This is a genomic window from Xanthomonas theicola (assembly GCF_014236795.1).
GTDB lineage: Bacteria > Pseudomonadota > Gammaproteobacteria > Xanthomonadales > Xanthomonadaceae > Xanthomonas_A > Xanthomonas_A theicola.
In genome coordinates this window covers 847,403-1,304,311 of the sequence record NZ_CP049017.1, presented here as the reverse complement: position 1 = coordinate 1,304,311, position 456,909 = coordinate 847,403, and the positions used below count along the sequence as shown (strand labels likewise).

Sequence of the window (456,909 nt, the reverse complement as noted above, 5' to 3'; positions counted from 1 at the left end):
ATGGCTTTAGTCACAGGCCACGGGCACCGTGCTGGGTTAGCCTGCGTGGTCCGCCCTTATCGCTGGATGCCGCTCGATGACCACCCGCCTCGCCCTCGCGCTCGCCGCCACGCTAGGACTCGCCATGCCCGCCTACGCCAATGCCGCCCCGTCCGCCGCCGCGCAAGCGGCCACGCAGGCCAACCCGTTCTTCGCCGAAAGCCCGCTGCCGCTGCACTACCCGCAGTTCGACCGGATCAAGGACAGCGACTTCGCGCCGGCCTTCGACGCCGGCATGGCGCAGCAGTTGAAGGAAGTCGAGACGATCGCCGAGCAGAAGGCCAAGCCGACCTTCGACAACACCATCGTGGCGATGGAGAACAGCGGCCAGTTGCTGGACCGCGCCACCACCGTGTTCTTCAACCTGGTCGGCGCGGACACCAACGACACGCGCAAGCAGCTGCAGGCGGACTACTCGGGCAGGTTCGCCGCGCACCGCGACGCGATCTCGCTCAATCCCAAGCTGTTCGCGCGCATCCAGGCGCTGTACGACCGCCGCGACCAGCTCGGCCTAGACGCGCAGGGCGTGCGCCTGGTGGAGAAGTACCACAGCGATTTCGTGCGCGCCGGCGCCAAGCTCGGCGAAGCCGACAAGACCAAGCTCAAGGCGATGAACGCCGAATTGGCGAAGCTGGGTACCCAGTTCAGCCAGAACGTGCTGGCCGAAGTGAACGCCGCCGCGGTGGTGGTGGACGACGTCAAGCAGCTCGATGGGCTGTCCGAGGCGCAGATCGCCGCCGCCGCCGAAGCGGCCAAGGTGCGCAAGCTCGACGGCAAGTACGTGATCGCGCTGCTCAACACCACCGGCCAACCGCCGCTGGCCCAGCTCAAGGACCGCGCGCTGCGGCACAAGATCTACCAGGCGTCGGTGTCGCGCGGCAGCCACGGCGGCCAGTACGACAACACCGCGCTGGTGTCGCGGATCATGGGCCTGCGCGCCGAGCGCGCCAAGCTGCTCGGCTACCCGAACCACGCCGCCTATTCGCTGGAAGACCAGACCGCCAAGACCCCGCAGGCGGTCAACGCGATGCTCGGCAAACTGGCCCCGGCCGCGGTCGCCAACGCCAAGCGCGAGGCCGCCGACCTGCAGGCGAGGATCGACCGGGAGCAAAAGGCCGCCGGCAAGCCGGGCTTCGCGCTCGCGGCCTGGGACTGGGCCTACTACACCGAGAAGGTGCGCCAGGCCAGGTACGACTTCGACGAAGCCCAGCTCAAGCCGTACTTCGAACTGAAGAGCGTGCTGGAGAACGGCGTGTTCTACGCCGCCAACCAGGAGTACGGGCTGACCTTCAAGCAGCGCAGCGACCTGCCCACCTACCGCGACGACCTGATGGTCTACGACGTGTTCGACGCCGACGGCACGCAGCTGGCGATCTTCATCGCCGACATGTACGCGCGCCAATCCAAGCGCGGCGGCGCCTGGATGAGCTCCTACGTGTCGCAGTCGGCGCTGACCGGCGACAAGCCCGTGGTCGCCAACCACCTCAACATTCCCAAGCCGCCAGCCGGGCAGCCGACCCTGCTGACCTGGGACGAGGTGACCACCGCGTTCCACGAGTTCGGCCATGCGCTGCACGGCATGTTCTCGGACGTGAAGTACCCCTACTTCTCCGGCACCAGCGTGCCGCGCGACTTCGTCGAGTTCCCCTCGCAGGTCAACGAGATGTGGGCCGACGACCCGGCGATCCTCAGGCACTACGCCAAGCACTACCAGACCGGCGCGGCGATGCCGCAGGCATTGCTGGACAAGGTCGTGGCCGCGGCCAAGTTCAATCAGGGCTTCGCCACCACCGAGTACCTGGGCGCGGCGATGCTGGACCAGCGCTGGCACCAACTCGGCGCCGGCCAGGTGCCGCCGGCGTCCGCGGTGATGGACTTCGAGGCCAAGGCGCTGGCCGCCGACGGCATCGCCTACGCGCCGGTGCCGCCGCGCTACCGCACGCCCTACTTCAGCCACATCATGGGCGGCTACGCGGCCGGCTACTACGCCTACATCTGGGCCGAAGTGCTCGACGCCAACACCCAGCAGTGGTTCAAGCAGCACGGCGGGCTCAGCCGCGCCAATGGCGACCGCTTCCGCCAGACCCTGCTCTCGCGCGGCGGCAGCGTCGATGCGATGCAGTTGTTCCAGGACTTCGCCGGACACGCGCCGACGATCGAGCCGCTGCTGGAAAAGCGCGGCCTGACCCCGGGCGCAGGCGACGGCGCCTCGCCGCAGGCGTCGCCCGGCAAGCAATGATCGCCGCGCGGCGCGGTCAGCTGGCGTTGTCGATGCTGTCCAACATCTTCTTGAGCAGCGCCTCCAGCCGCCGCTGTTCGGCCTCCTCCAGGCCGACGGTCTCGGCGGCGAGTAAACCGCACACCGCCGGCAGCATGCGTTCGATCAGCGCGATCCCGGCCGGCTGCAGGGTCAGGGTGGTCTTGCGCCGGTCCTCGGGGCTGGCCGAGCGCAGGATCAGGCCCTTGCCGCACAGGCTGTCGGTCAGGCGGGTGATGTTGGCCGGCTTCTCGCCCGCCGCCTCGGCCACCTCGGTGGGGGTCATGCACTGTCCTGGCGTGCCGTACAGCATCATCAGGATCTCGTACTCCGGCGGACTGAGACCGTAGGTCTTGAGCAGCATGCAAGCGTTGGCGTGGATGCGCTTGTACAGATGCTTGACGAGCCTGACCAGGACGGCAGGTTCGCGCGGGAAAGCGGGGTAGCGCTCGCAGGTGAACACCACGCGCCGCTCGGTCTGATCGAAACTTCCCATGGGGGCGGGGTCGCAGGCCGGTGGTCGAAGCCACCAATGCTACCCATTATGGCGCGGCACCGACCGCCCTGCGCGGCTCAACGCGGCGCGCGGTAGCCTCCCCGTACACCTTCGGGCGACAGCACCAGCTGCCAAAGCTGCGCGCGCCGGCAGCCGAACGTGGCCATCGAGCCGGCCAGGTAGAAGCGCCACATCCGCCGGAAGCGCGCGTCGTAGCGTTGCGCATCCAGCCGTGGCCAGGCCGCCTCGATGTTGGCACGCCAGGCCTGCAGGGTGCGCTCGTAGTCGGGGCCGAAGTTGTGCCAGTCCTCGATCACGAAGCGCCCCTCCAGCGCGGCGGCGATCTGTGCCGCCGAGGGCAGCATCGAGTTGGGGAAGATATAGCGTGCGATCCAAGGATCGGTGCGATGCCGCGAGACGTTGCTGCCGATGCTGTGCAGCAGGAACAGCCCGTCCGGCCGCAGGCAGCGCCGCACCCGCTCGACGTAGCGGCGGTAGTTCTTATCGCCGACATGCTCGAACATGCCGATCGAGAAGACCGCATCGAAGCGTTCGTCGACCTCGCGATAGTCCTGCAGCCGGATCTCGACTGGCAGCCCGCGGCACAGCTGCCGGGCGTATTCGGCCTGGGCCTGCGATACGGTGACGCCGACGCCGGCCACGCCGTAGCGCTCGGCCGCGAACTTCAGCGCCTCGCCCCAGCCGCACCCGATGTCCAGCACGCGCATGCCCGGCTGCAGCAGCAGCTTGCGACAGACCAGGTCCAGCTTGGCCTGCTGTGCCGCATCCAGGTCGTCGGCCGCGGCCCAGTAGCCGCAGCTGTAGACCAGGCGCCGGCCGAGCATCGCCTGGTACAGGTCGTTGCCCAGGTCGTAGTGGCGGCGCCCGACCTCGTAGCTGCGGCGTCCGCGCTGCAGGTTGAACAGCCGCGTGCGCAGCGCATACGCCAGGTCGGCGATGCCGGCCACGCGCTGTTCCAGCCGGGCGCCGATCAGCCGCGCCAACGTCGCGTCCAGCACCGGCGTATCCCACCAGCCATCCATGTAGCTCTCGCCCAGACCCAGCGAGCCCTGCGCCAGCACCCGTGCGTAGAAGCGCGGGTCGTGCACCACGATGTCGTGGGCGCGCCCGCCACCGACACGCACGTCGGCGCTGGCGAGCAGTTCGACGACACGGCGCTGCAGCAACCCGGCCATGTGTGCGACCGCTAGATGGCGAACAGCTCCGCGTACTCCGGCGCGACCAGGCCGCGCAACACGTTTGCCGGTACGTCCACCGACTGCGTGCCATCGGAATACGGCCCCACCTGGTAAGGCGGGAACACGAAGCGCAACGCCACGATCTTGCCGGCCGCGTCGACCAAGGGCTGGAACTGGCTGAAGTTCCGTGCCTGCGGTTCGGTGCCTTCGGCGATCATCTTGTCGGCGCTGCGAACCTGTTCGTCATGGTCCTCCGGCGGCAACTGTTCGGCGTCCACCCGCGCCTGCACCATCTGGCGCAGCTGCGCGGCGACATGGTCGGCGACCTGCGCCCACCCCTGGGGATCGGGAATCAGCGCCTCGGCGGTGAGCATGCGCTGCTGCTGCGGCAACCACACGAAACGCGCCACCAGCGGCTCGCCGTGGGCGCCGCCGGTATAACGGCTGCCGTCGGCGGCCACCGCCACCAGCCCGGGCCGCTCCAGCAGCATCCCGAACTGCAGCGACAGTTCGTAGGGCACGCTGGGGCGGTCGTTGCCGAGGCCCGCGACCGCTTCCATCAGGTCGTCGCGCGCGGCCTGCGCATAGCGACCGACCGCCTCGGCCAATCCCGGATAGCGGTTGAGCGCCGGCGGGAAGGTGATGCCGACCACGTAGCTCGGGCTGTGTTCGATCACGTCCTTCAGCGGCGTCGGCGCCGGCGCGGCCGGCACCGCGGCCGCGGCCGCGGCCGGCGCGGCGGCGGGTGCGGCCGCCTCGCGCTTGCATCCGGCCGCCACCAGCGCCAACCCCAGTGCCGCTGCCGTCCACGGCCACCGCTTGTTCCGCCCCGCCCGTCGCCTGTGCCTCACGTCCATTACCCCTGGGTCCTGCCTCTGTGATGGCGAATTGTCGCGCCGTCGCGGCAGCATGCGCGCTCAGGCGAGCACATCGGCGTATTCGGGATGGCGGTGGACGAACGCCGCCGCGTACGAACACGCCGGCACCACCTTCACTCCCTGTACCCGCGCCTGCTCCAGCGCCGCGGCCACCAGCCGCGCCGCCAGTCCACGGCCGCCGATCGCGCTCGGCACGCCGGTATGGGTGATGACCAGACGCCCGTCCCGCAACAGGTAGTCCAGTTCGGCCTCGTGACCCTCCAGCCGCAGGACGAAACGCTGCTGCTGCGGGTCGTGTTCGATCGGCGGGAGGGACGCTGCGCTCATGGCCTGGCTGATGCGATGGAGTGCGCATTTTGGTCTGGCGGGTGCCGCGACGATGTGAAGCCGCCCGCCGCGCCGGGCCGCAAGCAACCGGCGCGCAGCGTCACTCCCGGTCCGGGCCGCCTCATCGGCCACCTATGCGTACGCGGCGCAGGAATCCGCAAGGACCCGAGCCTCCCGTCCATTCGCAGCATCGCCGCGTTGCGCGTGCCCTCAAGTTGCGCCGCGCACGGCCGCTACCGAGCCTGGAACAGCAGGAAACCCGACATGGGACTTGCCTACTCCATCACACTGTATTCGAACAGGGGCGGTGCACATGAGCGACAACGGACACACCCAGAGCGACCACGATGCGTCGTTGCTGGAAGGGCTGTACCAATTGGCGGTCAGCGGCCAGGCCCGGGGCTGGGAATTCGAACAGCTCAGCAACGAGGTCTACGACCGGCTGAAGCAGACCTACGAGCACGCCGGCGTCGGCAGCGCCCAGGCGCAGCTGCGCGGCCGGCAGGCGGCCTGAGTCGGCCCGCGCCGCGGGTCGGCGTTCGCCCCCGCGGCCGCCGGGCACTCTCGTCGCCGCGCGCCACGCGCCGGCGCGCAGACACTCCCGAGCATCGCCCTTCGCCGGCCGCCGGCGCATACGCGCGGCAGCCCGGTGGGCGCTTAGAACTTGTTCACGATCTTTTGAGTAGTAGTGTCAGGAATGCCAGGTGTATGAACTGCAAGCTGGTGTTGAGCTTACGCTCGCAGTTCTTCCATAGCCTTCGGTTCTTTTCCAGCCACGCAAAGCTGCGTTCGACGCTCCAGCGCTTGGGCATGACCTTGAAGGTGTGCAGTTCGCTGCGTTTGGCGATCTGCACCGTGACTTGCTTGCCCAGGATCTCTCGTACGCCTTCGGCGAATGGTTCTCCGGTATAGACGCTATCGCACAACAGGCTTTGCACGTGTCCCAGGTTCGGCTTGCAACGATCCAGGGATTGGAGCGCGCCTTTGCGGTCGGTCACTTCCGCCGTCGTCACCGCGACCGCATGCGGCAGGCCTTGGGTATCGACGGCGATGCGACGCTTGATCCCCGAGACCTTCTTGCCCGCGTCATAACCCTTCTGGCCGGCCGTGTCCGTGTTCTTCACGCTCTGTGCGTCCACGATCAAGAACGTGCTGCAAGCGTTGCGCCCCTGTCCCTGGCGGGCCGCGCCAACCTGATTTTTTGAGCGCCCGCTCCAGCAGGCTCACTCCTTCATCGTCTGGTTCGCTCCACTTGGCAAAGTAGCAGTGCACGGTGCGCCACTTCGGGAAGTCGCTGGGCAGCGCTGGCCACTGACAGCCGGTGCGCAGCAGGTACAGCACCGCGCACCACACGTCCTACAGATCCACGGTCCGTGGCTTGGTACGCTTGCGCGCCTGCTCCAGAATGGGGCGGATCTGCTCGAACCGCTCCCGGCTCATGGCACTCGGATACGTCTTTGTGCGCATCCGCAGAGTTTGCACTACCCGGGAAAGATCGTGAACAGGTTCTTAGCCGCGGCCCAAGCGCGGATTGGCCAGCGCGTCGAGAAAGTGCTGCAGCACCGCCGGCTCCATGATCAATAGGAACATCACCCCGAATCCGGCGCCGGTCAGGTGCGCGCTGTGGTTGACGTTGTCGCCGCCGCGGCGGTCCATCCAGATGCTGTAGCCCACGTAGAACAGCGCATAGACGATCGCCGGGATCGGGATCGGGATGAAGAAGAAATAGATGCCGGTCCACGGCGCCAGCAGGATGTAGGCAAACAGCACCGCCGAGACCGCGCCCGACGCACCCAGGCTCATGTAGTTCGGGTTCTTCTGGTTCTTCAGGTAGCTGGGCAGGATCGAGATCAGCAGCGCCGCCAGGTAGAACAGCGGGTAGGTCAGCAGGCTGCCGGTCAGCCGCTCCATCAGCCGTTCGATCGGGCCGCCGAAGAAGTACAGCGTGATCATGTTGAACAACAGATGCGGGAAATCGGCATGGATGAAGCCATAGGTCAGCAGCCGGTCGTACTGCTTGCGCCGGTCGATCGCCGGCGGCCACAGGATCAGCCGGTCGAGCAGCTTGCGGTTGTTGAACGCCGCCCACGACACCAGTACGGTGAGGACGATCAGGATCAGGTTGACGGGGGTGACGGAGGGCATGCGGGGGTCTCAGGCGGGACGGTAGTGGTCGACCATGCGGTAACGGCGTGCGTACAGGCCGAACATCAGCGCGGCGGCGAAGGCGAACGCGGCGAAGAAGAACATCAGGAACGCGGTCTCGCTGAGCCCGGTGCTGCCAATGTGCGCGGTGACGGTGTCGTTGCGCACCGCCGCGTTGGACAGCAGCACCCACAGGTTGCCGACCGTGGTGGTCAGGTTCCAGAAGCTCATCACCACGCCCTTCATCGCTTGCGGCGCCTGGCTGTAGGCGAACTCCAGCCCGGTCGCCGACACCAGCACCTCGCCGAAGGTCAGCAGCGCGTACGGCAGGATCTGCCAGGCGATGGACAGCGCGTCGCCGCCATCCATGGCCACCTGCAGCATGCCGACCACGATCCAGGCCATCCCGCTGAAGGCGATGCCTGCGGTCATCCTTCGCAGCGCGGTCGGCTCGTAACCGCCGCGCCGCAGCAGCGGGTACAGCACCAGGTTGTTGAACGGAATCAGCAACATCACCAGCGCCGGATTCAGCGCCTGCATCTGCGAGGCGCTGAACCACTCGGGCATCTGCATCTGCTGGCCCTGCAGCACCCAGGTCGAGGCTTTCTGGTCGAACAGCGAGAAGAACGGGGTCGCCAGCGCGAACACCACCAGCACCCGCAGCACGGCGCGCACGCCGTCCACCGCCGCGTCCGGATGCACCGCGCGGGCACGCTCCAGTTGCCACCAGGTGCCACCGCCGATGCCGGCCAGCAGCAGCACCAGCGCCAGGCACAAGCAGATCACGATGCCCAGCGTCGGCAGCAGTGCAACGCTGCCCAGCGCCAGCGCCACCGCGACGGCGGCCAGGACCAGGCCCGGCCGTCCCTGCCCCGGCACGCACCGCAACAGCGCGCTGCGCACCACCTGGGCGAAGCCGTGCGGGTCCTTCGGCGGCAGCGGCACGCGCACGTAGCGACGGCGCCCGGCCCAGAACACCAGCATGGCCACAAACATCAGGATGCCGGGAATGCCGAACGCCCACGCCGGGCCCAGGTTCTTCAGCGCCAGCGGGATCAGCAGCGAGGCGAACAGCGAGCCGAAGTTGATGATCCAGTAGAACGCGTCGAACACCACCTTGGCCAGGTGCTTGTTGCGCTGGTCGAACTGGTCGCCCATGAACGAGGCCACCAGCGGCTTGATCCCGCCGGCGCCCAGCGCGATCAGGCACAGGCCGAGGAAGAAACCGCCGCGGCTACCCTCGAACAGTGCCAGGCAGGCGTGGCCCGCGCAATACACCAGGCTGAACCACAGGATGGTGTCGTACTTACCGAAGAAGCGGTCGGCCAGCCAGCCGCCGAGCAGCGGGAAGAAATACACGCCGATCATGAAGCTGTGCAGGATGTGCTTGGCTTCGGCCTCGCGGCCGGGCGCCGTCACCTCCTGCAGCAGCAGCGAGGTGATCAGGAACTGCACCAGGATGTTGCGCATGCCGTAGAAGCTGAAACGCTCGCAGGCCTCGTTGCCGATGATGTAGGCGATCGGCCGCGGCATCCGCGCGGCGCCGGGTGCGCTCGTCGCGCTCATGCGCGACCCCTCGTCGATCGTTCGTTCGTCACAGGCCCTCGTCCAGGCAAAATTTTCAGAAGATTACCCGATCGTCGCGGCGAATCGAACCGCCGGCCGCGGCCGCGCCGGCACGCCGGCGCTTTCGCAAACGGCGCGCTGCACGCATCATGGACGCCTCTCCCTGGACGCCGCTGCGATGATCCGACCCTGCCTGGCCCTCTTCCTGCTGCCGATGCTCCTGTGCAACATGCCACTCATGGCCAGCGATGCAGCCCTGTCCACCGAGGCCGAGCGCAGCGGCTACGCGCGCACCGGCCGCTACGCCGAGACCGTCGCGCTGTGCGATGCGTTCGCGCAGCGCTATCCCCAGGCGGTGCGCTGCTTCGACTTCGGCACCACGCCGGAGGGCCGGCCGATGAAGGCGCTGGCGGTATCCACCTCCGGCGCGCTGGATGCGGCGGCGGCGGCGGCGCGCGCACTGCCGGTGGTGCTGATCCAGGGCGGCATCCACGCCGGCGAGATCGACGGCAAGGACGCCGGCTTCCTGGCGTTGCGCCAGCTGCTCGACGGCCAGGCCGCACGCGGCGCGCTGGACAAGCAGGTGTGGCTGTTCGTGCCGGTATTCAACGTCGACGGCCACGAGCGCTTCGGCGCCTGGAACCGGCCCAACCAGCGCGGCCCCGAGCAGATGGGCTGGCGCACCACCGCACAGAACCTCAACCTCAACCGCGACTACGTCAAGGCCGACGCGCCGGAGATGCAGGCGATGCTGCGCCTGGTCGAGCAATGGGATCCGTTGCTGTACGTGGACCTGCACGTCACCGACGGCGCACAGTTCGAACACGACGTGTCGGTGCAGGTGGAGCCGCTGCATGTCGGCGACGACGCGCTGCGCGGCGATGGCCTGCGCCTGCGCGAGGGCGTGCTCGCCGACCTGAAACGGCAGGGCTCGCTGCCGCTGCCCTACTACCCCTCGTTCGTGGTCGACGACGATCCGGCCTCCGGCTTCGAGGACGACGTGGCGACGCCACGCTTCTCGCATGGCTATTTCCATCTGCGCAACCGCTTCGGCATGCTGGTGGAGACGCATTCGTGGAAGCGCTATCCCGAGCGCGTGCGCATCACCCGCAACACCATCGTCTCGGTGCTGCAGCAGGTGGCGCGCCACGGCAGCCGCTGGCGCGCCGATGCGCTGGCCGCGGACGCGCGCGCGCAGCGGCTCGGCGGGCGCACCGTGGCGCTGGACTACCGCACCACCGAGCAGTCGCGGCTGGTGGATTTCCGCGGCTACGCCTATACCCGCACGCTCTCACCGGTGTCCGGCGCACTGATGACCCGCTACGACGAACGCACGCCGCAACTCTGGCGGGTACCGCTACGCGACCGGATTGTGCCCAGCGTCGAGGTCGCCGCGCCACGCGCCGGCTACCTGGTGCCGGCCGCACAGGCCGCGCTGGTCGCCGCCAAGCTGCGCCAGCACGGCATCGCCTTCCGCACCCTGGAGCGCGGCGCCACGCTGCCGGTGCAGAGCTTCCGCGCCGACGACGCCGGCTTCGCCGCACGTTCCTCGGAAGGCCGCCAGCGGCTCACGGTCCAGGGCACCTGGCAACCCGACACCCGCGCCGTCGGCGCCGGCGCGCTGTTCGTGCCGATCGCCCAGCCCAAGGCGCGGTTGCTGATGGCGCTGCTGGAACCGCAGGCGCCCGATTCGCTGCTGCAGTGGGGCGAGTTCAACAGCGCCTTCGAGCGTACGGAGTATATGGAAGACTATGTCGCCGAGGACGTGGCGCGGCAGATGCTGGCCAGCGCCCCGGCACTGAAGGCCGAATTCGAGTCCAAGCTCGCACACGATGCCGCCTTCGCCAAGGATCCGCACGCGCGGCTGGAATTCTTCCACCGCCGCCATTCCTCCTGGGACACGCAATACCGGCTGTATCCGGTGATGCGCAGCGACGAAGCGCCGTCCTCGCCGCCAGCGGCGCCTCCCTCCCCGCCTCCCCCGATGCGACCTTCCCTTCAACACCAGAGCGGTTGTACGCCCCGCTATGGGAACGTTTTCAGGACTCCTTCGCCTGGCGCTCGCGCTGGCCTGTCCGGCCTTCGCCGCGCCTGCGCCCCGACCGCCGAGGACACCCCGACCCTCAGCGTGACCACACTGAACCTGTACCACGACAAGCTCGACTGGCCGCGGCGGCGCAGCCAGTTCATGCGGAGCCTGCGCGAATTGCATCCGGACGCGATCGCGCTGCAGGAGATGCTGCCACTGAACCGCCGCGGGATTCCAGGAGGCTCCAACTGTTGAGAGGATGGCGTCATGAGCAAGCAGGCAGTGACGTATTGCCCGGACGTGCGGGAGCGAGCAGTTGGGATGGTGCTGGAGCATCAAGGCGAGCACAGTTCGCCGTGGGCGGCGCTCGCGTCGATTGCCGGGAAGATCGGGTGCGCGGCCGAGACGCTGGGCAACTGGGTGCGTCGGGCCGAGCGCGACCAAGGGTTGCGCCCAGGCCTGACGACGGAGGAGCGAGCGCGGATGAAGGCGCTGGAGCGCGAGGTGCGCAACCGCGGCCCACGCGAAGGCGCCGACGTGCCGCAGCTGTATCTGCATCTGCCACAGGGTCAGCACACGCCGGTCCGCCTGGTCGGCTGGGACAAGCTCAGCCTCAAGCCCGGCAGGACCCGCCGCGTCAGCATCGTCGCCGAACCCAGAACCCTGGCCGACTACGGGCCGGTGCAGCGCCAATGGTGCATCGCCGCCGGCGACTACGAACCGGTGTCGGCCGCTCGGCGACGCGCGCCTGCACGGGAAGCGCGGCAATGCGCCGCGCAACGGCCTGGATCGGCGTGTGTTCGACCTGACCGCGCAGGCCGACCATGTGTTCTTCGAACACGGCCGCTTCCATCGGCTGCACAGCGCGCGCGGCTGGAGCGGATCGCGGGCGCCGCGCGTGGCGCCGCGCCGCGTTGCCGGCCCGTGGCGCTGCAACCGCTGGGCCTGGCACCGGCAGACACCGTGCCCCCTGCCGCTGCCCTGAGTTGGCCGCGTCAACTGCGCCATGGGCGCTGGCCGCAAAAAATCAGGTTGGCGCGGCACGAGAGAAACAGGGGCGCAGCGCTGGCAGCACGTTCTTGACCGTGGACGCGCAGAGCGTGAAGAACACGGACACGGCCGGCCAGAAGGCGATGACGCCGGCAAGAAGGTCTCGGGGATCAAGCGTCACATTGCCGTCGATAGAAGGCCTGCCGCAGGCTGTCGCGGTGAGGACGACGGAAGTGACCGACCGCAAAGGCGCACTCCAATGCCTGGATCGCTGCAAGCCAAACCTGGGACAAGTGCAAAGCCTGTTGTGCGATAGCGGCTAGGCCGCAGAACCGTTCGCCGAAGGCGTGCGAGAGCTCCTGGGCGAGCAGGTCACGGCGCAGATCGCCAAACGCAGCGGACTGCACACCTTCAAGGTCATGCCCAAGCGCTGGAGCGTCGAGCGCAGCTTTGCGTGGTTGGAGAAAAACCGAAGGCTGTGGAAGAACTGCGAGCGCAAACGCAACACCAGCTTGCAGTTCTTCCATCTGACATTCCTGACGCTGCTGCTCAAAAGATCGTGAACAAGCTCTCAGCAGTTCGCGGCTGCTCCAATGCCTCGAGCCGTCGCGGGGCAAGTGCTGGAGCATGCGATATTGAGCACCCGCGCCTCCAGCTTGGCCACCGAGCGGGTGGTCACTCGACCTGGGGGCAAGGACACCAGGCCAGCCAGGCCTTGTGCCTCGAACGCCCAGGTCCATTTCGAAACGAACGCATCGATGCACGCAAGCCTGGACAGAATGTCCACACGGCGTTCTCCCTCAACCCACAGCAGCACGCAACGCGCACGACGCGCAAGCGCCGCGTCGCCATGGCGCTTGCGTATCACGGCAACGAGTTCAGTGCGTTGTCCAGAAGTCACTATCGTTCGGGGCATGCCTGACTCTCTGAGGACAATGCATCCAATTTCAATGATGCAATGGAGTAGGGACGGGCGATGTGCGGCAATGCGGCGGCCCGGGCTGCTTCCGGCAACCGCCAGACGCACTGCCAAAAGCAACCTTCGCCCATAAAAAAACGTCGCCCGGCTGCACGTCATTGTGCAACACCGGGCGACGCTGTACGTCCTTGTCGGCTTCCTGCCGTCCCCCTGCGCGTCCTGCTCAGCGAGGTTGCGACCGCGCGTCCTACGCCAGCCGTATCCCGTTCCTTTTCAATTCCCTTGACGCTTCTAAATCCCTTTAGCTTTCAAATCCCTTCAACGCCTTTGTACTGGCTTGACAGCCGCCGTCCCGGCGGCCTTCGGCGTGGTCGCCTTTGTGGCTCCCACTTCGATCCGGTCGTGGTTCCGTTCGACCGTCTTGAGTCCGATTCCCTTCACCAACGCCAGATCCTCGGCGTTCTTGAAGGGACCGTGTGCCTGTCGGTAGTCGACGATCGCCTGCGCCTTAGAGGCACCCACGTTCATCAACACCCGGTCGATTTCCGCTGCGCTAGCGGAGTTGATGTTGACCTTGTCCGCGGCCAGCGCGGAACCGGTCAGCAGCAACGTCAGGACCAGGGACTTCAGGACCACAATAAAAGACTGCATGGCGACACTCCTTTGTGACGGGGATGGGGACTTCGCCGGCCTCCCCTGCCGGCATTGGAGAGCATCCCTCGCCACATGGGTACAGCCTATCGCCATTGGCCTTTCCAAACAGCAGGTAAACAGCGCGTCGCAGTGTAGGAAAAACCCTACGTGGGAGCGGCGGCGTAGAATGGCGCATCTCCTCACATTTGCGATGAGTTCCGCAGTTCCCCATGGACAACGCCAAGATCGACCGCTTCCTGAGCGAAAAATGGGACGACGACATCGTCCCGCAACTGGTCGATTACATCCGCATTCCCAACACGTCGCCGATGTTCGACGCCGACTGGGTCGCACACGGCTACATGGCCGATGCGGTGGAGCTGATGGAGCGCTGGGCGCGCGCGCAGGCGATTCCCGGCCTGCAGGTCGAGGTGGTGCAACTGGACGGGCGCACGCCGCTGCTCTACCTGGACGTGCCGGCCACCGGCACCGAGACCGGCGCCGACACAGTGCTGCTGTACGGGCACCTGGACAAGCAGCCGGAGATGACCGGCTGGGACGCCGACCTGGGCCCGTGGACGCCGGTGCTCAAGGGCGACCGCCTGTACGGCCGCGGCGGCGCCGACGACGGCTACGCGCTGTTCGGCTCGCTGGCGGCGATCCTGGCGCTGCAGGACCAGGGCATCGCGCATGCGCGCTGCGTAGTGCTGATCGAGGCCTGCGAGGAATCCGGCAGCTACGACCTGCCCGCCTATGTCGACCACCTGGCCGAGCGCATCGGCAAGCCGTCGCTGGTGGTGTGCCTGGATTCGGGCTGCGGCAACTACGAGCAGCTGTGGTGCACCACCTCGCTGCGCGGCCTGGCCGGCGGCAACTTCAGTGTCAAGGTGCTCAGCGAAGGCGTGCATTCTGGCGATGCCTCCGGCGTAGTGCCGTCCAGCTTCCGCGTGTTGCGCGAGCTGCTGTCGCGGCTGGAGGACGAGGCCACCGGCAAGATCAAGGTGGAGGGCCTGTACGCGGAGATCCCGGACGAACGCCTGGCGCAGGCGCGCAGGGTCGCCGAGGTGCTGGGCGAGGAGGTCTACAGCAAGTTCCCGTTCCTGCCCGGGATGCGCCCGATGCACCACGACCCGGCCGAGCTGGTGCTCAACCGCACCTGGCGCCCGGCGCTGTCGGTGACCGGGGCCGACGGCCTGCCGCCGCTGGCGTCGTCCGGCAACGTGCTGCGCCCGCAGACCGCAGTGAAGCTGTCGCTGCGCCTGCCGCCGACGCTGGACGGCAAGCGCGCCGGCGAGCTGCTGAAGGACGTGCTGCTGCGCGATCCACCATATGGCGCGCAGGTGACGCTGGCGCTGGAGAAGTCGTCCTCGGGCTGGAACGCGCCAGCACAATCGCCGTGGCTGACCGGGGCGATCGAGGCCGCGTCGCAGGCGGCGTTCGGCAAGCCGGCGATGTACATGGGCGAAGGCGGCTCGATCCCGTTCATGGGCATGCTCGGCGAGAAGTTCCCCGGCGCGCAGTTCATGATCACCGGCGTGCTGGGCCCGCATTCCAACGCGCACGGGCCGAACGAATTCCTGCACCTGCCGATGGGCAAGCGGGTCACCGCCTGCGTGTCCAAGGTGATCGCTGAGCATCATGCCGCCAGCGTGCGCGGCGAGACCACCGGCGCCGCCGCGCTGGCCGGTGGCGAGCAGCACGGCGGGCACGGCTGCTGCTGAACGCACGGCGTGCGCCGGCCGGCGCACGCCGACGCTGTATACGACGGGATTCGGCGGCAGGCGGCGCATGTGCAAGTCGTGCCTGCACGGCCGCTAAAAGGCCGGTGCCGGCCGCGGCGGCGTGTACGCCCGCGTGGCCGCCGAATCTGGCACGATCCGCTTCACTTCCACGCCTCGGTACGCCTCCATGCACAATCTGTTCGGCAGCGACAGCTGGCTGTACGTCATCCTGGTCGGCTTCGTGGTCGGCCTGCTGGCGCGCTTCCTGGGCCCGAGCGGCGGCCGCTCCGGCTGCCTGTTCACCATCCTGCTCGGCATCGCCGGCGCGCTGGTGGCCGGCTGGTTCGGCCACTACATGGGATGGTACAGCCGCGGCGAGCCGGCCGGTTTTCTCGGCGCGCTGCTCGGCGCCATCGTTCTGCTTGCGCTGCTGCGGCTGTTCCTCGGCAAGCGCTGAGGTCCAGGCACGGCTCGCCACGCCGGCGCCGCGCGTTTACGCTGTGCGGCCAATGTTCGCCGCGGCGCGCCGATGAGTTCCAGTTCCGATCTTCCCGATGCTCAGGACGCGCGCGCGGAACGGCGCCTGCGCTGGGCGCGCAGCGCGTTGGGCGACGCGCAGGCGACGCTGCGGCGCGCGTCCATCGACGCCGGATGGCGCAGTTACTGGCGCAGCCACGGTACCGACCCCAGCCGCGTGCTGATGGATTCGCCGCCCGGCCTGGAGGACGTGCGGCCGTGGCTGCGCATGCACGCGCTGCTGCGGCACGGCGGCGTGCGCGTGCCGGCGATCCTGGCGCAGGACGTGGACGCCGGCTTCCTGCTGCTGGAAGACTTGGGCGGCCCGACCATGGCGCAAACCCTGGACGCGGCGTCGGCCGATGCGCAGTTCGACGCCGCGCTCGGGCAGCTGCTGCGCCTGCAGGCGATCGTGCCGCCGCCGCAGCTGGGCGTGTTCGGCGAGGCGCTGCTGCAGCGCGACGCCGGGCTGTTCGATGAGTGGTTCCTGCAGCGCCACCTGGCGCTGGCGCTGGACGCCGCCGACCGCGACGCGCTGCACGCCGTGCAACGCCAGTTGATGGACAACGCGCTGGCACAGCCGCAGGTACTGGTGCACCGCGACTTCATGCCGCGCAATCTGATGCCGGTGGCCGACGGCCCGGCGGTGCTGGATTTCCAGGACTGCGTGCGCGGCCCGGTGGCCTACGATCCGATCAGCTTGTTCAAGGACACCACAGTGAGCTGGCCGCTGGCGCGGATCGACGCCTGGCTGACGTGCTACCACGCGCGCGCGCTGCAGGCCGGGATCGCGGTGCCGCCGCTGGCGCGATTCCTGCGCGACGCGGAGTGGATGGGCGTACAGCGCCACCTGAAGAACCTGGGCATCTTCGCGCGGCTGCACTACCGCGACGGCAAGGCATGGTATCTGGACAACGTGCCGCGTTTCATCGGCTACCTGGACGAGGTGCTGCCGCGGCATCACGCACTGCAGCCGCTGGCGCAGCTGCTGCATGCCCGGATCAAGCCGGCGCTGGCGCGGCGCGCGGCGGCCGGCGCATGAAGGCGCTGATCTTCGCCGCCGGCTTCGGCGAACGCATGCGTCCGCTGACCGAACGCACGCCCAAGCCGCTGCTGCAGGCGGGCGGGACGCCGCTGATCGTCTGGCACCTGCGCAGGCTCGCTGCGCTGGGCGTGCGCGAGGCGGTGATCAATACCTCGTGGCTGGCCGAGCAGTTCCCGCAGGTGCTCGGCGACGGCAGCGCGTTCGGCCTGCGCATCACCTATTCCTGCGAGGGCGCCACGCCGCTGGAAACCGGCGGCGGCATGCTGCATGCGCTGCCGCTGCTCGGGCCGGCGCCGTTCCTGCTGGTCAACGGCGACATCTGGACCGATTTCGATTTCGCGCGGCTGGCGCCGGAACCGGCCGGGCTGGCGCAGCTGGTGCTGGTCGATCCGCCGGCCTATGCCGCGCACGGCGATTTCGCGCTGCATGCCGACGCCAGCGTGCGCAGCGACGGCGCCGCGCTGCTGACCTATGCCGGCATCGGCGTCTATCGTCCGGAACTGCTGCGCGACTGGCAGGCGGCGTTCGCCGCCCCGCTCGCAGAAAACGCGACCCCGCCGCGCTTCGCGCTGGCGCCGATCCTGCGGGCGCACATGGCCGCCGGCCGCATCCACGGCCTGCACCACCGTGGCCGCTGGACCGACGTCGGTACGCCGCAGCGGCTGGCGGCGCTGGATGGCGCGCTGGGTCGTGCGCCGGGACTCGGGACCCGGGACTCGGGGCTCGGCAAGAGCTGAGTTCCGGCGAGTCCACGTCCAGCGCGCGAGGCGGACGATCGAATCCGGTCTGGGAAAGCCTGGCGCCAGCCGCCGCATGCGGGCGCGGACATGTTCAGCTTCTTCCGGGTCCCGGGTCCCGGGTCCCGGCTCCCGGCTCCTCCAACACCCGCCGCAAGAACGGCAGCGTGACCCGGCGCTGCGCCGCCAGCGATTCGCGGTCCAGCCGCTCCAGCAGTGCGACCAGCCCGGCCAGGTCGCGGCCGGCATGGGCCAGCAGCCAGTCGATCGCCGCATCTTCGAGCACCAGGCCGCGACGCTGCGCGCGCTCGCGCAGCACCGCGGCACGGCCGGCATCGTCCAGCGGCGACAGCGCGATGCGCGTGCATTGCGCCAGCCGCGAGCGCAGGTCCGGCAGGCACAGCGCCAGGCCGTCGGGCATCGCCTGCGCGGTATACAGCAGAGTCACCCCGGTGCTGCGCGCACGGTTGTGGAAATCGAACAGCGCCACTTCGTCCTCGCGCTGCCCGGCGATCGCTTCCAGCCCGTCCAGTGCGACCAGGTCGCGCCCTTCCAGCGCTTCCAGCGCATCGCGCAGGCGCCCCGTCGCGGCCTGCAGCGGCAGGTAGGCGGCGCGGCGCCCGGCCTGCTCGGCCGCCGCGCACAGCGCCAGCGCCAGGTGGGTCTTGCCGGTGCCGGCAGGGCCGGACAGGTAGATCCAGTCCACGTCGCTGCCGTCGGCGACGGCCTGCAACTGCGCCAGCACCCCCGCCGGCGCGCCGACATAGCGGTCGAAGCGCTGTTCCGGCCGATAGCGCAACGCCAGCGGTAGCTGCGGCACGCTCACGGCTGGTCGGCGCTGCGCGGCGGCAGTTCGATCACCGGCGTGCGCTCGCTGCCGGCATCGAGCAGGATCGCCGACTTGTCGCCGGCATACAGCTCGCTCTGCCGGTACTGCTCGTGCAAGTAGTGCAGCAGCACGTTGGCCACCGCCGCCACCGGCAGCGCCAGCAGCATGCCGAGGAAGCCGAACAGCTGGCCGCCGGCCATCACCGCAAAGATCACCGCCACCGGATGCAAGCCGATCTTGTCGCCGACGATGCGCGGGGTCAGCACGTAGCTCTCCAGCAGCTGGCCGACGGTGAACACCACGCCGACCAGGATCAGCAACTGCAGGTCGAAGCCCTTGGCCTGGACCAGTGCGGCCAGCACCGCCAGCAGGATGCCGGTGGTCGCGCCCAGGTATGGGATGAAGCTGATCAGGCCGGCGACGATGCCGATCAGCAGGCCGAGATTGAGCCCGATCAGGCTCAGCCCACCGGCGTAGACCACGCCCAGCGCCAGCATCACCAGGAACTGGCCGCGGATGAACGCGCCCAGCACCTCGTTGGACTCCCGCGCCAGACGGCTGACGGTGGCGATGTGGTTGCGCGGGATGGTCGCGGCCACGCGCTCCACCAGCAGATCCCAGTCGCGCAGGAAGTAGAACGTCAGGATCGGCAGCAGCACCAGGTTCACCACCCAGGTGACCATCGCGAAACCCGAGCGCGACAGGTAGCCGAAGAAGGTCGCGGCGACGCCGCCGGCCTGCTGCCAGTGGCCGCGGATCCAGTCGATCAGCCGCTCCGGATCCAGCCAGGCCATCAACTGCAGCCCGGTCTTTTGCTCGGCCCAGGGGATCGCGGTGCCGATGAACCAGTCGCGCGCCTGCGGCAGCACGTTGATGAAGGTGACGATCTGCCGCTCCAGCATCGGCACCAGGATCACCAGCGCCAGCGCCAGCAACAGCAGCATCAGCACGAACACCAGCGTCACCGCCATGTTGCGCGAGCGGCCGGCGCGCTCCAGGCGGTCGACCAGCGGATCGCCGAGCCAGCCCAGCAGCAGCGCCAGTACGAACGGGGTCAGGATCGGCGCCAGCAGCCACACCACCCACAGCACGCCCAGGATCACCGCCGCCCATTTCAGGCGGCGCAGGAACAGCGCGATTTCCGCTTCGGGGGACAGCATCATTTGAGCAGGTACTCCGTGCGCTCGTTGTCGAGGATGATCGGGCCTTCGGTCGGCACCGTCACCGGCTGCAGCGGACCGTCGGCGCCGAGCATGCGGTTCAGCCCGGACACGCCGCTGAGCAGGTCCAGGTCCAGTTCCAGGCGGTCGCCGCTGGCCTGGACCGGCACGATGCGCCGCACCACCGAGCTGTTCTGCAGCGCCGCGGACACACGCAGGTAGTCGCCGGCGCTGCCGATGCCGCCGATCACAACCCGGTAGACCCCGGGCGGGCCGATGCTGGCGGCCTTGGCGTAGCGCTTGACCAGCGCGTCGGCGGCACCGTCGGCGCCGCCGGCCATGGCCCGGCGCGCATCGGCGTCGCTGACCGACCAGCTGGACAGCACCTTGCCGCCGTCGACGAAGACCCAGTCGGCGGTCCAGCCGCCGGACTTGCCGCGATACAGCTTGCCGAGCAGTTGCATCGGCGGGCTGTAGCGCGCCGAGGCGCTGGCCACCGCGGCGGTGTCCTGGCGCCAGATCGCGCCGACCAGCGCCTGCTCGGCGGCGCTGCCGGTCGGCAGGCCGAGCCGGTAGCCGCGCTCGATCGCGCGGTCCAGCAGGCTGCGCACGGCGTTGGACTGCTGCACGCCGACCAGGCGTGGGCCGCTGCCGTCGTCGATCGCCAGCCACAGCACCGGCTTGGGCCGCGGCTGCGGCCACAGCGGCAGGCCCAGCGCCGCGGCCAGGCCGTCGACGTCGTTCTGGCGGAAGCGCGCGATCAGCACCGTGCGGAAGGTCGGCGCACCGCTCGGCGAGGTGCCCTGGTCCTGCCGGTAGTCGTAGCTGTCGACGAAGTTCTTGGCGTTGCGCAGCGCCTGGGTCACTCCCGGGCGCGACATCGCCGCGCGGTCGCCGGAGATCTTACCGAGCACCGCGCCCAGCGCGCGCGCCAGCGCGCCGTTGCGGTCGGCCTCGTTCTGGCTGTTGACCGGCACCTCGGCATCGTAGGGGCTCTGCGCGCCGGCGACGTCGCCTTCGGTGCGCAGGCCGGCCTGGGCCTGGGCGGCGGCGGCAGGCAGGCACAGCGCGAAAGACAGGAGTAAGGCAAGGCTGCGGCGCATCGAAGGTTCCATTAGCTCGGCGTATTCGGGGCGAATTGTTGCCCGAATGCGGCCGTAGCGCCAATGTGGCCTGTTAAAATCGCCGTCTTTCCGCCGCCGCCGCCGCCCGTGACCACTTCCCAGCCCACCGCCGCCCCGTTGACCTACCGCGACGCCGGCGTCGACATCGATGCCGGCAATGCCGTCGTCGAACGCATCAAACCCTTGGTCAAGCGCAGTTTCCGCCCCGAGGTGATGGGCGGGCTGGGCGGCTTCGGCGCCCTGTTCGACCTGTCCGGCAAGTACCGCGAGCCGGTGCTGGTGTCCGGTACCGACGGCGTCGGCACCAAGCTGAAGCTGGCGCAACAGTTGGGCCGCCACGACACCATCGGCATCGATCTGGTCGGCATGTGCGTCAACGACGTGCTGGTGCAGGGGGCCGAGCCACTGTTCTTCCTGGACTACTTCGCCACCGGCAAGCTCGATGTGGAGACCACCGTGGCGGTGGTCGGCGGCATCGCCCGCGGCTGCGAACTGGCCGGCTGCGCGCTGATCGGCGGCGAGACCGCGGAAATGCCCGACATGTATCCGCCGGGCGAGTACGACCTGGCCGGCTTCACCGTCGGCGCAGTGGAGAAGTCGCAGTTGCTCGACGGCGCCAGGGTGCGCCAGGGCGACGTGCTGATCGGCATCGCCTCCTCCGGCCCGCACTCCAACGGCTATTCGCTGATCCGCCGCATCTACGACCGCGCCGGGCGCCCGGCCGCGCTGCAGGTCGGCGGCGTGGCCCTGGCCGACGCGCTGCTGGCGCCGACCGCGCTGTACGTCAAGCCGATCCTGTCGCTGCTGCGCGGCGCGCATGCCGACGGCATCCACGCGATGGCGCACATCACCGGCGGCGGCCTGACCGAGAACATCGTCCGCGTCATCCCCGACGGCCTGGGCCTGGACATCCGCGCCGGCGCCTGGAGCCTGCCGCCGGTGTTCGCGTGGCTGCAGCACGAAGGCGCGGTCGCCGACAGCGAGATGTGGCGCACCTTCAACTGCGGCATCGGCTTCGTGCTGGTGGCCGCGCCCGATCAGGTCGCCGCGCTGGAGCGCAGCCTGGACACGCTGGGCCTGGCGCATTGGCAGATCGGCGCGGTGGTGGCGGCCGGCGCCGGCGAACGCGTGCACATCGGCTGAGCCGCGCATGGCGGCGGCCAAGCGCGCCTGGTTGGCGCTGACTCTGCTGGTGTTCGCCGCCAGTTGGGTGCATCCGTTGCGGCCTGCGGAACAACAGGTGCTGCACAGCTCGCTGGCGGTGCTGGGCATCGCCTGGCTAGTCTGGCACGACCGCCGCCGGCCGCTGCGCAGCGCGCACTTTGCCGCGATCTGCGTGTTCGTCAGCGTGCACAGCGTCGCCGCGCACTGGCTGTATTCCAACGTCCCCTACAACCAATGGCTGCGTACGCTGAGCGGCGGCTGGTCGCCGAACGCCGCGTTCGGCTGGCAGCGCAACCACACCGACCGGTTGATCCAGCTGCTGTTCGGACTGTGCTTGGCGCCGGCGCTGCGCGACCACGCGCGGCAGCGCTGGCCGGCGCTGTCGCCGCGCCAGGCGTTCGTGCTGGCGACGATGGCGATCATGTGCGCCAGCCTGCTCTACGAATGGCTGGAATGGCTGATCGCGCTGCTGCTCTCGCCCGAGCAGGCCGAGTCCTACAACGGCCAGCAGGGCGACCCGTGGGACGCGCACATGGACATGCTGCTGGCCACGTTGGGCTGCGCGCGCGCCTGGCCGTGGCGGCGCGCCGATCGCCCTCTCCCCTCACAGCACTGAGATCGACGATGTCGCTGCCCCCGCCCCTGCCCGTTCCGGGCGTCGTCCACGCGGACACCCTGCGCGCCGAGTCCGAACTGGGCGCCCTGGCGACCCTGTACGCCGTGCTGGCCGGACTGCAGGGCCTGATGCTGCTGGTGGGTGGTTTCCTGGCCTGCGGCGTGCATCGCGAGGTCCAACTCAACGTCGTCGGCCAAAGCCCGGACCAGGCCCAGGCCGGCGTGGTGGCGATCGTCCCGCTGTCGGCGCTGCTGGCGTTCGGGCTGGTCTCGCTGGTGCTGGAAGTGCCGACCGCGCGCGCGCTGCGCCAGCGCCGCCGGCTGTGCCTGCGCAACCTCACCGCCGCGGTGACCTGCCTGGGATTCCCGCTGGGCACGGCAATGGGTATGTGGACCCCGCCGGTGCCGCAGCGCCCGGCGAGCGTCGCGCTGTTCCGGACGTCCGGCCGATGACCCTCCGCCTGGCGGTGCTGGTCTCCGGCCGCGGCTCCAACCTGCAAGCGCTGCTCGACGCGATCGCCGCCGGCACGCTGGATGCGCAGGTGGTCGGCGTGTTCAGCGACCGCGCGCAAGCGCCGGCGCTGGCCAAGGTGGCGCCGGCGCAGCGCTGGACGGCCGCGCCGAAGACCTTCGCCGACCGCGACGCCTTCGACCAGGCGCTGGGCGAGGCGGTCGCCGCCGCGCAGCCGGACTGGATCGTCTGCGCCGGCTACATGCGCATCCTCGGCGACGGCTTCGTGCGCCGCTTCGGCGGACGCCTGCTCAACATCCACCCGTCGCTGCTGCCCAAGTACCGCGGCCTGCACACGCATGCGCGGGCGATCGCGGCCGGCGATGCCGAACACGGCGCCAGCGTGCACTTCGTGGTGCCAGCGCTGGATGCCGGCGCGGTGATCGCGCAGGTGCGGGTACCGGTGCTGGCCGGCGACGGGCCGCGGGACCTGGCGCAGCGGCTGCTGCCGGGCGAGCACCGGCTGCTGTGCGCGGTGCTGCAGTTGGCCGCAGCCGGGCGCCTGGCTGAACGGGACGGCAGGGTCTGGCTCGACGGTCAGTGCCGGTTTAGTCCGCTGCGCCTAGATTACCAAGGCATGCTGGTTCCCTGAATACGACGATACTGCGGTGCGATGCACCGCGGCGCATTCGCGCCCGACCTTTCCTCCTCGCAGCCGACCCCATGAAGCCCGTTCCGCGTCAATTCTCTGTTTTCGCCGTGGCCGGCCTCGGCCTGCTGGCGCCGATCGTCGGCGCGCTGGCGCAGGCGCCTGCGCCTCCGGCGGCCACCCCGGCTGCGCCCACGGCGCCCCTGCCCGTCGCGCCTGTGCCCCCCAGCGCGGCCGTGCCGGGCCTGCCGGCGGCGGCCTGGACGCCGCCGCCGCTGCAACCGTTCGTGGCCACCTACCAGGCGCTGTACAAGGGCAAGCAGGCCGGTGATGCACGCATGGAAGTCAGCCATACCGGCGGCGACCAGTGGCGCGTGGACCTGGGCGTGCAGGGCCGCAGCGGCTTCGCCAGCATCCTGGGCCTGAACATCGCGCAGAGCACGGTGTTCCGCAGCGAGGACGGGCGCTACGTGCCGCAGAGCCAGAGCACGGTGAAGAAGGCGATCTTCTTCGGCAAGAAGGTCACCGGCGTCTACGACTGGGGCCAGAGCGTGGCGCGCTGGGACGGCGACCTGAAGAAGGACCGCCAGCAGCCGATCCCGCTGCAGCCCGGCGACCAGAGCGCGCTGCTGATCAACCTGTCGATCATGCGCGACGCGCAGCCGGGCAAGACCATGCGCTACCGTTTCGTCGACGTCGGCCGGGTGCGCGAACACGTCTACCACGCCGCCACGCAGACCGAGACGGTGCAGGTCGGCGATCTCAGCTACGACGCGCTGCGCATTTCGCGCACCAATGGCGGCAGGAATGAGACCATCCTCTGGATCGCCAACGGCGTGCCGACGCCGGTGCGCATCCTGCAGCGCGAAGACGGCGAAGACCGCATCGACCTGCGCCTGACCGAGTACCAAGGAGTCTGACCATGACACGCAACGCCCGCCCGCTGTCCGTCCTCGCCGCTTCCCTGCTGACCATGGCCAGCCTGCCGGCCCTCGCGCTGGAGCCGTTCAAAGCGGACTACCAGGCCAGCTACATGGGCATGCAGGCCAACGGCGTGATGACCCTGGCCAGTGAGGGCGGCAACCGCTGGCGCTACAGCCTGGCGATCAAGAACCAGGTCGCCGACCTGAGCCAGAGCACCGTGTTCGAGGAGAAAGGCGGCCAACTGCGCCCGCTCAGCAGCGACGACCGCTCGCTGTTCCTGATCAAGAAAAAGGCGGTGACCGCCAACTACGACTGGAGCACCGCGCAGGCGACCTGGGCCGGCGACGTCAAGGCCGACCGCCGCGGCCCGGTGAAGCTGCAGCCCGGCGACATGGACGCGCTGCTGATCAACCTGGCGATCGCGCGCGACGTCCACGCCGGCAAGACCCCCAGCTACCGCATGGTCGACGAGGGCCGCGCCAAGCCGATGACGTACCGCATGGCCGGCAAGGAAGCCATCACCATCGACGGCCGGACCGAGCAGGCGACCAGGGTCAGCCGCAGCGACGGTTCCAAGGAGATCATCGCCTGGGTGGTGCCGGACATGCCGGTGCCGGTGCGCATCCTGCAGCGCGAGAATGGCCAGGACGCGCTGGACCTGACCATCAAGACCCTGCGCTGAGGCATCGGCCTCGCGGCACCCACGAAAAAGGCGGGCCTTGCGGTCCGCTTTTTTCGTTTGCCGTCCGCAGCGTCGCGCGCGGCCGGCGGATCGGCAGTGCGACCGCCGCGTCCCTGCGCAGCGGCCACGCCGCGCCGGGCGCTACTTCTTCTCGGCGGGCTTGTTGTTCTGCGCCGGCGCGAACGTGGTGCGGCAATCCACGCGGATCTGCGCGCCGCTGTCGCGCCAGTAGAAGGTGCTGCACTGGCGCGGGCCGTCCTGGGTGCGGGTCACGCCGACCGCGTAGAACGCCTGCGCGATCTCACCGCCGCTGACCTGGCCGTCGCCGTTCCAGTCCATGTCGCGCTGTTCGATGCCCTGGGTGATGGCGATGCCGGCATGCCAGGCGTAGCCGACCCAGGCCAGCACCAGGATCACCACCGCCAGCAGCACCTTGCGCCGGCGGCTGAAGCGGCCGCTGAGGATCATGCGATGCGCCGGATCGACGCGCCCAGCGCCCCCAGCTTCTCCTCGATGTTCTCGTAGCCACGGTCCAGGTGGTAGATGCGGTCGATGGTGGTGTCGCCGTCGGCGACCAGGCCGGCCAGGATCAGCGACGCCGAGGCGCGCAGGTCGGTGGCCATCACCGGCGCGCCGCTGAGCCGCCCGCTGCCGCGCACGATCGCGGTATGGCCTTCGACCTGGATGTCCGCGCCCAGGCGCAGCAGCTCGTTGACGTGCATGAAGCGGTTCTCGAAGATCGTCTCGTTGATGACGCCGACGCCGTCGGCCACGCAGTTGAGCGCCATGAACTGCGCCTGCATGTCGGTCGGGAACGCCGGGTACGGCGCGGTGGTCAGGCTGACCGCGCGCGCGCGCTTGCCGTGCATGTCCAGGCGGATCCAGTCCGCGCCGGTCTCGATCGTGGCGCCGGCCTCGGCCAGCTTGTCGAGCACGGCGTCGAGCGTGTCGGCGCGCGCGCGGTGCACGGTGACGCTGCCGCCGGTCATCGCCGCGGCGACCAGGAAGGTGCCGGTCTCGATGCGGTCGGGCAGCACCGCGTGGCGACCGCCGGACAGGCGCTGCACGCCCTGCACCACGATGCGTGCGGTGCCCGCGCCTTCGATCCTCGCGCCGAGCGCGATCAGGCAGCCGGCCAGGTCGGCGACCTCCGGTTCCATCGCTGCGTTCTCCAGCACCGTGGTGCCGTCGGCCAGCACCGCGGCCATCAGCACGTTCTCGGTGCCGGTGACGCTGACCATGTCGAACACGTAGCGGTCGCCCTTCAGCCGGCCGTTGCTGGTCGCCTTGATGTAGCCGTTCTCGACGCTGATCTCCGCGCCCAGCGCCTGCAAGCCCTTGATGTGCTGGTCCACCGGCCGCGAGCCGATCGCGCAGCCGCCGGGCAGCGACACTTCCGCCGCGCCGAACTTGGCCAGCAGCGGGCCCAGCACCAGGATCGAGGCGCGCATGGTGCGCACCAGTTCGTAGGGCGCCACGTGCTGGTCGACCCTGCGCGGATCAACCGTGATCGCGCTGCCGCGCGTCGGGTTGCCTTCGTCGATGGTGACCTCCGCGCCCAGTTCGCCGAGCAACTTCACCATGGTGATCACGTCGTGCAGTTGCGGCACGTTGGCGATCCGCACCGGCGCGTCGGCCAGCAGGGTCGCGCACAGGATCGGCAGCACCGCATTCTTGGCACCGGAAATGTTGACTTCACCGTGCAGCGCGTTGCCGCCGGTCACTACGATTTTGGCCATGGGTCTTCGGGAATCAAAAGGAAAAAGGAACGCGGGCGGGGTGGTTCAGCCGACCGGCCGATCGGCCTGCTCGGGCGTGAGCGTGGTCAGCGCCAGCGCATGGATCGCCCCGCCCATCAGCTCGCCCAGCGTCGCGTACACCATGCGGTGGCGCGCCAGCGGCAGCTTGCCGGCGAAGGCGGCGCTGACCACGGTGGCCTCGAAATGCACCCCGTCCTCGCCCTGCACCTGCACGCGCGCGCCGGGCAGGCCGGCCTGGATCAGTTTACGGATGGTTTCGGCGTCCAACGGGCTTTCCTAATAAAATGATCGGCCATTCTACCCTCCGACCGGCATCCGCATGGCTGTATCGCCCCTGTCCCCCGACGCGATCGACGACGCCGGCCTGGTCGCCAGCGGCCGCCGCGTGGTCGCGATCGAGCAGGCCGCGCTGGGCGCGGTCGGCGCGCGCATCGGCGCCGAGTTCGCCGCCGCCTGCCGGCGGATCCTGGCCTCGCGCGGGCGCGTGGTCGCCACCGGCATGGGCAAGTCCGGGCACGTGGCGCGCAAGATCGCCGCCACCCTCGCCTCCACCGGCACCCCCGCGTTCTACGTGCACCCCGGCGAGGCCGGGCACGGCGACCTGGGCATGATCACCGATGCCGACGTGGTCCTGGCGCTGTCCTATTCCGGCGAATCCGACGAGATCCTGATGCTGCTGCCGGTGCTCAAGCGCCAGGGCAACCCGGTGATCGCGATGACCGGCCGCGCGCAGTCCACGCTGGCGCGCGAGGCCGACCTGCACCTGGACGTCAGCGTGCCCGCCGAGGCCTGCCCGCTGGACCTGGCGCCGACCTCCAGCACCACCGCCTCGCTGGCGCTGGGCGATGCGCTGGCGGTGGCGTTGCTGGACGCGCGCGGCTTCACCGCCGACGATTTCGCCCGCTCGCACCCGGCCGGCAGCCTGGGCCGGCGCCTGCTGCTGCACATCACCGACGTGATGCACAGTGGCGACGAACTGCCGCGGGTAGGCGAGGACGCCAGTCTCAGCGAGGCGCTGGTGGAGATGAGCCGCAAGCGCCTGGGCATGACCGCGGTGGTCGATGGCGACGGGCGCCTGCTCGGGCTGTTCACCGACGGCGACCTGCGCCGCACCCTGGACAGCGCACTGGACGTGCGCCAGACCCGTATCGCCGACGTGATGACCCGGCAGCCGCGCACGATCGGCGCCGACCAGCTCGCCGCCGAGGCCGCGCGGCTGATGGAAACCCACAAGATCAATGGCCTGGTCGTGGTCGATGGCGACGGCCGCGCGGTCGGCGCGCTCAACATTCACGACCTGTTGCGCGCCAGAGTGGTTTAACAGCCTGAACTTGTTCACCGCCTGCCCCGGCGCGTCGCGCCGCTGGCACTGGCCGCTGGAAAGCCGGCCTGCCTCCCTGCCCAGTATAGTCGAACGATGCCCTACTCCCCGCTGGCCGACCTCCCCGCCGACCTGATCGACCGCGCCGCCCGGATCCGCCTGGCGTGCTTCGACGTGGACGGCACGCTGACCGACGGCCGTCTGTACTACGACCGCGACGGCAACGAAAGCAAGGCGTTCAACGTGCTCGACGGCCAGGGCATGGTGCAGCTGCGTCGGCACGGCATCGAGGTCGCGCTGATCACCGCGCGGCCCAGTCTGGCCGCCGAGAAGCGCGGCCAGGAACTGGGCCTGCTGGTGCAGATCGGGGTCGCGGACAAGCTTGCCGGGGTCCAGGCGCTGTGCGACGCGCGCGGGCTGGGTCTGGAGCAGGTGTGCTTCATGGGCGACGACCTGCCCGACCTGGCGCCGCTGCGCGCGGTGGGCCTGGCGGTGGCCCCGGCCAACGCGCATCCGTGGACCGCCGAGCACGCGCACTGGCTGACCCGCGCGCGCGGCGGCGAAGGCGCCGCGCGCGCGCTGTGCGACGTACTGCTGGCTGCGCAAGGCCACGTCCCCTCGCTGCTGCAGGAGCATGGCGCATGAACTGGCGCACCTGTCTCGGCGGCCTGCTGCTGGTCGCCGCCGTGATCAGCGGCTGGTCGGCCTGGCACCAGCGCAGCAAGCCAGTGCGGGCGGCGACCGAGGAGGCGCGCGCGGACTACGTGGCGCACGATTTCGAGATCGTCACCCTGGACAAGCAGGGCAAGGAGTCGATGACCCTGCGCGCACCGCAGATGGAACGCGCCCGCGCCGACCAGACCATGGCGATCGTGAGCCCGCTGTTCCTGCTGCCCGACGCCAACGGCCAGCGCTGGGAAATGCGCAGCAAGACCGGCTGGGTCAGCGCCAGCGGCGACGAACTGCGCCTGCGCGGCGACGTCGCCGGCGACAGCCCCAAGGTCCCCAGCATCCCGCCCACCACCTTCCGCACCCAGAGCCTGGACGTCTTCCCGCAGACCAGCACCGCGCGCACCGCCGAACCGGTCACCATGACCCGGCCCGGTATGATGCAGTCCGGCGTCGGTTTCGAAGTCGACTTGAAGTCCCGGCAGTACAAGCTCCTCTCACAGGTCAAGACCCGCTATGAACCCAACGCTGCCCGCTAAGCTCGCGCTGCTGGCCCTGCTGCTGCCCGCCGTGGCGATGGCCAAGTCGTCCGATCGGAATCAGCCGATGACGATCGATTCCACCAACCAGAGCGGCAACATGCTCGACGATAACGGCAAGGTCCGTTACGCAGGCAATGTGGTCATTGTCCAAGGCACACTGGAGATTCACGCCGACGCCGCCGATCTGTTCCGCGCAAACGGCGAGATCGATCGCGTCGTGCTCACCGGCAAGCAGGCCACGCTGAAACAGCAGTTGGACGACGGTTCGCCGATGGACGCGGTGGCCGACACCATCGACTACAAGGTCGGCACCGACACGGTGGTGCTGACCGGCAACTACCGGATGACCTCGCCCAAGGGCACCAATGCCGGGCAGCGCATGGTCTACAACACCAGGACCGGCGACATGCAGGGCGGTGGCGACGGTACCCGCGTACGCACCGTGATCCAGCCCAAGAGCGCGGCGCCGGCCGCGGCCAAGCCAGCCGCGACGCCGCCCGTCAAGCCCAGGCAAGGAGGCCAGTGATGCTGCTCGCCGAAGGCCTGCGCAAGCGCTACAGGCAGCGCGAGGTCGTGCGCGACTTCGGCCTGACCCTGGAAGCGGGCGAAGTGGTCGGCCTGCTCGGCCCCAACGGCGCCGGCAAGACCACCTGCTTCTACATGATCGTCGGCCTGGTCGAGGCCGATGCCGGGCGCATCGTGCTCGACGGCAACGACATCACTGCGCACCCGATGTACAGCCGCGCCAAGCTCGGCGTCGGCTACCTGCCGCAGGAGCCGTCGGTGTTCCGCAAGCTCAGCGTGGCCGACAACGTCCGCCTGGTGCTGGAACTGCGCGAGGATCTGGACCACGCCGGCCAGGAGCGCGAACTGGCCTCGCTGCTGGACGAACTGCAGATCGGCCATGTCGCCGACCAGCTCGGCGCCAGCCTGTCCGGCGGCGAGCGCCGCCGCTGCGAGATCGCCCGCGCGCTGGCCGCCAAGCCGCGGCTGATGCTGCTCGACGAGCCCTTCGCCGGCGTCGACCCGATCTCGGTCGGCGAGATCCAGCGCATCGTCACCCACCTCAAGCAGCGCGGCATCGGCGTGCTCATCACCGACCACAACGTGCGCGAAACCTTGGGAATCTGCGACCGGGCGTATATCCTCAACGAAGGCAGCGTCTTGGCGCAGGGGGCGCCGGACGCGCTGCTGGCCAACAGCGACGTGCGCCGCGTCTACCTCGGGGAAACCTTCAGGCTCTGACCGTGCGGGCGTCCGGCCATCACGCCCCTTCCCGTTCGGTACAGGCATGAAAGCACGGCTGCAGACATCGCTGGGACAGCATCTGGTCATGACGCCGCAGTTGCGGCAAGCCATCAAGCTGTTGCAGATGTCCAGCGCGGAGCTGGAAGTGGAGATCGCCGAGGCGGTGGAGAGCAATCCGCTGCTGGAATGGGCCGAGGACGCCGCGCCCGCGCCCGAGGTCAACGGCGCCGGCAGCGCCGAGGGCGAGGCCGACGCCGCGCCGCCGGCCGGCGACACGCTCGACAACGTTCCCCAGCGCGATGGCGACGACTGGTCCTCCGAGCCGGCCTGGAGTGGCGGCAGCGGCGGCTCCTTCGACGACGACGACGATATGGGCAGCGCCGCCGAGCGCGTCGCCGAACCCGATACGCTGATCGACCACCTGCTGTGGCAGTTGCACCTGTCGCACCTGTCGCCGCGCGACCGCAGCATCGGCGCGGCGCTGATCGACGCGCTCGACGACGACGGCTATCTGCGCGAGCCGCTGGCCACCATCGCCGAGACGCTGCAACCGGACATCGTCGCCGACGAGGAGGAAATCGGCACCGTGCTGCACCAGATCCAGCGCTTCGACCCGGTCGGCATCGCCGCGCGCACGCTGGGCGAATGCCTGAACCTGCAACTGGACGTGTTGCCCGCGGACACGCCCGGGCTGGAGCTGGCGCGCACCATCGCCAACGGCCCGCTGGAGAAACTGCCGCGCAGCGGCATCGCCGGCATCGCCCACGGACTCAAGCGCCCGGCCGCGGCGGTGGAGACCGCGGTCGCCCTGCTGCGCTCGCTGGACCCGCGCCCGGGCAAGCAGGTCGGCGAACTCGGCGCCGACACCTACGTAGTGCCCGATTGCGTGGTGTGGCGCCAGCGCGGCGTCTGGCATGCCGCGCTGGCCGGCCACGCGCGGCCCAAGGTCACCATCCACCGTGGCTACGAGCGGCTGATCCGCCAGTGCGGCGAGAGCGACGCCGGCTACCTGCGCGGCCAGCTGCAGGAGGCGCGCTGGCTGCTGAAAAGCCTGGAAGCGCGCGGCGAGACCCTGCTCAAGGTGACCCGCTGCCTGCTGCGCCAGCAGGCCGGCTTCCTCGAGTTCGGCGAGCAGGCGCTGCGCCCGCTGACCCTGCGCGAGATCGCCGGCGAACTGGGCCTGCATGAGAGCACCATCTCCCGTGCCATCGCCCGCAAGTACGTGCGCACCCCGCGCGGCACCATCCCGCTGCGCGCCTTCTTCGCCTCGGGAATCGACACCGATGGCGGCGGCGAAGCCTCCAGCACCGCCATTCAGGCGATGCTCCGGCGCCTGATCGACGCCGAGAACCCGCGCAAGCCGCTTTCTGACGCCAAGCTGGCCGACCTGCTGAAAAGCGCCGGCGTGCCGGTGGCGCGGCGCACCGTAGCGAAGTATCGTGAGGCCATGAACATTTCCGCATCCCACGAACGCGTCCGCATCGGTTGAGCGTCGGCGGCAGCGGCAATGGTTCATAGGTGAATCCCGAACCAAGGAGTATCCGATGCGTATCGAGACCTACGGCCAGCAGATCGAAGTCACCCCCGCCTTGCGCGACTACGTGGAGACCAAGCTGCAGCGGCTGAAGCGGCATTACGAGGAAACCATCGAGGTCCGCGCCCAATTGGCGCTGCGCAAGCCCGACCATCACGTCGAGGCCACCGTCAACGTCCCCGGCCGCACCCTGCACGCCGATGCCAGCGCGCAGACCATGTACGCGGCGATCGACCTGCTCGCCGACAAGCTCGACCGGCTGATCCTCAAGCACAAGGAAAAGAAGCAGGACCACCATGCCGCCGAGGTGCGCGACAATATCGTGTGACCCTGCACACGTTGGTCCCGCCATGCCCTTGACCGATCTGATGGCGGCCGTCCGCACCCAGGTGCTGCCGGCCGCCGATCGCGACACCCTGTTTCGCACCGCCGCCGACCTGCTGGCCTGTCCGCAGGCCGGCGTCGACGAACTCTTCGCCAGCCTGTGCGAGCGCGAACAGCTCGGCAGCACCGCCATCGGCCACGGCATCGCCATCCCGCACGGCCGCGCCCCGCATCTGGACGCCCCGCGCGGCGTCCTGCTGCGGCTGGACCAGCCGATCGACTTCGACGGCCGCGGCGCGCAGGTCGACCTGATCTTCGCGATGGCGGTACCGGCGCACTACACCCACCAACACCTGATGCTGCTGTCGGAACTGGCCGAACAGTTCTCCGACGAGCGCTTCCGCGACGCGTTGCGCCGCGCGCCCGACGCCGCCGCGCTGCACGAGCTGCTCGGCGGCGCCCCCCAGGCCAGCGCCGCATGAATACCAGCATCACCGCGCGCGAACTGTTCGACCAGCAGCGCGACCGGCTCGGCCTGCGCTGGCTGGCCGGGCAGAAGGGCGAATGCCGCGAACTGGAGGCCGGCAACGCGGTGTCGCGGCGGCCGTCGCTGGCCGGCTATCTCAATACCATCTACCCGAACAAGGTGCAGATCCTCGGCACCGAGGAACTGGCCTGGCTGGATTCGCTGGATTCGCGCCAACGCTGGGAAACCATCGAGAAGATCGTGCAGGTGCGGCCGCTGGCGCTGGTGATCACCAAGAACCAGTCGTGCCCGGAAGACCTGCGCGCGGCCGCCGACGAATCGGATACGCCGCTGTGGGTGTCGCCCAAGCGCGGCCACGAACTGCTCAACCACCTCTCCTATCACCTGGCGCGCACGCTGGCGCCGCGGGTGATCCTGCACGGGGTGTTCATGGAGATCTACTCGATCGGCGTGCTGATCACCGGCGAGGCGGGCTCCGGCAAGAGCGAGCTGGCGCTGGAACTGCTCAGCCGCGGCCATCGCCTGGTCGCCGACGACGCTCCGGAATTCACCCAGATCGCGCCCGACGTGCTCGACGGCACCTGCCCGGAACTGCTGCAGGACCTGTTGGAAGTGCGCGGCCTGGGCGTGCTCAACGTGCGCGACATGTTCGGCGACACGGCTGTAAAGAAGAACAAGTATCTTCGCCTGATCGTGCACCTGACCCGGCCCATGACCGAACCGACCCCGCATGGCTACGAGCGCCTGACCGGCGATTCCGGCACCCGCCACGTGCTGGACCTGGACGTGCCGCTGATCACCCTGCCGGTCATGCCGGGGCGCAACCTGGCAGTGCTGACCGAGGCCGCCACGCGCCTGCACATCCTGCGCACCAAGGGCGTCGACCCGGCGGCGATGTTCATCGCCCGCCACAGCAACCTGCTCGAGCGGCGCAGCCCATGAATGCGGTGGCGAACACCTCCACCCTGGTGATCGTCAGCGGCCTGTCCGGCTCCGGCAAATCGGTGGCGCTGAAGACCTTCGAGGACCTGGACTACTACTGCGTCGACAACCTGCCGGTGGAATTGCTGCCGGCCTTCGTCAAGAGCCTGGTGCGCGACGACGTCGGCCCCGGCAGGCTGGCGGTGGGCATCGACGTGCGCAGCCGCCACAGCGACCCGGCGCAGCTGTCGCGCTGGCGCGAGGCGGTGGCGCAGTTCGGCCTGGACGCGCGGCTGCTGTTCTTCGACGCCACCGACGAAGCGCTGATCAAGCGCTATGCCGACACCCGGCGCCGGCACCCGCTGTCGCAGCGGGGCCTGTCGCTGCCCGAGGCGATCGAGCGCGAACGCGTGCTGACCGAGCCGCTGCGCCGCGAGGCCGACGCGGTGATCGACACCAGCACGCTCAATGTGCACCAGTTGCGCCGGCAGGTGACCACCGAGTTCGCGCTGACCCGCGAAAGTACCCTGTCGCTGCTGTTCGAGTCCTTCGCCTACAAGCGCGGCGTGCCGGCCGAGGCCGACTTCGTGTTCGATGCGCGGGTGCTGCCCAATCCGCACTGGGATCCGCAGCTGCGCCCGCTGTCCGGCCGCGACAGCGGCGTGCGCGACTACCTGGATGCGCAGCCGCAGGTGCAGCAGTATACCGCGCAGATCATCGGCTTCCTCGACACCTGGCTGCCGCGGCTGCGCGAGGACACCCGCAGCTACGTCACCATCGCCTTCGGCTGCACCGGCGGCAAGCACCGCTCGGTGTACCTGGCCGAACGCCTGGCCCGGCATGCGCGCGAACAGGGCTGGCCGGAGGTGGCGACGTTTCATCGGGAGCAGGATTGAGTGGACTCGGGACTCGGGACTGGGGACCCGGAAAAGCCGACGAACACCGCTCCATCGAGCCTTCCCATGGCGCAATCGAAAACGGCTTCGGTGACGGAATTGGCCCGCAGACGACGCCTGCACTCGCGATCGAGTCCCCAGTCCCGAGTCCCGAAACATCACCATTCCCTGCGCACTGCCCGACCTGTTAACGTTCCCCCATGGCCTGTGGCATTCTCCTGATCACTCATCCCGATGTCGGCGCGTCGCTGTTGCGCGTGGCCACCGGATTGTTGCGGCAATTGCCGCTGAAGACCGAAGCGTTCGAAGTACCGCTCGATGCCGACCTGGGCGCACTGCTGCCGCAGGCGTCGGCGGCGTTGCGGCGGGTCGACGACGGCGACGGCGTGTTGGTCGTCACCGACCTGTACGGCGCCAGCCCGAGCAACCTGGCGACGAAACTCGCGCGCCTGGGCACGCCGGTGCGACGCGTGTCCGCGTTGAGCCTGCCGATGCTGCTGCGGATCATGAACTATCCCGAGCAGGGGCTGGACCAACTGCCCGGCATCGCCGCCGCCGGCTCGCGCAATGGAGTGGTGATCGACGATGCTTGAACGCGAACTCATCGTATCCAACCGCCTGGGCCTGCATGCGCGCGCGACCGCCAAGCTGGTGCAGACGCTGTCCTCGTTCCGCTGCAACGCCACGCTGGCGGCGAAGGGCCGCGAGGTCAACGCCAAGAGCATCATGGGGGTGATGCTGCTGGCCGCCGCGCAAGGCACGCCGGTGACGGTGCGCGTGGACGGCGCCGACGAAGCGCAAGCGCTGGAGGCCGTGGTCGGCCTGTTCGAGCGGCGCTTCGACGAGGACGGCTGAGCATGCGGCGCCGGTTGCCGCACGCAACGCCGCCGCCCCCCCGACGCGGGTGCGTGCGGTGAACCTGCGCATCGCCGGCCACGGCGCCTCGCGTGGCAACGCGCTGGGCCGCGCGCGCGTGCGCCTGCCGCATGCGCTGGAGGTGGCCGAGCAACGCATCGGCGCCGCGCAGGTGACGGCGGAACTGCAACGCCTGCACCTGGCGGTGAACGCCGCGCGCGAGGAAATGCACGCCCTGCGCCAGCGCCTGCACGGCGCCCTGGCCAAGGAAGTCGGCGAGTTCCTCGACCTGCACGCGCTGCTGCTCGACGACCCGGAACTGCTGCACGGCCTGGACGAGCTGATCCGCACCGGCCGCTACAGCGCCGACTACGCCTTGCGCCTGCAGCGCGACCGCCTGGCGACCGTGTTCGACGCCATGGAAGACGCCTACCTGAAAAGCCGCATGGACGACCTGGACCATGTGATCGGGCGCATCCACGCGTTCCTGCAGAAGCGCCAACCCGACAGCGCCGGCCTGGCCGGCGAGATCCTGGTGTGCGAGAACGTGGCGCCGTCGGAACTGGCGCAGTTGCAGGCGCAAGGCGTGGTCGGCATCGTCACCAGCGTCGGCAGCGCACTGTCGCACAGCGCGATCCTGGCGCGCAGCCTGCACCTGCCCCTGGTGGTCGGCGCCGCCGATGCACTGCACAAGATCAACGACGGCGACGTGCTGATCGTGGACGGCGTGCAGGGTGCGGTGATCGTCGAGCCCACCCCCGACGACCTGCGCGACTACCGTGCCCGCATGCGCGAGCAGGCCAGGCTGCAGCGCGACCTCGGCAAGCTGCGCTCCAAGCCCAGCCGCACCCGCGACGGCGTGGACATCGTGCTGCTGGCCAATGCCGAGTCGCGCGACGACGTGGCCCGCGCGCACGCGCTGGGCGCCGATGGCCTGGGCCTGTACCGCACCGAATTCCTGTTCCTGCAGCGCGACGCGCTGCCCGACGAGGAAGAGCAGTTCCGCACCTACCGCGACGCGGTGCTCGGCATGAGCGGGCGGCCGGTGACCATCCGCACCCTGGACCTGGGCGCGGACAAGGCCGACCGCACCGGCCTGACCATCGGCAACGAGCAGAACCCGGCGCTGGGCCTGCGCGGCGTGCGCCTGTCGCTGGCCCGGCCCAAGGTCTCGGACACGCAGCTGCGCGCGATCCTGCGCGCCTCCGGCTACGGCCCGGTGCGCGTGCTGGTGCCGATGATCGGCGCGCGCGAGGAGATCATGGCGATGCGCCGGCACCTCAGGCGCATCGCCGCGCAGCTGCGCCGCGAGGGCCACGCCATCGCCGAACAGGTGCAGATCGGCGCGATGATCGAGGTCCCGGCCGCGGCGATCGCGCTGGACACCTTCGTCGACGACATCGACTTCCTGTCGATCGGCACCAACGACCTGGTGCAGTACCTGTTGGCCGCCGACCGCAACAACGAAGCGCTGGGCGAGCTGTATTCGCCGCTGCACCCGGCGGTGCTGCGCCTGATCGCGCAGGTGATCGCCACCGGCCAGGCCCACGCCAAGCCGGTGGCGGTCTGCGGCGAGATCGCCGGCGACCCGGCGCTGACGCCGATCCTGCTGGCGCTGGGCCTGCGCGAGTTCAGCCTGCACCCGGCGACGATGCTGGAAGTGCGCCGGGTGATCCGCGACACCGACCTGCAGGCGCTGCGCCTGCGCGGCGCCAAGCTGCTGCAGGCGCGGGACCGGAAGGGGATCGAGCGGTGGAGCCGGAACTCGGGACTCGGGACCCGGGACCCGGGTGGTTGATCGCGAGTACAGGCATCTCTGCGCTTGAGCCGGAACTCGGGATTGGGGACCCGGAAAAGCGACAGCAACAGCGCAGGCGGATTCGTCGAACCCGATGTGCGACCGATGCATCGCGTCGATGATGCCTCGCGTAATTGCATGGCGTCTCATCGCAGCACAGGGAATGCATGCGCTCGCGACCATCCCCCCCCAGTCCCCGGTCCCGAGTCCCGGCCCCTCGCCGCTGTGCTTCCCGCAACATGCAAGCGATAATGTCGCGATGAACATCTGACCGACCGCGCACCTTCGCAGCGCGGCCTTCCATTTTCAGGAGCAGCGCATGGCCGACGCCGTCCGCCACGACAAGACCGCGCGGCAGCTGCGTTTGCTGTCCGATGCGCTGGACAGCGGGCGCCTGGGCCCGGTGCGCCGGCTGGTCAATACGCTGGCGCCGGCGGAAATCGGCAACCTGCTCGAATCGCTGCCGCCCGGCAAGCGCGAGGTGGTGTGGGGCCTGGTCGATCCGGAAGACGACGGCGAGGTGCTGGTCCACGTTGGCGACGAAGTGCGCGAAAGCCTGCTCGCGGACATGGACCCGGACGAGATCATCGCCGCGGTCGAAGACCTCGACATCGACGACCTGGCCAACCTGGTCGAGGACCTGCCCGACACGGTCATCGACGAAGTGCTCAAGTCGATGGACCGCGAGAACCGCGAGCGCCTGGAGCAGGTGCTGTCCTATCCCGAGGACAGCGCCGGGCGCCTGATGAACCCGGACGTGGTCACCGTGCGCGCCGACGTCAACGTCGACGTGGTGCTGCGCTACCTGCGCCTGCGCGGCGAACTGCCCGACCACACCGACCACCTGTTCGTGGTCAGCCGCCGCCACCAGTACCTGGGCCGGGTCTCGCTGGCCGCGCTAGTCACCCACGAGGATTCCACCCCGATCAACCGGCTGGTCGACGACGAGCAGCCGGCCATCGACGTGGGCGAAGGCGCCGACGAGGTCGCGCGGCGGTTCTCCGACCACGACTGGATCTCCGCGCCGGTGGTGGACGACAACAACATCCTGCTCGGCCGCATCACCATCGACGACGTGGTCGACATCATCCGCAACCAGGCCGAGCACCAGGCGTTCAGCGCCGCCGGCCTGGACGAGGACGAGGACATGTTCAGCCCGGTGCGGCGCGCGTTCCGGCGCCGCCTGCTGTGGCTGACCATCAACCTCGGCACTGCGTTCATCGCCTCCAGCGTGGTCAGCCAATTCGAGGGCACCATCGCCAAACTGGTGGCGCTGGCCGCGCTGATGCCGATCGTGGCCGGCATGGGCGGCAACGCCGGCACCCAGGTGCTGGCGCTGATGGTGCGCGGCCTGGCGCTGGGCCAGATCGGCGCCTCCAACTTCACCGTGCTGCTGCGCAAGGAACTGGCGGTGGCCCTGATCAACGGCCTGGCGCTGGGCATCGGCCTGGGCCTGATCGTGCTGGCGTGGTTCAAGCAGCCGCTGCTGTCGCTGGTGATCGGCTCGGCGCTGACCATCAACCTGCTCACCGCCGCGCTGGGCGGCGTGCTGGTGCCGCTGACGCTCAAGCGCCTGGGCTTCGACCCGGCGCTGGCCGGCGGCGTGATCCTGACCACGCTGACCGACGTGATGGGCTTCCTCAGCTTCCTCGGCCTGGCGACGCTGGTGCTGCAGTAGGCCAGCGCCTGACTGGCGCATGTCCGGGCCGCCGCCGGCGGTCCCGGCGATCTGTCGCGGACGCGCCGGGACACCGATACTGATCCCCCTGCCGAGAGCCGCCCATGTCCATGCGTTCGCTGCTGATGCTGATGCTGTGCCTGTCGATGGTCGGTTGCAGCAGTCTGCCCAGCGACCCGGCCAGCGGCCACTTCCTGACCCGCCAGCTCACCGTGGACGGCCGCCTGTACCGCTACCAGGTCTTCGTCCCGGCGCCGGCGCACCGCCAGGGTCCACTGCCGGTGGTGCTGTTCCTGCACGGCTCCGGCGAGCGCGGCAGCGACGGCAGGCAGCAGGCCGGCTCCGGGCTGGGCCCGTATCTGCGCCGCCACCTGGACGACTTCCCCGCGCTGGTGGTGATGCCGCAGGTCCCGGACGAGCAGGCATGGAACGGCGTCAACGCGACGATGGCGCTGCAGGCGCTGGACGCGGCCAGCGCGGAGTTCGGCGGCGACGCGCAGCGCACCTATCTGACCGGCATGTCGATGGGCGGCTACGGCACCTGGGAAATCGCGCTGCTGCAGCCGCAACGCTTCGCCGCGCTGGTACCGGTGTGCGGTGCGATCCTGTCCCCGCGCGCGGACCACGAGCACCTGGTGGTGACCCCGGTGGCCGAGCTGGCCGATCCCTACACCGCGCTGGCCGAGCGCCTGCGGCGGATTCCGGTGTGGATCTTCCACGGCGCCGAGGACGACGTGGTGCCGCCGCACGACGACCGCAAGATCTACCGCGCGTTCAACAACCTCGACGCCGACGTGCGCTACACCGAGTACCCGCAGGGCAACCACAACGCCTGGGACGCCACCTACCGCGACCCGAAGATGTGGCAGTGGCTGTTCGCGCACAAGCGCAACGACGCGAGCCCGGCGACCGCGGCCGGGCAATGAGGCCGGGCGCGACCGGCGCGCCGCGCGGCGGCGCGTGCGTCGGGCGACCACGAAGCTTAGACTCAAGTTCCCAGTGCAACACCTCACAGAGCGCAGGAGGTTGCGCTGGGCAAACAGTCCAGTCATCTGCGTGTTGAGGAACGCGCGGTGCTGCAGGTGGAGCGCGATCGAGGAACGCGCTTGCGCAAGATCGGTCGCCGGTGGGGACGCCGTGCATCGACGCTGGGCCGCCAGGTCGGTGGTCTGCAAGGGCCGGTGTCCTGTGCGCACGCGGCGGCGGCGGCGGCCTATCGCTCGCGCCGCTCGCGCTGCGTGCGCCCTCGCCGGCTCCTGGAAGGTTCGTCGTTGTTCCCGTGCGTCGATGAGCGCCTGGTGTACGAGCGCTGGTCGCCACAGCAGATCGCGGCCGCACGGCGGGACAGGCATCCGGACGCTTCCAGCCAGCGGGTCAGCCACGAGAGGATCGCTGCGGCGATCGACACGCAGCGGCGGGGTGGTCTGAACAAGGCGCTGATCCATGCATGGAGAGGCGGCCAGCCCACACCAGGTCGCAGGCGAAGGAGTGTGGTCGAGCCACTTGGAATCTTCCGATCAAGAGGCTGATGCCGAACCACGCGCAGGCCGTGCGCACGGCCGTATCGCGGCCCCGAGCGCCGCCCACGCCCCACCGCCTCGCATCGACGCCGGCGACGGCGACGGCTTGCTATCCTTGCGCCCCACCACGCGATTGCGCGCCTCCCCGTCCATGCCTGCCCCTTCCCGCGCATCCTCCCGCAACGCCGCCGGGGCGCGCCGTATGCGCGGTCCGCGTGTGCTCCGCTTCGCCGCGCGCGGTGCGGCGCGGCCATGACCAGCGGCCACGCGGCGAACCTCGCCACCTGGAGCATCTGCGCGCTGGCCACCGCCGGGGTGATCACGCGGCCATTCAAACTGTCCGAAGCGTGGTGGGCGGTGGGTGGCGCGCTGCTGCTGCTGGCGTTCGGCTTGATGCCCGCGGCAGGAGCCTGGCAGGCGGTGCTGAAGGGCCACGACGTCTATCTGTTTCTGATCGGGATGCTGCTGCTGTCGGAGACTGCGCGCGCCGAGGGCCTGTTCGACTGGGTGGCGATGCAGGCGGTGAACCTGGCCAAGGGCTCGACCCGGCGTCTGTTCGCGCTGGTGTTCGGCTTCGGCATCGTGGTCACCGCGCTGTTGTCCAACGACGCCACCGCGGTGGTGCTGACCCCGGCGGTGTATGCCGCCGCGCGCAAGGCCGGGGCCAAGCCGCTGCCGATGCTGTTCGCCTGTGCGCTGATCGCCAACGCGGCCAGCTTCGTACTGCCGATCTCCAACCCCGCCAACCTGGTCATGTACGGCGGGCAGATGCCGACGCTGGGTACGTGGCTGGCCGCGTTCGCGCTGCCGTCGCTGCTGGCCATCGGCGTCACCTTCGCCATGCTGCGCTGGACCGAACGCAAGGACCTGGCCGGGCGCTGCGCCGCGCGCGTGGACACGGTGCCGCTCGGCCGCGGCGGCGCAGTCGCACTGGCCGGCATCCTCGCCACCGCGGCGCTGCTGGTCGGCGTCTCCGCGCTGGGCCTGGACCTGGGCCTGCCCACCTGTCTGGCCGGCCTGGCCACGCTGGGCGCGGTGTGCCTGGGCGGCAGGCAATCGCCGCTGCCGATGGCCAGGGCGGTGTCGTGGGCGGTGCTGCCGCTGGTGGCCGGGCTGTTCGTGCTGGTCGCGGCGTTGGTGCGCACCGGGGTGGTCGGCTCGCTCGCGCAAGCGCTGGCCAGCGCCGCCGCGCAGTCGCCGCTGGCGACCGCCGGCGCGGCCGGCGCGCTGTTGGCGTTGGCCTCCAACCTGATGAACAATCTGCCGGCCGGGCTGATCGCCAGCACCACCCTCGCCCAGGCGCAGCCGCCGCAACTGGTCGTCGACACGCTGCTGATCGGCGTGGACCTGGGGCCGAACCTGTCGGTCACCGGCTCGCTGGCCACCATCCTGTGGCTGACCGCGATCCGCCGCGAAGGCGAGGACGTGGGCTTCTGGCGCTTTTTGAAAGTCGGCGCGCTGGTGATGCCGCCGGCCTTGCTGTGCGCGCTGGGAGCACGGCTGCTGCTGGGCTGAGCCGCCGCCGCTCCTGTTTGTAGGAGCGGCTTCGGCAGCGGCGAAAGCGGCGAACGCAAGCATGAGGCTTTCCGTTCTCGCAAAAACCGCAGCACTATCGCATTGCCCAGCTTCAGATCGCGGCTGAAGCTCCTACAAGGAAGCACTCCGGCCTGCCCTGCCCCCGGCGCGCAGTCGCCGCGCCACGCCGCTGACCAGCGCGATGGCCGCGGCCAGCGCGACCATCGACAGGAACTGCGCCCGCGTATCGGCCGAGGCCGCCAGCAGGCCGAAGATCACCAGCAGAATCGCCAGCGCCAGCACGGTCAGCACCGGATAGCCGCGCATGCGGAACGGCAGGTGGGTGCCGGCACGGTCGCCGCGCGCGCGCAGGATCAGCTGCGACAGCAGCGACATCATCCATACCAGCAGGCAGGTCGCGCCGACGATGTTCAGCAGCACCGGCAGCACCCGGTTCGGATACAGCAGCTCCAGCACCGCGGCGGCGAAGCCGAACAGCACGCTGGCCAGCACCGCCAGCAGCGGCACCTGCTGGCCGCTGGTGAAGGCCAGCGCGCGCGGCGCCTCGCCACGCTGCGCCAGCGAGTAGATCATCCGCGAGGCGCCGTACAGATTGGCGTTGAGCGCCGACAGCAGCGCGATCACCGCGATCAGGGTGATGCCGGTCGCCGCGCCGGGGATCCTGGCCGCCTGCAGCACTGCGGCGAACGGCGAGCTCAGCGCCTCGCTCTGCCACGGCACCACCGCGATGATCACGCTCAGCGAGCCGATGTAGAACACCAGGATGCGCCAGGCCACGGTGCGGATCGCGCGTGCGATGCTGCGCTCCGGGTCGGCGGTCTCGGCCGCCGCCACCGCCACGATCTCGGTACCGCCGAAGGCGAACACCACCACCAGCAGCGCCGCGCCGATGCCGGTGAGACCCTTGGGCGCGAAACCGCCGTTACCGGTGACGTTGGACCAGCCCGGCGAGGCCACGCCCGGCAGCCAGCCGGCCAGCAGCGCCACGCCGACCAGGATGAAGGCGACGATCGCCGCCACCTTGAGGATCGCGAACCAGAATTCGAACTCGCCGAAATTGCGCACGCCGAGCAGATTGATCGCGGTGAACGCGGCCATGAAAAGGACGGCGGCCAGCGGCACTGGCAACGCCGGCCAGACCGTGGCCAGCAGGCCGGCCGCGCCCACCGCCTCGGCGGCGATCACGATCACCAGTTGCAGCCACCACAGCCAGCCCACCGTGGCGCCGGCGGTGGCGCCCAGCGCGTCGGCGGCATACACCGAGAATGCGCCGCTGGCCGGCTTGGCCGCCGCCATTTCGCCCAGTGCGTTCATCACGATGATCACCAGCACGCCGGCGACCAGGTAGGAGAGCAGCACCGCCGGCCCTGCCGCACGCACGCCCACGCCCGAGCCCAGGAACAGGCCGGCCCCGATCGCGCTGCCCAGGCCCATCATGATCAGTTGCCGCGGTTTCAGCGCATGGCGCAACGCAGGCGCGGCGGACATGGCGGCGGGACCGGGAGACATGGACGGATGCGGCATTGGCTTCGTCGATAGCGGGGATCCCCACACGATACCGCGTCATGCCGGTACCGTGCGCGCCGCGGCGATGGCATACCGCTGTCCCGATTGTGTCCCTATGGGTGCGCGAGCACGGCGCGCGCCCGCCTCGCCGCCGGCCCATGGCGCAACGGTCCACTGCATCGAGACAAGGGCCGCATGCTGCCCGCGGCGGCGGCGCGACGGGGACAATCGCAGGCCATCCGCCTCCGTGCCGCCCCGGCGGGTGGTGCAGCGCACGCGGCATGGGGGCGGCGGCAGGCCCGCCGCGGGCGGCAGCGGCGCCGCGTCGCCTGCGCCGCGCGCACCGCTCAGCTCACCGCATCGAGCCGGTTGTCGCCACGGTCGGCATCGGGCAGGCAGTGGTCCGGGTCCAGGGTCACGTGCAGCATCTTCTGCGTGCTCGGCACGCGGATCTGCGGCCGGGTCTGCTGGACCCAGGTTTCCACCGGCACGCGCTGGTCGAGGTGGCTGACGTCGGCGAAGTCGATGCGCAAGGTCGCCGGCATCACCAGCTTCTGCCTGCTCTGCAAGGTCACCAGCAGGCCCTTGGCCGGATCGTGCCCGACATAGCGGGCCGCGCGCACGCCCATGTCCAATTGCCAGTTGTTGAGGTACCAGCCGCGCCACCACCACGACAGGTCTTCGCCGGACTCGCTTTCCATCAGCCGGAAGAAATCCGACGGGGTCGGATGCTTGTACGCCCAGGCGGCGATGTACTTGCGGAACGCCGGATCGAAGCGCGCTGGGCCGAGGATCTGTTCGCGCAACAGCACCAGGCCCAGCGCGCCCTTGAAGTAGGTCAGCGGATGTCGGTAGGTCTCGCTGGTGGCGTCGGCGCGGTCGAGCAGGGTCGGCGCCTGCACGTCGGCCAGCAGCGGCAGGATCTCGTCGACGGGGTTGCCGCCCTTGGGCGCATACTCGCTGTCGCGCTTGGGCGCGAATTCGCCGTGGTTGATCGCGTCGGAGGCGTAGACGTCGATGAAGGTGTTGAAGCCTTCGTCCATGAATGCGTCGCGGCGCTCGTTGGAGCCGACGATCATCGGGAACCCGCCGTGGCCCAGTTCGTGCGCGGTGATCCAGAACAGGTCCCTGCCGGCGTCGTGCATGTCGTCGAACACGATGCCCGGATACTCCATGCCGGCGCCGTGGCCGTCCAGGTTCACCGCCGCCGGCCACGGGTACGGATACCACTGCGAGAAATGCTCGATCGCCGCCTTGACGAACTCGGTGGAGCGGTCCGGCTTATCGGCGCCGACGCCTTCGCGCGGATACACCGACATCGCCAGCGCATGCTTGCCGCCCGGCAGGTTGATGCGCGCGGCGTCCCAGACGAACGCCGGCGAGGCGGCGAAGGCCACGTCGCGGGTATGCGCCATGTGGAAGCGCCAGGTCTGGGTGCCGCTGGCGGTCGGCCGGCTGGCCGCATCGCCGATTTCGGCGGCGCTGCGGATCGCCACGGTGCGGTCGCTGGCCGCGGCCCGGGCCAGGCGCTGGCGTTGCGTCGCGGTCAGCACCTGCGCCGGGTTCGCCAGTTCGCCGGACCCGGCGACCAGGTAGTTCCACGACACCGTCACCGCGTAGTCGAAATCGCCGTATTCCAGGTAGAACTCCGCGCCCAGGTAGGGCTGCGTGTCCCAGCCGCGCTGGTCGTCGTACACCGCCATGCGCGGATGCCACTGCGCGATCTCGTAGATGTCGCCGTCGCCGGTCGGGGTGATCGCGGTGCGCCCGTCCCAGGTGCCGGGCACCGTGTAGGCGTAGTCGATATGCAGCTTCAGCGCCTTGCCGCCGCCGGCCAGCGGCTGCGGCAGGTCCACGCGCATGCGCGTGTCGTCGACCAGGAAGTGGGCCGGCACGCGCTTGCCGCCCTGCTCCACTTCCACCTTGGCGATGCGGTAGCCATCGGTGGACGGCGACGGCGGGCGCTCCTCCCGCGCCGGGCGCACGCCGCGGGCGCGCGCATCGGCGCGGTAGATGTTCTGGTCCAGCTGCAGCCACAGCACGTCCAGCGTGTCCGGGCTGCGGTTGCTGTAGGTGATGGTTTCCTGGCCGCTGAGCGTGTGCGTGGCCGGATCGATGGTGGCGTGCAGGTCGTAGTCGGCGCGGTTCTGCCAGTACAGCGGCCCGGGCACGCCGCCGCCGCTGCGGTAGGCGGTGGCCGGCTGCGGCAGCGGCAGGGGCGCGAACAGGGCCAGCGGGTCGTAGCCGCTGACGGGTGCGGCAGCGGCCGGCGCGGCGGCGGCCTGGGCGAAGCCGACGAGGGAAGCGCAAGCCGCGGCGAAACCGGCGCGGCGCAGGACATGGCTCATGAGGACATCCGTGGGGAGGATCGCCGCCGATGGTAGGACGAAACGCCGTGGCGTAGATGTGCCGAACGGCCATCCGCAGCGCCGGGATCCACTGTGGGAGTGACTTCAGTCGCCACGGGCTCTACCGATGAGGCCCGTCGACGCGCGGCGCAGGCGTTCGACGGTGAGGCCGTACTGCCGCGTGCGCTACGGCCCGGCCGGTGCCGCGTACTGTGCGGCTGGGCCTGCGACTGCGCGCGGTTCTGCTCGTCGTAAGTGCGCGCCAGGTTGTGCTGGTCGGTCCGATAGACGGTCTCGCGCATGTCCGGCGCCGGCGCGGCGCATTCGCGTCCACCTGTGCCCGGAAGCCGGGCGTCTTGCCGCTGACGACAATCTGGCCGTTGTGCAGCGTCGCCGCGCCGATCTGGTCGACACGCCCGATCCCCTCGGACTTGGCCGCCAGCAACGCGTGGGCGACCTTGGTGTCGGACACATGGTCGGGCAGTTGCGCGCGCAGGGCATCGAAACAAGCGCGATCCTGTTGACCGGGCGGGAAGCGATCCTGCGCCTGGTCCTGCAGCCGCGAGACGTCGCTGTTGATGCGGTCCACGTCGCCACCGGCGACCAGTTCGCGCTGCCGGTCGCCCTGCGCCAGTCGCAGGCGCGGATATTGCGGATACAGTTGGCGCAGGCGCGGATCGGACACGCCGCCGACCAGTTCGCCGTTACGCAGCGCCGCATAGGTGCGTTGCGCCAGGTCGGGGGCGTCGGCAGTCGCATCACCGAGACGACGGCCGGCCGCGTTGTTCCACAGGTCCATGCGGTGTTCGTACGGATCGTGGGGGTGCGCCGCACCGATCTCCGCGTCGTTGCCAAAATGACGCGCGACCCACTGCATGCCGCCGGCGATCTGGGTGACACGGCCGCTGGTATAGGCGTGGCGGAACGCATCGAGCTGGTCGTTGTGGCCTTGCGCGGCGAAGCTGCCGTCGGGGCGCCTGGCCAGCGGCGTGCCGCTCAACTGCTCGTAGTACCGATAAGCCTCCTGCTCGATCTCCCGCTTGGCGCCTTTCGGATCGGGCATGTCCACCATGGCTAGCCTACGTGACGGCTCTTCTGGAATTCCACCGGACCGCTGTACCCGGGATATTTTTTCCTCACCAGGATCCTGTCGCCCGAGCCCACGCAGGCGTCTTCCAGCGAGTTGTCGACGTGGCCCTCATCGACGAAGAACTCCTCGTAGGGCAACGACAGCACGCGCTCGTCGCCGTCCACGGTGAACTTCAGCAGCAGCGCGTCGTCGCGCTCGGAACACAGGCGCTGCCACGGGAACGTGGTGAGCGCCGAGGCCGGTACCTCCACAGCGTCCCTGCCACCCAACAACGTGATGACCTGCTGCGCGAATTGCTCTGGTGCATCCTGCGGTCGAGACGAGGGAAAGGGTCGGCACGGCGATGCAACGCAGCGGCGCTCGCGCGCCTGCAGCGCGTATCACGCGCCATCACGCGCGCATGGCGATGGAACTGGAGCCGGACATGGGACGTGGCTCCTTCCGCCTCGATGCCGGATTCTGGGATCTTCGCATACCCGACGCAAGGCGGATGCCGCGGCCTGGGAAGGGCATCCCGGAACGCCGGGTGGGCGCGAGAAACCACGCGCGACGAACGCCGCGTGGTCAAGCCAGGAAGACGTTCAAAGCCGGCCAGCTCTTCGACATGGGCAGCACTGCGGTCGCTGCCGCGCGCGATCGGGGGTTGGCGGCGGTGGCCGGCGCCGCCGGCCAGGACGCCGGCATCCTCGCTCCGCCCGCCCGCGCTCAGCCCAACAACGTCTCCAACACCGCCATGCGCACCGCCACGCCGTTGGCGACCTGGCGCAGCACGCACGACTGCGCGCCGTCGGCCACTTCGTCGGTGATCTCCACGCCGCGGTTGATCGGCCCCGGGTGCAGCACCACCGCGTCCTTGGCCGCACGGCGCAGGCGTTCGGCGGTGAGGCCGTAGCGCGCGTGGTAGCCCTCCAGCGAGGACACCAGGCCTTCCTCCATGCGCTCGCGCTGCAGGCGCAGCATCATCACCGCGTCCACGCCGTCGAGCATGGCGTCGAAGTCGTCGCCGACCACGCAGCCGGCCAGGGTGTCGTCGTCGGGCAGCAGCGCCTGCGGGCCGCACACGCGCACCTGGCCGGCGCCAAGCGTGCGCAACGCGTGCAGGTCCGAGCGCGCCACGCGCGAGTGCTTGACGTCGCCGACGATGACCAGCTTGAGCTTGGAGAAGTCGCCGCCCTTGGCGTGGCGCAGGGTCAGCATGTCGAGCAGGCCCTGGGTGGGATGCGCGCTGCGGCCGTCGCCGGCGTTGATCAGCGCGGTGCCCTCGCCCGCCGCCGCGGCCAGGCGCTCGACCGCGCCGTCCTCGGGATGGCGCACGACGAAACCGCGCACGCCCATCGCCTCCAGGTTCTTCAGCGTGTCGCGCGCGGTCTCGCCCTTGCGCGTGGACGAGGTCGAGGCGTCGAAGTTCAGCACGTCCGCGCCCAGCCGCTGCGCGGCCAGCTGGAACGAGCTGCGGGTGCGCGTGGACGGCTCGAAGAACAGCGTGCACACCGCGGTACCGGCCAGCACGTTGCGCTTGCCGACCCGGCCCACCGCCGCGTCGCGGATCTGCCCGGCGCGGTCCAGCAGTTGCAGCAAGGTCGCGCGCGGCAGGCCTTCCAGGGTCAGCAGGTGGCGCAGGCGCCCGTTCGAATCGAGTTGCGGATCAGTCATGGCGGGTCCGGGAAGGGAATCAGGAAAGGGAGGTGGCGTCGCCGGGCGCGGCCAGCCAGCGCTCGACGATCACCGCGGCGGCGGCCGCATCCAGCGCGGCGGCGTCGCGGCGGCGCTTGCGGCCTGCGGCGCGGTCCACGGCGAAGCGCTTGGCCGCCTCGACCGAACTGGAACGCTCGTCGACCAGCACCACCGGCAGCCGGTAGCGCGCGCCGAGTTCGCGGGCGAAGGCATGCGCGCGCTTGCGGTTGGGTTGGTCGGCGCCGTCCAGGGTCAGCGGATCGCCGACCACCAGGCCGTGCGGGCGCCACTCGGCATGCAGGCGGTCCAGCGCCGGCCAGTCCGGTCCCTGCGCCTGCACGTCGACCACGGCCAGGGCGCGCGCGCCGTTGCCCAAAGCGTTGCCGACGGCCACGCCGATGCGACGGTTGCCGACGTCGAAACCGAGCACGGTGCCGTCGCGGCGGATCGCGCCGGGCGCGAGCGTGTCGGGCTCAGGCATGCCCGCTGTAGTCGGTAAGGCGGAACAGGTCCACGCCGATGCGCCCGGCCGCGGTCTGCCAGCGCCGCTCCAGCGGCAGTTCGAACAGCAGTTCGGCGTCGGCCGGCGCGGTCAGCCAGCTGTTCTCGCCCAGTTCGTATTCCAGCTGCCCGGCGCCCCAGCCGGCGCAGCCCAGCGCGACCACCGCGTTGCGCGGGCCGTCGCCGCGCGCCATCGCCTCTAGCACGTCGCGCGAGGTGGTCAGGAACAGGCCGTCGCCGAACGCCAGGCTCGAATCCCAGGCGCGCGCGCCGTCGTGGATCACGAAGCCGCGTTCCGGATGCACTGGCCCGCCGCTGAGCACCACCTGTTCACGCAGCGTCGCGTCGATGGTGTCGATGCCCATCTGCGCCAACACCTCGCCAAGCGTGTATTCGGAGGCGCGGTTGACCAGCACCCCCATCGCGCCGTTGGCGTCGTGCTGGCAGATCAGCGCCACGCCGCGCGCGAAGTTGGGATCGGACAGCGCCGGCAGCGCGATCAGCAGTTGGTTGGCCAGGGGCGTAGGCAAAGCGGGCATAGCGCCATTCTATCGTCCCTCCCGGCCCTGCGCTGCGCCGGACCGGATCGGGCTGCCATAATCGGCCGATCCGGCGCTGTCGCGCCGCCAAGGACGCTGGCTCGCATGGAAACCGCCCCCGACCTGCCGCGGCAGACCCGTGCCTTCATCGTGCTGGTGGCGCTGCTGCAGGGTGCGCTGATGTACCTGGCCCAGCGTGGCGCCGAGACCGGCCTGTGGCCGTTCGCGGCACTGGGCAGCCGGGTGTGCTGGTACACCCTGGTGCTGACCGTGCCGACGCTGACCCTGCTGTCGGTGCGGCGCCTGAGCGAGCTGCGCCTGTGGCAGCACGCGATCGCGCTGGCGCTGCTGGTGGCGGCGCTGTCGGCCTGGGCGGCGTGGAGCGCCACTGGCGCGCCGGGGCTGCGTAGCGCGGAGGTGCTGGCGCCGTTCGGCATGGCCATCGCGCTGGGCATGTTCGTGCTGCTGCCGTGGCTGCAATGCCGCCTGCCGCATGGCCGCTGGCAGGCGCCGTACCGCGAGCTGTTCGAGCACGCCTGGCAGAACGCGTTGACCCTGGCATTGGCCGGCGTGTTCGTCGGCGTCTGCTGGCTGGTGCTGTGGCTGTGGGGCGCGCTGTTCGCGCTGGTGAAGCTGGATTTCTTCCGCGAGTTGTTCCGCGAGACCGCCTTCGTCCACCTCGCCACCGGCACCATGTTCGGCCTGGGCCTGCTGATCGGCCGCACCCAGCAGCGCGCGGTGCAGGTGATGCGGCAGATCCTGTTCGCGATCTGCACCGGGCTGCTGCCGCTGCTGGCGTTCGTGGCGGTGCTGTTCGCGCTGAGCCTGCCGTTCACCGGGCTGCAGCCGCTGTGGGAGACCCGCGCCGCGGCAAAGATCCTGATTGCGCTGGTCGCCGGCTTGGCGGTGTTCGTCAATGCCGTGTACCAGGACGGCGAGGCCGCCCCGCCCTATCCGCAATGGCTGCGGCGGCTGATCGACGCCGGCCTGCTGAGCCTGCCGCTGTACGCGCTGCTGGCGCTGTACGCGCTGTGGTTGCGCATCGACCAGTACGGCTGGAGCGCGGACCGTTTCAAGGGCGTGCTGGCGGCGGTGCTCGCCTGCGGCTACGCGTTCGGCTATGCGTGGGCGGTGCTGCGTCCGCGCGGACGCTGGCTGCGGCCGCTGGCGCCGGTCAACCGGGCCATGTCATGGGGGGTGATCGCGCTGGCGCTGGCCACCGCGTCGCCGCTGCTGGACCCGTACCGCCTCGTCGTCGGCAACCAGTTGCAGCGCCTGGCCGACGGCCGCACCACGGCCGCGCAGATGGATCTGTACTACCTGCGCTTCGACAGCGGCCGCCGCGGCTACCGCGCCATGCAGGCGCTGCGCGACGTGCCGGGCTTCGTCGACGACCCTGCCCAGTTGCAGCGGCTGCAGCGCGTCCTGGACCGCCCGCAACGCTGGAGCGGCAGCGGCGAGGAGGAGGAGGAGGACCCCGCGCGCGACCGCATCGCCGATCCTGCCCAACTGCGCCAGCACATCCCGCTCGCCGCCGGCAGCGCCGATCCCGGCGCCGACTGGTGGCAGGCGCTGCTCGCCGGCCAGTTCAACGACAGCGGCTGCCGGCAGCGCGAGGGCCGCTGCGTGCTGCTGGTGCGCGATCTGGACGGCGACGGCCGCGACGACACCCTGCTGTGCAACCAGCAGGAGATCTACGGCCTGCGATGCCGCATCCATGCGCGCAGCCGAGACCGCTGGCAGGATGCGGCAGGGGTGCACTTCTTCTCGCGCGACGGCAAGCACCCGGACGCGCCGCTGGAAGCGCTGCAGGCCGGTGAACTGGAACCGGCGCGACGACGTTGGCCGGACCTGCGTCTGCCGGGTGCGCAGCGCGCCGACGTCTCCCCCGAAGACGACCACCAGGACGACTGACGGAGTCCACGCCGCATGACTACCTATTGCGACAGCGCCCCTGGCCATCCATTGCACGGCCCCTACCATGACGACGAATACGGCGTCCCGCTGCGCGGCGAACGCGAACTGTTCGAGCGGCTGCTGCTGGAGATCAACCAGGCCGGGCTGAGCTGGGAACTGATGCTGAAGAAACGCGCCGGCTTCCGCGCCGCCTACGCCGGATTCGACGTAGACACCGTCGCCGACTACGGCCAGGCCGACGTGCGGCGCCTGCTCGCCGACCCCGGCATTGTCCGCAACCGGCGCAAGGTGCAAGCGGCGATCCACAACGCCCAGGTGATCCGTGGGCTGCGCCAGTCGCACGGCAGCTTCGCCGCGTGGCTGGACGCGCACCACCCGCGCGACAAGCCCGACTGGATCAAGCTGTTCAAGCGTACGTTCCGCTTCACCGGCGGCGAGATCACCGGCCAATTCCTGATGAGCCTGGGCTATCTGCGCGGCGCGCACCTCGAGGATTGCCCGGCGTTCGCGCGCATTGCGCGGCTGGATCCAGCGTGGAGCGGAGAATAGCGATCGGGGATGAAGCCCGAACCGCCGGCGCCATGAGCAGGCCAGGGCCGCCCTGCGATTCGTCATCGACGTACAGCCGATCGCCCCAGCCAGTCTCGGGAGGCCGCGGCCTTGTCGCTGGCTCCCCGCGCGTTGAGGACGGGGCAGACTCAACTTGCAGAGGTTCGGCGCTTGGCCGCTGCGGTGTATGCGCACGCAGCCGCGGTGGGCGATCGGCGGCGGCGCCAGCGCAGCGTGCGGGCGCGCCGTTCGGCGGAAGGCACGACCTTGTTTCAGCGGGTCCATGACCCCCTGGCGTATGAGCGCTGGTCTGCCCGGCAGATCGCGGCCAGACGGCGCGCCATGCATCCCGACGACGCCAACCGGCGTACCGGCCGCGAGACAATCTGCGCGGCCATCGCCGCCCAGCCCCGTGGTGGGCAGCATCAGGCCCTGCATGTATCAGCGCGCCGGCTGTACACGGTCGGCATGCGCCAACACGCTGACGATCGTCTCGCTATAGCGCTCGAACCACGACTCCAGGCGCTTGCCCATCGACACCCTCGCTTGATAGATGAGGGCGTCGCCATCACGCCTTGGCTTTTTGACACAGTCGTACTAGCGACCTGGCTTGCGGCGGCAGGAATCCGGGAGGGGCGATCTTCCGAAGGATCTGGAGCGGGGCGGGTCGGCCCTGCCCTCCTCCCCGGCTCCGTGAGCGCCGGGCTGCCTTGGCGGGGCTGGAGGGCGACTTCGGTGCCCCTAGCCTCCGGTCGGGATTGGTCACCGCCGCGGAGGAATCATTGCGGCCGCCGCGATTCCGGCACGCGAGGCGAGAGCGACATCATCCTTGCCAGGGCTTGCCAACGCCGCGGCCGCAACGCCGCTCCGCCGTGGGCGCGCGGGTCAGCCGGTGCCAGGCGGTGGGACGGCGCGCGCGATGCACGGCCCGGGTCCGCGGCGCGGCCGCCGGCTCAGGATCCAAGTCAGACGGCGGGCCGAGGCGAACGGCCGACCGCCGCCGGCCGTCGCGGACCATGCGGCGGCGGCAAGCGGCGTGCGCGCAAGGCTAGAGTTCAACCGATGCGCTCGAGGCCGCCCATGTAGGGACGCAGCGCGTCGGGCACGGTGATCGAGCCGTCGCCGTTCTGGTAGTTCTCCATCACCGCGATCATCGCGCGGCCGACCGCGGTGCCGGAGCCGTTGAGCGTATGCATCAGCTCCGGCTTGGCGGTGGCCGGATTGCGCCAGCGCGCCTGCATGCGCCGCGCCTGGAAATCGCCGCAGTTGGAACACGAGGAGATCTCGCGGTAGGTCTGTTGCGATGGCAGCCAGACTTCCAGATCGTAGGTCTTGGCCGCGGAGAAGCCCATGTCGCCGGTGCACAGCAGCATCTTGCGGTACGGCAGGCCCAGCGTTTCCAGCACGGTTTCGGCGCAGCGGGTCATGCGCTCGTGCTCGGCAGCGCTGTCCTGCGGACAGCAGATGCTGACCAGTTCCACCTTCTCGAACTGGTGCTGGCGGATCATGCCGCGGGTGTCGCGGCCGCCGCTGCCGGCTTCGGAGCGGAAGCACAGCGAGTGCGCGGTCATGCGCAACGGCAGGCGCTCGGCCTCGACGATCTCCTCGCGGACCAGGTTGGTCAGCGAGATCTCCGAGGTGGAAATCAGGTAGCGCTTCTGCTCGCCGAGTTGGGTGGCGAACATGTCCTCTTCGAACTTGGGCAACTGGCCGGTGCCGTACAGGCTGTCGGCGTTGACGATCACCGGCACGTTGGTCTCCTGGTACCCGTGCGGGCCGGTGTGCAGGTCGAGCATGAGTTGCGCCAGCGCGCGGTGCAGCCGTGCGATCGGCCCGCGCAGCACGGTGAAGCGCGCGCCCGACAGCTTGCCCGCGCTCTCGCCGTCCAGCCAGCCGTGGCGCGCACCCAGTTCCACATGATCCTTGACCCCAAACTCGAACGCGCGCGGTGTGCCCCAGCGCTGCATCTCGACATTGTCGGCCTCGTCCTTGCCGGCCGGCACGTCGGCCTGCGGCAGGTTGGGGATCTCCAGCGCGAGCGTTTCCAACTGCGCGCGGATCTCGTCCAGGCGCTGTTCCGAAGCCTTCAACTCGTCGCCGAAGCCGGCGACCTCGGCCATCAGCGCAGCCGCATCCTCGCCCTTGGCCTTGGCCTGGCCGATCGCCTTGGAGCGGCTGTTGCGCAGGCTCTGCAGTTCCTGGGTCCGTACCTGGATGCGCTTGCGGTCGGCCTCCAGGGCTTCCAGGGCGGCAACGTCCAGCGTATAGCCACGACTGGTGCGCAGGCGCTCGGCGAGGTCGGCGGGCTGTTGGCGGAGCAGGACGGGATCGAGCATGGGCACGGCACGCGATGAGCAGGGTCGCGCATTATCGCCTGCCGGCCGCGCTTTTGCGGAACGACGGCGGACGGCGGCGCGGGGTTCGCGTCGGCACCGCCACTGCGCGACCGGTTAACCGGGGCTGTGCAAGAATCGGAAAGTCGCCAACGGTGAGTCCCATGTCCACGTCGCCTCCGTCCTCCAGCACCGGCATCGTGCTGCACCTGCCGCGCCGCCTTCTCCTGACCGTCGGCATCGCCTTTTGTGCCGGACTGCTGCTGTTCCTGGTGGTCTGGCTGGCCGGACGCAAGGACAACGACTTCTACAAGCCGCAACCGGCGCAGATGCAGCAGGATGCGGCGCAGATCAAGCCCCTGCCCGAGCCCTTGCCGGCCGGCAGCGGCGCCAGCGACATGCCGCAGGCCAAGCCGGCGGCAGCGGATGCGCCGAAATTGGTCGAGACCGCGCCGCCTGCCCCGCCGCCCGCCGCCGATGCAATGGCGCCGGTGCCCGGCGGCACCGAAGGCGCTGCTACGGGGACCAACGCCACCGCGCTGGCGCCGGGCGATCGTCCGGTACCGCTGGAAGGGCAGCCGCCGCCGCGCTATCCGTCGGCAGCCTTGCGCCGCGGCGACAGCGGCACGGTGGTGGTGCGGGTCGAGGTGGATGCCGGCGGTGCCCCCGCGGGCGTGGCCCTGGTCAAGCGCAGCGGCTCGCGCGAGCTGGATCGTGCCGCGATGGAAACCGTGCGCCGCTGGCGCTTCCGGCCGGCGCAGCAGAAGGGCCAGGCGGTCGCCGGCAGCCTCGAGATCCCGTTCGATTTCAAGCCGGCCCAGTAAGCTGAACATCGCTTGCGGGACGCATGCTGCGTTCACGGGCGACTGACGCCTCACGAACGGAATCGGCGCAAGACTGGTCGCGTCCCTGAGACGCAGGAGCACGACCATGTCCAGACCGCAGCAGACACAGGAGCTGTATCCGCGGAAACGCCATACCGAGGAACGGTCGCACGCCCATCGCCGTTCGCCTTGGGCTTGGGTCGTTTTGATCGCGTTGGTGCTGGCGGCCAGCAGCTGGTGGATGAGCCGCGATCGCGGGCTCGACGGCCCAGCCAAGGCACCGGCACCGGCGACGCCGGCCAGCGATCGGCCACGCGCGCCGTAGATGCCGCAGATGCGCGCTTTCCTGGATACGCGACTCTCGCTGGATACGCGACTTGGGTCGTGATGAGTAACCAACGCGGCCTGTGCTCGGCAGGCCGCGATCAAGTCTTAGCCAGTGGCGACCAGACCGAATCCGGCATTGCGCGCCAAGGTATCGAAGCCCGGGAACGAGGTCGCCACATTGGCGACATCGTCGATCCGCACCGCGCCGTCGGCCAGTTGCCCGGCGATCGCGAACGCCATCGCGATGCGGTGGTCGCCGCGACTGTCGATCACGCCGGCGCCCAGCGTGCCGCCGTGGATGACGGCGCCGTCGGGCGTCTCGTCGACGATGATGCCCAGGCTGCGCAAGCCGGCAGCCATTGCGGCCAGGCGATCGGATTCCTTGACCCGCAGTTCGGCGGCGCCGGTGACCAAGGTCCGCCCCTGCGCCGTGGCGGCGGCGGCGAACAACGCCGGGAACTCGTCGATCATGTCCGGCACGACCGCTTCCGGGATCTGCACGCCGCGCAGCGGCGCGTGGCGCACGCGCAGGTCGGCGACCCGCTCGCCGCCATGCTCGCGGTGATTCTGCTCGGCGATATCCGCGCCCATCAGCCGCAGCGCGGCGAGCAAGCCGGTGCGACGCGGATTGAGGCCGACCGCCTGGAGGGTAATGTCCGACCCCGGTATGACGCTGGCGGCGACGATGAAGAACGCCGCCGAGGAGAAATCGGCCGGTACCGCGATGTCGGTGGCACGCAGGCGCTGGCCGCCGTGCAGGCGCACGTGGCCGGGCGCGAAGGCGATCTCCACGCCGAACGCGGACAGCATGCGTTCGGTGTAGTCGCGGGTCGGATGCGGCTCCTGCACCGAGGTGATCCCGTCGGCGTAGAGACCGGCCAGCAACACCGCCGACTTGACCTGCGCGCTGGCCACCGGCGAGGCGAAGTCGATGCCGCGCAGCGGCTGCCCGCCGTGGATACGCAGCGGCGGCACGCCACCGGCATCGGTATCGATCCGCGCGCCCATCAGCGCCAGCGGCTCGGTCACCCGGCGCATCGGCCGCCTGGACAGCGACGCGTCGCCCACCAGCACGCTGTCGAACGGCTGCGCCGCCAGCAACCCGGCGAGCAGGCGCATGCCGGTCCCGGCGTTGCCGCAATCCAGCTCGCCTTGCGGCGCCTGCAGCCCATCGACGCCAACCCCGTGCACGATCCGCTGCGACGGCGACGGCGTGTCGATCCTGACCCCGAGCTTGGCGAAGATCGCCGCGGTCGACCGCGTGTCCTCGCCCTCCAGGAACCCATCGATATGCGAGACCCCATCGGCCAGCGCCGCGAACATCACCGCCCGATGCGAGACCGACTTGTCGCCCGGCACATGCAACGTCCCCTGCAAGGCAGAGCCCTTCGTTGCGATCCAGTACTGCGCGTTGCTCATCACCATTCCCGAGATTGCCGTCGCCCCCGCAGCGGGCGCGCTGTTGATCTTGTCGTAGCGGCTGATTCCGCCGCCGCTGCTGATTTTACCGTTGCCGTTGCCGTGGCCGTTGCTGTTGCTGTTGCTGTTCGCTTTTCAGGGGTCCCCATTGAGTGGTCGGCGAGCGGCCTGGGAACAACCCCGAAGGGGCGGCGCGCAGGATGCGCGACGTTTTTCGCTGGCACATGGATGTGCCATCGAAAAATCCCAGGTTGCTCGCGAACCCCGCGCACGGCGCGGGGCGACCCGACTGGGGCGGCCTTTCTTTTGCTTACTTTTCTTTGGCCGTTCAAAGAAAAGTAAGTCGCGCAAAGCGCGAAAGCCTTTGCTTCTAGCTCTAGCTCTAGCTCTAGCTCTAGCTCTAGCTCTAGCTCTAGCTCTAGCTCTAGCTCTAGCTCTAGCTCTAGCTCTAGCTCTAGCTCTAGCTCTAGCTCTAGCTCTAGCTCTAGCTCTAGCTCTAGCTCTAGCTCTAGCTTCTAGCCCTGACTTTCAGCTCCAACCGCACGCAAGCACACCATCAAAATCAAGGCACCGCCACCGGGTACGACCCCAACACCTTGATCTGCGCCGAATGCGCCTTCAACTCCGCCAGCGCCTGCTTCATCGACTCGTCCTCCACATGCCCGGCCAGATCGATGAAGAACCCGTACTCCCACTTCGCCTGATGCGAAGGCCGCGACTCGATCCGGTTCATGCTGATACCATGCCGCGCGAACGGACTGAGCACATCGAACAGCGCCCCCGGCTTGTCATGGATGAACACCAGCACCGACGTGCGATCGTGCCCCGACGGCGGAAAGATCTGCCGGCCGATCACCAGGAAGCGCGTCGTGTTGTCGTCGTCGTCCTCGATCGACTTCATGATCACCTTCTTCAGTGCGTATACGTGCGCCGCGCTCTCGCCGCCGATCGCGGCCGCATCCTCCGCATTGCGCGCGCGTCGTGCGCCCTCGGCATTGCTCGACACCGGGATCTTCTCCACCTTCGGCAGATGCGCGCGCAGCCAGCCGGCGGTCTGCGCGAACGATTGCGGGTGCGCATAGATCCGCTCGATCGCATCGAGCCGGCCGCTGCACGACAGCAGGTACTGATGCACGCGCAGCTCGGTCTCGCCGCAGATCTTCAGGTTCGAGGTCAGGAACATGTCCAGGGTGACCTGGATCGTGCCCTGCCCGGAATTCTCGACCGGCACCACGCCGAAATCGGCGCTGCCGCTCTCCACTTCCTGGAACACTTCCTCGATCGTCGCCATCGGCAGGCCCACCGCCGAACGGCCGAAGTGCTTGAGCACCGCCTGCTGGCTGAAGGTGCCTTCCGGACCGAGGTAGCCGACCTTCAGCGGCTCCTGCTGCGCCAGACAGGCGGACATGATCTCGCGGAATACGTGCACCAGCACTTCGTCGCTGAGCGGGCCCTGGTTGCGGTCCACCACCATGCGCAGCACCTGCGCCTCGCGCTCGGGGCGGTAGTAGTCCACCGCCGCGGCGAGCTTGCCCTTGGCCTTGCCGACCTGGTGCGCGAACTGCGCGCGCTCGGCGATCAGCGCCTGGATGGTGCGGTCGATCTGGTCGATCTTGGCGCGCACGTCGGCCAGCGCCGGCGCCGCGGCGGCGGGCTTGGCCAGGCCGGTCGGTTGCGGCTTGGCCGGTTTGGCCGGCTTGGCGTCCGCGCTTCGGGATTTGTTCGGCTTTGCGGCCATGGATCGTGGTTCCTCGATGTCCTGGATCGCCGCCTGGGCGATCCGGTCGCGGCTGATGGCCCGAGGCCACCTTGAGCCGCTCCTGCAGGGGATGATTCAGCCGTTTCGCTGCTGGAAGTCGCGCATGAACGCGGCCAGCGCTTGCGCGCCGGCCACCGGCATCGCGTTGTACAGCGAGGCGCGGATGCCGCCGACCGCCTTGTGGCCCTTCAGCGCCAGCAGCCCGGCCGCCTTGGATTCGGCGACGAAGCGCGCGGTGAGGGTCTCATCCGGCAAAAAGAATGGGATGTTCATGCGCGAGCGCGCGTCGGCCACCACGTCATTGCGGTAGAAGCCGCCGGAGCCGTCGATCGCCGCGTACACCAACGCCGACTTGGCCTGGTTGCGGTGCGCGAACTCCGCCACCCCGCCCTCGGCCAGCATCCACTTGAACACCAGCCCGGCCAGGTACCAGTTCCAGGTCGGCGGCGTGTTGAGCATCGAATCGCGCGCGGCGTGCGAGCGGTAGTCGAAGATGTCGGCGCGCGGCTGGCCGCTGCGCTGCAGCAGGTCCTTGCGGATGATCACCACCGCCACCCCGACCGGGCCGAGGTTCTTTTGCGCGCCGGCGTAGATCACCGCGTACTGGGACACATCGATCGGATCGGCGGCGATGCTGGAACTGAAATCGGCGAACAGCGGCACGCCGCCCACGTCCGGCGCCGCCCGGAACTCGACCCCGTGGATGGTCTCGTTGGCGGTGATGTGCACGTAGGCGGCATCGGGGCTGAGCTGCCAGTCCTGGCGCGGCGGGATGTCGCGGAAGCCGCCGGCCTCGCTGCTGGCGGCCACGTGCACGTTGGCGTACGGGGCGACCTGCTTGAGCGCGGTCTTGCCCCAATGCCCGGTCACCACGTAGTCCACGGTCTGCCTGGGGGCGGCGAAGTTCAGCGCCAGCAGCGCCTGCTGGGTGGTGGCGCCGCCGGACAGGAACAGCACCGCGTAGTCGTCGGAGATGCCGAGCAGGCGTCGCAGGTCGGCCTCGGCCTGCGCCGCCACCGCCATGAACTCGGCGCCGCGATGGCTCAGCTCCACGATCGAGGCGCCCACGCCGTTCCACTCCAACATCTCCGCCTGCGCCTGGCGCAGGACCGATTCCGGCAATGCAGCGGGGCCGGCACTGAAATTGAACGCGCGCGTCATGGGGCACCTATCGGACAGAGCGCCTAGTATGCCGCAGCGCACCAGCCCGCGGCCCAGGCAATTTAGGTTGCATTTGCATCCATTCGCTCTGCGCATGCGTAGTCTGTGCTGAAGTGGCCCGCAGCCACCCGCCCCCTCCAGGAGTCAGCCATGTCGTTGCGCGATGCGCCCAACATTCCCGGTCGCGAGATCACCGACGAGGCGGTCTACCGCGACCGGCGGCGTCTGTTGCAGGCCCTGGCGCTGGCGCCCGCGGCGGTCCTGGCCGGTTGCGCCGAGGCCGAGCCGCCGGCGCCGCCGAAGACCGTGGTGACCCCGGAACAGGCGCGCAGCGGGTTCCGCACCAGCGAGGAGCCGACCCGTTACGAAGACGTCACCAGCTACAACAACTTCTACGAGTTCGGCACCGACAAGACCGACCCGTCGAAGGCGGCCAAGACCCTGCGCACCGCGCCGTGGTCGGTGAAGGTGTCCGGCGAATGCGAGAAGCCCGGCACCCTGCCGCTGGACGACCTGCTCAAGGGCAACAGCCCCGAGGAGCGCGTCTACCGGCTGCGCTGCGTGGAAGGCTGGTCGATGGTGATCCCGTGGCTGGGCGTGCCGCTGGCCGCGGTGCTCAAGCGCTTCGCCCCGACCTCCAAGGCCAAGTACGTCGCCTTCACCACGCTGGCCGATCCGCAGCAGATGCCCGGCATCCGCTACCGCTCGATCGAGTGGCCGTACCGGGAAGGGCTGCGCATCGACGAGGCGATGCACCCGTTGACCCTGCTTGCCACCGGCCTGTACGGCAAGCCGCTGCCACAGCAGAACGGCGCGCCGCTGCGCCTGGTGGTGCCGTGGAAATATGGCTTCAAGAGCATCAAGTCGATCGTCGAGATCCGCTTCGTCGAGCGCATGCCGGAAACCGCCTGGCACGCCCTGCAGCCCTCCGAGTACGGCTTCTTCTCCAACGTCAATCCGGCGGTGGATCACCCGCGCTGGAGCCAGAAGACCGAGCGCCGCATCGCCGGCAAGGCCAGCAAGCTGTTCGCCGAGCGGATCCCGACCCGCCCGTTCAACGGCTATGCCGACCAGGTCGCGGCCATGTACGCAGGCATGGACCTGAAGAAATGGTATTGAGCGCGCGGGACCCGGTTCCCGGAAAAGACAAGAGCCAACGCCGGCCAATGCGGGAGGCTCCTGTGAGCCGCCAGGCCTCGGGGGGATTGGTCGCGGCCAAGGCGGTGGTGCATGTGCTGGCGCTGGCGCCGCTGGCCTGGCTGGGTTGGCAGTTCTGGCAGGTGTGGCGCAGCGGCAGCGATGCGCTCGGCGCCGACCCGGTGGCCGAGATCGAGCACCGTACCGGGTTGTGGGCGCTGCGCCTGCTGCTGCTGACCCTGGCGATCGCGCCGCTGCGCCAGCTCAGCGGACAACCGCTGCTGCTGCGCTTCCGGCGCATGCTCGGACTGTATGCGTTCTTCTATGCCTGCGTGCACCTGGGCGCGTACCTGGGCCTGGACCTGCGCGGCTACTGGACGCAGATCTTCGAGGACATCGTCAAGCGCCCCTACATCACCGTCGGCTTCATCGCCTGGGTGCTGCTGGTGCCGCTGGCGATCACCTCGACCCAGGGCTGGATGCGCCGGCTCAAGCGCAACTGGGGCAAGCTGCACAAGGCGATCTACGCGATCGCGGTGCTGGCGGTGCTGCATTTCTGGTGGCTGGTCAAATCGGACATCCGCGAACCGCTGCTGTATGCGGCGATCCTGGCCTCGTTGCTGGGCTGGCGCGGCTGGCGGGCGTTCAGCGCGCGCCGAACCACAGCAACCCGCTGAGCGCGGCCGCCAGCAGCAAGGCGCTGAGCAGCAGCCATGGCCAGCGCAATGCGGTGGCCGGGCGCGCGGCCGCCACTGGCGCGGCGGCCAGCGGGATGCTTGCCGGGTCGGGTTGCAACGGCGCGCCGGCCGCAGCCTGGGGGACTTCCAGCACGAAGCGATGCTGCGCGTCGAACACCAGCTGGTCGCCCGGCTGCAGCCAGCAAGCGCGCACCGCGTTGCCGTTGACCTGGGTAGGCGCATCGTCAAGTCCGCGCAGCAGCACGCGCTCGCCATGGCGCTCCAGGCGCGCATGGCGTTCGGCGAAGGCGGGGTCGTCGATGCAGATGTCGCAGTCGCGCAAACGGCCGATGTAGCGCACGCGGTCCAGGGTGAAGCTGCGGCCATGGTGCTGGCCGCCGACCCCACGCAACAGCAGCCGCGGGTCGTCGCCTGCCGCGTCCGCGGCGTCGGGCAGGCGCTGCAGCGGCTCGCAGGCGCCCTGCACCACCATCTCTACGCCATCGGCATAGACCGCATCGCCGGCACGCAGCAACGCCATGCGCCGCACCGGACGCCCGTTCACATGGATCCCGCGGGCGCCGTTGGCCACCTGCAGCCACAGCCCGCGCCGATCCAGGCAGAACTGCGCCAGCAGCAGCGCACCCTGGGTGTCCTCGACCACGCGCACGTGCCCGGACGCCTGCCGCACGATGCGGTGCACGCCCGCGTGCAAGGGTCGGTCGGGCTGCTGGCGGTTGCTGAAATGGACTTGCAGGTCGGGCACGCCGGGGAGCCTAGCAGGTTGCCCGCGCGGGCAGAAGCGCGCCACGCCTGGACAACACTGCGCGCATACGCACAATGCCTGATCTTTATCCGCGGGCCGCATGCCCGCACGGGAGCCAGCCAGCATGTCCAGCATCGACATCCGCCACGACCACGGCAAGACCCCCGCGCAGGCGCGCAAGGCGATCGAAGACGCCGCCAGGAAGCTGGCGGAACGCTTCGACCTGGAATCGCGCTGGGACGGCGATGCGCTGCTGTTCTCGCGCTCCGGCGTGGACGGGCGCATCGCGCTGCTGCCCAAGCAGGTGCACGTCACCGCCGAATTGGGCTTCCTGCTGTCGGCGCTGAAAGGCACGGTGGAAAGCGAGATCCGCCGCGTGCTGGCCGAAAAGCTCGGCTGAGCGCAGCGCCGGGCGCGGCGCGCTCAGTCGAACGCGAACGGCTGCGGGTGTGCGCCGAACAGGCGCCGCGACACCGCGCGCTCGGTGGTCTCGATATCGCCGATGAAGCCTTCGGCGTCGCCAAGCCGGGAAAACGCGTCGAAGCCGCGCTCCAGGAACCCCTGCAACTCCGACAGCCCCGCCGCCCTGGCCGGGCCGCGCGCGAAGCGTAGCAGCATGCGCACGCCCGGCGTGTGCACCGCCGCGGCCAGGCCCAGGCCGACGCTGGCGATCAGCTCGATCTGGCGCAGGCGCAGGCGGCGCAGTCCGGTCTGCCGGTAGGCCTCGGCGTACAGCGCATCGTCCAGGCGCTTGCGGTGCGGCGCCAGCGCTTGCAGCGCTTGGGCCATGCGCAGATCCAGCGCTTGGGTCAGCACGCCCAGCTCGATGCCGTCGGCGACCGTGTGCAGCAATGTGGCCGGCATCAGCCGCTGCATCATCGGCAGCACCTTGACGATGTCGGCGTCGCGACGGCTGAAATCGCGGTTGCCGTAGACGTCGGTGAGGAAGAACATCGCCGCCGGCCGCCGCTGCGGGTCTTCCAGGAAGTGTTCGAAGCTGCGCTCCAGCCGCTGCGACTGCCAGCGCCGCAGTTCCTGCAGCCAGCGCAGCGCGTTGCGCGGTTCGTGCGCCGGATCGTGCACGGCCTGGTGCCACGCCAGACGGCGGCCGAGTCGTTCCAGAACGGGATTGCTGCGCGCCATGGGCGCCGATGATGGTGCCAGCGGGGTACGACCGCAAGCGGGCCGATGGCGCACACGCCGTGGGCTACACTGCGGGCGACGTCTCCAGCGGACTACGCATGCTCTCCCTCCACAGCGCCTCGCCACGCCCTCGCTCGCACGGCCGCATCGGCCTGGCCATCGCCGGCGGCGGGCCGATCGGCGGCATGTACGGGCTCGGCGCGCTGCGCGCGCTGGACGAGGCCCTGGACGGACTCGACCTGACCCGACTGGACTGCTACGTCGGGGTCAGTTCCGGCGCATTCCTGACCGCCGGTCTGGCCAATCGCATCAGCAGCGCCGAGATCTGCCGGATCTTCGTCACCGGCAACAGCGACGATGCGCGCTTCCGGCCGGAGGATTTCCTGCGTCCCAACGTCTACGAGTACCTGCGCCGCGCCGCGACCCTGCCCAAGCTCGCCTATGGCTGGTGGCACGATCTGCTGACCGAGCCGCGCAAGACCCGCTGGTCGGACCTGATCGCGCGCTTCGGCGGACTGGTGCCCAGCGGGCTGTTCGACAACGCGGGGGTCGAGCGCTTCATGCACGAGGTGTTCAGCCGGCGCGGCCGCAGCAACGATTTCCGCGCGCTGGACGCCGACCTGTTCGTGGTCGCGGTGGATCTGGACAGCGGTCGCACCGTGCGCTTCGGCGAGCCGGGCCTGGACCAGGTGCCGATCTCGCTGGCGGTACAGGCCAGCGCCGCGCTGCCCGGGCTGTACCCACCGGTGGAGATCGGCGGCCGCCACTACGTCGACGGCGCGCTGCGGCGCACGATGCATGCCTCCACGCTGCTGGAGCGCGGCATCGACTTGATGATCGGGATCAATCCGCTGGTGCCCTACGACGCCACCCATGCGCCGCGCCGCAACGGCCAGATCGATCGCGCGCGGCTGCTCAGCGGCGGCCTGCCGGCGGTGCTGTCGCAGACCTTCCGCACCCTGCTGCAATCGCGCATGCAGGTCGGACTGGAGAAATACGCGCGGCAGTACCCGCGGGTGGACCAACTGGTGTTCGAGCCCAATGCCGACAACAGCGAACTGTTTTTCACCAATCTGTTCAGCTATGCCGCGCGCCACCGCGTGTGCCAGCTGGCCTATCGCAACACGCTGGCCGACCTGCGCCGCAACGCCCAGGCGCTGGAGCCGATGCTGGCCGCGCACGGCATCGCCCTGCGCCACCAGATCCTCAACGACCGCCAGCGCACCTTCCTCGACGGCGTGGACGTGCAGCCGCGGCGGACCACCGAGACCACCGCGCGCCTGCGCCGCGCGCTCGACGACGTCGACCAGGTCATCGCCGGGCACCGCGCCACGCGCCGCACGCGGCACCCGCCGCCGCGTTCTGCCGACTGAGGCACCGGCGCTGGTGTGATTACTCTAACCAACGCCGCGAGTCTCGAGCCCAGCCACCCAACTGCCGTAAGGAACCGCACCGTCATGGCCACCCTGAAAAAGTCCGCACGCAAGAAGAAGACGGCCGCCGCCGACGAGGGCCTGCAGGCGCAGGCGGAAAAGCTGTCCAGGCGCCTGGGCGAATCGGCGCAGCAGGTCTGGTTGGCCGGGGTCGGTGCGTACGGCCGCGCCCGGGCCGAGGGCGGCAAGCTGTTCGAGACCCTGGTGAAGGAAGGCGTGAGCCTGGAACAGAGCACGCGCAAGCTGGCCGGCGGCGGCGTCGACGCAGTGCGCGATGCGGTGGAGAACCGCGTGGGCCAGGCGCGCGAGCGCGCCACCGATACCTGGGACCGGCTGGAGAAAGTGTTCGAGGACCGGGTGCAGCGCGCACTGCGCAGGCTGGAAGTACCCAGCCGCGAAGACCTCGGCACTCTGGTCGATCGCGTGGACGCATTGAACGCCGAGTTGCGCAATCTCGGCACTGGCCGCCGCGCGCGCAAGGTCCCGGCCAAGGCGGCGCCTGTCAAGAAAGCCACCAAGGCGGCCGCTTCCAAGCCGCGCCCGGCCAAGCAGGCGGCGCCGGCCCGGCGCCGCGCCGGTCCGGTGGTGACCAGCGCCGCACCCGCGCCGAAACGCGCCAGCCGCAAGCACACCGGGGCGGAGCCGGCCGCCGAGTGACGTTTTGTTGCAAGGCAGCATATTTTCCCGACAATCATGACGGACTCGCCAGTCCATCTGAAGACCGTTTGCTCCCCTCCCCTCTCGGCTTCGGACTGGCGGGTCCTCTGCTGTCCGCCGTTCCCCCGCTGCCGCCTTGCCGGCGCTGCGACACGCTGACGATAGACTGGCGTCATTAGAAGCGTTGCGGGTGCGAGCATGTTTTCCTGGATAGTGGCAGCGGTGTCGGCAATTGCAGCATGGCTCGCCGCCACGCTCTACCTGTGGGTGGTCCGCCGCCGCGAGAACGAGACCACCGCCGGGCTGCACGCCCTGGCCGGACTGCATTGGCGCGATTTCTCGCGGATGGTGCGGCGTGCGATGCGCGAGCAGCGCGACCTGCACGACGCCATGGCCGAGGCGGACGCGATCAAGCAACCGCAAAGCGATTTCGTGATGACCCGCGGCGATGCACGCTGGCTGCTGTCGTGCAAGCATGGCCGCGCCTACCGGATCGGCTCGGCCGCGGTCAACGAACTGGGCGCCGCGGCGCGGCTGATGGGCGCGCAGGGCGGCATCCTGGTCACCGAGGGCAAGGTGCAGCGCGACGGCATCGCCGCGGCCGGCAAGCAGTCGGTGGAGATCCTCGACGGCCGCCGCATCTGGCCGATGCTCAAGCGCTACCTGCCCAGCGAACTGGAGGACGGGGTGATCGGCACCAGCCGCCGGCGTGCGCAGCGGCATATCGCGATCGCCACGCTGGCTGCGCTGACGCTGGGCCTGCTGGTGGGACTGGGTGGGCTGGCGCTGCAGCAGCGCAGCGCCGATGCCGCCTCGGCCGCCACGCTGCCCGCGCCAGCTACGCCCGCACCAGCACCCGCTCTTGCCACGCCAGCATCCACGCCAGCGCCGCCCGCGGCCAGGACGCCGCCGGTCGCCGCGACTGCTGTACCTGCCGCGCCCGCGGCCGAGGCGCGGCCGGCAAGCGCAGAACCCGATGCCGCCACCGAGGCCGGTTATCGCCAGTCGGTGTCCAAGGCCCTGGCCAGGACGCCCGGCGTGATCCGCGGCATCTGGCAGACGCAGATGACCCTGGTGATCGACCGCAGCGGCGACGACGCGCAGGTATGGCCGGGGATCTGCAAGGAAGTGGAACGCTACCCCTCGCTGCGCACCGTCCGCATCCAGCTCAATCCGCGCCCCGACCGCGACGAGCCGGTGCGCTGGCGGCAATGCAGGACGTTTTGAGGGCCCGGGACCCGGGACCCGGGACCCGGAAAAACGTAAAGCCGAAAGCAAGAAAGCAACCATCGAGGTTGCTTTTTTTGTTTCCGCCAATCTCGAATCAAGCGCTCGGATGCCGCAACGGGGACCCACCGGGTCCCGGGTCCCGGGTCCCGAGTCCCGACGCCACCTCACCAATGCACACCGCGCATCAACGCCGCGAAGGCGATCTGCTCCTGGCTGGGCTTGGCGTCGCGCAGCGCCTTGCGGTCGCCCTTGGCCGCGGCCGAGTCCGGGAACAGTTCGAAGGCGGTGTTCATCACCACCTCGTAGGCCTTCGGCGCGACCGCGTTGAGCAGCGCGGCGAAGATGCCAAGCCGCGTCGCCACCCGGCTCGGGCGCTCGATGATCGCCTTGACCATCAGGTCGGCGGCCTCTTCCACGCTCAGCGTCGGCACGCTGTCGTACATCTTGGTCGGCGCGATCATCGGCGTCTTCACCAGCGGCATGTTGACCGTGGTGAAGCTGATGCCCTTGCCCGACAGTTCGCCCTGCGCGCAGCGGCTCCACGCGTCCAGCGCCGCCTTGGAGGCCACGTACGCGGAGAAGCGCGGCGAATTGGCCAGCACGCCGATCGAGCTGACGTTGATGATGTGGCCCGTGCGCCGCGCGGTCATGCCCGGCAGCACGCCCATGATCAGGCGCAGGCTGCCGAAGTAGTTCAGCTGCATGGTGCGCTCGAAGTCGTGGAAGCGGTCGTAGCTCAGCTCGATCGAGCGGCGGATCGAACGGCCGGCGTTGTTGATCAGCACGTCGACGTGGCCGTGCGCCTCGAGCACGGTCTTGAGCAGCGCATCGCAGCCGGCCAGGTCGGACAGATCCGCGGTATAGGCGAACACCTTGCCGCCCTTGGCGTTCATCGCATCGCGCGCGGCGTGCAGCTCCTGCTCGCCGCGCGCGACGATGATGGTGGTGGCGCCGGCGGCGGCGACGCGCTGCGCGGTGGCCAGGCCGATCCCAGAGGACCCGCCGGTGATCAGCACCACCTTGCCGCGCACCTTGCCCTTCAGCGTGCGGTCGACGAACAGGTCCGGATCCAGGTGCCGTTCCCAGTGGTCCCACAGGCGCCAGGCATAGTCCTCCAGCCGCGGCACGGCGATGCCGCTGCCCTTCAGCGCGCGCTCGGTCTCGCGACTGTCGAAACGGGTGGGATAGGTGATGAACTTCAGCACCTCGCGCGGGATGCGGAAATCGCGCAGCAGCATGCCGATGAAGCGGCGGATCGGCGGCAGCCCGCCGACCGCGGCGCGGATCCCCGCCGGCACGAACGCGAACATGCGCGCGTCCACCCGCAAGGTCATCTCCGGCGCGTGGCCGGCGCGGCAGAACACGTTGAGCACCTCGCCCACGCGCAGCGGCTCCGGGTCGGTGAGGTGGAAGGTATGGCCGTCGAGCCTGGGCTTGTGCGCGATGTGGTCCATCGCATCGGCGACGAAATCCACCGGCACCAGGTTGATGCGCCCGCCCTCGATGCCGAGCACCGGCGCCCACGGCGGCAACAGCTGGCGCAGCTTCTTGATCAGCGGAAAGAAGTAGTAAGGCCCGTCGATCTTGTCGATCGCGCCACTGCGCGAATCGCCGACCACCATGCCGGGGCGGTAGATGCGCCACTTGATCCGGGTTTCCGCGCGCACCAGCGCCTCGGCATCGTGCTTGGTGCGCAGGTAGGGATCGTCGAGGCCTTCGGCCTCCTCGAACATGTCCTCGCGGAAGATGCCCGGGTACAGCCCGGCCACCGCGATCGAGCTGGTGTGGTGGAAGATGCCGGCGCCGATCTGCGCGGCCAGCTCCAGGGCATGGCGAGTGCCGTCGAGATTGGCCACGCGCTGCGCCTCGGCCTTGGCGGCGAGATCGTACAGCGCCGCGAGGTGGAAGAAGTGCTTGACCTTGCCGCGCAGCGCCTGCCGTTGCGCCTCGCCCAGCCCGCAGCAATCGCTGCCGACATCGCCATGCAGCACCACCAGGCGCTTGGCGTCCCAGCCCTGCTCGCGGATCAGCGCGTCGAACTTGCGTTGCGACTCCTTGCGGACCAGGACGTGGATGAGGCCTTTGCGCCGCATCAGGTCGGCCAGCAGATAACGGCCAATGAAACCGGTGGCGCCCGTCACGAAATACGTCATGCCCAACCATCCCTCGTTGTGCGGCCGCGGCCCCTCGCCCCGTCCTGGACGCTAACTTGCCAGAGTGCGGCAGGCAGGACAAACGCACGCCGGGGTACGGTGCACGCGTGCGGTGTGCGGCGGCGCAGCATCGAGCGGCGCCGGCGCGAGGACGTTGCGCCCGTCGCAGCCGACTCAGCGCGTGCCGGGCGAGAACCGCGCCACCAGGTCGTAGGTGTCGCCGAGGAACACCTGGCGCACGAAGGTCACCGCCTGCTCGCCGCGCCAGGTCTGCCGGTCGATCAGCAGGCAGGCGGCGCCGGCGGCCACCTGCAGCCGCGCCGCCTGCGCGGGAGTGGCACCGACCGCGCTGATGCGGTGCTCGGCGCGGGTCCACGACACCTGCTGCAGCAGCCAGCTGCCGGGCACGACGACCGCGAAATCCATCTGCAGCGCTTCCGGCACCGCCACCGGATTGATCACCCGCTCCTCCAGCGCGAACGGACGCCCGTCGGCGTAGTGCAGGCAGTGCAGCGCCAGCAATGTGCCGGCGGCGGCGACCCCGGCCTCCTGCGCCGGCTCGGCGCGCGGCGCGCGCTGGCATCGTTCGAGCAGTTCGAAGCGGTAGGCATGGCCGCGCGCGGCGACCTCGACCGGAATGTCGGGGATGTCCAGCGCCACCTGTTCCATGTGCGGATGCGGCCGCGCCACGAACGAGCCGGCGCGGCGCCGGCGTTCGATCATGCCGGCGTCGGCCAGCAGCGCCAGCACCTTGTTGACCGTCATCCGCGAGCAGGCGTATTGCGCCATCAGTTCGTGCTCGAACGGGATGCGATGGCCGGGCGGCCATTCGCCGCTGCGGATGCGGCCTTCGATATCGCGGCGGATACGCTGGTTGAGCGTCGCGGCGGGCCGGGGCCGGCTCATCGGCGCGCCTGCGCGGCCGCGTGGCGGCGCCGGATCACGCGTCCAGCAGCCCAGTCAGCGCCCGTGCGTAGGCCGCGGCGACCGCATCGCGGCGGTGATGGCGGCCGTCGCGCACCAGCTCGCGGCCATTGCGCCAGACCGAACGCACCGCGCCACGCCGCGCGGCGAAGATCCAACTGTCGAGCAACGCATCGCCGTGGCGCGCGCACAACGCCGGATGCGCCGGATCCAGTTCCACCAGGTCGGCCGGCGCGCCCGCCCGCAGGCCCTGCGCCACGCCCAGCGCCTGCGCCGCGCCCTGCGCCGCGGACTGCAACAGGAAACGGCCGCTGGACTGCGCGGCGTCGCCCGCGAGCACGTTGCGCCCGCGCAACTGCAGGCGCTGGCCGTATTCGAGCAGGCGCAGTTCTTCGGCCGCATCGATCAGCACGTTGGAATCGGAGCCGACGCCGAAGCGCCCGCCGGCATCGACGAACGCGCGCATCGGGAACAGCCCGTCGCCCAGATTGGCCTCGGTGATCGGGCATAGCCCGACCACCGCGCCGCTGGCGGCGACCGCCTGCACTTCGGCGGCCTCGACGTGGGTGGCGTGGACCAGGCACCAGCGCGCGTCCACCGACGCATGCGCCAGCAGCCACTGCACCGGCCGCTGCCCGCTCCAGGCCAGGCAGGCCGCGACCTCGCGGGTCTGCTCGGCGATATGGATGTGCACCGGGCCGTCGCACAGCGGCAATAGCGCGGCCAGTTCGCCCGGGGTGACCGCGCGCAGGCTGTGCGGGGCGATGCCGAGCACCGCGTCGTCGAGACCGCGCAGCGCGCGGCCACTGCCGTCGAGCAGCTCGGCGTAGCCGTCCACGTCGTGGAGCAGCCGCCGCTGCGCCGGGTGCGGCGCGACGCCGCCGAAATCGGCATGCGCATAGAACACCGGCAGCAGGGTCAGGCCGATGCCGCTGGTCCGCGCGGCGGCGGCCAGGCGCTGCGCCATCTCGGCGCGGTCGGCATACGGCCGGCCATCGGCGGCGTGGTGCAGGTAGTGGAATTCGCCGACGCGGGTGAAGCCGGCCTCCAGCATCTCCACGTAGGCCTGCTCGGCGATGGCCTGCATGCTGTCCGGGTCCAGCCGCTGCAGGAAGCGGTACATCAGCTCGCGCCAGCTCCAGAAACTGTCGCCGCTGCGGCCACCGACTTCGGTCAGCCCGGCCATGCCGCGCTGGAACGCGTGACTGTGCAGGTTGCCCAGGCCGGGCACGGCGATCGCCAGCGCGTGATCGCCGCGCGCCGCGGCCACGCCGGACTGCACCGCGACGATGCGCCCGCCGCGCACCTCGATCCGCACGTCGCGCGCCCAGCCCTCCGACAGCAGCGCCTGCGCGCACCAGAAACCGCTGGTCCCTTCGTTTCCGCCCGCCTGCTGCTGCGCCACGGTCTGCACTGGACACCTTCTGTCGACCACAATATTGTATATACAAAATAACCGACGAGCCCGCCCGTGACCATGCCCTGCGACACGCTCTGGCACAACGCCCGTCTGATGACACTGGACGCCGAGGACGGCGGGCTGGGCCTGATCCGCGACGGCGTGATCGCCTGCCGCGACGGCCGCATCGTCTACGCCGGCGCTGCCGCGGCGCTGCCGGCGCCGCTGGCCGTACAGCGCAGCGTCGACTGCGGCGGACGCTGGATCGGCCCGGGCCTGATCGACTGCCATACCCACCTGGTCTACGCCGGCAACCGCGCCGGTGAGTTCGAACAGCGCCTGCTCGGCGCCAGCTACGCCGACATCGCCCGTGCCGGCGGCGGCATCGTCGCCACCGTGCGCGCCACCCGCGCCGCCGATGAAGCCGCATTGCTCGCCGCCAGCCTGCCGCGGCTGGACGCGCTGCTGGCCGAGGGCGTGACCACGGTGGAGATCAAGTCGGGCTACGGGCTCACCCTGCACGACGAACTGCGCCTGCTGCGGGTGGCGCGGCGCCTGGGCGAACTGCGCCAGGTGGCGGTGGCGCCCACTTTCCTCGGCGCGCATGCGGTGCCGCCCGGGGTGCAGGCGCAGGCCTACATCGACGAAGTCTGCGAACGGATGATCCCCGAGGTCGCCGCGCTGGGCCTGGCCGAGGCGGTGGACGTGTTCTGCGAACACCTCGCGTTCACCCCCGCGCAGACCGAACAGGTGTTCCAGGCGGCGCAGCGGCACGGCCTGGCGCTGAAGATCCATGCCGAGCAACTGTCCAACCAGGGCGGCGCGGCCTTGGCGGCGCGCTACGGCGCGTGCTCGGCCGACCACATCGAGTATCTGGACGACAGGGGCGTGGCCGCGATGGCCGCCGCCGGCACCGTGGCGGTGCTGCTGCCGGGCGCGTTCTACTTCACCGGCGACACGCAGCTGCCGCCGATCGCCGCGCTGCGCGCCGCCGGGGTGCCGCGCGCGCTGGCCACCGACTGCAATCCCGGCACCTCGCCGCTGACCAGCCCTCTACTGGCGATGAACCTGGCGGCGACGCTGTTCCGCATGACCGTGGCCGAATGCATCGCCGGCTTCACCCGCGAAGCGGCGCGCGCGCTGGGACGCCATGCGCAGGTCGGCCGGCTGCGCGCCGGGCTGCACTGCGACCTGGCGATCTGGGACATCGAAGAACCGGCCGAACTGGTCTATCGCATGGGCTTCAACCCACTGCATGCGCGCATCTGGAGGGGACAATGAGCAACCGGATCGTGCTGTGCCCGGGCGCAGTGAGCCTGGCGCAGTGGCGCGCCGTGTACCGCGGTGCCGGCGTGCGCCTGGATCCGGCCTGCGCCGAGGCGGTGCTGCGCAGCGCGCAGACGGTGGAGGCGATCGTCGCCAAGGGCGCGCCGGTGTACGGCATCAACACCGGCTTCGGCAAGCTGGCCAGCGTGCGCATCGCGCGCGAGGACCTGGACACCATGCAGCGCAATATCGTGCTCTCGCATGCGGCCGGGGTCGGCGAGCCGATGCCGGTGGCGGTGGTGCGGCTGATGCTGGCGCTGAAGCTGGCCAGCCTGGCGCAGGGCGCTTCGGGCGTGCGCCCGGCCACGCTGGCGCTGCTGGAAGCGCTGCTGCGCCACGACGTGATCCCGGTGGTGCCGTGCCAGGGCTCGGTCGGCGCCTCCGGCGACCTGGCGCCACTGGCGCACCTGGCCACGGTGATGATCGGCGTCGGCGAGGCCTTCGTCGGCGGCCGGCGCATGCCCGCCGCGCAGGCGCTGGCGCAGGCCGGGTTGCAGCCGCTGGCGCTGGGCGCCAAGGAAGGGCTGGCGCTGCTCAACGGCACCCAGTACTCCACCGCCTACGCCTTGGCCGGCCTGTTCGAGATCGAACGCGTGTTCCATGCCGCGCTGGTCGCCGGCGCGCTGTCCACCGAGGCGGCGAAGGGCGCGGACACCCCGTTCGATCCGCGCATCCATGCCTTGCGCGGCCAGCGCGGGCAGATCGCCACCGCCGCCGCGCTGCGTGAGCTGATGCGCGGCTCGGCGATCCGCGACTCGCACCGCGACAACGACGTGCGCGTGCAGGACCCGTACTGCCTGCGCTGCCAGCCGCAGGTGATGGGCGCGGCGCTGGACGTGATGCGCCAGGCCGCGACCACGCTGGCGATCGAAGCCAACGGCGTGTCCGACAATCCGCTGGTGGTCAGCGATACCGGCGAGGCGCTGTCCGGCGGCAACTTCCACGCCGAGCCGGTGGCCTTCGCCGCCGACATGCTGGCGCTGGCGGTGTGCGAGATCGGCTCGATCAGCGAACGCCGCGTGGCGATGCTGGTGGATCCGGCGCTGTCAGGATTGCCGGCGTTCCTGACCCCGAAGCCGGGGCTCAACTCCGGCTTCATGATCCCGCAGGTGACAGCCGCGGCGCTGGTGTCGGAGAACAAGCAGCGCGCCTACCCGGCCAGCGTCGATTCGATCCCGACCTCGGCCAACCAGGAAGACCACGTGTCGATGGCCGCGCACGGCGCGCGGCGCCTGCTGGCGATGGCCGAGAACGCGGCCAACGTGGTCGGCATCGAACTGCTGGCCGCCGCGCAGGGCTGCGACTTCCACGCGCCGCTGCGCTCCAGCGCCGCGCTGGAGGCGGCGCGCGCGTTGCTGCGCGCGCAGGTGCCGACGCTGCAGGACGACCGCTGTTTCCATCCGGACATGCTGGCCGCCACCGCGCTGGTGCGCGACGGTGCGCTGGCCGAGACGATCGGCTTGCCGTTGCCCGATGCCATTTCCTCCCTGTAGACGCGGCGTCGGCCACGACAGGACGTCGCCGGAGCACAGCCGGCCGCGGCCGTAGCCCTCCTGCGAAAAGCGAGCACGCGCGATGACCATCCTCCCCGACTGCCTCACCCTCCACCGCGGCGATGCGCCGCTGATCGTCAGCTTTCCGCATGCCGGGACCACGCTGCCCGATGCGTTGGCCGGGCGTTTCGTCTCGCCGTGGCTGGCACGCCGCGACGCGGACTGGTGGGTGGATGAGCTGTACGCCTTCGCCCGCGACCTGGGCGCCACCACGCTGCGCTCGGCGGTGTCGCGCTCGGTGATCGATCTCAACCGCGATCCGCGCGGCGTCTCGCTCTACCCGGGCCAGAACACCACCGGCCTGTGTCCGCTGACCACCTTCGACAATCAGCGGCTGTACCGCGACGGCGAGGAGCCGCACGCGGATGAAATCGCGCACCGCCGCGCCACCTGGTTCGCGCCCTACCATGCCGCGCTGGCCGACCAGATCGCCCGGCTGCGCGCGATCCACGGCAGCGTGGTGGTCTACGATGCGCACTCGATCCGCTCGCGCATCCCGCACCTGTTCGAAGGCGAACTGCCGCAGTTCAACATCGGCACCGCCGGCCCATCCGGGGTAGCCGATACCAGCTGCGACAACGCGCTGAGCGATGCGGTGGAGACGTTGTGCGCGGCGAGCGGCCTGCGCCACGTGCGCAACGGACGCTTCAAGGGCGGCTACATCACCCGCCACTACAGCGACATCCCCGGCGGCGTCCACACCCTGCAGATGGAACTGGCCTGCCGCGGCTACATGCACGAACCCGACTGCGTGGACGCGCGCAATTGGCCCACGCCGCTGGATCCCGACCACGCCGCACCGCTGCGCCGCACGCTGCAGCAGGTGCTCGCGTCCTGTATCGAATTCGCACACGCCAGGAATCCCGCATGACTCGCCTCGACACCACCCGCACGATCCACGCGCCCACCGGCAGCACCCTCACCTGCAAGAGCTGGCTGACCGAAGCGCCGCTGCGCATGCTGATGAACAACCTGGATCCGGACGTGGCCGAGCGTCCGCAGGAACTGGTGGTGTACGGCGGCATCGGCCGCGCCGCGCGCGACTGGGAATCCTTCGACGCGATCGTGGTCGCGCTCAGGCGCCTGGACGACGACCAGACCCTGCTGGTGCAGTCCGGCAAGCCGGTCGGCGTGTTCCGCACCCACGCCGATGCGCCGCGGGTGCTGATCGCCAACTCCAACCTGGTGCCGCGCTGGGCCACCTGGGACCACTTCAACGAACTGGACAGGAAAGGCCTGGCGATGTACGGGCAGATGACCGCCGGCAGCTGGATCTACATCGGCGCGCAAGGCATCGTCCAGGGCACCTACGAGACCTTCGTGGAGATGGGCCGCCAGCACTATGCCGGCAGCCTGGCCGGCAAATGGCTGTTCACCGGCGGCCTCGGCGGCATGGGCGGCGCGCAGCCGCTGGCCGCGGTGATGGCCGGCGCCTCGTGCCTGGCGGTGGAATGCCGCAAGAGCAGCATCGAGATGCGCCTGCGCACCGGCTATCTCGACACCTGGACCGACGACCTGGACGAAGCGCTGCGCCTGATCGAGGAATCGTGCACGGCGAAGAAGCCGCTGTCGGTGGGCCTGCTCGGCAACGTCGCCGACGTGCTCGCCGAACTGCTGGCGCGCGGGGTCAAGCCGGACCTGCTGACCGACCAGACCTCCGCGCACGACCCGGTCAACGGCTACCTGCCGCAGGGCTGGACCGTCGAACAGTGGGACGAAAAGCAGGTGAACGCGCCGAAGGAAGTGGAAGCGGCCGCGCGCGACTCGATGGCCAACCACATCCGCGCCATGCTCGCCTTCCACGCGCTCGGCGTGCCGACCGTGGACTACGGCAACAACCTGCGGCAGATGGCGCTGGAGGAAGGCGTCGAGAATGCCTTCGACTTCCCCGGCTTCGTCCCCGCCTATATCCGCCCGCTGTTCTGCCGCGGCATCGGCCCGTTCCGCTGGGCGGCGCTCTCCGGCGATCCGGAAGACATCGCCAGGACCGACGCCAAGGTCAAACAGCTGATCCCGGACGACCCGCACCTGCACCGCTGGCTGGACATGGCCGCCGAAAAGATCAAGTTCCAGGGCCTGCCGGCGCGCATCTGCTGGGTCGGCCTGGGCGACCGCGACCGCCTGGGCCTGGCGTTCAACGAAATGGTGGCCAACGGCGAACTGAAGGCGCCGGTGGTGATCGGCCGCGATCACCTGGATTCGGGCAGCGTCGCCTCGCCCAACCGCGAGACCGAAGCCATGGCCGACGGCTCCGACGCCGTGTCCGACTGGCCGCTGCTCAACGCCCTGCTCAACACCGCCAGCGGCGCCACCTGGGTCTCGCTGCACCACGGCGGCGGCGTCGGCATGGGCTTCTCCCAGCACGCCGGCATGGTCATCGTCTGCGACGGCAGCGAGGCCGCCGCCAAGCGCATCGCCCGCGTGCTGTGGAACGACCCCGCTACTGGTGTGATGCGCCATGCGGATGCGGGGTATGAGATCGCGGTGGAATGCGCGAAGGAGAAGGGACTGGATCTGCCCGGGATTCTGGGCTGATCGCGTGCCGCGGGGTGGGTGCTGGCCACTGGCCGGCAACCGCCTGCCTTCTGTAGAGCCGAGCATGCTCGGCGCAATGGGTCCGGGTGCACCGTGCCTGATACAAGAGCAGCCGAGCAAAGGCTCGGCGACACACGCTTGACCCTATCCCCTGTGGTGACGATGATGCGCCATCGCCGCTGACGGATCACCGCGATGTATCGCGCCCTCGCTGTCGCACTGCTCTGCGCCCTGCTTGGCAGCCTGCCTGCTTCGGCTCGGGATACACCGCACAACCTCGCCTCGCGGTTGGACGCCCAACTGCAGGCCAACCGCGAACGCTATGGCATCGCCGGTCAGGCGGTGCTGGTCGCACACAACGGCCAGGTGCTCTACCAGGGCGCCAGCGGCGAACGCGATCCGGCCACCCACGCGCCAGCCACCGTCGATTCCATCTTCGCCGCGCAGTCGATGGCCAAGCTGTTGACCAGCACGCTGGTGATGCAGCTGGTGGATCAGGGCACGGTGGATCTGGATGCCCCAGCCAGCCGCTACGTCCCGGACCTGCCGGCCGCGTGGCAGGCGATCCACGTGCGCGATTTCCTCAATCACAGTTCCGGCATTGCCGAGTACTACGACCGTGTGGACAACCGTTGGGTGAGCAAGGGCTACCCCGGCGTGGCGCCCGACCTTGCCGCTGCGCTGAAGGTTGCCAGCGCGGCGCCGATGCAGTTCGCCAACAGCAGCCGTGTGCAGTACACGCAGGCCAACTACCTGGTGCTGACCGCCCTGCTGGAAGCGCATTACCGCAAGCCCTACCCCGCCATCGCACGCGAACGCATCCTGCAGCCACTGAAGATGCGCAGCACGTCGTGGGGCCTGGCCAGCGTCCCGCCGGATCGCGCGGCCGTGCCGTACATCGGCAAGGACGGCACGCTGCAGCCGGCCATTGAAGATCCGTGGCCTGACTACGGCTGGGGCCACGCCGATCTGCAGACCACCGTCGGTGACATGAACCGATTCCTGCAGGCGCTGGCCAACGGCAAGCTGGTGCGCACGGCAACCCTGGAAAGACTGTGGCAACCGCAGACGCTGACCGGCGGCGGCGGCAACGTCTTCTCCACCGGTTGGGATACCACCCGCAGCGATGGCTATACCCAGGTCGGCCACGATGGCGGCACCCGCGTGCGGGCGAGACTGGCCTACAAGGGCACCCTGACCAGCGGCTACTGGGTATTCGTGTACTTCACCAACGGCAGCGCTCGCAATGTCTGGTCCAGCACACTGGTGGAAAGCACGATGGCGCAGGTCGCGCCGAAGGAGTTCCCGCATGCGGTCCTCGCCGAACGCTTGATCGCCTATGCGATGGACGAAAGCGCCGGAGCCGCGGACGCCATGCGTGCGTGGCTGCGCGACGGCAACGGCGTCCCCGCCAATGAACGGGAACGCGCGATCAATGCCAGCGGCTACGCCATCGGCGAGAGTCTCGGTGCAGGCAGGGCACTGAAGGTGTTCACCCTCAACACCGAGCTGTATCCGGACTCGGCCAACGCCTGGGACAGCCTGGCCGAATGCCGCGCTGCGCTGGGCGATGCCGAGATCGCCAAGGCGCTGTACGCGAAGTCGAAGGCGCTGTCGAAGCCCATCCCGTAGAGTCGAGCTTGCTCGACAGCCGCCCTCCACGGATCAGATCTGCGCCGTATGCCCTGCATGCCAGTCCACGCGTTCGAGCGAGCGCAAACGCAATGAAAAGCGCGCCGACTGGAGCGTAGCCGGAACGCCGTCACGCATCGCGACAGTCGGGCTCAAGATCGTCGAACCGGCGCCGACATAGAGATGCAACGTTTCGAGGAGCCTGCATGGGCATCCTGATCTACCTGACTCCCGCCGTCGCGCTCTGGGCGCTCACCGCCACGGTGCTTGCCTGGGTGTTCTTCGCCCGCTCGCGCCGCGAACAACAGCTGCAGGCCAGCGTACAGGACAGCCTCGCCCGCCACCAGGCCGCGCTTTCGCAGATGAAGGCGCGTGCGGCTGCCAGCGCGCAGGAACTGGAGACGCTGCAACAGGCCTATGCCAGCCTGAGGCAGACGCTGGAACTGCAGACGCAGGAACCGGTGCCGGCGCAGCAGGCGACGGAGCCGCAGCCGGTGCCGATCCTGGTGATGGAACGCCTGGACATCGCCACGGAGATCGGCACGCTGCTCGCGCACGTGGCGCGCGTGGCCAGGAGCATCCGCCGCTACAGCGCCTACAGCCGCGGCCACAACGCGCCGGAGCTCAGCACCGCGCGCTACGACCTGCACTGGCTGTCCGACTGCCTGCACAGCCTGGACCAGATCGGCCACGCCCTGGCCAGGGGCAACGTGGATACGCTGACCGCCGCCTGCACCGAACTGCTGTCGATGTACGAGCTGTACCTAAAGGACGGCTCCGGCTACAACAGCCGCGACACCTTCCAGCGCCTGAGCAGCCATGTCCCGCTCGCCGACGTGACCGACGCCATCCGCTCGATCGCGGCCAAGGCCTCGCTGGCGCGGCAGGCGCAGGCGCAGGCCAGCGAACACGCGCATGCGGTCGCGGCGAGCTGATGCCGGCGCGCCGCATGGCAGGCCCGCCGGGCCGGCGCCGGCGGGGCACCCGGCCGCCGCCTCGCGTTGACCGCGCCAGTCGCCCGTGCTGTGATGCGTCCCGGTCAGGGTGGAGCAACGGCATGGCAGACATCAAGGCGGCCTTCGAGAAAGCGGCCAAGGACATCAAGCAGCGCGAAGAGCGTCCCGACAACGACACCTTGCTGCGCCTTTACGCGCTGTACAAACAGGGCGCGAAAGGCGACGTCGCCGGCGCCAAGCCCGGCTTCTTCGATTTCGTCGGCACCGCCAAGTACGAGGCCTGGGCCAAGCTCAAGGGCATGCCGCAGGCCGAGGCGCAGAAGAAGTACGTGGACCTGGTGAAGAAGCTGCTGGCCTGATGGCGCGCGACACCCGCCGGCGCATCCTCGACACGGCCCTGGCGATGTTCAACGCGCAGGGCGAGCCGCACGTCACCACCAACCACATCGCCGACGAGCTGGAAATCAGCCCCGGCAACCTGTACTACCACTTCCGCAACAAGGACGACATCATCGAGCACCTGTTCGCGCGCTACGAGGAGCGCATGGACACGGCGCTGGAGTTGCCGAGCGCGCGCCTGCCCGGGCTGGAGGACATCTGGCTGCAGCTGCACCTGGTGTTCGAGTGCATCTGGGACTACCGCTTCCTGTACCGCGACCTGATCGAGATCCTCAGCCGCAGCCGGCGCCTGCGCCTGCGTTTCGCGCGCATCCTGCGCCGCGCCGATGCAAGCACCCAGGCGGTGTTCCAGGGGCTGGTGCGGGCCGGGGCGATGCGCGCCAGCGCGCAGGAACTGGGCGGCATCGCCACCAACGTGCTGGTGGTGGCCACGTTCTGGCTCAACTACGCCGCCGCGCACGGCGAGAAGGACGAACAGCTGGCGATCCGCCACGGCATCGTGCAGGTGATGCTGCTGATCAGCCCGTTCCTGCGCGAGGCCGAGCGCGCGCACCTGGCCACGCTGATGCGCGCCTACCTGGACTGAGCGCGGGAACATCTTGAGCGCCCCCCTGTCGGCGACACAGTTCCGGCACTACTTGAATAGCTCGACCACCTGGTCCGCGATGAGCTGATGCTCCTTTGCGTTCGGATGATTCGGCTGCGCCATCAGGTCTTGCTGATTTCCCTCGTAGGCCTCGAATGCGGCGTAGGAATCCGCCAAAGGCACCCTCTCCGTCTTCGCGAGCTCGCGGGTCATCTGATGGAGCAAGCAAGCCACAACCCTGCAAGATGGATATCGATCCTGCGCTCGAAGCGAATGCGTCGCTTGCCCATTGCGGCGAACCAGGCATGGGTGCGCTCGAGCACCCAGCGCTGGCGTCCCAGCCGGTCGTTGCGCGCGATGCGCGCGGTGATGCCGCGTTGCTCGAGATGGCTGAAGTCCCTGGCAACGCCGGACTTGGAGATTCCCGTCTCGGCGGCCACCGTGCGCACGCTCCAGTGCGTCGAGCCGTTGACCGGCTGGGTGTGCTGCGTGGTCCTATCAGGTGTGCCACGCGTTCGTCGTCGATCGTGCGCGCCGGGCCAGGCCGAACGCCCTCGTACAGACCGGCCACACGCCGCTCGATGAAGCGCATGCGCCGCTTGCCTACCGTCTGCTTGGTCGTCCCCGGCCGCGCGGCGATTGCGTTGTTGGGCTCGCCTTCGGCGCTGGCCAGCACCAGGCGCGCACGGCTGCTCGACGCAGCCGGCAGCGAGCCACCGATGATCGTCCAGCGCGCTTTGCCCTGGTTGGTCGCCGTCGAGATCATCGACAGCTTCTTTACACATATCTCGGCTGAACCCCTACTGGAGCGAACGCGAGCCGGGCGAGAGGGCGCGGCGCAGGTGAAGCCGTTCGCGCCGCGCCTGCAACGGCGCAGGGGGCACGGCGGTGGACGGGGCGTGGATGCACTGGGCCGCCACGGCCAGCAAGCGCGCATCCAGGGCATCGGTCTTGGCCTTCAGGCCCAACGCATGCGCCAGCGCCGGGGGCGCTGGGCAGGCAGCCACACCACCGTCAGCGCCTGCAGCACGGCCTGTTCGTCGCCACCGCTGGCTTCCAGCACGATCCGTTCGCATCCCATCGGGGCCAGAGATGGATCAGGCGAGCGTGCTCCTCGGGCGTAGTGGCCTGGGTCCAGGCCAGGACGTCCGGCAAGACATGCGTGACGCGTTCGGCCTTGGCGACATCGATCCCGACAAAACGTGGCATGGACGTGGACGTTCTCCGCAGGCGACTCAGGGGCCAGGGATCTCCTGCCGATGCCCATGCTTGTCGGTTCGAGCTCCTGGCTCGGGCAACTGTTCGGGCTTGTGAGGCTGGCGAAACGCAGTGCGGCGGCCTGACTCCCACGCGTGCTCGTAAGCCACGGCGACTCAGCGGCCTGCCGCACTCCGCTCTCACCTCAACGATAGACCCGTATAAGACACAAGCGACTCCGGGTGGCCTCGGGCCATCAGCGGCGACAGGCACTATCAGCAAGGTCCGTCGCGGCTGAAGCCGCTCCTACACAACAGCGACGAAAATGCTGCGGGGAGCGCCAACCTCAGCGCCGCTGCAAGCGCCAGGCGCGGTGGATGCGCGGATTGCGCTCGAAATCCGGGGCGATGGTCTGCGCTGTGATCTCCTCGCACAGCGCCAATTCGGCCAGCGCCTCCGCGTCCAGCTTGAAGCGGCGGAAGTTGTTGGAGAAGTACAGCACGCCCTCCGGCATCAGCCGCGCCACCGCCGCGCGCAACAGCCGCACGTGCTCGCGCTGGATGTCGAAATCCTCGGCGCGCGCCGAGTTGGAGAAGGTCGGCGGGTCGCAGAAGATCACGTCGTAGCGGTTCCTCTCCGCCTCCAGCCAGGTCAGCGCATCGGCCTGCACCAGCCGGTGCTGGGCGCCGCCCTTGCCGTTGAAGGCCAGGTTGTCGGCGCACCACTGCAGGTAGGTGCCGGACAGGTCCACGCTGGTGGTGGAATCGGCGCCGGCCACCGCGGCCTGCACGCTGGCCACGCCGGTGTAGCAGAACAGGTTGAGGAAGCGCTTGCCGCGCGCCTGCTGCGCCATCGCCCCGCGCAGTGGGCGGTGGTCCAGGAACAGGCCGGTGTCCAGGTAGTCGAACAGGTTCACCCGCAGCAGCGCGCCGTGCTCGCGCACCACCAGCAATTCGCCGCGCTGTTCGAAGCGGCCGTACTTGCTGCCGCCCTTGCCGCGCTCGCGCGACTTCAGCGCCACCCGCTCGGCCGGTACCGCGAACACCTCGCGCGCCGCGGCCAGCAGTTCGTTGCGGCGGCGGCGCACGTCGGCATCGGGAATCTCTTCCGGCGCGGCGTATTCCTGCACATGCAGGTAGGTACGCGCCTGGCCGCCGTCTTCCTGGTACACGTCGATCGCCGCCGCGTATTCGGGCAGGTCGGCGTCGTAGGCGCGGAAGCAGCCGATCTGCTCGCGCGCGCGCCAGGTCTTGAACTTGCGCAGGTTCTTGCGCAGGCGGTTGGCGACCATCTGCGCGCCGCCGCTGAGCGCGCGCGGCGCCTCGGCCGGCTCGCGCGGCGCCACCGCGATCGGATCGCAGACGATCAGCGGGCATTCCAGCGCGCCATTGAACATCTGGTATTTCTTGGCCGCGCGCAGGCCGGTGGCGTAGGCCAGGTCGGCATTGCCGCACAGCAGGCTGGCGCGCCACTGCGGCACCGCGCGCTGGAGCGCTTCGCCCAGGCGCCGGTACAGCGCGGTGTCGGCGGCCAGGCGCTCGTCGTAGGGCGGATTGCACGCCACCGTGCCCAGCGCCTGCGTCGGCGTGCGTAGGTCGGCGACATCGCGCACCTCGAACACGATCGCCGCGGCGACCCCGGCCGCCTGCGCGTTCTCGCGCGCGGCGCGGATCGCATGCGGATCGATGTCGCCGCCATGGATCACCGGCTGCAACGCCGCGCGGCCGGCGGCCTCGCGCTGCCGCGCCTCGCCCAGCAGAGTGCGCCAGGCGTCCTGGTCGAAGCCCAGCCAGCGGCTCGGCGCGGCGCTGAAGCCCAGCGGCCCGGCATCGCCGCGACGCGCGGCGGCGAGATCGCCGCGCAGCAGGCCGGGGGCCACGTCGGCAGCCATCAGCGCGCCTTCGATCAGCAGCGTGCCGCTGCCGCACATCGGATCCAGCAGGCCGCCGCCCTGCGCGTACAGCTGCGGCCATTGCCCGCGCCGCAGCACCGCCGCGGCCAGGTTTTCCTTCAGCGGCGCGGCGTTCTGCACCTGGCGCCAGCCGCGCCGGTGCAGCGAGCCGCCGCCCAAATCCACCGACAGCGTGGCGCGGCCCTTGCGCAGCGACAGGTTCAGGCGCAGGTCCGGATCCTCCACGTCCACCGACGGCCGTTCCAGGCCTGCGCCGCGCAGCGTGTCCACCACCGCGTCCTTGACACGCTGCGCGGCGTAGCGCGCGTGGGTGATCGCGGCGCCGGACACGTGCGCATCCACCGCCAGGGTATGCTGCGAGGTCAGGTGCTCGCGCCACGGCAGCGCGGCCACGCCGGCGTACAGCGCGGTCTCGTCGGGGCACTCGAATTCGTCCAGCGGCCACAGCACGCGGCTGGCCAGGCGCGACCACAGCACCGCGCGCTGCGCATCGCGCAACGCGCCCTCGGCATTGACCCCGGACACGGTGGCGGTGGCCTTGGCGGCGCCGAGCGCGAGCAGCTCGTCGACGAGCAGGTATTCCAGGCCCTTGGCGCAGGAGACGAAGAATTTCACGGGAATGCGGACTACATGAGGAAGAGGGAATGCGCGGGCGGGCGCCGGGCCCGCCCCGCACGTATCGCGGCAGCGCGGCCCGCGACGGGCGGGCGGCGGCGGCGGACGGGAAGACGCGAATGGTCGGCCATCGCGCCCGTCATTACCAGCCCGGGGCGCGATCGGTGCCCGCCCGCCGCCGCCCACGGCGCGCGGCGCGCGCTCACCACGGCGCCAGCCGCCAGCGCTCGGCATCGGCCTGCAGGCGCGTGTCCAGGCGCAGGCCGTCGAGGAACGCGGCATCGTGCGAGACCACCAGCAACGCGCCCGGATACTGCAGCAGCACCTGCCGCAGCGCCTCGCGCGCGTCCAGGTCCAGGTGGTTGTCCGGTTCGTCCAGCAACAGCAGTTCCGCCGGCGGCGCGCGATAGAACGCGCAGGCCAGCGCCGCCTTCAGCCGCTCGCCGCCGCTGAGCCGGCCGCTGGGCACGCCGATGCGCTGCGCGTCCAGGCCGAGCAGGGCCAGCCGCGTGCGCAGCTCGGCCTCGTCGGCGACGGCATTGGCCGCCTGCAGCTGCGCGAGCGCCGGCAGCGCCGGATCGAGCAGGTGCAGCGACTGGTCCAGATAGGCGCTCGGCACCCGCAGCGCGCAGCGCCCGGCCAGCGGCGCGACTTGACCGTCCAGCGCCCGCAGCAGGATCGATTTGCCGCTGCCGTTCGGCCCGACCACGCCGATCCGCTGGCGGCCGCCGATGCACAGATCCAGCGGCGCGCGCGCCGCCGGCGCGTACGGCAACCGCAGGCCGCGCAGTTCGGCGACCCGGCGCCCGGCCGCCGCAGCCGGCGTCGGCGCGAACAGCGCGACCGGCGCCGCAGCCTCGACCGCGCGCGCGGCCTCGCGCATCTGCGCCGACAGCCGCGCGTGCGCGGCGGCCGCTTGCTGCTGGTGCTTGCCGGCGCTGTGCTCGCTGCGCTGCCGCTGCCGGCCGAGCAGGATCGGCGCCTGGTTGGCGTCCTGCGCCTGGCGGCGGCCGTGCGCGCTGCGCCGCTGCTGGCGCGCCTGCTGCTCGCGCAGCGCATCGCCCTGGCGGCGGCGCTCGTGTTTGCAGCGCTCCAGTTCAGCCAGCGCCTGCTGTTGCTCCTGCGCCTTGCACTGCGCGTAGAACGCGTAACCGCCACCGTAATCACGCAGGCCCAGCGACGATAGTTCCACGATGCGCTGCATGTCCTGCAGCAGCGCGCGATCGTGGCTGATCACCAGCAGCCCGTTCGGCCAGCGCTGCAGCTGCTGCTGCAGTTGCCGGCGCTGGATAGGGTCGAGATGGTTGCTCGGCTCGTCGAGGATCAGCACGTCCGCCGCGGACAGCCAGGCACCGAGCAGTGCCACGCGCATCGCTTCGCCACCGCTGAGCGCGGCGGCCGGCCGCTCAGCAGCCAGATGGCCGAGCCCGCACAGATCCAGTTCGGCGCGCAACCGCTGGGCGATGTCCCAGCGTTCGCCGAGCGTGTCGAAGTCGGCCGGATCGGTGCTGCCGGCCTGGATCCGCGCCAGCGCGTCCAGTGCCGGGCGCACCCCGGCCAACGACGCGACCGTGGCGGCGGCGGCGCATACGATCTGCTGCGGCAGGTAATGCACGCGGCCATACCGGCGGCAGTGGCCACCGCTGGGCGCCAGCTGGCCGGCAAGCACGCGCGCCAGCACGCTCTTGCCGGCGCCGTTGCGGCCGACCAGGCCGGTGCGCCGCGCATCGAGCGCGAAATCGAGATCGGAAAACAGCGGCCCGCCGTCGGGCAGGACGTACGCCGCGCTGTCCAGCACGAGCAGGAAATGCGTCATGAGACCTCCAGGGATGCCGGGTCGCGCCCGCCGAGTTCGGCAGGAACGGACAAGGCCGTCGAAGACGGCGGCATCACTGGCGCATGGGAGGAAGCCTCGACTCGCGGATTGGGACGGCGATGGTAACCCGTGCCTCGACGCACCCGGCAGCGGCGCGGCGGCGGCGCTCAGCCGCCGGCCAGGAACGCATCGTGGTACGCGGCCTCGGCCACCGGCGGCAGGCGGTCGCCGAAGCCGATTGCCTGGAAGTCCTCGGCCGGCACCCCGGGCAGCATCAGCCCCGGTTCCGGGGCGAAACCGAAGCGCGCGTAGAACGCCGGCGCGCCGAGCACCACGCAGCCGGCCGCGCCCAGCGCCTGCAGCTGCGCCAGCGCCTCGCGCAGCAGCCGCGTGCCGAGCCCCTGGCGCTGGTGGCCCGGTCCTACCGACAGCGGCCCCAGCGCATACCAGCCGCGGCTGCCGTCGGACAGCCGCAGCGGCGATGCCGCCACGTGGCCGACGATGTAGCCATCGTGCTCGGCCACCAGCGACAGGGTCAGCGCGCCGTCCGCGCGCAGCCGCTCGATGATCCGCTGCTCGTCGTGGCGGCTGTGCGCGACGCGGAAGAACGCGACCAGGGTCAGCGCCTCGATCGCGGCGTGGTCGGCCGCGGTTTCGGCGCGGATTGTCAGGTCCATCGATGGCTCCGGTCGGCACCCAGGGATGTGCACGGCGCGGCGCTCACAGCGCCTCCAACAATTCGGCGAAGGCCCGCGCCGAGGTCTCGACGTGGCCGCCCAGCCGATGCGTGTCGTCGACCAGCAGCAGCCGCGCCGCGCGCGCCTGCGCCCAGGCGATCACGTCGGCGGCGGGGATCAGCTCGTCATGCCAGGCGTGCACGATCGAGATCGGCGCCGGCGCCGCATCCAGCGCCGGCATCCACCCCATCCGCGTCGGCGGCGCCATCAGGAACAGCCCGCGCACCGGCACCTGCAGCGACACCTGCGCGGCGATGTACGCACCCAGGCTGGACCCGGCCAGCACCAGCGGCCCACGCTGCGCGGCGGCCTGCGCCACGGCGAGCAAGCGCTGCAGCCGCATCGGCACATCGCCGAGCCGGCTGACCTCGCGGCACGCGTCCAGGTCGGTGAAGTCCGGGCGCTCGTGGGTCCAGCCCAGGCGTTGCGCGGCCTTGGCCAGCGCCGCGACCTTGATCGCGTCCGGACCGCTCTCAAAGCCGTGCGCCAGGATGCAGTGGCCGCGGCTCACAACGCCATCACCGCATCGCCGACGCGCAGCGTGCCGCCGTGCAGGACGCGCGCGCACAGGCCGCCGTGGCCGCGCATCGCGTTGTAGCCGCCGGGACCCAGCGCGTCTTCCATGCGCGCGCACGGATCGCACGGCGCGACGCCTTCCACCTCCACCTCGCCGATGCGGAAGCGGCGCCCCTTCAGCGCGATCAGCGCGATGCCGGACACGACCACATTGCGCCGCAGCGTCGCCGGCGCCACCTGCGCATGCCCGGCCAGCGCGGCGATCGCCGGCAAGTGCTCGGCCTGCAGCAGGGTCAGCCCGCGCGCGCCGTTGCGGCCGGCATAGCGATCGCCGAACAGACCGCCGCCGGCATGCGCCACCGCCTGCGCCACCTCGAGCATCGGCACGTCGCGCGCCGGGCGCAGGCCTATCCAGTCCACGCGTCCGCCGCGCGGCAGCGTGGCGAGCAGCGTCGCCAGCGGGCTATGGGGATTCAGAGTCATCGGCGGATGCTAGCATCCGCGCATGCCGCAGACCCCGCCGCTGCCGATCCACGATGTCCCCCTGCCCTACGTCGAACGGCTGCAGGCGCGCACGCTGGACGCGATCGAACTGGCGGTGATCCACTGTACCGAACTGCCCGACCTGGCCAGCGCGCGCGCCTACGGCGAACGCGTGCTGTATCCGTCGGGCACCGGCAACAGCGGCCACCTCTACATCGACCGCGACGGCAGCGTGCACCGCTACGTGCCGCTGCAGCGGGTGGCGCACCACGTGCGCGGCTACAACCGGCAGTCGCTGGGCATCGAACTGGTCAACCGCGGGCGCTACCCGCACTGGCTGGATTCACGCCACCAGGCGATGCGCGAAGCGTATGCGCCAGCGCAGATCCAGGCGCTGATCGCCTTGCTGCGTCAACTGCGAGCCGAACTGCCGCAGCTGCGCCGCATCGCCGGCCACGACGCACTGGACCGCAGCCGCGAGAGCGCCAGCGACGACCCCGCGCTGCAGGTGCAGCGCAAGCGCGATCCCGGCCCGCGCTTCCCCTGGCCGCAGGTGCTGGAAGCGGTGGCACTGGCGCCCTACGCGCCGCAGGCGTCAGCGCCGACTGCGTGAAGCGGGGATACCGCGGGCTGGCACCGGCCGCCAAGCACGCAGCGGCGAACCTGCGGCCGCGGAGACCGTCGGGGCTTCATCCCATAAGCGCCAACTGAAAATATCGAACAGCGCGTGCTGCCGATACTGTCTGCGTCCAGGTCGTTCGCGCAGATCGGCGGCAATCCCATTCCAGCCACGCAGGCCATGCGGTCGCGACAGGACCGGATCGATGACCTGCAGCAGCAGGCGGCGCATCCGCGCGGTCCCGCGCCGGCGGCATCGTCGTGGCGTCTTCGGCACGGGGCAGGAAGCGGCCCCAGGGGGGAGAACGCTCGCCTACCGCGAGCACGCTTTCGATCAGGGTCGAGACGAACGCCTCGCCCTGCAGCCAGGCCTTGGCACCCTCCGGGTCGGTCTTCTTCGGATGCCCCAACGGCAGGAGCCACTTCAGTCGTTTGAACGCCAGTTCGATCTGCCAGCGATGCCGAGACGACTCCAGCAAACGTTGCGGCGACTCAGCGCACAATGGAGCGACCACGACCACCTCGCCGGCCCTCTCTCCATGGTCCGGGCCCGCCGCTTGCATCCCTTGCGCTTGGCGGTGCGCTGCAGCTTCTCTTCGCAGATGCGCCACTGCCGTGGCGACGTCTTCAGCGCGCAGACCTGGACCGGGATGCGGCCATGTTCATCGCGCACTTGCGCCAGCCAACCCTGCGCCTGCCCCACCGGCGAGCGCCGCAGGCGCGGCAGCCGGTCCAGCGGCTTGCTGTCGGGCCCGGGTGCTCCAACGCCATGGCGCTCAGGCGCAACACCACATCGCCGCCATGATCGGGCACGTGGCCGATGCCCGACCGGTACGCCGGACCACCATCCCCCATCGGGATGTCGCCCGCCGCGACCTCGACGTGCCCCGGCCTTGGCCCATGTGAGCGCAGTCGCACGGGCTTGCTCGCACTGCAGGGGGGACAGGTCCAAGGCAGAGTGCAGGCGCCAGGTCGAGCCCGTTGCCCCGGGCTCGCCGACCACACCGGCGTCGACCCGCTTCACGGCGCGTCCCGCCGCCACCGGCCTGGCCGTCACGGACAGGCGCCCGATCATCGCCTGCCTCATCCAACGCAACCACGGGCCGCTGCCGCGCAGGCGCTTGAGCACGGCCACGTCCGAGACATCGGCCAATCCACCTTGCCCGGCGCGTCGGGCCGTTTCCCGCAGCGAGCCGCCCTGGATCGGCAACATGCGCAAAAGCACCGACGCGCGGGTGCTGCGGCCGCCCCTGTTTTTCATCGCCAGGCCGCGGCGCGCCAACCAGAAGGCAGCAGGCGCTCCACCACGGCCCACTCCGGCAGGCCGTCGGGCCGCGTGCCCAGATCCCATCCGTCCTCTTCACCTGCGGTCCCGGATTGCTTGTCTTCCAGCAGGGCGAAAGTCCGCCATGCATGGCAGCGTTCAGTTCGCGCTGATGGGCTGAAGCCCCTCCTACCATGCCGCCAGCGCCCGGATCCCCTGCAGGAGCGGCTCTGGGTGACCTCGGACCATCAGCGGCGACAGAGACTTCCGTAGCGAAGCCGGCGTCGCGGCTGAAGCTCCTACAGGGGTGCGCTGGACGGCACCCATACGGGCGCCGCCTCACCCTGCTGCACCGCGCGGGGCAGGCAAATGCATTCGCGCCCGATGCGGGGCTGCCAGGATCCAAACGCACGCCGCGTCCGCCGCGGCACGGCTAGAATCGGCGCATGACCGAATTCATTCCTCCCGGCAGCCGCTTCCTCGCCCTGCCCTCGCCGTTCCCGATGAAGCGCGGCGGCCAGCTGCACGATGCGCGCATCGCCTACGAGACCTGGGGCACGCTGGCACCGGACCGCGGCAACGCGGTCCTGATCGTCACCGGGCTGTCGCCGGACGCGCACGCCGCCGCGCACGCCGACGATCCCAGTCCCGGCTGGTGGGAGGCGATGCTCGGCGCCGGCAAACCGATCGATACGCAGCGCTGGTTCGTGATCTGCGTGAATTCGCTGGGCAGTTGCAAGGGCTCGACCGGCCCGGCCTCGCCGCATCCGGACGACGCGCAACCGTATCGCCTGCGCTTCCCGGAACTGTCGATCGAGGACGTGGCCGACGCCGCCGCGCACGTGGTGCGCGCGCTGGGCATCGACCGGCTGGCGTGCGTGATCGGCAACTCGATGGGCGGCATGACCGCGCTGGCGCTGCTGCGCCGGCATCCCGGACTGGCGCACAGCCACATCAATATCTCCGGCAGCGCGCAGGCCTTGCCGTTCTCGATCGCGATCCGCTCGCTGCAGCGCGAGGCGATCCGCCTGGATCCGAACTGGAACGGCGGCGACTACGACGAGGCCACGTATCCGGAGTCGGGCATGCGCATGGCGCGCAAGCTCGGCGTCATCACCTACCGCTCGGCGCTGGAATGGGATGGGCGCTTCGGCCGCGTGCGACTGGATTCGGACCAGGCCGACGACGATCCGTTCGGCCTGGAATTCCAGGTCGAAAGCTACCTGGAGGGCCATGCGCGCCGCTTCGTGCGCCGCTTCGATCCGAACGGCTACCTGTACCTGAGCCGCTCGATGGACTGGTTCGACCTGGCCGAATACGCCGGCGGCGACGTGCTCGCCGGGCTGGCCACGATCCGCATCGAGCGCGCGCTGGCGATCGGCGCCAACACCGACATCCTGTTCCCGGTGCAGCAACAGCAGCAGATCGCCGACGGCCTGCGCGCCGGCGGCGCCGAGGCGCAGTTCCTGGGCCTGGATTCGCCGCAGGGACACGACGCGTTCCTGGTCGATGTCGCGCGCTTCGGGCCGGCAGTGCGGCAGTTTTTGGACGCGCTGTAGACGCGCAGCGCGCACGCCAGGATGTAACCAGGGCGGTACTCGGCGCGAAATCGGCGACGGTGCGCGGCCGCGCCCTCAACCTCGCGCGACGAACATGCGTCTCGGCAGGCCGCTCGCATAACAGATCGCAAGCAACAGTCGGCGAGCAATCGGTGCAGAAGCGAGAGCACGGTGAAGCCATTGCCGCGCTCTCGCCGATCCGCAAAGATAGGATCAGTTGAACCTGCTCATCGCCTCCAACGCATTCTGCTGGATCATGGTATTGCCGTTGAATTCGAAGTAGCGGCCGTAGGCGGTGATCACCTCGTGGCGATTGCTCTTGAGCTCGCGGGTGTCGAACTTGCACACCGCGCCTGCCGACTTGTAGCCACAGATCTGCGCATAGCGCGCCACGCTCTCCAGCGACCCGGAGCTGAGCAGATTGCCGTTGGCGCCCCAGTTCCAGTAGCTGCCGTAGGCGGTGACCGACTCGACCAGGCCGCCCCATTCGGGAAACACGACCAGCGAGCGCGTGCCGAACACGCACGGATTCTTCTGGAAGCATGGCCCGTTGGACGCCGCATAGCGCGAGACGGAATTCAGGCTGGCGCCCTGCGGTCCGAACGGCTGCCCGTTGGCACCGAAATTCCAGTAGTGGCCGTATGCAGTAATGGACTCCAGGTAGCCGACCCCGGGATAGTTCACTTCTGCACGCGTTTCAAACGCGCACACACCTGCCACCCCGACGAATTGCACCGTGCAGGGGCCGTTACCCTTGGCGTAGGCCGGCAGACTGCTCAATGGCGTTGGTGCCGCCAAGGGCTGCCCCTGGGCATCGAACTCCCACACATGACCGTAGGCCGTGACCGTCTCTGTGCCATCGGGCGCTTCGTCCATTGTATCCAGCATGCATGCGGCCGCCTGAAGCGAAGCGTCGCCGAAGTTGTATCGACATGCGCCAGCGACCGTAGCATTACCGGCCATCGAGCGCGCCCAGTTGACCGCGGCTTCGGCATTCAGCAGGCCGGCACCGCAGGCCTGGTTGGCGCACGCCATAGGCGTTGCCGTACTTTGCAGAATGTTCTTGATCTGATCGGGCGTCAGCGCGGGATTGGCAGACAGCATCAAGCCCACCACGCCACTGACATGCGGCGCCGACATCGAAGTGCCGGACAGGTAACGGTAGCAAGCCTGCAAGCCGCCGCCATTTGCCACGGCCCACGTGGACAGCACACCAACGGTCGTGGTGCTGACGCTGCCCGAAACATTGGTCACTCTGGGGCAACCGTCGATCCCAGCGCCGTACACTCCGTCCTCTCTGGTCGCGCCGCCGCCCGGTGCCATGAGCGTCAAGGATGATCCGCCGTTGGTGTAGGGCGCCTCTAGGTTGAACTGGTCGGTCGCTCCCACCGAGATGACTTCCGGACAGGAAGCCGGCCTGACTTGGCCGACATCCACCCATGCGGGAGAAGCGGCTCCGTCGTACTGTATCCCGGGCGCATTGTGATTCCCCGCCGATGCCACAATCGAGACGCCGGCGGCATGTGCCTGCGCGATTGCACGATTGGTGTACCTGTAGTCGGCGCAGGACTTGTTCGGCTCTGCCAGGCTCAGATTGATGACCCTGGCTCCGGATTGAACGGCACTCTTGATCGCACCCGCAAGGGAATCATCTGTCAGCCCCTGCCGGATTTTGATCGATAGAACCTCGCATTGCGGACACACTCCGGCAATTCCCCGCCCGTTTTGCGTAGTACGGGCGATGATGCCAGCCACATGGGTTCCATGCGCAAACTCTCCATCCTCCCTGCCGTTGTTAGGGTCATTGGCGCTGGTGCGGTACAGATCCTTGCCACTGCCATCTTTTGCCCAGTTAACATCGGGATGCCCCGAGTATCCTGTGTCGAGAACGACCACGCGGATCTTCTTGCCGGTTGCCGGCGCAAGCGACCAAGCTTGAGGGGCACGAATGGCGTTGAGGTTCCACTGCGGCGACGCCAGCGGATCATTGGTCTGCACCTGGGCATGGGCCACACTGCAAAGGGACAGCCCGGCCAGCAGCCCCAGACGGGCCAGGCTGAGCACCCGCGCGCTTCCAAACGTTCTTCCAGACATACGTGAAACTCCTTTTTTCGATGGGCAACCCACTGTCGCCGACAATCCGGATCATGCGGACAACCTGTTGCTATAGCCGTTTCCGAACAGCCGACCGTCGATGGATTCTAGGACGATCCGGTCTCATCCACAGGTGGCAGTATCACGTCGTGCGTCCATTCGAGAACCTGGTCACGCTCCGCCATCATTCTCTCTATGGCAGCGCGCGCAGCTGGGACTCTGCCCGGCCTAACATTACCATCCGACCGCCCCATGGAAATCGAAGACATCAGTGGACACTGGCCTTGCCGAGACGGCACAGCAGCCGTCCATTGCTCATCTCGTAATGCGCATGCACGACACCATCGGGCACAGTGTCGTGGCTGATCAGCAGCAGGCTGCGCTGGCCCAGCGCCTGGGTCAGGTCGCGCAGCAAGGCCTGCGCGGTATCCACGTCCAGGCCTTCGGTGGGCTCGTCCAGCACCAGCAGCGGCGCGTTGCGCAGCAGCGCGCGGGCCAGGGCCAGGCGCCGCGCCTGACCGGCGGACATGGTCGCACCGTTCTCGCCCAGCCATGCGTCCAGGCCGCCGACCTCGTGCAGCCATGCGTCCAGGCGTACGTCGGCCAGCGCGCGCTGCAAGGTGGCGTCGTCGGCGTCGGCCGCGCCCAGGCGCAGGTTGTCGCGCACGCTGCCGGCGAACACCGGCGCGCCCTGCGGCAGCCAGGCGATGCGTTGGTGCCATTGCGCCTGGGCCAGGTCGCGCAGGTCCGCGCCGGCGTAACGGACGCTGCCCTGCTGCGGATCCCACAGCCGCAGCAGCAGCGCCGACAAGGTGGTCTTGCCGCTGCCGCTGTCGCCGCAGATGGCCACGCGCTCGCCCGGCGCGATGCGCAGGTGGATGCCGTCGAGCACATGCCGGGTCTCGCCGGGCCAGGCGAAGACCACGCCGTCGAAGCGCACCTCGCCGGCGGCGGGTACCGGTTGCGGTTGCGCGGGGTCGGCGACCGGCGGGTGCTGCCCGGCAATGGCCTGCAGCCGCTGCGCGGCGACGCCGCCGGACTGCAGCGCCTGCCAGGCCAGGCCGGCGCCGGCCCAGACCTCGAGCAGGGCCACGGTCAGGAACAGCAGCCCGGCCGCCTGTTCGGCGCCGATCAGTTCGGCACGCGCCGCGCCCAGCGCCAGCCACAGCATCGCCAGCAGCCCGAGCGCGGCGCACAACGCGTGCAGCGCATTGCCGCCGATCAAGCGCTGTCGCTGTCGGCGATCCTGCGCGCGCAAGTCCTGCGCGCTGGCGTCCACGCGCGCGATCCAGTCGGCCTGCGCGTCCAGTGCGGCCAGGTCGGCGGCCCCTTCCAGGCCTTCGTAGGCCAGCGTGCGCAGCGTCTCGCGCTGCTGCGCGCGGTGCCGCTCGCGGGCACGGCCGCCGCGCACGACCACCCACGGCACGCCGCCGCCGATCGCCAGCGCCAGCGCCGCCAGCAGCAGCGCCGCCGGCCGGTAGATCGCGGCCGCCGCGGCCACGCCGGCCACGCCGATGCCGAGCAAGGCCGCCAACGGCGCCAATGCGCGCACCACCAGGCCGTCGACCTCGCCGATGTCGGACATCAAGCGCGCCAGCAGTTCGCCGGTGCGGCTGGCGCCGAGCCTGGCCGGCGCCAGCGGCAGCGCGCGGCGGAAGAACCACACGCGCAGGTCGCGGGCGATGCGCAAGGTGGCGTCGTGGCCGACCAGCTTCTCGCCGTAGCGCGAAGCGATGCGCGCGAAGGTCAGCGCGCGGATGCCGGCCGAGGGCGAGAAGAAGTTGAAGCCGCTGCCCATGCCGGCCGCACCGGCCAGCGCCGCGGCGGTCAGGAAGCCGCCGGACAGGCCGAGCAGGCCGGCCCCGGCCAGCATCGTGCACAACAGCAACAGCGCGGTCAGCAGCAGGCGGCCGGAGTGGCGGGCGAACACGCTGCGCAGACCGTCGCGCGCCGGCCCGCTCACGGCGCGGCTCCGGTCGCGGCGTCCGCCGCGCTGCGCGCGGGCAGCCGCAGCACGCGGCCGGCCCAGCGCATCGCCGCCTCGCTGTGGGTGGCGACGATCACGCTGCGGCCCTGGCTGAAGGCGGCCAACGTGCGCAGCAGTTCCGCCTCGGTGTCCGGATCGAGGAACGCGGTGGGTTCGTCGAGCAGCAGCAGTTGCGGATCGCGCAGCAGCAACCGCGCCAGGCCGATGCGCCGCGCCTCTCCGCCGGACAGGCCGAAGCCGCGTTCGCCGATGAGCGTGTCCAGGCCCAGCGGCAGCCGCGCGGCGAAGCGCAGGACCTGCGCCGCCTCGGCCGCGGCGTGCAGCTGCGCGGCGCTGGCCTGTGGATCGGCCAGGCGCAAGTTGTCGGCGATGCTGCCGTGGAACAGGTACGGGCGCTGCCCGGCGTAGCCGACACGCAGGCCGGGCCGCAGTTGCAGGCGGCCGGCATGCGGCGGCAGCCAGCCCGCCAGCGCTTCGAGCAAGGTGCTCTTGCCGCTGCCGCTGGGCCCGACCAGGGCCAGGCGCTGGCCAGGCTGCAGGCTGAAGGACAGATCGCGCAGCGCAGCGCAGCGCGCGCCTTGCGGCCGCAGCGTCAGGCCCTCGGCGCGCAGCAGCGTCTGCACGGGAGCCGCTGGCATCGCCATTGCCATGGGCACCGCAGGTACTGCGGGCGTTGCTGAAAGTACTCCAGGCACTGTGGGCACATTAGGCTCTGCTGGCATCGCAGAAGCAGGCATCGCAGGCAACACCGGCTCCAACGTCGCAGACGGCGCCGCCGCAGCGAGCGACGACCCAGGCAGCGGCGCCGATGCCGCCGCATCCGGCAACTCGCCGAGCAGGCGCTCCACCTCGGCCGCCGCCGCCAGCGCGTTGGCGCGGTCGTGGTAGTGCGCGGCCAGACGCCGCAGCGGCGCGTAGAACTCCGGCGCCAGCAGCAGGCAGAACACGCCCACGCCCAGGCTCGGCGCCGCGGCGTGCAGCGCGAGCATGCCCAGGTAGCTCAGGCCCAGGTACATGGCCACGATCGCCACGCTGACCGAGGCGAAGAACTCGAGCACGGTCGAGGACAGGAAGGCGATGCGCAGCACTTTCAAGGTGCGTTGGCGCACGCCCTCGGCGGCGGCGGCGATGCCGCGCAGTTCGTCCTCGCCGCGGCCGTACAGGCGCAGCAGCCCCAGGCCCTTGAGCCGGTCGGCGAACTGCCCGCCCATCCGCGCCAGTTCGCGCAACTGGCGGCGCCCGGCCGCTTCCGCGCCCCACCCCACCAGCATCATGAAGATCGGCACCAGCGGCGCGGTGCACAGCAGCAGCAGGCCCACCACCCAGTCGCTCCAGCCCACCGCCAGCACGATCAGCAACGGCACCACGCTCACTTCCAGCCGCGCCGGCTGGTAGCCGGCGTAGTAGCCGTCCAACGCATCGCCGTGCGCCAGCAGCAGTTCGCCCAACTCGCCGTTGCGCTGCCCGCGCAGCCACAGCGGGCCGCGCTGCAGCAGGCGCCGGTAAACGCGGCGGCGCAGCTCCAGCTTCGCTGCGTCGGCCACCTCGCCGGCGGCGCGCTGCGCGCAGGCGCCTAGCAGCGCGCGCAGCGCCAGCATCAGCGCCAGGAGCGCGAAGGCGGGCAGCGCCTGTTGCAGGTCGCGGCGCTCCACCAACAGCGCCTGCAGCAACCAGGCGATCGCGCCGGACTGCACGATCAGCAGCGCGCCGGACAGGCTGATCGCCACCGCCGCCACGCGCTGGCGGCCACGCACCGCCGCGGCCAGCGACGCCAGCCAGCGCACGCGGTGCCGCCGCAGTTGCGGCGACTCGGCAGGCGAGGCGGACGGCTCGGCAGGATCGGTCAAAATGGGCTCGGCGCGACGAACGGGTCGCCATTGTAAGGCGGCATCCCGAGTCGCAGCCGCCGGGCGCCGCCACGATGCAGGCGCCGGCCGGCGTAGTCATTGATCTGGATCAAGGCCGAACGCGCGGCGGAAGCGGAAGATCGCGCTCAACCTACCGCCACCCGGCCCCCCAGATGCACATTTTCCACAAGGCGGCACAGCCATGATCGACACCACGGTCATAGAGCTGTCGCGGCTGCAATTCGCCATGACCGCCATGTACCACTTCCTGTTCGTCCCACTCACCCTCGGCCTGTCCTTCATGATCGCGATCATGGAGAGCGTGTACGTCATGACCCGCAAGGAGGTCTGGCGGCGCATGGCGCTGTTCTGGGGCGTGCTGTTCGGCATCAACTTCGCGATGGGCGCGGCCACCGGCATCGTGATGGAATTCCAGTTCGGCATGAACTGGTCCTACTACAGCCACTACGTCGGCGACATCTTCGGCGCGCCGCTGGCGATCGAGGGGCTGATGGCGTTCTTCCTGGAGGCGACCTTCATCGGCCTGTTCTTCTTCGGCTGGAACAAACTCTCGCCGGTCAAGCACCTGATGGTGACCTGGCTGATGGCGCTGGGCACCAACCTGTCGGCGGTGTGGATCCTGATCGCCAACGGCTGGATGCAGAACCCGACCGGCGCGGTGTTCAACCCGGACACCATGCGCATGGAAGTGGTCGACTCATGGCGGTGGTGTTCAACCCGGTGGCGCAGGCCAAGTTCGCGCACACGGTCAGCGCCGGCTACGTGACCGGCGCGGTGTTCGTGATGTCGATCAGCGCGCTGTTCCTGCTGCGCGGCAAACACCGCGACGTCGCGCGGCGCTCGTTCGCGGTGGCCGCCGCGTTCGGCCTGGCCTCCTCGCTGTCGGTGGTGGTGCTCGGCGACGAGAGCGGCTACGCCGCCAACGAACACCAGAAGATGAAGCTGGCCGCGATCGAGGCGATGTGGGAGACCGAGCAGGCCCCGGCCGACTTCACCGCCTTCGGCATCCCCGACCAGACCACCGGCAGGAACGACTACCCGATCAAGGTGCCGTACCTGATGGGCCTGGTCGCCACGCGCTCGCTGAACACGCCGGTGTCCGGCATTCTGCAACTGGTCAAGCGCGCCGAGCATCGCATCCGCGGCGGACAGATCGCCTACGGCGCGCTGGAACGGCTCAAGGCCAACCGCAATGATGCGCAGGCGCGCGCGGTGTTCGACCGCCATTGGCAGGACCTGGGCCACGGCCTGCTGCTCAAGCGCTACCGCGACGACATCCTCAACGCCACGCCGCAGGAGATCTGCAAGGCCGCGCTGGACACCGTGCCGCGCGTGCCGCCGCTGTTCTGAACGTTCCGGATCATGGCCGGCCTGGGCTTCTACCTGATCGCCTTCTTCGTCGCGGCGATGTGGTTTTCGTGCAAGCACAAATTCGAGGACAAGCGCGGGTTCCTGACGCTGGCGCTGTGGACCCTGCCGGCGCCGTGGATCGCGATCGAATGCGGCTGGTTCGTCGCCGAGTACGGCCGCCAGCCGTGGGCGGTGGAAGGCGTGCTGCCGACCTTCTACGCCGCCTCCGGCCTGGCCCTGCACGACATCCTGATCACCCTGGCCGGCTTCGTGGCGATCTACACCACACTGCTGATCGTCGAGATCAAGCTGCTGCTCAACGCAATCGGCAAGGGCCCGGACGATCCGCCCGCCCTGCTGCAGCCGACCCCCCGCCCCGCCGCGCCCCTTGCCGCCACCGCGGCGGCCGGCCAACGCTGATCCCGGCAGGAGAATGACGATGGACTTCATTGCATTGGACTACGCCACGCTGCGCGTGATCTGGTGGCTGCTGCCCGGCATCCTGCTGATCGGCTTCGCGGTCATGGACGGTTTCGACCTGGGCGTGGGCGCGCTGCTGCCGTTCGTGGCCAGGACCAACACCGAACGGCGGCTGGTGGTCAACACCATCGGCCCGGTCTGGGAAGGCAACCAGGTCTGGCTGATCCTCGGCGGCGGTGCGATCTTCGCCGCCTTCCCGCCGCTGTACGCGGTCAGCTTCTCCGGCTTCTACCTGGCCATGTTCGTGATCCTGTTCGCGCTGATCCTGCGCCCGGTCGGATTCAAGTTCCGCGGCAAGCTGCCCAGCCAGCGCTGGCGCAACGGCTGGGACTGGGCGCTGTTCCTCGGCGGCTTCATCCCGGCGCCGATCATGGGCGTGGCGGTGGGCAACGTGATGCTGGGGCTGCCGTTCCACTTCGACGACACGCTGCGGGTGTTCTACACCGGCGCCTTCTTCGGCCTGCTGATGCCGTTCGCGCTGCTCGCCGGCCTGCTCAGCGTGAGCATGCTGGTGGCGCGCGGCGCGGCGATGCTGGTGCTGAAGACCGACGGCCCGGTGGCCGAGCGCGCCGCTCGGTACGGCAGCGTGGCGGCACTACTGGCCTGCGCGCTGTTCGCCATCGGCGGGATCTGGGTGGCGATGGGTCTGCCCGGCTACGCGGTGAGCTCGCAGACGGTCACCGACGGCGCCACCAACCCGCTGCTGAAGACCGCGGTGCTCGGCGAGGTCGGCGGCTGGATGCACAACTACCAAGCGATGCCGCCGACCGCGCTGGCGCCGGTGGCTGGCCTGCTCGGCCTGCTGCTGAGCGCGGCGCTGCTGCGCAGGCGGCGCGGCGGCCTGGCGTTCATCGCCTCGGGCACGGCGATCGCCGGCATCATCCTCACCGTGGGCCTGGCGCTCTTCCCGTTCCTGCTGCCCTCCTCCAGCCAGCCCGGCTCCAGCCTGACCGTGTGGGACGCCTCCAGCAGCCGCCTGACCCTGTGGATCATGCTGCTGGCCACTGTGGTGTTCCTGCCGATCGTCCTCGCCTACACCATCTGGGTGTACCGGGTGCTGAAGGGCAAGGTCACCGTCGCCTCGATGGACGACAACCCCAGCGCGTAGTGAGCGCGTTCACCCCGATCGCATAGGAGATCGCAGTATTTGGTATTTCGCCTGGATTCTCGGTGTCGGCCTGGCCTCCACCGCCGCCATCCTCAACGGCATGTGGTTCGAGGCGCGCGAGGGCACCGCCAAGGACGCCGCCGACTGAAATCTTTCCGCAAAGGATCTTGCCGAATGCGGGCGCCCCCCGTATCATGTGCGGCTCCTTCGGGGTGTAGCTCAGTCTGGTAGAGCGCTACGTTCGGGACGTAGAGGTCGCAGGTTCGAATCCTGTCTCCCCGACCACTTGTTAGAACCTGTTCACAATCTTTCCCGGGTAGTGCAAACTCTGCGGATGCGCACAAAGACGTATCCGAGTGACATGAGCCGGGAGCGGTTCGAGCAGATCCGCCCCATTCTGGAGCAGGCGCGCAAGCGTACCAAGCCACGGACCGTGGATCGGGTTCTACCCCGAAATCACGGCCGGTTGTGAAAGGGTGGAAAACTTCAAATCCTCTCTGTCAATCCTTCGCCGCATCCTTGGGTTGTGGCGCCGCTCGATGTATTGGAACACATCGGCTCTTGCCGCATCGAGTGTCGGATAGGTCATGCGGTAGATCCGTTCGCGCTTGAGCAGGCCAAAGAAGCCCTCGCATGCGGCGTTGTCTGCGCAGTGACCCACGGCGCTCATCGAGCACACCAGGGTGTTGGTCAGCAAATACGTCTGATAGTCACCGCTTCGAAACTGACTGCCTCTATCCGAATGCAAGATCACCGGTTCGTCGCCCTGTCGCTGCCATACAGCCGTCTGCACGGCCCGGATCACCATCTGCCGATCTTGCCGATGATGCATGGACCAGCCCACCACCCGATGGTCGAACAGGTCCAAGACAACGCATAGATAGAGCTTGCCTTCCCCGGTCTTGATCTCGGTGATGTCGGTGACCCATTTGCTATCCGGCTCCAGAGCGGTGAAGTCCCGTTCCAGCCGGTTGCGCACGCCCGGCGGAGTGAGTGCCGGCCGGGCTCGCATCCCCCGACGCTTCGGGCGGGGCCAACCTTGCAAGCCATCAACGGCCATCAACCGAGCCACACGGTTCAAGCCGACCCGCTGGCCTTCATCGGCCAGGTCTTCGTGCATTCGACCAGCACCTAGCGTGCACCGGCTATCCTCGTGCAGTTCACGGATGCGGCATGATAGGCGCTCGTTCTCGCGCTGGCGGGCACTCGGCAAGCGCCGGCTCCAACCGTAATAACCACTGGCCGACACCCGCAGGCAACGGCATATCAGCCGGATCGGAAACGCATGGCGGCAACGTTCGATCACCTGATACCTCAGGATGATCCCTTGGCAAAGAACGTCGCCGCTTCGCGCAAAAAATCCCGTTCCTTCTTCACCCGCGCCAGTTCACGCTTCAGACGCACCAGCTCCTCATCGCGTGGTGTGCCCGCGCCAGCAAAGGCACCGTTGCCTCGGCTTGTGGCCTCACGCTTCCAGCGGGTCAACAGGTTGTCACGGATACCCAGCTCCCGAGCCACCTGTGCACAACTGACGCCCGGCTGGCTAGCTTGTTCAAGCGCACCACGCTTGAACTCCACACTGAACTTTCTTCGCTTCGACATGAACACTCCTCATCGGCCGCATCGGCCTTCTCGTCAGTGTCCGTGATAACAGGGTAGAACCCGTGCGCGAGGACGCTCAGCGGTGCTGCCGGTAGCCGGCGATGTCCTGCTCGGCCAGCAGCTGCCGCAGCTGGCTTTCCGAGGCGCGCCGCATCGGCTTTTCGTCGACCTGCGACAGCGGCGCCTGGCGCAGCGCATCGTAGGGCAGCACGGTCAGGTCGAAGGTCAGCTCCTCGGCGGCGAACAGCCACACCGGGAAGCCCTCGCTGCGTTCGCGGTCCAGGCGTAGCCGGCGCGTGCGCGATTCGGCCGGGATCCGGTGTTCTTCCAGAAAGCGCGCCACCGCTTCTGCGTCGTCGCTGTGCAGGTGCAGTTGCACCGGGCTGTTGGCATCGGCGGTGCCGTCGTGCACCGCGCCGACCAGGCGCGGTGCGAACCCACGCAGGAAGTCCATCGCGCGCAGCGCCGCCTCGCGCCGTAGGCGCAGCCTGCCGGCGTGATCGGGACCGGCGAACAGGCGCCGATGCTCGCGCAGCGCGTCCTCGATCTCGCGGTTGCGCGGCAGCGAGGCATCGTCGTGGATACCGAGCCGGTCGGCCGCTTTCAGCTTGGCCTGGTGGAAGTCGCTGATGCCGCCCTCGGCCATCAGCCGAGCGGCTTCGTGGGCCAGCCGGCGGCGGCGTTCGTGGGTGCGGGTCTGGGCATGTTGCCGAGCGTGATGCATGGTGCCGCCTCCCTCAAAGCCTGCCTGGACTGTACAACAGCGCGGTGACGCCGGCATGCAGCGCGGTTAACGCGCGGGACAGGCGCTGCCGTCCGCTCGACCGGCCTCGGCGACCCGGCGTCCGCCCAGTGGCGATCCCGCCAGCATCGCCGCCTCGGCACCGGGACCCGCCGAGTCCCAAGTCCCCGCTCCTGAGACCTGTTCAAAGTCTTTCCTGATTCCCCATCAGTCGCATCCCTTGGTCCAGGCGTCTGCAAAGCTGCATCTGTCTGATCCACAACAGGCCGGTGCCATGGGGAGGAAAAAGTACCTGATCCGGTTCCAGGCCGGCCTGAGTCTGCCGGCGTTTCTGGAGCGCTACGGCCAGCAGGCGCCATGCCGACAGGCATTGTTCGCGCACGGGCTCTCCTCATCCATAGGATCGGATAAGTCGAGCAGACTTTGAACAGGCTCTAAGAATCTGTTCACGATCTTTTGAGTAGTAGTGTCAGGCATGCCAGGTGGATGAACTGCAAGCTGGCGTTGAGCTTGCGCTCGCAGTTCTTCCATAGCCTTCGGTTCTTTTCCAGCCACGCAAAGCTGCGTTCGACGCTCCAGCGCTTGGGCATGACCTTGAAGATGTGCAGTTCGCTGCGTTTGGCGATCTGCACCGTGACTTGCTTGCCCAGGATCTCTCGTACGCCTTCGGCGAATGGTTCTGCGGTATAGCCGCTATCGCACAACAGGCTTTGCACGTGTCCCAGGTTCGGCTTGCAACGATCCAGGGATTGGAGCGCGCCTTTGCGGTCGGTCACTTCCGCCGTCGTCACCGCGACCGCATGCGGCAGGCCTTGGGTATCGACGGCGATGCGACGCTTGATCCCCGAGACCTTCTTGCCCGCGTCATAACCCTTCTGGCCGGCCGTGTCCGTGTTCTTCACGCTCTGTGCGTCCACGATCAAGAACGTGCTGCAAGCGTTGCGCCCCTGTCTCTGGCGGGCCGCGCCAACCTGATTTTTTGAGCGCCCGCTCCAGCAGGCTCACTCCTTCATCGTCTGGTTCGCTCCACTTGGCAAAGTAGCAGTGCACGGTGCGCCACTTCGGGAAGTCGCTGGGCAGCGCTCGCCACTGACAGCCGGTGCGCAGCAGGTACAGCACCGCGCACCACACGTCCTACAGATCCACGGTCCGTGGCTTGGTACGCTTGCGCGCCTGCTCCAGAATGGAGCGGATCTGCTCGAACCGCTCCCGGCTCATGTCACTCGGATACGTCTTTGTGCGCGTCCGCAGAGTTTGCACTACCCGGGAAAGATCATGAACAGGTTCTAAGTCTCGCGGCCGTCAGAAAATATCGAACGCCGCATCGTCGGTCTTCTGGTCCTGCAGGTCGTTGTCGAACTCCTGGATGCGATCCATGTCCTCGACCTTGATCCACTCGGTGGCGCCGTTGAGCGTGGCCTGGACCATGCCGGCCGGCGGGTCGTTGCCGGCGATCGGCTTGTCCTGCAGCGCCACGCGCATGTAGTCGATCCAGATCGGCAGCGCCGCCCTGCCTCCGTACTCGCGGTAGCCGAGCGAGCGGAAGTCGTCGCGGCCAACCCATACGGTGGTCACGTAAGGGCCGCCGAAGCCGGAGAACCAGGCGTCGCGATGGTCGTTGGTGGAGCCGGTCTTGCCGCCGACATCCTCGCGTCCCAGCACCTTGGCGGGGGTGCCGGTGCCGCGCTGGACCACATCGCGCATCATCGACACCAACTGATAAGCGATGCGCTCGTCGATCGCGCGCGGCGCCACCTTGGCCTCGGGGTCGGTCTTCGCTGTTTCGATCGCCGCCGGCGCCGCCGCGGCGGGCTTGGCGGCCGGCGGCGGCGTGGCGGCGCCGAAGTTGAAGCCGTCGACCACCTGGCTGGCCGGGGCGGTGCTGGCGCCGACGCTGCCGCAACTGCGGCAGGCGGTGGGCGGATGCTCCTGGAACAGCACATTACCGTCGCGGTCGGTGATCTTGTCGATGATCCAGGGGGTCACCCGCGAGCCGCCGTTGGCGAACACCGCATAGCCGCGCGCCACCGACAGCGGGGTCAGCGACGCGGTACCCAGCGACATCGACAGGTTGGGCGGCAGTTCGGCTTCCTGGAAACCGAACTGGCTGATGTACTTGCGAGCGAAGTCCACGCCGATGCTGTCGAGCAGGCGCACCGACACCAGGTTGCGCGACTGCACCAGCGCCTCGCGCAGGCGCATCGGGCCGCGGAAGCCGCCGCCGTCGTTCTGCGGCGACCAGGTCTTGCCGCGGCGGTCGCGGAACACCACCGGCGCGTCGAGCACGATCGAGGCCGGGTTGAAGCCCTTCTCGAACGCGGCCGCGTACAGGAACGGCTTGAAGCTGGAGCCCGGCTGGCGCCGCGCCTGGGTGGCGCGGTTGAACTTGTTGCCGGCATAGCTGAAGCCGCCGACCAGGGCGCGCAGCGCGCCGTTGGAGGCGTCCAGCGACACCAGCGCCGACTGCCCGCGCGGCAGCTGGGTGACTTCCCACTCGCCCGGCTTGTCGCCGGCCTGGATACGCACCAGATCGCCGCGCTTGAGCAGCGCGGCGGGGCTGCGCCCGGTCCAGCGGCTGGACGCGGTCGGCAGCACCACTTCGGTCTTGTTGGCGAGGACCACGGTGGCGCTGCCATCGCTGGCGGTGGCGGTGGCGGCGACGATGCTCGGCAGCATGCCGCCCTGCGCGTAGGTGCCGGACAAATGCGCGGCCAGCGCGGCCGCGTCGGCGTCGGCGGGCACCTCGAAATGCTGCTCCACGCCATGCCAGCCATGGCGCCGGTCGTAGATCACCAGGCCCTGACGCACCGCATGGTTGGCGGCGCCCTGCAGTTGCGTATCGATCGTGGTGGTGACGTGGTAGCCCTTGTCGAGCACGTCGCCGCCGAAGCGCGCGATCATCTCCTGGCGCACCAGCTCGGCCACGTAGGGCGATTCGACCTCGATCGGGCGCTCGTGCGGGGCGGCGTGCATCGGCACCGCCTTGGCCGCCTCGGCCTCGGCCGGGGTGATGAAGCCCAGGGCGGCCATGCGGCTGAGCACGTAGTTGTCGCGGCGCTGCTTGGCGCGCTCGGGATTGCTGACCGGGTTGCCGCTGGACGGGAACTTGGGGATGCCGGCTAGCGAGGCCATCTCGTCCAGGCTCAGTTCGTTGAGCTTCTTGCCGTAGTAGTACTCCGCCGCCGCGGCCACGCCGTAGGCACGGTTGCCGAAGAAGCTCTTGTTGAGGTACAGCTCGAAGATCTCGTCCTTGCTCAGTTTGGCCTCGATCTTGCGCGCCAGCAGGATCTCGGCCAACTTGCGGGTATAGCTGTACTCGGAACTCAGGAAGAACTGGCGGGCGACCTGCTGGGTGATGGTCGACCCGCCCGGCACGCGCTTATCGTTGGTGGTGGCCAGCAGCCACACGGCGCGTGCGATGCCTTTGTAGTCGACCCCGCCGTGCTGGTAGAAGCGCGCGTCCTCGGTGGCCAGGAATGCCTGCTTGAGCCGTTCGGGCACGTCCTTCATGGTGATTGGATAGCGCCGGGTCTCGCCGAACAGGGCCATCAGCTTGCCGTCGCTGGCATAGACGTACATCGGTTCCTGCAGCTTCACCTGGCGCAGCGTCTGCACGTCGGGAAGCTTGGAGGAGACCGCGTAGTACAGCCCGCCGGCGGCGGCGGCTCCGGCCAGGGCGAGGACGACGAACATGACCAGCGCCCAGCGCAGCCAACGACGAAGACGGGGCATCGAGAGAGATTCCGATTGCAGATTTCTTGGCGCAGAGTATAGAGTACGCCGGGAAACGGCTGCGGCTGGTTCCGGGGAAGCGAATGGTTTTCTACCACAGGACACGCCGTGACACGGGTCACGACATGCCCCAGGTGGTTGCCAGCTGCAAAAAATTCGTTATTAATGCGCGGACGCAACATTGTCGTCCAAGTGCCTGTCGGCAGGGGAAAATCTGTGCGGCTTATCCCAAAGAGTCAGCAACCGCTGATCGGTGTCGACATCAGTTCGACCGCGGTCAAACTGCTGCAGCTGTCGCGTAGCGGCAACCGGTTCCGCGTAGAGCACTACGCGGTGGAGCCGCTGCCGCCCAATGCCGTGGTCGAGAAGAACATCGTCGAGGTCGAGGCCGTTGGCGAGGCGATCCGTCGCGCCGTGACCCGTTCCGGCACCCGGGCCAGGCATGCCGCGGCGGCGGTGGCCGGCTCGGCGGTGATCACCAAGCTGATCCCGATGCCGGCCGAACTCGACGAGAACGAATTGGAAGCGCAGGTCGAGCTGGAGGCGGTGAACTACATCCCGTACCCGATCGACGAAGTGAACTTGGATTTCGAGGTGCTGGGCAGCATCCCCAACAACTCGGAGATGGTGCAGGTGCTGCTGGCCGCGTCGCGCTCGGAGAACGTCGAGCTGCGCCAGTCGGCGCTGGAACTCGGCGGGCTGGTCGCCAAGGTCATGGACGTGGAGGCGTTTGCGGTGGAGAACGCGTTCGTGCTGGTGGCCAGCGAGCTGCCGGTGGCGGCCGATGGCGTCGTCGCTCTTGTCGACATCGGCGCCAGCATGACCACGCTCAACGTGCTGCGCGGTGGGCGCAGCCTGTACAGCCGCGAGCAGGTGTTCGGCGGCAAGCAACTGACCGACGAAGTGATGCGCCGCTACGGCCTGACCTACGAGGAAGCCGGCATGGCCAAGCGCCAGGGCGGGCTTCCGGAGAGCTACGAGGTCGAAGTGCTGGAGCCGTTCAAGGAGGCGACGGTGCAGCAGATCAGCCGCTTGCTGCAGTTCTTCTACGCCGGCAGCGAATTCAACCGGGTCGACCACATCGTGCTGGCCGGCGGCTGCGCGGCGCTGGCCGGCTTGCCGGAGATGGTCGAGGAACAACTGGGGGTGGCGACCGTGGTCGCCAACCCGCTGGCGCAGATGACCCTGGGGCCGAAGGTTCAGGCGCATGCACTCGCCCAGGACGCGCCGGCGCTGATGATCGCCACCGGCCTGGCGCTGAGGAGCTTCGACTGATGGCAAGGATCAATCTGCTGCCCTGGCGGGCGGAGCGGCGCAAGCAGCGCGAGCGCGAGTTCTACACCATGCTGGGTTTGGCCGCGCTGGGCGGCGTGCTGCTGGCCTTGCTGATCTGGTTCTACTACGACAGCCAGGTCACCGGGCAGAACGAGCGCAACGCCTATCTGCAAGCGGAGATCGAGAAGGTCAAGGCGCAGAACACGGAAATCAACAGACTCGACGAACAGAAGCGGCGCCTGCTGGCACGCAAGCGGGTCATCGAGGAACTGCAGGCCAAGCGCTCGCAGATGGTGCACCTGTTCGACTCGCTGGTGCGCACCATCCCCGACGGCGTGGTGTTGACCGCGGTCAAGCAGGAAGGCGACATCCTGACCCTGGAAGGGCGCTCGCAGTCCAATGCGCGGGTCAGCGCCTATATGCGCAACCTTGAGGGTTCGGGCTGGATGACCAACCCGGAGCTGTCGGTCATCGAGGCCAAGGCACAGGAGAAGGACGTCAAGGGGCCGATCGCCGACGCCAAGGCGTTGCCCTACGTGTTCACCCTCAGGGTCAAGCTGCCGGTGCCGGCCGACACGGCGGAGGTGGCGCCGGGCGCGCCAGCTGCGGCACCCGCACCGCCACAAACACCGGCACCGGCTGGCGCCACGCCGCCGACGTCCGCGGCGACGCCCGCGCCCGCACCCAACGCACCCGCCACGCCGCCGGCCGCGGCGCCCACGCCTGCCGCCACGCCAGCGCAACAGGGACCGGCGTCATGAGCAAGAAAATCAACCTGAAAGAACTGGACTTCAACAACATCGGCAATTGGCCGCAGCAGGCCAAGGTCGGCTTCTGCGTGCTGCTGGCGTTGTTCATTCTGATCCTGGCGTGGTTCCTGCTGATCGGTGCCAAGCGCGACGAACTGGGGTCGCTGGAGCAGAAGGAATCCGAGTTGCGCGCCTCGTTCGAGAAGGAGCAGAGCCGCGCGGTCAACCTGCAGCCGCTGAAACAGCAGTTGGCGCAGATGGAGCAGGTGCTGCAGCAGATGCTGCGGCAACTGCCGAGCAAGACCGAAATGCCCGACCTGATCATCGACATCTCGCAGACTGCGCTGTCCAGCGGCCTGGCCAACGAGCTGTTCCAGCCAGGACCGGAATCGCCGAAGGAGTTCTATGCGGAAAAACCGATCGCGCTGCGCATGGTCGGCAGCTACCACCAGTTCGGCGCCTTCGTCAGCGGCGTGGCGTCGCTGCCGCGAGTGGTGATCCTGACCATGCACGACATCAACCTGAAGCCGCGCGACAAGGCGACCGGCATCACCGCGCGCGGCGAGCTGGAACTGTCCGGCACGGTGAAGACCTACCGCTACCTCGACGACAAGGAAATGGCCGAGCAGGAGGCCGAGGCGAAGAAGGGATCCAAGCAGGGCGGTGGCGTATGAACCGGCATGGCAAGGCATTCGGGGGTGCGGCCGGACTGGCGCTGGCGTTGCTGCTCGGCGCATGCGGCCGTGGCGTGAACAGCACGCCGGGCGATGCGCCGAACCTGGACAATTGGGTGAAGGAAGTGCGGGCGCGGCCGGCGCAGCCGCTGGAGCCGCTGCCGGTGATGCAGCAGTTCGAGACCTTCGAGTACGCGGCGCAGGGCATGCGCGATCCTTTCAGCGATGCCTGGGCGAACCCGGACGGCAACAACGGCCTGCGCCCGGACCCGAACCGGCGCAAGGAACCGCTGGAGCAGTTCCCGCTGGACAGCCTGACCATGGTCGGCACGCTCGGCAGCGGCGCGGGCCAGGTGGCGCTGGTGATGGCGCCGGACAAGGTGACCTACCGGGTCCGGCCCGGCGTGTACCTGGGACAGAGCGATGGCCGCGTGACCGGAGTGCACGAGGATCGCATCGATGTGATTGAACTGGTGCCGGATGGCGCCGGCGGTTGGCTGGAACGTCCGGCCGCCGTGGCGCTGGACGATCAATGATTGATTATGGGGATAGCACGATGACTTTTTCCAAAGCCCTGAGCCTGCGTCCTATCCGGCGCTACGCGACGGTGCGGCGATGCGCATTGGGGTTGGCGATGCTGGCGAGCTCGGCCGCGATGGGTGTGGCACTGGCGACGCCGGCGGCGCCAGCGGCCGCACCGGCGCCGGTCCAGGCGCCGGCCAAACTCGCGGTGTCGAAGATCGATTTCAAGCGCGGCGACGGCGATGCGGGGCGGCTGATCCTGCGCTTCAGCGGCCAGGGCGCGAGCCCGGACCTGCGCACCCAGGGCAACAGCGTGGTGGTCGACGTCGGCAACGCGTCGCTGCCGGCGGAGCTGCAGCGTCCGCTCAACGTCATCGACTTCGCCACCCCGGTACAGCGCATCGACGCCAAGCCGTACGCCGGCGGCACGCAACTGGTGCTGAGCACCAAAGGCGCGTTCGAGTCGCTGGCCTACCAGGCTGGCAACGAGTACGTGGTGGAGATCTCGCCGCGCGCCGCGACCCCGGCGGTAGGCGCGGTCAGCGCGGCCACGGTCAGCCAGGCGGCCGCGCAGGTCGCCGCGCGCGGCTACAGCGGGCGCCCGGTGACGTTCAACTTCCAGGACGTGCCGGTGCGCACGGTGCTGCAGCTGATCGCCGAGGAATCCAACCTCAACATCGTCGCCTCCGACACCGTGCAGGGCAGCGTGACCCTGCGCCTGGTCAACGTGCCGTGGGACCAGGCGTTGGACATCGTGCTGCGCGCCAAGGGCCTGGACAAGCGCCGCGACGGCGCCGTGGTCTGGGTCGCCCCACAGCAGGAACTGGCCAAGTTCGAGCAGGACAAGGAAGACGCGCGGATCGCGATCGAGAACCGCGAGGACCTGACCACCGACTACATCCAGATCAACTACCACAGCGCTTCCACGATCTTCAAGGCGCTGACCGAGGCCAAGGGCATTGGCGGAGGCAGTGGCGGCGGAGGCGGTAGTGGCGGAGGCAGCGGCAGTGGTCAGACCGACAACGGCTTCCTGTCGCCGCGCGGTCGCATCGTCGCCGACGAGCGCACCAATACGCTGATGATCAGCGACATCCCGAAGAAGATCGCGCAGATGCGCGAACTGATCAACGTGATCGACCGGCCGGTCGACCAGGTGCTGATCGAGGGCCGCATCGTCATCGCCACCGATACCTTCGCCCGCGACCTGGGCGCCAAGTTCGGCATCGGCGGTACCAAGGCCTACGGCGGCAACACCGCCACTATCGGCAGTGGCGCGACCGGTGGCAATACGTCGGCCACGCGCGGGCTCAATGTCGATCTCAGCGGGACCACCTTCACCAATGCGACGTCGTTGCCGAGCCTGGCCTATACCTTGCTTGGATCGAACTTCAACCTGGATCTGGAGCTGTCGGCGCTGCAGGAGGAAGGCCGTGGCGAAGTCATCTCCAACCCGCGCATCGTGACCTCCAACCAGCGCGAGGCGGTGATCAAGCAAGGCAAGGAAATCGGCTATGTCACCATCACCGGCGGCACCGCCGGTACCGCGGCGACGCCGAACGTGCAGTTCAAGGAAGTGCTGCTGGAGCTGAAGGTCACCCCGACCATCACCGACGACAACCGCGTCTTCCTGAACATGAACGTGAAGAAAGACGAGGTCGAGCGCTTCGTGACGCTGCAAGGCTACGGCACCATCCCGGAAATCAACCGCCGCGAGATCAATACCGCGGTGCTGGTGGACGATGGCCAGACCGTGGTGATCGGCGGCGTGTACGAATTCAGCGACCGCAACAGCATCTCCAAGGTGCCGTTCCTGGGCGATATCCCGTTCCTGGGCAATCTGTTCAAGAAGCGTGGCCGCAGCAAGAGCAAGGCCGAGCTGCTGATCTTCGTGACGCCGAAGGTGATGCGCGTGGCCAAGCGCGCCGGCTGAGCCGCCGCCGGCAGCGACGACGCGGCGCGCGCGCCGCCCGTTCGCCTGCGATGCGTCGCGCGATCGACGGGAGCGGCCTTGGCTTCTCCCGTCGCCGTTTGTGCAGCCGATGAGGAAAGTCTGAATTCCCCCGGCGCCGGTCTCAGCATTGGTAGAACCATTTCGCCGCCGATAGGTCAAACTCGGCGCATGAACACCACGCCCTCGAGCCTCGCCCCCCCTCCCGCCGCGTCCGAGCAGCAACGCCTGCACGCGGCCTTCCTCGCGCTGCGCGACGGCCTGTCGGAAACCATCGTCGGTCAGTCCGCGCTGGTGGAGCGGTTGCTGGTCGCGCTGCTCGCCGACGGCCACCTGTTGGTCGAAGGCGCGCCCGGCCTGGCCAAGACCACCGCGATCCGCGTGCTGGCGTCGCGGCTGGAAGCGGATTTCGCCCGCGTCCAGTTCACCCCGGACCTGTTGCCGGCCGACCTGACCGGGACCGAGGTGTGGCGGCCGCAGGAAAGCCGCTTCGAGTTCCTGCCCGGGCCGATCTTCCATCCGATCCTGCTCGCCGACGAGATCAACCGCGCGCCGGCGAAGGTGCAGTCGGCGTTGCTCGAGGCGATGGGCGAGCGCCAGGTCACCGTCGGCCGGCATACCTATGCGCTGCCGAAGCTGTTTCTGGTGATGGCGACGCAGAATCCGATCGAGCAGGAGGGCACCTTCCCGCTGCCTGAAGCGCAGTTGGACCGGTTCCTGATGCACGTGCGGATCGGCTATCCGGAGGCCGCCGCCGAGGCCGAGATCCTGCGCCTGGCGCGCGCGCGCGCTAGAGAGACCCTGGACCATGGCGAGGCCGCGCCGCCGCGGCTGCCGCTGGAGGACGTGTTCGCCGCGCGGCGCGCGGTGCTGTCGCTGCACATGGCGCCGCCGCTGGAGCGCTACCTGATCGAACTGGTGTTGGCCTCGCGCGACGCCAGCGGCTACGACGCGGCGCTGGCGCGGCGCATCGCCTGGGGCGCGAGCCCGCGCGGTTCGATCGCGCTGGAGCGCTGCGCGCGTGCGCGCGCCTGGCTCGGTGGCCGCGACTTCGTGACCCCGGACGACGTGCGCGCGGTGGCGCCGGACGTCTTGCGCCACCGCGTGCTGCCCAGCTACGAGGCCACCGCCGAAGGCTGGGATGGCGACCGCCTGGTCGCCGCGCTGCTGGACAAGGTGCCGCCGCCTTGAACGAGCGGCGCCGCGAGCGGGAACGACCGCAGTGCCGGTCGCCGGCGCCGCGCGCCAGTGCGCGTACCGCCGGCGGCGCCGTGCCGCAGGCGAGGTAGCGCGGTGGCGGTGCGGACGATGCCACCGCAAACGCCGCGCGCCGACGCCGCGATGGGCGGCGCCGGCGTGCGCCCGACCTTGTCCGAGTTGGTGGCATTGCGCGCCAGCGCGGCGCGGATGCCGGCGCCGCGGCGCGGGCGCCACGGGCTCAGTGGCAGTGCGCCGACGGCGCTGCGCGGGCGCGGCATGGAGTATGCCGAGTCGCGCGAATACGTGGCCGGCGACGACGTGCGCCACATCGACTGGCGGCTCACCGCGCGCAGCGGGCGCACCCATACCAAACTGTTCCAGGCCGAGCGCGAGCGACTCAGCCTGATCGTGGCCGATACCGCGCCGACGCTGTACTTCGGCACCCGCGTGCGCTTCAAGTCGGTCCAGGCCGCGCGCGCGGGTGCAGTGGCGGCATGGACCGCGCAACGCCAGGGCGACCGCCTCGCCGCCTTGCGCGGCAGCCGCAGCGAAGCGCCGGTGCCGCCGGCGGCCGGGCCGCGCGGCGCATTGCGCGTGATCGACGCGCTGGCGCGCTGGTACGCGCAGCCGCCGCAGGACGACGCCGGCCTCGGCGTGGCGCTGGAGCACGCGGTCAGGCTGCTGCGGCCGGGGTCGCGGCTGGTGGTGCTGGCCGACCCGGCCAGCGCGCACGCGATTCCCGCGGTGCGCTGGGCCGGGCTGGCGCTGCACAACGACGTGCTGCTGCTGCTGCTGGCCGATGCCCTGGAACTGCAGCCGCCGCGCGCGGCGCTGCCGTTCTGGGCCGGCGGCCGCCGGGTGGAGATCGACTTGCAGGCGGCCAGCGCGCAACGGCGCTGGCACCAACAGTTCGTCGCGCCGCTGGAGACCCTGGCGGCCGAACTGCCTGGCCGCGGCGTGCAGGTGCGCGTGCTGCGCAGCGATGCGGCCAGCGAATCCTGGCTGCTGCCGGCGCCCGACGGGAGCGGGGCGCGATGAGCCCGCAGCAATTGCCGCTGCGCGACGTGCACCTGCCGCCGGCGCCTGCCTGGTGGCCGCCGGCGCTGGGCTGGTTGCTGCTCGGTGCGGCGTTGCTGCTGGCGTTGGGCATCGGGTTGGGCCTGTGGGCATGGCGGCGCGCACGGCGGCGCCGTTGGCGGCGCCAGTTCGACGCGGCACTCGGCGCCGGCGCCGCGCCGGCGCAGGTGGCCGCGGTGTCGGAGCTGCTGCGCCGTGCGGCCCGGCGCCGTGATCCGGCCGCCGCCACGCTGCAGGGCGAGCAATGGCTGCGGTTCCTCGACGGCGGCAAGCGCCAGGACTTTTCTGCCGGGCCAGGCCGCGTGCTGCTCGACGGCGGCTATCGGCGCGAACTGGACGATGCCCAGCTGCAGGCGCTGCTGCCGCTGGCGCGGCGCCGCTTCCTCGGCCTGATGGCCGGGCGATGAACGTGGCGGCGATCGGCATGGTCTCCTGGCACGGGCACAGCCTCAGCGACCTGCTCGCCGGGTTCGCCTGGCCCTGGATGTGGCTGGCGCTGCCGCTGCCGCTGCTGGCGCGGCTGCTGTTGCCGGCGCAGCGCGGCGGTGCGCCGGCCTTGCGCGTGCCGTATGGGGCATACCTGCAGGCGGTCGCCGCCGCGCCGGCGCGCGGCGGCCTGTGGCGCGGCGGCCTGTGGCTGGCGTGGCTGGCCTGGTTCTGCCTGTGCGCGGCGGCGGCGCGGCCGCTGCAGCTGGGCGAGCCGATCGCGCCGCCGCAGCAGGCGCGGCAGCTGATGCTGGCGGTGGACCTGTCGGGCAGCATGAGCGAACCGGACATGACTCTGGGCGGGCGCATGGTGGCCCGTCTGACCGCGGCCAAGGCGGTGCTGGCCGATTTCCTCGACCGCCGTGACGGCGACCGCATCGGCCTGCTGGTGTTCGGCCAGCAGGCGTATGCGCTGACCCCGCTGACCGCCGACCTGGCGACGGTGCGCGATCAACTGCGCGACAGCGTGGTCGGCCTGGCCGGGCGCGAGACCGCGCTCGGCGACGCGATCGCGCTGGCGGTCAAGCGCCTGCGCGAACAAGCGCAGGGCGACCGGGTGCTGATCGTGCTGACCGACGGCGTCAACACTGCCGGCGTGCTGGAGCCGATCAAGGCCGCGGAACTGGCCAAGGCCGAACATGTGCGCATGTACACCATCGCCTTCGGCGGCGCCGGCGGCTATTCGCTGTTCGGCTTGCCGATGCCCGCCGGCAGCGGCGACGACCAGGTCGACGAGCACACCCTGCGCAAGATCGCCCAGGAGACCGGCGGCCGCTTCTTCCGCGCCCGCGACACCGACCAACTGGTCTCGATCTACGCCGAGCTGGAACGCCTGGAACCGGTGCGTTCGGCCGGCCCGGCGGTGCGCCCGCGGATCGAGCGCTACGCCTGGCCGCTGGGCGTGGCGCTGCTGCTGGGGCTGGTCGCGTTCGCGTGGCCCTGGAGGCGGCGATGAACGCGTTCTTGGAAGCGTTGCATTTCCTGCGTGCGCAGTGGTTGTGGGCATTGTTGTTGCTGCCGTTGCTGGGATGGAACTGGCTGCGCCGGCGCAGACGCAGCAACGTCTGGCGGCGCGCGGTGGATGCGCACCTGTTGCCGCACTTGCTTGCGCACGATGGCAGGCAGTCGCTGTCCGGGCCGTGGCTGGCCGCGCTCGGCTATGCGCTCGCGGTCGTGGCCCTGGCCGGACCGAGCTGGCGCCAGGAGCAACAGCCGCTGTGGCAGTCGCGCACGCCGCTGGTGATCGCGCTGGACTTGTCGCCGCGGATCCAGGCCGGCGACCTGCCGCCCTCGCGACTGCTGCAAGCGCGCGCCAAGCTGGCGACGCTGCTGCGCGAGCGCGCCGGCGGCGAAGTGGCGCTGCTGGCCTATGCCGGCGAACCCTTCACCGTCGCGCCGTTGACCGACGATGCGGCCAACGTGGCGCTGTTCCTGGATGCGCTGTCGCCGCAGGTGATGCCGGTGCCCGGGCAGCGGACCGATCTGGCCATCGACTGGGCGGCGCAATTGCTGCGCCAGGCCGGGTTCGCCCGCGGCGACATCCTGCTGCTCAGCGATCGGGCCGATGCGCGCGCGCAGCGCGCCGCGGCGCGCGCCGCCGGGCAGGGATACCGCGTCTGCGCGCTGGGACTGGGCACCGCCCGGGGGGCGGTCTATCGCGATGGCCAGGGCGGCGTGGCGCGCGCGCAACTGGATGCCGGTTCGCTGCATACCCTGGCGGCTGCCGGCAATGGCCGCTACGCCGCGCTGACTCCTACCGACGCGGACCTGCGCGCGCTGGGGGTACTGCAACCGCTGGAGCAGGCCGCGGCCACGGCCGGCGACGGCAGCGGCCGGGTCTGGCTGGATCAGGGCTACTGGCTGTTGCCGCCGCTGTTGCTGCTGGCCTTGCTCGCGTTCCGCCGCCGCGGCGGCGCGGCGTTGCTGCTGGTAGTGCTGATGCCGCTGGCAGTGCCGTCGCCGGCGCATGCGGCAGGCGACGATACTGCCGACGGTTGGTGGCGGCGTGCCGACCAACTGCGCCAGCAGCGCTTGGATGCGGGCGTACAAGCCTATCGCAAGGGCGATTTCGGTACTGCGCAGCAGCAGTTCGACGGCATCGACAGCGACCAGGGTTGGTACAACCTGGGCAATGCGCTGGCCCGCCAGGGCCGCTACGACGAGGCGATCGACGCCTACGACAAGGCGCTGACGCAGGATCCGCAGATGGCCGACGCGATCGCCAACCGCGCTGCGGTCGATGCCGCGCGCAAGCGCCGGTCGTCCGCGCAGCAGCAGGCGTCCGGCCAGCAGGGCCAGGACAGGGATGGGGCCAAGCAGGACCAGAAGGGCCAGCCGCGGCCGGGATCGGGCGGCGCGCCCGAGCGGCAGGACCCGGCACGGGCGCCCCGGCAGTCCGACGCGCAGGACCAGGCAGGGCAGAAGAATGGGCAATCGCCGTCGCCGGCCGCGCCGAAGGACGCGCCGCCGCAGGCGCCGCCGAAGCCGGGCGACATGCAGGCGCAGCAGCAGGCCGATGCGGCGCAGCGCCGGCAGATGCAGCAGGCGATGGCGCAGCAGGGCGCCGCGGGCAAGGCCGCCGCCGCGCGTGCCGCCGCCGCGGAGACCCCGCAGCAGCGCGAGCAGCGCCAGGCGGTAGAGGCATGGCTGCGGCGGGTGCCGGACGATCCGGGCAACCTGCTGCGCGCCAAGTTCAAGCTCGAACACGAACGCAGGCAACGGGAAGGACCATGATCGAACGCAAGCAACGGGGCTGGCACGGATGCATGTCCGCCGTGCCGATGCTGTCGGCAACGCTGGCGCTGCTGGCCGCGCTGGCGCTGCCGGCCGCGGCCGCCACCCGCGCGTGGCTGGACCGCGACAGCATCGGCGCCGGCGAGCGCGTCACCCTCAACATCGAGACCGACCAGGGCCCGGCAGTGCCGGAGTATGCGCCGCTGCGCGCGGATTTCGCGCTCAGCGACGAGGTCAGCAGCCGGCAGGTGCAGATGAGCAACGGCCAGGTCGCGGCGAAGTCGCTGTTCGGCGTGGCGCTGACGCCGCGCGCCACCGGCATGCTGCAGATCCCGTCGCTGCGCGTCGGCAACGAACGCACCGCGCCGTTGCTGCTGCGGGTTGCGGCGCCGTCCGCCGGCCCCGGCGGCGGCGATCGCGCGCAGCTCGGCAACGCCGACGTGTTCGTGCAGACCGTGGTCGACGACGCGCAGCCCTACGTGCAGCAGAGCGTCGGTGTGGTGGTGCGGCTGTATCTCGGGGTGCCCCTGAGCTCGGGCGAACTGGACCTGGATCCACCGGCCGGCGCCGCGCTGCAGCGCATCGGCGACGATAGCCAGAGCCGGCGCGAGATCGGCGGGCGCATGTTCACCATCGTCGAGCGCCGCTTCCTGCTGGTGCCCGAGCGCAGCGGGCCGTTGACCCTGCCGGGCGCGCGCTTCCGCGGCCGCGGCCCCAGCGGATTCTTCGACGACTATTTCGGCCGCGGCGGCGACCTCGGCGCACGCAGTGCCGCGCAGACCCTGCAGGTGCGCGCGCAGCCGGCCAATGCGCCGCAGCCGTGGCTGCCGCTGCACGACCTGCGCCTGCGCTACACCGCCACGCCGCAGCGCGCGGCGGTGGGCGAGGCGGCCGACATCGTGGTCGAGGCGAGTGCGCGCGGCGCCACCCAGGCGCAGTTCCCGGAACTGCCCACGCCGAGCGTCGATGGCGCGCAGGTGTTCGCCGAGCCGCCGCAGTTCGCCGAAACGTTCGTCGACGGCAGTCCGCAACTGAAGATCACTCGGCGTTATTCGATCGTGCCGCAGGCGCCGGGGCCGTTGCGGGTGAACGGGCTGCGCGTGCCGTGGTGGGAGGTGGCGGCCGGCACTGCGCGCGAGGCCGCCTTGCCCGATCTGGACCTGCAGGTGCTGCCCGGGCGCGGCGCGCCCGCAGCGCCTGCGCCGCCGCCGGCCGGCGCGCCCGCGCCGGGCGCGGAAGCCGTGCCGGCCGGCAATGCGCTGGCCACGACCCACGCGGCGTCCGCACTGCTCGCTTCGCTGCCGCTGTGGATGGCGCTGGCGGCGCTGTTCGCGCTGCTGTGGCTGGCGACGCTGCTGTGGGCCTGGCGCCGCCGCAGCGCTTCGCATACGACGGCGGCTGCGGCGGCCGTGCCGGCTCCCGCTGCGCCGCGCCCGCGCTACGGCTTGCCCGACCTGCGCAAGGCGCTGGATGCCGGCGGCCTGGATCAGGTCGCGGCGATCCTGTGCGCGCAGGCCGGCGTCGCCGACCTGGACGCGTTGCTGCGGCGGCTGGACGATCCGGCGCAACGCGAAGCCGTGCTGCGCATGCAACGCGCACGCTGGAGCGGCACCGGCGACGTGCCCGGCGCGCGTGCCGCATTGCGCGAAGCGTTCCGGTCCGGTCCGCGCTGGCGTGGGGCAGCACGCACACCGGCCAACGACGAACTGCCGCCGCTGTATCCGCGCGAGGTCTGACCTCCTGCCGCCACGCCGCTCGGGTCGCCGCGTATGCCGGGCGCACCAGCGTCGGGAGCAACGCCACTGCAGCACGCGCCCACGATGCCAGGCATGCCGGAACTGGATGCGGACCATCCCCGGCAGCACGCGGCGTTCCATGCCGCCGCAATGGCCTGTGTCCTGGGCGAGCCCGCGCACGTGAAGGCACCAGCCGGTCCGCGACGACCCTGCACCGCGCCGCAGCGTGCAGCGGGGCAGGACGGTGGATGCATGACGCGATGCCCGCCTGTGCCGGGCGCAATGGTATCGCCATGCTTGACTCCCCGGCTGTGCACGGATTGAATGCCGACATAGGTCGCTTACGCGGCGACCACGCCATGTCGCGGTCCACTTTTTCCACGATGGAGCGGCGCTCATGTTCTCCCTCTTTGCCACGCGCGGCGCACAATTGTCTTTCGTGGCACTGCTCGCCGGCGCGTTCCCCCTTCTTGCAGGATGCACGCGGATGAATTCGACGTCGACAGACACGTGGCGGACCAATGTGCCGGTGGATGCCAACGGCATCGTGCACATCGATACGCGCAAGCCGATCCCGTTCGACAGCCATAATTTCGGCACCGCATGCTACGACACTTATGGCTGCAAGATTCTATACAACGGTCGCTACGAGGCGCGCGATCCGGACGACGTGAAGCAGATTTCATCCGTGTCGCTGGACGATGCCTATCCAGACAATCTGTCGGGTTCGACCATCGATATCCGCAATTTCCGGCCGCCGGCCGAAGTCAGTTGGCGCTCCAGCGACGGACAGCCGCACCATGCCACGGTGGATATCGGTGCGATCTTCAAGGATCAGGTGGTCTTGCACAAGGTGCCGCAGGAGCAATTGCCGCCGATTCTGACGGCGCCGATCTTCCCGGACATCATCCTGGAAGTGAACGATCGCACGATCAATGTGTATATGCGGGCAATGGTGTTCACTACTGTTCCTCAGCGAGAAGGCAGGCCCGATAGTAGATTTCGCGACGAAGTAAATATCCCCCGGCAAAGCCGGGGGCTTTAGAGATGTGAGCCGCTCAAAGCGGCTGCGGGAGCGCTACGCGCCTCCCTTGTTAGGGCCACCTGAAGGTGGCCGACTACCTCAGCAACTGCAATTGGTCCAAGCGCCGATCTTCCGCCTCTTGGTTCTGGATGTATGCCCCGATCAACCCTTCATCCCGACCTACCCTCGTAACGAAGTAACCTCGCGCCCAGAAGCTCTGCCCTACAAAGTTCCGCTTCCGCTCCACATACACCCGCGCTAGGTGGATGGCGCTCTTGCCCTTGATATAGCCCACCACCTGCGACACCGCCTACTTCGGCGGAATCTTCAACAGCATATGGACGTGATCTGGCATCAGATGGCCCTCCTCGACCCGGCTCTCCTTCTGCTCGGCCAATCGCCGGAACACCTCTCCTAGATGCTTCCTCAGACCCACATACAGTGTCTTACGGCGACACTTCGGTATGAACACAACGTGGTACAGACACTCCCACCTGGTGTGACTTAAGCTCTCAAACTCATCCATCTCGGTTTCTCCGTCTCGTGTGCTTGGCCGCTCACGTTGCGGAGTCTCCGGGATGGACTCCCGGATACGTCAAACTTCTACTGCCTCCCCGGCAGAGCCGGGGGAACTCTCAGGTTGGTTTAGGGATTGCCTATACGAAGACTTACTGATATCACTGTGGTCAAGGAGAAGTATTATGGGAAGCGAGCGCAACGATCCGCGGCGCTGGCCTGATGGCGTGGAGACGTATCCGGCCAGCCAGCAGGACTTGGCAATCTATGAGCAGAGCCGCCACGCGCTGGCGCAGTTCCAGGCGCCGCGGCTGGTCAGCGATAAGAATCCGCATTCCCGCCTGTTCGTGGCCTCCTTCGATGGCACCGGCAACGACAAGTACAAGGATCCCGAACACATCACCAATATCGGCATCCTGGATGAGCAGGTGCAAGCAGGAAAGCGTAAAGGTATTAAAAATATAAGTGGTTATTATGTTTCCGGAGTCGGAACCCAAGATGATTCTTTCACCAAAGCGATCGATGGCGGCCTGGACTACAGCTACGGCCCGCGCATGGAAAGAATGCATCTGCAGTTCAGGGCACCTCTAAAAACCCCCGATTCTTGGCATCATGATTTTATTGCCATCGAGGGGTAAGTGCCGATGATCAGTCTGTTTGCCGGAGCCGAGCGCGAAGCCAAGCGCGAGCAATTGAGCGATCCACTGGAGTTGCTGTGGCGGCACATCGACTTCGCCGCGATCGCAGCGGTGATCGATGGCCGACTTCGCCTGGGCACCGGCCGCAAGGGCGGCCGCCCGGCGTGGCCGACGGAGTTGATGATCCGGCTGCTGTTGCTGCAACAGTTGTACAACCTGTGCGAGGAGGCGCTGGAGTACCAGGTACTGGACCGTCGCAGCTTCCAGCGCTTCCTGGGACTGGAGCACAGTGGCAAGGTGCCCGATGCCAAGACGATCTGGGTGTGGCGCGATCGGCTCAAGAAGCAGGATCTGATCGGCGAGATCAGCGGGGCGGGTTCATTGCCCGGGGCGGACAGATCGTCGATGCGAGCATCGTCAGTGCGCCGATCCAGCGCAACACGCCGGAGGAGAACGCCCAGATCAAGCAGGGCCAGAAGCCGCAAGGCTGGAGCGATGCCAAGCGAGGGCAGAAAGATGTACAGGCGCGCTGGACGCGCAAGCATGGCAAGGCCCATTACGGCTACAAGCTGCACGCCAACACGGATCGGCGCAGGGGCTTCATCGGCCGGCACGAGGTGAGCGCGGCCAACGTGCACGACAGCCGGCACTTTGAGACGCTGCTCGATCCGGCCAACACCGGGCGTACGGTAGGGGCCGACAGCGCCTATGCCAACCGGGCCCGGGAAGCCGAGCTCAGGCGACAAGGCTACCGAGCGGACATCCAGCACAAGGGCCAGGCGGACCAGCCGCTCAGTCCGGTCCAGCAGCGTCGGAACCATCGCATCGCCAAGGACCGGGCGTTGGGCGAACACCCGTTTGCCCGGCTCACCCAGCAGGGCGGCAAATGCCGACGGACGATTGGCCTGGCGCGTGCCCAGGTGGTGATCGGCCTGAAGGTCGCCGCGCACAACCTGATGCGGCTGGCGCGGCTGCAGAGCCAGGGGATCGTGCCCGCGTGAGCGGAAACGGCGGCTGGCAGGCCGCAATCAGAGTTTGAAATGACAAGGGGGGCTTCGGGCGCCACCAGCCAGAGGATGCGGCGGTGCCCGTCGCCTCACCAAGCATCTCAAACGGCAAAAATCCAGGTTGTTCGAGGTGCCCATGAACCGTCCGCGTTCGCGCAACTGGCGCAGAGCACCCAGCGCCCTGGCCGAGAGCAGGCGGAAGTCTGCGGTGTTGGTGGGTATGGGCGTTTTCGACAGCCCGCCGATCACTCGGCAGAACGCCGCGGCCGAGGCCCTCTTTGAGCCAGCTCCCGCCCTCCCGCGCGACTCGGGTACCGAAAGCCCTGCCGCCAGTACACGACGAATTGCGCAATCAACTCGGGCGGATCCTGTCCATCCGCATCAAGCATCAAGGCAGCGCCTTCGGCCACATGATCCAGCGCCGCTGGTCAGCGCTATCTCCTTGCCTAAGTTGCGCGAAAGCCGAATCGCCTCGACCAGGGAGTTGACAGCAGCCAACCCGCACATCACGCGCCAGGTGTCATCGTCACGCCATCGTCCACGTACAGCGCGCGCCCACGCACGCCATCGAGCGTCTCCAGCACCTGCATGATGCGAGGATGCAGCAGAGGCAGGCTGTCGGCTTCGTTGTAGGCCGCCGCCACGGTCGGGCGATCGTCCTGCATTTCATATCCCGGTCCAGTGCATGCGGTCCACGCAGCGCCTTTCTGGCGATCGTGGCGCTAGCGGCGCCCGTCTTGGAACGGAGCGTAGCCGTGCGCATGCCAGATCCTCAGCTGCTCCTCGGCGACGCCTGCACGCCAATCATACGCCTCGGACAGAACGGCCCGGTCGATATGCGGGTAATCTTCCCGGATCTGCATAGCGATCTGCCGCGAGTGCTCTGCGATCTTCATCGCTTTCCTGGCCAGATGCAGCCCATTGAAGATCGATGCCGCAACGAACAACAGCAGTAACCCGCGCACCAACGTCCAGGCACGGGAATCCCGGAAGCCGACGAGCATGACGCCGAGCCAACCAATCCAAAACCAGATGGAGAAACTCGCATAACGGATCGCGAAGCCATGCCCGGCACCAAACAGCGTCGCGCGTCCGCAAGCGGTCAATATCGCAAAACCTACGCCCATTGCCATCAGGCTCAACCACGGCAAGAGCGACGGATGCAAGCGCATACGCACGCTCACCCAGAGCGCGTAGCCCAGCGCGATCGCCGCAAACACCGGGGCCACTTCGTTCGAGAAGTGCATCACGCCACCTCCCAGGTAGTTGAACACATATCCAACGAAAGGACCGGCCTCCAGTTTCTGGACGAACGCACCAGCTTTACCACGATGCAGCAGCGCCACAAGCAAGGCCAGGGCCGCCAGCCATGGGGCACACATGCCCAGGCGCCTGGCGGCGGAAGAAGTGCGATGCAGCACGATCAACCCCACCGCCACCGGAAACGCCACCAACGTGGTGGAAAAGCCGAATACTCCGGCCACTGCCAAAATCACGGCCAACAGGTTTGCTCCCCAGGTGAGCCTGGGAGCAGTCAACAGATAGACAGGCGCGATGCATCCCAGCAACCCGACGAACACGGCGACCTGCCATCCCCACTGCAGGTTGATCAAATGCCCGGGATACAACGCCAAGAACACGAACACCCACAACCAACCGCGGTGCAGCCGCGCGCCGAAATCGCGCAGCGCCATGCGAAGGAGAATGGCGCCGCAAAGGCCGAGCAAGGCCATGCTCACCAGGCAATCCAGCCAGGTCTGGCCGCCAGATGCGCGAGTGGTGAGCAGCAGGATCGCATAGGCGGCAGAATGCAAATGGCTGCCGTCGTGAACCTTCCAGAAATCCGAACTCCCCAGGCGGCCCTCTTCCCAAGCTTGGTAGATCGGCACTAGGTCGATATTATCCCAAAGCAGGAGCGGAATACGCCATGTCAGCGTCAACCAAGTCAGGACGATCGCCCCGAACGCGAACATCCACCAGGCGCCAGCCGGCTTTGCTTGACTGGAGCGGCCTAGAAATGCGGGCGCCGAGCCGATGCCGCGGACCATATGAGCACCAGCGCTGCAGATATACATCCCTTCACCTTGGATTTCGGGGCAATTTTCATTCAGAAAGCACAAGGCCACGCCTCCGTCAGACGCCATCCGGATATGTGCTCAGTGAGGCACGACACCATTCAAAACCGGCCGACCGGATCACGGTCCGGCATTGTCTCGTAATATCCATAATGGATTCAACTCTGGTTCGCAGCACAACCGAGGAAAAATCCCCAGAGCAAACTGCGGGGGTGTCTTGACAGGCTGCTGAAATACTGGTCGACAGCCATCGAAAGTCAATGACCTTTCGTTTGGCGTGCGTCATTTTGGGCGGGAAACGTATCAAAATTCACCCCGGAGATAAGTATTTCAGCAGCCTGTTGAGTCCAGGCCTATTGCGTGGACGGTTACAGAACCGCTGCTCGATCCATGCGCAGCAAGTATCGCTCATTGCACTGAAACCGGCAGGCCGCGGCAAGGACTGGTTGGTCGATCCGTTGGCATTTTCAGTGCTGCCACCCCCGCGCTCGTACCATCGCGCAGGCCAAGCAGGCGTGGTTGCCTACGGCGCTTGCGCAGGTCGCTTGAACAACTGGCCATCACGTCCTGTAGTGTTGCGGTACGAAATTGAACCCGCTGTCAGCAAATCAATCTCGAGGCGCAATGGATTGTCCTTTGCGCGTATCGAACATAATCGGCTGCTCCCACCAGTCCTCGACGCTGCCGTCGCGGCCGTGCAGGCGCAGGCCGAGCCAGTGCGTTCCCTGCACCAATCCGCGGGCGTCCAGTTCCGCGCGGAAGCCGACGTTCGGATGGCCGGGATCGGTGGAGATCTTCCAGAACGCGGTGACGTCGTAGGCCTCGCCGTAATGCGCCTGCGCGGCGACCTTGCCGTCGAGCAGCACCTCGACCCGGGCGATGCCCACGCCGTCCTTGAACGCCCAGCCGGACACCTCGAAGCTGCGCGCCACCCTGGCGCCCACGTCCGGCGTGTCGAACCAGGCCATCGCCGGCGTCGTGCACGGCCCGGACAGGCGCTGCGCGGGCAGCGCGAACAGCAGAAAGCGCTGCCCGCCGTGGTCGCTGGACACCACCTCCGGCGGCGGCAGCGGGCCGACCAGCGCGCAGACCGCGTGGTAGCGCTGCAGCAGCAACCGGTACTTCATGTCGCTGGGCGACAGCACCAGCAACCGCGGCCCGTCGCGGCGGCCGTCGCTGAGCAGCCCCCACTGGCGCAGCTGCGCACTGCGCCCATGCTTGTCGTTCATCGGGTGCGGCAGCGTCTGGATGCCGGCGTCGCCCAGCGCGAAACCGAGTTCGGCAGCGACCTTGAAGTTGTCGGCCAGGATCTGCGTGCCCGCCGGCATCGATGCCAGCTTGCGGCGGACCGCCGAGGCCAACGGCTGCCAGCCGACGAAGTTGCGCGGGTAATACTTGTCGCCGGCGGCATGCTCGCGCACCGACGGCACCGACACGGCCAGGTAGTAGCCGAACGCGGCGGCCAGGCCGAGCCCGCTCAGCAGCCAGGTCGCGCAGCGCAGCCGCTTCGGCCAGCCGTTGAGGATCACCGGGGCGGCGACCAGCAGGGCCAGGTAGCCCGGCAACGGCCAATGGAAACTGATGCGCTCGGCGTCGGTGAAGAAGCCGAGCAGGAAGATGCCTAGCGTGGACACGCCGCCGAGCAGGCCGAAATAGCGCCACTGCACGCGCGCGCCGCCGCTGCTGCCGCCGCGCGTGGCCACCAGCGCGACCTTCCACATCGCCACCGCCAGCAATGGCGTGACCAGCAGCCCCTGGATCAGCACGAACGCGATGCCGTCAGGCTGGAAACTCCACGGATGCCGATCGATCAACTGGAACTTGACCCCGGCCTCGCCGTTGTCGGCATTCCATGCCAGCAACGGCAGCCAGGCGACGATGCCGATCGCCAGCGCCACCCACACCTGCGGATCGCGCAGCATGCGCCGGCCCTGCGGGATCAGCAGCAGCGCGATCGCGCCGACCCCGATCACCCCAGCGAAGCGATAATGACTCAGCGCGCCCAGGGTCAGCCCCAGGGCCAGCTCCACCGCGCTCATCGCGTCGATCTGGCGCAGCAGCCGCGCACTGGCGTCCATGCACAGGATCGTCGCCAGCGCCATCGGCACGTCCGGCAGGGCCAGGATGCCAAGCGTGCCCGACAGCGGCATCAGCAGGGTCAGGCTGCCGGCGCGCCAGCCGGCGACCGCGCCGAACCAGCGCGTGGCGATGCGCGCGATCAGCCATGGCATCAGCGCCGACAGCGCCAGGAACGGCGCGCGCAGCGCCAGCAGGTGATCGCCGCCGAGCGCCACGCCCAGCCGCGCCAGCCAGGCGGTCAGCCCAGGCAGGTCCGAATAGGCGGCGGCCAGGTGCTGGCCCTCCTGCCAATAGAACGCCTCGTCGACGAACAAGGGCAGGCGCGCGGCCGTCAGCAGCTTGACTGCCGTGACCAGCGTCCACAGCACCATGAAGACGCTGCGTGCACGTTGTTCGCCTTGCATTGGCCTTAAACTCCCCTAAACCGTTGCGAGAATGCGATGCCTAGTCCGCCCCGCTTGCCGGAAATGCTAACCGATACGCTGCGCCAGGCGCTCGCACAGGCCCAGCAACAGGTCAATGCGCTGGTGCTGGGCAAACCGCAGCAGGTGCGGATGGCCTTTGTCGCGCTGCTGTCCGGTGGACATCTGCTGATCGAGGACCTGCCCGGGCTGGGCAAGACCACGCTGGCGCACGCGCTGGCCGCGAGCCTGGGATTGAGCTTCCAGCGCGTGCAGTTCACCTCCGACCTGCTGCCGGCCGATGTGCTCGGGGTGTCGGTGTACGACGCGCAATCGCGCCAGTTCCAGTTCCATCCCGGCCCGGTGTTCGCCCACGTGCTGCTCGCCGACGAGATCAACCGCGCGCCGCCGCGCACCCAGAGCGCGCTGCTGGAAGCGATGGCCGAACAACAAGTGACGCTGGACGGAACGACCCACCCGCTGCCGGCGCCGTTCTTCGTCATCGCCACGCAGAATCCGGTCGACCTGTCGGGCACCTTCCCGCTGCCCGATTCGCAGCTGGATCGGTTCCTGCTGCGGCTGGCGCTGGGCTATCCCAGCGCCGAGTCCGAGCGCGCGCTGCTCAGCGGCAGCGACCGCCGCGACTTGATCGCGCAGGCGCGGCCGCGGCTCGGCGACACCGACATGGCCACGCTGCGGCACAGCGTGGAGCGGATCCACGTCAGCGACGCGCTGGTCGGCTACGTGCAGGCGCTGCTCGCGCGCAGCCGCCAGCATCCCGGCGTGCGCGTGGGCCTGTCGCCGCGCGCCGGCATCGCGCTGCTGCGCGCGGCCAAGGCGCACGCCCTGCTGCTCGGCCGCGCGCATGCGCTGCCCGAAGACGTGCAGGCGCTGTTCGTGGCCGTGGCCGAACACCGGCTGGTGGCCGAACAGGAATCGGCTTCCGGACAAGCGCTGGCCAAGGCGATCCTGCACAACGTCGCGGTGGACTGACGCCGATGCGGTCACGGCTGCGCGAGTGGCGTCGGGCACTGGCACGGCTGGCGCGGCCGCGCGATCCCGAAGCCCTGCCGGTGCGGCTGGACCGGCGCCGGATCTACATCCTGCCCACGCCGTTCGGCGGCTTCATCGCACTGTTGCTCGGGACGATGCTGCTCGGCGCGCTGAACTACAACAACAACCCCGCCTTGCTGCTGGCGATGCTGCTCGGCGCGGCCGCCATCGCCAGCGCGATCATGGCCCACTTGCAGCTGTCGGGGTTGCGCCTGGAGGCGCTGTCGGCAGAGCCGGTGGCGGCCGGCACGCCGCTGCGGCTGCGGCTGGCCCTGGCCGCCGGCGACGCCCGGCCCCGGCGCGGCCTGCGCGTGGCCCATGCCCGCCAGCACACCTACCTGGCGCTGCACGGCGACGGCGGCAACGAAGCCGACCTGCAACTGCCCACCGAGCGCCGCGGCTGGCTCGACCTGCAGCGCATCCGGATTTCCACCACCCAGCCGCTGGGCCTGCTGCGCGCCTGGGCCTGGTTCTGGCCGGACACGCCGCTGTTGGTCTACCCGCAACCGGAGGCGGACGGGCCGCCGCTGCCGTCCGGCGCCGGCACCCCGACCCAGACCCGGCTGCACGCGCTGGGCGAGGAACTGCACCAGTTGCGCCCGTACCGCGCCGGCGATACGCCGCGCGCAATCTCCTGGAAGCACTCGGCGCGCCGCGACACGCTGCTGGTGCGCGAGTACGAGCGCCCGGTCGGCGTGGACGTGGTGCTGGACTGGCGGACCCTGCCGGGATTGCCCTACGAGCGGCGCATCGCGCGGCTGGCGCGCTGGGTCGACGAGGCCGAGCGCGACGGCCGCCGCTACCGCCTGCTGCTGCCGGGACAGCCGCCGCTGGGGCCGGGCCGCGGCCCGCAGCACCGGCACCTGTGCCAGCGCGCGCTGGCACTGCTGCCCCATGGCTGAGCCGCACTCGCCCGCGCTGAACGCCAGCAGCCGCCACTGGGCGCTCGCTGCCGGCATGCTGGCGTTGCTGCCACTGCTGTTGCAGTTGCCCGCGACGCTGGCGCTGGTGTTCGCGCTGGCTGCGGTGCTGATCGGCGCCAGTTCGGCGTGGCGGCCGCTGCCGGCCGCGCTGCGCCTGCTGCTGGTGGCGGCGATGCTGGCGGCGATCTACTGGCAGGTCGGCATGCGTTTCGGCCGCGATACCGGCTGCGCCATGCTCGCGGCGATGCTGGCGATCAAGCCGTCGGAACTGAAGACGCTGCGCGACGCGCGCAGCTTGCTCGGCTTCGCCCTGTTCGCACCGTTCGCCGCGTTCCTGCTCGACCAGGGCCCGTCGACGATGCTCCTGGCATTGGCCGCGGTGATCGCCGCGCTGTTATGCATGCAGCGCCTGGCCGACCAGGAGGGACACAGCGGCCGCCATCCGCTGCGCGGCCAGGTGCGCGGCGTCGGCCGGCTGCTGGCGCTCGGCCTGCCGCTGGCGCTGACCGCGTTCTGGCTGTTCCCGCGGCTGGGCGCGCCGCTGTGGGGCATCCCCGAGCGCGCGCTGGCGCGGCCCGGCCTGGCGGACACGATGAGCCCCGCGCAGTGGCTGGACCTGATGGCCGACGACACCCCGGCGTTGCGCGTGCAGTTCTTCGGCCCCGCGCCCGCGCCGGCCCAGCGCTACTGGCGCGGACCGGTGCTGTGGGATTTCGACGGCAGCACGTGGCGCGCGCAACGCGGCAACGTGTCCCTGCCGGCCCCGCCGGTGCGCACCGGCGCGGTCGCATGGGACTACCAGATCGAGGTCGAGCCGACCGACCGCCGCCAGCTGGTCGCGCTGGACCTTCCGCTGCAGGCGCCGGACGGCAGCCGCGTGTCCGCCGACTACGTCCTGCACACCGAGCGCCCGCTCAGCGCGCTGACACGCTGGCGGCTGCGCTCGGCGCCGCCGCTGCGCTTCGAGACCGAGTTGGCGCCGGCCCAGCGCCAGCGCGCGCTGGCGCTGCCGCCGGGTTACAACCCGCGCACCCTGGCCCTGGCCCGGCAGTGGCGGCAGCAGGCCGGCGCCGACGACGCCGCGATCGTGGCGCGTGCGCTGCAATGGATCCGCCGCGACTTCGGCTACACCCTGGACACGCCGCTGCCCGGCCGCGACGGTGTCGACGAATTCCTGTTCGAGCAGAAGGCCGGTTTCTGCCAGCACTTCAGTTCCGCCTTCGTGGTGCTGATGCGCGGCGCCGGGATCCCCGCGCGGGTGGTCACCGGCTACGCCGGCGGCATCCGCAATCCATTGGGCGGCTACTGGGTGGTGCGGCGCATGGACGCCCACGCCTGGGCCGAGGTATGGCTGCCGCAGCGCGGCTGGGTACGCGTGGATCCGACCGCCGCGGTCGCCCCGGAACGCATCTACGACACCCTGGAGGACCGCCTGGGCGCCGGCGCCGGCGCCCAGGGCGGCGCCAGCTGGCAGCTGCGCGACGTCGGCGACTGGCTGCGCCGCGGCTGGAACGACCTGGTGCTGTCGTTCGACGCCAACCGCCAGCAACGGCTGCTGAGCAATCTGGGCATCGCCAAGTTGGAGCCGGCGCAGTTGGTCGCGCTGTTCGCCGGCTTCGCGGCGCTGGTGCTGGGCTGGATGGCCTGGCTGCTGGCCCGCGGCGAACGCGAGCGCGACCCGCTGCTGCGCGCCTGGCGGCGGCTGGGCCGGCGCTACGCACGGCTCGGCCTGGGCCGCGAGGCGCACGAACCGGCGCTGACGTGGGCGCAGCGTGTACACCGGGTGATGCCCGATCCGGCGCTGCTTTCGCTCAGCCAACGTTTCGCCGATTCGCGCTACGCTGGCGCCGATTCGGACAGCGCTTCATTGTTGCGCGACCTGCGCAGGCACCGTCCGCACACCGGAGCATTTCGATGAAGATCCGATTGCTGTTGCCCGTCATGGCCGTTCTCGTCCTGGGCGCCTGCGCGACCGCGCCCAAGCCGCTGCAAGGCCAGTTCGCCACCGTCACCCCGCGCGACTCGGTCGCCGGCCAGCAGGTCGGCGCCTCGGTGCGCTGGGGCGGCAAGATCATCCAGACCAAGCCCGGCCAGGGCGAGACCTGCTTCCAGATGCTGTCGCGGCCGCTGAGCGCCAGCGGCCGTCCGGACAGCGATTCGGCCGACGCCAGCGACGGCCGCTTCGTCGCCTGCCGTGCCGGCTTCTACGACCCGGCGGTGTTCGAGCCCGGACGTGAGGTGACCTTCATCGGCCACGTCTCCGGCTACGAGAGCACCCGCATCGGCGAGTACGACTACCGCCTGCCGAAGATCAGCGCCGACGTGGTCTACCTGTGGCCGGTGGTGCGTCAGGTCGACGTGGTGCCCGCCTACCCGTACGGTCCCTGGGGGCCGTGGGATCCTTGGGGCCCGCGCTGGGGCTGGGGCCGCGGCTGGTGGTGAGCGTTGTGCGACGATGGACAAGAAAACGCCGCTGAAAAGCGGTGTTTTCCGTTTGGCCGGCAGCACCGCGGCAGATCGCGCCCGCATGCGCCGGCCGGCAATCGGATCAGGGCGTGCCAAAGCGGCCCAGCAGCGCACCGGCCAACAAGTGCAGGTGCAGATGGAACACGGTCTGCCCGGCATGCTCGCGGCAGTTCATCACCACCCGGTAGCCGTCCTCGGCCAGGCCCTGATCGCGCGCGTACACGGCCGCGGCCAGCACCAGCTTGCCGACCAGCGGCGCCTGCTCCGGCGTCAGGTCGTCGAGGGTAGGGATCTCCACCTGCTTGGGAATGAACAGCACATGCACCGGCGCCTGCGGCGCGATGTCCTTGAAACCGAGGACGTCGTCGTCCTCGTAGACGATGCTGGCGGGAATTTCGCGGCGGATGATCTTGCCGAAGATGGTATCCATGGGCCGGGTCGCAGGGCGGAAAGGGGCAGTCGTTATAGCCCAATTCGGCAGCGCACAGGCACTGCCGCGCAGGCCGCTACTCGCCGGCACCGCCCTGCGGCGCCTCGTGGCGGCTGCCGAACGCATGCGACAGCGTGCCGCGGTCCACGTACTCCAGTTCCCCGCCCAGCGGCAGGCCCTGCGCCAGCCGGCTCGGGCGCACTCCGTGCCGGCGCGCCAGCTGCGCCAGATAATGCGCGGTGGCCTCGCCCTCGACGGTGGAATTGGTGGCGATGATCAGTTCGGCGATCTCGCCCTGCGCCAGCCGCGCACCGAGCCGGTCCAGGCCGAGTTCGCGCGGACCGACCCCGTCCAGCGGCGACAGCCGGCCCTGCAGGATGAAATACAGCCCGCGGTAGCCGGTGGCGTGCTCGATCGCCAGCCGGTCGGCCGGCGACTCCACCGCGCACAACTGCTGCCGGTCGCGACTGGCGCTGGCGCAGATCGCGCACAGTTCGGTCTCGCTGAAATCGCGGCATTGCGTGCAGTGGCCAATGCGCTCGATCGCCTCGCGCAAGGTATCGGCCAAGCGCTGTCCGCCCTCGCGCTCGCGTTCGAGCACGTGGTAGGCCATCCGCTGCGCGGTCTTCTGGCCGACGCCGGGCAACACGCGAAAGGCGTCGATCAGTTGTTCGAGCAGGGAGGGGCTCATTGCGGGTCGGGGGTCGGGGGTCGAGACTCGGAAAGGCGGGCTGTTGCACTCGTAGCCCTTCAGGACGTGGCACTACCATCCGGCGCTACGCCGGCTTGGCTTTTCCGAGTCCCGAGTCCCGAGTCCCGGCTTCAGAACGGCAGCTTCATGCCCGGCGGGATCGGCATGCCGGCAGTGGCCGCGCCCATCCGCGACTTGGACTCGGCGTCGATCTTGTTGGACGCATCGTTGAAGGCAGCGGCGATCAGGTCCTCGGCCATCTCCTGATCGGAGAGGATGCTCGGATCGATCCGCACCTTGCGGCACTCCTTGGCGCCGGTCAGGGTCACGCTGACCATGCCGCCGCCGGCGCTGCCGGTGACTTCCAGCTGGGCCAGTTCTTCCTGGGCGCGCTGCAGGTTTTCCTGCATCTTCTGCGCCTGCTGCATCAATTGGGCGATGTTCCCGCGCATGCGTGTCTACTCTTGGTAAGGGCGGATGGAATCGGGCACGACCCGAGCGCCTTGCTGCTGGATCAGCGCTTGCACCGCCGGGTCGTGCAGGAACGCGGTCTCGGCCGCGGTCTGGCGCTCGCCGCGTTGCCGGTGCGAGCGCTCGTGCAGGGTCTCGGCATCGACCGCGATGCCGCTTTCGATCACGATCTTCGGCCGGCTGCCCAGCGCATCGGTCAGGGCCGCGGCCAGTTCGCCGAGCGAGCGCTCGGATTGCAGGTATTCGAAGCCCGGCGACAGCGACAACCGCAGCACGCCGTCGGCGTGGCTGACGAAGGCCGAATTGGCGGCGAGCTGCCGCGACGGCCCGGTCAGGCCGCAGTCGGCGACCAGTTCCAGCCAGTCCTCGGCCACGTGCAGCACGCGCGCCGCGCTGGTGTCGGGCGGCATACGCGCAGTGGTGGCGGCCAGCGGCGGCACCATCGCCATTTCCGGCTCGGCCGCGGGCGCAGGAGCCGGCGCGACCGGCACCATGGTCGCGGCTGGCGATGATGCAGGTGCCGCGGTTTCCCATGGCGGGTCCAGCACTGCCGCCGCTGCGACAGGCGCGGGCGCGAGTGCCGGCATCGCAGCGGCCGGTACTGGCGCCGGCGCCATCATCGGTGCGGCGGGCGCGACCGGTGCGGCGACGGACGGCGCGGCGACGCTGGGGGAAGCAGCGGCAGACGCCGCGGACACCGGCACCGCCGTCATGCGCCCTTCCGTGGTCGTGTCTGACCCGGACGCGGCCGGCAACGGCGCCGCGCCCGCCGGGCGGAACGCCAGCATGCGCAGCACCGCCATCTCGAAACCGGAGCGCGGACTCGGCGCCAGGTACAGGTCGCGGCGCCCGTTCAAGGCCATCTGGTACCACAGCTGCACGATTTCCGGACGCAGGCGTTCGGCGAACGGCGCCGGGTCCAGGCCATCGAGACCGGCCACCGCCGCGCCCGGCACCAGCTGCCGCACCTGGATCCGGTGCAGCGCCTCGGCCAGCGCTTCCAGCACTCCGCTCCAATCCGGCGAGAACTCGGCCAGCCCGACGACCACCTGCAGCAGCCGCTGCCCGTCGCCATCGGCCAGCGCCTCGAGCATCGCCCCGACCTGGGTGCGGTCGACCGTGCCCAGCATCGCCCGCACCACGTCGTCGCGCAGCGCGCCGCCAGCGTAGGCAATGGCCTGATCGAGCAGCGACAGGCCGTCGCGCAGGCTGCCATCGGCGGCCTTGGCCAGTTGCACGATCGCCGAGGCATCGACCTCGATCTGCTCGGCGGCCAGGATCTTGGCCATCTGCCCCTGGATCTGCTCCTCGTCCAGGCGCTTGAGGTTGAACTGCAGGCAGCGCGACAGCACCGTCACCGGCAGCTTCTGCGGGTCGGTGGTGGCGAGCAGGAACTTGACGTGCTCCGGCGGCTCTTCCAGCGTCTTCAGCAGCGCGTTGAACGCCGCCTTGGACAGCATATGCACTTCGTCGATCAGGTAGACCTTGTACTTGCCGCGCGACGGCATGTACTGCGCGTTCTCGATCACCTCGCGCACGTCGTCCACGCCCGTGTTGGACGCGGCATCGATCTCCAGCAGGTCGATGTAGCGGCCGGCGTCGATGTCCAGGCACGCCGGGCACTGCCCGCATGGGTCGGCGCTGGTGCCCTGCTCGCAATTCAGCGACTTGGCGAAGATACGCGCGATGGTGGTCTTGCCGACGCCGCGGGTGCCGGTGAACAGGAAAGCGTGGTGCACCCGCCCGCTGTCCAGCGCATTGCTGAGCGCGCGGACCACGTGCTCCTGTCCCACCAGTTCGGCGAAACGCTTGGGGCGCCACTTGCGGGCGAGGACGAGATAGGACATCAGGCAACCGTCTTCATCTGAACCGCCATTGTGCCACGCCGCGCCGCGCCGATCGTTCAGCGGCAGCCGCGACCGGCCCGTGGGCACGGTGCGGACAGCGACGGGCCGGCGCTTTTCCGCGATTCGGGAACCGGCAGCGGCGGCATGCCCCGCCGCCGCGGGCCATTCGCCTTGTTAACGGCGCCCGCGACGGCTAGAATCCCGCCCCTGCCCTGTCGTCGGCTACCTCGCGCCGGCAGGCCCGGAGAGGTGTCCGAGTGGTTGAAGGAGCACGCCTGGAAAGTGTGTAAGCGTCTAAACCGCGCTTCGGGGGTTCGAATCCCCCTCTCTCCGCCAGACTCTGCAAACCCCTGAGAAATCAGGGGTTTTGCTTTTCTGGGCCTAGCAAGGGGCAGGACACAAATCGGGACACATCCCGATGAGAGTTCCCCATCACTTGATCAAGACGCCAGCGGGCTTTTCGTTCCGCCAGCGCGTGCCCGTCGATCTCCAGCCCCTCCTGGGCTGCCGAATTCTCAAGCGAAGCCTTCGAACGCGCGAAATGCGCAGCGCCCAAGCTTGCGCCCTGATCCTGGCCGCCCGCTATGCTGAGGTCTTCAGCTCCATCAGGAAGAACGGCATGGGCGAGAAGACGGCAGGGCAATGGCTCCAGGAGCTTCGGGGACAACGCCTCCAGGACTACACCCTGAAACGAGACGCCAACGGCACCCTGCGTATCCAAGCGGAGCCAGGCGAAGACACTGAGGCGCTGACTCGCGCCATTGAAAGCATCGGCCGGGTCAACCCTGCGTTCTTCGGCGCGATAGCCGCCCCGGCAGTTCCCTCCAAGCCCCAGCCCAGCAAAGTCCTTTCGCTGATGGAAGCGCGCGACCTTTGGCTCAAGGCCATTGCCCCAGACACCATCCCCAAGACCTACACCATCAAGAAGTCGGCGATTGACGGGTTCGTGCGCACAACCGGCCGTGACTACCCTTTGCCAAACATCAACCGGATCGACCTGTCGAACTTCTATCAGTCGCTCGCAGATGCTGGCATCTCAACCCCGACCAGAGTGAACAAGCAGTCTTATCTGGGTGGCTTCTTCGACTGGTTGATTGCCGCTGGCTACTACACAGACAGCAATCCGGCCCGAAGCCATGTCTCATACGGCAATAGCGCCAAGCGTAAGCGGCGCAAGCTGGGCTTCAAGGCCTTCGACCTGAAGCAGATCAACAGCCTGTTCGCCCCCTCTGCGTTTGCCACCTTGTCACCCGCCGCGCGCTGGGCAGCCTTGCTGGGGCTGTATACGGGCGCCCGTGCCTCTGAGGTAGGACAACTGCTTGTAAGCGATGTGCAAACGGAGGGAGGCGTGGCCTACATCCATATTAATGACGACGGCGAGCACCAGCGCCTTAAGAACCTGTTCACGATCTTTTGAGTAGTAGTAGTAGTGTCAGGAATGCCAGGTGGATGAACTGCAAGCTGCTGTTGAGCTCACGCTCGCAGTTCTTCCATAGCCTTCGGTTCTTTTCCAGCCACGCAAAGCTGCGTTCGACGATCCAGCGCTTGGGCATGACCTTGAAGGTGTGCAGTTCGCTGCGTTTGGCGATCTGCACCGTGACTTGCTTGCCCAGGATCTCTCGTACGCCTTCGGCGAACGGTTCTGCGGTATAGCCGCTATCGCACAACAGGCTTTGCACGTGTCCCAGGTTCGGCTTGCAACGATCCAGGGATTGGAGCGCGCCTTTGCGGTCGGTCACTTCCGCCGTTGGACCGGCCAGATTTCCGTAGACACTCAGTCGCCGCTCTGCGCGTAGCGCCTTTCAAACTCTACCGGTGACACGCCGCCAGCGGAACCATGCCGGCGGATCGGGTTGTAGAACATCTCGATATAGTCGAACACGTCCGATGCCGCCATGGCGCGTGTCGGGTAGATCCGACGCTTGATACGTTCCTTCTTCAAGACGCTGAAGAAGCTCTCGGCCACGGCGTTGTCATGGCAGTTCCCGCGTCGGCTCATGCTCGGCACCATCCGGTGCGCCTTCAGGAACGACTGCCAATCGCTGCTGGTGAACTGCCAGCCCTGGTCGGAGTGCACCATCACGCCAGGACCGGGCTTGCGCCGCCACGCCGCTGCCACCAGTGCCTGCAGCACCAGATCGCTGGTCATTGTCGAAGCGGTTGCCCAACCCACGATCTGGCGCCAATACAGCTCCATTACCGCTGCCAAGAACAGCCAGCCCTCGTAGGTGCGGATATAGGTGATGTCCGTGACCCAGACCTTGTTCGGGGCCTGCGGAATGAAGTCCCGGTTGAGCACATTCGCCACCACGCCGACCGGACCTCCCCGCTAACGCGGCTTGCTGCCGTAGCCAACCTGCGCTCGCAAGCCTTCGGCCTTCATCAAGCGCCGCACCCGGTGACGGCTGCAACGCTCGCCGGCCTCACGCAGATCCAGGGTGAGCTTGCGATAGCCGTACACCGCGCCGCTGGCCAGCCAGTGGTGCTTGATCAGGCCCAGCAAGCGCTGGTCCTCGCGTTCGCGGACGCTGGTGCCGTTGCGCAGCCAGGCCTAGTAACCACTGCGATGCACGCCCAGCACCCGGCACATCGTCGCCAGACGAAACTCCCGGACGTGCGCACGCATGAACGCGTACTTCGCCCTTACCCCTTGGCAAAGTACGCGGCGGCTTTTTCTAGGATGTCGCGCTCCTCGGTTACCCGCCTCAGTTCGGCCTTGAGCCGGCGAATCTCCGCTGAGTCGGTCGACGCCGCTGCAGCGCCGGCTGCCGGCGCCATCTTCCTGGCGGCCTGCACCCACCCGTATAGCGTGTGCTTGGGAATCCCGATTCGGGAGGCCACATCCACCACCGTGAAGCCGCGTTCGATCACCTGCTTCACCGCCTCGGCCCGGAACTCATCCGTGTACTGCTTGCTGTTGCCCATAAACACCTCGGTCATTGCCATCAATTATGGCGTCCGGATGTCTACGAAAGGCTGGCCGGTCCAGTCAGCGTGCCGCAGCCTGCCGATACAGGCTGGTCGCAGTCCTTCTCGACCCTCAACAACCAAAGCGCGAAGTTGCCGGTGTGGTGGGCCTTCATGCATGCGCTTTCGCGCGCTGTCACGGGCGCCTCGGTTGCCGCAATCCCCTGCGGCACCGATCTGCGGCAGATGCGGATGGAGATCGACGCCACGCGCATCGACGATCCAGTGCTGGCGCAGGAAGTGGCGGATTTCTCGCACGACTGCTACGGGCCGGCCCGCGCCAAGTTGTTCATGCAGCGCCCGCAGCTTGACGAAGAGCAGATGCACGACGTCACCTGGATCGGCTCGCGCTTCTTTACGGACACGGCTGGCTACTACGACAGCTATCGCGCCAGCACTCCGCGCGACGACTGGCCCTACGACAACAACCGCGATGCAGGGCTTGCGCAGGTGTCCAGCGGCGGCGGCTACCCGAACTGCCGGCAATGGTGGGCCGATGGCAGTAACGGCCTGCGGGCACGGCTGCTGGGCCAGGTGGACCCCAACCTGCTCACGCGGCTGACGGGCTGGGCTGGGTTCCTGAGCCGTGCCGACGTGGACGATTCGGTGATCCGCGCGATCGCCTCGCCGCGGCAACAGAAGCTCAATCAGGGCTCGGTTTATACGGACTACGGCGGTCAGATTGACAAGACATTGCCCAATGTCGTCAACCGTGCCACGAGCGATGTTGGCTTGGCGGTTGGGGCTATCGCCGCTTTCCCGGCAATGGACGTGGTGCGCCAAGCGTTGCCCATGGTGCTCGCACTGCTCAAGATGGCGTTGGTAGTCTGCATTCCGCTGGTACTGGTGGTGGGAACTTACGACATCAAGACGGTCGTCACGGTCAGCGTCGTGCAGTTCGCGCTGTTCTTCGTCGATTTTTGGTTTCAGTTGGCCCGCTGGATCGACAGCACCATCCTCGATGCGCTCTATGGGTGGGGCTGGGGCTGGAACCGGCCGCACAACAACTTCGATCCACTGGTGGGCTTGAACAATGCGTTCGGCGACATGCTGCTGAACTTCGTCACCGGGACGATGTTCCTGGTCCTGCCGACATTTTGGGTCGCGGCCTTGGGCTGGGTCGGGATCAAGGCCGGGGTGATCGCTCAGAACCTTGCCGTAGGTTCCAAGGAAGCGCGTGATAGCGCAGGGGCAGGTGTAAACAAGGTAGCCGGCAAGGTGCTGTGACGGACCGGGCAAATCTTAGTCATCGAAAGGATCGTTCGGGTCGTGAGGGTCGATCCTCTGACCGGTGGACGAATACAAGCCAAAGCCCGCCTCGCCATTGCGTAGTTCATCCTGTTGCGCCCAGCGGTCGTCTTTTCTAGCCGAATTGTCAGCCATCCATGCCGCCGCAACTCCCAGCAGGAGCAACAACGCCAGCCAGAAGGCAACGTAGAACAGCAGTCCTAGCGTAACTAGCTTGACCACCCACAACAACACGGCGACGCCCGCCATCGGCATCCCCTTGGAGGCGAGCCAACTGGACAACCTTCGCTCGCCGCGCGCAAAGGCGCGCCATCCACGGCCAACGCTGCGACCTGCGGTGCTGATACGGGTTGTCGTGTTCATGGTCGTCTCCTGCTACACGAGGATGCCTATTCCAACTTGGTCCAATTCATTCTGCTTGGGGCTTCAATGTGTTCTTTTGCTGCTTCAGGACGCTTCGTCATCCGGTTCCACCGGGTCGGGGTAGGGCTCCACGCCGATGCGATAGGTGACAACGAAACCCGGCCAATCCACATGGTCAACCAGGTCGATGTCCTTGATGACCCTGACCTTCGCTTTCGCACGCTCGAACAGGGCAATGCTCTTGGCGGGATAGTTGTTGCGCGACGGATAGAGCACCCCGTCGAACAATGGCTGGCCATCGTCGCCGACCATCGCATGCACTTGGGCCGACACCTGCTGCGTGTGCGTGTAGTCGCGGCTGGCCAACTGCTCCAGGTTCAGGCCGAAGTAGCCCGCCATGACGCCGGGTGCCGTGAGGTCGGCCAGGAGCACATCGGCCATTACTCCCACCGCGCGCACCATCCGGCCCTGGACTTCTTTCAGCGCGATCGAGCGCTTCGTGTCCGCAAGCCACTGGTGCTTGTGAAACACCGACTCCATCATCGCCGTCGGCAGGTCGCGGCCCAGGTAGAGCACGCCGTAGGCCCGCGCCGGGTCATCGTAGCGATTGGTGCTGCTGCGGCCATAGTACAGCGGGCTGCCCCGATAGACGACGCGGCTCACATGCTGGAGCAGTTCGCCGGCATCGATCAGGAACGAAGGCAACTCGTGGCTCATGGCGGTCTCGCTTCAATGCACCTGAACGCCCAGCACGTTGAACACGGCCTCGGCCACGTCGTCGATCGTGCCATGCGTCACCGCATCCACCGGCGAGCGACCGCCCAGGCCTTCGAGCGGTTCGGACAATGCACGGTAGATCGTCCAAGGATCGATGCCCTCGACCTCCTGAAGCACGGTTTGGGTCAACTGCTGCTTCACCGGGTCGAGCTGCCAGTCGGGCAGCTTCTGGCCTCGCGGCCCCACGTTCAGCGCCAGCAGCCGACGGGCGAGGATGTCCTTGTAGATCTGCTGGCGCGACTTGTCCGCCAGCTTGGCGAACTTCGCGGGCGGCAGGTTGTGCGGCTGGTTGAAGGTTTCCAGCAACACGGCGCGGCCTCGCTGGACGTCGGTTTCACTCGGCGCCCAGCGCGTCTCGGCGCGCAGCGCAGCCGTCTTACGCTTCAAGGCCTGCTCCACCGTTTCGCCTTCGAGGCTGGCGGGCAGTTTCACCGCCTCTACGCGCTCGTGAATGAACGCCTGCAACTCGGCCGCGAAAGCCGGTGCATCCCGGATTTCGACGGTATCCGCGAAGCGGCGCACATCCTCCACGGTGACGCGCGGCAGACGATCGGCAATGAATTCAATGGCGGTGGGCATGGTCATCTCCCAAGCAGGTTTGAGATAGGATTCACTATAGTCTCCTTTGTCGCTTTTGTCAACTTGGTCGCCTGAACGAGAGCCTACCTGCCGGGGTAGCGTCTCCCGCAGCATAGGCAGAGGCCAGCGCCGGGTCTCCGTCCAATCCATTCGTGCGGGTTCCCCATTGGGGCTGTAGCGGTAACCCTGGCCCCGCTATACCGAAACGGTTAAAGGCCAAAGGGCCGAAACGGCAAGGGAATGGGGTGCAAGGGGAAAGGCCCTACCTCGAAAAGGCAAAAAGGCCGCCCGGCCGGCCCACCACCAGGACACCCACATGCTTTCTCTGTTCCAGCGAAAACGGCCATCGGTCGCTACCGCGCCAGCGTCACCATCCGTCATCGATCTCCCGAAAGGGATGCTGCGGCCTGAGTTGGCCGCATCGCTGCTGGCGACACCGCGCCGGCAGAAGCTACTGGAACACATCTGGCAGCGCACGTCGCTTTCGCGCAAACAGTTCGCCACCCTGTACCGCGCACCGCTGGAGCGCTACGCCGAGCTTGTCCAGCAGTTCCCTGCATCGGAGGCCCATCACCATTCCTACCCCGGCGGCATGCTGGACCACGGCCTAGAAATCGTTGCCTACGCTCTCAAACTGCGGCAATCGCATCTGCTGCCAGCCGCCAGCCCCCCCGAGGACCAAGCCGCGCAATCCGAAGCCTGGACCACTGCCGTCGCCTACGCGGCGCTGCTGCACGACATCGGCAAGCTCGCCGTCGATCTGCACGTGGAGCTGGCCGACGGCAGCACTTGGCACCCCTGGCACGGCCCGCTGCACCAGCCATACCGCTTCCGCTACCACGAGGACCGCGAATACCGTCTGCACAGCGCAGCGACAGGGTTGCTCTACCGCCAGCTGCTGGACGCCCAACTCCTGGACTGGCTCAGTGGCTACCCGGCCCTATGGGGACCGCTGCTCTACGTCCTGGCCGGCCAGTATGAGCACGCCGGGGTGCTGGGCGAACTCGTCGTGCAGGCCGACCGCGCCTCCGTGGCCCAGGAATTGGGAAGTGATCCGGCAAAGGCGATGGTCGCACCGAAACACGCGTTGCAGCGCAAGCTGCTGGACGGCCTGCGCTATCTGCTCAAGGAAGAGTTGAAGCTCAATCAGCCCCAGGCGTCGGATGGCTGGGTGACGCACGATGCGCTGTGGCTCGTCAGCAAGACTGTCTCCGACAAGCTGCGCGCACACTTGCTGACACAGGGCATCGATGGCATTCCTTCAAACAACACCGCCGTATTCAATGTGCTGCAAGATCACGGCATCCTCCAGGCAACGCCGGGAGGCAAAGCCATCTGGAAAGCCACGGTCACTAGCAAGACCGGCTGGTCGCACAGCTTCACGCTGCTGCGCTTGGCCCCAGCACTCATCTGGGAAGCCGCAGAGCGCCCACAGCCCTTCAGCGGCACCGTGGTCGAAGAAGCATCGGGCGGCGAGCTAGTCGAGGACAACGGCAGTTCCCCCGTCGCGTCGCCCGATGCTGTCACCCTTCCTTCGTTTGTGGACGCCGTTGCCGCCCCCGCGCCGGGCCAAGTCGATGTGGTGGAAGACTTGCTGTCGTTGATCAGCGATCCGTCTCCTCCGGCAACGCCTCCTGTCGAAGATACATCCGCCAGCCTGCCGCCAGGCGAGACGGAACACACCACCATGCCGGGGCAAACACCCGATCCAGCGAAAGGCCAGCCGTCGCAGACATTGCCCTCTGCCAAACACTTCATCGCCTGGCTGAAGCAGGGCATCGAATCACGCAAGCTGATCATCAACGACGCCAAGGCGCTGGTGCATACGGTTGCCGATACCGTTTACCTGGTCAGTCCCGGCGTCTTCCAGCGCTACGCCCAGGAGCATCCGCAGATCACGGCGCTGGCTAAGCAGGAGAAAGTGCAAGAATGGCAATGGGTACAGAAGCACTTCGAGAAGCTGCTGCTACACCGTAAACAAGACAATGGATTGAACATCTGGACCTGCGACGTCATCGGGCCACGCAAATCAAGGCGGCTACATGGCTATCTGTTGCAAGATCCCAGACACCTGTTTGATGAGGTCCCGCCGAACAACCCCTATCTGCGCGTGCCCTAATGCCTTTGGCCGGATCCTGGATCCTGGATCCTGGCCTACATGCTGCGCTTTTTTACGATTTACCGTTCAGCCTGATCGTCGAGTGGGCGGGATCGCGCAGCGAACGCCTTGCGGCGGGCCGGGAATTGCCGTGGCTGGGTGTCAGATTTTTCCTACCCGGCCCGCCATACCCTTGAACTGGCAAACGACGGGCGATGACCGTACTGGCCGATGGTGGCCGGCAGTGGAAATCTGATCTTGTCTATGCCAGAGTTGGCTTTACTTGGCTCAACTGCACATAAGGACCATGGCCGCAGCAGGCATCAAGCCCGAGACGTTGGCTCCCTCCATGGAGGGCTGGCCTGTTCATGCTCCAACGAAGACACTCCAAAGGATTTCGCTTCTCTTCGTTTCCGCATTGCCCCGCTTCATCTGTTCACGTTCCCCGTCCGGCAAGCCGCCCCTGTGCCCGCTAAGGATAGTCTGATCAACGCGGTCGGAGGATGAGGCAAGCCATATCGACCACGCCCACGGCGCTCAGACCCTCGGTTTTTCGCCGTTTCCGGCGCATTTCCGGGGTATTTCCCGGATTACAGGCACACCCTCCCCACGACAGGCAGCAACTGCTTTCGCTTCAGCCACAGGTTCGACAGCGCAAACAGCGTCAGCACTTGCGCCGTGTTCTTCGCCAGGCCGCGATAGCGCACCTTGACGTAGCCAAACTGGCGCTTGATCACCCGGAACGGATGCTCCACCTTCGCCCTCAGGCTGGCCTTGGCGTGCTCCCAGCGCTGTGCCCACTTCAATTCGCGCTTGCTCTTGATCTGCTTCAGCTTCGAGGGCTTCTCCGCGATCAGATAGCGCAGCTTGCGCTTGCTCGCCATCTCCTCGCGCTTGGCCAGCCCGGTGTAGCCGCTGTCGCCGCATACCGTGTCTTCCTTGCCGTGCAGCAGCTTGTGCGCCTGGGTGATATCTGCGGCGTTGGCCGCCGTGCATTCCAAGTGGTGCACCAGCCCGGACTCATCGTCCACGCCGATGTGCGCTTTCATCCCGAAGTAGTACTGATTGCCCTTCTTGGTCTGGTGCATTTCCGGGTCGCGCTCGCCGTTCTTGTTCTTGGTCGAGCTGGGCGCGGCAATGATCGTGGCGTCCACGATGGTGCCGCCGCGCAGGCTCTGGCCCTTGCGCGATAGGTGCGCGTTGACCCGGTTGAACAGCGTGCGCGCCAGATCGTGCGTCTCCAGCAACCGGCGGAAGTTGAGGATCGTGGTCTCGTCCGGCACCTCATCCAACCCGCCGATCCTGGCGAAACGGCGCATCGACGCCGTGTCGTACAAGGCTTCTTCCGCGCCCGGGTCGCTCAGTGCGTACCACTGCTGCAGAAAGTGGATGCGCAGCATTGTCTCCAGCGGGTACGGCTGACGGCCCGGATGGCCCGACTTCGGATAGTGCGGCGCGATCAGCGCCAGCAGGTCTTTCCACGGCACCACCTGATCCATCTCGGCCAGCAACCTTTCGCGCCGCGTCTGCTTGCGCTTGCCGTTGTACTCCGCGTCGCCGAAAGACAATTGCATCGTCGTTGTCCTGTTGGGCTTTGTACGATTGTCGCAGGATCAGAGGGAGTTGTTCAGACCATCCCTAAACCTGCTATGCCCGTCCCTCTGCACGGAACAGGACTGACGAGAGCCTCCATGAACGCTTCCTCCCTCTACCCCCAGTTTGTACTCAAACGCCTTACCGCCGGCCTGCTGCTCGCCTGTGGACTGTTCGCCAGTCAGGCGCATGCGCAGTGGATCGTCAATGATCCCCAGTCCATGGCCAAGGCGGTCAAGGAATATGCCGAGCAGGCAGAGCGCTGGAAGAGAACAATCGATCAGTACCAGCAGCAGCTTCAGCACTACCAGCAACAACTCATCAAACTTCAGCGCCTCCAGTTGGGTGACTCCAACATGGCAGACAACTTCGCCGAGCGCCCGCAGGACTACGGCCTGGAGGATCGTTGCCCTGGAGCCGGCCAAAGCGGCTTGGCGGGCTTGATGCAGCAGTTCAAGGCCATACTGCCCAACAAGAATGGGGGAATGGTCGAAGAGCAGTTGAAAGTTTGCGCACGCATCGGCATGGCGCAGAACGCCCAGTACAACGAAACCGTGCGAATGCTCAAGCGATTGATCGAGCGCAACCAGCAGTTCAAGAAACAGATTGAGGCTCAGCGCGATAGCGTCGGCACCAGTCAGGGTGGGTTGGCAGCCAACGACAACGAAGTCCGGCGCTTTGCGACGAAAAACGCCATGGACCTGGACTACTGGCAGGCGCAGATGAAGGCGTATGACAGCTACATCCTCGCATTGAAAGACGATCAGTCGCGCCTGGCTCGCCGTGCGCTCGACGGCAACAAGGACGATCTTCTCGGGCAGGTCGTCCAGGCCGCGGCGTTGAAAGCCGCGCTCTCCATCAATTAATGGCGTCTTCAAATGGACGGAATCTTCCAAGGCACGATGAACTGGTTGCATGCCCTCGCGGATACGGGCGTGGGCGACTTCGTTTTCTTCAAGTTGGTTAATGATTATTTTAACAATGAGATCGACAAGTTCGGCTTGTCGTTAATGTCCAATGCCATGCGCTGGGTCAGCGTCATCGCGCTGACGGTAACCACGCTCTGGATCTTGGTGCTAGGGTATCGCATCGCGACCGGGTAATCGCGCGAGTCGGCGATGGTCACCATGGTGAAGGCCGCCAAGGTGGCAGTGATTGTCTCGATTGCATCGACCGTCGGAGCCAACGGTGCGATGCTACACAAAACGGCGACCGACAATCTGGATAAGGAGATCCACCAACTATTTACCGGTGAAGAAAACACGAGCTCCTCGGACGCCATTGACCAGAACTTGGCCTATACACAGATCGCGCTCAGCTCACTGGATGCAGTGCGCGTAGTGTCGATCGATCCGGAAGTGACAGAGAAGAAGGCTCGCGCCCTAATGTTGGCAGGATTGGGGACGGCTGGCCCGCCTATCATGGCCGGATCGATGCTCCTGCTATTCAAGTTCACAATGGCATTCTTGATTGGGATCGGGCCGATTTTCATCCTGTTCCTGATGTTCGATCAGACCAAAGACCTGTTCAAGAAATGGCTGTTCTATGTGCTCGGCACGTTGTTCTCAATGTCGATGCTGTCGGTCGTGACCGCCATGGTCTTGAAGTTCACGGCCAAGGTGGCGGTTGCCTTTTGGATGGTAAAATTGTTCTCCTTGGGCAATATGGAAGGCTTGGGATCGCAGGCATTGCAGCAAGGTTGGATTGGACTGATTATGACTGCTGTCATCGTCACCGTGCCAACGCTGGCGGCCGCTGTCTGGCAAGGCAACATGGGAACGTTTATGACGTACTCCGCATTCAATGCCTCGCCTGGGCCGCAGGGGCAACCGCCAGGGTCTTCTTATACACCAGCCCAATCTGATAAAAATGACTCCTCAGCGTCGGCCTCAGTTGTCCGCACGACGGGTCAAGGAGTATATGGGTCATCACAGGAAACGCAATCAACCGCCGCTAGCGGTTCTAGAGGCAATGCAAATCCGGGTAGCCGAATCACTTAATTAATGAAATATGCATATGACGTACAGAAAACTCCTTTGTTGTGTTGGCTCTTTTTTACTTGCAGGTAACGCCTGCGCGGAAGGTGCGTGCCCACCGGGTCAATATCCGATCGGTGGACAAGGTGCTGTTGGTTGCGCTCCAATCCCGCAAAATCAATCGATCCAGCAAGCACCTCGCCCGACAGGCAGATGGATCGAAACATGGGGGGCGATCGCCATGGGCTCAATTGATTCAATCAACAGCTATGGAGTTACTACGGGGAAGCTGTCGAAATCGGAGGCAGAAAGCGATGCTCTGCGACGTTGTGCGTCGCACGGTGAAACGAATTGCCAAATCGGGGTCGCCTACAAAAACCAGTGCGCAGCCATTGCAGAGCCACAAATGCAGGGGAAAACATTTGATGGAGGGGGCTCGACGTTCGCAGGGGAAGTGAGCATTCCAAAGGCAAGTGAAGTCGCATTGGAGAGATGCAAAAAAGCCAATGCAAATTTTTCCGTGGCAGCTTGCAAGATTATCTATACCGCATGTACAGAACAGATCTTTGAAAGATATTGATTGCGATCAAGGAAAAGGAACAGCTCGGCGAATGAGAAGAAAGCCGGGTTCTAATCCCACAAAATTCTTGCAAGGTGATTTACAAGAAGGGATGTCTAATGCTGAGAGTGATAGTGTTTTCTCTTGTGCTCGTCTTTTGGTGCCCTGCTTTTGCAGAGCAGGGGTGCCCTCCGGGGCAGTACTTAGACTCAACTTCCAAGCGCAACACCCTCTCAGCCAGTAGGGTGTATGCATGTCAAGAAGCTATCTCCACCTGAGCGCAGAAGAGCGCGCGGTACTCCAAATCGAAACGCGACGTGGTCAGAGCTTACGCTCGATATCCAGGCTGCTGGATAGAAGCCGACGTCCCCCCGGTTTTGAGTAGCACGGCGATTTGGAGTCCAATCCCCAACGAGACGGAGATTGGACGTGAAGAAGCGCTTTTCCGAAGAGCAGATCATCGGCTTCCTGCGTGAGGCCGAAGCCGGCGTGGCGGTGAAGGACCTGTGCCGGCGGCACGGGTTCAGCGAGGCCTCCTACTACCTGTGGCGCAGCAAGTTCGGCGGCATGAGCGTGCCGGAGGCCAAGCGGCTCAAGGAGCTGGAGGCGGAGAACACGCGGCTGAAGAAGCTGCTGGCCGAGCAGCTGTTCGAGAACGACGTCATCAAGGACGCCCTGCGAAAAAAGTGGTGACCGCACCGGCGCGCAGGATGCTGGTGCGGCACCTGATGGAGCGCGGGCTCCCTGAGCGGCGGGCGCTGGCCGTGGTGCGGATGAGCGCCAGCGCGCTGCGCTACGTCCCACGTCCGGATCGCAACGTCGAGCTGCGCGAGCGGATCCTGGCGCTAGCGCAGCGGCACAAGCGCTACGGCGTCGGGATGATCTATCTGAAGCTGCGGCAGGAGCAGTGGCCGGTGAACTACAAGCGGGTGGAACGGCTGTATCAGGAGGCCAGGTTGCAGGTGCGCCGGCGCAAGCGGAAGAAGGTGCTGCTGGGCGAGCGCCAACCGTTGCTTCGGCCTGGAACCGCCAACCAGGTCTGGTCGATGGACTTCGTGTTCGACCGCACCGCCGAGGGCCGGGTGCTCAAGGCCCTGACCATCGTCGACGATGCCACGCACGAGGCGGTGGCGATCGAGGTGGAGCGGGCCATCTCCGGCCACGGCGTGGCCCGGGTGCTGGATCGGCTGGCGCTGACACGGGGTCTGCCGCAGGTGATCCGCACCGACAACGGCAAGGAGTTCTGCGGCAAGACGATGGTGACGTGGGCCCACGAGCGCGGTGTGCAGCTGCGCTTGATCCAGCCAGGCAAGCCGAACCAGAACGCCTACATCGAGAGCTTCAACGGCCGCCTGCGCGACGAATGCCTCAACGAGCACTGGTTCCCGAGGCTGCTGCACGCCCGCACCGAGATCGAGACCTGGCGACGGGAATATAACGAGGAGCGACCGAAGAAGATCTTGGGCGGCCTGACCCCGGCCGCCTATGCCCAACAGCTAGCGGCCAAAGCCGCTACGATGAAACCCGGACTCTAAAGAGCCCCGCTACTGAAAGCGGGGGGACGTCGCAGTCTTGCATCATCCGGCGTCGCGGCTCCACATACTTGGCGTGGTTGTAAGCCGAACTCACCCTGTTTGGATCAGCGTGCGAAAGCTGCGCATCCACCCAAATCTTGGGATAGCCAATCTCGTTGAGCGCTGTCGAGATAGTCCCGCGGATGCCATGGCCGGTCAGTTGGTCCTCGTAGCCCATCCGCTTCAAGGCGGCATTGAGAGTGTTCTCGCTGATGCGCTTTTTGAGTTCGCTGCGGTGCGTCAGCAAGTGGCGCTGAGCAGGCCGCATGATCCCCAAGAGGTAGCGCACGATCTCAATGGCCTGAAGGGACAGCGGCACGATGTAAGGCGGAACATCCTGCGGGCGCTTGCCGGCCTTGCGCATTTCCTCCTGAAGCTGCTTGACGATCTGCGGCGGAATAATCCAAAGACCGCGGTCGAGGTCGAACTGGTCCGGGGTGGCCAGCCGTAGCTCGCCGGTACGTACCCCGGTCAGGAGCAGCAGCCGAATGCCGAGTTGCGTTTGCCAGCCACGAGGGTTGTAGAGCCTGAGCTTCTGGAGAAAGCCGGGCAGTTCGGGCAGATGCAGGTAGGGGTTGTGGCTCACCGGAGGCTTGGGCTCCGCCACCACGTCGAGGTCGGTAGCCGGATTGGCCTCCATGCCCTCCACGATGACCAAGGCGTAGCGGAACAACTGGCCCAGCCAGGTGCGGACCTTCTCGGCAGTAGTGAAAGCCTTGCGCCCCTCGATCCGCGCCAAGACGCCCAGGAGCTGAGGCCGGCGAATGTCGTAGATCGACATCTTTTCAAGGCTGGGCAGCACATCTTTCACGAAGATTCGCTTGATCTGCGTAAGCGTGCTGTTCCTGCCTTCCTTGAGTTCCTTCGTGCGATGCTCGACCCAGGCATTGAAGACCGCCTTGAACGTGTAGTCCGAGGCCAGCTTGACAGCGTGTCGCTTACGTTTGCGGTCAGCGTGCGGATTGATACCCTTTGCCAGGAGCGCGCGAGCTTCATCACGCAAGCTGCGTGCTTCACGCAGTCCGATCTCAGGGTAGGTGCCCAGAGAGATGCGCTTTTGCTTACCGAGCCAGTAGTAGCGCAGATGCCACGATTTGCCACCGGTAGTGTGACCACCAGGCCTAGGCCGTCGGTGTCGGGGATACTGTAGGTTTTCTCGGCGGCCTTGGCTTGCCGCACGGTCAGATCAAAGAGTGCCATCATCAAACTCCTAAGTCGTGAGACTTAGGCTCGATGCTGCTGGTCTTCCCGATCCAACCCCAGCAACAACCCGGAACCGGCACCGCCCGTATTCTTTGGCCTCAATTCTGGCCTCAAAAACGCTAGCTGTCGCTGGATCCCAGTGGCTTTTGCTGGAATGAAAAAGGAGCCGAAGCCCCTCTTTTCAACAACCTACAGACGCCAGTGGAAGTCTGTAGATCAATATTTGGAGCGGGAAACGAGACTCGAACTCGCGACCTCAACCTTGGCAAGGTTGCGCTCTACCAACTGAGCTATTCCCGCTTTAGGCCGGAAATTCTACCGGGAACCGGCAAGCTGTCAACCGTTGCCTTCGATTTTCTTCGCATTCTTGTCCGCCACCGCAGCGCGCTCGTCGGCGCGCAGGCTGGGCCAGGCCGCGTGCAGGTACTGGATGCCGGACAGCAGGGTCAGGATCGCGGCGATCGCCAGCGTCCAGTCGCCGACATGGAAAATGAACAAGCCCATCCACACGCTTTCCGGCGGCGAGCCGTCGGGCATCACCGAATACAGCAGGCACAGCAGCGCCACCATCTGCGCGGTGGTCTTGACCTTGCCGATCATCGCCACCCGCACCTTGGCGCGCTGGCCGATCTCGGCCATCCATTCGCGCAGCGCCGACACCGCGATCTCGCGGCCGACGATCACCGCCGCCCAGAACGCCATCCACGGCGTCGGGTGGCCCTGCACGATCAGGAACAGCGCCACCGCCACCATCAGCTTGTCGGCCACCGGGTCCAGGAACGCGCCGAACGCGGAGTACTGGTGATAGCGCCGCGCCACCCAGCCGTCCAGCCAGTCGGTGAACGCGGCCAGGCCGAAGATCGCCGCCGAGGCGAAGTTGGTCCACGTATAGGGAAGGTAGAACACCAGCACCAGCACCGGAATCATCACGATCCGCAGCAGCGTCAGCCAGGTGGGGATGGTCAACTTCATTGCGCTGCTCTACTCGCCTGCCGGATCGGGCACCGGCAGCCCGTGCAGGTTAGCGTAGATTCGCGCGGCGAGCGCGTCGTTGATGCCTTCCACGCGCGCGATCTCCGCTTCGCCGGCAGCCTTGAGTCCGGCCAGCCCGCCGAAATGCTTCAACAGGCTGGCGCGGCGGCGCGGACCGATGCCGGGAATGTCCTCCAGCTTACTGGTCATGCGCGCCTTCTGGCGCCGCCCGCGGTGGCCGGTGATCGCGAAACGGTGCGCCTCGTCACGCACCTGCTGAATGAACTGCAGCGCCGGCGACGCCGCGCCGGGGCGCAGTTCGCGCCCGTCCGGCATCACCAGCGTTTCGTGGCCGGCGCGGCGTTCGGCGCCCTTGGCCACGCCGATCACCAGGATGCCGTCCACGCCCAGGTCGGCGAGCGCGGCGTTGGCCTGCGCCAGCTGGCCGGCGCCGCCGTCGATCAGCAGCACGTCGGGCAGCACCGCATCGCCCTTGCCCTCGCCCTCCGCCACGCGGCGGAAGCGGCGCTCGATCGCCTGGCGCATCGCCGCGTAGTCGTCGCCCGGCTCGATGCCGCTGATGTTGTAGCGCCGGTACTGGCTGCGCACCGGACCGCTGGCGTCGAACACCACGCACGAGGCGACGGTGGCCTCGCCCATGGTGTGGCTGATGTCGAAGCACTCCGCGCGCCTGGCCGGCGCGGCCAGCCCCAGCATCTGGCGCAGCGCCTCGCTGCGCGCGTGCTGCGCGTTGCGGCTGGTCAGTTCGGTGGCCAGCGTGGCCTGCGCGTTGCGGCTGGCCAGTTCCAGGTAGCCGGCGCGCTCGCCGCGCACGTTCCAGCGCAGCTGCACCTTGCGCTCGGCGGCCGACCCCAGCGCCGCCTCGATCATCTCCGCGTCGGCGATCTCGCGGTCCAGCAGCACCTCGCGCGGCGGCGGATGCTCGGCGTAGTACTGCGACACGAACGCGCCGAGCACCTCGGCGGCGCTGTCCTCGCCGTTGGTCTTGGGAAAGAACGCGCGCGTGCCGAGATTGCGGCCGTCGCGGAACGCCAGCAGCAGCACGCAGGCATTGGCGCCCTGCGTGGCGCAGGCGAGCACGTCCAGGTCGGCGGCGCGGCCGTCCACGTACTGCCGGCTCTGCATGCTGCGCAGCGAGCCGAGCAGGTCGCGCAGGCGCGCGGCGCGCTCGAACTCCAGCTGCTCGCTGGCGGCTTGCATCGCCTGCACCAGTTCGTCGCCGAGCTGGTCGCTGCGCCCTTCCAGGAACAGCGTGGCGCGGCGCACCGACTCGGCATACTCGTCAGCCGCCACCAGCGCCACGCACGGCGCGCTGCAACGGCCGATCTGGTACTGCAGGCACGGCCGCGAGCGGTTGCGGAACACGCTGTCCTCGCAGCTGCGCAGCTTGAACAGCTTGTGCATCAGGTTCAGCGTCTCGCGCACCGCGGTGACGCCCGGATACGGGCCGAAGTAGCGCCCCGGCACCGCGCGCGGGCCGCGGTGCAGCGCGATCCGCGGCCATTCCTCGCCGGTCAACAGCACATAGGGATAGCTCTTGTCGTCGCGCAGCGATACGTTGTAGCGCGGCGCCAGCGACTTGATCAGTTGGTTTTCCAGCAGCAGCGCCTCGCCTTCGCTGCGGGTGACGGTGACGTCCATGCGCGCAACCTGGGCCAGCATCGCCATGGTCCGCGCGTTCTTCGGCGAGGCGCTGAAATAGCTGGAGACGCGCTTGCGCAGCGCGCCGGCCTTGCCGACGTAGAGCAAGGTGTCGTCGGCCGCGTACATGCGGTAGACGCCGGGCGCGGTGCTGAGATTGGCGGCGAAGGCCTTGCCGTCGAACGCGGGCAGCGGAGACGCGGTCATTCGCTGATCGGCACGTCGCTCAGTTCGCCGCTGCCGATGTCGTAGCGCAACACGGCGTGGGCATCGGTCTCGGCGATCCACACCGTGCCCGCGGTCACCGCCAGCCCCGCCGGGCCATGCAGGCGCCGCGGCAGGGCCGTGGTCGACAGTTCGCCGCCGCCCAGGCGCAGGCTGCGCAGGCTGCCGTTGCCGCTGTCGGCGATCCACAGCAGCGGCGATTCCGGGCTCAGCGCGATTGCCTGCGGGAACTGCAGGCGCGCGCGGCCGCGCGGGCCGTCCTCGTTGCCGAAGTCCCACGGGCCCTGGCCGCCGAGCAGGGTCTGCACCAAGTCGCCGCGCAGTTGCAGCGAGCGCACCGCCGAACCCAGCGCGTCGCAGACGTACAGCACCTGCTGCACCGCGGCCACACTGCACGGCTGCGCGAACGCCGCCAGGTGGCCGCTGCCGTCGCGCGGTTCCAGCGCCCCGGCGCCGGCGCGCCAGCGCAAGCTGCGGTTGCCGAGTTCGTAGCTCCACACGCGGTTGTCGCCGGCCATCGCGATATGCACTTGGTTGTCGGCCACCACCACGTCCTGCGGATGGTTCAGCGGCGCCTGCCGTGCGTGCTGCACCGGCCCTTCGACCGGCTCGCCGATGCGGCCGTTGCCGCACAGGGTATCGACGTGGCCGTTGAGTAGGTTGATCCGCCGCAGCGCGTGGTTGCCGGTATCGGCGACGTACAGCACGCCGCGCTCCAGCGCCAGCCCGCGCGGCCGGTGGAACGCCGCCTCGCCGACGCCGCCGTCGATGAAATCGGCGGTGCCCAGTCCGAACCGGCGCAGCACGCGGCCGCCGGTGGTGCACTCCAGGATGCGGTGGTGGCCGCTGTCGGCGATGTACAGGCGATCGTCGGCGACCGCCAGGCCGACCGGGAAGCGCAGGCTCAGGCGCGGCTCCGGTTGGGTCTCGCGCGGGTCGCGCAGTTCCTCGTCCAGCGGCAGCGATTGCGCTGCGCACAAGGCATTGAGCGCTCTCTCCAGATCCGCGCCACCGATCCCGACCAGGCGCTCGCGCTCGTAGCCGTCGGCGTCGAGCAGCACCAGGGTCGGCCACGCCTGCACGGCGAAGCGCTGCCAGGCGGCCCAGTCAGCGTCGAGCAGGATCGGCGCCGACACGCCCTGGCTGCGCAGCAGCTTCAGCGCACACTGCGGCTCGCGCTCGCTGTCGAAGCGCGGCACCTGCACCACGATCAGCTGCAGGCGTCCCGGATTGCGCGCCTGCCAGTGGCTGAGCTCGGCCAGGCGCTGCGCGCACCACACCGAAGCGGCGTTGACGAAGGCCAGCACCAACGCGCGCCCCTGCTGTTCACGCAGCGTCAACGGCGCAGCATTGAGCCAGATGCCGGATGGCGGCAGTTCAAAGGCGGCGGGCATGTTCATCCGGCAATTATGCCGGAGCCGCCGTCGGCAGACAGCCGCGCCGTACTGCGCGCCGCCGCTTCGTCTACCAAACGCCAGACTTCCTCGAAGTGGTCGCTGCCGCCGGTGTATAGGTCGGGTATCTCCTGGCGCCCGTCCATGCCGGCCCACGGCAGCCACAGCGCTACCCGCTCCAGCGCCGCGGCCGGCGCGCGCTGGCGCACGTCGCACAGGTTGTTGGCGTCGGCGCACAGGATCCAGTCGAACGCGGCGAAGTCGGCGGTGCGCAGCTGCCGTGCGCGCAGCCCGGCGATGTCCACGCCATGGCCACGGGTGCAGGCAATCGCGCGCCGGTCCGGCGGCTCGACAGGCTCATGGGTAATTTATTTCGAGAACGGCACGCTAGGCAGCGGTGCATCGTGTCCCTCGCGGAATCCGAAAGGCAGCCAGTGTAGACGCTGGCGGTCGGCAATGGCGGCTGCCTGTGGCTACAGGCGGTCGTCCACCGCGGCGCGCGGCCACACCGACTTGACGTCGTAGACCACCAGGTTCGGCGTACCCAGCGCGCGGATCTGCGCCGCATCCAGCGCGCGGTACTGGTCGTGCGCCACCGCCAACACCACCGCGTCGTAGCGGCCGGCTGCCGGCGCCGGCAGCAACTCCACCGCGCCGTGCTCGCGCGCCAGCTGCGGATCGGCCCACGGATCGCAGGCGTCGACCTGCGCGCCACTGGCCGCCAGCGCATGCACCAGCTCCAGCGCGCGGCTGTTGCGCAGGTCCGGGCAGTTCTCCTTGAAGGTGACGCCGAGCACCAGAACCGCGGCCGCGGCCATGTCCACGCCCTTGTCGGCCAACAGCGCCCGCACCCGCGCGGCGACGTGCGCGCCGACCCGATTGTTGACCTGGCGCGCGGTGTGGATCAGGTCCGGGTGATAGCCCATGCTCTCGGACTTGTGCAGCAGGTAGTACGGGTCCACGCCGATGCAGTGGCCGCCGACCAGCCCGGGGCGGAACGGCAGGAAATTCCACTTGGTGCCGGCCGCCTCCAGCACGTCCTGGGTATCGATGCCGAGGCGGTCGAAGATCAGCGCCAGTTCGTTGACCAGGGCGATGTTCACGTCGCGCTGGATGTTCTCCACCACCTTCGCCGCCTCGGCCACGCGGATCGACGGCGCACGCCAGGTGCCTGCGCCGATGATGCCGGCGTACAGCGCATCGACCGCATCGGCGGCCGCGGCGCTGGAACCGGAGGTGATCTTGCGGATGTCGGTCAGGCGCCGCTGGCGGTCGCCCGGATTGACCCGCTCCGGGCTGTAGCCGCAGTGGAAGTCTTCGTTGCAGCGCAATCCCGAGCCCTGTTCCAGCAGCGGCACGCACACCTCTTCGGTGGTGCCCGGGTACACCGTGGACTCGTAGATCACCAGGTCGCCACGCTTGAGCACGCCGGCGAGCAGCTCACTGGCCTGGCGCAGCGGTTGCAGGTCGGGCTGTTCGCGGGCATCGATCGGGGTCGGCACGGTGACGATGTAGACATTGCGGTCGCGCAGCGCGCCCGCATCGGCGCTGTAGCGCAGGTGCACGCCGCTGCGCAAGTCGTCGGCCTGCATCTCCAGGGTCCGGTCGTGGCCGTGGCACAGCTGCGCCACGCGCTGCGCATCGATGTCGTAGCCGAGCGTGTCGTGGCGCGCGCCGAAGGCCACTGCCAGCGGCAGGCCGACATAACCCAGGCCGATGACGGCGATGCGCAGCTGCGCGGGATCGAACATGATAGCGACGGGCATGCCGTTCCTTGTCGAGGTGCTGCGGCAGCGGCCGGCGGGCGTAGGAGTGGGGGCGTCCGCGGCGCGGACGTGACCATGGTAAGCGGCGCGGCGGTGTGCTCCAAGCGCCGCCACCGCGCGCGCCTTCACCGCCACCGCGCTGGCGCCGCCGACGCTCGGCATGGCGGCGCATCGCAGTCATCGACATGCCGCGGCACGCCGATCTGACCTGATCTTGACGTGGCCCAGTCTAGGCTAGCGCAGCATATATGCGCCACCCAAGCCTATTCCCAACAAGGAGATCCGCCTTGAGCCACGCTCCGCGCTCGCTCGTGGATGTCGAAGCCGAACTCGCGCATTGGAAGACATTGCACGGCGAAGGCAAGCTGGGCCCACAGTCCTTCAGCGAGCATGCGCGTTTGATCAAGATGGCCTGCGACGTGTTCCTGCAACTGCCGCGCGAATCCAACGCGATGCGCACGCAGCGCCTGCGTCAGCGCTACGGCGCCGAGCACCCCTGGCCGCGCATCACCTGGAACGACGCCGAAGCCTTGGTGCTGGCCTGCTGGGTCAGGCTGGACGGTTCCGAACGGCGCGGCACCCAGCCCGATCCGACCACGGCCCCTCTCTGACCACCCTGGAGACAGGTCCATGCCGAGCGCATCCAACCCCGAGAGACCGGGGACAGTCCCAGCGGCGGAGCCACCCTCCGACACGCTGCGCAACGACGACGCGCGGTGGAAGGACCGCGGCCAGCCGGACAGCGATCCCAAGCGCAACCACGCCGATCCGGAACGCGACCATCCGCGGCCGGACGGCAGCGAGTAGCAAGGTCGATCGCTACTATCGATCCGTTCTCTTTACAGACAGAGTTTCATCCCTCTCTATCCTCCAGCTTCGCGTGATCGACGCTGAAAGAGGGAAACCCAGCGGGAAGCGCGAGAATCATTTCATTGGCCCTGCGTCGGGCCATCCTTCCCGTATGGAGAAAACAGATGCCCGAGCTTGCTAGCCTGCTGGCTTTCGCCGCCATCGCCCTCGGCATGGTGCTGACGCCGGGACCGAACATGGCCTACCTCATATCGCGGTCGATCTGCCAAGGCCCAAGCGCTGGCCTGATCTCCCTGGGCGGCGTCGCGCTGGGCTTCGTGTTCTATATGGTGTGCGCCGCGTTCGGCATCACGGCCTTGGTGCTGGCCGCACCTTACGCCTATGACACCATCCGTATCGCGGGCGCGCTCTACCTGCTGTGGCTGGCCTGACAAGCGGTCCGGCCGGGAGGACGTTCGCCGTTCCAGGTCAGGGATTTGCCCAAGGACAGCGCGCGCAAGCTGTTCCTCATGGGATTTCTGACCAACCTGCCGAACCCGAAGATTGCCGTGATGTATCTCTCCCTGCTGCCGCAATTCATCGATCCGGCAAACGGTGGCGTACTTGCACAAGCTCTGGTTCTGGGAACAGTTCAGATTGCCATCAGCGTTTCTGTGAACGCGATAATCGCGGTTTCGGCAGCCTCGATCGCCATGTTTCTTACACAACGCCCGACTTTTGCGCTCGTCCAGCGCTGGATAATGGGAACAGTGCTCGCAGGCTTGGCCGTCAGAATGGCGACGGAAGCGCGACGCTAGACCGGGACGGCCCGCTCTCGACGCCGCTGGGGCGATCCGTCAGCGGCAGGAGGCCCGAGCCCTGCAATGCTCTCGGGGCGGTCTTTCACGCAGCACGCGTGCCGAACCGATAGACCGGGATGCCGAGCTTGCGCTTACCTCGGGCGCAACCGACGACGTCCGCGCTCAGCGCAGGCTCGACCCGCGCACGATGCAGCGTCCGCTCAACACCACCTTGCGCACCGGCAGGGCCGGCGCATTGAGCCGTTCCAACAGCAGCGACATCGCGGTGCGGCCCATTTCCTCCACCGGCTGCGCGATCACGGTCATGCCGGGCTCGACCAATTCGGTCCAGTTGTCGTTGTCGAACCCCGCCAGCGCCAGCTCTTGCGGAATGCGCAGGCCGGCGCCGCGCGCGGCCTTCAGCGCGCCCATCAGCAACAGGCTGTTGCTGGCCACCAGCGCCTCGGGGCGATCGGGCTGCGCCAGCCAGGCCTGCACCTGCGCGCTCGCCGCCTCCGCACTCGGCGCCACCTCGCGGTAGCTCGGCGCCAGGCCGTGCGCCTGCATCGCCGCCAGGTAGGCGTCGCGGCGCTCGGCGGCGGTGCTGCTGGTCCTGCCGAACAGGCCGCCGATGCGGCGTAGGCCGCGTTCGGCGAGGTGCTCGATCAGCACCGCCATCGCCGCGGCGTTGTCGAGCACCACGCTGTCGTGCGCGCCGGCCTTGCCGGCGCGGTCGATCAGCACCACCGGATAATCGAAATTCAGCTTGGGCAACCGGCTCTGGGTGGTGCGGGTCGGCGCGAAGATCAGGCCGCTGACCCGCTCTTCCTGCATCAGTTGCAGGTACAGCGCCTCGCGCTGCGGATCCTCGTCGGTGTTGCACAGGATCACGCGCATGCCGGCGCGGTAGGCTACGTCCTCGACCGCGCGGATCGCGGCGGTGAAGAACGGATTGCGGATGTCGGCAACGATCAGTCCGACGATGCCCGAATGCTGCGAGCGCAACCGCCGCGCCATCAGGTTCGGCCGGTAACCGGTCTCGCGCACCGCCGCTTCCACCCGCACCCGCACCTCCCCGCTGACCGGCCCCTGGCCCAGCGCGCGCGACACCGTGGAGGTCGAGACCCCTGCCACCCGGGCCACGTCATGAATGCTGACACTCACTGGCAACGTTCCCTCAACATTCCCACTGCTACTCCCTTCCAAGTGCCAGATTCGATAGTAGCACCGGCATTTCACCGATAAATTGTGCAGTGCACATTGACGCAGCAGTGGGAACGTTCCCACACTGCGCCCACTCGCCGCCCAGACCCCGTAAGGATGTCCGCGTGACCCAGACGCATCCCCCCGTATTGGTCGCCAGCGAACTGGTCCGCGTCGACGCACAGGCCCGCGACAAGGCCGATGCCATCGCCCAGGCCGCGCAGCTGCTGGTCGCCGCCGGCTGCGTGCCGCCGGCCTACGCGGCCAGCATGCTGCGCCGCGAGGCGCTGGCCAACACCTTCCTCGGCCGCGGCGTCGCGATCCCGCACTGCACCGGCGACGACCGCCACCTGGTCCAGCGCGACGGCATCGCGGTGCTGCAGCTGCGCGACGGGGTGGAATGGAATCCCGGCCAGACCACGCACTTGGTGGTCGCCATCGCCGCGCAGTCCGATACCCACATCACCCTGTTGCGGCGCCTGACCCGATTGATCCAGGACCAGCCGCGGCTGGACGCGCTGTTCGCCAGCGACGACCCGCAGGCGATCGTCGACGCGCTGAGCCAGGATCCGGCCACCGCCACCGCCAGCGGCGCTGCGGTCGCCGACCTCGGCGAGCGCTTTGACTGGACCGTCGCCTACCCCGCCGGCCTGCATGCGCGCCCGGCCACGCGCTGGGTGGAGACGGCGCGCGGCTTCGCGGCGCGGATCCAGGTGCGCGCCGGCGAGCAGACCGGCGACGCCAAGAACCTGGTGTCGCTGCTGCAACTGGGCCTGCATGCCGGCGACACGGTGACGATCTCGGCCGAAGGCCAGGACGCCGCCGCCGCGCTGGCGCGGCTGCGCAGTGTCATCGACGGCCTGACCGCGCAGGAAACCGCCGACGCGCAGGCCGCGGCACAGCGCCGGGCCACGCCGGTCGCCGGCTGGACCCCGCCGCAGGCGCAGCCGGCCATCCTCGGCATCGGCGCCAGCCCCGGCCTGGCGATCGGCGTGGTGCACAAGCTGGCCGGCAACGACGGCCCGGTGGCGGATGCGCCGGTGCCGCTCAGCGACGGCGGCGCGCTGCTGCACGACGCGCTGCTGCGCACACGCCAGCAATTGCAGGCGATCGAGAACGACACCCGGCGCCGGCTCGGCGCCGGCGACGCGGCGATCTTCCGCGCCCAGGCCGAACTACTCAACGACACCGACCTGATCACCCTGGCCTGCCAGCTGATGGTCGAGGGCCACGGCGTGGCCTGGTCCTGGCAGCAGGCGGTCGAGCGCATGGCCAACAAGCTGTCGGCGCTGGGCAACGCGGTGCTGGCCGGGCGCGCCAGCGATCTGCGCGATGTCGGCTGCCGGGTGCTGGCGCAGATCGACCCGAGCCTGGCCAGTGGCAGCCTGGACCACCTGCCGGACCGTCCCTGCATCCTGCTCGCCAGCGACCTGTCGCCGTCGGACACCGCGCACCTGGACACCCGCCGCGTGCTCGGCCTGGCCACCGCGCTGGGCGGGCCGACCTCGCATACCGCGATCCTGTCGCGCACGCTGGGCCTGCCGGCGCTGGTCGCCGGCGGGCCGGGCCTGCTGGAACTGCAGGACGGCGCCAGCGTGATTGTCGACGGCAGCACTGGCCGCCTGTACCTGGCGCCCTCGCACGCCGATCTGGCCTCGGCACGCGCCTACATCGAAGCACAGCGCCAGTTGCGCGAGCACGAGGCCGCACAGCGCAACCAGCCGGCGCAGACCCTGGACGGCCACCGGATCGAGATCGGCGCCAACGTCAATCTGCCCGACCAGGTGGCGCTGGCGCTGGCGCGGGGCGCCGAGAGCGTGGGCCTGATGCGCACCGAGTTCCTGTTCCTGGAACGCGGCAGCATTCCAAGCGAGGACGAGCAATACGCGACCTATATCGCGATGGCCCAGGCGCTGGACGGACGCGCGCTGATCGTGCGCGCGCTGGACATCGGCGGCGACAAGCAGGTCGCGCACCTGAACCTGCCGCGCGAGGACAACCCGTTCCTGGGCGTGCGCGGCGCGCGCCTGCTGCTGCGCCGCGCCGACCTGCTGCAACCGCAGTTGCGCGCGCTGTACCGCGCGGCCAAGGACGGCGCCAAGCTGGCGATCATGTTCCCGATGATCACCTCGGCGGCGGAGATCCTCGCGCTGCGCGCCGCGTGCGAGCGCCTGCGCGCGGAGCTGGACGCGCCCCAAGTACCGCTGGGAATCATGATCGAAGTGCCGGCCGCGGCGATCCAGGCCGACGCGCTGGCGCGGCATGCCGACTTCTTCTCGATCGGCACCAACGACCTGACCCAGTACACGCTGGCGATCGACCGGCAGAACCCGGACCTGGCCGCGGAGGCCGACAGCCTGCACCCGGCGGTGCTGCGCCTGATCCGCACCACCGTGGAGGGCGCGGCGCGCCACGGACGCTGGGTCGGCGTGTGCGGCGGACTGGCCGGCGATGCGTTCGGCGCCGCGCTGCTGGCCGGCCTGGGCGTGCACGAACTGTCGATGACCCCCAACGACGTGCCGGTGGTGAAGGCACGCCTGCGCGGCAGCCGCCTGGACGCGCTGCAGGCGCTGGCGCAGCGGGCGCTGGACTGCGAGAGCGCAGCCGACGTGCGCGCGCTGGACGGAGCAGGCGCATGAGCGTGCAGGCCGTCAGCGTGAGCCTGAATCCGGCGATCGACCTGACCGTGGCGATCGACCGTCTGCAACCCGGCCAGGTGCATCGCGCGCGCAACGCGCACGCCATCGCCGGCGGCAAGGGCATCAACGTCGCCGCCTGCCTGGCCGATGCCGGCATCGCCACTGCCGCGCTCGGCGTGCTCGGCGCCGGCAACGCGCACCTGTTCGAAACCCTGTTCGCCACGCGCGGCATCGACGACCGTTGCCTGCGCGTGCCCGGCGACACCCGCACCAACCTCAAGCTGGTCGCCGCCGACAGCGGCGACACCACCGACATCAACCTGCCCGGCCTGCCGCTGGGCGCGGCCGCGTTGCAGCAGGTCGGCGCGCGCCTGGCCGCGCTGTTGCGCCCGGGCCTGCCGGTGGTGTTGACCGGCAGCCTGCCGGCCGGCCTGGCCGACGACGGCTGGCGCATGCTGCAGGCGCAGGCCGGCGCCGCCGGCGCGCGGGTGCTGCTGGACACCAGCGGCGCGCCGCTGCGCGAGGCGCTGGCGGCGCCGCGCGCGCAATTGCCGTTCGCGATCAAGCCCAACCGCCACGAACTGGAAGACTGGGCCGGCGCGCCGCTGCGCGGGACCGCCGAGCTGCTGGCGGCCGCGCACGCGCTGCTCGCCCGCGGCATCGCGCTGGTGGTGGTATCGCTGGGCACCGACGGTGCACTGTTCGTGTGCGGCGAACAGGCCGTACTGGCGCGACCGCCGCAGCTGGCCGGCGGCAGCAGCGTCGGCGCCGGCGATGCGATGGTCGCCGGCCTGGTCGCGGCGCTGCTGGCCGAGGCCGACCTGGCGACCTGCGCGCGCCAGGCCACCGCCTTCGCCGTGGCCACGCTGGGCAGCGGCGGCGCACGGCGGCTGCCGCGCGCGCAGGTCGACGGCATCGCCGCCGCGGTCGGCATCGAGTCGCTGCAATGATCCCCACCTCGAACCCCCCGTCGCCGCGATCCCGCGCGCCGTCCCCCTGCCTGCATCGGGAGCAAGCATGAATCCCATCTTCGTGGTGATCGTCGCCGGCGAGCGCAGCACCGAAGCCGTCCTCGCCGCCGCGGCGCTGCGCCATGCGGCCACCGCGCGCGGCGCCATGCTGCACGCCGAGGTGCGCACCCCGCAGGGCGTGATCGCGCCGTTGAACCTGGCCGCGACCGGCAGCGGTTACTCGCTGCTGCTGGTCGGCGATGGCAATGCCGATGGCGACGCCGACGGGGCGCGCTTCGCCGGCGTCGCGGCGGCCCGCGCCAGCCTCGAAGCGGTGCTGAACGACGCCGCCGGCGTGCTCGCCCCACTGCTGGCCAACGCCGGCGCCGCGCCGGCGACCGGCACCGTCCGCCAGGCGGCCGGCGCCAAGCGCATCGTCGCGGTCACCTCCTGCCCCACCGGCATCGCCCACACCTTCATGGCCGCCGAGGGCCTGCAACAGGCGGCCGGGATGTTGGGCCATGCGATCCGGGTCGAGACCCAGGGCTCGGTCGGCGCCCAGGACACGCTCAGCGACGCGGAGATCGCCGACGCCGACCTGGTGCTGATCGCCGCCGATCGTGAAGTGGATCTGGCCCGCTTCGGCGGCAAGCGCCTGTACAAGAGCGGTACCAAGCCGGCGATCAACGATGGCCCGGCGCTGCTGCGCAAGGCGCTGGCCGAAGCCGGCGTGCACGCGGCCAGCGGCAGCGGCAGCGGCAGCGGCGCCGCGCCGGCGAACCGCGAACGCGGCACCTCGGCCGGCCCGTACAAGCACCTGATGACCGGCGTGTCGTTCATGCTGCCGTTCGTCACCGCCGGCGGCCTGCTGATCGCGCTGGCGTTCGCGCTGGGCGGCATCTACGCCTTCGACGACGCGCACAAGGGCACCCTGGCCTGGTCGCTGTTCCAGATCGGCGCCAAGGCCGGCTTCACCCTGATGGTGCCGGCGCTGGCAGGCTACATCGCCTACTCCATCGCCGACCGCCCCGGCATCGCCCCCGGCATGATCGGCGGCATGGTCGCGGCCAACCTGGGCGCCGGTTTCATCGGCGGCATCTTCGCCGGCTTCATCGCCGGCTACGCAGTGGCCGCGCTGAACCGCGCGATCAGGCTCCCGCGCACGCTGGAAGGCCTCAAGCCGGTGCTGATCCTGCCAGTGCTGGGCACCCTGCTGGTCGGCCTGGCGATGCTGTACGTGGTCGGCCAGCCGGTCGCCGAGCTGCTGGCCTGGCTCACCGACTGGCTGCGCGGCATGCAGGGCAGCAGCGCCGTGCTGCTGGGCCTGCTGCTGGGCGCGATGATGGCCTTCGACATGGGCGGGCCGGTCAACAAGGCCGCCTATGCGTTCTCCACCGGCCTGATCGCCAGCCAGGTGTACACGCCGATGGCTGCGGCGATGGTCGCCGGCATGACCCCGCCGCTGGGCATCGCGCTGGCGACCTGGGCGTTCGGCGACCGCTTCACCCGCGAAGAGCGCGGTACCGGCGCCGCCACCGGCGTGCTCGGCCTGGCCTTCGTGACAGAAGGCGCGATTCCTTATGCAGCGCGCGATCCGCTGCGCACCATCCCCGCGTTGATGCTAGGCTCCGCCCTGGCAGGCTCGATCTCGATGGCCATGGGCGCCGAACTGAAGGTGCCCCACGGCGGCGTGTTCGTGCTCCCGATCCCCAACGCGGTGACCCACCTGGGCATGTACCTGGTGGCACTGTTGGCGGGCACCGCGCTGACCGCGCTGATGCTGCGCTTACTGAAAAAACCGGCCATCGACTAAGAGCGGCCAACTGAACACAGCCAGCGGCCCTTAAGGCCGGCGTGAAAGGTGCGAAGGAATTGGAATGTACGAGTGATGCATGAGGATTCTGAGCACCAACCGCGCGCCTGACGGCCGCGTAGTCATCAATACCCCGGATAGCCCCTCCCCCCAACGCCTGCGGCCGTGCATCCACTTCACTACCAATCGAGGAATTACCGCCATGTCCGTTTCCCTTCCCTGGCGTCTGTCGCTCACCGCTCTGGCGCTCGCCCTCGCGCCGCTGGTCCATGCCCAGGACGCCAGTGACGCGTTCAAGTTCAAGCTCGGCTACACCGGCGAGGGCGCAGTTCTGCTGGATGGCGGCAAGGACAAAGACAGCGCCTACGCCGGGCAGTTGGTGTTCGGCACCGAGGTCGACCTGCAGCGCCTGGTCAACTGGAACGGCGCCACGGTAAAGATGTTCGGTGTGTATCGCCACGGCACCAGCCTGACCAACGACGTCGGCAACAGCGTCTCGGTGCAGGAACTCTACGGCGCACAGGGTACGCGCCTGGTCAACCTCACCCTGGAGCAGAAGCTGTTCGACGACCGCCTGGAACTGGAGGCAGGACGCAGCGGAGCCAACATCCATTTCCTCGGCTCGGAGCTGTGCGGCTACTTCCAGAACAACGCGGCCTGCGGCAGTCCGAAGTACGTGTTCCAGGTCAGCAATTTCACCTATTGGCCGGTCTCCAGCTGGGCCGCGCATGCCAAGGCCTGGGTCACGCCCAAGGTGTACGTGCATGTCGGCGTCTACGAGGTCAATCCGACCCAGGCCGAAGACGGCGAACACGGCCTGAACTGGAGCACCCGCGACAGTACCGGCGTGGTCGTACCGTACGCGATCGGCTACAAGACCGATGCGGCGAGCGCGCGCTTGCCGGCGCTGTACGAAATAGGCGGCTGGCAGGACAACTCCGACTACCGCGATCCGCTCAACGACCGCAACGGCAACCCGGCGCGGCGCAGCGGCCTGGACTACGCCAGCCGCAACGGCCGTTCCGGCGCGTTCTTCCGCTTCGAGCAGCAGGTCACCCGTCCCGACGCCGACGGCACGCGCGGGCTGGTGCTGTTCGGTTCGGTGCTGAAGGGCACCTCCGGACAGCTGATCGAGGACTACTTCCTGGAGCTGGGCCTGGTCCAGCGCGGCACCTTCGCCAGTCGCGCGCACGACAACATCGCCTTCGTCGTCACCCAGCAGCACTACAGCGACGACGCGCTGCACGACCAGCGCCTGGCGCGCGCCGCGGCCGGCGGCAGCGGCACCCCGCACAGTTCGCAGTACATGATGGAGTTGAACTACGGCATCCAGGTCAGCCCGCAGCTGCGTATCGCGCCGAACCTGCAGTACATCGTGCACCCGGACCAGTTCAACGAGCCGGCGCGCACCCGCGACCTGCCGAATGCGCTGGTCGCCGGCATGCGGGTGGACTGGACGTTGTTGTAGGGGGTTCGGGTCCCCGGATACGCCGTGCCGGGTCTGGTGGCGACGACCGCATGCGCACAGGCCGCCGCATGAGGGCGGCGCACACGCCACGGGGCGACCGGATCGGCGGCAGCGATACCGACGGTCCGGTCGGATCATGCACAGGTAACGGCGGCGACCTAACGGGACGGAGGCGCCGCCATCGCGGCCGCGGCGCGCATGCGGCGCCGACACGCACGCCGTCGGCGTCGCAGCGGCGCTCCCCTGCAAAGCATTCGGCCACCCTAACGCCGCCGTGGCATGCCCGGGCGGCGTGAGTGACGGGCAGGTCGTTGCGGCTGCCGGCAGGCGTGCCGCCGGTCGGTCGGCGACTGCGCAAATGCAGGCAAAACCACATGAGAATCCAGACTCGTCCAATTGCGCTGGAGCGTGTATTTCATGCTTGCGCGCCCGCACTCAGGAATTTTCTTGCAGAAAATTTGATCGGTACTTGGCACAATTCGTCCCGAACCGGCGCCGGTGAAATTCGTCACATAAAACGAATGCAACCCTGAATGACTTCGCCTGACATCGATTACGACCATTCTCCAACATCGTCATTGCGAACATCCAGACCATGCGAATCCTAGTTGCCGAAGACGATAAGTCCATTGCCGTTGCGCTGCGGGACTCGCTCAGCGAGTGCGGGCATGCCGTGGACCAGGTCGGCGACGGCGTCGCCGCCGAGCTCGCGCTCAGCAGCGAATCCTACCACCTGCTGGTACTCGATCTTGGCCTGCCGCGACGTGACGGCATGCAGATAATACGGCGGTTGCGGGAGCGGCGCGACGAGATCGCGGTACTGGTGGTGACCGCGCGCGACCGGGTGGAAGACCGCATCCGCGCGCTCGATCAGGGCGCGGACGACTACCTGATCAAGCCGTTCGAACTGTCCGAGTTCCTGGCCCGCACTCGCGCCCTGCTGCGCCGGCGCAGCAGCGGTGGCGTCCCCGAGATGGCCCTGGGCCAACTGCGGATCAACCTGGCCGGGCGCCGGGTATGGCAGCTGGATGAATCGCTGGATCTGACCGCGCGCGAGTTCGCGCTGCTGGAGACCCTGCTGCTGAACAGCGGACGGGTGGTCAGCCGCAGCCAGCTGACCGAGTCCCTGTGCGACTGGCAGCACGAGATCACCGACAACGGCCTGGACATCTCCATGCATCGCCTGCGCCGCAAGCTGGAGCACTCCGGCGTCGGTATCCGTACCATCCGCGGGCTGGGCTACCTACTGGAGGAAACCTGCGCCGACGCACCCGGCCAACTCGCGTCGTGAGCGCCGCCCCGGCAGTCGAAGTGGCGGCGTTGGCTACCGCCCATCCCAGCCTGCGCCAACGCCTACTGGCGTTCCTGCTGATCCCCACCCTGCTGCTGATGATCAGCATTTCGGCACTGTTCTATCTGCTGATGCTCAAGTACTCCAACCATGTCCACGACATGGATCTGAAGGAAGATACGCTAGGCCTGGCCAAGGCGGTCAACGCCACCGGCCCCGGCCTACCGCTGCCGTTGCAGGCGCAGCGCCTGATCGAATACAGCAACGAAGGGCGCGTCTTTTTCGAAGTGCGCAGCCGCAAGCACGGCGTGATCAGCCGCAGCGCGCAGACGATTCCCGCACACGCCGAGCCCGACGAGCTTGGCAGGGTGTTCCTGCGCGACGAGCGCATGGCAACCCGCATCCCGGTGCGCGTGGCCAGCGTGCTGCTGCCGTCGGCCCAGGAGGCCGGCGACCGGTTGACCATCTCGGTTGCCGAAACCCTGGACGACCGCCGCCGCCGCGCGCGCGAGATCCTGATGCTGATGCTGCCGACCGAGCTGCTGCTCACCTGTTCGCTGCTGGCGCTGGTCTGGCATGGCGTGCAGGTGGGCCTGCGCCTGCTGGAACCGGCGGTGCGGCGCCTGGACGACAGCCAACGCGACCTCAGCCCGGTGTCCAGCGCGGACATCCCGATCGAGGTGCTGCCGCTGACCCAGGCCATCGACGGCCTGCTGGGCCGACTCAAGCAGCTGATGGCGCTGCAGGAGCGCTTCGTCGCCGACGCCGCGCACCAACTGCGCACGCCGCTGGCCGGGCTGAGCATGCACGTGCAGCGCGCCCAGGCCAGCACCTGTGCGCAGGACACCGCGCAGGCGCTGCAACACATCCGCCAGCTGACCGACCGCGCGATCCGCAGCTCCACCCAGTTGCTGGCGCTGACCCGCGCGCAGGCGCCGAGCGAGAGCATTCGCCCGCTACTGCCGCTGGACCTGGCCGCGTGGCTGCCGCACGTGCTGGCCGAGCGCATCCCCGACGCGCTGCAGGCCGGGGTCGACCTCGGCTACGACGACGACGATGACGACGGCCCGGCCTGGATCGCCGCCGACGCCTGGTCGCTGCGCGAACTGCTCGACAACCTGCTCGACAACGCCTTCAAGCATGCCGCCGGCAGCATGGTCACGGTGAGCCTGCGCCGGCAGCCGCGACACCAGCGGCTGACGGTCGACGATGCCGGCCCGGGACTGGACGAGGCCTTGCTGCCGCGGCTGGGCGAGCGCTTCTTCCGCGCCCCGGACGCGCCCGTGGGCGGCACCGGCCTGGGCCTGGCGATCGTCGCCAGCATCGCCGCACGCCACCACGCCGCCCTGCGCTACCAGCGCTCGGCGCTGGGCGGCCTGCGCGTGGAACTGGACCTGCCGGCCAACGCGCCGCCGCCCGCATGAGCCGGCGCCGCGCACTCCGGCTGGCCGGCCTTGCAGGGCTGAGCGCCGTGGCGCTGGCCGGCTGCGTCAGCACGCCGCTGCCCGACCTGGCGCAGCCGCTGCCGCCTCAGTGGACCGCGCTGCCGGCCGCGGCGGCGCCGCGGCCGGCCGGCAGCGCCTGGTGGCAGGACTTCCACGATCCGCAACTGGATGCGCTGGTCGCGCAGGCGCTGCGCGAGGACCTCGATGTCGCCCAGGCGCTGGCCAGGCTGCGCGCGGCGCGGCGCATGGACGGCGTCGCCGACGCCACGTTGAGGCCGCAGCTGCATGCACGCACCGAAGATCCGATCGACCCCGACGCCAGCGCCTCGTTCCTGGTCGCCGGCTTCGACGCGGAATGGGAACTGCCCCTGTTCGGGCGCGGCGAGGCCAGTCGCCGCCTGGCCCGCGGCGACCTGCAGGCGGCGCAGGCGCGCCTGGAGCAGGTGCGCGCCGCCACCGTGGCCGAGGTGGCGCGCAACTGGATCGAACTGCGCCATGCGCAGCGGGCCGAGCAGGTCCTGCAGCGCATCGTGCAGGCCCGGCAGCAGCAGGCGACGCTGAGCCAGGCCCTGGTCCGCCTGCGCCTGGCCGCGCCGGCCACCGCGGCGCAGGCGCACGCCGCGCAGCGGCAGGCACAGACCGCGCTGAACCAACCACGCAGCGCCGGCGCCGACGCAGCGCAGCGGCTGGCGGTGCTGCTGGCCCGCAACGCACCGGATCCGGCCTGGGCCGTGGCGCCCACGGCCAACAGCGGCGCAGCGCAGCTCGGACTGCAGATCGGCGCGATCGACGCGGTGCCCGCCGACCTGCTGCGGCGGCGCCCGGACATCGCCGCGCGCGAGGCCGAGGTGCTGAGCGCGGCCGGCGAACTGGGCATCGCCCGCGCCGACCGCTATCCCAGCATCGGCCTGGGTGGCGCGATCCACTGGTCCAGCAACCTGATCTCGCACCGCCGCACCTCCCCACACGGCATCGCCTCGCTGGGGCCGTTGATCGACATCCCGCTGTTCGACTGGGGCCAACGCCAAGCGCAGGCGCTGGCGCGCGGCGACCTGCTGGAGGCGGCGACGCTGGCCTACCGCCAGTGCGTGCTGGAGGCGGTGGCCGAAGTGCAAAACGCGCTGACCACGCTGGAACAGCAGCGCCGACGCGAACTGGCGCAGCAGCAGGCGGTGCAGGCGTTGCAACAGGCCGCCGACGCGGCGCAGGCGCGGCGGCGGCTTGGTCTGGGCAACGATCTGGAGGTCGCCACGCAGCGGGCCGCGCGCGACCAGGCCGCGCTGGAGCTGCTGGATGCGCAGCGCCAACGCGACCTGGACTACATCGTGCTACAGACCGCGCTGGGCAGCGCGGCGCCACGCGGCGCCGGCACCGATGCGGGCGCCGCGGGCGCGACGCCCTGATGGTCGCGCTGGCCCGCCAGACCCTGCGCCACGAATGGCGCCGCTTCCTGCCGGTGGTCGTCTCGGTCGGTTTCGCCAGCCTGTTGCTGCTGCTGCAGACCGCGCTGGTGCTGGGCATCTTCGGCAGTGCCAGCGTCTACGTGTCCGGCTCGGCCGCCGACCTGTGGCTCGGCTATCCGGGCACGCAGAGCGTGGACCAGGGCCGTCCGATCGACCCCGATGCCGCGGCGTCGCTGTACCTGGATCCGCAGGTGCTGCAGGTCGAGCCGTTCGTGTGGTTCGACGGCGACTGGCGCGGTCCCGGCGCCAACGGCGCGGTGTCGATCTACGTCTCCGGCATCGACACCCGCGCCGACGGCCTGATGTTCGCCAGGCTGCTGAGCCCGGCCCTGCGCGCGGCGCTGCGCGAACCGGACACGGTGGTGGTGGATCGCGCCGAACTGGACAAGCTCGGCGTGCGCATCGGCCGCAGCGCGCGCATCAACGGCCACCGGGTGCGGGTGGTCGGGGTCGGCCGCGGCCTGCGCGCGCTGGGCGGCGTCAACGTGCTGGCCTCGCTGGAGACCACGCGCGCCCTGAACACCGACGAGGCGCACCCGGACTGGCCGACCTACCTGGTCGCGCGGCTGCGGCCCGGTGCCGACGCCGAGGCCGTGGCCCGCGGCATCCCTGGCGCCGCCGTGCCGGCGCGCATCGCGGCGTGGAGCGCGGCGGACTTCGCCCGGCGCAGCATCCTGTTCTGGATGTTCGACACCGGCGCCGGCGCCGGCGTGCTGTTCCTCGGCGGCATCGTGCTGCTGGTCGGCGTGGCGATCACCAGCCAGACCCTGCTGGCCACGGTGCTCGGCGCCGCGCGCGAATACGCCACGCTCAATGCGCTGGGCGTGAGCATGCGCGCGCTGCGCTGGGTGGTGCTGGAGCAGGCGGCCTGGGTCGGCGCGCTCGGCCTGTTCGGCGCCAGCGCGCTCGGCGCCGCACTGGTGGCGCTTGCCCGCGCACACGACGTGCCGGTGGCCTTCGACGGCAGCGGCTGGGCGCTGTGCGTGGTCGCGGTGATGCTGCTGACCCTGCTGTCGGCGCTGGCCGCGCTGCGCGGACTGCGCCGCGCCGATCCGGCGCTGCTGCTGCGATGAACCGGGCCGCCCCCCCCGCCGCGCCGTGGGCGACGGGCGCGACCCTGCACGGCAGCGGCCTGTGCAAGAGCTTCGTGTCCGGCAAGCTGCGCACGCCGGTGCTGCGCGAGCTGACACTGCAGGTATGGCCGGGCGAGCTGACCCTGATCTCGGGGCCGTCGGGCTGCGGCAAGAGCACGCTGCTGTCGATCCTCAGCGGCCTGCAACGCGCCGATGCCGGCCGGGTGCAGGCGCTGGGCGAGGACCTGGGCGCGCTCGACGCGGCGGCGCTGGAGCGCTTCCGCCTGCGCCATACCGGCTTCATCTTCCAGGGCTTCAACCTGTTCCCGGCGCTGTGCGCGCTGGACCAGGTGCGGCTGCCGCTGCAATACATGGGCCTGGCCGCCGCCGAGGTGCGCGCGCGCGCCGAAGCGGCGCTGGCCGAGGTCGGCATCGCCCAGCGCCAGCAGCTGCGCCCGGCCGAACTTTCCGGAGGCGAGAAGCAGCGCGTGGCGATCGCGCGCGCGCTGGCCAAGCACCCCGCGCTGCTGTTCGCCGACGAGCCGACCAGCGCGCTGGACGCCGGCAACGGCCAGATCGTGATCGACCTGCTGCACCGCATCGCGCGCGCGCACGGCACCATGGTGCTGTGCGTCAGCCACGACCCGCGCCTGATCCGCCATGCCGACCGCGTGCTGTCGATGGAGGACGGCCGCATTCTCGACGACCGCCGCCTGGCGCCGCCGCCCTCGTCCCTGCCCCGGAAGTCCGTACCATGAAAGCGTTCGTTTCCGCTCCTGTGCTGAGCCTGCTGCTGGCGGCGTGCACGCAACCGCCCGCGCCCGTGGCCGCGCCCGACCCGGCACCGGCCGCGTACCTGGCCGTGGCGCGCGGCCGCATCGACGTGGAAGGCGGCCTGCTGCGGCTGAGCCTGCCGGTCGCCGCGGCGCTGCGCCAGGTGGCGGTGCACGAGGGCGACGCGGTCCGCCGCGGTGCGTTGCTGATCGAAGCCGACGACCGCGCCGCGGCACTGGAACTGGACATCGCGCGGACCCGCGCGCAGGCCGCCGCGGCGCGGGTGACGCAACTGCAGCAACGGCTGGCGCACGCGCGGCAGCGCCAGCGGCGGCTGGCCGAGGCGGCACGCATCGGCGCCGGCGACGGACAGAGCGCCGACGATGCCGGCGACGCCAGCCAGACCCTGGACGACGCCCTGCAGACCGCGCGCAGCGACGCCACGCTGGCCGTCGCGCAGGTGCGGCAGGCCGAACTGCAGCGCGACCAATATCGGCTGTACGCGCCGGTCGACGGGCGCGTGCTGCAACTGGCCGCGGCGCCGGGCGCGCGCAGCGATGGCGGCGCCACGCCGCTGCTGACCCTGCTGCCCGACGCGCCGCGCCTGGTCCGCGCCGAACTCGACGAGCGCTACGCCGCCGCGGTCGCACCCGGCATGCTGGCCGACGTGATCAGCGACGACGGCCGGCAGACCGTGCTGGGGACGGCGGTGGTGCGCTGGCTGGCGCCGGCGTTCGGTCCGGCGCAATTGCACGATGCCGCCGACAGCGCCGGCAACGACCGCAGCGTGGCCTGTGTGCTCGCGTTCCAGCAGCCCTCGGCGCTGCGTCTGGGCCAGCGCGTGCTGGTGCGCTTGCGCACCGCGCCGCGCTGACGAAAGGCTGCTGAAACGCGCAGCGGCCACGCTGCGCGCATTGCCCAGATCGCGAAATCGCGCCCGCACCGATGATCCAATCCGCCGAATTCCACTTCCAGGGCGGCCGCCACGGCGTGCTGCTGATCCACGGCCTGACCGGCACCCCCAGCGAAATGCGCCTGCTCGGCAAATGCCTGCACCGCGAGGGCTTCAGCGTGCACGGCGTACAACTGGCCGGACACTGCGGCAACGAGGACGACCTGCTCGCCACCGGCTGGCGCGACTGGTCCGCCAGCGTCGAGCAGGCGGCGGCGCGGATGCGCCCGCAGGTGGACAAACTATTCGTGGCCGGCCTGTCGATGGGCGCGCTGCTGGCGCTGCAATTGGCCGAAGAGCGGCCGCAGTGGGTCGATGGCGTCGGCGTGCTCGGCGCCACCTTCCGCTACGACGGCTGGAACATTCCGCGGCGCGCGCGGCTGACGTTCCTGCTGCCGTGGTTCAAGCGCCTGGGCATCGGCCGCCGCCGCATGTTCATGGAAGCGCCGCCGTATGGCCTGCGCGACGAGCGCATCCGCGCCCAGATCAGCGGCGCGATGCTCGGCGGCGACAGCAGCGCCGCCGGCCTGCCCGGCAATCCGTGGCACGCGCTGGCCGAGATGCATCTGCTGTCGCGCCGGGTGCGCCGCAACCTGGCCAAGGTGACCGCGCCGTGCCTGGTCGCGCATGCCGCCGAGGACGACATCGCGCATCTGCGCAATGCGCAACTGGTGATGGCCGGCGTGTCCGGAGCGGTGGAATTGCTGCTGCTGCACGACAGCTACCACATGATCACCCTGGACCGCGAACGCCGCGTGCTCGGCGCGCGGCTGGCGCAGTTCTTCGCCGCGCAAGCCGCGCCGCGCCAGGCCGCATGATGTCGCCGCAGGCGTCAGTGGTCGGCGTGTGGCTGGCGACGGTGGCGCTGGACACGGTCGGCCAACTGGCCTTCAAGCACGTCGCCAGCGACCCGCTGGCGGCCGGCGCGGCGCGCTGGCGGCGCATGGCGCGGCAGCCGTGGCTGTGGCTGGGCATGGCCTGCTACGCGTTCGAATTCCTCGCCTGGACCGCGTTCCTGTCGCTGGTGCCGCTGGGCCGCGGCGTGCTGCTCGGCTCGATCAACATCGTGGCGATCATGCTCGCCGGGCACTGGCTGTTCGGCGAGCGGCTGGGGCGCATGCAGGTGGCCGGGATCTGCCTGGTCAGCGCCGGCGTGGCCGTGGTCGGGCTCGGCACATGACCCGCCCGCCGCTGCAGCGCTACGCGCTGGGCTTCGCTCTGCTGCTGGGCTTCGACACCCTGGCCCAGTTCGGCTTCAAGCTCGGCGGTGCGGATGCGTTCCCGCCGCAGGCGGACTGGGCCTGGGTGCTGCGCCTACTCGCCAGTCCCTGGCTGTACGTCGCGCTGCTGGGCTATGTCGGCGCGTTCTTCGCCTGGATGAAACTGCTCGAGCACGCGCCGATCGGGCCCGCCTTCGCCGCCTCGCACCTGGAGGTGGTCAGCATACTGCTGCTGTCGGCATGGTGGTTCGGCGAAACCATCAGCGTGCTGCAAGCGCTCGGCGCGGCGCTAATCGTGGCCGGCATCGTCTGCCTCGCGCTCGGCGAACGCACCGCGCCGGCCGATGCGCACTGAGATTCCGCCCACTGCCGGGTTGCCGCTGCAGTGGCGCGACCTGTGGCCGCCGCGTGACGGGCGGCGCCTGGCGGCGCAGCTCGGCCTGCCCGACGCGCTGCTGACCTGCTCGGGCACGGCGGCGCTGGTGGTCGCACTGCGCACCCTGGCCGCCGGCAGCCGCCGCCGGCAGGTGCTGGTGGCCGCCTACACCTGCCCGCTGGTGGCGCTGGCGGTGGCCCACTGCGGTTTGCAGCTGGTACTGTGCGATCTGCTGCCCGGTTCGATCGAACCCGACCCCGCCCAACTGGCGCACCGCTGCGGCAACGACACCCTGGCGATCGTCGCCACCCACCTGGGCGGACGCCTGACCGACCTGGCGCCGTTGCGCGACGCCGCCGCGGCCTGCGGCGCGGTGCTGATCGAGGACGCGGCGCAAGCGCTGGGCGGCGTGCATGCCGATGGCAGCGCCGCCGGCCTCGGCGGCGACATCGGCTTCTGCAGCCTGGCCGTGGGCAAGGGCCCGACCCTGTACGAAGGCGGCCTGCTGCTGTCGCGGCATGCGCCGCTGCGGGACAGCCTGATCGACACCGCGGCGCGCCTGGGCCAGCCCGACTGGCGCTGGGAACTGCGCCGCAGCGTGCAGTTGCTCGGCTACGCCGCCTTGTACCGGCCGCACGCGCTGCGCTGGGCCTACGGCGCACCGCTGCGCCGCGCGCTGCGCCGCGGCGACCGCGTGGGTGCGGTCGGCGACCAGTTCGACGCGGCGATCCCGCAGCATGCGGTCGGTGCCTGGCGCGAAGCGGTCGGGGTGCGTGCCGCCGCACGCTGGCCGGCGTTCCTGGCGCAGTTGCGCGAACAGGGCCGGCGCCGCAGCGCGCGCCTGGCCGCGATCGCAGGGCTGCGGGTGATCGCCGACAGCGCCGGCGCGCAGGGCAGCTGGCCGGCACTGCTGGTGCTGCTGCCGGATGCCGCCGCGCGCGAGCGCGCGCTGGCGCGGCTGTGGCCACGCGGGCTCGGCGTCGGCCTGCTGTTCGTGCACGCCCTGCCCGACTACGCCTACCTGCGCGGCATCGTCGAGGCCGCGCCGATGCCCAACGCGCGCGACTTCGCCGCGCGCTGCCTGAGCATCAGCAACAGCCCGTGGCTGCACGAGAAAGGTTTCGAGGCGATCCTGGCGGTGCTGCAGCAGGTGTGTGCCGACGGTGCGGACTGACAGCGCAACGCTCGCGCTGGCCCGCCTCGGTCCGGATATCTGCAGCCAGCGGAATGTTGTGGGAGCGACTTCAGCCGCGACGCGCTGTACCGATACGCCCCATCGCAACCGATGGACTGAAGGCGCATGCATGGATCAGGAAGAGGACATTGGCACGCCTTACTTTTCGTCCAGTCGCATGCAGCAGACACTGTGGCAGCGAATCCCGGACCTGGGACCGCCGATTGCCAAAGGCCTACCAGTAAGGCCCGTCGCGACTGAAGTCGCTCCCACAACATCTGGACGACTGCAAAGAGCCAGGTTGAGACAGCGCTATCGCCGCAGCCCAGCCTCGGCCAGCGCCTGCAACAGCCGTAGGTTCACCGCGTGCTGCCGCGCCTGCCATTCCATCAGCGATTGCGGCGACGGCGGCGGCTGCGCATCCAATGCCGCCAGGCGCCGCTTCCACCACTGAGGATACTGCACCTGCGACACCTCGCCGGTGATGTCGCTGCCGAGCAGTTGCCCGTGCAGGTAGGCGATGGCGGTGAGCAGGTGCGGCACCCGCAATTCGCCCTGGTCCCAGTTGGTGCGCACCTCGTCCGGATCCAGCACGTCCTTGTCCAGCGACAGATAGGTCGGCATCGGCGTGCGCCGCAGGTGCTGCAGGAAGGCGTCGATCATCTCCATGCTCGAGGCGAAGCCGCGCACCGCCTGGCCCAGCCCCAGGCGCCGCGCCCAGCCGACGTCCACGCCGCTGCACCAGTAGCGCAGCTTGCCGCGGTACAGCGGCCGCAGGTGGTTTTCCCAGGCATGCGCGGCGCCCACGTCGCCCGAGGTGATGCCGACCACCTCCACCCGCGCCACCTGCGGCAGCGCCGCCACCCGCCACACCCACGAACCACAGTGCACCGCGAACGGGAACCGCATGTTGTCCGGATGGTTGTCGAACACCACCACCCGCAGCGGCCCGGGCGCGCGTTGCGCCACGCGCGCGATCAGCGGCAGGCTCAGATGGTGGAAATCGCCGCTGCCCAGCAGCACGCTGCCGTGCCGGGCCGGCAGCAAGGCGTCGAGCGCGGCGCCGAAGCGCCGCAGCCGGCGCAGCGAACAGGCGAAGCGCAAGCCGTCGCGCCAGTCCTGCAGCGGCAGGCGCAGCGCGCCCGGCAGGATGCCGAGCGAGGCGTCCAGGTCCAGCACGACGGGCGCATTGGTCTTCATTGCGCCACGTCGGCATCGGTCGCGGCGGCACCGACCTGGTCGGCCTCGAACAGCGGCCGCAACCGCCGCAGCGCGATGCGCAGCAACGGATTGCGCAGGTACACCGCATGCCAGGTGTAGGTGAAGCTGGCGCCGAGCTGCGCTTTCACTTCCGGGTCGGTCCAGCCGGCGACGTAGGCGCGCAGGCCATGGCGGCAGGCGTAGTCCAGGTTGTGCATCCAGCTCAGCGCGTACAGGTTGTGCACGCGCGCATCCGGATAGTGCAGGCCGATGTACTTGTCCAGCAGCCGCCCGTCGTGCACGTAGCACAGGTTCCAGCCGATCAGCCGGCCCTGATGACGATAGGTGAACACCAGGCCACCGCAATCGGCATCGGTCAGCAGCGCATCGAAGAACGCCGCGGTCAACAGATCGAAATGCACCTCGCTCTGCGCGTACACCTGCAGGTACAGCGCATAGCAGTGCGCGCGCAGCGCCGGGTCGGCGAAGGCGGCGCCGGTCGGCAGCACCTCGATCTCCAGGTCGGCGCGCGAGCGCAGCTTGCGGCGGATGTTGCGGCGCCGGGCGCGCGACAGCCGCGCCAGGTACTCGTCGACGGAGCCGAAATCGATCGGCACCCAGGCCAGCGCCTGCCCGCGCAGTACCACGTAGCCGCTGCGTTCGCACGCTTCGAGGAACGCGCGCGCCCAGACGTTGTCGCTGGCGTCGAGCAGCGGCGAGTGCTGCGGGATGTCCTTGACGATCAGCAGCGGACGCTTGCGCCCCAGCTGCACCCGCCATTGCCCGGGCAATCGCGCCGGATCGGCCGCGCGCGGCAGCCAGGCGTATTCGCTGACGGTGCTGCCGACGAAGCTGGTGCGCGGGCGCAGCAGGCGCCGCCACAGCCACTGCAGCGGCCAGCGGGCGCTGCGCGCGCGCAGCGCGGGGTCGGCGGTGGTCAGCAGGTCGAACTCGGCCTCGAACGCCGGCACGCCGTGCTCCAGGGGACGCGCCTGGAAGGCCTGCGGCGGGTGCGCGAGGAACTGCTGCTGCAACGCCTGCGGTTCGAGTTGGCCTACGAAAGGCATCTGCAAGATTGGCCGGCTAGCGTGGAGGATGGACGCCGCAGCCTTGGGCCGCGGCATGCCTTCCACCGGCGGCATTCGCCGCACGGTGGCCTTTCATTTCGCGGAGGACTGCCATGACCCCGTCTATCGAGACACAGATCCACAGCATCGTCGCCAAGCACGGCGAGATCGATCCCGCCGGCCTGACCCCGGACACCAAACTGCAGGACCTGGGCCTGGATTCGCTCGAGGCGATCGAAATCCTGTTCGACATCGAGGAGCACTTCGACATCACCTTCCCGCAGCGCGATCCGAACCTGGACGACGGCTCGCTGGGCAAGCTGACCGAAGCGGTGCAACAGGCGCTGGCCGCCAAGGCCGCCGCCGCTCCGCTGGCCGCGGCGCACTGAGCCGCCATGGACCGCTCGGCGCAGGGACATCGCGTCGTCGTCACCGGGATGGGCGCGGTCAGCGCGCTCGGCCTGGGTGCCGATGCCCTGTGGCGCGGCATGTGCGAGGGCCGTAGCGGCATCGCCGCGCTGGCCTCGCCCGATCCGCAGGCCACGCTGAAGATGCGCCTGGCCGCCGCGGTGCCGGGCTTCGCGCCGCAGGCGGCGCAGCTGGGCGGCATCGCGCCCGGCCAGCTCGACCGCATGACCCAGATGGCGCTGGTCGCGGCCTACGAGGCCGTGGCTCAATCCGGACTGGACCTGCGCGGCGCAGGCGCCGCACGCGGCGCGGTGGTGCTCGGCACCGGCGTCGGCGCCGAACTCAGCCGCGACGAACAGTCGCGGCGGCTGTACCGCGAGCAGGCCGAGCGCCTGCACCCGCTGACCATCGTGCGCAGCATGAACAACGCCCCGGTCAGCCAGATCAGCATCGCCTTCGGCCTGCGCGGCCCGGCCTTCGCCGTCTCCAGCGCGTGTGCCTCGGCCAACCACGCGCTGGCGCAGGCGGCGCTGCTGATCCGCCATGGCCTGGCCGACGTCGCCCTCAGCGGCGGCAGCGAGGCCTGTCTGAGCCTGTCGCTGATCCGCGCCTGGGAAGCGATGCGCGTGGTCAGCGACGACACCTGCCGGCCGTTCTGCGCGCAGCGCAGCGGCCTGGTGCTGGGCGAAGGCGCCGGCGTGTTCGTGCTCGAAAGCGCCGCGCATGCCGCCGCGCGCGGCGCGGTGCCGCTGGCCGAACTGGCCGGCGTCGGCCTGGGCGCCGATGCGCACGACATCGTCGCGCCCAGCGTCGACGGCGCCGCCGCGGCGATGCGCCTGGCCCTGCACGATGCCGGCCTGGAGCCGCAGCAGATCGACTACGTCAACGCCCACGGCACCGGCACCCAGGCCAACGACCGCTGCGAGACGCAGGCGCTGCGCCAGGTGTTCGGCGGCCATGCCGACGCGCTGGCGGTGAGTTCGACCAAGGCCGTGCACGGCCACGCGCTCGGCGCCGCCGGCGCGCTGGAACTGGTGGCCGCGATCGGCGCGCTGCGCGAGCAGTTGGTGCCGCCGACCGCCAACTTCCTCGACCCGGACCCGGACTGCGACCTGGACTACGTCCCGGGCCAGGCCCGCGCGCGGCCGGTCCGCGCGGTGCTGAGCAATTCCTTCGCGTTCGGCGGCCTCAACGCGGTGCTCGCGCTGCGCGCGCCGCGCTGAAGCCTCCGCCGCCGCGGACGACGGGAGGCAACGCGGCGCCGACGCGCTGTCCCCCGTCATCTCATGCCACCCGCTTGGCGCGGGTCAGCAACTGGTCCAGCAGCGACAGCGCCAGATCGATCTCCTCGTGGCTGATGTGCAGCGACGGCGCCAACGTGATCACGTTCTTGTAGTAGCCGCCCACGTCCAGCACCAGGCCGATGCGCTTGCCGTTGTGGCGCAGCTCGCCTTCCAGGCCCATGTCCACCATCGTGTCGAGCAGCTTGCGGTTCGGAGTGAAGCCGTCCGCCTGGCAGATCTCCGCGCGCAGCGCCAGACCCAGGCCGTCGACGTCGCCGATTTCCGGATGGCGCTTTTGCAGGGCGCGCAGGCCGTCGAGGAAGTGCGCCCCCTTGGCCATGACCATCGTTTCGTAGTCGGCCTCGGCCAGCATGCGCATCGTCTCCAGCCCCACCGCGGTGCCGAGCGGATTGGAGGCGAAGGTGGAATGGGTCGAACCCGGCGGGAACACGGTCGGGTTGATCAGCTCCTCGCGCGCCCAGATCCCGGCCAGCGGGTTGAGGCCGTTGGTCAGCGCCTTGCCGAACACCAGCACGTCCGGCGTCACCCCGAAATGCTCGATCGCCCACAGCTTGCCGGTGCGGAAGAAGCCCATCTGGATCTCGTCCACCACCAGCAGGATGCCGTACTGGTCCAGCACCTTCTTCAGCCCGGTGAAGAAGTTCGGCGGCGGGATCACGTAGCCGCCGGTGCCCTGGATCGGCTCGACGTAGAACGCCGCGTACTCGCACTGCCCGGCCTTGGGGTCCCACACGCCGTTGTACTCGGTCTCGAACAGGCGTGCGAACCTGGCCACGCATTGCTCGCCGTATTCCTCCTTGGAGATGCCCTTGGGGCCGCGGAAGTGATACGGGAATTCGATGAACTGGGCGCGGTCGAAATGGCCGAAGCGGCGCCGGTAGCGGTACGAGGAGGTGATCGCCGAGGCGCCCAGGGTGCGGCCGTGGTAGCCGCCCTCGAACGCGAACACCAGGCTCTTGCCGGCGCTGGCGTTACGCACCAGCTTCAGCGAATCCTCCACCGACTGCGCGCCGCCGACGTTGAAATGCACCCGGCCCTTGCGCCCCCACTTGCGTTGCGCGTCCTGGGCGATGGTCTTGGCCAGTTCGATCTTGGTCGGATGCAGGTACTGGCTGGCCACCTGCGGCAGGCTGTCGATCTGCCGCTTCAACGCCCCGTTCAGACGCGGATTGGCATAGCCGAAGTTGACCGCCGAATACCACATCTGCAAATCCAGATACGGCACCTGCTCGGTGTCGTACAGGTAGCTGCCGTCGCAGTGCGCGAAGATCCGCGGCGGTTCGCTGTAGTGCACGGTGTCGCCGAACGAACAGTATTCGGCCTCCTCGGCCAGCAGCTGCGCATCGCTCAGCGCACGCGAGTAGGCCGCGCCCGGGTCGGGCGCCGCCGGCTGCAGGCTGGCGTGCGCGGCGGCGTCGAGATCGTCGTGGAGCGGCGCGAACGCCGTGGAAAGCGGAACATTCCGGTTCATGGGAGTCAGGCTCGTTGGGCAATGGGAAGTGGCACGCGCGTGGCCGCCGCGACTGGCGCGGCGAGTGCGTGCAGCAAGGCGATGGCGTCTTCGAAATCGCCGATCGCGCGATGCGCGATGCCGTTGGCGCGGCAGTGGCGCAGCAGGCCGTCCTTGGCGAACACCAGGTCGGCACGGCCGGCCAGGCAGAAATCGGAACGGCCGTCGCCGATCAGCAGGGTGGATCGCGCAGACCCGTGCTGGGCCATGACCGCGCACTTGCAGGTGCCGCTGGGACAGTCCGGCTGGGCATGCGGCGAGGCCATGCGCCATTGCCCCTCGGGCGTGCGCAGCAGCCGATTGGCGATGATCGGCAACTGCGGCAGGCCATGCCGCCCCAGGATCCGCGCGATCGGATAGTCCAGCCCATCGCTGACGATGCTCAGCGGCATGCCCAGATCGCGCGCCAGATCAACGAAGCGCACGAACGCGGGATCGATGCGAACCTCGTCGAGCACGCGATGCAATGCGTCCACGTCGTCGTCGAGCAGCGCCACCTGCCCGTGCATGCAGGCACGCGCGCCGATGCGCCCGGCCACCCAGTCGTCTTCCAGCGCACGCCAGCCGGGCCGGCCAAGCCGTTCAAGCAAGGTATCGGTCACGTCCTGCAGCGACACGGTACCGTCGAAATCGCAAAGAATCTTCCACTGGGCGCGCAAGGCATGCTCTCCGGGGCTGGTCGGGGCAGAGCCTAGGCGGGCTGTCTTTCGCACTCCTTTCCGTAGCCGGCGCGTGCGCAACCCAGGTTCATCCGCGCGCCGCGCGGCCACGCCGCCGGCGCGCAAAGACGAGGGACGTTTTCTGGCGCTGGCACGCCATCGGTACGGCGCCACGACGCGCGGCGCGGCGCGGCAAGCAGCGGCAGGCGGCGCGGCGATGCTGGTGCCCGGAGCCGGAATCGAACCGGCATGGGGTCGCCCCCGGCGGATTTTAAGCCGAAGAATCGACACTGCGCCGAGGCACTCCAGGCTTGGATCAAGCCCCCTGAGGCGCGTTTTCATAGGGGCATCTAGTGTTGATGATACCCGGGCGCTTGATGCAGATCGACCCGGTTCTCTTTCGCTTGGCTCCTGCCTGGCTCCTGGAAATCGGGTCATTCCAAGGAGAAATCATGGCCAAGATCAAATTGACGAAAACGGTGGTCGATGCGGCACAGCCTCAATCCACTGACGTGGAACTGCGCGACACACTGGTTCCGGGCTTCCTGTGCAAAGTAACCCCGAAAGGCCGGAAGGTATTCATGGTGCAGTATCGCACCAACGCTGGCGAGCGCCGCAAGCCGTCGCTCGGGCTGTTCGGCGAGTTGACAGTCGAGCAAGCCCGCACGCTCGCGCAGAACTGGCTCGCTGAAGTCCGCCGAGGTGGCGACCCCGGCGGCCAGAAAGCGGAAGCGCGCAAGGCACCGACCGTTGCTGAACTGTGCACCCGGTTCATGGAGGACTACTCCAAGACCCGCAACAAGCCGAGCACTCAACGTTCCTACCAGCATCAAATCGACCGCTCGATCATCCCGGCCTTCGGCAACATGAAGGTGGCGGACGTTACCCGCCTGGACGTGACTGCGCTGATGAAGCGCAAGGAAGAATCCCCGATCCAGGCCAATCGGGTACTCGGTTGCATTCGCAAGATGTTCAACCTCGCCGAACTGTGGGGCTACCGGCCCGATGGCTCCAATCCCTGCCGGCACGTTCCAAAGTACCCTGAAAAAGGCAAGACGCGCCTGATCACTGACGCGGAGATGGCAAGGTTGTTTACCTATCTTGAAAAAGCTGACGCAGAGGCGCTGGAACATCCAACGCTGACGCTGGCGATTCGGCTGCAGTTCGAGTTCGCTGCCCGCATGTCGGAGATCCTGCTTCTGGAATGGGCCTGGATCGACCTGCCCAACAAGCGCGTGGTCTGGCCGGATAGCAAAACGGGTGACATGTCCAAGCCCATGAGCGAGGAGGCGCACCGGCTGTTGTCAACCGCAGCGCGCTACGAGAACTCCTCCTTCGTCTGTCCATCGATCTTCGACCACAAGAAGTCGCTGACCGTTAATTCCTACTACCAAGCGTGGCGGCGCATCCTCAATCGTGCTGGCGTTCCCCACGTCGGAACGCACGGCATCCGCCACCGTGCTACGACGGACATCGCTAACTCAGGTGTCCCCGTGAAAGTTGGCATGGCGTTGACCGCGCACAAAACGGTCACGATGTTCATGCGGTACGTGCACACCGAGGACGATCCCGTTCGCGCAGCTACTGAGCTGGTGGCGAGCCGGCGCAAGGCTTTGATCGAAACCCGGCCGTCGCCAGCCATCGACGTTTCGCCTCCAGCTCCGGTGACACAGGAGCCCAAGAGCCCGGCCGCGGTCTACAAGCCGTATCGGCATCGTAAGGGCGGCACGCGCTCAGTCCCGCCCAGCAGCAAGCGTGCGACCGATGCGCCGGCCGAGCTTGCGTCATGAAGGTGGCCACCTTGATGCCTGTGATTTATAAGTTACAATGGAGGCCAGGCCATGATTGAGGTCCGGCGATACCAACGTGCGGACGGAGTGGTGCCGCTTGCCGACTGGTTGGCCGATCTGCGGGATGCGCGGGCGCGGGCCAAGCTGGAAATCCGTTTCCGGCGGGTGTCTCTGGGGATCTTTGGCGACATCAAGGCGGTCGGCGAAGGTGTCCTGGAACTGCGCGAGGACATCGGCCCCGGCTATCGCGTGTACCTCGGTCGGCACGGGGCGGCGCTGGTCATCTTGCTGTGTGGCGGCGACAAGCGCTCGCAGGACGCGGACATCCAACGGGCCAAGGAATACTGGCTGGACTGGAAACGGAGAAATACATGAGCAATCGCAAACATGCCGCCTCGGTCTCCCATAGCGAGGCCACCATTGCCGAACTTCGTGCCGATCAAGGCTTTGCGGTCGAGTACCTGAAATCCGCGCTGGAAGAACTCGACAACCCAGAGCATCGCGCGGTCGGCCTGCTCGCGCTACGCGACGTGGCCGAGGCCTACGGCGGACTGGCGACGGTCGCCCAGGAAGCAGGCATCACCCGCGAAGCTCTCTATCGGGCGCTGTCGCCGACAGGCAATCCAACGCTCAAGACCTTGCTAGCTGTGCTGCATGCGGTAGGAATGCGGCTATCTGTTGCACCCGCCAAGGTGGTCTCAACCGATCGATGCAACACCGTAGTCTGATCAGGACGGAGGTGGACATCATGAGCAGAACAGTCAGGGTTTGGCGCCATTTGTCGGCAGCGGACCGTGAACAGCTATGGACGCGCTGGCAGGCGGGCGAGCCGCCGAGTGTTATCGCCAAGGTGCTTGAGCGGGATGAAGCGTTGGTTCGGTACGTCCTTCGGCAGCGCGGTGGGTTTGCGCCGCGACCGTGCAAACGAGCGGCACGAGCACTCCAGCTGGCTGAGCGCGAGGAGATCTCGCGCGGCCTGTGCCAAGGCCGTTCCCTGCGCCAGATCGCTCAGGCCTTGGGCCGGGCGGTCTCGACCATCAGTCGGGAGATCGAGCGCAACGCAGGCTGTGAGATCTACCGCGCGACACACGCCGACGAGCGCGCCTGGTCGCAAGCCAAACGGCCCAAAGCCTGCCTGCTTGCCCGCTGCGGGGTGCTTCGCCGCCTGGTGGCCAGCAAGCTGGCCCGTCGCTGGGCGCCGCAGCAGATCAGCGGATGGCTTGTCCGCCGTTATCCAAACAACGACAGTATGCCGGTGTCGCACGAAACCATCTATCGAAGCCTGTTCGTTCAGAGTCGCGGGGTGCTCAAGAAGCAGCTCTTGGCCCAGTTGCGCACGCGTCGACTGGTGCGTTATCCGACCGCGCAGGGACGCCACGGGAAGAGCCGCAAGGGCGCCCGCAACCTGATGATAGATGCCCTGCCGATCAGCCAGCGTCCGGCCGAGGTGGACGACCGCGCGGTACCTGGGCACTGGGAAGGCGACCTGCTGATGGGCACGGTGAACACGCAAATCGCCACGCTCGTGGAGCGGCAATCGCGCTTTGTGATGTTGATCAAGCTTCCTTCGCGCGACAGTGCCACCGTGGTGGACGCGGTCGCCAAGCATATCCGGCGGTTACCTGCTCAGCTGAAAGGTTCCCTGACCTGGGATCGCGGTGCCGAAATGCACAAGCACCAGCGCTTCACCCTGGCGACTAGGGCCTGTTAACACTAATGGCCCGAGCGTTTAAACTATCGGGCATGGAGATCACGCCAGCACAATTTTCCCTAATCGAACACTGCCTGCCGGCACAGCGCGGCAATGTCAGCATGACCAACCTGCAAGTGGTCAACGCCATCCTTTACGTTGCCGAGCATGGCTGCAAATGGCGCGGCCTGCCCAAGCGCTTTGGCAACTGGCACACGGTGTACACACGCATGAACCGCTGGGCCAAGGCGGGTGTGCTGGACCGGATGTTGGTCCAATTGCAGAAGTCCCAGATCGTGCGCATCAAAATCGAAGCAATCTCGCTGGACTCCACCAGCATCAAGGTGCATCCCGATGGCACGGGCGCATTAAAAAAAACGGTCCGCAGGCCGTCGGCAAGTCCCGCGGTGGATGGAATACCAAGATTCATATGGTTGCCGCAGATGCTCGAACAGCCATCACCTTTGGATTGACGCCTGGTAACGTGCATGACGCACCTGCAGGCCGCACGTTGCTTGAACACCTGGGGCCAGTGGAGCGGCCGATTCATTTGTTGATGGACCGTGCCTACGAAGGCAACCAAACCCGCCAGTTGGCGCTCGATCTTGGCTTCGTGCCGGTGGTCCCGCCGAAATCCAATCGGGTCGAGCCTTGGGAATACAACCGGGAGATGTACAAGCGGCGCAACGAAGTGGAGAGACTGTTCCGTCGCCTGAAAGGCTACCGCCGGATTTTCTCGCGCTTCGAGAAGCTGGATGCCATGTTCCTTGGATTCCTCAGCTTCGTCCTGGTCGTTGATGGGCTTCGGATGTGTTAACAGGCCCTAGTACGACGCCTCGCTGAAGCCGTGCCGCCGGCACAAGTCTTTGACCGCCACGCCGGTCTCAGCCTCGCGCAGGAAGCCGATGATCTGTTCTTCGCTGAAACGCTTCTTCACGTCCAATCTCCTTGGTCTGAGGGATTGGATTCCAAATCAGCCTGCTACTCTAAATAGGGGGACGTCGGCCGGCCCACTTTCGAGTGGTGGCGCAGCGCGTGCCCGGCAACCCGCGCATCCTGGCAGCGTCCCCGGCCTACCTGATGGCGCATGGACACCTCGATCAGTCGGAAGAGCAGGCGCAGCACAACTATCTGATGTTCGCCTATTCGGGCCTGCTGCAAAACACCGGGCCACTGCGCAAGGGACGCCGAGAGAAGTCGGTCACGGTCGGCGGCACGCTGTACAGCTTCAACGTGTGCAGGTCACTTTGAAGAGACTGACTGGGCCATGCGTTCGAGTGGGCGACTATTACTCGACGGCCGCATCGAACTTCGCTCGGGCCTTTTCTACGTCCTTGCGCCGCTTCATCGCAAATGTGGCTAGGGCATCAAGCGGAATCAGTAGATCACGGCCGAGCGAGGTCAGTTCATAGTCAACGCGTGGCGGAATCGTCGGCGTGACGGTACGAGTGATGAATCCATCTCGCTCCAGTCCTCTGAGCGTCGAGGTCAGCATTTTCTGGGAAACCGAGTCGATCAGCCGCTTGATCTGCGTGAATCGCAGCGGACCATCCTTAAGCGACACGATGATCAGGACCGACCACTTATCGCCTATCCGTTCGAGCACGCCCGCTGTCTCCCTGCACGCACCCTCTGGAACTGAAAAGCGTCCGACTTTCATTGCACTATGCTCCTTATGGATCCGTTTAACCTCAGTTGCGCAGGTTCAAGCAGTCAAACCATCCGACTTCAACGCACGCCACTGTCGCAAGCCTCTTCCGACATTTCGTACCGATCCTCCTTCACGCCCAGCCGCCTCAATGGCACCTGGAATCATCCATGACTGTCTACGCGCCATTGGACCGTTCGTGGAATCTCGACATTCACAAGTTGCGTGGAAGTAACCAACTTCCGTAAAAGTGCCTTCTTGTCCCCAATGGGTTTCCATTGTAGCCTCTGTCTCTATTGGATACCACAATCTGGATTGGAGCTTGTCGATGAGTTTTGGATGGAGCTTGGCTGCGGCATGTGTCTTGATACTCATGGGCATTCTGGGGGTGGTCTTCCTTTGGGGCTATGCACCTGATCTTCCGCTTGATCAGGTCAAAGCGCGCTGGGCGAAGCCACCATCGTACTTCCCGACCATCGACGGTATGGACATTCACGTGCGCGATGAAGGTCCGAAATCAGACCTGCCGATCGTGCTCCTGCACGGAACCGGCTCGAGCCTGCTGAGCTGGGACGGCTGGGCGGACGGAATGAAGCAGACTCGACGCGTCATCCGCTTTGACAGGCCAGGTTTCGGACTGACGGGACCCGATCCGACCGGCGACTATCATATGGATCGTGCCGCCAAAATCACCCTTGATCTTCTCGACAAGTTGGGCGTCCACAGGTTCATCCTGGCCGGCAACTCGTCAGGTGGGAGGGTTGCCTGGCATGTCGCGCTTCGGTCGCCTGACCGGGTCGCGGGCCTCATTTTGGTCGATGCCGCTGGCTACTCGCGCACAACACCGCTCCCACTTGCATTGCGGATCGCACAATCGGAGGCAGGATCAGCTCTAATGCAAGTGTTCATGCCTCGCGCCGTGGCGGTCGCCGGGCTGAGGGCGGTCTATGGCGATCCGCAAAGGCTTCGCCCGGAAACCATCGCCTGGAACCTTGACATCAGTCGTCGCGCAGGTGTTCGCCGCGCGCTCCGGCAAACGCTGTTGCAGGCGCCTGTGCCGGATGATTCCTCCCGCATTCGAGAGATCACAGCGCCCACGCTTATCCTGTGGGGTGATCGAGATACGACGGTGACGCGGGGCGAGGCTGAGCGTTTTCATGCCGACATTCGCGGAAGCCGTTTGGCCATCCTTCCCGGTCTTGGACACTTGCCTCACGAAGAAGACCCGACAGCTACGCTCGTCCCAGTCGAAGAATTTCTCCGACAGTTGCCGGAGTCTCGTGTATGAATCCACATTGCAATCCAGTGCATCTTTGAACGTGTCGCATCCCTGATGATTGTATGGACGCTAAGCGCTATCCACTTTTCATGGCCAGATCCGTTTTGCAGGAGTGGATAGAGTCCTTGCGATCGATCCGGAAAGCGATGCCATGCTGATAGCCCTTCACAAGAACGCCCGCACCACGCCCGCTGTGCGTGCCGAGATCGCGGCCAGCAACGAGACCGCCAGCGTGCTGGCCCAACGCGTTAGCATCACCGAGCAGACGGTCTACAAGTGGAAGAAGGCGAGGTCTTTGGGGACCGTTCTCGCACGCCCATCGCCTGCAGACCGTGCTCACACCGGCCCAGGAGACCATGGTCCTTCATCTGCGAGGCACCCTGCCGTTGCCTCTGGATGACCTGCTGGCGGTCACGCGCCAGTTCATTTGCCCGCATGTCTCCCACTCGGGCCTGGACCGGCGCCTGCGCCGCCCTGGGGCGGGCAACCTTAACGCCCTCAAACCCCAGGAGCCTGCGGTGGCCCCCAGGACATTCAAGAGCTACGAGCCGGGCGATGTGCACGTGGACGTAGAAGTACCTGCCGCAGATACAGGATGAAAGCAGCCGACGCTACCTGTTCGTGGCCATCGACCGGGCCACACGAGGGGTGTTCGCACAACTCGAGGCCAACAAGACAACCACCAGTGCACAGGCCTTCCGGAGAGCCTTGCACAAGGCCTGCCCGATCAAGATCAGCAAGAGGCTGACCGACAACGGCAAGGAGTTCACGGATCGCCTGTTTGCCAGCAAGGAACGCGAACCCAGTGGCCACCATGAGTTCGACCGACTGTGCCAGGAACTGGGCATAGAGCACCGGCTGACCCAACCCAGGACCCCGAGAACCAACAGCATGATCGAGCGGTTCAACGGCCGCATGGCGGACGTTCTGAAGCCGTTGGCGAGGTTGCGCGCAACGACGGCCGCGGCCTGCGCGTCCAGGTCGGCCGCACGCGCTGGCGATGCGGTCTGCTGTTCGTAGAGGCCGCGGTTGTTTTCCCCGGACACGCCGGTCTTGACCTGGCGATGCCACTGGCCGTCGGCGGCATCGCGGGTCCAGTCGGCGCGACTCAGGCTGGGGCGGTCGCTGGCCTTGGCGGGGAGTCGGAAGGGATCGTCGGGGTGCGGCGCGGCCTTCAGCGCCAGTGCGGTCGCGGCGTTGGTGGCGAGAGAGTTCAACTCGCGCGCCTTCTCGTCGCTGGCGAGGATCGGCGTGGAGGTCCGGTTATTCACCCCGTCGCGGCCTGCCTGCGCACGCGGCGCCGGTCGCCCGCGCAACGGAACGGTCCTTGCAAGAGGCTGGTCGAATCCCCTGCCCGGCCTTGCCCACTACTGCCATGTCCGAAAACGAAGACGGCGGCGAACGCACCGAACAACCTACCGAAAAACGCCTGCGCGAGGCCCGCGAGCAGGGCAACATCCCGCACTCGCGCGAATTGGCGACGGCGGCGGTGTTCAGCGCCGGCATCTTCGCGCTGATGGGGATGTCCGGCTCGCTGGCGGCCGGCGCGGTGGCGTGGATGAAGGACGCGCTGCGCCCCGATCCGGGCCTGCACGACAACCCGGGCGCCCTGTTCGGCCACTTCGGCGATCTGCTGCTGGGGCTGCTGTGGGTGGCGCTGCCGCTGGTGGGCATCTGCCTGGCCGCCGGCTTCGTCGCGCCACTGCTGATGGGCAGCCTGCGCTTCTCCGGGGCCGCGCTGCTGCCCAAGCTTGATCGGCTCAATCCGATGACCGGGCTGACCCGCCTGTACGGCGCGGAAAGCGTGGCCGAGCTGTTCAAGTCGATGCTGCGCATGTGCTTCGTCGGCGCTGCCGCCGGCCTGTGCATCTGGGGCGGCCTGGACGGCCTGCGCGGCCTGCTGCTGCAGCCGCTGGAGCAGGCGATCGGCCACGGCCTGGGCTTCACCCTGCGCCTGCTGCTGTACACCGCCGGCGCGTTGGCGCTGCTGGCCGCGATCGATGCGCCGTACCAGAAGTGGAACTACACCCGCAAACTGAAGATGACCCGCGACGAAGTGCGCCGGGAGATGAAGGAAAGCGAGGGCAGCCCGGAGGTCAAGGGCCGCATCCGGCAGATGCAGATGCAGCTGTCGCAGCGGCGGATGATGGAGGCGGTGCCCGGCGCCGACGTGGTGGTGGTCAACCCCACCCACTATGCGGTGGCGCTGAAGTACGAGGGCGGGCGCATGCGCGCGCCGACCGTGGTCGCCAAGGGCGTGGACGAACTGGCCTTCCGCATCCGCGAGATCGGCGAGCAGCACCGCGTCGCAGTGGTGTCCGCGCCGCCTTTGGCACGCGCCTTGTATCGGGAAGGGCAACTCGGCAAGGAAATTCCCGTGAGACTGTATTCGGCGGTGGCGCAGATCCTCTCCTACGTGTACCAGCTACGCGCCTGGCGCAGCGGGCCGATGCCGCCGCCGCCGCTGGAGGTCGATGAATTCGCCCCGGGGAGCGCGCCATGAGCCAGCCGGCCGCGCAGATGAATACGCGCAAGATGATGGACATGATCAAGCACGGCCTGGGCGCGCCGCTGATCGTGATGGCGATGCTGGCGATGGTGGTGGTGCCGCTGGCCGCGCCGGTGCTGGACGCCCTGTTCACCTTCAACATCGCCATCTCGCTGATGGTGCTGCTGGCGGTGGTCTACGTGAAGCGGCCGCTGGAGTTCAGCATCTTCCCGATCGTGCTGCTGATGACCACGATGCTGCGCCTGGCGCTGAACGTGGCCTCCACCCGCGTGATCCTGATCAACGGCCAGGACGGCCACGGCGCCGCCGGCAAGGTGATCGAGGCGTTCGGCCAGTTCGTGATCGGCGGCAACTATGCGGTCGGCATCGTGGTGTTCGCGATCCTGACCATCATCAACTTCGTGGTCATCACCAAGGGCGCCGGGCGCGTGTCGGAAGTGACCGCGCGCTTCATCCTCGACGCCATGCCCGGCAAGCAGATGGCGATCGACGCCGACCTCAACGCCGGCCTGCTGACCCGCGAGGAGGCCAAGGCCCGGCGCGAGGAGGTCCGCGAGGAAGCGGACTTCTACGGCTCGATGGACGGCGCCAGCAAGTTCATCCGCGGCGACGCCATCGCCGGCATCCTGATCCTGTTCATTAACCTGATCGGCGGCATGGCGGTGGGCGTGCTGCAGCACGGCATGCCGGTCGCCCAGGCCGCGTCCACCTATACCCTGCTGTCGATCGGCGACGGCCTGGTGGCGCAGCTGCCGGCGCTGCTGGTGTCCTCGGCGGTGGCGATGCTGGTCACCCGCGCCTCGCGCTCGCAGGACATGGGCGCCTCCATGATGGGCCAGGTGTTCGGCCAGCACAAAGCGCTGGCGGTGGCCGCGGCGATCCTGGGCCTGGTCGGCCTGGTCCCGGGCATGCCCAACGTCGCTTTCTTGACGCTGGCGCTGGTCCTGGGCCTGCTGGCCTGGAAGATGTGGAAGCGCAGCCTGCTGCCGGAAGAGGTCAAGCCCGATCCGGTGCAGCAGGCGGCGGCCGCCGGCGCGCAGGCCAACGCCGAACTGGGCTGGGACGAACTGCGCCCGATCGATCCGCTGGGCCTGGAGGTCGGCTACCGGCTGATCCCGCTGGTGGACAAGGCCCAGGGCGGCGAACTGATGGCGCGGATCAAGGGTGTGCGGCGCAAGCTGACCCAGGACATCGGCTTCCTGATCCCGCCGGTGCACATCCGCGACAACCTGGAACTGCCGGCCAACGCCTACCGCCTGCTGGTGCACGGGGTGCCGGTGGCCACCGCCGATATCCATCCCGACCGCGAACTGGCGCTGGACCCGGGCGGCGCGCTGGGCAGGATCGACGGCATCGCCGGCAAGGACCCCGCGTTCGGCCTGGACGCGATCTGGATCCAGCCGCACCAGCGCGCCCAGGCCGAGACCATGGGCTACACCGTGGTCGACCCGGCCACGGTGATCGCCACCCACCTGTCGCACCTGATCCGCGAACACGCCCCGGAACTGCTCGGCCACGAGGAGGTGCAGCAGCTGCTGGCCACGCTGGCCAAGAGCGCCCCGAAGCTGGTCGAGGACCTCACCCCCAAGGCGCTGCCGCTGTCGGTGGTGGTGCGCGTGCTGCAGAACCTGCTGATCGAAAAGATCCCGGTACGGCAGCTGCGCAAGATCGTCGAGGCGCTGGTCGAGCACGCCCCGCAGAGTCAGGAACCCGGCGCGCTCACCGCCGCGGTGCGCAATGCGCTGGGCCGCTTCATCGTCCAGGAAATCGCCGGGATGGCGCCGGAACTGCCGGTGTTCACCCTAGCACCGCAATTGGAACGTGTCTTGCAAGACTCTACCCAGGGCAACGGCGCCGCGCTGGAACCCGGCCTGGCCGAGCGACTGCACCAGAGCCTGGCCGAGTGCGTCGGCAAGCAGGAAGCGCGCAACGAACCGGCCGTGGTGCTGGTCCCGGCGCAAGTCCGCGCCGCGCTGGCCCGGCTGGTCCGCCACAGCGTCCCCTCGCTGTCGGTGCTGTCCTACAGCGAGGTTCCGGAGGACAAGCGGCTGAAGTTGGTGGGAACGATTAGTTGAAGCCGGGACCCGGGACTCGGGACTCCGGACCCGGGAACGCAACGGTCAGTAATTGGAATAGACAAATGAATGCTCGCAAACACATCCACGTCCAAACGGCATCGCAAGGGGTGACCTCCAAGCTGCCCGGTCCCCAGTCCCCAATCCCGAGTCCCGCTCCGAAGGTGCCCGCATGAAAATCAAACGCTTCGTAGCGCCCGACATGCGCACCGCGTTCCGCATGGTCCGCGACGAGCATGGCCCGGATGCGGTGATCCTGTCCAACCGGCGCACCGACGAGGGCATCGAGATCGTCGCCGCCAGCAACTACGACGAGACGCTGGTGCAGCAGGCCCTGAACGCGGTGCGTCCGGAGGAGGCGGCGCCGCGGCCGCCGGTGGCCGCCGCCAACCCGGCACCGCGTGCGGCCAAGGCCGGCGCCGCGACCAACCCGGCGATGGCGATGATGGCCGCGATCAGCAAGCGCCGCAGCGCGCCGGCCGCGCTCGCCGCGGCGATGCAGGCCGCACCGGCGCGGCCGCTGACCCAGCCCGCCGCCCTCGCCATCTCGGCGATGCCGGCCGGCACGGCGTCCGCGCCGGCCGCTGCGGCGCCTGCGCCGCGGGCCCCTGCCCCGGCCGCCGCGGCCGAATTCCGCATTCCCGAGGACGTATTCCGCAACGCGCCGATCAGCGTGCCGCTGCCAAGCCCGTTCGCCGCCCCGGCCGCCGCGGCCAGCGCCGCCGCCGTGCCAGCCTGGCTCGAGGACGTCGCCGCGGTATCGCCGACCCCGGCCGCCGCGACGGCGCCCGTGGTCGCGCCGCCGGTACCCGCCGCGCCCAGCGCCGGGATCCCGGCGCTGCCGGCCCTGGCGCCGGTGCCGAGCTTCCCCGCGATGCAGAACGACGAACAATTGACTCAGCTGCGCGACGAACTGGCGCTGATGCGGCAGATGATCGAGCGCGAGATGAACCGGCTCACCGACGAACGCCTGCGCGGCTCGCCGGTGCGCGCCCAGGCGCTGGAACTGATGGACGACTACGGCTTCGACAGCGGCATCACCCGCGAGGTGGTCATGCAGATCCCGGCCGACCTGGAACTGCACCGCGGCCGCGGGCTGATGCTGGGGTTGCTGTCCAAGCGCCTGCCGATCGCGCCGCTGGACCCGATCGAGGAAGGCGGCGTGATCGCCCTGATCGGCCCCACCGGCGCCGGCAAGACCACCACCATCGCCAAGCTGGCCTCGCGCTTCCTGCAGGGCCACGCCGCCCGCGACGTGGCCCTGGTCACCACCGACACCATCCGCGTCGGCGGCCGCGAACAGCTGCACAGCTACGGCCGCCAGCTCGGCATCGCCGTGCACGAGGCCGACAGCGACACGGCGCTGCAGCAGCTGCTGGAGCGCCTGCGCGACTACACGCTGGTGCTGATCGACACCGCCGGCATGGGCCAGCGCGACCGCGCCCTGGCCGCACAGCTGCACTGGCTGCGCGCCTCGCGAGTGGTCCGGTCCTTGCTAGTACTGCCTGCCAACGCGCATTTCTCCGACCTGGACGAGGTGGTGCGCCGGTTCGCCGGCGCCGATCCGCAGGGGGCGATCTTGACCAAGCTGGACGAAACCGGGCGGTTTGGCAGTGCCCTGTCGGTGGTCGCGGACCACCGGCTTCCCCTCACCTGGGTGACCGATGGTCAGCGCGTGCCGGACGACCTGCACCGTGCCAACGCCGCCAGCCTGGTATTGCGCCTTGAAGATTTGCGGCGCGCTGCCGATAAGCCCTGTACTCCGGAGCAGACCCATGCCGTCGCGTGATTACGTCAATCTCACCAATGCCTTCCCCCTGTCGGCGACGCGCAGCGAACCGCTGGGCCCGGTGCGCACGATCGCCGTGACCGGCGGCAAGGGCGGCGTCGGCAAGACCAACATCTCGGTCAACCTGTCGATGGCGCTGGCCGACATGGGCAAGCGCACCCTGCTGCTGGACGCCGACCTCGGCCTGGCCAACGTCGACGTGCTGCTCGGGCTGACCCCCAAGTTCACCCTGGCCGACCTGGTCGCCGGGCGCTGCACCCTGGAAGAGGTGCTGGTGGACATGCCCAACGGCCTGATGGTGGTGCCCGCCGCCTCCGGCCGCCGGCACATGGCCGAGCTGCCGCCGGCCCAGCACGTCGGCCTGGTCAACGTGTTCTCCGAGCTGCAGCGCGAACTGGACATCATGGTCATCGACACCGCCGCCGGCATCACCGACAGCGTGCTGACCTTCTGCCAGGCCGCGCAGGACGCGGTGGTGGTAGTGTGCGACGAGCCGGCCTCGATCACCGACGCCTACGCCCTCATCAAGGTGCTCTCGCGCGAGCGCGGCGTGGACCGGGTGCAGATCGTCGCCAACATGGTCCGCGACCTCAACGAGGGCCGCCTGCTGTACGACAAGCTGAGCCGGGTGTGCGAGAAGTTCCTCGGCGACGTGTCGTTGAACTACCTGGGCTGCGTGCCGCAGGACGACTGGCTGCGCCTGGCGGTGCAGCGCCAGCAGCCGGTGGTCAAGGCCTACCCGTCCAGCCCGTCGGCGCAGGCGATCGCCGAAATCGCGCGGCGCACCTCGCGCTGGCAGGCGCCGACGGCGGCGCGCGGCAACGTCGAGTTCTTCGTCGAACGGATCATCCAGCAAGGGGTCGCCGCATGAACGCCGCCGCCCAGTACCGCGCCGTACAGCGCAACAGCGCCAACGACTACATCGCCCAGCATTCGGACCTGGTGCGGCGCATCGCCCACCACCTGGCGGCGCGGCTGCCGGCCAGCGTGGAGATCGACGACCTGATCCAGGCCGGCATGATCGGTCTGATCGAGGCCTCGCGCAGCTACGACGCCGACCAGGGCGCCTCGTTCGAGACCTACGCCTCGATCCGCATCCGCGGCTCGATGATCGACGAGATCCGCCGCGGCGACTGGGTGCCGCGCTCGGTGCACCGCCGCGCCCGCGACGCCGCCTCGGCGATCCGCAAGATCGAGCAGAGCACCGGCCGCGCCGCCGCCGCCAACGAAGTGGCCGCGGCGATGGACATGCCGCTTCCCGAATACCTGCGGTTGATGGAAGATGCCGCGCGCGGCCAGGTGCTGAGCCTGGAGTCGCGCATCGAGGACCACGGCGAGCTGGACAGCATCGCCAAGGGCGGCCCCAACCCGCAGCAGATGCTGGAGCGCAGCGAATTCGGCCGCGAACTGGGCAAGGCGATCGCGCAGTTGCCCGAACGCGAGCAGTTGGTGCTGTCGCTGTACTACGAACAGGAATTGAACCTGAAGGAAATCGGCGCGGTGCTCGGCGTCAGCGAGTCGCGCGTGTGCCAGATCCACGGCCAGGCCACGGTACGGTTGCGCGGGCGCCTGAAAGCGTTCGAAGCGGCCGACGCCGGCCTGGAAGACGAAGAATAAGACCCAAGGGAGTTAGCGGTGAACAAGAACATGCGGATTTTGATCGTGGACGATTTCTCGACGATGCGGCGCATCGTCAAGAATCTGCTCGGCGATCTGGGCTTCACCAACACTGCAGAGGCCGAGGACGGCAACAGTGCGCTGGCGGCACTGCGTTCGGCGCCGTTCGAGTTCGTGGTCACCGACTGGAACATGCCCGGCATGACCGGCATCGACCTGCTGCGCAACATCCGCGCCGACGACAAGCTCAAGCACCTGCCGGTGCTGATGGTGACCGCCGAGGCCAAGCGCGAGCAGATCATCGAGGCCGCGCAGTCCGGCGTGAACGGCTACATCATCAAGCCGTTCACCGCGCAGACCCTGCAGGAGAAGCTCGGCAAGATCTTCGAACGCCTGGGAGCGACCGCCTGATGAAAGCGACCGCCGAACGTAGGGCCCTGATCGAACGCCTGCAAGGTGCGCTGGACGCACTGGAACGCGGGGACGAAGCCGGCTGGCGCAAGGAAATCGACACGCTCGCCGCCTGGCGCACGCGGCCGATGATGCAGGGCCTGAGCCGGCTGGCGCGCGACCTGGGCCAGGCGCTCGGCGAGCTGCCCACCGTCCCCACCGAGGCCGGCGAGCTGGACGATGCCTGCTCGCGCCTGGACCACGTGGTGGCGATGACCGAACAGGCCAGCCATCGCACCCTGGACCTGGCCGAGGAATGCCGCGCGCTGGCCGAACAGCTGCGCGCCGGCGGACTGAGCGGCGAGCAGGGCGAGATCCTCGACAAGATCCGCCACAACCTCACCGAGATGGCCCTGGCGCAGAGCTTCCAGGACCTGACCGGGCAGATCATCCGCCGCGTCGCGGCGATCGTGCGTCGCGTGCACGAGGGTTTCGGCGCGCTGGGATTGCCGCCGAAGGACGACAACAAGAAGGCCGACGGCGGCCTGGCCGGCCCGGCGCTGGCCGGCCTGGACCGTCACGGCGTGTCGCAGAACGACGCCGACGACCTGCTGTCCGGACTGGGGTTGTAGGACCTGCCTACGCGATTGGAATAGGCCACGCCGCGCTTTGGTGCGGGCGGGGCAAGGAAGAATGAGGGAATTTATGCCGATAAACGACCGAATGATGACGCAGCACCGCGCGCACCAAAGCGCGGCCCTTCGGGTTGCCGTGTCCGGCCCCCAGGCGGCTGCGCGCGGCTTGAACAGGCGGCCAGCCTGTCGCTGCGCCGTGCACAACCACCTGGGGGCCGGACACGACAACGCGGCCTATTGCAATCGCGTGGGCAGGTCCTAGTCATGAGCGCCGTGCCCGACGACATCGCCGCCGATTTCATCATCGAGGCCCAGGAAATCCTGGACCGGCTCGGCGAGCAACTGGTGTCGCTGGAGCAGGCGCCGGAAGACAGCGCGCAACTCAACGCCGTGTTCCGTGGTTTCCACACGCTCAAGGGCGGCGCCGGCTTCCTGGCGATCAACGCCATGGTCGAGCTGTGCCACGCCGCCGAAGACACCCTCGGCCAGGCCCGCGCCGGCCAGGCCACGCTGCAGGCGCGGCACTTCGACGCCGCGCAGCAGTCGCTGGACTATCTGCAGTCGATGCTGGACGCGTTCGGCAACGGCAGCGAACCGCCGCGCGCGCCGCCGCAGTTGATCGCGCAGTTCGCGACCAGCGGCGAGGAGACAGCAGTGGTGTCGGGACGCGGGAAAAGCACTGCGCCTGCAGTGGCCGGCTCCGCTGATTCGGACCTGATCGGCGACGACGAGTTCGAAGCGCTGCTCGACGACTTGCACGGCAGCGCCGCGCCTACCGCCAAGCCGCAGCTTTCGCGAGTCCCGAGTCCCGAGTCCCGAGTCCCGGCGGCGCCGAAGGCCGCCGCGCCCGCCAAGGCCGCCGAACCCGAGCACACCGTGCGCGTGGACACCAAGCGCCTGGACGCGATCGTCAACCTGATCGGCGAACTGGTGCTGTCGCGCAACCGGCTCAAGACCCTGCGCGTGCGCCTGCGCGACGAAGAACTGGACCGCGCGGTCAGCAGCCTGGACATCGCCACCGCGCGCCTGCAATCGGCGGTGATGCGCACCCGCATGCAGCCGGTCGGCAAGGTGTTCTCGCGCTTCCCCAAGGTGGCGCGCGACGTCGCCCGCTCCTTGAACAAGGAAGTGGAACTGGAACTGATCGGCGCCGACACCGAACTGGACCGCAACCTGGTCGAGGCGTTGGCCGATCCGCTGGTGCACCTGGTGCGCAACGCGATCGACCACGGCGTCGAGGCGCCGGCGCTGCGCGAGGCCAGCGGCAAACCGCGCGGCGGCCACGTGCGCCTGTCGGCGCAGCAGGAAGGCGACTACGTCAGCATCGAGGTGCAGGACGACGGCGCCGGCATCGACCCGGAACGGCTGCGCGCCAAGGCGCGCGAGAAGGGCCTGATCGATCCGGAAGCGGCCGCGCGCCTGACCACCGAGGAATGCCTGCACCTGGTGTTCCTGCCCGGCTTCTCGACCAAGTCCGAAATCACCGACATCTCCGGCCGCGGCGTCGGCATGGACGTGGTGCAGTCGCGCATCCGCGAACTCAGCGGACAGATCCAGATCCAGTCCGAACTGGGCCGCGGCAGCCGCTTCCTGATCCGCGTGCCGCTGACCCTGGCGATCCTGCCGACCCTGCTGGTGCAGGCCGGCGACACCGTCTATGCGCTGCCGCTGGCGCGCGTGGTCGAGGTGCTGCACGCGCCGCTCCGCTCGCTGGGCTGGTTCGACGGCCGCGCCGTGCTCGACCGGCAGTCGCATACCCTGCCGCTGGTGGACCTGCGCCAGTGGCTGAACATCGACGCGCCGCAGCTGCCGCTGCTGACCGTGGTGGTGCTGCAGGCCGGCGAATCGCGCATGGGCCTGGTCGTGGACCAGGTCCGCGGCCGCGAGGAAGTGGTGATCAAGCCGCTGCCGCGCGCGCTGCGCGGCCTGCCCGGCTACGCCGGCGCGACCCTGATCGGCGATGGCCGGCTGGCGCTGATCCTGGACGTGGACGGGCTGAAGCGCTGAGCGGGACTCGGGACTCGGGACTCGGGACTCGGGACTCGGGACTCGGGACTCGGGACTCGGGACTCGGGACTCGGGATGATGTCCCGGCACAAATCGCTGTCAAGCGATTCGACGAAAAAAGTGCTTTTTTTTGCAAAGAAAGCGGCTTTTCCTACAGTGCCGGTCCAACCGCTTTCTGTGGGAAGGACTTCAGCCCCGACGCCTTACCGGTAACGCGTCGGGGCTGAAGCCCCTGCCACCCATGCACTGCGCACGCGAAGCCCGGGGCCCAGGCTCCCGGACCGCAAGTCCCGGCTCCCCATCAAGTCCCCGGCCTCGATGCCGATACCTCCTGCATGGACAAACTCAGTCTCATCGGTCTGCTGCTGGCGATCGCCTCGCTGGTCGGCGGCAGCATCCTCAAGGGCGCCGGCATCTCGGCGCTGTGGTCGCCGGCCGCGTTCGTGATCGTGATCGTCGGCACCGTCGCCGCGATCCTGGTGCATACGCCGCCGGCGGTGTTCCGGCGCGCGTTCCAGATCGCCAAGTGGATCCTGCATCCGCCGGCCAGCGACCGCCCGGCGCTGCTGCAGCAGATCGTGGAGTGGAGCAACATCGCCCGCCGCCAGGGCCTGCTCGGCCTGGAGAATCAGGTCCAGCAGCAGGACGACCCATTCGTGCGCAAGGGCTTGCAGATGCTGGTCGACGGGGTGGAGCCGGAATCGATCCGGCACATGCTGGAGATCGACCTCGACGGTCAGGAACACTGCGACCTGGCCGCGGCCAAGGTGTTCGAGGGCATGGGCATCTACGCGCCGACCCTGGGCATCATCGGCGCGGTGCTGGGCCTGATCGCGGTGATGAAGAATCTGGCCGACCCGAGCAAGCTCGGCCACGGCATCGCCGCCGCGTTCACCGCCACCATCTACGGCATCGCCTCGGCCAACCTGCTGTTCCTGCCGATGGCCAGCAAGCTCAAGAGCGTGATCAAGCACAGCAGCGGCGAGCGCGAAATGGTCATCGAAGGGCTCATCGCCATCGCCCAGGGCGAGAACCCCCGCAACATCGAATCGAAACTGGCCGGTTTCTTGCATTGACCTCCTCATGGCCCGCAAGCGTCCCCACGAAGATCACGCCAACCATGAGGCATGGGCCATTCCCTATGCCGACCTGATGACGTTGCTGCTCGCCTTCTTCGTGGTGATGTACGCGCTGTCCACGGTCAACGAGGCCAAGTACCGGGTCATGGCCGACGCGATGAGCACCGCCTTCGGCGGCGCGCCGCGGACGATGCGCCCGGTGCAGGTCGGCGAGCGTCTGATGCAGGGCCAGGGCGGCGAGCGCCCGACCCCGATCAAGTCCAGCCCGGCGCTGTCCCTGCCCGATCCGAACCGATTGCCGTCGGCCTCGCCCATGCGCGCGGCGAGCGGCGCGTTGCGCGACGAGGAACAGTTGCGGCGCGCGCAGCGCCAGCTCGACAGCATCGCCATGCGGCTCGGCACGGCGCTGGCGCCGCTGATCGAGAAGAGACTGATCACCATGCGCCGCGCCGGCCTGTGGATCGAGGTGGAGATCAACAGCGACATCCTGTTCGGGGTCGGCTCGGCCTCGCTGGACCAGAGCGCCCGCGCCACCCTGGCGCAACTGGCGCAGGTGCTGCGGCCGGTGCCCAACGGCGTGCGCGTGGAGGGCTACACCGACGACAGCCCGATCGCCACCGTGCAGTTCCCGTCCAACTGGGAGCTGTCGGCGGCGCGCGCGGCCAGCGTGGTGCACCTGTTCGCCGACCAGGGCCTGCAGCCGTCGCGGCTGTCGATGATCGGCTACGGCGAATTCCGCCCGCGCGCCGACAACGACAGCCAGGCCGGCCGCAACGCCAACCGCCGCGTGGTGCTGGTGATCCTGGCCGACGCCGGCGAGGCCGAGCCCGCCGCGCCGCCGCGCCCGTTCAGTGCCGGCGCAACGCCGGCGACCCCGCCACCCCCCGCCGCGGCGGCCGCCGGCATTGCCGGCCCGACCCGCGCCGTACCTGCCGCCATTGAAGGAGTGAACTGATGCGCATCTGGGCGATTGCCAACCAGAAGGGTGGCGTGGGCAAGACCACGACCACGCTGGCGCTGGGCCGCGGCCTGGCCTTGCTCGGCCACCGCGTGCTGATGCTGGATCTCGATCCGCACGCCTCGCTGACCCGCGCCTTCGACGTGCCGCAGGACCCGCCGCCGAGCGGCGTGCTCGACCTGTTCGCCACGCCGCCGGGCGAGCTGGCCGCCGTGGCCCGCGACAGCGCCATCGACCGCCTGAGCTACGTCTGCGGGCAGACCGCGCTGGCCACCCTGGAGCGGCGCAGCGCCAACCAGCCCGGGCTGGGCCTGGCGCTGCAGCAGGCCATGGCCCGCCATGCCGGCCAGCACGACTACATCCTGCTCGATTGCCCGCCGACCCTGGGCCTGCTGATGATCAACGCGCTGGCCGCGGCCGACCGGGTGATCATCCCGACCCAGGCCGAGCCGCTGGCGCTGCACGGCCTGGCCAGCATGATCCGTACCGTGGACATGGTCGAGCGCTCGCGCCGCCGTCCGCTGCCCGCCTCGATCCTGCCGACCCTGTTCGACAAGCGCACCCGCGCCGGCAACGACACCCTGCGGCAGATGCACGACAGCTACGGCGAGCGGGTCTGGGAAGACGCGATCCCGGTCGACACCAAGATCTGCAACGTCAAGGTCTTGACCGTTGCCGGCGACCCCGGCGACTACCCCGGCCGCGGCCTGGCCGCCTACCGCCGCGCCCTGGAATGGCTGATCGCCAGCGATGCGACGCCGATGGAGCGGGCCGCATGAACACGCCCGGAGTCATCGACGACTATCTGGAAGGCTTGCTGCACGACGTGATCGCCGAGGAGCAGGCCGCCGAACGGCAGGCGACGCGCGACGCGGCCAGCGCCGTACAAGCGCCAGAACCGGCGCGCGCCGCCGCGGCGCCAGCGCCGGCCGGCCCCACCCCGCAACAGATCGCCGCCGCCGTGCTCGCCGAAGCCGACTCCGACCCGGCCCTGGCCGGCATCATGTCGCAGCAGGCGCCGGCGCCCGCGCCGGCCGGCCCCACCCCGCAACAGATCGCCGCCGCCGTGCTCGCCGAAGCCGACTCCGATCCGGCCCTGGCCGGCATCATGTCGCAGCAGGCGCCGGCGCCGGCGCCGGCCGGCCCCACCCCGCAACAGATCGCCGCCGCCGTGCTCGCCGAAGCCGACTCCGACCCGGCCCTGGCCGGCATCATGTCGCAGCAGGCGCCGTCCGCGGCCAAGCGCCAGGCCGATCTGGAGGTGGTCGCAGCGATGGAGATGCAACGCGCGCCCACGCCGCCGCGCGACCTGGCCACCGAAGACGATGCCGCCGCTGCGCGCGCGACCAAGCGCCCGCCGATGGCGGTGCCGCCCGAACGCCGCGCCGAGGCCGAGCGCGCGCAGGCCACGGGGTCGCGGCTGCCGCCCAACCTGCAGGCGTTCATGGCCCCGAGCGCGGCCCACGAAGCCTCCCCGCACCAGCGCCGCGCGCCGGATCGCAGCACACGCTGGCTGCGCCTGCGCTGCGGCGAACAGGCCTACGCGCTGGAACTGCTGAAGGTCCAGGAAGTGGTGTTGCCGGTGCCGTTGCTGGCGCTGCGCGGCACCCCGCCGGCGATGCTGGGGATCATGAACCTGCGTGGCCAGGTGGTGCCGGTGATCGATCTGGGCATCCACCTGGGCGCCGCGCCGATCGAGATGGACATGCTGACCCGGGTGGTGGTGCTGGAGGAGAACGGCGAGACCCTGGGCCTGCGCGTGACCGCGGTCGAGGACGTGGCCAGCCTCACCGACCAGCAGATCGAACCGCCGGACAACGCACGCATCTGCCGCATCTCCAACCATCTGTTCCGCGGCGTGGCGCGTCTGGCGCAACAGCCGATGATCCTGCTCGACGCCGAACAGCTGCTGCACTGAGCCGCATGGCCGCGCGGCAATTGCCAACCATGCCGCACTTTCCGATGCCACGCTAAAGCTTTTCACGCATCGGCCGTTATCTGCGATAGAACCATTGGTGCGGAGCAATGATGAGCACAGTCCCTCTTGGCGAAGATCTCGGCATCGAGACCAGCGCCGACCTGAAACAGCGGCTGACCCCGTTCCTGGCGTCGGACGGCGTGCTGCGGCTGGACGCCGGCGAGGTCCGCCGCATCCATACCGCTTCCGTGCAGGTGCTGTGCGCCTTCGTCGATGCGCGCCGCCAGGACGGCAAGCGCACCGTGTTCGAGGCATGCAACGACACGTTCCGCGACGCGGCACGTCTGCTAGGGGTCAGCGCATCGCTGGGCCTTCCCGCAACCCCTGACAATCTGAAATCTGTGGAGAACGCCGCATGAGCGCACGTATCTTGGTGGTGGACGATTCGGCGTCGATGCGCCAGATGGTCGCCTTTGCCCTGACCTCGGCCGGTTTCGCGGTGGAGGAAGCCGAAGACGGCCAGGTCGCCCTCGGCCGCGCCCGGGGCCAGCGCTTCAACGCGGTGGTCACCGACGTCAACATGCCGAACATGGACGGCATCTCGCTGATCCGCGCGCTGCGCCAGCTGCCGGACTACAAGTTCACCCCGATGCTGATGCTGACCACCGAGTCGGCGGCGGACAAGAAGTCCGAAGGCAAGGCCGCCGGCGCCACCGGCTGGCTGGTCAAGCCGTTCAACCCGGAACAGCTGATCGCCACCGTCCAGAAAGTCCTGGGCTGACTCTCCCCCCTTTTCCCGGATTCCCCGCCCATGAGCATGGACCTGCAACGTTTCCACGCCACCTTCTTCGAGGAGAGCCGCGAAGGGCTGGACGCGATGGAAGCCGGACTGCTGTCGCTGGAAGATGGCAACCGCGACCCCGAAACGATCAACTCGGTGTTCCGCGCCGCGCACTCGATCAAGGGCGGCGCCGCCACGTTCGGCTTTGAGGCGATGGCCGGCCTGACCCACGTGCTGGAGACGCTGCTCGACGAGTTGCGCTCGGGCAAGCGCGACGTGGAAGCGCATGCGATCGATGCGATCCTGGGCTCGGTGGACGTGCTGCGCACCCTGCTGCGCGAAGCCGAGCACGGCACCCCGGCCGATCCGGTCGCGGTCAAGGCGGTGCACGAGCGCCTGCAACACGCCCTCAATGGCACCGCCGCCGCGCCCGCCGCGACCCCGGCCGCCAACCAGCCGGCCGAACCGGAAGCCTGGCAGATCGGCTTCACCCCGGCGCCGTCGCTGTTCATGAGCGGCAACGACCCGCTGCGCATCATCCGCGAACTCGAACACCTCGGCCCGTTGCAGGTCGCCTGCCGCAGCGCGCGCCTGCCGGTCTTCAACGACCTCGATCCGCTCGAGGCGTACCTGGCCTGGGACCTCGGCCTGGCCGGCAAGATCCCGCGCAGCGCGATCGAAGACACCTTCGCCTGGGTGATCGACGATTGCGAACTGGACATCCGCGCGGTGCCGCCGCCGAGCCTGGCTGCCGCCCCGGCACCGGTGCTGGCGCAGGGCCCGGCCACCGCCACCGCCGCGCCGGCGGCCGCCGTGGCCGCCAATGCGCCGGCCGGCAACGCCGCCGCCGCGCACGAAGCGGAAAGCTCGATCCGGGTCAGCGTCGACAAGGTTGATGCGTTGATCAATCTGGTCGGCGAACTGGTCATCACCCAGGCCATGCTCAAGCAGGTCTCCGGCGACCTCGATCCGGCCCATGCCGAACGCCTGTTCGCCGGCCTGGATCTGCTCGAACGCAATACCCGCGACCTGCAGGAAGCGGTGATCGGCGTGCGCATGCTGCCGGTGGACGCGGTGTTCCGCCGCTTCCCGCGCCTGGTCCGCGACCTGTCCACGCGCCTGGGCAAGCAGGTGCGGCTGCGCACCATCGGCGAGGGCACCGAGCTGGACAAAGGCCTGATCGAGAAGATCGCCGACCCGCTGGTGCACCTGGTGCGCAATTCGATCGACCACGGCCTGGAAATGCCGGAAGCGCGCCGCGCCGCCGGCAAGGACGAGACCGGCACCATCACCCTGGCCGCCTCGCACCAGGGCGGGCACATCGTCATCGAAGTCAGCGACGACGGCGCCGGCCTCAACCGCAACCGCATCCTGGCCAAGGCCGCCGAGCGCGGCCTGGCGGTCGTGGACAACCCGACCGACGCGCAGGTGTGGGACTTGATCTTCGCCCCGGGCTTCTCCACCGCCGACGCGGTCACCGACCTGTCCGGCCGTGGCGTGGGCATGGACGTGGTCCGCCGCAACATCCAGGGCCTGGGCGGCGAAGTGCAGCTGGAAAGCGCCACCGGCCGCGGCACCCGCGTGCTGATCCGCTTGCCGCTGACCCTGGCGATCCTGGACGGCATGACCGTGTCGGTCGCCGGCGAGACCCTGATCCTGCCGCTGGCCTACGTGATCGAGGCGCTGCAACCACAGCCCGACGACATCCGCAGCATGGCCGGCGAAGGCCGCGTGCTGCGGGTCCGTGGCGAATACCTGCCGATCCTCTCGCTCAGCGACTGCTACGGCTACGGCCGCACCGAACAGAGCGAACCGCTGGTGGTGGTGGTCGAGGCCGATGGCCAGAAGATCGCGCTGGAAGTGGACGAACTGGTCGGCCAGCAGCAGGTCGTGGTCAAGAACATCGAAAACAACTACCGCCGCATCGGCGGTATCTCCGGCGCCACCATCCTCGGCGACGGCCGCGTCGCGCTGATCGTGGACATCGGCGGCCTGGTGCGGGCGCTGCGGGTGCCGCAAGCGGCCTGAGCCACCGCGCCGGGCACCCGGCCGGCGGCGATCGCAGCGGCCGCATACGCCGCTGCCGGCGGGAGCGCACCTGCGCAGACCAATGCGCAGACCACGCCGGCCGCCCCCATGTGGCGCGCCCCTGGTGCACGCAAAACGGGACGGTGCTCCACGGCCAGCACACCCCAGCGCGTGACCGTTTCGGGCGCAGTGCCCTATCGCGGTGAGGCCGTCTGCACGGCCGGCATCGCCCTGTCCGCGCCCTGTCCGCGCCCACGCCCGTGCGGACGCCGTCCGCGACGGCGACGTGTCATCAGCCGCCGTGGTTTCGTCGTCGAATGGTTCGATCGCACCGAAGAATTGGCGCTGGAAAAGGAAATCGCCGACATCGTGCGCGGTGCGGTCGCCGGCGACCTCGCCGGCCGCGTGCGTCTGGACAACAAGCAAGGCTTCGTCCTGCTGCTGGCCGAACGGATCAATGCGCCGCCTCGCAGGAGCAGTACGCCGGCATCGAGCGGGTCAACCAGACCGTCGCCCAGATGGACCAGGCCACCCAGCAGAACGCAGCGCTGGTGGAGGAAGCCACCGCGGCGGCACGCTCGATGCAAGAGCAGGCCGAGCGGCTGACCGAAGCCGTGGCCTTGTTCAGGCTCGACGCCGCCGTGGCCAGGCCCGGCGGCGTGGACGCCGCGCCGGCGGCGACCACGACCGCGCCGGCCAGGCGCAGGCAGGTGCCGGTACGCGCGGTGTCGGACAGGCCATAGGCGCGGACGAGGCGCAATGGCCCGAGTGCCGAGCCGCCGGGTTGGCCTGCGCGGCACGGCCGGCCGCATGCGTCGGCGCATGCAGCATGCGATGGCGCGGCAGCCGCGACCTGCCGGGTGCAGCCACACTGTTCTGGCGATGACCTTTCCAGGCCGCCGGTAGGACATGTTTAAAGAAATGTCGGACTTGGCCGTTAACTCGATCAGCCAATGCCGATGCGGCGGTACCTCCGCTCTGCTCGCCGTTGCAGGAACAAGGCCGGGCGTACCCCTCGGCTTTTTGCCGGCCTGTCGAGATCCAAGCTGAGACATCGCACTGAATACGCTGGCCATGGAGAGCACCTTCCTCGGTTGCGCGCAGCCGGCCCGGTGCAGCCGATCAACCGCAAGCCGAATCGAAACAGTGTCCTGACATGAACGCACTCCTGCAACGCTACAACGTCGGCCGCCGCCTCGGCGTGGCTTTCGGCCTCCTGATCCTGCTGTCGGGATCGCTGGTGGCCGTCGGCCTGTCGACCATGGCCAAGGCCCGCTACGAACTGGAGACCATCGTCAACAGCAACATGGAGAAGATCAGGCTATCCAGCGAAATGCTCGATGCCAACACCAATGTCGCGATCGGCTTGCGCGATATCATCCTGGTCGACGGCGATGCGGCCAACCAACGCGCGCTGGACATGGTCAACGCCAACCGCACCCGCTACAAGGCCGCGCACGATGCGCTGGCGGCGCTGCCGAGCAGCGCCGCCGAAGACCAGGCCATGGCCTTGATCGGCACGCGGCGCGATGTCTCGGTCAAGCTCAACGACCAGGTCCTCAAGCTGGGACAAGCGGACGACAACGTGCATGCGCAAGCCCTGCTGCTGGGTGCGGCGGCGGTGGCGATGGACCTGCAACAGGCCGCGATCCGGGCCAATGCCGATCTGCAGCGACGCCTGAGCAAGCAGGCCTACGCCGCGACGTTGGCGTCGATGAACCAGGGCCGGCGCAACCTGATCGTCGGTGGCGTGCTGGCACTGCTGATCAGCGGCCTGCTCGCCTGGTCGATCACCCGCAGCCTGACCGGGCCGCTCGGCCGCGCGACCCGCGCCGCGGAGGCGATCGCCGACGGGCGCCTGGACAACGACGTACGGACCCAAGCGCGCGACGAGCCCGGGCGCCTGCTCAACGCGATGCACCGCATGCAGATGCAGCTGAACCGCTTCTCCAGCGAAACCTCGCGCATGATCGAACTGCACGCGGACAAGGACATGGCGCACCGCATGCCGCAGGACTTCCCCGGGGTGTACGGCGAGTTGAGCAAGGGCATCAACACGATGATGTTCGAGCACCTGGACGCCATCGCCGATGCGATCGCGGTGCTCAACGAGTACGCCAACGGCGACCTGCGCCGCGACGCCCGGCGCCTGCCCGGCAGCCGCGCAGGGCTGCACGAATCCATGGACGCGGCCAAGACCAGCCTGCTGGCGATCAACACCGAGATCAAGCGCCTGGCCGCGGCGGCGGCGGTCGGCGATTTCAGCGCCCGCGGCGATGCGACGCACTTCCAGCACGATTTCCGGCTGATGGTGCAAGACCTCAACGCGATGATGGAAGTCAGCGATCGCAACCTGGGCAAGCTGTCCGCGTTGCTGCATGCCATCGCCGCCGGCGACCTGACCGCACGCATGAGCGGCCAGTTCCAGGGCGTGTTCGCCTCCATGCGCGAGGACGCCAACGCCACCGCCGACCAGCTGAGCGGCATCGTCGGGCGCATCCAGACCGCGACCGTCAGCATCAATACCGCGGCGAGCGAGATCGCCGCCGGCAACGACGACCTGTCGCGGCGCACCGAACAGCAGGCCGCCAGCCTGGAAGAGACCGCCGCCTCGATGGAAGAGCTGACCTCCACCGTCAAGCAGAACGCCGAGCACGCGCGCCAGGCCAACCAGCTCGCGGTCGGCGCCGCCGCGGTGGCCTCGCAGGGCGGCGCGGTGGTCGGCCAGGTGGTCAGCACCATGAACGGGATCCAAGCCTCCTCGAAGAGGATCGCCGACATCATCTCGGTGATCGACGGCATCGCCTTCCAGACCAACATCCTGGCGCTCAACGCCGCGGTGGAGGCCGCGCGCGCCGGCGAGCAGGGCCGCGGCTTCGCGGTGGTCGCCAGCGAGGTGCGCATCCTGGCCCAGCGCTCGGCCGGCGCCGCCAAGGAGATCAAGGGCCTGATCGACGCGTCGGTCGCCCGCGTTGCCGAAGGCTCGGCGCTGGTCGACGACGCGGGGCGCACCATGCAGGAGATCGTGTCCTCGGTGCAGCGCGTCACCGACATCATGGGCGAGATCGCCGCCGCCTCGCAGGAGCAGTACGCCGGCATCGAGCAGGTCAACCAGACCGTCACCCAGATGGACGAGGCCACCCAGCAGAACGCGGCGCTGGTCGAGGAAGCCACCGCGGCGGCGCGCTCGATGGAAGACCAGGCCGGCCAGCTGAGCGAAGCCGTGGCGCTGTTCAAGATCGACGACGCGCCCGCGCCGGCAAGCCGGCGTCATCCGGCGCCGTCGGCATCGGTCGCCGCCATCGTCGAGGCGCAAGTGGCGGCCGCGACCCGAACCATGCGCAATGCCCCCAGGAATCCGGCCAACAGCGGCGTCGATTCCAGCTGGCAGGAGTTCTGAGCACGGCTCGCCATGCCGCACGTCGGCATGGCGAGCGCTTGAAGGCAACGCGGCCGGCAGCGAAGAGACGCTGCCGCCGGAGCGGCCCGCCAGACCACCGTTCACCGGCCAAGCAGTTGCATCGACGCGCCGCCCGATCGCGTTCCCACGCGCCGATGCAACGGGTCGTGCACGGTCGCGGCGCCTGGTGGCTTGCAGAACCTGCGCGTGCGCAACGTGCCGGGCGAGGCCCGCACCGACGCCGGCGACGGCGACCCGTCGCGGCGCACCGAGCAGCAGGCCGCCAGCCTGGAAGAGACCGCCGCCTCGATGGAACAGCCGACCTGGGCCGTCGAGCAGCGCACCGCGCGCGCAAGCCGACCAGCTCGCGGCCGGCGCCGCCGCGGTCGCCTCGCAGGACGGCGAAGCGGTCGGCCAGGTGGTGAGCACCCTGAGCGGCTGGTCGAGCAAGCCGCCGCCAGCGCGCAGCCGATGCGATGCCAGGCCGGCGAACGGGTGCGCGCGCGCCGCGTTCACCCGCGGCGGCGGCCGGCCGCGCCGGCAGCGTCGAACCGCATTCAGGCTACAAAAAAGCCGGAACCGGCCGATAGGAACGTGGGACGGGCGAAACCGGGCCGCCCCATTCATTCCATCACTTCCGTTGCGCACATGGCCGAAGGCATCTCCAGCGACTCCACCGAACCGTCCGCGCACGCGGAGCCGGACCAGGACGCCCGCTTTCTGTTGACCAACCGGCGGCAGGTCCGGCAGCTGCTGCAGTCGCTGATCAACCAGCGCTCCCAGGTCAGCGCGTATCTGGGCGGCCGCGACCTGTCGTTTTCGACCGCGCTGCTGGAATTGGACCAGGACAGCCTGCTGCTGGACCTGAGCTTCAACGAGACCAACAACCGCTCTGCCGAGCAGGCCGAGTACCTGCTGTGCTTCACGCAGCTGGACAAGGTCGGCGTGCGCTTCCGCATCCAGGGCCACGAACGGGTCGCGCACGGCGGCGTTGCCGGATTCCGCGCGCCGCTGCCCGATTCGCTGTACTACCGGCAGCGCCGCGAACACTTCCGGCTGGAAACGCCGATCACCGAACCGCCGCTGTGCGTGCTGCGGCTGGACGATGCCAGCCCGCCCACCGAACTGCTGCTGCGGGTGCTGGACATCAGCGGCGGCGGCCTGGCGCTGGCGTTGGCGCCGGGCCAGCCGCTGCCGCAGAACCGGCAGCACTATCCGCGCTGCGTGCTGCAGCTGCCCGACGCCGATGCGATCGGCCTGACCCTGCAGGTCTGCAACATGCATCCGCACACGCTGGGCAATGGCCAGCAGACGCTGCGGGTGGGACTGCGCTTCGTCGACCTGCCGCGCGGCGCGGATGCGGTGATCCAGCGCTACATCTTCCGCATCGAGCGCCAGCGCAGCGCGCGCAAGAGCGGGGTGCTGTCCTAGCTGCGCCCGGGCCTGCGGCGGACCGCTAAAGTTCTGCACCGGCGCGCCGATCTAGTGCATGCGCCGTTTTCCCCTTACCGCAATCCCGTGCGCACCAGGAGCACACGATGAACGACAAGAACACCTCCGCCTCCGGCGCCACCGGCGGCGAATTCCTCAGCTTCACCCTCGGCGAAGAGCACTACGGCGTCGATATCCTGAAGGTGCAGGAGATCCGTGGCTACGACTCGGTCACCCGGGTGCCGGACGCCCCGGAGTACATCAAGGGCGTGATCAACCTGCGCGGCACCATCGTCCCGGTGATCGACCTGCGCCTGAAGCTGCGGCTGAAGGAAGCGCGCTACGACGCCTTCACCGTGATGATCGTGCTCAATGTCGAGGACCGCGTGGTCGGCATCGTCGTGGACAGCGTCTCCGACGTGATCCCGCTGAACGCCGAGCAGATCCGGCCGACGCCCGAATTCGGCGCCGCGGTGGACACCCGCTTCATCTCCGGCATCGGCACCCAGGACGACAAGATGCTGATCCTGCTGGACATCGAGACGCTGCTCGACAGCGCCGACCTGAGCCAGCACGCGCACGTCGACGAAGCCGCCTGAGCCGCGGCCGCCCACGCGAGTCCCGACCCGCCGTCCCACCGGCGGGTTTTTTGTTCGGAACTGCGAACTGCTTATCACTTGTATAGGTCAAGTTCGGCCCCGCCACGCCGATACCTGGTAGGTGACCCACTGCAGCAACCGGGTCGACCCATTCGCCCCCCCCTACGGAGTTGTTTCCCCATGAAGCCGAACTTTCCCCTGCTGTTGGTCCTGCTGCTCGCCGCCAGCCCGGGCGCCTTGGCCCAGTCGCAGCAGATGATCCCACCGGAAATGGCGACACGTTTCGTCGGCAAGGACGGCATGGTCTGCGGCAAGGTCGAGAAGGCCAAGTATGCGCAGAACTCCGAAGGCGAGCCGACCTTCCTGTACATGGGCGGCATGTTCCCGCGCCATACCTTCTCCGCACGCATCGCCGGCGCCGACCGCGCCAAGTTCGGCTTCCCGCCGGAGACCCTGGAAGGCAAGGACGTGTGCGTGCTCGGCAAGATCGAACGCGACAGCTCGCGCGCCGAGATCCAGGTCAGCGCGCCGTCCAGCCTGAAGCTGGCCACGATCAAGTAGGACCAAGCGCCACCGCACCGGAACCTTTCGCGCGCCTGGCCGGGCGGCGCTTGCGTTTTTTGGTGTTCGCCGCCGTTGTTGAACCAAGGGGAAGAGTTCATGCAGTGGATAAAGAATCTGAAGCTGATGCCGAAGCTGATGCTGGCGTTCGGCCTGGTGCTGGCCATCATGGTGATCCAGGGGCTGGCCGCCTATGGCGGACTCAATTCGCTCAACAGGGTCGCCGACGACGTCTCCCGGCAGGTGGTGCCCAGCGTGCGCACCGGTGGCGAGATGCGCGGCATCCTGGGCGAATACCGCAATGCGGCCTACCAGGCCTTGATCCGCAGCAGCGCCTCGGTCAAGAAAGAAGCCGAAGCGCGCAGGATCGCGCTGAAGAAACAGATGGACGGCATCATCGCCGATTATCCGTCGCTGATCGGCAGTCCGCGGGAACGCGCCATCTATGAGCGCCTCGTCGCCGACTGGAAGAAGGCCAGCGACTCCTACCGGTCGGTCGAGGAGCTGCTGCAGCTGGAACTGCACGACGACGCGATCGACACCTTCGCCGGCGAGACCCGCACCCTGCACAATAAGATGGTCGCCGACGTGATCGAACTGATCGCCGAGAACGACCGACAGGCCAAGGCCGCCGCCAAGACCGCCGCCGGCACCTACCGCCAGTCTTCCGCCACCCTGCTGGTCTGCCTGCTGATCGGCGTCGCCGGCGCCGTGGGCCTGGCCTGGCTGTTCGGGCGCATGCTGGCCAACAACGTGCGCAGCGCGGTCAAGATCGCCAACGATGTCGCCGGCGGCAAGCTCGACGGGCACATCGACGCCAGCGGCAAGGACGAGATCGGCGAACTGCTGCAGGCGCTCAAGCGCATGCAGCAGGACCTGCGCGAACGTACCGAGCGCGACGCGGCGGTGGCGGCGGAGAACCTGCGCATCCGCACCGCGCTGGACAACTCCTCCACCGGCATGTCCATCGCCGACCTGGACTACACCATCGTCTACGCCAACCCGGCGATGCAGGGCATCGTCGACAAGTACGCCGACCAGATCCGCAGCGTCGCCCCGGCGTTCGATTCGAGCATGCCGCTGGTCGGCTCGCCGCTGTCGGTCCTGGAACAGGGCAACCAGATCGATACCCGGACCATGGCCACGATCGAGAAGCAGGGCATCGCCGAGCGCGAGATGGTGTATGGCCATGCCCACATCGCCCAGATCGTGTCCAGCATCCGCGACGCGCACGGCAAGCATGTCGGCTTCGTGTGCGAGTCGCGCGACCGCACCATCGAGGTTCAGGTCGAACAGGAAGTGGCCAGGATCGTGCAGGCCGCCGCCGCCGGCGACCTGTCCGGGCGCGTCGCCACCGATGGCAAGCAGGGCTTCTTCCTGCAGCTGGCGCAGCAGCTCAACGGCCTGCTACAGGCCAACGGCGACAGCATCGCGCAGGTCTCGCAGCTGCTGACCGCGCTGTCGCAGGGCGACCTGACCGCGCGCATGCACGGCGATTTCCAGGGCGTGTTCGCAACGATGCGCGACGACGCCAATGCCACCGCCGGGCAGTTGGCCGGCATCGTCGGCCGCATCCAGCATGCCGCGCTCGCGATCAACGCCGCCGCCGGCGAGATCGCCTCGGGCAACGGCGACCTGTCGCGGCGCACCGAGCAGCAGGCCGCCAGCCTGGAAGAGACCGCCGCCTCGATGGAAGAACTGACCTCCACCGTCAAGCAGAACGCCGAGCACGCGCGCCAGGCCAACCAGCTCGCGGCCGGCGCCGCCGCGGTCGCCTCGCAGGGCGGCGACGTGGTCGGCCAGGTGGTGAGCACGATGAGCGGCATCCAGACCTCGTCGAAGAAGATCGCCGACATCATCTCGGTGATCGACGGCATCGCCTTCCAGACCAACATCCTGGCGCTCAACGCCGCAGTGGAAGCCGCGCGCGCCGGCGAGCAGGGCCGCGGCTTCGCGGTGGTCGCCAGCGAAGTGCGCACCCTGGCCCAGCGCTCGGCCACTGCCGCCAAGGAGATCAAGGCCCTGATCGACGCCTCGGTCGGCCAGGTCGCCAACGGCTCGGCGCTGGTGCGCCAGGCAGGCCAGACCATGAGCGAGATCGTGTCCTCGGTGCAGCGCGTCACCGACATCATGGGCGAGATCTCCGCCGCCTCGCAGGAACAGTCGGCCGGCATCGAGCAGGTCAACCAGACCGTCACCCAGATGGACGAGACCACCCAGCAAAACGCGGCGCTGGTGGAGGAAGCCACCGCGGCGGCGCGCTCGATGGAAGAGCAGGCCGGGCAGCTGACCGAGGCGGTCTCGATCTTCCGCGTGGAGCGGTCCGCGGCCAGCGCGCCGGTGGCGCCGCCGCATCCGCATCCGATCCGGACGGCGGCGAAAAAGCCGGTCGCAGTGGCATCGAGCAAGCCGGCCGTGGCCGTGCGCGCCAAGCGGTCCGAACCGGCACTGGCCGATTCGGACTGGCAGGAGTTCTGACGCGGCAGCGGCAGCGCGACGTTGCGGCTCTCCCCGATCCCCGGCCTGGCGCCGGGGATTTTTTGCCATGGGCCGCTCCGGCGTGCACCGGCGGCAGACGCGATCCAAGTCGCAACCTTGCCGCCGCTGCGCCGTCAAAACGTTCGGAATCGCTCGAAGGCATTCTTCGTGTCGCATGCTTGTCCGATCTGCCACCGCGCCGCACCGTCGCCAGGCACACGCTCGGCGGTCGCCGAAACGGACCGGGCACAGCTCCGATCACGACTGCCCCGCTTGCAGACCAGGACTGGCATCCCAGTTGCCCGGATGCGCCCACGGACCGGCTCAAGCGCGCCGCCGCAGGGTCGATAACTGTTCAACGACACATGGACGCAATGCGCTTGATCGGGTCCGTGTCGTCGCCGTTGCCGCCTTGGGAGCACGAGATGCCACGCCACATCGATCTGAAATCCTCGTTGATCGCCTCGCTGCTGTGCCTGCTCGGTGCCGGCGTGGTCGTCGCGGCCGCACGCCTGAGCACGCACACGCTCGACGAGTCGCGCGAACGGCTGCAGCGGCTGCAGATCCACCAGGCGCCGTCGGCGATGGCCCTGCGCGAACTGCGCGCGCAGCTGGCGGAACTGGGTCTCTACGAGATGGCGCAGATCGCCTGGACCGGCGACGCCGCAGAGGTTGCCGATCACGACCGACGCATGCAGCGGGTGCTGCAGGGAGTACGCGAGCAGTTGGCGATCTACAAGGCGACCACGCCCGATGGCGAGGAAGCGCGCCGCTTCGCCGAGATCCAGGCCAAGCTGGACCGCTATCTGCAGCTGCACCGGCAGCTCGGCGCCACGGTGCATGCCGGCGACCGCGACCGCGCCGGCCGTCTGGCCGCGCAGCAACTGCTGCCGTTGCGCCGGACGCTGTTGGCCGACCTGATGGAACTGAGCGACCTCAATGCCGAGCGCGCGCAGCAGTCCGCCGCCAGCGGGCTTGCCTACGCCGTGCGCTAGCCGCACCAGCCGACCAGCGCCTCCACCCCATTCCCCGGCTGCACACGGAAATGCCATGAACTTCTTCAAGCAACTGAAAATCCGCGACAAGCTGATCTTCGCCTTCATCCTGATCACGCTGCTAACCGTGATGCTGGGTACCTTCACCTACTCGCGCACCACCTTGTCGGTGAACGAACTCAGGCGCATCCGGGTCGACTGGGTGCCGGTCGCCCAGGCACTGGTCGAGGTGCGCGCGCAGCTTGGCGAGTTCCGCACCTACGAACTGGAGCAGATGGCGCAAGCCAACGATGCGGAGGCAGTGGCCGACTACGGCAAGCGCATGCTGAAGGTGCGCGCGGAAATGGCGAAGAACCAGGCGATCATCGAGAAAATGACACTGGGCCCCGAACAGGCGCAGATGTATGCCGGGGTCAAGGAAAAGCTGGAGGCGTACCTGCATACCAACACCTTGATGGGCGATGCGTTGCGGACCGGCGACATCGCCGGCGCGCAGGCGGTCTCCGACACCCGGTCGCGGCCGCTGCGGCGCGAGCTGTTCGAGCGGATCGTGGCGCTCACCGCCTACAACCTCGTCCAGCTGAACCGGGAAATGGACCGGACCAGCGCCCAGCTGTCGCAAACCAAGGTGTTGATCCTGGCCCTGCTGGGGCTGACCATCCTCGCCGCCGCCGGTGTCGGCTGGCTGATCTCGCGCGGCATCGTACAGCAGCTGGACGCGGCGCGGCAGCTGTCGCAGGCGATCGCCCGCGGCGAACTGGACAGCGTGGCGCGGCCCCGCTCCAACGACGAGGTCGGCCAGTTGATGGGCGACATGCTGGACATGCGCAACCGCATTCGCCAGGTGATCGAGGCGCAGAACGAGATGGCGCTGCGCCACGAGCAGGGCACGATCAGCTACCGCATGGACGAGGCGGCCTTCCCCGGCGACTACGGGCGCATGGTCCGCGGCAGCAACGCGCTGGTCGCAGCGCACATCGCGGTGAAGATGCGCCTGGTGCAGATCGTCCAGCGCTATGCGGTCGGCGACCTGTCCGAGGACATGGAGCGCCTGCCCGGCGAGAAGGCGGTCGTCACCGAGGCCGTGGACACGGTCAAAACCAACCTGCTGGCGATGAGCCGGCAGCTCAAGCATCTGGCCGAATCCGCCGCGGCCGGCGACTTCAGCGCGCGCGGCGACGCGGATCGCTTCCAGTACGACTTCCGCGCCATGGTCCAGGATCTCAACGCGATGATGCAGGTCAGCGACCGCAATCTGGGCGAGCTGTCGACCCTGCTGCAGGCCATCGCCGCCGGCGACCTGACCGCGCGCATGCACGGCCAGTTCCAGGGCGTGTTCGCCTCCATGCGCGAGGACGCCAATGCCAGCGCCGGGCAGCTGGCCGCCATCGTCGGCCGTATCCAGAACGTCGCGTTGAGCATCGACCAGGCATCCGGCGAGATCGCCGCCGGCAACGACGACCTGTCGCGGCGCACCGAACAGCAGGCCGCCAGCCTGGAAGAGACCGCCGCCTCGATGGAAGAACTGACCTCCACCGTCAAGCAGAACGCCGAGCACGCGCGCCAGGCCAACCAACTCGCGGTCGGCGCCGCCGCGGTGGCCTCGCAGGGCGGCGCGGTGGTCGGCCAGGTGGTGACCACCATGAGCGGCATCCAGACCTCGTCGAAGAAGATCGCCGACATCATCGGCGTCATCGACGGCATCGCCTTCCAGACCAACATCCTGGCGCTCAACGCCGCGGTGGAGGCCGCGCGCGCCGGCGAGCAGGGCCGCGGCTTCGCGGTGGTCGCCAGCGAGGTGCGCACCCTGGCCCAGCGCTCGGCCGGCGCCGCCAAGGAGATCAAGGGCCTGATCGACGCGTCGGTCGCCCGCGTCGCCGAAGGCTCGGCGCTGGTCGACGACGCGGGGCGCACCATGCAGGAGATCGTGTCCTCGGTGCAGCGCGTCACCGACATCATGGGCGAGATCGCCGCCGCCTCGCAGGAGCAGTACGCCGGCATCGAGCAGGTCAACCGGACCATCGCCCAGATGGACGAAGCCACCCAGCGAAACGCCGCGCTGGTCGAGGAAGCCACCGCCGCCGCGCACACCATGCAGGCCCAGGCCAGCCAGCTCGGCGCGGCCATCGCCGAGTTCAAGCTGGACCCGCGCGGCGGCACGGCGGCGGCGCCTGCCGCGCCGGCCGCGCCCGCCGCAGCGCCGGTCCGGGCCAAGCCCAGATCCGTGGCGAGCGCGCCGCGGCCGGCGCCGCGCCTGCGCAGCGCCGCGAATCCGGCGCGCGTCGCCGCCGAGGAGGGCCAGTGGCAGGAGTTCTGACCTCGGCGGCGGCCGCGTGCGCTGCCGCGGTCAATTTCGCCTTGCGCCAGCCGATAACTCGATAGACCGACCAACGCTGCGAACCATGGCCACTCCAACGTCCTCCCTGCCCCATCCCGGTGCCGATAATCGCGATTTCGAATTCAGCGATCGCGACTTCAAGCGGGTCTGCGACCTGATCTACCAGAAGGCAGGCATCGCGCTGGCCCCGGCCAAGCGCGACATGGTCTACGGCCGCCTGTCGCGGCGCCTGCGTACGCTCGGCCTGCGTTCGTTCCACGAGTACCTGGACTGGCTGGAGCGCGACGGCGGCGACGAGTGGGAGGCGTTCACCAATGCGCTGACCACCAACCTGACCTCGTTCTTCCGCGAGCCACACCACTTCGAACGCCTGCGCGAGGAACTGCACGCGCATGCCGCCGCGGCGCCGCTGCATATCTGGTCGTGCGCCGCGTCCACCGGCGAAGAGCCCTACTCGCTGGCGATCACCGCCTGCGAGGCGTTCGGCACGCTGACCCCGCCGGTGCGGATCCTGGCCACCGACGTCGACACCCAGGTGCTGGCCACCGCCTCGCGCGGCGTGTACGCGCTCGATCGCATCTCCAGCCTGGACCCCTCGCTCAAGCGCAAGTACTTCCAGCGCGGCAGCGGCGCCAACGAAGGCCAGTGCCGGGTGGTGCCGGCGCTGCGCGATCTGCTCCAATTCCGCCAATTGAACCTGCTGGAACCGCGTTACGACGTCAGCGGCCCCTATCTGGCCCTGTTCTGCCGCAACGTGATGATCTATTTCGACAAACCGACCCAGCGCGGCATCCTGTCGCGGCTGATCCCGCACCTGGACGAGGACGGCATGCTCTACACCGGCCACTCGGAGAACTACCTGCATGCGGCCGACCTGATCCAGCCCTGCGGCCGCACCCTGTACCGTCGCGCTGCCAAGGTCCACGCATGAGCCCCGCCGCGATGGCCGCCGACCAGGTGATGCGCTACCACGACACCCGCTTCCAGACGATCGCGGCCAAGCTGCTGCCGACCCAGTACCTGGTGGTGGACGACGACACCGCGCTGACCACGATCCTGGGCTCGTGCGTGGCCGCCTGCCTGCGCGACCCGCTGCTGAAGATCGGCGGCATGAACCATTTCATGCTGCCCGACGGGCAAGTGGGCGACGGCGCCCCGGCGCGCTACGGCAGCTACGCGATGGAACTGCTCATCAACGATCTGCTCAAGCGCGGCGCCAACCGCGGCCGCCTGCAAGCCAAGGTGTTCGGCGGCGGCAACGTGCTCAAGGGCTTCACCAACAACCCGGTCGGCACCCGCAACGCCGAGTTCGTGCTGAACTACCTGAAGGCCGAGCAGATTCCGGTGGTGGCCGAGGACCTGCGCGGGATCCATCCGCGCAAGATCTGGTTCTTCCCCGCCAATGGGCGCGTGGTCGTGCAACGTCTGCCGCATGCGCACGAGGAAGCCGAAATCGCCGCCGCCGAATCGGCGGTGCGCGCCCGTCTGGCCAAAGCGCCGGTCACCGGAGCCGTGGAGTTGTTCGAATGAATACCGACCCCCCTTGCCGCGTGTTGATCGTCGACGATTCCGCGGTCGTGCGGCAGATGTTGACCGAGATCCTGTCGCAGGCGCCCGGCGTCGAGGTGGTCGGCGCGGCCGCCGACCCGATCCTGGCCCGCGAGAAGATCAAGCGGTTGAACCCGGACGTGATCACCCTGGACGTGGAAATGCCGCGCATGGACGGCCTGGCGTTCCTGGAAAACCTGATGCGGCTGCGGCCCACCCCGGTGGTGATGATCTCCTCGCTGACCGAACGCGGCGCCGACACCACGCTGCAGGCGCTGGCGCTGGGCGCGGTCGATTTCATCTCCAAGCCCAAGCTCGACGTGGCGCGCGGGCTGGAGGAATACGCCGATGAAATCGTCGGCAAGGTCAAGGCCGCGGCCAGGGCCAAGGTCCGCGCGCTCGACCGCCCGGCCGCACCGCGGCCCGCCGGCAGCGCGGCCCCGCCCAGCGCCGCGTCCACGCTGAAGTTCCGCACCACCGACCGGCTGATCGCGATCGGCGCCTCCGCCGGCGGCACCGAAGCGCTGCGCGTGGTGCTGGAAGGCATGCCGGCCGACGCGCCGGCGGTGGTCATGACCCAGCACCTGCCCGCCGGCTTCAGCGCCGCGTTCGCCGACCGCCTCAACCGGCACTCGGCGATGGCGGTGCGCGAGGCCAGCGAAGGCGAAGCGATCCTGCCCGGCCATGCCTACCTGCCGCCCGGCGGCAAGCACCTGCAGGTGGTCCGCGACGGTGCGCGCTGGCGCTGCAAGATCGACGACGGCCCGCCGGTCAACCGGCACAAGCCGGCGGTGGACGTGCTGTTCCAGTCGGTGGCGCGCAACGCCGGCGCCAACGCGATCGGCGCGGTGCTCACCGGCATGGGCGACGACGGTGCGCGCGGCCTGCTGGAAATGCTGCAGGCCGGCGCCAGCACGCTGGTCCAGGACGAGGCCAGCAGCGTCGTCTGGGGCATGCCCGGCACCGCATTCCGGCTCGGCGCCGCGCAGGAGGTGCTGCCGCTCGACAGGATCGCCGAGCGTCTGATCGCATTGTCCAGCCAGGCGCGCTGAGCTCGCTCACTGCGATCCAGAGAGGCCTGGCCGCGCTTGGTTGCATGCGCGGCAGGCAAGAACCAGGAACCCCGCCGACCAGCGAGCGACGGCCCTGTCCCGTGCACGCACGGGCACACCGCGCCGGGGTGCCGGGTGCTGCGGCGCGCGGGCGTCCGGGCGCGGCCTGGACCGCCCCGGCCCGCCGCGGCATTGGCGAAGGCGGCGTGGTCCTGCCCGACCGCGTTGCCGGGCGCTGAGTGCATGCCGTGCCAGCGCACCCGCACGCCGATGGCGTCCAGCGATGCCGCCGCGGCCGCGCTTCCGCTTCTGTGCGGCGCCGAGGCAGGCCCTGCTGCGCCACCTGCAGCAGGCGTCCGAGCGCGTGGTGGTGATCGACGCGCAGGCGCGCATCCTTGCCTTCGATCAGACCGCCGAGGCGCTGTGGAGCCTCGCGCAAGTGCTGGGGGGTTCGCTCGGCGAACGGGTGCCGGACGGTGCGCGGGCCGGCTTCCTTGCCAGGTGCATGCGGCCCGGCACAGAACGTATCGGCAGGATGCGTTGCACGAATTTTGGGTCGGCGCTTATGGGCCGAAGCCCTTCCCGCACGGCAGCCGGCCAACGCGTGCACGCTCCTGCAGGAGCGGCTCTACGTGGCCTCGGGCCATCAACCGCGACGAACGCCACCGACACGCCGCCGGCCCCACATCACCGGTCGGGGCTGAAGCCTTCCAGCAGGCGATACGGCCAGGCCAGCGCCACAACGCGGAAGCCCGGCCTTGGCCGGGCTTCCGTTGCAGCGTCCGACCGCGCCCGATCAGGCCGCGACGGTGTCGGCCACGTCCTGGTAGTCCTGGATCTGGTCGAAGTTCATGTAGCGGTAGATCTGCTCGCCGCTGGTCTTGATCACGCCCACCTCGGCCATGTACTCCTCCCGGGTCGGGATGCGGCCCAGGCGCGAGCAGATCGCCGCCAGTTCCGCCGAGCCCAGGTACACGTTGGTGTTGCGGCCCAGCCGGTTGGGGAAGTTGCGGGTGGAGGTGGAGAACACCGTGGCGCCCTCGCGCGCCTGCGCCTGATTGCCCATGCACAGCGAGCAGCCCGGCATCTCCATGCGCGCGCCGGCCGCGCCGAAGGTGCCGTAGTGGCCTTCCTTGGTCAGCTCGGAGGCGTCCATCTTGGTCGGCGGCGCGACCCACAGCCGGGTCGGGATGTCGCGCTTGCCTTCCAGCAGCTTGGCCGCGGCGCGGAAGTGGCCGATGTTGGTCATGCACGAACCGATGAACACCTCGTCGATCGCCGCGCCGGCGACCTCGGACAGCGTCTTGACGTCGTCCGGATCGTTCGGGCAGGCCACGATCGGCTCGTAGATGTCGGCCAGGTCGATCTCGATGACGGCGGCGTAGTCGGCGTCGGCGTCGGGCTCGAGCAGCTGCGGATCGGCCAGCCACTCCTCCATCTTCTTGATCCGGCGGCCCAGGGTGCGCGCATCGGCGTAGCCCTCGGCGATCATCCAGCGCAGCAGGGTGATGTTGCTGGTCAGATATTCGATGATCGGCGCCTTGTCCAGGCGCACCGTGCAGCCGGCGGCGGAACGTTCGGCCGAGGCGTCGGACAGCTCGAACGCCTGCTCCACCTTCAGGTGCGGCAAGCCTTCGATCTCCAGGATGCGGCCGGAGAAGATGTTCTTCTTGCCCTGCTTGGCCACGGTCAGCAGGCCGGCCTGGATCGCGTACAGCGGGATCGCGTTGACCAGGTCGCGCAGGGTCACGCCCGGCTGCATCTGCCCCTTGAAGCGCACCAGCACCGACTCGGGCATGTCCAGCGGCATCACCCCGGTGGCCGCGGCGAACGCGACCAGGCCGGAGCCGGCCGGGAACGAGATGCCGATCGGGAAGCGGGTGTGCGAGTCGCCGCCGGTGCCGACGGTGTCGGGCAGCAGCATACGGTTGAGCCAGCTGTGGATCACGCCGTCGCCCGGGCGCAGCGACACGCCGCCGCGGGTGGAAATGAACGCCGGCAGGGTGTGGTGGGTCTTGACGTCCACCGGCTTCGGATACGCCGCGGTGTGGCAGAACGACTGCATCACCAGGTCGGCGGAGAAGCCCAGGCAGGCCAGGTCCTTCAGTTCGTCGCGGGTCATCGGGCCGGTGGTGTCCTGCGACCCCACCGAGGTCATCTTCGGCTCGCAATAGGTGCCCGGGCGCATGCCCTGGCCTTCGGCCAGGCCGCAGGCGCGGCCGACCATCTTCTGCGCCAGCGAGAAGCCCTTGCCGGTATCGGCCGGCACCATCGGCAGGCGGAACAGGTCCGACGGCGGCAGGCCGAGGAACTCGCGCGCCTTGGCGGTCAGGCCGCGGCCGACGATCAGCGGGATGCGGCCGCCGGCGCGCACCTCGTCGAACAGCACCTCGGACTTCATCGCGAACTCGGCGATCACCTGCCCGTCCTTCAGCGCCTTGCCCTCGTAGGGACGCAACTCGACCACGTCGCCGTGCTCCATCTGCGACACGTCCAGCTCGATCGGCAGCGCGCCGGCGTCTTCCATCGTGTTGTAGAAGATCGGCGCGATCTTCGAGCCCAGGCACACGCCGCCGAAGCGCTTGTTGGGGATGTACGGGATGTCCTCGCCGGTCCACCACAGCACCGAGTTGGTGGCCGACTTGCGGCTGGAGCCGGTACCGACCACGTCGCCGACGTAGGCGACCAGGTGGCCCTTGTCCTTGAGATCGGCGATCGCCTGGATCGGCCCGCGCTTGCCGTCTTCCTCGGGCACGAACGCGGCGCCGTCGCGCTTGTTCTTCAGCATCGCCAGCGCGTGCATCGGGATGTCCGGGCGGGTGGTGGCGTCCGGCGCCGGCGACAGGTCGTCGGTGTTGGTCTCGCCCGGTACCTTGAACACGGTGACGGTCAGGCTCTGCGGCACTTCCGGCTTGCTGGTGAACCATTCGGCCTGCGCCCAGCTCTGCAGCACCGCCTTGGCGTGCGCGTTGCCGGCCTCGGCCTTTTCCTGCACGTCGTGGAACGCGTCGAAGATCAGCAGCGTGTGCTTCAGGCCCTCGGCCGCGACCGCGCCCAGCGCGGGATCGTCCAGCAATGCGATCAGCGGGTGGATGTTGTAGCCGCCCAGCATGGTGCCGAGCAGTTCGGTGGCGCGCGTGGGCGAGATCAACGGGGTGTGCTCGGTGCCGAAGGCGACCGCGGCCAGGTACGAGGCCTTGACCTTGGCCGCGTCGTCCACGCCGGCCGGCACGCGCTGGCTCAGCAGTTCGACCAGGAACTGTTCCTCGCCGGCCGGCGGGTTCTTCAGCAGTTCGACGACGTCGGCGGTCTGCTGCGCGCTCAGCGGCAACGGCGGGATTCCGAGCGCGGCGCGCTCTGCAACGTGGTGGCGGTAGGCTTCCAACATGCGGGTTCTCCGGAATTTCGGTAGGGACGAGCGGTAAACGGATGAGCGGCGTCAGGCCGGCTTGGGAACGATGATCTTCAGGCCCTTGAAGTAGTCGCGGAAAAAGCCGTCGTCGCGGGTGATCAGGCCATCGCATTGCAGCAACGCATGGGCGCCGATCAGGAAATCGGCCACCACCCGCTCGCGCTGGCCGCCGCGGGCGCGGAAGCGGCGCTGCATCTCGCCGGCACGCAGGGCCGACTTGGCCTCCAGCGCATTGAAGCGGATGCTCATGTCCTCCAGCACCGACAGCGCCTCGGCGCCGTCGCGTAGCGCGCCGCAGACCTCGGACAGGACGATGTCGCACACCACCACCGGGCCGTTGCTCAGGCACTGGCGCAGGCAGGCTTCGGTGGCATCGGCCTGCGGGCCGTCGGCCAGCAGGTCCACCAGCACCGCGGAGTCGATCGCGATCATGCCGTGGCGTCGGGTTCGAACGGATCGCCGGGCGCGCGGCCGCGGATCGCACGCATCGCTTCGTCGGTGCTGGCGAAGCCGTCGAGCTTGAAGCGGCCGCGTGCGCGCGAGATCGCATCGTCCACGCTCTTGCGCAGGATGATGCGGCCGCCGTCCAGCTCCACCTTCAGGATGGTGCCCTTGCTCAGGCCCAGCGCGTCGCGCACGGCCTTGGGCAAGGTGATCTGGCCGCGCTCGGCGACGGTGGCTTCCATGGGCGGGCTCCGCGAGGTATGCAAGAATTTTACATACTTCAGGCGTCATACTCAAGGCCGCATGCCGCGCCGGTCACACCCTGCGTACACACTGAATCGGTCAGACTGGGTGCAGTCCCTACAGCCGCGACGCCATAGGAGTTCCACGATGAACGATTCCTTTTCCACCCGCACCTCGCTCGAGGTCCACGGCAAACGCTACGCCTACTACAGCCTGCCCAGACTCGCCGAGCGCTTCGACATCGCCCGCCTGCCCTACTCGCTGAAGATCCTGCTGGAGAACCTGCTCCGGCACGAGGACGGTGGCGTCACCGTGGGCAAGGAGCACATCGAGGCGGTGGCGACGTGGGATCCAACAGCCGAGCCGGACACCGAGATCGCATTCATGCCGGCACGGGTGGTGCTGCAGGACTTCACCGGCGTGCCCTGCGTGGTCGACCTGGCCGCGATGCGCGACGCGGTGGTCAAGCTCGGCGGGCGCCCCGAGCAGATCAACCCGCTGATCCCCTCGGAACTGGTGATCGACCACTCGGTGCAGGTGGACGTGTTCGGCAAGGCCGACGCGCTCGACCTCAACGGCAAGATCGAATTCCAGCGCAACCAGGAACGCTACGGCTTCCTGCGCTGGGGCCAGAAAGCATTCGACAACTTCAAGGTGGTGCCGCCCAACACCGGCATCGTGCACCAGGTCAACCTGGAGCACCTGGCGCGGGTGGTGATGACCGGCGAGCGCGACGGCAAGGCGATCGCCTACCCGGACACGGTGTTCGGCACCGACAGCCACACCACCATGATCAACGGCATCGGCGTGCTCGGCTGGGGCGTGGGCGGCATCGAGGCGGAGGCGGCGATGCTCGGCCAGCCCTCGTCGATGCTGATCCCGCAGGTGGTCGGCTTCAAGCTGACCGGCAAGCTGCCCGAAGGCGCCACCGCCACCGACCTGGTGCTGACGGTGACGCAGATGCTGCGCAAGCACGGCGTGGTCGGCAAGTTCGTCGAGTTCTTCGGCGAGGGCCTGCAGCACCTGCCGCTGGCCGACCGCGCCACCATCGGCAACATGGCGCCGGAATACGGCGCCACCTGCGGCATCTTCCCGGTCGACGCCGAATCATTGACCTACCTGCGCCTGTCCGGGCGCAGCGAGGAGCAGATCGCGCTGGTCGAGGCCTACACCAAGGCGCAGGGCCTGTGGCACGACGCCGACAGCCTGCACGCCGCCTACAGCGCCACGCTGGAGCTGGACATGGGCCAGGTCAAGCCGTCGCTGGCCGGCCCCAAGCGGCCGCAGGACCGGGTACTGCTGGAAGACATGCAGCGCAATTTCCGCGACAGCCTGGTGTCCTTCGCCGAAGAGCGCAACAAGCGCCACAGCGACGCCAAGCAGGAAGACCGGCTCAAGAACGAGGGCGGCGGCGGCACCGCGGTCGGCGCCAAGGCGTCGCAGGCCGAGAGCCGCGCAGACAGCGGCGCCGGCTGGCGGCTGCGCGACGGTTCGGTGGTCATCGCCGCGATCACCTCCTGCACCAACACCTCCAATCCGGCGGTGATGCTCGGCGCCGGCCTGCTGGCGCGCAACGCCGTGGCCAAGGGCCTGAAGGCGCAGCCGTGGGTCAAGACCTCGCTCGGGCCGGGTTCGCTGGTGGTCACCGACTACCTGAAGAAGGCCGGGGTCATGGACGACCTGGAGCAACTCGGTTTCTACGTGGTCGGCTACGGCTGCACCACCTGCATCGGCAACTCCGGCCCGCTGCCGGACGACGTGTCGGCGGCGATCGCCCGGGACGACCTGGTGGTGGCCTCGGTGCTGTCGGGCAACCGCAACTTCGAGGGCCGCGTGCACCCGGAAGTGAAGATGAACTATCTGGCCTCGCCGCCGCTGGTGGTCGCCTACGCCATCGCCGGCAGCACCGACATCGACCTCACCACGGAGCCGCTCGGCACCGGCCGCGATGGCCAGCCGGTCTACCTGCGCGACATCTGGCCGAGCAACAAGGAGATCGGCGACACCATCGCCGCCACCGTCGGCCCGGAGATGTTCAAGCAGAACTACGCCGACGTGTTCAAGGGCGACAGCCGCTGGGCCGCCATCGCCTCGCCCGACGGCGAGCTGTACGCATGGGACGCGGCCTCCACCTACATCAAGAACCCGCCCTACTTCGACGGCATGACCATGCAGGCCGGCAGCATCGACGACGTGCACGGTGCGCGCGTGCTCGGCCTGTTCGGCGACTCGATCACCACCGACCACATCTCCCCGGCCGGCAACATCAAGAAGGACTCGCCGGCCGGCCGTTTCCTGCAGGAACGCGGCGTGCAGCCGGCCGACTTCAACAGCTACGGCAGCCGCCGCGGCAACGACGAGGTGATGGTGCGCGGCACCTTCGCCAACATCCGCATCAAGAACCTGATGTTCGGCGGCGAGGAAGGCGGCAACACGCTGTACCGCGCGCCCGGCGGCGCGCAGCCGGAGAAGCTGGCGATCTACGACGCGGCGCTGAAGTACAAGGCCGACGGCGTGCCGCTGGTGGTGATCGCCGGCAAGGAATACGGCACCGGCTCCTCGCGCGACTGGGCGGCCAAGGGCACCAACCTGCTCGGGGTCAAGGCGGTGATCGCCGAGAGCTTCGAGCGCATCCACCGCTCCAACCTGGTCGGCATGGGCGTGCTGCCGCTGCAGTTCCTGGACAACGAGAACGCGCAGTCGCTGGGCCTGGACGGTTCGGAGGCGTTCGACATCACCGGGCTGCAGGATGGCGCCAGCAAGCGCGCCACGGTGGAAGCGAAGAAGGCCGACGGCAGCGCCAAGCGGTTCCAGGCCAAGGTGCTGCTGCTGACGCCGAAGGAAGTGGAGTACTTCAAGCACGGCGGCCTGCTGCAGTACGTGCTGCGCCAGCTGGCGGCGCGCAAGGCGGCCTGAGGCCGCCCAGATGCACGGCGTCCTGCGTGGGCGCCGTGCGCGCTCGCGCAGGTACGCACTGGCGCTCGCGTACGCGCTGCCTGCGCATCGGCGCGAGGTTTCGAAGTACGCGTCTGTCCCCGCCAGACCTCCTGTATCGAATCCGCCCCGTTCCCGAACGGGGCGATTGCCGTTTGGCGCGCACGCGCCACTTGCTACGGCGCCGCACTCCATTGCGCATGCCGCAGCCGCCAGCGACCGTCCTGCTCGCGCCAGCCGGTGACCACCGCATAGCGTTGCATCCGCTCGGGGAGCAGGCGCGCGTCGCCGCCGCTGACTACCGCGTCGAAACGCACGGTGGCGTCGTCGCCCTGCAGCGCGATCGACAGCGGCCCGGTGCTCACCCCGATCCGCGCATTGGCCAGGAATTGCGCGCGCAATAGGTTGTGCAGCGCAGCACGATCCATCCCCGCCTCGCCCGCGAAATCGTCGGCCACGGCGGCCATCGCATCGCGCGGGCGATGTTCCTCCACCGCCTCCTGCAACGTGGCGATGTCCTTGCGCAGCCGCTGTTCCGCCGAATCGCGCTGGCAGCCGGGCAATACCAGCGCCAGCGCGCAACCCCATCCCCACACCCATGCCTGTCGCATCGGGATTCCTCCTCGACTTCGCCTTTTTCATGCGGAACGGTATCCTGCCACTCGCCACGCCGCGGCGTTGCGTCGGCATGCGGCAGCATTCCACACGAGGGGGGAGTACATGAGTCAGGAACGTCCGTGGTTGCAGAGTTATCCGGCCAGCATTCCCGCCGAGATCGACGTCAACGCGTACCGATCCGTCGCCGCCGTCTTCGAAACCTCCGTCGCCAAGTTCGGCGACCGCCCGGCCTACTGCAACTTCGGCAAGACCCTGACCTACCGCGAGGCCGGCGAACTGGCCCGGCACTTCGCCGCCTACCTGCTGGGCGAGTTGCAGCTCAAGAAGGGCGACCGCGTCGCGCTGATGATGCCCAACTGCCTGCAATACCCGATCGCCATCTTCGGCGTACTGCTGGCCGGCATGACCGTGGTCAACGTCAATCCGCTGTACACGCCGCGCGAATTGCGCCACCAGCTGGTCGACTCCGGCGCCAGCGCGATCGTGGTGATCGACAACTTCGGCAAGACCGTGCAGGAGGTGCTGGCCGACACGCCGCTCAAGCACATCATCACCACCGGCTTGGGCGACATGCTCGGCTTCCCGAAAGGCGCGCTGGTCAACTTCGTGCTGAAGTACGTCAAGAAGCTGGTGCCCGACTACGACATCCCCAATGCGGTCCGCTTCCGCGACACGCTGGCGCTGGGTCGCCTGCACGCGCTGCCGCCGCTGGACATCGAGCCCGACGACATCGCCTTCCTGCAGTACACCGGCGGCACCACCGGGGTGGCCAAGGGCGCGATGCTGACCCACCGCAACCTGGTCGCGAACATGCTGCAGGCCAGCGTTTGGATCACCGCGACCGGCGAACTGGAGGAAGGCAAGGAAGTCATCATCACCGCGCTGCCGCTGTACCACATCTTCGCGCTGACTGCGAACGGCCTGGTGTTCATGAAGATCGGCGGTCTCAATCACCTGATCAGCAATCCGCGCGACATGCCCGGCTTCGTCAAGGAATTGAAGAAGACCCGCTTCACCGCCTTCACCGGCGTCAACACGCTGTTCAACGGCCTGCTCAACACGCCCGGCTTCGAGCAGGTGGATTTCTCGGCGCTGAAGTTCACCCTGGGCGGCGGCATGGCGGTGCAGCGGGCCGTGGCCGAGCGCTGGAAGCAGGTGACCGGGATGGCCCTGGTCGAGGCCTACGGCCTGACCGAGACCTCGCCGGCCGCCTGCATCAACCCGTTGACGCTGACCGAGTACAACGGCGCCATCGGCCTGCCGCTCCCGTCCACCGATGCCTGTGTCAAGGACGACCAGGGCCGGATCCTGGCGCAGGGCGAGGTGGGCGAATTGTGCATCCAGGGCCCGCAGGTGATGAAGGGCTATTGGCGGCGACCGGAGGACACCGCCGCCGCGGTCGATGCCGACGGCTGGCTGCATACCGGCGACATGGCGCGGATGGATCCGCAGGGCTTCTTCTATATCGTCGACCGCAAGAAGGACATGATCCTGGTGTCGGGCTTCAACGTGTACCCGAACGAGGTCGAGGACGTGATCGCGATGATGCCCGGCGTGCTGGAAGTGGCCGCGGTCGGGGTGCCGGACGAGAAATCCGGCGAGGTGGTCAAGGTGGTCATCGTCAAGAAGGACCCCAACCTCACCGCCGAGGACGTCAAGGCCCACGCCCGCGCCAACCTGACCGGGTACAAGCACCCGCACATCATCGAGTTCCGCAAGGAACTGCCCAAGACCAACGTCGGCAAGATCCTGCGGCGGGAGCTGCGCGACAGCGCCCGGAACATCTGAACCCGGTTCCCCCGGGTCTGGCCCATTGCCATGCAGGCGCAGCCCACGCCGCCGCGCCGGACCCGGGTCCGGCGCGCCGACCCCGGCGGTCGTCGCGCCCCCGCAGACATGCGCGCAAACGTGACCGATTTCCGTCTCCAGCAGCCTGCAAACCCTCTGTTTATGGAGGTGTAGCATCGGTTCGCGTGCCGCTCAGCTTGGCGCACGCGGTTCGCTGTCCACCAAACCGAGGAAGTCCCATGAACGTCGACAAACGTTTGCTCACCCCCCGTTTTTCCACCATCCGTGTCGACTCCAGCGTCGATGGCGATGTGCATTGGATGTTCATGCACAACGATGCCGCCAGCGGCGCGCGCCCCTGCTTTCGCGGCGACCTGCTGGACGACATGTGGAGTTTCACCGACGCCATCACCCTGAGCGGGGGCAGTCCGCTTGCACGCGGACAACTTCGGCATTTCGTCCTCGCTTCGGATGCGAGCGTCTTCAACCTCGGCGGAGACCTGGAACTGTTCACGCAACTGATCCGGTTGCGGGACAAGAACGGCTTGCTCGCCTATGCCAGGCGTTGCGTGGAGGGCGTGCATACCCTGCATGCCGGACTGGGCGGCGACGTGCGCACCATTGCGCTGCTGCAAGGCGACGCCTTGGGCGGAGGCCTGGAAATGGCCCTGGCCTGCCATACCATCGTGGCGGAGGAAGGCGTCGGGCTGGGTTTGCCGGAAGTGTTGTTCGGCCTGTTTCCGGGCATGGGCGCCTATTCGTTCCTGTGCCAGAGGGTCTCGCCGCAGCTGGCGGAGCGGATCATTCTGGAAGGAACGGTCTACAGCAGCGAGCAGATGCACGCCCTCGGCGTGGTCGATGTCCTGGTTCCCAAGGGCCATGGAAAAGCCGCGGTCCAGGAGCTGATCCGCAATCAAAGGCGCAGCAAGCTCTCCCATCTGGCAATGAACGCCGTGCGCAGGACCTCGCGGCAGGTTCCATTGCACGAGCTGATGGCGATCACCGAAATCTGGGTGGACACCGCGCTTGCGCTGGACGACAAATCGCTGCGGATGATGGATCGCCTGGTACGTGCCCAGAGCCGACGCGCGCAAAGCGTCGCCGCACTCGCGTAGAGACATCAATCCGGAAGGGGGCCGGCCCGGCCGCGGGCCGGGCTTTCCTCAGCGCGACTCGTTACCGTCTTGCTGCCCGCTTTGCAATGCCCGCAAATCCAGCACCTGCCTGCCTTCGGTCAGGCTGGCGTTGAGCGCGGCGAGGCACTGCCGCCATTCGCTGCGCATCTGCCAGTCGGCCATTCGCATCAGCTCGCCGCCCAGGCTGGCCGTCTTCACCAGGCCCAGGTTGCTCGCCACGCCTTTGACCGCGTGCGCATGTTCCCGCAACCGTTCCCAGTTCTCGGCCTCGCCGGCCATCTGCACGCCGCCGAGGCAGCCCTTTGCGTCGTTGAGGCATTGGGAGATGAACTCACGCTCGAACCCATCGCCCATGCCCAGGCCCGCCAGTTCGTCCAGGACCGACGCATCCAGCACGCCTTCCGCGGCGAACCGAGGCGGTGTCTGCGCCTCGGAGGGACGCAGTCTGCCGTCGGTCGCAATATCGGCCAGCGTATCCAGCAACCTCGACGCCACCACCGGTTTTGCCAGGAAGGTATGTGCGCCGGCCTGCTCGCAACGCTGGATCGACTCCGGCGTGACGTCGGCGCTGAGGACCACCACCGGGATACGCGGTCGGCCGGCCTGCATGAGCCGCAACTGCTTGAGCATGTCCAACCCGCTCATCCCGGGCATGTGCAGATCGACGATGACGGCATCGAAATCGGTTTCGGCAAGCGCATCGAGCACGGCTTCGGCGCCATCGAGACAGACGACGCGATGGCCAGCCTTCTGCAGCAAGCGTTGCAGCACCATGCGATTGGCGGCATGGTCGTCGGCAACCAGAACGCGCATGCTGCGCACGCGCGCGCGATGCCGCAGGAACGGGTCGGTGAACGCGATGATGTTGCCGCCTGGCGCGACGGCCTCTTCGGCCGCAGCGTCCGCAGGCTGGGTGGGCAGCGACGAAGCGGCCGCTGCCTCGAACGGCAACTCGAACCAGAAGCGGCTCCCGCGCGGCGGGCTTTCCTGGTAGCCGATGCTGCCGCCCATCGCCTCGACCAGGCCCTTGGCGATCGTCGTCCCCAACCCGGTTCCCTCGTAACGCCGGGACAGGCCCCCATCGACCTGCTCGAACGCCTCGAACAGGCGCGGACGCATCGCCGGCGGCAAACCGATGCCGGTGTCGACAATGTCGAAACTCAGCCGGTGCGGCTCGCCTGCGGCGTCGCGCTGAATCCGAACCCGGATATCCACACGCCCCAGGTTGGTGAACTTGATCGCGTTGCCCGCCAGATTCAGCAGGATCTGCCGCAGATGGCCAGCGTCGCCACGCACCTGGTCGGGAACGTCGTCGGCGACCTCCAGGTGGTAGCCGAGGGCCTTGGCACGGGCTTGCGGCTGCAGGATCAAGCCAATCTGCGCCAGCGTCTCGCGCAACGAGAAGTCGTGTTTCTCGGTCCGGACCTTTCCCGCCTCGATGGCCGAAATGTCCAGCACCTCTTCGACCAGGGAAAGCAGGCTGCGCGCCGATGCCTGGATGGTACCGACGCACTCGCGTTGCTCCGCGTCCAGCTTGGTCGTCGCCAGCACCTCGGTCATGCCCGACAGCCCGTTCAACGGGGTGCGGAACTCATGGCTCATGTTGGCCAGGAAACGGCTCTTGGCTTCGCTGGCGCGCCGGGCCTCGGCCGTCGCCTGCGTCAACTGGCGCAACAGCCCCGACAGGTACATGGGAATGGCGACGAGGCCGGCCCATAGCCCGACCCCGAGCGTGACGTTCTCGCGCCAGTAACCATTGAGCAGAACCACGCAACCGAAGCTGACGCACGCAGAGACGACGGCACCGATCAAGTAGCGGTTTCCGTAGCGCAGGCCATTGCCGATCGTGACCCACATGAGAATCACGTACAGCCAGGCCAGCGGCTCTCCCAGCAGAATCATCGCCGCCGTCATCAGGCCATAGTCGGTCGCCATGCCGACGATGCGGCGCAGATTGGACTTGCCGGGCGCGACCAGGATCGCAGCGAACAGGGCCGCGCCGACCAACACGCCGACGCCGCTCATCAGCACCGATGTCATGTATACGTCGGGAGCGAGCCGACCGAGAGTCTCCGCGATCGTCATGCAGGCGATGACACCCAGAAAGATCACGACCCGGATCAACGTCTGCCCGTGTTCGGTATCGGTGCGCTGCCGCAGGCGATTCCTGACCCATTCCAGCCGACCTTTCACTTGGACACCCCCGGCCGGACCGAGGCCGTCGAGAACTTCTCGCAGATCATGCGCAACTGCTCGCGCCCGCGGAACAGCGCATCGACGCAACGCGGATCGAACAGGCGGCCGCGTTTCGCGTAGAGATAGGCCAAGGTCGCGTCCATGGTCCATGCTTCCTTGTAGGGACGCGGCGAGATCAGCGCGTCGAAGAAGTCGGCGACCGCGACGATCCGCGCCTCCAGCGGAATCGCTTCGCCGACCAGTGCGTCGGGGTAACCGCTGCCATCGTAACGCTCATGGTGGCGCAGCGCGATCAACGCGCCGACCTGGATGCAGTGATTCTGGCTGCCGCTGAGCAGCTCGTAGCCGATGCGCGGATGCATGCGCATCACCGCCATCTCCTCCTCGCTGAGCTTGCCGGGCTTGAGCAGCACCGCGTCGGGGATGGCGATCTTGCCCATGTCGTGCAGGCTCGCCGCCATCTCGATGACCCGCACCTCGTCCTCGGACAGGCCGAGCTGCTCGGCGATCAGGCCGGCCACGTGCGCCATCCGTTCCAGGTAGGCGCCGGTCCCGGCATCGCGGTACTCGATCGCGCGCGCCAGCCGCGACAGGGTCTCGCGCTCGCGTTCCTCGACCTCGCGCATGCTGGCCAGCAGGCGCTGTTCCAACGACATGGCGCGCAGCTTGATATTCTCGCTCTGCAGGCGCAGCTGCAGCAGGTTGCGGCAGCGCGCGCGCAGTTCGCGCGGGCGGATCGGCTTGACCAGGAAGTCGATGACGCCGGCTTCCAGTGCCGCCTGGCGGATCGGCTCGTCGCCGACCACGGTGATCAGGATGATCGGGATGTCGCGGTGCTTGGGCAGGCGCCGCAGCCGGCGCGCGAACTCCAGCCCGTCCATGCCGGGCATGCGATAGTCGAGCAGCAACAGGTCGACCTTGCTGGACTCGCACCAGGCCAGCGCGGCCTGCGAGTCGCCGAAGTCGCGGACGGTGAGTTCCGGAGCGACGTCCTCGATCACATGGCACAGCATCGTGCGCGCGGACGTCTGATCGTCGACGATGACGATGTTCAAGCAGTTGTCGGCCCCGTCCACCCAATCTGGGCGATCCCCAGGGGAGGATACTCCGGACAGGCTCATGCTGGCATCTTGCATCTGCGATCCTCCCGCCCGGTGCATCGGGCTGCCGAGACAACAACGGGAAACACGGCGATCGCCGCGCACCGCCATCGCCGTGTTTCCGCTTGCTTGCCGATGTCCTATGCAAGAACCACGCCAAGGTCACCGTGCCGTGGATAGATTAAGCCTCTGGGCGCATGTACGGGAACAGCAGCACATCACGGATCGAACCGCTGCCGGTGAGCAGCATGACCAGCCGGTCGATGCCGATGCCCAGGCCGCCGGTGGGCGGCAGGCCGACCTCCAGCGCGCGGATGTAGTCGGCGTCGAAGTGCATGGCCTCGTCGTCGCCGCCCTCCTTCGCCGCCACCTGGGCCTGGAACCGGGCGGCCTGGTCCTCCGGGTCGTTGAGCTCGGAGAAGCCGTTGGCGATCTCCTTGCCGTTGATGAACAGCTCGAAGCGGTCGGTATACCCCGGCTCGGTGTCGCTGGAGCGCGCCAGCGGCGACACCTCGACCGGATGGTCGGTGATGAAGGTCGGCTGGACCAGGGTGTGTTCCACGGTCGCCTCGAAGATCTCCAGCAGCAGCTTGCCCCAGCCGTAGGACGGCTTGGTGCGGATCTTCAGCCGCTCGCAGTGGCGCAGCAACGCGGCGCGGTCGGTGCAGTCGGCGGGGCCGATCTGCGGATTGTGGTGGCGCACCGCCTCGTCCATGCGCCAGCGCCGGAACGCCGGCGCCAGATCGATGTCGGCGCCGTCCCAGCCGAGCGCGGTGGTGCCCAGCACCTGCTGCGCGGTGTCGCGGATGAGGTGCTCGGTCAGGTCCATGATCTCGTGGTACGTGGCGTAGGCCTCGTACAGTTCGAGCATGGTGAATTCCGGGTTGTGGCGGGTGGACACGCCTTCGTTGCGGAAGTTGCGGTTGATCTCGTAGACCCGCTCCAGGCCGCCGACCACCAGCCGCTTCAGGTACAGCTCCGGCGCCACGCGCAGGTACAGGTCCAGATCCAGCGCGTTGTGGTGGGTGGTAAACGGCTTGGCGGTGGCGCCGCCGGGGATGTAGTGCATCATCGGCGTCTCCACTTCCAGGAAACGGCGCGCGTCCAGCCAGGCGCGCATCGCGCGGATGATCTTGGAGCGCTTGACGAACACCTCGCGCGCCTCCGGCGACACGATCAGGTCGACGTAGCGCTGGCGGTAGCGCTGCTCCACGTCCGACAGCCCGTGCCACTTGTCCGGCAGCGGCCGCAGCGCCTTGGTCAGCAGCCGCAGCGCGGTCGCCTTGACCGACAGCTCGCCGGTCTTGGTCCGGGTCAGGCCGCCCTCCACGCCGACGATGTCGCCGATGTCCCACCCCTTGAACGCGGCGTAGGCGTCGCCCAGCACGTTGCCCTGCAGGAACAACTGGATGCGCCCGGACTCGTCCTGGATCTGCGCGAAGCTGGCCTTGCCCATCACCCGCTTGGCCAGCAGGCGCCCGGCCAGGCGCAGGCCGCGGCCTTCGGCCTCCAGCGCCTCGGCGCTCCAGCGCTCGGCGTCGACGAACGCGGCCTGCAGGTCGCCGGCGAAGTCGCTGCGGCGGAAGTCGTTCGGATAGGCCACGCCCTGCGTGCGCAACGCCCCCAGCTTGGCGCGGCGTTCGGCGATGAGGCCGTTCTCGTCGACGGAAGGGGGTGGCGCGGAGGTGTGTTCGGTCATAGGAATGGGTACGCGGGAATGTAGGAAAAGGATGCAACAGGAGGCGCACGTTGTGCCCGTGGCCGGGCTGCGCCGCAGCGGGCGCAGGCGCCCGGTTCAGGCGTCGCTGCGTTTGGCGCCGGCGTCCAGGCCGGACTTGAGGCTGGCCTCGACGAATTGGTCCAGGTCGCCGTCGAGCACCTTCTGCGTGTCGGTGCGCTCGATGCCGGTGCGCAGGTCCTTGATCCGGCTCTGGTCGAGCACGTAGTTGCGGATCTGGCTGCCCCAGCCGATGTCCGACTTGGTCGCCTCGACCGCATCGCGCTCGGCGTTGCGCTTCTGGATCTCCAGCTCGTACAGCTTGGCGGCGAGCATCTTCATCGCATTGTCGCGGTTCTGGTGCTGGCTGCGCCCGGTCTGGCAGGCGACCACAATGCCGGTCGGCACATGGGTGATGCGCACCGCCGATTCGGTCTTGTTGACGTGCTGGCCGCCGGCGCCGGAGGAGCGGTAGACGTCGGTCTTCAGGTCGGCCGGGTTGATGTCGATGTCGATGTCGTCGTCCACCTCCGGCGACACGAACACCGAGGTGAAGCTGGTGTGGCGGCGGTTGTCCGAGTCGAACGGCGACTTGCGCACCAACCGGTGCACGCCGGTCTCGGTCTTCAGCCAGCCATAGGCGAAATCGCCCTCCACGCGCAGCGTGGCCGACTTGATGCCGGCCACTTCGCCGCCGGACACTTCCATCAATTCGGTCTTCCAGCCGCGCGACTCGCACCAGCGCAGGTACATGCGCAGCAGGATCTCGGCCCAGTCCTGCGCCTCGGTGCCGCCGGCGCCGGCCTGGATGTCGACGAAGGCGTTGCTGGCGTCCATCCGCCCGGAGAACATGCGCTGGAATTCCAGCTTCTCCACGTGCGCCTGGAAGCGCCCGACATCGGCCGCCACCGCCAGCGCGGTGTCCTCGTCGTCCTCGCTTTCGGCCAGTTCCAGGAACTCCAGCGCCTCGCTCAGCCCGTCGAGCACGCTGGCGATGCCGCCGACGGTCTTCTCCAGGTTGGCGCGCTCGCGGCCCAGGCCCTGGGCGCGCTCGGGGTCGTTCCAGACATCGGGGCTTTCCAGCTCCCGGGTCACTTCCTCCAGGCGTTCCTTCTTGACATCGTAGTCAAAGAAACCCCCGGAGCGACAGCACCCGATCGGACAGATCGGCGATGCGGTGGCGGATGGGATTGAGTTCGATCATGGCGGCATTCCGGCAAACGGCAGACAAGAGCGCGATTCTAGCAATTCCGGCCGCTGCGCCACAGCGCGCGCCGACGGCCCGCCCAGGCCGAGCACCGTGCCGATCACGCGGCGAGCGCCGCCTCGCCCTCCCCGGCCGCCGCGCGCAGGGCGGCGCGGCAGCAAACGGGAGCAGAGACTGGCGCTCGGCGATTCGGACACGCCGCATATTCCGATGCGCAGCGAAAGCAATCGATAGCCCACTTTGGCAAGCGTCGCAGGGCAAAAAATCGGCAGGCGCTTATCGCCCACCGGTAACAATCATGCCAACACCATAAAATCTCAACCAAACACAGAGATGAATCGCTACGACGTCATAGCTCCAGAGATCGCGCATAGCCTACGCGCCGGTGATCCGCGTGGTGCCAGGCAGGATGCATCCACGACGCTTCCGAACCGGTGTTCTGAGCACCGAACGGAACCGAGTTTTCGGACCCTCCGAAGCTACTCATCGCATCGATCAAGGCACGCAGCTCGCGCCCACTATCGTATTGCCCCGCAGCAACCGGGCTTTCCAAATAGCGTCCATCACGACGCCGATCAACCTGCGCAGCAACAATGGGTTCAGCAAGGCCCCACTCCGAGCCCGAGCTAAAAAGCATTGAAAAAGATTCGAGTTCCCCACTCGAAATACCATGCGGAACCGATTCGGCCGTCGCGCCCTTCCTGCTCGACGGCGTCGGATTGCTTCCAGCCACAAGAAGCCCTTCGGTGGTCTCAACCGATCGATGCAACACCGTAGTCTGATCAGGACGGAGGTGGACATCATGAGCAGAACAGTCAGGGTTTGGCGCCATTTGTCGGCAGCGGACCGTGAACAGCTATGGACGCGCTGGCAGGCGGGCGAGCCGCCGAGTGTTATCGCCAAGGTGCTTGAGCGGGATGAAGCGTTGGTTCGGTACGTCCTTCGGCAGCGCGGTGGGTTTGCGCCGCGACCGTGCAAACGAGCGGCACGAGCACTCCAGCTGGCTGAGCGCGAGGAGATCTCGCGCGGCCTGTGCCAAGGCCGTTCCCTGCGCCAGATCGCTCAGGCCTTGGGCCGGGCGGTCTCGACCATCAGTCGGGAGATCGAGCGCAACGCAGGCTGTGAGATCTACCGCGCGACACACGCCGACGAGCGCGCCTGGTCGCAAGCCAAACGGCCCAAAGCCTGCCTGCTTGCCCGCTGCGGGGTGCTTCGCCGCCTGGTCGCCAGCAAGCTGGCCCGTCGCTGGGCGCCGCAGCAGATCAGCGGATGGCTTGTCCGCCGTTATCCAAACAACGACAGTATGCCGGTGTCGCACGAAACCATCTATCGAAGCCTGTTCGTTCAGAGTCGCGGGGTGCTCAAGAAGCAGCTCTTGGCCCAGTTGCGCACGCGTCGACTGGTGCGTTATCCGACCGCTCAGGGACGCCACGGGAAGAGCCGCAAGGGCGCCCGCAACCTGATGATAGATGCCCTGCCGATCAGCCAGCGTCCGGCCGAGGTGGACGACCGCGCGGTACCTGGGCACTGGGAAGGGCGACCTGCTGATGGGCACGGTGAACACGCAAATCGCCACGCTCGTGGAGCGGCAATCGCGCTTTGTGATGTTGATCAAGCTTCCTTCACGCGACAGTGCCACCGTGGTGGACGCGGTCGCCAAGCATATCCGGCGGTTACCTGCTCAGCTGAAAGGTTCCCTGACCTGGGATCGCGGTGCCGAAATGCACAAGCACCAGCGCTTCACCCTGGCGACAGACGTGCAGGTCTTTTTTTGCGACCCGCATAGCCCGTGGCAGCGCGGGTCAAACGAAAACACCAATGGCTTGCTCCGCCAGTATTTCCCCAAAGGACAGGACATTAGCCACTACACCCAGGTCCAACTCAATGCCATAGCCAGGGAACTTAACCAGCGTCCTCGGCAGACGCTGGACTTCCAGACCCCTGCCGAGGTACTAAATCAAGCTGTTGCATCGACCGGTTGAGACCGCCCAAAGCCTGTTGTGCGATAGCGGCTATACCGGAGAACCGTTCGCCGAAGGCGTACGAGAGATCCTGGGCAAGCAAGTCACGGTGCAGATCGCCAAACGCAGCGAACTGCACACCTTCAAGGTCATGCCCAAGCGCTGGAGCGTCGAACGCAGCTTTGCGTGGCTGGAAAAGAACCGAAGGCTATGGAAGAACTGCGAGCGTAAGCTCAACACCAGCTTGCAGTTCATCCACCTGGCATTCCTGACACTACTACTCAAAAGATCGTGAACAGGTTCTGAGAGCGGGCGAATCAGCTCTGCAGCGCCTTTCGTCGCCTCGAAGACGGCATGGAAATAGTTTGCGTCCAGCCACTCGGCGCGGCAGTAGTTCAGCACTTCCGCGTGCACGACGCGACGCTCCAGCGCGGCCTTGAGTGGTCCCGCACGGGCTCGCGCGGCATCGAACGTTGTGGCCTTGTCTGTGTGCGCGACCTGGCCATCTTCGCGCACGTAGAAGCCGGAAGTGGCCAGGACGACGTTGAGTTCGTCTCGCCGCCATGCGAACGCCGCAGCGTGACGAACTTAGTTCACCGGGTTCATCGCGCGGTTGATGGACATGATGAGGTGGTTGCCGAGCTGACGCTGGTTCTGCGCACCGGCCAGCGCGTTGAACCTGCGGCAAATCGTTCCCTTGACCAAGCGACGCTGTTCACATGAGCATCCAAGGCGGCTTTTGCGGCGTCGGGCCAGGCATCTTCATGTCACCTTGCATTGACATTTCACGGAAGTCACGGAGCCGCGCGCTCAGACCGGCCCAATGCAAGACTCCAGCTTCGCCGAAGAGGCGCTACCCAAAGGCCGCTCTCTATGCGAGAACGGCCTACGCGTTGGTGCCCGAGGCCGGAATCGAACCGGCATGACCGTGAGGTCGAGGGATTTTCTTACCACTTCGGCTTTCGCCGCCAACGCTGAGCGCCGTTCGTGGTCTGGAGCACGCCTTCACCATAGCCTTGCGGCCTTAGGTGCCCGCCGTCTGCTCTCTACACCTTCCCTCGAACCTTTCGATCCAGGGCTTGGCTCGGCGTTGGCTCGGACATCTGCATGTCCAGGGCGTTCACCGAATTTGACGGGCTTCACCTTCGGAGTTTCCTCCGAAGGGCTCAAATTGCTTCAAGTCCCTTGTGTCTACCAGTTTCACCACTCGGGCTGGCTTGACTCGCTACCTATCCATTTTTGCCCGACTACCACCGGGCTTGCTCCAACTGCACCGCTTCGCTTGGCCCCTAGCTGGCTCCTAGCCTACCAAGGGGCCACCTCGGACTTCGTCCCCAAATGCCCGGAAACCCGCGTCGTTCCTAGTTCCGAGGGCGATTACCGCACAAGCGAAAAGACTTGACAAAGGAGTTTTTAAGTCCGATGCGTCTACCAGTTTCGCCATCCGGGCCTGGTGCCGCTAGCGTGCCTGATCGCATGCCGATTGTGAACCGCGGCGCGGGCGACAGCGCGTGCAACGCGGCGCGCGGCAGGCGGCGAACCCCGCGTCGGCGCCGCGCCCACGGCCTGCCGGCCGCGCTCAGGTCGCCCGCCAATAGCGCACGCCCTGCGCCGGCTGGCGCAGATAGCGGTCGAAGCACATCGCGATCAGGCGCCGCAGCGGGCGCCCGCGCGCGGTCGCCTGGATCGCCCCGTGCGATGCTCGGCCAGGCCGTCGGCGCACAGCGGCGCCAGCGCCTGCAGTTCGTCGCGGAAGTAGCTGGCGAAGTCGATGCCGTGGCGCGGCGCCAGCGCCGCGACATCGGCGTGGCCCTGGCACATCAGGTGCTGGATCGGCCCCGCGCGCAGCACCGGACTGTCGTCGGCATCCACCGCCGCCTCCCAGGCCGGCAGTTCGCGCTGGTTCTGGCTGTGGCTGGCGCCGATGCGGCTGATCGCACCGACGCCCAGGCCGAGCAGGTCGGTCTCGGCATGCGTGGTGTAGTCCATGAAGTTGCGGTGCAGCCCGCCCTGGCGCTGCGCGTGCGCCAGGTCCCCGTGCGGCAGCGCGAAATGGTCCATGCCGAGCCGCCAATTCGGCTACACGCTCGGCTTCTTCCTGTTCTGGTTGGCGACGTTGGCGTCCAGCCTGCTGACCGGCTTCCTGCTGCGGCCGCCGTCGCATGCCGACGACGCCGGCGACGAGCCGTTGCCATGAGCGGAGCGCGCCTGCGCTGCACCATTCCGCCGCGCCTGGCGCGCACGCGCCGCTGCGCCCTATGGCTGCTGTTGGCCGCGTTCTACCTGCTGCCATGGCTGCGCCGGGACGGCCGCCAGGCGCTGTTGTTCGACCTCCCCGCTCCGCGCCTGGACCTGTTCGGCTGGACCCTGTGGCCGTACGACATCGGCTGGCGGCGGCTGGCGCTATGCGCCGCGGCCGCCGCATTGGCGGTGACACCACCCTGGGCGGACGTGTCTGGTGCGGCCTCGCCTGCGCACAGAAGACGGTATGGAGCCAGGCGTTCGTCTGGCTGGAACGGCGCTTCGCGCCCTGGCCCGCGGCCGCACGCCCGTGGCCTGGGCGGCGATGGCGCCGTGAACCGGCATCGGCTTCATCGGCTGCTTCACGCCGATCGCCGACCTGGTCTTGCAGCTGCGGCCCTTCGCCTGGAGCGGCTGTGAAACGTTCTGGCTGCTGTTCTACGCCGTCGCCACCTGGGGCAATGCAGCTTCCTGCGCAGCCAGGTATGCAGATATCTGTGCCACTACGCGCGCCTGCAGCCACTGCTTGTGCGACCGCGACACGCCGCTGATCGGCGACGACGCGAAGCGCGGCGAACCCCGTGGCGCGCTTGCCTGAGGCGGCCCGGGCGGCATCAAGCGGCGCGGACGCCGCCTGCTCGACGCCGGCACCGCTCGCGACTGCGCACTGCGCACCAGCATCGCCCGCCGCGGCCACGCGCTGGCCGCCTACGCCGACACCCTGCCCAAATTCAATGCCGAACAACTCGACGACTGCATGGACTGCAGCGCCTGTGTCGATGCCTGCCCCGCGCGCATCGACCGGCGCAACGGTCCGCACACTACGCCTGCGGCGATTGCGTGGCCGCCTGCGACCGCAGCATGGACCGCCACGGTCTCGCGCACGGCCTACTGCGCTGGACCGGCGCCAACGCGATCGACCGCCAGCCGCGGCGCAGGCCGCGGCCGCGGCCGCTGGCCGGCGCCGCGCTATTGCTGGCAGCGTTGCGCGCCGTGGGCTGAGCGGCGCGTCCCCGCGCCAGACCCGGCGCAGCGGGGCCGCCCGCCGCCGTGGCGCGGCGCGGCAAGCGGCAGAACTGCCGGCGATCTGCGGCCGACGCGGGACAGCCACGCGCACACCGATGCAGGGCTCGCCGCCGATCGCCCTGCACCTGCAGGCCCGCCGCCCGGCAGCGCCGGATTTTTTGCCGGTAGGCTGGCGCGACGCGCAGGAGGACTGTAGGATGCTCAGGCGCCAAGCGGGAATAGCTCAGTTGGTAGAGCGCAACCTTGCCAAGGTTGAGGTCGCGAGTTCGAGTCTCGTTTCCCGCTCCAAATATTGATCTACAGACTTCCACTGGCGTCTGTAGGTTGTTGAAAAGAGGGGCTTCGGCTCCTTTTTCATTCCAGCAAAAGCCACTGGGATCCAGCGACAGCTAGCGTTTTTGAGGCCAGAATTGAGGCCAAAGAATACGGGCGGTGCCGGTTCCGGGTTGTTGCTGGGGTTGGATCGGGAAGACCAGCAGCATCGAGCCTAAGTCTCACGACTTAGGAGTTTGATGATGGCACTCTTTGATCTGACCGTGCGGCAAGCCAAGGCCGCCGAGAAAACCTACAGTATCCCCGACACCGACGGCCTAGGCCTGGTGGTCACACTACCGGTGGCAAATCGTGGCATCTGCGCTACTACTGGCTCGGTAAGCAAAAGCGCATCTCTCTGGGCACCTACCCTGAGATCGGACTGCGTGAAGCACGCAGCTTGCGTGATGAAGCTCGCGCGCTCCTGGCAAAGGGTATCAATCCGCACGCTGACCGCAAACGTAAGCGACACGCTGTCAAGCTGGCCTCGGACTACACGTTCAAGGCGGTCTTCAATGCCTGGGTCGAGCATCGCACGAAGGAACTCAAGGAAGGCAGGAACAGCACGCTTACGCAGATCAAGCGAATCTTCGTGAAAGATGTGCTGCCCAGCCTTGAAAAGATGTCGATCTACGACATTCGCCGGCCTCAGCTCCTGGGCGTCTTGGCGCGGATCGAGGGGCGCAAGGCTTTCACTACTGCCGAGAAGGTCCGCACCTGGCTGGGCCAGTTGTTCCGCTACGCCTTGGTCATCGTGGAGGGCATGGAGGCCAATCCGGCTACCGACCTCGACGTGGTGGCGGAGCCCAAGCCTCCGGTGAGCCACAACCCCTACCTGCATCTGCCCGAACTGCCCGGCTTTCTCCAGAAGCTCAGGCTCTACAACCCTCGTGGCTGGCAAACGCAACTCGGCATTCGGCTGCTGCTCCTGACCGGGGTACGTACCGGCGAGCTACGGCTGGCCACCCCGGACCAGTTCGACCTCGACCGCGGTCTTTGGATTATTCCGCCGCAGATCGTCAAGCAGCTTCAGGAGGAAATGCGCAAGGCCGGCAAGCGCCCGCAGGATGTTCCGCCTTACATCGTGCCGCTGTCCCTTCAGGCCATTGAGATCGTGCGCTACCTCTTGGGGATCATGCGGCCTGCTCAGCGCCACTTGCTGACGCACCGCAGCGAACTCAAAAAGCGCATCAGCGAGAACACTCTCAATGCCGCCTTGAAGCGGATGGGCTACGAGGACCAACTGACCGGCCATGGCATCCGCGGGACTATCTCGACAGCGCTCAACGAGATTGGCTATCCCAAGATTTGGGTGGATGCGCAGCTTTCGCACGCTGATCCAAACAGGGTGAGTTCGGCTTACAACCACGCCAAGTATGTGGAGCCGCGACGCCGGATGATGCAAGACTGGGCCGACCGTCTCGACCTACTTGAGCAGGGCCAGGTGGAGGCTGCTAGCGCTCACCTCACCATTCATATTGAAGGGGTGCCAGCGATGGCAGAAGAGGAAGGGCCTTTCCGCATCGTTGCGGCGCCCCTTGAAGCTTCTGTATCGCCCATGGCAGCTCGTAGCGTTGTGACGCCGAACCACGCGGGTATCGCGTTTCAGCGGCTGTCGCAGTTGCCTCCGCCCCCGACGCATGCACAGGAGCCGGAAGTGTCCGCCATCCAGCGCGAGCGCGAAGAAATGCTGGTCATCTACGAATCGCCAAGCAGCCTGCCGGTTCCCCTGTACGGCAAGCTGGCGGGGAAGTCCAAGGATCAGATCAACCGCGAGCTGAAGGCAGGCAAGCTGCTGTCCATCAGCCTGGGCAATCGGGGGCAGCGTGTTCCCGACTGGCAGTTAGCGCCACTCAAGCAAAAGCTGGCCCAGGTGCTTAGAAACCAATGCCCGCACGCGGATGCGTGGGATCTATATCGTATGCTGACCCAACCGCACCCGGATCTTGGTGATCATGCAGCGATCGATGTAGTCACGCCGAGCAATGTCCCTGCGATCATTCGGACCATCATGTGCGGCCAACACCAGTCAGCGTCTTCTAAGGGCGTCGCGCCGCAGGCTATCCCCCGAAGATGTGCGGCAGACCGTTCATAGAATGGCGGATGGCGCAGCGGTTTACGAGGGCATATAAGCGACAGCGCTGTGGCCTGTTGACCGGAAGGGGGCGGTCAACAGGTTTGGACCGGCCAGATTTCCGTAGACACTCAGTCGCCGCTCTGCGCGTAGCGCCTTTCAAACTCTACCGGTGACACGCCGCCAGCGGAACCATGCCGGCGGATCGGGTTGTAGAACATCTCGATATAGTCGAACACGTCCGATGCCGCCATGGCGCGTGTCGGGTAGATCCGACGCTTGATACGTTCCTTCTTCAAGACGCTGAAGAAGCTCTCGGCCACGGCGTTGTCATGGCAGTTCCCGCGTCGGCTCATGCTCGGCACCATCCGGTGCGCCTTCAGGAACGACTGCCAATCGCTGCTGGTGAACTGCCAGCCCTGGTCGGAGTGCACCATCACGCCAGGACCGGGCTTGCGCCGCCACGCCGCTGCCACCAGTGCCTGCAGCACCAGATCGCTGGTCATTGTCGAAGCGGTTGCCCAACCCACGATCTGGCGCCAATACAGCTCCATTACCGCTGCCAAGAACAGCCAGCCCTCGTAGGTGCGGAGATAGGTGATGTCCGTGACCCAGACCTTGTTCGGGGCCTGCGGAATGAAGTCCCGGTTGAGCACATTCGCCACCACGCCGACCGGACCTCCCCGCTAACGCGGCTTGCTGCCGTAGCCAACCTGCGCTCGCAAGCCTTCGGCCTTCATCAAGCGCCGCACCCGGTGACGGCTGCAACGCTCGCCGGCCTCACGCAGATCCAGGGTGAGCTTGCGATAGCCGTACACCGCGCCGCTGGCCAGCCAGTGGTGCTTGATCAGGCCCAGCAAGCGCTGGTCCTCGCGTTCGCGGACGCTGGTGCCGTTGCGCAGCCAGGCCTAGTAACCACTGCGATGCACGCCCAGCACCCGGCACATCGTCGCCAGACGAAACTCCCGGACGTGCGCACGCATGAACGCGTACTTCGCCCTTACCCCTTGGCAAAGTACGCGGCGGCTTTTTCTAGAGCGTGTTATGAACTTTGAAGGATGGTAGCGGCGTTGCTGAGCATGAGCACGGTGAAGACGACGAAGTGCAAGCCAGCCAAGGTTTCCGGCAAGCGCTCATAGTCGCGTGCCAATCGTCGGAATCGGTTGACCCAGCCGAAGCTGCGTTCGACGACCCAGCGCCGAGGAAGCAAGACGAATCCTTTCTTGGCTTCGGGAAGTTTCACCACGTGCAGTTCGATTCCTTCTGCCTGCGCGGCTTGCGCCGGCTCCTGCCCGGTGTAGCCTTGATCCACGAACGCCAGTTTTACCGTATCGCCCGTGACATGTTGCACCTCTTGCGCCAGCGAGCGCACCTGAGCGCGTTCTTGCTCGTCGGCAGGTGTGACTTGCACTGCAAGCAAATATCCGAGCGTGTCCACCGCCATATGCACCTTGCTGCCCTTCTTGCGCTTATAGCCGTCGTAGCCTGCACGTGTGCCGCTCTCGCAGGTGGATTGCAGCGTCCGCCCGTCCAGGATGACAGCACTGGGTTGGCCATGTCTGCCTTGGGCAACACGCAGGATGGAACGCAGGTCGTTGACCATGGCTTCAAAGCAGCCCGCCTGCAGCCAGCGTTGTGTCTGTTGGTAGACCGCTTCCCATGGCGGGAAGTCCTTGGGCAAAAGGCGCCATGGCGCTCCAGCACGTGCCATCCAGCGCAGCGCATTGAACATTGCCCGCAGCTCGTACTTGCGCTGCGGAGCGTGCTCGGTCATCAGGCTCAGGTAAGGCGCTGCGAACGCCCACTCTTCGTCGGAAATGTCGGTCGGATATGGGCGTTTGCTCTGCATCCCGCTACGATAGCCGGATCGACTCAAAGTTCATAACACGCTCTAGGATGTCGCGCTCCTCGGTTACCCGCCTCAGTTCGGCCTTGAGCCGGCGAATCTCCGCTGAGTCGGTCGACGCCGCTGCAGCGCCGGCTGCCGGCGCCATCTTCCTGGCGGCCTGCACCCACCCGTATAGCGTGTGCTTGGGAATCCCGATTCGGGAGGCCACATCCACCACCGTGAAGCCGCGTTCGATCACCTGCTTCACCGCCTCGGCCCGGAACTCATCCGTGTACTGCTTGCTGTTGCCCATAAACACCTCGGTCATTGCCATCAATTATGGCGTCCGGATGTCTACGAAAGGCTGGCCGGTCCAAAAAGTAAAGACTGGTCATGCCGAGGTCACCGTCCAGCAAGGAAATGCATTTGGTACGGCATCTACAAACGGCATATCAATGAATGGCAGCGTGGGCTTCAAGACCACACAAGACCATTTTGAGTTCAGTGCATCGTTCACGCCAGGAGGCGAACTGAACGGCTCGGGCAGGGTCACTGTCGGCGCTGTTTCTTACGAGTTTTCAAACAGTTCGGTTGGGACGAAATTCAACTTTGATAACGGTGCGAGTGCGTCCATTAGCAGAAATTTCGATGGAGCATGGAACGCAAACTGGTCATCGCCGACAATTGGCGGCTTTCAAACCTCATTGGGCTTCGGTAGTAGTGGGGGAAGCTGGTCTATTAACGCCAATTTCACACTTAAGCAAAATTGATTTGCTAGGTTGATGCGCCCCTCGATTTTTGCTGGCTAGGGGGGCGCTCCTTAACCATCAATTTACTTAGAAATGCTAAACCCATCCCAAATTCTCCGAGTGTCAGCATCTAGCGTTTTTATGGTGGTACTCACTAGTTGTGCATCGATACAAGGCGGTTTGGATCGCTTCGATGATTGGCTAGGCCAGAGAAGCTCTCATGATGGAAGGTATTTGGCCAGTTGCTACGAGCCTGGCAACACCTTCGACGACACGACAGCCCCGCCATGCGAACTCAGTATCAGAAGGCACTGCCCGAATGGATTCACGATATTGAGCGTTGGGGCCACGGAAAATCCTAACCCTCGCAGCTTCACCGAGAAGTACGACGTCACGGCCGTCGCTCAATGCAAGTGAAGTGCACTTGGATCAACGCGTGATGTCGACCTTCGAACCGCCGCCGAGCCATCATGTCATGGGGCTGTGCATTGCTATCGGTGGTCACGATGTGCGAAGTATGGCGGTCATTCGACCGCCCTGTTAGACGAGCGCGATGCTCCCTGTGGGACGATCTGTAGCACTGCGTGTTCAGCCATTTCCCACAACGGAACGCCCTTACTGCAGGATCTACCTGTAGCTCTGACAGCATCCGATCAGTGGTACCGGAACTACCTGGAAACGGTGACGACGGAGCAGCTGCCAGAGTCGATCCCCTTCGCGTTCACGGATGGTGACAAGGGGCACATGTCGAGAGAGGAGATGCTGATTCACCTTGGCACGCACAGCGGTTACCACTGTGGCGAAGCCGGGCGCATCATGTCGAGGCTGTCTCTTCCTCTACCGTGGGACACCTTCGCGGTAGATCTCCATCGGACCGAGCCGTCACGCCGTCTGGCTACACGTCCCCTGCAGCACGGATTAAGGGACCTTGCTCTTCCACCGAAAGGTAAGCGCAAGCGCAGCGTCGAAGGCGCAGATCGATACTGATACAGCAGAAAGGTGGTCCGCCGCACCCGGGCGAAGGCGACGCATCGAATGGTTTCAGCGGCGATCAATCCGTCGCTCGCTCTGTCGTCGCCTGCAGCGCGTCGATCACGCCAGGCTCGAGGAACACGCATGCTCATCGACCGCGATCTGCACGTTGAACACCGCGGCGAATACATTGCGCTTCAAGTGCGCCAACTGGCGTGTCCGGTACGCCTGTTCCGGCGAAACGCGACCAGCCCTCGACGATGAGCCGCTACGTTGCGGTCGTAGCTTCTGTAGGGATGTGCTCTGCGTCCGTTGCGATGGCGTGGATGGCAGTCCTTGAGCATTAAGGATGGTCTGAACAACTCCCTCTGATCCTGCGACAATCGTACAAAGCCCAACAGGACAACGACGATGCAATTGTCTTTCGGCGACGCGGAGTACAACGGCAAGCGCAAGCAGACGCGGCGCGAAAGGTTGCTGGCCGAGATGGATCAGGTGGTGCCGTGGAAAGACCTGCTGGCGCTGATCGCGCCGCACTATCCGAAGTCGGGCCATCCGGGCCGTCAGCCGTACCCGCTGGAGACAATGCTGCGCATCCACTTTCTGCAGCAGTGGTACGCACTGAGCGACCCGGGCGCGGAAGAAGCCTTGTACGACACGGCGTCGATGCGCCGTTTCGCCAGGATCGGCGGGTTGGATGAGGTGCCGGACGAGACCACGATCCTCAACTTCCGCCGGTTGCTGGAGACGCACGATCTGGCGCGCACGCTGTTCAACCGGGTCAACGCGCACCTATCGCGCAAGGGCCAGAGCCTGCGCGGCGGCACCATCGTGGACGCCACGATCATTGCCGCGCCCAGCTCGACCAAGAACAAGAACGGCGAGCGCGACCCGGAAATGCACCAGACCAAGAAGGGCAATCAGTACTACTTCGGGATGAAAGCGCACATCGGCGTGGACGATGAGTCCGGGCTGGTGCACCACTTGGAATGCACGGCGGCCAACGCCGCAGATATCACCCAGGCGCACAAGCTGCTGCACGGCAAGGAAGACACGGTATGCGGCGACAGCGGCTACACCGGGCTGGCCAAGCGCGAGGAGATGGCGAGCAAGCGCAAGCTGCGCTATCTGATCGCGGAGAAGCCCTCGAAGCTGAAGCAGATCAAGAGCAAGCGCGAATTGAAGTGGGCACAGCGCTGGGAGCACGCCAAGGCCAGCCTGAGGGCGAAGGTGGAGCATCCGTTCCGGGTGATCAAGCGCCAGTTTGGCTACGTCAAGGTGCGCTATCGCGGCCTGGCGAAGAACACGGCGCAAGTGCTGACGCTGTTTGCGCTGTCGAACCTGTGGCTGAAGCGAAAGCAGTTGCTGCCTGTCGTGGGGAGGGTGTGCCTGTAATCCGGGAAATACCCCGGAAATGCGCCGGAAACGGCGAAAAACCGAGGGTCTGAGCGCCGTGGGCGTGGTCGATATGGCTTGCCTCATCCTCCGACCGCGTTGATCAGACTATCCTTAATGGAAGTCTTTGGACGAACCTTGTTGCCTGGGCTCAAAAACAAGGCTATAATTCAGGCCTTCGCTAAACACAGAGGCGAAAAAAAATGACTGGGAATCAATGACTTAGCGCTCTAGTGCATGACTCGTTTCCCGCTCCAGATTTTGATCTGCGGATGTCCACTGGCCAATGTAGATCGTGGAAAGAAGAGGCTTCGGCCCATAAGCGCCAACTTCTGGTTGAAGTTGTGCCGAACCTGCGCGCCATGGAAGACGAGCAAATCCAAGCAGGCTACGAAGATCAGTGTTGTGCACTGAGCGAACTGTCGGCGGACCGGCCGGCGTGGGAGGTGGTCGAACACCTGCTGCCAGCAGGCTGTGAACAGGCCGCATGCGATTGCCGGGCCATGATGTACCCCCCATGGCAGCATCACCTCGGCGTCGGTGTTGTTGAGGGTGCTGCTCATCCATCTGCTCGACGGTTGCTCGCTGCGTGAGACGGCGGCACGCGCCCGCCAGGGCGGCCTGGCCGATGTCTCGGACGTAGCCCTGCTCAAGCGACTGCGCAGCAGCGGCGAATGGTTTGGCTGGATGAGCCAGGCGATGATTGAGCGGCTGTCGGGTTCGGCCAGGCCGGTGCTGGCCGGGCGGCCGCTCAAGCCGGTCGATGCCAGCGTGGTCAGCGAGCCCGGGGCGACCGGCTTGACCGGGCGCCTGCACTACGCGCTGGACCTGGCCACGCTGCAGTGCGAGCAGGCGCACGTCGCGCCGATCGGCGTGGGCCAAGGACGGGCGCGCTTGAAGTCAAGCCCGGTGACGTGCCGATGGGCGATCCAGACCTGGCTCACCGGCGGGGAGTGCGACACGTCGCGCGCGCGACCCTGAGATGCATCAGACCAATCGAGCCAACTGTCCCCCTCATCTCAGCGGTGCTGATTGAAGCTGAGAGATGCTGGTTAGTTGTTCAGGCTTTCCCTACCGTGCTCGCAAGCCACTGCGGCTTAACGGCCTGCCGCACTCCGCTCCAAGAAGCTTGCACCCGTATCGAGGCGCACGATGAAGAAATGGCTGGCCTTGCTGTTCCTTGCCCTGCTCGCGCTCGGCGGCTACGTCGTCGCCGGGCCGTACCTGGCGATCCACGGGATCGGCCAGGCGCTGGAACAGCGCGATGCGGCGGCGCTGGAGCGCTACGTCGACTTCCCCACCCTGCGGGTCAACCTGAAGGCGCAGGTCGACGATGCGCTGCTGCGCCGCGCCGGACCGGAGCTGCAGACCGGCCTGTTCGGCGGCGCGCTGCTGTCGCTGGCCGGCAGCGTCGGCGGCATGGGCGTGGATGCGATGGTCACCCCGGCCGGGATCGGCGCGTTGCTGCAGGGCGATGCGCTGTGGAAACGCGTCCGCGGCGACACCGTGGGCGGCGACACCTACGCCGCGCCGCGCCCGTTGCAGCCGCTGCGACAGGCCGAGCACCGCTTCGAATCGACCTCGCGCTTCGTCGCCACCGTCCATACCGCCGACAGCACCGCCGTGCCGTGCGTGTTCACCCGCGACGGGCTGCGCTGGAAGCTCAGCAACATCCTGCTGCCGTTGTAGGAGCGGCTCCTACAGGGGCCGTGATCGCTCAGCGACGCCGGGCGGTGGTCGCGAACGCCTGCTGCAGGCGCCGGAACGTCGGCCGCAGCTGCCAGCGCGCCGACCAAGGCAGGCGCGCCAGCGCGGCGCGCTCATCCAGCGCCCGCACATCGCCGGTCCAGGCGAACACTACATGGTTGTCCATCTCCGGCTCGTCCATGCGCAGCACGCGTTTGCCGAAGATCTTGCGCAGGTGCGCCACGTGCTGGCGGGTGTCGGTGTCGTACAGGTTCACCGCCAGCACGCCGTCGGCCGCCAGCGCGGCATGGCAGGTCTCGTAGAAACCGCGCGTGCGCATCGCCGCGGGGATGCCCTCAGCGTCGTAGGCATCGAGCAGCAACAGATCGTAGCGGCCGCGGCGTTGCGGCAGCAACTGCACGCCGTCGCCGTGCAGCGCCTGGAAACGCGTGGCGTCGGCCGGGATGTGAAAGGCGTCGCGCAGCGCCAGTATGTCGGCATCGGCCTCGATCGCCTCGATCCGCGCCTGTGGCAAGTGCCGATAGCAGAACTTGGCCTGCGAGCCGCCGCCCAGGCCGACGATGCCGATGCAGCGCGGATCCGGCCGCAGCAGCAGTGCGCCGAGCATGCTGCGGGTATAGCCCACCTCCAGCACGTGCGGCCACCAGGTGAGCATCCGGCTCTGCGTCACCTCGCCCTTGAACTGCAGGCTGGTGTAGCGCCAGCCGCGTTCCAGGTACGGCCGCCCCACGCGCACCGCCTGCGCTTGCGAGCCGCCGGGCCACAGCAGCTGGCGCAGCGTGGCCCAGCGACCGCCTGCGCCGCCGTTGCCGCCGGACGCCGCGCTCACGGCTTGGCGATGGCGTTGGCCACGCCGTGCGGCACGTGGCCGGCGGCCACGCGTTCGCGCGCGGCGCTGTCGATGTTGTGCTGCGAATCATCGAAGAAGATGTCGGCGCCGAACGCCTGCAGGAACGGCCCCTTGTGGCGGCCGCCGAGGAACAGCGCCTCGTCCAGGCGTACGCCCCATTCACGCAGGGTGCGGATCACCCGCTCGTGCGCCGGCGCCGAGCGCGCGGTGACCAGCGCGGTGCGGATCGGCGAGGCCTCGCCGGCCGGGAACGCCGACTGCAACGCGTGCAGCGCGGACAGGAAATTGCGGAACGGTCCGCCGGTCAGCGGCTCGCGCGCGTTCTCGCGCTCGTAGCGGCCGAACGCCTCCACGCCCTGCTCGCGCGAGAAGCGCTCGCCCTCGTCGCCGAAGATCACCGCATCGCCGTCGAAGGCGATGCGCAACTGCGTGGACAGGCGCTCGGAATCGATCGCCCCGGCCGCGGCGGCCGCCTCCTGCGCATGCTCGCCCGGCGGCTTGGGCAGGATCGTCGCCGCGGCGATGCCGTGGCTGAGCGCGCGCCGCACCGATTCCGGATTGGCCGACAGGAACAGGTCGGTGCCGAACGGCTTGACGTAGGGCCAGGTGGCCTCGCCAGAGGTGAAGGTGGCACGGACGATGCCCAGCCCGTAGTACTGGATCGAATTGAAGATGCGCAACCCGGTATCGGCGGAATTGCGCGACAGCAGGATCACCTCCACCGGCGGCGTCTGCGGCGGCGTGCCCTGGTTCAGCGCCAGCAGCTTGCGCACCACCGGGAACGCCACGCCCGGCGCGAGCACATCGTCCTCGCGCTCGCGCTGGTAGGCGCTGTATGCCTCCACCCCCTGCTGCTCGAACAGCGCATGGCCCTCTTCCAGGTCGAACAAGGCGCGCGAGGTGACCGCGACGGTGAGCAGGCGGGGGGAGTTGTCGGACATTTCTTCGGGACTCGGGACTGGGGACTCGGTAAAAGCAAATACTTCTCCGCGTGTTTCTATTGCATTACTGGTGCCAGCCAAACTTCCGCCATGGGACGCTTTTCGAGTCCCGAGCCCCACTTTCACACCATGAACTGCTCGCTCAGGATCCGCTCCTCCAGATTGTGCTCCGGATCGAACAACAGAGTGACCAGGCGGTCGCGCGATTCGCGGATGGTGACCTCGACCACGTCGCGGGTCTCGTGCGAGTCGGCGGTGACGCTGACCGGGCGCTTGTACGGGTCGAGCACGCGCAGGCACACCTCGGTGTCGGCCTTGAGGATCGCGCCGCGCCAGCGCCGCGGCCGGTACGGGGCGATCGGGGTCAGCGCCAGCGTATGCGAGCCCAGCGGCAGGATCGGGCCGTGCGCCGAGGAGTTGTAGGCGGTGCTGCCGGCCGGCGTGGCCACCATCACCCCGTCGCAGATCAGTTCGTCGACCCGGGTCTGGCCGTTGAGGTCGATGCTGATGTGCGCGGCTTGGCGGGTCTGCCGCAGCAGCGATACTTCGTTGTAGGCCAGCGAACCGGTGGTGGTGCCGGATTCGGTCTGCGCCAGCATCTCCAGCGGCCGCAGCTTGGCCGGCTCGGCCTGCGCCAGACGCGCGGCGAGGTCGTCGTCGCGGAACTGGTTCATCAGGAAACCGACCGTGCCCAGCTTCATGCCGAACACCGGCTTGCCCAGGCCGCCGTGGCGGTGCAGGGTCTGCAGCATGAAGCCGTCGCCGCCGAGCGCACACAGCACATCGGCCTCGGCCGGCGCGCAGTCGCCATAGCGCACGCCCAGCTGGTCGCGCGCCTGCAAGGCCGGCGGCGCGGCGCTGGCAAGAAAACAGATACGGGGAACGGCCGGCAGCATGGAAGCATTCATGGCCCCGATCATACCCGGTACACCGTGACCCGCGCGCCCTCGCGTCAACGGGGGGACGGTCTCAAGAATCAAGTGCAACACGATGATCTGAATTGGAGGATTTCCTTCTCCACAGCCGCGGCCGGTGTAGCCCAACCCAGTGTCTGGCGCGCACGTCCATTCATCCGCTTGGCCAGGTGATTGAGGTATTCCTGACGGGCCTGCGACAGGTCCACGCCCGTGGGCGCATGCCCGTGGCGTGCAGTTACGGCTGATCCAACCCGGCAAACCGAACCAGAACGCCTACGTCGAATCGTTCAACGGCCGGCTGCGCGACGAATGTCCAACGAGCACTGGTTCCCAACCCTGCTGCATGCGCACACTGAGATCGAACGCTGGCGACGCGAATACAACCAGGACCGACCCAAGAAGGCGATCGGCGGCATGACGCCGTCCGCTTATGCCGAACATCTTGCCAACACCCATATCATTAGCGCAGGACTCTAAACCCGACCACTACGCAGGGCGGGGGGACGTCGCCGCCACAAGACGCAGCGGGCGGCCGACTTTCTCACCTCGCATCGCAACGTGCGTTGGCACGCCACGCCGACTTACTCGTCGTGGCTCAACCAGGTGGAAAACTGGTTCTCACGCATTCGGCGTGATGTGATCGCCCGCGGCGCCTTCACGTCGGTGAAGGATCTGGATCGAAAACGGATGCGTCATATCCGCGAGCACAACCAAAACCCGACACCCATCAAGCGGAAATAGGACGATCCTTCCCGTCCGATTCGACGGGCGCCAAGTCAATGACGCAGTGGACTAGTGTTATGAGTTCGAAGTTCGTTGAACTATTGTTTGACGTTGAAGTCCGTTGTGTCCGTGGCGTACTCGACGAGGCAGCGATGAGCGGACGACCCAAGGCACTTTTGGTTTTGACCGAGACGCAGCGCGAGGAACTGGTGGCGTTGACACTGCGCCGCAAGACGGCGCAAGCGCTGGCGCAGCGCGCCCGGATCGTACTGGCCTGCGCTGACGGGCTGGACGACAAGGTCGTCGCGGCACGGCAGCGCGTCACGCCGCAGATGATCAGCAAGTGGCGGGCGCGCTTGGTTGAGCATCGACTTGAGGCACTGCTGGATGCCCCACGGTCGGGCGCTCCGAGAACCATCGACGCACGCGCATCGACGCCGTGATCGCCAAGACGCTGGAGAGCGTCCCCGTCGGCGCCACGCACTGGAGCACGCGCAGCATGGCGCGCGCGATGGGGCTGTCGCAGACCGTGGTGTCGCGCATCTGGCGTGCCTTCCGATTGCAGCCGCGCCGCCAGGAGACCTTCAAGCTCTCCACCGATCCCATGTTTGTCGACAAAGGTAGGCGACATTGTCGGCCTCTGCATGAACCGGCCGCTGAGGGCGATGGTGCTTTGCGTGGACGAGAAGAGCCAGATCCAGGCGCTCGACCGCACGCAGCCTATGCCGCCCTTGGCGCCTGGCATCCCCGAGCGGCGCACCCATGACGACGAGCGGCACGGTACGACGACGTTGTTCGCGGCCTTGGACATGGCCACCGGACGCGTCATCGGCCAGACCCACAGGCGTCATCGCAGCAGCGAGTTCCGGCAGTTTTTAGGACGCTTCGTCCTCCGATCCAACCAGGCCGGGGTCGGGCTCCACGCCGATGCGATAGTTGGCAACGAAATGCGGCCAGTCTGCATGGTCAACCAGGTCGATGTCCTCGATGACACTGATCTTCGCCTTCGCACGCTCGAACAGCGCGATGCTCGCAGCAGGATAGTTGTTGTGCGAGGGATAAAGCACCCCGTCGAACAGCGGCAGGCTGTCATCTCCGAGCATTGCATGCGCCTGGGCCGACACCTGCTGCGTATGCGTGTAGTCCCGGCAGGCCAACTGCTCCAGATTCAAGCCGAAGTGGCCCGCCATGACGCCGGGTGCCGTGAGATCGGCCAGACGCAGGTCGTTCAGCACGCCTGCGGCGCGCACCATCCGGCTCTGGACTTCCTTCAGCGCGATCGAGCGCTTCGCGTCTACGATCCACTGGTGTGTGTGAAACACCGACTCCATCAACGCCGTGGGCAGGTCGCGGCCCAGATAGAGCACGCCGTAAGCCCGTGCTGGGCCATTGTAGCCATTGCTGCTGCTGCGGCCGTAGTACAGCAGACTGCCCCGATACGCAATGCGGCTCACGTGCTGGAGCAGTTCACCTGCATCGATCAGGAACGACGGCAGCTCACGGCTCATGGCAGTCTCGCTTCAATGCACGTGCACGCCCAGCACGTTGAACACAGCGCTGGCCACGTCGTCGATCGAGCCGGACGTCACCGCGTCCACCGGCGAGCGCCCGCCCAGGCCTTCGAGCGGTTCGGACAGCGCACGGTAGATCGTCCAGTGGTCGATGCCCTCGGCCTCCTGAAGCACGGCTTGGGTCAACCGCTGCTTCACCGGGTCGAGCTGCCAGTCGGGCAGCTTCTGACCACGCGGCCCCACGTTCAGCGCCAGTAGCCGACGGGCAACGATGTCCTTGTAGATCTGCTGGCGCGACTTGTCCGCCAGCTTGGCGAAGTTGGCCAGCGGCAGGTTGTGCGGCTGCTCGAAGGCCTCCAGCAAGACGGCGCGGCCGCGCTGGATGTCGGTTTCGCCGGGCGCCCAGCGCGTGCCGGCGCGCAGGGCAGCCGCCTTGCGGGTCAGGGTCTGCTCCACCGTCTCCATTTCCAGGCTGGCGGGAAGCTCCACCGCCTCCACTCGCTCGTGGACGAACGCCTGCAGTTCGGCCGCAAAAGCCCCGGCATCCCGGATATCGACGGTGGTAGCAAAGCGACTTACGTCCTCCACGGTGACGCGCGGCAGGTGGTCGGTAATGAATTCGAGCGTCTTGGGCATGGTCATCCCCGATAGGCAAGATTGAGACAGGAGCCACTACGATCTCTTATGTCTCACTTATCAATTTTGACAACCAACCAGGTCTACAGCGACCTGCTGGCCCGCCATGGCGCGATTGCCAGCATGAGCCGCCAAGGCAACTGCTGGGAGCGCGCAGCCTGCCCTCGGGGCACAACGCAGTGATGCAGCGGTTCTTCCTGAATCTGAAAATGGAGCGAGTCTGGCAACGGCGCTATGCCAACCCCCGCCGAGGCCATCGCCGACATTACCCACTCCATCGTCGCCTCCTACAACACCCACCGCCTGCACTCCACCCTCGGCGATCGATCACCCGCCGACTGCGAGAAAGCCACAGCCTGAAATCGCTTATCGCGGTATCCACCAAAACTTGACCACAACAGTCGGGGCTGAAGCCCTCCTACAGGGAGGCCCGGCGGCTCAGCCCGCCAGGCTCTGGCAGTGCTCCACCAGCAGTTGTATCGCTTGCCCGCCGCGATAGTCGTCGGCGACCAGGCGGTAGGCGATGTGCACGCGGCGGCCGGGTTCGCTGCCGCGCCAGCCGTTGAAGTGGATCGCGTTCAGCGCGTCGCCGCGGCCGTCGCAGCGCAGGCTCAGCTTGAGGTGGCGCTCCTTCAGTACGCGCCATTGCAGCACCTCGAACTCGCCGTCGAACAGCGGTTCCGGGAAGCCCTGCCCCCAGGGCCCGGCCAGGCGCAGCGCCTCGGCGTGGCGATGGTCCAGCTCGTGCGCGTGCAGTGCACCGTCGCTGAGCAGTTCGACCTGCAGCAGTTCTGCGTCCAGGTTGTCCAGCGCATGTTCGCGGAACAACTGCTCGAATTCGGCCAGGGCGTCCTGGCGCAGGCTCAGCCCCGCCGCCATCGCATGGCCGCCGAACTTGTCCATCAGCCCGGGCCGGCGCGCCTCCACCGCCGCCATCGCGTCGCGGATGTGGAAGCCGGGAATCGAGCGCGCCGAACCGCGCAACTGCGCGCTGCCGGGCTCGGCCGGAGCGAAGGCGATCACCGGACGATGCAACCTGTCCTTCATCTTCGAGGCGACCAGGCCGATCACGCCCGGATGCCAGTCGGCATCGAACAGGCACACCGCCACCGGCGGCGCGTCCGGCGCGTCCAGCAAGGCCCGCGCCACGGTGGCCTCGGCCTCGTCGGTCATCTGCTGCTGCACGGCGCGGCGCTCGCCGTTGATCTGTTCCAGCATGGCGGCGATCTCGCGCGCCGGCGCAGGGTCTTCGCACAGCAGCAGTTCGATGCCCAGCGCCATGTCCTCCAGGCGCCCGGCGGCATTGAGCCGCGGCGCCAGCGCGAAGCCGATGTCGCCGGCGCTGAGCCTGGCCGGATCGCGGCCGCTGGCCTCGATCAAGGCGCGCAGGCCGACGCAGCCGTCGCCGCGCTGCAGGCGGCGCAGCCCGGCCGCCACCAGCGCGCGGTTGTTCGCGTCCAGCGGCACCAGGTCGGCGACGGTGCCGACCGCGACCAGGTCCAGCAGCACCGTCAGGTCCGGCGCCTGCGCCGCGAACGCGCCGCGCGCGCGCAAGTGCCGGCGCAGCGCCAGCAGCACGTAGAAGATCACCCCGACGCCGGCCAGCATCTTGCTCGGGAACGCGTCGCCGGCCAGGTTGGGATCGACGATCGCATCGGCCGGCGGCAGCACGCTGCCCGGCAGGTGGTGGTCGGTGATCAGCACCTGCCAGCCCAGCGCCTTGGCCGCGGCCACGCCGGCATGGCAGGCGATGCCGTGGTCGACGGTGACTAGCAGGTCCGGTTGCAGCGGCGCCAGTTCGGCCACCAGCGCCGGCGACAGGCCGTAGCCATGCACCATGCGGTTGGGCACGGCGTGCAGCACCTGCGCGGCGCCGAGCAGGCGCAGCCCGCGCACCGCGACCGCGCAGGCGGTGGCGCCGTCGCAGTCGAAATCGCCGACCACCAGGATGCGCTTGCCGGCGCCGATCGCCGCGGCCAGCAAGGCGACCGCCGCATCGATGCCGCTGAGCGCGTCCGGCGGCAGCAACTGCGCCAGTTTCGGCTGCGCCAGGCTGGGGTCGTGGGCGCCGCGCGCGGTGTAGATGCGGCGCAGCAACGGCAGCACGCTGTCCGTCCACGGCCCGCCCTCGGCGGCCGGGCGCCGGGTGATGCGCAGCGCCGGACTCATGCGTCCAGGCGCGCCAGCGGCCGCCGCCAGAACCGCCAGCGCTGCTCGCGCTGGATCCGGAAACGCACGCCGTCCTCGAAATCCAGCAGCAGTTGCTGCAGCTCGCCGCGCTGCAGCGCTTCGAGCAGCGGCTGCATCACCTCGCCGACGAACTGCTCGGGCGTGCGCAGCTGGCGCAGATCCACCAGCGCGTCGACGCGCGGCGCCTGCTCGGCGTCGATCCCGGCCGCCTGCACCAGCGCGCGCAGCAGCGGCTCGCGGCTGCGCACCTGCGCGTGCGCGGTGGTCACCGCGGCCGGCAGCGCGCCGCCGCCCCAGAACCACAGCGAGTTGATCGCCGGCTGCCCACGCGCCACGCGCTCGCGGTTCCACGGATGCTGGTGCAGCACCACCTGGGTCTCGGTCAGCAGCGCGCGCCAGCGGCGCCCGCCCTCGCCCTGCGGCAGGTGGTCGAACAGGTCGGCGCCGAGCACCTGCGCCGGCGCGGCGAACTCGGGCAGCGCGCTGCCAGGGTCCAGGCGCAGATACCAGCGGGTCGGTTCGGCGGCGTCCAGCACCAGGCCGACCTCGGCGAACACCTCCTGCAACGACGGCAGCAGCGCGGCCAGATCGATGGCGTCGATCGCGAGCATGTCGCCATGCGCCATCAGCCGCGCGCCCTGCATGTCCGGCACCACGTAGGCCGGATCGGCGCGCAGCCACACGCCGTCGCCGGCATCGCCGGCATCCAGCTGCCGGGTCAGCGCCGCCACCGGCAGCCGCCCGGGCGGCAGCGCGAAATGGCGGCGCAATTGCGCGTCGGTTCCGGGCTCCAGGCGCTCGCGCTCGGCGCGGCCGAACGCGCGCGCCACCTCGCCGGTCAGCGGCGGACCGGTCAAGCGCGCCCGCTCCGGCAACAGCAAGGTGGCGACCGCCACGGCGTCAGCCGACGTATTCGACGCTGACGATCTCGTACTCGCGACGCCCGGCCGGGGCGTCGATGCTGACGCTGTCGCCTTCCAGCTTGCCGATCAGCGCGCGCGCCAGCGGCGAGGAGATCGCGATCAGGCCCAGCTTGATGTCCGCTTCCAGGTCGCCGACCAGTTGGTAGCGCTTCTCTTCGTCGGTCTCCACGTCGGCCAGGGTCACGGTCGCGCCGAACACCACTTTGCTGCCGACCGCCAGCTTGCTGACGTCGATCACCTCGGCATGCGACAGCTCGCTCTCCAGCTGCTTGATGCGGCCTTCGATGAAACCCTGCTGCTCGCGCGCGGCGTGGTATTCGGCGTTTTCCTTCAGGTCGCCGTGCGCGCGCGCCTCGGCGATCGCGGCGATGACTTCCGGACGCTTGACCGACTTCAGCTGGTCCAGTTCCTCGCGCAAACGCTGCGCGCCTTGCATGGTGATCGGGGCTCTCATGCTTCCAGCTCCTTGTGCAGTTCCTGCAGCGCCCAGACCGGACCGGTGCCGCGGAATGCCAATGAATGCACCAGCGCACGCGCGCCGGCGACGGTGGTCGAATAGGTGACGCGCTGTTGCAGGGCTTCGCGCCGGATCGAGAACGAATCGGAGATCGCCGCACGGCCCTCGGTGGTGTTGACGATATACACGATTTCGCCGTTCTTGATCAGGTCGACGATGTGCGGGCGGCCCTCGGCCACCTTGTTGATCTGGTCGCACTGCAGGCCGTGCTGGCGCAGCCACGCGCAGGTGCCGCTGGTCGCGACCAGGGTGTAGCCGCGCTCGACCAGCGCCTGCGCCACCGGCAGCACGCGCCGCTTGTCCGGGTCGCGCACCGACAGGAACGCCTTGCCCAGCGGCGGCGCCTTGATTCCGCCGGCTTCCTGCGCGCGCGCGAAGGCGGCGCCGAAGCTGCGGCCCACGCCCATCACCTCGCCGGTGGAGCGCATCTCCGGGCCGAGGATCGGGTCCACGCCCTGGAACTTGGCGAACGGGAAGATCGCTTCCTTCACCGAGTAGTAGTCGGGCACGACCTCCTGCAGCGCGCCCTGCTCGGCCAGGGTCTTGCCGGCCATGCAGCGCGCGGCGATCTTGGCCAGCGCCATGCCGGTGGCCTTGGACACGAACGGCACCGTGCGCGAGGCGCGCGGGTTCACTTCCAGCAGGAACACGATGTCGTCGCCGGCCTCGTCCACCTGCACCGCGAACTGGGTGTTCATCAGCCCGACCACGTTCAGGCCCTTGGCCAGCATCACCACCTGGCGGCGCAGCTCGGCCTGGGTCTTGGCCGACAGCGAGTACGGCGGCAGCGAGCACGAGGAATCGCCCGAATGCACGCCGGCCTCCTCGATGTGCTCCATCACCCCGCCGATCAGCACCTGGCCGTCCTTGTCGGCGATGATGTCCACGTCCACTTCCACCGCGTTGTCGAGGAAGCGGTCCAGCAGCACCGGCGAATCGTTGGAGACCTTGACCGCGTCGCGCACGTAGCGCGCCAGGTCCGATTCGCCGTACACGATCTCCATCGCGCGGCCGCCGAGCACGTAGCTGGGGCGCACCACCAGCGGGTAGCCGATCTCGCGCGCCAGCACCAGCGCTTCGTCGGCGTTGCGCGCGATGCGGTTCGGCGGCTGCTTCAGGCCCAGCGTGTCGACCAGCTGTTGGAAGCGCTCGCGGTCCTCGGCCAGGTCGATCGAATCGGGGCTGGTGCCGATCACCGGCACGCCGTTGGCTTCCAGCGCGCGCGCCAGCTTCAGCGGGGTCTGCCCGCCGTACTGCACGATCACGCCCTGGGGCTGCTCCAGCTCGACGATCTCCAGCACGTCCTCCAGGGTCAGCGGTTCGAAGTACAGGCGGTCGGAGGTGTCGTAGTCGGTGGACACGGTCTCCGGATTGCAGTTGACCATGATGGTTTCGTAGCCATCCTCGCGCAGCGCCAGCGCCGCGTGCACGCAGCAGTAGTCGAACTCGATGCCCTGGCCGATGCGGTTGGGGCCGCCGCCGAGGATCATGATCTTGTCGCGGTCGCTGGGCTTGGCCTCGCACTCGTCCTCGTAGGTCGAATACAGGTAGGCGGTGCCGGTGGCGAATTCGGCCGCGCACGAGTCCACCCGCTTGTACACCGGGCGCACCTTGTGCGCGCGGCGCAGGGCGCGCACCGCCGCCTCGTTGGTACCGCACAGCTGCGCCAGACGCGCATCGGAGAAGCCTGCGCGCTTGAGCGTGCGCAGGCGCGCGGCGTCCAGCGCCCCCAGGCCGTCGGCGGCCAGCTGCTGCTCCTGCGCGATCAGGTCCTCGATCTGGTCCAGGAACCACGGATCGATGAACGACAGCGCATGCACCTGTTCCACGTTCATGCCGGCGCGGAACGCATCGGCGACGTAGAACAGCCGCTCCGGACCGGGCGCCTTCAGCTCGCGCTTGAGCGCGGCCAGATCGTCCTCGCTGCCCAGGTCCAGCCCGGTCGGGTCGAGCCCGATCTTGCCGGTCTCCAGGCCGCGCAGCGCCTTCTGCAGCGATTCGGAGAAGGTGCGGCCCATCGCCATCACCTCGCCCACCGACTTCATCTGCGTGGTCAGGCGCGCGTCGGCCTGCGGGAACTTCTCGAACGCGAAGCGCGGGATCTTGGTGACCACGTAGTCGATCGACGGCTCGAACGAGGCCGGGGTCAGGCCGCCGGTGATCTCGTTCTTCAGTTCGTCCAGGGTGTAGCCGACCGCCAGCTTGGCGGCGACCTTGGCGATCGGGAAGCCGGTGGCCTTGGAGGCCAGCGCCGAGGAACGCGACACGCGCGGATTCATCTCGATGACGACGACGCGGCCGGTCTGCGCGTTGATGCCGAACTGCACGTTGGAGCCGCCGGTGTCCACGCCGATTTTGCGCAGCACCGCGATCGAGGCGTCGCGCAGGCGCTGGTATTCCTTGTCGGTCAGGGTCTGCGCCGGGGCCACGGTGATCGAGTCGCCGGTATGCACGCCCATCGGGTCCAGGTTCTCGATCGAGCAGACGATGATGCAGTTGTCCGCGGTGTCGCGCACCACTTCCATCTCGAATTCCTTCCAGCCCAGCACCGATTCCTCGACCAGTACCTCGCTGGTCGGCGACAGTTCCAGGCCGCGATTGACGATGTCGATCAGTTCCTCGCGGTTGTAGGCGATGCCGCCGCCGCTGCCGCCGAGGGTGAAGCTGGGGCGGATGATGGTCGGATAGCCGACCCGGGTCTGGATCTCCAGCGCTTCCTCGAGGGTGTGCGCCACCGCCGCCTTCGGGCACTCCAGGCCGATCTGGCCCATCGCCACGCGGAACAGCTCGCGGTCCTCGGCCATCATGATCGCTTCGCGCTTGGCGCCGATCAGCTCCACACCATACTTCTCCAGCACGCCATGGTCGGCCAGGTCCAGCGCGCAGTTCAGCGCGGTCTGCCCGCCCATGGTCGGCAGCAGCGCCTCGGGCCTTTCCTTGGCGATGATCTTCTCGACCATCTGCCAGTTGATCGGCTCGATGTACACGGCGTCGGCCATGTTCGGGTCGGTCATGATCGTGGCCGGGTTGCTGTTGACCAGCACCACGCGGTAGCCCTCCTCGCGCAGCGCCTTGCACGCCTGCGCGCCGGAGTAGTCGAACTCGCAGGCCTGGCCGATGACGATCGGACCGGCGCCGATGATGAGGATGGTTTTTAGATCGGTGCGCTTGGGCATGTCAGCTCCGGGACTCGGGACTCGGGACTCGGGACTCGGATTCGAGCTTCTGCAGCAAGCTGCGATGCAGCTTGTACAGCATGCGGCCGACCCGGTCACACGTCGATAAGGCTTCTTCGATTGCTGCTGCGTCGCCCAGGAAAAGTTCCAGCGCCAACAGCAATTGCGTTTGCAATTCGGCGCAGGACCCCTGCGCCACGGAAACGAATCTTGCGTAGTCACGCGCGCCGTGGCGCGCGTTGCCTTCGGCAATATTCGAAGGAATGGATACGGCGGAACGTTGCAGTTGTGACGTCAACCCATAACGCTCTTCCCGCGGAAAATCCGCGGTTATTTCGTAAACCTGCTTGGCTAACGCCATCGCCAACTGCCAAACATCGAGTTCTCGAAAATGCGAGGGACTCACTGCACCGAACTCGAGTCCCGAGTCCCGAGTCCCGAGTCCCGCATCAGCGCGGTGAAGCGATCGAACAGCGGCGCCACGTCGCGCGGGCCCGGCGAGGCTTCCGGGTGGCCCTGGAAGCCGAAGGCCGGCGCGTCGGTCAGCTCGATGCCCTGGTTGGTGCCGTCGAACAGCGAGCGGTGGGTCACTCGCACGTTGGCCGGCAGCGACGCTTCGTCGACCGCGAAGCCGTGGTTCTGCGAGGTGATCATCACCCGGCCGCTGTCCAGGTCCTGCACCGGATGGTTGGCGCCGTGGTGGCCGTGGCCCATCTTCAGGGTCTGCGCGCCGGCGGCCAGCGCCAGCAGCTGGTGGCCCAGGCAGATGCCGAAGGTCGGGAGCTTCCGGGCCACGAATTGCTTGATCGCGGCGATCGCGTAGTCGCACGGCGCCGGATCGCCCGGGCCGTTGGACAGGAACACGCCGTCCGGGTTCATCGCCAGCACCTGCGCGGCGGGGGTCTGCGCCGGCACCACGGTGACCTCGCAGCCGCGTTCGGCGAGCATGCGCAGGATGTTGAGCTTCACCCCGTAGTCGTAGGCCACCACCTTGTACTTGGGCGCGGCCTGGGCGAAGGCGTTGCTGTCCAGGTCGAGCTGGCCATCGCGCCACGGATACGCCTTGTCGGTGGAGACCACCTTGGCCAGATCCATGCCCTTCAGCCCGGGGAACTTGCGCGCCGCTTCCAGCGCCGTGTCCACGTCGGCTTGCCCGAGGGGAGCGGCGCCGGCCATCAGCGCGCCGTTCTGCGCGCCCTTCTCGCGCAGCAGGCGGGTCAGCCTGCGGGTGTCGATGCCGGCGATGGCGACCACGCCGCGCTGGGTCAGCCAGTCCGGCAGCGACACCTGGCCGCGCCAGTTGCTGGGACGGCGCGGCACGTCGCGCACGATCAGGCCAGCCGACCAGACCTGGGCGGCCTCGTCGTCCTGGCCGGTGCAACCAGTGTTGCCGATGTGGGGATACGTCAGGGTGACCAACTGGCGGGCGTAGGACGGATCGGTCACGATCTCCTGGTAACCGGTCATCGCGGTGTTGAACACCACTTCGCCGACGGACAGGCCGACAGCGCCTACGGATTCGCCCTCGAACACGGTGCCGTCTTCAAGGACAAGGATTGCGGGTTGAGTCACGGGGTTCGCCTTGGGGAGAGAGGAACCCTGCCCCACCGACTTGCGGCTGCAAGAAACCGCGAACTCGGCGCTTCTCCGGGTCCGTGACGATGGGTAACAGGCGAGCGAGAATTGTACCGACGCGGACCTGTCCGCGCCAGACGTTCATGTGAAAGCGCCGTTCAGCCGAGCAGGTCGCGCAGCCGGTAGGCCGCGGGCGCGCGGCCCGGCAGGCGCGCGGCGGCGTGCAGCGCGCCGCGGGCGAAGATGTCGCGGTTACTGGCGCGATGCACCAGTTCCACCCGCTCGCCGAGCCCGGCGAACTGCACCAGGTGCTCGCCGACGATGTCGCCGGCGCGCAGGCTGGCGTAGCGCGGCCGCGCGCCGCCGTGCGCGGCCGCCTCACCCAGGGTCAACGCGGTGCCGGACGGCGCGTCCTGCTTGTGCGCGTGGTGCGCCTCGACGATGTCGCAGTCCCAGCCCGGCAACGCCGCGGCGGCGCGTTCCACCAAGTCGTGCAGCACCGCCACGCCGAGGCTGAAGTTCGATGCCCAGATCAGCGGGATGCGCGCGGCCGCGTCGGCCAGCGCCTGCCGCTGCGCCGGGTCCAGGCCGGTGGTGCCGGACACCAGCGCCGCCCCGCGCGCCACGCACAGCGCCAGCACCGGGTCGAAGCCCTGCGGCAGGCTGAAATCGATCGCCACGTCGAACGCCGGCGTCCCGCTCAGTTCGGCCGCGGCGAAGTACGGCACCCCGTCCACGACCCGCTGCACCGGTGCACGGCCGACCACCGCCGCCGCCAGCTGCAACGCCGGGTCCTGCGCGGCCAGCCGCAACAGCGCCTGGCCCATGCGGCCGGATGCACCATGAATCAACACACGCACGGGGGAAATGGTCATCGCACAAGGCTAGCGGTTTGTGGCGGTGGACGACAGGGGTACCGGGCTGTGGCATTGATCCGCGACGGACGCCGTTCGAGCGTCGACGGCAGTCAACGCCCGAGCGCTGCTTGTCGAACTGTGCGGCGCTGGGCAAGCGCCGGCGCCCGTCGTCGTAACCGCTGGCCGACATCCTCAGGCAGCGGCACATCCGTCGAACCGCAAACTCATCGCGGCAACGTTCGATCACCTGATGCCTCAGGATGATCCCTTGACAAAGAACCTCGCCGCTTCTCGCAAAAAATCCCGCTCCTTTTGCACCCGGGCCAACTCCTCGTCCCGCCACGTCCCACTGCCGCCGAAAGCCACCTTAAGCTTTGGCTCTGGGCCTCCCGCTTCCAGCCGGTCAGCAACGTCTCCCCGATCCCAAGCTCACGCGCCACCTGGGCGCAGCTCACACCCGGCCGGCCGCCCTGCTCAACCGCACCGCGCTTGAACTCGGCGCTGAATTTCCTTCGCTTCTGCATGAACACTCCTCAGGGCCTCAATTGCCCTTCTTGTCGGTGTCCGTGAAATCGGAGGTGAACCCGCCGGCGAAGGAGATCACCTCCGGGCGTTCGGTGACCTTGAGGATTTCGCGGATCGCCGAACCGCTCAGCGCCTGCGCATGGCGGGAAAGCTGCAAGGAGATGGTCATCGTCGCGGCGGCCACCTGCGCCCAACCGCGCGCGGCCCGGGGGTGCACGCCGCACCCTCTGGGTGCTGCCGCCGGCAGGTCGCCGCAACCCAAAAACACCGCGCGGCCAGGCGGGCACGGCCGTTCTTCCCGCGCCCGGAAACGCCGCGCCTGCCCGACTCGGGCGCAAGGCGGCGGCAGCCAGGCTCAGTGCCGCCGTGGCGGCGCCGAAGCGCAGCTGTCGCAGCCGCCGCAGGCGCCGGCGCCAGCGCCTGCAGTGGCGGCAGGCGCGATCTTGCGCCCCACCGCCTGCAGCCAGGACGCGCGGCCCGGCTTGAGCAGGCGCAGGGCGACGGCGCCGCGCAGCTTGCGCGCGGTACCGGGCAACTGCTTCTTCAGCACCACCCAGGCGCTGAGCAGCACCGCCAGCGTGATCACCATGTACTGCAGCAGCAGCGAGGCGCTCATCTAGCCGGCTCCCAGCGCCACCGCGACCTGGTAGGTGAGCAGCGAGGCCAGATAGGCCAACGCGAACAGATACAGCGCGGCGAAGCTCATCTGCTTCCACGAGTTGGTCTCGCGCTTGATCGTGGCCAGGGTGGAAATGCACATCGGCGCGTAGATGTACCAGACCAGCAGCGACAGCGCGGTGGCCAGCGACCAGCCGTCGCCGATCAGCGGCGACAGCGCCTGCGCGGCGGCATCGTCGTCGGCCGCCGACAGCGCGTACACCGTCGCCAGCGACGCCACCGCCACCTCGCGTGCGGCCAGGCCAGGGATCAGCGCGATGCAGATCTGCCAGTTGAAGCCCAGCGGCGCGAACACCGTGGTCATCGCATGGCCGATGCGGCCGGCGAAGCTGTAGTCGATCGGCGGCAGCCTGGCATCGGCTGGCGCGGCCGGGAACGACAGCAGGAACCACAGCAGGATGGTCAGCGCCAGGATGATGCCGCCGACGCGCTTGAGGAAGATCGCCGCGCGCTCCCACAGGCCCAGCGCCAGGTCGCGCAGGTGCGGCACGCGGTACGACGGCAGCTCCAGCAGCAGCGGATGCTCGCCCTTGTCGCGGCGCCATTTCTTCATCGTCCACGACACCGCCAGCGCGCTGGCGATCGCGGCGAAATACAGCCCGAACAACACCAACCCCTGCTGGTTGAACACGCCCCATACCTGCCGCTGCGGGATGAACGCGCCGATCAGCAGCGCGTACACCGGCAGCCGCGCCGAACAGGTCATCAGCGGAGCCACCAGGATCGTGGCCAGGCGGTCGCGCGGATCCTGGATGCTGCGCGTGGACATGATCCCGGGCACCGCGCAGGCGAAGCTGGACAGCAGCGGGATGAACGAGCGCCCCGACAACCCCGCCGCGGCCATCGTGCGGTCGAGCAGGAACGCCGCGCGCGGCAGGTAGCCGGATTCCTCCAGCGCCAGGATGAAGGCGAACAGGATCAGGATCTGCGGCAGGAAGATCACCACGCCGCCGAGGCCGGCGATGACGCCGTCGACCAACAGACTGTTGAGCGGCCCCGCCGGCAACGTGCTGCCGACCCAGGCGCCGAGCGCCTTGCCGGCGGCGTCGATCAGCTCCATCAGCGGCGCGGCCCAGGCGTACACCGCCTGGAAGATCAGGAACATCACCACCGCCAGGGTCAGCAGCCCGGCGACGGGATGCAGCAGCCAGCGGTCCAGGGCGTCGTCGATGCGCGAAGTGCGGCGGGGCATCGACACCGCCGCGGCGAGGATGCGCCGCACCTGCTGGTGGTAGTCGCCCCGCCCTTCGGCCGCGGCCAGCGCCGGCGGCAGCGCCGGGGCCAGCGCATCGAGCCGTTCGACCAGCGCCCTGGCGCCGTGGCGGCGCACCGCCACGGTCGCGATCACCGGCACGCCGAGCGCGTCTTCCAGCGTCTGGCGATCGATCCGGATGCCGCGGCGCTGCGCGGCGTCGACCATGTTCAGCGCCACCAGCATCGGCTTGCCCAGCTCGCGCAGCTCCAGCGCAAAGCGCAGGTGCAGGCGCAGGTTGGTGGCATCGACCACGCACACCAGTACGTCCGGCGCCGGCTCGCCCGGATAGAAGCCGCGGCACAAGTCGCGGGTGATCGCCTCGTCCAGGCTGGCCGGCTGCAGGCTGTAGGCGCCGGGCAGGTCGAGCACCGCGAAGTCGCGCCCGGACGGCGCCCGGAAGCGGCCTTCCTTCCGCTCGACGGTGACGCCGGCGTAGTTGGCCACCTTCTGCTTGCTGCCGGTGAGCAGGTTGAACAGCGCGGTCTTGCCGCAGTTCGGATTGCCGACCAGGGCCAGTCGCAGCACCGCGCGTTCGGCACTCATGGCTGCGCCTCGGCAGCGGCGCCCACCTGCACCCGCGCCGCCTCGCTGCGGCGCAGGGCGAAGCGCGTATAGCCGACCTGGACCAGCAACGGCTCGCCGCCGAGCGGGCCGCTGGCCAGCACCTGCACCTGCTCGCCGGCGACGAAGCCAAGCTCGCGCAGCCGGCGCGCGATGGCGTCGTTGGGCTGGCGGTCGTGCACGGTCTCAACCAGGGCGATGCTGCGCAACGGCATATCGGACAACGTCACGGAGCGGTTCATCGATAAGAATGGTTATCAATTGTAGCATCGTCGCATCGCGTCATGGCGCCGCCGGCGCGGCCCGCTATCATCGTCGTATGGCTGCCGTTACCCCTCCGGAGAACCCGCCGATGAGCGATGCATTGCTGCTGGAGCGCTCCGGCAAGGTCCTGACATTGCGGCTGAACCGCCCGGAGGTGCGCAACGCCTTCGACGCCGCGCTGATTGCGCGGCTGACCGCGGCCCTGCAGGAGATCGGCACCGATCCGAAGGTCAAGGTGGTGGTGCTGGCCGGCGCGGGCGCGACGTTCTCGGCCGGTGCCGATCTGCAATGGATGCGCTCGATGGCCGCCGCCAGCGAGGCCGAGAACATGGCCGATGCGCTGCAGCTGGCGCGGCTGATGCGCACCCTGGACGAACTGCCCAAGCCGACCGTGGCGCGGGTGCACGGCGCGGCGTTCGGCGGCGCGGTCGGGCTGATCGCCTGTTGCGACATCGCGGTCGCCTCCAGCGACGCCCGCTTCGGACTCAGCGAGAGTCGCCTGGGGCTGTTGCCGGCCGTGATCTCGCCCTACGTGATCGCTGCGATCGGCGCGCGCCAGGCACGCCGCTGGTTCACCAGCGCCGAGGCGTTCGACGCCACTACCGCCACCCAGATCGGCCTGGTGCACCAGACCGTGGCACCGGACGCGCTGGACACGGCGGTGCAGCGCCAGGTGGAACTGCTCGGCCAGTGCGGCCCGCTCGCCGCGGCCGGGGCGAAAGCACTGGTGCGCCGCGTCGCCGCAGGCGACAACAGCGCCACCCTGGACTGCGACAACGCCGCGCTGATCGCGCGGTTGCGCGTCTCGGCCGAAGGCCAGGAGGGACTCGGCGCATTTCTGGACAAGCGCGATCCGGACTGGATGGGCGAATGGTGAGCCCGCCCGCACCGCCGGTTCCGGCCCGACTTGGCATAGGCTGCAGGTTGCAACCGATCGCGAACGACATGCAGCCGTCCACTGCCCAAGGAGTGCCTGTGATCGCCAATCCGCCGCTGCATACCGCGTGCCACACCGCAGCGCCCGCCTCCGCGCTGCGCCGGTCCAGGCCGGGCCGATGAACGACTTCGTGCGCCTGGTGGAAGTCGGACCGCGCGACGGCCTGCAGAACGAGCGGGCCTGGATCGCCACCGCCGACAAGATCGCGTTGATCGCGCAGCTGTCGCGCACCGGCCTGCACAGCATCGAGGCGACCAGCTTCGTCAGCCCGAAATGGGTGCCGCAACTGGCCGACGCGGCCGAGGTCTATGCCGGCATCGTGCCGGCGCCAGGCGTGGACTATCCGGTACTGGTGCCGAACCTGCAGGGCTACGCGCGCGCGGCGGCGGTCGGCGTGCGCGAGGTCGCGGTGTTCACCGCGGCCTCGGAAACCTTCAACCGCACCAACACCAACGTCGGCATCGACGCATCGCTGGCGCGCTTTGCGCCAGTGCTGGCGCGCGCGGCGGCCGACGGGGTCAAGGTGCGCGGCTATGTCTCCACCGTGCTCGGCTGCCCCTACCAGGGCACGGTGCCGCTGGCCGACGTGGTGCGGGTAGCGCGGCGGCTGCACGCCATGGGCTGCTACGAGATCTCACTGGGCGACACCATCGGCATCGGCACCCCGGCCAAGGCCCGCGCGATGCTGCGCGCGGTCGCCGCCGAGTTGCCGATGGCGGCGCTGGCGGTGCATTTCCACGACACCTACGGCCAGGCCCTGGCCAATATCGCCGCGTGCCTGGAGGAAGGCGTGCGCGTGGTCGATGCGGCGGTGTCCGGCGCCGGTGGCTGTCCCTACGCCAAGGGCGCCAGCGGTAACGTGGCCAGCGAGGACGTGGTGTACTTGCTGCACGGCAACGGCGTGGCCACCGGCATCGACCTCGATGCGCTGGCCGCGACCGGGCGCTGGCTGGCGCAGAAGCTCGGACGGCCGACCGGCAGCAAGGTCGGCCAGGCGCTGGCAGCGGCATGAACGGCAGCGGCGCGGCCACCGCAGCGGGCGAACCGGCGCCGGATGCCGGCGCGGTCGACGCGCTACTGGCCGAACTGGAGGCGCAGGCGCTGACCGCCGGCGCCGACCACCGCGACCTGCTCGAGCGCACGCGCCAGGCGCTGCGCGCGACGCTGGCCGAACGCGACCTGGCGCAGCTGCGCTATGCCGCGCTGTTCGACGCGGTGCCCGATCCGGTCAGCGTGCTCAGCGAGCGCGGCATCGTGCTCGACCTCAACCGCGCCGGTGTGCTGGCCTACCAGCGGCCGCGCGAGGAGATCGTCGGCCAGCCGATCGAGGCCTTGAATCCGGACCTGCCGCCGCACCACCTGGAGCCGGTCTGGGACCACCTCGACCGCGGCCAGACCTGCGTCGTCGAAGCGACCAACATGCGCGGCGACGGCAGCCGCTTCCCGGTGGAAGTGCACTCGGCCGGGTTCGAATACCGCGGCCAGCGCTGCATCGTGGCGGTGACGCGCGATCTCAGCCGCCGCTGGCAGGCCGAGTCGCGCTACCGGCTGCTGCTGGAATCGATCGACAAGGGCGTGCTGCTGTTCGACCGGCAGGGCGGCATCGTGTCCTCCAACCCGGCCGCGCAGCGCATCCTCGGCCTCGGCGCGGGCGAGCCGCTGAACGCATTGCTGCGGGCCGAGGACTGGATCATCGTGGACCAGCACGGCCAGCGTCTGGCGCAGGACGCCTGGCCGGTGGTGCGCGCGTTGCGCAGCGGCCAGACCATCCCCAGCACCACCATCGGCCTGTACCACCGGCCGCGCGCGCGCATGCTGTGGATCTCGGCGACCAGCGTGCCGGTGTTCGGCGCCGGCTGCGCCGAGCCCGACCATGTGTTCAGCCTGTTCAGCGACATCACCGAACGCAAGCGCGACCATGCGCTGTTCGAGCGCGCGCAGTCGCTGGCGCGCATCGGCGGCTGGGAATGGGATCGCGGCCGGCAACGCCTGCACCTGACCGAGGAGACCCGGCGCATCCTCGGCCGGCATGCGCCGCCGCAGAGCATGGCCGCGTTGCTGGCCAGCCTGCGCGGGCCGGACCAGCACCGGTTGCAAGCGGCGCTGTCGGCGGCGGTCGAGCGCGGGATCGGGTTCGCGCTGGAGCTGCAAGGCCAACGCGGCGACGGGCATGCGTTCTGGGTGCGGATGATCGGCGAGGTCGAGCCGGGCGACCTGTCCGCCTCGCGCATCGCCGGCACCGTGCAGGACGTCAGCGAGCGCAAGCAGGCCGAGGAGAGGCTGCGCATGCAGGCGCGCACCGATCCGTTGACCGGAATCATGAACCGCGACGCGGTGCTTGCCGAGCTGGATGCGCGCCTGGCCACGGCGGCCGACGCCGCGGTGGCGGTGCTGTACATCGACCTGGACCGGTTCAAGACCGTCAACGACGTGCTCGGCCACAACGCCGGCGACGCGCTGCTGGTCGAAGCCACCCAGCGCATCGCCGCGGCGATCGGCGGCGCGGGCCTGCTCGCGCGCTTCGGCGGCGATGAATTTTTGGTGGTCTGCGACACCCGCGACGTGCCCGAACAGGCGCAGCGGCTGGCCACGGCGATCACCGCCGCATTCGCCGAACCATTCCGCTTCGGCAGCGACGAATTCTCGGTGACCGCCAGCATCGGCATCGCCCGCGCGCCACAGGACGGCCACCGCCCGCAACAGCTGATCCAGAACGCGGACGTGGCGATGTACGACTGCAAGCGGCGCGCGCGCAATGGCTGGCAGTTGTTCACCCCAAACCTGGCGCAGCACCAGCAGGACCGGCTGCAGATCGAAACCCAGTTGCGTCGCGCGGTGGACCAGAACGAATTCCGCCTGGTCTACCAGCCGCAGGTGGACCTGCGGCTGGGCCGGGTGGTCGCCGCCGAAGCGCTGATCCGCTGGCAGAACCACCAACTGGGCGAACTGCGGCCGGACCTGTTCATCGGCCATGCCGAGAACACCGGCGACATCGTGCGCATCGGCAACTGGGTGTTGCACGAAGCCTGCCGCCAGATCCGCGACTGGCACGCGCACGGCCTGGGCATCGTGCGCGTGGCGATCAACGTGTCCTACCGGCAGTTCGTCGGCGAGGACCTGGCGCAGAACGTGCGCGAGGCGCTGCAGCGCTACGGCCTGCCCGGTACCGCCCTGGAACTGGAGTTCACCGAGCGCGTGCTGATCGAGGACGCGCCGGCCACACTGCGCACCTTCGCCGAACTGCGCCAGATGGGCGTGCTGCTGACCATCGACGACTTCGGCGAAGGCTACAGCGCGCTGAACTATCTGCGCCGGCTGCCGATCCATGGGCTCAAGCTGAGCCAGCTGTTCGTCGAGGGCGTGCCGGGCAGCCGCTCGGACGTGGCGGTGTGCGAGGCGGTCTGCGGCATCGCCCGCAGCCTGGGTCTGGGCTTGGTCGCCGAAGGCGTGGAATCGGAGAACCAGCGCCAGTTCCTGCTGCGCATGGGCGTGCCGGTCGGCCAGGGCTTCCTGTTCGCGCCGGGCCTGTCGGCGGACGAGTTCGCGCGCCGGCTGAACTGAGCGCGGCACATGCCCTGCCCCGCGGAAGCGGCAGCCGACGGCTGTGGCGGCGGCGCGCCCGAAGCCGGGGCGCGCGGCGCCGGAACTCCGCAACGCGGGCGAGCACGGCCGCCCCGCGCGTTGCCTCCGGCGACCAGCGACCGGCCCGGCGAGTCGGCTAAGATGCGCGCTTTGCCGGGAGGGAGCATCCATGCAGTCTGCCGATATCCGTGCAGTGATCAGCGGCGGCGTTTCCGGCCTCGGCCTGGCGGTGGCGCAGCGCCTCGTCGCCGACGGCGGCCGGGTCGCGCTATTCGATCTCAACGACGCCAAGGGTGCGGCGGCGGTCGCCGCGCTCGGCGCGGCGCAGGCGTGCTACCTCCGCACCGACGTCGGCGACGAGGCGCAGGTAGCGTCGCAGCTCGGCGCCGCGCGCGCCTTCCTCGGCGGGCTCAACGCCGCGATCAACTGCGCCGGCGTCCTTGGCGCCGGCCGCGTGCTCGGCAAGGACGCGCCGATGGCGCTAGCCACGTTCCAGGGCACGGTGATGGTCAACCTGGTCGGCAGCTTCAACCTCGCCAAGGCCGCCGCCGACCTGATGCAGCACAACGCGCCGGGCGAGGACGGCGAGCGCGGCGCGATCGTCAACACCGCCAGCGTCGCCGCCTACGAAGGCCAGATCGGCCAGGCCGCGTACGCCGCCTCAAAGGGCGGCGTGGTGGCGATGACCTTGCCGATGGCGCGCGAACTGGCGCGCTTCGGCATCCGCGTCAACACCATCGCCCCGGGCATCTTCTGGACCCCGATGGTGGACGGCATGCCCGAGGCAATGCAGCAGTCGCTGGCCGCCTCGATCCCGTTCCCGCCACGGCTCGGCCGCCCGGAGGAATTCGCCGACACGGTGATGTTCCTGCTGCGCAACCGCTATCTCAACGGCGAGGTCGTCCGCCTCGACGGCGCGGTACGCCTGGCGCCCAAGTAGCCGGGATTCGGGATTGGGAATCGGGGATTGGCAAACGCCCCGCCCCGTCGTCCCTGCCCTGCTCTTTCCAATCTCCCATCCCGACTCCCCGATCCCGGCCCGCAACCCATGAAAGCCAACGAAATCAAGAAAGGCAACGTCGTCGAGTACAACAACGGCGTGTACCAGATCCGCGACATCGAGCGCAGTTCGCCGCAGGGCCGCGGCGGCAACGTGCGCTTCCGCTTCGTGATGTACGGCGTGCCGGGCGACAACAAGCTCGACGCCAGCTTCGACGGCGACGACGACCTGCGCGAGGTCGAGCTGATGCGGCGCCAGGCCACCTTCTCGTACAAGGACGGCGAGGCGTTCGTGTTCCTCGACGACGAGGACTACACCCCGTACACGTTGGATGTCGACGTGATCGGCGCCGCCGCCGGCTACATCACCGAGGGCCTGACTGGCATCTACGTGCAGGTCATCGACGACCAGCCAGTGGCGGTGCAGTTGCCGCAGAGCGTGGCCTTGGAGGTGATCGAGACGCCGCCGGAGCTGAAGGGCGGCACCGCGACCAAGCGGCCGAAGCCGGCCAAGCTCAGCACCGGTCTGGAGATCATGGTGCCGGAGTACATCGGCAACGGCGAGCGCGTGCTGGTCAACACCACGACCGGGGAATTCGCCGGGCGTGCGGACTGAACCGCCGCGGGATTCCAGGAGGCTCCAACTGTTGAGAGGATGGCGTCATGAGCAAGCAGGCAGTGACGTATTGCCCGGATGTGCGGGAGCGGGCAGTTGGGATGGTGCTGGAGCATCAAGGCGAGCACAGTTCGCCGTGGGCGGCGCTCGCGTCGATTGCCGGGAAGATTGGGTGGCCGATCCCGGCGCTCGCCCGGATCGCTGGTGGCGCGACCGGGCGCTGGAGGCGCAGATCCGGCGTGTCCGGGACCAGAACCGCCAGGTCGACGGTGTGCGCAAGGTGTGCAAGCAGTTGCTGCGGGAAGGCCGGCAGGTGGCGCGGTGCACGGTGGCGCGGCGGATGCGCCGGCTGGGCCTGCGTGGCGTGGTCGGTGGCAAGCCAGTGAAGACCAGGCACAGCGACAAGGCGCCGCCGTGTCCGCTGGACCGGGGGAACCGGCAGTTCCAGGCCGACCGCGCTGTGGGTCAGCGACTTCACCGACGTCTCGACGTGGCAGGGCAGGGTGTCCGTGGCATTGGCGCTCGACGTGTCCGCGCGGCGGATCGTGGGCTGGCAGGCGTCGGGCTCGATGACCACGGACCTCGCGCTCGACGCCCTGGAACAGGCGCTGCACGCGCGGCAGCGGGAGGGCGTACTGATCCACCCCTGCGACCGCGGTTCGCAGTCTGTGAGCATCCGCGACAGCGAGCGGCCGACCGAGGCGGATCGAGCCGTCGGTGGGCCGCGTGGGCGATTGCTATGAGCGCGAAGCCTGCCCTTGGGGCACACCGCGCTGGCCGAGACGATCGATGGCCTGTACAAGGCCGAGGGGATCCACCGCCGATCGTGGCGCAAGCGCGAACAGGTGGAACTGGCCACGCTGGACTGGGTGCACGGGTTCAACCACAAACCACGGCTGGGGCCGATCGGGCACGCCCGGCCAGCGGAAGCCCAAGCGCTTACCCTCGGCAGCAAGCCGGTCAGGCCAAGGCGGCCTGACTCAAACCAAACGGTCTTCAAGAAAGTCGGGGTGGTTCAGTTCATCACCGCGCATTGCCCGCAGCAGAACGGGAGGGTGGAGCGGGTGATCCGCACGTTGAAGGAACGATGCGCACATCGCCACCGATTCGAGAGCCAGGCCCATGCCCTACGCGTGATCGGCGACTGGATCGGCTTCTGCAACCGGCAACGGCCCCACCAGGCACTGAAGATGACGACACCTGATCACGCCTAGGCCGCTACATTAACCGCATGACCTGTGCACAAACCGATGGATCATTGCCTGCGCACGCTAGGCCAGGTGTGCCTGCCGATTGGAGCAAGGGCATGGATCGGGGCATCCAGCCCCCTGTATGCCGCATAACCGAGAGCAAAGGGACCTTTTCAGGCCCGCTTGTCCGACCGTCAATGGCCGCAGGAATCGATAACACTCCGGTCGGCAGTACTTGGATGTTGGTAGTTCAGCAGCTGCTAATCTGGCACGCATGAGCCCATTGCGCTTCGACAACCGTTTCACCGCCGAGCTGCCCGGCGATCCCGAGCGCGGCCTGCGCCTGCGCGAGGTGCAGGGCGCATTGTGGTCGGAGGTCGAGCCGACCCCGGTGGCCGCGCCGCAGCTGTTGGCCTACTCGCGCGAGGTCGCGGCCTTGCTCGGCCTGTCCCGGCAGGACGTGCTGGCGCCGCAGTTCGCCGACGTCTTCGCAGGCAACGCGCGCTACCTGGGCATGCACGCCTACGCGACCAACTATGGCGGGCACCAATTCGGGCACTGGGCCGGGCAGCTCGGCGATGGCCGCGCGATCGCGCTGGGCGAGGCGCTGGGCACGGATGGACGGCGCTGGGAACTGCAGCTCAAGGGCGCCGGGCGCACGCCGTACTCGCGGGGCGCCGACGGGCGTGCGGTGCTGCGCTCGTCGATCCGCGAATTCCTGTGCAGCGAGGCGATGCACCATCTCGGCGTGCCGACCACGCGCGCGCTGAGCCTGGTTGCCACCGGCGAGCGCGTGGTGCGCGACATGTTCTACGACGGTCATCCGCGCGCCGAGCAGGGCGCGGTGGTGTGCCGGGTGGCGCCGTCGTTCGTGCGTTTCGGCAGTTTCGAGCTGCCTGCCGCGCGCGGCGACCGGGCCTTGCTGCAGGCGCTGGCCGACTTCGTGATCGACCGCGACTTTCCCGAACTGCACACGCGCGGCGCCATGCGCTATGCCGACTGGTTCGGCGAGGTCTGTGCGCGCACCGCGACGATGGTTGCGCACTGGATGCGGGTCGGCTTCGTGCACGGGGTGATGAACACCGACAACATGTCGATCCTGGGACTGACCCTGGACTACGGCCCGTACGGCTGGGTCGACGACTACGACCCGGACTGGACGCCGAACACCACCGACGCGCAAGGCCGCCGCTACCGCTTCGGCACCCAGCCGCAGATCGCCTATTGGAACCTCGCACGGCTGGCGCAGGCACTGGCACCGCTGTTCGCCGACACCGCGCCGCTGCAGGCCGGGCTCACCCGCTACCGCGAGAGCTACGCGCAGGCCGAACGCGACACCGCCGCCGCCAAGCTCGGCCTGGCCGACTGCGGCGAGGCCGACCTGGCGCTGATGCAGGACCTGCTGCAGTTGCTGCAGCAGGGTGAGGTGGACATGACCTTGTGGTTCCGCGGCCTGATCGCGCTGCCGCCGCAGGCACCGGCGCGGGCGGACTTGGCCGCTGCGTTCTACGACCCTGCCAAGCTGGCCGCGCAGGCGCCGGCGTTCGAGGCCTGGCTGGCGCGCTATGCGCAGCGGCTAGCTGCCGATCCACTGCCGGCGCCCGTGCGCATGGCGAAGATGCGCGCGGCCAACCCCTGCTATGTGCTGCGCAACTATCTGGCGCAGCAGGCGATCGACCGCGCCGAGCAGGGCGACGCCGGCGGCATCGCCGAGGTGCTGGAGGTGATGCGGCGGCCCTACGACGAGCAGCCGGGACGCGAGGCGTTCGCCGCGCGGCGCCCGGACTGGGCGCGCGAGCGCGCCGGTTGCTCGATGCTCTCGTGCAGTTCCTGATGACGCGCAACGTACTGTAGTAGGCGGCCCCGACGCCTTGCCGGTAACGCATTGGGGTTGAAGCCCCTCCTTCGAAAGCGGTAGGGTCGTCGACACATCGCCGCGACCGGGCTGCTCTGCGGTGTCGGGCTCCGGCACTGCATGCAGCCCGCGCAAGGCGTGCCTGCCGCAATCGCGTTACCACGCCCTGGGCGCGGCGTCAGCGCGACGGGCGGTGCGATAGCGCCAGGCGGCGAGGAAGCTCGTCACCACTTCCGCCGCCAGCGCGTGCTGGGCGTCGCGGTCCGGCGCGCGTCCGTTGAGCATCGCGCCCGGATAGGCATGGCCGATCGCCGCGCCGATGAAGGCGCTGGCGGCGAGCTGCGGGGATGCCACGCGCACGGCACCGCGCGCATGCAGCATCTGCAGCAGGTCGCCAAGACGCTGGCGCAGGCGCCCGGTACGGCGCTGGTGCATCGATTGCAGCAGCTCCGGCATCTGCGCGGTGGCCTGCACCAGCAGGCGGTGCAGGCGCAGCGAGGACGGCGCGTAAAGATGCGACTGCACGGTCAGCGCGATCTGCAGCAGCACGCGCGGCAGGTCCTGCGAGGCGGCATCGCCGATGTTCTCCAACTGCGCCTGCAGTTCCTCGTTCAGCGCCTCGAAGACCTGCATCAGCAGATCGGCCTTGCTGGAGAAATGGTTGTACAGGCTCTGCCGGGTGAGCCCGGCATGCAGCGCGATCTGCTCCAGCGAGACCTCCAGGCCACGCTCCAGCAGCAGTTCGCGGGCGGCGCGCAGCAACCGCGGCCGCGCCAGCGGCGGCCGCCCGCGTTGGCGCTCGGCCGGCGCCAACGCGGGCGCTTCGGGTGCCGGCCGGGCGGCGCGAGACCGCGTGGCGCGGGCGGTTGTGCGAGCCTTCATGCTTATTTATTTGTCTTTGAGTAAATTAAATGATCGTCCCCGCCGCCTCCAGGATCAAGTGCATGCCCGCGCCTTTCGCCCAGCGTTTTCGCCGCACGCTGCCGCTGCTGCTGTCCGTCTGCCTTGTCGCGCTCGCCGGTTGCGGAGGCAAGCGCGATGCGGCGCCGGCGGCGACCAAGACCGTCGCGGTGCTGACGCTGCAGCCGCAAAGCGTGCCGCTGAGCGTCGAATTGGCCGGGCGCACCGCCGCGTCGGAGGAATCGGAGGTGCGCCCGCAGGTCGGCGGCATCCTGCGCAAGCGGTTGTTCGAGGAGGGCGCGCTGGTGCGCGCCGGGCAGCCGCTGTTCCAGATCGAGCCGACCCTGTACCAGGCCGCGGCCAACGAGGCGCAGGCCAATCTGACCACCGCCGACGCCGCATTGGCCGCCGCCCAGCTGCGCGCCGAGCGCTATCGCGAGCTGGGCAAGACCCGGCTGGCCGCGCAGCAGGACGTGGACGACGCCCAGGCCAGCTACAAGCAGGCGCTGGCCAGCCGCGACGCCAACCGCGCCGCGCTGGAGACCGCGCGCACGCGGCTGCGCTTCGCCACCGTGGAGGCGCCGATCAGCGGCCGCATCGGCCGCGCGCGGGTGACCCCGGGCGCGCTGGTCACCGCCAGCCAGACCGACGCGATCGCCAAGATCCAGCAGTTGGATCCGATGAACGTGGACATCACCCAGTCCGGTAGCCAGTTCCTGGCGCTGCGCCGCGCGATCGCCGGCGGCGGGGTGCGGCCGGCGAGCGCCGAGGTGCGCCTGAAACTGTCCGACGGCAGCGACTATCCGCTGCCGGGCACGCTGCAGTTCGCCGACATCGACGTCGAGGAGACCACCGGCAGCGTGACCCTGCGCGCGCGCTTCCCCAATCCCAACGCGCAGTTGCTGCCGGGCATGTACGTGCGCGCGATCGTCGGCCAGGGCATCCGCCAGCAGGCGCTGCTGGTGCCGCAAGCGGCGGTGGATCGTACCCCGCGCGGCGACGCGCAGGCCTGGGTGGTGGGCATGGACAATGTGGTGCGCCAGCGCCAGTTCACCACGCTGCGCGCAGTCGGCGACCACTGGCTGGTCGGCAAAGGGCTCAAGCCCGGCGAGCGGGTGGTGGTGGAGGGCAGACAGGGACTCAGCGACGGCGCCAAAGTGACGGTCAAGCCGGCCGCCAATACCGCCAATGCCGCCAGTCAGGGCTGAGCCGGCATGCTCGCGCGCTTCTTCATCCACCGCCCGATCTTCGCCTGGGTACTGGCGATCTGCATCATGGCCGCCGGCGCCATCGCCGTGTTCACCCTGCCGGTGGAGCAGTATCCGGACATCGCCCCGCCCACGGTCAACGTCACCGCCACCTACAACGGCGCCTCGGCGCAGACGGTGGAAGACAGCGTCACCCAGGTGATCGAGCAGCAGATCAAGGGCATCGACCACCTGCTGTACTTCTCCTCGACCAGTTCCTCGTCCGGACAGGCGCGGATCAGCATCACCTTCGACCAGGCGGCCAATCCCGACATCGCCCAGGTGCAGGTACAGAACGCGGTCAACCAGGCCCTGAGCCGGTTGCCGCAGGAAGTGCAGCAGCAGGGCGTGACCGTGGCCAAGTCGCAGGGCGACAGCCTGATGGTGGTGGCGCTGTACGACAGCACCGACAAGCTCGACAACGTCGACATCTCCGATTTCCTGGTGAGCACGCTGCAGGACCCGATCAGCCGCATCAACGGCGTCGGCGAGATCAACGTGTTTGGCGCGCAGTATGCGATGCGGATCTGGCTGGACCCGCACAAGCTCAACGCCTACAAGCTGATGCCCGGCGACGTGCGCAGCGCGATCCAGGCGCAGAACACTCAGGTCACCGCCGGCGAACTCGGTGCGCTGCCGACCGGCGCCGAGCAGGCGCTCAACGCCACGGTGACCGCGCAGTCGCGGCTGCAGACCCCCGAGCAGTTCCGCCGGATCATCCTGGCCACCCAGCCGGACGGCTCCAGCGTGCGCCTGGGCGACGTGGCACGGGTGGAGATCGGCGCGGAGAACTACCAGAACAGCAGCTGGCTCAACGGCCATCCGGCCTCCGGCTTCTCGGTGACGCTGTCCTCCGGCGCCAATGCGCTGGCCACGTCCGATGCGGTGCGCGCCGCGATCGAACGGCTCAAGCCCACCTTCCCGCCGGGCATGGAGGTGGCCTATCCACGCGACGGCACGCCGTTCGTACGGGTCTCGATCAAGAGCGTGGTGCACACCCTGGCCGAGGCGATCGTGCTGGTGGTGGTGGTGATGTTCCTGTTCCTGCAGAACGGCCGCGCCACGCTGATCCCGGCGATCACCGTGCCGGTGGTGCTGCTGGGCACGTTCGGCATCCTTGCCGCGGCCGGCTTCACCATCAACACGCTGACCCTGTTCGCGATGGTGCTGGCGATCGGCCTGCTGGTCGATGATGCGATCGTGGTGGTGGAAAACGTCGAGCGGATCATGCACGAGCAGCACCTGCCGCCGCGCGAGGCGACCGAGCGCTCGATGGGCGAGATCACCGGCGCGCTGGTCGGCATCACCGTAGTGCTGGGCGCAGTGTTCCTGCCGATGGCGTTCTTCGGCGGCTCCACCGGCATCATCTACCGCCAGTTCTCGATCACCATCGCCTCGGCGATGGCGCTGTCGGCGCTGGTCGCGCTGACCCTGACCCCAGCGCTGTGCGCGACTCTGCTCAAGCCGGTGGAAAAGGAGCGTGCGCCGGGGCGGTTCTTCCACTGGTTCAACCGCGGCGTGGAGCGCGGCCAGCAAGCCTACCAGCGCCGGCTCGGCACGCTGTTGCGGCAGCCGCGGCGCTGGATGGCGCTGTACGCGGCGATCGTGCTGGCGATGGCGGCGCTGTACGCGCGCATGCCGACCGGCTTCCTGCCAGTGGAGGACCAGGGCCAGGCGCAGATCCAGTTCACCACGCCGGAAGGCACGCCGCTGGCCAGGACCGAGGCGCTGGGCCATCGCATCACCGATTACTTCATGACCCACGAGAAGGACAACCTCGCCGCGATCTTCATGGTGATCGGGCGCAACAACGCCGGGACCGCACAGAACGCCGGCCAGGCCTTCGTCGCGCTCAGGCCCTGGGACGAGCGTGATCGCGACAACACCGCGCAGGCGATCATCGACCGCGCCAACGCGCATTTCCGCGGCATCGCCGATGCCAAGATCAGCGTGCTGTCGCCGCCGGCGGTGCGCGGCCTGGGCCAGTCCAGCGGCTTCGAGTTGTGGATCCGCGACAGCAACGGCGCCGGCCGCCCTGCGTTGCTGAAGGCACAGCAACAGGTGCTGCAGGATGCCGGCGACGATCCGCAGCTGACCGCGGTGCGGCTCAACGGCCTGGGCGACAAGGCGCAACTGCAGGTCGACATCGACCAGGCCCAGGCCAGCGCGCTGGGGCTGACCCAGAGCGCCATCAACGCCACCCTGTCCACGGCGTGGGGCGGCAGCTACGTCAATGACTTCGTCGACCGCGGCCGGGTCAAGCGCGTCTACGTGCAGGGCGATGCGCCGTACCGCTCGCTGCCGCAGGACATCGGCCAGTGGTATGTGCGCGGCGGCAGCGGGCAGATGGCGCCGTTCGCCAGCTTCGCCAGCACCCGCTGGACCCGCGGCCCGCAGCTGCAGCAACGCTTCAACGGCCTGCCCGCGGCGCAGATCCAGGGCAGCGCGGCGGCCGGCAGCAGTTCCGGCGAAGCGATGCAGCGGATGCAGGCGCTGGTCGCCAAGCAGGACGGCTTCGACCTGCAGTGGAGCGGCCTGTCCTACCAGGAACAGCTGTCGAGCAACCAGACGCTGTGGCTGTACACCGCCTCGATCCTGTTCATCTTCCTGTGCCTGGCGGCGCTGTACGAGAGCTGGTCGATCCCGGTGGCGGTGCTGCTGGTGATCCCGCTGGGCGTGCTCGGCACGGTCACCGCGACCACGCTGGCCGGCTTCGTCAACGACATCTATTTCCAGGTCGGCCTGCTGACCACGATCGGTCTGTCGGCGAAGAACGCGATCCTGATCGTCGAGTTCGCCGAGGCCGAGCAGAAGGCCGGGCGGCCGCTGCTGGAGGCGGCGATGGAAGGCGCGCGGTTGCGCTTGCGGCCGATCGTGATGACCTCGCTGGCGTTCGTCGCCGGCGTGTTGCCGCTGGCGCTGTCCACCGGCGCCGGCGCGGCCAGCCGCCGCGAGATCGGCGTCAGCGTGATCGGCGGCATGCTCTCGGGCACGCTGCTGGCGATCCTGCTGGTGCCGCTGTTCTTCGTGCTGGTCCGGCACCTGCTGCACGGGCCGGCGCCGCACACCGGGAGCGCGCCGGCGGGGTGAACCGTGAACCTGGAACGTGCGCAGGGCCGCCCTGCGCCTAGAATGGACGCCTCCCCCCTCACGACGCCCCGATGAACGACTCTTCGTGCTGCGACGCGCCCGGTGCCGCACCCGCGCACTGGTCCAACCACATCCGCGACATCGCCGATTTCCCGAAGCCGGGGATCGTGTTCAAGGACATCACTCCGCTGCTGGCCGACGGCCCGGACTTCGCCGCGGCGCTGGACGCGGTGGCGCAGCCCTGGCGCACCACGCCACTGGACGCGGTGCTGGGCATCGAGTCGCGCGGCTTCATCCTGGGCGCGGCGCTGGCGCACGAACTGCGCATCGGCTTCGTGCCGATCCGCAAGCCGGGCAAGCTGCCCGGCAAGACGGTGACCCAGGACTACGTGCTGGAGTACGGCAGCGACCGCATCGAGATGCATGCCGACGCGCTGCCTGCCGGCGCGCGGGTGCTGATCGTCGACGACGTGCTCGCCACCGGCGGCACCCTGCGCGCGGCGCTGTCGCTGGGGCGGCAGCTGGAACTGGAGATCGTCGGCGCGGTGGTGCTGGTGGAGCTGCAGGCGCTGCAGGGCCGCGCGCGCTGGAGCGACGACGTGCCGCTGCTGGCGACGCTGACCTACTGAGCCGACGTTTGCGCTGCCGCTGCAACTGCGCCGCCGCCGGCTTGGCGGTGCGCATCCCCACGGCGGGCATGGTCGCGCAGCATGCGGCCGCGCTGAGCCAGAGCCGTGCGGCGTAGCGGCGCCGGCCAGCGTGCGCGACCGCCCGGCGTGGATGGACTCCGCTTCCAGGCGCGGGTCGGCGTACGCGTCGGCATGGCCCAGGCGGCCATCGAAGGGGCCGAGCTTGCAGATCCGGCCTTCCTGGGCGAACACCAGGTGCAGGCCGTGTTCCTGTTCCCAGTCGCAGTCGCACTCCAGACCGATGCGGACGCCGCCATCGCGATAGCGGCTGGCATCGGCCCCGCAGCCGAACCGGACGCGCCGCCACATCTGCGCAGGCTCCTTGATGTGCGGCCAGGCCGGGCCATGGGCGTGGCGCAAGGCCTTCGCGCGCCGGTAGTAGGCGAATGCGGCAGCCGCGAGCAGCGCCCGGCCGATGCGCAGGAACGCCCCGATGGCGGCGCGGAAGTCGGCCTGCGCCGGGTCGGCGGCGTAGCCTTCGAGGACCACGCAGCAGTCGCCCCGCATCCAGCGCACCGGCACCTTGTCGCTCCAGGCGTTGCCGTCCTGGTCCTCCTCGAGCGCCCCCAGGACCTGCCGCATCGCGCTTACAACGTGCCGATCCGGAAGCGGCGGCCCTTGATCTTGCCGGCCTGCAGCTGCACCAGTGCCTTGCCGGCCTGGGCGCGGGCGACGGCGACATAGGAGCGGGTGGGGTAGATCGCGATCTTGCCGATCGCCGCGCCCGACAGTCCGGCATCGCCGGTCAGCGCGCCGAGGATGTCGCCAGCGCGCAGTTTGTCGGTCTTGCCGCCGTCGATGCGCAGCGTGGTCATCGCCGCCTGCGGCAGCTGCACCGGGCGCGCGGTGGCCAGCGGCGCGCGCGACCAGCGCAGCGGCTGGCCCTGTTCGGCCTCCAGCGCCTGCGCGCGCGCCAGTTCGCGCGGCGCCACCAGGCTCAGCGCCAGGCCGCGCTTGCCGGCGCGCGCGGTGCGGCCGATGCGGTGGCGGTAGGTCTCCGGATCGGTCGGCAATTCGTAGTTGACCACCGCCGCCAGATCCTCCACGTCCAGCCCGCGCGCGGCGACGTCGCTGGCGACCAGCACGTTGCAGCTGCGGTTGACGAAGCGCACCAGCACCTCGTCGCGGTCGCGCTGCTCCATGTCGCCATGCAGCGCCAGCGCCGAGAAGCCGAACTGCTGCAGCGAGCCGGCCACCTCGTCGACTTCCTTGCGGGTGTTGCAGAACACCACGCTGGAGTCGGGGGCGAAACGCAGCAGCAGTCCGGCCACCGCCTTCTGCCGGTAGGTCGGGTCGACCTCGAAGAACTGCTGTTCGATCTCCGGCGCGCTGTCGGTGCCTTCGATGGTGACTTCGGCCGGCGCCTGCAGCAGTTCGCGCGCCAGGGTCCGGATCGCGTCCGGGAAGGTGGCCGAGAACAGCAGGCTCTGGCGATGCTTGTCGCAGCGGCTGGCGATCTCGCGGATCGACTCCTCGAAGCCCATGTCGAGCATGCGGTCGGCCTCGTCCAGCACCAAGGTGCGCACGCCGCCCAGGTGCAGCGCGCGCTTGCGCGCCAGTTCCTGGAGGCGGCCGGGGGTGCCGACCACCACCTGCGGATCGTGCGCCTCCAGCGAGGCCAGCTGCGGGCCGAGCGGCATGCCGCCCGTCAGCACCACCAGCTTCATGTTGGGAATGCCGGTGGCCAGCTTGCGCAACTGCTTGCCGACCTGGTCGGCCAGTTCCCGGGTCGGGCACAGCACCAGCGCCTGCGCGCGGACCAGCGCCGGGTCCAGCTTCTGCAGCAGGCCCAGGCCGAACGCCGCGGTCTTGCCGCTGCCGGTGGGCGCTTGCACGATGACGTCGCGGCCGGCCAGGATCGGCGGCAGGCTCTGCGCCTGCACCGGGGTCATCGTGGTGTAGCCGAGCGCGTCGATGCCGGGCGCAAGCGCCGGGGAGAGGGACAGGGTGGCGAAATCGTTCATGGACTATTTTAACCGGGACGCGGGACCCGGGACCGGGGACTCGGCAAATCCAGAGCAATGCGCCGCGCCAAACGCGGCCGGTTGCGCGCTTGGTCCTGAGTCCGCAGTCCCGAGTCCCGTACAATTCCCCTCATGCCTCTTATCACTCTGCAGAACGTCGACTACAGCGTCGGCGGCCCCTTGTTGCTGGAAAAGACCGAACTGTCGATCGAGCCGGGCGAGCGCATCGCCCTGATCGGCCGCAACGGCGCCGGCAAATCCACCTTGATGAAACTGATCGCCGGCGAGCTCAAGCCCGACGACGGCGAGATCCGCGTCCAGCAGGGCGTGCGCATCGCGCGGCTGGAGCAGGAGGTGCCGCACGGCGCCGCCGGCAGCGTGTTCGACGTGGTCGCCGACGGCCTGGGCGAGCTCGGCCACTGGCTGGCCGAGTTCCACCGGCTCAGCCATGCCGCCGAGTTCGACGGCGATGCGCTGGGCGCGGTGCAGTCCAAGATCGACGGCGCCAACGGCTGGGCGCTGGACCAGCGGGTCGACGAGACCCTGACCCGGCTCGACCTGGACGGCGACGCCGAGTTCGCGCGGCTGTCCGGCGGCATGAAGCGGCGCGTGCTGTTGGCGCGCGCGCTGGTGTCGGCGCCGGACCTGCTGCTGCTGGACGAGCCGACCAACCACCTGGACATCGAGGCGATCGATTGGCTGGAACTGTTCCTGAAGGGCTGGAACGGCAGCGTGGTGTTCGTCACCCACGACCGCCGCTTCCTGCGTGCGCTGGCCACGCGCATCGTCGAGATCGACCGCGGCCAGGTCAGCAGCTGGCCCGGCGACTGGGCCAACTACGCGCGCCGCCGCGAGGAGCGGCTCAACGCGCAGGCGCAGGAGAACGCGCGCTTCGACAAGATGCTGGCGCAGGAAGAAGTGTGGATCCGCCAGGGCATCAAGGCGCGCCGCACCCGCGACGAAGGCCGCGTGCGGCGCCTGGAGTCGATGCGCAACGAGCGCACCCAGCGCCGCGAACTCGGCGGCAACGTGCGCATGGAGGCGGCGCAGGGCGAGGCCTCGGGCAAGAAGGTGATCGAGGCCAAGGAGCTGAGCTTCGCGTTCGGCGCGCGGACCATGGTGCGCAATTTCTCCAGCACCATCCTGCGCGGCGACCGCATCGGCCTGATCGGCCCCAACGGCAGCGGCAAGACCACGCTGCTGAAGCTGCTGCTCGGCGAACTGGCCCCGGCCGGCGGCGAGGTGCGCACCGGCACCAACCTGCAGGTGGCGTATTTCGACCAGTACCGCGCCACCTTGCGCGAGGACTGGAGCGCGATCGAGAACGTCGCCGAGGGCCGCGACTTCATCGAGGTCAACGGCAAGCGCAAGCACGTGCACGGCTACCTGCAGGATTTCCTGTTCACCCCGGAACGCGCGCGCGCGCCGATCACCCGCCTGTCCGGCGGCGAGCGCAACCGCCTGCTGCTGGCGCGGCTGTTCGCGCAGCCGTCGAACCTGCTGGTGATGGACGAACCGACCAACGACCTGGACGTGGAGACGCTGGAACTGCTGGAAGAGCTGCTCGGCGACTACACCGGCACCTTGCTGCTGGTCAGCCACGACCGCGACTTCATCGACAACGTGGTGACCTCGACCATGGTGATGGAAGGCGACGGCCGCATCGGCGAATACGTCGGCGGCTACAGCGACTGGGTGCGCCAGCGCGCCCAATCGCCGGCCAGCGCGATGGCGGCGGCCAAGGCCTCGGCCACCGCCGCGGCGACCGCGCCTGTCGCGGCGGCGGCCGCCACTGTTGCTGCGCCGGCCGCCAAGCGCAAGCTCAGCTACAAGGATGCGCGCGAACTGGAGCAGTTGCCGGCGCGGATCGAGACGCTGGAGCAGCAGGTCGCGGCATTGACCGCGGCGATGACCGAGCCGGCCTTCTACCAGCGCGATGCGGCGGCGCTGGGCGCGCATACCCAGGCGCTGACCCAGGCCCAGGCCGAGCTGGACGCGGCCTACGCGCGCTGGAGCGCGCTGGACGCATAAGCGCCGCCGGCGGCCGGCCAAGCGCTTTTTCGTCTACAGGCGCTTGCCGCAGCGCTGCTGGGTGCGCTGTAGGAGAGGCTTCGGCTCCCGACCGGTTCCGAAGTCGGCAGGTCTTCCTGCCTCGTTGGTCGCGGCTGAAGCCGCTCCTACAGGTGACATGGTCTGGCGAAAAGGCGCTGGCCGCGCGACGAAGCAGCCGGTGCTCACTCAGCGCGCGGCGGCTTCGTCGTCGTCCTCGGCCAAGTCGTCGCCGTCTTCGCTCTGGTGGTCGCCGCCGCCGAGCAGGCCGACGAAAGCGACGAAGGCGATGCCGTCCTGGGCCCATTCCTTGGCCACGTCGTCGAGGATTTCCAGCAACACCTCGAAATCCTTCTTCGCCACCGACTGCAGCTCGGCGGCGTCTTCCAGCAGCAGCGCGTAGCCGCCCTTGGCCGGCAGCCAGGACAGGTCGCGCAGGCCATCCATCAACGCATCCCAGTTGCGGCCGAAGCCGATCGGGAAGTCCAACTGCGCGGCCAGGCGCATCAGCAGCATCGGCTTGCTGTTGCAGCCTTGCAGGTCGATCCGGCACAGCCGCAGCCCGGCGTCGCGGCCGAGCGCGGCGATGCTGTCGAGGTCGCCGTTGGCGACGCGGTAGACGCCGGAGGCGGCCGGCTCGGCCATATTCAGCGAAAAGTTGAAGGTATTCATGGCGACGGCCTCCCGGAGGCGATGCTGAAACTGCGGAAACTGGCGTAGTGGTCGTCGCTGTAGTACCAGACGTCCGGCGGGTCGCCGCCGGTGACGATGCGCCGCGTCCCGCGGTGCTCCAGCCCCGGCGTGTCGACGGTGTACTCGCGATAGTAGCCGCGCGGGCGTGACGGCAGCCGGTTCTCGCGGTTGCCGAACACGCTGCCGTCCTGGCGATGCGGGAACGGACCGCCGCGCTGAATCAAGGCGATGGCGGCGTGCGCCTCGGGCGGCAGGAACGGCGGCAGCGCGCCGGCGTCGGCGGCCGGCGGCGCAGGCCGTCGCGCCGGCGCAGGCGCGGCAAAGTCGCTGAGCGTGGGCGCGAACTGCGGATGCGGCGGTTGCTGCAACGCGCGGATGCCCCACAGGCCGGCGGCGAGCAGCACGATCGCGGCGATCAGTAACACGGGCTTGCGCATGCAACGGCTCCAGCGGGAACGGCGGGTGCCGCGCTCGGCCGGCACGGCAGCGGCACAGTATGGGCGAGCATGCCTGTTCGTGCTTGCTCTGAAGGGTAGACAGGCTCAACTTCCAAGTGCAACACGTTGCCGAGTGTAGAGTGTTGGCATGGGAAAACAGTACCGTCATCGGAGTGCGGAGGAACGCGCAGTGCTGCAGATCAAGCGTGATGGAGGGAGGAGTCTTCGTGCGATCGGTCGCCGCCAGGCAGACGTAGTGCGTCCACGCCGAGCCGCGAGATCCGCGGCCTGCACCGTGTTGTGCACTCGGCGCACACAGCGACGCTCGGTTATCGAGCCCGGCCATTACGCGGCGTCCGCCCGCTTCGCCTGGTTGAAGGCATGGCCTTGTTGCGATTCGTCCATGACCGGCGGGTGTTGGATCGCCGGTCTCCGCAGCACACTGCCAGCCACACTGCCGGCCATGCATCAGACCGCAGAGCCGCAACGCACACACGACCAGCAGCGCGCTCCGCCGTTGTCGATGTAGTCAGCAGCGGGGATCTGAATCCTAAATTCGGAGCGACGGCGCGCCGAACTACCAGAGGCGTGGAAGAGATTTGATCCGGGGACTTGGCCAGCCCCGCAAAAGTAGTACATAATAGACGTCTTCCAATCGAGGTTTGCCTGACAAACCTCCTATGGATCAAGGAGTTGGATCGGAATCGAGTGTCTCGTTTCCCGCTCCAGATTCAACGGAGCCCCGTCAGCGGGGCTTTGTTTTGTCGGACACCGTCGCTGGCGGTTTCGGCTGGAATCCCGTCCACCGGCCTGGTGGCAGAGTGGTTATGCAGCGGACTGCAAATCCGCGTACGCCGGTTCAATTCCGACCCAGGCCTCCATATCTGACGGGCTTCTCCGCGAAGCCCTGTTTTCCGCAACCCGCGCGAATTTCCGCAATTGCTCGATCCGAAAGTGGTCAGGCGCCGGCCCGGCGCTGCTCAGGCGCCACGCGGGTTGAGCGGCCATTGGGCCCGCATCCGGCATGACCAGGATCGCGCGGCGGCCGGTCTGGCGGTATCGGCGAAGCGGCCGCCGGCGGGTAGAAAACTCCTATTTCAGCAACTTCAATATCTGCTCGGCGATGATCTTGTGCCCCTTCGCGCCAGGGTGGTTGGGCTGGGCCATCAAGTCTTGGGGACTTCCTTTGTAGGCTCGGAACGCCGCATAGCTGTCCGCCAATGGCACTTTCTCAGTCTTCACCAACGGGCGGATCATGTCCACCTGCTCGATCAGCGTCGATTTGAACGATGGCGGATCTCCTTGAAGGTCCAGGCTCGGCGTCAACAAGATGGCGCAGGCGTTCGCCCTCCGGGCTTCGCGAATCATGTTCAACAAATTGGCACGCGACTTCTCTATGTTCAGCGCACGATCGTTGAGTCCGTAGTCGATCGTCGCCACGCGCGGGGAGTGGCCGAGAACCTGTGCGCGGAAGCGCTGCGCGCCCTGATCGGAGGTCTCTCCACCGACGGCCGATGTTATGACGTTCAACACCGCTGTGGGGTATGCCTGCGCCAAGCCATCGGCGACCAACCTTGGAAGGCTTCTCGGGTGTGGACGTATGGCGTCGCAAAGTAGCCCGCCGGAACGCTATGGCCGAACGCTACGATGTTGATCGTTTGGTTCTGCGGCCAGGCCAACCGGAGATCGTGCTTCACCTCTGCAAGGCAATTATCGGCCTCAGGCAGGCCGACAGCGGCCGCTGCGAAAGGGGCGGCGAGGAAACACAGCAAGACAATGATCTTCATCCCGCAGATTGTGCCTTGCCGCGCTGGATCACGCATCCCCCAGGAATTCTGCAATGGGCTCGGGATCCATGTTGTAGACGGTTTCCTCGGCATGCCCGCCATGCATCTTGCGTAACTCGCAGGTCGCGCCGACTGCTTCCGCAAATTGCAGGACGAACTCGGGCTCGCCCAGCGTGTCCATGTCCCCGCACCACAACTGGATCGGCAGGCCCGCCAGCTTACCTGCCTTGGCTATCGTCAGAGGGCTGTGCGTGGGACCATCGCGTTCCTCCACGTACGCACCGCCATAGGCTGTGTCATGTGCGCGCGGTAATTTGCTGTTGGCGGCGATCTCTTGGATGTTGAGAGCGGGGATCAGCAGCACTACGCGACTCACGCGCGCACGGTTCGCAGCGGCCCAGGCGATGCCGCCGGTTGCGCCCATCGACTGACACAACATGCCCACCGGCTGTTGGGCGACGCCGGGCTGGGCCAGCAGGACGCCTTGCGCTTTCCCGATCGCATCGACGACTGTCGAGTTGCCCCAAGTGGCATTGCCGCCCAGATCGGAGCTGATGGTCGTTGCGCGCCGGGATACCGCCTGCATGATCGGCCAGCGGCCTCGCAGGGTCGTCCACGCCAGGCCGCCGGGCGTTCCGCCCTCTGCGCCATGGACGTAGATCACGCCCCGCGCCGTTGGCAGCACAGCCGCCAAACTGCCGCCGCGGACCTGGTTCTTGGCCATGTCCCTGCTCGCCCAGCACAAGAACGGCCTCTCGGCCCTGGCCTGGCGCCGGCAACTGGGCGGCGGCGACAACACCGCCTGGCTGCTCAAGCACAACCTGATGCAGGTCATGGTCGAGCGCGATGCCGACCGGCCCTTGCAAGGCGATATCCGGTTGCACCACGCCTACCGGGGCGGCGAGCGTCGCGGACAGGGCCGCGGCCGGGCCAGTCCGGGCAAGACGCCCTTCGTGGCCGCCGTGCAGTGCAGCCCTGAAGGCCATCCGATCGCCATGCGCATGGAACGGCTGGCCGGTTTCCGCACAGCCGACCTGGCAATCGCGCGCTGCTGCCCGGTAGCCGCGGGGCGTCCGACCGGCTGCGCAGCGTTGCGGCGATTACCCAGGCCCGCTGCCTGCGCACGGCCATCGTCACCGGCAGCGGGGGGGCCGACCGAGCCGGCCTTGGCCTGGGTCAATACCTTAGCTGGGCAACGTCAAAAGCGCCTTGCATGGCACCTATCATGCACGGCGGCCCAAGGACCTGCAGCGCTGCCCGCTGCCTGTCCGAATTGTGCTGCCGCTTCAACCGGCCCTTGGACTTGGCCGCCATGGTGCGGCGATGGATCTTCGCGGCGGGGCCTACGCCACCGCTGCCGTATCCAAGGGCAACGCCGGATGCATGATGTGGGGAATCAGGAACGACTTTGAACAGGCTCTTACACGGAAAACACTTCGACAGCCAAGTTGCTACATAGTTCATATTATTTGTGAGACACCACACTAGCGCCCCCGCCAGCCGCTTTGAGCGGCTCACATTACGAATGTCCCCGACTTTTACTGTCTGCGCCGTGAGCGCGGCGGCGGCCTGCTTGCGCAAGGCGCCACACGTGTGGGTGGCGCGTGGCAGGTATCCATGCCCGGCTTGCGCTTGCGCGCGCAGACAGCGTACATGCGCAGCTTGGCATAATGCGGGTTTCACCGAGGAGCCTGCGATGACGGCGACACCCTTCGACCTGTTGATCAGCGACTGCGACGGCGTGCTCGTCGACAGTGAGGTGCTGGCCGACCGGGTCATGCTCGATGCGCTGGGCGCGTATGTGCCTCGGGCCGCGTTGGAGGCCTTCCTGGCCGGCAGCTTCGGCCAGATCGCGCAAGAGATCGTGGAGCGGGTGCAACGGCATTTCGCGGTGCGCTTGCCGCCAGGCCTGTTCGACGAGATCCGTACGCGCTCGGAAGCCTTGATCGCCGCCGAGGTGCAGCCGATCGCCGGCGTCCGCGAGGCGCTGCTGGCGATCCCGCTGCCGCTGGCGGTCGCTTCCAACAGCCTGCGCCACAGCGTGGTGGCGTCGGTGGCGCGTGCCGGACTCGCCGAGCGGGTGGGCGGCCACATCTTCAGCGCCGACATGGTGGCGCGGCCGAAGCCGGCGCCGGACGTCTATCTGCTGGCCGCGCGCACGCTGGGCGCGGCGGCGGCGCGTTGCCTGGTGATCGAGGACAGCGCCACCGGCGCCAGCGCGGCGCTGGCGGCAGGGATGACGGTGATCGGCTTCACCGGCGCGGCGCATATCCCCTCGGGCCACGCCGAAACGTTGCGCCAACTCGGCGTAGCCGCGGTCATTGGGCATATGCGGCAGTTGCCGGAAACCTACGCTGCATTGGTGCGTGCCGCAGCGGCGTAGTGCGGCGTGCAGGCGTTGGTGCGGACGCGGGTTGCTGCGGGTCCCTGGATTTTCGCGAATGCGCAGCATGTGCGCTTTGTCTGTAGGAGGGGTTTTAACCCCGACGCCCCATCGGTAAGGCGTCGGGGTTAAAACCCCTAAAAACAGCGGTTGCGCAACAAATCGAGCTGCCGCTTCTGTTCAAGACATGGCGCTTTTCATCGAAAGCGCTTGACTACGACCTGCCGCCAGACAGCATCCTGCGAGTCCCGAACTTTCAACAGCAGCGAAACCCGCTCTTGCCGCCATAACGCGCCTCCTGGCGCTCGCGGAAGAAGCTCTTGTAGTCCATCGGCTGCCGCTCCGGGTGCTTCTCCAGCACATGCCGCACATAGTTGTCGTAGTCGGGGATGCCGCAGCACAGCCGCGCGGTCTGCACCAGGCGCCGCCACAGCCGGCGGTGCGCCTGATAGTGCCCGACCGGAACCAGGTCGTTGCTCATCACACGTCCGCCATCTGGTGCGGCTGCAGCGCCACGTACGCGGTCTCCTTGTCGCTGCGCTGCGGGTTGCGGCGCGCGGCGAGGATGGTCTTGACCGCGTAGATCAGGATCGAGAACACCACGAACAGGAACAGCGCGGTCAGCCCGGTGTTGACGTAGGCGTTGGTGACGATCTGCTGCATCTGCGGCAGCGTCTTGGCCGGCGCGGTGATGGTGCCGCTGGCGATCGCGTCCTGGAACTTGTGCGCCTGCGCCAGGAAGCCCTGCGCCGGATTCGGGTCGAAGATCTTGATCAGCCCGGCGTAGGTGGTGCAGATCAGCAGCCACAGCGCCGGCACGATGGTGACCCAGGCGTAGCGGTCGCGCTTCATCTTGAACAGCACCACCGTGCCCAGCATCAGCGCGATGCCGGCGAGCATCTGGTTGGAGATGCCGAACAGCGGCCACAGCGTGCGGATGCCGCCGTACGGATCCTTGACCCCGGTGTAGAGCAGGTAGCCCCACAGCGCCACGCAGCCGCCGGTGGCGACGATGTTGGCGGCCCACGACTCGGTCCGCTTCAGCGCCGGCACGAAATTGCCGAGCAGGTCCTGCAGCATGAAGCGCCCGGCGCGGGTGCCGGCGTCGACCGCGGTGAGGATGAACAGCGCCTCGAACAGGATCGCGAAATGGTACCAGAACGCCATCATGTCCTCGCCCGGCAACAGCTGGTGCAGGATCTGCGCGATGCCCACCGCCAGGGTCGGGGCGCCGCCGGCGCGGGCCAGGATGGTGGTCTCGCCGATGTCGCGGGCGGTGGCTTCGAGCACATCGGGGGTGATCGCGAAGCCCCATTCGCTGACCTTGGCCGCGACCGCGACCACGTCGCTGCCGACCATCGAGGCCGGCGCGTTCATCGCGAAATACACGCCCGGCTCGATGATCGAGGCGGCGACCAGCGCCATCACCGCGACGAACGACTCCATCAGCATGCCGCCGTAGCCGATGTAGCGCATGTGGCCTTCGTTGGCGAGCAGCTTGGGGGTGGTGCCGGAGGAGATCAGCGCATGGAAGCCGGACACCGCGCCGCAGGCGATGGTGATGAACAGGAACGGGAAGATGCCGCCGGTCCACACCGGGCCCATGCCGTTGTGCGCGTACTGGGTCAGCGCCGGCATCTTCAGGTCGGGCATGACCACCAGGATGCCGATGGCCAGGGCGATGATGGTGCCGATCTTGAGGAAGGTGGACAGGTAGTCGCGCGGCGCCAGCAGCAGCCACACCGGCAGCACCGAAGCGACGAAACCGTAGCCGATCAGCATCCAGGTGATCTGCACGTCGGTGAAGGTGAAGGCCGGACCCCAGGTCGGATCGGCGGCGACCTTGCCGCCGAACCAGATCGCGGCCAGCAGCAGGATCAGCCCGACGATGGAGATCTCGCCGATCCTGCCGGGGCGGATATAGCGCATGTACACGCCCATCAGGATCGCGATCGGCATTGTCGCGATCACCGTGAACATGCCCCATGGACTCTCCGCCAGCGCCTTGACCACCACCATCGCCAGCACCGCCAGGATGATGATCATGATCATGAACGCGCCGAACAGGGCGATGGTGCCGGGCACCTGGCCCATCTCCTCGCGCACCAGGTCGCCGAGCGAACGGCCGTTGCGGCGGCTGGACAGGAACAGCACCACGAAGTCCTGCACCGCGCCGGCGAACACCACGCCGACCACCAGCCACAGCAGGCCGGGCAGGTAGCCCATCTGCGCGGCGAGCACCGGGCCGACCAGGGGGCCGGCGCCGGCGATGGCGGCGAAGTGGTGGCCGAACAGCACGTGCTTGTTGGTCGGCACGTAGTCCAGGCCGTCGTGGTTGACGACCGCCGGGGTGGCCCGCGTGGGGTCCAGTTGCATCACCCTGGTGGCGATGAACAGGCTGTAGAAGCGGTAGGCGATCAGGTAGATCGAGACCGCGGCGACCACGATCCACAGCGCGTTGATGTGTTCGCCGCGGCGCAGGGCGATGGTGCCCAGGCAGAACGCCGCCAGCACCGCGAGCGCGGCCCAGGCCAGTTTGGAAAACCCTTTCATGCGATCGCTCCCCACAGGATTCCAGCAAGGGTCGCCGCGATGGCCTGAGGGGTCAATCCCGGCGCGCGCCGCCGCGCTAGTACTTTGGTCGTAGGGCGGATGCGCCGGAGGCGCGGCATGCCGCCGCCGCGGCGCGCAGGCGATGGAACGATGGGTTGCGCCGATCGCGGTTGGCCGCCGCCGCGGCCACGCCCATATCGGGGGCTTCACCAGGAGATTGCTGCCATGACCGACACCACGACCGCCGTACCGGCGCGCATTTTGCGCGCGATCCGTGGCCACGCCACCGCCGATGGCGACGGGGTCAAGCTGACCCGCGTCATCGGCGGCGCCGAACTGCCCGAGTTGGACCCGTTCCTGCTGCTCGACGAATTCGGCACCGACCGCGCCGAGGACTACATCGGCGGCTTCCCCAGCCATCCGCATCGCGGCTTCGAGACGGTTACCTACATGCTCGACGGGCGCATGCGGCACCAGGACAACCACGGCAACGAAGGCCTGCTCACGCCGGGCAGCGTGCAGTGGATGACCGCAGGCCGCGGTCTAGTGCATTCGGAGATGCCGGAGCAGGAGTCCGGGCGCATGCGCGGTTTCCAGCTGTGGGTGAACCTGCCGGCGCGCGACAAGATGGGCGCGCCGCGCTACCAGGAGTTCGCCCCCGAGCGCATCCCGCTGACGCAGCCGGCGCCGGGGGTGGCGGTCAAGGTGATCGCCGGCCAGGTCGGCGACGTGGCCGGGCCGATCGCGCAGCCGGCCACCGATCCGCTGTACCTGGACATCGCCCTGGCCGCCGGCGTGCGTTGGGACTACGTGCTGCCGGCCGGGCACAACGCCTTCGCCTATGCGTACGAGGGCGCGGCGACGCTCGGCGAGGGCGAGTCCGCGCGCGCGCTGCCGGCGCAGACGCTGGCCGTGCTCGGCGGTGGCGACCTGCTGCAACTGCAGGCCGGGGCCGCCGGCGCACGGTTGATCGTGGTCGCCGGCCGGCCGCTGCGCGAGCCGGTGGCGCGCCACGGGCCGTTCGTGATGAACACGCGCCAGGAACTCATGCAGGCCTTCGTCGATTTCCGGGAAGGGCGCTTCTAGTGTTCCTTGGCAGTGCAGGCAACGCGATTCCTGAACGCGATGCCTGCAGGAACGGCTCTGGTGGCCCGAGGCCACCCAGAGCCGCTCCTGCAACGTCGTCGCAGCGGTTCGGTGTGCACAACACCGGCCGCGGTCGGCCCGCTGCATGCCGCCTTCGCCGCCATGCGCCGCCGCGGCGGACAGCGGCGCTCAGCGGTCCAGCGCCAGGCTGGTCGGACGCACGTCCAGTCCCTGCACCAGCGCCTGCAGCGATTGCAGTTCCTGCGCATCGCTGGCGTCGATCCAGATCTGCGCGTAACGGTCCTTGCCCAACTCGACCACGGCGACCCGGCGCGAAGCCAGGCCCGGCAGGTCGGCGCCGCCCAGGTCGGGCCGGTACCAGTGCGCGCTCTCGCCGGCGATGCTGGTCTTTTCCTCGCGCAGGTTGCGCGCCAGCGGGATGTTCGGGTCGCGCGAGGTCAGCATCATGCCCAGCACCTGGCGGCCGTCGGCCGCGGTCGCCCGGCACACGATGAAGCCGGTGTCGCTGCGCTCGTTCCACTGCAGTTTCGCCCGTGGCGGCAGCGGCGGGCAGTGCTGCGCCATGGCGCTGGCGGCAGTCAGCACGGCAGGCAGTCCCAATAGGCCGGTGAGCCAGCTTGCAACCCTCATTCGCGATGTCCCCATGCGTTCGCCGCAAAGCGGCGGCATCGATCCTCAGCGTGCGCTGGCGCAGGTCGAACGGCACGGCACCCGAGTCCGTTGCGGCCCCCGTGCAGTGCATGCTTTTGCGCAATGCGCGTCCCGTGCGGCTGCAGTCGCCCCCGCCGCAGCCCCAACCATAGCCCAGGCGGCGGCGCTTGACAATTGGAATGGGCATCCAGGTCCGCGCGCGGCGGCATCGGTGCGCAGGCGCGCGCCGCAGGGCCGGCGCCGGCGCCGGCGCCGGGACCGGCCGGGCCGCCGCGCTGCGCCGGCAGACCTAACGGCCCGGCTCGGGCAGCGGGATGAATTCCTGGTCGTCGCCCGGAATCAGGCCGAAGCGGCCCGCGCGCCAGTCCTGCTTGGCCTGCTCGATGCGCTCGGGGGAGCTGGCGACGAAGTTCCACCACAGGTGGCGCGGCCCGTCCAGCGGCTCGCCGCCCATCAGCATCGTCTTCAGCGGGGTCTTGGCGCGCAGCCGGCCGCGCGCGCCGCGCTCGGGAAGCACCAAGTGGCGCGCGGGGATGTCCACGCCGTCCAGCTGCGCCTGGCCTTCCAGCACATACAGCGAGCGCTGCGCATGGCCGCTGTCCAGGTCGAGCTCCGCGTCCGCGTCCAGGTCCAGCGCCACGTTCAGCGTGTCGGCGAATACCCGCACCGGCGACTCCTCGCCGTAGGCGCGGCCGGCGATCACCCGCAGCCATACGCCATCGCGGCGTTGCTGCGGCAGGCTGGCGACGGCGTGATTGTAGAACGCCGGCACGGTCTCTTCGGCCGATTTCGGCAGCGCAACCCAGGTCTGCATGCCGTGCAGCGGATGCGACCGGCTGCGCTGCGGCGCCGGCGTGCGCTCGGAGTGGGCGATGCCGCGCCCGGCGGTCATCCAGTTGACGTCGCCGGCATGGATCACCTGGTCCGAACCCAGCGTATCGCGGTGGCCGATCTCGCCCGACCACAGGAAGGTCACCGTGGCCAGGCCGATGTGCGGGTGCGGGCGCACGTCCATGCCGCGGCCGGGTTCGAAGACCGCCGGACCCATGTGGTCGACGAACACGAACGGGCCGACGCTGCGCGCCTGCACGCTGGGCACCGCGCGGCGCACTTCGAAGCCGCCGATGTCGTGGACGCGGGGAACGATCAGGGTGGGCATGCGCGGCCTCGCGGAGCTGGGAACAAGGGGCACGAGCTTCGCATGCGCGGTGGCCGTGGTGGGAGCGTGGCGGCAACACGGACTGTCCCGGGCCCTGGCGTTTCCTGCATCGCGTGGAGCGATGCCGCACAAGGCTGCGATGGCGCCGCGCCGCAAACGGCATGCGTGGCCGGCATGCCGGACAGGCGAAATCGCATTGTGCAGGAGGGCGCACGTTTCTTGTCTGCAAATTTGTAACTTTTGGTGAAATTATCGGCGGCGAACGGGAATAATCGAGCGCTGCCGCCGGGACCAGCCCGGCCGCAGCGTTGCAGCGCGCTTGCTGCATCCGTCCCCCCAAGAAGCGAGAACATCCTGATGATCCGTTCGTCGAAATCCAGCAACACCGTCAAGACCGTGCTGCCGATCGTGGCGGCGCTAGCGTCGCTGGCGCCGTTTGGCGCGCTGCAGGCACAGGTGCAACCCGCCGACACGAATGTCACCACCGTGATCGTCAATACCCTGTCGAGCGCCAAGGCGTTGAAGGTGTTGGGAGGAAAGGCCAACGAATGCTATCCGGTTGGCAACGGCAGTGTCGTTGCAGGCCCGACGCTGCACGCCAACAAGCATTACACCGTGACCGGCACGGCCTCGGCCAACTGTGCCGACGGAACCAGCCTGGCCAGCGTCAACCGCCAGTTCTTTGCGCGCCCAAGCCAACACGGCATGTATATCAAGATCGCCGCCGATGGCCATATCTCCATCGGCAACCAGTAGCCGCCGCTGACGCCTGCCTCCGGCCATGCGCGATTGCCGCGCGGCCGGCGGCCCGCCGCGTCGCCATGCTCATGGTCGATGCGTTGCGCTGTCGTCGCACGCGATGCGGGCCGCCGGTAGCGTCCGCCGTCTCGATAGACGGCCGCCACATTCAGAACAGCTGCCCGGCGCCGGCGGCCTGCACCGCGACCTCGCCGCGGCGCGAGGCCAGCCGGTCGGCCAGGCGGGTCGGCTCCGGCAGCCGGTAACCGCGCAGGTAGCGCAGGGTCCAGTCCAGCGCACTGTCCACCGCGACGCGGTGCCCGGGCGAGACGATCAGCGGATTGCAGCGCGGCTTGCTGCGCAGCGCCCAGCCGACGGTCTCACCGCGGTGCACGATGGGGCTGCGGTCGCCGGCCTGCGGCCCGGGTTCGTCGTAGCGCCCGGCCAGCAGCTTCTTCGCCACGCCGATGCCGGGCAGGCCGCTGACCACGCCGAAATGCGCGGCGATGCCGAACCGGCGCGGATGCGCGATGCCCTGGCCGTCGACGAACACCAGGTCCGGACGCTGCCGCAGCAGCGCCAGCGCGGCCAGCAGCGCTGGCAGTTCGCGAAAGCTCAGCAGGCCCGGCACGTAGGCCATCGAGGTCGGCACCCGGGCGATTTCGGCCTGCTGCGGCAGCAGGGTTTCGGTGTCGATCAGCACCGCTGCGGCGCGGGTGATGCGGCCTTCGTCCTCGAAACCGACGTCGAACCCGGCCAGCCAGCGCGGCAGGTCGGCCAGCTCATCCTGCAGCCGCACCTGTCGCGCCAGCGTGGCCTGCAGCGCGCGCGCCTGCACGATGCTGCCGTCCCAGTCGCCGAAGACCTTGTGCAAAGCAGTGTCCATGCGCCGATGATCGCGCGGCGGTCGTGGCTGTGGCGTGCAGGCAGGCGTGGCTGCTATTGCTGGAGAATGTCGGCTTGGGGATTTGCAGTTAGCGACGTGGGGGGGGGGAGCGACGTCAGTCGCGACTGACGTCGCTTGTGTCTTATATGGGTCTATCGTTGAGGTGAGAGCGGAGTGCGGCAGGCCGCTGAGTCGCCGTGCCTAAGAACCTGTTCACGATCTTTTGAGTAGTAGTGTCAGGCATGCCAGGTGGATGAACTGCAAGCTGGTGTTGAGCTTGCGCTCGCAGTTCTTCCATAGCCTTCGGTTCTTTTCCAGCCACGCAAAGCTGCGTTCGACGATCCAGCGCTTGGGCATGACCTTGAAGGTGTGCAGTTCGCTGCGTTCGGCGATCTGCACCGTGACTTGCTTGCCCAGGATCTCTCGTACGCCTTCGGCGAATGGTTCTGCGGTATAGCCGCTATCGCACAACAGGCTTTGCACGTGTCCCAGGTTCGGCTTGCAACGATCCAGGGATTGGAGCGCGCCTTTGCGGTCGGTCACTTCCGCCCTCGTCACCGCGACCGCATGCGGCAGGCCTTGGGTATCGACGGCGATGCGACGCTTGATCCCCGAGACCTTCTTGCCCGCGTCATAACCCTTCTGGCCGGCCGTGTCCGTGTTCTTCACGCTCTGTGCGTCCACGATCAAGAACGTGCTGCAAGCGTTGCGCCCCTGTCCCTGGCGGGCCGCGCCAACCTGATTTTTTGAGCGCCCGCTCCAGCAGGCTCACTCCTTCATCGTCTGGTTCGCTCCACTTGGCAAAGTAGCAGTGCACGGTGCGCCACTTCGGGAAGTCGCTGGGCAGCGCTGGCCACTGACAGCCGGTGCGCAGCAGGTACAGCACCGCGCACCACACGTCCTACAGATCCACGGTCCGTGGCTTGGTACGCTTGCGCGCCTGCTCCAGAATGGGGCGGATCTGCTCGAACCGCTCCCGGCTCATGGCACTCGGATACGTCTTTGTGCGCGTCCGCAGAGTTTGCACTACCCGGGAAAGATCGTGAACAGGTTCTTACGAGCATGAGTAGGAGTCAGGGCCGCCGCACTGCGTTTCTCCTGCCCTACAAACCCGAACCGTTGCCTGAGCTGCGAGCTCGAACCGACAAGCATGGGCATCGGCAGGAGATCTCTGGCCCATGAGTCTACTGCGGAGAACATCCACATCCATGCACCTTTTGTCGGGATCGATGTCGCCAAGGCCGAACGCGTCACGCATGTCTTGCCGGACGCCCTGGCCTGGACCCAGGCTAGGGCGTCCGAGAAGCATGCCTTGCTGGCCGAACGCCTGGCCCCGATGGGATGCGAGCGGATCGTGCTGGAAGCCAGCGGTGGCGACGAACAGGCCGTGCTGCAGGCGCTGGCGCAGGCCAGTCTGCCGGTGATGCCGCTGCCTGCCCAGCTCCCCCGGGCGCTGGCGCGCGCGTTGGGCCTGAAGGCCAAGACCGATGCCCTGGATGCGCGCTTGCTGGCCGTGGCGGCCCAGTGCATCCACGCCCCGCCCACCGCCGTGCTCCCTGCGCCGTTGCAGGCGCGGCGCGAACGGCTTCACCTGCGGCCGCACCCTGCTCGCCCAGCGCGATGCGCAGTGCCGCTGCCTGGCGCAGGTCACCTGCCAGGCCGTGCGCGGCCAGTGGTTCGAGGGGATCGCGCTGGTGCAACATCGTCTCCGTGACGTGTCCCGACAGATCCCACAGGCGGGGGCGGCGTGTTCTCGCCTGCCCAAACTGCCCGGGCTGCGCGCCACCCTGGCGGCTCGGCTTCCTGAGCTGGGCACCGTGCATCCGCGCAAGATCGCCAGCCCTGGTCGGGCTGGCGCCGTTCAATCGCGCCAGCGGCCGCTGGCGCGGCCAACGCCGCATCCAGGGCGGGCGCGCCGACGTGCGCCAGGTGTTGTCCATGGCCATCTGGGCCTGGATCCGCGCCGGCTCCCCGCTGTCCCACACCTACGCCCGCCTCACCGCCGCAGGCAAGCCCGCCAAGGTCGCCATCGTCGCTGCATGCACAAATACCTGCGCTGGCTCAAGGCCATCGCACGCGATCAGGCTCCTTACTGCCCTCCTGCGATCGCTTCTGCATGACAGTTGACTCCTACAAGTGACATCCAAGGATCTGGATCAAAATGCGCTAGTGGATCGGCGGCGCCACGGCATTCCCGGACGGCGATCCCGTTACAATCCAGAACCGCACGACCCACGCATTCGACCCACGCATTCCCCCAACGGAGACCGTCGCAGTGACCCGCAGACTCGTACTGTTGCGCCATGGCCAGAGCCAGTGGAACCTGGATAACCGCTTCACCGGCTGGGTGGACGTGGACCTCACCGAGCAAGGCCGCCAGGAAGCCGTTGCCGCCGGCCGCTTGCTGCGCGAGGAGGGGCTGCAGTTCGACGTGGCGCACACCTCAGTGCTCAAGCGCGCCATCCACACCTTGCAGGGCGCGCTGAAGGAACTGGACCAGGACTGGTTGCCGGTGCACAAGAGCTGGCGCCTCAACGAGCGCCACTACGGCGGGCTGCAGGGCCTGGACAAGGCCGAGACCGCGGCCAAGCACGGCGAGGAGCAGGTCAAGATCTGGCGCCGTTCCTACGACATCCCACCGCCACCGATGGACGCGGACGATCCGGGCCATCCGCTGCACGACCGCCGCTACGCTGGCCTGGACCGCAACGCACTGCCGGCCACCGAGTCGCTGGCGACCACGCTCGAGCGCGTGCTGCCGTACTGGCACGATGCGATCGCGCCGCAGCTGAAGGCCGGGCAGACCGTGCTGGTCACCGCACACGGCAACTCGCTGCGCGCGCTGTACAAGTATTTGAACGGCGTCTCGCGCGAAGCGATTCTGGAACTCAACATCCCGACCGGCATTCCGTTGCTGTTCCAGCTGGACGATGAATTGAAGGTGCAGTCCTATCGCTATCTCGGCGATCCGGAAACGGCGAAGAAGGCCGCCGAGGCCGTGGCCAACCAGGGCAAGGCGAAGTAGTCGGCCCTGAAGAACCTCACAGAGGCGGCAGGACAAGGCTTTCGGCGCTTCGAAGGCGTGCCGGATCGCCGGTTTTCGCTAGGCTGAGTGCAGTTTTCTTGCAATCTACGAGCATGCGCCTACGCCGCCCAGCCGCCGCAGACCGTCCAGCCGAAGACCTGTTCCGCTCGCGGCTGTAGAACCAGATCGAGCTGCGCCATCGGCTGGCGCAGTTGGCCGGGAAGATGCCGTGGACTGAACCGCCCCGACTTTCGCGGAGGCTATTTGGTTTAAGAACCTGTTCACGATCTTTCCCGGGTAGTGCAAACTCTGCGGACGCGAACAAAGACGTATCCGAGTGACATGAGCCGGGAGCGGTTCGAGCAGATCCGCCCCATTCTGGAGCAGGCGCGCAAGCGTACCAAGCCACGGACCGTGGATCTGTAGGACGTGTGGTGCGCGGTGCTGTACCTGCTGCGCACCGGCTGTCAGTGGCCAGCGCTGCCCAGCGACTTCCCGAAGTGGCGCACCGTGCACTGCTACTTTGCCAAGTGGAGCGAACCAGACGATGAAGGAGTGAGCCTGCTGGAGCGGGCGCTCAAGAAATCAGGTTGGCGCGGCCCGCCAGGGACAGGGGCGCAACGCTTGCAGCACGTTCTTGATCGTGGACGCACAGAGCGTGAAGAACACGGACACGGCCGGCCAGAAGGGTTATGACGCGGGCAAGAAGGTCTCGGGGATCAAGCGTCGCATCGCCGTCGATACCCAAGGCCTGCCGCATGCGGTCGCGGTGACGAGGGCGGAAGTGACCGACCGCAAAGGCGCGCTCCAATCCCTGGATCGTTGCAAGCCGAACCTGGGACACGTGCAAAGCCTGTTGTGCGATAGCGGCTATACCGCAGAACCATTCGCCGAAGGCGTACGAGAGATCCTGGGCAAGCAAGTCACGGTGCAGATCGCCGAACGCAGCGAACTGCACACCTTCAAGGTCATGCCCAAGCGCTGGAGCGTCGAACGCAGCTTTGCGTGGCTGGAAAAGAACCGAAGGCTATGGAAGAACTGCGAGCGCAAGCTCAACACCAGCTTGCAGTTCATCCACCTGGCATGCCTGACACTACTACTCAAAAGATCGTGAACAGGTTCTAAGTTAAAAGCCGGGGGCTTATTGGGTGAGCGCCTCAAAGGCGCCATGACAGCGTGAGCCGCCTGAAGGCGGCTGGCTACACGCCCAACTTCATCTGGTCGTAGCGCTCGTCCTGCTGCTCTTGATTCCGGATGTACGTCCGAACCATCGCTTCGTCCAAGCCTACCGTCGATACAAAGTACCCTCGCGCCCAAAAGTTCTCTCCTGTGAAGTTCCGCTCCCGTCCTCCAAACTGCCGCGCGATCATGATCGCGCTCTTCCCCTTGATGTATGGACCGGCCAGCCTTTCGTAGACATCCGGACGCCATAATTGATGGCAATGACCGAGGTGTTTATGGGCAACAGCAAGCAGTACACGGATGAGTTCCGGGCCGAGGCGGTGAAGCAGGTGATCGAACGCGGCTTCACGGTGGTGGATGTGGCCTCCCGAATCGGGATTCCCAAGCACACGCTATACGGGTGGGTGCAGGCCGCCAGGAAGATGGCGCCGGCAGCCGGCGCTGCAGCGGCGTCGACCGACTCAGCGGAGATTCGCCGGCTCAAGGCCGAACTGAGGCGGGTAACCGAGGAGCGCGACATCCTAGAAAAAGCCGCCGCGTACTTTGCCAAGGGGTAAGGGCGAAGTACGCGTTCATGCGTGCGCACGTCCGGGAGTTTCGTCTGGCGACGATGTGCCGGGTGCTGGGCGTGCATCGCAGTGGTTACTAGGCCTGGCTGCGCAACGGCACCAGCGTCCGCGAACGCGAGGACCAGCGCTTGCTGGGCCTGATCAAGCACCACTGGCTGGCCAGCGGCGCGGTGTACGGCTATCGCAAGCTCACCCTGGATCTGCGTGAGGCCGGCGAGCGTTGCAGCCGTCACCGGGTGCGGCGCTTGATGAAGGCCGAAGGCTTGCGAGCGCAGGTTGGCTACGGCAGCAAGCCGCGTTAGCGGGGAGGTCCGGTCGGCGTGGTGGCGAATGTGCTCAACCGGGACTTCATTCCGCAGGCCCCGAACAAGGTCTGGGTCACGGACATCACCTATATCCGCACCTACGAGGGCTGGCTGTTCTTGGCAGCGGTAATGGAGCTGTATTGGCGCCAGATCGTGGGTTGGGCAACCGCTTCGACAATGACCAGCGATCTGGTGCTGCAGGCACTGGTGGCAGCGGCGTGGCGGCGCAAGCCCGGTCCTGGCGTGATGGTGCACTCCGACCAGGGCTGGCAGTCCACCAGCAGCGATTGGCAGTCGTTCCTGAAGGCGCACCGGATGGTGCCGAGCATGAGCCGACGCGGGAACTGCCATGACAACGCCGTGGCCGAGAGCTTCTTCAGCGTCTTGAAGAAGGAACGTATCAAGCGTCGGATCTACCCGACACGCGCCATGGCGGCATCGGACGTGTTCGACTATATCGAGATGTTCTACAACCCGATCCGCCGGCATGGTTCCGCTGGCGGCGTGTCACCGGTAGAGTTTGAAAGGCGCTACGCGCAGAGCGGCGACTGAGTGTCTACGGAAATCTGGCCGGTCCACTGTGACTTAAGCTCTCAAACTCATCCATCTCGGTTTCTCCGTCTCGTGTGCTTGGCCGCTCACGTTGCGGAGTCTCCGGGATGGACTCCCGGATACGTCAAACTTCTACTGCCTCCCCGGCAGAGCCGGGGGAACTCTCAGGTTGGTTTAGACCAGGACAGGGCACACGTCAGCGCCGTGCGGTCGCACGTCGTGCCCGTGGAGCGCTTGATGACCTTGCGTCCCAACCTCGCCTGCAAATCGGCCGGCACGCGCAAGCGAACATAAAAGCGGCCGGTTTCGCCGCGCGTGAGGTAGTGCGCAACTCGCATGGAAGTGTCCAAGCGAGGGTCCAAGGTCAGGAAAAACAAAAACGCCCACAAACCATTGATTTGCGGGCGTTTCCTAACATCTGGCGGAGTGAGAGGGATTCGAACCCTCGATAGAGCTTTTGACCCTATACTCCCTTAGCAGGGGAGCCCCTTCAGCCACTCGGGCATCACTCCGGATTTATGCGTTGCGGATACTCCGCGACCGGGCGCGAAGGATACCGGTTAGTGGGGCCTCAGGTAAACCCTTTCGATGCATCAATCGGAAGATTGATCTCCATGACCGCCGGCGCCGTGCGAAGTGGGCTCGTCGCCGCGCTGGATGCGCTGATAGATCTCTTCGCGGTGGACCGCGACATCCTTCGGGGCGGTGATGCCGATACGCACTTGATTGCCCTTGACCCCAAGCACCGTCACGGTGACCAAATCGCCGATCATCAAGGTTTCGCCTACCCGGCGAGTCAGGATCAACATTTTCAGAATTCTCCAGAGAACCGATGATTCCCATCGGTAGGCGTCCCGACAATGGGCGCCCTATAACGAAAGGGAAAAGAGGGTCGATGTTAAGGGAAGCTGCACCCTGGCAGCAAGGCGGCGCGACTTCGTGTTCAGGGGAGATGTTGCTTGACCCAGGCAGATACGCCCTCAAGCGCAAGGGCAAGAGCGGGCCCGTCCTCTCCACCACCCTGGGCGAGGTCCGGGCGGCCGCCGCCCTTGCCCGAAATCCGACTGGCGATATGGCCCAACAGTTCCCCGGCCTTGACCTGTCCCATTGGACTGCCGTTCACCCCCGCGACCAGGGCCACCTTGCCCTCGCTGGCCCCGGCCAACACGATCACGCTGTCGCCCAGCTGTTGCTTCAGGCGGTCCATCGCCTCGCGCAAGGCCTTGGCATCGAAGCCCTCCAGGCGCACTGCGAGCACCTTCACGCCCTCCACGTCGACCGCCGCGGCGGCCAGATCGGCGGTGGCGCCGGAGGCCAGCTTGGCCTTCAGCGCCTCCAGTTCGCGCTCCAGACGCTTGTGTCTGTCGCCCAACTGGCGAATCTTGTCGAGCATGTCGCCGACACTGCCGCCGACCAGCTCGGCGGCCTCGCGCAGCCTGGCCTCTTCCGCCGCCACATGGTCCAGGGCGCCCTGCCCGGTCACCGCCTCGATGCGGCGCACGCCGGCAGATACGCCGCCCTCGCCGGTGATCTTGAACAGACCGATGTCGCCGGTACGCGCGACATGGGTACCGCCGCACAGCTCGGTGGAGTAGTTGCCCATCTGCAGCACGCGCACGCGTTCGCCGTACTTCTCGCCGAACAACGCCATCGCACCGAAATCCAGCGCTTCCTGCATGCCCATGTGGTGCACTTCGACCGCATGGTTGGCGCGCACCTGCGCGTTGACCTTGCGTTCGATCACCGCCAGCTCTTCGGTGCTCATCGGCTGGAAGTGCGAGAAGTCGAAGCGCAGCCGGTCCGGCGCGACTAGCGAACCCTTCTGCTGCACATGGGTACCGAGCACTTCGCGCAACGCGGCATGCAGCAGGTGCGTGGCGGAATGGTTGAGAATGGTGGCGCCGCGGCGAGCACTGTCGACCTGGGCCGACAGGATGGCGCCGATCTGCAGGCGGCCATCGCGCAGGCGGCCGACATGGCCGTGGAACTGGCCGGCGAACTTCTGCGTCCCATCAACCTCGAATAGCACACCGGCCGCGCTCAGCTGGCCCAGATCGCCGACCTGGCCGCCGGATTCGGCATAGAACGGGGTGCGATCGAGCAGCACGATCGCCGCATCGCCGGCCTCGACCGACTCGACCGGGCGTCCGTCCTGCAACAGCGCCACCACCTGCAGCGCATCGGCCTGCAGGGCGTCGTAGCCAAGGAACACGGTGGGAACCAGCTGCGCCACCAGGGCGGCGGGCAGTGTGGTGCCGCCACCGAACTTGCCGGCCGCGCGCGCGGTCTCGCGCTGGCGCGCCATCGCACGCTCGAAGCCGGCCATCTCCACGTCCATGCCGCGTTCGCGCGCGATGTCCGCGGTGAGGTCAACCGGGAATCCATAGGTGTCGTACAGGCGGAACGCGTCCGTGCCGGGGATGCTGCCGCTGGCGCGGGCGGCGATCTCGTCGAAGATCTTCATGCCGGCGTCGAGGGTCTCGGCAAAGCGCTCCTCCTCCGCCTGCAGCACCCGCTGTACGGTGGACAGTGCTGCCGGCAGTTCCGGATAGGCCTCGCCCATCAGCGCGGACAGCGTGGCCGCCATCTTGTGGAAGAACGGCTGCCGCACCCCGAGCATCCAGCCATGGCGCAGGGCGCGGCGGATGATCCGGCGCAGCACGTAGCCGCGGCCCTCGTTGGACGGCAATACGCCATCGACGATCAGGAACGAACAGGCGCGGATATGGTCGGCGATCACGCGCAGCGACTTGTTCTCCAGGTCGGCCATGCCGGTCAGTACGGACGCGTGGCGGATCAGCGCCTGGAACAGGTCGATCTCGTAGTTGCTGTGCACGTGCTGCAGGATCGCGGCCAGCCGCTCCAGGCCCATGCCGGTATCCACGCACGGCGCCGGCAACGGCACCAGGGTGCCGTCGGGCTTGCGGTCGAACTGCATGAACACCAGGTTCCATATCTCGATGAAGCGGTCACCGTCCTCGTCCAGCGAACCCGGGGGGCCGCCGATGATGTGCGCGCCGTGGTCGTAGAAGATCTCGGTGCACGGGCCGCACGGGCCGGTATCGGCCATCTGCCAGAAATTGTCCGAGGCGTACGGCGCGCCCTTGTTGTCGCCGATGCGCACGATCCGCTCCGGCGGCACCCCGATCATGTCGCGCCACAGCGCGTAGGCCTGCTCGTCGGTGTGGTAGACGGTGACCAGCAGGCGTTCCGCCGGCAGCTTCCAGACCTGGGTCAACAGTTCCCAGGCCCAGCCGATCGCCTCTTTCTTGAAGTAATCGCCGAACGACCAGTTCCCCAGCATTTCGAAGAAGGTGTGATGGCGTGCGGTATAGCCGACCGAATCCAGGTCGTTGTGCTTGCCGCCGGCGCGCAGGCAGCGCTGCACATCGGCCGCGCGCGCGTAGCTGCGCTTCTCGGCGCCGAGGAACACGTCCTTGAACTGCACCATGCCGGAATTGGTGAACAGCAGCGTCGGATCGTTGCCCGGCACCAGCGGCGCGGACGGAACGATGGTGTGGCCCTTCCGGTTGAAGAACTCGAGGAAGTCGCTGCGGATCTGGGAGGTGGAGAATTTGGCGGATGCGTTCATTGGCTGGCTATAGACGAGCGGACGGATTCACGAGCGTATGCCCTCAAGATAAGGGCATGCGGAAACCGGACAAGACAATCCGCCAAGGTTAGCAGGCCCGGCCCGCTCAGTCCTCCGGCTCGTAGCGCGTGGCCGCGCGGATGCTGTCACTGTCGAACCCGCGCCGCGCCAGCAGATCGGCGGCTTTACGCAGTTGTTGCAGGTCCACCGGGCCGGCCGTGCCGAAGCGCCGCTGCACCAGGTCGCGGGCGTTTTCGCTCCAATCGCCTTCGAATGCGGCCATCGCGGTGGCGATGGCTTCGCTGTCCAGGCCGTGGGTGCCCAGTTCGGCGCGAATGTGCACCGGTCCGTAGCCGGTATTGGCACGGCTGCGCACCAGCAGTTCGGCGAAGCGGCCATCGTCCTGCCAGCCCTCCCCCGCCAGGCGCTCCACCGCGGCGGCGGCGGCATCCGGCTCCACGCCGCGCAGCTGTAGCTTGCGGGTCAACTCCTTGCGCGAATGCTCGCGGCGCACCAGCAGGCCCAAGGCCCGCTGCAGCGGAGTCTGTTCAGGCTGCCGGTGGCGCCGGCGCTGCGCCTGTGCTTGTGCTTGTGCTTGTTCGTCGTCGCGCATGCAGTTTCAACACCACGGTCAATGTGCCGTCCCTGGCACCCGCCCTCCTGGCTTGCTCAAGACTGCCGAGGAAGACGAGCGGCACTGACTCCACCGCTCCCCCGGCAGAAACCCTCACGCCTCGGCGTCGGCGTCGGCGTCCTCGGCCGCGCTCGGCGCGATTTCCGTGGGCTGGAACTTCTCGCGCAGCTCGCTTTCCAGCTTCGCCGCCACTTGCGGGTTGTCGCGCAGGTACTGGCGCGAATTGTCCTTGCCCTGGCCGATGCGCTCGCTGCCGTAGCTGTACCAAGCACCTGCCTTCTCCACCAGCTTGGCTTCCACGCCCATGTCGATCAGTTCGCCTTCGCGGCTGATGCCCTCGCCGTACAGGATCTCGGTGATGACCTGCTTGAACGGCGGCGCCAGCTTGTTCTTGACCACCTTGATCTTGGTCTGGTTGCCGATGATCTCGTCGCCCTTCTTGATCGCGCCGATGCGGCGGATGTCCAGGCGCACCGAGGCGTAGAACTTCAATGCGTTGCCGCCGGTGGTCACTTCCGGGCTCTGGCCCGGCATCATCACGCCGATCTTCATGCGCAGCTGGTTGATGAACACCACCAGCGTGTTGGAGCGCTTGATGTTGCCGGTCAGCTTGCGCAGCGCCTGGCTCATCAGGCGCGCCTGCAGGCCCGGCAGCTGGTCGCCCATCTCGCCTTCGATTTCGGCCTTCGGGGTCAGCGCGGCGACCGAGTCGACGACCACGATGTCGACCGAACCCGAACGCACCAGCATGTCGGCGATTTCCAGCGCCTGCTCGCCGGTATCCGGCTGCGACAGCAGCAGTTCGTCGACGTTGACGCCAAGCTTGGCCGCGTAGACCGGGTCCAGCGCGTGCTCGGCATCGATGAACGCCGCGGTGCCACCTTTCTTCTGGCACTCGGCGATCGCCTGCAGGGTCAGCGTGGTCTTGCCCGAGGATTCCGGGCCGTAGATCTCGACCACACGGCCCTTCGGCAGGCCGCCGATGCCCAACGCGATGTCCAGCATCAGCGAACCGGTCGGAATCACCTCGACGGCTTCGATGATGCGATCGCCCATTCGCATCACCGAGCCCTTGCCGAACTGCTTCTCGATCTGGCTCAGGGCAGCGGCGAGCGCGCGCTTCTTGTTCTCGTCCATTTTGGTGTCCTTCGGAGGTGAGGGTGATTTTCGGGGTAGGTTCAATTTAGCGGCCAGGTATCGCACGGGCTGAGACGGTGTGCGGCGAAGAAAAAATAATCCGTCCGAGCCCATGTACGGCAGCGGCGAATGGCGGTGTGCCAGGTCGGAAAAATCCGGCTGGCGGTGTGGTGCATCCCTTGCTCGCGCAAGGCGTTCAACGACTGGGCCGCAGTAGCCCGCAATACAGGCCTTCGATGGCGAAGTCCTGGTCGGGCAGGACCTCGATCGGCGCGTAGTCGGGGTTGCGCGGCAGCAGGCGGATGCGGTCCTTGCCGATCTTCAGCAGCTTGACCGTGATCTCCTCGTCGATCCGCGCCACCACGATCTGCCCGGAACGGGCGTCGCGGGTGCGGTGCACGCCGATCAGGTCGCCGTCGAAGATGCCCTCGTCGCGCATCGAGTCGCCCTGCACCTTGAGCAGGTAGTCCGGTGCCGGCGAGAAGAACACCCGGTCCAGCACCACGAAGTCGTCCGAGCCGATCTCGGCGCCGATCGGCAGGCCGGCGGCGACCCGCCCCAGCACCGGCAGCCGCAGGATGTCGGCGCTTTCCACTTGTGGCGCCGGCGCCGGTGCGGCCGCGCCGCTCACCAGCCGGATCCCGCGCGCCTGGCCTGGCACGCGGCGGATCGCGCCAGCCTGCTCCAGGGCTTCCAGGTGATATTGCGCAGCGCGCACGCCCTTGAAGCCGAAGGCACGGGCGATCTCGGTCTGCGAAGGCGGCGCGCCGTCGTGCTCGATACGCTGGGCGATCAGGTCGAGGATCGCTTGCTGGGTTTCGGTCAGCTCCATGGTTAGTAGTAATACTACTAAAAACGGAAATGAGCAACTCTCGCCCAGCCCGCCGCCCGGCTTTCCCTCGGCGGCGCAGCGCTCCGCTCAGCGCCCGCTGCGCCAGATCGAGATCAGGATCCACACGCCCGACAGCGCCGCGCCGATGAAGCCGCCCACGCCGATCGCCAACAACCATCGGCTGGAGACGCCGCCGACGCTGTTCATCACGATCGAGGACCCAATGATCAGCGCCGCGGTGACGATGCCCATGGTCAGCCGGTTGGCGGCACGGTTGACCTGGTCGCCGAAGCCCTTCAGCGAGGTGGTCTGGACGTTTAGCTGCAGCCGCCCGCGGCGTGCCGCCTGCAGCAGCCGGCGGGTATCGCGCGGCAAGTCGCCAAGCAGCTCCAGCGCGCCGAGCACGGTGCGGCGGCCGCGCTTGGCCATCACGCGCGGGGCGAAGCGCTGCAGCATCACCCGCTCCAGGTACGGCGCCGCGGCGCCAGCCATGTCGAAGTCGGGGTCGAGCTGGCGCCCCACCCCGTCCAGGGTCAGGAAGGTCTTGATCATCAGTGCCAGGTCGGCGGGCAGCGCCAGCGCGTGCTGGCGCAGGATCGCGGTGACGTCGCCCAGCATCGCGCCGATCCGCAGCTCCTTCAGCGGCACGCCGCGGTACTGGTCGACGAAGCCGGCGATCTCCAGCTGCAGCCGCGCCTCGTCGATCTCGACGGCGCCGTCGTTCCATTCCAGCAGCACGTCGGCGACCGCCTCGGCTTCCTGTGCGACCAGCCCGTGCAGCAATTGCACGACCTGATAGCGGCGCTGCTCGGAGATGCGCCCGACCATGCCGAAATCGATCACCGCGATGCGCTCGCCCGGCAGGTAGAAGATGTTGCCGGGGTGCGGATCGGCGTGGAAGCAGCCGTCCTCGAGCACCATCTTCAGCACGATGTCGGCGCCGACCCGGGCCAGGCGGCGCCGGTCCAGGCCGGCCGCCTCGACCCCTGCCAGATCACGTCCGCCGATACCGGCGACGAAGTCCTGCACGTTGAGGGTCTCGCAGGTCCACTGCCAATGCACGCGCGGGATCACGATCTCGTCGTGGCCCTGGAAGTTGGCGGCGATGCGCTCGGCATTGCGGCATTCGCCGGCGAAGTCCAACTCGCGCCGCAGCGACAGGGTGAACTGGTGCACCACTTCCGCCGGGTGGTAGCGCTTGAAGTCGGCGGCGCGCGCCTCGACGATGTCCGCCAGCCGCGCGAGCAGCCGCAAGTCGGCCTCGATCACGTCGCCGATGCCCGGACGGCGGACCTTCATCACCACCGGGGTGCCGTCAGGCAGCCAGGCGCGGTGGGTCTGCGCCAGCGACGCGGCGGCCAGCGGGGTTTCCTCGACCTGGGCGAACACCGCCGCCGGCGTCTCGCCCAGCGCCTCGATCAGCTGCGGCAGGATCTGCGCGTAGGCCAGCGCCGGCGCGGCGTTCTGCAGTTCGCTCAATTCGTCGATCCAGTCCGGCGGCAGCAGGTCCACGCGCGTGGCCAGGACCTGGCCGAGCTTGACGAAGGTCGGGCCGAGATCCTGCAGCGCGCGCCGCACCCGCTGTGGCGCCGACATGCGCAGCATCTCCTCGGCGTTGTGCCAGTGCAGCAGGCGCCCGGCGCGCTCCAGCACGTCGGCCATGCCGATGCGGCGGACCACGTCGCCGAAACCGTAGCGGATGAGAACCGAGGCGATTTCCTGCAATCGCCCCAGGTCGCGGACCGTGCTCAGCGCCTCCCACATCGCCGTGGCCATCTACCGTCCGGGCGCGCTCACAGCAGCGCGCCAAGCCCGCGCAGCGCTGCGGCGACCGTCTGCCGGCGCACCGCATCGCGGTCGCCGTCGAAGTGGAACAGTTGCGCGCTGGCGTAGCCGCCGCGCCGCTTCCAGCCGATCCACACGGTGCCGACCGGCTTGTCGGTGGAGCCGCCGCCGGGACCGGCGATGCCGGTCACCGCCACCGCGATGCTGGCGCCGGAATTGACCAGCGCGCCGGACACCATCTCGATCACCGTCTCGCGGCTGACCGCGCCATGGTGTTCCAGCGTCTGCGGGCGCACGCCCAGCAGTGCCTGCTTGGCCTCGTAGCTGTACGCGACCATGCCGCAGTCGAACCAGTCCGAGGAGCCGGCGATGTCGGTCATGGCCTTGGCAATCCAGCCGCCGCTGCAGCTCTCGGCGGTGACCAAGCGCTCGCGCGTGGTGCGCAACTGATCGCTGAGCGCGGTGGCGAACTGCAGGATCTGCGGATCGGTGGGGACGTTCATGGCGCTGCTCGGGAAACCAATGCGTTTTGTAACCCAATTCGCCACGGCTGTCGCGTCTGCCGCGCACGCGGCCATGCGTGGCCTGGCGATCGCGGTGCAGGTCGCCGCGCGTGCAGCGGCAGGCGCAGCTGACGGCGGCGCCTGCGCCGGGGTCTTGGTCGCGCACCGCGGAAGCGCTGCGGCGGGCGGACTGGCCTGTGCGGACCCGGCGTCACCTGCGCTGTCGGGCCGCCGCACGTCACAGCGCCGCATGACGCGCTCCGGTGCCAGGCGCGCCACCGCATGCTCCGCACGCCGCAGCTCACCCCCAAGGGAGTTCCCCCGGCTTTGCCGGGGTGGCAGTAGCCGTTTGCCGTTTACAGGAGTCCATCGCGGAGACAGCGGTTGTGAGCCGCCAAGCACACGATCGGAGAGTCGGAGATGGACAGGCATCAGAGTCTAAGAACCTGTTCACGATCTTTCCCGGGTAGTGCAAACTCTGCGGATGCGCACAAAGACGTATCCGAGTGCCATGAGCCGGGAGCGGTTCGAGCAGATCCGCCCCATTCTGGAGCAGGCGCGCAAGCGTACCAAGCCACGGATCGTGGATCTGTAGGACGTGTGGTGCGCGGTGCTGTACTTGCTGCGCACCGGCTGTCAGTGGCCAGCGCTGCCCAGCGACTTCCCGAAGTGGCGCACCGTGCACTGCTACTTTGCCAAGTGGAGCGAACCAGACGATGAAGGAGTGAGCCTGCTGGAGCGGGCGCTCAAAAAATCAGGTTGGCGCGGCCCGCCAGGGACAGGGGCGCAACGCTTGCAGCACGTTCTTGATCGTGGACGCACAGAGCGTGAAGAACACGGACACGGCCGGCCAGAAGGGTTATGACGCGGGCAAGAAGGTCTCGGGGATCAAGCGTCGCATCGCCGTCGATACCCAAGGCCTGCCGCATGCGGTCGCGGTGACGAGGGCGGAAGTGACCGACCGCAAAGGCGCGCTCCAATCCCTGGATCGTTGCAAGCCGAACCTGGGACACGTGCAAAGCCTGTTGTGCGATAGCGGCTATACCGCAGAACCATTCGCCGAAGGCGTACGAGAGATCCTGGGCAAGCAAGTCACGGTGCAGATCGCCAAACGCAGCGAACTGCACACCTTCAAGGTCATGCCCAAGCGCTGGAGCGTCGAACGCAGCTTTGCGTGGCTGGAAAAGAACCGAAGGCTATGGAAGAACTGCGAGCGCAAGCTCAACACCAGCTTGCAGTTCATCCACCTGGCATGCCTGACACTACTACTCAAAAGATCGTGAACAGGTTCTAAGTCAGGGCACCGGCCATTCGGGCATCACCTTCTTCAATCGCGGCGGCGGAACGGTGACGTTCGATCCGTTGAACCGCCTCGACCGGCAGATGAACGCGCACCTGTTCCTGTTCGGGCCAAGCGGCTCGGGCAAGAGCGCCACACTCAATAACATCCTCAATCAGGTCACCGCCATCTACCGGCCGCGGCTGTTCATCGTGGAGGCCGGCAACTCGTTCGGACTGTTCGGCGACTTCGCTGCGCGGCTCGGGTCGACCGTGCATCGCGTCAAGCTGTCGCCGGGTTCCGGCGTGAGTCTCGCTCCTTTCGCCGATGCCTGGCGCCTGGTCAATACGCCCAGCCAGTTGCAGACCCTCGATGCCGACGCGCTGGACGAGGACCAGCCGGCCATGGAGGACGCCGAAGGCGACGAACAGCGCGACGTGTTGGGCGAACTGGAGATCACCGCGCGTCTCATGATCACCGGCGGCGAGGACAAGGAAGAAGCACGCATGACCCGCGCTGACCGTAGCCTCATCCGTCAGTGCATTCTCGACGCTGCACAGCGCTGCGTCAGGGAACACCGCGCGGTCCTGACCCGCGACGTACGCGATGCGTTGCGCGAGCGTGGCCGCGACGCCACCCCGCCGGAAAGGCGGCGGAGCTCATGCTCAATATGATCGAGTGGTGGATCTGCCTGTCCATGCCGCCGGATGAAGTGGAAAAAATCGCCCGGTTCCGCGAGCTCAATGCCTCGCAGAAGGCATTGATGCTGTCGGCGCGCAAGAAGGCCGGCAAATTCACTGAGGGCGTGATCCTGTCCAAGTCCATGGAGATCCTGTTCCGCGCCGTACCGCCGAGCCTATATCTCGCCCTACAATGACCGAGCCGGAGGAAAAAGCCGAACGCTTCCAACTGATGCAGGAGTTCGGCATCAGCGAACTGGACGCCGCCTTCAAGGTGGCCGAGAAGATCGATCGCGCCCGCGGCATCGAGTCGCTGCCGTTGGATGCTCTGGACTGACCACCATCCGCGCTGCCTCGGGATCGATCACCGTGGAGGCGAGCAGCTGAAAGCGCAATCAGCGTCTCGCAGGGGGAGCAAGCGTGTGCAATGCACCGTCTGGATCGTAGACGCGCAGTTGCGATGGGGATCGCTCAGAACTGCGATAGATCACCAGGTTGGTTCCGCCAGGACGCGCTTGCGACGGAAAGAGAATACCGTCCAATCCGGCAGCGACGACATCATCGGCCATATACCAGGTCGGGGGCTCAACCGCTTTACCGAACCATTCGGCGCGCCAATCCACGGCAAAGTCGGCCCATAACGGCGGCCATCGCGCAGAATCGAAACCGGCGCTGAAATCGGCCACACGCAGTTGCCTGATGAAGAACGTGCAGATGGTGCCCGGGGGGAGCCACGGATTGTCCTGCTTGTATTCGGCCAGCGCCGTGGCGTCGTCGACGGACAGGTAAAACGCTTCCTGTCCAGGCCGGTTGAAGCGACCACCTTGGCGGGCGGCACCCATACCCGACAACGGGATACCTGCGTAAGCAGGCACGATCACGCGGTAATGGGCTTCATCGTCGCCCTCTCCGATTGTCGCCTCGATCATCCAGCGGCACCGCCTGCCAACGATTCGAGATAGGCGATCACCGCCTCGGCCTTCCCTTCTTGAACGAGCGTGTCGGCGGTTTTATAGCCAAACGCGCGTAGCGGCTCGTTACGCAGCAGGAAGGCCGCCCGCTCGACATCGCCAGTCATCTCGGTGGCGACAGCCAGCACCCGGATCATCTCCTGCAAATACTTCTGCAGTTGCGGCGCCTGCGGGCGTGTCGTCGGGGTATTGCGATGCACATGCGCACGCTCCGCCAGTTCCTGCACCCGAAATCCGAAGAAGTCCCCGACCCTTGCAGGAGACAGGTATTGGGTGTCGGGTTCCCGGAACCATTCAACGAAGGGCTGCTGCATCACGGTGCTCATAGCTCGATCCTCGCACTTAATTTGCACTAAATATGCACTTAAATTGCACGTGATGCAAGCTTTCGCAGGAGCCTGCGGCGATGTGGCGATGCCTCGCGGCTTCACTGGGGGGCAGCCGGAAGCGATTCGCAGGGCCAAGCCAGCACCTCGGTATCCGGCAACCGTCAAGAGGGGTGGCGCCGATGCCGGTTTGTTTGTGCCAAGACGCTCAGTCCTGTGGCCGACCATTGAACGAAGCGGCTGACGCAGACCATGCCGACGCCATACAAGGAACACGCGATGCACGTCCCCTCTGTCCTGCAACGACCTATCCCGCGTCGCCTTGCCGCAGCCCTCGGGCTATTGCTGGCAGCTCTGGTGATCTGGCATTTCACGGGTCAACCCGACGGACGCACACGTCCCAAAGAAAAAAGCGACGCTGCTCAGCGCACCCCTGCCGGTGACCACGATGTAGGGCGACTGAATCGCCCCGGCTTCCCTAGACATCCTCGAGCCTCAAACCTGAGGCCCAATAGGAGGTGCCATGACGAGCAAGTACCGCAAGCTGACGCTGGACATGCGTGATCTGGGTGAACGCTGTGGCAAGCACCGCGTGGCGCGTCTGCTCAAGCTGGAAGGGCTACGGTCGCAGACCGGCTACCGTCGTCGACCCGGCAGACGCGCAGGCAAGCCTGCTGTCGTGGCGCCCAACCCCCTGCAACGCCAGTTCACGGTGGCTGAGCCCAATCAGTCCTGGGTCACCGACATCACCTACATCCGCACTCATGAGGGCTGGCTCTACCTCGCAGTCGTGGTCGATCTGTTCTCGCGCCAGGGGGTGGGCTGGTCCATGGGCAGCCGCATCGATACGGGTCTGGTCCTCGATGCACTGCTGATGGCCTTGTGGCGTCGCCAGCCCAGTGGGCCCGTGACAGTGCATTCGGATCAGGGCAGTCCGTTCACCGGGCATGCCTGGCAGGACTCGCTGCGCGACCACAACCTGATCTCCAGCATGAGCCGCCGCGGAAACCACCACGACAACGCCGTCGCCGAGAGCTTCTTCCAGTTGCTCAAGCGCGAACGCATACGTCGCCAGATCTACCCAACCCGCAGCGATGCACGCACTGATGTCTTCAACTACATCGAGATGTTCTACAACTCCCGACGACGTCATTCGTCCGCTTCCGGCCTGGCACCGGTAGAGTGCGAACAGCGACATTCCCAACGGCTCAGAAGTGTCTAGGGAAGCCGGGGCGGTTCAAAACGGCAAACGGCTACTGCCACCCCGGCAAAGCCGGGGGAACTCGCTTGGGGGTTAGCTCGGATTCTCCAGCGAGAACAGGTCCGCCTGCTTGTCGTAGGCGAAGTATTCGGCGTAGCGCGCCCAGCTGGTCACCGCCTGCACGGTTTCCGCCGCATAGTCCTCGGACATGTGGTCCTCCAGCTCGTCGCGGAAGCGCCGCGCCGGCGCGTGGTGGGTCGGGCGTTCGTCGAGCACGCGGCGGATGTGCGCGGCCAGCGGCACGTAGGTGGCCAGGTGCTGGGCGAACATCCGCTTGCGCGCGTCGGTGCCGAGTTCGGCGAAGCGCTGCCCGGCCGGGGTCAGTTGCAGGTCGCCCTGCTCGAACACCGCCAAGCGCAGCAACTGCAGGGTCTCGGCGATCGGGAACAGTTCGTCCACTTCCAGTTGCAGGCCGGCCGCCAGCGGCGGCAGGTCGGCGCGGCCATGGTAGGGCTCGGCGGCCACCGCCTCCAGCAGGCCGGCCAACAGGTTGCTCGATACCCGCGGCAACACCATCGCGATGCCGCTGCCGGGGAACACGCCCTCGCGTGCTTGCGGCCGCTGCGGGCTGGCGGTCATGCGTGCGTAGATGTCGTCGACCAGGGCGCGGAACGCCGGCGCCAGGCGGTTGCGCGGCTGCGGCAGGTTCACCTGGATCTCGCCGATCACCCGGCCGGGATTGGCGCCGAAGATCACGATGCGGTCGCACATCAGCACCGCTTCCTCGATGTTGTGGGTGACCATCAAGATCGACTCGATCGGCATGCGCCCTTCCGACCACAGGTCGAGCAGGTCGGTGCGCAGGGTCTCGGCGGTCAGCACGTCCAGCGCCGAGAACGGCTCGTCCATCAACAGCAGTTTCGGCCGCACCACCAGCGCACGCGCCAGGCCCACGCGCTGACGCATGCCGCCGGACAACTCCTTCGGATAGGCACCCTCGTACCCGTCCAGGCCGATCAGGTCGATCGCCGCCAGCGCACGCCGGCGGCGTTCGTCGGCGGCCACGCCGCGCGCCTCCAGGCCGACCTCCACGTTCTGCAGCACGGTCAGCCACGGGAACAGCGCGAAGCTCTGGAACACCATCGCGATGTCGTCGATCGCCTGGGTCGGCGTGACGTCGCGGAACACGATGCTGCCGGCGCTGGGCTGCAGCAGCCCGGCGATGGCGCGCAGCAGCGTGGACTTGCCCGAGCCCGAGCGTCCGAGCAGGCCGACGATCTGGCCCGAATGCAGGATCAGGTCGACGTCGTCCAGCACCACCAGCGGCGTCGCGCCGCCCTTGTCGTAGCTCTTGCGCACGCCGTGCACGCGGACCAGCGGCGCGCGTTCGGGCGCGGTTGCGGAAAAGGTCATGGTCGGGTCTCCAGTGGTCAGTCGAAGCGCAGGCGGCGTTCGGCGAAGGCGTACAGGCGCCGCCACAGCGCCCGGTTGAAGAAGGTCACGAACAGCGACATCACCGCCACCCCGAGCAGCACCCGTGCGCCGTCGCCGGCGGCGGTGGCGCGGGCGATGTAGGCGCCGAGCCCGTAGGCCTGCACCTGGGTGTCGCCCCAAGTGGCCAGTTCGGCGACGATGCTGGCGTTCCAGGAGCCGCCGGAGGCGGTCAGTGCGCCGGTGATGTAGTACGGGAAGATGCCCGGCAGGATCACCCGCCGCCACCAGATCCACGAGCGCAGCCGGTAGACCGTGGCCGCCTCGCGCAGGTCGGTGGGGAACGCGCTGGCGCCGGCGATCACGTTGAACAGGATGTACCACTGGGTGCCCAGCACCATCAGCGGCGACAGCCAGATATTGGGGTTGGCGCCGGTGGCGACGATCGCCAGCACCGCGAACGGGAACAGCACGTTGGCCGGGAACGCGGCCAAGAACTGCGCCAATGGCTGCACCCGCTGCGCCAGCCCGGGCCGCAGCCCGATCCAGACCCCGACCGGCACCCACACCACGCTGGCCAGCGCGATCAGCACGACTACCCGCAGCAGCGTGGCCAGGCCGCCACCGAACGCCTCGGCCAGGTCGTGCAGATGCAAATGGCGGCGGCCGTAGTCGTACGCGAACCAGGCCGCGGCCAGCGCGGCGGTCGCCAGCGTGGCGCTCCACGCGCGCTCGCCCCAGGCGTTCGCAGCATCCGCCCGTGTCGCCGGCGCCGGCGCAAGGCGCCGCGGCGCCCAGCGCAGCAGCAACGCGCGCTGCCAGGCCCAGGCCAGCGGCGCGACCAGGCGCTTGGCCAGGCGGGTGCGCCGCAGCAGGTCGTAGAGCCACGACTGCGGCTTGTCCTGCGAGGCGGTGAGTTCGGCGCGGAACTTGTCCGACCAGGCGACGATGGGACGGAACAGCAACTGGTCGTACAGCGCGATCAGCACGCCCATCGCCAGCACCGCCCAGCCGACCGCGGCGAAGTCGCGCTGCGCGATCGCCAGCGCCAGGTAGGAGCCGATGCCGGGCAATTCCAGGGTGTGGTCGCCGACCGTGATCGCCTCGGAGGCGACGACGAAGAACCAGCTGCCGGACATCGACATCATCATGTTCCAGATCAGCGCCGGGGTCGCATACGGCGCCTCCAGCCGCCAGAAGCGCTGCCAGGCCGACAGGCCGAAACCGCGCGCGACCTCGTCCAGGTCGCGCGGCACGCTGCGCAGCGACTGGTAGAACGAATAGGCCATGTTCCAGGCCTGGCTGGTGAAGATGGCGAAGATCGAGGCCAGTTCCGCGCCGATCTGGCGTCCGGGGAACAGCGCCAGGAAAAAGGTCACGGTGAAGGTGAGGAAGCCCAGTACCGGCACCGACTGCAGGATGTCCAGCGCCGGCACGACCAACCGCTCAGCGCGGCGGCTCTTGGCCGCCAGTGTCGCCACCGCGAAGGTGAACAACAGCGAGGCCGCCATCGCCGCGAACATGCGCAAGGTGGTGCGCAGGCCGTACTCGGGCAACTGGCGCAGCTCCAGCGACACCGCCGCGGCGCCCGGCGGCGGCAGCGGCGCGCGCATGTCGGCGGTACCGTGCAGCAGCAGCACGCCCAGCGCCAGCAACAACGCGAACACCGCCAGGTCGTGGAGATTGGGCAGCACGCCGGGGCGTGCGGCGACATTGCCGGCCACGCTGCGGTCACGAGGGAATAGCGCCATGGGAAGTTTCCGGCAGGACCGCGACACTGGCTGCGCCGCGGGTGGTGGGAGAAGTGGAACGAAGCGGGAGGCGACTGCTCAGTCGGGCAGGACGACATTCAGGCCGGGCGTCAACCACTCCTGCGCCGCACCCGCACTGCGGCGCCCGGCCAGCGGGTCGGGGCCGGCCGCGCCGCTGAACGCATAGCGCACACCGGCTTCGGCCAGCAGCGCGGCGCGTTCGCGGTAGCAGTCGCCGAGCCAGATCCAGCCGCCGCCGGCGGCGCGCTCCAGGCCCGGGCGTCACGCCCGCTGCGCGGCTGCGACCAGCCCAGGTCGACGTGCAGCAGGGAGCGCCCCTGCCGATCCAGGGCAAAGCCCAGCGGCAGATTGAACGTGTTCTCGGCATAACGCGGCGAGCGCCCCTGCGCGCTGGCTTCCAGCGACAGCGCTGCGTCCCAGCCGTCCTGCTCGGGATCGCGCAGCGCGTGCTTGACGCCGAGCGCCAACGTCGTTGCGGCGTTGCCCGGGCCATGCCGCAGGGTCAGCCCGACTTCGGTCGATGCCCAGGCGCAGGCCGGGGCGGCGGCGAGTTCGGCGGCATGGCCGCTGCCGCGCCACCACGACTCCCATTGGCAATGGCCGGCGGGCGTGATCGCCGCGTCGTCCACCCACAGACTGGCCCCGGCATGCGCGCGGGCGACCGGCAGCGCCCACAAGGCGAACAGCAACGACAACAACAGACGCATGGGCGGCTCCGGTTATGGGAACGCCAGTGGCTACGCTCGGGGGCCTCGCGGATCGGGCATGCATACTGCGGAAATTGCGCCAGTGCCGGTGCGGCACTGGCGAACGATCCCGTCCTGAGCGGACGGGACCCGTCTGGGACGTCCCCAGACCTTGGCGGTCCTGTCAGCTCAACAGCTGCAGCGTCGGTCTAGGATGACTGTCCAAGGTAGTGGCCTCTGGCCGGGTGCGATGGGCGCGCAGTATAGCCAGCAATGCGGGACCGCACCAGCGTCTGGCGCGGCGGCGCGCATTCACTGCCCAGCAAGCACCAACTGCGGCGGCGCCGGCAGCGCGTTCTGGCGCGAGCGCAGCCATGCCGCAAGCTCGCGCGGCGGCAGCGGCCGCGAGTGCAGATAGCCCTGGATCTCGTCGCAGCCCTGTTCGCGCAGCAGGGTCTCTTCCTGCACCGTCTCCACGCCCTCGGCCACCACCTGCATGCCCAGCACGTGGCCCAGCTGCACGATCGCCTGGGTGACCTTGGCGGTACCGCTGTCGTGCAGCATGTCCTGCACGAAGCTGCGGTCGATCTTCAGCCGCTGCACCGGGAAACGGTTGAGGTAATGCAGGTTGGAGAAGCCGGTGCCGAAGTCGTCCACCGCCAACAGCACGCCTTCCTGCTCGAACAATTCGAAGCAGCGGCGCAGCGATTCGCTGTCGCGGATCAGCGCCGACTCAGTCAGTTCCAGTTCCAGCCGCTTCGGCGACCAGCCGTTGCGCTGGCACAGTTCGATCACCCGCTCGGCGAAGCCGCGGTCGCGCAGTTGCATCGCCGACACGTTCACCGACACGCGGTCGAAGTGCAACCCCGCCGCATCCCAGGCCGCGGCCTGGCGGCAGGCCTCGTTGATCACCCAGTCGCCCAGGCGCACGATCTCGCCGCATTCCTCGGCGATGGGAATGAACTCGGCCGGATTGCAATGGCCATGGCCGGGGCGATGCCAGCGCAGCAGCGCCTCCACCGCCGGCGCGCGTTCGCCGGCCGCGTGCACCAGCGGCTGGTACACCAGCGAGAACTCCTCGCGGTCCAGCGCGCCGTGCAGCGCATGCTCGATCTCCAGGCGCCGCTGCGCGCGCAGCAGCACATCCTGGCTGTAGTAGCAGCAGGTATTGCGGCCGGATTCCTTGGCCGCGTACATCGCCGCGTCGGCAGCGCGCAGCAGGCTGTCGAAATCCTGGCGCCCCTTCTCCATCAAGGCGATGCCGATGCTGGCGCCGATCTTGATCACGTTCTCGCCGTTGTGCAGCGGTTCGGCCAGCGCCGCGATCAGCTTGCGCGCCACGTGGCCGGCGTCGCCGGGCTCGGCCAGGTCGCGCAGCACCACCACGAACTCGTCGCCGCTGAAGCGTCCGAACAGGTCGCTGGTGCGCAGTTGCTGGTGTATGCGCACCGCCGCCAGCTTCAGCAGCACATCGCCGGTGGCGTGGCCGAAGGAATCGTTGATGCTCTTGAATCCGTCCAGGTCCACGAACAGCATCGCCAGCGTGTTGCCACGCTCCACTGCCTCGCGCATCGCCGTTTCCGCCTGCTCGCGCAGCAACTGCCGGTTCGGCAACCCGGTCAGCAAGTCGTAGTGGGCCAGCAGCTCGATGCGCTCGCTGGCCTCGCGCTCGCGAGTGATGTCGCGGAACAGCACCACGAAGCGCGGCGGCAAGCCTTCGCGGTCGTCCAGTTCGATCAGCGCCTGCACCCAGATCCGGTGCCCGGACGGCCGGTGGAAGCACAGGTCCAGTTGCTCCGGCAACCCACCATGGGCGATCCGCGCCAGCGCCGCCTCGAACGCGTCGCGCGAATCCTGGGTGTACAGGGCCAGCGCCTGGTCCAGGCCGATGCTCTCCTTGCGCAGGCCATGGATGCGATAGCATTCCTCGGTCCACTGCATGCGCCGGGTGCCGACCTCGATCTCGCAGCCGCCGATCTTGCCCAGCGCCGAGACGCGGTTCAGCAGCTCGGTGCGCCAGCGGATCAGCGCGTCGGTCTGGCGCTGCTCGGTGATGTTCTGCACCTGGCCGAGCACGCGCTGGATGCGGCCGTCGGCATCCAATTGCGGTTGCGCCCAGACCCGCAGATGCAGCGGCGACTCGCTGCGGCGTACCAGCTCGACCTCGAAGTTGGCCTGCTTGCCGTCGCCCTGCATGCGCCGCACGATCGAGATCACCTTCGCCGCCGACTCCCGGCTGAGCAAGCGCAGCCAGCCGCGGTTGGTGGGCATTTGGTCCTCGGACAGGCCGGTCACGCGCAGGAATTCGCGCGACCACCAGATCCGGTTGCGCGACGCACCCCACGACCAGCTGCCCATGCGGGTCATGCGCTGCGCCTCGCGCAGCAGGGTCTGCTGGTCGCGCAGGCGCTGCTCGAGCAGCTTCTGCTCGTGGATGTCGGTGTGCGTGCCGACCATGCGCAGCGGGCTGCCGTCGGCGGTGCGCGCGACGATGCGGCCGCGGTCCAGGATCCAGCGCCACTGGCCGTCCTGCTGGCGCAGCCTGAATTCGCAGACATAGGTCGGGGTGCGGCCCTCGAAGTGAGCGCGGATCGCCTCGCGCAGGTGCGCCTGGTCGTCGCCGTGCACCAGCGACAGCAGCGTGTTGAGACCGTAGTGCGGCGCCTCGCCCGCGTAGCCGAGCATCTGCTTCCAGCGCTCGGAACGGAAGATCGTGTCGCTGGGGATATCCCAGTCCCACAGGCCGTGTTCGGCACTGTCCAGGGCGATTTCCCAGCGCGTGGCGCCGTCGCTGTCGATCGGCTCGGGCACGCTCAGGGTGTAGGCCAGCAGCGCGCCGGCGTCGTCGCGCACCGCGCGCAGCCACCCGTCCAGGCGCCGCCCCGCGGTGCCGGGCAGCGCGCAGGCGAGCATGTCTTCGCCGCCGAGCAAGCGCTCGCGCACGTCGCGCAGCAGGTCGGCGTACGCCTCCACGGTACGCGGCAGATCCAGCGCCTGCGCCGCCCGGTTCGCGGCCAGCGGCCGCCCTTCTGCGTCCAGCAGGACCACAGCCGAGGTGAGCGGGTGCTGCAGCAAGCTTGCGATGACGCCCTGATCCACGCCGATGTGCTCCGTTTCAACCGCGCTGAGGCCGGCGGACGAAAGTGATAACGGCACCCGGCGGCATTAATTGAGCACGCTGCCGGCCGCGCTGGGCCGCGGCGATCGCTTGCCGCTAAGATGGCAATGGACGATTACCGCCGCACCAGGCTGTCGGGCATGGAACCACATTTCGATATTTTCCCGAACGCCCACCCATCGTCGGACATGCGCCTGGCGCAGCGGCTGGATCGCGGCATCTGGCGGGCGGCGTTGCTGTACCTGCTGGTCGCCCTGGCCTGGTCCTTGGGCAGCGACCTGCTCCTGGCCCGATTCGTGGACAACCCGCGAACGCTGGCCATGCTGCACGTGGCCAACGATGTGGCGTTCCTGCTGCTGACCGCCGTTGCCCTGTATTGCCTGCTGCGCCCGCTGGTGCGCGGCACGGTGCAGGCCCATGCGCGGCTGGCGCTGTCCGAGGCCGACTACCGGCAGATGTTCCAGGCCAACCCCAGCCCGATGCTTGTCTACGACATGGAAACACTGCGGGTCGTCGATGTCAATCCGGCTGCGGTCACCTTCTTCGGCTGGCTGCACGACGAATTCGTCGGGTTGCAGTTGGACCGGCTATGGCCGCCGGGCGCGCTGGAGGACCTGGACGCGGTGATCCAGGCGATCCGCGACACCCCGTCCAAGGTCTGCGTGGTGGCCGGCCCGCTGCGCCTGCGCGACGACAGCCAGCGCATGGTCGAGGCGCGCAGCACCCGGCTGGACTACCGCGGCCGGGACGCGCGGCTGGTGGTGGTCAACGACCGCAGCGCCGAGCACGAGGCGCAGCAGCGCCGCGACCAGGCCTTGCAGCGGCTGCAAGAAGCGCAGGCCATCGCCCGCCTCGGGTCCTGGCAACTGGACCCGGCCAGCGGCCTGGGCGGCTATTCCGACCAGGTCTACCGGATGCTCGGCCGGCGCGTGCCCGAGCAGCCGCGCCTGCATCGCCTGGAAGAACTGCTGGTACCCGCCGACCTGGCATCGCAGGGGCGCATCCAGCGCATGTTCGAGGAGCTGTGCGGCGCCGCACCGGTACATGTGGACATGCTGCTGCCGGTGCTGGCGGCCGACGGCCAGGCGCGCATGCTGCACCTGCGCGCCGAATCGGCCCGCGACGACGCCGGTGCGGCCTGCGTGCGCGGCACCCTGCAGGACGTGACCGAGCACGAACGCTCGCGGCGCCTGCTGCACGAGCGCGAGGACCAGTTCCGCGAACTGGTGCGGGTGCTGCCGGACGGGGTGGCGATCCTGCACCGCGACCATGTGCTGTACGCCAACGCGGCCTGCGCCGGGCAGTTCGGCTACGAGGGCGAAAACCTGCTCGGCGAACCGCTGCAGGGCCTGGTCCATCGCAACGACCTGCAGCAGGTGCGCGAGCAGATGCGCGATGCCGGCGACAAGGGCGAACGCGGCACGCCCGCGCGCATGCGCCGCCGCGACGGTTCGCTGTTCCATGCCGGGCTGTCGTTCGGCACGGTGCGCTACAGCGGCCGCGACTGCAAGCTGCTGATCGTGCGCGACCTGAGCGAGCCCGAGCGCATGCGCGACGCGCTGGCGCTGAGCAACCGCGAACTGCAGGCGATGGCGCGGCGGCTGTTCTCGCTGCAGGAGGACGAGCGTCGCGCGATCTCGCGCGACCTGCACGACGACATCGGTCAGGCGATCACCGCCATGAAGCTGTCCGCGCACGCGGCACTGGACGAATCCGACGCCGCGCGCCGCCGCGAGGACCTGAACGAGATCGTGCAACTGGCCGACAGCAGCATCACCAAGCTGCGCAACCTCTCCACCCTGCTGCGCCCGCCGCAGTTGGATGCGCTCGGCCTGGAGGCGGCACTGCGCTGGCAGGCCGGCATGCTGTTCCGCGCCTCGCCGGTGCGTCTGCAACTGGACATCGCGGCCTTGCCCGCGCGGCCCAGCGGCGAGGTCGAGCAGGCCTGCTTCCGCATCGCCCAGGAGAGCCTGACCAACGTGCTGCGCCATGCCTGCGCCGGCGAAGTACGGATGACACTGAGCGACGAGCGGCACCGGCGGCTGCGCCTGGAGGTGATCGACGACGGCGACGGCTTCGATCCGGCCGGGCCGCGCGGGCTGGGCCTGATCGTGATGCGCGAGCGCGCGCAGAGCGCAGGCGGTACCCTGCAGATCGACACCGCGCCGGGCGCGGGCACCCGGGTGACGCTGTGTCTGCCCTACACGATGGCGGCGACGCCGTCCCATCCACCTGGACCCTGAAACGATGTGGAATCCCACAGTCTCCGCGCCACTGGACGACGCCCTGCCGTCGCGGCTGGGCGCTGGCCATCCTGCACTGATCGGCATGATCGCCGAGGCGCTGGCCGGCGGGCCGGGGGTGATGCTGCTGCACATCGACATCGACCACTTCGCCTCGATCAACGAGAACATGAACGCGGAAGTCGGCGACCACGCGCTGGCGCTGCTGGCGCAGCGGCTGCAGGCGCACCTGCGCGGGCGCGGCCTGCTGTGGCGCCATGGCAGCGACGAACTGATCATGGCGGTGCCGCGCACCGCCGACGTACCGCCGCCGGAAGCCTTCGCCGAGGAGATCCGGCAGCAGATCGAGCTGCCGCTGTCGGTGCTGCCGTACACCTTGTTCATGACCGGCAAGATCGGCGCGAGCCTGTGCCCGGAACACTCCGCGCACCTGTCCACGCTGCTCGACTACGCCGAGGACGCCGTCTACCAGGCCGCGCGCGAGGGCGGCAACATGGTGCGCCTGTACGCGGCCGACGGCCCGCCCAGCGCGCACAGCGAGAGCATCATCTCGCGGCAGATCGTCGATGCGATCCCCAACGGCGAGCTGCGCCTGCGCTACCAGCCGATGGTCAGCGCCCGCGACGGCCGCGTGGTCGGCATGGAATCGCTGCTGCGCTGGCAGTCGCCGACCCTGGGCATCCTGGTGCCGGAGCGTTTCATGCGCACCGCCGAGCGCCTGGGGGTGATCGTGCAGATCGGCACCTGGGTGCTGGAGGGTGCACTGCGCCAGGCGCGCTTGTGGCGCGACCAGGGATTCGACGACTTCACCATCGCGGTCAACGTCTCCACCCTGCAGTTGCTGCGCCCGACCTTCTTCAACGAAGTGATGTCGGCGCTGCAGGCGGCCGGCGTGCCGCCGCAGATGATGGTGCTGGAGATCAACGAGAGCGCGCTGACCAACAACGTCAACTTCGTCCACGAGACCCTGGCCAACCTGTGCCGCGAAGGCATCAGCCTGAGCCTGGACAATTTCGGCACAGGCGATTCCAGCCTCAGCGCGCTGGTGCGCTATCCGGTGGACAAGCTGAAGATCGACCGCAGCTTCATCAAGAGCGCGCCGGCCGGCAACCGCGAGGCGGCGATCGCCCGCGCCATCATCGCCATGGGCCACCAGCTGGGCATGGTGGTGATCGCCAACGGCGTGGAGTCGCAGGCGCAGCTGGGCTTCCTGCGCCGCAACGACTGCGACATCTTCCAGGGCTACCTGTTCGGCGAGCCGATGTCGGCCGAGGCCGCGGGCATGGCGCTGCGGCGCCGCTACCTGCGTCCGGAGTCGTTCACCGAAACCCGCCCCAACCGCACGTTGCTGCTGCTCGACGACGAAGAGAACGTGCTGCGCTCGCTGGTGCGCCTGTTCCGCCGCGACGGCTACCGGATCCTGGCCGCCGGCAACGTGCGCGACGCCTTCGACCTGCTCGCCACCAACGACGTGCAGGTGATCCTGTCCGACCAGCGCATGTCCGACATGAGCGGCACCGAGTTCCTGGGCCGGGTGAAGATGCTCTACCCCGACACCATCCGCCTGGTGCTGTCCGGCTACACCGACCTGGCCACGGTCACCGACGCGATCAACCGCGGCGCGATCTACCGCTTCCTGACCAAACCGTGGAACGACGACGAACTGCGCGAGCACATCCGCCAGGCGTTCCGCACGCATGACGAGCAGCGGCGGGATGGGCAGATGTGAGGCCGGGACTGGGGACCGGGGACTGGGGACCCGGAAAAGCGTAAGGGCAACGGCGCAGCAGCGCCTGCGCGCCAGGAGCGCCGCTCTTCCGGGTCCCCGGTCCCCGGTCCCGGCTTCACTTCGGCTGCCGTACAGGAATCACGATGCGAAAGCTGGAGCCTTCGCCGACGGTGCTGGCCGCGTCGATGCGGCCGTGGTGCTTGTTGATGATGCCGTAGGAGATCGACAGGCCCAGGCCGGTGCCGCTGCCGACCGGCTTGGTGGTGAAGAACGGGTCGAAGATGCGCTGCAGCAGGTCCGCCGGGATGCCGGCGCCGGAGTCCTTGAACTCGATCCACACGTCCTCACCATCCTGGCCGGTGCTGACCGCGATGGTGCCGCGCTCGCCGATCGCCTGGCCGGCGTTGAGCAGCAGGTTCATGTACACCTGGTTGAGCTCGGACGGCAGACACTCGACCAGCGGCAGGTTGCCGTAGCGGCGGTCCAGGGTGACCTTGTACTTGAGTTCGTTCCAGATGATGTTGATCGTGGACTCGAGCCCGGCGTGCAGATCGACCAGCTTCCACGATTCCTCGCGGCCGGAATACGAAAAATCCTTCAGGTCGCGCACGATGCGCGTCACCCGCTCGATGCCCTCGCGCGATTCGGCCATCAGCTGCGGCAGGTCGCGGCTGATGAAGTCGATGTCGAAGCGGGTGCGGATGTCGTCGATCTCCGGGATCAGCGCCTTCGGATCGGACGCGCGCAACGCGCGCTCGTAGGCCTCGATCAGGGTGAACAGGCTGCGCAGGTATTCCTGCAGGCTGCCCAGGTTGGAGTGCACGTAGCCGATCGGGTTGTTGATCTCGTGCGCGACGCCGGCGGCGAGCTGGCCGATGGAGGCCATCTTCTCCGATTGCAGCAGCTTTTCCTGCGCGCCGTTGAGGCGCAGATAGGCCTGGCGCAGTTCGGCATGGCGCTGCTGCAGTTCCTGCTCGTAGTCCTGCTGGCCTTCGATGCCCTGGATCAGCACCAGGTAATGGCCGTCGTCGCGGTCGGCATGAAAATACAGGTGCGCCAGCACCACATGTTCCTCGGTCGGCAGGCTGCCGCTCCAGCGGCCGCTGCTGCGCGCCTGCGACAGCGCATCGCCGGGCAGCCATTGCGCCAGGCGTTCACCCAGCGCCTGGCCGTCATCGCCGGTCTCGGGACGGCACAGGTGCGCGCGCGCGGCGCTGTTGGCCAGCAGCAGGCGGCCATCGGCGCGGAACAGCAGCAGTCCTTCGTACATCAGTTCGCTCAGGGCGAGCAGGCTCTTGCGCGAGGGCAAGGGCACCGGATCGCTGGAATCGGGATCGGCGGAATTCACGAAAGCAGATGGGTGACGAGCGGGCGCTCAATCATACGCCGATGCCGCCGCCGCGTGCGCGACGCCGGCACGCGGCCGGCGCGGAATGGTCAGGCGATCGCCAGCGGGCGGCTGGTCCGCAACGTGCTGGACTGGCCGTGGGCGTCGTAGGACGGCGCGCTCTCGCTGCGGCCTAGGTGGCGCAGGGCCCAGTTGACCTCGCGCCGCCGTCGCGACAGCAGCGCGCCGTTGGCGCGGTTGGCGTCGGCCAGTTCGCGCAACTGCGATTCGGCCTCGGCGCCGGCCGGTACGTCGGCCTCCAGCGCGCGCAGCGCGTCCAGCTTGTCGCTGGTCGCCTGCATCAGCCGTTCCACGTTGTGATCCAACAAGGCCTGCCGTTCGCCGGCGAGCGCGTCGCTGAGCTGTTGCAAGAGGTTGGTCACGGGCATGTTCATGCGCTGAGCTGCTGATCCATGGCGAGCATGCGGTTGGCGATCGCGTCCGGGTCGATCTTGTAGCTGCCGCCCTGCAGCGAACTGCGCACCGACTCGACCCGGTTGCTGTCCACCGCCGGCGCTGCCGCCAGCTGGCGTTGCAGGGTCTGCAGGCCCGACGCTTCGCCGGTCAGGCTCAGGCTGTCGGAGGCGGCCGCGGCGTTGACCGCGCGCGTCTTGCCATCCTCGGACGCGGCGGATGCGGCCTTGGTGTTCACGGACGAAGGACGAAGGGTGGCCGGGGTGGGCGAATTCCCTTCAATTTTCTGGCTCATGACGAAATCCTGCTGCGGGTTCGATAAGGTTAACGGCGTTGCGGCAGGAGACTTTAGCCCGGATCTCACCGCGTCACAAAAACGTCGCCGTTTTGCGACACCGTTCCCTGAACGACACGACGCGACGACAGGTTCTCGACGGACACCCGCTCGTTTTCGCCAGCGTCGCCGAGCGCGCGACCGGCCATGCGCACTTCCAGGCTTCCGTTGCGTGCCACCAGTGCCACATTGTCGCCGCGCCGCACCAACCGCTGCGCGATCAGGTCGCTGGCCGTCAGCAGGCTTCCTGCCGACAGCGTGCGCCGCGCCACCTTGCCGATCGCCGCCGCCGGGTCGGTCATCGCCGCACCGACGATCCGCGCCGCGTCGCGCTTCTCGGACACCATATCGGCAGCGCCGAGGGTTTCTCCAGCGGCCAGGCCGCGGCTCAGCACCAAGACGTTCTGCAGGCGTCGCACCTTGACCGGCACGAACAGGCGCCAGCCGGCCTCGCGCGGGCAGCTCACTTCCACCGTGGTGGTGCCGGTGGGCTGCGCCTGCAGCGGCGCCGGGCACAGCGGCACGCGCACCGACGGATCCAACGTCGCCTCGGCCTCGGCGTCGGGGCCGATGGTGGACAGCGCTGCGGCGCGGATCGAGTCCACCGATTGGAAATCCGCGGCCCGGGCCGGCACGGCCGTCGCGAGAACCACTAGCAGGATCAGGCGCATGGCCGTCTCTTTGAAGGATGGTGATGTGGGCAGCTGCAAGCAAAGCCTGTGCCACCATGCGCGTGGCCGGTGGCCATGCCGCGCAGCGGGCTGTTTCCAGTGCAGCGTGCATCGGCCGCAGACGCGGCGCGCGGCGCGGCGGCGTTTGCGCCAACAGGGGCTCAAGTTCCGCCGCGCAGGCGCCGATATGAACGCCATGTCTCATGACCTGCTCAACCGAATCGACCAGCGCACCCGCTTGGCGGGCCACAACCGGCTTGCCCTGCTGCTGTTCCGGCTGGGCGGTCGTCAGCTTTTTGGCGTGAACGTCTTCAAGGTGCAGGAAGTGCTGCGCCGGCCGGAGCTGTTCCAGGTGCCGGGGCTGCCACTGCAATTCTCCGGCGTCGCCGATGTGCGTGGCCGCTCTGTGCCGGTGCTCGACCTGGGCCTGGCGATCGGCCACCCGGAACGCGAACCGCATGCCGACAAGGCGCCCGGCTACCTGGTGGTCACCGAGTTCAACCGCTCGGTGCAGGGGTTCCTGGTCAGCGGCGTGGAGCGCATCGTCAACATCGCGGTGGAGGACATCCACCCGCCGCCGGAACTGGGCGCCGAGTCCAGCTACCTGACCGCGGTGACCCGCTTCCAGGGCGAGCTGATCCAGGTCATCGACGTGGAAAGCGTGCTCGCCGACATCGCCCAGACCCGGGTCGAGGCGCAGATCGACCCCGCGCTGGCGCTCACCGGCTCGCAGCTGCAGGTGCTGGTGGTGGACGACTCGCGGGTGGCGCGGCAACAGATCCGCAGCGTACTCGACCAGCTTGGGGTCGGCGCCACCCTGCTGTCCGACGGCCGCCAGGCGTTGGACCATCTCCTGCAGATCCAGGCCAGCGGCGAGAACCCGGCCGACCGCTATGCCATGGTGATCTCCGACATCGAGATGCCGGCGATGGACGGCTATACGCTGACGACGGAAATCCGCCGCCATCCCGGTCTGGCCGGCCTGTACGTGCTGCTGCACACCTCGTTGTCGGGCGTGTTCAACAACGCCATGGTCGAACGCGTCGGCGCCAACGCCTTCGTCGCCAAGTACAGCCCGCACGAACTGGCCGACTACGTGCTGGCGCGGCTGCGGGTGGTCGCAGAAGCCCAGGCCGCCTAGGTTCCGCGGCCCCCGGCGCGACGCCGGCGGCCTGGCCGCCTGCCTCCCCCACCATGGCGGAGGCGATCCTCGCGCGGCGCGCGGCCCCCACGCCCCCGGTTTTGGCACAGGCCTTGCCTGTCTCCCTGCAACGATCCGCGGGAGCGTGCCATGACCAATCCGATTTCATCCTTCCTAGGTGTCCACGGCGACGCCCTGCCGCTGCGCGAGCAACGGATGAAGCTGATCGCCAGCAACCTCAGCAACGTCGACACGCCCGGCTACAAGGCCCAGGACCTGGACTTCGACGCGGCGATGCGCGCCGCGCAGGGCCAGCGCGACGGCAGCCAGATGGCCGTCACCGACAGCCGCCACATCGCGGTCGGCGGCAGCACCGGCCTGAATCCGTTTCAGGTCACCCGCGAGGCCAACCAGCCCAGCCTCGACGGCAATACCGTCGATGCGGATACCGAACGCGCCGCCTACGGCCGCGCCGCGCTGGAGTACCGCGCCTCGCTGAGCTTCGTCGAATCCAAGGTGCGCGGCATGCTCACCGCGATCACGGGCCAATAAGCATGAGCAATCTGCCGATCTTCGATGTCGCCGGTTCTGCGCTGCAGGCGCAGTCGGTCCGGCTGAGCACCATCGCCAGCAACCTGGCCAACGCCGACTCGGTGGCCGGTTCGGCCGAGGCCGCCTACAAGCCGATCGAACCGATCTTCCAGGCCGTACGCAACCCGCACGACAGCAGCCTGACCGCGGTCAACGTCAAGGAAATCACCCAGAGCAAGGATCCGCCGCTCAAGCGCTACGAGCCCGGGCATCCACTCGCCGATGCCGACGGCTACATCTACTCGCCGGACGTGGACCCGGTGTCGCAGATGGTCAACCTGATCTCCGCCTCGCGCAACTATCAGGCAGGCGTGGAAGTCCTCAATACCGCCAAGGAACTGGCGTTGGCCACCCTGACCATGGGCCGCTGAGCGCCCTTTCTCCCTACCGCCGCCTCACGGCCCAGGACGTACTGATGAGCACCGTTTCCAGCGATATCTATTCCAGCCTCGGATTGACCGCCTCCAGCGCCACCACCACCACCTCCAAGTCGTCGACGTTGAGTCAGGCCGACTTCCTGAAGCTGATGACCAAGCAGTTGCAGCACCAGGACCCGCTCAAGCCGATGGACAACAGCCAGATGGTCTCGCAGATGGCGCAGCTGTCCACCGTGCAGGGCATCGGCGATCTCAACAAGACCGTGACCGCGCTGTCGAACTCGATGAATTCCGACCAGATCCTGCGCGGCGCGGCGCTGGTCGGGCGCAAGGTGCTGGTGCCGTCGGCGACGATGCCGCTGGGCGCCGAGGGCGGCGCCACCGGCCTGGTCGCCGCGCCCAGCGCCGGCACCGTCAACTTCGCCGTCAGCGACGCCAACGGCAACGTGGTCAAGCAGATCAGCGCCAGCGCCAGCAAGGCCGGCGAAGTCAATTTCAACTGGGACGGCACCGACGCCGCCGGCAAGCGCCTGCCCGCCGGCAGATACAGCATCGCCGCCACGCATACCGACAGCAAGGGCGCCAACACCACGCTGTCCACCTACGTCCAGGCCCCGGTGGAAAGCGCGAGCGTGGGCTCCAACGGCATCTATCTCGATCTCACCGGGCTGGGCACCACCCCGCTCGCCAACGTGCTCCGCGTCAGCTGAGCCGGCCAATCCACAGGAGTCCATCATGGGTTTCAATACTTCGCTGTCCGGTCTCAAAGCGGCCAACTCCGACCTCAACGTCACCGCCAACAACATCGCCAACGTCAACACCACCGGCTTCAAGGAATCCCGCGCGGAATTCGCCGACCTGTTCTCGACCACCGGCTACGGCCTGGCGCGCAACGCGATCGGTGCCGGCGTGCGGGTCAGCAACGTCGCCCAGCAGTTCTCGCAGGGCAACGTCGATCCGACCGGGCGCAGCCTGGATCTGGCGATCCAGGGCGAGGGCTTCTTCACCCTGACCAACAACGGCGCCAAGGTCTATTCGCGCGCGGGCAACTTCCAGACCGACGCCAACGGCTACGTGGTCAATCCGCAGGGCGCCCGGCTGCAGGTGTTCCCGCCGGCCGCCAACGGCAACGGCTTCGCGGTCGGCACGCTGAGCGACCTGCAGTTGCTGACCACCGACAGCGCGCCGAAACAGACCAATACCGAGAACCTGATGTTCACCCTGCCCGGCAACGCCAAGGCTCCGACCGTGGCCCCGTTCAATCCTGCCGACGCCAAGAGCTACAACCACTCCACCGGCGGCGTCACCGTCTTCGATTCGTTGGGCGTCAGCCATACCCAGACCTCGTACTTCGTCAAGACCGGCAGCGCCAACCAATGGCAGGTCTACAACTACGTCGACGGCGCCGCGGTCGGCGCGCCAAGTACGCTGCAGTTCTCCGACAGCGGTGCGCTCATCGCCCCCGCCAACGGCAAGATCGCACTGGGCGCGTTCACTCCCGTCACCGGCGCCGGCACGCTCAACCTGACCCTGGACGTGACCGGCTCGACCCAGTACGGCGAGGCATTCGCGCTGCGCGACGCGCGCCAGGACGGCTACGCCAGCGGCAAGCTCACCTCGATCAGCATCGACGCCAACGGCGTGGTCTATGCGCGCTACTCCAACAACGCCGACAAGGCGCTGGGCCAGGTCGCGATGACCAACTTCGTCAACCCGCAGGGGCTGAGTTCGCTCGGCGACAACGTGTGGGCGGAAAGCTCCGCCTCGGGCAACGCGCGCATCGGCGCGCCGGCGACCTCGGACTTCGGCGGCATCCAGTCCGGCGCGCTGGAATCCTCCACCGTCGATCTCACCGAACAACTGGTCAACATGATCGTCGCCCAGCGCAACTTCCAGGCCAACTCGCAGATGATCTCGACCCAGGACCAGGTCACGCAGACCATCATCAACATCCGTTGATGGTGATGCCGGGACGCGGGACCAGGGACTAGGGACTCGGAAAAGCGTGGAGATCGGTAAGCTGGCGTTATTCCGCTGCCGCCCTTGCTTTTCCGAGTCCCGCGTCCCGCGTCCCGCGTCCCGGCTCCCAGGAGCTCCCCATGGACAAAGCACTCTACGTCGCCATGACCGGCGCCCGCGCTTCGCTGCAGGCGCAGGGCACGGTGTCGCACAATCTGGCCAATGTCGACACCGCCGGCTTCAAGGCGGCGCTGGCCAATACCGAGGCGTTCCGCATCAAGGGCGCCGGTTATCCGTCGCGGATCGACGCGCTGCACATCGACCAGGGCTTCAATCGCGACGTCGGCACCCAGCAGGTGACCGGCAATGCGCTGGACGTGTCGTTCAGCGCCGACAACTGGCTGGCGGTGCAGGCCAGCGACGGCAAGGAGGCGTACACGCGCGGTGGCGAACTGGCGCTGACGCCGAACGGCCAGCTGGTCACCTCCAGCGGCCGCGCGGTGCTCGACGACCAGGGCAATCCGATGGCGATCCCGCCGCACCAGGCGCTGGAGATCGGCGAAGACGGCTCGGTGTCGATCGTGCCGCTGGGCGAAGGCCCGCAGGCGATGACCGTGGTCGGCAAGATGAAGGTGGTGCAGGCGCCGGCCGAACGCCTGGAACGCCGCCCCGACGGGCTGATGCGCAACATCAGCGACGATCCCACCCAGGCCTTCGCCCTGGCCACCGGCACCGCGGTCCACACCGGCGCGCTGGAAGGCAGCAACGTCGATGCGGCCGGCGCGCTGGTGCAGATGATCCAGCTGCAGCGCCAGTTCGAAATGCAGGTGAAGGTGATCAAGCACGGCGACGAGAACGCGCAGTCGGCCAACACCATGCTGCGCCTGAACGGCTAAGCCCGCCACGGGCGCCGCGCCGTTGCCGACGAAAAGCCGGCGCATTTGTGGCACGGCACATGCATCAGTCCCCCTGCCCCTCGCGGATCTCGGGGCCACCATCAGAGGAATCGGGTCATGAATCAGGCTTTGTGGGTCGCCAAGACCGGACTGGATGCGCAGCAGACGCGCATGTCGGTCGTGTCCAACAACCTGGCCAACACCAATACCACCGGCTTCAAGCGCGATCGCGCCAGCTTCGAGGACCTGCTGTACCAGCAGGTTCGCCAGCCTGGCGGCGCGACCTCGGCGCAGACCCAACTGCCGTCGGGCCTGCAGCTCGGCACCGGCGTGCGCGTGGTCGCCACCTCCAAGGATTTCGAGCAGGGCAACCCGCAGCAGACCGGGCGCGCGCTGGACGTGATGGTCAACGGCCGCGGCTTCTTCGAAGTGCAGATGCCCGACGGCACTTCGGCCTACACCCGCGACGGCAGCTTCCAGATCAATGCGCAGGGCGAGCTGGTCACCAACAGCGGCTATGCGGTGCAGCCCGGCATCCAGGTCCCGGAAGGCGCGCAGTCGCTGACCATCGGCACCGACGGCACGGTCAGCGTGCAGGTCGCCGGCACCGCCGCGGCGCTGCAGATCGGGTCGTTGACGCTGAGCGATTTCATCAATCCCTCGGGCCTGCAGGCCAAGGGCGGAAACCTGTACGCCGAAACCGCCGCCTCCGGCCCGGCGCAGGCCGGCACGCCCGGCCTCAACGGCCTCGGCACCACCGTGCAGGCCTCGCTGGAAGGCAGCAACGTCAACGTGGTCGAAGAGCTGGTCAGCATGATCGAGACCCAGCGCGCCTACGAGATGAACGCCAAGGCGATCTCCACCACCGATTCGATGCTCGGCTATCTGAACAACAACGTCTGATCCTGACCCTTCTGGAAACCGCCATGTCGCGTCCATCCTCTCTTTCCCTCATCGCAGCGCTGGTCCTGCCCGCGCTGCTCGGCGGCTGCGCCGGCCTCGGCGTCGCCGCCGGCGACGTGCGCCCGTATGCGCCGATGGCGCCGATCGTGCCGGTGGTGGCACAGCCGGTGCAGCCCAGCGCAGGCGCGATCTACGCCGCCGGCCCGGGCCTGTCGCTGTATGCGGACCGGCGCGCCCGCGACGTCGGCGACCTGCTGACCATCACCCTGGTCGAAAGCACCAACGCCAGTTCCACCGCCAATACCAGCATCACCAAGAAGGACGCGGTGACGATGGCCACGCCGACCCTGCTCGGCGCGCCGCTGACGGTCAACGGCGTCAACGTGCTCAAAAATTCCACCAGCGGCGACCGCAGCTTCGCCGGCAAGGGCAACACCGCGCAGAGCAACACCATGCAGGGCAGCGTCACCGTCACCGTGATGCAGCGCCTGCCCAACGGCAACCTGGTGATCCAGGGGCAGAAGAACCTGCGCCTGAACCAGGGCGACGAGCTGGTGCAGGTACAAGGCATCGTCCGCGCCGCCGACATCGCGCCGGACAACACCATTCCGTCCAGCAAGGTCGCCGACGCGCGCATCGCCTACGGCGGCCGCGGCGCCGTCGCCCAATCCAACGCGATGGGTTGGCTGAGCCGCTTCTTCAACTCGCGCATCGCGCCGTACTGAGGTTTGCCATGAACCTTCTGTCCCTGTCCTGCCGCCTGCTCGCCGCGTTCGCGCTGTGCGCCGGCCTGGCCGCCCCGGCCGCCGCCGAACGCATCAAGGACCTGGCCCAGGTCGGCGGCGTGCGCGGCAACGCGCTGGTCGGCTACGGCCTGGTGGTGGGCCTGGACGGCAGCGGCGACCGCACCAGCCAGGCACCCTTCACCGTGCAGAGCCTGAAGAACATGCTCGGCGAGCTGGGCGTCAACGTGCCGTCGAACGTCAATCCGCAGCTGAAGAACGTGGCCGCGGTGGCGATCCATGCCGAACTGCCGCCGTTCGCCAAGCCCGGCCAGCCGATCGACATCACCGTGTCCTCGATCGGCAACGCCGTGTCGCTGCGCGGCGGCTCGCTGCTGATGGCGCCGCTGAAGGGCGCCGACGGCCAGGTCTACGCGATCGCCCAGGGCAGCCTGATCGTCGGCGGCTTCGGCGCGCAGGGCAAGGACGGCTCGCGGATCTCGGTGAACGTGCCCAGCGTCGGCCGCATCCCCAACGGCGCCACGGTGGAACGCGCGCTGCCGGACGTGTTCGGCAGCAGCGGCGAGATCACCCTGAACCTGCACCAGAACGATTTCACCACGGTGTCGCGGATGGTCGCGGCGCTGGAGAACACTTTCGGCCCCGGCAGCGCGCACGCCATCGACGGCGGCACCGTCGCGGTGCGTTCGCCGACCGACCCGAGCGCGCGCATCGGCCTGCTGGCACGCATCGAGAACGTGGAACTGTCGCCGGGCGCGGCGCCGGCCAAGGTGGTGGTCAACGCCCGCACCGGCACCGTGGTGATCGGCGCGCAGGTGCGGGTCAGCCCGGCGGCGATCTCGCACGGCTCGCTGACCGTCACCATCAGCGAAGGCACCCAGGTCAGCCAGCCCAACGCGCTGAGCAACGGCCAGACCGTGGCCGCGCCGAAATCGACCATCACCGCCACCAACGAAGGCAGCCGCATGTTCAAGTTCGAGGGCGGCACCTCGCTGGACCAGATCGTGCGCGCGGTCAACGAAGTCGGCGCCGCGCCGGGCGACCTGATCGCGATCCTGGAAGCACTGAAGCAGGCCGGCGCGCTGAGCGCGGAGCTGGAGGTGATCTGACATGCGTATCTCGGCCTCTCCCATCGAACTGAACGCGACCACCCAGAACGATCCTGCCCGGATCGACAAGGTGTCGCGCCAGTTGGAAGGACAGTTCGCGAACCTGCTCGTCAAGAGCATGCGCGACGCCAGCTTCGGCGATTCCCTGTTCCCGGGCGAGAACCAGACCTTCCGCGACATGTACGACCAGCAGATGGCCAAGGCGCTGACCGAGGGCAAGGGGCTGGGCCTGGCGGCGATGATCGCCAGGCAGCTGGGCGGCGGCAGCGCCGCCGCCCAGCTGCCCAACACCTCGATCGGCGCCGCGCAGGCAGCCAAGGCGTATTCGCTGGTGTCCGGCCAGCGCGCCGGCGCCAACTCCGCGGCCGCCGGCGCATCCGCGCTGGCCGATGCCGGCGCAGCGGCCAGCACCGCCGCCGGTGCCTGGAGCGGCATGGACGCGACGGACGCTCCGCAACGCCAGGTCGCGCGCGTGCTCGACCTGATCGCCGGCCGCGAGACCAGCGCGATGCACGACGCGCTGGGCACCAGCCCCGCCGACGGCAGTGCCACGCCGGCGTGGACCGGCGCCGACGACCGCTGGTCGGACCTGGCGGTCGCCGCGGCCGACGACGGCGCCGACATCGACGCCAGCGCCACCACGGCCGCCAATGCCGCCGCGGCCAGCCTCGGCGAACGCACTCCGGAAGGTTTCGTCGCGCAGATCTGGAACCACGCGCAGAAGGCCGCCAAGGAGCTGGGCGTGGATGCGCGGGCGCTGGTCGCACAGGCCGCGCTGGAGACCGGCTGGGGACGCCGCGGCATTTCCCGCGGCGACGGCGCCAGTGCCAACAACCTGTTCGGGATCAAGGCCACCGGCTGGAGCGGCGAACGCGTCACCACCGGCACCCACGAGTACGTCGACGGGGTCAAGCAGTCGCAGACCGCCGACTTCCGCGCCTACGCCTCGCCGGCCGAGAGCTTCGCCGACTACGTGCGCCTGTTGAAGACCAATCCGCGCTACCAGCAGGCGCTGAACGCCGGCACCGACATCCGCGGCTTCGCCCAGGGCCTGCAGCGCGCGGGCTACGCCACCGATCCTTCCTATGCGGCCAAGATCGCCGCCATCGCCGGCGGCCCGACCATCGGCCGCGCCGTCGCCGCGATCGGCAGCGCCGCGGCCAGCGGCATCGAGCGCGTGTTCGCCAGCAACTCCGATCCGTCCAGCACCGTCCGCCGCTGAGGTCGCCGCCCATGTCCGTCCTTTCCACCGGCACCAACGCCCTGATCGCCTTCCAGCGCGCCCTGGCGACGGTCAGCCACAACGTCGCCAACATCAACACCGACGGCTACAGCCGGCAGCGGGCCTCCTTCGCCACCACCACGCCGACCCAGTACGGCTCGAACTACATCGGCAACGGCACCAAGATCACCGACATCGCCCGTGTCGCCGACCAACTGGCGACGTCGCGGCTGCTGGACAGCGGCGGCGAGCTGGCGCGACTGAAGCAGCTGTCGAACCTGTCCGGCCGCGTCGACACGCTTTTTTCCGATACCGCGACCAACATCGCCGGGCAGTGGTCCAAATTCTTCGACGCCACCACCGGACTGTCCTCCAACGCCTCGGCCACCGCCTCCCGGCAGAACCTGCTGGACGGCGCCGGCTCGCTGGTGACCCGGTTCAAGCAGCTCAACGGGCAGATGGACGCGCTCGCCAGCGAGGTCAACAACGGCCTGCTGTCCGGCACCACCGAGGCCAATCGCCTGGCCGCCGAGGTGGCCCGGGTCAATGGCCAGATCGGCAACAACGCCGCCAGCGCTGCGCCGGACCTGCTCGACCGCCGCGATCAGTTGATCGGCCAGTTGATCGGCTACACCGGCGGCACCGCGGTCCAGCAGGACGGTGGCGCGATCAACGTCTATACCGCCGGTGGTCAGGCGCTGGTGGTCGGCACCACCGCCTCCACCCTGACCACGGTCACCGACCCCTACCAGCCGGGGCGTCTGCAGGTCGCACTGCAGGCGCAGGGCACCACGATCGCCCTGGGCGGCAACGCGCTGGGCGGGCAGATCGGCGGCCTGCTCGAGTTCCGCAGCAACGTGCTGGACCCGACCAAGGCCGAACTGGGCCGCATCGCCACCGGCCTGGCGGTCACCTACAACCAGCAGCACAAGGCCGGCGTGGATTTGTACGGCAACATGGGCGGCGATTTCTTCTCGCTGGGCGCACCCAGCGTCAACGCCAGCAGCGCCAACACCGGCAACGCCAAGATCGCCGCCAGCGTCGGCGACCTGAGCAAGCTCAACGGGCAGAATCTGCTGCTGAAGTTCGACGGCACCAATTGGACCGCCCGCCACGCCGACACCGGCGCCAACGTGCCCATGACCGGCACCGGCACCGCCGCCGACCCGTTCATGGTCGACGGAGTGGCGCTGCAGATGTCCGGCAGTGCGGCAGCCGGCGACACGTTCCTGCTGCAACCCACCGCCAACGCCGTCACCGGCATGGCGGTGGCGATCACCGACCCGTCGCGCATCGCCGCGGCCTCGCCGGTCAGCGCAAGCACCACCCTGGGCAACAAGGGCACCGGCAAGCTCAGCGACCTGCGCGTCGTCGATGCCAACAACGCCAACCTGCGCACGCCGGCCGCCATCGCCTTCACCGGCGCCAACCAGTACACCGTCAACGGTGCAGGACCATTTCCCTATACCGCCGGACAGACCATCAGCGCCAACGGCTGGAGCCTGACCCTGGATGGCGCGCCGGTCGCCGGCGACAGCTTCGCGGTCGGCCCCACCGGTGCCGGCTCCAGCAACAACGGCAATGCGCTGATCCTGTCCAATCTGGACGACGCCAAAGCGTTCAACGGCGGCACCATCACCCTCAACGGCGCGGTGTCCGGCCTGACCACCACGATCGGCTCGGCGGCGCGGCAGGCCGCGTACGCAGCCGACGCCCAGGATGTGATCCACACCAACGCGCAGGACGCGCGCGACTCGATCTCCGGCGTCAACCTGGACGAGGAAGCGTCGGACATGTTGCGCCTGCAGCAGGCCTACCAGGCCGCATCGCACCTGATCTCCACCGCCGACACCATGTTCCAGTCCATCCTGAGTGCGATCCGATGAGCAGCAACCGCATTTCCACTGGCATGATGTACAGCCAGTCGGTCAACAACATGCTGGGCAAGCAGGCCAAGATCTCGCACTTGGAACAGCAGCTCGCCAGCGGCAAGCGCCTGGTCACCGCCGCCGACGATCCGGTCGCCTCCGGCACCGCGGTCAACCTGGACCGCGCGGTGGCCGAACTGGCGCGTTTCGGCGACAACGCCAACAACATACAGAACCGCCTGGGCCTGCAGGAGAACGCGCTGTCCCAGACCGGCGACCTGATGGCCCGGGTCAACGACCTGACGGTGCAGGCGAACAGTTCGGCCTTGACCAACGACGACCGCAAGGCGATCGCCTCGGAGCTGAAGTCGCTGCACGCCAGCCTGCTGAGCCTGTCCAACAGCACCGACGGCAGCGGCCGCTACCTGTTCGGCGGCACCGCCGATGCCAGCGCGCCGTTTGCGGTGGTCGACGGCAAGGTGGTCTACAGTGGCGACCAGACCCAGCGCAGCGTGGAAGTGGCGCCGGACACGCAGGTCGCCGACGCCCTGCCCGGCAGCGAGATCTTCATGCGCATCCGCACCGGCGACGGCACCGTCGACGCGCACGCGGCCAGCGGCAATACCGGCACCGGCCTGCTGCTGAATTTCAGCCGCGACGCCGGCTCCGGCAGCTGGAACGGCGGCAGCTACAGCGTTGCGTTCACCGCCGCCGACGCCTATGAGGTGCGCGACGGCAGCGGCGCCGTGGTCAAGACCGGCACCTACAAGGCCGGCGAGGACATCAGCTTCGCTGGCCTGAAGATGCGCGTGGACGGTGCACCGGCGGTCGGCGACAGCTTCCAGATCGGCGCCTCGACCAACAAGGACGTGTTCTCCACCATCACCAATCTGGTCAACGCGCTGAGCTCCGATCCGGTCACCGCCGCCGACAAGGCCGCGCTGCAGAACACCCTGCAGTCGTCGATGCGCGACATCGGCCAGGCCTCGGCGAAGATGATCGACGCACGCGCCGCCGGCGGCGCGCAGTTGGCCGCGATCGACAATGCCGCCGAGCTGCGCGCCTCCAACGAGGTGACGCTGAAGACGACCCTGTCTTCGCTGCGCGACCTGGATTACGCCGATGCGATCGGCCAGTACCAGCTGGAACAGGCCGCGCTCAAGGCGGCGCAGACCATCTTCACCCAGATGCAGTCGATGTCCCTGTTCAACAAACTCGGCTGAATCCCGAGCCGGCCCCGCAAACAAAGGCCCGGAGCGCGGCGACGCCTCCGGGCCTTCCCCCGTTGTACCGAGTTCGTCGCCGCCGCCGGTCGCAGGCCGCGCCTGCGCCACAGCCCTAAAGTTCGGCAAACCGCGGCCGAAACAAACTCTTCGCCGCGACTGCCACAGGCTTGCGGTTCGCCGCATCGCGATGTTTTTCCGCAGCGAATCACTAAAGGTTGTCGACATCACGCCGTTATTTATCTCAGCAGCGGCAACGGCCAATTGATGGCCCCCCTGCGGAGGCTCCAGGCACCGATGGGTTGCCGGATAAATCGCTTAGAGGAGATATCAAAATGGCACAGGTCATCAACACCAACGTTATGTCGCTGAACGCTCAGCGCAACCTCAACACCACCAGCTCCAGCCTGGCGACGACGATCCAGCGTCTGTCCTCGGGCCTGCGCATCAACAGCGCGAAGGACGACGCCGCCGGTCTGGCGATCTCCGAGCGTTTCACCACCCAGATCCGCGGCCTGGACGTCGCCTCGCGCAACGCCAACGACGGCATCTCGCTGGCGCAGACCGCCGAAGGCGCGATGGTCGAAATGGGCAACAACCTGCAGCGCATCCGCGAACTGTCGGTGCAGTCGTCCAACGCCACCAACTCGTCCACCGACCGCCAGGCGCTGAACTCGGAAGTCAAGCAGCTGACCGCCGAAATCGACCGCGTCGCCAACCAGACCAGCTTCAACGGCACCAAGCTGCTGGACGGTTCGTTCTCCGGCGCGCTGTTCCAGGTCGGCGCCGATGCCGGCCAGACCATCGGCATCAACACCATCGTCGACTCCAGGGTCAATTCGCTGGGCAAGGCCGGCTTCGCCGCCACCCAGACCGGCTCGGCGGCCCTGGCCTCCGGCACCGCGACCGCCAGCGGCAGCTTCTCGGGCATGTCGGTCAACGGCGTCAACATCGCCTCGGTCGCAGTGGCGGTCGGCGACGCCGGTACCGACGTCTCCAAGAAGATCGCCGCCGCGATCAACGACAAGCTGGACCAGACCGGCGTCTACGCCTCGGTCGACAGCACCACCGGCGCGTTGAAGCTGGAATCGCTGAAGGCCGGCAAGGACTTCTCGTTCACCGCGGGCTCGGCCACCGGCGCCACCGGCATCACCTTCAGCAACGCCGGCATCAGCGCCTCGGCCACCGCCGTCGCCGGCACCAGCAACACCTTGAGCGACCTGGACATCTCCACCTTCCAGGGGGCGCAGAAGGCGCTGGAAATCGTCGACAAGGCGCTGACCGCGGTCAACTCCTCGCGCGCCGACATGGGTGCGGTGCAGAACCGCTTCACCTCGACCATCGCCAACCTGAGCTCCACCTCGGAGAACCTGTCGGCCTCGCGCAGCCGCATCCGCGACACCGACTACGCCAAGGAAACCGCCGAGCTGACCCGCACGCAGATCCTGCAGCAGGCCGGTACCGCGATGCTGGCGCAGGCCAAGTCGGTCCCACAGAACGTGTTGAGCCTGCTGCAGTAACCGCCCGCCCGACACCTACACGACGCCAAGCCCCTTCGCGAGAAGGGGCTTTTTTGCCGGTGCACAGCGAGGCGTGCTCACCAGGCATTACCGCACGGTGGTCGCGCCTCCTACGCCAACCCACAGAGCTTCACAGAGAAGTACCGCATCACGGCGATGGCTCCCTGCAAGTGAGGCCGTCAGACTTTTCCTAGGGATGGTCTGAACAACTCCCTCTGATCCTGCGACAATCGTACAAAGCCCAACAGGACAACGACGATGCAATTGTCTTTCGGCGACGCGGAGTACAACGGCAAGCGCAAGCAGACGCGGCGCGAAAGGTTGCTGGCCGAGATGGATCAGGTGGTGCCGTGGAAAGACCTGCTGGCGCTGATCGCGCCGCACTATCCGAAGTCGGGCCATCCGGGCCGTCAGCCGTACCCGCTGGAGACAATGCTGCGCATCCACTTTCTGCAGCAGTGGTACGCACTGAGCGACCCGGGCGCGGAAGAAGCCTTGTACGACACGGCGTCGATGCGCCGTTTCGCCAGGATCGGCGGGTTGGATGAGGTGCCGGACGAGACCACGATCCTCAACTTCCGCCGGTTGCTGGAGACGCACGATCTGGCGCGCACGCTGTTCAACCGGGTCAACGCGCACCTATCGCGCAAGGGCCAGAGCCTGCGCGGCGGCACCATCGTGGACGCCACGATCATTGCCGCGCCCAGCTCGACCAAGAACAAGAACGGCGAGCGCGACCCGGAAATGCACCAGACCAAGAAGGGCAATCAGTACTACTTCGGGATGAAAGCGCACATCGGCGTGGACGATGAGTCCGGGCTGGTGCACCACTTGGAATGCACGGCGGCCAACGCCGCAGATATCACCCAGGCGCACAAGCTGCTGCACGGCAAGGAAGACACGGTATGCGGCGACAGCGGCTACACCGGGCTGGCCAAGCGCGAGGAGATGGCGAGCAAGCGCAAGCTGCGCTATCTGATCGCGGAGAAGCCCTCGAAGCTGAAGCAGATCAAGAGCAAGCGCGAATTGAAGTGGGCACAGCGCTGGGAGCACGCCAAGGCCAGCCTGAGGGCGAAGGTGGAGCATCCGTTCCGGGTGATCAAGCGCCAGTTTGGCTACGTCAAGGTGCGCTATCGCGGCCTGGCGAAGAACACGGCGCAAGTGCTGACGCTGTTTGCGCTGTCGAACCTGTGGCTGAAGCGAAAGCAGTTGCTGCCTGTCGTGGGGAGGGTGTGCCTGTAATCCGGGAAATACCCCGGAAATGCGCCGGAAACGGCGAAAAACCGAGGGTCTGAGCGCCGTGGGCGTGGTCGATATGGCTTGCCTCATCCTCCGACCGCGTTGATCAGACTATCCCTAGGGCCTGTTGACACATCCCAAGCCCATCAACGACCAGGACGAAGCTGAGGAATCGGAGGAACATGACATCCAGCTTCTCCAAGCGTGAAAAAATCCAGCGGTCGCCTTTCAAGCGACGCAACAGCCCCTCCACTTCGTTGCGCCGCTTGTACATTTCCCGGTTGTACTCCAAAGGATCGACCCGATTGGACTTCGGCCAGACCACCGGCACGAAGCCAAGATCAAGCGCCAACTGGCGGGTTTCATTGCCTTCGTAAGCACGGTCCAACAGTACATGGATCGGCCGCTCCACTGGCCCCAGGTGTTCAAGCAATGTGCGGCCTGCCGGTGCCTCATGCGCGTTACCGGGCGTCAATCCGAACGTGATGGCTGTTTGAGCATCTGCGGCAACCATATGAATCTTGGCGTTCCATCCACCGCGCGACTTGCCGATGGACTGCGGGCCGTTTTTTTAATGCACCAGTGCCATCGGGATGCATCTTGATGCTGGTGGAGTCCAGCCAGACCGCTTCGATTTCGATGCGCACGATCTGGGACTTCTGCAATTGGGCCAACATCCGGTCCAGCACACCCGCCTTGGCCCAACGGTTCATGCGTGTGCACACCGTATGCCGGTTGCCAAAGCGCTTGGGCGGGCCGCGCCATTTGCAACCATGCTCGGCAACGTAAACGATAGCGTTGACCACTTGCAGGTTGGTCATGCCGACATTGCCGCGCTGCGCCGGCAGGCAATGTTCGATCAGGGAAAATTGCGCTGGCGTGATCTCCATGCCCGATAGTTTAATCGCCTAGGCCATTAGTGTTAACAGACCCTAGTCAAATGCCCGCGCCAGACTCGTTCCGTCCGTCGCGCGCAGACGTCGCGCGAGCATCCTAGCGTGAAGTGAATACGCCAGCGGGCGCGGCTTCTCCTGTCGAAGCCGCAGCACTTTGTGCACAGCTTACTCTGGCAGGGCACCGATCTCGCCCTTGGAGTAGCGTCCAGGCGGTATGCCGACGTACCTTGTAAATGCAACCCCAAACGTGCTGACCGTGCTGTAGCCGACGCGTTCGGCGATGTCCGAGATTGCGACGTCGTGTTGCCGAAGCAGTTGCTTCGCGAGCGCCATCCGCCAAGTCAGCAGGTATTCCATCGGCGCCATGCCGACAGCTGCGCTGAAGCGCTCGAAGAAGACCGAACGCGACATCGCGGCCTCACGCGCCAGCTGGGCCACCGTCCAGGGATCCGCCGGCCGCTGGTGCATCAGCCGCAGCGCCAGAGCCAGCCTGGGATCGGACAACCCGCGCACGAGACCGGAAGAACTCGACTGATTTGCCGTCGACCGCAGGGCTTCGATCAACAGCACTTCCAGCAAGCGCGCCATCACGATCTCGCGCGCGGGTCGGTCACTGCGCGATTCCTCGCCGACCAACTGCACCAAGGTCGACAGGCGCTGCTCGCCCCGGACATGCACCCATTGCGGCAGCAGCGTCACCAGCAGCGCTGCGTCCGGCGATCCGAAAACGCAGTTGCCGACCAACAGTTGGGTGTCGACGGGTCCGTTCGGGTCGCCAACGCGCGCGCCCCCGGGCATGGCGGCGATCGGCGTATCGACCGTGTCACCATCGCCCGGCGGTTGCCGGTCCACGCTGGAGGTCGCGAAGGAACGTGTCGACGGGATCAGTGTGAAGTCGCCTTCGTTCAAGGTGATGGTGTCGCTGCGTGTCGCGCTGTCGATGCGCAGGTAGCAACTGCCCTGCAGCACGACGAAGTAGAAGGGGCGACCTGTCTCGGTGCGGCGAACCGACCACGGCGCCGAGGCAATCACCAGCTTGGAGAACGGCGCGCCTGGCTGCAGCAGCGACACGACTTCGGCCAAGGGATCGGTCATTCGGACTAAATCAACAAAATAATGGATTCTCAAGTGTAGCCAGTCCAGGTCTTGGTGCCTATCGTGGGTGACATCACTTCCAGGAGTTCTTTCATGTCTCGCACTTCCACCGTCCTCATCACCGGCTGCTCATCCGGCTTCGGTCTGGAGACCGCCCGTCTCTTCCTTGACAAAGGCTGGCATGTCATCGCCACGATGCGCACGCCCCGCACCGACTTGCTGGCGCCTTCCACCAAGCTGCGCGTGCTGGCGCTCGACATCACGGATGCGCAAAGCATCCGCAGTTGCGTCGAACAGGCCGGGCCCATCGACGCTTTGGTCAACAACGCCGGCATCGGCTTGCTGGGGCCGCTGGAAGGCACCGCGATGGCCAGCGCACGCGAGGTTTTCGAGACCAACGTCCTTGGCACGATCGCGATGACCCAGGCCGTGCTGCCGCAGTTGCGCGAGCGGAAAGCCGGCGTCATCGTCAACGTGACCTCGAGCGTGACGCTCAAGCCGCTGCCGCTGTTGTCGGCCTACACCGGCAGCAAGGCGGCGGTGAACGCATTGGCCGAATCGCTGGATCTGGAGCTGGCGCCGTTCGGCGTGCGCGCTCGGCTCGTTCTGCCGGGCCGGGCTCCGGGCACGCGCTTTGGCGAGAACGCCCGCCGGCGGGTGGACGGCAGCACGCATGCAGCCTATGCCGACTTTACGCAGCAGGCTTTTGCTGCCATGCGTGACGGCAACTCGCCAGTCACGCTCGCGCAGGATGTGGCCGAAGCCGTGTGGCGAGCGGTGACCGACCCTGCAGCGCCCATGCGGATTCCAGCGGGCGCAGATGCAGTCGCCCTGGCCGGATGCTGAGCAGCGAAGACGCCACGTGAACTCGAAGCCTTGGGCCGTCGCGCGCCAGCCACCCAAATGGCGGGCGATCCGGCCCTGGCTGTGACCATGGCCTCAGTGACTACGCAAAGCTGCTCCGACGCGTTAGCTGCCCAGAGGAACCGCGATGCGGTTCGCAAACCGGGGCGACTCTGCCTCGTCCAGCATGGCAGCAGCGACCGTCGCACGACTGATCTGGGCCGGGAACCACCGCGTGGGCAGAGCCTCCAGCCCCACCGTGCGACGTGCGGCACTCAAGGGACCGTTCGACAGCGGCCCCGCATGAAAAACCGTCCCGCCGGCAGCCAGTACCGCCGAGTCGGCCGCAACCTTGTCAGCCAACTCGCGGCGCAGCACGATGCCGAGCACGCCGCGGGTCAACCACCCTGCGGCGCGCGCGGAGGCTCCCGTGCCAAAGGCGCCAAGCCAGATCACACGCTGAGGCGCTGCAGCCAGTACGGCTCGCGCCCCGGTGATGAGAACGCCTAGGCGCGCTGTTTTGGTGGTGCCGAGTGCGGAGATCAGCGTTGTCTCCGCATCCAGCGCGGCGGCCAGTGACTTCGGATCGTCCACATCGACGCGCTTTCGCATCAAATTCGGATGGTCGCCCGCGATGCGAGCGGGATCGCGCGCCATGGCAATGACCGTGTGGCCTCGCTCCAGCGCCTGGCGCACCAATTCCCGACCCGTTGCGCCTGTTGCGCCCAGCACAGCGACTCTCATGCCAGTTCCTCGACAGCATGCGCGCCCAGTGCGGCCACGGCCGATGCATGCAGCAGGGGCGCGCAGACCAGGATGTCGTCGCTGCCCGCCGTCCACGCGCTCCCGTCGATCCGGCTCACGGTGCCACCGGCTTCGGTCACGACAAGCCATCCCGCCGCAACACCGGGGAGGCTGGGCGCGTACTGCCAGAACACATCGCCTTGTCCGCTGGCCACCGCCAACATGGGGAAGGTCGAAGGCACCTCCATGCGCACGAGCAGTGCCCGGTGCAGCATCGCGGTCACCGACCTGCCGATGTCGCGGTAGGTGTTCGCTTGGCCGGCCTCCGCCTGCCCGGTCGTGGCGATCGCGATGCCGATGTCCGATTTGCTCGACGGCCGGATGGGCTTGCCATTGAGCCAGGCACCAGCGCCCAAGGCTGCCGTCCACGTCAGCGCCTCGAGCGGCTGGAACACGACGGCGGCAACGGGCCGGGCATCGCGCAGCAGGGTGATGCTGACCGCCCAGCCGGACCGCCCGTGAACGTGGTTGACGTTGCCTTCGACGGCATCGACGACCCACGATTCGCCTGCAGGCAGCGGGACGTCGTCGCACCACGCAGCGCCGGGCCGCAGCGATGCGAGCGGCCCACGCAAAGCGGCGCCGGAACGGTCTTCATTCTTGCGCAGGGCCTCCACCAGTTCGGCGCGACTGTTCAGTCGGGCGCCTTGGGAGAAGTCTTGCAGCAAGCCGCGGCCCGCGGCATGTGCCACGTCGACCATGGCGGCAAGCAGGGTGGACAGGTCGGGCTGGGAATCGATGGATGGGTAGGAATGCATGGCGGACCCTTCAGGAGTTGGGTTGCTGTCAGGGTTTTTTTGACAGGTCAGGACGCGATGATTGATGCCCGATGGCATGACGTCCAGTGCATTCTTTGCAAGCAGTCATTTACCATGACGCAATGGATCTCAACTTACTGACAGCGCTCGATGCCTTGCTGCAGGACAACAGCGTGACCGCTGCGTCCGCACGGCTCCACCTCACGCCGCCGGCCGTGAGCAGAATCCTGGCGCGCATCCGCCACGTGACGGGCGACGACATTCTGGTGCGCTCCGGGCGCGGCCTGGTACCCACACCTTACGCGTTGTCGATCAAGGACCAGGTACGCAGCCTGGTGCAGGAAGCGGCCGCGCTGATGAAGCCGCAGCGACACCTGGATCTGGCCAGCATCGACCGGGTCTTCACGCTGCGCGGACATGACGCGCTCCTCGGTGCGCTGGCGCCCGATTTGATCATGGCGGTCGCGTCGCTTGCGCCCCGCGTACGGCTGCGGTTTCTGGGCGAGCCGATGGGCGACGAGCAGGACACGATGCGCGACGAGGTCGACCTGGAACTGGGGTCGGCCGTGCCCAAGCGGCCGGAGATCCTGCACCAGGTCGTCGGTGCCGAGAACTTGGCCGTCGCGATGCGACGCGGACATCCGCTGGCGAAGGGACCATTGACTGCGAAGGACTTGGTGAGGTTCGCCCATATCAGCGTCTCGCGCCGCGGTCGCCTGCACGGCATCGTCGACGCCCTGCTGTCGGAAGCCGGCCTTGAGCGGTGCGTAATGACTTCGCTGCCGACCTCTGCGGCGGCGTTGGACGTGGTGTCGCGCACGGACCTGATCACCATCGTTGCGGAAACATTGCGGCCAGAGCAGTGCGAGGGCTTGGGTATCGTCTTGCGCCCCGTGCCTGTTCAGTTGCCGGCGGTCTCCATCGTGCTGTCCTGGCATCGCCGTTACCAGACCGATGTTGCTCACACCTGGCTGCGCGCTCGCGTCGGCTATGTGCTGGACTCAGTGTTGACGAATAGAAGGCGAACCGAGCCGGATTCTTGATAGGCCAAGCCGACCGGAGACTTCATCATTCACAAACACAGGACGCTGGCTTTGTAGCGAGCATCCTCCCAGGCAGCTCCAATCCTCAAGGCTGCGGCATGGCTTGTCCATGCTGATCGCACCAGTCCGCATCGCATCCACTCACCGCGAACGGACGGCACACCCGTGCCGGCGGATGCCCATGATCGTCAACCCCCGGGGGATTCCGTCCCCTGTGGGGCCGCGAACCTCCTTCATCCATCGGAGGTTCCATGTCCACGCACCTTGCCTACCTCGATCCGCCCCACTCCCCCTTCTCGCCTGTCTTTTCCGCCCCGGAGCGCCGTCTCATCCAGCGGGCCATTGCCCTGCTGGAACGTAAGATGTTCCAACGCGGCGTCCACCTCGACAGTCCGCAGGACGTGTTCGATTTCCTCCGCGTCCGCCTCCGGCTGGGCGGGGAAACCCACGAAGTCTTTGCAGCCATGTTCCTGGACTCCAAGCATTGCGTCATCGCCTTCGAGACGCTGGCCGACTGGCCCAGCTCGGCCTTGGCCTGGCGCAACTCATCGGAGGTGGTCACCGCGACTCGGTGGGCCACCCCGTCCTGGCCGACCTGATAGTGAACGATCGGGCTGTCGTAGGGGTTCTACCCCGAAATCACGGCCGGTTGTGAAAGGGTGGAAAACTTCAAATCCTCTCTGTCAATCCTTCGCCGCATCCTTGGGTTGTGGCGCCGCTCGATGTATTGGAACACATCGGCTCTTGCCGCATCGAGTGTCGGATAGGTCATGCGGTAGATCCGTTCGCGCTTGAGCAGGCCAAAGAAGCCCTCGCATGCGGCGTTGTCTGCGCAGTGACCCACGGCGCTCATCGAGCACACCAGGGTGTTGGTTGGACCGGCCAGCCTTTCGTAGACATCCGGACGCCATAATTGATGGCAATGACCGAGGTGTTTATGGGCAACAGCAAGCAGTACACGGATGAGTTCCGGGCCGAGGCGGTGAAGCAGGTGATCGAACGCGGCTTCACGGTGGTGGATGTGGCCTCCCGAATCGGGATTCCCAAGCACACGCTATACGGGTGGGTGCAGGCCGCCAGGAAGATGGCGCCGGCAGCCGGCGCTGCAGCGGCGTCGACCGACTCAGCGGAGATTCGCCGGCTCAAGGCCGAACTGAGGCGGGTAACCGAGGAGCGCGACATCCTAGAAAAAGCCGCCGCGTACTTTGCCAAGGGGTAAGGGCGAAGTACGCGTTCATGCGTGCGCACGTCCGGGAGTTTCGTCTGGCGACGATGTGCCGGGTGCTGGGCGTGCATCGCAGTGGTTACTAGGCCTGGCTGCGCAACGGCACCAGCGTCCGCGAACGCGAGGACCAGCGCTTGCTGGGCCTGATCAAGCACCACTGGCTGGCCAGCGGCGCGGTGTACGGCTATCGCAAGCTCACCCTGGATCTGCGTGAGGCCGGCGAGCGTTGCAGCCGTCACCGGGTGCGGCGCTTGATGAAGGCCGAAGGCTTGCGAGCGCAGGTTGGCTACGGCAGCAAGCCGCGTTAGCGGGGAGGTCCGGTCGGCGTGGTGGCGAATGTGCTCAACCGGGACTTCATTCCGCAGGCCCCGAACAAGGTCTGGGTCACGGACATCACCTATATCCGCACCTACGAGGGCTGGCTGTTCTTGGCAGCGGTAATGGAGCTGTATTGGCGCCAGATCGTGGGTTGGGCAACCGCTTCGACAATGACCAGCGATCTGGTGCTGCAGGCACTGGTGGCAGCGGCGTGGCGGCGCAAGCCCGGTCCTGGCGTGATGGTGCACTCCGACCAGGGCTGGCAGTCCACCAGCAGCGATTGGCAGTCGTTCCTGAAGGCGCACCGGATGGTGCCGAGCATGAGCCGACGCGGGAACTGCCATGACAACGCCGTGGCCGAGAGCTTCTTCAGCGTCTTGAAGAAGGAACGTATCAAGCGTCGGATCTACCCGACACGCGCCATGGCGGCATCGGACGTGTTCGACTATATCGAGATGTTCTACAACCCGATCCGCCGGCATGGTTCCGCTGGCGGCGTGTCACCGGTAGAGTTTGAAAGGCGCTACGCGCAGAGCGGCGACTGAGTGTCTACGGAAATCTGGCCGGTCCATTCGCCGCCAGATTGCCGCAAAACATCTCTAACAAATACTTGGCAATCATTGAAGCCAGGCACAAATATGCCAAGGTGCCGACCGGGTCTAATCAGCTTGTTGACCTTTTCTTCATTTGCTCCCTTTGCCACCTCACATTCTCGATCACCATTATCAGACCGATTGCTGTGATCAACCGTCTCAACTCTTGCGCCAAGGGGGTCATACTCATTGCCCGCATTCGCACCTGCCGCTGGTGTGCCCATACCGGCTGATTGGGTATCGGTCGTAATCCAGTTGTGCTTGATTCCACTTCCAAACCTGCCATTGAAAGCCGGGTCGCGACAAACTTTCACGACAAGCCCAAGTGGGTCCACATATCTAACCGGACTGCCAAGAGCATATATGTAAGAACTGATTCCTCCCTCCAATCCAATCGGATCACTCTGCGCATACCGCCCAGTACCTGGCTCGTAGTCGCGGAAGTAGTTATAGTTCAGCCCACTGGCCGCATCGTAGCGCTGCCCCGGGAAGCGCATGTCGAACACGAACGCGGTGCCGTCCTTGTCCGGGTCCTGGTCGGGCGAGGTGTTGCCGAAGGCTTCGCCCTTCAGGTCCCAACGCCAGATCGCCACGTCGCGCACCGGGTCGATCACCGCGCGCGGGGTGCCCAGGTGGTCCGGCTGCACGTAGCGCAGGCTGTTCTTGGCCAGTACGCCTACCGGCAGGTCGTCCAGCCAGATCGCTTGTTGCACGGGTACGCCGTTGCCGTCGTAGTCGCCCAGCCAGTGGCCGGCCTCGTCGTACACGGTGGTGGTGGTGGCTGCGCCGCTGCGCTGCACCTGTTCGCCGCGGCCGTTGTAGCGGTAAGTCATGACCACGTAGCGGTAGCTCTGCGTCGTCGTGTTGACCTTGGCGCTGAGACGGTTGCCGGTGGCGTCGTAGCTGTAGCCGTCGACACGGTGCCGGTCGGGCCGTCCTTGAACGCGGTCAGCCGGCCCAGGTCGTCGCGGTCCAGGCTGACCTTAGATATCAAGCCGACTTGGACCAACATTTCCCTGTCCGTGTCCATGCGAAATAAGTCAGGGCAATTTCCAATATTTGCCACCCCCAATATACATTGCCAGTATGAGCATTCATGACCGAGACAACAAAATGCAATATTATCAGAGCAGGAAGCAAGAGAAACACCGCGACAACAAAATGTGACCATCTACTTGCCGCCACCAAGGAAGCCAATAGGTATGCGCACAGAGTGGCGCCAGGAAAAAAAATCACATAACGCACATACCACGAAACCCCTACCCCACTATCAATCAGGTGCTGATTGGCGCCAATAGTATCATAGGCAAGCCCTAGAGCGACGCTTAATGATAATAAAATTACAATCCATTTTGCAATTTTCATTTGATCACCAATCGCAACTGCATTCGTTATCGCGCGACGCACCCACTGGGGATTGACCTAAGTATGACTGGATTAAGCTCTCAGAACCATCGCCGACCTGCGGAACATAATTCGGGTAAACGCCTCGCGGCCACAAAGACCCTCCATAAAACAAGGGACTTATCCCAGCCTCATTGAAAACCTTGCGATGATATTCATCAATCATGCTTCCGTATGGCTCTCGCACGACGCGTCCTTGCTCATCGCGAACCGAATAGCGTCTATCTTCACGAACAAGGCCATTTCTTATCTTATTCAATATTACACTTTCCGAATCAGAGGTGCGGTTTTTTAGCCACGCATACCTCATCCCCATTCTGATAGCCTCGTTGACAATTGTATTCTCACCTCTACAAGATTTCGCAGCCTGCTTATAGTAACAAGAGCCACTTTGGTCAACTAACGCCTGATAGTACTGACAGACAGAAGTATCTCCCGGACCATCGAAATCCCACTTCTTCAGTCCCAGTGGATCAACGCGGCTGAAAGGTGAAGATTCAACATAGGAAAACATTGAAATTCCGCCAGCGAAACCGATTGGATCAGGCTGGATATAGCGCCCACCGTCTGGCTCGTAGTCGCGGAAGTAGTTGTAGTTCAGCCCACTGGCCGCATCGTAGCGCTGCCCCGGGAAGCGCATGTCGAACACGAACGCGGTGCCGTCCTTGTCCGGGTCCTGGTCGGGCGAGGTGTTGCCGAAGGCTTCGCCCTTCAGGTCCCAACGCCAGATCGCCACGTCGCGCACCGGGTCGATCACCGCGCGCGGGGTGCCCAGGTGGTCCGGCTGCACGTAGCGCAGGCTGTTCTTGGCCAGTACGCCTACCGGCAGGTCGTCCAGCCAGATCGCTTGTTGCACGGGTGCGCCGTTGCCGTCGTAGTCGCCCAGCCAGTGGCCGGCCTCGTCGTACACGGTGGTGGTGGTGGCTGCGCCGCTGCGCTGCACCTGTTCGCCGCGGCCGTTGTAGCGGTAGGTCATGACCACTGCGCCGCCACGGGTGACCTGGCGCATCCTGCCGGTGTCGTCGTAGGCGTATTGCCGGGCCGCGCCGCCGATGGCGGTGGTGTTGCCGCTGGCGTCGTAGCTGCGCGCGGTGCCGGCCACCGCGCCCAGGCGGTGGCTGTCGGCCGGGTAGCGGTAGCTCTGCGTCGTCGTGTTGACCCGGGCGCTGAGCCGGTTGCCGGTGGCGTCGTAGCTGTAGCCGTCGATCACGGTGCCGGTCGGGCCGTCCTTGAACGCGGTCAGCCGGCCCAGGCCGTCGTAGTCCAGGCTCACCACCGGGGCGGTGTTGCCTGCCGCGGTCAGGGCGCTGAGGTTGCCGGCCGGGTCGAAGGCGAAGCCGGTATTCAAGCCGTCGCGGCGGGTGTCGCTGACCGCCAGCGGACGGTAGTCCTGGTCCAGCACGCGTTGCATCGGGCGGCCGTTGCCGTAGGACCAGCCCGCCACCGGGCCGAACGGGTAGTAGGTCGCATTGCCCAGCAGGACCTGCCGCGTGCCGCCGGCCGGGGTGACCCCCACTTCCGTGGCCTGGCCCTGGGTGTTGCGCACGTAGTCCACCGCGGCACCGTCGGGATAGGTCAGCCGGCTCAGTTGGCCCGCCTTGGTGTAGGCGTAGCGCAGCACGAATACCTTGCCGTTGGTGGTCTGCACCTTGCGCACCAGGTCGCCGAAGCGGTCGTAGCAGTAGTCGGTGTGGCCGCTGCCGTCCTGCATCCGGGTCAGGCGGCCGATGGCGTCGGTCTCGCCGCGGGCGCAGGTGCTCTGGCTCACGTCGTAGGTGTAGGCGACGTCGAGGCGGCTGGTTGGATAGGTCACTTGGGTCAGCCGGTTCAGGGCGTCGTAGCGGTAGGTGGTCTTGACGTTGCGCGCGTCGGTCTGGCTGGCGCGGTTGCCGGCGCTGTCGTAGGTGTACGTGGCGACGCCGGTGTCCGGGCTGGTCAGCTTGGTCAGGTCGCCCAGGCCATTGTAGGCGTAGGTGGTGTCCAGGCCCTTCGGGTCGGTGACCTGGGTCAGGTTGTCCAGCGCGTCGTAGCCGAACTTGGTCTCGGCCGCGATGCCGCCCACGTCTTGGAGCGTGCGCGCCAGGCGGTTGAGCGGGTCGTAGTCGTTCTGGGTCTTGTGCCCGAGCGCGTCGGTGACGGCGGTGGCGTTGCCGTTGGCGTCGTAGCCGAAGTCGGTCGGATCGCCCTTGGCGGTAGCCTGCGTGGCCAGCTGGCCGAGTTGGTTGTAGACGCGCGACAAGGTGCGCTTGAGCGTGCCACCGGCGTCCTTGGTGTCTTCCTTGACCCGGTTGCCGGCGTTGTCCAGGGTGTAGTGGACGGTGTTGCCGGCGTTGTCGGCGATATCGGTCAGCCGGTGTGCGGCGTCGTAGGTGAACGCGGTGAACGCGCCATCGGGCTGGGTCACCTGCTTGACCAGGCCGGTCGGCCAGTAGTCGATGCGGGTGATGCGGTCGCCGCTCTCGCTGGCGTCGTCGGCGCCGCGGACCTTGCTGGCGGTGAGCCAGCCGCGCGGGTGGTAGGTGGAGTCGGTGATGGTGCCGTTGGGGTCTCTCACCGACAACACGCGGCCGGCGCCGTCATAGGCCAGGACCTCGGTCACCTGGCCCAGGGGGTTGGTGACCTTCCAGAGGTCGCCTTTGCGGTGCGGGCAGGTGGCGGGCGATGTGGCGCAGGATGCGTCGTCGGAGGCGTAGTAGGTGTAGCTGGTGGTGTCGCCGATGTCGGTTCGTGGGCCATCGACACGTTTCAAGAGTCCTATCTTCGAGCAGTTGCTCGCCACATTGGCGGTGTCGGTGTCGGTGCAATAACGATAAGCGACCTGTCGAACGGAAGCCGGGGCGTCGGCCTGGGAACCGCACACATAGGCCGACGCAGTTGAAACCGACGTGTCGTATTGGCAGCGAAAAGCGACGAGTCCCGCACTGTAGACCGCGCGCGACAGTGAGAGTGCTCCGCTACTGTTACTCGACACCTGTCCGACCACGTGATTTTCCGAATCGCGCGTGATCGTCTGCGACCGCGAGTAAGAGGTGCCACTCCCCTCTGTCGTGGTGCTGGACGAGGTGGTTTGGCCGGACAGGGAATCTTGATAACTGAATTGCGTGGAGTTCCCCAATCTATCCGTGGAAGCAATGGGCCGCCCCGCATCGAAGCTCATCGTCGTAGCGCCATTCGGCCCACTGATGCCTTCGACCTGTCGGAAAAGACCTTGCCCGAATTGATACGTATAGCTTGCGCCGTTCGGCTGCAGCACTTGGGCGCTGCTTGTACCCGAGTACACGATAGAGGTGGTTTCCACCTCCGCACCGTTGGCATGCAGGCTACTCGATGCCACACGCCCATCGGCGGCATAACCAAACGTTGCGTATCGAACTCCATCTTCTTCGATACCGGTGAGCAAATGTGCACGCCCGGCTGGGGCGTGGCCGGCCTCTCCATACCTGTAAACGCGCATGCTCCCGTCGGAACGAGCGACGCTGGTCAGATTCTGTGCGGCGTCATAGCCATACTGGACATAGCTGCCATCATCCAGCGCAACTTTGTCCAATAGACCGTTATGGTAACTGAAGCTGAGTGTATGCCCCAAACCATCTATGGCCTTTATCAGTTTGCTGCTGGCGTACACAAGTTCAACATCGAATGCAGGCGAAACGCCGGACTGAATCGAGGCAAGACGACCTTCCGAATTATAGATGCGTCGTTCGCCATCTGCGGTTACTAGTGTCCAGATTCCACTTTTCGAACGCAACATCATATCGTCAGCGTTGTGTCGCCCTCGGTATTTACCCTCTCCCACCTCCCTGAATTGCTCGAAAAAGCCCTCATGCGTCGTCAGGTAGGTCCCCCCGTAGCCTAGGAGATCGGAGAACGAATGGCTCCAACCTGGCGCCATCCCCAATCCCGACTGGAGCTGCTGACGAGAATGGTAGAAGCGCTGGAATGGTTTGCCGGCGAACGTCAGATCATCCTCCCGCCTGAATTTGTCGCCAGTGGCCGGAAGGCAGGGATTCGCATTGGCCGCACAGGACTTTGTCTGATCGATACCCTTGGCGTATATCATCGGAGTATCACCATTCTGGCAAAGATAGGGATATTCCGCGACAAAATCCGGGTTTCCAGTATTATTATAAACGGGATTAAATGCATCGAATGGATAAAGACCCGCCGGGCATGAGTAGATTTGCCTTTTGACGAGCAACCTATCGTGAGGTGTGGGTGTTGGATCGCTCCAGCCTGGGCAAGAGAGATTGAAGCGGAACCATTTTCCACCAGGCGCATCAAAAACAAGATAACCTGCACCATAATGAGGCATACTACGTACGAAGGGCTCCCCATACGCGCCGTCTATCCGCTCACTAGATATAGTGCAGTCCGGCGAAATTCGATGATAGAAATCAAGGATACCTTGGATCATCTGCGCCTCATCCACGCAATAGCTCTGCAAGAAGGGCTCGCTATTGGCGGTGCAGATGCCATCTGCACTACCTGCACCACCAATCGTGTAGCCAGGTAGGCTCATGTCGCTGGGCGGCTGCCGTTTGACCTTGTACCCAATCTGGTACGACGGAGTATCGGATGCTCCCCCCGTGATGTTGATTTTGTCACGCACGAGATAGGCGCCATATGGCAATGCTGCCCGCATCTGTGCCTCGGCTTCGTCCAGCGAGCCGAAACAGGACTGGTAGCAGTATTCACTAGCAGCCTGCGCCTCCGCCTTCAGGACACAGCCGCACAGCAGCCAACCAACAAAGGCGCCGAAGAGGTAAGAATAGTTTCTACGCATGACTCAACTCCATTTGAACACCACGCCGAGGACATTTGCTTACACAATTCCTTTATCCAATCAGGTAGGGGAACGATCTATGCACCCCAGCTTGGTCTGCAGATGATGACGCTTCAACTATTTCAGCAGCATGACCAACGATGCGGCCACGTCGAATTGAACACGTTTGATGCATCAAGCAGGCAAGGAAAACCGCTCCCCAATCATCCCCTCGATCGCCTCCATATCCGGCAGCAACGCACTCTGCTCGCCCAGCAACACGCGCATGTGCACCCCGGCGGGCAGGGTTTCTTCGGAGGCGTCGGCGAGCAGGCCGTCGCGTGGGACCGAGATCAGTTGCGGGAAGGATTGGGTGATGAGGGCGAAGTACGGCAGGTCGGGGTTGCCGCCCAGGGCCTTGAGCACGACGATCTTGTTGTTGGCGGCGACGGTCTCGCTGCCCAGGCCGGTCAGGCGGGCGAACGACAGCAGCGGGACTTTCCAGCCGTACCAGGCGATCTGGCCGAGCAGCCAGGGCGGGGCGTCGGCCAGCGCTTGGACCGGGACGCGCGACATCACTTCGGCGACGGTGGCGTTGGGCAATAGCGCCCGCTCGCTGCCGGCCTGGATCAGGACACCGCGGATTTCGTCGTTGCTGGCGTAGCTGCTCATGGATTACGTCGTCCTGGAACCGGGGAAAACGCGCGGGCGGCGGCTCAGCCGCTCCATCGCGCGGACAGGGCCTGCGCCAGCTGCACGGGGTCGCCGCCGGGATGGCCGCGGCCGATCAGCTGGACGGCGGCGGCCGGGTCGTAGCAGCCGTCGCCGGTCTGGCCGGCGACCCAGGCGCCTTGCGCGGCCAGGGCCACGACGTCGTCGACCTGCTGCGGGTCGCTGCCGCTGAGCAGCAGCACGGCGCTGTGCGCGGCCGGCAGGCCGCGGACCACCGAGGCGCCGGCGTCCTGGGCGACGAAGCGCAGGCCGGCGCCCGGGTCGCCGCGCACGCCGATGTCGTCGGGCAGGATGTAGACGCTGCCGCCGCCGACCGGCTCGCCGGCTTCGGCCAGCAGCACCGGCAAGGCGGACACGCGCGCGATCTGCTTGATCAGGTTGCCGTAGCGGCCACCATCCAGGCGCAACTGCACCAGCAGCGGCTGCGGGAATCCCGACGGTAACGCGGCGAGCAGGCGGCGGATGGCATCCGGACCGCCGATGCCGGCCATCACCAGTACCGCGCCCTGGGCATGGACATCGGCATCGGCATCGGCATCGGTAGCGACGGCGACGGCATCGGGGGCGGCGTCCGCCTCGGACTCCAGCGCGACCAGCGACAGGCCTTCGGTGGAAATCTGCATCCGGCTCAGCGGCGCGCGCGCCTGTACCAGCAGCGGCGCGTCGTCGTCCACCAGCGACCAGGCGCTGGCCGGAAGCGGGGGCGGCGCGCTGGCCGGCGCATCGGTGGACGCCGCAACGCGCGGGGTCGCCGGTTGCGGCGCGCGCGCATCGCCGGCCGCGGCCCGGTCGCGCGAGGACTGCAGCTCTTCGAAGCCGGCCGCGGCATCGGCCGGCGGCTGCCAGGCATAGAAGCTGTCGCCGGGCACGGTGCCGGCGAAGCCGGCCGCTTCCTGGACGTGGAAGCCGATCGGCGCGCCGTCGTGCAGTTGCGCGGGGGTCGCCGGCAGGCCGGGTTCGGGCTGCAGGCCGGTGTCGGTCTCGCGCCCCGGCGGCAGCACGTCCTGGTGGCCCTGCAGCTTGGCGGCCAGGTGCCGCGCCCAGCGTCGCGCTTCCCAGCCCTCGCGGCGCGCGGCCAGTTCGGCCTCGTCGAAGATCACGGTGACGCCTGGCAGGTCCAGCGCCGCGTCCAGCCGTTCCAGCGCGTCCTCGATCGCCGGCTCCAGCGCGATCAGCACCGCGCCGGGCGCGGCGTCGGCCAGGGTCTGCGCATCGATCGCGCCGGGATCGTCCTCGAGCACGATCGCGGCGCCGGCCTGGTGCAGCGCCTCGCGCAGGCGCTCGCGCGCCTGGCCGGGACGCGCCAGCAGTGCGACCGGGGGAGCGGCGCCGTGGTCGTCATTCGCGGACACGGGCGATCCCCAGCAGGTCGTACACGTTGCGCATCAGGTCCAACTCTTGGTAGGGCTTGCCCAGGTAGCGCTGCACGCCGAGCTCGAAGGCGCGCTGGCGGTGCTTCTCGCCGCTGCGCGAGGTGATCATCACGATCGGTATCGCCTTGTAGCGGGGGTCGGCGCGCATCGCGGTCGCCAGTTCGTAGCCATCCATGCGCGGCATTTCGATATCCAGCAGCATCAGGTCGGGAACGCGCTCGTCGAGGCGCTCCAGCGCCTCGACGCCGTCGCGCGCGGTGATCACGTCGAAGTTGTGGCGTTCCAGCACGCGGGCGGTGACCTTGCGCATGGTCAGCGAATCGTCGACCACCATCACCCGCGGTACGCGCCGCTGTTGGGCCGGCGCCGCTTCCAGCACCGGCCGCGGCGGCTGGGTCTGGTGACGGCGCACCAGCGGCGCCATGTCCAGGATCACCACCACGCGGCCATCGCCGGTGATGGTGGCGCCGTAGATGCCCGGCACCGAGGCGATCTGCAGGCCGACCGGCTTGACCACGATCTCGCGGTTGCCGAGCACCTGGTCGATGGCCACCGCGGCGCGCAGGTCGCCGGCGCGCACCAGCAGCAGCGGCACCTGCATCTGCCCTTCGGCCCGCGCCGGCGCCTGGCCGACCAGCGCGCCGAGGTCGTGCAGCGCGAACTCCTCGCCGCTGTAGTGGTAGCCGCCGTCGGCGGCCTCGAAACGCTCGCGGCCGATGCGGCCGATGCCGCTGACCGAGGCCACCGGCACGGCGAAGGTGGTGTCGCCGATCTGCACGAACACCGCCTGGGTCACCGCCAGCGTCTGCGGCAGGCGCAGGGTGAAGGTGACGCCCTGGCCCCACACCGAGTGGATGTCCACCGAGCCGCCGAGCTGGCGCACTTCGTTGCGCACCACGTCCATGCCCACGCCGCGACCGGCCAGCTGGCTGACCTGGTCGTAGGTGCTGAAGCCGGGGGCGAAGATCAGCGCGTCCAGTTCTTCCTCGGACAGCGCGGCGCCGGCCGCGACCAGGCCGCGCTGCTCGGCGCGCTGGCGGATCGCCTCGCGGTCGAGGCCGGCGCCGTCGTCGGCCACTTCCAGCACGATTTCCGAGCCTTCGCGGCGCAGCCGGATGGCGATGCCGCCTTCCTCCGCCTTGCCGGCGGCGCGGCGCTGTTCCGGCGCCTCCAGGCCGTGCGCGACCGAATTGCGCAGCATGTGCTCCAGCGGCGCGACCATGCGGTCGAGCACGTTGCGGTCGAGTTCGCCGTGGGTGCCTTCCAGGGTCAGGTGCACCTGCTTGCCGGTTTCGCTGGCGGCCTGGCGCACCACCCGGCGCAGCCGCGGCACCAGGCCGTCGAACGGCACCATGCGCGCGCGCATCAGCCCGTCCTGCAGTTCCGAGCTGACCCGCGACTGCTGTTGCAGCAGGCCGTCGTATTGCCGCGCCAGGTCGTCGAGCACGCCTTGCAGGCCGCCGAGGTCGGCGGCCGATTCGTTCAGCGCGCGGCTGAGCTGCTGCAGCGTGGAGAAGCGGTCCAGTTCCAGCGGATCGAAGCTCTGCTCGGCCTGGTCCTGCTCGCGCTGGTAGCGGGCGACGATCTGCGCTTCGGTTTCCAGGTCCAGGCGGCGCAGCTGGTCGCGCAGACGCGCGTTGGTGCGGTCCAGTTCGGACATCGCGCCGCGGAACGCGCCGAGCTGCTGTTCCAGCCGCGAGCGGTAGATCGCCACTTCGCCGGCGTGGTTGACCAGGCGGTCCAGCAGGTCGGCGCGCACGCGCACCTGTTCCTGCATCGGCCGCGCGATCAGCGAGTCCTCCTCGAGCGCACCGTCGGCCGGCAACGGCGCCGACAGCGGCGCCGGACCGGCCGCGGCGTGGACCGACGCCGCCAGGCTGCGGCCGTGGGTGCGCGCGTCGAAACGGCCGATCAGGTCGGCCGGCATCGCCACCGCACGGTGCTTGCCGGTGAGCGTGAGCAGTTGGTGCAGGCGGTCGAAGCCGCGCTCGAGCAACTGCACGTCGCTGCGGTCGAGTTCGGTGCGATGGGCCGCCACCGCTTCCAGCAGCGACTCGATGCCATGGCCGAGGTCGCCGATCGGATTGACCCCGGCCATGCGCGCGCCGCCCTTCAGCGTGTGCAGGTCGCGCTGCAGGCCGCCGAGCACCTCGCGGTCCTGCGGCGCCGCGCGCAGTTCGGCGATCAGGCGGTCGCAATGGTCGAGCAGGTCCCTGCCTTCGTCGACGAAGATATCGACCAGCTCGCGGTCCAGGTCGGCGAAGTCCAGCGGTCCCAGATCGACGGCGGCCAGCGCGAGGGATGCGGTGTCGGCGGGCTCGGCGGCAGGCGCCGGATGTGCGTCGCCGCCGGCGACTGCGTCGAGCGGCGCGACGGCGGCGTCGGGTGCCGCGCCGGCATCGGCCTGCGGATGCTCGACAGCCTCCGGCGCGGCCTCGGCCAGGTCGCGGGCCTGCGTCTGCTCCGCATGCGCTTGTGCATGGGCATGCGGCGCGGCGGCCGGCACGGCGTCGGCGTCGGCGTCGGCGTCGGCAGTGTCCTGTGCCGCAGCGGCCGGGCGTGTCTGTTCCACCTCGGCATGCGACGCCGGCGCCTGGCCGTGCTGCGCGGCGGCCGCTTCGGCAGCGGCCGGATGCGCATCGGCGTCGGTCCGGACGGCATCGGCATCGGCATCGGCGTCAGCAGCAGCGTCGGCATCGGCATCGGCAGCAGCGTCGTGCAGCAATGCGGTCGCAGCGTCCACGTCGTCCTGCCCGTGCATTGCAGCGTCGGCACCCAACCCAGCGTCGTCGTCCGCCGCCGGCAGCGGCCCGGCAGCGTCGTTCGCCGATACCGGCGCGGTACCGTGCCAATGCGTGGACGCCTGCACCGGCCCGGTGCCGAACGCATGGCCGTGCGGATCGGGCTCCCGGTCGTGCTCGCTGCGGCCATGCGCGGCGTGCGGGTCCTGGTCGTGTGCGTGCTGGGGCGGTTCGTGCTGGGGCCGCTCGTCCTGGGGCGGTTGGTTGTGGTGCGTGCCGACGTCGCCGGCCGCCGCGTCCGGCTCCTCGACTGCATCTGCCGACGGCGGCGGTGGCGGTTCGCTGTCCGCCGGCACGCGCGCATCGGCCAGCGGCGCGTCGACGGTCGATTCGCCGAGCTTGCGGTCCTGGACCGGCAGCGCCTGTTCGTCGGCGTCGATCGCGGCAAGCTCGCTGTCGCTGTCGGCCGACGGCGCGATGAGCGCGTCCGATTCCGTTGCGCCGCCGGCGTTCTGCGCAATGCCGTCTTCCGTGCTGCCGTCCGCATCGTGGCCGTCGGGCACAGGCGCGTGCGCGGCGTCGGACACCGGCGGCGCTGCCAGCGGCACATCGGTATCGGCAACCGCGGCTGCGGCTGCACGCTCCGTGTCGGCTCCGGCCGCATCCAGGCGCCTGGCGTCGCCCAGGTAGGCCGACAGGTCGTCGGCCGCGGTGAGTTCGACCGCCTGCAGCGGTGGCGGGTCCAGCGCCGCCTCGGCGCGCGGTTGCGGTTCGTCGTCGTCCTCGTCGTGCGCGACCGAGGCCCATTGCACGTCCGGCAGCGTGGCGGCCAGCGCCTGCAGGCGCTGCGCCAGCTCGGTGAACGGCGGGATCACCGGCGACGGCGCCTGCAGTTCCTCGATGGTGACGGCGATCGCGCGCGCGGCATCGTCGAGCGCACGCACGCCTTCGGCGCTGGGCACGACAGCGGCCGCCAGCAGGCGCTTGACGTAGCTTTCCGCCGGGCCGGTAACCTCGGTGATTTCCGGCACGTCGGTCATCGCGAACGCGCCGCTCATCGTGTGTACCGCGCGCAGCAGCGCGTCGCTGGCCGGTTGCGGCGCGTGCTGCAGCCAGTCGCGGACCGTCTCCAGGTGGGTGCCGACCTCCGCTTCGAGGATCTCGCGCAGCACGCTGTCCACCGCGGCCGGCGTGCCGGCGCGCAGCGCGGCGGCGGCCGGCGCCGGCGCGGCGGGGAAGTAGTGGGCGTCCTCGCCGGCGGCGATGCGCTCGGCGACGGCCTGCATTGCGTCCAGGTCGGCACGGATGGCGCCGTGCCCGCGCAGCGCGGCGTTGAGCTGCGGCAACACCTCGTAGGCCAGTTCGACCATCCCCACCACCGCCGGGCTGGCAGGGCGGGCGCCGTCGAGCACGCGGTTGAGCATGCCCTCGATCTTCCAGCTGAACTCGCCGAGCACGCGGGCGCCGACCAGCCGGCCGCTGCCCTTCAGGGTGTGGAACACGCGGCGGATCGGGCGCAGGCTTTCCAGGCGATTCGGTGCGGCGCGCCATGCCGGCAGCAGGTTGCCGAGGTTGACCAGTTCCTCGTCGAATTCCTCAAGGAACACCTCGCGGATGTCGGCGTCGATGTCGCCGCCGCCGTCCACGAAACCGCCGTCGATGGCGGCCGGCGCCGCCGCGGCCAGGCCGGCCACCGGTGGCGCGGCGTCGCCGGCCGTGTCCACTGCGCTGGCCGCGGCGTCCGCGGCGGCGAGGTCGAAGCGGGCGGCGGCGGCGTCGAGTTCGGCGAGCAACGCCGCCGAGGCGTCGTCCAGTTCGATCGGCCGGATGCTGGCCGTGTGCACGTCGGGCACCGGCGCTTCCGGCTCCACGGGGGGGGCCGGCCAGGCCAGGTCGACGAACGGACCGGGCGCAGCGGCAGCGGCATGCTCGGCGTCGCCGGCGGCCAGGGGTGCCGCTGCGTCGCTCCAGACGGGGCTGTGGACAGCGTCGGCTGCGTCCGGCGCTGGGTCGGCGAAGGCCGGCGCATCCTCCAGCTCGATCACCAGCACGTCGTCGTGGCCGCCGTCGGCCGGCGCCGCCGGCGCGTCGACGATGACCAGGCTGGCGTCGTCGTTCCCGAAGGAAGCGGGCTCGGTGGATTCGGCGGCCACCGGATCGAAGCCGTGGCCGGCCGCGGCCAGGCTGTCGTCCGCGGCGGCGGCGGCATGCGGCGCGGTCTCGCCCGGCGCAGCGCCGGCGGTTTCGGGGCGGAACGCATCGCCTTCCAATGCCAGCGTCTCGACGCTGATCTGCAGCGGCTCGGTCCCCGCATGCCATTCCTCCTGCTCGGCGGCGACCGGGTCGAAACTGATCGGCGCCAGCCCGGCGGATGCGCTGTCGCTGCCCGCGGCGAGTTCGGCGTCGAAGGAGCGCGCGCCCTTGTCCGCGGCGAGCCCGGTGTCGCCGCCGCGCTGCGCGGCCGCCGCCGTGCTGTCCTGGTCCAGCGTCCACCGCGGTGCCTGCGGCGGCGCCTCCGACAGCGGCGGCGGCGTCCCGGTCGCGACCAACGCGTCCGTGGCAGGCGCCAGGTCCCAGGACGGCGCCTGCGGCAACGCCGCAGCGCTGGCGGCGGCCGGCGGCGCGGCCGCCGGGTTCGGCACTGCGCCCTGAGGCGCCGGCGCCTCGCTCGGCAGCGGCCAGTAGCGCAGCGTTTCCAGGCTGCTGCGGGCGATGTCGAGGATTTCCTCGCGGCCCGGGCGGCGCTCGCGCAAGGCCTCCAGGTAGTACTCCAGGCTGGCCATCGCATCGGCCAGCGTGTCGAGCTGGCGCCCGCTGGGCACGCGGCGCTTGCCGATCAGCTCGGTGGCCACGTAGCGGCGCACGCCTTCCAGGTAATCGGCCGGCTGCGGCAGTTCCAGCATGCGCAGCGCACCGGCGACCTCGCCGAGCAGGCGCGGCACGTCGGTCAGGCGCTCGTGTTCCCAGTCGGTCTCGATGAAGGCGACGAAATGCTCGCGCGCCGCGGCGAAATTGGCGATCGCCTCGTGCGCCAGGACTTCCACCGTGCGCCGCGCCTCGGCGGCGCTGGCATCATCCTGGATGCCGCCGCTGGCGCCGAGGTAGGCGACCTGGTCGTCGAGCGAGGCGTCCACGTACAGCAGCGCGCCGGCGATATCCAGCAGCAGGCCCTCGTCGGCCTGGCGCTGGCCGTCGACGATGCTGCGCAGCGCATCGCGCTGCTGCACCACCACGCCGCGGGCCACGCCCAGGCCCATCACCCCGAGGGTGTCGGCGACGCTGCCGAGCTCGTCCACCTGGGCCTGCAACGCGGCGACGTCGCCGCCGGTGCGCAGGTGCAGGTCGAGCGCGTCCTTGACCCGCAGCAGCTCTTCCTTGATCGCGGTGCCGACGGTGTCGAGCAGTTCGCGGTTGCGGCCGCTGAGGCTGCCGCGGGCATGGTCCAGTTCCGCCTCGGTGGCGGTGCCGGCGTCCGGCGACAGCGCGAACAGCGCGCCTTCGCTCAGGCCGGGCTCGCCACGCGCGGCGCGGATCTCGTTGAGCAGCGGCAGCAGCACGATCGGGATGTCGCGGTGGCCGTCCTGCAGGCGCTCCAGGTAGTCGGGCAGCAGCACGGTGCCGCGCATCAGCGTGGCGCAGGCCTCGTCGCGGTCCGGCGCCTGGCCGTTCTGCACGGCGATGGCCAGCAGTTCCAGTTCCTCGGCGACCATCGCCGGCGCGTACAGCTCGACCATGCGCAAGGTGCCCTGCACCTGGTGCAGGTAGCCGGCGCAGAAGCGCATGCGGCTGGTGTCGGCCGGCTCCTCGACGAAGTACTCGATTTCCCCGCGGACCTGACGCAGGGTCTCGTCCAGCTCGGGCTTGATCCAGCCCAGGGCGGCGTGGCTCATCGCGTCGCGCAGCGCGTTCATCGCCGCGCCCCTGGCGACGGCCACGGCCACGCGCCGCTGCGCGCCGGCGCGCAGCGTGCGGAGTGCGGGTTTTTTTCACGGTACGTCATGTGCGCTTCCTTCACCGCCTGTCCCGATCCGCTCACGCCGGCAACTTGAAGTCGGCGACCGAGCGCCGCAGGTCCGCCGCCAGCTGCGCCAGCCGCCCGATCGATTCGGTGGTCTGCCCGGCGCCCTGCGAGGTCTGCCCGGTGATGCGCCGGATCACGTCCATCGTCTGGGTGATGTCGGTCGCCGCGGCCGACTGCTGGTGCGCGGCGATGGAGATGTTCTTGATGAGGCTGTTGAGCGCGTTGGAGACGCGTTCGATCTCGGTCAGCGCGGTGCCGGCGTCCTCGGCCAGGCGCGCGCCGGACACCACTTCGGAGGTGGTCTGCTCCATCGAGCTGACCGCTTCGTTGGTATCGGCCTGAATCGTCTGCACCAGGCCTTCGATGCGGCGCGTGGCGCCGGAGGTGCGTTCGGCCAGGCGCTGCACTTCGTCGGCGACCAGCGCGAAGCCGCGGCCGGCCTCGCCCGCCGAGGCCGCCTGCACCGCGGCGTTGAGCGCCAGGATGTTGGTCTGCTCGGAAATGTCGTTGATCAGTTCGACGATCGAGCCGATCTCCTGGGTCGATTCGCCCAGGCGCTTGATGCGCTTGGAGGTTTCCTGGATCTGGTCGCGGATCTGGTCCATGCCCTGGATGGTCTCGCGGACCACGCCGGCGCCCTCGGCGGCGATCACCACCGAGCGCTGCGCCACCTCGGCCGACTCGCTGGAATTGCGCGAGACCTGCTCGATGCTGGCGGCGATCTCGTTGATGCGCTCGGACGCCGAGCCGATCTGCTCGGCCTGGTGGCCGGCGGCCTCGGCCAGTTGCAGCGCGGTGGCCTGGGTTTCCTCGGTGGACACGGCGACCTTGGCCGAGGTGTCGTTGATCGTGGTCACCAGGTGGCGCAGTTCGTCGACCGCGTAGTTGATCGCGTCGGCGATGGCGCCGGTCATGTCCTCGGTGACCGAGGCCTTGACGGTCAGGTCGCCCTCGCCGAGCGAGCTGATTTCGTCGAGCAGGCGCATGATCGCCTGCTGGTTGCGGCTGTTGTATTCGACCTGGGTCTGATAGCGGATTTCCTGGTCGCGGGTACGGCTGCGCACCGAGGTCCAGACGAAGCCGACGATCGACAGCAGCACCAGCAGGCCGGACACCACGCCCAGCCAGAAGTTCGGGAACAGGCGGATGTCGCGGGTGGAGCCGAACGCGGAGAACGCGTCGAACAGCTTCTTGCTGTCGTCGAGCATCTTGTTGGAGCCGGCGGTCAGCGCAGCGGCCGAGGACTGCGCGGCGAACAGGCTGCGCGAGCTGGCCAGCAACGTGTCCAGGTCCTTCTTCATTTCCGCCCATTGCGCGTGCGACTGTTCCAGCGCGGTCAGCGCGGCGGCGTTGCGCACCGGCGCGATGCCCAGTTCCTCTTTGCCGTTGCGCAGGCCGTCGAGCATCTGCCCGAACACCACCGAGTCGCGCGCCAGCGCATCGCCGGCGCTGGCCGCGCCGCTGCCGCCGGCGCGCATTTCGGTGACGCGGCGGGCCATGGTGCCGGCCACCACCACCTGCTGCAGGGTGTTGTAGATCTGCGCGGCGGGGGCGCCGCCGACGGTCAGCGCGCGCACCACCTCGTTGAGCTGCGCCTGCAACTGCGGAACGCCGCCGACGAAGCGCTCGGCGTTGCCGGCCAGCGCCAGCACCGCCGGCTCGCTGTCGACCACCTGCTGCGCATTCTTGCCCAGCGGGGTCCAAGTGCGGTTGAGTTCGGCCAGCGGGCCGGCGATGCCGGTCTGGTTGGCGTAGCGCGCATTGAGCCCGGCCACCGTGGTCTCCACCCGCGCCTTGGTCTGTTTGAACTCCTGGTAGGTGGCCGGGTTGCCGGAAACCGCATCGCGGCCCTGGTTGGCGAGCTGCTGCGACAGCACCTGCAGGTCGGCCGCGCCAGTGCTGGCGCCGGCCAGGCGATTGCCCTGCCAGGTGGCCACGCCGGTGTTGGCGCCGAAGACGATCAGCGACAGCGCCAGCAGGCCCAGCCAGAAACTCGTCCCCACGCTGCCCAGCTTGCTGGCCTTGGGGGCGTCCGCTGCAGTGCTCATGATTCGACCTCGATCTTCGATGCGGAAGCAGGCCGCGCGCTCAGGCGGCGGCTTGACGGAATTCGGGTGTGCGCGACAGCAGCGACAGCGAGAACACGCCCCAGTCGTTGCTGTCGCCGCGGAACGCGCGGTCGACGAAGTGCGCGTAGCGGCCGTGGGCCAGCTCGCCGGGCGCCACCGCCTGCGATTCGGTGAAGCTGCGCTGGCCGAACAGTTCGTCGATGGTCAACGCCACGTCGCCGCCGCTCTGGCGCATGATCAACACGCGCTGGCCTTCCAGCAGCGAGGTCCGCTGGCCTTCCATGAATTGTTTCAGGTCCACCACCGGGAACAGGTTGCCGCGCAGGTTGCCCACGCCCAGCAGCCACGGCTGTGCGCCCGGCACCGGGGTGATCGGCGGCATGCGCACGATTTCCACCACCTCGCGGAAGTTGGACACCAGATGCCGGTTGCCGACGCGGAAGCCGACCCCGCGCCAGATGTTCTCGTCGAACGCGCGCTCGGGCATCTGCGCCCCATGCGCCAGGCTGCTCCGCTCGTAGGCCTCGAGGATGTCGAACGGCGAACGCACGTCAGCCGACCAGTTGGTTGATGCGGGCGATCAGATCGTCCTCCCGCGGCGGCTTGACGATGTAGTCGGTGGCGCCCTGGCGCATGCCCCAGACCTTGTCGGTCTCCATGCTCTTGGTGCTGATGATCAGCACCGGGATGTGCCGGGTGGCCTCGTCGCGCGACAGCGCGCGGGTGGCCTGGAAGCCGCTCATCCCCGGCAGCACCACGTCCATCAGCACCAGGCTGGGCGACTGCTGGCGGACCATCTCCAGCCCATCCTCGGCGTTATCGGTGGCCAGCACCTCGTGGCCGGCCTTTTCCAGCCACTGCGTGAACACCGCCCGATCGGTCGGCGAGTCCTCGATCAACAAGATTCGAGCCATGCTGCCTTTCCCCTTGGTCAGGCGTTGACGTATGTGCGGATCGCGCCCAGCAGCTCTTCGCGGGTGAAGGGTTTGGTGAGGTACTGCTCGGAGCCGACGATGCGGCCGCGCGCCTTGTCGAACAGGCCGTCCTTGGAGGACAGCATGATCACCGGCGTCGCCTTGAACAGCTGGTTGCCCTTGATCAGCGCGCAGGTCTGATAGCCGTCCAGCCGCGGCATCATGATGTCCACAAAGATGATCTGCGGCTGCTGGTCGGCGATCTTGGCCAGGGCCTCGAAGCCGTCGGTGGCGGTGACCACCTCGCAGCCCTCGCGCTTGAGCAGCGTCTCGGCGGTGCGGCGGATCGTCTTCGAGTCATCGATCACCATGACCCTCAGTCCTGCGAGCTCTCCACCCGCAACCGTGTTTTCACTCATTGCTTGCCCCCCAGGCGCACGACGCTTCATCGGATCCGGCGTCGCTGCGAAACGACATGTATCCCAAGACCGGCTCTTACTGTCAAGGCCGCCGTGGCAGCCCCGCTTCGGATCACTTTCAAGAACGAACTATGTCACAGTTCGACCGCTGGCGCGGGGCGCCGCCGGGCCGCGTGGCCCGGTCCCTCGCACGCAGCTGCCGCCGAGCCGCTACCATCTGCCGCCCACTCTCCCAGGTGCCCCCATGTCGTTCGATGTCATCGTGGTGATGGATCCCATCGCCAGCATCAAGATCGCCAAAGACACTACCTTCGCCATGTTGCTGGAAGCGCAGCGCCGCGGGCACCGGCTGCACTACGTGCGCCCGGGCGGGCTGTCGCTGCGCGACGGCTGCGCGCTGGCGCAGGCGGCGCCGCTGCAGGTGCGCGACGACAAGGCCGGCTGGTTCGAACTGGGCGCGTTCGCCGAACTGGCGTTCGGTACCGGGCAGGTGGTGCTGATGCGCAAGGACCCGCCGTTCGACCCCGAGTTCCTGTACGACACTCAGGTGCTGAGCGTGGCCCTGCGCGCCGGCGCGCAGGTGGTCAACGACCCGCAGGGTCTGCGCGACTTCAACGAAAAGCTGGCGGCGCTGCTGTTCCCGCAATGCTGCCCGCCGACCCTGGTCGGCCGCGACGCGGCCGCGCTCAAGGCGTTCGTGCTCGAACACGGCCAGGCGGTGCTCAAGCCGCTGGACGGGATGGGCGGGCGCTCGATCTTCCGCAGCGGCGCCGGCGACCCCAACCTCAACGTGATCCTGGAGACCCTGACCGACGGCGGGCGCAAGCTGGCCCTGGCGCAGCGCTACATCCCCGACATCAGCGCCGGCGACAAGCGCATCCTGCTGGTCGACGGCGTGGCGGTGGACTACTGCCTGGCGCGGATCCCGCAAGGCGACGAGTTCCGCGGCAACCTGGCCGCCGGCGGCCGCGGCGAAGGCCGCCCGCTGAGCGAGCGCGACCGCTGGATCGCCGGCCAGGTGGGCCCGGAGATGAAGCGGCGCGGCATGCGCTTCGTCGGCCTGGACGTGATCGGCGACTACCTGACCGAGGTCAACGTCACCAGTCCCACCTGCGTGCGCGAACTGGACGCGCGGTTCGGACTGAACATCGCCGGGCTGCTGTTCGACGCGATCGAGGCCTACCCGGCGCGATGAGCACGGCCGCCGCGACGCCCGCGCCGCGCATCGGCGAGCGCGAACGGCTCGGCGCCACGCTGGTGCTGTCGCTGATCGTGCACGGCCTGCTGATCCTGGGGGTCGGCTTCGCGGTGGACGACGACGCGCCGCTGGTACCGACCCTGGACGTGATCTTCAGCCAGACCAGCACGCCACTGACGCCGAAACAGGCCGACTTCCTGGCCCAGGCCAACCAGCGGGGCGGCGGCGAGCACGCCAAGGCGCAGCGCCCGCGCGACAGCCAGCCCGGGGTGGTGCCGCAGCAGCGCGACGGCCTGGCGCCGCAGGCGCTGCGCGCGCAGACCGCCGCGCCGGCGCCGGCGCCGGCCCCGCGCGTGGTCAGCAGCGCGCGCGGCGAACGGCCGCAACCAGCGCCGCAGACCCAGCCGCGCACCGACGCGCCCACCCAACCGGTGGACGCGCAGCGCGAACAGCGCGACGCGGAGATGGCGCGTCTGGCCGCCGAGGTGCACCTGCGTTCGGAACAGTACGCCAAGCGCCCGAACCGCAAGTTCGTCTCCGCCAGCACCCGCGAGTACGCCTACGCCAACTACCTGCGGGCCTGGGTCGACCGCGCCGAACGCGTCGGCAACCTCAACTATCCCGACGCGGCGCGCCGGCAGCGGCTCGGCGGCCAGGTGGTGATCAGCGTGGGCGTGCGCCGCGACGGCAGCGTCGAGAGCAGCCGCATCCTGCGCTCCAGCGGCGTGCCGGTGCTCGATGCCGCGGCGCTGCGCGTGGTGCAGCTGGCGCAGCCGTTCCCGCCGCTGCCGCGTACCAAGGACGACATCGACATCCTGCAAGTGACCCGCACCTGGGTATTCCTGCCCGGCGGCACGCTGCACGACGACCGCTGAGCCGGGCGCCGCGGCGCGGCGCGGCGCCGGCGCGGCGCCGTGACCGGCTGGCGGATGCGGCACCCGCGCGCCGCCGCACCCGGCGGGCCTGCCGCCGGCCGCCATGGCGGCACGCGTAGTGGCGGCATGGCCCCCATGGCAGCGGCCAGTGCCTGGCGCGGCGTTGCTGCGCCAGGCACCGCGCTCGCTGCGATTGCGCATCGGCTACGACGATTGACCGAACCTGCGATCTCCGGGAGCGCCGGCCAAGGACGGCCGGCCGCCTGCCCGCACTCACCCCGCTACGCTGGTCTGGTGCAGGCGATCGGCCAGCTCGAGGATCCCCGCCGCGACCTGCGCGCGTCAGGCGGCGCGGATGCTGTCGATACCGTGGAACGCGCCGGCCAGTTGCCCCGCAGATCGCCGCGGCGGTCGCGGCAGTGTCGCCGCGGTCGGCCGCGCGCAGCATTGCGTCGGCAACACGATCGGTGCCGGCCAAGCACCCCCAGCGCCGCCGACAGCGCATCGACCACGTAACCGCCGCCGCGGATCTGCGCGGGCGGCACGGCGGCACGGTCGCGGACGGCCAGTGCACGCAGCGTCGGCGTGTCCAGCGCCACCGACGGCGCTTGCAGCGCCTGCGCACGATCGCCGCCGCACAGGGCCGCGCGCAGCCGGAACGCGAAGACCGGCAAGCATCCAGGGCCTCGGGCCGCATGCGTGGTCCACGCGCTGTCCGCCGCGCGTTCGGCCAGCAGCCCGGGGCGGTGCACGCCGTACATCGCCACCGGCACCAGCCCATCAGCGAGCCGTTGCCGGCCGAGCGCGGGCGTGGCTGCCGCTGAACGCCGCCCCTTCCAGGTAGCGCTGCAGCGCCTGGCGCACGGCGTTGCCGATGTCCAAGCACGTACCGGTGCTGTCGAGATGGCCGCAGCGCTACCAGTTGCAATGGCGGTCATTGGTCGGCGGCATCCAAGCCGTCCGATGCCACAGGCTGTGCGCCGGACACAACGCCATCGAGGTGCCGTCGGTCCACTGAAGCGCGCGTTCGGCGTCGGCTGCGCTCATCGCGCGGCCTGCTGCGCCTGCTGCTGGGCCACGGTCAGCGCCACGTTGTCGCGCAGATAGGCCGGTTCGGCGCGTTCCGGCGCGATCGCTTCGCCGCGCGCATGCGCAGCCAGCGCCAGAACGAGCACGTCGGCGGCATGCGGCAAGGCCTGCGCATCGGCAGTGCGCAACTGCGCCCCCAGGCGCCGCTGCAAGGCGCCGTCGATCGCCGCCAGGCCGCTGCCGACGCCGTGCCAGTGCGCATCCGGCGCGGGCAGCACGAACGCGTCCGGGGCCAGGACCCGCTCGGCGCCCAGCGCATGCACGCCAGCGGCGTCGCGCACGAACGTCGCCGCGTAGATCTCGCCCATGCGCGCATCGATCGCGGCCAGCACCTGCGGCGCGTCGGCCGGCGCGCGCAGGGCCAGCGCATGCAAGGTGGACACCGGCAGCACCGGCAGGTCCAGCGCCAGGGCGATGCCCTGCGCCAGCGCGATCGCCAGGCGCACGCCGGTGAACGCGCCGGGGCCGCGGCCGAACGCGATCGCATCGAGCTGGCCGCGCACCAGGCCGGCCTCGGCCAGCAACTGCTCGGCCCACGGCAGCGCCAGCTCGGCATGCCGGCGCGGCGCGAGCTCGAAGCGCTCGCGCACCGCACCATCGACATGCACGGCGACGGACAGGGCTTCTGTGGCGGTTTCGAAGGCGAGGATGTTCATAAGGAGCCGGGACTGGGGACTCGGGACTGGGGACCCGGAAAAGCGGGAAGCCTAGCATCCATCGCTGCACGCCCGGGACTAGAAGCGCACAGCGCCCAGTAGTCTGGACATTGGAGCGCAATAACGCTGTGTCGCGCTCAATGTGCTTCCGCTTCTTCGAGTCCCCAGTCCCCAGTCCCGCGTCCCGACGCAAAAAACGCCCGCACGTCCTCGACGTCGCGGGTGCGCGCGAACGGCGGCAGCGACTCCAGGAAGGTGCGGCCGTAGGATTTGGACAGCAGCCGCGGATCGCACAGCACCAGCACGCCGCGGTCGGTCTCGCTGCGGATCAGCCGGCCCACGCCCTGCTTCAGCGCGATCACCGCCTGCGGCAGCTGTTCGTCGCGGAACGGGTTGCCGCCGTCGCGGCGGATCGCGTCCAGCCGCGCCTCGAACACCGGATCGTCCGGCGCGGCGAACGGCAGCTTGTCGATCACCACCACGCTCAGCGCATCGCCGACCACGTCCACCCCCTCGCGGAAGCTGGCCGAGCCGAGCAGCACGCCGTTGCCGGACTCGCGGAAGCGCTGCAGCAGGGTCGCGCGCGGCGCCTCGCCCTGCACGAACAGCGGCCACGGCCCGTCGCGCAGCGCCTCGGCGGCTTCGCGCAGCGCGCGGTGCGAGGCGAACAGCAGGAAGGCGCGGCCCTGCGAGGCCTGCAGCACCGGCTGCAGCGCGGCGATCAGCGCGGTACCGAAGCCGCGCGCGTTAGGGTCGGGCAGCGCCGGCAGGTAGCACAGCGCCTGCCGCGCCCAGTCGAACGGACTGGGCTGCAGCAGGGTCATCGGATCGCGCAGTCCCAGGCGGGTGGCGATGTGCTCGAATTCGCCCTTCACCGCCAGCGTCGCCGAGGTGAACACCCACGCCGCGTGCGACGCCTCGCGGTGCGCACGCAGCGGGCCGGACACGTCCAGCGGCGTGCGCTGGCAGCGGAAGCCGCGCGCGCTCAGTTCGTACCACAGCACGTCGCTGGACGGCGGCGCCGGCTCGGCATCGAAATCGGCGACCGGCGCATCGTCGCCGAGCCAGTGGCCCAGCCGCGCGCGCATCTCCTGCGCGCGCGCGGCGCAGGCGTCGAAGCCGGGCGAGGCCTCGCGCAGCAGCGCCAGGCTGTCCTGCAAGCGGGCCAGTTCCGCCAGCAGCGCGTCGAAGCCGTCACGTACCTGGGGCTTGGCCAGCAAGCGCCATTGGGTGCCGCGCGCCGGCAGCCCGTCCATCGCCGCACGCAGTTCGCGCAGGGCTTGTTCCAGCGCCTGCACCGGCGCCTGCAGGCTGGCCAGCGCGCCGGCGACATGGCGGCTCTCGGCCAGGCAATCGCGCGCCAGCTCCTGCAACGGGCGCATGCCGAAGCCCTCGCCGAAGAAGTTCGCCGCCAGTTCCGGCAACTGGTGCGCCTCGTCGATGACGAAGGCCTGCGCGCCGGGCAGGATCTCGCCGAAGCCTTCCTGCTTCAGCGCCAGATCGGCCAGCAGCAGATGATGGTTGACCACCACCACGTCGGCGGCCTGCGCGCGCTGCCGCGCCTGCACCACGAAGCACTCGCCCCAGAACCGGCATTCGGTGCCGAGGCAGTTGTCCACGGTCGAAGTGACCATCGGCAGCAGCGGCGAATCGTCGGGCAGCGCGTCCAGTTCGGCGATATCGCCGAAGCGGGTGCGTCCGCTCCAGGCGACGATGCGCTGGAATTGGGCGATCTGCTCGCGCGAAGTGAAGCGCGGCTCGCCCTTGGCCTGCTCCAGCCGGTACCTGCACAGGTAGTTGGCACGGCCCTTCAGCAGCGCGCTGTTCAGGCCCACCCCCAGCGCCGCGCGCACCCGCGGCAGATCGCGGTGGTAGAGCTGGTCCTGCAGCGCGCGGGTCCCGGTGGAGACGATGGTCTTCAGCCCCGACAGCAGCGCCGGCACCAGGTACGCATAGGTCTTGCCGGTGCCGGTGCCGGCCTCGGCGAGCAGCACGTCTCGCTGTTCGAAAGCCTCGGCGATCGCCGCGGTCAGCCGCAACTGCGCGGCACGCGGCACGAACGCGTCGAGCTGGCGGGCGAGCGCACCGCCTTCGCTCAGGGCTTCGGTGCTGGCGTGGCTGAGGGACATTGCAGGTTCGGGACTCGGGACTGGGGACCCTGGAAAGCGGCTGGCTGTGGACTGATGGTGCACTCGCGATCGGTCGGCGCCGCGCGCCCTTGCCATGGCAATGAAGCAACCAGCGCTGCGCTGTTCCGAGTCCCGAGTCCCCGGTCCCGAGTCCCGATCAATGCCTCAAAACCGCTTGATGCCCGGCACCGTACAGCCTTGGATCTGCGCATGCGCGGACACGGCGTTCTCCTTCTGCCCGCGGGCCAGGCGCGATTGCTCGATCGTCGCCCAATGCCGCCGGCACAGCGGGCCGGTCTGCGAACCCAGGTCGATGGCACGCTTGGCGAAGGCCTCGGCCTGCGCGTCGTCCTTCAGCAACAAGGCCAGTTCGGCGCGTTCCTGCAGCAGCGTCGGGTCGTCCGGCACCAGCGCCAAGGCCTGGTCCAGCGCCGCCGCCGCACCGGCGAGGTCGCCCGCCGCACGCTTGCGCTTGGCGCCGTCGCGCAGGTCTTCGACCTGCGGGTCGCGCAGCGGCTGCACGCTCAGTTCGGTGTCGTCGATGCCGCCACTGGCCTCGATCGCCGCCATCCGCTGCGCCGGCGTGGTCGTGTCCACCGGCGGCGGCGGTGGCGGCGGCGGCGGCACGCTGACGCAGGAGGCCAGCAACAGGCTGAGGGCGACGGCGGCGGGAGCGTATCGGGTCATGGCAGGCATCCGGGGGTCATTGCGCCGGCGGCATGGACGCCGCGTCGGCAGGGGGCGGCGTTTCTTTCGTATTGTCCAGGCCAAACCAGCTGCGCCAGCCGCCGCCCTGGCTCTCGCCCGCGACCGGCGGCGCCGCCTCGGGCAGCGCCTGCGGCGGCGCGCACGGCGCATACCCCGGCGCGAAGCCGACCACGAACGGGAACTGCCGCGCGCCAGGACAGCTGGCGTCGGTACTGCCGGTGCCGGCCGGATCCATCCATTGCCAATCGATGCCCTTGCCCTGCACCATCAGCGGCGAACTCGGCAGCCGCGCGAACACACCCGACCATACCCGCATCGCGCCGGTGGCGCCGTACAGGCCGGTCTGCTTGTTCTGGTCGTTACCGACCCAGATCACCGCCAGGTGATCGCCGGTGTAGCCGGCGAACCAACTGTCCAGGCCATCGTTGCTGGTGCCGGTCTTGCCGGCCGGGAACAGCCGGCCCAGGCCGTCGCCGACCAACTGCCGCGCGGTGCCGTTGCTGACCACCTGCTGCAATGCCAGCCCGACCAGGTTGGCGGCGACGGAATCGCCTTCCTGCGCCGGCGCCGGGGTCTTGTCGTAGCGCTTGAGCAGCTTGCCCTGCGGATCGAGCACGCCGCGCACCGCGTGCAGCGGCTGGATCTCGCCACCGGAGGCGAGGAACTGGTACAGCTGCGCCATCGCGTACGGACTCTGGTCGGTCGCGCCCAGGATCAGCGACGGGTTGATCTCGGCCTCGATGCCGGCCAGCACCCGGATCAGCTGCGCCACCCGTTCCGGCCCGACCTGCATGCCGATCCGCACCGTGGCCTGGTTGTACGAATGCGCCAGCGCATCGAGCAGGCGCACCGCGCCGTGGCTGCGGTTGTCGGCATTGCCCGGGGTCCAGCGTTTGCCGCGGCTGAGCTGCACCGTCACCGGCGCATCATCGACCCAGCTGGCCAGCGAGTAGCGATCCGGCTGCGCCAGCGCCAGCAGGTACACGAACGGCTTGAGCAGCGAGCCGACCTGGCGCTGCGCCTCGATCGCGCGGTTGAAACCGGGCTGCGACACGTCGCGGCCGCCGACCACCGCCAGCACGTCGCCGTTGTGGGTGTCGGTGAGCACCAGGCCGGCCTGCAGCGGCGGCCGCTTCTTGTTGGTCTCCAGCGATCTGAGGGTGCGCGTCACCGCGCCCTCGGCATAGGCCTGCGCCGACGGCGACATGCCGGTCAGCACGCTCAGCCCGGCGCCCTGCAGCGCGCTTTCCGGGTAGTCGCGCGCCAGCTGGCGGCGCACCAGGTCCACATACGCGGGGAAGCGGTTGGCCGCGACCAGGCCCGGATTGGCCGGCACGCCCAACGGCGCGGCCAGCGCCTGGCGATAGGTGGGTTCGTCGATCAGCTCACTCTGGCGCAGCTTGCCGAGCACGAAGTTGCGCCGGTCCAGCGCACGCTCGGGGAAGCGCCGCGGATCGTAGTAGGACGGCCCCTTGACCAGGCCGATCAGCAGCGCCACCTGTTCCGGCGGCAACGCGTCCAGTTCGCGCCCGAACCAGAACTCCGCGCCCGAGGCCACGCCGTGGATCGCCTGGCTGCCGCGCTGGCCCAGGTACACCTGGTTCAGATAGGCCTCCAGGATGGTGCGCTTGTCGTAGCGCGCCTCCATGATCAGCGCGTACAGGATCTCGTTGAACTTGCGGGTGAGCGTCTGTTCCTTGCCGATGCCGAGCAGGCCGCTGCGCGCCAGCTGCTGGGTCAGGGTGCTGGCGCCCTGCCGGCTCTTGCCGCCGGAGCGCGCCATCACCCACGCCGCGCGCAGCATGCCGCTGAGGTCGATGCCATGGTGGTAGTTGAAGTCGCGGTCCTCCACCGCCTGCAGGCCGGTGACCAGCAGTTCGGGCACTTCGTCCACCCGCACCAGCCGCCGCTCTTCCTGCTTCTGCCCGTACAAGGTGGCGATCCGCGCCGGGTCCAGCCGCGCGGCCTGCAGCGACTTACGCGTCTGCGCGTCGCGCAGCGCCATCACGCGGCCGCCGGACAGGCTCACCTCCACCCGCTTGGGCGCGACCCTGCCGTCGACATCGACATAGCCGCGGCTGGCGATGACGAAGCGGCTACCGTCCTGCTGGTAGGTCCCGGGGCGCTGCGCGCCGGCGTCCTCGCGATAGCTGGCCGCATCCAGTTCGGTCTTCAACGTCTGCGCGTCCATCGCCGTATCCGCCGCCAGCGCCAGCGGACGGGCGTAGACCCGGGTCGGAATCTGCCAGCGCAACTCGCCGAAACGCTGCGTCACCTGCTTGTTCAGATACACCGTATAGGGGATCAGGAAACCCAGGCTCAGCGCGGCCGCGGCCAGGCCCCAGGTGAGCAGGCCCCGGCGCCAGGGCGGGGCGCCGCAGTCGAGATCGTCGGCGTCGGTATCGTCGTAGCGTCGTGGCACAGGGATGCGAGAATGTGAATTCCGGCGAGTCTAGCGCAGGCCAGCAGGCAGCGCGGCGCAGGGACCCCTTTGTTTAAGCTGGAGTTGCAACGGATGTCGATGTCCTGGGCGAACGCACGCTACGCCCTGAACCGCTTGACCGGCCTGCTCCGGCGCGGCCTGGCCAGCCTGCGCACGCGCGGCTGGCGCAGCACCTGGCAGCGGTTGCGCGTGCATGCGCAACCGCTGCCGCCACCGCGGCGCACGCTGTTCGCAGTGGCGCCGCAGCCGTTCGCCGCGTTCGCGGTGCCGGCCAGCGACGCGCCGCTGGCGAGCATCGTGATCCCGGTCTACGACCACGTCGCGCATACCCTCGCCTGCCTGCGCGCGCTGGCCGCGCATCCGCCGGCGGCCGCCTGCGAGGTCCTGGTGATCGACGACGGCAGCAGCGACGAGACCGTGCAGTGGCTGCCGCAGATCCAGGGCCTGCACTACCACGTCCGGGCGCAGAACGGCGGCTTCATCGCCAGCTGCAACGACGGCGCGGCGCGCGCGCGCGGCCGCTACCTGGTATTCCTCAACAACGATACGGTGCCGCAACCAGGCTGGCTGGATGCGCTGCTGGACACCTTCGCGCAGGTGCCGCAGACCGGGCTGGTCACCGCCCAATTGCTGTATCCGGACGGACGCCTGCAGGAAGCCGGCGGCGTGGTCTTCGCCGACGGCAGCGCCTGGAGCTACGGCCGCTTCGAATCGCCGGAGGACCCGCGCTACGCCTACCTGCGCGACATCGACTACGGCGCCGGCGCGGCGCTGGCGATCGAGCGCGCACGCTTCCTGGCGCTGGGCGGCTTCGACACGCGCTACACGCCGGCCTACTACGAGGACACCGACCTCGCCTTCGCGGTCCGCGGCGCCGGGCTGCGCACCCTGCTGCAGCCGGCGAGCCGGGTGGTGCACGACGAGGGCGCCAGCAACGGCACCGATACCGGCAGCGGCATCAAGGCCTACCAGGTGCGCAACCGCGGCGTGTTCGCGGCCAAATGGGCCAGCGTGCTGGCGCAGCAGCTGGCGCCGGGCACCATGCCGACCCCGGCGCAGTTGCACCGGCGCCAGCGCCAGGTGCTGATCGTCGACGAAGGGCTGCCGCAGCCGGACCGCGATTCGGCCTCGCTGCGCCAGCTCAACCTGATCCGCCTGCTGCTGCAGGAAGGCGCGCACGTGGTGCTCGTGCCCAGCGGCAGCGAGTACGCCAGCCGCCACAGCGAGGCCTTGCAGCGGCTCGGCGTGGAGGTGTGGTACGCGCCGTACCTGAAGCACCTGGGCGGGTTCCTGCGGCAACACGGCGCGCGCTTCCACGCCGTGCTGCTGGTGCGCCACCACGTCGCCCACGCCTGCCTGCCGCTGCTGCGCCGCTACGCGCCGCAGGCGCGCCGGCTGTTCGATACCGTGGACCTGCACTACCTGCGCGAGCGCCGCGGCGCCGAACTGGCCGGCGACGCGCGCCTGCTGCGCGAGGCCGAGCGCACCCGCGCGCGCGAGCTGGAGGTGATGGCCCAGGTCGACGTCACCGTGCTGGTCAGCGAGGTGGAGCGCGAGCAGCTGCGGTGCGAAGCGCCGCAGCTGCGCACCGCGCTGATCTCCAACCTGCACGAAGTCGCGGGGCCGGGCCTGCCCTGGGCGCAGCGCCGCGACCTGGTGTTCGTCGGCGGCTTCCGCCATGCGCCCAACGTGGACGCGGTGCGCTGGTTCCTGCAGGAGGTGTTCGCACCGCTGCGCGCGCTGCTGCCGGCGCTGCGCTTCCACTGCATCGGCGCCGACCTGCCCGACGACATCCGCCGCCTCGGCGCGGCCACGCCCGGGGTGGAATTGCTCGGACACGTGCCGGACATCAGCGCTTACATGGACGGAATGCGCATCGCGGTGGCGCCGTTGCGCTTCGGCGCGGGGGTCAAGGGCAAGGTCAACCTCAGCATGGCCCACGGCCAGCCGGTGGTGGCCACGCCGTGCGCGGTGGAAGGCATGCACCTGCGCCACGGCGAGGACGTGCTGATCGCCGACAGCGCGCCGCAGTTCGTCGCCGCGCTGGCGCAGCTGTACACCGACGAGACGCTGTGGAACACCCTGGCCGGCAACGGCCTGCGCAACATCGCCACGCACTTCTCGCTGGACGCGGCGCGCGCCACGGTGCGGCAGGTATTTCTCGGCTAGGGCGGCTGCGAAACCGGCAACACCCGGTTGCTGCCCCGCAAGCCCGGACGGAAGCGGCTCTGGCCGGCGTCGGGCCATCGCCGCGACGCTCTACCGGTAAAGCGTCGCGGCTGAAGCTCCTCCCACAGTGCGCCCAGCAGGCTAGCGACAAGTCCCTGTGGGAGTGGCGAGGAACGAAGCGATGGACCCGACGGTTTCGGATCGCGTCGGAAGAAGCGCCAACAGTGCGCCGGCCAGCTGCCGTAGGAGCGGTTCCGTCCGGACTCGGGCCATCGACCGCGACAGAAGCAGCGGCGAAATAGCAGGCTTCGGCAACCACCGGGGCTGCAACGCCACCTACAAGGTCGGATGCCGCGCGGACGCGCTCAGCGCCCGGGCGACAAGCGGCGCAGGCGGCGCGCGAACGCCGCCAGCTCCGGCGTGGCCGGATCGATCGCGCGGGCGCGGCGCAGCGCCTGGCGCGCGAACTCGGCATCGCCGGCGCTCAAGCGCTCGTCGCCGACCGCGAGCCAGCGATACGCCAGGCGGCGCTGTGCCGCCGCCACGCCGTCGCCGCCGGGCGCCAGCGCGCGCCATGCGTCGTAGCAGGCGCTTGCCGCCAGCACCCGGTTGCCGCGCAGTTCGTCGTCGAAGCAGCGCCGCAGCGCGGCCAGCACGCGCTGTTCGGCGCTGCGCACGCGCGCATCGCGCGGCGCGAGCACCTGCGCCACGAGCAGCGTGTCGTAGGCGCTGGCGCCGGGCGGGGTCAGCCAGTCGCCGCGGGCCGCGGCCGCCTGCAATGCCGCCAACGCCGCCTGCAGGCGGGCTGAACGCTCGGCCGGCGACAGCCGCGACTGCAACGTGGCCTGGGCCTGCCGCGCGCGCGCCAGCGCCTGCCGTGCGTCGGCCAACGCGCGGCTGTCCGGCGCCAGCGGCTGCCCTTTCTGCAAGGCGCGCTCGGCCTCGGCGAAGCGGAAATCGGCGGCGGCGCGCGTGGCCTGCGCCGCATACGCCGCGGCTACGCGTTCCTCGCCGTCGCCCACGCCCACGGCATCCGGCGCGGCGGCGCGCAGCGTGGCGAAGGCACGCGCCGCCGTGTCCAGCCGCTGCCGGCGCAGGGCAAGCTCGGCCTGGCGCTGCAGTGATTCCAGCGCACGATTCAGGCCCGCCTGCGCCGCCGGCAACTCGACGTGCCCGGGGTCGTAATCGCGCGCGCGGCCCACCAGCGCCGCCGCCGCCGTCACCTCGCCGCGCGCCAACGCGGTCCGCGCGCGCTGCAGCAGTTCCGACAGCGCATCCTCGCGGCCCTCCAGCGCCTCGGTGCGTTCCGGGGCGAATTCCAGCACCTGCCGGTATAGCGGCAGGGCCGCATCGGGTGCGCCGTCCAGGCGGCCCTCGCGGCGTGCCTGCGCCGCCCGTTGCAGCAGGTGATCGAGCCCGGCATGCGCGGCCTCGCGCCGGCGCAGTGCGGCGTCGATGCGCTCGGCCTCGGCGCGCGGCACCTGCAACACGCGCGCCAGCGCCACTGCCGAGCGCACCTGCGCGTAGCGCCCGGCGGCCAACGCCGCACGCGCCTGCCCGAGCGCGGCGCGGCCGGTCGCGGCCAACCCGGCGCGCGCCTGCAGGCGGTCGCCATCCAGCGCCAGCGCCGCCTCGAAGTGCTCGCGCGCGCCGCTGCCGTCGGCCACGCTGAGGCGGCCGGCGCGCAATGCGGCGTGACCCTGGTCGAGCAGTTGCTGGATGCGCGTCTCCGGCCACAGCAGATCGGCCAGCGGGCGACGCAACCCCACCATGGCCATCGCCACCAGCAGCAAGGCCGCCAACGCCCAGCGCCAGACGCGGCGGTCGCGCCACAGCGGCGCCGGCCGCGGCATGCGCCGGCGTTCGTGCCTGACCTGATCTGGCGTTTTGCTCACCGCACAAGCTTAGCGCGCGTCCGCGGCCACGCCCCGTCAATGCGGCCGGGCCGCCACGTCGTGCTGGCTGGGCGCGGCACAGACGAACCGGTGCACGTGCGTCGATCGGCGCACGGACGGCGACGCCGCACCGCGCGTACCCAGGCGCGGCGCACCCGGTCGGCACGTCGGCGCGCGCGCGGCCCGGTCAGGCAGCCGGCCGGGCGCCACGCCAAGCCCGAGCATGCGGCCTGCGCCCGCGCGGCGCGGTGCGCGGCTCAGCCCAGGCGCCGCGCCTCGTCGACGCCGGGCAGCGCGTCGAGCTTGCCGAGCAGGGTCGACAGCTGCCCGTAGTCGCCGACCCTCAGCCGCAAGCGCAGCTGGGTGCGGCCGCTGTCGCGCACGTTGTCGCTGTTGATCTCCAGCACGTGCGCGTCCTCCTGCGCGATCAGGTTGGTGATGTCCTTGAGCAGCCAGCGCCGGTCCATCGCCCGCACCAGCACGTCGACCTGGTAGCCGCCGCCGGCCTGGCCCCACTCCACCGGCAGCACCCGCTGCGGATGGCTGGCGGCGAGCCGGGCGAAGGCGGCGCAGTCGACACGGTGCACGGTGACGCCGCGGCTGCGGGTCAGGTAACCGGCGATCGGCTCGCCGGCGACCGGCTGGCAACAACGCGCCAGCTGCACCAGCAGATTGCCCACGCCCTGCACGGTGAACTTGGATTTGGCCGGCGCGCCGCGCCGCGCCGGCGGCCGCGGCGCGGCCGGGGCCAGCGGCTGGGCCGCGGCGCGCTCGGCCTCATGCAGGGCGCGCCCGACCTGGCTGGGGCCCACATCGCCCAGCGCGACCTGGAGGTACAACTCCTCGATGCCGTCGGCATGGAATTTTTTCGCCGCCGGCAACAGGTCGGCGTGCTGCAGGCCCAGGCGCTTGAGTTCGCGCTCGAGCAGGTCCTTGCCGGCCTGCACGTTGCGCGCGCGGTCGAGCTTGTGGAACCAGGCGCGCACCTTGTCGCGCGAGCGGCCGCTGGCCAGGTAGCCGTTGGCCGGCAGCAGCCAGTCGCGGCGCGGCGCGGCTTCCTTGCCGGTGAGGATCTCGACACGGTCGCCGCTGCGCAGCTTGTGGGTCAGCGGCACGATGCGGTGGTTGACCTTGGCGCCGCGGCAGCGGTGCCCGACCATGGTGTGCACGTGGTAGGCGAAATCCAGCGGCGTGGCGCCCTGCGGCAGGTCGATCACCTCGCCCATCGGGGTCAGCGCATAGACCCGGTCCTCGACCAGCTCGGCATCGAGCGCGGCCGCCAGCCCGCCCTGTTCGCCGTCCTGCGACTGCTCCAGCAGCTGCCGCATCCAGGTGATCTTGCGGTCGAACGCCTTCTCCGCGCCCTTGGCGCCTTCCTTGTACTTCCAGTGCGCGGCCACGCCCAGCTCGGCCTGCGCGTGCATCTCGTGGGTACGGATCTGCACCTCAATCGTGCGCCCCTCCGGGCCGACCACGGCGGTGTGCAGCGAACGGTAGTCGTTGGCCTTGGGCCGGGCGATGTAGTCGTCGAACTCGCTGGGCAGCGGCGCCCACAGCGCATGTACCACGCCCAGCGCGGCATAGCAGGCGGCGACGTCGTCGACCATCACCCGCACCGCGCGCAGGTCGTACAACTGGTCGAAGGCCAGCCGCTTCTTCTGCATCTTCCGCCAGATGCTGTAGATGTGCTTGGGCCGGCCGCTGATCTCCGCGCGCAGGCCCTGCGCGTCCAGCGCCTTGGACAGGATCTTCTTGACCGCGGCGATGTAGCGCTCGCGCGCCACCCGGCTCTCGTCCACCTCGCGCGCGATGCGCCGATAGGTGTCCGGCTCCAGGTGGCGGAACGCCAGGTCTTCCAATTCCCACTTCAGCTGCCAGATGCCCAGGCGATTGGCCAGCGGCGCGTGGATATCGCGGGTCAGCTGCGCCAGCGCGCGGCGCGGCGCCTCGGGCAGCTTGTCGGCCACACGCATCTTCGCCAGTTGCCGCGCCAGCAGGATCGGCACCACGCGCAGGTCCTGCACGATCGACAGCAGCAACCGGCGCAGGCCTTCGCTGTTACGCCCGGCCTCGCGCCCGGCATGCAGCGCCCACACCTGGTCGGCCGCGTCCTGCGCATCGAGCAGGCCGCCGACCGCCTGCACCCGTGCCGGCGGCGCGACCGGCAACTTCGCCAGCTGCGCGCGCAGCACCGGCAGATCGAACAGCAGCGCGGCGAGCAGCGCCGCCTCGTCGGCGGACAGCAGCGCCAGCGCGTCCAGGGTATCGGCCAACACCGGCCACGGCGCGCGCGCGGCCGGTTCCGGCTGCTGCACGTACCATGCCTGCAGCAGCGCCTCACGCAGCGCAGGCGCCAGTGCCGCCGCCGCCGGACGCTGCAGCAGCGCTTCCAGGCCAGTAGGGGAAGAGTGAGTCAAGGACGGACGGTCGTGGCGAAGCGGTGCCGCCTACACTAGCGTGCTTGCGCGCTTGTTCACAATTGCGCAGCGCCGCCGGCGTGCAGCGCCACGCCCGGCGTACGCACCAGGACCTCACTGTGACCGGCTGACGATCTGGAATGGCGTTATGGGAAATTTCACACCCGCCGCATGGCGCCGGCCTATCCTCGACGCTCACGCCGTGACGCCCGCCGCAAGTGGATACGCTTGGCGTCGCTCCATCGTCGCACTCCAAGAGGAACGTTTATGAACAAGCCCATGAAAAAGTGGAACAAGCCGCTGATCCGCGAGATCTGCGTAGGCGCGGAAATCAACTGCTACGCCTCCGGCGAACTTTGATCGCGCGCAAGCCGCTTTCCCGAGACCGATGCGTGAACGGCCTGGCGCCATAAACGGAGACAGGATGCACCTCATCGTATTGGGATCGGCGGCCGGCGGGGGGCACCCGCAGTGGAACTGCCATACGCCCGCGAGCCAGCGGGCCTGGCAGCAACGTGAGGGTGCCCAACGTCGGACCCAGGCCAGCATCGCGGTGAGCGTCGACCGCCAGCGCTGGCTGCTGATCAACGCCTCGCCCGACTTCCGCCAGCAACTGCTGGCGACTCCGGCGCTGTGGCCGCAACGCGACCTGCGCCATTCCCCGATCGAGGCGGTGCTGTTGACCAGCGGCGAGATCGACCATGTCGCCGGCCTGCTGTCGATGCGCGAGAGCCAGCGCTTCGATCTGTACGCAAGCACACGCGTGCTCGACCTGCTGGCGCAGAACCCGGTGTTCGATGCGCTGCACCCGGCCTACGTGCATCGCCACGCCTTCGCGCTGGATACGCCGTTGTCGCTGCTCGGCCTGCAGGTGACCGCGTTCGCGGTGCCGGGCAAGGTACCGTTGTTCATGGAGGGCCGCCACAGCGGCGACCTGGCCGGCTCGGCAGAAGAAACGCTGGGACTGACCATCGACGATGGCCGCCACCGCCTCCACTACATCCCCGGCTGCGCGGCGATGACCGGTGCCTTGCGCGCGCGCCTGCGCGGCGCCGAACTGGTGTTCTTCGACGGCACCCTGTGGCGCGACGACGAGTTGGTGCGGCTCGGGGTCAGCGCCAAGACCGGCCAGCGCATGGGCCACCTCAGCGTCGACGGCGAGGCGGGCACGTTGCGCGCGTTCGCCGACCTGGACGTGGCGCGCAAGGTCTTCATCCATATCAACACCACCAACCCGATCCTCGACGCCGGATCGGCCGAACGCGCGGCGGCGGCCGCGCACGGCTGGGACGTCGCTCACGACGGCATGGAGATCACCCTGTGAATCAGCCGGTAGGCGCAGCATTGCGCAGTCCCGAGCAGCTGGAAGCGGACCTGCGCGCGATCGGTGCGCGCCTGTACCACGACCAACATCCGTTCCACGCCCGGTTGCACAGCGGCCGGCTCGACCGTGGCCAGGTGCAGGCCTGGGCACTGAACCGCTACGAGTACCAGCGCTGCATCCCGCTGAAGGACGCGGCGATCCTGGCACGCATGGACGACCCGGCGCTGCGCCGGATCTGGCGCCAGCGCATCGTCGACCACGACGGCAGCGCCGAGGGCGAAGGCGGCATCGCGCGCTGGCTGCACCTGACCGATGCGCTCGGCCTGGACCGCGAGCTGGTGCAGTCTGGCCGCGCGCTGCTGCCCGGCACCCGCTTCGCGGTGCAGGCCTACCTGCACTTCGTGCGCGAGAAGAGCCTGCTGGAGGCGATCGCCTCGTCGCTGACCGAACTGTTCGCGCCGGGCATCATCGGCCGCCGCGTCGCCGGCATGCTGCAGCACTACGATTTCGTCTCGCGCGAGGCGCTGGCGTATTTCGAGCACCGCCTGCACGAGGCGCCGCGCGATTCGGATTTCGCCCTGGACTACGTCAAGCGCCACGCCGACACCGCGGAGAAGCAGCGACTGGTCAAGGATGCGCTGCGCTTCAAGTGCGGCGTGCTGTGGTCGCAGCTGGACGCGCTGCACTTCGCCTACGTGCAGCCCGGCGTCGCCTGGCCGGATGCGTTCGCCGCCGCGCCGGCGCAGGCGGTGGCATGAGTGCGCTGGCGCCCGGCAGCAGCCCGCGGCTGGCCGCCGGCGTGCGCCTGCAGCACGATCGCACCCGCGCGCAGTGGGTGCTGCTGGCGCCGGAACGGGTGATCGAACTGGACGAGATCGCGCATGCGATCGTGTCGCGCTGCGACGGCGCGCGCTCGCTGGCGGCGATCGCCGCGGAATTGGCCGCCGAGTTCGACGCCGACCCGCGCGAGGTCGAGCGCGACGTGCTGGAACTGGCCGCCCACCTGCACGCCAAGCGCCTGCTGCGCGCATGAACGCGACCGTGCCGGCGCCGCTGTCGCTGCTGCTCGAACTGACCCACCGCTGCCCGCTGGCCTGCCCTTACTGCTCCAACCCGATCGCCCTGGCCGGTCTGCGCGAGGAGATGGACACCGCCGGCTGGCGCTCGGCGCTGGACCAGGCCGCGGCGATGGGCGTACTGCAAGCGCATTTTTCCGGCGGCGAGCCGATGCTGCGCAAGGACCTGCCCGATCTGGTTGCGCATGCGCGCGCGCTGGGCCTGTACAGCAACCTGATCACCTCCGGCGTGGCCGGCGGCGCGCCGATGCTGGCGCAATTGGCCGACGCCGGGCTGGAACACGTGCAGCTGAGCGTGCAGGACGCCGACGCCGCCGGCGCCGACCGCATCGCCGGCTACCGTGGCAGCTTGGAAAAAAAGCGCGCCTTCGCCGCCGCAGTGCGCGCGCTCGACCTGCCGCTGACGATCAACGCGGTGATCCACCGCCACAACGCCGAGCGGGTGCCGGCGATGATCGAACTGGCGCTGGAACTGGGCGCCGAGCGGCTGGAAGTGGCGCATACCCAGTACTACGGCTGGGGCCTGCGCAACCGCGCCGCGCTGATGCCCAGCCGCGCGCAGATCGACGCCACCGTGGCCGCGGTGGGCGCCGCGCGCGAGCGGCTGCGCGAGCGGCTGCGCATCGACTTCGTCACCCCCGACTACTACGCACACCGGCCCAAAGCGTGCATGGGCGGCTGGGGCCGGCGCTTCGTCAACATCTCCCCGCGCGGCGACGTGCTGCCCTGCCACGCCGCCGAGACCTTGCCGGACATGGTGTTCGAGAACCTGCGCGAGCGCCCGCTGGCGGCGATCTGGCAGGACGGCGAAGCGTTCGCGCGCTTCCGCGGAAGCGCCTGGATGCCGGAGGTGTGCCAGGGCTGCCCGAAGCGCGAGATCGACTGGGGCGGCTGCCGCTGCCAGGCGCTGGCGCTGAGCGGCGACGCGGCCATGCTGGATCCGGTGTGCGAGCGCGCCCCAGGACATGCCGCGCTGCAGGCGCTGGCCGGGCGCGAAGCCGCCGGCGCGGCGCCGGCGTTCGTGTACCGGCGCCCGCCGCCACGCAGGTGTTCGGCGGCCAAGCCCGACATCGACTGAGCACGGGCCGTTCCGGGTCCGGATGATGGCCGCCGCCGGAGGATCCCGTGAGGCGTGGCGCGCGAGGAAACGGCGGATGTGCCATCCGGCGAGTATCAGCCCCGGCCGGACGCCAACCGAAAGTGAAGGACCGACCATCCGGTCCTGTCATACGCGCCATGATTTTTCCAACCGACCGGCCGAAGTGGCTGGGCGACTCGACTTCGGGTTGTTCCTGTCGGTACAGCGCCAGCAGGGCCGGCAAGTGCGACGCGCAACCGACCGCGGAAGCCGCTGGCGGCCGCTTTCACGCTATCGCGTGCCTGCCGCAAGGCGGTGAAAACGCGCGACACATGCTCCAGGAACAGCTTGCCGGCGCGGGTCGGGCGCGTGCTGCGCGTGGTGCGGGCGAACAGCACCACGCCCAGTTCTTCTTCCAGTTCCTTGATGGCCCCAGGCAGTGGCCGCCGTTCGATGTGCGGCCGCTCGGCCGCGCGGGCGAAGTGCAGTTCTTCGGCCACGGCGAGGAAACATCGCAGATGTCTCAGTTCCATCGACGTCGCTTGAACGTCATGTGGTTTCGGCCTGCACCTTGGCGCTGGCCTTGCGGGAGAAGGTCAATGACACCAGCAAACCCAGCAGAAGTCCCGCCGTCGCCAGGTAGAAGGCGTGCTGTGCGCCGACCGACAGACCATCGCGCAACGCATCGCCTTGCAAACCACCGATGCTCCGGTTGGCGAAGGCCACCAATACGGCGATGCCGATCGCGTTGCCGACGTTCAATGCAGTCCCCGAAGCGATGCCTTGCTCGTGGTGCGCCACGCCCGAGGCCGCGGCAATCCACACCGCGGTCCAGACGATGCCCTGGCCAATGCCCGATACGATCAGTCCGGGCACGATGTACGCATACGGCGCACCAGTGAAGGCGGAAGGCGCCAAGGCTAGCGTACCGATGATGCCGATGACGAAGCATGCGACCAGCGTGCTACGCATGGACAGCCGGTTTGCGAGCCGGGCGCCGAGCTGCGTGCCGGCGAAGATCGCCAGCGACGGCACGATGAAGGCCGGTCCGTCTGCAAGGCGCTGTAGCCCTGCACGGTCTGGAACAGCACCGTCAGGAAGTACGGCAGCGCGCCGAAGGTGCCCATGTAGATGAAGGTGATCGCCATGCTGGCTACCAGGCTGCGATTGCCGAACAGCCGCACCGGCATCAGCGGGTCGCGGCTACGCGATTCGATCAACGCGAAGGCCAGCAGGAACACAATCGCCAGCACCAGCGCCGCCACGATGGGCATGGACTTCCAGCCGTCCTCCGGCCCCTGCACCAGCGCATACACCAGCAGCGTGGCGCCGGCCGTCACCGTCAGCGCGCCCGGCAGGTCGAAGCTGCGGCGCTCGGTGCGCGGCGCATCCTTCGGGATCACGAAGAACGCCGCGACGATGGCGATGCCGGCCAGCAGCACGTTGACGAAGAACACCGACGGCCAGCCGTAGGCGCTGGTCAGCACCCCGCCGGCGATTGAGCCGATGGTCAGGCCACTGGCGCCGGCGCCGCCCCAGATCGCCAGCGCACGGTTGCGTGGCGGGCCTTCCTCGAACAGCCGGTTGATCAGCGACAGCGCGGACGGGAACAGGAGCGCCGCGCCGATGCCCTGCATCGCACGCGCGATCACGATCACCGCCGGGCTCCAGGCCACCCGCCGACCAGCGAGGACAGCGCATACAGCCACAGCGCGAAGATGAACATGCGCCGCTGCCCGAACAGGTCGGCCGCCCGCCGAGCAGCAGAAACCCACCGCAGAACACGGTGTAGGCGCTGACCACCCATTGCAGAGTCTGCTTGGAAAATCCCAGGCCGGTACCGATCTGCGGCAGCGCCACGAACACGATGTTGATGTCCAGCGAGTAGATGAGTTGGGCGAAGGCCAGCAGCGCCAAGCTCCAGCCGAGCGAGCGGCGGACGCTGGCGGCGGACGGGACGGAAGTCATGCGCGATTCTCCAGGCAGAGAAGTTCGATACTACGGATACATACGTACTATAATTGTACGAGAACAACCGAACAATAGAGACGCGCCCGGCTTGGCAGAACATATGGTTTGTAAGTACTCGTACTGTGAAATACACTCGCTGGATGACGCCCAACCACCCTGACCGCGACCAGATTCGCCTGGAGAACGTGCTGACCGCGCTCGGCAATCCGCTGCGCCTGACCGTGATGCGCGTGCTTGCCGGCGGCGAGGAGCATGCGTGCAGCGCGGTGCTGCACGGCATTCCCAAATCGACGTTGACCCATCACTGGCGCGTGCTGCGCGACAGCGGTGTGATCTGGCAGCGGCCCTATGGCAGGGAAAACCTGCTGTCGCTGCGGCGGGTGGATCTGGATGCACGGTTTCCCGGCCTGCTCGACTCACTGCTGGGCGCGGTCCAGAACGACGGACTCACGCAAGAGGCGACAGCGAAGAACCTGCCGCAAAGGTGATGCATGTCTGCGTCACGGAAATCCGTTTGACGCGGGAGGTGCGGCAGTCGCCGCCCTTCCGATTTCACGACCAAGACTGCGATGACGCGCGATAGCGGCGACTGCTCGAAGTGCAGTGGCTCGGCCGCGCGGGCGAAATGCAGCTCTTCGGCGACGCCCAAGCAGCGGCGCAGATGGCGAAGCTCCATATCGGTCGGCTTCCAGAGGTGGCCGATTCGCTCATCGACTCGGCTCAAGGCTCCTGGGCTGTGCCTTGCCGATCGACCCACTGTCGCAGCGTCGCGACGCAGACCACGGCGGTCATGGTCGAGAGCACGGCCAGCACACCGAAGATGCCGTGGAAAGCCGAGGTGTAGGCATCATGTGCAAGCTTGATGATTGCCGCGTCCATCGCACTGACGCCGCCGGTGGAAAAACCATGCTTGGCGCTGGCTCCGATCCGGCTGGCGATTGCCGTGGCGCTTTGTGGGAGCGACAGCGAATCGGCCTGCGCTGCTGCGCGCAGGTTCGCGGCCGTCAAGCCGACCAACACAGCACCGATGGCGGCAATGGCGATGGCTTCTCCCGCCACGGGCATGGCGGTGAAGATGCCGGCCGCCATGCCTGCGCGCTCCTTGGGCACCACGCTGACCCACAAGGCATCCATCAAGCCCCACGGCAGGCCATTGCCGATGCCGATCAGCAGCATGGGGATCGCCATCGACCACAAGCTCCCCTCAGGGGACAGGCGCATCAACCTCCAGGCGCCGAGTGCGCAGACGAGGAAGCCGATGCCCGACAGCAGGCCGGCGAAACGTGCTGGGCCCTCCGCCCGGCCAGCAGCGGCACCACCAGCATCGGTGCGGTCGGCGGAAGGATCGCAAGGCCGGCCGTGAACACATCGCGTCCCTGGATGACGATGAACCAGACCAGCACATAGACAAGCGGAGCGATGAAGCTGAACCCGGTCGCCACCGCCACCGACACCTTCGGCGGCGCGCAGCAGATTGAGCAACAGCAGGTTCGGGGCCAGGCCGATCAACAGCGACGTGGCGATGAAAATCCAGGGCGCTGCCGCGAAGCAACGCTTGCGACCGATCTGGTCGCCGATGGCGCCCGCCGCCATGACGCAGACGCAGCCACCGAACGCGATGGCGTAGGCGTTGACGATCCACAGACCAAGGCGGATTGGTCTGCGCCCAGGTCGTGCCCGACGGCTAGCGTGGATATCGCCGGGCCGGTGAACACCAGGAGGAGGATCGCGCAGACGCAGATCGCCGCCAGCACCTTGCATCGGTCGTCCACGGCGACCGCCGAACGTGCCTTCTCCATCACAGCTCCGAGGCGCTTTGTCGATCCGGCGTCGCTGGGTTCGACCCGACCGCACCTACCGGGGCGGGAAAGCCATGCCGCCTGGCGGCCCACACCACCACCAGCGCTGCCGCCAGCAACCCCAGCAAGGCCGGTGCAAAGGCGCCGACGCCGAGGCGTTCGAGCAGCACGCCGCCGACGATGCCGCCACCGGCAATCGCCGTGTTCCAGGCGGTGACCAGCATGGATTGCGCGACATCCACGGCGTCTCCAGCCGTCTTGGCCAGTGCCGTCTGGAACAGCGTCGCCGACCCGCCGAAGGCCAGGCCCCAGGCGGCCACCGCCGCATACACCACGCCAGGCGCATCGCCCGCCACACCGAGCGCCAGCGCGGCCAGGCCGAACACGACCGTACTGGCGAGCGTCAGTACACGCAGGTGGCGGTCGATCAGCGCGCCAACGATCCAAATGCCCAGCAGGGACGAGACGCCGAACACCAGCAGGACCAGATCCGTCCGTTCGACCATGCCCGCCGCCGCCAGGAACGGTGCGATGTAGGTATAGAGGATGTTGTGCGCCAGCACGAAGGCCAGCACCACGAACAGCACCGGGCGCACGCCGGACACCGTAAACACGTTCCCCAGCGACAAGCGCTTGCCCGCCGCCTGTCCGGCGAAGTCCGGCAACTGGATGCGCACCCACAGCATCAGCACCAGCGCCAGTGCGCTCATGATGCCGAAGCACGTCCGCCAGCCCACCCAATTGCCGAGAAAGGTGCCGGCCGGCACGCCGAGCGACAGCGCCAATGGCGTGCCGACCATCGCAACGGCGATGGCCCGGCCCTTCTGGTGCTCGGGCACCATGCACGCGGCATAACCCGCCAGCAGCGCCCACAGCAGCCCGGCCGACACACCCGCCAGGAAGCGCGCCACCAGGGTCAGGGCATAGCTGCAGGAGAACGTGGTGACGGTATTGGCGACGACGAAGCCCGCGATGGCCGCCAGCAGCAGCGGGCGGCGACGCACGCCCTGCGTGGCGGCGGTGAGCGGAATGGCCGCCACCAGCGAACCGATGGCATAGATCGTGACGGTCTGGCCGACCCAGCCTTGCGACACCGCCAGGCCCTGTGCCATCTGCGGCAGCAGACCGGCCGGCAGCGCTTCGGTCAGGATGGTGATGAAGGCCGCCATGGCCAGCGCCAGCAGCGAGGCCAGCGGCAGGCGGTCATGGGCCGTGGCGCTCATCCGTGCAGTTGGGGGCGTCATCAGTGCACCTCCAGCGCGCCATAGACGGCATCGCGCAACTCGGTGACGAAGCGACCGGACATGCCTTCGTACAGCGTGTTGGTGAAGGCGACGACACTCAGGCCCCGCGCCCGGTCCACGAACCACGCGTGGCCGTAGGCGCCGCCCCAACCCCAGGCTCCTTCAGCGGCTGGCGTCGCGGCCCGTGCCCCATCTTGCAGGACGGCGAAGCCCAGACCGAAGCCGTAACCCGGCGCATCGGGCAGATCCCGTCCACCGGTCTGGTCGCGTCCCATGTCCTCGACCAGTGCGCCGGGTAGCAGCGTGCCGCCACCCTGGCGCAGGGTTTCCAGCAGACGCAGGAAGTCTCCGGCCGTGCCGGCCATGCCAGCGCCCCCCGACGGGAAGGCCTGGGAGTCGAAGATGCGGGCCGGGCTATAGGTGATGCCGACGGCGCCCTCGAAAGCCGAGACGGTCTCGCCCTCGGCCAGCGGATGCGGCTGCGGCACGTCGTTGACATACGCAGCGGCTACACGGTGCGCATCGTGGGCGACGAAACCGGTATCGGCCATGCCCAATGGGCCAGTCGCCAGCTGCCGCACCGCTTCGTCCAGCGGCGTGCCGTGGATGCGCTCGATCAGCGCGCCCAGCACGTCGGTCGCCAGCGAGTAACTCCAGGCCGTGCCCGGCGCGTACAGCAGCGGCACGCTGGCGAGGCGGCGCAGGTTCTCGGCCAGGGAGATGCCGGAGGCATCCATGCCATCGGAGACGCCGGCCCGCGCATAGAGACCGTTTGCGTCGGCCTCGAAGAAGCGGTAGCCCAGCCCCGCCGTATGGCTGAGCAGCTGCCGCGCCGTGATGCGCGCCTCGCGGCCATCGGCGAGCCGGGGCCGGAACCCGGGCAGCCAGCGCTCGATGCCCGCATCCAAATCGAGCAAGCCCTGGGCCACCAGTACCAGCGCCGCCGTGGAGACGATGGGCTTGCTGACGGAAGCCAGCCGGAACACTGTTTCCACGGTCATGGGCCGCGCGCTTTCCCGATCGGCGAAACCGGCGGCCTGCTGGTGGATCAGCGCGCCGTCGCGGGCGACCAGGACGACGGCACCGACCAGGCGCCGGTCGTCCAGTGCCTGCTGCACGACGGCTTGGAGACATGCGGGCAGGTGCGCGGGCGCAACACCTTGGCGCAGGGGGAATAGGGAACGCGTCATGGCAAGCGCCTCGATCCAATGGGCAATGCCCCGACGATAGAAACCTCTCGATTAAAAAAAAAGTAGGCTACAGTTCCTTGATGTGCGGAACGAAGCGTCCGTAATCGCGAGGAGCGCGGATCATGGACAGCCTGAATGGCTTCGTGGTGTTCGTGCAGGTCGCCGAGACGCGCCGTTTCGTCGCCGCTGGCCGGTTGCTGGGCGTGTCGGCTTCGGCCGTCGGCAAGCGCGTGGCGCGGCTGGAAGAGAAGCTGGGGGTGCGCCTGTTCCACCGCAGCACGCGCAGTGTCACGTTGACCGCCGAGGGCACGCTGTTCCTGGAGCGCAGCCGCCGCATCCTGGCCGAGATCGAGGCGGCGGAACGGGAGCTGTCGCAAGCCACCGCCGCACCGCGCGGGCGCCTGCGGGTGAGCCTGCCGCTGGTCAGCGCGCTGGTACTGCCGGTCCTCGGCGAGTTCATGCGCGAGTACCCCGAGATCGAGCTGGACCTGGACTTCACCGACCGCATGGTCGATGTGGTCGAGGAAGGCTTCGATGCCGTGGTGCGCACGGGCGAACCGGCCGACTCGCGCCTGTCGGCCCGTCGCCTGGGCACCTTCCAAATGCGGCTGGTGGCCTCGCCGGATTATCTGGCGCGCCGAGGTATACCCATGGCGCCTGCCGACCTGCGCCAGCACACTTGCCTGCACTATCGCTTTCCCAACAGTGACAAGCTGGAGACCTGGGCGCTGCGGCGAATGCCCGGCGAGCCGGAGTTGCAGCTGCCCACCTCGATGATCTGCAACAACATCCAGACGCGCGTGTGTTTTGCATTGCAGGGACTGGGGATCGCCTACCTGCCGGACTTCGCCATCCGCGAGCCCCTGGCCGATGGCCGGCTAGGGATGGTCTGAACAACTCCCTCTGATCCTGCGACAATCGTACAAAGCCCAACAGGACAACGACGATGCAATTGTCTTTCGGCGACGCGGAGTACAACGGCAAGCGCAAGCAGACGCGGCGCGAAAGGTTGCTGGCCGAGATGGATCAGGTGGTGCCGTGGAAAGACCTGCTGGCGCTGATCGCGCCGCACTATCCGAAGTCGGGCCATCCGGGCCGTCAGCCGTACCCGCTGGAGACAATGCTGCGCATCCACTTTCTGCAGCAGTGGTACGCACTGAGCGACCCGGGCGCGGAAGAAGCCTTGTACGACACGGCGTCGATGCGCCGTTTCGCCAGGATCGGCGGGTTGGATGAGGTGCCGGACGAGACCACGATCCTCAACTTCCGCCGGTTGCTGGAGACGCACGATCTGGCGCGCACGCTGTTCAACCGGGTCAACGCGCACCTATCGCGCAAGGGCCAGAGCCTGCGCGGCGGCACCATCGTGGACGCCACGATCATTGCCGCGCCCAGCTCGACCAAGAACAAGAACGGCGAGCGCGACCCGGAAATGCACCAGACCAAGAAGGGCAATCAGTACTACTTCGGGATGAAAGCGCACATCGGCGTGGACGATGAGTCCGGGCTGGTGCACCACTTGGAATGCACGGCGGCCAACGCCGCAGATATCACCCAGGCGCACAAGCTGCTGCACGGCAAGGAAGACACGGTATGCGGCGACAGCGGCTACACCGGGCTGGCCAAGCGCGAGGAGATGGCGAGCAAGCGCAAGCTGCGCTATCTGATCGCGGAGAAGCCCTCGAAGCTGAAGCAGATCAAGAGCAAGCGCGAATTGAAGTGGGCACAGCGCTGGGAGCACGCCAAGGCCAGCCTGAGGGCGAAGGTGGAGCATCCGTTCCGGGTGATCAAGCGCCAGTTTGGCTACGTCAAGGTGCGCTATCGCGGCCTGGCGAAGAACACGGCGCAAGTGCTGACGCTGTTTGCGCTGTCGAACCTGTGGCTGAAGCGAAAGCAGTTGCTGCCTGTCGTGGGGAGGGTGTGCCTGTAATCCGGGAAATACCCCGGAAATGCGCCGGAAACGGCGAAAAACCGAGGGTCTGAGCGCCGTGGGCGTGGTCGATATGGCTTGCCTCATCCTCCGACCGCGTTGATCAGACTATCCCTAGTGCCGATCCTGGCCAGGCATGTGCAGCGCACGGGCATGTTCCATGTGCTGTGGCCGGCGAGCAAGCCCCCCTCGCCGAAGGTACGGGCACTGGTGGATTTCCTATGTGCGAGGGTGTTCCCGGCCACGAAGAGCAAGACACCCACACCCAGAGGTCGACGCAGTCAGTAACGAGGCGTGGCCCATGCCGCCTCCTTGGCTCAATGGTCTCGAGCAGCCTTCGAGAGCATTGAGCCTGCGGCCGTCCCTGTTTTGACCAGCCAGCCGCTCCACACCGTCGGCAACAGGCCGATGCCCACCATGACCGCGCCGACCCACGGCGTTGCACCCAGGCCCAGGCGGGAGTCGGCGACCAGCCCGCCGATGAAGGCGCCCAGGGCGATGCCGGCATTGGCGGCCGACACGTTGATGGTGAAAGCGATGTCCACGTTGCCAGGCCGATGGCGTTGACAAGCAACTTCGCATCGCCATCGGCCCGTACCCAGAGATCAGCCTCAAGGAGGCGAGACTCCGCCGAAATGAGCCGCCGCGATTTCCTTGGAAACGTCAGGCAGGTCACTCATCCTGCGCGCCGAGCCTTGAGTAAGCTCGGCATGGTTGTTTCTCATGCTGGCAGCACGGTGCAGCCAACTGAGCGTGCCGTGAAATCGCCTAGTTTTGTCTACAAATTTCAGTTGCCCCGAACAGTTCACGCCGCTAGTCTGAACATGCGGTGTTCATTGGCGCTGGGGTTATACGAGATGGCCATCAGGGTTTTTCTGGTCGACGATCACGCTCTTGTTCGTACCGGCATGAAGCTGATCCTTTCCAATCAGACCGACATCGAAATCGTCGGTGAGGCCGAAAGCGGCGAGGCCGCGATGCCGCAGATCCGGCAATTGAAGCCGGACATCGTCCTCTGCGATCTGCACATGCCCGGCGTCAGCGGGCTCGAGGTCACCGAGCGCATCATCAAGGGCGATCACGGCACCAAGGTCATCATCGTGTCGGTGTTGGAAGACGGTCCGTTGCCCAAGCGTCTGCTCGAGGCCGGCGCATCCGGCTACGTGGGCAAGGCGGGCGACGCGCAGGAACTGTTGCGTGCGGTACGCGACGTGGCGATGGGCAAGCGCTACCTCGGCGCCAATATCGCGCAGAACCTTGCGCTGGCGAACTTGGAAGGTGGCGGTTCGCCGTTCGACGCTTTGTCCCCGCGCGAACTGGAAGTTGCGCTGTTGCTGACCCGCGGGCTGCGCCAAGAGGACATCGCCAAGCGCTTGAGCCTTAGTGCCAAGACGGTCAATACGCACAAGGCGCGGCTGTTCGAGAAGGTCGGCATCCACGACAACATCGCACTGGCCCGGCTGGCAACCCAGTACGGTCTGCTGGATCCGGCGCATCCTCTGTAGTCCACCCACCCACGCTGCGCGGTGCAAAAAAATCGGCCTGAGCGCGGTCGCTTTTTTGGTTCATCTCCCAATTCCGGGGAAGGCGGCGCGGATCTTGAGGAAGAAGTAGGCGTCATCGCGGTAGCCGTAGGCATTGCGCTGGATGACCCGGATCTTGTTGTTCAGCCTTTCCACCAGACCGAGACCGACCTTAGTTGTCCGGATGGCAGTAGGCGGCGATGCCGTCCCAATGCCGCTCGATCCTTTTCACGAATTGGCCGCCAGCAGCTTGGCAAGCCCCTGGCCGCCGTCCAGTGTCAGCTTCGCCCGGTTGACAGCAGGGCGTAGCGCTGGCCCTTGGCGCACCTGCTCTGCCATGACAGCTTGGACAGGTTCTTGACCATGCTGTCGTGCAGGCGCTAGTGTTGTGTCTCACAAATAATATGAACTATGTAGCAACTTGGCTGTCGAAGTGTTTTCCGTGTAAGAACCTGTTCACGATCTTTTGAGTAGTAGTGTCAGGCATGCCAGGTGGATGAACTGCAAGCTGGTGTTGAGCTTGCGCTCGCAGTTCTTCCATAGCCTTCGGTTCTTTTCCAGCCACGCAAAGCTGCGTTCGACGATCCAGCGCTTGGGCATGACCTTGAAGGTGTGCAGTTCGCTGCGTTTGGCGATCTGCACCGTGACTTGCTTGCCCAGGATCTCTCGTACGCCTTCGGCGAACGGTTCTGCGGTATAGCCGCTATCGCACAACAGGCTTTGCACGTGTCCCAGGTTCGGCTTGCAACGATCCAGGGATTGGAGCGCGCCTTTGCGGTCGGTCACTTCCGCCGTCGTCACCGCGACCGCATGCGGCAGGCCTTGGGTATCGACGGCGATGCGACGCTTGATCCCCGAGACCTTCTTGCCCGCGTCATAACCCTTCTGGCCAGCCGTGTCCGTGTTCTTCACGCTCTGTGCGTCCACGATCAAGAACGTGCTGCAAGCGTTGCGCCCCTGTCTCTGGCGGGCCGCGCCACCCTGATTTTTTGAGCGCCCGCTCCAGCAGGCTCACTCCTTCATCGTCTGGTTCGCTCCACTTGGCAAAGTAGCAGTGCACGGTGCGCCACTTCGGGAAGTCGCTGGGCAGCGCTGGCCACTGACAGCCGGTGCGCAGCAGGTACAGCACCGCGCACCACACGTCCTACAGATCCACGGTCCGTGGCTTGGTACGCTTGCGCGCCTGCTCCAGAATGGGGCGGATCTGCTCGAACCGCTCCCGGCTCATGGCACTCGGATACGTCTTTGTGCGCATCCGCAGAGTTTGCACTACCCGGGAAAGATCGTGAACAGGTTCTAGAGCGTGTTATGAACTTTGAGTCGATCCGGCTATCGTAGCGGGATGCAGAGCAAACGCCCATATCCGACCGACATTTCCGACGAAGAGTGGGCGTTCGCAGCGCCTTACCTGAGCCTGATGACCGAGCACGCTCCGCAGCGCAAGTACGAGCTGCGGGCAATGTTCAATGCGCTGCGCTGGATGGCACGTGCTGGAGCGCCATGGCGCCTTTTGCCCAAGGACTTCCCGCCATGGGAAGCGGTCTACCAACAGACACAACGCTGGCTGCAGGCGGGCTGCTTTGAAGCCATGGTCAACGACCTGCGTTCCATCCTGCGTGTTGCCCAAGGCAGACATGGCCAACCCAGTGCTGTCATCCTGGACGGGCGGACGCTGCAATCCACCTGCGAGAGCGGCACACGTGCAGGCTACGACGGCTATAAGCGCAAGAAGGGCAGCAAGGTGCATATGGCGGTGGACACGCTCGGATATTTGCTTGCAGTGCAAGTCACACCTGCCGACGAGCAAGAACGCGCTCAGGTGCGCTCGCTGGCGCAAGAGGTGCAACATGTCACGGGCGATACGGTAAAACTGGCGTTCGTGGATCAAGGCTACACCGGGCAGGAGCCGGCGCAAGCCGCGCAGGCAGAAGGAATCGAACTGCACGTGGTGAAACTTCCCGAAGCCAAGAAAGGATTCGTCTTGCTTCCTCGGCGCTGGGTCGTCGAACGCAGCTTCGGCTGGGTCAACCGATTCCGACGATTGGCACGCGACTATGAGCGCTTGCCGGAAACCTTGGCTGGCTTGCACTTCGTCGTCTTCACCGTGCTCATGCTCAGCAACGCCGCTACCATCCTTCAAAGTTCATAACACGCTCTAAGAGACGATAGCGATGGCTCGCACAGGACGCCCCGTCACGAAGCTGCAGATCACTGATGCCGAGTGCGCGGAACTGAAGGGCCGCCTGCGAATACGCAAGGCGCCGGAGGACGAGAAACCACGCATGCGGATCGTGTTGGGTTGCGCAGCAGGGGAGTCGGGAAACGTGATCGCTGAGCGCTTGCAGACCACGATCCAGACGGTATCCAAGTGGAGGCGACGCTACGAGGCCTACCGATTGGCCGGGCTGACGGATGCTCCGCGTACAGGACGTCCGCGCAGCGTAGACGATGAACAGGTCCAGCAGATTGTGGACAAGGTCCGCCAGAGCGCGCCAGCAAACGCCACGCATTGGAGCGTGCGCCAAATGAGCCGGCAGACCGGCGTTTCGCCAGCCACGGTGCAACGCATCTGGCATGCCTTCGGTCTCAAGCCGCACTTGCAAGAGACCTTCAAACTGTCCACGGATCCGCATTGCGTGGACAAGGGGCGTGATGTGGTGGGGCTGTACCTGGCTCCGCCGGACCGTGCGCTGGTGTTGTGCGTCGATGAGAAGAGCCAGATCCCGGCGCTCAACCGCACCCAGCCCGGCTTGCCGCTGAGCTTTGGCAAGCCGGCCACGCGCCCCCATGACTACCGGCGTCATGGGACGACCTCGCTATTTGCAGCATTGGATGTAGCCACCGGCAAGGTCATCGGACAGCTCAAGCCCCGCCACCGCAGCGTGGAATGTCTCCGGTTCCTGAAAACCATCGAGGCCACTGTGCCGGGCAAGCAGGAGATCCATTTGATCATGGACAACTACGGTACGCACAACACGGAGAAGGTCGGTGCCTGGTTGGCGGCCCATCCCCGCTACCACGTCCACTTCACTCCGACCTCGGCCTCATGGCTCAACCTGGTCGAGCGCTTCTTCAGTCAGCTCAGTGAGCAGTGGATCAAGCGTGGCGCCCACACCCGCGTCAACGATTTGGAGCAGGCCATCAAAGACTACATCGACCGCCACAACGAGAATCCGAAGCCTTTTGTCTGGCACAAGAGTGCTGATTCTATTATCACCCGCGTCGCATGGGCGGCCACTAGAGCGTGTTATGAACTTTGAAGGATGGTAGCGGCGTTGCTGAGCATGAGCACGGTGAAGACGACGAAGTGCAAGCCAGCCAAGGTTTCCGGCAAGCGCTCATAGTCGCGTGCCAATCGTCGGAATCGGTTGACCCAGCCGAAGCTGCGTTCGACGACCCAGCGCCGAGGAAGCAAGACGAATCCTTTCTTGGCTTCGGGAAGTTTCACCACGTGCAGTTCGATTCCTTCTGCCTGCGCGGCTTGCGCCGGCTCCTGCCCGGTGTAGCCTTGATCCACGAACGCCAGTTTTACCGTATCGCCCGTGACATGTTGCACCTCTTGCGCCAGCGAGCGCACCTGAGCGCGTTCTTGCTCGTCGGCAGGTGTGACTTGCACTGCAAGCAAATATCCGAGCGTGTCCACCGCCATATGCACCTTGCTGCCCTTCTTGCGCTTATAGCCGTCGTAGCCTGCACGTGTGCCGCTCTCGCAGGTGGATTGCAGCGTCCGCCCGTCCAGGATGACAGCACTGGGTTGGCCATGTCTGCCTTGGGCAACACGCAGGATGGAACGCAGGTCGTTGACCATGGCTTCAAAGCAGCCCGCCTGCAGCCAGCGTTGTGTCTGTTGGTAGACCGCTTCCCATGGCGGGAAGTCCTTGGGCAAAAGGCGCCATGGCGCTCCAGCACGTGCCATCCAGCGCAGCGCATTGAACATTGCCCGCAGCTCGTACTTGCGCTGCGGAGCGTGCTCGGTCATCAGGCTCAGGTAAGGCGCTGCGAACGCCCACTCTTCGTCGGAAATGTCGGTCGGATATGGGCGTTTGCTCTGCATCCCGCTACGATAGCCGGATCGACTCAAAGTTCATAACACGCTCTAAGGATAGTCTGATCAACGCGGTCGGAGGATGAGGCAAGCCATATCGACCACGCCCACGGCGCTCAGACCCTCGGTTTTTCGCCGTTTCCGGCGCATTTCCGGGGTATTTCCCGGATTACAGGCACACCCTCCCCACGACAGGCAGCAACTGCTTTCGCTTCAGCCACAGGTTCGACAGCGCAAACAGCGTCAGCACTTGCGCCGTGTTCTTCGCCAGGCCGCGATAGCGCACCTTGACGTAGCCAAACTGGCGCTTGATCACCCGGAACGGATGCTCCACCTTCGCCCTCAGGCTGGCCTTGGCGTGCTCCCAGCGCTGTGCCCACTTCAATTCGCGCTTGCTCTTGATCTGCTTCAGCTTCGAGGGCTTCTCCGCGATCAGATAGCGCAGCTTGCGCTTGCTCGCCATCTCCTCGCGCTTGGCCAGCCCGGTGTAGCCGCTGTCGCCGCATACCGTGTCTTCCTTGCCGTGCAGCAGCTTGTGCGCCTGGGTGATATCTGCGGCGTTGGCCGCCGTGCATTCCAAGTGGTGCACCAGCCCGGACTCATCGTCCACGCCGATGTGCGCTTTCATCCCGAAGTAGTACTGATTGCCCTTCTTGGTCTGGTGCATTTCCGGGTCGCGCTCGCCGTTCTTGTTCTTGGTCGAGCTGGGCGCGGCAATGATCGTGGCGTCCACGATGGTGCCGCCGCGCAGGCTCTGGCCCTTGCGCGATAGGTGCGCGTTGACCCGGTTGAACAGCGTGCGCGCCAGATCGTGCGTCTCCAGCAACCGGCGGAAGTTGAGGATCGTGGTCTCGTCCGGCACCTCATCCAACCCGCCGATCCTGGCGAAACGGCGCATCGACGCCGTGTCGTACAAGGCTTCTTCCGCGCCCGGGTCGCTCAGTGCGTACCACTGCTGCAGAAAGTGGATGCGCAGCATTGTCTCCAGCGGGTACGGCTGACGGCCCGGATGGCCCGACTTCGGATAGTGCGGCGCGATCAGCGCCAGCAGGTCTTTCCACGGCACCACCTGATCCATCTCGGCCAGCAACCTTTCGCGCCGCGTCTGCTTGCGCTTGCCGTTGTACTCCGCGTCGCCGAAAGACAATTGCATCGTCGTTGTCCTGTTGGGCTTTGTACGATTGTCGCAGGATCAGAGGGAGTTGTTCAGACCATCCCTAAACTTAGTTAATATTATTTGTGAGACACCACATTAGCAGGCTGCTGAAATACTGGTCGACCGCCCTAGAAAGTCAATGACTTGCCATGCAAGTCATTGACCTTTCGTTTGGCGTGCGTCATTTTGGGCGGGAAACGTATCAAAATTCACCCCGGAAATAAGTATTTCAGCAGCCTGCTGCTAGACGCTCCTGCGCCGTGCAGGCGTTTGCGGCAGAATCGGCGTTCGCCTTGCACATCGCCGAACGAGCCGCCGCCATGATCCAGCACGACCCCCGCCCCCTGTACGCCGAGCACCTGCGCACGCTGTCGCAACGCACCGACACGGCACTGGCCCGCGGCGGCTTTGAGCATCTGCTGGTGCCCAGCGGCACGCTGCATTACCAGGTCTTCGACGATCGCGACTATGCGTATGCGGTGAACCCGCAGTTCAAGGCCTGGCTGCCGCTGACCCGGGTGCCGAACAGCTGGCTGGCGTACACGCCCGGGCGCCGCCCGCAGTTGATCTTCCACCAGCCGCGCGACTACTGGCACGTGGTACCGGCCACGCCGAACGGCTGGTGGGTCGAGCATTGCGACATCCACCTCATCCGCACGCCGGAGCAGGCGCTGGCACTGCTGCCCAAGCCGGCCGCACGCTGCGCGATCCTCGGCGAGGCGCCCAGCGCACTGGGCGAGTACGTGCCGAACAACCCTGAGCCGGTGGTCCAGTACCTGGAGTACCACCGCGCCTACAAGACCGCCTACGAAATGGCGTTGCTGCGCCAGGCGCAGCAGCTGGCGGTCCGCGGCCACCGCGCCGCCGAAGCCGCGTTCCGCGACGGCCACAGCGAGTTCGCGATCCACATGGCCTACTGCGGCGCGGTCGGCCAGGACGCCAGCGAACTGCCGTACGGCAACATCGTTGCGCTGAACGAACACGGCGCGGTGCTGCACTACACCGAGCTGGACCGGCAGGCGCCGGCGCCGCGGCGCAGTTTCCTGATCGACGCCGGCGCCTCGGCCCACGGCTACGCCAGCGACATCACCCGCAGCTATGCCGCCGACACCGGCAGCGAGTTCCAGGCGCTGATCGACGCGGTCGACGCCGCGCAGGTCCGCATGGGCCTGAACGTGCGCGCTGGCGTCGACTACAAGCAGTTGCACATCGCCGCGCACCTGGCACTGATGGGCGTGCTCAAGGACTTCGGCGTGATCACCGTGTCGCCGGAAGCCGCGCTGGCCACCGGCGTCAGCGCCGCGTTCTTCCCGCACGGGCTAGGCCACCCGATCGGCCTGCAGGTGCACGACGTGGCCGGCTTGGCCGCCAGCGACCGCGGCGGGCACATCGAGCGCCCCGCCGGCCATCCCTATCTGCGCATGACCCGCGTGCTGGAGCCGGGCATGGTGGTGACGATCGAACCGGGGGTGTACTTCATCGACATGCTGCTGGAGGACCTGAAGCGGGCCGGCCACGCCGCCAGCGTGGACTGGGCGCGGGTGGAACAGTTCAAGCCCTACGGCGGCATCCGCATCGAGGACGAAGTGGTCTGCACCGACGGCGACCCGGAGAACCTGACCCGGCCTGTGTTTGCGGCGGCGGCGGCCTGACGGCCGCGGGATGGGGGATTGGGATTGTGATCCTCCTCCAGCAGCGGCTGGCAGCGCCGCAGGCACACACCGGAAGGCAGTCGCGGCGGATCTTGTTGCGCGCGAGCCCAATCTCGAATCCCAAATCCCGGTTATCCTGCCATGAATGCCTCGATCTCCTCGGCGCCGCGCGCCAGCGCCGCGGTCAGTACGCGGTGGCCGTCCTCGGTGATCAGCACGTCGTCCTCGGTGCGGATGCCGATGCCGCGCCACTTCGCGGCGACCTCCTCGTCGTCGGGCGAGACGTACAGGCCGGGCTCGATGGTGAAGACCATGCCCGGCTCGAGCAGGCGCGATGCGCCGGCCAGCCGGTAGTCGCCGACATCGTGCACGTCCAGGCCGAGCCAGTGCCCGGTCTTGTGCCGGTAGAAGCGCCGGTAGCCGCCGTCGGCCAGGTTCTGTTCCAGGGTGCCCTTGAGCAGTCCCAGTCGCAGCAAGCCTTCGGTGAGCGTCTGTACCGCCGCCAAGTGCCCGGCCTCGTAGGCCGCACCCGGCCGCGCCTGCGCCAGCGCCGCGGCGTGCGCGGCGCAGACCAGGTCGTGCAGCACGCGCTGCTCGGCGCTGAAGCGGCCGCCGACGGGGAAGGTGCGGGTGATGTCGGCGGCATAGCCGCGGTACTCGGCGCCGGCGTCAATCAGCACCAGCTCGCCGTCGCGCAGGCGTGCGGCGTTGGCGCGGTAGTGCAGCACGCAGGCGTTGGCGCCGCTGCCGACGATGCTGCCGTAGGCCGGCCAGGCGTCGCCGCCGCGGAACTCGCGTTCGATCTCGGCCTGCACCTGGTACTCGTGGATGCCCGGCCGCACCAGCCGCATCGCCGCGCGATGCCCGGCCACGCTGAGGTCGGCCGCGACCTGCATCAGCGCGATCTCGTCGCGCGACTTGAACAGGCGCTGCTCGTGCAGCAGATGGCCCAGCTCCAGGAACTCGTGCGGCGGTTGCGCACCGTGCCGAACCTGTTCGCGCACCCGCTTGACCCAGCCGATCAGCTTGAGGTCGAAATCGACGTCGCGGCCGAAGTGGTAGTACACCCGCGAGCGGCCTTCCAGCAGTCCGGGCAGGATCTCGTCGAGGTCCTCGATCGGATACGCATCGTCCATGCCGAAGCGTTCCACCGCGCCCTCCTGCCCGGCGCGCGGCCCGTCCCACGCCTCGCGCTCGGGGTCGCGCTCGCGGCAGAACAGCAGCGCCTCGCCGTGCTTGCGGCCCGGCACCAGCACCAGCACCGCCTCCGGCTCGGGGAAACCACACAGGTACCAGAAATCCGAATCCTGCCGGTACGGATAGTGAGTGTCGTGGCTGCGCACCCGCTCCGGCGCGCTCGGCAGCACCAGGATGGCGTGTTCGCCGGCCATGTCCATCAAGTGCTTGCGCCGGCGCGCGTGTTCGGCGGCGCCGATCCCGGTCAGTCGCTTCATCGCTCAGTTCAGGCGTTGCCGATGGCGCGGGCCGAGCACGCAGTCGCTGTGCAGCAGCAGCGCCGCCACACGCACGAATTCCTCGATCTCGGCCAGCGCGTCCTCGTCCTCGTCGGCGCTGTCGAAATCGTCGGCGCTGGCCTGGGCCAGCCGCGCGAGGTCCTGCAGCGCCTCCTCGCCCTCCTCCGACAGCGGCGGCGTGGCGCCGGCCGCCAGGCCGAAGCCGCCGAGAAAGCCGCGGCACCAGTCGAACAGGGCGTCGGCACGCTCGGCCAGCGCCGCGCCGGCATCGGCCAGCACCAGGTCGAAGGCGAAGTCGCGGTCCTCCAACTGGGCGGCCGTGGCCTCTCGCAGCCGGTCCAGCGCATCGCCGCCGCGCGGCACGGCGATCCCGGCGTCGGCGAGCACCGCCGCCGGCCATGCCGCCAGGTCGGCGCCGCCGCCGGCCAGCCAGCCGCACAGCGCGCCGTGGAGTTCGGCCGCCGATGCGGCCAGGCCCAGTTGCTGGCCGGCTTGGGTGACGTCGGCGGCGGTGGGGAGTTCGGTCATGGACGCAAGGCCTGTCGTGCGTGGGCCGGCGGGGCCGGCGTCGGAAATGGAGACTGTGCAGTGTAGCAATCCACCCGCGCGGCGCAGCTTGTGAAGGCTTCCGGCGGACGCCTACACTCCACCACTTCTTCGCCGATTGAAGCTCCCTTCCCGTCATGTCGATCGAACACGTCGCTGCGGGAATCGCCGGCCATACCGGCGCGGACGGGAGCTGGGCGGCGGCGGTCCTGACTGCGGTGGCCGCGGTGGCCGCCGGAGCCACGCTGCAGGCGCTGCGCTGGCGACGGCGCACGCGCCGCCGGCAGCGGCAGCAACGCGATCGCCACCTGAAACTGGCGATGTGGGCCTCCGGCGAGCACTTCTGGAACTACGATCTGCAGCAGCGCACGCTGCGCCGGATGCGCGTCGACGGAGCGGCACCGCACGCGCAGGGGATCGCCATGGTGATCCGCGAGGACGAGCCGCTGCGCATCCACCCCGACGACATGGCGCAGGCCGAACGCGTGCTGCGCGAGCACCTGGAGGGACTGACCCCGGTCTATCTGGCCGAGTACCGGGTGGACCTGGCCGGCGACGGCGTATGGCTGTGGGCACGGATGCGCGGCCGCGTGGTCGACTACGACGCCGACGGCACGCCGCGCCGGCTCGCCGGCACCGCGCGCGACATCACCTCGCACCGCCAGGCCGATCTGGAACGGCGCATCGCCGGCGAAGTGCTGCGCAGCATGAGCGCGGCGGTCGCAGTGCTGGACGAGAATCAGCGCTTCATCTCGGTCAATCCGGCCTTCGCCCGCATCACCGGCTACAGCGAGCGCGAGGTGCTGGGCCAGCCGATGGCGCTGCTCGACCACGCGCCGGACGTGCCCGCGCCGCCTTCGCCCGACCCTGGCCGGCACTGGCGCGGCGATGCCTGGAAGCGGCGCAAGGATGGCCAGGAGATCCTCTGCCAAGTGCGCCGCACGACGGTCGGCGATGCCGACGGCCGGCACCGCTTCCACGTGGTGGTGCTGGAAGATGTCACCGAGCACAAGCGTGCCGAGCGGGAACTGCGCTACCTGGCCAACTACGACACGCTGACCAGCCTGCCCAACCGCGCGCTGCTGTCCGAGCAGCTGGCGCGCGCGATCGTGCGCACGCGGCGCCAGGCCGGTTCGGTGGCCGTGCTGCTGCTGGACCTGGACCGGTTCAAGGACATCAACGATTCGCTCGGGCATGCGCTCGGCGACCAGGTGCTGCGTGCGGTCGCCGACCGCCTGCAGCAGGCGGTGGGGCCGCAGCACACGGTCGCGCGCCTGGCCGGCGACGAGTTCACCGTGGTGGTGGAGGACATCGCCGGCCAGGCCGAGGCCGAGACCGTCGCCGCGCGCGTGCTGACCGCGTTCGATGCACCGCTGCAGCTGGACGAGCGCCGCGAAGTAGCGATCTCCTGTTCGATCGGCATCTCGCTGTTCCCGCAGCACGCGCTGTTGCCCAGCGAACTGCTCAAGCACGCCGACACCGCGATGTACCAGGCCAAGTCCGCCGGGCGTCGCAACGTCCAGGTGTATTCGGCGCGCATGGACGAGGCCACCCGCCTCCGCGCCACGCTGGCCAGCACCCTGCGCAAGATCCCGTTCGACCAGGAACTGAAGCTGGTCTACCAGCCGCGCTATTCGCTGCGCGAGCAGCGCGTGGTCGGCGTGGAAGCGCTGCTGCGCTGGCACAGCGCCGATTTCGGACCGGTCTCGCCGAGCCAGTTCATTCCCCTGGCCGAGGAGACCGGGTTGATCCTGGAGATCGGCGAATGGGTGCTGCGCCAGGCCTGCACCACGCTGCGCGAATGGCGCCGGCTGGGCCTGACCGAACTGTGCATGTCGGTCAACGTGTCGGCGATCCAGCTCGAGCGCGGCGACCTGCCGGCGCTGATGGCGCGGCTCCTGGCCGAGACCGGGGTGCCGGCGGCCAACGTCGAGCTGGAACTCACCGAGAGCGTGGTGATGTCGCAGGTCGGCCAGAACGCCGCGATCCTGCATGCCTGCCGCGGACTGGGCCTGAACCTGGCGATCGACGATTTCGGCACCGGCTATTCGTCGCTGGCCTACCTGAAGCGGTTGCCGATCAACACCTTGAAGATCGACCAGGAATTCATCGGCGACCTGACCCGCAATCCGGACGACGAGGCGATCACCAGCATCATCATCGCGATGGGTCACTCGCTGGCGCTGAAAGTGGTCGCCGAAGGCGTCGAGCAACCCGGCCAACTGGCGTTCCTGCGCCAGCACGGCTGCGACGAGATCCAGGGCCACCTGGTCGCGCCGGCGCTGGAGCCGGCCGCCTGCCTGCAGCTGCTGCAGCAGCCGCTGCAGCTGCCCGCCTGAGCGCCGGCCGTCGCGTTGCCGCGTGGCGTCTTGACCACCGCTCGGGCGCATGCCTATCGTGGGCGCCATGGACACCCCCGACGCCCTTGCCCAGCTGCGCGCCCTTGCCGCACGCGTGGAAACGCTGGTCGAACGCTGCCAGCGCCTGACCGACGAGAACCGCAGCCTGCGGCAGCAGCAGGAGCAGTTGATCGGCGAACGCTCGCAGCTGCTGACCAAGAACGAGCAGGCGCGCTCGCGGGTCGAGGCGATGATCACCCGGCTCAAGTCGCTGGAGCAGCACACGTGAGCGAACCGGTCAGCGTCCGCATCCTCGATCGCGAATACACCGTCGGCGTCGAGGCCGAGGAGCGCGACAGCCTGCTCGCCGCCGCGCGCCTGCTCGACGCGAAGATGCGTGAGGTGCGCGGCAGCAACCGCATGGCGGCGGTGGACCGGGTCGCGGTGCTGGCCGCGCTGAACCTGGCGCACGAACTGCAACAGTTGCGCGAGGAGCAGGCACGCGGCGAGCGCGAGATGGCGCGCACGCTCGCCGACCTCAATCGCCGCCTCGACGGCTCGGTCGATACAGCGCGCTGATCCGGGCATCGCATTTCGATCATCAACGTGAATTGCGGCGTACCGCACGACCGACGAACGGACTAGCCAAGCGCGCCCGCGGCGCTATACTGGGTTTGCGTTCTCTGCCGTGAACGACAGCGTGTGCAAACATTCGCCTTGTCCCTTTAATGACGACCACGGGGTGGCGACGGAATTGGGTGTGCAGGTCCGCCTCGTAGCGGGAAGCCCGATGGTTCCCCAGCTATCCCACTTGAACCCTGGGTTCAAGGTCGTTTCGCACGCATCGTCATGGCGGAGAATGCAATTCTCCCGGAAACGGCGCCGCAAGGCGCCGTTTCCTTTTGTGCGTTTCCTTTTGTACTTCGCCAGTTGCCGCATGCAGTGGCACTGCTACTCATGCGCACGCCGAACCCGGGATACTGGCGCCCCCAAGGAGAGACGCCGCATGCCCCTCGCTCACCCAGATCATCGACCGCTTCGACCCGACCTGCCGGATTCGACGTGCCCGCCGGCTGGCGGCAGGGACGCACCGCCTTCGGCGGCCTGTCCGCGGCGTTGGCACTGCAGGCCGCGCTGCGTACGGCGCCGTCGACGCCGCCGCCGCTGATGTCGGCGCACAGCTGGTTCGTCGGCCCGGCCGACGCCCCGCTGCGCTTTTGGATGCGCAGCGGCTGCGCCAGGGCAAGTCCGCCGGCTCGGTCGCGCTCGATTGCCTGGCCGGCGGGCCGCGCTGCGCGCGGCGCTGCTGTTCGCGCAACCGCGGCACAGCCGCATCGCCCACGACTTCATGCCGGCGCGGCCATCGTCGGTGTGCGGCCCCGAGGCCGCCGCGCCGATCGCCGACGGCGTGGCTACCCTGGCGTTCGTCGCCAATTTCGAGATGCGCCTGGCCGGCGGCGCACTGTCGCTGTCCGCTGCCTCACCCCGGATCTGCTGGTATGGGCACGCCATCGCGACAGCGGCGGCGTGGACCCGAGCGTGGCCCTGGTCGCGCTCGGCGACTGCCTGCCGCCGGCGGCGATGGCCTGCTTCAGCGGACCGGCGCCGGTCAGTTCGATGACCTGGACCCTGGATTTCCCGCAGCCGGCCAGCGCAGGCGACTGGTTTTCCTGCTGCGTTCGGCCAGCCGGCATGCCCGACGGCTACTCGCTTGCAGGACATGCAGATCTGGGACGAGGCCGGGCGGCTGGCGCTGCCGGGCCGGCAGACGGTGGCGATCTACGCGTGATCGCCGCACCGGCGGCAACATCCCAAGTAGCCAGTGCGCGCACAGGCACCGACAATAGCGTCGTCTCCGACATACCTTTCCGATGACTCCCGACGACCGCGACTCACTGCGCCAGCAACTGCGTGCGCGCCGCCGCGCGCGCTCCGCGGCCGAACGCCTGGCGGCCGCCGACGCGCTGGCGCAGCGGCTGCTGGCGTTGCCGTTCGCGCCGCAACACGGGCACGTCGCCGGCTATTGGGCGATGGACGGGGAGATCGCGCTGCACCGCTGGCAACTGAGCCTGCCGGCCGGCGTGCAGTATTGCCTGCCGGTGCTCAGCGGCAAGGCCCTGCGGTTCGCGCCGTGGCGCCCGGGTCAGCCGCTCGCCGCCAACCGCTACGGCATTCCCGAGCCGGCAGTCGCCGCCAAGGCCACGCTGGCGCCGGAGCAGATGGCGCTGGTGGTGGCGCCGCTGGTCGGCTTCGACGCCGGCGGCAGCCGCCTGGGCATGGGCGGCGGCTGGTATGATCGCAGCTTCGCGTTTCGCCAGCGGCAAGCGCCCCCGCCGTGGCTGGTCGGCGCCGCATTCGCGGTGCAGCAGGTCGCGGCGCTCCCCGTCGCCGCCTGGGACGTGGCGTTGGACGCTGTCTGCACCGACGCACTCACCCTCCTGACCGCGACCGATTTGCCCGCATGACCGCACGCAAGCGTTACTGGCTGATGAAGTCCGAACCGGACGCCTTTTCGATCGACGACCTGCAGCGGGCCGGCAGCGAACCCTGGAACGGGGTGCGCAACTACCAGGCGCGCAACTTCATGCGCGACGGCATGAAGGTCGGCGACGGCATCCTGTTCTACCACTCCAACTGCAAGGTGCCGGGCATCGTCGGCGTGGCCACGGTCGCCAGCCCGGCCTATCCGGACGCCACCCAGTTCGATCCCGGGTCCGACTACCACGACCCCAAGGCCACGCACGAGCAGCCGCGCTGGTACCTGGTGGACGTGGCGTTCGAGCGCAAGCTCGCACGCACCATCGCGCTGGACGAGATTAAGCGGCACGCCGACGCGCTCGGCGACGGCTTCGCGCTGACCGCGCGCGGCAACCGCCTGTCGGTGTTCCCGGTCAGCGCCGCGCAGTGGAAACTGCTGTTGGCGCTCGAGTAGCCGGGATTCGGGATTGGGGATTCTTCCTCTGCCCGGCCCGCCTGCCGCTGTTCACGAATCCCGCTTTCAACAGCCGAATGGCTGGTCATCTCCAATCACGCATCCCGAGTCCCAAATGTCCGAAAGCAAACGCCTGGCCGCCGAGAAGGCCATCGACTACGTCCAAGACGGCATGATCGTCGGCGTCGGCACCGGTTCCACCGTGGCCTACTTCATCGACGCGCTCGGCCGCATCGGCCACCGCATCAAGGGCGCGGTGTCCAGTTCCGAGCAGAGCAGCGCGCTCCTGCGCCGGCACGGCATCGAGATGCTGGAACTGAACCACACCGGCAACCTGTCGCTGTACGTGGACGGCGCCGACGAATGCGACCCGCACCGCTGCCTGATCAAGGGCGGCGGCGCCGCGCTGACCCGCGAGAAGATCATCGCCGAGGCCAGCGAACGCTTCGTCTGCATCGTCGACCCGAGCAAGCAGGTGCAGACGCTGGGCGCGTTCCCGCTGCCGATCGAGGTGATCCCGATGGCACGCAGCCTGGTCGCCCGCGAGATCCTGGCGCGCACCGGCGGCCAGCCGGTGTGGCGTGACGGCGTGGTCACCGACAACGGCAACGTGGTGCTGGACGTGCACCATCTGGCGATCACCGACCCGGTGGCGCTGGAGCGCGAACTCAACCAGATCCCCGGCGTGGTCTGCGTCGGCCTGTTCGCGCGCCGTCCGGCCGACGTGGTGATCGTCGGCGGCGAGCCGCCGCGCATCCTTTAGAACCTGACCGCAAATAGTAAACTATTGCTCTGAGCCGCACAGAACGCGGCGGGGCAGCGAAAGTATGGCAACCGGTAAACGGGCGGTCTCAAGAATCAAGTGCAACATGTGATTTGAATGCCAGGATGTCCTTCTCCAAGGCCGCCGCCGGGGTCGCCCAGGCCAATGGCTGGCGCGGCCGTGCGTTCGTTCGCTTGGCCACGCGATTGAGGTACTCCTGACGGGCCTGCGACAGGTCCACCCCGTAGGGCAGGAACTGGCGCAGCAAGCCGTTGGTGTTCTCGTTGCTGCCGCGCTGCCACGGCGCATGCGGATCGGCGAACCGGACCTGGCTGTTCAACCGCTGCATCCGTTCCTCGTAGCAGGTCCGTTCCGCGGTCGTCGGTCGGGCTCTCACCCAGGAAGGCCGGCCGCTGCTTCATCTGCCGGGGAAACCCCTCGACCGCCGCCTGCGCCGTGCCACCGTCCATCCTGCACAGCACCACCAAGCGGGTCTTGCGTTCCACCAGTGCGCCCACGCATGAACGGTTGAACGCGCCTTCGATCAGGGCGCCCTCCCCATGCCCCGGCGCCAGGCGCTGCTCCACGGGGTCCGGGCCATGCACGATGCGCAGTTCCTCCGGCGCCCACGAGCGCACCGCCGCTGTCGTGCGCCTGCCACCTGGTGTGGGCTGGCCCCCTCTCCATGCATGGATCAGCGCCTTGTTCAGACCACCCCCCGCTGCGTGTCGATCGCCGCAGCGATCCTCTCGTGGCTGACCCGCTGGCTGGAAGCGTCCGGATGCCTGTCCCGCCGTGCGGCCGCGATCTGCTGTGGCGACCAGCGCTCGTACACCAGGCGCTCATCGACGCACGGGAACAACGACGAACCTTCCAGGGGCCGGCGAGGGCGCACGCAGCGCGAGCGGCGCGAGCGATAGGCCGCCGCCGCCGCGTGCGCACAGGACACCGGCCCTTGCAGACCACCGACCTGGCGGCTCGGCGTCGATGCACGGCGTCCCCACCGGCGACCGATCTTGCGCAAGCGCGTTCCTCGATCGCGCTCCACCTGCAGCACCGCGCGTTCCTCAACACGCAGATGACTGGACTGTTTGCCCAGCGCAACCTCCTGCGCTTTGTGAGGTGTTGCACTGGGAACTTGAGTCTAAGAACCTGTTCACGATCTTTCCCGGGTAGTGCAAACTCTGCGGATGCGCACAAAGACGTATCCGAGTGCCATGAGCCGGGAGCGGTTCGAGCAGATCCGCCCCATTCTGGAGCAGGCGCGCAAGCGTACCAAGCCACGGACCGTGGATCTGTAGGACGTGTGGTGCGCGGTGCTGTACCTGCTGCGCACCGGCTGTCAGTGGCCAGCGCTGCCCAGCGACTTCCCGAAGTGGCGCACCGTGCACTGCTACTTTGCCAAGTGGAGCGAACCAGACGATGAAGGAGTGAGCCTGCTGGAGCGGGCGCTCAAAAAATCAGGGTGGCGCGGCCCGGCAGAGACAGGGGCGCAACGCTTGCAGCACGTTCTTGAGCGTGGACGCACAGAGCGTGAAGAACACGGACACGGCCGGCCAGAAGGGTTATGACGCAGGCAAGAAGGTCTCGGGGATCAAGCGTCGCATCGCCGTCGATACCCAAGGCCTGCCGCATGCGGTCGCGGTGACGACGGCGGAAGTGACCGACCGCAAAGGCGCGCTCCAATCCCTGGATCGTTGCAAGCCGAACCTGGGACACGTGCAAAGCCTGTTGTGCGATAGCGGCTATACCGGAGAACCATTCGCCGAAGGCGTACGAGAGATCCTGGGCAAGCAAGTCACGGTGCAGATCGCCAAACGCAGCGAACTGCACACCTTCAAGGTCATGCCCAAGCGCTGGATCGTCGAACGCAGCTTTGCGTGGCTGGAAAAGAACCGAAGGCTATGGAAGAACTGCGAGCGTAAGCTCAACACCAGCTTGCAGTTCATCCACCTGGCATGCCTGACACTACTACTCAAAAGATCGTGAACAGGTTCTCAGAACAGCAGCGCCGACATCTTGCGCCGGTAGCGGCCGACCAAGTCCTCGTCCTCGATCACCTGGAAGGCGTCGATCAGCGACTTCTTGGCCAGGCCGTTCTCGAAGCCGCGGTCCTGCCGCAGCACCTCCAGGAACTGCTCCAGCGCCGCATCGTCGTCGCCGGCGACCAGGCGCTGCACGCCCAGCAGGTAGCGCGCCTTCAGGTCGGCCGGATCCTGCGCGACCGCCGCCTGCAGCGTCGTCACCGGCGGCGCGGATTGCAGCGCGCTGACGAAGCCCAGCCGCGCCCGCGCGCGCGCCGCGCGCTCGTCGGTGGCGAGATTGGCGGGCAGCGCATCGATCAGCGTCTCTGCCTCCGCGGCGGCACCGGTCTTGACCAGCGCCAGCGCCAGGTCCAGCTTCAGCTCGTCCTTGTCCGGCTCGGCGGCCAGCGCCTCGCGCAGGCGCAGCACCTCGGCGTGCGGGTCCAGTGGCGCCGCCGGTACGTCCTCCTGCGCCTCGGCCGGCGCCGGCAGCGGCGCGATGCCGTGCTGGGCCAGGAACTCGCGCAGCTGGCCCTCGGGCATGGCGCCTGGGAAGCCGTCGACCAGTTGTCCGTCCTTGACCAGGAACACGGTCGGCACCGAGCGAATCTGGAACGCGGCGGCGACCTGCTGCTCCTGGTCCACATCGACCTTGGCCAGCTCGAACGCGCCGTGGTACTCGGCGGCCAGCTTCTCCAGGATCGGGCTCAGGGTCTTGCACGGGCCGCACCAGGGCGCCCAGAAGTCCACCAACACCGGGGTCTGCAGCGATTTCTGCAGGACTTCGGCTTCGAAAGTTTCGGTCTTGGCGTCGAAAACGTGGGGCATGGGGGACATGGGGCTCATCGTGGCAGGCGAATGTGGTTTCTATGGTGGCAAACCAGCGGCGACGCAAGGGGACGCGGCGCCCGCGTCGCCGTCGCGCCGCCCGCGCCATGTCCGCCATGGCGCCAGTGGCGGTCGCGGCGGCCACAATGCGCCTGCGGGACGCCGCGGTGGCGTGGCCGGCGCAGGTTATGGAGGCAAGGTGGCGAACGGGATGGAGCGCGCGGTGCGGTGTGCTGGGCCGCTGCTGGCGGCGGCTGCGGTGGCCGCAGTGATTGGATTCGGACGTGCCTTGCCGGGCTACCTGCCGTGGTCGCACCCGGTCGCCTTGCTCGGTGCCAGCGGCGTCGCGTATGCCTGGGCGTTCGATCTGCTGGCGTTCGTGCTGCCTGGGGCGCTTGCGGTGGTGCTGGCGCTGCGCCTGCTGCAGCGCACCGGCCGCGGCGCCCCCTGGCCGCTGCGGGTGGGGGGCCAGGTGCTGCTGGCCGGGCTGGCCTTCGCTGGCATGGGCCTGCTGCCGCTGGCCGCGGCGGACCTGGATGCGCGCGCCACCCGCTTGCATGCCGCCGCCTGGCTGCTGTGGGTGGTGGCGCTGTCGGCGGCGGCGGGCCTGCTGGGCCTGGGCGCCTGGCGCCAGCCCGGCGCCCGCGGCTGGGCGTGGACTGCGCTGACGGTGGCGCTGCTGGTGGCACTTGGCGCGTTCGCGCTGGACGTGCTGCTGCCGGCGGCGGTGGCGCAACGGCTGGTGTTCCTGCTGTGGTGGGGCTGGCTGGCGCTGCTGGCGCGCTGGCCCGGTCCGCACGCGCCGCCGCGCAGCGGCTGAGCCGGCGGCGCCCTGGCCGGCTCTTCCCCGACGGTCGGCGCGCCGACCGGCATGCGCGCGCGATCCGCCGGGCCCGGCCCGGGCGGCACCGCTCGTCGCCGGGATTGGAGCGGCCTGCTGCGCTGCGGTACCCTTGCCTGCTTTGTTGCCGCCTGGCCCTTGTCCGTTTCCATGTCCTCCGTCGAGCCCACCGCCTACGACCCGCAGCAGGTCGAATCGTCCGCCCAGCAGTTCTGGGACGCCACCCGCGCCTTCGAGGTCGACGAGACTTCCGACAAGCCCAAGTTCTACTGCCTGTCGATGCTACCGTACCCGTCCGGTGCGCTGCACATGGGCCACGTGCGCAACTACACGATCGGTGACGTGATCAGCCGCTACCGGCGCATGACCGGCAGGAACGTGCTGCAGCCGATGGGCTGGGACGCGTTCGGCCTGCCGGCCGAGAACGCCGCGATCAAGAACCAGACCGCGCCGGCCAAGTGGACCTACGCCAACATCGAGCACATGCGCAGCCAGCTCAAGTCGCTGGGCTACGCGATCGACTGGTCGCGCGAGTTCGCCACCTGCCGGCCCGGGTACTACGTGCACGAGCAGCGCATGTTCACCCGGCTGATGCGCAAGGGCCTGGCCTACCGCCGCAACGCGGTGGTGAACTGGGACCCGGTCGACCAGACCGTGCTGGCCAACGAGCAGGTCATCGACGGCCGCGGCTGGCGCTCCGGCGCGCTGGTGGAAAAGCGCGAGATCCCGCAGTGGTTCCTGCGCATCACCGACTATGCGCAGGAACTGCTCGACGGCCTGGATCAGTTGCCGGGCTGGCCGGAATCGGTCAAGACCATGCAGCGCAACTGGATCGGCCGCTCCGAAGGGCTGGAGATCCAGTTCGAGGTGCGCGACGCCGACGGCGCCGCGCTGGATCCGCTGCGTGTGTTCACCACGCGCCCGGACACGCTGATGGGGGTGACCTTCGTCTCCATCGCCAGCGAGCATCCACTGGCGCTGCATGCGGCCAGGTCCAACCCGCAGCTGGCCGCGCTGCTGGCCGATCTGAAGCAGGGTGGCGTCTCCGAGGCGGAACTGGAGACCCAGGAAAAGCGCGGCATGGACACCGGCCTGGTGGCGGTGCATCCGATCAGCGGCGAGCAGGTGCCGGTGTGGGTCGCCAACTTCGTGCTGATGGGCTACGGCACCGGCGCGGTGATGGCGGTGCCAGGCCACGACCAGCGCGACTTCGAGTTCGCCAACAAGTACGCGCTGCCGATCCGCCAGGTGATCGCGCTGAAGGCGCCGAAGCACGACGAGGAGCGCAGCTACGACCCGACCCGCTGGCAGGACTGGTACGGCGACAAGAGCCGAGAGCTGGAACTGGTCAATTCCGCCGAGTTCGACGGGCTGGACCACTGCGGCGCGTTCGAGGCGCTGGCCGAGCGCTTCGAGCGCAAGGGCCAGGGCCAGCGCCGCGTCAACTACCGGCTGCGCGACTGGGGCGTCAGCCGCCAGCGCTACTGGGGCTGCCCGATCCCGGTGATCTATTGCGCCAGCTGCGGCGCGGTGCCGGTGCCGGAAGACCAGTTGCCGGTGGTGTTGCCGGAGAACGTGGCGCTGAGCGGCACCGGCTCGCCGCTGAAGACCGATCCGGAATGGCGCAAGACCACCTGCCCGCAGTGCGGCGCGGCGGCCGAGCGCGAGACCGACACCTTCGACACCTTCATGGAGTCGAGCTGGTACTACGCGCGCTACACCTCGCCCGGCGCCAGGGACATGGTCGACAAGCGCGGCAACTACTGGCTGCCGGTGGACCAGTACATCGGCGGCATCGAGCACGCGATCCTGCACCTGATGTACTTCCGCTTCTTCCACAAGCTGCTGCGCGACGCGCGCCTGGTGGACAGCGACGAGCCGGCGACCAACCTGCTGACCCAGGGCATGGTGATCGCCGAGACCTACTACCGCGACAACGACGACGGCTCCAAGGACTGGATCAACCCGGCCGAAGTGGACGTGCAGCGCGACGAGCGCGGCCGCATCGTCGGCGCCGCCCTGGTCGCCGACGGCCAGCCGGTGCGGATCGGCGGCACCGAGAAGATGTCCAAGTCCAAGAACAACGGCGTCGATCCGCAGGCGATGGTCGGCAAGTACGGCGCCGACACGGTGCGCCTGTTCTCGATGTTCGCCGCGCCGCCGGAGCAGTCGCTGGAGTGGAACGAGGCCGGCGTCGACGGCATGGCGCGGTTCCTGCGCCGGCTGTGGGCGCAGGTGCACCGGCATGCCGCCGACGGCGCCGCCCCGGCGCTGGACGCGGCCGCGCTGGGCGCCGAGCACAAGGCGCTGCGGCGCAAGGCCCATGAGACCATCGGCAAGGTCGCCGACGACTACGGCCGCCGGCACAGTTTCAACACCGCCATCGCCGCGGTGATGGAACTGACCAACGCGCTGGCCAAGTTCGACGACGCCGGCGAGCAGGGCCGCGCGGTGCGCCAGGAAGCGCTGGAAGCGGCGGTGCTGCTGCTCAACCCGATCACCCCGCATGCCAGCCATGCGCTGTGGCAGGCGCTGGGGCATGCGCCGACGCTGCTGGAAGACCTGCCGTTCCCGCAGCCGGACCCGACCGCGCTGGTGCGCCAGGCGCTGACCCTGGCGGTGCAGGTCAACGGCAAGCTGCGCGGCACCATCGAAGTGGCCGCCGACACCCCGCGCGAGCAGATCGAGGCGCTGGCCCAGGCCGAGCCGAACACCGCCAAGTTCCTGGAAGGCCTGAGCATCCGCAAGATCATCATCGTGCCGGGCAAGATCGTGAACCTGGTGGCGGCGTGAACCAGCGCCGCATCGCCGCCGTGCCGCGCCCGGACGCCGCGCCCGCCGGTGCGCGTCCCGGCGCTTCTCAACCCTCGTTCACGCGGCATCCGGCAGGCTGGCGCCTGTTGCCGAGCCCAGCCGGCTCCTCCAGACTGTGTCCATGACCCGATTCCTGCTCGCCCTCGTCTTCGCGACGTCCCTGACCGCCTGCGGCTTCCACCTGCGCGACAAGCTGACCCTGCCGGCCGGCACGCCCTCGGTGAAGGTGGTCTCCTCGGCGCCGTACAGCGAGCTGGTGAAGCTGCTCGAGCGCGGCCTGCGCGCCGCCGGCGCGGAGATTGCGCCGAAGGACGTCAACACCGGCGTGGCGCGCCTGGAAGTACTGTCCGAGCGCTGGGGCGACCTGCCGATCGCGCTCGACGCCGAAGGCCGCGCCCAGGAATACAGCCTGCGCTACGCGGCGATCTTTGTATTCCGCCGCGCCGACGGTAGCGATCTGGTGCCGCAGCAGGTGATCGAGCTGTCGCGCGACTACGTGTCGCCGCCGACCGACGCCACCGGTACCACCACCGAGCGCGAGATCCTCGCCGACGAGCTGCGCCGCGAGATGTCGGCCTCCATGCTGCGCCGGATCGACAGCGTGGTGCGCGCCGAAGTGCGCGACGGCAAGAACGTCAATGCAGCGCCGCCCGCCGCGACCGGCACGCCGGTCGAAGGCAAGCCGGCCACCGGCACGCCGCCGGCGACCACGCCGCAGCCTTGATCCGCCGCGCGCCGCCTGCCGCAGTACGACCGCCCGCCGCGGGCGCTGCGCCGGCGGCGCGCTGACCCGTCCCAGGCTGCCGCCATGGAATTGCGTCCCGAACAACTCGCCACCCAGCCGGCGTCGCAGCCGCTGCATCCGGTCTACCTGATCGCCGGCCCGGAAACCCTGCGCGTGCTCGAGGCCGCCGACGCGGTACGCACGCGTGCCCGCGCCGAAGGCATCGGCGAGCGCGAGGTGTTCGACGCCGATGGCCGCGATTTCGACTGGAGCCAGCTGTATTCCAGCTTCAATGCGCCAAGCCTGTTCAGCTCGCGCCGGCTGATCGAACTGCGCCTGCCCAGCGGCAAGCCCGGCAAGGAAGGCGGCGAGGTGATTAGTGCGTTCTGCGCCGATCCGCCGCCGGACGTGGTGCTGCTGATCACCTGCAACGAATGGAGCAAGGCGAACCAGGGCAAGTGGGCCGACGCCGTGGGCCGGCTCGGCGTCATCACGGTGGCCTGGGCGATCAAGCCGCACGAACTGGGCGACTGGATCGAGCGCCGCCTGCGCAGCAAGGGTCTGCGCGCCGATGCCGGTGCGGTGCAGCGGCTGGCCGAGCGGGTCGAGGGCAACCTGCTGGCGGCCGCGCAGGAGATCGACAAGCTGGCGCTGCTGGCCGACGGGCAGCGCCTTGACGTGGCGGCGATGGAGTCGCTGGTCGCCGATGCCGCGCGCTACGACGTGTTCCGCCTGGCCGAAGCCACCCTGGCCGGGCAGGCGCCGGCGGTCGGGCGCATGCTCGTCGGCCTGCGCGCCGAGGGTGAAGCGGTAGCCGCGCTGCTGCCGATCTTGATCAAGGAGCTGCTGCGCACCGCGGCGCTGGCCAGGGTGCAGGCGGCCGGCGGCAACCTGGCCGCCGAGATGAAGGGGCAGGGCATCTGGGAGTCGCGCCAGGCGCCGTTCAAGCGCGCCCTGCAGCGGCATGTCGAACCGCGCCGCTGGGAGCGCTTTGCCGCCGCGGCCGGGCGTATCGACCGCATCGCCAAGGGCCGCGCCGACGGCGACGCCTGGATCGCGCTGGAACGCCTGCTGCTGGCCATCGCCGAGGCGCGCGCGGTGCGGCTGTTGGTGGTATGAATCTCGGAACGCGGGACGCGGGACGCGGGACGCGTAACGGCGGGATCCCGGCGAGTGCGGGCGCTGTGGGCGGTAGCGCGGAACAGTCTCTGCAACTCCTGTTGTCGCCGGCGTCCGGATTTTCCGCGTCCCGCGTCCCGCGTCCCGAGTCTTGGCCACTGCAACTGATCTACGGCGGCACCTTCGACCCCGTCCACAACGGCCACCTGGCGATCGCGCGGGCGGCGCGCGATGCGTTCGGCGTGCCGGTGCGGCTGATGCCGGCGGCCGATCCGCCGCATCGCCATGCGCCCGGTGCGAACGCGCGGCAGCGCTGCCGGATGCTGGCCCTGGCGATCGCCGGCGAACCCGGGCTGCTGCTGGACCAGCACGAATTGCAGCGCGCGCTGGCGCAGCCGGGCGTGGCCTCGTACAGCATCGACACGGTGCGCGAGCTGCGCGCCGAACTCGGTGCGGCCGCGCCGCTGGCGCTGCTGATCGGCGCCGACAGCTTCGTCGGCTTCACCGGCTGGCGCGACTGGCGCGGCTTGCTCGACGCGGCCCACCTGGTCATCGCCGATCGCGCCGGCAGCGGCTGGGAACGCGCCCTGCCTCCCGAACTGGCACAGGCGGTGGCGGCACGCTGGGCCACCTCGCCGCAGGCGCTGGGCACCGCGCCGGGCGGTCTGCTGTGGTGTCTGCGGCAACCGCTGCGCACCGAATCGGCCAGTCAGGTGCGCGAGTGCATCGGCGCCGGTGGCGATTGGGCGCCGTTGCTGCCGGCTGCGGTGGCGGACTACATCCGCGCCGCCGGGCTGTATGCGCCGGCCGCGCGTGGCGCCAGCTGAATACGCGGCTCCGTACAGTTCCCTATAATTCGCCCCATTCCATCGAGTCCGCACCTTTGTCCAGCCAAGCCCACGTCATCAAGACCCAGCTCCCCAACCCGCCGCCGCCGTTGCCGGTGCTGCTCGCCCACGTCCGCAACGCGATCGAAGAACTCAAGGCCAAGGACGCGGTGGAAATCGACGTGCGCGGCAAGTCCAGCGTCACCGATTACATGATCGTCGTCTCCGGCACCTCCACCCGCCACGTCAAGTCGATCGCCGACGAAGTGATCAAGCACGCCAAGAAGCTGGACGTGATGCCGCTGGGCGTGGAAGGCGAACGCGAGGCCGAGTGGGTGCTGGTCGATCTCGGCGACGTGGTGGTGCACGTGATGCTGCCGCGGGTGCGCGAGTTCTATGCGCTGGAGCGGTTGTGGACGGTCGGCGACCAGCCGCCGAGCGACGCGGACGACGACGCGCGCGATGCCTGATCCGACGCCCCGGCGCGACGACGCGCCGGTGGCGGCCGCAATCGCGGACCTGCCGCTGTCGGCGCTGCTGCCGTCTTCCGGCCGCGCGCCGCGCAGCGTCGCGGGCGAGCGCTTCGCCACGCTCCTCGTGCAGTTGGAGCGCTGTCGCGGCGAGCTCGCCGCCTGACGCCAGGCTTTGCCGCGCTGGCAGCAACGCTTCCACGAGCAGGTGCGGCCGTTGTTGCAACGGCGCGACCGATTGCAGGCGGAGCGGGTGCTGGCATGGGATGCGGCGTGCATGGCGCGGAAGCCGGGCAAGGCCGATCGCGCCGCGCTGTCGGCGCAGATCTGCGCGCTGGCCGAGCCGTTGATCGACGAGGCCGGCCGGTCCGAGCTCAAGCCGCTCTACGACCGCCATGCGGACACGTGTTTCGACCAGCGCATCGCTGCCTCGGATGCGGCGTTGCGGGGGATGATCGCCGCACATTTCGGCGTGGATGCCGATGCGCTGCCCTGGCTCGCCGCAGGCGCTGTTCGAGCGCCTGCAGCAGCGCTGGCAACAAACCCGGGCCGCGGCGGCTGCGCGCAAGGCGAAGAAAGCGCCGCGCGCCGCACCGACGGCGGCGTGCGCGGCGCCGGCCGCGCTGCGCGCGCTGTACCGCAGGCTGGTCGCGGCCCTGCATCCGGACCGCGAGGCCGATCCGCCGCAGCGCGCGCGCAAGACCGCGTTGATGCCACGGCTCAACGCGGCCGACGCCGACGCCGACCTGCTCGGCCTGCTCGAGTTGCAGCTGCAGGCTGGCCAGATGGACGCTGCAACGCTCGGGAGCATGGCCGAACCGCGCATCGAGCGCTACAACCGCATGCTCGGCGAGCAGCTGCAGGCGGTGCGCGACGAACTGCGGCGGATCGATGCCGCGTTCAAAGCCGACTACGCCGTGTTCGGCGCGCGCCGGCTCAAGCCCGAGCGCCTGAACGCGGCGATGGCTGAGATCAAGCGCGCGCTGCACGAGGACATCGACGTGCTGGCCGGGGACCTGCGCGAATTGCAGCGCGCGCCGATGTTCCGCCACTGGCTCAGGCGGCAGCGCACGTAGGCGCCCGAGGCATCGCGCGAAGCCATGCGGTTCCGGGCCCTGCTGGAAGACGCGCAACGCGGCGCTAGGGTCCGTCGTCAATTGAGCAGGATGGCTGAGGCGATCCAATAGATCGCTCCGAGGAAGTTGCAGGCGGTCTTGTCGTAGCGGGTGGCAATGGCCCGGTACTGCTTGAGTTTGGCAAAGAAGTTCCCGTTCGGAGTCGATCCTTGTACATCGCCCGGTCGCAGCCGCGCTGCACTTTGCGCGTGGGATGGGAGGGGATCGCGATCTGCGTCCCCTGTCGCTGCATGGGCTCAATGATCCGAGCCCTGGCGTCGTAGGCTCGGTCGGCGAGCAAGGCCCCGACCGACCATCCTGGCAAAGCATCTGCACCTTCCAGATCCGAAGCCTGGCCCGCGGTGAGATGAAAGGCCAGCGGATTGCCCAGTGCATCGACCACGGCGTGGATCTGGCTGCTCGGTCCGCCGCGGCTGCGTCCGCTGGCCTGCGGCGCCCCCCTTTTGCCCCGGCGCTGTGCTGATGCGCCCGGACAATGGTGCTGTCGATCATCGCGTACTCGTTGTCCGCATCCTCTGACAAGACCTGGAACACCCGTTGCCAGAGGCCAGATCGGCTCCAGCGGCTATGGCGCAGGTGGATCACGCGGAAATCGCCAACGCGCTCAGGCAGATCTGGCCAGGGAGTAGCGGCCCGGTAGCGGTAGAGGACGGCCTCGACCAACAGCCGGTTGTCCTTGGCGGTCACACCGAGATGGCCGGCTCGGCCGGGGAGCAGATCGCGGATGCGATCCCATCGATCATCTCGCAGGGCGTAGCGGCGTGCCATGACGGGGCAAGGCAGGAAGGGGGCGACAGGTATCCCCCCTTCAGCGCAATTGATGACACGACCTGGCGCGCTGCGTTCGCCTGCGGTTGCAGGATGCACAGCCTGGGCGAGCGGCGCCGGGCGCGGTCCACGCCACCGCCGCGCGGCCGCTGCGACGGATCGCCACTCCGCGCAAACGACTGCAGCTGAGCAGCTTCCGCATCGGTGAGTTCGAGGAGGGGTTTGGGCCGGCCGTTTCGCATCGCGTTATCTCCAGAAAGGCAGCGTAAGCAAATGCATTTTTTATGCCGTATATTTACAGGACAGGACATTAGCCCACAAAGCCGCAGCCCCGCAAAGCGGCCCGAAGTAGAGCTAAACCCTCGTCCTGTATAAGCTTCTGAGTCCTCAACGATTTTCACTGGGACTTGACACAGGCCCTTTTTTGTCTACGGCGATGGCGTCTGGGATACCGTGGCGGCATCCGACGATGCTACGGCCAATGCGCCGTGGCGAGTTGGGCGGTGGCTGCAGCCGACCGGCAATCAGCAATCAGGCGCGATGGTAAGGATGGTTGGCCAGCATCGCCGCGGCGCGGTACAGCTGTTCGGCCACCACCAGGCGCACCAGCATGTGCGGCAGGGTCAGCGGCCCCAGCGACCAGGATTCGCTGGCCGCGGCCAGCACCTCGGGCGAATGGCCCTCGGGGCCGCCGATCAGCAGCGCCAGGTCGCGGCCCTGGCCGCGCCAGTGTTCCATGCGCTGCGCCAGCTGTTCGGAACTGAGCGCCTTGCCAGGTACGTCCAGCGCGACCACCCGCGCGTTCTTCGGCAGCGCGGCGAGCACGCGGCGGCCCTCGTCCTCGATCGCGCGCTGCGCATCGCGGCCCTTGCCGCGCAGCCCCGGTTCGATCTCGACCAGTTCCAGCGGCAGCCAGTGCGACAGGCGCTTGCGATACTCGGCGAAGCCCTGCGCCACCCAGGCGGGCGCACGTTCGCCGGTGGCGATGAGTCGGCATTTCATCCGCGCATGATAGCCGTCGCTCGTTGCCAGCGTCGCTGTGTCAACGCGCGCGGATCGTGCTGGCGAGTGCGGATGGCCAGAGCAATACGGCCATTGCCGCGCGCCTGGGGCCTTAGAACCTGTTCACGATCTTTTGAGTAGTAGTGTCAGGCATGCCAGGTGGATGAACTGCAAGCTGGTGTTGAGCTTACGCTCGCAGTTCTTCCATAGCCTTCGGTTCTTTTCCAGCCACGCAAAGCTGCGTTCGACGCTCCAGCGCTTGGGCATGACCTTGAAGGTGTGCAGTTCGCTGCGTTTGGCGATCTGCACCGTGACTTGCTTGCCCAGGATCTCTCGTACGCCTTCGGCGAATGGTTCTGCGGTATAGCCGCTATCGCACAACAGGCTTTGCACGTGTCCCAGGTTCGGCTTGCAACGATCCTGGGATTGGAGCGCGCCTTTGCGGTCGGTCACTTCCGCCCTCGTCACCGCGACCGCATGCGGCAGGCCTTGGGTATCGACGGCGATGCGACGCTTGATCCCCGAGACCTTCTTGCCCGCGTCATAACCCTTCTGGCCAGCCGTGTCCGTGTTCTTCACGCTCTGTGCGTCCACGATCAAGAACGTGCTGCAAGCGTTGCGCCCCTGTCTCTGGCGGGCCGCGCCCCCCTGATTTTTTGAGCGCCCGCTCCAGCAGGCTGACTCCTTCATCGTCTGGTTCGTTCCACTTGGCAAAGTAGCAGTGCACGGTGCGCCACTTCGGGAAGTCGCTGGGCAGCGCTCGCCACTGACAGCCGGTGCGCAGCAGGTACAGCACCGCGCACCACACGTCCTACAGATCCACGGTCCGTGGCTTGGTACGCTTGCGCGCCTGCTCCAGAATGGGGCGGATCTGCTCGAACCGCTCCCGGCTCATGTCACTCGGATACGTCTTTGTGCGCATCCGCAGAGTTTGCACTACCCGGGAAAGATCGTGAACAGGTTCTTAGAACCCGAGGCTTTTTGTCTGGTGCAAGAACGCCGATTTCATCCTCGCCTCCGTTGCGCGTGCGACCATCAAACTTACTTAAGCTTAATTCGTGAGACATCACACGCTAGGCTGCGCAGAACCCGACCAATCGGCAGCGCTCAACGCACCTCCGCGATCTCCACCCCGTCCAGGCCCTGCGCCAGGGTTCTGGCGTCGCCGCCCTGGGCGAGCTTGATGCGCAGGCGCACTTCGTTCTGCGAGTCGGCGTGGCGCAGTGCGTCCTCGTAGCTGATCTCGCCGGCCTGGTACAGCTCGAACAGACTCTGGTCGAAGGTCTTCATGCCCAGGTTGGTGGATTCCTTCATCACGTCCTTGAGCTTGTGGATCTCGCCTTCGCGGATGTAGTCCTGCACCAGCGGGGTGCCGAGCATGATCTCCATCGCCACGCGGCGGCCCTTGCCGTCGGGCGTCGGGATCAGTTGCTGGGCGACCACGCCGCGCATGTTCAGCGACAGGTCCATCAGCAGTTGGCTGCGGCGGTCCTCGGGAAAGAAGTTGATGACCCGGTCCATCGCCTGGTTGGCGTTGTTGGCGTGCAGGGTGCACAGCACCAGGTGGCCGGTCTCGGCGAAGGAAATCGCGTGGTCCATGCCTTCGCGGGTGCGCACCTCGCCGATCATGATCACGTCCGGGGCCTGGCGCAGGGTGTTCTTCAGCGCGTTCTCCCAGCTGTCGGTGTCGATGCCGACTTCTCGCTGGGTGATGATGCAGCCCTCGTGCTTGTGCACGAATTCGATCGGGTCTTCGATGGTGATGATGTGGCCGGTGGAATTCTGGTTGCGATAGCCGATCATGGCCGCCAGCGAGGTCGACTTGCCGGTGCCGGTGGCGCCGACGAAGATGATGATGCCGCGCTTGGTCATCGCCAGGGTCTTGATCACCGGCGGCAGGTTCAGTTCGTCGACGGTGGGGATGCGGGTCTCGATCCGGCGCAGCACCATGCCGACCTGGTTGCGCTGGTAGAAGCAGCTGACGCGGAAGCGCCCCACCCCGGACACACCGATGGCGAAGTTGCACTCGTGGGTCTTCTCGAACTCCTCGCGCTGCGCCGGGGTCATCACGTTCAGCACCAGGTCGCGGCTCTGTTGCGGGGTCAGCGGCGTCTGCGTGATCGGGGCGATCTTGCCGTGCACCTTGATCGCCGGCGGCATGCCCGAGGTGATGAACAGGTCCGACGCCTTCTGGTGCGCCATCAGTTTCAGGAACGAGGTGAAGTCGATGGTGCTCATTCGCTTGAGGCTCCGGGACTGGGGACTGGGGACCGGGGATTCGAACAGCGCAAGCCGCCACGTCCCGATCCCGCCCTGTCCATCAATGAAAGATCAAACCGCAATAGATCGCCTTACCGAGTCCCGAGTCCCCGGTCCCGGCCTCACTCGAAGACCCGCTTGTCCTTGGCGTACTCGCGCGCCTGGTTACGGGTGATCAGGCTGCGCTTGACCAGGTCCTGCAGGTGCTGGTCCAGGGTCTGCATGCCGTTCTGCTGGCCGGTCTGGATCGCCGAGTACATCTGCGCCACCTTGTCCTCGCGGATCAGGTTGCGGATCGCCGGGGTGCCGACCATGATCTCCCACGCCGCGGTGCGGCCGCCGCCGACCTTCTTCAGCAGCGCCTGCGAGATCACCGCGCGCAGCGATTCGGACAGCATCGAGCGCACCATCGGCTTCTCGCCGGCCGGGAACACGTCGATGATGCGGTCGATGGTCTTTGCCGCCGAGCTGGTGTGCAGGGTGCCGAACACCAGGTGGCCGGTCTCCGCGGCGGTCAGCGCCAGGCGGATGGTTTCCAGGTCGCGCAACTCGCCGACCAGGATGATGTCCGGGTCCTCGCGCAACGCCGAGCGCAGCGCCTCGTTGAAGCCGTGGGTGTCGCGGTGCACTTCGCGCTGGTTGATCAGGCACTTCTGCGAGGTGTGCACGAACTCGATCGGATCCTCGACGGTAAGGATGTGGCCGTATTCGTTCTTGTTGATGTAGTCGATCATGCCGGCGAGCGTGGTCGACTTGCCCGAGCCGGTCGGCCCGGTGACCAGGATCAGGCCCTGTGGCTGGTCGATCAGTTGGCGGAAGATCGGCGGGCAGCCCAGGTCCTCCAGGGTCAGCACTTCCGAGGGAATGGTGCGGAACACCGCGCCGGCGCCGCGGTTCTGGTTGAACGCGTTGACGCGGAAGCGCGCCAGGCTGGGAATCTCGAACGAGAAGTCGACTTCAAGGAACTCTTCGTAGTCGCGGCGCTGCTTGTCCGACATGATGTCGTACACCAGCCCGTGCACCTGCTTGTGGTCCAGCGCCGGGATGTTGATGCGGCGCACGTCGCCATCGACCCGGATCATCGGCGGCAGGCCGGCGGACAGGTGCAGGTCGGAGGCCTTGTTCTTGACCGAGAACGCCAATAGTTCAGCGATATCCATACGCTGCTTTTTCCCCTTGGGCTGCGATTGGAAGAATGATCCCGCGGGCGGCAGTATAGCGCCCTTCCCCCTTGCCAGAAGCGCCGCCCGTGAGCCTTTCCCCGTTGCAGCAGATTCGCCTGGACATGGACCGCGCCGCCGCCGCCGTGCAGCGCCCGCCGGCCCGCTTGCTGGCCGTGTCCAAGACCCAGCCGGCCGCGGCGGTCGCGGCCCTGGCCGCGCAGGGACAGCGCGCGTTCGGCGAGAACTACGTGCAGGAGGCGGCGGGCAAGATCGCTGAACTGGCGGCGCTGGAGCTGGAATGGCACCTGATCGGCCACCTGCAGTCGAACAAGGCCGAGCAGGCGGCCGCGCTGTTCGACTGGGTGCAGACGGTGGACCGGAGCAAGCTGGTCGGCGCCCTGGCTAGGCACCGCCCGGCGCAGCGGCCGCCGCTGAACGTGCTGATCCAGGTCAACATCGACGACGAGACCAGCAAGCACGGCTGCGCGCCCGGCGAGGTGGACGCGCTGGCCGCGGCCATCGCCGCGCACCCGACGTTGCGGCTGCGCGGGCTGATGGCGATCCCGGCGCCGTTCCCCGAGCAGGCGCCGCGGCGCGCGGCGTTCCGGCGCATGCGCGCCCTGCTCGACGGCCTGCATGCGCGTCATTCGGATGCCGATACCCTGTCGATGGGCATGAGCGGCGACTTCGCGCTGGCCGTCGCCGAGGGCACGACGATGGTGCGGGTGGGCACGGCGCTGTTCGGGAGCCGCACGCCGTGTGTGGCGCCATGAGCGCGTCTGCCGTGCCGGCAGGCGATGAAGCACGCGCCGCCCGGCACGCCGCCGTTCAAACCGGATTAAGCGACATCGAAATCATGTCGTAATGCAACCTCCTGGAAAACATTGCGTTTCCCCATCAGCGGAAAACCTCGTCCGACGCGGCGGAGCACCCCTGCACCACGGTTTCCAACCGTTAAGTCGGTCAGACCTTGGATCGAAAAACTCCGCTTCCATGGCGGCGACCGCGGGCTCTCCGCCGTCCATCGCCGAATGCGCTCGGCTCGTACGAGGTCAATAAGAAAATGGATGCATCGACCAGATTGCCGCTCGCCTCCTGCGTCATCGGTCTGCTGCATGTCCCAGCCGCGATGGCGGCGCCGGCGGCGAGCGGGGCGTGGACAGCGGACGATCCGCTGCTGACGCCTGCCGAGGCCAGCGCGCGCAATGCGTGGCGCGACACCATGGCGCACCGGCCGACACCCGCGGAAGGCTGTTTCCACGCCACCTATCCCGACACGGACTGGCAGGCGGACACCTGCAAGGTGCTGACCCGTCATGTCCATCCGGTCCTGCGCCGCGTGCACTGGGGAGCCACGGAAGCGACCGGCAACGGCTATGACTACGCCCTGCAGTCCAGCAGCCTGATCCGCAAAATCGTCGGCAGCTTTCCCCAGGTCAGCGGCGCCACCTCGGAAAGAGGCGTCGGCATGTACGGCGGCGGCGGCATTCTCGGCCCCAACGAATAGTGGTGGGCAATGCCGCCGGTTCGCGCGCGAACTTCAATTGCGGCTCATCGGTCACGGTCAAGCTGGCGGTCCGCAACGGTTCCACCGCCGCGCCGACCTGCGCCGCCAATGCCGGCACGACCGGCGAAACCAACAATCTGAACCTGGGCAGCTGCACCGCCGCCGGCGGCTCCATGCCGTCGATCACGTTCACCGAGGCCAACTGAACCACCGCGCTGGCAATGCGGCCTGTCGCCAGGGGGGGCCGCGGCCGCCGCGCGCGCGGCGCCGAACCCCGGCGGCCGGGCTGCCGATCGGCAGTGCAGCCGCTATCATGGGCGCCCCTGCGTTCCTGGCGCCCTCGCCATGCTTCCTGCCGACTCCGACTCCCGCAGCACCGGCATCGCCTTCATCGGCGGCGGCAACATGGCGCGCAGCCTGGTCGCCGGGCTGGTCCGCCAAGGTGTCGCGCCCGCCACGATCCGCGTCGCCGAGCCGGTCCCGGCGCTGCGCGCGGCGCTGGCGGCGGACTACGGCGTGCACGCTGTCGCCGCGACGGCGGAAGCGGCCGATGGCGCGGCGCTGTGGGTGCTCGCGGTGAAGCCGCAGGCGCTGCGCAGCGTGTGCGGCGAGCTGGCGGCGCTGGCCGCGGTGCAGCGGCCGCTGCTGCTGTCGATCGCCGCCGGCATCGCGCTGCGGCAACTGGACCGCTGGCTGGGCGGCGGGCACGCGCTGGTGCGGGCAATGCCGAACACGCCGGCGCTGCTCGGCGCCGGGGTCACCGGCCTGTTCGCCAACGCGCGGACCAGCGCCGCGCAGCGGCGCCAGGCCGAGCAGTTGCTGGCCGCCGCCGGCGTGACCGTCTGGGTCGAGGACGAGGCGCTGATCGACGCGGTCACCGCGGTTTCCGGCAGCGGCCCGGCCTATGTGTTCCTGCTCGCCGAAGCGATGGAGGCAAGCGGCATCGCCCAGGGCTTGCCGCCCGCTGCGGCACGCACGCTGGTGCTGCAGACCGTGCTCGGTGCGGCGCGCATGCTCACCGAATCGGGTGAGGCGCCGAGCGAACTGCGCCGGCGGGTGACTTCGCCGAACGGCACCACCCAGGCCGCGCTGGAGGCGTTCCAGGCCGGCGGCCTCGAGGCGCTGACCGCCGCCGCCATCGCCGCCGCGGCCGCGCGTGGCCGCGAACTGTCCGCCGCCAACGACTGACCCGGAGCCGCCGATGCGCCGCCTGCCTGCCGCCGCCATGCTCTGCATCGTCCTGGCCGCCTGCTCGGCGCAGGACGCGCCGCGCCGCGCCGCGCTCGTCGCGGCAACGCCCGCGCAGGCCGACCTGGGTGCGCTGCGCGTGCACTACAACGCGCTGCCGACGCTGGCGATGAGCGACAGCGTCGCGCGTCGCTACGGCATCGCGCGCGACGCCGATACCGCGCTGGTGGTGATCGCGCTGCGCCGCGTGCAGGATGGCGAGGAATTGCCGGCAGCCGGCCAGGTGCGCGCCGTCGCCACCGACCTGGGCGGGCGCCGGCAGGCCATCGCTTTCCGCGAAGCGGCGACCGACGCCTATACCGACTATGTCGGCACGGTCCGCATCAGCGAGCACGACCAATTGAACTTCGAAGTGGACGTACGCGGCGCCGACGGCGCAGGCACGGTACGCTTCACCCGCAATTTCTAGTCGCAGGGCGCGGCAGCGGCGCAGGCTGCGCCGCTCGCGGGAGCTTCGGCCGCGCCGGGCGGAGCGCCAGCTTCACTGGGCGGTCTCAAGATTCAAGTGCAACACGTGATTTGAACGCTGCGATGTCCGCTTCCATTGCCTCGCTAGGCGTCTTCCAGCCAAGTGTCTGGCGAGGGCGAGTGTTCATCAGCAACGCGATGTGATTGAGGTATTCCTGGCTGACGGCGGATAGGTCCGCCCCCTTGGGCAGGAACTGGCGAAGTAGACCGTTGGTGTTCTCATTGCTTCCGCGCTGCCACGGTGCGTGCGGATCGGCAAACCACAGGTCGATGTTCAACCGTTCCATCAGCTCGGCATAGCGCGTCATTTCGGTGCCACGGTCATAGGTCAAGCTGGTTCGCATGGATGCGGGGAGCTTCTTCATCTGACGGGTGAAACCTTCCAGTGCGTCTGTGGCGGTGCAGCCGTCCATCCGGCACAGCACCACAAAACGCGTCTTGCGCTCCACCAGGGTGCCAGCACAGGAACGATTGAACGCTCCCTTGATCAAGTCACCTTCCCAATGTCCTGGGACCAACCGCTGTTGCACCTCTTCGGGTCGGTGCACGATCCGCGGTTCCTCAGGCACCCAGCTGCGTTTGGCGGCGGTCGTGCGCCGTGATCCCCGGGACGGCCTGCGCTGGCGCAACGCCTCCACAAGCTCCTTTTTCAGGCCGCCGCGCGGGTGCGCGTAGATCGTGGCGTAGATGGTTTCGTGACTGACGCGCTGGGCAGGATCATCCGGGGACATGAGGAGCAGCTTGGCAGCAATCTGCTGGGGCGACCAGCGCCACAGCACCAGATGATCGCGCACCATCTGGAATAAATCCGTTCCCGGTGTCAGCCGTCGCCGCCGAACGCTGTGCTGACGTCCTGTCCGGTAACGCATGGCTGCCTCTCGAGCACGGTAGACCGTGGCTTGCTGCCTGGCCAGCTCCCTGCTCGATGTCGACGGGCTTCTATCCAGCAGCCTGGATATCGAGCGTAAGCTCTGACCACGTCGCGTTTCGATTTGGAGTACCGCGCGCTCTTCTGCGCTCAGGTGGAGATAGCTTCTTGACATGCATACACCCTACTGGCTGAGAGGGTGTTGCGCTTGGAAGTTGAGTCTAAGCTGCGACCGCAGCCTGCCGGGTCCGATGGCCCGATACCGTGCCCCTATCGCGCGCGCCGTTGGTTCCGGGAAAGGCCATTGCCCGTAGTCCGAAGACGCCATCTACGCTGCATCTGGCCGCATGCTTGCGTGCGTCGCCGTCCGCGCCGGCTCAGGCCGCAGCGCCGGGCGGCAGCGGGATCCCGGTTCGGCAGCGGCGCGCCGCGCTCGAACGCGGCGATGTTGTCCAGCGTCGCCGCCATGATCTGGCCGATCGCCTCCTCGGTGAAGAACGCCTGGTGGCCGGTGACGATCACGTTCGGAAACGACACCAGGCGCTGGATCACCTCGTCGGTGACGACCGTGGCCGACAGGTCCTGGAAGAACAGGTCCGCTTCCTGCGCGTAGACGTCGATCGCCAGGCCGCTCAGCCGCGCCGATCACCGCCTCGGTATCGACCAGGCCGCCGCGGCTGGTGTCGACCAGCGCGCGCCGGGCGCGATCCGCTGCAGCGCGGCGGCGTCGATCAGGCGCCGGGTCTGCGCGTCAGCGGGCAATGCAGCAAGACCACGTCGCTTTCCGCCAGCAAGGTCGGCGGTCTCAACCGGTCGATGCAACAGCTTGATTTAGGGCCTGTTAACACTAATGGCCCGAGCGTTTAAACTATCGGGCATGGAGATCACGCCAGCACAATCTTCCCTAATCGAACACTGCCTGCCGGCACAGCGCGGCAATGTCAGCATGACCAACCTGCAAGTGGTCAACGCCATCCTTTACGTTGCCGAGCATGGCTGCAAATGGCGCGGCCTGCCCAAGCGCTTTGGCAACTGGCACACGGTGTACACACGCATGAACCGCTGGGCCAAGGCGGGTGTGCTGGACCGGATGTTGGCCCAATTGCAGAAGTCCCAGATCGTGCGCATCAAAATCGAAGCAATCTCGCTGGACTCCACCAGCATCAAGGTGCATCCCGATGGCACGGGCGCATTAAAAAAAACGGTCCGCAGGCCGTCGGCAAGTCCCGCGGTGGATGGAACACCAAGATTCATATGGTTGCCGCAGATGCTCGAACAGCCATCACCTTTGGATTGACGCCTGGTAACGTGCATGACGCACCTGCAGGCCGCACGTTGCTTGAACACCTGGGGCCAGTGGAGCGGCCGATTCATTTGTTGATGGACCGTGCCTACGAAGGCAACCAAACCCGCCAGTTGGCGCTCGATCTTGGCTTCGTGCCGGTGGTCCCGCCGAAATCCAATCGGGTCGAGCCTTGGGAATGCAACCGGGAGATGTACAAGCGGCGCAACGAGGTGGAGAGACTGTTCCGTCGCCTGAAAGGCTACCGCCGGATTTTCTCGCGCTTCGAGAAGCTGGATGCCATGTTCCTTGGATTCCTCAGCTTCGTCCTGGTCGTTGATGGGCTTCGGATGTGTTAACAGGCCCTACTGTTTTTTCGGCCATGATCTCTATGTCCCATCCTTGCAAATGCGAATTTGTTTCCTGCAACTGTTCGGGCTCGCAGAGACCAGTCGCAGATATGCGCTCAAGACTGACGCACGGGCTTGGGAGCACCGAGGGATAACGAGCTACATGCTGCGGCCAATCACCGATGCCACAACGCGGCATCGGGCATGAACGGCAATCCGTTTACGCGGAATCGAAGATACAAGGGATCAGCGCCGAATGGCTGTGATTCAGCACGAAGCACGGGGCGCAGCCCGCGAGCCCGACGGCGGTATGCCGGGACGAACGACTATGGCTTATCGTCCTTGAGGGACAGCGTTCCGCGAGATTCGAGCAGGCGCCGCGTGTTCTCTAGCTCTTTTTGCAACAACTCGGCATCCGGCAACACTGTCCGATAGTTCGCTGCCATCACTTTGGTTGGCAATCCATCCAACGCATACCGCGCCAGGGCATAGCCCTTGTCAGCGCACAGGATCAGGCCCACCGGCGGATTCTCATCTGCATAGGCCCAATGCTCCTTGGCATAGTTGCAGTACATATGCATCTGCCCCACATCTGCATGGGTCAGGCTGCCCAGCTTCAGGTCGATGATGACCAAGCAGCGCAGCTTGCGATGGAAGAACAACAGATCCACCCGATACCAGGTCTGGTCGATGCGCAACCGGCGCTGCCGCCCGAGGAAGGTGAAACCTTCGCCCAGTTCCAGCAGGAAGTCTTCCAGCCGCTGGATCAAGGCCGCTTCCAGATCGGATTCCGAATACTCGTCCTTAAGGTCGAGGAACTCCAGCACATACGGGTCTTTGATCGCATCATTGGGCGTGACGGTATCCTCGGGTTTGGACACCGCCCCCTTGACGAGCATCGCCGCCTTGTCCTTGGACAAGGCCGTGCGCTCGTAGAACTGGCTTCCAATCTGCCGGTCGAGCTGGCGCACGCTCCAGCCGCCGCGCAGCGCCTCGGTCTCGTAGAACTGGCGGGCATGGTCATCCTTGACCGATAGCAGCCGGACATAGGCCGACCACGGCAGGGTGAAGACCTGGGCCAGTTCGGAGAGGTCGAATTTCCGAGACACCGTCTCGGAATTCTCGATGGGCCGTCCGTCTCCAGATTTCCGAGACAGTGTCTCGGAAATTGCCTCAAGGGGGTAAGCGGCGAAGAAGCGCCGCATGTTCTCCAGGTTGTCCGGGCTGAACCCACGCCCGAAACGAGCCGTCAGATCGGCGGACAACCGCGCCATCAACTGCTCGCCGTAACCGGCCCGCCGTCTGCCTTTCTGCTCTGCTTCGACGATCCGGCGGCCAATCTCCCAATAGCTGGCCGTCATCAGCGCATTGACACTGCGCGCCGCTGCCTGGCGCGCCGCATCCAGCAGCTCCACGATGCCGCCGTGGATGCCGGCATAGCCAGCCGGTAAGGCAGCGGGTTTCCGCGTTGCCACGGGCGTCTTCCTTGTCATGCTGTCACCTCCATAGAACGGGATGCCCCGGTGATCGCCAGCCGCCGATTCGCCACCAGTTCGGCCGCATCCCGCACCGGCTTGTCCTCGGTATGAACATAGTGCATAAACATGGCCACGGTCTTGTGGCCTGTGAGCTTCATGCCCACCTTGGTTGGCACGCCCGAGTTGGCAATATCGGTCGTCGCCCGGTGACGGATACCGTGCGTGCCAACGTGCGGCACGCCTGCGGCCTTGAGCACGCGCCTCCAGCCGCCATAGTGCTCGCCGTGGGTCAGGTGCCGGGGCGGGTCGTTCGGCGACGGCAGGACGTAGGGGCAACCTTCCCGGCGCGGCGCGGTGGACAGCAGCCGATAGGCTTCCTCACTCATGGGCTTGGAGATGCCGCCGGTCTTGCTGTCAGGCCAGACCACGCGGCGCTTTTCCAGATCAACCCAGCCCCATTCCAATGGGCAGATTTCGGAACGGCGGGCGGCGAACTCGAATTGCAAGCGGATCGCCAGCGGAATGACGTAGTTCTCCAGCCCTTCCGCCTCCAGATGCTCCAACTGGCGGAAGATCCGAACCAACTCGTCGTCCACGATGAGCCGGGTTTCCTTGCCGGGCGGATACATCGGGACATGACGACACGGATTCGTGCCGTCCGGGCGCAGTCCCCACACTTCGGCCAGGTTGAACATCTTGCGTAGCACGCCGAAGGTGCGATTGGCTTCGGCCCGCTTGTAGGCCAGCTTCTTCATCAACGCGGCCACGTCTGGGCGCTTCACGTCCTGCACCTTCATACGGCCCATGATCGGGATGATGCAGCGGTCAATCACGCCCTGATAGCCGCGTTGCGTGCTGGGCTTGTTACGCTGCTTGGAGTAGTCCTCCATGAAGGTGTGGCAGAACTCCTTCATGGTCGGTGCCTTGCGGGCGGCGTTCTTGGCTGCGCTGGGGTCGCCGCCCTTGCGCACCTCGGCCAGCCACTCCTGCGCCATCGTGCGCGCCTGATCTACCGTCAGTTCCCCGTACTGACCCAAAGCAGGCTTGCGGCGCTCGCCAGCGTTCGTGCGGTACTGGAGCATGAACACCTTGCGGCCCGCCGAGGTGATCTTGCACAGGAAGCCAGGCACCAGGGTATCCCGTAGTTCGATGGCCTTGTCTTGAGGTTGTGCCGCATCGACTGCGGACTTGGTGAGCTTGATCTTCGCCATGATGACTCCTCGGAAAGCCCGGTTTCCAAGAGCCGCATGGGAGCCACGCGAGGGGAGGCCGGGTCAAGTTTTGGAAAGCACCGGCATATGTTGAACTCGCCTAAGTGATTGATAAACCTGCTGTATCGAGCCTTGGCGTAGTCCAGCGAATTGCGGTACTGGAGTCATCGTGAAACAAAAAAAGACCTGCACGTCTGTCGCCAGGGTGAAGCGCTGGTGCTTGTGCATTTCGGCACCGCGATCCCAGGTCAGGGAACCTTTCAGCTGAGCAGGTAACCGCCGGATATGCTTGGCGACCGCGTCCACCACGGTGGCACTGTCGCGCGAAGGAAGCTTGATCAACATCACAAAGCGCGATTGCCGCTCCACGAGCGTGGCGATTTGCGTGTTCACCGTGCCCATCAGCAGGTCGCCTTCCCAGTGCCCAGGTACCGCGCGGTCGTCCACCTCGGCCGGACGCTGGCTGATCGGCAGGGCATCTATCATCAGGTTGCGGGCGCCCTTGCGGCTCTTCCCGTGGCGTCCCTGCGCGGTCGGATAACGCACCAGTCGACGCGTGCGCAACTGGGCCAAGAGCTGCTTCTTGAGCACCCCGCGACTCTGAACGAACAGGCTTCGATAGATGGTTTCGTGCGACACCGGCATACTGTCGTTGTTTGGATAACGGCGGACAAGCCATCCGCTGATCTGCTGCGGCGCCCAGCGACGGGCCAGCTTGCTGGCGACCAGGCGGCGAAGCACCCCGCAGCGGGCAAGCAGGCAGGCTTTGGGCCGTTTGGCTTGCGACCAGGCGCGCTCGTCGGCGTGTGTCGCGCGGTAGATCTCACAGCCTGCGTTGCGCTCGATCTCCCGACTGATGGTCGAGACCGCCCGGCCCAAGGCCTGAGCGATCTGGCGCAGGGAACGGCCTTGGCACAGGCCGCGCGAGATCTCCTCGCGCTCAGCCAGCTGGAGTGCTCGTGCCGCTCGTTTGCACGGTCGCGGCGCAAACCCACCGCGCTGCCGAAGGACGTACCGAACCAACGCTTCATCCCGCTCAAGCACCTTGGCGATAACACTCGGCGGCTCGCCCGCCTGCCAGCGCGTCCATAGCTGTTCACGGTCCGCTGCCGACAAATGGCGCCAAACCCTGACTGTTCTGCTCATGATGTCCACCTCCGTCCTGATCAGACTACGGTGTTGCATCGATCGGTTGAGACCACCCTTGGCCTGGCGATCGCTGGGCGCACGCGCGCGCCGGCGTGAGGACGCATTGGGCTGCGCGCGCCGACGTTCGCAGCGAGGACGCGACTCGAGCGCGCCAAGCCATGGAGTCCGCGCGAGCGCTTTCGCCTTGTGCGTGACGGTCGGCGAATCGTCGTGAGGGCGGCTCCGGGCGCCTTGCCTTGGGCATCGGTCGCGACGGGTTTCATCGGTAACGCCCGTCGCGGCCGAAGCCGCTCCTACAGGATCCGGTTACAGGATCCGGTTGTCTGCCGATAGGGTGAGAAAACGCCCTAGGACATTTTCGACTCTGATATTTGCAGCCAGCGGAGTGTTGTGGGAGCGACTCCGGGTGGCCTCACTTGGATCGAAAGTGCTCTAGCCGACGATCGCGTGCGGCACGAACCGCGAGGTGTCGCGGGTGATGACCCCGGCGTCCTCGCGCAGGCCCATGCCGGCGGCCTGGTCGGCGATCACCCAGCTGCCGACCAGCGGATAGTTGCCGTCGAACCGCGGCAGCGGATGGTAGGCCTGCACAACCGCCGGGCCGTCGGCGTAGGGACCGGGCGACTGGATCAGTTCGCCCTGCGCGGTCAGCACGTCGATGTTGGCGCCTTCGCGCGAGAACAGCGGCTTGCGCACCCAGCCGGGCGCCAGCGCCTGGCCCGGCGTCTCGAAGTGCGCCGGCAGCAGGTTCGGATGCCCGGGGTGGCGCTCCCACAGCAGCGGCAGGATGCCCTTGTTGCTGAGCACCGATTTCCACGCCGGCTCCAGCAGTTGCAGCTTGTTCGACACCAGGTGCGGGCCGAACTCCTCCTGCATCATGAATTCCAGCGGATACAGCTTGAAGATGCTGCGGATCACCCGGTCGTCGGCGTCGGTGAACCAGCCCTCGGCGCTGATGCCGATGTCCTCGATCGCCACGTCCTCGGTGGCGATGCCCACCTGGTGTGCACAATCGCGCAGGTACTGCACGGTGGCGCGGTCCTCCACCGAGTCGCGCACCGCCGAGAAATGCATCGGCGTGGCCAGGCGCCCGGACTGCGCCAGCGTCGCCAGCGCTTCGCACAGGTATTCCTGGATGCGGTTGTACTGGTCCGCGCCGTCCGGCAGGCGGCCGGCGGCGACCTGCTGCTCCAGCCACAGCCACTGGAAGTAAGCCGATTCGTACAGCGAGGTGGGGGTGTCGTAGTTCAGTTCGTAGAGCTTGGCCGGGCCATCGCCGGCGTAGGCCAGGTCCATGCGCCCGTACAGGTGCGGGTCGCGGTTGCGCCACGAATCGCGCACCCAGTCCCAATAGTGCGCAGGGATGCCCAGCCGGGTCAGCAACGCTTCCGACTCGACCGCCTCGCCGGCCAGTTGCATCGCCATGTCGTGCAGTTCCTGGGTCGGCCCCTCGATGTCGTCCTCGACCTGGCGCAGCGCGAAGGCGTAGTACGCGGTTTCGTCCCAGTAGGGTTCGCCGTCGATGGTGTGGAAATGGAAGCCGAGCTGTTCGGCCTGGGTGCGCCAGTCCGGGCGTTCGTCGATGCGGATGCGGCGCACGTCAGCCGCCGAAGCCGCTGCTGCGGTCGCCGCCGAACGAGCTGCGCGCCGCGGCGCTGGAGCCGAAACCGGAACGCGCGACGGTGATGGCGCGGCTCGGCGGCGGCGGCAGCCCGGCCTTGCCCTGCACCGTGCCCACATCGCGTCCGGCCAGGTCGCCGTTGGACTTGTAGTAGCCGCCATCGCGGTAATCGCGGTACAGCGGCGAGGCGCCCATCACCCCGCGCCCGCCATAGCCGCTGGTCGCATTGCCCAGTGCGTAGCCGATCAGGAACCCGGCCATCGGCGGAATCCAGCTGACCTGGCCGCGCTCGTCGCTGAACGGCGTGCAGTTGCCGAACTGCTGGTTGCACTGCGACTGGCCCTGGAACCGCGGCGCGACCCTCTTGTGCTCGAGTTGCGCTTTCTGGTACCTGATTACCCATCAGTCGCATCCCTTGATTCGGGGCTGGTCAATGCTGCAAGCCGCTGATTCGACAGAGGCGATGCGACGATGGCCAAGAAGAACCTGATCCAGTTCCAGGCGGGCATGAGCCTGCCGGCGTTCCTGCGGTCCTATGGGAACGAAGCGCAATGCCGGCAAGCCGTCTTTGAACAACGGTGGCCGCAAGGCTTCTTTTGCCCAGCGTGTGGACATCGGCGGTCTTGCCAGTTGCACAGCCGCGATCTGCTCCAATGCAATCGCTGCAAACATCAGACCTCCTTGACGCGCGGCACCTTGTTCGCTGATACCAAGCTGCCGTTGCGCACCTGGTTCCTGGCGATCTACCTCCTCAGCCAGCACAAGAACGGCATCTCGGCGTTGGCGCTGCGCCGGCAACTTGGAGTGAGCTACAACACCGCCTGGCTGATCAAACACAAATTGATGCAAGCCATGGTCGAACGCGAAGCCTCCCATCAGTTGAGCGGGGATATACAGGTGGACGACGCCTTTTGGGGCGGAGAGCGCCACGGCGGCGGGGCCGGCCGTGGCAGTCCGGGCAAGACCCCGTTTGTGGCCGCCGTTCAGTGCTCTGCGCAGGGACATCCTGTCGCCATGCGCCTGGATGTGGTGGCCGGTTTTCGCAAGGCCGAACTGACCCGCTGGGCAAGCCGCTATGTCGCCCCAGGCAGTCGCGTTGTTTCCGATGGCCTGAGCTGCTTCCCAGGCGTGGCCCTGGCCGGATGCCACCATACCGCCATCTTCAACCGCGGCCGGCGAGTGCCCACAGAGCCGGCGCTTATCTGGGTCAACACCCTCCTGGGCAACATCAAGAACGCCTTGCATGGCACCTATCACGCCTTGCGCCCAAAGTACCTGCAGCGCTACCTCAGCGAGTTCTGCTATCGCTTCAACCGACGCTTCGACCTGGCCGCCTTGGTGCCACGATTGATCTGCGCCTCCCTCCACACTCCACCGCTGCCCTATCGGATTGCTACGCTGGATGCGTGATGTGGGTAATCAGGTTCTGGTAAGCGGCCTTGCACTCCTCGACGCTGACGTCCTTCTGCACGTTGCACTGGTCCGGCGAGGCCAGCACTTCGCCGGTGGGCGGGCCGGCGTCGCACCCGATCAGCGGCGACGACAGGGTCGCCGCCATCAGGCTCAGCTTGAGATGGGTGGATCGCTTCATCTGCGTGCTCCCTTACGGCGTGATCGCGGCGGCGTTGATCAGGCCCACGGCGATCGAAACGCCCGCGGAGAAGATGCCGGCCGCGGCCACGTTGTCGGTGATCTGGTGCGAGATGCGGCCGCTGACCAGGCGCGCCAGCAGGTAGGCGACCACTTGGATCGCGGCGGCCACCGCGCCCCAGATCAGCGCATCCAGCAGGCTGACCGAGTAGCTGATCGCCGCATGCAGCGGCAGCGCGATGCCGATCAGGGTGCCCCCCATCGCGGTCGCCGCGGCGGCGTTACCGTTGCGGATCAGGGTGAAGTCGCGGTGCGGGGTGATCAGCGCGACCACCGCCACCGCGGCGATCAGCACGCCCAGGCCGACGCCGACGTAGGACAGGAACGCGATGAAGCTCTGGAGCGTGATGGCATGCATGCGGAACCTCGGGAATGGCGAAGGAAGCGAATCCGGCGCAGCGCCGGCGGGTCAGGTGATGTCGAGATCGGCGATGCTCAGATCCACACCGATCGCGTAGGTGATGCAGAACGCGTTCGGGCCCGAATCCTCGCCGGTGACCAGCAGGAACTCGTCCCTGTCCAGCTCCGGCACCGGGCGGCTGTACAGCATGGCGTAGTGGGTCAGGTCGCCGTCGCGCCGCGGCGGCGTGTGCCGGTACAGCGTCTCGTCGTAGGCGATGGCCGGGATGCGTCCGCCCTGCTCGGTGGACTGGGTGCTGCGCGACCAGCGCCGGCCGGCGTACTCGATGCTCGGCGCGCCCAGGTGGGCGTTGTACAGCACGAACTGCTGGAACGCGTCCTTGGTCGGCGGATTGAGCGTCTCCACGAACACGAAGCCCTTCATCGCCTCGATGTCGCCGGCGCAGGTGCTGACCTGGATGTAGGCGTCGTCGTCCACGTAGAAGCGGTGCAGCGCGTAGCCATCGCCCAGGTCGATATGGCCGTAGCAGGGAATGCCCTGGTAGCCGCCGGGCAGCTCCGCGGTCATCGCCCCCGGCGCGGCACGGAACATGGTGGTATCGAACTGCACCTGGCCGCCGATGCGCAGGCCCAGCGGCGGCAGCGCGTGCGCGATCTCGCCATTGGCCGGCGCCGGCGCGGCGGGCTTGGTGCCGAACAGTTTTCCCAACAGGCTCATGTGTGCGCCTCCGCGCAGGCAGTGGATAGGGAACGGAGACGCGGCGCCGGCGGCGGCGCCGCGCCGGCGCGGGCGGCCGCGGCACTGTGCATGCGCCGCTCGGTCGGTCCGGGCGTGGTGCGTCGCGCCTGGCCCGCGCGTGGTCTGCGCGGCACCGGCCAGCGGCCCGCGCACCGCGCCGCCAGCGCGTCGCGGCGGCGGCGCCGCGCGCGCGCCGCCATCTGCGGCCCAGCAGCGGCATGACGCATCCCGTGCCGCCGCCGGTCAGTTGCCGGCGTCGCGCCGCACGCCGACCTCGTGCACGTCGCTGAGGGTGCCGGTGGCCGGGGCCGGCGGCGCCAGGGCGGCCGGCGCGCTGTCCGCGCCCAGCTGCAGCGGCTTCTTGAACCGCGCCAGCACCGACGCCGCGTCGGCGTCGCCGGACAGCAGGCCGGCCGCGGCCAGGCGCTTGTTCAGATCGCCGTCGCCGCTGCTGCTCTCCAGTTCCTCGGCCGATTCGATCCGCGCCGCGGCCTCGGCCTGGCGCGCCTTGATCCGGTCCAGCGAATCCAGCGCCGAGCCCATGCGGCTGTTGGCGCCGGCATGGCGCGCGGCGATGGTCGCCTGCGCGCGCTGCACCGCGTCGGTGGCCTTGACCGTGTCGATCTGCTGGCGCATGCCGCGCAGTTGGCCTTCGGCCTTCTGGATCGCCGCCTTCAGCGACACGATCGACTGGTCCAGCTGCACCTTGGTGGCCTGGTCGGCGCGGTCCTCGGTCTCCAGCGCGGCCAGCTTGGCCGCCACGTCGTGGGCCAGCGCTTCGTCGCCCTTGCCCAGCGCGCCTTCGATGTAGCGCACGTACTCGGCCATCTTCGCGTTGCGCGCGTCGATCTTCTGCTGCGCCAGCTTGCTCTGCGCCATCAGCTTGGTCAGCTCTTCGCGCGAGCGGGTCAGCTCGGCGCCGGCGTCGCGCACCTCCTGGTCGAGGATGCGCAGCGCATTGGCGTCCACGGTCTTCTGCCCCACTTCATGGGCGGTGCCGCGGAACAGGGTCAGCAGTTTGGAGAATATGCTCACGGGAAACGCCTCAGGCAAAGAACGGCTTCAGGGATTCGGCGGCGTCCAGGGTATTGGCCGCCAGCACTTGGATTTCTTCGTCGACCTCGTCGAGCGACGAGGACGCCGACAATTCGCCGAAGATGATGTAGGTGTCCTTGCCCTCGTGCTGGATCAGCCCGAGGTTGGACAGGGGATTGAGCGGGTTCAGGCGCATGCACGCGTCGTTGAGGCCGTTGCGATCGGCGACCTGGTCGGCCGGCGCCAGCACCGTGGACACGAAGATCTGCGAACCGGACGCGGCGACCTGGATCTCCATCTCGCCGAAGTCGTGCAGGGTCAGGTTGATCGCCGGCTCGGCGCCCTCGAACAGCTCGATGGCGATCGGCGCATTGCGGTAACGCTCGGCCAGCAGGCCGTACAGTGCGGTGGTGGTCAACGGGGACATGCAGACTCCTGGTCCTTAGAACTCGGCAAAGGCGGCGCGTGCTGCGAGGCGCCATAGTACAGACTGGGCGTTGCGCCCGTCAGCGGCGCGGAGCGGGATCGGGGAATCGGGATTCGTTAAAGCATGCGAACGCACGCCGTGGCGGCAGCGGCGGATGCCCGCAGCGCTTGCGCCGACCGCCAGGCGCAAGCGCGACCACACGCTGCCGCTGAACCGTTGCGATCGATGCGGTGGCCACCCTGGTCGCGCATGCGGGGCCCGGTGCGCCTACGCAACCGGGCCCGGCGCTGCAGGATCCGATCAGCGCCGCGCCCAGGCCTGCACGATGACGGCGATCGCGCGCACGCCGTCGGTCAGCGCTGCAGGGCCCGGCTGCAGGATCAGCGGCGACTTGATCTCGAACAACTGGCCCTCGCGCACCGCCGGGACCGCGGCCCAGCCCGGCCGCGCCGCCACGCGCTCGGGGCGGAAGCGCTTGCCGCACCACGAGCCGAGGACGATGTCCGGCGCACGCCGCACCACTTCGTCGCCGTCGGCCAGGATCCGCGCCTTGGCCAGCGGTTGCGCCGACAGCTCCGGGAACACGTCGTCGCCGCCGGCGATGCGCACCAGTTCGGCGACCCAGCGGATGCCGGTGATGAGCGGCTCGTCCCATTCCTCGAAATAGACCCGCGGCCGCCGCGGCAGCGCCGCGGCCTGCGCCGCGATGGCGTCCAACCCACGCCGCAGCGTGTCGGCATAGCCATCGGCGCGCGCGCCGGCGCCGACCAGCGCGCCGAGCCGGCGGACGTAGTCGAGGATGCCGTCGACACTGCGGTGGTTGGCGATCCACACCTCCACCCCGTGGCGCACCAGCTCGGCGGCGATCTCGGCCTGGATGTCGGAGAAGCCGATCGCCAGGTCCGGCCGCAGTGCGAGGATCGCGTCGATTCTGGCGCTGGTGAAGGCGCTGACCTTGGGCTTGTCGCGGCGCGCCTGCGGCGGACGCACGGTGAAGCCGCTGATGCCGACGATGCGCTGCTGCTCGCCGAGCGCGTACAGCGTCTCGGTGGGCTCCTCGGTCAGGCAGACGATGCGCCGCGGGCCCATGTCAGGGCGCCACCGGCATGCGGAAATACACCACCCGCTCGGTTTCCTCGAAGCCGCAGGCGCGATGCGCGGCCTGCGCTGCGGCGTCGTCGATCCGCGCATCGGAAGCCAGTTCGCTGCAGCCCTGCGCGCGGGTCCACTCCAGCACCTGGCGCAGCAACGCCAGGCCGACGCCGCGGCCGCGCCACTCCGGCGCCACGTACCAGCCTTCCAGGAAACCCACCGGCGAGCTGTCGGTGCCGTTGACATAGTCCTGGCGCAGGGTCACGTCGGCGAAACCGATCGCGCTGCCGTCGCCGGCGAAGGCCAGGAAATTGGCCCCGTCCTCGCGCTGCAGCGCTTCGACCACGCCGCCGAAGGCATCGCTCTCGTCCGGCCACAGCGCCACCCGCAGCGCCGCCCAGGCGCGCAGATCGGCGGCGCCGGCGGCGCGCACCGAGAACGCATCGGTCACGGGAACAGCATCCGCTTGGACCAGTGGCCGGCGGCATCGGCGTCGTAGCGCCAGCGCTCGTGCAGGCGGTACTTGCCGCCGTACCAGAACTCGAAGCTGCGCGGCACCACGCGGAAGCCGCTCCAACCGTCCGGGCGCGGCACGTCGCGGCCGGCGAAACTGGCCTCGGCCTTGGCCACGCGCTGCTCGAACTCCTCGCGCGACTGCAGGGTCCGCGACTGCATGGAGGCCCAGGCGCCGATCTGGCTCATGCGCGGACGCGAGGCGAAGTACGCATCGGCCTCGGCCGCGGCGACCAGCTGCACCTCGCCGTCGATGCGCACCTGCACCCCGTCCTCGCGCATGCGCCGCCACAGGAACAGCAGCGAGGCCTGCGGGTTGGCCTGCAGCTCACGGCCCTTCTGGCTGTCCAGGTGGGTGTAGAACACGAACCCGCGCGCATCGTAGGACTTCAGCAGCACCACCCGCGAGGACGGCCTCGCCTCCAGCGTGGCCGATGCGACCACCATCGCGTTGTATTCGGCCTCGTCGCTGGTCCGCGCCTCCGCGAACAGGTCGGCGAACGTGGACAGGGCGTCGACGTAGAGATCGGGCATGGCGGCAAGGCACTCGGCGGGCGATGCCCCATTGTCGCGCCATGCACGGCGCACTGCACGCGTCCGCGCGCGCCGCCGCCGCCGCGGCACTGGCCTGGGCCTGGGCCTGGGCCTGGGCCTGGGCCTGGGCCTGGGCCGGCGCAGTCGCCCGCGGCGGCCGGCGGCAAACGCAGCCAGTCACCAGCCAACCAGCCGGCCGGCTGACAACGCCGGACGCCGGACGCGCGACGCCACGACCGCGTGCGCTCACCGCGCGGCGCATGCGGCCACCGCGAATGGCCTGCACGCCTGGCGCGTCTGCTAGCATCGGCGGATGAACCCCGCCGCCAATCTCGTGCTGGTCGGCCCGATGGGCGCCGGCAAGAGCGTCATCGGCCGCCGCCTGGCCGAGCGCTTCGGCCTTGTCTTCGTCGATAGCGACCAGGCCATCGTCGAACGCACCGGCGCAAGCATCGCCTCGCTGTTCGAGCACTCCGGCGAGGCCGGCTTCCGCGAACACGAGCGCGCGGTGCTGGAAAGCGTCCTCGTCACGCCCGGCCACCTCATTTCCACCGGCGGCGGCGCGGTGCTGGATGCCGACAGCCGCCGCGAGATGCGCGACCACGGCTTCGTGGTGTACCTGCGGATCAGCGTGGCCTCGCAGTTGCAGCGCCTGCACCGCGACCGCAGCCGCCCGTTGCTGCAGCGCGGCGACCGCGAACGGGGGCTGCACGATCTGCAGGCGGTGCGCGAGCCGCTGTACCGCGAGGTCGCCGACCTGATCCTGGACACCGACCATCTCAATCCCGCCGAAGCCACCGCGCAGCTGGTCGTGCGCCTGGCCGCGGCGTGGAAGCTGCCGGAACCCACTGCATGACTGCTTCGTTGCGCACCGTCGAGGTCGATGGCGACCCGGCCTACATCATCCGCATCGGCCCCGGCCTGCTCGAGGACGGTGCGCGCCTGGCCGCACACGTGCGCGGCCGCCACGTGCTGCTGCTCAGCGACGGCAACGTCGTCCCGCTGTACGCCGCGCAGCTGCGCGGCGCATTGCTGGCCGCGCGCCCGGACCTGAAGATCGGCGAATTCGTGGTCCCCGCCGGCGAGGCCTCCAAGACCCTGGACAACTTCGCCGCGGCGATCGCCGCGCTGGCCGAGCTCGGCGCCACCCGCGACGCCTGCGTGTTCGCGCTCGGCGGCGGCGTGGTCGGCGACCTGGCCGGCTTCGTCGCCGCCTGCTGGATGCGCGGGGTGGACTGTGTGCAACTGCCGACCACGCTGCTGGCGATGGTCGATTCCTCGGTCGGCGGCAAGACCGCGGTGGACATCGCGCAGGGCAAGAACCTGGTGGGCGCGTTCCACCCGCCGCGCGCGGTCATCGCCGACACCGCCACCCTGACCACCCTGCCCGCGCGCGAGCTGCGCGCCGGCCTGGCCGAGGTGATCAAGTACGGGGCCATCCGCGACCCGCTGTTCTTCGAATGGCTGCACGCCGAGCGCCGCGCGCTGCTGGATGCCGATCCCGCCGCGCTGGCGCAGGCGATCGCGCGCAGTTGCCAGCACAAGGCCGAGATCGTGGCCCGCGACCCGCTGGAACAGGGCGAGCGCGCCCTGCTCAACCTCGGCCACACCTTCGGCCACGCGATCGAGACCGAGCAGGGCTACGCCAGCCCCGGCAGCGACAACCTGGTGCATGGCGAGGCGGTGGCGGTCGGCATGGTGCTGGCCGCGCGGCTGTCGGCGGCGCTGGGCCTGGCCGGCGACGCCGACACCGAGGCGCTGCGCGCGCTGTTGGCCGACTGTGGCCTGCCGACCGCGATCCCGGCCGGGCTCGACCCGGCCGCGCTGCTGGCGCACATGCGCCTGGACAAGAAGAACGTGGCCGGCCGCCTGCGCCTGGTGCTGTGGCGCGGCATCGGCCGCGCCGAGGTGGTGCCCGACGTCGACGAGGCCGCGGTGCTGGCGGTCCTGGCCGACGGCTGAGCCATCGCAGCCCCGGGGCAGGGGCTGCCCTCGCGCTCGATCAGCCGCGCCCTGCGGGTGCGCCACGTGCTCGGTGCCGTCCGGCGCATGGAACAGGTCGCCGGTGCGCTGCAGCGCGGCGTGTTCGCGGCCGTCGGCGCGCCAGCGCATCTCGACCCGTCCGTCCAGCACCGCGAACACGTCCTGGCCGTCGTTGACATCCGGTCGGTCCAGTGCAGGCGCAGGCCGACGCCGTCGATCAGCGCGATCGGCAGCGCCTGCCAGGCACGGGCGCCGGTGTGGTCGCGGTTGCGCACCACCCACGGCCCCGGACTCATGCCGCGCCGCGCCCGCGCAGGTTGGAGTGCCGCACCTCGTCCAGCGGCAGCGCCGCGCCGGCCTGCAGCGCTGCGATCCACTGCGCGGTGCTCGCCACCGCGGCGAAGTTGCTGTGGAACACCACGCCGAACACCCGGTGGATCTCCTCGGCCGACGCGCGGCCGGCGGCGTTGGCGTAGGGCAGCGCGCCGCTGGCATCGCCCAGCACCTCCACCCGCAGGCCGCGGTGGAAGGCCTCGTAGACGCTGGAGGCGTTGCAGTTGTGGGTCATGTAGCCGACCACGGTCACGGTGTCGACCTCGCGCGCCGCCAGCCACACGGCCAGGTCGGTGCCGGCGAACACGCTCGGCTGGTCCTTGAGCAGGTGGTGGTCGCGCGGCTGCGCCGCCACCTCCGGATGCAGGTCCCAGGTGGCGCCGCCGCGGGCGAACAGCGGCGCGCCGGCCGGGGCGGTGTGCTGGAACACCACCACCGGCACGCCGTGCGCCCGTGCCGCCGCCATCGCGCGGACGACGTTGGGCAGCGATTCGGCCAGCGGCGGATGGACGATCTGCAACTGGCCGCTGAAATACTCGTTCTGGACGTCGATGACCAGCAGAGCACGGCGGGGAGAGGACATGGGCGAAGGCTCCGGGTTGGGGAGCGGCCAGTCTGCGCAGCGCCCGCCGCCGCCAGTGGCCCGATGCACGCTCTTCGTTAGAATCGGGCCATGTCGCTCCAACGCATCGCCGTGGTCGCCTTCGACCGCATCAGCCCCTTCCACCTGTCGGTGCCCTGCCTGGTGTTCGATCCGCGGCCGGCCGCCGGCCTGCCGGCATTCGAACTGCGGGTGTGCGCGGCCGAGCCGGGCCCGCTGCGCACCGACGCCGGCTTCGCGGTGCAGCCCGCGGGCCTGGACGGCGCCGACACGGTGATCGTGCCGTCCTGGCGCGACCCCGGGGAGCCTGCCCCGGCCTTGCTGTGCCAGGCGCTGCGACGTGCGCACGCGGCAGGGACGCGGCTGGTCGGGCTGTGCCTGGGCACCTTCGTGCTGGCCGACGCCGGCCTGCTGGACGGGCGCCCCGCCACCACCCACTGGGCCGCGCTGGCGCGCTTCGCGCAGCGCCACCCGCGCGTGCACCTGCAGCCGGACGTGCTGTACGTGGACGACGGCGATGTACTGACCTCCGCCGGCACCGTGGCCGGCATCGACTGCTGCCTGCATCTGGTCCGCCGCCGCCATGGCGCCGAGATCGCCAACCGCATCGCCCGCCGGCTGGTGGTGGCGCCGCACCGCCAGGGCGGGCAGGCGCAGTACGTGGAGCAGCCGCTGCCGGCGACGCGGCGCGACGCACAGCTCGGTCCCACCCTGGACTGGATGCTGCAACGGCTGGAACGGCCGCATCGGCTCGACGCGCTGGCCGCGCACGCGCACATGAGCCGGCGCAGCTTCACCCGGCACTTCCGCGACGCCACCGGGACCACCGTGGTGCAGTGGCTGGCGCACCAACGCCTGGCCCGGGCGCAGCAACTGCTGGAGGGCACCGACCTGGCGCTGGAGCGGGTCGCCGGCGACAGCGGCTTCGGCAGCGCCGGCGCGCTGCGCCAGCAGTTCCTGCGCGTGCTGGGGGTGACGCCCTCGGCCTACCGGCGCGGCTTCCGCGCCGGCTGAGCCGGCCGCCAGCGGCTACAATCGGCGCATGCGCGTCTTCCTCCAGCAACGCCCCGGCGGCAACGAGCCGCCCCGCTACCTCCAGCTGTCCCTGCAACCGGACCTGTTCGGCGGCTGGGAATTGCTGCGCGAAAGCGGCCAGATCGGCGGCCGCGCGCAACTCAAGCGCGAGCAGTACCTGCTGCAGGACGACGCCCACGCCGCCTTCGAGAAAGCCCGCGACACGCACCTCAAGCGCGGCTTCCAGGTCATGTTCATTCGCGGCGCCGACGCCCCGCGCTAAGGAATCCCATGCTCAAGAACGACCGCCTGCTGCGCGCGCTGCGCCGCGAGCCCGTGGACCAGACCCCCGTGTGGCTGATGCGCCAAGCCGGGCGCTACCTGCCCGAGTACCGTGCCACCCGCGCCCGCGCCGGCAGCTTCCTGGCCATGGCCAAGACCCCGGAACTGGCCTGCGAAGTGACCCTGCAGCCGCTGGCGCGGTTCCCGCTGGACGCGGCGATCCTGTTCTCCGACATCCTCACCATTCCCGATGCGATGGGCCTGGAGCTGTATTTCGTCGAAGGCGAAGGCCCCAAGTTCCGCCACCCGGTCCGCGACGCGGCGGCCATCGCCCGGCTCGGCGTGCCGGACATGGAGACCGACCTGCGCTACGTGATGGATGCGGTGCGGGTGATCCGCCGCGAACTGGACGGCAGCGTGCCGCTGATCGGCTTCTCGGGCAGCCCGTGGACGCTGGCCTGCTACATGGTCGAAGGCGGCGGCAGCGACAACTACGCGCGGGTCAAGGCGATGGCGCTGAACGAGCCCGCGGCGCTGCACCGGCTGCTGTCGGTCAACACCGACGCGGTGATCGCCTACCTGGCCGCGCAGCGCGCGGCCGGCGCGCAGGCGCTGCAGGTGTTCGATACCTGGGGCGGCGTGCTCAGCCCGGCGATGTACCGCGCATTCTCGCTGCCCTACCTGCAGCGCATCGCGCGCGAACTGCCGCGCGGCGACGGCGCCGAGCGTACCCCGCTGATCCTGTTCGGCAAGGGCAATGCGCCCTACCTGGAGGAACTGGCCGCCTCCGGTGCCGAAGGGCTGGGCGTGGACTGGACCATCGACCTGGCCGATGCCGCGCGCCGCAGCGGCGGCCGCGTCGCGCTGCAGGGCAACCTCGACCCGGCCACGCTGTACGGCTCACCGGCGGCGATCGAACGCGAGGTGCAGCGCGTGCTGCACAGCTACGCCGACGGCAACGGCTCGGCGGAAGGCCATGTGTTCAACCTCGGCCACGGGCTGTCGCCGGACATGCAGCCCGAGCACGTCGGCGCGCTGGTCGCGGCGGTACAGCGGCACAGCCGCCGCGCTTAGCGCAGCGACGAGGTTGTATCGCACGGCACGGCACGGGACTCGGGACGGCAGCAGGCTGCCCGGAGGCGGATAGCCGCCAAGCGATTTGATGAAAAGCCGGCAACGATTCGTAGAAGAAGCAGCTCAATCGGACATCTGCGGCCTTACTACAAACGCCGAGACGACCGCGGCGGCCGCCACACGCGGCGCCGATTGCGATACGCTGCCCGCGTCTGCGCCAACGCAAACCGCATGAATCCCATCAGCTATTTCGAAATCCCGGTGCACGACCTGGAACGCGCGATCGCCTTCTACGGTGCGGTGTTCGGCCATGCGTTCGAACGCACCGACGTGGACGGCAACGCCATGGCGTTCTTCCCGTACGCGCCGGACCGACCGGGCGCCAGCGGCGCGCTGGCGCAGGGCGACAGCTACCTGCCGGGCAAATCCGGCGCGCGCCTGTACTTCGCGGTGCACGACATCCAGGCCACCTTGGACAAAGCGGTCGGTGCGGGAGGCCGCGTGCTCTACCCGCCGACGCAGGTCGGCGCATTCGGCGAAGTGGCGGAAATCGAGGATTCCGAAGGCAACTGCATCGCCCTGCACGCGACACCGCCTGCACCCGATACCGCGCAGTGACGCGCGCACGCGAGCCGCACCGACGCCAACCATCCACGCCCCTCCGCTGAGCGCGGGCGAGCGGCCCGACGCCGCCACCCTGACCAACGCGAGCCGCACCGACGCACGCCGGCGCCTCCTGCCCAGCAATGCCGGGCGGCGCGGACGCCTGCCGCGCGCCGGCGCCGGCGCAGCCTGACATAGCACCGCTTCGGTCAGGCAGCCGGGACAGCGACGGAATGCGCCGATGCCGCGACCAGCCACGTTGCAGGCCGCGCACGGCTGACCGGCCGCGTCCGCGCACCACCACGACGCCTCGTCTCAGCTAATCGCCGGCTTCGCCCCGGTACCGCTCGCCGGCAGGCAATGGTCTGCCGAACACGCCCCGCAGGCGCGGCTGCACGACACGGCAACGCGTGCTACGCGATCCTGTCGCCCCCTCGCGTTGCCGTGCGTGCCGATGTCCGCGCCCTCCCCCGATCTGCTCTCGGCTCCGAATGACCGCCGTTTCCGGCCGCTGCTGTGGCTGGTGTCGCTGGCCATCTTCATGCAGATGCTGGACGCCACCATCGTCAACACCGCGCTGCCGGCGATGGCGC

General features: G+C 68.3%; 384 protein-coding genes, 7 tRNA genes, 1 other RNA gene and 59 pseudogenes (1 of these 451 running past the window's edge). 248 read left to right on the top strand and 203 right to left on the bottom strand.

What is annotated here, in order from left to right:
* Positions 1–76: 76 nt before the first annotated feature.
* Positions 77–2,278, top strand: coding sequence for a M3 family metallopeptidase (locus tag G4Q83_RS05890; RefSeq protein ID WP_170069154.1), 2,202 nt, complete (start codon positions 77–79; stop codon positions 2,276–2,278).
* A 16-nt stretch (positions 2,279–2,294) separates the two neighbouring features.
* Here G4Q83_RS05890 and G4Q83_RS05885 read toward each other — a convergent pair whose 3' ends face one another.
* The 4 genes from G4Q83_RS05885 to G4Q83_RS05870 form a co-directional block, all read right to left on the bottom strand.
* Entirely contained in the window at positions 2,295–2,792 is a 498-nt protein-coding gene (locus G4Q83_RS05885) for a MarR family winged helix-turn-helix transcriptional regulator (RefSeq protein ID WP_128419912.1), read from the bottom strand.
* A gap of 77 nt (positions 2,793–2,869) precedes the next feature.
* Positions 2,870–3,988 carry a cyclopropane fatty acyl phospholipid synthase gene (cfa, locus tag G4Q83_RS05880; protein WP_128419911.1) on the bottom strand — a complete coding sequence of 373 codons (1,119 nt, stop codon included), beginning with the start codon at positions 3,986–3,988 and terminating at the stop codon, positions 2,870–2,872.
* A gap of 11 nt (positions 3,989–3,999) precedes the next feature.
* On the bottom strand, positions 4,000–4,848 hold the full coding sequence (locus G4Q83_RS05875) for a DUF3298 and DUF4163 domain-containing protein (protein WP_128419910.1): 849 nt from the start codon (positions 4,846–4,848) through the stop codon (positions 4,000–4,002).
* Positions 4,849–4,908: 60 nt separating this feature from the next.
* Positions 4,909–5,196 carry a GNAT family N-acetyltransferase gene (locus tag G4Q83_RS05870; protein WP_128419909.1) on the bottom strand — a complete coding sequence of 96 codons (288 nt, stop codon included), beginning with the start codon at positions 5,194–5,196 and terminating at the stop codon, positions 4,909–4,911.
* Positions 5,197–5,509: 313 nt separating this feature from the next.
* Here G4Q83_RS05870 and G4Q83_RS05865 point away from each other — a divergent pair, with 313 nt between their 5' ends.
* Positions 5,510–5,710, top strand: coding sequence for a hypothetical protein (locus tag G4Q83_RS05865; protein ID WP_128419908.1), 201 nt, complete (start codon positions 5,510–5,512; stop codon positions 5,708–5,710).
* A gap of 154 nt (positions 5,711–5,864) precedes the next feature.
* Here the strand turns inward: G4Q83_RS05865 and G4Q83_RS05860 are convergent.
* The 3 genes and pseudogenes from G4Q83_RS05860 to G4Q83_RS05850 form a co-directional block, all read right to left on the bottom strand.
* Positions 5,865–6,663 (bottom strand): annotated as a pseudogene (locus tag G4Q83_RS05860) (IS5 family transposase).
* A 42-nt stretch (positions 6,664–6,705) separates the two neighbouring features.
* Entirely contained in the window at positions 6,706–7,341 is a 636-nt protein-coding gene (locus G4Q83_RS05855; RefSeq protein ID WP_128418975.1) for a rhomboid family intramembrane serine protease, read from the bottom strand.
* A 9-nt stretch (positions 7,342–7,350) separates the two neighbouring features.
* Positions 7,351–8,907 carry a POT-type proton-dependent oligopeptide transporter gene (locus G4Q83_RS05850; RefSeq protein ID WP_128418976.1) on the bottom strand — a complete coding sequence of 519 codons (1,557 nt, stop codon included), beginning with the start codon at positions 8,905–8,907 and terminating at the stop codon, positions 7,351–7,353.
* Positions 8,908–9,085: 178 nt separating this feature from the next.
* Between G4Q83_RS05850 and G4Q83_RS05845 the strand changes: the two are divergent.
* From G4Q83_RS05845 to G4Q83_RS05825, 4 pseudogenes are all read left to right on the top strand, one after another.
* Positions 9,086–10,840, top strand: a pseudogene (locus tag G4Q83_RS05845) (M14 family metallopeptidase); the annotation flags it as partial.
* Positions 10,841–11,203: 363 nt separating this feature from the next.
* A pseudogene (locus tag G4Q83_RS05835) lies at positions 11,204–11,446 on the top strand (transposase); the annotation flags it as partial.
* A pseudogene (locus G4Q83_RS05830) lies at positions 11,420–11,644 on the top strand (fibronectin type III-like domain-contianing protein); the annotation flags it as partial. The pseudogenes G4Q83_RS05835 and G4Q83_RS05830, both read left to right, overlap by 27 nt.
* Before the next feature lie 313 nt (positions 11,645–11,957).
* A pseudogene (locus G4Q83_RS05825) lies at positions 11,958–12,489 on the top strand (IS5 family transposase); the annotation flags it as partial.
* Positions 12,490–13,163: 674 nt separating this feature from the next.
* Here the strand turns inward: G4Q83_RS05825 and G4Q83_RS05820 are convergent.
* Positions 13,164–13,496 carry a ComEA family DNA-binding protein gene (locus G4Q83_RS05820; protein ID WP_128418977.1) on the bottom strand — a complete coding sequence of 111 codons (333 nt, stop codon included), beginning with the start codon at positions 13,494–13,496 and terminating at the stop codon, positions 13,164–13,166.
* A 212-nt stretch (positions 13,497–13,708) separates the two neighbouring features.
* Between G4Q83_RS05820 and G4Q83_RS05815 the strand changes: the two genes are divergently transcribed.
* The 4 genes from G4Q83_RS05815 (at position 13,709) to murU (ending at position 17,497) form a co-directional block, all read left to right on the top strand.
* Positions 13,709–15,199, top strand: coding sequence for a M20 family metallopeptidase (locus G4Q83_RS05815; RefSeq protein ID WP_128418978.1), 1,491 nt, complete (start codon positions 13,709–13,711; stop codon positions 15,197–15,199).
* 187 nt (positions 15,200–15,386) lie between these two features.
* Positions 15,387–15,656: a GlsB/YeaQ/YmgE family stress response membrane protein gene (locus G4Q83_RS05810; RefSeq protein ID WP_128418979.1), complete on the top strand. Its 270-nt coding sequence runs from the start codon at positions 15,387–15,389 to the stop codon at positions 15,654–15,656.
* 72 nt (positions 15,657–15,728) lie between these two features.
* Positions 15,729–16,757: an aminoglycoside phosphotransferase family protein gene (locus G4Q83_RS05805; protein ID WP_128418980.1), complete on the top strand. Its 1,029-nt coding sequence runs from the start codon at positions 15,729–15,731 to the stop codon at positions 16,755–16,757.
* Positions 16,754–17,497, top strand: coding sequence for an N-acetylmuramate alpha-1-phosphate uridylyltransferase MurU (gene murU, locus G4Q83_RS05800; protein WP_128418981.1), 744 nt, complete (start codon positions 16,754–16,756; stop codon positions 17,495–17,497). The genes G4Q83_RS05805 and murU overlap by 4 nt, the downstream gene beginning before the upstream one ends.
* A 94-nt stretch (positions 17,498–17,591) precedes the next feature.
* Here the strand turns inward: murU and hda are convergent, their stop codons facing one another.
* From hda to G4Q83_RS05785, 3 genes are read right to left on the bottom strand one after another with little or no spacing between them, the layout of a single operon-like run.
* Positions 17,592–18,323, bottom strand: a complete 732-nt coding sequence (gene hda, locus G4Q83_RS05795; RefSeq protein WP_128418982.1) for a DnaA regulatory inactivator Hda — start codon at positions 18,321–18,323, stop codon at positions 17,592–17,594.
* Positions 18,320–19,489, bottom strand: a complete 1,170-nt coding sequence (locus tag G4Q83_RS05790; protein WP_128418983.1) for an AI-2E family transporter — start codon at positions 19,487–19,489, stop codon at positions 18,320–18,322. Before G4Q83_RS05790 ends, hda begins: the two co-directional genes overlap by 4 nt.
* Positions 19,486–20,601, bottom strand: coding sequence for a DUF2066 domain-containing protein (locus G4Q83_RS05785; RefSeq protein ID WP_128418984.1), 1,116 nt, complete (start codon positions 20,599–20,601; stop codon positions 19,486–19,488). Before G4Q83_RS05785 ends, G4Q83_RS05790 begins: the two co-directional genes overlap by 4 nt.
* Positions 20,602–20,727: 126 nt before the next feature.
* On the opposite strand from G4Q83_RS05785, the gene purM reads away from it, so the two are divergent.
* From purM to G4Q83_RS05755, 6 genes are all read left to right on the top strand, one after another.
* Positions 20,728–21,753, top strand: coding sequence for a phosphoribosylformylglycinamidine cyclo-ligase (gene purM / locus G4Q83_RS05780; protein WP_246432370.1), 1,026 nt, complete (start codon positions 20,728–20,730; stop codon positions 21,751–21,753).
* Positions 21,754–21,760: 7 nt separating this feature from the next.
* Entirely contained in the window at positions 21,761–22,390 is a 630-nt protein-coding gene (locus G4Q83_RS05775) for a DUF2238 domain-containing protein (RefSeq protein ID WP_128418986.1), read from the top strand.
* A gap of 8 nt (positions 22,391–22,398) precedes the next feature.
* Positions 22,399–22,842 (top strand): hypothetical protein, encoded by a 444-nt coding sequence (locus tag G4Q83_RS05770; protein WP_128418987.1) that lies wholly within the window; start codon positions 22,399–22,401, stop codon positions 22,840–22,842.
* Positions 22,839–23,492 (top strand): phosphoribosylglycinamide formyltransferase, encoded by a 654-nt coding sequence (gene purN / locus G4Q83_RS05765; RefSeq protein ID WP_128418988.1) that lies wholly within the window; start codon positions 22,839–22,841, stop codon positions 23,490–23,492. The genes G4Q83_RS05770 and purN overlap by 4 nt, the downstream gene beginning before the upstream one ends.
* Before the next feature lie 71 nt (positions 23,493–23,563).
* On the top strand, positions 23,564–24,409 hold the full coding sequence (locus tag G4Q83_RS05760) for a DUF3108 domain-containing protein (protein ID WP_128418989.1): 846 nt from the start codon (positions 23,564–23,566) through the stop codon (positions 24,407–24,409).
* Positions 24,410–24,411: 2 nt separating this feature from the next.
* The gene (locus G4Q83_RS05755; RefSeq protein WP_128418990.1) at positions 24,412–25,095 is read left to right on the top strand and encodes a DUF3108 domain-containing protein; all 684 of its coding nucleotides are present in this window, start codon (positions 24,412–24,414) and stop codon (positions 25,093–25,095) included.
* Between the two features lie 141 nt (positions 25,096–25,236).
* Here G4Q83_RS05755 and G4Q83_RS05750 read toward each other — a convergent pair whose 3' ends face one another.
* Genes G4Q83_RS05750 through G4Q83_RS05740 form a run of 3 tightly spaced genes read right to left on the bottom strand, consistent with a single transcriptional unit; the run spans position 25,237 to position 27,122 of the window.
* Positions 25,237–25,563: an EF-hand domain-containing protein gene (locus G4Q83_RS05750; protein WP_128418991.1), complete on the bottom strand. Its 327-nt coding sequence runs from the start codon at positions 25,561–25,563 to the stop codon at positions 25,237–25,239.
* Positions 25,560–26,834 (bottom strand): UDP-N-acetylglucosamine 1-carboxyvinyltransferase, encoded by a 1,275-nt coding sequence (gene murA, locus G4Q83_RS05745; protein WP_128418992.1) that lies wholly within the window; start codon positions 26,832–26,834, stop codon positions 25,560–25,562. The genes G4Q83_RS05750 and murA overlap by 4 nt, the downstream gene beginning before the upstream one ends.
* Positions 26,835–26,879: 45 nt before the next feature.
* Positions 26,880–27,122: a BolA family protein gene (locus tag G4Q83_RS05740; protein ID WP_128418993.1), complete on the bottom strand. Its 243-nt coding sequence runs from the start codon at positions 27,120–27,122 to the stop codon at positions 26,880–26,882.
* A 52-nt stretch (positions 27,123–27,174) separates the two neighbouring features.
* Between G4Q83_RS05740 and G4Q83_RS05735 the strand changes: the two genes are divergently transcribed.
* The 17 genes from G4Q83_RS05735 (at position 27,175) to G4Q83_RS05655 (ending at position 42,163) form a co-directional block, all read left to right on the top strand.
* Positions 27,175–28,176 (top strand): KpsF/GutQ family sugar-phosphate isomerase, encoded by a 1,002-nt coding sequence (locus tag G4Q83_RS05735; RefSeq protein WP_128418994.1) that lies wholly within the window; start codon positions 27,175–27,177, stop codon positions 28,174–28,176.
* 96 nt (positions 28,177–28,272) lie between these two features.
* Entirely contained in the window at positions 28,273–28,821 is a 549-nt protein-coding gene (locus tag G4Q83_RS05730) for a KdsC family phosphatase (protein ID WP_128418995.1), read from the top strand.
* Positions 28,818–29,384 carry an LPS export ABC transporter periplasmic protein LptC gene (gene lptC / locus G4Q83_RS05725; RefSeq protein WP_128418996.1) on the top strand — a complete coding sequence of 189 codons (567 nt, stop codon included), beginning with the start codon at positions 28,818–28,820 and terminating at the stop codon, positions 29,382–29,384. The genes G4Q83_RS05730 and lptC overlap by 4 nt, the downstream gene beginning before the upstream one ends.
* Complete coding sequence (gene lptA / locus G4Q83_RS05720; RefSeq protein ID WP_128418997.1) at positions 29,362–29,913, top strand: lipopolysaccharide transport periplasmic protein LptA; 552 nt, start codon at positions 29,362–29,364, stop codon at positions 29,911–29,913. The genes lptC and lptA overlap by 23 nt, the downstream gene beginning before the upstream one ends.
* Positions 29,913–30,632 carry an LPS export ABC transporter ATP-binding protein gene (gene lptB / locus G4Q83_RS05715; RefSeq protein WP_128418998.1) on the top strand — a complete coding sequence of 240 codons (720 nt, stop codon included), beginning with the start codon at positions 29,913–29,915 and terminating at the stop codon, positions 30,630–30,632. The genes lptA and lptB overlap by 1 nt, the downstream gene beginning before the upstream one ends.
* Before the next feature lie 46 nt (positions 30,633–30,678).
* Positions 30,679–32,124, top strand: a complete 1,446-nt coding sequence (locus G4Q83_RS05710) for an RNA polymerase factor sigma-54 (protein WP_128418999.1) — start codon at positions 30,679–30,681, stop codon at positions 32,122–32,124.
* 55 nt (positions 32,125–32,179) lie between these two features.
* Entirely contained in the window at positions 32,180–32,497 is a 318-nt protein-coding gene (gene hpf, locus G4Q83_RS05705) for a ribosome hibernation-promoting factor, HPF/YfiA family (RefSeq protein ID WP_128419000.1), read from the top strand.
* A 22-nt stretch (positions 32,498–32,519) separates the two neighbouring features.
* Positions 32,520–32,975, top strand: a complete 456-nt coding sequence (locus tag G4Q83_RS05700) for a PTS sugar transporter subunit IIA (protein WP_128419001.1) — start codon at positions 32,520–32,522, stop codon at positions 32,973–32,975.
* Positions 32,972–33,922 carry an HPr(Ser) kinase/phosphatase gene (gene hprK / locus G4Q83_RS05695; RefSeq protein ID WP_128419002.1) on the top strand — a complete coding sequence of 317 codons (951 nt, stop codon included), beginning with the start codon at positions 32,972–32,974 and terminating at the stop codon, positions 33,920–33,922. Before G4Q83_RS05700 ends, hprK begins: the two co-directional genes overlap by 4 nt.
* On the top strand, positions 33,919–34,797 hold the full coding sequence (gene rapZ / locus G4Q83_RS05690) for an RNase adapter RapZ (RefSeq protein ID WP_128419003.1): 879 nt from the start codon (positions 33,919–33,921) through the stop codon (positions 34,795–34,797). Before hprK ends, rapZ begins: the two co-directional genes overlap by 4 nt.
* A gap of 200 nt (positions 34,798–34,997) precedes the next feature.
* Positions 34,998–35,390 (top strand): PTS sugar transporter subunit IIA, encoded by a 393-nt coding sequence (locus tag G4Q83_RS05685; protein WP_128419004.1) that lies wholly within the window; start codon positions 34,998–35,000, stop codon positions 35,388–35,390.
* Positions 35,383–35,652, top strand: coding sequence for an HPr family phosphocarrier protein (locus tag G4Q83_RS05680; protein WP_128419005.1), 270 nt, complete (start codon positions 35,383–35,385; stop codon positions 35,650–35,652). The genes G4Q83_RS05685 and G4Q83_RS05680 overlap by 8 nt, the downstream gene beginning before the upstream one ends.
* 58 nt (positions 35,653–35,710) lie before the next feature.
* Positions 35,711–37,450: a phosphoenolpyruvate--protein phosphotransferase gene (gene ptsP, locus G4Q83_RS05675; RefSeq protein ID WP_128419006.1), complete on the top strand. Its 1,740-nt coding sequence runs from the start codon at positions 35,711–35,713 to the stop codon at positions 37,448–37,450.
* 319 nt (positions 37,451–37,769) lie between these two features.
* Complete coding sequence (mgtE, locus tag G4Q83_RS05670) at positions 37,770–39,128, top strand: magnesium transporter (RefSeq protein WP_128419007.1); 1,359 nt, start codon at positions 37,770–37,772, stop codon at positions 39,126–39,128.
* A 104-nt stretch (positions 39,129–39,232) separates the two neighbouring features.
* Complete coding sequence (locus G4Q83_RS05665; protein WP_128419008.1) at positions 39,233–40,054, top strand: carboxylesterase family protein; 822 nt, start codon at positions 39,233–39,235, stop codon at positions 40,052–40,054.
* 180 nt (positions 40,055–40,234) lie between these two features.
* Entirely contained in the window at positions 40,235–40,657 is a 423-nt protein-coding gene (locus G4Q83_RS05660) for a hypothetical protein (RefSeq protein ID WP_185817351.1), read from the top strand.
* A gap of 243 nt (positions 40,658–40,900) precedes the next feature.
* Positions 40,901–42,163, top strand: coding sequence for an arsenic transporter (locus G4Q83_RS05655; RefSeq protein WP_128419010.1), 1,263 nt, complete (start codon positions 40,901–40,903; stop codon positions 42,161–42,163).
* A 132-nt stretch (positions 42,164–42,295) separates the two neighbouring features.
* Here the strand turns inward: G4Q83_RS05655 and G4Q83_RS05650 are convergent, their stop codons facing one another.
* The 7 genes from G4Q83_RS05650 to G4Q83_RS05620 form a co-directional block, all read right to left on the bottom strand.
* Entirely contained in the window at positions 42,296–43,708 is a 1,413-nt protein-coding gene (locus tag G4Q83_RS05650; protein ID WP_128419011.1) for an amino acid permease, read from the bottom strand.
* A 329-nt stretch (positions 43,709–44,037) separates the two neighbouring features.
* Entirely contained in the window at positions 44,038–46,038 is a 2,001-nt protein-coding gene (locus tag G4Q83_RS05645; RefSeq protein ID WP_128419012.1) for a M1 family metallopeptidase, read from the bottom strand.
* A gap of 121 nt (positions 46,039–46,159) precedes the next feature.
* Positions 46,160–47,110 carry a DUF6973 domain-containing protein gene (locus G4Q83_RS05640; RefSeq protein WP_128419013.1) on the bottom strand — a complete coding sequence of 317 codons (951 nt, stop codon included), beginning with the start codon at positions 47,108–47,110 and terminating at the stop codon, positions 46,160–46,162.
* 2 nt (positions 47,111–47,112) lie between these two features.
* On the bottom strand, positions 47,113–47,379 hold the full coding sequence (locus G4Q83_RS05635; protein WP_246432290.1) for a hypothetical protein: 267 nt from the start codon (positions 47,377–47,379) through the stop codon (positions 47,113–47,115).
* A gap of 454 nt (positions 47,380–47,833) precedes the next feature.
* Positions 47,834–48,781 (bottom strand): aspartate carbamoyltransferase catalytic subunit, encoded by a 948-nt coding sequence (locus G4Q83_RS05630; RefSeq protein ID WP_128419015.1) that lies wholly within the window; start codon positions 48,779–48,781, stop codon positions 47,834–47,836.
* 19 nt (positions 48,782–48,800) lie between these two features.
* On the bottom strand, positions 48,801–49,283 hold the full coding sequence (ruvX, locus tag G4Q83_RS05625; protein WP_128419016.1) for a Holliday junction resolvase RuvX: 483 nt from the start codon (positions 49,281–49,283) through the stop codon (positions 48,801–48,803).
* Complete coding sequence (locus G4Q83_RS05620; RefSeq protein ID WP_128419017.1) at positions 49,276–49,842, bottom strand: YqgE/AlgH family protein; 567 nt, start codon at positions 49,840–49,842, stop codon at positions 49,276–49,278. The genes ruvX and G4Q83_RS05620 overlap by 8 nt, the downstream gene beginning before the upstream one ends.
* A gap of 105 nt (positions 49,843–49,947) precedes the next feature.
* On the opposite strand from G4Q83_RS05620, the gene G4Q83_RS05615 reads away from it, so the two are divergent.
* On the top strand, positions 49,948–51,756 hold the full coding sequence (locus tag G4Q83_RS05615) for a DUF4153 domain-containing protein (RefSeq protein ID WP_128419018.1): 1,809 nt from the start codon (positions 49,948–49,950) through the stop codon (positions 51,754–51,756).
* A gap of 15 nt (positions 51,757–51,771) precedes the next feature.
* A complete protein-coding gene (locus G4Q83_RS05610) occupies positions 51,772–52,308 on the top strand; it encodes a DNA-3-methyladenine glycosylase I (RefSeq protein WP_128419019.1) in 537 nt (178 codons plus the stop codon).
* Between the two features lie 1,055 nt (positions 52,309–53,363).
* On the opposite strand, the gene serS is transcribed toward G4Q83_RS05610, so the two are convergent.
* Positions 53,364–54,644 carry a serine--tRNA ligase gene (gene serS / locus G4Q83_RS05605; protein WP_128419020.1) on the bottom strand — a complete coding sequence of 427 codons (1,281 nt, stop codon included), beginning with the start codon at positions 54,642–54,644 and terminating at the stop codon, positions 53,364–53,366.
* 161 nt (positions 54,645–54,805) lie between these two features.
* Between serS and G4Q83_RS05600 the strand changes: the two genes are divergently transcribed.
* A complete protein-coding gene (locus G4Q83_RS05600) occupies positions 54,806–55,465 on the top strand; it encodes an energy transducer TonB (protein ID WP_128419021.1) in 660 nt (219 codons plus the stop codon).
* Between the two features lie 432 nt (positions 55,466–55,897).
* Here G4Q83_RS05600 and aroA read toward each other — a convergent pair whose 3' ends face one another.
* From aroA to serC, 3 genes are all read right to left on the bottom strand, one after another.
* Positions 55,898–57,211 carry a 3-phosphoshikimate 1-carboxyvinyltransferase gene (aroA, locus tag G4Q83_RS05595; protein WP_128419023.1) on the bottom strand — a complete coding sequence of 438 codons (1,314 nt, stop codon included), beginning with the start codon at positions 57,209–57,211 and terminating at the stop codon, positions 55,898–55,900.
* 562 nt (positions 57,212–57,773) lie between these two features.
* Positions 57,774–58,949 (bottom strand): prephenate dehydratase, encoded by a 1,176-nt coding sequence (pheA, locus tag G4Q83_RS05590; RefSeq protein ID WP_128419024.1) that lies wholly within the window; start codon positions 58,947–58,949, stop codon positions 57,774–57,776.
* 96 nt (positions 58,950–59,045) lie between these two features.
* Positions 59,046–60,131 carry a 3-phosphoserine/phosphohydroxythreonine transaminase gene (gene serC, locus G4Q83_RS05585; protein ID WP_128419025.1) on the bottom strand — a complete coding sequence of 362 codons (1,086 nt, stop codon included), beginning with the start codon at positions 60,129–60,131 and terminating at the stop codon, positions 59,046–59,048.
* Positions 60,132–60,281: 150 nt separating this feature from the next.
* Here serC and msrP point away from each other — a divergent pair, with 150 nt between their 5' ends.
* Both msrP and msrQ read left to right on the top strand, forming a co-directional pair.
* Positions 60,282–61,250 (top strand): protein-methionine-sulfoxide reductase catalytic subunit MsrP, encoded by a 969-nt coding sequence (msrP, locus tag G4Q83_RS05580; protein ID WP_128419026.1) that lies wholly within the window; start codon positions 60,282–60,284, stop codon positions 61,248–61,250.
* A gap of 47 nt (positions 61,251–61,297) precedes the next feature.
* Positions 61,298–61,945, top strand: coding sequence for a protein-methionine-sulfoxide reductase heme-binding subunit MsrQ (gene msrQ / locus G4Q83_RS05575; protein WP_128419027.1), 648 nt, complete (start codon positions 61,298–61,300; stop codon positions 61,943–61,945).
* On the opposite strand, the gene G4Q83_RS05570 is transcribed toward msrQ, so the two are convergent.
* Positions 61,914–62,711, bottom strand: coding sequence for an FHA domain-containing protein (locus G4Q83_RS05570; protein WP_128419028.1), 798 nt, complete (start codon positions 62,709–62,711; stop codon positions 61,914–61,916). The two genes, msrQ and G4Q83_RS05570, sit on opposite strands and share 32 nt — an antisense overlap.
* Positions 62,712–62,835: 124 nt before the next feature.
* Here G4Q83_RS05570 and G4Q83_RS05565 point away from each other — a divergent pair, with 124 nt between their 5' ends.
* A complete protein-coding gene (locus tag G4Q83_RS05565; protein WP_128419029.1) occupies positions 62,836–63,111 on the top strand; it encodes a polyhydroxyalkanoic acid system family protein in 276 nt (91 codons plus the stop codon).
* A gap of 23 nt (positions 63,112–63,134) precedes the next feature.
* Here the strand turns inward: G4Q83_RS05565 and G4Q83_RS05560 are convergent, their stop codons facing one another.
* Positions 63,135–63,854 (bottom strand): DUF8198 family protein, encoded by a 720-nt coding sequence (locus G4Q83_RS05560; RefSeq protein ID WP_128419030.1) that lies wholly within the window; start codon positions 63,852–63,854, stop codon positions 63,135–63,137.
* A gap of 98 nt (positions 63,855–63,952) precedes the next feature.
* On the opposite strand from G4Q83_RS05560, the gene G4Q83_RS05555 reads away from it, so the two are divergent.
* From G4Q83_RS05555 to G4Q83_RS05545, 3 genes are all read left to right on the top strand, one after another.
* Complete coding sequence (locus G4Q83_RS05555; RefSeq protein WP_128419031.1) at positions 63,953–65,227, top strand: patatin-like phospholipase family protein; 1,275 nt, start codon at positions 63,953–63,955, stop codon at positions 65,225–65,227.
* A gap of 84 nt (positions 65,228–65,311) precedes the next feature.
* On the top strand, positions 65,312–65,944 hold the full coding sequence (locus tag G4Q83_RS05550; RefSeq protein ID WP_128419032.1) for a phasin family protein: 633 nt from the start codon (positions 65,312–65,314) through the stop codon (positions 65,942–65,944).
* A 198-nt stretch (positions 65,945–66,142) separates the two neighbouring features.
* Positions 66,143–67,171 (top strand): restriction endonuclease, encoded by a 1,029-nt coding sequence (locus tag G4Q83_RS05545; protein ID WP_128419033.1) that lies wholly within the window; start codon positions 66,143–66,145, stop codon positions 67,169–67,171.
* 167 nt (positions 67,172–67,338) lie between these two features.
* Here the strand turns inward: G4Q83_RS05545 and G4Q83_RS05540 are convergent, their stop codons facing one another.
* From G4Q83_RS05540 to G4Q83_RS05530, 3 genes are all read right to left on the bottom strand, one after another.
* Entirely contained in the window at positions 67,339–69,327 is a 1,989-nt protein-coding gene (locus G4Q83_RS05540) for an SDR family oxidoreductase (RefSeq protein ID WP_128419034.1), read from the bottom strand.
* A gap of 174 nt (positions 69,328–69,501) precedes the next feature.
* The gene (gene hutC, locus G4Q83_RS05535; RefSeq protein WP_128419035.1) at positions 69,502–70,233 is read right to left on the bottom strand and encodes a histidine utilization transcriptional repressor HutC; all 732 of its coding nucleotides are present in this window, start codon (positions 70,231–70,233) and stop codon (positions 69,502–69,504) included.
* 34 nt (positions 70,234–70,267) lie between these two features.
* Positions 70,268–71,665: a formimidoylglutamate deiminase gene (locus tag G4Q83_RS05530; RefSeq protein ID WP_128419036.1), complete on the bottom strand. Its 1,398-nt coding sequence runs from the start codon at positions 71,663–71,665 to the stop codon at positions 70,268–70,270.
* Positions 71,666–71,728: 63 nt separating this feature from the next.
* Here G4Q83_RS05530 and hutI point away from each other — a divergent pair, with 63 nt between their 5' ends.
* From hutI to G4Q83_RS05505, 5 genes are all read left to right on the top strand, one after another.
* The gene (hutI, locus tag G4Q83_RS05525; protein WP_128419051.1) at positions 71,729–72,931 is read left to right on the top strand and encodes an imidazolonepropionase; all 1,203 of its coding nucleotides are present in this window, start codon (positions 71,729–71,731) and stop codon (positions 72,929–72,931) included.
* Positions 72,928–74,469 carry a histidine ammonia-lyase gene (gene hutH / locus G4Q83_RS05520; RefSeq protein WP_128419037.1) on the top strand — a complete coding sequence of 514 codons (1,542 nt, stop codon included), beginning with the start codon at positions 72,928–72,930 and terminating at the stop codon, positions 74,467–74,469. Before hutI ends, hutH begins: the two co-directional genes overlap by 4 nt.
* Positions 74,470–74,551: 82 nt before the next feature.
* Positions 74,552–75,400, top strand: coding sequence for an N-formylglutamate deformylase (gene hutG / locus G4Q83_RS05515; RefSeq protein ID WP_128419038.1), 849 nt, complete (start codon positions 74,552–74,554; stop codon positions 75,398–75,400).
* Entirely contained in the window at positions 75,397–77,064 is a 1,668-nt protein-coding gene (gene hutU, locus G4Q83_RS05510; RefSeq protein ID WP_128419039.1) for a urocanate hydratase, read from the top strand. The genes hutG and hutU overlap by 4 nt, the downstream gene beginning before the upstream one ends.
* 195 nt (positions 77,065–77,259) lie before the next feature.
* Complete coding sequence (locus G4Q83_RS05505) at positions 77,260–78,696, top strand: serine hydrolase domain-containing protein (RefSeq protein ID WP_128419040.1); 1,437 nt, start codon at positions 77,260–77,262, stop codon at positions 78,694–78,696.
* Between the two features lie 33 nt (positions 78,697–78,729).
* On the opposite strand, the gene G4Q83_RS05500 is transcribed toward G4Q83_RS05505, so the two are convergent.
* A complete protein-coding gene (locus G4Q83_RS05500; RefSeq protein ID WP_185817350.1) occupies positions 78,730–78,885 on the bottom strand; it encodes a hypothetical protein in 156 nt (51 codons plus the stop codon).
* A 17-nt stretch (positions 78,886–78,902) separates the two neighbouring features.
* Between G4Q83_RS05500 and G4Q83_RS05495 the strand changes: the two genes are divergently transcribed.
* The 3 genes from G4Q83_RS05495 to G4Q83_RS05485 all read left to right on the top strand — a co-directional run bounded on the left by G4Q83_RS05495 (position 78,903) and on the right by G4Q83_RS05485 (position 80,637).
* The gene (locus tag G4Q83_RS05495; protein ID WP_128419041.1) at positions 78,903–79,631 is read left to right on the top strand and encodes a hypothetical protein; all 729 of its coding nucleotides are present in this window, start codon (positions 78,903–78,905) and stop codon (positions 79,629–79,631) included.
* Positions 79,632–79,753: 122 nt separating this feature from the next.
* Complete coding sequence (locus G4Q83_RS05490) at positions 79,754–80,011, top strand: acyl-CoA-binding protein (protein ID WP_128419042.1); 258 nt, start codon at positions 79,754–79,756, stop codon at positions 80,009–80,011.
* On the top strand, positions 80,011–80,637 hold the full coding sequence (locus G4Q83_RS05485) for a TetR/AcrR family transcriptional regulator (protein WP_128419043.1): 627 nt from the start codon (positions 80,011–80,013) through the stop codon (positions 80,635–80,637). The genes G4Q83_RS05490 and G4Q83_RS05485 overlap by 1 nt, the downstream gene beginning before the upstream one ends.
* A 48-nt stretch (positions 80,638–80,685) precedes the next feature.
* On the opposite strand, the gene G4Q83_RS05480 is transcribed toward G4Q83_RS05485, so the two are convergent.
* From G4Q83_RS05480 to G4Q83_RS05440, 10 genes and pseudogenes are all read right to left on the bottom strand, one after another.
* Positions 80,686–80,850 (bottom strand): SGNH/GDSL hydrolase family protein, encoded by a 165-nt coding sequence (locus tag G4Q83_RS05480; RefSeq protein ID WP_128419044.1) that lies wholly within the window; start codon positions 80,848–80,850, stop codon positions 80,686–80,688.
* Positions 80,847–81,023, bottom strand: a pseudogene (locus G4Q83_RS05475) (IS5/IS1182 family transposase); the annotation flags it as partial. The gene G4Q83_RS05480 and the pseudogene G4Q83_RS05475, both read right to left, overlap by 4 nt.
* Positions 81,021–81,349, bottom strand: a pseudogene (locus tag G4Q83_RS23030) (IS630 family transposase); the annotation flags it as partial. The pseudogenes G4Q83_RS05475 and G4Q83_RS23030, both read right to left, overlap by 3 nt.
* An 88-nt stretch (positions 81,350–81,437) precedes the next feature.
* The gene (locus tag G4Q83_RS05465; protein WP_158254960.1) at positions 81,438–81,605 is read right to left on the bottom strand and encodes a hypothetical protein; all 168 of its coding nucleotides are present in this window, start codon (positions 81,603–81,605) and stop codon (positions 81,438–81,440) included.
* Positions 81,596–81,718 carry a hypothetical protein gene (locus G4Q83_RS24020; protein ID WP_281401991.1) on the bottom strand — a complete coding sequence of 41 codons (123 nt, stop codon included), beginning with the start codon at positions 81,716–81,718 and terminating at the stop codon, positions 81,596–81,598. The genes G4Q83_RS05465 and G4Q83_RS24020 overlap by 10 nt, the downstream gene beginning before the upstream one ends.
* Before the next feature lie 462 nt (positions 81,719–82,180).
* Positions 82,181–84,361 carry a bifunctional 23S rRNA (guanine(2069)-N(7))-methyltransferase RlmK/23S rRNA (guanine(2445)-N(2))-methyltransferase RlmL gene (rlmKL, locus tag G4Q83_RS05460; protein WP_128419045.1) on the bottom strand — a complete coding sequence of 727 codons (2,181 nt, stop codon included), beginning with the start codon at positions 84,359–84,361 and terminating at the stop codon, positions 82,181–82,183.
* A 202-nt stretch (positions 84,362–84,563) separates the two neighbouring features.
* Positions 84,564–86,177, bottom strand: coding sequence for an ATP-binding cassette domain-containing protein (locus G4Q83_RS05455; RefSeq protein WP_128419046.1), 1,614 nt, complete (start codon positions 86,175–86,177; stop codon positions 84,564–84,566).
* Positions 86,178–86,344: 167 nt separating this feature from the next.
* The gene (locus G4Q83_RS05450; protein ID WP_128419047.1) at positions 86,345–86,854 is read right to left on the bottom strand and encodes a GNAT family N-acetyltransferase; all 510 of its coding nucleotides are present in this window, start codon (positions 86,852–86,854) and stop codon (positions 86,345–86,347) included.
* Positions 86,855–86,897: 43 nt separating this feature from the next.
* Complete coding sequence (locus tag G4Q83_RS05445; protein WP_128419048.1) at positions 86,898–87,425, bottom strand: alpha/beta fold hydrolase; 528 nt, start codon at positions 87,423–87,425, stop codon at positions 86,898–86,900.
* Positions 87,422–87,913, bottom strand: a complete 492-nt coding sequence (locus G4Q83_RS05440) for an MOSC domain-containing protein (RefSeq protein WP_128419049.1) — start codon at positions 87,911–87,913, stop codon at positions 87,422–87,424. Before G4Q83_RS05440 ends, G4Q83_RS05445 begins: the two co-directional genes overlap by 4 nt.
* A gap of 22 nt (positions 87,914–87,935) precedes the next feature.
* Here G4Q83_RS05440 and G4Q83_RS05435 point away from each other — a divergent pair, with 22 nt between their 5' ends.
* Entirely contained in the window at positions 87,936–88,526 is a 591-nt protein-coding gene (locus G4Q83_RS05435) for an N-acetylmuramoyl-L-alanine amidase (protein ID WP_128419050.1), read from the top strand.
* A gap of 76 nt (positions 88,527–88,602) precedes the next feature.
* On the opposite strand, the gene G4Q83_RS05430 is transcribed toward G4Q83_RS05435, so the two are convergent.
* Complete coding sequence (locus G4Q83_RS05430) at positions 88,603–89,052, bottom strand: transposase (protein WP_146095496.1); 450 nt, start codon at positions 89,050–89,052, stop codon at positions 88,603–88,605.
* A 1,189-nt stretch (positions 89,053–90,241) separates the two neighbouring features.
* Between G4Q83_RS05430 and metX the strand changes: the two genes are divergently transcribed.
* Entirely contained in the window at positions 90,242–91,354 is a 1,113-nt protein-coding gene (gene metX / locus G4Q83_RS05425) for a homoserine O-acetyltransferase MetX (protein WP_128421628.1), read from the top strand.
* Between the two features lie 213 nt (positions 91,355–91,567).
* Here the strand turns inward: metX and G4Q83_RS05420 are convergent, their stop codons facing one another.
* From G4Q83_RS05420 to cydD, 3 genes are all read right to left on the bottom strand, one after another.
* A complete protein-coding gene (locus G4Q83_RS05420; protein WP_158255072.1) occupies positions 91,568–93,418 on the bottom strand; it encodes a S8 family peptidase in 1,851 nt (616 codons plus the stop codon).
* A gap of 298 nt (positions 93,419–93,716) precedes the next feature.
* Positions 93,717–95,411, bottom strand: a complete 1,695-nt coding sequence (gene cydC / locus G4Q83_RS05415; protein ID WP_246432288.1) for a thiol reductant ABC exporter subunit CydC — start codon at positions 95,409–95,411, stop codon at positions 93,717–93,719.
* A complete protein-coding gene (gene cydD, locus G4Q83_RS05410) occupies positions 95,408–97,282 on the bottom strand; it encodes a thiol reductant ABC exporter subunit CydD (RefSeq protein ID WP_128421630.1) in 1,875 nt (624 codons plus the stop codon). Before cydD ends, cydC begins: the two co-directional genes overlap by 4 nt.
* A gap of 202 nt (positions 97,283–97,484) precedes the next feature.
* On the opposite strand from cydD, the pseudogene G4Q83_RS05405 reads away from it, so the two are divergent.
* From G4Q83_RS05405 to G4Q83_RS05390, 4 genes and pseudogenes are all read left to right on the top strand, one after another.
* Positions 97,485–99,073, top strand: a pseudogene (locus G4Q83_RS05405) (cytochrome ubiquinol oxidase subunit I).
* A 19-nt stretch (positions 99,074–99,092) separates the two neighbouring features.
* Complete coding sequence (gene cydB, locus G4Q83_RS05400) at positions 99,093–100,241, top strand: cytochrome d ubiquinol oxidase subunit II (protein WP_128421981.1); 1,149 nt, start codon at positions 99,093–99,095, stop codon at positions 100,239–100,241.
* A gap of 37 nt (positions 100,242–100,278) precedes the next feature.
* The gene (gene cydX / locus G4Q83_RS05395; protein ID WP_128421982.1) at positions 100,279–100,389 is read left to right on the top strand and encodes a cytochrome bd-I oxidase subunit CydX; all 111 of its coding nucleotides are present in this window, start codon (positions 100,279–100,281) and stop codon (positions 100,387–100,389) included.
* Positions 100,390–100,449: 60 nt separating this feature from the next.
* Positions 100,450–100,526 (top strand) — tRNA-Pro (locus G4Q83_RS05390).
* A 160-nt stretch (positions 100,527–100,686) separates the two neighbouring features.
* Here G4Q83_RS05390 and G4Q83_RS05385 read toward each other — a convergent pair.
* The 4 genes and pseudogenes from G4Q83_RS05385 to G4Q83_RS05370 all read right to left on the bottom strand — a co-directional run bounded on the left by G4Q83_RS05385 (position 100,687) and on the right by G4Q83_RS05370 (position 106,317).
* Positions 100,687–101,843 (bottom strand): IS3 family transposase gene (locus tag G4Q83_RS05385; protein ID WP_185817349.1). Its coding sequence is split into 2 segments (ribosomal slippage): positions 100,687–101,603 and positions 101,603–101,843, totalling 1,158 coding nucleotides; the frame shifts between segments, so codons are not numbered across the junction.
* A gap of 76 nt (positions 101,844–101,919) precedes the next feature.
* Entirely contained in the window at positions 101,920–102,567 is a 648-nt protein-coding gene (locus tag G4Q83_RS05380; RefSeq protein ID WP_128421988.1) for a hypothetical protein, read from the bottom strand.
* Positions 102,568–103,031: 464 nt separating this feature from the next.
* Positions 103,032–103,803 (bottom strand): annotated as a pseudogene (locus G4Q83_RS05375) (IS5 family transposase).
* A gap of 84 nt (positions 103,804–103,887) precedes the next feature.
* Positions 103,888–106,317, bottom strand: coding sequence for a penicillin-binding protein 1A (locus G4Q83_RS05370; RefSeq protein WP_128421219.1), 2,430 nt, complete (start codon positions 106,315–106,317; stop codon positions 103,888–103,890).
* A 216-nt stretch (positions 106,318–106,533) separates the two neighbouring features.
* On the opposite strand from G4Q83_RS05370, the gene G4Q83_RS05365 reads away from it, so the two are divergent.
* The 12 genes from G4Q83_RS05365 (at position 106,534) to G4Q83_RS05310 (ending at position 119,762) form a co-directional block, all read left to right on the top strand.
* Positions 106,534–107,592, top strand: a complete 1,059-nt coding sequence (locus tag G4Q83_RS05365) for a pilus assembly protein PilM (RefSeq protein WP_128421218.1) — start codon at positions 106,534–106,536, stop codon at positions 107,590–107,592.
* Entirely contained in the window at positions 107,592–108,353 is a 762-nt protein-coding gene (locus G4Q83_RS05360; protein WP_128421217.1) for a PilN domain-containing protein, read from the top strand. Before G4Q83_RS05365 ends, G4Q83_RS05360 begins: the two co-directional genes overlap by 1 nt.
* Positions 108,350–109,015 (top strand): type IV pilus inner membrane component PilO, encoded by a 666-nt coding sequence (locus tag G4Q83_RS05355; protein WP_128421216.1) that lies wholly within the window; start codon positions 108,350–108,352, stop codon positions 109,013–109,015. Before G4Q83_RS05360 ends, G4Q83_RS05355 begins: the two co-directional genes overlap by 4 nt.
* On the top strand, positions 109,012–109,551 hold the full coding sequence (locus G4Q83_RS05350; protein ID WP_128421215.1) for a pilus assembly protein PilP: 540 nt from the start codon (positions 109,012–109,014) through the stop codon (positions 109,549–109,551). The genes G4Q83_RS05355 and G4Q83_RS05350 overlap by 4 nt, the downstream gene beginning before the upstream one ends.
* 20 nt (positions 109,552–109,571) lie before the next feature.
* Entirely contained in the window at positions 109,572–111,467 is a 1,896-nt protein-coding gene (locus G4Q83_RS05345; protein ID WP_128421214.1) for a type IV pilus secretin PilQ, read from the top strand.
* 189 nt (positions 111,468–111,656) lie between these two features.
* Positions 111,657–112,676, top strand: a complete 1,020-nt coding sequence (locus G4Q83_RS05340; RefSeq protein WP_128421213.1) for an AAA family ATPase — start codon at positions 111,657–111,659, stop codon at positions 112,674–112,676.
* A 117-nt stretch (positions 112,677–112,793) separates the two neighbouring features.
* Complete coding sequence (locus G4Q83_RS05335; RefSeq protein ID WP_128421212.1) at positions 112,794–113,723, top strand: DUF58 domain-containing protein; 930 nt, start codon at positions 112,794–112,796, stop codon at positions 113,721–113,723.
* Positions 113,720–114,169, top strand: a complete 450-nt coding sequence (locus G4Q83_RS05330) for a DUF4381 family protein (RefSeq protein ID WP_128421211.1) — start codon at positions 113,720–113,722, stop codon at positions 114,167–114,169. Before G4Q83_RS05335 ends, G4Q83_RS05330 begins: the two co-directional genes overlap by 4 nt.
* A gap of 17 nt (positions 114,170–114,186) precedes the next feature.
* A complete protein-coding gene (locus tag G4Q83_RS05325; protein ID WP_170069194.1) occupies positions 114,187–115,203 on the top strand; it encodes a vWA domain-containing protein in 1,017 nt (338 codons plus the stop codon).
* Positions 115,200–116,981, top strand: coding sequence for a tetratricopeptide repeat protein (locus G4Q83_RS05320; protein WP_128421210.1), 1,782 nt, complete (start codon positions 115,200–115,202; stop codon positions 116,979–116,981). The genes G4Q83_RS05325 and G4Q83_RS05320 overlap by 4 nt, the downstream gene beginning before the upstream one ends.
* 32 nt (positions 116,982–117,013) lie before the next feature.
* On the top strand, positions 117,014–118,717 hold the full coding sequence (locus G4Q83_RS05315) for a BatD family protein (RefSeq protein ID WP_128421209.1): 1,704 nt from the start codon (positions 117,014–117,016) through the stop codon (positions 118,715–118,717).
* Positions 118,718–119,114: 397 nt separating this feature from the next.
* Positions 119,115–119,762 carry a hypothetical protein gene (locus G4Q83_RS05310; RefSeq protein ID WP_246432287.1) on the top strand — a complete coding sequence of 216 codons (648 nt, stop codon included), beginning with the start codon at positions 119,115–119,117 and terminating at the stop codon, positions 119,760–119,762.
* Between the two features lie 73 nt (positions 119,763–119,835).
* Here G4Q83_RS05310 and tnpA read toward each other — a convergent pair.
* A pseudogene (tnpA, locus tag G4Q83_RS05305) lies at positions 119,836–120,267 on the bottom strand (IS200/IS605 family transposase).
* A gap of 175 nt (positions 120,268–120,442) precedes the next feature.
* On the opposite strand from tnpA, the gene G4Q83_RS23025 reads away from it, so the two are divergent.
* The 3 genes and pseudogenes from G4Q83_RS23025 to G4Q83_RS05295 all read left to right on the top strand — a co-directional run bounded on the left by G4Q83_RS23025 (position 120,443) and on the right by G4Q83_RS05295 (position 121,896).
* Positions 120,443–120,895: a hypothetical protein gene (locus G4Q83_RS23025; protein WP_246432286.1), complete on the top strand. Its 453-nt coding sequence runs from the start codon at positions 120,443–120,445 to the stop codon at positions 120,893–120,895.
* Between the two features lie 6 nt (positions 120,896–120,901).
* Positions 120,902–121,171: pseudogene (locus tag G4Q83_RS24475) on the top strand (transposase); the annotation flags it as partial.
* A gap of 47 nt (positions 121,172–121,218) precedes the next feature.
* Positions 121,219–121,896: an IS5 family transposase gene (locus G4Q83_RS05295; protein ID WP_211288376.1), complete on the top strand. Its 678-nt coding sequence runs from the start codon at positions 121,219–121,221 to the stop codon at positions 121,894–121,896.
* An 84-nt stretch (positions 121,897–121,980) separates the two neighbouring features.
* On the opposite strand, the pseudogene G4Q83_RS23020 reads toward G4Q83_RS05295, so the two are convergent.
* The 3 genes and pseudogenes from G4Q83_RS23020 to G4Q83_RS05280 all read right to left on the bottom strand — a co-directional run.
* A pseudogene (locus G4Q83_RS23020) lies at positions 121,981–122,567 on the bottom strand (glycosyltransferase family 2 protein); the annotation flags it as partial.
* Between the two features lie 57 nt (positions 122,568–122,624).
* Positions 122,625–124,022: a hypothetical protein gene (locus G4Q83_RS05285; RefSeq protein WP_128421347.1), complete on the bottom strand. Its 1,398-nt coding sequence runs from the start codon at positions 124,020–124,022 to the stop codon at positions 122,625–122,627.
* 563 nt (positions 124,023–124,585) lie between these two features.
* Entirely contained in the window at positions 124,586–126,460 is a 1,875-nt protein-coding gene (locus G4Q83_RS05280; protein WP_128421346.1) for an ArnT family glycosyltransferase, read from the bottom strand.
* A gap of 36 nt (positions 126,461–126,496) precedes the next feature.
* On the opposite strand from G4Q83_RS05280, the gene G4Q83_RS05275 reads away from it, so the two are divergent.
* Genes G4Q83_RS05275 through G4Q83_RS05260 form a run of 4 tightly spaced genes read left to right on the top strand, consistent with a single transcriptional unit; the run spans position 126,497 to position 130,875 of the window.
* On the top strand, positions 126,497–127,450 hold the full coding sequence (locus tag G4Q83_RS05275; RefSeq protein ID WP_128421345.1) for an AAA family ATPase: 954 nt from the start codon (positions 126,497–126,499) through the stop codon (positions 127,448–127,450).
* A gap of 5 nt (positions 127,451–127,455) precedes the next feature.
* A complete protein-coding gene (locus G4Q83_RS05270; protein ID WP_128421344.1) occupies positions 127,456–128,412 on the top strand; it encodes a DUF58 domain-containing protein in 957 nt (318 codons plus the stop codon).
* Positions 128,405–130,351: a transglutaminase TgpA family protein gene (locus G4Q83_RS05265; protein WP_128421343.1), complete on the top strand. Its 1,947-nt coding sequence runs from the start codon at positions 128,405–128,407 to the stop codon at positions 130,349–130,351. Before G4Q83_RS05270 ends, G4Q83_RS05265 begins: the two co-directional genes overlap by 8 nt.
* Positions 130,348–130,875 carry a Slp family lipoprotein gene (locus G4Q83_RS05260; protein WP_128421342.1) on the top strand — a complete coding sequence of 176 codons (528 nt, stop codon included), beginning with the start codon at positions 130,348–130,350 and terminating at the stop codon, positions 130,873–130,875. Before G4Q83_RS05265 ends, G4Q83_RS05260 begins: the two co-directional genes overlap by 4 nt.
* A gap of 106 nt (positions 130,876–130,981) precedes the next feature.
* Here the strand turns inward: G4Q83_RS05260 and G4Q83_RS05255 are convergent, their stop codons facing one another.
* From G4Q83_RS05255 to dnaX, 4 genes are all read right to left on the bottom strand, one after another.
* Positions 130,982–131,329 carry a histidine triad nucleotide-binding protein gene (locus G4Q83_RS05255; RefSeq protein WP_128421341.1) on the bottom strand — a complete coding sequence of 116 codons (348 nt, stop codon included), beginning with the start codon at positions 131,327–131,329 and terminating at the stop codon, positions 130,982–130,984.
* Positions 131,330–131,405: 76 nt separating this feature from the next.
* On the bottom strand, positions 131,406–132,020 hold the full coding sequence (recR, locus tag G4Q83_RS05250; protein ID WP_128421340.1) for a recombination mediator RecR: 615 nt from the start codon (positions 132,018–132,020) through the stop codon (positions 131,406–131,408).
* Between the two features lie 131 nt (positions 132,021–132,151).
* Positions 132,152–132,472, bottom strand: a complete 321-nt coding sequence (locus G4Q83_RS05245; RefSeq protein ID WP_003479775.1) for a YbaB/EbfC family nucleoid-associated protein — start codon at positions 132,470–132,472, stop codon at positions 132,152–132,154.
* Positions 132,473–132,478: 6 nt separating this feature from the next.
* Positions 132,479–134,338: a DNA polymerase III subunit gamma/tau gene (gene dnaX, locus G4Q83_RS05240; protein ID WP_128421339.1), complete on the bottom strand. Its 1,860-nt coding sequence runs from the start codon at positions 134,336–134,338 to the stop codon at positions 132,479–132,481.
* Positions 134,339–134,581: 243 nt separating this feature from the next.
* Between dnaX and G4Q83_RS05235 the strand changes: the two genes are divergently transcribed.
* A tRNA-Ser gene (locus tag G4Q83_RS05235) sits at positions 134,582–134,674 on the top strand.
* 100 nt (positions 134,675–134,774) lie between these two features.
* The gene (locus G4Q83_RS05230; RefSeq protein WP_146095461.1) at positions 134,775–135,755 is read left to right on the top strand and encodes a DUF6538 domain-containing protein; all 981 of its coding nucleotides are present in this window, start codon (positions 134,775–134,777) and stop codon (positions 135,753–135,755) included.
* On the opposite strand, the pseudogene G4Q83_RS05225 reads toward G4Q83_RS05230, so the two are convergent.
* Both G4Q83_RS05225 and G4Q83_RS05220 read right to left on the bottom strand, forming a co-directional pair.
* Positions 135,742–136,098 (bottom strand): annotated as a pseudogene (locus G4Q83_RS05225) (transposase); the annotation flags it as partial. The gene G4Q83_RS05230 and the pseudogene G4Q83_RS05225 overlap by 14 nt on opposite strands.
* A gap of 14 nt (positions 136,099–136,112) precedes the next feature.
* A pseudogene (locus tag G4Q83_RS05220) lies at positions 136,113–137,263 on the bottom strand (IS3 family transposase).
* Positions 137,264–137,326: 63 nt separating this feature from the next.
* Here G4Q83_RS05220 and G4Q83_RS05215 point away from each other — a divergent pair.
* A pseudogene (locus G4Q83_RS05215) lies at positions 137,327–138,532 on the top strand (conjugal transfer protein TraG N-terminal domain-containing protein); the annotation flags it as partial.
* A gap of 15 nt (positions 138,533–138,547) precedes the next feature.
* On the opposite strand, the gene G4Q83_RS05210 reads toward G4Q83_RS05215, so the two are convergent.
* The 3 genes from G4Q83_RS05210 to G4Q83_RS05200 all read right to left on the bottom strand — a co-directional run bounded on the left by G4Q83_RS05210 (position 138,548) and on the right by G4Q83_RS05200 (position 140,272).
* Complete coding sequence (locus tag G4Q83_RS05210; RefSeq protein WP_128421838.1) at positions 138,548–138,916, bottom strand: DUF3742 family protein; 369 nt, start codon at positions 138,914–138,916, stop codon at positions 138,548–138,550.
* An 84-nt stretch (positions 138,917–139,000) separates the two neighbouring features.
* Positions 139,001–139,633, bottom strand: a complete 633-nt coding sequence (locus G4Q83_RS05205; protein WP_128421839.1) for an RES family NAD+ phosphorylase — start codon at positions 139,631–139,633, stop codon at positions 139,001–139,003.
* Positions 139,634–139,645: 12 nt separating this feature from the next.
* Complete coding sequence (locus G4Q83_RS05200; protein WP_128421840.1) at positions 139,646–140,272, bottom strand: integrase; 627 nt, start codon at positions 140,270–140,272, stop codon at positions 139,646–139,648.
* A 316-nt stretch (positions 140,273–140,588) separates the two neighbouring features.
* On the opposite strand from G4Q83_RS05200, the gene mobH reads away from it, so the two are divergent.
* On the top strand, positions 140,589–142,391 hold the full coding sequence (mobH, locus tag G4Q83_RS05195; RefSeq protein ID WP_128421841.1) for a MobH family relaxase: 1,803 nt from the start codon (positions 140,589–140,591) through the stop codon (positions 142,389–142,391).
* 569 nt (positions 142,392–142,960) lie between these two features.
* Here mobH and G4Q83_RS05190 read toward each other — a convergent pair.
* Positions 142,961–143,944, bottom strand: coding sequence for an IS5 family transposase (locus G4Q83_RS05190; RefSeq protein WP_185817191.1), 984 nt, complete (start codon positions 143,942–143,944; stop codon positions 142,961–142,963).
* 240 nt (positions 143,945–144,184) lie between these two features.
* On the opposite strand from G4Q83_RS05190, the gene G4Q83_RS05185 reads away from it, so the two are divergent.
* From G4Q83_RS05185 to G4Q83_RS05170, 5 genes and pseudogenes are all read left to right on the top strand, one after another.
* On the top strand, positions 144,185–144,829 hold the full coding sequence (locus G4Q83_RS05185; RefSeq protein WP_128421925.1) for a hypothetical protein: 645 nt from the start codon (positions 144,185–144,187) through the stop codon (positions 144,827–144,829).
* A 12-nt stretch (positions 144,830–144,841) separates the two neighbouring features.
* Positions 144,842–145,963: pseudogene (locus G4Q83_RS05180) on the top strand (TrbL/VirB6 family protein).
* A gap of 16 nt (positions 145,964–145,979) precedes the next feature.
* A complete protein-coding gene (locus tag G4Q83_RS05175) occupies positions 145,980–146,519 on the top strand; it encodes a DUF4189 domain-containing protein (protein WP_128421923.1) in 540 nt (179 codons plus the stop codon).
* Positions 146,520–146,751: 232 nt separating this feature from the next.
* Positions 146,752–146,859, top strand: a pseudogene (locus G4Q83_RS24470) (helix-turn-helix domain-containing protein); the annotation flags it as partial.
* A gap of 68 nt (positions 146,860–146,927) precedes the next feature.
* Positions 146,928–148,033 (top strand): IS3 family transposase gene (locus G4Q83_RS05170; protein WP_185817403.1). Its coding sequence is split into 2 segments (ribosomal slippage): positions 146,928–147,186 and positions 147,186–148,033, totalling 1,107 coding nucleotides; the frame shifts between segments, so codons are not numbered across the junction.
* A 34-nt stretch (positions 148,034–148,067) separates the two neighbouring features.
* Here the strand turns inward: G4Q83_RS05170 and G4Q83_RS05165 are convergent.
* The 7 genes and pseudogenes from G4Q83_RS05165 to G4Q83_RS05135 form a co-directional block, all read right to left on the bottom strand.
* Positions 148,068–149,275 (bottom strand): annotated as a pseudogene (locus G4Q83_RS05165) (tyrosine-type recombinase/integrase); the annotation flags it as partial.
* A 224-nt stretch (positions 149,276–149,499) separates the two neighbouring features.
* Positions 149,500–149,575, bottom strand: a tRNA-Gly gene (locus G4Q83_RS05160).
* Positions 149,576–149,611: 36 nt separating this feature from the next.
* A complete protein-coding gene (gene pgsA, locus G4Q83_RS05155; RefSeq protein WP_128420214.1) occupies positions 149,612–150,247 on the bottom strand; it encodes a CDP-diacylglycerol--glycerol-3-phosphate 3-phosphatidyltransferase in 636 nt (211 codons plus the stop codon).
* 9 nt (positions 150,248–150,256) lie between these two features.
* Complete coding sequence (gene uvrC, locus G4Q83_RS05150; protein ID WP_128420213.1) at positions 150,257–152,116, bottom strand: excinuclease ABC subunit UvrC; 1,860 nt, start codon at positions 152,114–152,116, stop codon at positions 150,257–150,259.
* Positions 152,113–153,534 carry a hypothetical protein gene (locus G4Q83_RS05145; RefSeq protein WP_128420212.1) on the bottom strand — a complete coding sequence of 474 codons (1,422 nt, stop codon included), beginning with the start codon at positions 153,532–153,534 and terminating at the stop codon, positions 152,113–152,115. Before G4Q83_RS05145 ends, uvrC begins: the two co-directional genes overlap by 4 nt.
* Positions 153,531–153,878 (bottom strand): annotated as a pseudogene (locus G4Q83_RS05140) (arsenate reductase/protein-tyrosine-phosphatase family protein); the annotation flags it as partial. The gene G4Q83_RS05145 and the pseudogene G4Q83_RS05140, both read right to left, overlap by 4 nt.
* 123 nt (positions 153,879–154,001) lie before the next feature.
* Positions 154,002–155,294 carry a nucleotide sugar dehydrogenase gene (locus tag G4Q83_RS05135; protein WP_128420210.1) on the bottom strand — a complete coding sequence of 431 codons (1,293 nt, stop codon included), beginning with the start codon at positions 155,292–155,294 and terminating at the stop codon, positions 154,002–154,004.
* A gap of 287 nt (positions 155,295–155,581) precedes the next feature.
* Here G4Q83_RS05135 and G4Q83_RS05130 point away from each other — a divergent pair, with 287 nt between their 5' ends.
* From G4Q83_RS05130 to G4Q83_RS05120, 3 genes and pseudogenes are all read left to right on the top strand, one after another.
* Positions 155,582–155,905: a transposase gene (locus tag G4Q83_RS05130; RefSeq protein ID WP_128420209.1), complete on the top strand. Its 324-nt coding sequence runs from the start codon at positions 155,582–155,584 to the stop codon at positions 155,903–155,905.
* Between the two features lie 19 nt (positions 155,906–155,924).
* Entirely contained in the window at positions 155,925–156,101 is a 177-nt protein-coding gene (locus tag G4Q83_RS05125) for a hypothetical protein (protein ID WP_246432285.1), read from the top strand.
* Positions 156,102–156,268: 167 nt separating this feature from the next.
* A pseudogene (locus tag G4Q83_RS05120) lies at positions 156,269–156,901 on the top strand (LysE family translocator).
* A gap of 165 nt (positions 156,902–157,066) precedes the next feature.
* On the opposite strand, the gene G4Q83_RS05115 reads toward G4Q83_RS05120, so the two are convergent.
* Positions 157,067–158,047: a LacI family DNA-binding transcriptional regulator gene (locus G4Q83_RS05115; RefSeq protein WP_128420208.1), complete on the bottom strand. Its 981-nt coding sequence runs from the start codon at positions 158,045–158,047 to the stop codon at positions 157,067–157,069.
* A gap of 164 nt (positions 158,048–158,211) precedes the next feature.
* On the opposite strand from G4Q83_RS05115, the gene ptsP (G4Q83_RS05110) reads away from it, so the two are divergent.
* From ptsP (G4Q83_RS05110) to G4Q83_RS05045, 14 genes are all read left to right on the top strand, one after another.
* Positions 158,212–160,725: a phosphoenolpyruvate--protein phosphotransferase gene (ptsP, locus tag G4Q83_RS05110; RefSeq protein ID WP_128420207.1), complete on the top strand. Its 2,514-nt coding sequence runs from the start codon at positions 158,212–158,214 to the stop codon at positions 160,723–160,725.
* Positions 160,722–161,675, top strand: coding sequence for a 1-phosphofructokinase family hexose kinase (locus G4Q83_RS05105; RefSeq protein ID WP_128420206.1), 954 nt, complete (start codon positions 160,722–160,724; stop codon positions 161,673–161,675). The genes ptsP (G4Q83_RS05110) and G4Q83_RS05105 overlap by 4 nt, the downstream gene beginning before the upstream one ends.
* A 67-nt stretch (positions 161,676–161,742) precedes the next feature.
* A complete protein-coding gene (locus G4Q83_RS05100; protein ID WP_128420205.1) occupies positions 161,743–163,488 on the top strand; it encodes a PTS fructose transporter subunit IIC in 1,746 nt (581 codons plus the stop codon).
* Between the two features lie 202 nt (positions 163,489–163,690).
* Positions 163,691–164,956 (top strand): carbohydrate porin, encoded by a 1,266-nt coding sequence (locus tag G4Q83_RS05095; RefSeq protein ID WP_128420204.1) that lies wholly within the window; start codon positions 163,691–163,693, stop codon positions 164,954–164,956.
* Between the two features lie 595 nt (positions 164,957–165,551).
* Positions 165,552–166,247 carry a response regulator gene (locus tag G4Q83_RS05090; protein WP_128420203.1) on the top strand — a complete coding sequence of 232 codons (696 nt, stop codon included), beginning with the start codon at positions 165,552–165,554 and terminating at the stop codon, positions 166,245–166,247.
* Complete coding sequence (locus G4Q83_RS05085; protein WP_246432284.1) at positions 166,244–167,671, top strand: sensor histidine kinase; 1,428 nt, start codon at positions 166,244–166,246, stop codon at positions 167,669–167,671. Before G4Q83_RS05090 ends, G4Q83_RS05085 begins: the two co-directional genes overlap by 4 nt.
* A complete protein-coding gene (locus G4Q83_RS05080; protein ID WP_128420202.1) occupies positions 167,668–169,095 on the top strand; it encodes an efflux transporter outer membrane subunit in 1,428 nt (475 codons plus the stop codon). Before G4Q83_RS05085 ends, G4Q83_RS05080 begins: the two co-directional genes overlap by 4 nt.
* Positions 169,095–170,228, top strand: a complete 1,134-nt coding sequence (locus tag G4Q83_RS05075; RefSeq protein WP_128420201.1) for an FtsX-like permease family protein — start codon at positions 169,095–169,097, stop codon at positions 170,226–170,228. The genes G4Q83_RS05080 and G4Q83_RS05075 overlap by 1 nt, the downstream gene beginning before the upstream one ends.
* Complete coding sequence (locus G4Q83_RS05070; RefSeq protein ID WP_128420200.1) at positions 170,225–170,986, top strand: ABC transporter ATP-binding protein; 762 nt, start codon at positions 170,225–170,227, stop codon at positions 170,984–170,986. The genes G4Q83_RS05075 and G4Q83_RS05070 overlap by 4 nt, the downstream gene beginning before the upstream one ends.
* A complete protein-coding gene (locus tag G4Q83_RS05065; RefSeq protein WP_128420199.1) occupies positions 170,983–171,876 on the top strand; it encodes an HlyD family secretion protein in 894 nt (297 codons plus the stop codon). The genes G4Q83_RS05070 and G4Q83_RS05065 overlap by 4 nt, the downstream gene beginning before the upstream one ends.
* Positions 171,877–171,947: 71 nt before the next feature.
* Complete coding sequence (locus G4Q83_RS05060; protein ID WP_128420198.1) at positions 171,948–172,772, top strand: alpha/beta hydrolase; 825 nt, start codon at positions 171,948–171,950, stop codon at positions 172,770–172,772.
* Positions 172,772–173,134: an EamA family transporter gene (locus tag G4Q83_RS05055; protein ID WP_128420215.1), complete on the top strand. Its 363-nt coding sequence runs from the start codon at positions 172,772–172,774 to the stop codon at positions 173,132–173,134. Before G4Q83_RS05060 ends, G4Q83_RS05055 begins: the two co-directional genes overlap by 1 nt.
* Positions 173,131–173,529, top strand: a complete 399-nt coding sequence (locus G4Q83_RS05050; protein WP_128420197.1) for a DMT family transporter — start codon at positions 173,131–173,133, stop codon at positions 173,527–173,529. The genes G4Q83_RS05055 and G4Q83_RS05050 overlap by 4 nt, the downstream gene beginning before the upstream one ends.
* Positions 173,519–174,724 carry a DegT/DnrJ/EryC1/StrS family aminotransferase gene (locus G4Q83_RS05045; protein ID WP_128420196.1) on the top strand — a complete coding sequence of 402 codons (1,206 nt, stop codon included), beginning with the start codon at positions 173,519–173,521 and terminating at the stop codon, positions 174,722–174,724. The genes G4Q83_RS05050 and G4Q83_RS05045 overlap by 11 nt, the downstream gene beginning before the upstream one ends.
* 312 nt (positions 174,725–175,036) lie before the next feature.
* Here G4Q83_RS05045 and G4Q83_RS05040 read toward each other — a convergent pair whose 3' ends face one another.
* Together G4Q83_RS05040 and G4Q83_RS05035 are read right to left on the bottom strand one after the other, a co-directional pair.
* The gene (locus G4Q83_RS05040) at positions 175,037–175,924 is read right to left on the bottom strand and encodes an arginase family protein (protein WP_128420195.1); all 888 of its coding nucleotides are present in this window, start codon (positions 175,922–175,924) and stop codon (positions 175,037–175,039) included.
* Complete coding sequence (locus G4Q83_RS05035) at positions 175,921–176,991, bottom strand: peptidogalycan biosysnthesis protein (RefSeq protein ID WP_128420194.1); 1,071 nt, start codon at positions 176,989–176,991, stop codon at positions 175,921–175,923. Before G4Q83_RS05035 ends, G4Q83_RS05040 begins: the two co-directional genes overlap by 4 nt.
* 113 nt (positions 176,992–177,104) lie before the next feature.
* Here G4Q83_RS05035 and G4Q83_RS05030 point away from each other — a divergent pair, with 113 nt between their 5' ends.
* Entirely contained in the window at positions 177,105–177,380 is a 276-nt protein-coding gene (locus G4Q83_RS05030; RefSeq protein ID WP_128420193.1) for an acyl carrier protein, read from the top strand.
* 6 nt (positions 177,381–177,386) lie between these two features.
* On the top strand, positions 177,387–178,622 hold the full coding sequence (locus G4Q83_RS05025; protein ID WP_128420192.1) for a beta-ketoacyl-[acyl-carrier-protein] synthase family protein: 1,236 nt from the start codon (positions 177,387–177,389) through the stop codon (positions 178,620–178,622).
* Between the two features lie 61 nt (positions 178,623–178,683).
* Here the strand turns inward: G4Q83_RS05025 and G4Q83_RS05020 are convergent, their stop codons facing one another.
* The 3 genes from G4Q83_RS05020 to G4Q83_RS05010 form a co-directional block, all read right to left on the bottom strand.
* Positions 178,684–180,174: an aspartate aminotransferase family protein gene (locus G4Q83_RS05020; protein WP_128420191.1), complete on the bottom strand. Its 1,491-nt coding sequence runs from the start codon at positions 180,172–180,174 to the stop codon at positions 178,684–178,686.
* Positions 180,175–180,179: 5 nt separating this feature from the next.
* Positions 180,180–180,872, bottom strand: a complete 693-nt coding sequence (locus G4Q83_RS05015) for an MtnX-like HAD-IB family phosphatase (RefSeq protein ID WP_128420190.1) — start codon at positions 180,870–180,872, stop codon at positions 180,180–180,182.
* Between the two features lie 221 nt (positions 180,873–181,093).
* Positions 181,094–181,183 (bottom strand) — tRNA-Leu (locus G4Q83_RS05010).
* Between the two features lie 141 nt (positions 181,184–181,324).
* Here G4Q83_RS05010 and G4Q83_RS05005 point away from each other — a divergent pair.
* The 5 genes from G4Q83_RS05005 to G4Q83_RS04985 all read left to right on the top strand — a co-directional run bounded on the left by G4Q83_RS05005 (position 181,325) and on the right by G4Q83_RS04985 (position 185,169).
* On the top strand, positions 181,325–182,662 hold the full coding sequence (locus G4Q83_RS05005) for a tyrosine-type recombinase/integrase (protein ID WP_128420189.1): 1,338 nt from the start codon (positions 181,325–181,327) through the stop codon (positions 182,660–182,662).
* 51 nt (positions 182,663–182,713) lie between these two features.
* Positions 182,714–183,037: a type II toxin-antitoxin system RelE/ParE family toxin gene (locus G4Q83_RS05000; RefSeq protein WP_128420188.1), complete on the top strand. Its 324-nt coding sequence runs from the start codon at positions 182,714–182,716 to the stop codon at positions 183,035–183,037.
* Positions 183,034–183,390, top strand: a complete 357-nt coding sequence (locus G4Q83_RS04995) for an addiction module antidote protein (protein ID WP_128420187.1) — start codon at positions 183,034–183,036, stop codon at positions 183,388–183,390. Before G4Q83_RS05000 ends, G4Q83_RS04995 begins: the two co-directional genes overlap by 4 nt.
* Positions 183,391–183,410: 20 nt before the next feature.
* Complete coding sequence (locus tag G4Q83_RS04990) at positions 183,411–184,373, top strand: IS30 family transposase (protein WP_185817346.1); 963 nt, start codon at positions 183,411–183,413, stop codon at positions 184,371–184,373.
* Between the two features lie 32 nt (positions 184,374–184,405).
* Positions 184,406–185,169, top strand: a protein-coding gene (locus G4Q83_RS04985; protein WP_246432140.1) for an IS5 family transposase whose coding sequence is annotated in 2 segments (ribosomal slippage) — positions 184,406–184,721 and positions 184,721–185,169 — 765 coding nt in all. Because the reading frame shifts where the segments join, the coding sequence is not laid out codon by codon here.
* Between the two features lie 9 nt (positions 185,170–185,178).
* Here G4Q83_RS04985 and G4Q83_RS04980 read toward each other — a convergent pair.
* Positions 185,179–185,289: pseudogene (locus G4Q83_RS04980) on the bottom strand (transposase); the annotation flags it as partial.
* 98 nt (positions 185,290–185,387) lie between these two features.
* On the opposite strand from G4Q83_RS04980, the gene G4Q83_RS04975 reads away from it, so the two are divergent.
* On the top strand, positions 185,388–185,603 hold the full coding sequence (locus G4Q83_RS04975; protein ID WP_158254982.1) for a type 2 periplasmic-binding domain-containing protein: 216 nt from the start codon (positions 185,388–185,390) through the stop codon (positions 185,601–185,603).
* Positions 185,604–185,640: 37 nt separating this feature from the next.
* On the opposite strand, the gene G4Q83_RS04970 is transcribed toward G4Q83_RS04975, so the two are convergent.
* Positions 185,641–186,012 carry a winged helix-turn-helix transcriptional regulator gene (locus G4Q83_RS04970; RefSeq protein WP_128419459.1) on the bottom strand — a complete coding sequence of 124 codons (372 nt, stop codon included), beginning with the start codon at positions 186,010–186,012 and terminating at the stop codon, positions 185,641–185,643.
* A gap of 316 nt (positions 186,013–186,328) precedes the next feature.
* On the opposite strand from G4Q83_RS04970, the gene G4Q83_RS04965 reads away from it, so the two are divergent.
* Both G4Q83_RS04965 and G4Q83_RS04960 read left to right on the top strand, forming a co-directional pair.
* A complete protein-coding gene (locus G4Q83_RS04965; RefSeq protein ID WP_246432368.1) occupies positions 186,329–187,288 on the top strand; it encodes an alpha/beta fold hydrolase in 960 nt (319 codons plus the stop codon).
* Positions 187,289–187,430: 142 nt separating this feature from the next.
* Positions 187,431–188,212: pseudogene (locus G4Q83_RS04960) on the top strand (DDE-type integrase/transposase/recombinase); the annotation flags it as partial.
* Positions 188,213–188,214: 2 nt separating this feature from the next.
* Here the strand turns inward: G4Q83_RS04960 and G4Q83_RS04955 are convergent.
* Positions 188,215–188,562, bottom strand: a pseudogene (locus G4Q83_RS04955) (hypothetical protein); the annotation flags it as partial.
* 92 nt (positions 188,563–188,654) lie between these two features.
* Here G4Q83_RS04955 and flhB point away from each other — a divergent pair.
* From flhB to G4Q83_RS04820, 27 genes and pseudogenes are all read left to right on the top strand, one after another.
* Complete coding sequence (gene flhB / locus G4Q83_RS04950) at positions 188,655–189,782, top strand: flagellar biosynthesis protein FlhB (protein WP_128419457.1); 1,128 nt, start codon at positions 188,655–188,657, stop codon at positions 189,780–189,782.
* Positions 189,779–191,863, top strand: a complete 2,085-nt coding sequence (gene flhA / locus G4Q83_RS04945) for a flagellar biosynthesis protein FlhA (protein ID WP_128419456.1) — start codon at positions 189,779–189,781, stop codon at positions 191,861–191,863. The genes flhB and flhA overlap by 4 nt, the downstream gene beginning before the upstream one ends.
* Positions 191,864–192,035: 172 nt before the next feature.
* Positions 192,036–193,652 (top strand): flagellar biosynthesis GTPase FlhF, encoded by a 1,617-nt coding sequence (gene flhF, locus G4Q83_RS04940; RefSeq protein ID WP_128419455.1) that lies wholly within the window; start codon positions 192,036–192,038, stop codon positions 193,650–193,652.
* Positions 193,639–194,523 carry a MinD/ParA family ATP-binding protein gene (locus G4Q83_RS04935; protein WP_128419454.1) on the top strand — a complete coding sequence of 295 codons (885 nt, stop codon included), beginning with the start codon at positions 193,639–193,641 and terminating at the stop codon, positions 194,521–194,523. The genes flhF and G4Q83_RS04935 overlap by 14 nt, the downstream gene beginning before the upstream one ends.
* On the top strand, positions 194,520–195,269 hold the full coding sequence (locus G4Q83_RS04930) for an RNA polymerase sigma factor FliA (RefSeq protein WP_128419453.1): 750 nt from the start codon (positions 194,520–194,522) through the stop codon (positions 195,267–195,269). Before G4Q83_RS04935 ends, G4Q83_RS04930 begins: the two co-directional genes overlap by 4 nt.
* 18 nt (positions 195,270–195,287) lie before the next feature.
* Positions 195,288–195,680 (top strand): chemotaxis response regulator CheY, encoded by a 393-nt coding sequence (cheY, locus tag G4Q83_RS04925; RefSeq protein WP_170069140.1) that lies wholly within the window; start codon positions 195,288–195,290, stop codon positions 195,678–195,680.
* Positions 195,680–196,291 carry a protein phosphatase CheZ gene (locus G4Q83_RS04920; protein ID WP_128419452.1) on the top strand — a complete coding sequence of 204 codons (612 nt, stop codon included), beginning with the start codon at positions 195,680–195,682 and terminating at the stop codon, positions 196,289–196,291. Before cheY ends, G4Q83_RS04920 begins: the two co-directional genes overlap by 1 nt.
* A 267-nt stretch (positions 196,292–196,558) precedes the next feature.
* The gene (locus G4Q83_RS04915; RefSeq protein ID WP_128419451.1) at positions 196,559–198,301 is read left to right on the top strand and encodes a chemotaxis protein CheA; all 1,743 of its coding nucleotides are present in this window, start codon (positions 196,559–196,561) and stop codon (positions 198,299–198,301) included.
* 335 nt (positions 198,302–198,636) lie between these two features.
* Positions 198,637–199,377 (top strand): flagellar motor protein, encoded by a 741-nt coding sequence (locus G4Q83_RS04910; protein WP_128419450.1) that lies wholly within the window; start codon positions 198,637–198,639, stop codon positions 199,375–199,377.
* Between the two features lie 7 nt (positions 199,378–199,384).
* Positions 199,385–200,335, top strand: coding sequence for a flagellar motor protein MotD (gene motD, locus G4Q83_RS04905; protein ID WP_128419449.1), 951 nt, complete (start codon positions 199,385–199,387; stop codon positions 200,333–200,335).
* The gene (locus tag G4Q83_RS04900; protein ID WP_128419448.1) at positions 200,335–201,117 is read left to right on the top strand and encodes a ParA family protein; all 783 of its coding nucleotides are present in this window, start codon (positions 200,335–200,337) and stop codon (positions 201,115–201,117) included. The genes motD and G4Q83_RS04900 overlap by 1 nt, the downstream gene beginning before the upstream one ends.
* Positions 201,114–202,256 carry a chemotaxis protein CheW gene (locus G4Q83_RS04895; protein ID WP_128419447.1) on the top strand — a complete coding sequence of 381 codons (1,143 nt, stop codon included), beginning with the start codon at positions 201,114–201,116 and terminating at the stop codon, positions 202,254–202,256. Before G4Q83_RS04900 ends, G4Q83_RS04895 begins: the two co-directional genes overlap by 4 nt.
* A gap of 110 nt (positions 202,257–202,366) precedes the next feature.
* Positions 202,367–202,675: an STAS domain-containing protein gene (locus G4Q83_RS04890; protein WP_128419446.1), complete on the top strand. Its 309-nt coding sequence runs from the start codon at positions 202,367–202,369 to the stop codon at positions 202,673–202,675.
* Positions 202,672–203,037 carry a response regulator gene (locus G4Q83_RS04885; protein WP_128419445.1) on the top strand — a complete coding sequence of 122 codons (366 nt, stop codon included), beginning with the start codon at positions 202,672–202,674 and terminating at the stop codon, positions 203,035–203,037. The genes G4Q83_RS04890 and G4Q83_RS04885 overlap by 4 nt, the downstream gene beginning before the upstream one ends.
* Before the next feature lie 30 nt (positions 203,038–203,067).
* The gene (locus tag G4Q83_RS04880; protein WP_128419444.1) at positions 203,068–205,065 is read left to right on the top strand and encodes a chemotaxis protein CheA; all 1,998 of its coding nucleotides are present in this window, start codon (positions 203,068–203,070) and stop codon (positions 205,063–205,065) included.
* A 461-nt stretch (positions 205,066–205,526) separates the two neighbouring features.
* Positions 205,527–205,808 (top strand): annotated as a pseudogene (locus G4Q83_RS04875) (methyl-accepting chemotaxis protein); the annotation flags it as partial.
* Between the two features lie 413 nt (positions 205,809–206,221).
* Entirely contained in the window at positions 206,222–208,465 is a 2,244-nt protein-coding gene (locus G4Q83_RS04870) for a methyl-accepting chemotaxis protein (RefSeq protein ID WP_185817345.1), read from the top strand.
* Between the two features lie 240 nt (positions 208,466–208,705).
* A pseudogene (locus tag G4Q83_RS24465) lies at positions 208,706–208,904 on the top strand (hypothetical protein); the annotation flags it as partial.
* A 209-nt stretch (positions 208,905–209,113) separates the two neighbouring features.
* Positions 209,114–209,896: a flagellar brake protein gene (locus G4Q83_RS04860; protein WP_128419461.1), complete on the top strand. Its 783-nt coding sequence runs from the start codon at positions 209,114–209,116 to the stop codon at positions 209,894–209,896.
* Between the two features lie 107 nt (positions 209,897–210,003).
* A complete protein-coding gene (locus tag G4Q83_RS04855) occupies positions 210,004–210,495 on the top strand; it encodes a chemotaxis protein CheW (RefSeq protein ID WP_128419442.1) in 492 nt (163 codons plus the stop codon).
* 180 nt (positions 210,496–210,675) lie between these two features.
* Complete coding sequence (locus tag G4Q83_RS04850) at positions 210,676–211,056, top strand: hypothetical protein (protein WP_128419441.1); 381 nt, start codon at positions 210,676–210,678, stop codon at positions 211,054–211,056.
* A 99-nt stretch (positions 211,057–211,155) separates the two neighbouring features.
* A complete protein-coding gene (locus G4Q83_RS04845; RefSeq protein WP_128419440.1) occupies positions 211,156–213,534 on the top strand; it encodes a methyl-accepting chemotaxis protein in 2,379 nt (792 codons plus the stop codon).
* A 425-nt stretch (positions 213,535–213,959) separates the two neighbouring features.
* Positions 213,960–214,529, top strand: coding sequence for an MCP four helix bundle domain-containing protein (locus G4Q83_RS04840; RefSeq protein ID WP_128419439.1), 570 nt, complete (start codon positions 213,960–213,962; stop codon positions 214,527–214,529).
* 55 nt (positions 214,530–214,584) lie between these two features.
* Complete coding sequence (locus G4Q83_RS04835; RefSeq protein WP_128419438.1) at positions 214,585–216,846, top strand: methyl-accepting chemotaxis protein; 2,262 nt, start codon at positions 214,585–214,587, stop codon at positions 216,844–216,846.
* 85 nt (positions 216,847–216,931) lie between these two features.
* The gene (locus G4Q83_RS04830; RefSeq protein WP_128419437.1) at positions 216,932–217,798 is read left to right on the top strand and encodes a CheR family methyltransferase; all 867 of its coding nucleotides are present in this window, start codon (positions 216,932–216,934) and stop codon (positions 217,796–217,798) included.
* Positions 217,795–218,397: a chemoreceptor glutamine deamidase CheD gene (gene cheD, locus G4Q83_RS04825; protein ID WP_128419436.1), complete on the top strand. Its 603-nt coding sequence runs from the start codon at positions 217,795–217,797 to the stop codon at positions 218,395–218,397. The genes G4Q83_RS04830 and cheD overlap by 4 nt, the downstream gene beginning before the upstream one ends.
* Positions 218,394–219,467: a protein-glutamate methylesterase/protein-glutamine glutaminase gene (locus G4Q83_RS04820; protein WP_128419435.1), complete on the top strand. Its 1,074-nt coding sequence runs from the start codon at positions 218,394–218,396 to the stop codon at positions 219,465–219,467. The genes cheD and G4Q83_RS04820 overlap by 4 nt, the downstream gene beginning before the upstream one ends.
* Positions 219,468–220,263: 796 nt before the next feature.
* On the opposite strand, the gene acnB is transcribed toward G4Q83_RS04820, so the two are convergent.
* The 3 genes from acnB to G4Q83_RS04805 are packed head-to-tail and all read right to left on the bottom strand — an operon-like array spanning position 220,264 to position 223,565.
* Entirely contained in the window at positions 220,264–222,855 is a 2,592-nt protein-coding gene (gene acnB, locus G4Q83_RS04815; protein WP_128419434.1) for a bifunctional aconitate hydratase 2/2-methylisocitrate dehydratase, read from the bottom strand.
* Positions 222,856–222,906: 51 nt separating this feature from the next.
* Positions 222,907–223,311, bottom strand: coding sequence for a type II toxin-antitoxin system VapC family toxin (locus G4Q83_RS04810; RefSeq protein WP_128419433.1), 405 nt, complete (start codon positions 223,309–223,311; stop codon positions 222,907–222,909).
* The gene (locus tag G4Q83_RS04805) at positions 223,308–223,565 is read right to left on the bottom strand and encodes an AbrB/MazE/SpoVT family DNA-binding domain-containing protein (RefSeq protein ID WP_128419432.1); all 258 of its coding nucleotides are present in this window, start codon (positions 223,563–223,565) and stop codon (positions 223,308–223,310) included. Before G4Q83_RS04805 ends, G4Q83_RS04810 begins: the two co-directional genes overlap by 4 nt.
* Before the next feature lie 148 nt (positions 223,566–223,713).
* On the opposite strand from G4Q83_RS04805, the gene acnA reads away from it, so the two are divergent.
* Entirely contained in the window at positions 223,714–226,482 is a 2,769-nt protein-coding gene (acnA, locus tag G4Q83_RS04800; protein ID WP_128419431.1) for an aconitate hydratase AcnA, read from the top strand.
* Positions 226,483–226,676: 194 nt separating this feature from the next.
* Here the strand turns inward: acnA and G4Q83_RS23010 are convergent, their stop codons facing one another.
* Positions 226,677–227,111 (bottom strand): Cif family virulence factor, encoded by a 435-nt coding sequence (locus G4Q83_RS23010; protein ID WP_170069139.1) that lies wholly within the window; start codon positions 227,109–227,111, stop codon positions 226,677–226,679.
* Positions 227,112–227,220: 109 nt separating this feature from the next.
* On the opposite strand from G4Q83_RS23010, the gene rpfB reads away from it, so the two are divergent.
* Positions 227,221–228,906 (top strand): fatty acyl-CoA ligase RpfB, encoded by a 1,686-nt coding sequence (gene rpfB / locus G4Q83_RS04790; protein WP_128419430.1) that lies wholly within the window; start codon positions 227,221–227,223, stop codon positions 228,904–228,906.
* A 239-nt stretch (positions 228,907–229,145) separates the two neighbouring features.
* Positions 229,146–230,021 carry a crotonase/enoyl-CoA hydratase family protein gene (locus tag G4Q83_RS04785; RefSeq protein WP_128419429.1) on the top strand — a complete coding sequence of 292 codons (876 nt, stop codon included), beginning with the start codon at positions 229,146–229,148 and terminating at the stop codon, positions 230,019–230,021.
* A gap of 48 nt (positions 230,022–230,069) precedes the next feature.
* Here G4Q83_RS04785 and G4Q83_RS04780 read toward each other — a convergent pair whose 3' ends face one another.
* The 5 genes from G4Q83_RS04780 to G4Q83_RS04760 form a co-directional block, all read right to left on the bottom strand.
* Complete coding sequence (locus G4Q83_RS04780) at positions 230,070–232,235, bottom strand: ATP-binding protein (RefSeq protein WP_128419428.1); 2,166 nt, start codon at positions 232,233–232,235, stop codon at positions 230,070–230,072.
* A complete protein-coding gene (gene rpfG, locus G4Q83_RS04775; RefSeq protein ID WP_386272261.1) occupies positions 232,232–233,359 on the bottom strand; it encodes a cyclic di-GMP phosphodiesterase response regulator RpfG in 1,128 nt (375 codons plus the stop codon). The genes G4Q83_RS04780 and rpfG overlap by 4 nt, the downstream gene beginning before the upstream one ends.
* Positions 233,360–233,519: 160 nt before the next feature.
* On the bottom strand, positions 233,520–235,037 hold the full coding sequence (lysS, locus tag G4Q83_RS04770; protein WP_128419426.1) for a lysine--tRNA ligase: 1,518 nt from the start codon (positions 235,035–235,037) through the stop codon (positions 233,520–233,522).
* A gap of 96 nt (positions 235,038–235,133) precedes the next feature.
* A protein-coding gene (prfB, locus tag G4Q83_RS04765) for a peptide chain release factor 2 (RefSeq protein ID WP_128419425.1) occupies positions 235,134–236,259 on the bottom strand; the annotation gives its coding sequence in 2 pieces (ribosomal slippage) (positions 235,134–236,183 and positions 236,185–236,259; 1,125 coding nt in all).
* Between the two features lie 352 nt (positions 236,260–236,611).
* Positions 236,612–237,034, bottom strand: a complete 423-nt coding sequence (locus G4Q83_RS04760; RefSeq protein WP_128419423.1) for a hypothetical protein — start codon at positions 237,032–237,034, stop codon at positions 236,612–236,614.
* Between the two features lie 30 nt (positions 237,035–237,064).
* Between G4Q83_RS04760 and G4Q83_RS04755 the strand changes: the two are divergent.
* Both G4Q83_RS04755 and G4Q83_RS04750 read left to right on the top strand, forming a co-directional pair.
* Positions 237,065–238,244: pseudogene (locus G4Q83_RS04755) on the top strand (IS30 family transposase).
* A gap of 7 nt (positions 238,245–238,251) precedes the next feature.
* Positions 238,252–238,518: pseudogene (locus G4Q83_RS04750) on the top strand (transposase); the annotation flags it as partial.
* 59 nt (positions 238,519–238,577) lie between these two features.
* Here the strand turns inward: G4Q83_RS04750 and G4Q83_RS24460 are convergent.
* A pseudogene (locus G4Q83_RS24460) lies at positions 238,578–238,625 on the bottom strand (hypothetical protein); the annotation flags it as partial.
* Positions 238,626–238,631: 6 nt separating this feature from the next.
* Between G4Q83_RS24460 and G4Q83_RS23005 the strand changes: the two are divergent.
* Positions 238,632–238,946, top strand: coding sequence for a hypothetical protein (locus G4Q83_RS23005; protein WP_246432283.1), 315 nt, complete (start codon positions 238,632–238,634; stop codon positions 238,944–238,946).
* Positions 238,947–239,870: 924 nt separating this feature from the next.
* Here G4Q83_RS23005 and G4Q83_RS04740 read toward each other — a convergent pair.
* Positions 239,871–240,284, bottom strand: coding sequence for an oxygen-independent coproporphyrinogen III oxidase (locus G4Q83_RS04740; RefSeq protein ID WP_246432282.1), 414 nt, complete (start codon positions 240,282–240,284; stop codon positions 239,871–239,873).
* Here G4Q83_RS04740 and G4Q83_RS04735 point away from each other — a divergent pair.
* The 5 genes and pseudogenes from G4Q83_RS04735 to G4Q83_RS04720 all read left to right on the top strand — a co-directional run bounded on the left by G4Q83_RS04735 (position 240,283) and on the right by G4Q83_RS04720 (position 243,897).
* On the top strand, positions 240,283–240,420 hold the full coding sequence (locus G4Q83_RS04735) for a hypothetical protein (RefSeq protein ID WP_158255088.1): 138 nt from the start codon (positions 240,283–240,285) through the stop codon (positions 240,418–240,420). The two genes, G4Q83_RS04740 and G4Q83_RS04735, sit on opposite strands and share 2 nt — an antisense overlap.
* A complete protein-coding gene (locus tag G4Q83_RS23000) occupies positions 240,417–240,884 on the top strand; it encodes a hypothetical protein (RefSeq protein ID WP_246432281.1) in 468 nt (155 codons plus the stop codon). Before G4Q83_RS04735 ends, G4Q83_RS23000 begins: the two co-directional genes overlap by 4 nt.
* A gap of 441 nt (positions 240,885–241,325) precedes the next feature.
* A complete protein-coding gene (locus tag G4Q83_RS22995; RefSeq protein ID WP_246432280.1) occupies positions 241,326–241,466 on the top strand; it encodes a hypothetical protein in 141 nt (46 codons plus the stop codon).
* A 236-nt stretch (positions 241,467–241,702) separates the two neighbouring features.
* Positions 241,703–241,778, top strand: a tRNA-Gly gene (locus G4Q83_RS04725).
* 224 nt (positions 241,779–242,002) lie between these two features.
* A pseudogene (locus G4Q83_RS04720) lies at positions 242,003–243,897 on the top strand (tyrosine-type recombinase/integrase).
* 110 nt (positions 243,898–244,007) lie between these two features.
* Here G4Q83_RS04720 and G4Q83_RS04715 read toward each other — a convergent pair.
* The 3 genes and pseudogenes from G4Q83_RS04715 to G4Q83_RS04705 all read right to left on the bottom strand — a co-directional run.
* Positions 244,008–244,910: pseudogene (locus tag G4Q83_RS04715) on the bottom strand (IS3 family transposase); the annotation flags it as partial.
* 8 nt (positions 244,911–244,918) lie between these two features.
* Positions 244,919–245,725, bottom strand: coding sequence for an IS5 family transposase (locus G4Q83_RS04710; protein ID WP_185817193.1), 807 nt, complete (start codon positions 245,723–245,725; stop codon positions 244,919–244,921).
* A 4-nt stretch (positions 245,726–245,729) separates the two neighbouring features.
* Positions 245,730–246,038: a transposase gene (locus G4Q83_RS04705; RefSeq protein ID WP_128421947.1), complete on the bottom strand. Its 309-nt coding sequence runs from the start codon at positions 246,036–246,038 to the stop codon at positions 245,730–245,732.
* 16 nt (positions 246,039–246,054) lie between these two features.
* Here G4Q83_RS04705 and G4Q83_RS04700 point away from each other — a divergent pair, with 16 nt between their 5' ends.
* A complete protein-coding gene (locus G4Q83_RS04700) occupies positions 246,055–246,474 on the top strand; it encodes a hypothetical protein (protein ID WP_128421948.1) in 420 nt (139 codons plus the stop codon).
* Positions 246,475–247,836: 1,362 nt separating this feature from the next.
* Positions 247,837–248,820, top strand: coding sequence for an IS5 family transposase (locus G4Q83_RS04690; protein ID WP_185817191.1), 984 nt, complete (start codon positions 247,837–247,839; stop codon positions 248,818–248,820).
* Positions 248,821–249,050: 230 nt separating this feature from the next.
* Here G4Q83_RS04690 and G4Q83_RS04685 read toward each other — a convergent pair whose 3' ends face one another.
* Positions 249,051–249,383 (bottom strand): hypothetical protein, encoded by a 333-nt coding sequence (locus G4Q83_RS04685; RefSeq protein ID WP_128421854.1) that lies wholly within the window; start codon positions 249,381–249,383, stop codon positions 249,051–249,053.
* On the opposite strand from G4Q83_RS04685, the gene G4Q83_RS04680 reads away from it, so the two are divergent.
* A complete protein-coding gene (locus G4Q83_RS04680; RefSeq protein WP_128421853.1) occupies positions 249,373–249,801 on the top strand; it encodes a hypothetical protein in 429 nt (142 codons plus the stop codon). The genes G4Q83_RS04685 and G4Q83_RS04680 overlap by 11 nt on opposite strands.
* A 171-nt stretch (positions 249,802–249,972) precedes the next feature.
* Positions 249,973–250,509, top strand: a complete 537-nt coding sequence (locus G4Q83_RS04675) for a DUF2939 domain-containing protein (RefSeq protein WP_128421852.1) — start codon at positions 249,973–249,975, stop codon at positions 250,507–250,509.
* Between the two features lie 28 nt (positions 250,510–250,537).
* On the opposite strand, the gene G4Q83_RS04670 is transcribed toward G4Q83_RS04675, so the two are convergent.
* The 3 genes from G4Q83_RS04670 to G4Q83_RS04660 all read right to left on the bottom strand — a co-directional run bounded on the left by G4Q83_RS04670 (position 250,538) and on the right by G4Q83_RS04660 (position 253,211).
* Positions 250,538–251,356 carry a spermine/spermidine synthase domain-containing protein gene (locus tag G4Q83_RS04670; protein WP_128421851.1) on the bottom strand — a complete coding sequence of 273 codons (819 nt, stop codon included), beginning with the start codon at positions 251,354–251,356 and terminating at the stop codon, positions 250,538–250,540.
* Positions 251,353–252,318, bottom strand: coding sequence for a 5'-nucleotidase (locus G4Q83_RS04665; protein ID WP_128421850.1), 966 nt, complete (start codon positions 252,316–252,318; stop codon positions 251,353–251,355). The genes G4Q83_RS04670 and G4Q83_RS04665 overlap by 4 nt, the downstream gene beginning before the upstream one ends.
* Before the next feature lie 122 nt (positions 252,319–252,440).
* Complete coding sequence (locus G4Q83_RS04660) at positions 252,441–253,211, bottom strand: NAD kinase (RefSeq protein ID WP_128421855.1); 771 nt, start codon at positions 253,209–253,211, stop codon at positions 252,441–252,443.
* Positions 253,212–253,446: 235 nt separating this feature from the next.
* Here G4Q83_RS04660 and G4Q83_RS04655 point away from each other — a divergent pair.
* The 3 genes and pseudogenes from G4Q83_RS04655 to G4Q83_RS04645 form a co-directional block, all read left to right on the top strand.
* Positions 253,447–253,712 (top strand): annotated as a pseudogene (locus tag G4Q83_RS04655) (integrase core domain-containing protein); the annotation flags it as partial.
* Between the two features lie 81 nt (positions 253,713–253,793).
* Positions 253,794–253,976: a transposase gene (locus tag G4Q83_RS24455; RefSeq protein ID WP_211288354.1), complete on the top strand. Its 183-nt coding sequence runs from the start codon at positions 253,794–253,796 to the stop codon at positions 253,974–253,976.
* 134 nt (positions 253,977–254,110) lie between these two features.
* Positions 254,111–254,836, top strand: a pseudogene (locus tag G4Q83_RS04645) (IS630 family transposase); the annotation flags it as partial.
* Here G4Q83_RS04645 and G4Q83_RS04640 read toward each other — a convergent pair.
* The gene (locus tag G4Q83_RS04640; RefSeq protein ID WP_128419726.1) at positions 254,834–255,466 is read right to left on the bottom strand and encodes an RES family NAD+ phosphorylase; all 633 of its coding nucleotides are present in this window, start codon (positions 255,464–255,466) and stop codon (positions 254,834–254,836) included. The pseudogene G4Q83_RS04645 and the gene G4Q83_RS04640 overlap by 3 nt on opposite strands.
* A gap of 12 nt (positions 255,467–255,478) precedes the next feature.
* Complete coding sequence (locus tag G4Q83_RS04635; RefSeq protein ID WP_128419727.1) at positions 255,479–256,105, bottom strand: integrase; 627 nt, start codon at positions 256,103–256,105, stop codon at positions 255,479–255,481.
* Between the two features lie 84 nt (positions 256,106–256,189).
* On the opposite strand from G4Q83_RS04635, the pseudogene G4Q83_RS04630 reads away from it, so the two are divergent.
* Positions 256,190–256,465: pseudogene (locus tag G4Q83_RS04630) on the top strand (integrase core domain-containing protein); the annotation flags it as partial.
* A 78-nt stretch (positions 256,466–256,543) separates the two neighbouring features.
* Here G4Q83_RS04630 and recJ read toward each other — a convergent pair.
* The 12 genes and pseudogenes from recJ to G4Q83_RS04570 form a co-directional block, all read right to left on the bottom strand.
* Complete coding sequence (recJ, locus tag G4Q83_RS04625) at positions 256,544–258,274, bottom strand: single-stranded-DNA-specific exonuclease RecJ (RefSeq protein ID WP_128419728.1); 1,731 nt, start codon at positions 258,272–258,274, stop codon at positions 256,544–256,546.
* A complete protein-coding gene (locus G4Q83_RS04620; protein ID WP_128419729.1) occupies positions 258,271–259,191 on the bottom strand; it encodes a phosphoglycerate mutase in 921 nt (306 codons plus the stop codon). The genes recJ and G4Q83_RS04620 overlap by 4 nt, the downstream gene beginning before the upstream one ends.
* Positions 259,192–259,195: 4 nt before the next feature.
* Positions 259,196–259,660, bottom strand: coding sequence for a transcription elongation factor GreA (gene greA, locus G4Q83_RS04615; protein WP_185817409.1), 465 nt, complete (start codon positions 259,658–259,660; stop codon positions 259,196–259,198).
* A gap of 8 nt (positions 259,661–259,668) precedes the next feature.
* On the bottom strand, positions 259,669–262,911 hold the full coding sequence (carB, locus tag G4Q83_RS04610) for a carbamoyl-phosphate synthase large subunit (RefSeq protein WP_128419731.1): 3,243 nt from the start codon (positions 262,909–262,911) through the stop codon (positions 259,669–259,671).
* Between the two features lies 1 nt (position 262,912).
* Positions 262,913–263,317 (bottom strand): four helix bundle protein, encoded by a 405-nt coding sequence (locus G4Q83_RS04605; protein WP_128419732.1) that lies wholly within the window; start codon positions 263,315–263,317, stop codon positions 262,913–262,915.
* Positions 263,314–264,483, bottom strand: a complete 1,170-nt coding sequence (gene carA, locus G4Q83_RS04600; RefSeq protein WP_128419733.1) for a glutamine-hydrolyzing carbamoyl-phosphate synthase small subunit — start codon at positions 264,481–264,483, stop codon at positions 263,314–263,316. Before carA ends, G4Q83_RS04605 begins: the two co-directional genes overlap by 4 nt.
* A 161-nt stretch (positions 264,484–264,644) precedes the next feature.
* Positions 264,645–265,361: a 4-hydroxy-tetrahydrodipicolinate reductase gene (gene dapB, locus G4Q83_RS04595; protein ID WP_128419734.1), complete on the bottom strand. Its 717-nt coding sequence runs from the start codon at positions 265,359–265,361 to the stop codon at positions 264,645–264,647.
* Positions 265,362–265,464: 103 nt separating this feature from the next.
* Positions 265,465–265,867, bottom strand: a pseudogene (locus tag G4Q83_RS04590) (transposase); the annotation flags it as partial.
* Between the two features lie 41 nt (positions 265,868–265,908).
* Positions 265,909–266,085 (bottom strand): annotated as a pseudogene (locus tag G4Q83_RS04585) (PLP-dependent aminotransferase family protein); the annotation flags it as partial.
* Positions 266,086–266,223: 138 nt separating this feature from the next.
* A complete protein-coding gene (locus G4Q83_RS04580; protein WP_128419736.1) occupies positions 266,224–266,484 on the bottom strand; it encodes a DUF6587 family protein in 261 nt (86 codons plus the stop codon).
* The gene (gene feoB, locus G4Q83_RS04575; protein WP_128419737.1) at positions 266,485–268,344 is read right to left on the bottom strand and encodes a ferrous iron transporter B; all 1,860 of its coding nucleotides are present in this window, start codon (positions 268,342–268,344) and stop codon (positions 266,485–266,487) included.
* Entirely contained in the window at positions 268,341–268,592 is a 252-nt protein-coding gene (locus G4Q83_RS04570; RefSeq protein ID WP_128419763.1) for a FeoA family protein, read from the bottom strand. Before G4Q83_RS04570 ends, feoB begins: the two co-directional genes overlap by 4 nt.
* A gap of 122 nt (positions 268,593–268,714) precedes the next feature.
* On the opposite strand from G4Q83_RS04570, the gene G4Q83_RS04565 reads away from it, so the two are divergent.
* From G4Q83_RS04565 to G4Q83_RS04530, 8 genes and pseudogenes are all read left to right on the top strand, one after another.
* On the top strand, positions 268,715–269,503 hold the full coding sequence (locus tag G4Q83_RS04565; RefSeq protein WP_128419738.1) for an enoyl-CoA hydratase-related protein: 789 nt from the start codon (positions 268,715–268,717) through the stop codon (positions 269,501–269,503).
* Positions 269,504–269,681: 178 nt separating this feature from the next.
* A complete protein-coding gene (locus tag G4Q83_RS04560; protein ID WP_128419739.1) occupies positions 269,682–270,575 on the top strand; it encodes a hydroxymethylglutaryl-CoA lyase in 894 nt (297 codons plus the stop codon).
* Positions 270,572–273,124, top strand: a complete 2,553-nt coding sequence (locus G4Q83_RS04555) for a sensor domain-containing protein (protein ID WP_128419740.1) — start codon at positions 270,572–270,574, stop codon at positions 273,122–273,124. The genes G4Q83_RS04560 and G4Q83_RS04555 overlap by 4 nt, the downstream gene beginning before the upstream one ends.
* A gap of 190 nt (positions 273,125–273,314) precedes the next feature.
* A complete protein-coding gene (locus G4Q83_RS04550; protein WP_128419741.1) occupies positions 273,315–274,085 on the top strand; it encodes an SDR family oxidoreductase in 771 nt (256 codons plus the stop codon).
* A 108-nt stretch (positions 274,086–274,193) separates the two neighbouring features.
* Positions 274,194–274,760 carry an elongation factor P-like protein YeiP gene (gene yeiP, locus G4Q83_RS04545; protein WP_128419742.1) on the top strand — a complete coding sequence of 189 codons (567 nt, stop codon included), beginning with the start codon at positions 274,194–274,196 and terminating at the stop codon, positions 274,758–274,760.
* A gap of 178 nt (positions 274,761–274,938) precedes the next feature.
* Positions 274,939–275,739 (top strand): annotated as a pseudogene (locus tag G4Q83_RS04540) (IS3 family transposase); the annotation flags it as partial.
* Between the two features lie 31 nt (positions 275,740–275,770).
* Positions 275,771–275,974, top strand: a complete 204-nt coding sequence (locus G4Q83_RS04535) for an integrase core domain-containing protein (protein ID WP_281401990.1) — start codon at positions 275,771–275,773, stop codon at positions 275,972–275,974.
* 250 nt (positions 275,975–276,224) lie between these two features.
* On the top strand, positions 276,225–277,784 hold the full coding sequence (locus tag G4Q83_RS04530) for a protein adenylyltransferase SelO (RefSeq protein WP_128419743.1): 1,560 nt from the start codon (positions 276,225–276,227) through the stop codon (positions 277,782–277,784).
* 177 nt (positions 277,785–277,961) lie between these two features.
* Here the strand turns inward: G4Q83_RS04530 and G4Q83_RS04525 are convergent, their stop codons facing one another.
* The gene (locus G4Q83_RS04525; RefSeq protein WP_246432279.1) at positions 277,962–278,687 is read right to left on the bottom strand and encodes a TetR/AcrR family transcriptional regulator; all 726 of its coding nucleotides are present in this window, start codon (positions 278,685–278,687) and stop codon (positions 277,962–277,964) included.
* Between the two features lie 62 nt (positions 278,688–278,749).
* Between G4Q83_RS04525 and G4Q83_RS04520 the strand changes: the two genes are divergently transcribed.
* From G4Q83_RS04520 to G4Q83_RS04510, 3 genes are all read left to right on the top strand, one after another.
* Complete coding sequence (locus tag G4Q83_RS04520) at positions 278,750–279,913, top strand: efflux RND transporter periplasmic adaptor subunit (protein ID WP_128419744.1); 1,164 nt, start codon at positions 278,750–278,752, stop codon at positions 279,911–279,913.
* A gap of 6 nt (positions 279,914–279,919) precedes the next feature.
* Positions 279,920–283,042, top strand: coding sequence for an efflux RND transporter permease subunit (locus tag G4Q83_RS04515; RefSeq protein ID WP_128419745.1), 3,123 nt, complete (start codon positions 279,920–279,922; stop codon positions 283,040–283,042).
* A 71-nt stretch (positions 283,043–283,113) separates the two neighbouring features.
* Complete coding sequence (locus G4Q83_RS04510) at positions 283,114–283,671, top strand: adenine phosphoribosyltransferase (RefSeq protein WP_128419746.1); 558 nt, start codon at positions 283,114–283,116, stop codon at positions 283,669–283,671.
* Between the two features lie 264 nt (positions 283,672–283,935).
* Here G4Q83_RS04510 and G4Q83_RS24450 read toward each other — a convergent pair.
* Positions 283,936–284,313 (bottom strand): annotated as a pseudogene (locus tag G4Q83_RS24450) (DUF6985 domain-containing protein); the annotation flags it as partial.
* 5 nt (positions 284,314–284,318) lie between these two features.
* Complete coding sequence (gene dbpA, locus G4Q83_RS04500; protein ID WP_128419747.1) at positions 284,319–285,695, bottom strand: ATP-dependent RNA helicase DbpA; 1,377 nt, start codon at positions 285,693–285,695, stop codon at positions 284,319–284,321.
* Positions 285,696–285,827: 132 nt separating this feature from the next.
* Between dbpA and G4Q83_RS04495 the strand changes: the two genes are divergently transcribed.
* Complete coding sequence (locus tag G4Q83_RS04495; RefSeq protein WP_128419748.1) at positions 285,828–287,726, top strand: ATP-binding cassette domain-containing protein; 1,899 nt, start codon at positions 285,828–285,830, stop codon at positions 287,724–287,726.
* Between the two features lie 207 nt (positions 287,727–287,933).
* Here G4Q83_RS04495 and G4Q83_RS04490 read toward each other — a convergent pair whose 3' ends face one another.
* On the bottom strand, positions 287,934–288,416 hold the full coding sequence (locus tag G4Q83_RS04490) for a barstar family protein (RefSeq protein WP_128419749.1): 483 nt from the start codon (positions 288,414–288,416) through the stop codon (positions 287,934–287,936).
* A complete protein-coding gene (locus G4Q83_RS04485) occupies positions 288,413–288,874 on the bottom strand; it encodes a guanyl-specific ribonuclease (RefSeq protein ID WP_128419750.1) in 462 nt (153 codons plus the stop codon). Before G4Q83_RS04485 ends, G4Q83_RS04490 begins: the two co-directional genes overlap by 4 nt.
* 807 nt (positions 288,875–289,681) lie before the next feature.
* Between G4Q83_RS04485 and G4Q83_RS04480 the strand changes: the two genes are divergently transcribed.
* Positions 289,682–289,755, top strand: a tRNA-Cys gene (locus G4Q83_RS04480).
* A 211-nt stretch (positions 289,756–289,966) separates the two neighbouring features.
* Here the strand turns inward: G4Q83_RS04480 and G4Q83_RS04475 are convergent.
* Together G4Q83_RS04475 and G4Q83_RS04470 are read right to left on the bottom strand one after the other, a co-directional pair.
* On the bottom strand, positions 289,967–290,446 hold the full coding sequence (locus tag G4Q83_RS04475) for an SGNH/GDSL hydrolase family protein (RefSeq protein ID WP_158254993.1): 480 nt from the start codon (positions 290,444–290,446) through the stop codon (positions 289,967–289,969).
* A 243-nt stretch (positions 290,447–290,689) separates the two neighbouring features.
* Positions 290,690–291,385 (bottom strand): alpha/beta fold hydrolase, encoded by a 696-nt coding sequence (locus G4Q83_RS04470; RefSeq protein WP_128419753.1) that lies wholly within the window; start codon positions 291,383–291,385, stop codon positions 290,690–290,692.
* On the opposite strand from G4Q83_RS04470, the gene G4Q83_RS04465 reads away from it, so the two are divergent.
* Positions 291,384–292,073, top strand: a complete 690-nt coding sequence (locus tag G4Q83_RS04465) for a hypothetical protein (protein WP_128419754.1) — start codon at positions 291,384–291,386, stop codon at positions 292,071–292,073. The two genes, G4Q83_RS04470 and G4Q83_RS04465, sit on opposite strands and share 2 nt — an antisense overlap.
* 284 nt (positions 292,074–292,357) lie before the next feature.
* Positions 292,358–293,044 (top strand): HAD-IA family hydrolase, encoded by a 687-nt coding sequence (locus G4Q83_RS04460; protein ID WP_128419755.1) that lies wholly within the window; start codon positions 292,358–292,360, stop codon positions 293,042–293,044.
* Positions 293,045–293,300: 256 nt separating this feature from the next.
* Here G4Q83_RS04460 and G4Q83_RS04455 read toward each other — a convergent pair whose 3' ends face one another.
* Complete coding sequence (locus tag G4Q83_RS04455; protein ID WP_128419756.1) at positions 293,301–293,525, bottom strand: YbdD/YjiX family protein; 225 nt, start codon at positions 293,523–293,525, stop codon at positions 293,301–293,303.
* Positions 293,525–295,597: a carbon starvation CstA family protein gene (locus G4Q83_RS04450; protein ID WP_128419757.1), complete on the bottom strand. Its 2,073-nt coding sequence runs from the start codon at positions 295,595–295,597 to the stop codon at positions 293,525–293,527. Before G4Q83_RS04450 ends, G4Q83_RS04455 begins: the two co-directional genes overlap by 1 nt.
* 225 nt (positions 295,598–295,822) lie before the next feature.
* Between G4Q83_RS04450 and G4Q83_RS04445 the strand changes: the two genes are divergently transcribed.
* Positions 295,823–296,683, top strand: a complete 861-nt coding sequence (locus G4Q83_RS04445) for a pirin family protein (protein ID WP_128419758.1) — start codon at positions 295,823–295,825, stop codon at positions 296,681–296,683.
* Between the two features lie 189 nt (positions 296,684–296,872).
* On the opposite strand, the gene G4Q83_RS04440 is transcribed toward G4Q83_RS04445, so the two are convergent.
* Positions 296,873–297,334, bottom strand: coding sequence for a hypothetical protein (locus G4Q83_RS04440; RefSeq protein WP_128419759.1), 462 nt, complete (start codon positions 297,332–297,334; stop codon positions 296,873–296,875).
* Between the two features lie 310 nt (positions 297,335–297,644).
* A complete protein-coding gene (locus G4Q83_RS04435; protein ID WP_128419760.1) occupies positions 297,645–298,514 on the bottom strand; it encodes a pirin family protein in 870 nt (289 codons plus the stop codon).
* Positions 298,515–298,871: 357 nt separating this feature from the next.
* On the opposite strand from G4Q83_RS04435, the gene G4Q83_RS04430 reads away from it, so the two are divergent.
* Complete coding sequence (locus tag G4Q83_RS04430; RefSeq protein WP_128419761.1) at positions 298,872–299,270, top strand: hypothetical protein; 399 nt, start codon at positions 298,872–298,874, stop codon at positions 299,268–299,270.
* A gap of 151 nt (positions 299,271–299,421) precedes the next feature.
* Here G4Q83_RS04430 and nfi read toward each other — a convergent pair whose 3' ends face one another.
* Together nfi and G4Q83_RS04420 are read right to left on the bottom strand one after the other, a co-directional pair.
* Positions 299,422–300,138: a deoxyribonuclease V gene (gene nfi, locus G4Q83_RS04425; RefSeq protein WP_128419762.1), complete on the bottom strand. Its 717-nt coding sequence runs from the start codon at positions 300,136–300,138 to the stop codon at positions 299,422–299,424.
* A 213-nt stretch (positions 300,139–300,351) separates the two neighbouring features.
* Positions 300,352–301,123 (bottom strand): annotated as a pseudogene (locus G4Q83_RS04420) (IS5 family transposase).
* Between the two features lie 165 nt (positions 301,124–301,288).
* On the opposite strand from G4Q83_RS04420, the gene G4Q83_RS04415 reads away from it, so the two are divergent.
* The 4 genes and pseudogenes from G4Q83_RS04415 (at position 301,289) to G4Q83_RS04400 (ending at position 304,277) form a co-directional block, all read left to right on the top strand.
* Positions 301,289–301,852: an IS110 family transposase gene (locus G4Q83_RS04415; RefSeq protein ID WP_128421941.1), complete on the top strand. Its 564-nt coding sequence runs from the start codon at positions 301,289–301,291 to the stop codon at positions 301,850–301,852.
* Positions 301,759–302,265: a transposase gene (locus G4Q83_RS04410; protein ID WP_128421940.1), complete on the top strand. Its 507-nt coding sequence runs from the start codon at positions 301,759–301,761 to the stop codon at positions 302,263–302,265. The genes G4Q83_RS04415 and G4Q83_RS04410 overlap by 94 nt, the downstream gene beginning before the upstream one ends.
* A gap of 148 nt (positions 302,266–302,413) precedes the next feature.
* Positions 302,414–303,163 carry a 2,3-diphosphoglycerate-dependent phosphoglycerate mutase gene (gene gpmA, locus G4Q83_RS04405; protein WP_128421939.1) on the top strand — a complete coding sequence of 250 codons (750 nt, stop codon included), beginning with the start codon at positions 302,414–302,416 and terminating at the stop codon, positions 303,161–303,163.
* Between the two features lie 342 nt (positions 303,164–303,505).
* A pseudogene (locus G4Q83_RS04400) lies at positions 303,506–304,277 on the top strand (IS5 family transposase).
* Between the two features lie 85 nt (positions 304,278–304,362).
* On the opposite strand, the pseudogene G4Q83_RS04395 reads toward G4Q83_RS04400, so the two are convergent.
* A pseudogene (locus G4Q83_RS04395) lies at positions 304,363–304,557 on the bottom strand (transposase); the annotation flags it as partial.
* Positions 304,558–304,620: 63 nt separating this feature from the next.
* On the opposite strand from G4Q83_RS04395, the pseudogene G4Q83_RS04390 reads away from it, so the two are divergent.
* Positions 304,621–305,771: pseudogene (locus tag G4Q83_RS04390) on the top strand (IS3 family transposase).
* Between the two features lie 164 nt (positions 305,772–305,935).
* Here G4Q83_RS04390 and G4Q83_RS04385 read toward each other — a convergent pair.
* The 9 genes from G4Q83_RS04385 to G4Q83_RS04345 all read right to left on the bottom strand — a co-directional run bounded on the left by G4Q83_RS04385 (position 305,936) and on the right by G4Q83_RS04345 (position 314,254).
* Entirely contained in the window at positions 305,936–306,121 is a 186-nt protein-coding gene (locus G4Q83_RS04385; protein WP_246432278.1) for a DUF6538 domain-containing protein, read from the bottom strand.
* A gap of 69 nt (positions 306,122–306,190) precedes the next feature.
* Positions 306,191–306,283, bottom strand: a tRNA-Ser gene (locus G4Q83_RS04380).
* Between the two features lie 81 nt (positions 306,284–306,364).
* Entirely contained in the window at positions 306,365–306,580 is a 216-nt protein-coding gene (gene csrA / locus G4Q83_RS04375) for a carbon storage regulator CsrA (RefSeq protein WP_128421650.1), read from the bottom strand.
* A gap of 134 nt (positions 306,581–306,714) precedes the next feature.
* Positions 306,715–309,363, bottom strand: coding sequence for an alanine--tRNA ligase (gene alaS / locus G4Q83_RS04370; RefSeq protein WP_128421651.1), 2,649 nt, complete (start codon positions 309,361–309,363; stop codon positions 306,715–306,717).
* Positions 309,364–309,469: 106 nt separating this feature from the next.
* Complete coding sequence (gene recX / locus G4Q83_RS04365) at positions 309,470–309,976, bottom strand: recombination regulator RecX (RefSeq protein WP_128421652.1); 507 nt, start codon at positions 309,974–309,976, stop codon at positions 309,470–309,472.
* A gap of 114 nt (positions 309,977–310,090) precedes the next feature.
* Entirely contained in the window at positions 310,091–311,134 is a 1,044-nt protein-coding gene (gene recA, locus G4Q83_RS04360) for a recombinase RecA (protein WP_128421653.1), read from the bottom strand.
* Between the two features lie 196 nt (positions 311,135–311,330).
* Positions 311,331–311,966, bottom strand: coding sequence for a transcriptional repressor LexA (lexA, locus tag G4Q83_RS04355; protein WP_128421654.1), 636 nt, complete (start codon positions 311,964–311,966; stop codon positions 311,331–311,333).
* An 87-nt stretch (positions 311,967–312,053) separates the two neighbouring features.
* Positions 312,054–313,730, bottom strand: a complete 1,677-nt coding sequence (locus tag G4Q83_RS04350) for an ABC1 kinase family protein (RefSeq protein ID WP_128421657.1) — start codon at positions 313,728–313,730, stop codon at positions 312,054–312,056.
* Positions 313,731–313,759: 29 nt separating this feature from the next.
* On the bottom strand, positions 313,760–314,254 hold the full coding sequence (locus tag G4Q83_RS04345; protein ID WP_128421655.1) for a CinA family protein: 495 nt from the start codon (positions 314,252–314,254) through the stop codon (positions 313,760–313,762).
* A gap of 484 nt (positions 314,255–314,738) precedes the next feature.
* Here G4Q83_RS04345 and G4Q83_RS04340 point away from each other — a divergent pair.
* Both G4Q83_RS04340 and G4Q83_RS04335 read left to right on the top strand, forming a co-directional pair.
* Positions 314,739–315,537: pseudogene (locus G4Q83_RS04340) on the top strand (IS5 family transposase).
* A 10-nt stretch (positions 315,538–315,547) separates the two neighbouring features.
* Positions 315,548–316,550: pseudogene (locus G4Q83_RS04335) on the top strand (conjugative transfer ATPase); the annotation flags it as partial.
* Between the two features lie 58 nt (positions 316,551–316,608).
* Here G4Q83_RS04335 and G4Q83_RS04330 read toward each other — a convergent pair.
* Positions 316,609–317,142 (bottom strand): RES family NAD+ phosphorylase, encoded by a 534-nt coding sequence (locus G4Q83_RS04330; RefSeq protein WP_128421933.1) that lies wholly within the window; start codon positions 317,140–317,142, stop codon positions 316,609–316,611.
* Positions 317,139–317,510 (bottom strand): MbcA/ParS/Xre antitoxin family protein, encoded by a 372-nt coding sequence (locus G4Q83_RS04325; protein ID WP_128421932.1) that lies wholly within the window; start codon positions 317,508–317,510, stop codon positions 317,139–317,141. The genes G4Q83_RS04330 and G4Q83_RS04325 overlap by 4 nt, the downstream gene beginning before the upstream one ends.
* Before the next feature lie 535 nt (positions 317,511–318,045).
* On the opposite strand from G4Q83_RS04325, the pseudogene G4Q83_RS04320 reads away from it, so the two are divergent.
* Positions 318,046–318,732: pseudogene (locus G4Q83_RS04320) on the top strand (IS3 family transposase); the annotation flags it as partial.
* A 72-nt stretch (positions 318,733–318,804) separates the two neighbouring features.
* Here G4Q83_RS04320 and G4Q83_RS04315 read toward each other — a convergent pair.
* From G4Q83_RS04315 to G4Q83_RS04300, 4 genes are all read right to left on the bottom strand, one after another.
* Positions 318,805–320,124: an ABC transporter ATP-binding protein gene (locus tag G4Q83_RS04315; RefSeq protein ID WP_128420566.1), complete on the bottom strand. Its 1,320-nt coding sequence runs from the start codon at positions 320,122–320,124 to the stop codon at positions 318,805–318,807.
* A 17-nt stretch (positions 320,125–320,141) separates the two neighbouring features.
* Positions 320,142–321,893, bottom strand: coding sequence for an ABC transporter permease (locus G4Q83_RS04310; protein WP_128420567.1), 1,752 nt, complete (start codon positions 321,891–321,893; stop codon positions 320,142–320,144).
* A 110-nt stretch (positions 321,894–322,003) separates the two neighbouring features.
* Positions 322,004–322,621 (bottom strand): hypothetical protein, encoded by a 618-nt coding sequence (locus G4Q83_RS04305; protein ID WP_128420568.1) that lies wholly within the window; start codon positions 322,619–322,621, stop codon positions 322,004–322,006.
* A gap of 291 nt (positions 322,622–322,912) precedes the next feature.
* Positions 322,913–325,699, bottom strand: a complete 2,787-nt coding sequence (locus tag G4Q83_RS04300; RefSeq protein ID WP_128420569.1) for a sensor domain-containing protein — start codon at positions 325,697–325,699, stop codon at positions 322,913–322,915.
* Positions 325,700–325,858: 159 nt separating this feature from the next.
* On the opposite strand from G4Q83_RS04300, the gene G4Q83_RS04295 reads away from it, so the two are divergent.
* Positions 325,859–327,961: a PAS domain-containing sensor histidine kinase gene (locus G4Q83_RS04295; protein ID WP_246432277.1), complete on the top strand. Its 2,103-nt coding sequence runs from the start codon at positions 325,859–325,861 to the stop codon at positions 327,959–327,961.
* Positions 327,962–327,965: 4 nt separating this feature from the next.
* The gene (locus G4Q83_RS04290) at positions 327,966–329,690 is read left to right on the top strand and encodes an EAL domain-containing protein (RefSeq protein ID WP_128420570.1); all 1,725 of its coding nucleotides are present in this window, start codon (positions 327,966–327,968) and stop codon (positions 329,688–329,690) included.
* Between the two features lie 115 nt (positions 329,691–329,805).
* Here G4Q83_RS04290 and G4Q83_RS04285 read toward each other — a convergent pair whose 3' ends face one another.
* The 4 genes from G4Q83_RS04285 to flgA all read right to left on the bottom strand — a co-directional run bounded on the left by G4Q83_RS04285 (position 329,806) and on the right by flgA (position 332,496).
* The gene (locus tag G4Q83_RS04285; RefSeq protein ID WP_246432366.1) at positions 329,806–330,960 is read right to left on the bottom strand and encodes an ATP-binding protein; all 1,155 of its coding nucleotides are present in this window, start codon (positions 330,958–330,960) and stop codon (positions 329,806–329,808) included.
* A gap of 167 nt (positions 330,961–331,127) precedes the next feature.
* Positions 331,128–331,466 carry a flagellar protein FlgN gene (locus G4Q83_RS04280; protein ID WP_386273504.1) on the bottom strand — a complete coding sequence of 113 codons (339 nt, stop codon included), beginning with the start codon at positions 331,464–331,466 and terminating at the stop codon, positions 331,128–331,130.
* Between the two features lie 2 nt (positions 331,467–331,468).
* On the bottom strand, positions 331,469–331,786 hold the full coding sequence (flgM, locus tag G4Q83_RS04275; protein WP_128420573.1) for a flagellar biosynthesis anti-sigma factor FlgM: 318 nt from the start codon (positions 331,784–331,786) through the stop codon (positions 331,469–331,471).
* 65 nt (positions 331,787–331,851) lie between these two features.
* A complete protein-coding gene (gene flgA / locus G4Q83_RS04270; RefSeq protein WP_128420574.1) occupies positions 331,852–332,496 on the bottom strand; it encodes a flagellar basal body P-ring formation chaperone FlgA in 645 nt (214 codons plus the stop codon).
* Between the two features lie 196 nt (positions 332,497–332,692).
* Between flgA and G4Q83_RS04265 the strand changes: the two genes are divergently transcribed.
* The 14 genes from G4Q83_RS04265 to G4Q83_RS04200 all read left to right on the top strand — a co-directional run bounded on the left by G4Q83_RS04265 (position 332,693) and on the right by G4Q83_RS04200 (position 347,290).
* Positions 332,693–333,637 carry a chemotaxis protein gene (locus tag G4Q83_RS04265; RefSeq protein WP_128420575.1) on the top strand — a complete coding sequence of 315 codons (945 nt, stop codon included), beginning with the start codon at positions 332,693–332,695 and terminating at the stop codon, positions 333,635–333,637.
* Positions 333,638–333,787: 150 nt separating this feature from the next.
* The gene (flgB, locus tag G4Q83_RS04260; RefSeq protein ID WP_128420576.1) at positions 333,788–334,189 is read left to right on the top strand and encodes a flagellar basal body rod protein FlgB; all 402 of its coding nucleotides are present in this window, start codon (positions 333,788–333,790) and stop codon (positions 334,187–334,189) included.
* 2 nt (positions 334,190–334,191) lie between these two features.
* On the top strand, positions 334,192–334,599 hold the full coding sequence (flgC, locus tag G4Q83_RS04255) for a flagellar basal body rod protein FlgC (RefSeq protein WP_128420577.1): 408 nt from the start codon (positions 334,192–334,194) through the stop codon (positions 334,597–334,599).
* A gap of 44 nt (positions 334,600–334,643) precedes the next feature.
* Positions 334,644–335,315 (top strand): flagellar hook capping FlgD N-terminal domain-containing protein, encoded by a 672-nt coding sequence (locus tag G4Q83_RS04250; protein WP_128420578.1) that lies wholly within the window; start codon positions 334,644–334,646, stop codon positions 335,313–335,315.
* Between the two features lie 25 nt (positions 335,316–335,340).
* A complete protein-coding gene (gene flgE / locus G4Q83_RS04245; RefSeq protein ID WP_128420579.1) occupies positions 335,341–336,564 on the top strand; it encodes a flagellar hook protein FlgE in 1,224 nt (407 codons plus the stop codon).
* Positions 336,565–336,704: 140 nt separating this feature from the next.
* The gene (locus G4Q83_RS04240; protein WP_128420580.1) at positions 336,705–337,460 is read left to right on the top strand and encodes a flagellar basal body rod protein FlgF; all 756 of its coding nucleotides are present in this window, start codon (positions 336,705–336,707) and stop codon (positions 337,458–337,460) included.
* Between the two features lie 117 nt (positions 337,461–337,577).
* Positions 337,578–338,363, top strand: coding sequence for a flagellar basal-body rod protein FlgG (flgG, locus tag G4Q83_RS04235; protein ID WP_128420581.1), 786 nt, complete (start codon positions 337,578–337,580; stop codon positions 338,361–338,363).
* Between the two features lie 23 nt (positions 338,364–338,386).
* Positions 338,387–339,088 (top strand): flagellar basal body L-ring protein FlgH, encoded by a 702-nt coding sequence (gene flgH, locus G4Q83_RS04230; RefSeq protein ID WP_128420582.1) that lies wholly within the window; start codon positions 338,387–338,389, stop codon positions 339,086–339,088.
* Between the two features lie 8 nt (positions 339,089–339,096).
* On the top strand, positions 339,097–340,215 hold the full coding sequence (locus G4Q83_RS04225) for a flagellar basal body P-ring protein FlgI (protein ID WP_128420583.1): 1,119 nt from the start codon (positions 339,097–339,099) through the stop codon (positions 340,213–340,215).
* A gap of 1 nt (position 340,216) precedes the next feature.
* Positions 340,217–341,437, top strand: a complete 1,221-nt coding sequence (locus G4Q83_RS04220; protein ID WP_128420584.1) for a glucosaminidase domain-containing protein — start codon at positions 340,217–340,219, stop codon at positions 341,435–341,437.
* Between the two features lie 11 nt (positions 341,438–341,448).
* Entirely contained in the window at positions 341,449–343,323 is a 1,875-nt protein-coding gene (gene flgK / locus G4Q83_RS04215; protein ID WP_128420585.1) for a flagellar hook-associated protein FlgK, read from the top strand.
* On the top strand, positions 343,320–344,528 hold the full coding sequence (flgL, locus tag G4Q83_RS04210) for a flagellar hook-associated protein FlgL (RefSeq protein ID WP_128420586.1): 1,209 nt from the start codon (positions 343,320–343,322) through the stop codon (positions 344,526–344,528). The genes flgK and flgL overlap by 4 nt, the downstream gene beginning before the upstream one ends.
* 335 nt (positions 344,529–344,863) lie before the next feature.
* Positions 344,864–346,048, top strand: coding sequence for a flagellin (locus G4Q83_RS04205; RefSeq protein ID WP_128420587.1), 1,185 nt, complete (start codon positions 344,864–344,866; stop codon positions 346,046–346,048).
* A 258-nt stretch (positions 346,049–346,306) separates the two neighbouring features.
* Positions 346,307–347,290 carry an IS5 family transposase gene (locus G4Q83_RS04200; RefSeq protein ID WP_185817191.1) on the top strand — a complete coding sequence of 328 codons (984 nt, stop codon included), beginning with the start codon at positions 346,307–346,309 and terminating at the stop codon, positions 347,288–347,290.
* A 103-nt stretch (positions 347,291–347,393) separates the two neighbouring features.
* On the opposite strand, the gene G4Q83_RS04195 is transcribed toward G4Q83_RS04200, so the two are convergent.
* Both G4Q83_RS04195 and G4Q83_RS04190 read right to left on the bottom strand, forming a co-directional pair.
* Positions 347,394–348,177, bottom strand: a protein-coding gene (locus G4Q83_RS04195; protein WP_128421800.1) for an IS5 family transposase whose coding sequence is annotated in 2 segments (ribosomal slippage) — positions 347,394–347,859 and positions 347,858–348,177 — 786 coding nt in all. Because the reading frame shifts where the segments join, the coding sequence is not laid out codon by codon here.
* A gap of 171 nt (positions 348,178–348,348) precedes the next feature.
* A complete protein-coding gene (locus tag G4Q83_RS04190; RefSeq protein ID WP_128421799.1) occupies positions 348,349–349,278 on the bottom strand; it encodes an AraC family transcriptional regulator in 930 nt (309 codons plus the stop codon).
* A gap of 93 nt (positions 349,279–349,371) precedes the next feature.
* Here G4Q83_RS04190 and G4Q83_RS04185 point away from each other — a divergent pair, with 93 nt between their 5' ends.
* Positions 349,372–350,124, top strand: coding sequence for an SDR family oxidoreductase (locus tag G4Q83_RS04185; protein ID WP_128421798.1), 753 nt, complete (start codon positions 349,372–349,374; stop codon positions 350,122–350,124).
* 123 nt (positions 350,125–350,247) lie between these two features.
* Here the strand turns inward: G4Q83_RS04185 and G4Q83_RS04180 are convergent, their stop codons facing one another.
* Both G4Q83_RS04180 and G4Q83_RS04175 read right to left on the bottom strand, forming a co-directional pair.
* Positions 350,248–350,865, bottom strand: a complete 618-nt coding sequence (locus G4Q83_RS04180; protein ID WP_128421797.1) for an NAD(P)-dependent oxidoreductase — start codon at positions 350,863–350,865, stop codon at positions 350,248–350,250.
* Positions 350,862–351,683, bottom strand: coding sequence for an inositol monophosphatase family protein (locus G4Q83_RS04175; RefSeq protein ID WP_128421796.1), 822 nt, complete (start codon positions 351,681–351,683; stop codon positions 350,862–350,864). The genes G4Q83_RS04180 and G4Q83_RS04175 overlap by 4 nt, the downstream gene beginning before the upstream one ends.
* A gap of 122 nt (positions 351,684–351,805) precedes the next feature.
* Between G4Q83_RS04175 and G4Q83_RS04170 the strand changes: the two genes are divergently transcribed.
* Positions 351,806–352,726: a LysR family transcriptional regulator gene (locus G4Q83_RS04170; RefSeq protein ID WP_128421795.1), complete on the top strand. Its 921-nt coding sequence runs from the start codon at positions 351,806–351,808 to the stop codon at positions 352,724–352,726.
* A 251-nt stretch (positions 352,727–352,977) separates the two neighbouring features.
* Positions 352,978–353,325 carry a Mov34/MPN/PAD-1 family protein gene (locus G4Q83_RS04165; protein ID WP_128421794.1) on the top strand — a complete coding sequence of 116 codons (348 nt, stop codon included), beginning with the start codon at positions 352,978–352,980 and terminating at the stop codon, positions 353,323–353,325.
* A gap of 29 nt (positions 353,326–353,354) precedes the next feature.
* On the opposite strand, the pseudogene G4Q83_RS04160 reads toward G4Q83_RS04165, so the two are convergent.
* Positions 353,355–353,597, bottom strand: a pseudogene (locus G4Q83_RS04160) (IS3 family transposase); the annotation flags it as partial.
* Between the two features lie 66 nt (positions 353,598–353,663).
* On the opposite strand from G4Q83_RS04160, the pseudogene G4Q83_RS04155 reads away from it, so the two are divergent.
* Positions 353,664–354,814 (top strand): annotated as a pseudogene (locus G4Q83_RS04155) (IS3 family transposase).
* Here the strand turns inward: G4Q83_RS04155 and G4Q83_RS24445 are convergent.
* From G4Q83_RS24445 to pilG, 11 genes and pseudogenes are all read right to left on the bottom strand, one after another.
* Positions 354,793–355,847: pseudogene (locus tag G4Q83_RS24445) on the bottom strand (RHS repeat-associated core domain-containing protein); the annotation flags it as partial. The pseudogenes G4Q83_RS04155 and G4Q83_RS24445 overlap by 22 nt on opposite strands.
* A 5-nt stretch (positions 355,848–355,852) precedes the next feature.
* Positions 355,853–356,227 carry a hypothetical protein gene (locus G4Q83_RS04145; RefSeq protein ID WP_128419818.1) on the bottom strand — a complete coding sequence of 125 codons (375 nt, stop codon included), beginning with the start codon at positions 356,225–356,227 and terminating at the stop codon, positions 355,853–355,855.
* Positions 356,228–356,231: 4 nt separating this feature from the next.
* Positions 356,232–359,024, bottom strand: coding sequence for an RHS repeat domain-containing protein (locus tag G4Q83_RS22980; protein WP_246432365.1), 2,793 nt, complete (start codon positions 359,022–359,024; stop codon positions 356,232–356,234).
* Positions 359,025–360,179: 1,155 nt separating this feature from the next.
* A pseudogene (locus G4Q83_RS24440) lies at positions 360,180–360,326 on the bottom strand (hypothetical protein); the annotation flags it as partial.
* An 897-nt stretch (positions 360,327–361,223) separates the two neighbouring features.
* Positions 361,224–361,700, bottom strand: a complete 477-nt coding sequence (locus G4Q83_RS04130) for a chemotaxis protein CheW (RefSeq protein ID WP_128419817.1) — start codon at positions 361,698–361,700, stop codon at positions 361,224–361,226.
* Between the two features lie 44 nt (positions 361,701–361,744).
* Complete coding sequence (locus G4Q83_RS04125; protein WP_128419816.1) at positions 361,745–363,112, bottom strand: chemotaxis protein CheB; 1,368 nt, start codon at positions 363,110–363,112, stop codon at positions 361,745–361,747.
* Positions 363,099–369,785 carry a hybrid sensor histidine kinase/response regulator gene (locus G4Q83_RS04120; RefSeq protein ID WP_128419823.1) on the bottom strand — a complete coding sequence of 2,229 codons (6,687 nt, stop codon included), beginning with the start codon at positions 369,783–369,785 and terminating at the stop codon, positions 363,099–363,101. Before G4Q83_RS04120 ends, G4Q83_RS04125 begins: the two co-directional genes overlap by 14 nt.
* Positions 369,786–369,906: 121 nt before the next feature.
* Complete coding sequence (locus G4Q83_RS04115; protein ID WP_128419815.1) at positions 369,907–371,943, bottom strand: methyl-accepting chemotaxis protein; 2,037 nt, start codon at positions 371,941–371,943, stop codon at positions 369,907–369,909.
* 40 nt (positions 371,944–371,983) lie between these two features.
* Positions 371,984–372,514 (bottom strand): chemotaxis protein CheW, encoded by a 531-nt coding sequence (locus G4Q83_RS04110; protein ID WP_128419814.1) that lies wholly within the window; start codon positions 372,512–372,514, stop codon positions 371,984–371,986.
* A 1-nt stretch (position 372,515) separates the two neighbouring features.
* On the bottom strand, positions 372,516–372,878 hold the full coding sequence (locus G4Q83_RS04105; protein ID WP_128419813.1) for a response regulator: 363 nt from the start codon (positions 372,876–372,878) through the stop codon (positions 372,516–372,518).
* A 17-nt stretch (positions 372,879–372,895) separates the two neighbouring features.
* Positions 372,896–373,297, bottom strand: coding sequence for a twitching motility response regulator PilG (gene pilG, locus G4Q83_RS04100; RefSeq protein WP_128419822.1), 402 nt, complete (start codon positions 373,295–373,297; stop codon positions 372,896–372,898).
* Between the two features lie 244 nt (positions 373,298–373,541).
* Here pilG and gshB point away from each other — a divergent pair, with 244 nt between their 5' ends.
* Together gshB and G4Q83_RS04090 are read left to right on the top strand one after the other, a co-directional pair.
* Positions 373,542–374,492, top strand: a complete 951-nt coding sequence (gene gshB / locus G4Q83_RS04095; protein ID WP_128419812.1) for a glutathione synthase — start codon at positions 373,542–373,544, stop codon at positions 374,490–374,492.
* A complete protein-coding gene (locus G4Q83_RS04090) occupies positions 374,489–375,370 on the top strand; it encodes an energy transducer TonB family protein (protein WP_128419811.1) in 882 nt (293 codons plus the stop codon). Before gshB ends, G4Q83_RS04090 begins: the two co-directional genes overlap by 4 nt.
* 345 nt (positions 375,371–375,715) lie before the next feature.
* Here the strand turns inward: G4Q83_RS04090 and G4Q83_RS22970 are convergent.
* The 5 genes and pseudogenes from G4Q83_RS22970 to mrcB all read right to left on the bottom strand — a co-directional run.
* Positions 375,716–376,402: pseudogene (locus G4Q83_RS22970) on the bottom strand (ADP-ribosylglycohydrolase family protein); the annotation flags it as partial.
* An 11-nt stretch (positions 376,403–376,413) separates the two neighbouring features.
* Positions 376,414–377,115, bottom strand: coding sequence for a tRNA (adenosine(37)-N6)-threonylcarbamoyltransferase complex dimerization subunit type 1 TsaB (tsaB, locus tag G4Q83_RS04085; RefSeq protein WP_128419810.1), 702 nt, complete (start codon positions 377,113–377,115; stop codon positions 376,414–376,416).
* Between the two features lie 137 nt (positions 377,116–377,252).
* Positions 377,253–379,244, bottom strand: a complete 1,992-nt coding sequence (gene yoaA / locus G4Q83_RS04080; protein ID WP_128419809.1) for a DNA repair helicase YoaA — start codon at positions 379,242–379,244, stop codon at positions 377,253–377,255.
* A gap of 165 nt (positions 379,245–379,409) precedes the next feature.
* Positions 379,410–379,931: a hypothetical protein gene (locus G4Q83_RS04075; protein WP_128419808.1), complete on the bottom strand. Its 522-nt coding sequence runs from the start codon at positions 379,929–379,931 to the stop codon at positions 379,410–379,412.
* Positions 379,932–379,947: 16 nt separating this feature from the next.
* Complete coding sequence (mrcB, locus tag G4Q83_RS04070; protein WP_128419807.1) at positions 379,948–382,374, bottom strand: penicillin-binding protein 1B; 2,427 nt, start codon at positions 382,372–382,374, stop codon at positions 379,948–379,950.
* A 93-nt stretch (positions 382,375–382,467) separates the two neighbouring features.
* On the opposite strand from mrcB, the gene G4Q83_RS04065 reads away from it, so the two are divergent.
* Positions 382,468–384,564: a glycosyltransferase gene (locus tag G4Q83_RS04065; protein ID WP_128419806.1), complete on the top strand. Its 2,097-nt coding sequence runs from the start codon at positions 382,468–382,470 to the stop codon at positions 384,562–384,564.
* Positions 384,565–384,929: 365 nt separating this feature from the next.
* Here G4Q83_RS04065 and G4Q83_RS04060 read toward each other — a convergent pair whose 3' ends face one another.
* Both G4Q83_RS04060 and G4Q83_RS04055 read right to left on the bottom strand, forming a co-directional pair.
* Positions 384,930–386,417, bottom strand: a complete 1,488-nt coding sequence (locus G4Q83_RS04060) for a hypothetical protein (protein ID WP_128419805.1) — start codon at positions 386,415–386,417, stop codon at positions 384,930–384,932.
* Between the two features lie 299 nt (positions 386,418–386,716).
* Positions 386,717–388,876: a RelA/SpoT family protein gene (locus tag G4Q83_RS04055; protein WP_128419804.1), complete on the bottom strand. Its 2,160-nt coding sequence runs from the start codon at positions 388,874–388,876 to the stop codon at positions 386,717–386,719.
* A 267-nt stretch (positions 388,877–389,143) separates the two neighbouring features.
* Here G4Q83_RS04055 and pqqA point away from each other — a divergent pair, with 267 nt between their 5' ends.
* The 5 genes from pqqA (at position 389,144) to pqqE (ending at position 392,354) form a co-directional block, all read left to right on the top strand.
* Entirely contained in the window at positions 389,144–389,236 is a 93-nt protein-coding gene (gene pqqA / locus G4Q83_RS04050) for a pyrroloquinoline quinone precursor peptide PqqA (protein ID WP_246432275.1), read from the top strand.
* A gap of 64 nt (positions 389,237–389,300) precedes the next feature.
* Positions 389,301–390,200: a pyrroloquinoline quinone biosynthesis protein PqqB gene (pqqB, locus tag G4Q83_RS04045; protein ID WP_128419803.1), complete on the top strand. Its 900-nt coding sequence runs from the start codon at positions 389,301–389,303 to the stop codon at positions 390,198–390,200.
* Positions 390,197–390,958: a pyrroloquinoline-quinone synthase PqqC gene (gene pqqC / locus G4Q83_RS04040; protein WP_185817343.1), complete on the top strand. Its 762-nt coding sequence runs from the start codon at positions 390,197–390,199 to the stop codon at positions 390,956–390,958. Before pqqB ends, pqqC begins: the two co-directional genes overlap by 4 nt.
* On the top strand, positions 390,955–391,233 hold the full coding sequence (pqqD, locus tag G4Q83_RS04035; RefSeq protein WP_128419802.1) for a pyrroloquinoline quinone biosynthesis peptide chaperone PqqD: 279 nt from the start codon (positions 390,955–390,957) through the stop codon (positions 391,231–391,233). The genes pqqC and pqqD overlap by 4 nt, the downstream gene beginning before the upstream one ends.
* The gene (gene pqqE, locus G4Q83_RS04030; protein ID WP_128419801.1) at positions 391,230–392,354 is read left to right on the top strand and encodes a pyrroloquinoline quinone biosynthesis protein PqqE; all 1,125 of its coding nucleotides are present in this window, start codon (positions 391,230–391,232) and stop codon (positions 392,352–392,354) included. Before pqqD ends, pqqE begins: the two co-directional genes overlap by 4 nt.
* Before the next feature lie 196 nt (positions 392,355–392,550).
* Here pqqE and G4Q83_RS24010 read toward each other — a convergent pair.
* A pseudogene (locus G4Q83_RS24010) lies at positions 392,551–392,887 on the bottom strand (LysR family transcriptional regulator); the annotation flags it as partial.
* Positions 392,888–392,903: 16 nt separating this feature from the next.
* Positions 392,904–394,006: pseudogene (locus G4Q83_RS24215) on the bottom strand (MFS transporter).
* 441 nt (positions 394,007–394,447) lie between these two features.
* Between G4Q83_RS24215 and G4Q83_RS04015 the strand changes: the two are divergent.
* On the top strand, positions 394,448–394,813 hold the full coding sequence (locus G4Q83_RS04015) for an ArsR/SmtB family transcription factor (RefSeq protein WP_246432274.1): 366 nt from the start codon (positions 394,448–394,450) through the stop codon (positions 394,811–394,813).
* A gap of 71 nt (positions 394,814–394,884) precedes the next feature.
* On the opposite strand, the pseudogene G4Q83_RS24210 reads toward G4Q83_RS04015, so the two are convergent.
* The 4 genes and pseudogenes from G4Q83_RS24210 to G4Q83_RS04000 all read right to left on the bottom strand — a co-directional run.
* Positions 394,885–395,001 (bottom strand): annotated as a pseudogene (locus tag G4Q83_RS24210) (LysR family transcriptional regulator); the annotation flags it as partial.
* A gap of 44 nt (positions 395,002–395,045) precedes the next feature.
* Entirely contained in the window at positions 395,046–396,086 is a 1,041-nt protein-coding gene (locus G4Q83_RS04010; protein ID WP_211288279.1) for an MFS transporter, read from the bottom strand.
* A gap of 37 nt (positions 396,087–396,123) precedes the next feature.
* Entirely contained in the window at positions 396,124–397,347 is a 1,224-nt protein-coding gene (locus tag G4Q83_RS04005) for an MFS transporter (RefSeq protein ID WP_128419800.1), read from the bottom strand.
* 20 nt (positions 397,348–397,367) lie between these two features.
* The gene (locus G4Q83_RS04000) at positions 397,368–398,558 is read right to left on the bottom strand and encodes a serine hydrolase domain-containing protein (protein WP_128419799.1); all 1,191 of its coding nucleotides are present in this window, start codon (positions 398,556–398,558) and stop codon (positions 397,368–397,370) included.
* A gap of 122 nt (positions 398,559–398,680) precedes the next feature.
* Between G4Q83_RS04000 and G4Q83_RS03995 the strand changes: the two genes are divergently transcribed.
* Positions 398,681–399,451 carry a LysR family transcriptional regulator gene (locus G4Q83_RS03995; protein WP_211288278.1) on the top strand — a complete coding sequence of 257 codons (771 nt, stop codon included), beginning with the start codon at positions 398,681–398,683 and terminating at the stop codon, positions 399,449–399,451.
* Between the two features lie 53 nt (positions 399,452–399,504).
* The gene (locus tag G4Q83_RS03990) at positions 399,505–400,488 is read left to right on the top strand and encodes an IS5 family transposase (RefSeq protein ID WP_185817191.1); all 984 of its coding nucleotides are present in this window, start codon (positions 399,505–399,507) and stop codon (positions 400,486–400,488) included.
* A 317-nt stretch (positions 400,489–400,805) separates the two neighbouring features.
* On the opposite strand, the gene G4Q83_RS03985 is transcribed toward G4Q83_RS03990, so the two are convergent.
* Positions 400,806–401,033 carry a hypothetical protein gene (locus tag G4Q83_RS03985; protein WP_246432272.1) on the bottom strand — a complete coding sequence of 76 codons (228 nt, stop codon included), beginning with the start codon at positions 401,031–401,033 and terminating at the stop codon, positions 400,806–400,808.
* Positions 401,034–401,345: 312 nt separating this feature from the next.
* On the opposite strand from G4Q83_RS03985, the gene G4Q83_RS03980 reads away from it, so the two are divergent.
* Positions 401,346–401,993 carry a response regulator gene (locus G4Q83_RS03980; protein WP_128421969.1) on the top strand — a complete coding sequence of 216 codons (648 nt, stop codon included), beginning with the start codon at positions 401,346–401,348 and terminating at the stop codon, positions 401,991–401,993.
* A 60-nt stretch (positions 401,994–402,053) separates the two neighbouring features.
* Here the strand turns inward: G4Q83_RS03980 and G4Q83_RS22955 are convergent.
* Positions 402,054–402,246: pseudogene (locus G4Q83_RS22955) on the bottom strand (transposase); the annotation flags it as partial.
* A 221-nt stretch (positions 402,247–402,467) separates the two neighbouring features.
* A pseudogene (locus G4Q83_RS03970) lies at positions 402,468–403,266 on the bottom strand (IS5 family transposase).
* An 87-nt stretch (positions 403,267–403,353) separates the two neighbouring features.
* Between G4Q83_RS03970 and G4Q83_RS03965 the strand changes: the two are divergent.
* Both G4Q83_RS03965 and G4Q83_RS03960 read left to right on the top strand, forming a co-directional pair.
* Entirely contained in the window at positions 403,354–404,160 is an 807-nt protein-coding gene (locus tag G4Q83_RS03965) for an IS5 family transposase (RefSeq protein ID WP_185817193.1), read from the top strand.
* A gap of 22 nt (positions 404,161–404,182) precedes the next feature.
* A complete protein-coding gene (locus G4Q83_RS03960; protein WP_185817342.1) occupies positions 404,183–405,271 on the top strand; it encodes an IS630 family transposase in 1,089 nt (362 codons plus the stop codon).
* On the opposite strand, the gene G4Q83_RS03955 is transcribed toward G4Q83_RS03960, so the two are convergent.
* Both G4Q83_RS03955 and G4Q83_RS03950 read right to left on the bottom strand, forming a co-directional pair.
* A complete protein-coding gene (locus tag G4Q83_RS03955) occupies positions 405,259–406,065 on the bottom strand; it encodes an IS5 family transposase (protein ID WP_185817193.1) in 807 nt (268 codons plus the stop codon). The two genes, G4Q83_RS03960 and G4Q83_RS03955, sit on opposite strands and share 13 nt — an antisense overlap.
* Before the next feature lie 160 nt (positions 406,066–406,225).
* Entirely contained in the window at positions 406,226–407,209 is a 984-nt protein-coding gene (locus tag G4Q83_RS03950; RefSeq protein WP_185817191.1) for an IS5 family transposase, read from the bottom strand.
* A gap of 323 nt (positions 407,210–407,532) precedes the next feature.
* Between G4Q83_RS03950 and pepQ the strand changes: the two genes are divergently transcribed.
* Positions 407,533–408,864, top strand: coding sequence for a Xaa-Pro dipeptidase (gene pepQ, locus G4Q83_RS03945; protein ID WP_128421589.1), 1,332 nt, complete (start codon positions 407,533–407,535; stop codon positions 408,862–408,864).
* Positions 408,865–408,995: 131 nt separating this feature from the next.
* On the opposite strand, the gene G4Q83_RS03940 is transcribed toward pepQ, so the two are convergent.
* Together G4Q83_RS03940 and G4Q83_RS03935 are read right to left on the bottom strand one after the other, a co-directional pair.
* Entirely contained in the window at positions 408,996–410,318 is a 1,323-nt protein-coding gene (locus G4Q83_RS03940) for an aminopeptidase P N-terminal domain-containing protein (RefSeq protein WP_128421588.1), read from the bottom strand.
* A 3-nt stretch (positions 410,319–410,321) separates the two neighbouring features.
* Positions 410,322–410,867: a YecA/YgfB family protein gene (locus tag G4Q83_RS03935; protein WP_128421587.1), complete on the bottom strand. Its 546-nt coding sequence runs from the start codon at positions 410,865–410,867 to the stop codon at positions 410,322–410,324.
* 155 nt (positions 410,868–411,022) lie between these two features.
* On the opposite strand from G4Q83_RS03935, the gene G4Q83_RS03930 reads away from it, so the two are divergent.
* The 8 genes from G4Q83_RS03930 (at position 411,023) to rpiA (ending at position 416,919) form a co-directional block, all read left to right on the top strand.
* Positions 411,023–413,224 (top strand): putative bifunctional diguanylate cyclase/phosphodiesterase, encoded by a 2,202-nt coding sequence (locus tag G4Q83_RS03930; RefSeq protein ID WP_128421586.1) that lies wholly within the window; start codon positions 411,023–411,025, stop codon positions 413,222–413,224.
* Between the two features lie 67 nt (positions 413,225–413,291).
* Positions 413,292–413,513: a TIGR02449 family protein gene (locus G4Q83_RS03925; RefSeq protein ID WP_128421585.1), complete on the top strand. Its 222-nt coding sequence runs from the start codon at positions 413,292–413,294 to the stop codon at positions 413,511–413,513.
* On the top strand, positions 413,510–413,803 hold the full coding sequence (locus G4Q83_RS03920; protein WP_128421584.1) for a cell division protein ZapA: 294 nt from the start codon (positions 413,510–413,512) through the stop codon (positions 413,801–413,803). The genes G4Q83_RS03925 and G4Q83_RS03920 overlap by 4 nt, the downstream gene beginning before the upstream one ends.
* 98 nt (positions 413,804–413,901) lie before the next feature.
* A non-coding RNA gene (gene ssrS / locus G4Q83_RS03915) (6S RNA) lies at positions 413,902–414,087 on the top strand.
* A gap of 199 nt (positions 414,088–414,286) precedes the next feature.
* Positions 414,287–415,099, top strand: coding sequence for an acyl-CoA thioesterase domain-containing protein (locus G4Q83_RS03910; RefSeq protein ID WP_158255070.1), 813 nt, complete (start codon positions 414,287–414,289; stop codon positions 415,097–415,099).
* Positions 415,096–415,689 (top strand): 5-formyltetrahydrofolate cyclo-ligase, encoded by a 594-nt coding sequence (locus G4Q83_RS03905; protein WP_128421582.1) that lies wholly within the window; start codon positions 415,096–415,098, stop codon positions 415,687–415,689. Before G4Q83_RS03910 ends, G4Q83_RS03905 begins: the two co-directional genes overlap by 4 nt.
* The gene (locus G4Q83_RS03900; RefSeq protein WP_128421581.1) at positions 415,686–416,156 is read left to right on the top strand and encodes an EVE domain-containing protein; all 471 of its coding nucleotides are present in this window, start codon (positions 415,686–415,688) and stop codon (positions 416,154–416,156) included. Before G4Q83_RS03905 ends, G4Q83_RS03900 begins: the two co-directional genes overlap by 4 nt.
* A gap of 115 nt (positions 416,157–416,271) precedes the next feature.
* A complete protein-coding gene (rpiA, locus tag G4Q83_RS03895) occupies positions 416,272–416,919 on the top strand; it encodes a ribose-5-phosphate isomerase RpiA (RefSeq protein ID WP_128421580.1) in 648 nt (215 codons plus the stop codon).
* Positions 416,920–417,007: 88 nt separating this feature from the next.
* Here the strand turns inward: rpiA and G4Q83_RS24435 are convergent.
* A pseudogene (locus G4Q83_RS24435) lies at positions 417,008–418,018 on the bottom strand (IS30 family transposase).
* A 91-nt stretch (positions 418,019–418,109) separates the two neighbouring features.
* Here G4Q83_RS24435 and G4Q83_RS03885 point away from each other — a divergent pair.
* Positions 418,110–418,908 (top strand): annotated as a pseudogene (locus tag G4Q83_RS03885) (IS5 family transposase).
* A gap of 8 nt (positions 418,909–418,916) precedes the next feature.
* On the opposite strand, the gene trxA reads toward G4Q83_RS03885, so the two are convergent.
* Complete coding sequence (gene trxA, locus G4Q83_RS03880; RefSeq protein ID WP_128421596.1) at positions 418,917–419,780, bottom strand: thioredoxin; 864 nt, start codon at positions 419,778–419,780, stop codon at positions 418,917–418,919.
* Positions 419,781–419,982: 202 nt separating this feature from the next.
* On the opposite strand from trxA, the gene G4Q83_RS03875 reads away from it, so the two are divergent.
* The 8 genes from G4Q83_RS03875 to G4Q83_RS03840 all read left to right on the top strand — a co-directional run bounded on the left by G4Q83_RS03875 (position 419,983) and on the right by G4Q83_RS03840 (position 427,642).
* Positions 419,983–420,591 carry a DUF998 domain-containing protein gene (locus G4Q83_RS03875; RefSeq protein ID WP_128421597.1) on the top strand — a complete coding sequence of 203 codons (609 nt, stop codon included), beginning with the start codon at positions 419,983–419,985 and terminating at the stop codon, positions 420,589–420,591.
* 171 nt (positions 420,592–420,762) lie between these two features.
* The gene (leuS, locus tag G4Q83_RS03870; protein WP_128421595.1) at positions 420,763–423,405 is read left to right on the top strand and encodes a leucine--tRNA ligase; all 2,643 of its coding nucleotides are present in this window, start codon (positions 420,763–420,765) and stop codon (positions 423,403–423,405) included.
* A gap of 142 nt (positions 423,406–423,547) precedes the next feature.
* On the top strand, positions 423,548–424,150 hold the full coding sequence (locus G4Q83_RS03865; protein ID WP_128421594.1) for an LPS-assembly lipoprotein LptE: 603 nt from the start codon (positions 423,548–423,550) through the stop codon (positions 424,148–424,150).
* A gap of 84 nt (positions 424,151–424,234) precedes the next feature.
* Entirely contained in the window at positions 424,235–425,269 is a 1,035-nt protein-coding gene (holA, locus tag G4Q83_RS03860) for a DNA polymerase III subunit delta (RefSeq protein ID WP_128421593.1), read from the top strand.
* Positions 425,266–426,096, top strand: coding sequence for a nicotinate-nucleotide adenylyltransferase (gene nadD / locus G4Q83_RS03855; protein WP_128421592.1), 831 nt, complete (start codon positions 425,266–425,268; stop codon positions 426,094–426,096). Before holA ends, nadD begins: the two co-directional genes overlap by 4 nt.
* 56 nt (positions 426,097–426,152) lie before the next feature.
* A complete protein-coding gene (gene rsfS, locus G4Q83_RS03850) occupies positions 426,153–426,566 on the top strand; it encodes a ribosome silencing factor (protein WP_128421591.1) in 414 nt (137 codons plus the stop codon).
* Positions 426,559–426,732 (top strand): hypothetical protein, encoded by a 174-nt coding sequence (locus tag G4Q83_RS03845; protein ID WP_158255071.1) that lies wholly within the window; start codon positions 426,559–426,561, stop codon positions 426,730–426,732. The genes rsfS and G4Q83_RS03845 overlap by 8 nt, the downstream gene beginning before the upstream one ends.
* Positions 426,733–427,042: 310 nt before the next feature.
* Complete coding sequence (locus G4Q83_RS03840) at positions 427,043–427,642, top strand: hypothetical protein (RefSeq protein WP_146095467.1); 600 nt, start codon at positions 427,043–427,045, stop codon at positions 427,640–427,642.
* A gap of 77 nt (positions 427,643–427,719) precedes the next feature.
* Here the strand turns inward: G4Q83_RS03840 and G4Q83_RS03835 are convergent.
* The 5 genes and pseudogenes from G4Q83_RS03835 to G4Q83_RS03815 all read right to left on the bottom strand — a co-directional run bounded on the left by G4Q83_RS03835 (position 427,720) and on the right by G4Q83_RS03815 (position 432,891).
* A pseudogene (locus tag G4Q83_RS03835) lies at positions 427,720–428,470 on the bottom strand (IS5 family transposase).
* 531 nt (positions 428,471–429,001) lie between these two features.
* The gene (gene rlmH / locus G4Q83_RS03830) at positions 429,002–429,472 is read right to left on the bottom strand and encodes a 23S rRNA (pseudouridine(1915)-N(3))-methyltransferase RlmH (protein ID WP_128421721.1); all 471 of its coding nucleotides are present in this window, start codon (positions 429,470–429,472) and stop codon (positions 429,002–429,004) included.
* Positions 429,473–429,595: 123 nt separating this feature from the next.
* Positions 429,596–430,394 (bottom strand): annotated as a pseudogene (locus G4Q83_RS03825) (IS5 family transposase).
* A gap of 185 nt (positions 430,395–430,579) precedes the next feature.
* A complete protein-coding gene (locus tag G4Q83_RS03820; RefSeq protein ID WP_128421722.1) occupies positions 430,580–431,710 on the bottom strand; it encodes a PilT/PilU family type 4a pilus ATPase in 1,131 nt (376 codons plus the stop codon).
* Positions 431,711–431,853: 143 nt separating this feature from the next.
* Positions 431,854–432,891, bottom strand: coding sequence for a type IV pilus twitching motility protein PilT (locus G4Q83_RS03815; protein WP_128421723.1), 1,038 nt, complete (start codon positions 432,889–432,891; stop codon positions 431,854–431,856).
* An 89-nt stretch (positions 432,892–432,980) separates the two neighbouring features.
* Between G4Q83_RS03815 and G4Q83_RS03810 the strand changes: the two genes are divergently transcribed.
* The 5 genes from G4Q83_RS03810 to G4Q83_RS03795 all read left to right on the top strand — a co-directional run bounded on the left by G4Q83_RS03810 (position 432,981) and on the right by G4Q83_RS03795 (position 436,058).
* Positions 432,981–433,667 carry a YggS family pyridoxal phosphate-dependent enzyme gene (locus G4Q83_RS03810; protein ID WP_128421724.1) on the top strand — a complete coding sequence of 229 codons (687 nt, stop codon included), beginning with the start codon at positions 432,981–432,983 and terminating at the stop codon, positions 433,665–433,667.
* Between the two features lie 290 nt (positions 433,668–433,957).
* Positions 433,958–434,401, top strand: coding sequence for a hypothetical protein (locus G4Q83_RS22940; protein WP_246432270.1), 444 nt, complete (start codon positions 433,958–433,960; stop codon positions 434,399–434,401).
* On the top strand, positions 434,401–434,607 hold the full coding sequence (locus tag G4Q83_RS22935) for a hypothetical protein (protein WP_246432269.1): 207 nt from the start codon (positions 434,401–434,403) through the stop codon (positions 434,605–434,607). The genes G4Q83_RS22940 and G4Q83_RS22935 overlap by 1 nt, the downstream gene beginning before the upstream one ends.
* Positions 434,608–434,746: 139 nt before the next feature.
* The gene (gene proC / locus G4Q83_RS03800; RefSeq protein WP_128421725.1) at positions 434,747–435,589 is read left to right on the top strand and encodes a pyrroline-5-carboxylate reductase; all 843 of its coding nucleotides are present in this window, start codon (positions 434,747–434,749) and stop codon (positions 435,587–435,589) included.
* Positions 435,590–435,602: 13 nt separating this feature from the next.
* Positions 435,603–436,058 (top strand): DUF4426 domain-containing protein, encoded by a 456-nt coding sequence (locus G4Q83_RS03795; RefSeq protein ID WP_128421726.1) that lies wholly within the window; start codon positions 435,603–435,605, stop codon positions 436,056–436,058.
* An 85-nt stretch (positions 436,059–436,143) separates the two neighbouring features.
* Here the strand turns inward: G4Q83_RS03795 and G4Q83_RS03790 are convergent, their stop codons facing one another.
* On the bottom strand, positions 436,144–437,160 hold the full coding sequence (locus G4Q83_RS03790; protein WP_185817341.1) for an IS30 family transposase: 1,017 nt from the start codon (positions 437,158–437,160) through the stop codon (positions 436,144–436,146).
* 95 nt (positions 437,161–437,255) lie between these two features.
* Positions 437,256–437,537 (bottom strand): hypothetical protein, encoded by a 282-nt coding sequence (locus G4Q83_RS24430; RefSeq protein ID WP_211288382.1) that lies wholly within the window; start codon positions 437,535–437,537, stop codon positions 437,256–437,258.
* Between the two features lie 325 nt (positions 437,538–437,862).
* Here G4Q83_RS24430 and G4Q83_RS03780 point away from each other — a divergent pair.
* Positions 437,863–438,626 (top strand): IS5 family transposase gene (locus tag G4Q83_RS03780; RefSeq protein WP_246432268.1). Its coding sequence is split into 2 segments (ribosomal slippage): positions 437,863–438,178 and positions 438,178–438,626, totalling 765 coding nucleotides; the frame shifts between segments, so codons are not numbered across the junction.
* 317 nt (positions 438,627–438,943) lie between these two features.
* Here G4Q83_RS03780 and G4Q83_RS03775 read toward each other — a convergent pair.
* The 5 genes and pseudogenes from G4Q83_RS03775 to G4Q83_RS03755 form a co-directional block, all read right to left on the bottom strand.
* The gene (locus G4Q83_RS03775) at positions 438,944–440,092 is read right to left on the bottom strand and encodes a PDDEXK nuclease domain-containing protein (protein WP_246432267.1); all 1,149 of its coding nucleotides are present in this window, start codon (positions 440,090–440,092) and stop codon (positions 438,944–438,946) included.
* Positions 440,093–440,106: 14 nt separating this feature from the next.
* Positions 440,107–441,306: a tyrosine-type recombinase/integrase gene (locus tag G4Q83_RS03770; RefSeq protein ID WP_128421920.1), complete on the bottom strand. Its 1,200-nt coding sequence runs from the start codon at positions 441,304–441,306 to the stop codon at positions 440,107–440,109.
* A gap of 63 nt (positions 441,307–441,369) precedes the next feature.
* Positions 441,370–442,452, bottom strand: a complete 1,083-nt coding sequence (locus G4Q83_RS03765) for an IS30 family transposase (protein ID WP_185817340.1) — start codon at positions 442,450–442,452, stop codon at positions 441,370–441,372.
* A gap of 435 nt (positions 442,453–442,887) precedes the next feature.
* On the bottom strand, positions 442,888–444,054 hold the full coding sequence (locus G4Q83_RS03760) for a glutathionylspermidine synthase family protein (RefSeq protein WP_128421958.1): 1,167 nt from the start codon (positions 444,052–444,054) through the stop codon (positions 442,888–442,890).
* A gap of 1 nt (position 444,055) precedes the next feature.
* Positions 444,056–444,466 (bottom strand): annotated as a pseudogene (locus G4Q83_RS03755) (DUF1190 domain-containing protein); the annotation flags it as partial.
* 81 nt (positions 444,467–444,547) lie between these two features.
* Between G4Q83_RS03755 and G4Q83_RS03750 the strand changes: the two are divergent.
* Complete coding sequence (locus G4Q83_RS03750) at positions 444,548–445,486, top strand: IS1595 family transposase (RefSeq protein ID WP_128422000.1); 939 nt, start codon at positions 444,548–444,550, stop codon at positions 445,484–445,486.
* Here G4Q83_RS03750 and G4Q83_RS03745 read toward each other — a convergent pair.
* The 8 genes from G4Q83_RS03745 to pdxH form a co-directional block, all read right to left on the bottom strand.
* A complete protein-coding gene (locus tag G4Q83_RS03745; RefSeq protein ID WP_128418811.1) occupies positions 445,470–445,667 on the bottom strand; it encodes a hypothetical protein in 198 nt (65 codons plus the stop codon). The genes G4Q83_RS03750 and G4Q83_RS03745 overlap by 17 nt on opposite strands.
* A gap of 12 nt (positions 445,668–445,679) precedes the next feature.
* A complete protein-coding gene (locus G4Q83_RS03740; RefSeq protein ID WP_128418810.1) occupies positions 445,680–446,084 on the bottom strand; it encodes a DUF350 domain-containing protein in 405 nt (134 codons plus the stop codon).
* A gap of 51 nt (positions 446,085–446,135) precedes the next feature.
* Positions 446,136–446,804: a YjfK family protein gene (locus G4Q83_RS03735; RefSeq protein ID WP_128418809.1), complete on the bottom strand. Its 669-nt coding sequence runs from the start codon at positions 446,802–446,804 to the stop codon at positions 446,136–446,138.
* Between the two features lie 264 nt (positions 446,805–447,068).
* Positions 447,069–447,860, bottom strand: a complete 792-nt coding sequence (locus G4Q83_RS03730) for a PspA/IM30 family protein (protein WP_128418808.1) — start codon at positions 447,858–447,860, stop codon at positions 447,069–447,071.
* A 10-nt stretch (positions 447,861–447,870) separates the two neighbouring features.
* On the bottom strand, positions 447,871–448,287 hold the full coding sequence (locus tag G4Q83_RS03725; protein ID WP_128418807.1) for a YjfI family protein: 417 nt from the start codon (positions 448,285–448,287) through the stop codon (positions 447,871–447,873).
* A gap of 300 nt (positions 448,288–448,587) precedes the next feature.
* Positions 448,588–449,376 carry an ABC transporter substrate-binding protein gene (locus G4Q83_RS03720; protein ID WP_128418806.1) on the bottom strand — a complete coding sequence of 263 codons (789 nt, stop codon included), beginning with the start codon at positions 449,374–449,376 and terminating at the stop codon, positions 448,588–448,590.
* A 1-nt stretch (position 449,377) separates the two neighbouring features.
* A complete protein-coding gene (gene aac(6') / locus G4Q83_RS03715; protein WP_128418805.1) occupies positions 449,378–449,830 on the bottom strand; it encodes an aminoglycoside 6'-N-acetyltransferase in 453 nt (150 codons plus the stop codon).
* Positions 449,827–450,426: a pyridoxamine 5'-phosphate oxidase gene (gene pdxH / locus G4Q83_RS03710; protein WP_128418804.1), complete on the bottom strand. Its 600-nt coding sequence runs from the start codon at positions 450,424–450,426 to the stop codon at positions 449,827–449,829. The genes aac(6') and pdxH overlap by 4 nt, the downstream gene beginning before the upstream one ends.
* Positions 450,427–450,739: 313 nt before the next feature.
* Between pdxH and G4Q83_RS03705 the strand changes: the two genes are divergently transcribed.
* Both G4Q83_RS03705 and aroB read left to right on the top strand, forming a co-directional pair.
* Complete coding sequence (locus G4Q83_RS03705; protein ID WP_128418803.1) at positions 450,740–451,282, top strand: shikimate kinase; 543 nt, start codon at positions 450,740–450,742, stop codon at positions 451,280–451,282.
* Positions 451,279–452,388 carry a 3-dehydroquinate synthase gene (gene aroB / locus G4Q83_RS03700; protein ID WP_128418802.1) on the top strand — a complete coding sequence of 370 codons (1,110 nt, stop codon included), beginning with the start codon at positions 451,279–451,281 and terminating at the stop codon, positions 452,386–452,388. The genes G4Q83_RS03705 and aroB overlap by 4 nt, the downstream gene beginning before the upstream one ends.
* 313 nt (positions 452,389–452,701) lie before the next feature.
* On the opposite strand, the gene G4Q83_RS03695 is transcribed toward aroB, so the two are convergent.
* Positions 452,702–453,325 carry an isochorismatase family protein gene (locus G4Q83_RS03695; protein WP_128418801.1) on the bottom strand — a complete coding sequence of 208 codons (624 nt, stop codon included), beginning with the start codon at positions 453,323–453,325 and terminating at the stop codon, positions 452,702–452,704.
* Between the two features lie 90 nt (positions 453,326–453,415).
* Between G4Q83_RS03695 and G4Q83_RS03690 the strand changes: the two genes are divergently transcribed.
* The 5 genes from G4Q83_RS03690 to mdtD all read left to right on the top strand — a co-directional run.
* Complete coding sequence (locus G4Q83_RS03690) at positions 453,416–454,357, top strand: GlxA family transcriptional regulator (protein WP_128418800.1); 942 nt, start codon at positions 453,416–453,418, stop codon at positions 454,355–454,357.
* A 28-nt stretch (positions 454,358–454,385) separates the two neighbouring features.
* A complete protein-coding gene (locus tag G4Q83_RS03685; RefSeq protein WP_128418799.1) occupies positions 454,386–454,640 on the top strand; it encodes a WGR domain-containing protein in 255 nt (84 codons plus the stop codon).
* Between the two features lie 8 nt (positions 454,641–454,648).
* Positions 454,649–455,713: a uroporphyrinogen decarboxylase gene (hemE, locus tag G4Q83_RS03680; protein WP_128418798.1), complete on the top strand. Its 1,065-nt coding sequence runs from the start codon at positions 454,649–454,651 to the stop codon at positions 455,711–455,713.
* A gap of 231 nt (positions 455,714–455,944) precedes the next feature.
* Positions 455,945–456,331, top strand: coding sequence for a VOC family protein (locus tag G4Q83_RS03675; RefSeq protein WP_128418797.1), 387 nt, complete (start codon positions 455,945–455,947; stop codon positions 456,329–456,331).
* 439 nt (positions 456,332–456,770) lie between these two features.
* A protein-coding gene (mdtD, locus tag G4Q83_RS03670) for a multidrug transporter subunit MdtD (protein WP_128418796.1) crosses the window boundary here: on the top strand, positions 456,771–456,909 show its start. It continues 1,292 nt past the right edge of the window; 139 of the gene's 1,431 nt are visible here — the first part of the coding sequence; the start codon lies at positions 456,771–456,773; the stop codon falls past the right edge of the window.

Coding starts and splice junctions, on each gene's coding strand:
- G4Q83_RS04120 (WP_128419823.1), bottom strand. CDS start 369,785: ATGAACGCGCTGCGCGACGCGATGAGCCACGCCGCCCTGGGCTGGATC.
- pgsA (WP_128420214.1), bottom strand. CDS start 150,247: ATGAAGTTGACCATCCCCACCTGGCTGACGCTGCTGCGGATCGTGATG.
- msrP (WP_128419026.1), top strand. CDS start 60,282: ATGTCGTTGCGCGATGCGCCCAACATTCCCGGTCGCGAGATCACCGAC.
- G4Q83_RS04225 (WP_128420583.1), top strand. CDS start 339,097: ATGAACCTTCTGTCCCTGTCCTGCCGCCTGCTCGCCGCGTTCGCGCTG.
- G4Q83_RS05540 (WP_128419034.1), bottom strand. CDS start 69,327: ATGACGTATTTCGTGACGGGCGCCACCGGTTTCATTGGCCGTTATCTG.
- G4Q83_RS04440 (WP_128419759.1), bottom strand. CDS start 297,334: ATGAGGGTTGCAAGCTGGCTCACCGGCCTATTGGGACTGCCTGCCGTG.
- G4Q83_RS04900 (WP_128419448.1), top strand. CDS start 200,335: ATGCGCATCTGGGCGATTGCCAACCAGAAGGGTGGCGTGGGCAAGACC.
- G4Q83_RS05275 (WP_128421345.1), top strand. CDS start 126,497: ATGCCTAGTCCGCCCCGCTTGCCGGAAATGCTAACCGATACGCTGCGC.
- yeiP (WP_128419742.1), top strand. CDS start 274,194: ATGAAAGCCAACGAAATCAAGAAAGGCAACGTCGTCGAGTACAACAAC.
- G4Q83_RS05030 (WP_128420193.1), top strand. CDS start 177,105: ATGACCCCGTCTATCGAGACACAGATCCACAGCATCGTCGCCAAGCAC.
- rpfB (WP_128419430.1), top strand. CDS start 227,221: ATGAGTCAGGAACGTCCGTGGTTGCAGAGTTATCCGGCCAGCATTCCC.
- G4Q83_RS03765 (WP_185817340.1), bottom strand. CDS start 442,452: ATGAGCAGAACAGTCAGGGTTTGGCGCCATTTGTCGGCAGCGGACCGT.
- G4Q83_RS04130 (WP_128419817.1), bottom strand. CDS start 361,700: ATGAGCAGCTACGCCAGCAACGACGAAATCCGCGGTGTCCTGATCCAG.
- G4Q83_RS03790 (WP_185817341.1), bottom strand. CDS start 437,160: ATGTCAAGAAGCTATCTCCACCTGAGCGCAGAAGAGCGCGCGGTACTC.
- G4Q83_RS04820 (WP_128419435.1), top strand. CDS start 218,394: ATGAATACCGACCCCCCTTGCCGCGTGTTGATCGTCGACGATTCCGCG.
- G4Q83_RS04785 (WP_128419429.1), top strand. CDS start 229,146: ATGAACGTCGACAAACGTTTGCTCACCCCCCGTTTTTCCACCATCCGT.
- G4Q83_RS04490 (WP_128419749.1), bottom strand. CDS start 288,416: ATGAATACCTTCAACTTTTCGCTGAATATGGCCGAGCCGGCCGCCTCC.
- flgA (WP_128420574.1), bottom strand. CDS start 332,496: ATGCGCCTGATCCTGCTAGTGGTTCTCGCGACGGCCGTGCCGGCCCGG.
- G4Q83_RS05040 (WP_128420195.1), bottom strand. CDS start 175,924: ATGAAGACCAATGCGCCCGTCGTGCTGGACCTGGACGCCTCGCTCGGC.
- G4Q83_RS04675 (WP_128421852.1), top strand. CDS start 249,973: ATGAAGAAATGGCTGGCCTTGCTGTTCCTTGCCCTGCTCGCGCTCGGC.
- G4Q83_RS05770 (WP_128418987.1), top strand. CDS start 22,399: ATGTCGCTGCCCCCGCCCCTGCCCGTTCCGGGCGTCGTCCACGCGGAC.
- G4Q83_RS04525 (WP_246432279.1), bottom strand. CDS start 278,687: ATGAAGGCTCGCACAACCGCCCGCGCCACGCGGTCTCGCGCCGCCCGG.
- G4Q83_RS04510 (WP_128419746.1), top strand. CDS start 283,114: ATGAACGACTCTTCGTGCTGCGACGCGCCCGGTGCCGCACCCGCGCAC.
- motD (WP_128419449.1), top strand. CDS start 199,385: ATGGCCCGCAAGCGTCCCCACGAAGATCACGCCAACCATGAGGCATGG.
- G4Q83_RS05760 (WP_128418989.1), top strand. CDS start 23,564: ATGAAGCCCGTTCCGCGTCAATTCTCTGTTTTCGCCGTGGCCGGCCTC.
- G4Q83_RS04740 (WP_246432282.1), bottom strand. CDS start 240,284: ATGGACCATTTCGCGCTGCCGCACGGGGACCTGGCGCACGCGCAGCGC.
- G4Q83_RS05875 (WP_128419910.1), bottom strand. CDS start 4,848: ATGGACGTGAGGCACAGGCGACGGGCGGGGCGGAACAAGCGGTGGCCG.
- G4Q83_RS03925 (WP_128421585.1), top strand. CDS start 413,292: ATGGACACCCCCGACGCCCTTGCCCAGCTGCGCGCCCTTGCCGCACGC.
- trxA (WP_128421596.1), bottom strand. CDS start 419,780: ATGTCCCCCATGCCCCACGTTTTCGACGCCAAGACCGAAACTTTCGAA.
- G4Q83_RS05000 (WP_128420188.1), top strand. CDS start 182,714: ATGATTGAGGTCCGGCGATACCAACGTGCGGACGGAGTGGTGCCGCTT.
- G4Q83_RS05545 (WP_128419033.1), top strand. CDS start 66,143: ATGTTTTCCTGGATAGTGGCAGCGGTGTCGGCAATTGCAGCATGGCTC.
- G4Q83_RS03840 (WP_146095467.1), top strand. CDS start 427,043: ATGCCGATGCGCTGCCCTGGCTCGCCGCAGGCGCTGTTCGAGCGCCTG.
- G4Q83_RS05450 (WP_128419047.1), bottom strand. CDS start 86,854: ATGGACCTGACAATCCGCGCCGAAACCGCGGCCGACCACGCCGCGATC.
- G4Q83_RS03675 (WP_128418797.1), top strand. CDS start 455,945: ATGAATCCCATCAGCTATTTCGAAATCCCGGTGCACGACCTGGAACGC.
- G4Q83_RS05735 (WP_128418994.1), top strand. CDS start 27,175: ATGGCTGTATCGCCCCTGTCCCCCGACGCGATCGACGACGCCGGCCTG.
- lptA (WP_128418997.1), top strand. CDS start 29,362: ATGAACCCAACGCTGCCCGCTAAGCTCGCGCTGCTGGCCCTGCTGCTG.
- G4Q83_RS04690 (WP_185817191.1), top strand. CDS start 247,837: ATGCAATTGTCTTTCGGCGACGCGGAGTACAACGGCAAGCGCAAGCAG.
- tsaB (WP_128419810.1), bottom strand. CDS start 377,115: ATGAACATCCTCGCCTTCGAAACCGCCACAGAAGCCCTGTCCGTCGCC.
- G4Q83_RS05190 (WP_185817191.1), bottom strand. CDS start 143,944: ATGCAATTGTCTTTCGGCGACGCGGAGTACAACGGCAAGCGCAAGCAG.
- G4Q83_RS05890 (WP_170069154.1), top strand. CDS start 77: ATGACCACCCGCCTCGCCCTCGCGCTCGCCGCCACGCTAGGACTCGCC.
- acnA (WP_128419431.1), top strand. CDS start 223,714: ATGAACGATTCCTTTTCCACCCGCACCTCGCTCGAGGTCCACGGCAAA.
- pqqB (WP_128419803.1), top strand. CDS start 389,301: ATGCACCTCATCGTATTGGGATCGGCGGCCGGCGGGGGGCACCCGCAG.
- rlmH (WP_128421721.1), bottom strand. CDS start 429,472: ATGAAATGCCGACTCATCGCCACCGGCGAACGTGCGCCCGCCTGGGTG.
- carB (WP_128419731.1), bottom strand. CDS start 262,911: ATGCCCAAGCGCACCGATCTAAAAACCATCCTCATCATCGGCGCCGGT.
- G4Q83_RS04220 (WP_128420584.1), top strand. CDS start 340,217: ATGCGTATCTCGGCCTCTCCCATCGAACTGAACGCGACCACCCAGAAC.
- G4Q83_RS04175 (WP_128421796.1), bottom strand. CDS start 351,683: ATGCATTCCTACCCATCCATCGATTCCCAGCCCGACCTGTCCACCCTG.
- cheD (WP_128419436.1), top strand. CDS start 217,795: ATGAGCCCCGCCGCGATGGCCGCCGACCAGGTGATGCGCTACCACGAC.
- G4Q83_RS05480 (WP_128419044.1), bottom strand. CDS start 80,850: ATGACCCGCGAGCTCGCGAAGACGGAGAGGGTGCCTTTGGCGGATTCC.
- G4Q83_RS03995 (WP_211288278.1), top strand. CDS start 398,681: ATGGACAGCCTGAATGGCTTCGTGGTGTTCGTGCAGGTCGCCGAGACG.
- G4Q83_RS03735 (WP_128418809.1), bottom strand. CDS start 446,804: ATGAGCCTGTTGGGAAAACTGTTCGGCACCAAGCCCGCCGCGCCGGCG.
- proC (WP_128421725.1), top strand. CDS start 434,747: ATGCTTCCTGCCGACTCCGACTCCCGCAGCACCGGCATCGCCTTCATC.
- dbpA (WP_128419747.1), bottom strand. CDS start 285,695: ATGAACGATTTCGCCACCCTGTCCCTCTCCCCGGCGCTTGCGCCCGGC.
- G4Q83_RS03740 (WP_128418810.1), bottom strand. CDS start 446,084: ATGCATGCCATCACGCTCCAGAGCTTCATCGCGTTCCTGTCCTACGTC.
- recA (WP_128421653.1), bottom strand. CDS start 311,134: ATGGACGAGAACAAGAAGCGCGCGCTCGCCGCTGCCCTGAGCCAGATC.
- G4Q83_RS04520 (WP_128419744.1), top strand. CDS start 278,750: ATGCCCGCGCCTTTCGCCCAGCGTTTTCGCCGCACGCTGCCGCTGCTG.
- G4Q83_RS05755 (WP_128418990.1), top strand. CDS start 24,412: ATGACACGCAACGCCCGCCCGCTGTCCGTCCTCGCCGCTTCCCTGCTG.
- pqqE (WP_128419801.1), top strand. CDS start 391,230: ATGAACGCGACCGTGCCGGCGCCGCTGTCGCTGCTGCTCGAACTGACC.
- G4Q83_RS05865 (WP_128419908.1), top strand. CDS start 5,510: ATGAGCGACAACGGACACACCCAGAGCGACCACGATGCGTCGTTGCTG.
- G4Q83_RS05490 (WP_128419042.1), top strand. CDS start 79,754: ATGGCAGACATCAAGGCGGCCTTCGAGAAAGCGGCCAAGGACATCAAG.
- G4Q83_RS05055 (WP_128420215.1), top strand. CDS start 172,772: ATGTCGCCGCAGGCGTCAGTGGTCGGCGTGTGGCTGGCGACGGTGGCG.
- lptC (WP_128418996.1), top strand. CDS start 28,818: ATGAACTGGCGCACCTGTCTCGGCGGCCTGCTGCTGGTCGCCGCCGTG.
- G4Q83_RS03980 (WP_128421969.1), top strand. CDS start 401,346: ATGGCCATCAGGGTTTTTCTGGTCGACGATCACGCTCTTGTTCGTACC.
- G4Q83_RS04870 (WP_185817345.1), top strand. CDS start 206,222: ATGAACGCACTCCTGCAACGCTACAACGTCGGCCGCCGCCTCGGCGTG.
- G4Q83_RS03935 (WP_128421587.1), bottom strand. CDS start 410,867: ATGACCGAACTCCCCACCGCCGCCGACGTCACCCAAGCCGGCCAGCAA.
- G4Q83_RS05820 (WP_128418977.1), bottom strand. CDS start 13,496: ATGCAGTCTTTTATTGTGGTCCTGAAGTCCCTGGTCCTGACGTTGCTG.
- serS (WP_128419020.1), bottom strand. CDS start 54,644: ATGCTCGATCCCGTCCTGCTCCGCCAACAGCCCGCCGACCTCGCCGAG.
- G4Q83_RS05075 (WP_128420201.1), top strand. CDS start 169,095: ATGGTCGCGCTGGCCCGCCAGACCCTGCGCCACGAATGGCGCCGCTTC.
- G4Q83_RS04895 (WP_128419447.1), top strand. CDS start 201,114: ATGAACACGCCCGGAGTCATCGACGACTATCTGGAAGGCTTGCTGCAC.
- gshB (WP_128419812.1), top strand. CDS start 373,542: ATGTCGTTCGATGTCATCGTGGTGATGGATCCCATCGCCAGCATCAAG.
- G4Q83_RS05335 (WP_128421212.1), top strand. CDS start 112,794: ATGCCACCGCAAACGCCGCGCGCCGACGCCGCGATGGGCGGCGCCGGC.
- G4Q83_RS05330 (WP_128421211.1), top strand. CDS start 113,720: ATGAGCCCGCAGCAATTGCCGCTGCGCGACGTGCACCTGCCGCCGGCG.
- G4Q83_RS04005 (WP_128419800.1), bottom strand. CDS start 397,347: ATGAGCGCCACGGCCCATGACCGCCTGCCGCTGGCCTCGCTGCTGGCG.
- G4Q83_RS05630 (WP_128419015.1), bottom strand. CDS start 48,781: ATGACTGATCCGCAACTCGATTCGAACGGGCGCCTGCGCCACCTGCTG.
- G4Q83_RS05320 (WP_128421210.1), top strand. CDS start 115,200: ATGAACGCGTTCTTGGAAGCGTTGCATTTCCTGCGTGCGCAGTGGTTG.
- G4Q83_RS05615 (WP_128419018.1), top strand. CDS start 49,948: ATGGAAACCGCCCCCGACCTGCCGCGGCAGACCCGTGCCTTCATCGTG.
- yoaA (WP_128419809.1), bottom strand. CDS start 379,244: ATGTCCCTCAGCCACGCCAGCACCGAAGCCCTGAGCGAAGGCGGTGCG.
- G4Q83_RS03750 (WP_128422000.1), top strand. CDS start 444,548: ATGGCCAAGAAGAACCTGATCCAGTTCCAGGCGGGCATGAGCCTGCCG.
- G4Q83_RS04470 (WP_128419753.1), bottom strand. CDS start 291,385: ATGGCCAAGAACCAGGTCCGCGGCGGCAGTTTGGCGGCTGTGCTGCCA.
- G4Q83_RS04295 (WP_246432277.1), top strand. CDS start 325,859: ATGGAACCACATTTCGATATTTTCCCGAACGCCCACCCATCGTCGGAC.
- G4Q83_RS05280 (WP_128421346.1), bottom strand. CDS start 126,460: ATGCAAGGCGAACAACGTGCACGCAGCGTCTTCATGGTGCTGTGGACG.
- flgB (WP_128420576.1), top strand. CDS start 333,788: ATGACCAATCCGATTTCATCCTTCCTAGGTGTCCACGGCGACGCCCTG.
- G4Q83_RS05100 (WP_128420205.1), top strand. CDS start 161,743: ATGAATCCCATCTTCGTGGTGATCGTCGCCGGCGAGCGCAGCACCGAA.
- flgE (WP_128420579.1), top strand. CDS start 335,341: ATGGGTTTCAATACTTCGCTGTCCGGTCTCAAAGCGGCCAACTCCGAC.
- G4Q83_RS04460 (WP_128419755.1), top strand. CDS start 292,358: ATGACGGCGACACCCTTCGACCTGTTGATCAGCGACTGCGACGGCGTG.
- G4Q83_RS05870 (WP_128419909.1), bottom strand. CDS start 5,196: ATGAGCGCAGCGTCCCTCCCGCCGATCGAACACGACCCGCAGCAGCAG.
- hpf (WP_128419000.1), top strand. CDS start 32,180: ATGCGTATCGAGACCTACGGCCAGCAGATCGAAGTCACCCCCGCCTTG.
- feoB (WP_128419737.1), bottom strand. CDS start 268,344: ATGAGTGCCGAACGCGCGGTGCTGCGACTGGCCCTGGTCGGCAATCCG.
- G4Q83_RS04930 (WP_128419453.1), top strand. CDS start 194,520: ATGAACGCCGCCGCCCAGTACCGCGCCGTACAGCGCAACAGCGCCAAC.
- G4Q83_RS04315 (WP_128420566.1), bottom strand. CDS start 320,124: ATGACCTTTTCCGCAACCGCGCCCGAACGCGCGCCGCTGGTCCGCGTG.
- G4Q83_RS23000 (WP_246432281.1), top strand. CDS start 240,417: ATGAGCGGAGCGCGCCTGCGCTGCACCATTCCGCCGCGCCTGGCGCGC.
- G4Q83_RS04735 (WP_158255088.1), top strand. CDS start 240,283: ATGCCGAGCCGCCAATTCGGCTACACGCTCGGCTTCTTCCTGTTCTGG.
- G4Q83_RS05060 (WP_128420198.1), top strand. CDS start 171,948: ATGATCCAATCCGCCGAATTCCACTTCCAGGGCGGCCGCCACGGCGTG.
- G4Q83_RS04090 (WP_128419811.1), top strand. CDS start 374,489: ATGAGCACGGCCGCCGCGACGCCCGCGCCGCGCATCGGCGAGCGCGAA.
- G4Q83_RS04290 (WP_128420570.1), top strand. CDS start 327,966: ATGTGGAATCCCACAGTCTCCGCGCCACTGGACGACGCCCTGCCGTCG.
- aroB (WP_128418802.1), top strand. CDS start 451,279: ATGACTGCTTCGTTGCGCACCGTCGAGGTCGATGGCGACCCGGCCTAC.
- G4Q83_RS03875 (WP_128421597.1), top strand. CDS start 419,983: ATGGAGCGCGCGGTGCGGTGTGCTGGGCCGCTGCTGGCGGCGGCTGCG.
- G4Q83_RS03990 (WP_185817191.1), top strand. CDS start 399,505: ATGCAATTGTCTTTCGGCGACGCGGAGTACAACGGCAAGCGCAAGCAG.
- G4Q83_RS04240 (WP_128420580.1), top strand. CDS start 336,705: ATGGACAAAGCACTCTACGTCGCCATGACCGGCGCCCGCGCTTCGCTG.
- dapB (WP_128419734.1), bottom strand. CDS start 265,361: ATGACCATTTCCCCCGTGCGTGTGTTGATTCATGGTGCATCCGGCCGC.
- G4Q83_RS05380 (WP_128421988.1), bottom strand. CDS start 102,567: ATGCATCACGCTCGGCAACATGCCCAGACCCGCACCCACGAACGCCGC.
- G4Q83_RS04170 (WP_128421795.1), top strand. CDS start 351,806: ATGGATCTCAACTTACTGACAGCGCTCGATGCCTTGCTGCAGGACAAC.
- G4Q83_RS04445 (WP_128419758.1), top strand. CDS start 295,823: ATGACCGACACCACGACCGCCGTACCGGCGCGCATTTTGCGCGCGATC.
- G4Q83_RS04325 (WP_128421932.1), bottom strand. CDS start 317,510: ATGAGCACCGTGATGCAGCAGCCCTTCGTTGAATGGTTCCGGGAACCC.
- G4Q83_RS05255 (WP_128421341.1), bottom strand. CDS start 131,329: ATGGATACCATCTTCGGCAAGATCATCCGCCGCGAAATTCCCGCCAGC.
- G4Q83_RS05435 (WP_128419050.1), top strand. CDS start 87,936: ATGCCGCAGACCCCGCCGCTGCCGATCCACGATGTCCCCCTGCCCTAC.
- G4Q83_RS04700 (WP_128421948.1), top strand. CDS start 246,055: ATGTCTACGAAAGGCTGGCCGGTCCAAAAAGTAAAGACTGGTCATGCC.
- G4Q83_RS03695 (WP_128418801.1), bottom strand. CDS start 453,325: ATGTCCTCTCCCCGCCGTGCTCTGCTGGTCATCGACGTCCAGAACGAG.
- G4Q83_RS05080 (WP_128420202.1), top strand. CDS start 167,668: ATGAGCCGGCGCCGCGCACTCCGGCTGGCCGGCCTTGCAGGGCTGAGC.
- G4Q83_RS03720 (WP_128418806.1), bottom strand. CDS start 449,376: ATGGGCCCGCGGCGCATCGTCTGCCTGACCGAGGAGCCCACCGAGACG.
- uvrC (WP_128420213.1), bottom strand. CDS start 152,116: ATGACCGCGTCTCCGCTGCCCGCGTTCGACGGCAAGGCCTTCGCCGCC.
- G4Q83_RS04350 (WP_128421657.1), bottom strand. CDS start 313,730: ATGTGGGAGGCGCTGAGCACGGTCCGCGACCTGGGGCGATTGCAGGAA.
- G4Q83_RS03745 (WP_128418811.1), bottom strand. CDS start 445,667: ATGAAGCGATCCACCCATCTCAAGCTGAGCCTGATGGCGGCGACCCTG.
- G4Q83_RS05850 (WP_128418976.1), bottom strand. CDS start 8,907: ATGAGCGCGACGAGCGCACCCGGCGCCGCGCGGATGCCGCGGCCGATC.
- G4Q83_RS04285 (WP_246432366.1), bottom strand. CDS start 330,960: ATGTACGAAGGACTGCTGCTGTTCCGCGCCGATGGCCGCCTGCTGCTG.
- G4Q83_RS05700 (WP_128419001.1), top strand. CDS start 32,520: ATGCCCTTGACCGATCTGATGGCGGCCGTCCGCACCCAGGTGCTGCCG.
- G4Q83_RS05005 (WP_128420189.1), top strand. CDS start 181,325: ATGGCCAAGATCAAATTGACGAAAACGGTGGTCGATGCGGCACAGCCT.
- metX (WP_128421628.1), top strand. CDS start 90,242: ATGACCGAATTCATTCCTCCCGGCAGCCGCTTCCTCGCCCTGCCCTCG.
- serC (WP_128419025.1), bottom strand. CDS start 60,131: ATGACGCGCGCGTTCAATTTCAGTGCCGGCCCCGCTGCATTGCCGGAA.
- hutU (WP_128419039.1), top strand. CDS start 75,397: ATGACTCGCCTCGACACCACCCGCACGATCCACGCGCCCACCGGCAGC.
- flgC (WP_128420577.1), top strand. CDS start 334,192: ATGAGCAATCTGCCGATCTTCGATGTCGCCGGTTCTGCGCTGCAGGCG.
- G4Q83_RS04190 (WP_128421799.1), bottom strand. CDS start 349,278: ATGACCGATCCCTTGGCCGAAGTCGTGTCGCTGCTGCAGCCAGGCGCG.
- hutH (WP_128419037.1), top strand. CDS start 72,928: ATGAGCAACCGGATCGTGCTGTGCCCGGGCGCAGTGAGCCTGGCGCAG.
- G4Q83_RS04685 (WP_128421854.1), bottom strand. CDS start 249,383: ATGAGCAGCACCCTCAACAACACCGACGCCGAGGTGATGCTGCCATGG.
- G4Q83_RS04200 (WP_185817191.1), top strand. CDS start 346,307: ATGCAATTGTCTTTCGGCGACGCGGAGTACAACGGCAAGCGCAAGCAG.
- G4Q83_RS04840 (WP_128419439.1), top strand. CDS start 213,960: ATGCCACGCCACATCGATCTGAAATCCTCGTTGATCGCCTCGCTGCTG.
- G4Q83_RS04115 (WP_128419815.1), bottom strand. CDS start 371,943: ATGAGCACTGCAGCGGACGCCCCCAAGGCCAGCAAGCTGGGCAGCGTG.
- alaS (WP_128421651.1), bottom strand. CDS start 309,363: ATGAACGCATCCGCCAAATTCTCCACCTCCCAGATCCGCAGCGACTTC.
- pilG (WP_128419822.1), bottom strand. CDS start 373,297: ATGAGTGAAAACACGGTTGCGGGTGGAGAGCTCGCAGGACTGAGGGTC.
- G4Q83_RS05050 (WP_128420197.1), top strand. CDS start 173,131: ATGACCCGCCCGCCGCTGCAGCGCTACGCGCTGGGCTTCGCTCTGCTG.
- G4Q83_RS04530 (WP_128419743.1), top strand. CDS start 276,225: ATGAGCCCATTGCGCTTCGACAACCGTTTCACCGCCGAGCTGCCCGGC.
- G4Q83_RS05750 (WP_128418991.1), bottom strand. CDS start 25,563: ATGATCCTCAGCGGCCGCTTCAGCCGCCGGCGCAAGGTGCTGCTGGCG.
- G4Q83_RS04560 (WP_128419739.1), top strand. CDS start 269,682: ATGAACGACTTCGTGCGCCTGGTGGAAGTCGGACCGCGCGACGGCCTG.
- G4Q83_RS03900 (WP_128421581.1), top strand. CDS start 415,686: ATGACCGCACGCAAGCGTTACTGGCTGATGAAGTCCGAACCGGACGCC.
- G4Q83_RS04890 (WP_128419446.1), top strand. CDS start 202,367: ATGAGCACAGTCCCTCTTGGCGAAGATCTCGGCATCGAGACCAGCGCC.
- G4Q83_RS05495 (WP_128419041.1), top strand. CDS start 78,903: ATGGGCATCCTGATCTACCTGACTCCCGCCGTCGCGCTCTGGGCGCTC.
- G4Q83_RS05145 (WP_128420212.1), bottom strand. CDS start 153,534: ATGAACATGCCCGCCGCCTTTGAACTGCCGCCATCCGGCATCTGGCTC.
- G4Q83_RS05340 (WP_128421213.1), top strand. CDS start 111,657: ATGAACACCACGCCCTCGAGCCTCGCCCCCCCTCCCGCCGCGTCCGAG.
- lysS (WP_128419426.1), bottom strand. CDS start 235,037: ATGACCGAACACACCTCCGCGCCACCCCCTTCCGTCGACGAGAACGGC.
- G4Q83_RS23025 (WP_246432286.1), top strand. CDS start 120,443: ATGGGAAGCGAGCGCAACGATCCGCGGCGCTGGCCTGATGGCGTGGAG.
- G4Q83_RS04435 (WP_128419760.1), bottom strand. CDS start 298,514: ATGCCCACCCTGATCGTTCCCCGCGTCCACGACATCGGCGGCTTCGAA.
- G4Q83_RS04705 (WP_128421947.1), bottom strand. CDS start 246,038: ATGGCAATGACCGAGGTGTTTATGGGCAACAGCAAGCAGTACACGGAT.
- G4Q83_RS03960 (WP_185817342.1), top strand. CDS start 404,183: ATGGCTCGCACAGGACGCCCCGTCACGAAGCTGCAGATCACTGATGCC.
- G4Q83_RS04280 (WP_386273504.1), bottom strand. CDS start 331,466: ATGCCCGTGACCAACCTCTTGCAACAGCTCAGCGACGCGCTCGCCGGC.
- G4Q83_RS04915 (WP_128419451.1), top strand. CDS start 196,559: ATGAGCGCCGTGCCCGACGACATCGCCGCCGATTTCATCATCGAGGCC.
- flgK (WP_128420585.1), top strand. CDS start 341,449: ATGTCCGTCCTTTCCACCGGCACCAACGCCCTGATCGCCTTCCAGCGC.
- hutC (WP_128419035.1), bottom strand. CDS start 70,233: ATGAGCCGGCCCCGGCCCGCCGCGACGCTCAACCAGCGTATCCGCCGC.
- G4Q83_RS05655 (WP_128419010.1), top strand. CDS start 40,901: ATGACCAGCGGCCACGCGGCGAACCTCGCCACCTGGAGCATCTGCGCG.
- G4Q83_RS03685 (WP_128418799.1), top strand. CDS start 454,386: ATGCGCGTCTTCCTCCAGCAACGCCCCGGCGGCAACGAGCCGCCCCGC.
- G4Q83_RS04710 (WP_185817193.1), bottom strand. CDS start 245,725: ATGCAGAGCAAACGCCCATATCCGACCGACATTTCCGACGAAGAGTGG.
- hutG (WP_128419038.1), top strand. CDS start 74,552: ATGACCATCCTCCCCGACTGCCTCACCCTCCACCGCGGCGATGCGCCG.
- G4Q83_RS03965 (WP_185817193.1), top strand. CDS start 403,354: ATGCAGAGCAAACGCCCATATCCGACCGACATTTCCGACGAAGAGTGG.
- recX (WP_128421652.1), bottom strand. CDS start 309,976: ATGCGCGACGACGAACAAGCACAAGCACAAGCACAGGCGCAGCGCCGG.
- G4Q83_RS03845 (WP_158255071.1), top strand. CDS start 426,559: ATGCCTGATCCGACGCCCCGGCGCGACGACGCGCCGGTGGCGGCCGCA.
- G4Q83_RS03795 (WP_128421726.1), top strand. CDS start 435,603: ATGCGCCGCCTGCCTGCCGCCGCCATGCTCTGCATCGTCCTGGCCGCC.
- G4Q83_RS05810 (WP_128418979.1), top strand. CDS start 15,387: ATGCACAATCTGTTCGGCAGCGACAGCTGGCTGTACGTCATCCTGGTC.
- G4Q83_RS05355 (WP_128421216.1), top strand. CDS start 108,350: ATGAGCAAGAAAATCAACCTGAAAGAACTGGACTTCAACAACATCGGC.
- G4Q83_RS04910 (WP_128419450.1), top strand. CDS start 198,637: ATGGACAAACTCAGTCTCATCGGTCTGCTGCTGGCGATCGCCTCGCTG.
- G4Q83_RS04555 (WP_128419740.1), top strand. CDS start 270,572: ATGAACGGCAGCGGCGCGGCCACCGCAGCGGGCGAACCGGCGCCGGAT.
- G4Q83_RS05200 (WP_128421840.1), bottom strand. CDS start 140,272: ATGCCCACCGCCATTGAATTCATTGCCGATCGTCTGCCGCGCGTCACC.
- G4Q83_RS04550 (WP_128419741.1), top strand. CDS start 273,315: ATGCAGTCTGCCGATATCCGTGCAGTGATCAGCGGCGGCGTTTCCGGC.
- G4Q83_RS05035 (WP_128420194.1), bottom strand. CDS start 176,991: ATGCCTTTCGTAGGCCAACTCGAACCGCAGGCGTTGCAGCAGCAGTTC.
- G4Q83_RS04180 (WP_128421797.1), bottom strand. CDS start 350,865: ATGAGAGTCGCTGTGCTGGGCGCAACAGGCGCAACGGGTCGGGAATTG.
- flgL (WP_128420586.1), top strand. CDS start 343,320: ATGAGCAGCAACCGCATTTCCACTGGCATGATGTACAGCCAGTCGGTC.
- G4Q83_RS04885 (WP_128419445.1), top strand. CDS start 202,672: ATGAGCGCACGTATCTTGGTGGTGGACGATTCGGCGTCGATGCGCCAG.
- G4Q83_RS04965 (WP_246432368.1), top strand. CDS start 186,329: ATGAGTTTTGGATGGAGCTTGGCTGCGGCATGTGTCTTGATACTCATG.
- G4Q83_RS05785 (WP_128418984.1), bottom strand. CDS start 20,601: ATGGAACCTTCGATGCGCCGCAGCCTTGCCTTACTCCTGTCTTTCGCG.
- rapZ (WP_128419003.1), top strand. CDS start 33,919: ATGAATGCGGTGGCGAACACCTCCACCCTGGTGATCGTCAGCGGCCTG.
- G4Q83_RS05680 (WP_128419005.1), top strand. CDS start 35,383: ATGCTTGAACGCGAACTCATCGTATCCAACCGCCTGGGCCTGCATGCG.
- nfi (WP_128419762.1), bottom strand. CDS start 300,138: ATGGACACTGCTTTGCACAAGGTCTTCGGCGACTGGGACGGCAGCATC.
- flgM (WP_128420573.1), bottom strand. CDS start 331,786: ATGAGCCAGAAAATTGAAGGGAATTCGCCCACCCCGGCCACCCTTCGT.
- G4Q83_RS03705 (WP_128418803.1), top strand. CDS start 450,740: ATGAACCCCGCCGCCAATCTCGTGCTGGTCGGCCCGATGGGCGCCGGC.
- G4Q83_RS05125 (WP_246432285.1), top strand. CDS start 155,925: ATGCCGAGCGCATCCAACCCCGAGAGACCGGGGACAGTCCCAGCGGCG.
- flhF (WP_128419455.1), top strand. CDS start 192,036: ATGAAAATCAAACGCTTCGTAGCGCCCGACATGCGCACCGCGTTCCGC.
- recR (WP_128421340.1), bottom strand. CDS start 132,020: ATGAGCCCCTCCCTGCTCGAACAACTGATCGACGCCTTTCGCGTGTTG.
- G4Q83_RS04855 (WP_128419442.1), top strand. CDS start 210,004: ATGAACGACAAGAACACCTCCGCCTCCGGCGCCACCGGCGGCGAATTC.
- lptB (WP_128418998.1), top strand. CDS start 29,913: ATGCTGCTCGCCGAAGGCCTGCGCAAGCGCTACAGGCAGCGCGAGGTC.
- G4Q83_RS04065 (WP_128419806.1), top strand. CDS start 382,468: ATGTCGATGTCCTGGGCGAACGCACGCTACGCCCTGAACCGCTTGACC.
- G4Q83_RS04205 (WP_128420587.1), top strand. CDS start 344,864: ATGGCACAGGTCATCAACACCAACGTTATGTCGCTGAACGCTCAGCGC.
- G4Q83_RS04305 (WP_128420568.1), bottom strand. CDS start 322,621: ATGCGTCTGTTGTTGTCGTTGCTGTTCGCCTTGTGGGCGCTGCCGGTC.
- G4Q83_RS05560 (WP_128419030.1), bottom strand. CDS start 63,854: ATGGCGCGCAGCAATCCCGTTCTGGAACGACTCGGCCGCCGTCTGGCG.
- G4Q83_RS05815 (WP_128418978.1), top strand. CDS start 13,709: ATGGACAACGCCAAGATCGACCGCTTCCTGAGCGAAAAATGGGACGAC.
- G4Q83_RS04330 (WP_128421933.1), bottom strand. CDS start 317,142: ATGATCGAGGCGACAATCGGAGAGGGCGACGATGAAGCCCATTACCGC.
- G4Q83_RS03905 (WP_128421582.1), top strand. CDS start 415,096: ATGACTCCCGACGACCGCGACTCACTGCGCCAGCAACTGCGTGCGCGC.
- pdxH (WP_128418804.1), bottom strand. CDS start 450,426: ATGCCCGATCTCTACGTCGACGCCCTGTCCACGTTCGCCGACCTGTTC.
- G4Q83_RS04580 (WP_128419736.1), bottom strand. CDS start 266,484: ATGAGCGCCTCGCTGCTGCTGCAGTACATGGTGATCACGCTGGCGGTG.
- G4Q83_RS04010 (WP_211288279.1), bottom strand. CDS start 396,086: ATGCAAGGTGCTGGCGGCGATCTGCGTCTGCGCGATCCTCCTCCTGGT.
- G4Q83_RS05505 (WP_128419040.1), top strand. CDS start 77,260: ATGTATCGCGCCCTCGCTGTCGCACTGCTCTGCGCCCTGCTTGGCAGC.
- G4Q83_RS05370 (WP_128421219.1), bottom strand. CDS start 106,317: ATGCCCCGTCTTCGTCGTTGGCTGCGCTGGGCGCTGGTCATGTTCGTC.
- G4Q83_RS03955 (WP_185817193.1), bottom strand. CDS start 406,065: ATGCAGAGCAAACGCCCATATCCGACCGACATTTCCGACGAAGAGTGG.
- hprK (WP_128419002.1), top strand. CDS start 32,972: ATGAATACCAGCATCACCGCGCGCGAACTGTTCGACCAGCAGCGCGAC.
- G4Q83_RS04265 (WP_128420575.1), top strand. CDS start 332,693: ATGTCTCATGACCTGCTCAACCGAATCGACCAGCGCACCCGCTTGGCG.
- G4Q83_RS05105 (WP_128420206.1), top strand. CDS start 160,722: ATGAGCGTGCAGGCCGTCAGCGTGAGCCTGAATCCGGCGATCGACCTG.
- G4Q83_RS05555 (WP_128419031.1), top strand. CDS start 63,953: ATGCTCTCCCTCCACAGCGCCTCGCCACGCCCTCGCTCGCACGGCCGC.
- G4Q83_RS05260 (WP_128421342.1), top strand. CDS start 130,348: ATGAAGATCCGATTGCTGTTGCCCGTCATGGCCGTTCTCGTCCTGGGC.
- lexA (WP_128421654.1), bottom strand. CDS start 311,966: ATGGAGCTGACCGAAACCCAGCAAGCGATCCTCGACCTGATCGCCCAG.
- flgH (WP_128420582.1), top strand. CDS start 338,387: ATGTCGCGTCCATCCTCTCTTTCCCTCATCGCAGCGCTGGTCCTGCCC.
- G4Q83_RS04830 (WP_128419437.1), top strand. CDS start 216,932: ATGGCCACTCCAACGTCCTCCCTGCCCCATCCCGGTGCCGATAATCGC.
- G4Q83_RS03770 (WP_128421920.1), bottom strand. CDS start 441,306: ATGGCGAAGATCAAGCTCACCAAGTCCGCAGTCGATGCGGCACAACCT.
- murU (WP_128418981.1), top strand. CDS start 16,754: ATGAAGGCGCTGATCTTCGCCGCCGGCTTCGGCGAACGCATGCGTCCG.
- G4Q83_RS05310 (WP_246432287.1), top strand. CDS start 119,115: ATGTTCTCCCTCTTTGCCACGCGCGGCGCACAATTGTCTTTCGTGGCA.
- cfa (WP_128419911.1), bottom strand. CDS start 3,988: ATGGCCGGGTTGCTGCAGCGCCGTGTCGTCGAACTGCTCGCCAGCGCC.
- dnaX (WP_128421339.1), bottom strand. CDS start 134,338: ATGTCCTATCTCGTCCTCGCCCGCAAGTGGCGCCCCAAGCGTTTCGCC.
- G4Q83_RS05565 (WP_128419029.1), top strand. CDS start 62,836: ATGTCCAGCATCGACATCCGCCACGACCACGGCAAGACCCCCGCGCAG.
- G4Q83_RS05600 (WP_128419021.1), top strand. CDS start 54,806: ATGTCCACGTCGCCTCCGTCCTCCAGCACCGGCATCGTGCTGCACCTG.
- G4Q83_RS04060 (WP_128419805.1), bottom strand. CDS start 386,417: ATGCCGCGGCCGGCGCCGCTGTGGCGCGACCGCCGCGTCTGGCGCTGG.
- G4Q83_RS05455 (WP_128419046.1), bottom strand. CDS start 86,177: ATGACGCATTTCCTGCTCGTGCTGGACAGCGCGGCGTACGTCCTGCCC.
- purN (WP_128418988.1), top strand. CDS start 22,839: ATGACCCTCCGCCTGGCGGTGCTGGTCTCCGGCCGCGGCTCCAACCTG.
- G4Q83_RS05790 (WP_128418983.1), bottom strand. CDS start 19,489: ATGATGCTGTCCCCCGAAGCGGAAATCGCGCTGTTCCTGCGCCGCCTG.
- G4Q83_RS05345 (WP_128421214.1), top strand. CDS start 109,572: ATGACTTTTTCCAAAGCCCTGAGCCTGCGTCCTATCCGGCGCTACGCG.
- G4Q83_RS03865 (WP_128421594.1), top strand. CDS start 423,548: ATGACCCGATTCCTGCTCGCCCTCGTCTTCGCGACGTCCCTGACCGCC.
- G4Q83_RS05730 (WP_128418995.1), top strand. CDS start 28,273: ATGCCCTACTCCCCGCTGGCCGACCTCCCCGCCGACCTGATCGACCGC.
- nadD (WP_128421592.1), top strand. CDS start 425,266: ATGAATCTCGGAACGCGGGACGCGGGACGCGGGACGCGTAACGGCGGG.
- G4Q83_RS04935 (WP_128419454.1), top strand. CDS start 193,639: ATGCCGTCGCGTGATTACGTCAATCTCACCAATGCCTTCCCCCTGTCG.
- G4Q83_RS05650 (WP_128419011.1), bottom strand. CDS start 43,708: ATGCCGCATCCGTCCATGTCTCCCGGTCCCGCCGCCATGTCCGCCGCG.
- G4Q83_RS04410 (WP_128421940.1), top strand. CDS start 301,759: ATGCGCAGTGCCGCTGCCTGGCGCAGGTCACCTGCCAGGCCGTGCGCG.
- G4Q83_RS05185 (WP_128421925.1), top strand. CDS start 144,185: ATGGCCAAGGCGGTCAAGGAATATGCCGAGCAGGCAGAGCGCTGGAAG.
- G4Q83_RS04970 (WP_128419459.1), bottom strand. CDS start 186,012: ATGAAAGTCGGACGCTTTTCAGTTCCAGAGGGTGCGTGCAGGGAGACA.
- leuS (WP_128421595.1), top strand. CDS start 420,763: ATGTCCTCCGTCGAGCCCACCGCCTACGACCCGCAGCAGGTCGAATCG.
- G4Q83_RS05045 (WP_128420196.1), top strand. CDS start 173,519: ATGCGCACTGAGATTCCGCCCACTGCCGGGTTGCCGCTGCAGTGGCGC.
- G4Q83_RS05025 (WP_128420192.1), top strand. CDS start 177,387: ATGGACCGCTCGGCGCAGGGACATCGCGTCGTCGTCACCGGGATGGGC.
- pqqA (WP_246432275.1), top strand. CDS start 389,144: ATGAACAAGCCCATGAAAAAGTGGAACAAGCCGCTGATCCGCGAGATC.
- G4Q83_RS22940 (WP_246432270.1), top strand. CDS start 433,958: ATGGATGCATCGACCAGATTGCCGCTCGCCTCCTGCGTCATCGGTCTG.
- G4Q83_RS04000 (WP_128419799.1), bottom strand. CDS start 398,558: ATGACGCGTTCCCTATTCCCCCTGCGCCAAGGTGTTGCGCCCGCGCAC.
- G4Q83_RS05485 (WP_128419043.1), top strand. CDS start 80,011: ATGGCGCGCGACACCCGCCGGCGCATCCTCGACACGGCCCTGGCGATG.
- G4Q83_RS04145 (WP_128419818.1), bottom strand. CDS start 356,227: ATGAAAATTGCAAAATGGATTGTAATTTTATTATCATTAAGCGTCGCT.
- G4Q83_RS03930 (WP_128421586.1), top strand. CDS start 411,023: ATGTCGATCGAACACGTCGCTGCGGGAATCGCCGGCCATACCGGCGCG.
- G4Q83_RS05270 (WP_128421344.1), top strand. CDS start 127,456: ATGCGGTCACGGCTGCGCGAGTGGCGTCGGGCACTGGCACGGCTGGCG.
- G4Q83_RS05610 (WP_128419019.1), top strand. CDS start 51,772: ATGACTACCTATTGCGACAGCGCCCCTGGCCATCCATTGCACGGCCCC.
- G4Q83_RS05665 (WP_128419008.1), top strand. CDS start 39,233: ATGTCCATGCGTTCGCTGCTGATGCTGATGCTGTGCCTGTCGATGGTC.
- ruvX (WP_128419016.1), bottom strand. CDS start 49,283: ATGCCTGAGCCCGACACGCTCGCGCCCGGCGCGATCCGCCGCGACGGC.
- rpfG (WP_386272261.1), bottom strand. CDS start 233,359: ATGAGCCTGTCCGGAGTATCCTCCCCTGGGGATCGCCCAGATTGGGTG.
- acnB (WP_128419434.1), bottom strand. CDS start 222,855: ATGTTGGAAGCCTACCGCCACCACGTTGCAGAGCGCGCCGCGCTCGGA.
- G4Q83_RS05440 (WP_128419049.1), bottom strand. CDS start 87,913: ATGACTCTGAATCCCCATAGCCCGCTGGCGACGCTGCTCGCCACGCTG.
- pqqD (WP_128419802.1), top strand. CDS start 390,955: ATGAGTGCGCTGGCGCCCGGCAGCAGCCCGCGGCTGGCCGCCGGCGTG.
- cydB (WP_128421981.1), top strand. CDS start 99,093: ATGGACTTCATTGCATTGGACTACGCCACGCTGCGCGTGATCTGGTGG.
- G4Q83_RS04450 (WP_128419757.1), bottom strand. CDS start 295,597: ATGAAAGGGTTTTCCAAACTGGCCTGGGCCGCGCTCGCGGTGCTGGCG.
- G4Q83_RS04860 (WP_128419461.1), top strand. CDS start 209,114: ATGGCCGAAGGCATCTCCAGCGACTCCACCGAACCGTCCGCGCACGCG.
- G4Q83_RS04430 (WP_128419761.1), top strand. CDS start 298,872: ATGATCCGTTCGTCGAAATCCAGCAACACCGTCAAGACCGTGCTGCCG.
- G4Q83_RS22995 (WP_246432280.1), top strand. CDS start 241,326: ATGGACCGCCACGGTCTCGCGCACGGCCTACTGCGCTGGACCGGCGCC.
- G4Q83_RS04495 (WP_128419748.1), top strand. CDS start 285,828: ATGCCTCTTATCACTCTGCAGAACGTCGACTACAGCGTCGGCGGCCCC.
- pheA (WP_128419024.1), bottom strand. CDS start 58,949: ATGGCCGCAAAGCCGAACAAATCCCGAAGCGCGGACGCCAAGCCGGCC.
- G4Q83_RS04075 (WP_128419808.1), bottom strand. CDS start 379,931: ATGACCCGATACGCTCCCGCCGCCGTCGCCCTCAGCCTGTTGCTGGCC.
- G4Q83_RS05175 (WP_128421923.1), top strand. CDS start 145,980: ATGACGTACAGAAAACTCCTTTGTTGTGTTGGCTCTTTTTTACTTGCA.
- G4Q83_RS04835 (WP_128419438.1), top strand. CDS start 214,585: ATGAACTTCTTCAAGCAACTGAAAATCCGCGACAAGCTGATCTTCGCC.
- G4Q83_RS03690 (WP_128418800.1), top strand. CDS start 453,416: ATGTCGCTCCAACGCATCGCCGTGGTCGCCTTCGACCGCATCAGCCCC.
- murA (WP_128418992.1), bottom strand. CDS start 26,834: ATGGCCAAAATCGTAGTGACCGGCGGCAACGCGCTGCACGGTGAAGTC.
- G4Q83_RS04485 (WP_128419750.1), bottom strand. CDS start 288,874: ATGCGCAAGCCCGTGTTACTGATCGCCGCGATCGTGCTGCTCGCCGCC.
- pepQ (WP_128421589.1), top strand. CDS start 407,533: ATGATCCAGCACGACCCCCGCCCCCTGTACGCCGAGCACCTGCGCACG.
- G4Q83_RS04165 (WP_128421794.1), top strand. CDS start 352,978: ATGTCCACGCACCTTGCCTACCTCGATCCGCCCCACTCCCCCTTCTCG.
- G4Q83_RS05645 (WP_128419012.1), bottom strand. CDS start 46,038: ATGAGCCATGTCCTGCGCCGCGCCGGTTTCGCCGCGGCTTGCGCTTCC.
- G4Q83_RS03815 (WP_128421723.1), bottom strand. CDS start 432,891: ATGGATATCGCTGAACTATTGGCGTTCTCGGTCAAGAACAAGGCCTCC.
- G4Q83_RS05710 (WP_128418999.1), top strand. CDS start 30,679: ATGAAAGCACGGCTGCAGACATCGCTGGGACAGCATCTGGTCATGACG.
- flhA (WP_128419456.1), top strand. CDS start 189,779: ATGAGCCAGCCGGCCGCGCAGATGAATACGCGCAAGATGATGGACATG.
- G4Q83_RS03725 (WP_128418807.1), bottom strand. CDS start 448,287: ATGTCCCCGTTGACCACCACCGCACTGTACGGCCTGCTGGCCGAGCGT.
- recJ (WP_128419728.1), bottom strand. CDS start 258,274: ATGAGTCCGGCGCTGCGCATCACCCGGCGCCCGGCCGCCGAGGGCGGG.
- flhB (WP_128419457.1), top strand. CDS start 188,655: ATGTCCGAAAACGAAGACGGCGGCGAACGCACCGAACAACCTACCGAA.
- G4Q83_RS05855 (WP_128418975.1), bottom strand. CDS start 7,341: ATGCCCTCCGTCACCCCCGTCAACCTGATCCTGATCGTCCTCACCGTA.
- G4Q83_RS05205 (WP_128421839.1), bottom strand. CDS start 139,633: ATGAGCCACGAGTTGCCTTCGTTCCTGATCGATGCCGGCGAACTGCTC.
- G4Q83_RS04185 (WP_128421798.1), top strand. CDS start 349,372: ATGTCTCGCACTTCCACCGTCCTCATCACCGGCTGCTCATCCGGCTTC.
- G4Q83_RS04635 (WP_128419727.1), bottom strand. CDS start 256,105: ATGCCCAAGACGCTCGAATTCATTACCGACCACCTGCCGCGCGTCACC.
- G4Q83_RS04465 (WP_128419754.1), top strand. CDS start 291,384: ATGTCCCTGCTCGCCCAGCACAAGAACGGCCTCTCGGCCCTGGCCTGG.
- msrQ (WP_128419027.1), top strand. CDS start 61,298: ATGCGGGAGGCTCCTGTGAGCCGCCAGGCCTCGGGGGGATTGGTCGCG.
- G4Q83_RS04665 (WP_128421850.1), bottom strand. CDS start 252,318: ATGTCCGACAACTCCCCCCGCCTGCTCACCGTCGCGGTCACCTCGCGC.
- G4Q83_RS05020 (WP_128420191.1), bottom strand. CDS start 180,174: ATGAACCGGAATGTTCCGCTTTCCACGGCGTTCGCGCCGCTCCACGAC.
- mobH (WP_128421841.1), top strand. CDS start 140,589: ATGCTTTCTCTGTTCCAGCGAAAACGGCCATCGGTCGCTACCGCGCCA.
- csrA (WP_128421650.1), bottom strand. CDS start 306,580: ATGTTGATCCTGACTCGCCGGGTAGGCGAAACCTTGATGATCGGCGAT.
- aroA (WP_128419023.1), bottom strand. CDS start 57,211: ATGAGCAACGCGCAGTACTGGATCGCAACGAAGGGCTCTGCCTTGCAG.
- G4Q83_RS05325 (WP_170069194.1), top strand. CDS start 114,187: ATGGTCTCCTGGCACGGGCACAGCCTCAGCGACCTGCTCGCCGGGTTC.
- G4Q83_RS03820 (WP_128421722.1), bottom strand. CDS start 431,710: ATGAGCACCATCGACTTCACCTCGTTCCTGAAACTGATGGCGCACCAG.
- G4Q83_RS05065 (WP_128420199.1), top strand. CDS start 170,983: ATGAAAGCGTTCGTTTCCGCTCCTGTGCTGAGCCTGCTGCTGGCGGCG.
- G4Q83_RS04990 (WP_185817346.1), top strand. CDS start 183,411: ATGAGCAGAACAGTCAGGGTTTGGCGCCATTTGTCGGCAGCGGACCGT.
- G4Q83_RS04810 (WP_128419433.1), bottom strand. CDS start 223,311: ATGATCGCGATCGACTCCGCGGTGCTGGTGGACCTGCTGGCCGACGGC.
- G4Q83_RS05775 (WP_128418986.1), top strand. CDS start 21,761: ATGGCGGCGGCCAAGCGCGCCTGGTTGGCGCTGACTCTGCTGGTGTTC.
- G4Q83_RS04345 (WP_128421655.1), bottom strand. CDS start 314,254: ATGAACGTCCCCACCGATCCGCAGATCCTGCAGTTCGCCACCGCGCTC.
- G4Q83_RS04845 (WP_128419440.1), top strand. CDS start 211,156: ATGCAGTGGATAAAGAATCTGAAGCTGATGCCGAAGCTGATGCTGGCG.
- G4Q83_RS05265 (WP_128421343.1), top strand. CDS start 128,405: ATGGCTGAGCCGCACTCGCCCGCGCTGAACGCCAGCAGCCGCCACTGG.
- G4Q83_RS05245 (WP_003479775.1), bottom strand. CDS start 132,472: ATGCGCGGGAACATCGCCCAATTGATGCAGCAGGCGCAGAAGATGCAG.
- G4Q83_RS24020 (WP_281401991.1), bottom strand. CDS start 81,718: ATGGGATGCGAACGGATCGTGCTGGAAGCCAGCGGTGGCGACGAACAG.
- G4Q83_RS04850 (WP_128419441.1), top strand. CDS start 210,676: ATGAAGCCGAACTTTCCCCTGCTGTTGGTCCTGCTGCTCGCCGCCAGC.
- G4Q83_RS05620 (WP_128419017.1), bottom strand. CDS start 49,842: ATGCCCGCTTTGCCTACGCCCCTGGCCAACCAACTGCTGATCGCGCTG.
- G4Q83_RS04805 (WP_128419432.1), bottom strand. CDS start 223,565: ATGGAAGCCACCGTCGCCGAGCGCGGCCAGATCACCTTGCCCAAGGCC.
- hutI (WP_128419051.1), top strand. CDS start 71,729: ATGCCCTGCGACACGCTCTGGCACAACGCCCGTCTGATGACACTGGAC.
- G4Q83_RS04880 (WP_128419444.1), top strand. CDS start 203,068: ATGAGCATGGACCTGCAACGTTTCCACGCCACCTTCTTCGAGGAGAGC.
- G4Q83_RS05095 (WP_128420204.1), top strand. CDS start 163,691: ATGTCCGTTTCCCTTCCCTGGCGTCTGTCGCTCACCGCTCTGGCGCTC.
- G4Q83_RS05550 (WP_128419032.1), top strand. CDS start 65,312: ATGGCCACCCTGAAAAAGTCCGCACGCAAGAAGAAGACGGCCGCCGCC.
- mgtE (WP_128419007.1), top strand. CDS start 37,770: ATGGCCGACGCCGTCCGCCACGACAAGACCGCGCGGCAGCTGCGTTTG.
- G4Q83_RS05640 (WP_128419013.1), bottom strand. CDS start 47,110: ATGGTGGACATGCCCGATCCGAAAGGCGCCAAGCGGGAGATCGAGCAG.
- G4Q83_RS04250 (WP_128420578.1), top strand. CDS start 334,644: ATGAGCACCGTTTCCAGCGATATCTATTCCAGCCTCGGATTGACCGCC.
- G4Q83_RS04415 (WP_128421941.1), top strand. CDS start 301,289: ATGGGCATCGGCAGGAGATCTCTGGCCCATGAGTCTACTGCGGAGAAC.
- hemE (WP_128418798.1), top strand. CDS start 454,649: ATGCTCAAGAACGACCGCCTGCTGCGCGCGCTGCGCCGCGAGCCCGTG.
- G4Q83_RS04310 (WP_128420567.1), bottom strand. CDS start 321,893: ATGGCGCTATTCCCTCGTGACCGCAGCGTGGCCGGCAATGTCGCCGCA.
- flgG (WP_128420581.1), top strand. CDS start 337,578: ATGAATCAGGCTTTGTGGGTCGCCAAGACCGGACTGGATGCGCAGCAG.
- G4Q83_RS04995 (WP_128420187.1), top strand. CDS start 183,034: ATGAGCAATCGCAAACATGCCGCCTCGGTCTCCCATAGCGAGGCCACC.
- G4Q83_RS05090 (WP_128420203.1), top strand. CDS start 165,552: ATGCGAATCCTAGTTGCCGAAGACGATAAGTCCATTGCCGTTGCGCTG.
- G4Q83_RS05135 (WP_128420210.1), bottom strand. CDS start 155,294: ATGCCCGTCGCTATCATGTTCGATCCCGCGCAGCTGCGCATCGCCGTC.
- G4Q83_RS05315 (WP_128421209.1), top strand. CDS start 117,014: ATGTCCGCCGTGCCGATGCTGTCGGCAACGCTGGCGCTGCTGGCCGCG.
- G4Q83_RS04565 (WP_128419738.1), top strand. CDS start 268,715: ATGAGCGATGCATTGCTGCTGGAGCGCTCCGGCAAGGTCCTGACATTG.
- G4Q83_RS05210 (WP_128421838.1), bottom strand. CDS start 138,916: ATGAACACGACAACCCGTATCAGCACCGCAGGTCGCAGCGTTGGCCGT.
- G4Q83_RS04105 (WP_128419813.1), bottom strand. CDS start 372,878: ATGGCTCGAATCTTGTTGATCGAGGACTCGCCGACCGATCGGGCGGTG.
- G4Q83_RS04640 (WP_128419726.1), bottom strand. CDS start 255,466: ATGAGCCGTGAGCTGCCGTCGTTCCTGATCGATGCAGGTGAACTGCTC.
- G4Q83_RS05805 (WP_128418980.1), top strand. CDS start 15,729: ATGAGTTCCAGTTCCGATCTTCCCGATGCTCAGGACGCGCGCGCGGAA.
- G4Q83_RS23010 (WP_170069139.1), bottom strand. CDS start 227,111: ATGCGACAGGCATGGGTGTGGGGATGGGGTTGCGCGCTGGCGCTGGTA.
- G4Q83_RS03950 (WP_185817191.1), bottom strand. CDS start 407,209: ATGCAATTGTCTTTCGGCGACGCGGAGTACAACGGCAAGCGCAAGCAG.
- G4Q83_RS03940 (WP_128421588.1), bottom strand. CDS start 410,318: ATGAAGCGACTGACCGGGATCGGCGCCGCCGAACACGCGCGCCGGCGC.
- rpiA (WP_128421580.1), top strand. CDS start 416,272: ATGTCCGAAAGCAAACGCCTGGCCGCCGAGAAGGCCATCGACTACGTC.
- G4Q83_RS04455 (WP_128419756.1), bottom strand. CDS start 293,525: ATGAGCAACGACCTGGTTCCGGTCGGGCACTATCAGGCGCACCGCCGG.
- G4Q83_RS04515 (WP_128419745.1), top strand. CDS start 279,920: ATGCTCGCGCGCTTCTTCATCCACCGCCCGATCTTCGCCTGGGTACTG.
- G4Q83_RS05360 (WP_128421217.1), top strand. CDS start 107,592: ATGGCAAGGATCAATCTGCTGCCCTGGCGGGCGGAGCGGCGCAAGCAG.
- G4Q83_RS05070 (WP_128420200.1), top strand. CDS start 170,225: ATGAACCGGGCCGCCCCCCCCGCCGCGCCGTGGGCGACGGGCGCGACC.
- G4Q83_RS05685 (WP_128419004.1), top strand. CDS start 34,998: ATGGCCTGTGGCATTCTCCTGATCACTCATCCCGATGTCGGCGCGTCG.
- G4Q83_RS04920 (WP_128419452.1), top strand. CDS start 195,680: ATGAAAGCGACCGCCGAACGTAGGGCCCTGATCGAACGCCTGCAAGGT.
- holA (WP_128421593.1), top strand. CDS start 424,235: ATGGAATTGCGTCCCGAACAACTCGCCACCCAGCCGGCGTCGCAGCCG.
- G4Q83_RS05350 (WP_128421215.1), top strand. CDS start 109,012: ATGAACCGGCATGGCAAGGCATTCGGGGGTGCGGCCGGACTGGCGCTG.
- G4Q83_RS05885 (WP_128419912.1), bottom strand. CDS start 2,792: ATGGGAAGTTTCGATCAGACCGAGCGGCGCGTGGTGTTCACCTGCGAG.